This window comes from Sphingobium sp. TomTYG65, from assembly GCF_055395525.1.
In genome coordinates, this window is sequence record NZ_AP027330.1 from 438,598 (window position 1) to 887,181 (window position 448,584).

The 448,584-nt window shown below is 62.1% G+C and carries 423 protein-coding genes, 12 tRNA genes, 1 other RNA gene and 2 pseudogenes (2 of these 438 cut by a window edge); 214 read left to right on the top strand and 224 right to left on the bottom strand.

Annotated elements, in window-relative coordinates; translation table 11 throughout:
- Both ACZ5Y5_RS02240 and ACZ5Y5_RS02245 read left to right on the top strand, forming a co-directional pair.
- A protein-coding gene (locus ACZ5Y5_RS02240) for an acetyl-CoA carboxylase carboxyltransferase subunit alpha (protein ID WP_464809590.1) crosses the window boundary here: on the top strand, positions 1-480 show its 3' portion. Its footprint begins 465 nt before the window's first position; the window shows 480 of its 945 coding nt (coding positions 466-945); the start codon falls outside the window, past its left edge; its stop codon occupies positions 478-480.
- A 73-nt stretch (positions 481-553) separates the two neighbouring features.
- Positions 554-2,029, top strand: coding sequence for a M48 family metalloprotease (locus tag ACZ5Y5_RS02245; RefSeq protein WP_464809591.1), 1,476 nt, complete (start codon positions 554-556; stop codon positions 2,027-2,029).
- Positions 2,030-2,119: 90 nt separating this feature from the next.
- Here ACZ5Y5_RS02245 and ACZ5Y5_RS02250 read toward each other — a convergent pair whose 3' ends face one another.
- Complete coding sequence (locus ACZ5Y5_RS02250) at positions 2,120-2,281, bottom strand: Flp family type IVb pilin (protein WP_464809592.1); 162 nt, start codon at positions 2,279-2,281, stop codon at positions 2,120-2,122.
- 134 nt (positions 2,282-2,415) lie between these two features.
- Positions 2,416-2,601 (bottom strand): Flp family type IVb pilin, encoded by a 186-nt coding sequence (locus ACZ5Y5_RS02255; RefSeq protein WP_464809593.1) that lies wholly within the window; start codon positions 2,599-2,601, stop codon positions 2,416-2,418.
- Between the two features lie 79 nt (positions 2,602-2,680).
- Here ACZ5Y5_RS02255 and ACZ5Y5_RS02260 point away from each other — a divergent pair, with 79 nt between their 5' ends.
- Positions 2,681-3,088 (top strand): (deoxy)nucleoside triphosphate pyrophosphohydrolase, encoded by a 408-nt coding sequence (locus ACZ5Y5_RS02260; protein ID WP_464809594.1) that lies wholly within the window; start codon positions 2,681-2,683, stop codon positions 3,086-3,088.
- 46 nt (positions 3,089-3,134) lie between these two features.
- Here ACZ5Y5_RS02260 and bfr read toward each other — a convergent pair whose 3' ends face one another.
- The 3 genes from bfr to ACZ5Y5_RS02275 form a co-directional block, all read right to left on the bottom strand.
- Positions 3,135-3,614, bottom strand: coding sequence for a bacterioferritin (bfr, locus tag ACZ5Y5_RS02265; RefSeq protein WP_464809595.1), 480 nt, complete (start codon positions 3,612-3,614; stop codon positions 3,135-3,137).
- 159 nt (positions 3,615-3,773) lie between these two features.
- Positions 3,774-3,944 carry a (2Fe-2S)-binding protein gene (locus ACZ5Y5_RS02270; protein WP_066524390.1) on the bottom strand — a complete coding sequence of 57 codons (171 nt, stop codon included), beginning with the start codon at positions 3,942-3,944 and terminating at the stop codon, positions 3,774-3,776.
- A gap of 56 nt (positions 3,945-4,000) precedes the next feature.
- Entirely contained in the window at positions 4,001-5,245 is a 1,245-nt protein-coding gene (locus ACZ5Y5_RS02275; protein ID WP_464809596.1) for a DUF418 domain-containing protein, read from the bottom strand.
- Between the two features lie 60 nt (positions 5,246-5,305).
- Here ACZ5Y5_RS02275 and ACZ5Y5_RS02280 point away from each other — a divergent pair, with 60 nt between their 5' ends.
- Positions 5,306-6,094 (top strand): methyltransferase domain-containing protein, encoded by a 789-nt coding sequence (locus ACZ5Y5_RS02280; protein ID WP_464809597.1) that lies wholly within the window; start codon positions 5,306-5,308, stop codon positions 6,092-6,094.
- A 35-nt stretch (positions 6,095-6,129) separates the two neighbouring features.
- On the opposite strand, the gene purL is transcribed toward ACZ5Y5_RS02280, so the two are convergent.
- Positions 6,130-8,304 carry a phosphoribosylformylglycinamidine synthase subunit PurL gene (gene purL, locus ACZ5Y5_RS02285; protein WP_464809598.1) on the bottom strand — a complete coding sequence of 725 codons (2,175 nt, stop codon included), beginning with the start codon at positions 8,302-8,304 and terminating at the stop codon, positions 6,130-6,132.
- Between the two features lie 108 nt (positions 8,305-8,412).
- Here purL and ACZ5Y5_RS02290 point away from each other — a divergent pair, with 108 nt between their 5' ends.
- Positions 8,413-8,847 carry a DUF805 domain-containing protein gene (locus ACZ5Y5_RS02290; RefSeq protein ID WP_464809599.1) on the top strand — a complete coding sequence of 145 codons (435 nt, stop codon included), beginning with the start codon at positions 8,413-8,415 and terminating at the stop codon, positions 8,845-8,847.
- Positions 8,848-8,912: 65 nt separating this feature from the next.
- On the opposite strand, the gene ACZ5Y5_RS02295 is transcribed toward ACZ5Y5_RS02290, so the two are convergent.
- Positions 8,913-9,296: a hypothetical protein gene (locus ACZ5Y5_RS02295; protein WP_464809600.1), complete on the bottom strand. Its 384-nt coding sequence runs from the start codon at positions 9,294-9,296 to the stop codon at positions 8,913-8,915.
- Between the two features lie 170 nt (positions 9,297-9,466).
- Here ACZ5Y5_RS02295 and ACZ5Y5_RS02300 point away from each other — a divergent pair, with 170 nt between their 5' ends.
- From ACZ5Y5_RS02300 to queA, 5 genes are all read left to right on the top strand, one after another.
- Positions 9,467-9,727 carry an exodeoxyribonuclease VII small subunit gene (locus ACZ5Y5_RS02300; RefSeq protein WP_464810444.1) on the top strand — a complete coding sequence of 87 codons (261 nt, stop codon included), beginning with the start codon at positions 9,467-9,469 and terminating at the stop codon, positions 9,725-9,727.
- A gap of 11 nt (positions 9,728-9,738) precedes the next feature.
- The gene (locus ACZ5Y5_RS02305; RefSeq protein WP_464810445.1) at positions 9,739-10,647 is read left to right on the top strand and encodes a polyprenyl synthetase family protein; all 909 of its coding nucleotides are present in this window, start codon (positions 9,739-9,741) and stop codon (positions 10,645-10,647) included.
- 3 nt (positions 10,648-10,650) lie between these two features.
- On the top strand, positions 10,651-11,160 hold the full coding sequence (gene coaD, locus ACZ5Y5_RS02310) for a pantetheine-phosphate adenylyltransferase (RefSeq protein WP_464809601.1): 510 nt from the start codon (positions 10,651-10,653) through the stop codon (positions 11,158-11,160).
- 95 nt (positions 11,161-11,255) lie between these two features.
- Complete coding sequence (locus ACZ5Y5_RS02315; RefSeq protein ID WP_464809602.1) at positions 11,256-12,011, top strand: peptidylprolyl isomerase; 756 nt, start codon at positions 11,256-11,258, stop codon at positions 12,009-12,011.
- 68 nt (positions 12,012-12,079) lie between these two features.
- The gene (queA, locus tag ACZ5Y5_RS02320) at positions 12,080-13,108 is read left to right on the top strand and encodes a tRNA preQ1(34) S-adenosylmethionine ribosyltransferase-isomerase QueA (RefSeq protein WP_464809603.1); all 1,029 of its coding nucleotides are present in this window, start codon (positions 12,080-12,082) and stop codon (positions 13,106-13,108) included.
- Here queA and ACZ5Y5_RS02325 read toward each other — a convergent pair.
- Positions 13,078-13,968: a LysR family transcriptional regulator gene (locus tag ACZ5Y5_RS02325; protein ID WP_464809604.1), complete on the bottom strand. Its 891-nt coding sequence runs from the start codon at positions 13,966-13,968 to the stop codon at positions 13,078-13,080. The genes queA and ACZ5Y5_RS02325 overlap by 31 nt on opposite strands.
- Positions 13,969-14,054: 86 nt before the next feature.
- Here ACZ5Y5_RS02325 and ACZ5Y5_RS02330 point away from each other — a divergent pair, with 86 nt between their 5' ends.
- Positions 14,055-15,200 (top strand): isovaleryl-CoA dehydrogenase, encoded by a 1,146-nt coding sequence (locus ACZ5Y5_RS02330; protein WP_464809605.1) that lies wholly within the window; start codon positions 14,055-14,057, stop codon positions 15,198-15,200.
- Position 15,201: 1 nt separating this feature from the next.
- Here the strand turns inward: ACZ5Y5_RS02330 and ACZ5Y5_RS02335 are convergent, their stop codons facing one another.
- Positions 15,202-15,540, bottom strand: a complete 339-nt coding sequence (locus tag ACZ5Y5_RS02335; RefSeq protein WP_464809606.1) for a DMT family protein — start codon at positions 15,538-15,540, stop codon at positions 15,202-15,204.
- Positions 15,541-15,603: 63 nt separating this feature from the next.
- Between ACZ5Y5_RS02335 and ACZ5Y5_RS02340 the strand changes: the two genes are divergently transcribed.
- Positions 15,604-17,205 carry a carboxyl transferase domain-containing protein gene (locus ACZ5Y5_RS02340; protein WP_464809607.1) on the top strand — a complete coding sequence of 534 codons (1,602 nt, stop codon included), beginning with the start codon at positions 15,604-15,606 and terminating at the stop codon, positions 17,203-17,205.
- Entirely contained in the window at positions 17,202-19,082 is a 1,881-nt protein-coding gene (locus ACZ5Y5_RS02345; RefSeq protein ID WP_464809608.1) for an acetyl/propionyl/methylcrotonyl-CoA carboxylase subunit alpha, read from the top strand. Before ACZ5Y5_RS02340 ends, ACZ5Y5_RS02345 begins: the two co-directional genes overlap by 4 nt.
- Before the next feature lie 55 nt (positions 19,083-19,137).
- Here ACZ5Y5_RS02345 and ACZ5Y5_RS02350 read toward each other — a convergent pair whose 3' ends face one another.
- Positions 19,138-20,070: a DUF2171 domain-containing protein gene (locus tag ACZ5Y5_RS02350; protein ID WP_464809609.1), complete on the bottom strand. Its 933-nt coding sequence runs from the start codon at positions 20,068-20,070 to the stop codon at positions 19,138-19,140.
- A gap of 211 nt (positions 20,071-20,281) precedes the next feature.
- Between ACZ5Y5_RS02350 and ACZ5Y5_RS02355 the strand changes: the two genes are divergently transcribed.
- The 4 genes from ACZ5Y5_RS02355 (at position 20,282) to ACZ5Y5_RS02370 (ending at position 22,261) form a co-directional block, all read left to right on the top strand.
- Positions 20,282-20,357, top strand: a tRNA-Ala gene (locus ACZ5Y5_RS02355).
- A gap of 67 nt (positions 20,358-20,424) precedes the next feature.
- Complete coding sequence (locus ACZ5Y5_RS02360) at positions 20,425-21,195, top strand: NUDIX hydrolase (RefSeq protein WP_464810446.1); 771 nt, start codon at positions 20,425-20,427, stop codon at positions 21,193-21,195.
- Positions 21,196-21,198: 3 nt separating this feature from the next.
- The gene (locus ACZ5Y5_RS02365; protein WP_464809610.1) at positions 21,199-21,924 is read left to right on the top strand and encodes an extensin-like domain-containing protein; all 726 of its coding nucleotides are present in this window, start codon (positions 21,199-21,201) and stop codon (positions 21,922-21,924) included.
- Between the two features lie 64 nt (positions 21,925-21,988).
- A complete protein-coding gene (locus ACZ5Y5_RS02370; protein WP_464809611.1) occupies positions 21,989-22,261 on the top strand; it encodes a DUF4242 domain-containing protein in 273 nt (90 codons plus the stop codon).
- On the opposite strand, the gene trpE is transcribed toward ACZ5Y5_RS02370, so the two are convergent.
- Together trpE and ACZ5Y5_RS02380 are read right to left on the bottom strand one after the other, a co-directional pair.
- On the bottom strand, positions 22,262-23,809 hold the full coding sequence (gene trpE, locus ACZ5Y5_RS02375; protein ID WP_464809612.1) for an anthranilate synthase component I: 1,548 nt from the start codon (positions 23,807-23,809) through the stop codon (positions 22,262-22,264).
- Positions 23,793-25,748, bottom strand: coding sequence for a peptidylprolyl isomerase (locus ACZ5Y5_RS02380; protein WP_464809613.1), 1,956 nt, complete (start codon positions 25,746-25,748; stop codon positions 23,793-23,795). The genes trpE and ACZ5Y5_RS02380 overlap by 17 nt, the downstream gene beginning before the upstream one ends.
- A gap of 169 nt (positions 25,749-25,917) precedes the next feature.
- Between ACZ5Y5_RS02380 and tpiA the strand changes: the two genes are divergently transcribed.
- The 3 genes from tpiA to ACZ5Y5_RS02395 all read left to right on the top strand — a co-directional run bounded on the left by tpiA (position 25,918) and on the right by ACZ5Y5_RS02395 (position 28,876).
- Positions 25,918-26,661, top strand: a complete 744-nt coding sequence (gene tpiA, locus ACZ5Y5_RS02385; protein WP_464809614.1) for a triose-phosphate isomerase — start codon at positions 25,918-25,920, stop codon at positions 26,659-26,661.
- Between the two features lie 108 nt (positions 26,662-26,769).
- Positions 26,770-27,150: a preprotein translocase subunit SecG gene (gene secG, locus ACZ5Y5_RS02390; protein ID WP_464809615.1), complete on the top strand. Its 381-nt coding sequence runs from the start codon at positions 26,770-26,772 to the stop codon at positions 27,148-27,150.
- Between the two features lie 91 nt (positions 27,151-27,241).
- Positions 27,242-28,876 (top strand): CTP synthase, encoded by a 1,635-nt coding sequence (locus tag ACZ5Y5_RS02395; protein ID WP_464809616.1) that lies wholly within the window; start codon positions 27,242-27,244, stop codon positions 28,874-28,876.
- 101 nt (positions 28,877-28,977) lie between these two features.
- Here the strand turns inward: ACZ5Y5_RS02395 and ACZ5Y5_RS02400 are convergent, their stop codons facing one another.
- On the bottom strand, positions 28,978-30,114 hold the full coding sequence (locus ACZ5Y5_RS02400; RefSeq protein WP_464809617.1) for a PQQ-dependent sugar dehydrogenase: 1,137 nt from the start codon (positions 30,112-30,114) through the stop codon (positions 28,978-28,980).
- Between the two features lie 256 nt (positions 30,115-30,370).
- On the opposite strand from ACZ5Y5_RS02400, the gene rimP reads away from it, so the two are divergent.
- The 13 genes from rimP to ligA all read left to right on the top strand — a co-directional run bounded on the left by rimP (position 30,371) and on the right by ligA (position 46,470).
- A complete protein-coding gene (gene rimP / locus ACZ5Y5_RS02405) occupies positions 30,371-30,895 on the top strand; it encodes a ribosome maturation protein RimP (protein WP_464809618.1) in 525 nt (174 codons plus the stop codon).
- 13 nt (positions 30,896-30,908) lie between these two features.
- Complete coding sequence (gene nusA, locus ACZ5Y5_RS02410) at positions 30,909-32,480, top strand: transcription termination factor NusA (RefSeq protein WP_464809619.1); 1,572 nt, start codon at positions 30,909-30,911, stop codon at positions 32,478-32,480.
- Positions 32,481-32,486: 6 nt separating this feature from the next.
- Positions 32,487-32,723: a tautomerase family protein gene (locus ACZ5Y5_RS02415; protein ID WP_464809620.1), complete on the top strand. Its 237-nt coding sequence runs from the start codon at positions 32,487-32,489 to the stop codon at positions 32,721-32,723.
- 198 nt (positions 32,724-32,921) lie between these two features.
- A complete protein-coding gene (locus ACZ5Y5_RS02420; RefSeq protein WP_464809621.1) occupies positions 32,922-33,578 on the top strand; it encodes a DUF448 domain-containing protein in 657 nt (218 codons plus the stop codon).
- 69 nt (positions 33,579-33,647) lie between these two features.
- Positions 33,648-36,236 carry a translation initiation factor IF-2 gene (gene infB, locus ACZ5Y5_RS02425; RefSeq protein WP_464809622.1) on the top strand — a complete coding sequence of 863 codons (2,589 nt, stop codon included), beginning with the start codon at positions 33,648-33,650 and terminating at the stop codon, positions 36,234-36,236.
- 98 nt (positions 36,237-36,334) lie between these two features.
- Positions 36,335-36,733 (top strand): 30S ribosome-binding factor RbfA, encoded by a 399-nt coding sequence (gene rbfA, locus ACZ5Y5_RS02430; RefSeq protein WP_464809623.1) that lies wholly within the window; start codon positions 36,335-36,337, stop codon positions 36,731-36,733.
- 16 nt (positions 36,734-36,749) lie between these two features.
- Positions 36,750-37,646: a tRNA pseudouridine(55) synthase TruB gene (gene truB / locus ACZ5Y5_RS02435; RefSeq protein ID WP_464810447.1), complete on the top strand. Its 897-nt coding sequence runs from the start codon at positions 36,750-36,752 to the stop codon at positions 37,644-37,646.
- A gap of 17 nt (positions 37,647-37,663) precedes the next feature.
- A complete protein-coding gene (rpsO, locus tag ACZ5Y5_RS02440; RefSeq protein ID WP_021237747.1) occupies positions 37,664-37,933 on the top strand; it encodes a 30S ribosomal protein S15 in 270 nt (89 codons plus the stop codon).
- A gap of 177 nt (positions 37,934-38,110) precedes the next feature.
- Entirely contained in the window at positions 38,111-40,444 is a 2,334-nt protein-coding gene (pnp, locus tag ACZ5Y5_RS02445; protein ID WP_464809624.1) for a polyribonucleotide nucleotidyltransferase, read from the top strand.
- 144 nt (positions 40,445-40,588) lie between these two features.
- The gene (locus ACZ5Y5_RS02450) at positions 40,589-41,605 is read left to right on the top strand and encodes a sensor histidine kinase (RefSeq protein WP_464809625.1); all 1,017 of its coding nucleotides are present in this window, start codon (positions 40,589-40,591) and stop codon (positions 41,603-41,605) included.
- Between the two features lie 67 nt (positions 41,606-41,672).
- Positions 41,673-42,458 (top strand): outer membrane protein assembly factor BamD, encoded by a 786-nt coding sequence (locus ACZ5Y5_RS02455; protein WP_464809626.1) that lies wholly within the window; start codon positions 41,673-41,675, stop codon positions 42,456-42,458.
- A gap of 145 nt (positions 42,459-42,603) precedes the next feature.
- A complete protein-coding gene (gene recN, locus ACZ5Y5_RS02460; RefSeq protein WP_464810448.1) occupies positions 42,604-44,265 on the top strand; it encodes a DNA repair protein RecN in 1,662 nt (553 codons plus the stop codon).
- Between the two features lie 69 nt (positions 44,266-44,334).
- Positions 44,335-46,470 carry an NAD-dependent DNA ligase LigA gene (gene ligA / locus ACZ5Y5_RS02465; RefSeq protein ID WP_464809627.1) on the top strand — a complete coding sequence of 712 codons (2,136 nt, stop codon included), beginning with the start codon at positions 44,335-44,337 and terminating at the stop codon, positions 46,468-46,470.
- Between the two features lie 74 nt (positions 46,471-46,544).
- Here the strand turns inward: ligA and yghU are convergent, their stop codons facing one another.
- Positions 46,545-47,417: a glutathione-dependent disulfide-bond oxidoreductase gene (gene yghU, locus ACZ5Y5_RS02470; RefSeq protein ID WP_464809628.1), complete on the bottom strand. Its 873-nt coding sequence runs from the start codon at positions 47,415-47,417 to the stop codon at positions 46,545-46,547.
- Positions 47,418-47,760: 343 nt separating this feature from the next.
- Here yghU and groES point away from each other — a divergent pair, with 343 nt between their 5' ends.
- The 3 genes from groES (at position 47,761) to ACZ5Y5_RS02485 (ending at position 51,965) form a co-directional block, all read left to right on the top strand.
- Complete coding sequence (gene groES, locus ACZ5Y5_RS02475) at positions 47,761-48,048, top strand: co-chaperone GroES (protein WP_025549259.1); 288 nt, start codon at positions 47,761-47,763, stop codon at positions 48,046-48,048.
- Positions 48,049-48,150: 102 nt separating this feature from the next.
- On the top strand, positions 48,151-49,794 hold the full coding sequence (gene groL, locus ACZ5Y5_RS02480) for a chaperonin GroEL (RefSeq protein WP_464809629.1): 1,644 nt from the start codon (positions 48,151-48,153) through the stop codon (positions 49,792-49,794).
- Positions 49,795-49,973: 179 nt separating this feature from the next.
- The gene (locus ACZ5Y5_RS02485) at positions 49,974-51,965 is read left to right on the top strand and encodes a putative bifunctional diguanylate cyclase/phosphodiesterase (protein ID WP_464809630.1); all 1,992 of its coding nucleotides are present in this window, start codon (positions 49,974-49,976) and stop codon (positions 51,963-51,965) included.
- 9 nt (positions 51,966-51,974) lie between these two features.
- Here the strand turns inward: ACZ5Y5_RS02485 and ACZ5Y5_RS02490 are convergent, their stop codons facing one another.
- A complete protein-coding gene (locus tag ACZ5Y5_RS02490; protein ID WP_464809631.1) occupies positions 51,975-52,874 on the bottom strand; it encodes a crotonase/enoyl-CoA hydratase family protein in 900 nt (299 codons plus the stop codon).
- Between the two features lie 523 nt (positions 52,875-53,397).
- Between ACZ5Y5_RS02490 and tgt the strand changes: the two genes are divergently transcribed.
- The gene (gene tgt / locus ACZ5Y5_RS02495; protein WP_464809632.1) at positions 53,398-54,528 is read left to right on the top strand and encodes a tRNA guanosine(34) transglycosylase Tgt; all 1,131 of its coding nucleotides are present in this window, start codon (positions 53,398-53,400) and stop codon (positions 54,526-54,528) included.
- Positions 54,529-54,531: 3 nt separating this feature from the next.
- On the opposite strand, the gene ACZ5Y5_RS02500 is transcribed toward tgt, so the two are convergent.
- Together ACZ5Y5_RS02500 and ACZ5Y5_RS02505 are read right to left on the bottom strand one after the other, a co-directional pair.
- A complete protein-coding gene (locus tag ACZ5Y5_RS02500) occupies positions 54,532-56,082 on the bottom strand; it encodes a sensor histidine kinase (RefSeq protein WP_464809633.1) in 1,551 nt (516 codons plus the stop codon).
- Between the two features lie 187 nt (positions 56,083-56,269).
- Entirely contained in the window at positions 56,270-56,494 is a 225-nt protein-coding gene (locus tag ACZ5Y5_RS02505) for a NepR family anti-sigma factor (RefSeq protein ID WP_464809634.1), read from the bottom strand.
- A 290-nt stretch (positions 56,495-56,784) separates the two neighbouring features.
- Between ACZ5Y5_RS02505 and ACZ5Y5_RS02510 the strand changes: the two genes are divergently transcribed.
- From ACZ5Y5_RS02510 to prsR, 7 genes are all read left to right on the top strand, one after another.
- The gene (locus tag ACZ5Y5_RS02510; protein WP_464809635.1) at positions 56,785-57,579 is read left to right on the top strand and encodes a response regulator; all 795 of its coding nucleotides are present in this window, start codon (positions 56,785-56,787) and stop codon (positions 57,577-57,579) included.
- A gap of 93 nt (positions 57,580-57,672) precedes the next feature.
- Positions 57,673-57,813: a hypothetical protein gene (locus tag ACZ5Y5_RS02515; protein ID WP_464809636.1), complete on the top strand. Its 141-nt coding sequence runs from the start codon at positions 57,673-57,675 to the stop codon at positions 57,811-57,813.
- Between the two features lie 109 nt (positions 57,814-57,922).
- Entirely contained in the window at positions 57,923-58,591 is a 669-nt protein-coding gene (locus ACZ5Y5_RS02520) for a sigma-70 family RNA polymerase sigma factor (RefSeq protein WP_464809637.1), read from the top strand.
- 108 nt (positions 58,592-58,699) lie between these two features.
- Positions 58,700-58,915 carry a hypothetical protein gene (locus ACZ5Y5_RS02525; protein ID WP_464810449.1) on the top strand — a complete coding sequence of 72 codons (216 nt, stop codon included), beginning with the start codon at positions 58,700-58,702 and terminating at the stop codon, positions 58,913-58,915.
- 174 nt (positions 58,916-59,089) lie between these two features.
- Complete coding sequence (locus tag ACZ5Y5_RS02530) at positions 59,090-60,478, top strand: TIGR03013 family XrtA/PEP-CTERM system glycosyltransferase (protein ID WP_464809638.1); 1,389 nt, start codon at positions 59,090-59,092, stop codon at positions 60,476-60,478.
- A gap of 10 nt (positions 60,479-60,488) precedes the next feature.
- Positions 60,489-62,558 carry an XrtA/PEP-CTERM system histidine kinase PrsK gene (prsK, locus tag ACZ5Y5_RS02535; protein WP_464809639.1) on the top strand — a complete coding sequence of 690 codons (2,070 nt, stop codon included), beginning with the start codon at positions 60,489-60,491 and terminating at the stop codon, positions 62,556-62,558.
- Entirely contained in the window at positions 62,558-63,889 is a 1,332-nt protein-coding gene (gene prsR / locus ACZ5Y5_RS02540) for a PEP-CTERM-box response regulator transcription factor (protein ID WP_464809640.1), read from the top strand. The genes prsK and prsR overlap by 1 nt, the downstream gene beginning before the upstream one ends.
- Positions 63,890-63,917: 28 nt before the next feature.
- Here the strand turns inward: prsR and ACZ5Y5_RS02545 are convergent, their stop codons facing one another.
- Together ACZ5Y5_RS02545 and ACZ5Y5_RS02550 are read right to left on the bottom strand one after the other, a co-directional pair.
- The gene (locus ACZ5Y5_RS02545; RefSeq protein ID WP_464809641.1) at positions 63,918-64,262 is read right to left on the bottom strand and encodes a GntR family transcriptional regulator; all 345 of its coding nucleotides are present in this window, start codon (positions 64,260-64,262) and stop codon (positions 63,918-63,920) included.
- Between the two features lie 72 nt (positions 64,263-64,334).
- Entirely contained in the window at positions 64,335-64,913 is a 579-nt protein-coding gene (locus ACZ5Y5_RS02550; protein ID WP_464809642.1) for a nitroreductase family protein, read from the bottom strand.
- Between the two features lie 109 nt (positions 64,914-65,022).
- Here ACZ5Y5_RS02550 and ACZ5Y5_RS02555 point away from each other — a divergent pair, with 109 nt between their 5' ends.
- Positions 65,023-66,603, top strand: coding sequence for a peptide MFS transporter (locus tag ACZ5Y5_RS02555; protein ID WP_464809643.1), 1,581 nt, complete (start codon positions 65,023-65,025; stop codon positions 66,601-66,603).
- A 4-nt stretch (positions 66,604-66,607) separates the two neighbouring features.
- On the opposite strand, the gene ACZ5Y5_RS02560 is transcribed toward ACZ5Y5_RS02555, so the two are convergent.
- Positions 66,608-67,078, bottom strand: coding sequence for an SH3 domain-containing protein (locus ACZ5Y5_RS02560; protein WP_464809644.1), 471 nt, complete (start codon positions 67,076-67,078; stop codon positions 66,608-66,610).
- Between the two features lie 125 nt (positions 67,079-67,203).
- Between ACZ5Y5_RS02560 and ACZ5Y5_RS02565 the strand changes: the two genes are divergently transcribed.
- Complete coding sequence (locus tag ACZ5Y5_RS02565) at positions 67,204-68,202, top strand: 2-hydroxyacid dehydrogenase (RefSeq protein WP_464809645.1); 999 nt, start codon at positions 67,204-67,206, stop codon at positions 68,200-68,202.
- Here ACZ5Y5_RS02565 and copD read toward each other — a convergent pair.
- Both copD and copC read right to left on the bottom strand, forming a co-directional pair.
- Complete coding sequence (gene copD / locus ACZ5Y5_RS02570; protein ID WP_464809646.1) at positions 68,199-69,101, bottom strand: copper homeostasis membrane protein CopD; 903 nt, start codon at positions 69,099-69,101, stop codon at positions 68,199-68,201. The two genes, ACZ5Y5_RS02565 and copD, sit on opposite strands and share 4 nt — an antisense overlap.
- Before the next feature lie 3 nt (positions 69,102-69,104).
- A complete protein-coding gene (gene copC / locus ACZ5Y5_RS02575) occupies positions 69,105-69,482 on the bottom strand; it encodes a copper homeostasis periplasmic binding protein CopC (protein WP_464809647.1) in 378 nt (125 codons plus the stop codon).
- Positions 69,483-69,621: 139 nt separating this feature from the next.
- Between copC and ACZ5Y5_RS02580 the strand changes: the two genes are divergently transcribed.
- The 6 genes from ACZ5Y5_RS02580 (at position 69,622) to ACZ5Y5_RS02605 (ending at position 74,511) form a co-directional block, all read left to right on the top strand.
- Entirely contained in the window at positions 69,622-69,888 is a 267-nt protein-coding gene (locus ACZ5Y5_RS02580; protein WP_464809648.1) for a hypothetical protein, read from the top strand.
- A gap of 3 nt (positions 69,889-69,891) precedes the next feature.
- Positions 69,892-70,332 carry a periplasmic heavy metal sensor gene (locus ACZ5Y5_RS02585; RefSeq protein WP_464809649.1) on the top strand — a complete coding sequence of 147 codons (441 nt, stop codon included), beginning with the start codon at positions 69,892-69,894 and terminating at the stop codon, positions 70,330-70,332.
- Complete coding sequence (locus ACZ5Y5_RS02590) at positions 70,329-70,910, top strand: RNA polymerase sigma factor (RefSeq protein WP_464809650.1); 582 nt, start codon at positions 70,329-70,331, stop codon at positions 70,908-70,910. Before ACZ5Y5_RS02585 ends, ACZ5Y5_RS02590 begins: the two co-directional genes overlap by 4 nt.
- A gap of 30 nt (positions 70,911-70,940) precedes the next feature.
- On the top strand, positions 70,941-72,695 hold the full coding sequence (locus tag ACZ5Y5_RS02595; protein ID WP_464809651.1) for a copper resistance system multicopper oxidase: 1,755 nt from the start codon (positions 70,941-70,943) through the stop codon (positions 72,693-72,695).
- Complete coding sequence (locus ACZ5Y5_RS02600) at positions 72,692-73,654, top strand: copper resistance protein B (protein ID WP_464809652.1); 963 nt, start codon at positions 72,692-72,694, stop codon at positions 73,652-73,654. The genes ACZ5Y5_RS02595 and ACZ5Y5_RS02600 overlap by 4 nt, the downstream gene beginning before the upstream one ends.
- 137 nt (positions 73,655-73,791) lie before the next feature.
- Positions 73,792-74,511 (top strand): copper resistance protein B, encoded by a 720-nt coding sequence (locus ACZ5Y5_RS02605; protein ID WP_464809653.1) that lies wholly within the window; start codon positions 73,792-73,794, stop codon positions 74,509-74,511.
- Here ACZ5Y5_RS02605 and ACZ5Y5_RS02610 read toward each other — a convergent pair.
- The 6 genes from ACZ5Y5_RS02610 to ACZ5Y5_RS02635 all read right to left on the bottom strand — a co-directional run bounded on the left by ACZ5Y5_RS02610 (position 74,501) and on the right by ACZ5Y5_RS02635 (position 81,229).
- A complete protein-coding gene (locus tag ACZ5Y5_RS02610) occupies positions 74,501-75,646 on the bottom strand; it encodes a M20 aminoacylase family protein (protein WP_464809654.1) in 1,146 nt (381 codons plus the stop codon). The two genes, ACZ5Y5_RS02605 and ACZ5Y5_RS02610, sit on opposite strands and share 11 nt — an antisense overlap.
- Entirely contained in the window at positions 75,643-76,137 is a 495-nt protein-coding gene (locus ACZ5Y5_RS02615; RefSeq protein WP_066524286.1) for an Lrp/AsnC family transcriptional regulator, read from the bottom strand. Before ACZ5Y5_RS02615 ends, ACZ5Y5_RS02610 begins: the two co-directional genes overlap by 4 nt.
- Before the next feature lie 20 nt (positions 76,138-76,157).
- Positions 76,158-77,543 carry an aminotransferase class III-fold pyridoxal phosphate-dependent enzyme gene (locus ACZ5Y5_RS02620; RefSeq protein WP_464809655.1) on the bottom strand — a complete coding sequence of 462 codons (1,386 nt, stop codon included), beginning with the start codon at positions 77,541-77,543 and terminating at the stop codon, positions 76,158-76,160.
- Positions 77,544-77,726: 183 nt separating this feature from the next.
- Positions 77,727-78,797 carry a tartrate dehydrogenase gene (locus ACZ5Y5_RS02625; RefSeq protein WP_464809656.1) on the bottom strand — a complete coding sequence of 357 codons (1,071 nt, stop codon included), beginning with the start codon at positions 78,795-78,797 and terminating at the stop codon, positions 77,727-77,729.
- A 114-nt stretch (positions 78,798-78,911) separates the two neighbouring features.
- Positions 78,912-80,375, bottom strand: coding sequence for an NAD-dependent succinate-semialdehyde dehydrogenase (locus ACZ5Y5_RS02630; protein ID WP_464809657.1), 1,464 nt, complete (start codon positions 80,373-80,375; stop codon positions 78,912-78,914).
- Complete coding sequence (locus ACZ5Y5_RS02635; protein ID WP_464809658.1) at positions 80,372-81,229, bottom strand: GNAT family N-acetyltransferase; 858 nt, start codon at positions 81,227-81,229, stop codon at positions 80,372-80,374. The genes ACZ5Y5_RS02630 and ACZ5Y5_RS02635 overlap by 4 nt, the downstream gene beginning before the upstream one ends.
- 201 nt (positions 81,230-81,430) lie before the next feature.
- Here ACZ5Y5_RS02635 and ACZ5Y5_RS02640 point away from each other — a divergent pair, with 201 nt between their 5' ends.
- Positions 81,431-82,903, top strand: a complete 1,473-nt coding sequence (locus tag ACZ5Y5_RS02640; RefSeq protein WP_464809659.1) for an aldehyde dehydrogenase family protein — start codon at positions 81,431-81,433, stop codon at positions 82,901-82,903.
- A gap of 38 nt (positions 82,904-82,941) precedes the next feature.
- On the opposite strand, the gene ACZ5Y5_RS02645 is transcribed toward ACZ5Y5_RS02640, so the two are convergent.
- The 17 genes from ACZ5Y5_RS02645 to ACZ5Y5_RS02725 form a co-directional block, all read right to left on the bottom strand.
- The gene (locus tag ACZ5Y5_RS02645) at positions 82,942-84,078 is read right to left on the bottom strand and encodes an NAD(P)/FAD-dependent oxidoreductase (RefSeq protein ID WP_464809660.1); all 1,137 of its coding nucleotides are present in this window, start codon (positions 84,076-84,078) and stop codon (positions 82,942-82,944) included.
- Entirely contained in the window at positions 84,075-85,448 is a 1,374-nt protein-coding gene (locus tag ACZ5Y5_RS02650) for an FAD/NAD(P)-dependent oxidoreductase (RefSeq protein ID WP_464809661.1), read from the bottom strand. The genes ACZ5Y5_RS02645 and ACZ5Y5_RS02650 overlap by 4 nt, the downstream gene beginning before the upstream one ends.
- Positions 85,430-85,738 carry a (2Fe-2S)-binding protein gene (locus ACZ5Y5_RS02655; protein ID WP_464809662.1) on the bottom strand — a complete coding sequence of 103 codons (309 nt, stop codon included), beginning with the start codon at positions 85,736-85,738 and terminating at the stop codon, positions 85,430-85,432. Before ACZ5Y5_RS02655 ends, ACZ5Y5_RS02650 begins: the two co-directional genes overlap by 19 nt.
- Positions 85,735-87,552 (bottom strand): ABC transporter ATP-binding protein, encoded by a 1,818-nt coding sequence (locus tag ACZ5Y5_RS02660; protein WP_464809663.1) that lies wholly within the window; start codon positions 87,550-87,552, stop codon positions 85,735-85,737. Before ACZ5Y5_RS02660 ends, ACZ5Y5_RS02655 begins: the two co-directional genes overlap by 4 nt.
- Positions 87,549-88,370 carry an ABC transporter permease gene (locus tag ACZ5Y5_RS02665; protein WP_464809664.1) on the bottom strand — a complete coding sequence of 274 codons (822 nt, stop codon included), beginning with the start codon at positions 88,368-88,370 and terminating at the stop codon, positions 87,549-87,551. The genes ACZ5Y5_RS02660 and ACZ5Y5_RS02665 overlap by 4 nt, the downstream gene beginning before the upstream one ends.
- On the bottom strand, positions 88,367-89,362 hold the full coding sequence (locus ACZ5Y5_RS02670; RefSeq protein WP_464809665.1) for an ABC transporter permease: 996 nt from the start codon (positions 89,360-89,362) through the stop codon (positions 88,367-88,369). The genes ACZ5Y5_RS02665 and ACZ5Y5_RS02670 overlap by 4 nt, the downstream gene beginning before the upstream one ends.
- Positions 89,347-90,837 (bottom strand): ABC transporter substrate-binding protein, encoded by a 1,491-nt coding sequence (locus ACZ5Y5_RS02675; protein ID WP_464810450.1) that lies wholly within the window; start codon positions 90,835-90,837, stop codon positions 89,347-89,349. The genes ACZ5Y5_RS02670 and ACZ5Y5_RS02675 overlap by 16 nt, the downstream gene beginning before the upstream one ends.
- 41 nt (positions 90,838-90,878) lie before the next feature.
- The gene (locus ACZ5Y5_RS02680) at positions 90,879-92,162 is read right to left on the bottom strand and encodes an NAD(P)/FAD-dependent oxidoreductase (protein ID WP_464809666.1); all 1,284 of its coding nucleotides are present in this window, start codon (positions 92,160-92,162) and stop codon (positions 90,879-90,881) included.
- 7 nt (positions 92,163-92,169) lie between these two features.
- Positions 92,170-92,838 carry a haloacid dehalogenase type II gene (locus ACZ5Y5_RS02685; RefSeq protein ID WP_464809667.1) on the bottom strand — a complete coding sequence of 223 codons (669 nt, stop codon included), beginning with the start codon at positions 92,836-92,838 and terminating at the stop codon, positions 92,170-92,172.
- 233 nt (positions 92,839-93,071) lie between these two features.
- Positions 93,072-93,998: a 2-hydroxyacid dehydrogenase gene (locus ACZ5Y5_RS02690; protein WP_464809668.1), complete on the bottom strand. Its 927-nt coding sequence runs from the start codon at positions 93,996-93,998 to the stop codon at positions 93,072-93,074.
- Positions 93,995-95,044, bottom strand: a complete 1,050-nt coding sequence (locus tag ACZ5Y5_RS02695; protein WP_464809669.1) for a PepSY-associated TM helix domain-containing protein — start codon at positions 95,042-95,044, stop codon at positions 93,995-93,997. The genes ACZ5Y5_RS02690 and ACZ5Y5_RS02695 overlap by 4 nt, the downstream gene beginning before the upstream one ends.
- A gap of 95 nt (positions 95,045-95,139) precedes the next feature.
- A complete protein-coding gene (locus ACZ5Y5_RS02700; protein WP_464809670.1) occupies positions 95,140-97,284 on the bottom strand; it encodes a TonB-dependent siderophore receptor in 2,145 nt (714 codons plus the stop codon).
- A gap of 337 nt (positions 97,285-97,621) precedes the next feature.
- Positions 97,622-98,833, bottom strand: a complete 1,212-nt coding sequence (locus tag ACZ5Y5_RS02705) for an acetyltransferase domain-containing protein (protein ID WP_464809671.1) — start codon at positions 98,831-98,833, stop codon at positions 97,622-97,624.
- Between the two features lie 19 nt (positions 98,834-98,852).
- Positions 98,853-99,467, bottom strand: coding sequence for a hypothetical protein (locus ACZ5Y5_RS02710; protein WP_464809672.1), 615 nt, complete (start codon positions 99,465-99,467; stop codon positions 98,853-98,855).
- A 1-nt stretch (position 99,468) separates the two neighbouring features.
- On the bottom strand, positions 99,469-100,197 hold the full coding sequence (locus ACZ5Y5_RS02715) for a HupE/UreJ family protein (RefSeq protein WP_464809673.1): 729 nt from the start codon (positions 100,195-100,197) through the stop codon (positions 99,469-99,471).
- Between the two features lie 9 nt (positions 100,198-100,206).
- Positions 100,207-100,587: a hypothetical protein gene (locus ACZ5Y5_RS02720; protein ID WP_464809674.1), complete on the bottom strand. Its 381-nt coding sequence runs from the start codon at positions 100,585-100,587 to the stop codon at positions 100,207-100,209.
- Positions 100,588-100,612: 25 nt separating this feature from the next.
- Positions 100,613-101,359 (bottom strand): DUF4198 domain-containing protein, encoded by a 747-nt coding sequence (locus ACZ5Y5_RS02725; RefSeq protein WP_464809675.1) that lies wholly within the window; start codon positions 101,357-101,359, stop codon positions 100,613-100,615.
- Positions 101,360-101,763: 404 nt separating this feature from the next.
- On the opposite strand from ACZ5Y5_RS02725, the gene ACZ5Y5_RS02730 reads away from it, so the two are divergent.
- Together ACZ5Y5_RS02730 and ACZ5Y5_RS02735 are read left to right on the top strand one after the other, a co-directional pair.
- Positions 101,764-101,949, top strand: a complete 186-nt coding sequence (locus ACZ5Y5_RS02730) for a DUF1328 domain-containing protein (RefSeq protein WP_062120434.1) — start codon at positions 101,764-101,766, stop codon at positions 101,947-101,949.
- Between the two features lie 4 nt (positions 101,950-101,953).
- A complete protein-coding gene (locus ACZ5Y5_RS02735) occupies positions 101,954-102,157 on the top strand; it encodes a DUF5818 domain-containing protein (RefSeq protein WP_464809676.1) in 204 nt (67 codons plus the stop codon).
- Positions 102,158-102,189: 32 nt separating this feature from the next.
- Here the strand turns inward: ACZ5Y5_RS02735 and ACZ5Y5_RS02740 are convergent, their stop codons facing one another.
- Positions 102,190-102,567 carry a hypothetical protein gene (locus ACZ5Y5_RS02740; RefSeq protein ID WP_464809677.1) on the bottom strand — a complete coding sequence of 126 codons (378 nt, stop codon included), beginning with the start codon at positions 102,565-102,567 and terminating at the stop codon, positions 102,190-102,192.
- 295 nt (positions 102,568-102,862) lie between these two features.
- On the opposite strand from ACZ5Y5_RS02740, the gene acnA reads away from it, so the two are divergent.
- The 3 genes from acnA to ACZ5Y5_RS02755 all read left to right on the top strand — a co-directional run bounded on the left by acnA (position 102,863) and on the right by ACZ5Y5_RS02755 (position 106,665).
- Positions 102,863-105,532: an aconitate hydratase AcnA gene (gene acnA / locus ACZ5Y5_RS02745; protein ID WP_464809678.1), complete on the top strand. Its 2,670-nt coding sequence runs from the start codon at positions 102,863-102,865 to the stop codon at positions 105,530-105,532.
- A gap of 101 nt (positions 105,533-105,633) precedes the next feature.
- Positions 105,634-105,891 (top strand): CBU_0592 family membrane protein, encoded by a 258-nt coding sequence (locus tag ACZ5Y5_RS02750; protein ID WP_464809679.1) that lies wholly within the window; start codon positions 105,634-105,636, stop codon positions 105,889-105,891.
- A 72-nt stretch (positions 105,892-105,963) separates the two neighbouring features.
- Positions 105,964-106,665, top strand: coding sequence for a glutamine amidotransferase (locus ACZ5Y5_RS02755; RefSeq protein WP_464809680.1), 702 nt, complete (start codon positions 105,964-105,966; stop codon positions 106,663-106,665).
- A 19-nt stretch (positions 106,666-106,684) separates the two neighbouring features.
- On the opposite strand, the gene ACZ5Y5_RS02760 is transcribed toward ACZ5Y5_RS02755, so the two are convergent.
- Positions 106,685-107,341 carry a glutathione S-transferase gene (locus ACZ5Y5_RS02760; protein WP_464809681.1) on the bottom strand — a complete coding sequence of 219 codons (657 nt, stop codon included), beginning with the start codon at positions 107,339-107,341 and terminating at the stop codon, positions 106,685-106,687.
- A gap of 125 nt (positions 107,342-107,466) precedes the next feature.
- On the opposite strand from ACZ5Y5_RS02760, the gene ACZ5Y5_RS02765 reads away from it, so the two are divergent.
- Both ACZ5Y5_RS02765 and ACZ5Y5_RS02770 read left to right on the top strand, forming a co-directional pair.
- Positions 107,467-108,690 carry a polyhydroxyalkanoate depolymerase gene (locus ACZ5Y5_RS02765; protein ID WP_464809682.1) on the top strand — a complete coding sequence of 408 codons (1,224 nt, stop codon included), beginning with the start codon at positions 107,467-107,469 and terminating at the stop codon, positions 108,688-108,690.
- A gap of 98 nt (positions 108,691-108,788) precedes the next feature.
- A complete protein-coding gene (locus tag ACZ5Y5_RS02770; RefSeq protein ID WP_464809683.1) occupies positions 108,789-109,670 on the top strand; it encodes an SMP-30/gluconolactonase/LRE family protein in 882 nt (293 codons plus the stop codon).
- 20 nt (positions 109,671-109,690) lie between these two features.
- Here ACZ5Y5_RS02770 and ACZ5Y5_RS02775 read toward each other — a convergent pair whose 3' ends face one another.
- From ACZ5Y5_RS02775 to ACZ5Y5_RS02795, 5 genes are all read right to left on the bottom strand, one after another.
- Positions 109,691-110,044: a YbaN family protein gene (locus ACZ5Y5_RS02775; RefSeq protein ID WP_464809684.1), complete on the bottom strand. Its 354-nt coding sequence runs from the start codon at positions 110,042-110,044 to the stop codon at positions 109,691-109,693.
- Positions 110,044-111,348 (bottom strand): sensor histidine kinase, encoded by a 1,305-nt coding sequence (locus ACZ5Y5_RS02780; protein WP_464810451.1) that lies wholly within the window; start codon positions 111,346-111,348, stop codon positions 110,044-110,046. Before ACZ5Y5_RS02780 ends, ACZ5Y5_RS02775 begins: the two co-directional genes overlap by 1 nt.
- Before the next feature lie 113 nt (positions 111,349-111,461).
- On the bottom strand, positions 111,462-112,127 hold the full coding sequence (locus tag ACZ5Y5_RS02785) for a response regulator transcription factor (protein ID WP_066524223.1): 666 nt from the start codon (positions 112,125-112,127) through the stop codon (positions 111,462-111,464).
- A 35-nt stretch (positions 112,128-112,162) separates the two neighbouring features.
- Positions 112,163-112,468 carry a hypothetical protein gene (locus tag ACZ5Y5_RS02790; protein ID WP_464809685.1) on the bottom strand — a complete coding sequence of 102 codons (306 nt, stop codon included), beginning with the start codon at positions 112,466-112,468 and terminating at the stop codon, positions 112,163-112,165.
- 77 nt (positions 112,469-112,545) lie between these two features.
- Entirely contained in the window at positions 112,546-113,274 is a 729-nt protein-coding gene (locus ACZ5Y5_RS02795) for an SIMPL domain-containing protein (protein WP_464809686.1), read from the bottom strand.
- A 141-nt stretch (positions 113,275-113,415) separates the two neighbouring features.
- Here ACZ5Y5_RS02795 and ACZ5Y5_RS02800 point away from each other — a divergent pair, with 141 nt between their 5' ends.
- The 4 genes from ACZ5Y5_RS02800 (at position 113,416) to ACZ5Y5_RS02815 (ending at position 117,303) form a co-directional block, all read left to right on the top strand.
- Positions 113,416-115,197 carry an ABC-F family ATP-binding cassette domain-containing protein gene (locus tag ACZ5Y5_RS02800; protein ID WP_464809687.1) on the top strand — a complete coding sequence of 594 codons (1,782 nt, stop codon included), beginning with the start codon at positions 113,416-113,418 and terminating at the stop codon, positions 115,195-115,197.
- 20 nt (positions 115,198-115,217) lie between these two features.
- A complete protein-coding gene (locus tag ACZ5Y5_RS02805; protein WP_464809688.1) occupies positions 115,218-115,952 on the top strand; it encodes a VIT1/CCC1 transporter family protein in 735 nt (244 codons plus the stop codon).
- 41 nt (positions 115,953-115,993) lie between these two features.
- The gene (locus tag ACZ5Y5_RS02810; protein ID WP_464809689.1) at positions 115,994-116,539 is read left to right on the top strand and encodes a glutathione peroxidase; all 546 of its coding nucleotides are present in this window, start codon (positions 115,994-115,996) and stop codon (positions 116,537-116,539) included.
- 128 nt (positions 116,540-116,667) lie between these two features.
- Positions 116,668-117,303 (top strand): trimeric intracellular cation channel family protein, encoded by a 636-nt coding sequence (locus ACZ5Y5_RS02815; RefSeq protein ID WP_464809690.1) that lies wholly within the window; start codon positions 116,668-116,670, stop codon positions 117,301-117,303.
- Positions 117,304-117,333: 30 nt separating this feature from the next.
- Here ACZ5Y5_RS02815 and sppA read toward each other — a convergent pair whose 3' ends face one another.
- Positions 117,334-119,220, bottom strand: a complete 1,887-nt coding sequence (sppA, locus tag ACZ5Y5_RS02820; protein ID WP_464809691.1) for a signal peptide peptidase SppA — start codon at positions 119,218-119,220, stop codon at positions 117,334-117,336.
- 151 nt (positions 119,221-119,371) lie between these two features.
- Here sppA and gpmA point away from each other — a divergent pair, with 151 nt between their 5' ends.
- The 8 genes from gpmA to ACZ5Y5_RS02860 all read left to right on the top strand — a co-directional run bounded on the left by gpmA (position 119,372) and on the right by ACZ5Y5_RS02860 (position 127,122).
- On the top strand, positions 119,372-120,058 hold the full coding sequence (gene gpmA, locus ACZ5Y5_RS02825) for a 2,3-diphosphoglycerate-dependent phosphoglycerate mutase (RefSeq protein ID WP_464809692.1): 687 nt from the start codon (positions 119,372-119,374) through the stop codon (positions 120,056-120,058).
- Positions 120,059-120,140: 82 nt separating this feature from the next.
- Complete coding sequence (purE, locus tag ACZ5Y5_RS02830; RefSeq protein WP_464809693.1) at positions 120,141-120,620, top strand: 5-(carboxyamino)imidazole ribonucleotide mutase; 480 nt, start codon at positions 120,141-120,143, stop codon at positions 120,618-120,620.
- 1 nt (position 120,621) lies between these two features.
- A complete protein-coding gene (locus ACZ5Y5_RS02835) occupies positions 120,622-121,692 on the top strand; it encodes a 5-(carboxyamino)imidazole ribonucleotide synthase (protein WP_464809694.1) in 1,071 nt (356 codons plus the stop codon).
- Entirely contained in the window at positions 121,689-122,189 is a 501-nt protein-coding gene (locus ACZ5Y5_RS02840) for a dihydrofolate reductase (protein ID WP_464809695.1), read from the top strand. The genes ACZ5Y5_RS02835 and ACZ5Y5_RS02840 overlap by 4 nt, the downstream gene beginning before the upstream one ends.
- Positions 122,190-122,232: 43 nt before the next feature.
- On the top strand, positions 122,233-123,174 hold the full coding sequence (locus ACZ5Y5_RS02845; protein ID WP_464809696.1) for a bifunctional riboflavin kinase/FAD synthetase: 942 nt from the start codon (positions 122,233-122,235) through the stop codon (positions 123,172-123,174).
- A gap of 115 nt (positions 123,175-123,289) precedes the next feature.
- The gene (gene ileS, locus ACZ5Y5_RS02850; RefSeq protein WP_464809697.1) at positions 123,290-126,124 is read left to right on the top strand and encodes an isoleucine--tRNA ligase; all 2,835 of its coding nucleotides are present in this window, start codon (positions 123,290-123,292) and stop codon (positions 126,122-126,124) included.
- A gap of 66 nt (positions 126,125-126,190) precedes the next feature.
- Entirely contained in the window at positions 126,191-126,709 is a 519-nt protein-coding gene (lspA, locus tag ACZ5Y5_RS02855; protein WP_464809698.1) for a signal peptidase II, read from the top strand.
- Positions 126,709-127,122, top strand: coding sequence for a DUF3035 domain-containing protein (locus tag ACZ5Y5_RS02860; RefSeq protein ID WP_464809699.1), 414 nt, complete (start codon positions 126,709-126,711; stop codon positions 127,120-127,122). The genes lspA and ACZ5Y5_RS02860 overlap by 1 nt, the downstream gene beginning before the upstream one ends.
- 7 nt (positions 127,123-127,129) lie before the next feature.
- Here the strand turns inward: ACZ5Y5_RS02860 and ACZ5Y5_RS02865 are convergent, their stop codons facing one another.
- The 9 genes from ACZ5Y5_RS02865 to ACZ5Y5_RS02905 all read right to left on the bottom strand — a co-directional run bounded on the left by ACZ5Y5_RS02865 (position 127,130) and on the right by ACZ5Y5_RS02905 (position 136,362).
- Positions 127,130-127,459 carry an ArsR/SmtB family transcription factor gene (locus ACZ5Y5_RS02865; RefSeq protein WP_464809700.1) on the bottom strand — a complete coding sequence of 110 codons (330 nt, stop codon included), beginning with the start codon at positions 127,457-127,459 and terminating at the stop codon, positions 127,130-127,132.
- Positions 127,446-127,901, bottom strand: coding sequence for an SRPBCC family protein (locus tag ACZ5Y5_RS02870; RefSeq protein WP_464809701.1), 456 nt, complete (start codon positions 127,899-127,901; stop codon positions 127,446-127,448). The genes ACZ5Y5_RS02865 and ACZ5Y5_RS02870 overlap by 14 nt, the downstream gene beginning before the upstream one ends.
- 65 nt (positions 127,902-127,966) lie before the next feature.
- Complete coding sequence (gene dxs, locus ACZ5Y5_RS02875; protein ID WP_464809702.1) at positions 127,967-129,901, bottom strand: 1-deoxy-D-xylulose-5-phosphate synthase; 1,935 nt, start codon at positions 129,899-129,901, stop codon at positions 127,967-127,969.
- 49 nt (positions 129,902-129,950) lie between these two features.
- A complete protein-coding gene (locus ACZ5Y5_RS02880) occupies positions 129,951-130,418 on the bottom strand; it encodes a Fur family transcriptional regulator (protein WP_464809703.1) in 468 nt (155 codons plus the stop codon).
- Positions 130,419-130,464: 46 nt separating this feature from the next.
- On the bottom strand, positions 130,465-130,791 hold the full coding sequence (locus ACZ5Y5_RS02885) for a DUF423 domain-containing protein (protein ID WP_464809704.1): 327 nt from the start codon (positions 130,789-130,791) through the stop codon (positions 130,465-130,467).
- Positions 130,788-132,608, bottom strand: coding sequence for a cation:proton antiporter domain-containing protein (locus ACZ5Y5_RS02890; RefSeq protein WP_464809705.1), 1,821 nt, complete (start codon positions 132,606-132,608; stop codon positions 130,788-130,790). Before ACZ5Y5_RS02890 ends, ACZ5Y5_RS02885 begins: the two co-directional genes overlap by 4 nt.
- Positions 132,608-133,030, bottom strand: coding sequence for an iron-sulfur cluster assembly scaffold protein (locus ACZ5Y5_RS02895; RefSeq protein ID WP_464809706.1), 423 nt, complete (start codon positions 133,028-133,030; stop codon positions 132,608-132,610). Before ACZ5Y5_RS02895 ends, ACZ5Y5_RS02890 begins: the two co-directional genes overlap by 1 nt.
- 32 nt (positions 133,031-133,062) lie before the next feature.
- Entirely contained in the window at positions 133,063-134,232 is a 1,170-nt protein-coding gene (purT, locus tag ACZ5Y5_RS02900; protein ID WP_464809707.1) for a formate-dependent phosphoribosylglycinamide formyltransferase, read from the bottom strand.
- A 69-nt stretch (positions 134,233-134,301) separates the two neighbouring features.
- Positions 134,302-136,362: a transglycosylase domain-containing protein gene (locus ACZ5Y5_RS02905; protein WP_464809708.1), complete on the bottom strand. Its 2,061-nt coding sequence runs from the start codon at positions 136,360-136,362 to the stop codon at positions 134,302-134,304.
- Between the two features lie 108 nt (positions 136,363-136,470).
- Between ACZ5Y5_RS02905 and ACZ5Y5_RS02910 the strand changes: the two genes are divergently transcribed.
- The gene (locus tag ACZ5Y5_RS02910) at positions 136,471-136,653 is read left to right on the top strand and encodes a hypothetical protein (RefSeq protein WP_464809709.1); all 183 of its coding nucleotides are present in this window, start codon (positions 136,471-136,473) and stop codon (positions 136,651-136,653) included.
- A 9-nt stretch (positions 136,654-136,662) separates the two neighbouring features.
- Here ACZ5Y5_RS02910 and ACZ5Y5_RS02915 read toward each other — a convergent pair whose 3' ends face one another.
- Positions 136,663-137,958: an MFS transporter gene (locus ACZ5Y5_RS02915; RefSeq protein ID WP_464809710.1), complete on the bottom strand. Its 1,296-nt coding sequence runs from the start codon at positions 137,956-137,958 to the stop codon at positions 136,663-136,665.
- Between the two features lie 146 nt (positions 137,959-138,104).
- Here ACZ5Y5_RS02915 and pgsA point away from each other — a divergent pair, with 146 nt between their 5' ends.
- Genes pgsA through ACZ5Y5_RS02930 form a run of 3 tightly spaced genes read left to right on the top strand, consistent with a single transcriptional unit; the run spans position 138,105 to position 139,372 of the window.
- Positions 138,105-138,668: a CDP-diacylglycerol--glycerol-3-phosphate 3-phosphatidyltransferase gene (gene pgsA / locus ACZ5Y5_RS02920; RefSeq protein ID WP_464809711.1), complete on the top strand. Its 564-nt coding sequence runs from the start codon at positions 138,105-138,107 to the stop codon at positions 138,666-138,668.
- Positions 138,669-138,671: 3 nt separating this feature from the next.
- Complete coding sequence (gene moaD / locus ACZ5Y5_RS02925; RefSeq protein WP_464809712.1) at positions 138,672-138,932, top strand: molybdopterin converting factor subunit 1; 261 nt, start codon at positions 138,672-138,674, stop codon at positions 138,930-138,932.
- The gene (locus tag ACZ5Y5_RS02930; protein WP_464809713.1) at positions 138,929-139,372 is read left to right on the top strand and encodes a molybdenum cofactor biosynthesis protein MoaE; all 444 of its coding nucleotides are present in this window, start codon (positions 138,929-138,931) and stop codon (positions 139,370-139,372) included. Before moaD ends, ACZ5Y5_RS02930 begins: the two co-directional genes overlap by 4 nt.
- Before the next feature lie 2 nt (positions 139,373-139,374).
- On the opposite strand, the gene ACZ5Y5_RS02935 is transcribed toward ACZ5Y5_RS02930, so the two are convergent.
- Positions 139,375-140,301 (bottom strand): hydrogen peroxide-inducible genes activator, encoded by a 927-nt coding sequence (locus tag ACZ5Y5_RS02935; RefSeq protein WP_464809714.1) that lies wholly within the window; start codon positions 140,299-140,301, stop codon positions 139,375-139,377.
- Positions 140,302-140,340: 39 nt separating this feature from the next.
- Positions 140,341-141,114 (bottom strand): sulfite exporter TauE/SafE family protein, encoded by a 774-nt coding sequence (locus tag ACZ5Y5_RS02940; RefSeq protein ID WP_464809715.1) that lies wholly within the window; start codon positions 141,112-141,114, stop codon positions 140,341-140,343.
- A 158-nt stretch (positions 141,115-141,272) separates the two neighbouring features.
- Here ACZ5Y5_RS02940 and epsC point away from each other — a divergent pair, with 158 nt between their 5' ends.
- The 3 genes from epsC to ACZ5Y5_RS02955 all read left to right on the top strand — a co-directional run bounded on the left by epsC (position 141,273) and on the right by ACZ5Y5_RS02955 (position 143,378).
- The gene (gene epsC / locus ACZ5Y5_RS02945; RefSeq protein ID WP_464809716.1) at positions 141,273-141,992 is read left to right on the top strand and encodes a serine O-acetyltransferase EpsC; all 720 of its coding nucleotides are present in this window, start codon (positions 141,273-141,275) and stop codon (positions 141,990-141,992) included.
- Positions 141,992-142,336 carry a DUF2794 domain-containing protein gene (locus tag ACZ5Y5_RS02950; protein ID WP_464809717.1) on the top strand — a complete coding sequence of 115 codons (345 nt, stop codon included), beginning with the start codon at positions 141,992-141,994 and terminating at the stop codon, positions 142,334-142,336. Before epsC ends, ACZ5Y5_RS02950 begins: the two co-directional genes overlap by 1 nt.
- Before the next feature lie 109 nt (positions 142,337-142,445).
- The gene (locus ACZ5Y5_RS02955) at positions 142,446-143,378 is read left to right on the top strand and encodes an NAD(P)H-dependent flavin oxidoreductase (protein ID WP_464809718.1); all 933 of its coding nucleotides are present in this window, start codon (positions 142,446-142,448) and stop codon (positions 143,376-143,378) included.
- Here ACZ5Y5_RS02955 and ACZ5Y5_RS02960 read toward each other — a convergent pair.
- Positions 143,373-144,251, bottom strand: coding sequence for an alpha/beta fold hydrolase (locus ACZ5Y5_RS02960; protein WP_464810452.1), 879 nt, complete (start codon positions 144,249-144,251; stop codon positions 143,373-143,375). The two genes, ACZ5Y5_RS02955 and ACZ5Y5_RS02960, sit on opposite strands and share 6 nt — an antisense overlap.
- 177 nt (positions 144,252-144,428) lie before the next feature.
- Positions 144,429-146,399, bottom strand: a complete 1,971-nt coding sequence (locus ACZ5Y5_RS02965; protein WP_464809719.1) for a hybrid sensor histidine kinase/response regulator — start codon at positions 146,397-146,399, stop codon at positions 144,429-144,431.
- 183 nt (positions 146,400-146,582) lie between these two features.
- Between ACZ5Y5_RS02965 and ACZ5Y5_RS02970 the strand changes: the two genes are divergently transcribed.
- Positions 146,583-146,656, top strand: a tRNA-Gly gene (locus ACZ5Y5_RS02970).
- A gap of 9 nt (positions 146,657-146,665) precedes the next feature.
- Here the strand turns inward: ACZ5Y5_RS02970 and ACZ5Y5_RS02975 are convergent.
- From ACZ5Y5_RS02975 to cyoA, 7 genes are all read right to left on the bottom strand, one after another.
- Positions 146,666-147,199, bottom strand: a complete 534-nt coding sequence (locus tag ACZ5Y5_RS02975) for a response regulator transcription factor (protein ID WP_464809720.1) — start codon at positions 147,197-147,199, stop codon at positions 146,666-146,668.
- Positions 147,189-148,514 carry an ATP-binding protein gene (locus ACZ5Y5_RS02980; protein WP_464809721.1) on the bottom strand — a complete coding sequence of 442 codons (1,326 nt, stop codon included), beginning with the start codon at positions 148,512-148,514 and terminating at the stop codon, positions 147,189-147,191. The genes ACZ5Y5_RS02975 and ACZ5Y5_RS02980 overlap by 11 nt, the downstream gene beginning before the upstream one ends.
- Positions 148,511-149,224, bottom strand: a complete 714-nt coding sequence (locus ACZ5Y5_RS02985; protein WP_464809722.1) for an SURF1 family protein — start codon at positions 149,222-149,224, stop codon at positions 148,511-148,513. The genes ACZ5Y5_RS02980 and ACZ5Y5_RS02985 overlap by 4 nt, the downstream gene beginning before the upstream one ends.
- Entirely contained in the window at positions 149,221-149,622 is a 402-nt protein-coding gene (cyoD, locus tag ACZ5Y5_RS02990; protein WP_464809723.1) for a cytochrome o ubiquinol oxidase subunit IV, read from the bottom strand. The genes ACZ5Y5_RS02985 and cyoD overlap by 4 nt, the downstream gene beginning before the upstream one ends.
- Positions 149,619-150,263, bottom strand: a complete 645-nt coding sequence (gene cyoC / locus ACZ5Y5_RS02995; protein WP_464809724.1) for a cytochrome o ubiquinol oxidase subunit III — start codon at positions 150,261-150,263, stop codon at positions 149,619-149,621. The genes cyoD and cyoC overlap by 4 nt, the downstream gene beginning before the upstream one ends.
- 6 nt (positions 150,264-150,269) lie before the next feature.
- Positions 150,270-152,288, bottom strand: a complete 2,019-nt coding sequence (gene cyoB, locus ACZ5Y5_RS03000; protein ID WP_464809725.1) for a cytochrome o ubiquinol oxidase subunit I — start codon at positions 152,286-152,288, stop codon at positions 150,270-150,272.
- Positions 152,289-152,377: 89 nt separating this feature from the next.
- Positions 152,378-153,514: a ubiquinol oxidase subunit II gene (gene cyoA, locus ACZ5Y5_RS03005; RefSeq protein ID WP_464810453.1), complete on the bottom strand. Its 1,137-nt coding sequence runs from the start codon at positions 153,512-153,514 to the stop codon at positions 152,378-152,380.
- A gap of 166 nt (positions 153,515-153,680) precedes the next feature.
- Between cyoA and ACZ5Y5_RS03010 the strand changes: the two genes are divergently transcribed.
- Positions 153,681-155,012, top strand: coding sequence for an MFS transporter (locus tag ACZ5Y5_RS03010; RefSeq protein ID WP_464809726.1), 1,332 nt, complete (start codon positions 153,681-153,683; stop codon positions 155,010-155,012).
- Here the strand turns inward: ACZ5Y5_RS03010 and ACZ5Y5_RS03015 are convergent.
- The 3 genes from ACZ5Y5_RS03015 to ACZ5Y5_RS03025 form a co-directional block, all read right to left on the bottom strand.
- Positions 155,009-155,851: a glycosyltransferase gene (locus tag ACZ5Y5_RS03015; RefSeq protein WP_464809727.1), complete on the bottom strand. Its 843-nt coding sequence runs from the start codon at positions 155,849-155,851 to the stop codon at positions 155,009-155,011. The genes ACZ5Y5_RS03010 and ACZ5Y5_RS03015 overlap by 4 nt on opposite strands.
- Positions 155,852-155,855: 4 nt before the next feature.
- Positions 155,856-157,124 (bottom strand): ammonium transporter, encoded by a 1,269-nt coding sequence (locus tag ACZ5Y5_RS03020; protein ID WP_464809728.1) that lies wholly within the window; start codon positions 157,122-157,124, stop codon positions 155,856-155,858.
- A gap of 186 nt (positions 157,125-157,310) precedes the next feature.
- Positions 157,311-158,021, bottom strand: a complete 711-nt coding sequence (locus ACZ5Y5_RS03025; RefSeq protein ID WP_464810454.1) for a head GIN domain-containing protein — start codon at positions 158,019-158,021, stop codon at positions 157,311-157,313.
- A 158-nt stretch (positions 158,022-158,179) separates the two neighbouring features.
- Between ACZ5Y5_RS03025 and ACZ5Y5_RS03030 the strand changes: the two genes are divergently transcribed.
- On the top strand, positions 158,180-159,754 hold the full coding sequence (locus tag ACZ5Y5_RS03030; protein ID WP_464810455.1) for a M28 family metallopeptidase: 1,575 nt from the start codon (positions 158,180-158,182) through the stop codon (positions 159,752-159,754).
- 61 nt (positions 159,755-159,815) lie between these two features.
- On the opposite strand, the gene ACZ5Y5_RS03035 is transcribed toward ACZ5Y5_RS03030, so the two are convergent.
- Positions 159,816-161,042, bottom strand: a complete 1,227-nt coding sequence (locus ACZ5Y5_RS03035) for an NAD(P)/FAD-dependent oxidoreductase (protein WP_464809729.1) — start codon at positions 161,040-161,042, stop codon at positions 159,816-159,818.
- Between the two features lie 186 nt (positions 161,043-161,228).
- Here ACZ5Y5_RS03035 and ACZ5Y5_RS03040 point away from each other — a divergent pair, with 186 nt between their 5' ends.
- A complete protein-coding gene (locus ACZ5Y5_RS03040; RefSeq protein WP_464809730.1) occupies positions 161,229-163,127 on the top strand; it encodes a potassium transporter Kup in 1,899 nt (632 codons plus the stop codon).
- 45 nt (positions 163,128-163,172) lie between these two features.
- Positions 163,173-164,075, top strand: a complete 903-nt coding sequence (locus ACZ5Y5_RS03045; RefSeq protein WP_464809731.1) for a ThuA domain-containing protein — start codon at positions 163,173-163,175, stop codon at positions 164,073-164,075.
- Positions 164,076-164,542: 467 nt separating this feature from the next.
- On the opposite strand, the gene ACZ5Y5_RS03050 is transcribed toward ACZ5Y5_RS03045, so the two are convergent.
- A tRNA-Met gene (locus tag ACZ5Y5_RS03050) sits at positions 164,543-164,619 on the bottom strand.
- Between the two features lie 233 nt (positions 164,620-164,852).
- Between ACZ5Y5_RS03050 and ACZ5Y5_RS03055 the strand changes: the two genes are divergently transcribed.
- The 5 genes from ACZ5Y5_RS03055 (at position 164,853) to trxB (ending at position 170,062) form a co-directional block, all read left to right on the top strand.
- Positions 164,853-166,262 carry a circularly permuted type 2 ATP-grasp protein gene (locus ACZ5Y5_RS03055; protein ID WP_464809732.1) on the top strand — a complete coding sequence of 470 codons (1,410 nt, stop codon included), beginning with the start codon at positions 164,853-164,855 and terminating at the stop codon, positions 166,260-166,262.
- A gap of 130 nt (positions 166,263-166,392) precedes the next feature.
- Positions 166,393-167,328, top strand: coding sequence for an alpha-E domain-containing protein (locus ACZ5Y5_RS03060; protein ID WP_464809733.1), 936 nt, complete (start codon positions 166,393-166,395; stop codon positions 167,326-167,328).
- 16 nt (positions 167,329-167,344) lie between these two features.
- A complete protein-coding gene (locus ACZ5Y5_RS03065; RefSeq protein ID WP_464809734.1) occupies positions 167,345-168,217 on the top strand; it encodes a transglutaminase family protein in 873 nt (290 codons plus the stop codon).
- 24 nt (positions 168,218-168,241) lie between these two features.
- Positions 168,242-168,979, top strand: coding sequence for a proteasome-type protease (locus tag ACZ5Y5_RS03070; RefSeq protein ID WP_464809735.1), 738 nt, complete (start codon positions 168,242-168,244; stop codon positions 168,977-168,979).
- A 120-nt stretch (positions 168,980-169,099) separates the two neighbouring features.
- Positions 169,100-170,062, top strand: coding sequence for a thioredoxin-disulfide reductase (gene trxB, locus ACZ5Y5_RS03075; protein ID WP_464809736.1), 963 nt, complete (start codon positions 169,100-169,102; stop codon positions 170,060-170,062).
- 186 nt (positions 170,063-170,248) lie between these two features.
- Here the strand turns inward: trxB and ACZ5Y5_RS03080 are convergent, their stop codons facing one another.
- On the bottom strand, positions 170,249-170,539 hold the full coding sequence (locus ACZ5Y5_RS03080) for an acyl carrier protein (RefSeq protein ID WP_464809737.1): 291 nt from the start codon (positions 170,537-170,539) through the stop codon (positions 170,249-170,251).
- Between the two features lie 29 nt (positions 170,540-170,568).
- On the bottom strand, positions 170,569-171,576 hold the full coding sequence (locus ACZ5Y5_RS03085; protein ID WP_464809738.1) for a GNAT family N-acetyltransferase: 1,008 nt from the start codon (positions 171,574-171,576) through the stop codon (positions 170,569-170,571).
- Positions 171,577-171,625: 49 nt separating this feature from the next.
- Here ACZ5Y5_RS03085 and ACZ5Y5_RS03090 point away from each other — a divergent pair, with 49 nt between their 5' ends.
- From ACZ5Y5_RS03090 to ACZ5Y5_RS03180, 19 genes are all read left to right on the top strand, one after another.
- Positions 171,626-173,158 carry an acyl-CoA ligase (AMP-forming), exosortase A system-associated gene (locus ACZ5Y5_RS03090; RefSeq protein WP_464809739.1) on the top strand — a complete coding sequence of 511 codons (1,533 nt, stop codon included), beginning with the start codon at positions 171,626-171,628 and terminating at the stop codon, positions 173,156-173,158.
- Entirely contained in the window at positions 173,155-174,387 is a 1,233-nt protein-coding gene (locus ACZ5Y5_RS03095) for a pyridoxal-dependent decarboxylase, exosortase A system-associated (RefSeq protein WP_464809740.1), read from the top strand. The genes ACZ5Y5_RS03090 and ACZ5Y5_RS03095 overlap by 4 nt, the downstream gene beginning before the upstream one ends.
- Before the next feature lie 133 nt (positions 174,388-174,520).
- Complete coding sequence (locus ACZ5Y5_RS03100) at positions 174,521-175,165, top strand: XrtA/PEP-CTERM system exopolysaccharide export protein (protein ID WP_066524130.1); 645 nt, start codon at positions 174,521-174,523, stop codon at positions 175,163-175,165.
- A gap of 1 nt (position 175,166) precedes the next feature.
- Positions 175,167-176,684, top strand: coding sequence for an XrtA system polysaccharide chain length determinant (locus ACZ5Y5_RS03105; RefSeq protein ID WP_464809741.1), 1,518 nt, complete (start codon positions 175,167-175,169; stop codon positions 176,682-176,684).
- A 10-nt stretch (positions 176,685-176,694) separates the two neighbouring features.
- Positions 176,695-177,612, top strand: coding sequence for a P-loop NTPase (locus tag ACZ5Y5_RS03110; RefSeq protein ID WP_464809742.1), 918 nt, complete (start codon positions 176,695-176,697; stop codon positions 177,610-177,612).
- Entirely contained in the window at positions 177,609-179,192 is a 1,584-nt protein-coding gene (locus ACZ5Y5_RS03115) for a hypothetical protein (RefSeq protein WP_464809743.1), read from the top strand. The genes ACZ5Y5_RS03110 and ACZ5Y5_RS03115 overlap by 4 nt, the downstream gene beginning before the upstream one ends.
- A gap of 23 nt (positions 179,193-179,215) precedes the next feature.
- Positions 179,216-180,421: an XrtA/PEP-CTERM system-associated ATPase gene (locus ACZ5Y5_RS03120; RefSeq protein WP_464809744.1), complete on the top strand. Its 1,206-nt coding sequence runs from the start codon at positions 179,216-179,218 to the stop codon at positions 180,419-180,421.
- A gap of 19 nt (positions 180,422-180,440) precedes the next feature.
- On the top strand, positions 180,441-181,289 hold the full coding sequence (locus ACZ5Y5_RS03125) for an XrtA system polysaccharide deacetylase (protein ID WP_464810456.1): 849 nt from the start codon (positions 180,441-180,443) through the stop codon (positions 181,287-181,289).
- Positions 181,286-182,350 (top strand): FemAB family XrtA/PEP-CTERM system-associated protein, encoded by a 1,065-nt coding sequence (locus ACZ5Y5_RS03130; protein ID WP_464809745.1) that lies wholly within the window; start codon positions 181,286-181,288, stop codon positions 182,348-182,350. Before ACZ5Y5_RS03125 ends, ACZ5Y5_RS03130 begins: the two co-directional genes overlap by 4 nt.
- Positions 182,347-183,573: a TIGR03087 family PEP-CTERM/XrtA system glycosyltransferase gene (locus ACZ5Y5_RS03135; RefSeq protein WP_464809746.1), complete on the top strand. Its 1,227-nt coding sequence runs from the start codon at positions 182,347-182,349 to the stop codon at positions 183,571-183,573. The genes ACZ5Y5_RS03130 and ACZ5Y5_RS03135 overlap by 4 nt, the downstream gene beginning before the upstream one ends.
- Positions 183,570-185,105 (top strand): exosortase A, encoded by a 1,536-nt coding sequence (gene xrtA, locus ACZ5Y5_RS03140; RefSeq protein WP_464809747.1) that lies wholly within the window; start codon positions 183,570-183,572, stop codon positions 185,103-185,105. Before ACZ5Y5_RS03135 ends, xrtA begins: the two co-directional genes overlap by 4 nt.
- An 11-nt stretch (positions 185,106-185,116) precedes the next feature.
- Positions 185,117-187,012: an XrtA/PEP-CTERM system amidotransferase gene (locus tag ACZ5Y5_RS03145; RefSeq protein WP_464809748.1), complete on the top strand. Its 1,896-nt coding sequence runs from the start codon at positions 185,117-185,119 to the stop codon at positions 187,010-187,012.
- 198 nt (positions 187,013-187,210) lie between these two features.
- Positions 187,211-188,560 (top strand): sugar transferase, encoded by a 1,350-nt coding sequence (locus ACZ5Y5_RS03150; RefSeq protein ID WP_464809749.1) that lies wholly within the window; start codon positions 187,211-187,213, stop codon positions 188,558-188,560.
- Positions 188,560-189,693 (top strand): glycosyltransferase, encoded by a 1,134-nt coding sequence (locus ACZ5Y5_RS03155; RefSeq protein WP_464809750.1) that lies wholly within the window; start codon positions 188,560-188,562, stop codon positions 189,691-189,693. Before ACZ5Y5_RS03150 ends, ACZ5Y5_RS03155 begins: the two co-directional genes overlap by 1 nt.
- A gap of 63 nt (positions 189,694-189,756) precedes the next feature.
- Complete coding sequence (locus tag ACZ5Y5_RS03160; protein ID WP_464809751.1) at positions 189,757-190,509, top strand: class I SAM-dependent methyltransferase; 753 nt, start codon at positions 189,757-189,759, stop codon at positions 190,507-190,509.
- Between the two features lie 29 nt (positions 190,510-190,538).
- A complete protein-coding gene (locus ACZ5Y5_RS03165; RefSeq protein ID WP_464810457.1) occupies positions 190,539-191,825 on the top strand; it encodes a hypothetical protein in 1,287 nt (428 codons plus the stop codon).
- On the top strand, positions 191,822-192,967 hold the full coding sequence (locus ACZ5Y5_RS03170) for a glycosyltransferase family 4 protein (protein ID WP_464809752.1): 1,146 nt from the start codon (positions 191,822-191,824) through the stop codon (positions 192,965-192,967). Before ACZ5Y5_RS03165 ends, ACZ5Y5_RS03170 begins: the two co-directional genes overlap by 4 nt.
- A complete protein-coding gene (locus ACZ5Y5_RS03175) occupies positions 192,964-193,716 on the top strand; it encodes an FkbM family methyltransferase (protein WP_464809753.1) in 753 nt (250 codons plus the stop codon). The genes ACZ5Y5_RS03170 and ACZ5Y5_RS03175 overlap by 4 nt, the downstream gene beginning before the upstream one ends.
- Positions 193,717-195,459 (top strand): MFS transporter, encoded by a 1,743-nt coding sequence (locus tag ACZ5Y5_RS03180; protein ID WP_464809754.1) that lies wholly within the window; start codon positions 193,717-193,719, stop codon positions 195,457-195,459. It begins immediately after the preceding gene.
- Here ACZ5Y5_RS03180 and ACZ5Y5_RS03185 read toward each other — a convergent pair.
- Both ACZ5Y5_RS03185 and ACZ5Y5_RS03190 read right to left on the bottom strand, forming a co-directional pair.
- Positions 195,456-197,150, bottom strand: coding sequence for an amidohydrolase (locus ACZ5Y5_RS03185; protein ID WP_464809755.1), 1,695 nt, complete (start codon positions 197,148-197,150; stop codon positions 195,456-195,458). The two genes, ACZ5Y5_RS03180 and ACZ5Y5_RS03185, sit on opposite strands and share 4 nt — an antisense overlap.
- On the bottom strand, positions 197,147-198,016 hold the full coding sequence (locus ACZ5Y5_RS03190) for an NAD(P)-dependent oxidoreductase (protein ID WP_464809756.1): 870 nt from the start codon (positions 198,014-198,016) through the stop codon (positions 197,147-197,149). Before ACZ5Y5_RS03190 ends, ACZ5Y5_RS03185 begins: the two co-directional genes overlap by 4 nt.
- A gap of 97 nt (positions 198,017-198,113) precedes the next feature.
- Here ACZ5Y5_RS03190 and ACZ5Y5_RS03195 point away from each other — a divergent pair, with 97 nt between their 5' ends.
- A complete protein-coding gene (locus ACZ5Y5_RS03195) occupies positions 198,114-199,361 on the top strand; it encodes a threonine ammonia-lyase (RefSeq protein ID WP_464809757.1) in 1,248 nt (415 codons plus the stop codon).
- Between the two features lie 123 nt (positions 199,362-199,484).
- Entirely contained in the window at positions 199,485-200,303 is an 819-nt protein-coding gene (locus ACZ5Y5_RS03200) for an arginyltransferase (protein ID WP_464809758.1), read from the top strand.
- A 70-nt stretch (positions 200,304-200,373) separates the two neighbouring features.
- On the opposite strand, the gene ACZ5Y5_RS03205 is transcribed toward ACZ5Y5_RS03200, so the two are convergent.
- From ACZ5Y5_RS03205 to ACZ5Y5_RS03225, 5 genes are all read right to left on the bottom strand, one after another.
- The gene (locus ACZ5Y5_RS03205) at positions 200,374-200,751 is read right to left on the bottom strand and encodes a VOC family protein (RefSeq protein ID WP_464809759.1); all 378 of its coding nucleotides are present in this window, start codon (positions 200,749-200,751) and stop codon (positions 200,374-200,376) included.
- A gap of 52 nt (positions 200,752-200,803) precedes the next feature.
- Positions 200,804-201,652 carry an RcnB family protein gene (locus tag ACZ5Y5_RS03210; RefSeq protein ID WP_464809760.1) on the bottom strand — a complete coding sequence of 283 codons (849 nt, stop codon included), beginning with the start codon at positions 201,650-201,652 and terminating at the stop codon, positions 200,804-200,806.
- A 124-nt stretch (positions 201,653-201,776) separates the two neighbouring features.
- Positions 201,777-202,262, bottom strand: coding sequence for a GAF domain-containing protein (locus ACZ5Y5_RS03215; protein WP_464809761.1), 486 nt, complete (start codon positions 202,260-202,262; stop codon positions 201,777-201,779).
- Between the two features lie 11 nt (positions 202,263-202,273).
- On the bottom strand, positions 202,274-202,678 hold the full coding sequence (gene arfB, locus ACZ5Y5_RS03220) for an alternative ribosome rescue aminoacyl-tRNA hydrolase ArfB (RefSeq protein WP_464809762.1): 405 nt from the start codon (positions 202,676-202,678) through the stop codon (positions 202,274-202,276).
- Positions 202,665-203,342 carry an RluA family pseudouridine synthase gene (locus ACZ5Y5_RS03225; protein ID WP_464809763.1) on the bottom strand — a complete coding sequence of 226 codons (678 nt, stop codon included), beginning with the start codon at positions 203,340-203,342 and terminating at the stop codon, positions 202,665-202,667. The genes arfB and ACZ5Y5_RS03225 overlap by 14 nt, the downstream gene beginning before the upstream one ends.
- Positions 203,343-203,405: 63 nt before the next feature.
- Between ACZ5Y5_RS03225 and ACZ5Y5_RS03230 the strand changes: the two genes are divergently transcribed.
- Entirely contained in the window at positions 203,406-204,392 is a 987-nt protein-coding gene (locus ACZ5Y5_RS03230) for an acyltransferase family protein (RefSeq protein WP_464809764.1), read from the top strand.
- A gap of 102 nt (positions 204,393-204,494) precedes the next feature.
- On the opposite strand, the gene wrbA is transcribed toward ACZ5Y5_RS03230, so the two are convergent.
- Together wrbA and ACZ5Y5_RS03240 are read right to left on the bottom strand one after the other, a co-directional pair.
- Positions 204,495-205,094: an NAD(P)H:quinone oxidoreductase gene (wrbA, locus tag ACZ5Y5_RS03235; protein WP_464809765.1), complete on the bottom strand. Its 600-nt coding sequence runs from the start codon at positions 205,092-205,094 to the stop codon at positions 204,495-204,497.
- Positions 205,095-205,207: 113 nt separating this feature from the next.
- Complete coding sequence (locus ACZ5Y5_RS03240) at positions 205,208-205,927, bottom strand: pirin family protein (RefSeq protein WP_464809766.1); 720 nt, start codon at positions 205,925-205,927, stop codon at positions 205,208-205,210.
- Between the two features lie 106 nt (positions 205,928-206,033).
- Here ACZ5Y5_RS03240 and ACZ5Y5_RS03245 point away from each other — a divergent pair, with 106 nt between their 5' ends.
- Both ACZ5Y5_RS03245 and ctrA read left to right on the top strand, forming a co-directional pair.
- Positions 206,034-206,927: a LysR family transcriptional regulator gene (locus ACZ5Y5_RS03245; protein WP_464809767.1), complete on the top strand. Its 894-nt coding sequence runs from the start codon at positions 206,034-206,036 to the stop codon at positions 206,925-206,927.
- Positions 206,928-207,135: 208 nt separating this feature from the next.
- Positions 207,136-207,843: a response regulator transcription factor CtrA gene (gene ctrA, locus ACZ5Y5_RS03250; RefSeq protein WP_464809768.1), complete on the top strand. Its 708-nt coding sequence runs from the start codon at positions 207,136-207,138 to the stop codon at positions 207,841-207,843.
- A 231-nt stretch (positions 207,844-208,074) separates the two neighbouring features.
- Here the strand turns inward: ctrA and ACZ5Y5_RS03255 are convergent, their stop codons facing one another.
- Positions 208,075-208,800 carry a hypothetical protein gene (locus tag ACZ5Y5_RS03255; RefSeq protein ID WP_464809769.1) on the bottom strand — a complete coding sequence of 242 codons (726 nt, stop codon included), beginning with the start codon at positions 208,798-208,800 and terminating at the stop codon, positions 208,075-208,077.
- Between the two features lie 100 nt (positions 208,801-208,900).
- Positions 208,901-210,148, bottom strand: coding sequence for a S8 family serine peptidase (locus ACZ5Y5_RS03260; RefSeq protein ID WP_464809770.1), 1,248 nt, complete (start codon positions 210,146-210,148; stop codon positions 208,901-208,903).
- A 158-nt stretch (positions 210,149-210,306) separates the two neighbouring features.
- Between ACZ5Y5_RS03260 and ACZ5Y5_RS03265 the strand changes: the two genes are divergently transcribed.
- Positions 210,307-210,795: a sigma-70 family RNA polymerase sigma factor gene (locus tag ACZ5Y5_RS03265; RefSeq protein WP_464809771.1), complete on the top strand. Its 489-nt coding sequence runs from the start codon at positions 210,307-210,309 to the stop codon at positions 210,793-210,795.
- Positions 210,792-211,487 carry an anti-sigma factor family protein gene (locus ACZ5Y5_RS03270; RefSeq protein ID WP_464809772.1) on the top strand — a complete coding sequence of 232 codons (696 nt, stop codon included), beginning with the start codon at positions 210,792-210,794 and terminating at the stop codon, positions 211,485-211,487. The genes ACZ5Y5_RS03265 and ACZ5Y5_RS03270 overlap by 4 nt, the downstream gene beginning before the upstream one ends.
- 15 nt (positions 211,488-211,502) lie before the next feature.
- On the opposite strand, the gene ACZ5Y5_RS03275 is transcribed toward ACZ5Y5_RS03270, so the two are convergent.
- The 5 genes from ACZ5Y5_RS03275 to ACZ5Y5_RS03295 are packed head-to-tail and all read right to left on the bottom strand — an operon-like array spanning position 211,503 to position 214,485.
- Positions 211,503-212,255 carry a metallophosphoesterase gene (locus tag ACZ5Y5_RS03275; RefSeq protein WP_464809773.1) on the bottom strand — a complete coding sequence of 251 codons (753 nt, stop codon included), beginning with the start codon at positions 212,253-212,255 and terminating at the stop codon, positions 211,503-211,505.
- Positions 212,256-212,300: 45 nt separating this feature from the next.
- Positions 212,301-212,855: a dCTP deaminase gene (gene dcd / locus ACZ5Y5_RS03280; RefSeq protein WP_464809774.1), complete on the bottom strand. Its 555-nt coding sequence runs from the start codon at positions 212,853-212,855 to the stop codon at positions 212,301-212,303.
- Positions 212,856-212,857: 2 nt separating this feature from the next.
- Positions 212,858-213,307: a cytidine deaminase gene (locus ACZ5Y5_RS03285; protein WP_464809775.1), complete on the bottom strand. Its 450-nt coding sequence runs from the start codon at positions 213,305-213,307 to the stop codon at positions 212,858-212,860.
- Positions 213,304-213,969 carry a GH25 family lysozyme gene (locus ACZ5Y5_RS03290; RefSeq protein WP_464810458.1) on the bottom strand — a complete coding sequence of 222 codons (666 nt, stop codon included), beginning with the start codon at positions 213,967-213,969 and terminating at the stop codon, positions 213,304-213,306. Before ACZ5Y5_RS03290 ends, ACZ5Y5_RS03285 begins: the two co-directional genes overlap by 4 nt.
- A gap of 33 nt (positions 213,970-214,002) precedes the next feature.
- Positions 214,003-214,485, bottom strand: coding sequence for a UPF0262 family protein (locus tag ACZ5Y5_RS03295; protein ID WP_464809776.1), 483 nt, complete (start codon positions 214,483-214,485; stop codon positions 214,003-214,005).
- A 118-nt stretch (positions 214,486-214,603) separates the two neighbouring features.
- On the opposite strand from ACZ5Y5_RS03295, the gene ACZ5Y5_RS03300 reads away from it, so the two are divergent.
- Positions 214,604-216,088, top strand: a complete 1,485-nt coding sequence (locus ACZ5Y5_RS03300) for a replicative DNA helicase (RefSeq protein ID WP_464809777.1) — start codon at positions 214,604-214,606, stop codon at positions 216,086-216,088.
- Positions 216,089-216,133: 45 nt separating this feature from the next.
- On the opposite strand, the gene ACZ5Y5_RS03305 is transcribed toward ACZ5Y5_RS03300, so the two are convergent.
- The 8 genes from ACZ5Y5_RS03305 to ACZ5Y5_RS03340 form a co-directional block, all read right to left on the bottom strand.
- Positions 216,134-216,526, bottom strand: a complete 393-nt coding sequence (locus ACZ5Y5_RS03305) for an MAPEG family protein (protein ID WP_464809778.1) — start codon at positions 216,524-216,526, stop codon at positions 216,134-216,136.
- 131 nt (positions 216,527-216,657) lie between these two features.
- The gene (locus ACZ5Y5_RS03310) at positions 216,658-217,449 is read right to left on the bottom strand and encodes a phosphoadenylyl-sulfate reductase (RefSeq protein ID WP_464809779.1); all 792 of its coding nucleotides are present in this window, start codon (positions 217,447-217,449) and stop codon (positions 216,658-216,660) included.
- On the bottom strand, positions 217,442-217,882 hold the full coding sequence (locus tag ACZ5Y5_RS03315) for a DUF934 domain-containing protein (protein ID WP_464809780.1): 441 nt from the start codon (positions 217,880-217,882) through the stop codon (positions 217,442-217,444). Before ACZ5Y5_RS03315 ends, ACZ5Y5_RS03310 begins: the two co-directional genes overlap by 8 nt.
- Complete coding sequence (locus ACZ5Y5_RS03320; RefSeq protein WP_464809781.1) at positions 217,875-219,506, bottom strand: nitrite/sulfite reductase; 1,632 nt, start codon at positions 219,504-219,506, stop codon at positions 217,875-217,877. The genes ACZ5Y5_RS03315 and ACZ5Y5_RS03320 overlap by 8 nt, the downstream gene beginning before the upstream one ends.
- A gap of 3 nt (positions 219,507-219,509) precedes the next feature.
- Positions 219,510-219,806, bottom strand: a complete 297-nt coding sequence (locus ACZ5Y5_RS03325) for a DUF2849 domain-containing protein (RefSeq protein ID WP_464809782.1) — start codon at positions 219,804-219,806, stop codon at positions 219,510-219,512.
- Entirely contained in the window at positions 219,803-220,591 is a 789-nt protein-coding gene (gene cobA, locus ACZ5Y5_RS03330; RefSeq protein ID WP_464809783.1) for a uroporphyrinogen-III C-methyltransferase, read from the bottom strand. The genes ACZ5Y5_RS03325 and cobA overlap by 4 nt, the downstream gene beginning before the upstream one ends.
- A gap of 130 nt (positions 220,592-220,721) precedes the next feature.
- On the bottom strand, positions 220,722-222,155 hold the full coding sequence (gene astD, locus ACZ5Y5_RS03335; protein ID WP_464809784.1) for a succinylglutamate-semialdehyde dehydrogenase: 1,434 nt from the start codon (positions 222,153-222,155) through the stop codon (positions 220,722-220,724).
- 67 nt (positions 222,156-222,222) lie between these two features.
- Complete coding sequence (locus ACZ5Y5_RS03340) at positions 222,223-223,617, bottom strand: protein adenylyltransferase SelO family protein (protein WP_464809785.1); 1,395 nt, start codon at positions 223,615-223,617, stop codon at positions 222,223-222,225.
- A 74-nt stretch (positions 223,618-223,691) separates the two neighbouring features.
- Between ACZ5Y5_RS03340 and ACZ5Y5_RS03345 the strand changes: the two genes are divergently transcribed.
- The 4 genes from ACZ5Y5_RS03345 to ACZ5Y5_RS03360 all read left to right on the top strand — a co-directional run bounded on the left by ACZ5Y5_RS03345 (position 223,692) and on the right by ACZ5Y5_RS03360 (position 227,408).
- Positions 223,692-224,561 carry an alpha/beta fold hydrolase gene (locus ACZ5Y5_RS03345; protein ID WP_464809786.1) on the top strand — a complete coding sequence of 290 codons (870 nt, stop codon included), beginning with the start codon at positions 223,692-223,694 and terminating at the stop codon, positions 224,559-224,561.
- The gene (locus ACZ5Y5_RS03350; protein ID WP_464809787.1) at positions 224,554-225,696 is read left to right on the top strand and encodes a glycosyltransferase; all 1,143 of its coding nucleotides are present in this window, start codon (positions 224,554-224,556) and stop codon (positions 225,694-225,696) included. The genes ACZ5Y5_RS03345 and ACZ5Y5_RS03350 overlap by 8 nt, the downstream gene beginning before the upstream one ends.
- A gap of 96 nt (positions 225,697-225,792) precedes the next feature.
- Positions 225,793-227,196, top strand: a complete 1,404-nt coding sequence (locus tag ACZ5Y5_RS03355) for an NAD(P)H-dependent flavin oxidoreductase (protein ID WP_464809788.1) — start codon at positions 225,793-225,795, stop codon at positions 227,194-227,196.
- Positions 227,196-227,408: a DUF2093 domain-containing protein gene (locus tag ACZ5Y5_RS03360; RefSeq protein ID WP_464809789.1), complete on the top strand. Its 213-nt coding sequence runs from the start codon at positions 227,196-227,198 to the stop codon at positions 227,406-227,408. Before ACZ5Y5_RS03355 ends, ACZ5Y5_RS03360 begins: the two co-directional genes overlap by 1 nt.
- A gap of 552 nt (positions 227,409-227,960) precedes the next feature.
- On the opposite strand, the gene purU is transcribed toward ACZ5Y5_RS03360, so the two are convergent.
- The 3 genes from purU to ACZ5Y5_RS03375 all read right to left on the bottom strand — a co-directional run bounded on the left by purU (position 227,961) and on the right by ACZ5Y5_RS03375 (position 231,032).
- Positions 227,961-228,800 carry a formyltetrahydrofolate deformylase gene (gene purU / locus ACZ5Y5_RS03365; protein WP_464810459.1) on the bottom strand — a complete coding sequence of 280 codons (840 nt, stop codon included), beginning with the start codon at positions 228,798-228,800 and terminating at the stop codon, positions 227,961-227,963.
- Positions 228,801-228,896: 96 nt separating this feature from the next.
- Positions 228,897-229,916: a 2-oxoadipate dioxygenase/decarboxylase family protein gene (locus ACZ5Y5_RS03370; RefSeq protein ID WP_464809790.1), complete on the bottom strand. Its 1,020-nt coding sequence runs from the start codon at positions 229,914-229,916 to the stop codon at positions 228,897-228,899.
- Positions 229,917-229,991: 75 nt separating this feature from the next.
- Positions 229,992-231,032, bottom strand: coding sequence for an SPOR domain-containing protein (locus ACZ5Y5_RS03375; RefSeq protein ID WP_464809791.1), 1,041 nt, complete (start codon positions 231,030-231,032; stop codon positions 229,992-229,994).
- A 185-nt stretch (positions 231,033-231,217) separates the two neighbouring features.
- On the opposite strand from ACZ5Y5_RS03375, the gene ACZ5Y5_RS03380 reads away from it, so the two are divergent.
- From ACZ5Y5_RS03380 to ACZ5Y5_RS03390, 3 genes are read left to right on the top strand one after another with little or no spacing between them, the layout of a single operon-like run.
- Entirely contained in the window at positions 231,218-231,940 is a 723-nt protein-coding gene (locus ACZ5Y5_RS03380; protein ID WP_464809792.1) for an AAA family ATPase, read from the top strand.
- A gap of 18 nt (positions 231,941-231,958) precedes the next feature.
- Positions 231,959-232,477 carry a hypothetical protein gene (locus ACZ5Y5_RS03385; RefSeq protein WP_464809793.1) on the top strand — a complete coding sequence of 173 codons (519 nt, stop codon included), beginning with the start codon at positions 231,959-231,961 and terminating at the stop codon, positions 232,475-232,477.
- Between the two features lie 13 nt (positions 232,478-232,490).
- Positions 232,491-233,798, top strand: a complete 1,308-nt coding sequence (locus ACZ5Y5_RS03390; protein ID WP_464809794.1) for an SPOR domain-containing protein — start codon at positions 232,491-232,493, stop codon at positions 233,796-233,798.
- Between the two features lie 248 nt (positions 233,799-234,046).
- Here the strand turns inward: ACZ5Y5_RS03390 and ACZ5Y5_RS03395 are convergent.
- From ACZ5Y5_RS03395 to moaA, 3 genes are all read right to left on the bottom strand, one after another.
- Positions 234,047-234,121, bottom strand: a tRNA-Asn gene (locus tag ACZ5Y5_RS03395).
- Between the two features lie 79 nt (positions 234,122-234,200).
- Positions 234,201-234,977 carry an NAD kinase gene (locus ACZ5Y5_RS03400; RefSeq protein WP_464809795.1) on the bottom strand — a complete coding sequence of 259 codons (777 nt, stop codon included), beginning with the start codon at positions 234,975-234,977 and terminating at the stop codon, positions 234,201-234,203.
- The gene (gene moaA, locus ACZ5Y5_RS03405) at positions 234,974-235,987 is read right to left on the bottom strand and encodes a GTP 3',8-cyclase MoaA (protein ID WP_464809796.1); all 1,014 of its coding nucleotides are present in this window, start codon (positions 235,985-235,987) and stop codon (positions 234,974-234,976) included. The genes ACZ5Y5_RS03400 and moaA overlap by 4 nt, the downstream gene beginning before the upstream one ends.
- Before the next feature lie 122 nt (positions 235,988-236,109).
- On the opposite strand from moaA, the gene ACZ5Y5_RS03410 reads away from it, so the two are divergent.
- On the top strand, positions 236,110-238,128 hold the full coding sequence (locus ACZ5Y5_RS03410) for a putative bifunctional diguanylate cyclase/phosphodiesterase (protein WP_464809797.1): 2,019 nt from the start codon (positions 236,110-236,112) through the stop codon (positions 238,126-238,128).
- 17 nt (positions 238,129-238,145) lie between these two features.
- On the opposite strand, the gene ACZ5Y5_RS03415 is transcribed toward ACZ5Y5_RS03410, so the two are convergent.
- The 4 genes from ACZ5Y5_RS03415 to ACZ5Y5_RS03430 all read right to left on the bottom strand — a co-directional run bounded on the left by ACZ5Y5_RS03415 (position 238,146) and on the right by ACZ5Y5_RS03430 (position 243,285).
- Positions 238,146-238,892 carry a TorF family putative porin gene (locus ACZ5Y5_RS03415; RefSeq protein ID WP_464809798.1) on the bottom strand — a complete coding sequence of 249 codons (747 nt, stop codon included), beginning with the start codon at positions 238,890-238,892 and terminating at the stop codon, positions 238,146-238,148.
- A complete protein-coding gene (locus tag ACZ5Y5_RS03420) occupies positions 238,864-239,286 on the bottom strand; it encodes a hypothetical protein (protein WP_464809799.1) in 423 nt (140 codons plus the stop codon). Before ACZ5Y5_RS03420 ends, ACZ5Y5_RS03415 begins: the two co-directional genes overlap by 29 nt.
- Positions 239,287-239,444: 158 nt before the next feature.
- On the bottom strand, positions 239,445-242,906 hold the full coding sequence (mfd, locus tag ACZ5Y5_RS03425; protein ID WP_464809800.1) for a transcription-repair coupling factor: 3,462 nt from the start codon (positions 242,904-242,906) through the stop codon (positions 239,445-239,447).
- 109 nt (positions 242,907-243,015) lie between these two features.
- The gene (locus ACZ5Y5_RS03430) at positions 243,016-243,285 is read right to left on the bottom strand and encodes an FAD assembly factor SdhE (protein ID WP_464809801.1); all 270 of its coding nucleotides are present in this window, start codon (positions 243,283-243,285) and stop codon (positions 243,016-243,018) included.
- 85 nt (positions 243,286-243,370) lie between these two features.
- On the opposite strand from ACZ5Y5_RS03430, the gene recG reads away from it, so the two are divergent.
- Positions 243,371-245,434: an ATP-dependent DNA helicase RecG gene (gene recG / locus ACZ5Y5_RS03435; RefSeq protein WP_464809802.1), complete on the top strand. Its 2,064-nt coding sequence runs from the start codon at positions 243,371-243,373 to the stop codon at positions 245,432-245,434.
- A 120-nt stretch (positions 245,435-245,554) separates the two neighbouring features.
- Positions 245,555-246,646 (top strand): mechanosensitive ion channel family protein, encoded by a 1,092-nt coding sequence (locus ACZ5Y5_RS03440; RefSeq protein ID WP_464809803.1) that lies wholly within the window; start codon positions 245,555-245,557, stop codon positions 246,644-246,646.
- Here ACZ5Y5_RS03440 and ACZ5Y5_RS03445 read toward each other — a convergent pair.
- Both ACZ5Y5_RS03445 and tyrS read right to left on the bottom strand, forming a co-directional pair.
- Positions 246,618-246,971 (bottom strand): PilZ domain-containing protein, encoded by a 354-nt coding sequence (locus ACZ5Y5_RS03445; protein WP_464809804.1) that lies wholly within the window; start codon positions 246,969-246,971, stop codon positions 246,618-246,620. The genes ACZ5Y5_RS03440 and ACZ5Y5_RS03445 overlap by 29 nt on opposite strands.
- A gap of 75 nt (positions 246,972-247,046) precedes the next feature.
- Positions 247,047-248,264, bottom strand: a complete 1,218-nt coding sequence (gene tyrS / locus ACZ5Y5_RS03450; RefSeq protein WP_464809805.1) for a tyrosine--tRNA ligase — start codon at positions 248,262-248,264, stop codon at positions 247,047-247,049.
- Between the two features lie 126 nt (positions 248,265-248,390).
- Here tyrS and ACZ5Y5_RS03455 point away from each other — a divergent pair, with 126 nt between their 5' ends.
- Positions 248,391-249,479, top strand: a complete 1,089-nt coding sequence (locus ACZ5Y5_RS03455; protein ID WP_464809806.1) for an anhydro-N-acetylmuramic acid kinase — start codon at positions 248,391-248,393, stop codon at positions 249,477-249,479.
- Positions 249,480-249,484: 5 nt separating this feature from the next.
- Here ACZ5Y5_RS03455 and ACZ5Y5_RS03460 read toward each other — a convergent pair whose 3' ends face one another.
- Positions 249,485-250,660, bottom strand: coding sequence for a vWA domain-containing protein (locus ACZ5Y5_RS03460; protein ID WP_464809807.1), 1,176 nt, complete (start codon positions 250,658-250,660; stop codon positions 249,485-249,487).
- 147 nt (positions 250,661-250,807) lie between these two features.
- On the opposite strand from ACZ5Y5_RS03460, the gene ACZ5Y5_RS03465 reads away from it, so the two are divergent.
- Complete coding sequence (locus ACZ5Y5_RS03465; RefSeq protein WP_464809808.1) at positions 250,808-252,172, top strand: methyl-accepting chemotaxis protein; 1,365 nt, start codon at positions 250,808-250,810, stop codon at positions 252,170-252,172.
- Positions 252,173-252,184: 12 nt separating this feature from the next.
- Here the strand turns inward: ACZ5Y5_RS03465 and ACZ5Y5_RS03470 are convergent, their stop codons facing one another.
- The 8 genes from ACZ5Y5_RS03470 to ACZ5Y5_RS03505 all read right to left on the bottom strand — a co-directional run bounded on the left by ACZ5Y5_RS03470 (position 252,185) and on the right by ACZ5Y5_RS03505 (position 260,449).
- Positions 252,185-253,210 (bottom strand): hypothetical protein, encoded by a 1,026-nt coding sequence (locus tag ACZ5Y5_RS03470; RefSeq protein ID WP_464809809.1) that lies wholly within the window; start codon positions 253,208-253,210, stop codon positions 252,185-252,187.
- 93 nt (positions 253,211-253,303) lie between these two features.
- Positions 253,304-253,717: a GFA family protein gene (locus tag ACZ5Y5_RS03475; RefSeq protein WP_464809810.1), complete on the bottom strand. Its 414-nt coding sequence runs from the start codon at positions 253,715-253,717 to the stop codon at positions 253,304-253,306.
- 111 nt (positions 253,718-253,828) lie between these two features.
- Positions 253,829-254,674, bottom strand: a complete 846-nt coding sequence (locus tag ACZ5Y5_RS03480; RefSeq protein WP_464809811.1) for an AAA family ATPase — start codon at positions 254,672-254,674, stop codon at positions 253,829-253,831.
- A 65-nt stretch (positions 254,675-254,739) separates the two neighbouring features.
- Positions 254,740-255,420 carry a DUF6975 family protein gene (locus tag ACZ5Y5_RS03485; protein WP_464810460.1) on the bottom strand — a complete coding sequence of 227 codons (681 nt, stop codon included), beginning with the start codon at positions 255,418-255,420 and terminating at the stop codon, positions 254,740-254,742.
- A gap of 140 nt (positions 255,421-255,560) precedes the next feature.
- Entirely contained in the window at positions 255,561-257,606 is a 2,046-nt protein-coding gene (gene rpoD / locus ACZ5Y5_RS03490; protein ID WP_464809812.1) for an RNA polymerase sigma factor RpoD, read from the bottom strand.
- A 37-nt stretch (positions 257,607-257,643) separates the two neighbouring features.
- Entirely contained in the window at positions 257,644-259,548 is a 1,905-nt protein-coding gene (gene dnaG, locus ACZ5Y5_RS03495; RefSeq protein WP_464809813.1) for a DNA primase, read from the bottom strand.
- Between the two features lie 2 nt (positions 259,549-259,550).
- The gene (locus ACZ5Y5_RS03500; RefSeq protein ID WP_464809814.1) at positions 259,551-259,952 is read right to left on the bottom strand and encodes an endonuclease domain-containing protein; all 402 of its coding nucleotides are present in this window, start codon (positions 259,950-259,952) and stop codon (positions 259,551-259,553) included.
- Positions 259,953-259,996: 44 nt separating this feature from the next.
- On the bottom strand, positions 259,997-260,449 hold the full coding sequence (locus tag ACZ5Y5_RS03505; RefSeq protein ID WP_464809815.1) for a GatB/YqeY domain-containing protein: 453 nt from the start codon (positions 260,447-260,449) through the stop codon (positions 259,997-259,999).
- 154 nt (positions 260,450-260,603) lie between these two features.
- On the opposite strand from ACZ5Y5_RS03505, the gene carA reads away from it, so the two are divergent.
- The 4 genes from carA to ACZ5Y5_RS03525 all read left to right on the top strand — a co-directional run bounded on the left by carA (position 260,604) and on the right by ACZ5Y5_RS03525 (position 266,382).
- The gene (gene carA / locus ACZ5Y5_RS03510; RefSeq protein WP_464809816.1) at positions 260,604-261,770 is read left to right on the top strand and encodes a glutamine-hydrolyzing carbamoyl-phosphate synthase small subunit; all 1,167 of its coding nucleotides are present in this window, start codon (positions 260,604-260,606) and stop codon (positions 261,768-261,770) included.
- Between the two features lie 49 nt (positions 261,771-261,819).
- Complete coding sequence (gene carB / locus ACZ5Y5_RS03515) at positions 261,820-265,155, top strand: carbamoyl-phosphate synthase large subunit (RefSeq protein WP_464809817.1); 3,336 nt, start codon at positions 261,820-261,822, stop codon at positions 265,153-265,155.
- A gap of 82 nt (positions 265,156-265,237) precedes the next feature.
- Positions 265,238-265,714, top strand: coding sequence for a transcription elongation factor GreA (gene greA / locus ACZ5Y5_RS03520; RefSeq protein WP_464809818.1), 477 nt, complete (start codon positions 265,238-265,240; stop codon positions 265,712-265,714).
- Positions 265,715-265,740: 26 nt separating this feature from the next.
- Positions 265,741-266,382, top strand: a complete 642-nt coding sequence (locus ACZ5Y5_RS03525; protein WP_464809819.1) for a rhomboid family intramembrane serine protease — start codon at positions 265,741-265,743, stop codon at positions 266,380-266,382.
- Between the two features lie 3 nt (positions 266,383-266,385).
- On the opposite strand, the gene ACZ5Y5_RS03530 is transcribed toward ACZ5Y5_RS03525, so the two are convergent.
- The 5 genes from ACZ5Y5_RS03530 to ACZ5Y5_RS03550 all read right to left on the bottom strand — a co-directional run bounded on the left by ACZ5Y5_RS03530 (position 266,386) and on the right by ACZ5Y5_RS03550 (position 268,655).
- Positions 266,386-266,607: a DUF4170 domain-containing protein gene (locus ACZ5Y5_RS03530; RefSeq protein ID WP_464809820.1), complete on the bottom strand. Its 222-nt coding sequence runs from the start codon at positions 266,605-266,607 to the stop codon at positions 266,386-266,388.
- A gap of 103 nt (positions 266,608-266,710) precedes the next feature.
- Complete coding sequence (locus ACZ5Y5_RS03535; protein WP_464809821.1) at positions 266,711-267,298, bottom strand: hypothetical protein; 588 nt, start codon at positions 267,296-267,298, stop codon at positions 266,711-266,713.
- A complete protein-coding gene (locus ACZ5Y5_RS03540) occupies positions 267,291-267,614 on the bottom strand; it encodes a hypothetical protein (RefSeq protein WP_464809822.1) in 324 nt (107 codons plus the stop codon). Before ACZ5Y5_RS03540 ends, ACZ5Y5_RS03535 begins: the two co-directional genes overlap by 8 nt.
- On the bottom strand, positions 267,611-267,985 hold the full coding sequence (locus tag ACZ5Y5_RS03545) for a phage holin family protein (protein ID WP_464809823.1): 375 nt from the start codon (positions 267,983-267,985) through the stop codon (positions 267,611-267,613). The genes ACZ5Y5_RS03540 and ACZ5Y5_RS03545 overlap by 4 nt, the downstream gene beginning before the upstream one ends.
- A gap of 55 nt (positions 267,986-268,040) precedes the next feature.
- A complete protein-coding gene (locus ACZ5Y5_RS03550) occupies positions 268,041-268,655 on the bottom strand; it encodes a hypothetical protein (protein ID WP_464809824.1) in 615 nt (204 codons plus the stop codon).
- Positions 268,656-268,867: 212 nt separating this feature from the next.
- Here ACZ5Y5_RS03550 and eno point away from each other — a divergent pair, with 212 nt between their 5' ends.
- From eno to ACZ5Y5_RS03570, 4 genes are all read left to right on the top strand, one after another.
- Positions 268,868-270,142, top strand: coding sequence for a phosphopyruvate hydratase (gene eno / locus ACZ5Y5_RS03555; RefSeq protein ID WP_464809825.1), 1,275 nt, complete (start codon positions 268,868-268,870; stop codon positions 270,140-270,142).
- A 76-nt stretch (positions 270,143-270,218) separates the two neighbouring features.
- Entirely contained in the window at positions 270,219-270,530 is a 312-nt protein-coding gene (locus ACZ5Y5_RS03560; protein ID WP_464809826.1) for an FtsB family cell division protein, read from the top strand.
- A 110-nt stretch (positions 270,531-270,640) separates the two neighbouring features.
- Positions 270,641-271,714: a pyruvate dehydrogenase (acetyl-transferring) E1 component subunit alpha gene (gene pdhA / locus ACZ5Y5_RS03565; protein WP_464809827.1), complete on the top strand. Its 1,074-nt coding sequence runs from the start codon at positions 270,641-270,643 to the stop codon at positions 271,712-271,714.
- The gene (locus tag ACZ5Y5_RS03570; RefSeq protein WP_464809828.1) at positions 271,714-273,099 is read left to right on the top strand and encodes a pyruvate dehydrogenase complex E1 component subunit beta; all 1,386 of its coding nucleotides are present in this window, start codon (positions 271,714-271,716) and stop codon (positions 273,097-273,099) included. Before pdhA ends, ACZ5Y5_RS03570 begins: the two co-directional genes overlap by 1 nt.
- 72 nt (positions 273,100-273,171) lie before the next feature.
- Here the strand turns inward: ACZ5Y5_RS03570 and ACZ5Y5_RS03575 are convergent, their stop codons facing one another.
- From ACZ5Y5_RS03575 to ACZ5Y5_RS03585, 3 genes are read right to left on the bottom strand one after another with little or no spacing between them, the layout of a single operon-like run.
- Complete coding sequence (locus tag ACZ5Y5_RS03575; protein WP_464809829.1) at positions 273,172-273,801, bottom strand: TadE/TadG family type IV pilus assembly protein; 630 nt, start codon at positions 273,799-273,801, stop codon at positions 273,172-273,174.
- Positions 273,802-273,854: 53 nt separating this feature from the next.
- Positions 273,855-274,451: a TadE/TadG family type IV pilus assembly protein gene (locus ACZ5Y5_RS03580; RefSeq protein ID WP_464809830.1), complete on the bottom strand. Its 597-nt coding sequence runs from the start codon at positions 274,449-274,451 to the stop codon at positions 273,855-273,857.
- Entirely contained in the window at positions 274,448-275,998 is a 1,551-nt protein-coding gene (locus ACZ5Y5_RS03585; protein ID WP_464809831.1) for a TadE/TadG family type IV pilus assembly protein, read from the bottom strand. Before ACZ5Y5_RS03585 ends, ACZ5Y5_RS03580 begins: the two co-directional genes overlap by 4 nt.
- Positions 275,999-276,133: 135 nt before the next feature.
- On the opposite strand from ACZ5Y5_RS03585, the gene ACZ5Y5_RS03590 reads away from it, so the two are divergent.
- Positions 276,134-276,778, top strand: coding sequence for a hypothetical protein (locus ACZ5Y5_RS03590; protein WP_464809832.1), 645 nt, complete (start codon positions 276,134-276,136; stop codon positions 276,776-276,778).
- Between the two features lie 10 nt (positions 276,779-276,788).
- On the top strand, positions 276,789-277,253 hold the full coding sequence (locus tag ACZ5Y5_RS03595; protein WP_464809833.1) for an EF-hand domain-containing protein: 465 nt from the start codon (positions 276,789-276,791) through the stop codon (positions 277,251-277,253).
- Positions 277,254-277,257: 4 nt separating this feature from the next.
- On the opposite strand, the gene trmFO is transcribed toward ACZ5Y5_RS03595, so the two are convergent.
- The 9 genes from trmFO to miaA form a co-directional block, all read right to left on the bottom strand.
- Positions 277,258-278,601: a methylenetetrahydrofolate--tRNA-(uracil(54)-C(5))-methyltransferase (FADH(2)-oxidizing) TrmFO gene (gene trmFO / locus ACZ5Y5_RS03600; protein WP_464809834.1), complete on the bottom strand. Its 1,344-nt coding sequence runs from the start codon at positions 278,599-278,601 to the stop codon at positions 277,258-277,260.
- A 71-nt stretch (positions 278,602-278,672) separates the two neighbouring features.
- Complete coding sequence (gene leuA / locus ACZ5Y5_RS03605) at positions 278,673-280,337, bottom strand: 2-isopropylmalate synthase (RefSeq protein WP_464809835.1); 1,665 nt, start codon at positions 280,335-280,337, stop codon at positions 278,673-278,675.
- 328 nt (positions 280,338-280,665) lie between these two features.
- Positions 280,666-280,965 carry a GIY-YIG nuclease family protein gene (locus tag ACZ5Y5_RS03610; protein ID WP_464809836.1) on the bottom strand — a complete coding sequence of 100 codons (300 nt, stop codon included), beginning with the start codon at positions 280,963-280,965 and terminating at the stop codon, positions 280,666-280,668.
- Between the two features lie 66 nt (positions 280,966-281,031).
- Positions 281,032-281,658, bottom strand: coding sequence for a YceI family protein (locus ACZ5Y5_RS03615; protein ID WP_464809837.1), 627 nt, complete (start codon positions 281,656-281,658; stop codon positions 281,032-281,034).
- Positions 281,659-282,027: 369 nt separating this feature from the next.
- Positions 282,028-283,047, bottom strand: a complete 1,020-nt coding sequence (gene ilvC, locus ACZ5Y5_RS03620) for a ketol-acid reductoisomerase (protein ID WP_464809838.1) — start codon at positions 283,045-283,047, stop codon at positions 282,028-282,030.
- Between the two features lie 154 nt (positions 283,048-283,201).
- On the bottom strand, positions 283,202-283,717 hold the full coding sequence (ilvN, locus tag ACZ5Y5_RS03625; protein WP_066523989.1) for an acetolactate synthase small subunit: 516 nt from the start codon (positions 283,715-283,717) through the stop codon (positions 283,202-283,204).
- A complete protein-coding gene (locus ACZ5Y5_RS03630) occupies positions 283,717-284,067 on the bottom strand; it encodes a hypothetical protein (RefSeq protein ID WP_464809839.1) in 351 nt (116 codons plus the stop codon). The genes ilvN and ACZ5Y5_RS03630 overlap by 1 nt, the downstream gene beginning before the upstream one ends.
- Positions 284,064-285,812 (bottom strand): acetolactate synthase 3 large subunit, encoded by a 1,749-nt coding sequence (locus tag ACZ5Y5_RS03635; RefSeq protein ID WP_464809840.1) that lies wholly within the window; start codon positions 285,810-285,812, stop codon positions 284,064-284,066. The genes ACZ5Y5_RS03630 and ACZ5Y5_RS03635 overlap by 4 nt, the downstream gene beginning before the upstream one ends.
- 100 nt (positions 285,813-285,912) lie before the next feature.
- On the bottom strand, positions 285,913-286,857 hold the full coding sequence (miaA, locus tag ACZ5Y5_RS03640; protein ID WP_464809841.1) for a tRNA (adenosine(37)-N6)-dimethylallyltransferase MiaA: 945 nt from the start codon (positions 286,855-286,857) through the stop codon (positions 285,913-285,915).
- Here miaA and serB point away from each other — a divergent pair.
- From serB to ACZ5Y5_RS03655, 3 genes are all read left to right on the top strand, one after another.
- On the top strand, positions 286,856-287,734 hold the full coding sequence (serB, locus tag ACZ5Y5_RS03645; protein ID WP_464809842.1) for a phosphoserine phosphatase SerB: 879 nt from the start codon (positions 286,856-286,858) through the stop codon (positions 287,732-287,734). The two genes, miaA and serB, sit on opposite strands and share 2 nt — an antisense overlap.
- 424 nt (positions 287,735-288,158) lie before the next feature.
- On the top strand, positions 288,159-288,419 hold the full coding sequence (locus ACZ5Y5_RS03650; RefSeq protein WP_464809843.1) for a hypothetical protein: 261 nt from the start codon (positions 288,159-288,161) through the stop codon (positions 288,417-288,419).
- A complete protein-coding gene (locus ACZ5Y5_RS03655; RefSeq protein WP_464809844.1) occupies positions 288,365-289,981 on the top strand; it encodes a L,D-transpeptidase scaffold domain-containing protein in 1,617 nt (538 codons plus the stop codon). Before ACZ5Y5_RS03650 ends, ACZ5Y5_RS03655 begins: the two co-directional genes overlap by 55 nt.
- Here ACZ5Y5_RS03655 and ACZ5Y5_RS03660 read toward each other — a convergent pair.
- Positions 289,978-290,742, bottom strand: a complete 765-nt coding sequence (locus tag ACZ5Y5_RS03660; protein ID WP_464809845.1) for a MauE/DoxX family redox-associated membrane protein — start codon at positions 290,740-290,742, stop codon at positions 289,978-289,980. The genes ACZ5Y5_RS03655 and ACZ5Y5_RS03660 overlap by 4 nt on opposite strands.
- A 66-nt stretch (positions 290,743-290,808) precedes the next feature.
- Between ACZ5Y5_RS03660 and ACZ5Y5_RS03665 the strand changes: the two genes are divergently transcribed.
- Entirely contained in the window at positions 290,809-291,201 is a 393-nt protein-coding gene (locus tag ACZ5Y5_RS03665) for a MerR family transcriptional regulator (RefSeq protein ID WP_464809846.1), read from the top strand.
- 28 nt (positions 291,202-291,229) lie between these two features.
- Here the strand turns inward: ACZ5Y5_RS03665 and ruvX are convergent, their stop codons facing one another.
- Both ruvX and ACZ5Y5_RS03675 read right to left on the bottom strand, forming a co-directional pair.
- The gene (gene ruvX / locus ACZ5Y5_RS03670; protein WP_464809847.1) at positions 291,230-291,703 is read right to left on the bottom strand and encodes a Holliday junction resolvase RuvX; all 474 of its coding nucleotides are present in this window, start codon (positions 291,701-291,703) and stop codon (positions 291,230-291,232) included.
- A complete protein-coding gene (locus ACZ5Y5_RS03675; RefSeq protein WP_464809848.1) occupies positions 291,700-292,818 on the bottom strand; it encodes a DUF3089 domain-containing protein in 1,119 nt (372 codons plus the stop codon). The genes ruvX and ACZ5Y5_RS03675 overlap by 4 nt, the downstream gene beginning before the upstream one ends.
- 102 nt (positions 292,819-292,920) lie before the next feature.
- On the opposite strand from ACZ5Y5_RS03675, the gene gatC reads away from it, so the two are divergent.
- The 4 genes from gatC (at position 292,921) to ACZ5Y5_RS03695 (ending at position 297,365) form a co-directional block, all read left to right on the top strand.
- A complete protein-coding gene (gene gatC, locus ACZ5Y5_RS03680; protein WP_464809849.1) occupies positions 292,921-293,208 on the top strand; it encodes an Asp-tRNA(Asn)/Glu-tRNA(Gln) amidotransferase subunit GatC in 288 nt (95 codons plus the stop codon).
- 121 nt (positions 293,209-293,329) lie between these two features.
- A complete protein-coding gene (gene gatA / locus ACZ5Y5_RS03685) occupies positions 293,330-294,814 on the top strand; it encodes an Asp-tRNA(Asn)/Glu-tRNA(Gln) amidotransferase subunit GatA (RefSeq protein WP_464809850.1) in 1,485 nt (494 codons plus the stop codon).
- Between the two features lie 98 nt (positions 294,815-294,912).
- Positions 294,913-296,415 carry an Asp-tRNA(Asn)/Glu-tRNA(Gln) amidotransferase subunit GatB gene (gene gatB, locus ACZ5Y5_RS03690; protein WP_464809851.1) on the top strand — a complete coding sequence of 501 codons (1,503 nt, stop codon included), beginning with the start codon at positions 294,913-294,915 and terminating at the stop codon, positions 296,413-296,415.
- A gap of 74 nt (positions 296,416-296,489) precedes the next feature.
- Positions 296,490-297,365: a hypothetical protein gene (locus tag ACZ5Y5_RS03695; protein ID WP_464809852.1), complete on the top strand. Its 876-nt coding sequence runs from the start codon at positions 296,490-296,492 to the stop codon at positions 297,363-297,365.
- A gap of 266 nt (positions 297,366-297,631) precedes the next feature.
- Here the strand turns inward: ACZ5Y5_RS03695 and ACZ5Y5_RS03700 are convergent, their stop codons facing one another.
- From ACZ5Y5_RS03700 to ACZ5Y5_RS03710, 3 genes are read right to left on the bottom strand one after another with little or no spacing between them, the layout of a single operon-like run.
- Positions 297,632-300,064, bottom strand: a complete 2,433-nt coding sequence (locus ACZ5Y5_RS03700) for a TonB-dependent receptor (RefSeq protein WP_464809853.1) — start codon at positions 300,062-300,064, stop codon at positions 297,632-297,634.
- Positions 300,048-300,977 carry a FecR family protein gene (locus ACZ5Y5_RS03705; protein WP_464810461.1) on the bottom strand — a complete coding sequence of 310 codons (930 nt, stop codon included), beginning with the start codon at positions 300,975-300,977 and terminating at the stop codon, positions 300,048-300,050. Before ACZ5Y5_RS03705 ends, ACZ5Y5_RS03700 begins: the two co-directional genes overlap by 17 nt.
- Positions 300,978-301,032: 55 nt before the next feature.
- Positions 301,033-301,545 (bottom strand): RNA polymerase sigma factor, encoded by a 513-nt coding sequence (locus tag ACZ5Y5_RS03710; protein ID WP_464809854.1) that lies wholly within the window; start codon positions 301,543-301,545, stop codon positions 301,033-301,035.
- A gap of 147 nt (positions 301,546-301,692) precedes the next feature.
- Between ACZ5Y5_RS03710 and ACZ5Y5_RS03715 the strand changes: the two genes are divergently transcribed.
- From ACZ5Y5_RS03715 to ACZ5Y5_RS03760, 10 genes are all read left to right on the top strand, one after another.
- The gene (locus ACZ5Y5_RS03715) at positions 301,693-302,892 is read left to right on the top strand and encodes a serine hydrolase domain-containing protein (protein ID WP_464809855.1); all 1,200 of its coding nucleotides are present in this window, start codon (positions 301,693-301,695) and stop codon (positions 302,890-302,892) included.
- Positions 302,893-302,997: 105 nt separating this feature from the next.
- Entirely contained in the window at positions 302,998-305,463 is a 2,466-nt protein-coding gene (locus ACZ5Y5_RS03720) for a glycogen/starch/alpha-glucan phosphorylase (protein WP_464809856.1), read from the top strand.
- A gap of 19 nt (positions 305,464-305,482) precedes the next feature.
- A complete protein-coding gene (gene glgB / locus ACZ5Y5_RS03725) occupies positions 305,483-307,642 on the top strand; it encodes a 1,4-alpha-glucan branching protein GlgB (RefSeq protein ID WP_464809857.1) in 2,160 nt (719 codons plus the stop codon).
- Between the two features lie 49 nt (positions 307,643-307,691).
- Positions 307,692-308,951 carry a glucose-1-phosphate adenylyltransferase gene (glgC, locus tag ACZ5Y5_RS03730; RefSeq protein WP_464809858.1) on the top strand — a complete coding sequence of 420 codons (1,260 nt, stop codon included), beginning with the start codon at positions 307,692-307,694 and terminating at the stop codon, positions 308,949-308,951.
- 17 nt (positions 308,952-308,968) lie between these two features.
- The gene (gene glgA / locus ACZ5Y5_RS03735) at positions 308,969-310,417 is read left to right on the top strand and encodes a glycogen synthase GlgA (RefSeq protein WP_464810462.1); all 1,449 of its coding nucleotides are present in this window, start codon (positions 308,969-308,971) and stop codon (positions 310,415-310,417) included.
- A complete protein-coding gene (gene glgX / locus ACZ5Y5_RS03740) occupies positions 310,414-312,282 on the top strand; it encodes a glycogen debranching protein GlgX (protein ID WP_464809859.1) in 1,869 nt (622 codons plus the stop codon). Before glgA ends, glgX begins: the two co-directional genes overlap by 4 nt.
- A gap of 197 nt (positions 312,283-312,479) precedes the next feature.
- The gene (gene npdG, locus ACZ5Y5_RS03745; RefSeq protein ID WP_464809860.1) at positions 312,480-313,145 is read left to right on the top strand and encodes an NADPH-dependent F420 reductase; all 666 of its coding nucleotides are present in this window, start codon (positions 312,480-312,482) and stop codon (positions 313,143-313,145) included.
- A 200-nt stretch (positions 313,146-313,345) separates the two neighbouring features.
- Positions 313,346-315,100, top strand: coding sequence for a DUF6538 domain-containing protein (locus ACZ5Y5_RS03750; protein WP_464809861.1), 1,755 nt, complete (start codon positions 313,346-313,348; stop codon positions 315,098-315,100).
- A 471-nt stretch (positions 315,101-315,571) separates the two neighbouring features.
- Positions 315,572-316,054, top strand: a complete 483-nt coding sequence (locus ACZ5Y5_RS03755; RefSeq protein WP_464809862.1) for a hypothetical protein — start codon at positions 315,572-315,574, stop codon at positions 316,052-316,054.
- Positions 316,055-316,649: 595 nt separating this feature from the next.
- The gene (locus ACZ5Y5_RS03760; RefSeq protein ID WP_464809863.1) at positions 316,650-318,089 is read left to right on the top strand and encodes a hypothetical protein; all 1,440 of its coding nucleotides are present in this window, start codon (positions 316,650-316,652) and stop codon (positions 318,087-318,089) included.
- Positions 318,090-318,186: 97 nt separating this feature from the next.
- On the opposite strand, the gene ACZ5Y5_RS03765 is transcribed toward ACZ5Y5_RS03760, so the two are convergent.
- Both ACZ5Y5_RS03765 and ACZ5Y5_RS03770 read right to left on the bottom strand, forming a co-directional pair.
- Complete coding sequence (locus ACZ5Y5_RS03765) at positions 318,187-318,621, bottom strand: hypothetical protein (RefSeq protein ID WP_464809864.1); 435 nt, start codon at positions 318,619-318,621, stop codon at positions 318,187-318,189.
- Positions 318,622-318,624: 3 nt separating this feature from the next.
- On the bottom strand, positions 318,625-318,939 hold the full coding sequence (locus ACZ5Y5_RS03770; RefSeq protein ID WP_464809865.1) for a hypothetical protein: 315 nt from the start codon (positions 318,937-318,939) through the stop codon (positions 318,625-318,627).
- A 79-nt stretch (positions 318,940-319,018) separates the two neighbouring features.
- Here ACZ5Y5_RS03770 and ACZ5Y5_RS03775 point away from each other — a divergent pair, with 79 nt between their 5' ends.
- Entirely contained in the window at positions 319,019-319,276 is a 258-nt protein-coding gene (locus tag ACZ5Y5_RS03775) for a helix-turn-helix domain-containing protein (RefSeq protein ID WP_464809866.1), read from the top strand.
- A 27-nt stretch (positions 319,277-319,303) separates the two neighbouring features.
- On the opposite strand, the gene ACZ5Y5_RS03780 is transcribed toward ACZ5Y5_RS03775, so the two are convergent.
- On the bottom strand, positions 319,304-320,632 hold the full coding sequence (locus ACZ5Y5_RS03780) for a DUF2971 domain-containing protein (protein WP_464809867.1): 1,329 nt from the start codon (positions 320,630-320,632) through the stop codon (positions 319,304-319,306).
- A 454-nt stretch (positions 320,633-321,086) separates the two neighbouring features.
- Positions 321,087-321,251, bottom strand: a complete 165-nt coding sequence (locus tag ACZ5Y5_RS03785) for a hypothetical protein (protein WP_464809868.1) — start codon at positions 321,249-321,251, stop codon at positions 321,087-321,089.
- Positions 321,252-321,409: 158 nt separating this feature from the next.
- On the opposite strand from ACZ5Y5_RS03785, the gene ACZ5Y5_RS03790 reads away from it, so the two are divergent.
- From ACZ5Y5_RS03790 to ACZ5Y5_RS03805, 4 genes are all read left to right on the top strand, one after another.
- Positions 321,410-321,988: a recombinase family protein gene (locus ACZ5Y5_RS03790; protein WP_464809869.1), complete on the top strand. Its 579-nt coding sequence runs from the start codon at positions 321,410-321,412 to the stop codon at positions 321,986-321,988.
- A 77-nt stretch (positions 321,989-322,065) separates the two neighbouring features.
- Complete coding sequence (locus tag ACZ5Y5_RS03795; protein WP_464809870.1) at positions 322,066-323,073, top strand: PP2C family protein-serine/threonine phosphatase; 1,008 nt, start codon at positions 322,066-322,068, stop codon at positions 323,071-323,073.
- Positions 323,060-324,097, top strand: a complete 1,038-nt coding sequence (locus tag ACZ5Y5_RS03800) for a serine/threonine protein kinase (protein ID WP_464809871.1) — start codon at positions 323,060-323,062, stop codon at positions 324,095-324,097. The genes ACZ5Y5_RS03795 and ACZ5Y5_RS03800 overlap by 14 nt, the downstream gene beginning before the upstream one ends.
- A complete protein-coding gene (locus tag ACZ5Y5_RS03805; RefSeq protein WP_464809872.1) occupies positions 324,094-325,161 on the top strand; it encodes a serine/threonine-protein kinase in 1,068 nt (355 codons plus the stop codon). Before ACZ5Y5_RS03800 ends, ACZ5Y5_RS03805 begins: the two co-directional genes overlap by 4 nt.
- 19 nt (positions 325,162-325,180) lie before the next feature.
- Here ACZ5Y5_RS03805 and ACZ5Y5_RS03810 read toward each other — a convergent pair.
- From ACZ5Y5_RS03810 to folK, 3 genes and pseudogenes are all read right to left on the bottom strand, one after another.
- A pseudogene (locus ACZ5Y5_RS03810) lies at positions 325,181-325,408 on the bottom strand (DUF6998 domain-containing protein); the annotation flags it as partial.
- Positions 325,409-325,579: 171 nt separating this feature from the next.
- Positions 325,580-325,655 (bottom strand) — tRNA-Lys (locus ACZ5Y5_RS03815).
- A 44-nt stretch (positions 325,656-325,699) separates the two neighbouring features.
- Positions 325,700-326,212, bottom strand: coding sequence for a 2-amino-4-hydroxy-6-hydroxymethyldihydropteridine diphosphokinase (folK, locus tag ACZ5Y5_RS03820; protein WP_464809873.1), 513 nt, complete (start codon positions 326,210-326,212; stop codon positions 325,700-325,702).
- A 23-nt stretch (positions 326,213-326,235) separates the two neighbouring features.
- On the opposite strand from folK, the gene ACZ5Y5_RS03825 reads away from it, so the two are divergent.
- The gene (locus ACZ5Y5_RS03825; protein WP_464809874.1) at positions 326,236-326,919 is read left to right on the top strand and encodes a uracil-DNA glycosylase; all 684 of its coding nucleotides are present in this window, start codon (positions 326,236-326,238) and stop codon (positions 326,917-326,919) included.
- Here the strand turns inward: ACZ5Y5_RS03825 and ACZ5Y5_RS03830 are convergent.
- The 6 genes from ACZ5Y5_RS03830 to rpsD all read right to left on the bottom strand — a co-directional run bounded on the left by ACZ5Y5_RS03830 (position 326,904) and on the right by rpsD (position 331,877).
- A complete protein-coding gene (locus tag ACZ5Y5_RS03830; protein ID WP_464809875.1) occupies positions 326,904-327,194 on the bottom strand; it encodes a putative quinol monooxygenase in 291 nt (96 codons plus the stop codon). The two genes, ACZ5Y5_RS03825 and ACZ5Y5_RS03830, sit on opposite strands and share 16 nt — an antisense overlap.
- Before the next feature lie 19 nt (positions 327,195-327,213).
- A complete protein-coding gene (gene aguB, locus ACZ5Y5_RS03835) occupies positions 327,214-328,062 on the bottom strand; it encodes an N-carbamoylputrescine amidase (protein WP_464809876.1) in 849 nt (282 codons plus the stop codon).
- A 13-nt stretch (positions 328,063-328,075) separates the two neighbouring features.
- Positions 328,076-328,429, bottom strand: a complete 354-nt coding sequence (locus ACZ5Y5_RS03840) for a DUF3147 family protein (protein ID WP_464809877.1) — start codon at positions 328,427-328,429, stop codon at positions 328,076-328,078.
- A complete protein-coding gene (locus tag ACZ5Y5_RS03845) occupies positions 328,426-329,412 on the bottom strand; it encodes an agmatine deiminase family protein (protein WP_464809878.1) in 987 nt (328 codons plus the stop codon). The genes ACZ5Y5_RS03840 and ACZ5Y5_RS03845 overlap by 4 nt, the downstream gene beginning before the upstream one ends.
- Before the next feature lie 75 nt (positions 329,413-329,487).
- On the bottom strand, positions 329,488-331,134 hold the full coding sequence (locus ACZ5Y5_RS03850) for a M28 family metallopeptidase (RefSeq protein WP_464809879.1): 1,647 nt from the start codon (positions 331,132-331,134) through the stop codon (positions 329,488-329,490).
- 128 nt (positions 331,135-331,262) lie between these two features.
- The gene (rpsD, locus tag ACZ5Y5_RS03855) at positions 331,263-331,877 is read right to left on the bottom strand and encodes a 30S ribosomal protein S4 (RefSeq protein ID WP_464810463.1); all 615 of its coding nucleotides are present in this window, start codon (positions 331,875-331,877) and stop codon (positions 331,263-331,265) included.
- Positions 331,878-332,056: 179 nt separating this feature from the next.
- Here rpsD and ACZ5Y5_RS03860 point away from each other — a divergent pair, with 179 nt between their 5' ends.
- Entirely contained in the window at positions 332,057-332,353 is a 297-nt protein-coding gene (locus tag ACZ5Y5_RS03860) for a chorismate mutase (RefSeq protein WP_464809880.1), read from the top strand.
- On the opposite strand, the pseudogene ACZ5Y5_RS03865 reads toward ACZ5Y5_RS03860, so the two are convergent.
- From ACZ5Y5_RS03865 to rpiB, 4 genes and pseudogenes are all read right to left on the bottom strand, one after another.
- Positions 332,350-333,060 (bottom strand): annotated as a pseudogene (locus ACZ5Y5_RS03865) (RNA methyltransferase); the annotation flags it as partial. The gene ACZ5Y5_RS03860 and the pseudogene ACZ5Y5_RS03865 overlap by 4 nt on opposite strands.
- A gap of 4 nt (positions 333,061-333,064) precedes the next feature.
- Entirely contained in the window at positions 333,065-333,526 is a 462-nt protein-coding gene (nrdR, locus tag ACZ5Y5_RS03870) for a transcriptional regulator NrdR (RefSeq protein WP_464809881.1), read from the bottom strand.
- Between the two features lie 131 nt (positions 333,527-333,657).
- A complete protein-coding gene (gene glyA / locus ACZ5Y5_RS03875) occupies positions 333,658-334,977 on the bottom strand; it encodes a serine hydroxymethyltransferase (RefSeq protein WP_464809882.1) in 1,320 nt (439 codons plus the stop codon).
- Between the two features lie 12 nt (positions 334,978-334,989).
- Positions 334,990-335,427, bottom strand: coding sequence for a ribose 5-phosphate isomerase B (gene rpiB, locus ACZ5Y5_RS03880; protein WP_464809883.1), 438 nt, complete (start codon positions 335,425-335,427; stop codon positions 334,990-334,992).
- A gap of 102 nt (positions 335,428-335,529) precedes the next feature.
- Here rpiB and ACZ5Y5_RS03885 point away from each other — a divergent pair, with 102 nt between their 5' ends.
- Complete coding sequence (locus ACZ5Y5_RS03885) at positions 335,530-335,727, top strand: hypothetical protein (protein WP_464809884.1); 198 nt, start codon at positions 335,530-335,532, stop codon at positions 335,725-335,727.
- Here ACZ5Y5_RS03885 and ACZ5Y5_RS03890 read toward each other — a convergent pair whose 3' ends face one another.
- Together ACZ5Y5_RS03890 and ACZ5Y5_RS03895 are read right to left on the bottom strand one after the other, a co-directional pair.
- Positions 335,728-336,813, bottom strand: coding sequence for an HPP family protein (locus ACZ5Y5_RS03890; protein WP_464809885.1), 1,086 nt, complete (start codon positions 336,811-336,813; stop codon positions 335,728-335,730).
- 145 nt (positions 336,814-336,958) lie between these two features.
- Positions 336,959-337,615: an alpha/beta hydrolase gene (locus tag ACZ5Y5_RS03895; protein WP_037463024.1), complete on the bottom strand. Its 657-nt coding sequence runs from the start codon at positions 337,613-337,615 to the stop codon at positions 336,959-336,961.
- Positions 337,616-337,761: 146 nt separating this feature from the next.
- Here ACZ5Y5_RS03895 and ACZ5Y5_RS03900 point away from each other — a divergent pair, with 146 nt between their 5' ends.
- The 12 genes from ACZ5Y5_RS03900 to ACZ5Y5_RS03955 all read left to right on the top strand — a co-directional run bounded on the left by ACZ5Y5_RS03900 (position 337,762) and on the right by ACZ5Y5_RS03955 (position 347,554).
- Positions 337,762-338,799 (top strand): cysteine desulfurase family protein, encoded by a 1,038-nt coding sequence (locus ACZ5Y5_RS03900; RefSeq protein WP_464809886.1) that lies wholly within the window; start codon positions 337,762-337,764, stop codon positions 338,797-338,799.
- Positions 338,796-339,887 carry a cysteine desulfurase family protein gene (locus tag ACZ5Y5_RS03905; RefSeq protein ID WP_464809887.1) on the top strand — a complete coding sequence of 364 codons (1,092 nt, stop codon included), beginning with the start codon at positions 338,796-338,798 and terminating at the stop codon, positions 339,885-339,887. Before ACZ5Y5_RS03900 ends, ACZ5Y5_RS03905 begins: the two co-directional genes overlap by 4 nt.
- Positions 339,888-339,905: 18 nt before the next feature.
- A complete protein-coding gene (locus ACZ5Y5_RS03910; protein WP_464809888.1) occupies positions 339,906-340,241 on the top strand; it encodes a 2Fe-2S iron-sulfur cluster-binding protein in 336 nt (111 codons plus the stop codon).
- Between the two features lie 3 nt (positions 340,242-340,244).
- Positions 340,245-341,183: an SGM family class A beta-lactamase gene (gene blaSGM, locus ACZ5Y5_RS03915; protein ID WP_464809889.1), complete on the top strand. Its 939-nt coding sequence runs from the start codon at positions 340,245-340,247 to the stop codon at positions 341,181-341,183.
- Between the two features lie 41 nt (positions 341,184-341,224).
- An RNA gene (gene ffs, locus ACZ5Y5_RS03920) (signal recognition particle sRNA small type) lies at positions 341,225-341,322 on the top strand.
- Positions 341,323-341,373: 51 nt separating this feature from the next.
- Positions 341,374-342,981 (top strand): DNA polymerase III subunit gamma/tau, encoded by a 1,608-nt coding sequence (locus ACZ5Y5_RS03925; RefSeq protein ID WP_464809890.1) that lies wholly within the window; start codon positions 341,374-341,376, stop codon positions 342,979-342,981.
- On the top strand, positions 342,978-343,301 hold the full coding sequence (locus ACZ5Y5_RS03930) for a YbaB/EbfC family nucleoid-associated protein (RefSeq protein ID WP_021239094.1): 324 nt from the start codon (positions 342,978-342,980) through the stop codon (positions 343,299-343,301). Before ACZ5Y5_RS03925 ends, ACZ5Y5_RS03930 begins: the two co-directional genes overlap by 4 nt.
- Before the next feature lie 129 nt (positions 343,302-343,430).
- Positions 343,431-345,827 (top strand): endopeptidase La, encoded by a 2,397-nt coding sequence (gene lon / locus ACZ5Y5_RS03935; protein ID WP_464809891.1) that lies wholly within the window; start codon positions 343,431-343,433, stop codon positions 345,825-345,827.
- Positions 345,828-346,007: 180 nt separating this feature from the next.
- On the top strand, positions 346,008-346,280 hold the full coding sequence (locus ACZ5Y5_RS03940; RefSeq protein WP_066523891.1) for an HU family DNA-binding protein: 273 nt from the start codon (positions 346,008-346,010) through the stop codon (positions 346,278-346,280).
- Between the two features lie 245 nt (positions 346,281-346,525).
- Positions 346,526-346,602: transfer RNA gene (locus tag ACZ5Y5_RS03945), tRNA-His, on the top strand.
- A gap of 63 nt (positions 346,603-346,665) precedes the next feature.
- The gene (hisI, locus tag ACZ5Y5_RS03950) at positions 346,666-347,037 is read left to right on the top strand and encodes a phosphoribosyl-AMP cyclohydrolase (RefSeq protein WP_464809892.1); all 372 of its coding nucleotides are present in this window, start codon (positions 346,666-346,668) and stop codon (positions 347,035-347,037) included.
- On the top strand, positions 347,024-347,554 hold the full coding sequence (locus ACZ5Y5_RS03955; protein WP_464809893.1) for a hypothetical protein: 531 nt from the start codon (positions 347,024-347,026) through the stop codon (positions 347,552-347,554). Before hisI ends, ACZ5Y5_RS03955 begins: the two co-directional genes overlap by 14 nt.
- On the opposite strand, the gene ACZ5Y5_RS03960 is transcribed toward ACZ5Y5_RS03955, so the two are convergent.
- Together ACZ5Y5_RS03960 and ACZ5Y5_RS03965 are read right to left on the bottom strand one after the other, a co-directional pair.
- On the bottom strand, positions 347,551-348,225 hold the full coding sequence (locus tag ACZ5Y5_RS03960) for a L,D-transpeptidase family protein (protein WP_464809894.1): 675 nt from the start codon (positions 348,223-348,225) through the stop codon (positions 347,551-347,553). The two genes, ACZ5Y5_RS03955 and ACZ5Y5_RS03960, sit on opposite strands and share 4 nt — an antisense overlap.
- 30 nt (positions 348,226-348,255) lie before the next feature.
- On the bottom strand, positions 348,256-350,523 hold the full coding sequence (locus ACZ5Y5_RS03965) for an NADP-dependent malic enzyme (protein ID WP_464809895.1): 2,268 nt from the start codon (positions 350,521-350,523) through the stop codon (positions 348,256-348,258).
- Between the two features lie 163 nt (positions 350,524-350,686).
- On the opposite strand from ACZ5Y5_RS03965, the gene alaS reads away from it, so the two are divergent.
- On the top strand, positions 350,687-353,341 hold the full coding sequence (alaS, locus tag ACZ5Y5_RS03970; protein ID WP_464809896.1) for an alanine--tRNA ligase: 2,655 nt from the start codon (positions 350,687-350,689) through the stop codon (positions 353,339-353,341).
- A 190-nt stretch (positions 353,342-353,531) separates the two neighbouring features.
- On the opposite strand, the gene ACZ5Y5_RS03975 is transcribed toward alaS, so the two are convergent.
- The 7 genes from ACZ5Y5_RS03975 to aroA all read right to left on the bottom strand — a co-directional run bounded on the left by ACZ5Y5_RS03975 (position 353,532) and on the right by aroA (position 360,071).
- A complete protein-coding gene (locus tag ACZ5Y5_RS03975) occupies positions 353,532-355,316 on the bottom strand; it encodes a cation:proton antiporter domain-containing protein (protein ID WP_464809897.1) in 1,785 nt (594 codons plus the stop codon).
- A gap of 62 nt (positions 355,317-355,378) precedes the next feature.
- Positions 355,379-355,464: transfer RNA gene (locus ACZ5Y5_RS03980), tRNA-Leu, on the bottom strand.
- A 51-nt stretch (positions 355,465-355,515) separates the two neighbouring features.
- Positions 355,516-355,803 carry an integration host factor subunit beta gene (locus ACZ5Y5_RS03985; protein ID WP_464809898.1) on the bottom strand — a complete coding sequence of 96 codons (288 nt, stop codon included), beginning with the start codon at positions 355,801-355,803 and terminating at the stop codon, positions 355,516-355,518.
- 164 nt (positions 355,804-355,967) lie between these two features.
- Positions 355,968-357,680 (bottom strand): 30S ribosomal protein S1, encoded by a 1,713-nt coding sequence (rpsA, locus tag ACZ5Y5_RS03990; RefSeq protein WP_464809899.1) that lies wholly within the window; start codon positions 357,678-357,680, stop codon positions 355,968-355,970.
- Positions 357,681-357,850: 170 nt separating this feature from the next.
- Positions 357,851-358,486 carry a (d)CMP kinase gene (cmk, locus tag ACZ5Y5_RS03995; RefSeq protein ID WP_464809900.1) on the bottom strand — a complete coding sequence of 212 codons (636 nt, stop codon included), beginning with the start codon at positions 358,484-358,486 and terminating at the stop codon, positions 357,851-357,853.
- On the bottom strand, positions 358,483-358,734 hold the full coding sequence (locus ACZ5Y5_RS04000) for a CBU_0592 family membrane protein (RefSeq protein ID WP_464809901.1): 252 nt from the start codon (positions 358,732-358,734) through the stop codon (positions 358,483-358,485). Before ACZ5Y5_RS04000 ends, cmk begins: the two co-directional genes overlap by 4 nt.
- Positions 358,731-360,071, bottom strand: coding sequence for a 3-phosphoshikimate 1-carboxyvinyltransferase (gene aroA, locus ACZ5Y5_RS04005; protein ID WP_464809902.1), 1,341 nt, complete (start codon positions 360,069-360,071; stop codon positions 358,731-358,733). Before aroA ends, ACZ5Y5_RS04000 begins: the two co-directional genes overlap by 4 nt.
- A gap of 146 nt (positions 360,072-360,217) precedes the next feature.
- On the opposite strand from aroA, the gene ACZ5Y5_RS04010 reads away from it, so the two are divergent.
- The 3 genes from ACZ5Y5_RS04010 to ACZ5Y5_RS04020 all read left to right on the top strand — a co-directional run bounded on the left by ACZ5Y5_RS04010 (position 360,218) and on the right by ACZ5Y5_RS04020 (position 360,982).
- Positions 360,218-360,553 carry a TIGR02300 family protein gene (locus ACZ5Y5_RS04010; protein WP_464809903.1) on the top strand — a complete coding sequence of 112 codons (336 nt, stop codon included), beginning with the start codon at positions 360,218-360,220 and terminating at the stop codon, positions 360,551-360,553.
- Between the two features lie 88 nt (positions 360,554-360,641).
- Positions 360,642-360,717, top strand: a tRNA-Ala gene (locus ACZ5Y5_RS04015).
- 189 nt (positions 360,718-360,906) lie between these two features.
- A tRNA-Ala gene (locus ACZ5Y5_RS04020) sits at positions 360,907-360,982 on the top strand.
- Positions 360,983-361,083: 101 nt separating this feature from the next.
- Here the strand turns inward: ACZ5Y5_RS04020 and ACZ5Y5_RS04025 are convergent.
- Both ACZ5Y5_RS04025 and ACZ5Y5_RS04030 read right to left on the bottom strand, forming a co-directional pair.
- The gene (locus tag ACZ5Y5_RS04025) at positions 361,084-361,701 is read right to left on the bottom strand and encodes a hypothetical protein (RefSeq protein ID WP_464809904.1); all 618 of its coding nucleotides are present in this window, start codon (positions 361,699-361,701) and stop codon (positions 361,084-361,086) included.
- Positions 361,702-361,794: 93 nt separating this feature from the next.
- The gene (locus tag ACZ5Y5_RS04030) at positions 361,795-364,074 is read right to left on the bottom strand and encodes an ATP-dependent helicase (RefSeq protein ID WP_464809905.1); all 2,280 of its coding nucleotides are present in this window, start codon (positions 364,072-364,074) and stop codon (positions 361,795-361,797) included.
- Between the two features lie 102 nt (positions 364,075-364,176).
- Here ACZ5Y5_RS04030 and ACZ5Y5_RS04035 point away from each other — a divergent pair, with 102 nt between their 5' ends.
- Entirely contained in the window at positions 364,177-364,572 is a 396-nt protein-coding gene (locus ACZ5Y5_RS04035) for a GFA family protein (RefSeq protein WP_464809906.1), read from the top strand.
- A 124-nt stretch (positions 364,573-364,696) separates the two neighbouring features.
- Complete coding sequence (locus ACZ5Y5_RS04040) at positions 364,697-365,167, top strand: Fe-S oxidoreductase (protein ID WP_464809907.1); 471 nt, start codon at positions 364,697-364,699, stop codon at positions 365,165-365,167.
- On the opposite strand, the gene ACZ5Y5_RS04045 is transcribed toward ACZ5Y5_RS04040, so the two are convergent.
- Positions 365,115-365,603, bottom strand: a complete 489-nt coding sequence (locus tag ACZ5Y5_RS04045; protein WP_464809908.1) for an RrF2 family transcriptional regulator — start codon at positions 365,601-365,603, stop codon at positions 365,115-365,117. The genes ACZ5Y5_RS04040 and ACZ5Y5_RS04045 overlap by 53 nt on opposite strands.
- Before the next feature lie 114 nt (positions 365,604-365,717).
- Here ACZ5Y5_RS04045 and ACZ5Y5_RS04050 point away from each other — a divergent pair, with 114 nt between their 5' ends.
- On the top strand, positions 365,718-366,167 hold the full coding sequence (locus tag ACZ5Y5_RS04050; protein ID WP_464809909.1) for a globin domain-containing protein: 450 nt from the start codon (positions 365,718-365,720) through the stop codon (positions 366,165-366,167).
- A 64-nt stretch (positions 366,168-366,231) separates the two neighbouring features.
- On the opposite strand, the gene rsmD is transcribed toward ACZ5Y5_RS04050, so the two are convergent.
- Positions 366,232-366,771, bottom strand: a complete 540-nt coding sequence (gene rsmD, locus ACZ5Y5_RS04055) for a 16S rRNA (guanine(966)-N(2))-methyltransferase RsmD (RefSeq protein WP_464809910.1) — start codon at positions 366,769-366,771, stop codon at positions 366,232-366,234.
- A gap of 66 nt (positions 366,772-366,837) precedes the next feature.
- Positions 366,838-367,752, bottom strand: coding sequence for a pseudouridine synthase (locus ACZ5Y5_RS04060; protein WP_464809911.1), 915 nt, complete (start codon positions 367,750-367,752; stop codon positions 366,838-366,840).
- A gap of 162 nt (positions 367,753-367,914) precedes the next feature.
- On the opposite strand from ACZ5Y5_RS04060, the gene ACZ5Y5_RS04065 reads away from it, so the two are divergent.
- The gene (locus ACZ5Y5_RS04065) at positions 367,915-368,364 is read left to right on the top strand and encodes a response regulator (protein ID WP_464809912.1); all 450 of its coding nucleotides are present in this window, start codon (positions 367,915-367,917) and stop codon (positions 368,362-368,364) included.
- 36 nt (positions 368,365-368,400) lie between these two features.
- On the opposite strand, the gene ACZ5Y5_RS04070 is transcribed toward ACZ5Y5_RS04065, so the two are convergent.
- Positions 368,401-369,348 carry a GGDEF domain-containing protein gene (locus ACZ5Y5_RS04070; protein ID WP_464809913.1) on the bottom strand — a complete coding sequence of 316 codons (948 nt, stop codon included), beginning with the start codon at positions 369,346-369,348 and terminating at the stop codon, positions 368,401-368,403.
- Positions 369,349-369,661: 313 nt separating this feature from the next.
- Here ACZ5Y5_RS04070 and ACZ5Y5_RS04075 point away from each other — a divergent pair, with 313 nt between their 5' ends.
- Positions 369,662-370,987 carry an AmpG family muropeptide MFS transporter gene (locus ACZ5Y5_RS04075; RefSeq protein WP_464809914.1) on the top strand — a complete coding sequence of 442 codons (1,326 nt, stop codon included), beginning with the start codon at positions 369,662-369,664 and terminating at the stop codon, positions 370,985-370,987.
- Here the strand turns inward: ACZ5Y5_RS04075 and ACZ5Y5_RS04080 are convergent.
- The 7 genes from ACZ5Y5_RS04080 to ACZ5Y5_RS04110 all read right to left on the bottom strand — a co-directional run bounded on the left by ACZ5Y5_RS04080 (position 370,972) and on the right by ACZ5Y5_RS04110 (position 377,482).
- Positions 370,972-371,412 carry a DUF6628 family protein gene (locus tag ACZ5Y5_RS04080; protein ID WP_464809915.1) on the bottom strand — a complete coding sequence of 147 codons (441 nt, stop codon included), beginning with the start codon at positions 371,410-371,412 and terminating at the stop codon, positions 370,972-370,974. The two genes, ACZ5Y5_RS04075 and ACZ5Y5_RS04080, sit on opposite strands and share 16 nt — an antisense overlap.
- 70 nt (positions 371,413-371,482) lie before the next feature.
- Positions 371,483-372,808: a bifunctional folylpolyglutamate synthase/dihydrofolate synthase gene (locus ACZ5Y5_RS04085; protein WP_464809916.1), complete on the bottom strand. Its 1,326-nt coding sequence runs from the start codon at positions 372,806-372,808 to the stop codon at positions 371,483-371,485.
- A 25-nt stretch (positions 372,809-372,833) separates the two neighbouring features.
- Complete coding sequence (gene accD, locus ACZ5Y5_RS04090) at positions 372,834-373,685, bottom strand: acetyl-CoA carboxylase, carboxyltransferase subunit beta (protein WP_464809917.1); 852 nt, start codon at positions 373,683-373,685, stop codon at positions 372,834-372,836.
- A complete protein-coding gene (gene trpA, locus ACZ5Y5_RS04095) occupies positions 373,682-374,509 on the bottom strand; it encodes a tryptophan synthase subunit alpha (protein ID WP_464809918.1) in 828 nt (275 codons plus the stop codon). The genes accD and trpA overlap by 4 nt, the downstream gene beginning before the upstream one ends.
- Before the next feature lie 126 nt (positions 374,510-374,635).
- A complete protein-coding gene (gene trpB / locus ACZ5Y5_RS04100) occupies positions 374,636-375,865 on the bottom strand; it encodes a tryptophan synthase subunit beta (RefSeq protein ID WP_464809919.1) in 1,230 nt (409 codons plus the stop codon).
- Positions 375,862-376,506, bottom strand: coding sequence for a phosphoribosylanthranilate isomerase (locus ACZ5Y5_RS04105; RefSeq protein ID WP_464809920.1), 645 nt, complete (start codon positions 376,504-376,506; stop codon positions 375,862-375,864). The genes trpB and ACZ5Y5_RS04105 overlap by 4 nt, the downstream gene beginning before the upstream one ends.
- A 52-nt stretch (positions 376,507-376,558) precedes the next feature.
- Positions 376,559-377,482 (bottom strand): lysophospholipid acyltransferase family protein, encoded by a 924-nt coding sequence (locus ACZ5Y5_RS04110; RefSeq protein ID WP_464810464.1) that lies wholly within the window; start codon positions 377,480-377,482, stop codon positions 376,559-376,561.
- Between the two features lie 53 nt (positions 377,483-377,535).
- Between ACZ5Y5_RS04110 and ACZ5Y5_RS04115 the strand changes: the two genes are divergently transcribed.
- The gene (locus ACZ5Y5_RS04115; protein WP_464809921.1) at positions 377,536-378,654 is read left to right on the top strand and encodes a glycosyltransferase; all 1,119 of its coding nucleotides are present in this window, start codon (positions 377,536-377,538) and stop codon (positions 378,652-378,654) included.
- A 250-nt stretch (positions 378,655-378,904) separates the two neighbouring features.
- Here the strand turns inward: ACZ5Y5_RS04115 and ACZ5Y5_RS04120 are convergent, their stop codons facing one another.
- The gene (locus ACZ5Y5_RS04120; protein WP_464809922.1) at positions 378,905-379,252 is read right to left on the bottom strand and encodes a DUF952 domain-containing protein; all 348 of its coding nucleotides are present in this window, start codon (positions 379,250-379,252) and stop codon (positions 378,905-378,907) included.
- Positions 379,249-381,930 (bottom strand): DNA gyrase subunit A, encoded by a 2,682-nt coding sequence (gene gyrA / locus ACZ5Y5_RS04125; protein WP_464809923.1) that lies wholly within the window; start codon positions 381,928-381,930, stop codon positions 379,249-379,251. The genes ACZ5Y5_RS04120 and gyrA overlap by 4 nt, the downstream gene beginning before the upstream one ends.
- A gap of 227 nt (positions 381,931-382,157) precedes the next feature.
- Between gyrA and ACZ5Y5_RS04130 the strand changes: the two genes are divergently transcribed.
- Together ACZ5Y5_RS04130 and ACZ5Y5_RS04135 are read left to right on the top strand one after the other, a co-directional pair.
- On the top strand, positions 382,158-383,438 hold the full coding sequence (locus ACZ5Y5_RS04130) for a hypothetical protein (RefSeq protein ID WP_464809924.1): 1,281 nt from the start codon (positions 382,158-382,160) through the stop codon (positions 383,436-383,438).
- A gap of 107 nt (positions 383,439-383,545) precedes the next feature.
- Positions 383,546-384,820 (top strand): tetratricopeptide repeat protein, encoded by a 1,275-nt coding sequence (locus ACZ5Y5_RS04135; RefSeq protein ID WP_464809925.1) that lies wholly within the window; start codon positions 383,546-383,548, stop codon positions 384,818-384,820.
- 65 nt (positions 384,821-384,885) lie between these two features.
- Here the strand turns inward: ACZ5Y5_RS04135 and ACZ5Y5_RS04140 are convergent, their stop codons facing one another.
- Positions 384,886-385,359, bottom strand: coding sequence for an Lrp/AsnC family transcriptional regulator (locus tag ACZ5Y5_RS04140; protein WP_464809926.1), 474 nt, complete (start codon positions 385,357-385,359; stop codon positions 384,886-384,888).
- A 200-nt stretch (positions 385,360-385,559) separates the two neighbouring features.
- Here ACZ5Y5_RS04140 and ACZ5Y5_RS04145 point away from each other — a divergent pair, with 200 nt between their 5' ends.
- From ACZ5Y5_RS04145 to ACZ5Y5_RS04155, 3 genes are all read left to right on the top strand, one after another.
- Positions 385,560-387,317 carry a sensor histidine kinase gene (locus ACZ5Y5_RS04145; protein ID WP_464809927.1) on the top strand — a complete coding sequence of 586 codons (1,758 nt, stop codon included), beginning with the start codon at positions 385,560-385,562 and terminating at the stop codon, positions 387,315-387,317.
- Positions 387,318-387,361: 44 nt separating this feature from the next.
- Positions 387,362-388,399, top strand: coding sequence for a polysaccharide deacetylase family protein (locus ACZ5Y5_RS04150; RefSeq protein ID WP_464809928.1), 1,038 nt, complete (start codon positions 387,362-387,364; stop codon positions 388,397-388,399).
- A 24-nt stretch (positions 388,400-388,423) separates the two neighbouring features.
- Positions 388,424-388,499, top strand: a tRNA-Ile gene (locus tag ACZ5Y5_RS04155).
- A 5-nt stretch (positions 388,500-388,504) separates the two neighbouring features.
- On the opposite strand, the gene ACZ5Y5_RS04160 is transcribed toward ACZ5Y5_RS04155, so the two are convergent.
- A complete protein-coding gene (locus ACZ5Y5_RS04160) occupies positions 388,505-389,158 on the bottom strand; it encodes a phosphatase PAP2 family protein (protein ID WP_464809929.1) in 654 nt (217 codons plus the stop codon).
- A 412-nt stretch (positions 389,159-389,570) separates the two neighbouring features.
- On the opposite strand from ACZ5Y5_RS04160, the gene ACZ5Y5_RS04165 reads away from it, so the two are divergent.
- The 5 genes from ACZ5Y5_RS04165 to ACZ5Y5_RS04185 all read left to right on the top strand — a co-directional run bounded on the left by ACZ5Y5_RS04165 (position 389,571) and on the right by ACZ5Y5_RS04185 (position 394,354).
- Positions 389,571-390,851 carry a CmpA/NrtA family ABC transporter substrate-binding protein gene (locus ACZ5Y5_RS04165; RefSeq protein ID WP_464809930.1) on the top strand — a complete coding sequence of 427 codons (1,281 nt, stop codon included), beginning with the start codon at positions 389,571-389,573 and terminating at the stop codon, positions 390,849-390,851.
- A 17-nt stretch (positions 390,852-390,868) separates the two neighbouring features.
- Positions 390,869-391,828 carry a nitrate ABC transporter permease gene (gene ntrB, locus ACZ5Y5_RS04170; RefSeq protein WP_464809931.1) on the top strand — a complete coding sequence of 320 codons (960 nt, stop codon included), beginning with the start codon at positions 390,869-390,871 and terminating at the stop codon, positions 391,826-391,828.
- 16 nt (positions 391,829-391,844) lie between these two features.
- On the top strand, positions 391,845-392,648 hold the full coding sequence (locus ACZ5Y5_RS04175) for an ABC transporter ATP-binding protein (RefSeq protein ID WP_464809932.1): 804 nt from the start codon (positions 391,845-391,847) through the stop codon (positions 392,646-392,648).
- 100 nt (positions 392,649-392,748) lie between these two features.
- Entirely contained in the window at positions 392,749-394,020 is a 1,272-nt protein-coding gene (locus ACZ5Y5_RS04180; RefSeq protein WP_464809933.1) for an alginate export family protein, read from the top strand.
- A gap of 257 nt (positions 394,021-394,277) precedes the next feature.
- Positions 394,278-394,354 (top strand) — tRNA-Pro (locus ACZ5Y5_RS04185).
- A 24-nt stretch (positions 394,355-394,378) separates the two neighbouring features.
- On the opposite strand, the gene ACZ5Y5_RS04190 is transcribed toward ACZ5Y5_RS04185, so the two are convergent.
- The 5 genes from ACZ5Y5_RS04190 to ACZ5Y5_RS04210 form a co-directional block, all read right to left on the bottom strand.
- Positions 394,379-395,701: an NAD(P)/FAD-dependent oxidoreductase gene (locus tag ACZ5Y5_RS04190; RefSeq protein WP_464809934.1), complete on the bottom strand. Its 1,323-nt coding sequence runs from the start codon at positions 395,699-395,701 to the stop codon at positions 394,379-394,381.
- A gap of 45 nt (positions 395,702-395,746) precedes the next feature.
- Entirely contained in the window at positions 395,747-396,940 is a 1,194-nt protein-coding gene (locus ACZ5Y5_RS04195; protein WP_464809935.1) for an acetyltransferase domain-containing protein, read from the bottom strand.
- A gap of 40 nt (positions 396,941-396,980) precedes the next feature.
- Positions 396,981-397,379: a RidA family protein gene (locus ACZ5Y5_RS04200; RefSeq protein ID WP_464809936.1), complete on the bottom strand. Its 399-nt coding sequence runs from the start codon at positions 397,377-397,379 to the stop codon at positions 396,981-396,983.
- Positions 397,379-398,461, bottom strand: coding sequence for an alanine racemase (locus ACZ5Y5_RS04205; protein WP_464810465.1), 1,083 nt, complete (start codon positions 398,459-398,461; stop codon positions 397,379-397,381). Before ACZ5Y5_RS04205 ends, ACZ5Y5_RS04200 begins: the two co-directional genes overlap by 1 nt.
- Positions 398,462-398,703: 242 nt before the next feature.
- Positions 398,704-400,137, bottom strand: a complete 1,434-nt coding sequence (locus tag ACZ5Y5_RS04210; RefSeq protein ID WP_464809937.1) for an aldehyde dehydrogenase family protein — start codon at positions 400,135-400,137, stop codon at positions 398,704-398,706.
- Positions 400,138-400,282: 145 nt separating this feature from the next.
- On the opposite strand from ACZ5Y5_RS04210, the gene ACZ5Y5_RS04215 reads away from it, so the two are divergent.
- Positions 400,283-401,191 (top strand): LysR family transcriptional regulator, encoded by a 909-nt coding sequence (locus ACZ5Y5_RS04215; protein ID WP_464809938.1) that lies wholly within the window; start codon positions 400,283-400,285, stop codon positions 401,189-401,191.
- 45 nt (positions 401,192-401,236) lie between these two features.
- Here ACZ5Y5_RS04215 and ACZ5Y5_RS04220 read toward each other — a convergent pair whose 3' ends face one another.
- Positions 401,237-401,719 (bottom strand): MarR family winged helix-turn-helix transcriptional regulator, encoded by a 483-nt coding sequence (locus tag ACZ5Y5_RS04220; protein WP_464809939.1) that lies wholly within the window; start codon positions 401,717-401,719, stop codon positions 401,237-401,239.
- Between the two features lie 169 nt (positions 401,720-401,888).
- Here ACZ5Y5_RS04220 and ACZ5Y5_RS04225 point away from each other — a divergent pair, with 169 nt between their 5' ends.
- A complete protein-coding gene (locus ACZ5Y5_RS04225; RefSeq protein WP_464809940.1) occupies positions 401,889-403,319 on the top strand; it encodes an MmgE/PrpD family protein in 1,431 nt (476 codons plus the stop codon).
- A 35-nt stretch (positions 403,320-403,354) separates the two neighbouring features.
- Complete coding sequence (locus ACZ5Y5_RS04230) at positions 403,355-404,137, top strand: SDR family NAD(P)-dependent oxidoreductase (protein WP_464809941.1); 783 nt, start codon at positions 403,355-403,357, stop codon at positions 404,135-404,137.
- A gap of 126 nt (positions 404,138-404,263) precedes the next feature.
- On the opposite strand, the gene ACZ5Y5_RS04235 is transcribed toward ACZ5Y5_RS04230, so the two are convergent.
- Complete coding sequence (locus ACZ5Y5_RS04235) at positions 404,264-404,476, bottom strand: hypothetical protein (RefSeq protein WP_066523849.1); 213 nt, start codon at positions 404,474-404,476, stop codon at positions 404,264-404,266.
- Between the two features lie 156 nt (positions 404,477-404,632).
- A complete protein-coding gene (locus ACZ5Y5_RS04240; protein WP_464809942.1) occupies positions 404,633-406,006 on the bottom strand; it encodes a M20/M25/M40 family metallo-hydrolase in 1,374 nt (457 codons plus the stop codon).
- A 101-nt stretch (positions 406,007-406,107) separates the two neighbouring features.
- On the opposite strand from ACZ5Y5_RS04240, the gene ettA reads away from it, so the two are divergent.
- Positions 406,108-407,793: an energy-dependent translational throttle protein EttA gene (gene ettA / locus ACZ5Y5_RS04245; RefSeq protein ID WP_464809943.1), complete on the top strand. Its 1,686-nt coding sequence runs from the start codon at positions 406,108-406,110 to the stop codon at positions 407,791-407,793.
- 208 nt (positions 407,794-408,001) lie between these two features.
- Here the strand turns inward: ettA and ACZ5Y5_RS04250 are convergent, their stop codons facing one another.
- From ACZ5Y5_RS04250 to ACZ5Y5_RS04260, 3 genes are read right to left on the bottom strand one after another with little or no spacing between them, the layout of a single operon-like run.
- A complete protein-coding gene (locus ACZ5Y5_RS04250) occupies positions 408,002-408,283 on the bottom strand; it encodes an acylphosphatase (protein WP_464809944.1) in 282 nt (93 codons plus the stop codon).
- Positions 408,283-409,014, bottom strand: coding sequence for an NYN domain-containing protein (locus ACZ5Y5_RS04255; protein ID WP_464809945.1), 732 nt, complete (start codon positions 409,012-409,014; stop codon positions 408,283-408,285). Before ACZ5Y5_RS04255 ends, ACZ5Y5_RS04250 begins: the two co-directional genes overlap by 1 nt.
- Positions 409,014-409,667 carry a carbonic anhydrase gene (locus tag ACZ5Y5_RS04260; protein WP_464809946.1) on the bottom strand — a complete coding sequence of 218 codons (654 nt, stop codon included), beginning with the start codon at positions 409,665-409,667 and terminating at the stop codon, positions 409,014-409,016. The genes ACZ5Y5_RS04255 and ACZ5Y5_RS04260 overlap by 1 nt, the downstream gene beginning before the upstream one ends.
- 65 nt (positions 409,668-409,732) lie before the next feature.
- Here ACZ5Y5_RS04260 and lipA point away from each other — a divergent pair, with 65 nt between their 5' ends.
- Together lipA and ACZ5Y5_RS04270 are read left to right on the top strand one after the other, a co-directional pair.
- Positions 409,733-410,668, top strand: a complete 936-nt coding sequence (lipA, locus tag ACZ5Y5_RS04265; RefSeq protein WP_464809947.1) for a lipoyl synthase — start codon at positions 409,733-409,735, stop codon at positions 410,666-410,668.
- Between the two features lie 4 nt (positions 410,669-410,672).
- The gene (locus tag ACZ5Y5_RS04270) at positions 410,673-411,143 is read left to right on the top strand and encodes a type II toxin-antitoxin system RatA family toxin (RefSeq protein ID WP_464809948.1); all 471 of its coding nucleotides are present in this window, start codon (positions 410,673-410,675) and stop codon (positions 411,141-411,143) included.
- Here the strand turns inward: ACZ5Y5_RS04270 and ACZ5Y5_RS04275 are convergent.
- The gene (locus ACZ5Y5_RS04275; RefSeq protein ID WP_464809949.1) at positions 411,095-411,607 is read right to left on the bottom strand and encodes a CinA family protein; all 513 of its coding nucleotides are present in this window, start codon (positions 411,605-411,607) and stop codon (positions 411,095-411,097) included. The genes ACZ5Y5_RS04270 and ACZ5Y5_RS04275 overlap by 49 nt on opposite strands.
- A 4-nt stretch (positions 411,608-411,611) precedes the next feature.
- Positions 411,612-412,787, bottom strand: coding sequence for a bifunctional 2-C-methyl-D-erythritol 4-phosphate cytidylyltransferase/2-C-methyl-D-erythritol 2,4-cyclodiphosphate synthase (locus tag ACZ5Y5_RS04280; RefSeq protein WP_464809950.1), 1,176 nt, complete (start codon positions 412,785-412,787; stop codon positions 411,612-411,614).
- Between the two features lie 102 nt (positions 412,788-412,889).
- Between ACZ5Y5_RS04280 and dusB the strand changes: the two genes are divergently transcribed.
- The 7 genes from dusB (at position 412,890) to hflX (ending at position 422,203) form a co-directional block, all read left to right on the top strand.
- Positions 412,890-413,909 (top strand): tRNA dihydrouridine synthase DusB, encoded by a 1,020-nt coding sequence (gene dusB / locus ACZ5Y5_RS04285; RefSeq protein WP_464809951.1) that lies wholly within the window; start codon positions 412,890-412,892, stop codon positions 413,907-413,909.
- Complete coding sequence (locus ACZ5Y5_RS04290; RefSeq protein ID WP_464809952.1) at positions 413,906-415,015, top strand: two-component system sensor histidine kinase NtrB; 1,110 nt, start codon at positions 413,906-413,908, stop codon at positions 415,013-415,015. Before dusB ends, ACZ5Y5_RS04290 begins: the two co-directional genes overlap by 4 nt.
- On the top strand, positions 415,015-416,460 hold the full coding sequence (gene ntrC / locus ACZ5Y5_RS04295; protein WP_464809953.1) for a nitrogen regulation protein NR(I): 1,446 nt from the start codon (positions 415,015-415,017) through the stop codon (positions 416,458-416,460). Before ACZ5Y5_RS04290 ends, ntrC begins: the two co-directional genes overlap by 1 nt.
- A gap of 94 nt (positions 416,461-416,554) precedes the next feature.
- On the top strand, positions 416,555-418,807 hold the full coding sequence (locus tag ACZ5Y5_RS04300) for a sensor histidine kinase (protein ID WP_464809954.1): 2,253 nt from the start codon (positions 416,555-416,557) through the stop codon (positions 418,805-418,807).
- Positions 418,797-420,170 (top strand): nitrogen assimilation response regulator NtrX, encoded by a 1,374-nt coding sequence (gene ntrX / locus ACZ5Y5_RS04305; RefSeq protein ID WP_464809955.1) that lies wholly within the window; start codon positions 418,797-418,799, stop codon positions 420,168-420,170. The genes ACZ5Y5_RS04300 and ntrX overlap by 11 nt, the downstream gene beginning before the upstream one ends.
- A gap of 141 nt (positions 420,171-420,311) precedes the next feature.
- Positions 420,312-420,803, top strand: a complete 492-nt coding sequence (hfq, locus tag ACZ5Y5_RS04310) for an RNA chaperone Hfq (protein ID WP_464809956.1) — start codon at positions 420,312-420,314, stop codon at positions 420,801-420,803.
- 65 nt (positions 420,804-420,868) lie between these two features.
- Positions 420,869-422,203 carry a GTPase HflX gene (gene hflX / locus ACZ5Y5_RS04315; protein ID WP_464809957.1) on the top strand — a complete coding sequence of 445 codons (1,335 nt, stop codon included), beginning with the start codon at positions 420,869-420,871 and terminating at the stop codon, positions 422,201-422,203.
- Here the strand turns inward: hflX and mazG are convergent, their stop codons facing one another.
- The 11 genes from mazG to ACZ5Y5_RS04370 all read right to left on the bottom strand — a co-directional run bounded on the left by mazG (position 422,204) and on the right by ACZ5Y5_RS04370 (position 434,068).
- On the bottom strand, positions 422,204-422,998 hold the full coding sequence (mazG, locus tag ACZ5Y5_RS04320) for a nucleoside triphosphate pyrophosphohydrolase (RefSeq protein ID WP_464809958.1): 795 nt from the start codon (positions 422,996-422,998) through the stop codon (positions 422,204-422,206).
- Positions 422,999-423,257: 259 nt separating this feature from the next.
- Positions 423,258-424,679 (bottom strand): ISNCY family transposase, encoded by a 1,422-nt coding sequence (locus ACZ5Y5_RS04325; protein WP_464810466.1) that lies wholly within the window; start codon positions 424,677-424,679, stop codon positions 423,258-423,260.
- 367 nt (positions 424,680-425,046) lie between these two features.
- A complete protein-coding gene (locus ACZ5Y5_RS04330) occupies positions 425,047-426,348 on the bottom strand; it encodes an MFS transporter (RefSeq protein WP_464809959.1) in 1,302 nt (433 codons plus the stop codon).
- Complete coding sequence (locus ACZ5Y5_RS04335; RefSeq protein ID WP_464809960.1) at positions 426,345-426,968, bottom strand: retropepsin-like aspartic protease family protein; 624 nt, start codon at positions 426,966-426,968, stop codon at positions 426,345-426,347. The genes ACZ5Y5_RS04330 and ACZ5Y5_RS04335 overlap by 4 nt, the downstream gene beginning before the upstream one ends.
- Positions 426,969-426,972: 4 nt before the next feature.
- Positions 426,973-427,758, bottom strand: coding sequence for an MBL fold metallo-hydrolase (locus tag ACZ5Y5_RS04340; protein WP_464809961.1), 786 nt, complete (start codon positions 427,756-427,758; stop codon positions 426,973-426,975).
- A complete protein-coding gene (locus tag ACZ5Y5_RS04345) occupies positions 427,755-428,543 on the bottom strand; it encodes a TatD family hydrolase (RefSeq protein ID WP_464810467.1) in 789 nt (262 codons plus the stop codon). The genes ACZ5Y5_RS04340 and ACZ5Y5_RS04345 overlap by 4 nt, the downstream gene beginning before the upstream one ends.
- Positions 428,544-428,547: 4 nt before the next feature.
- Complete coding sequence (gene metG / locus ACZ5Y5_RS04350; protein ID WP_464809962.1) at positions 428,548-430,110, bottom strand: methionine--tRNA ligase; 1,563 nt, start codon at positions 430,108-430,110, stop codon at positions 428,548-428,550.
- Positions 430,111-430,153: 43 nt separating this feature from the next.
- A complete protein-coding gene (locus ACZ5Y5_RS04355; protein WP_464809963.1) occupies positions 430,154-431,125 on the bottom strand; it encodes an AAA family ATPase in 972 nt (323 codons plus the stop codon).
- Positions 431,122-431,748, bottom strand: a complete 627-nt coding sequence (gene tmk, locus ACZ5Y5_RS04360; RefSeq protein ID WP_464809964.1) for a dTMP kinase — start codon at positions 431,746-431,748, stop codon at positions 431,122-431,124. The genes ACZ5Y5_RS04355 and tmk overlap by 4 nt, the downstream gene beginning before the upstream one ends.
- Complete coding sequence (locus ACZ5Y5_RS04365) at positions 431,745-432,908, bottom strand: D-alanyl-D-alanine carboxypeptidase family protein (RefSeq protein ID WP_464809965.1); 1,164 nt, start codon at positions 432,906-432,908, stop codon at positions 431,745-431,747. The genes tmk and ACZ5Y5_RS04365 overlap by 4 nt, the downstream gene beginning before the upstream one ends.
- Before the next feature lie 113 nt (positions 432,909-433,021).
- On the bottom strand, positions 433,022-434,068 hold the full coding sequence (locus ACZ5Y5_RS04370) for a lytic murein transglycosylase (RefSeq protein WP_464809966.1): 1,047 nt from the start codon (positions 434,066-434,068) through the stop codon (positions 433,022-433,024).
- Positions 434,069-434,217: 149 nt separating this feature from the next.
- Here ACZ5Y5_RS04370 and ACZ5Y5_RS04375 point away from each other — a divergent pair.
- The 3 genes from ACZ5Y5_RS04375 (at position 434,218) to ACZ5Y5_RS04385 (ending at position 435,355) form a co-directional block, all read left to right on the top strand.
- Positions 434,218-434,307 (top strand) — tRNA-Ser (locus ACZ5Y5_RS04375).
- Positions 434,308-434,409: 102 nt separating this feature from the next.
- Complete coding sequence (locus ACZ5Y5_RS04380; RefSeq protein WP_464809967.1) at positions 434,410-434,646, top strand: hypothetical protein; 237 nt, start codon at positions 434,410-434,412, stop codon at positions 434,644-434,646.
- 262 nt (positions 434,647-434,908) lie between these two features.
- A complete protein-coding gene (locus tag ACZ5Y5_RS04385; protein WP_464810468.1) occupies positions 434,909-435,355 on the top strand; it encodes a DUF983 domain-containing protein in 447 nt (148 codons plus the stop codon).
- 148 nt (positions 435,356-435,503) lie between these two features.
- Here the strand turns inward: ACZ5Y5_RS04385 and secA are convergent, their stop codons facing one another.
- The gene (gene secA, locus ACZ5Y5_RS04390) at positions 435,504-438,236 is read right to left on the bottom strand and encodes a preprotein translocase subunit SecA (RefSeq protein WP_464809968.1); all 2,733 of its coding nucleotides are present in this window, start codon (positions 438,234-438,236) and stop codon (positions 435,504-435,506) included.
- Between the two features lie 152 nt (positions 438,237-438,388).
- On the opposite strand from secA, the gene argJ reads away from it, so the two are divergent.
- Both argJ and ACZ5Y5_RS04400 read left to right on the top strand, forming a co-directional pair.
- The gene (argJ, locus tag ACZ5Y5_RS04395) at positions 438,389-439,615 is read left to right on the top strand and encodes a bifunctional glutamate N-acetyltransferase/amino-acid acetyltransferase ArgJ (RefSeq protein WP_464809969.1); all 1,227 of its coding nucleotides are present in this window, start codon (positions 438,389-438,391) and stop codon (positions 439,613-439,615) included.
- Complete coding sequence (locus ACZ5Y5_RS04400) at positions 439,615-440,412, top strand: inositol monophosphatase family protein (RefSeq protein ID WP_464809970.1); 798 nt, start codon at positions 439,615-439,617, stop codon at positions 440,410-440,412. The genes argJ and ACZ5Y5_RS04400 overlap by 1 nt, the downstream gene beginning before the upstream one ends.
- Positions 440,413-440,475: 63 nt before the next feature.
- Here ACZ5Y5_RS04400 and trxA read toward each other — a convergent pair whose 3' ends face one another.
- The 5 genes in view from trxA to ACZ5Y5_RS04425 are tightly spaced (at most 29 nt apart) and all read right to left on the bottom strand, a layout consistent with a single transcriptional unit that may run on beyond the window.
- Positions 440,476-440,796, bottom strand: coding sequence for a thioredoxin TrxA (trxA, locus tag ACZ5Y5_RS04405; protein ID WP_464809971.1), 321 nt, complete (start codon positions 440,794-440,796; stop codon positions 440,476-440,478).
- A gap of 29 nt (positions 440,797-440,825) precedes the next feature.
- A complete protein-coding gene (gene addA, locus ACZ5Y5_RS04410; RefSeq protein ID WP_464809972.1) occupies positions 440,826-444,263 on the bottom strand; it encodes a double-strand break repair helicase AddA in 3,438 nt (1,145 codons plus the stop codon).
- On the bottom strand, positions 444,244-447,219 hold the full coding sequence (gene addB, locus ACZ5Y5_RS04415; RefSeq protein ID WP_464809973.1) for a double-strand break repair protein AddB: 2,976 nt from the start codon (positions 447,217-447,219) through the stop codon (positions 444,244-444,246). Before addB ends, addA begins: the two co-directional genes overlap by 20 nt.
- On the bottom strand, positions 447,212-447,922 hold the full coding sequence (locus tag ACZ5Y5_RS04420; RefSeq protein ID WP_464809974.1) for a nucleotidyltransferase family protein: 711 nt from the start codon (positions 447,920-447,922) through the stop codon (positions 447,212-447,214). The genes addB and ACZ5Y5_RS04420 overlap by 8 nt, the downstream gene beginning before the upstream one ends.
- Positions 447,919-448,584, bottom strand: partial view of an aminoglycoside phosphotransferase family protein gene (locus ACZ5Y5_RS04425; protein WP_464810469.1) — the 3' portion only. It continues 321 nt past the right edge of the window; only the last 666 of its 987 coding nucleotides appear in the window; its start codon lies off the right edge, out of view; it ends in the stop codon at positions 447,919-447,921. The genes ACZ5Y5_RS04420 and ACZ5Y5_RS04425 overlap by 4 nt, the downstream gene beginning before the upstream one ends.

Below are 448,584 nucleotides of genomic sequence, written 5' to 3' on the forward strand. Positions count from 1 at the left end.
TTGGTCGATACCTCGGGGGCCTTTCCCGGCGTGCAGGCCGAAGAGCGCGGCCAAGCCGAGGCGATCGCTCGCTCAACCGAGCAGTGCCTGGCCCTTGGTGTGCCGATGGTCGCGGCCGTGGTGGGCGAGGGCGGCTCTGGCGGCGCAGTTGCTCTGGCGGCGGCGAACCGCGTGTTGATGTTCGAGCATGCGGTCTATTCGGTCATTTCGCCCGAAGGATGCGCATCCATTTTGTGGCGGACGGCCGACAAGGCGAGCGACGCTGCCACCGCGATGCAGGTGACGGCGCAGCATCTGAAAGCGCTGGGCGTCATTGACCGCATCGTCCCTGAGCCCACCGGCGGCGCGCATCGCGAGCCGGTGCAGGCGATCGCCAATCTGGGCGCCGCCATCGGCGAAGAGCTTGATTCGCTGACTGGGCTCAGCCCTCAGGATTTGCGTACCGATCGCGCCGACAAGTTTCTCGCGATCGGGGCCTGACCTCGCCGCCTTCGGAACATGCGCCCGCTAATCTCGTTACGTGCTGGCAACAGGCTGAGCATGTGGAGGAGGCATGAATAAGGCGATAGGATGGATTTGCGGCGCAACCGGGATGGCCGCCGCGCTTGCCGCACCAGCGGTGATGGGTCAGCAGCGCGCAATCCGTACTGTTTCATCGATCAGCGCACAGGACAAGGCGAGCGGAGCAAAGCAGCATCCGCAATTGCTCAATGAATTTGGGGGCGCCTATGCTGGGCCACAGGCAAAATATGTGGAGACCGTGGGCCGACGGATCGCGGTGCAGTCCGGCCTTTCCAACGCGCAGAGCGATTTCACCGTCACGCTGCTGAACTCGCCGGTCAACAACGCTTTCGCCATTCCCGGCGGCTATGTCTATGTGACCCGTCAACTCATGGCGCTGATGAATGACGAGGCTGAACTGGCGGGCGTGCTGGGCCATGAAATCGGCCATGTCGCCGCGCGGCATGGACAAAGGCGGCAACAGGCGGCGCAGCGCAATGCGATTGGCGGCACGCTCCTGCAAGTGCTGACGGGCGCTTTGTTGGGCGACTCGGCTTTTGCCGGGCTGTTGCAGAAGGGCATCGGGACTGGCAGCCAATTGCTGACGCTCAAATTCTCGCGTTCGCAGGAATATGAGGCGGATGACCTTGGCATCCGCTATCTCGCGGCGGGCGGTTATGACCCACGTGCGTTATCCACCATGCTGGCGTCGCTCGCAGCGCAGAGCAGCCTCGATTCGCGCGTGACCGGTAACGCTCGCTCAGTGCCAGAATGGGCGAGTACGCACCCTGATCCCGCGTCACGCGTCGGCCGTGCGGCCCGCAACGCCTCGGCGCAAAAAATCTCGTCCGGCGCGCGCAATAAAGAGGCGTTTCTGACGGCGCTCGATGGGGTCCTCTATGGCGACGATCCGCGTCAGGGCGTCATCGAGGGGAGCCGCTTCCGTCATCCCGATCTGCGGCTGGCCTTCACCGCGCCTTCCGGGTTCGGCATGGAAAACGCCGCTGACGCCGTATCCGTATCCGGCTCTGGAGGGCAGGCCCAGTTTGGCAGCGCCGCCTATTCAGGAGATCTGGGCGCCTACGTCAGTTCGGTCTTCGCCAAGCTGGGCGGCAGCAATAGCCGCGTGCCCGAAGGGGAGGTGCGGCGTACGACCGTAAACGGCATCCCTGCCGCCTGGCGAACCATCAGAGCCAGCACACAATCCAGCCAGGTGGACGCAACGGTCTTCGCCTACGATTTTGGCGGCGGGAAAGCCTATCATTTCCTTCTGCTGACTGCGGCGGGTCAGGGGGTTGGCCCCTTTACGTCCATGGTGCAGTCGGTTCAGCGCCTCACGCCGCAAGAGGCCGCCGCGATCAAGCCACGGCGCGTCAGCGTGATAACCGTCAAAGCTGGCGACACGGTGCAGTCGCTCAGCCGCCGCATGGCTTATCCCGATTATCAGCTGGATCGATTCCTCACGCTCAATGCGCTGACTGCGCAAAGCGTGCTGCGTCCCGGCCAGCGGGTGAAGATCATTATCTAAAGGTCGCGGCCGCCTCTCGCGAGAAGCGCCGCGCATAAGAAAAGGCGGCGGGATTGCTCCCGCCGCCCTTCTTTCACAATGGTTTCGGACTTACTTCAGGTTGCCCGAGACATTGTTGAAGGTGTTGCCCAGCTTGCCGCCGAGGCTGGTCATCGCGCCGATGGCGGCGACGGCGATCAGAGCCGCGATCAGGCCGTATTCGATGGCCGTTGCACCCTTTTCGTTCTTCAGCATCTTACGCACGAACTGCATTTGAAGTCTCCTTGACTTAAATTCCCGATTTACTACCCGGCCGCCCCGCTTGGAATTAGGTCAGCTATGGACGGTTTACGTGGGTTAGGTTGACAAAGATTTAATGGAGAGATGGAAGTGTCAGATATTGATGGTTAATGCGCGAGAACTTCTGTCGCGACATTGTTCCACATGCCGATCGTCTTGTTCGCGACGTTCGACAGCGCAGCGACCAGGGCGAGACAGATCAGCGCCAGGATCAACCCGTATTCGACTGCGGTAGCCCCCCGCTGACATTGCAGCAGTCCCAATCGGGATATGCTTTCGATCAACCCGCGCATGTCACCACCGTTTGTTGCAGACAGCCCCGCTTGACCTTGTAAAAGAGCCAGAGTTAACAAACCCCTTTACTGGACCGATATGACGACAATTTCTCCGCTGCTCGTGGTTGCCGCCGCCCTGGTGGATGCCGAGGGTCGCGTGCTGCTGCAGCAACGCCCGCCCGGGAAGGCGATGGCGGGCTTATGGGAATTTCCCGGCGGCAAGGTCGAATCGAACGAAACGCCCGAAACCGCGCTGATACGCGAGTTGGAAGAAGAGCTGGGCATTCGCACCCACGCCAGCTGCCTTGCGCCAGCAGCTTTCGCCAGCGAAGCGCTGGGCGATCGGCATTTGCTTCTGCTGCTCTATGTCTGCCGTAAATGGGAAGGCCTGCCCGAAGCGCGTCACGCGACGGAGCTGAAATGGGTCAGGCCCAACCAGATGTATGCGCTGGAGATGCCGCCAGCGGACTTGCCGCTGATCGGCTTACTCGATTCGCTGATCTAAACGGAGAGGGCGGGGTGCTGCCGGATGCGCTACCCCGCCCGGCGGATCACTCTTCCGCTGCCTTGCTCTGCAACTGAATATAGTTCTGGATGCCCATGCGTTCGATCATCTCGAACTGGGTTTCGAGCGTATCGACATGCTCTTCCTCGCTTTCGAGAATCGACTGGAACAGGTCGCGGCTCACATAGTCGCGCACCGACTCGCAATGAGCGATGGCGTCCTTCAGCACGGGCAGGGCTTCATATTCCAGTTCAAGGTCGGCCTTCAGCACCTCTTCAACCGTCTCGCCGATCTTCAGGCGCCCGAGCAGCTGGAAATTGGGCAGGCCGTCCAGAAAGAGAATGCGCTCGGCGACCTTGTCGGCGTGCTTCATTTCGTCGATCGATTCTTCATATTCGAACTTAGCCAGCTTCTCGATGCCCCAATGATCCAGCATGCGGTAGTGCAGGAAATATTGGTTGATCGCGGTCAGCTCATTCTTGAGGACCTCGTTCAGATAATCGATGACCTTGGGATCGCCCTTCATGGCGCATTGCTCCGGCTTATTGGAATGAAGCCGTAACTATAGCCCATTTCGGCGCTATGTTAATCCGAAAGCCTCAGAAATCCGCCATTTCTGCGGCTCGCTATTGCGTCGGCTTCGCTATTGTTCTGGCGAAATGACTGCGGCTGATCCGCAATAGTGTCAGGCAGTAGCGCGTTCTGCGGCGATGATCGTGCGAGCGAAGGGAACGCACTGGCCGCATTTGGGGCGGCGGCCCAAACGGGCATAAGCGCTGCAGGGCGTGTCCGCGCCGCCGCGGACGGCTTCCTTCAGATCCTTTTCGCGAATGGCATTGCAGACACAGACGACCATGAGGCTCTCCCTGGAATCGAGAAATAGCCTAGATGATAATGGGTCGCAATAGAAATTCAGATGCTGTTGCGAATCTTTTGCGTTTCTCCGCGGGAAAGACTGCGCCACAGCCATTCCATCGGCCCCATGGCGAATCGCGCCAGCCATGCGGTTGACCAGACCAGCATCGCCAACCAAGCGCAAATCACCAGCAGCGGCAGTTCGGCGGGTCGCAAATGGCCGAAGAGTCCCAGGCCCCACCCATAGAAGACCGCGCACATGATCAGGCTGGTGCCGAGATAATTGCTGAGCGCCAGTCGGCCTGTCCTTGCAATCGCCATCATGAGGCGCCGGTCACGATATCGCATCAGCACCCACAGGATCAGGGCAGCCCAGCCCACGGCCAATGGAATCCGGAACGGGAAGGACCAGGCAAGCGCCGTCCCCAAGGCGGGCAGCGCCTGAAAATCGCGCAGCATCAGCCAGGCGGCAAGGGCGGCCATCGGCGGCAGGCCGATCAGGAAACAGTGCCGCGCGGTGCGCCAATATTGCTCCGCCTCCCACCGTCCAGCGAGGAACCCGCCCTTCAGCATGGCCATGCCCATCAACATGAAGCCCAATGTGTCGAAGGCGGTGAACAGGAATGTCCACCACCAGTCGTTCAAATAGAGATGCAGATGATGCGCGACGATTGTGCTGAAGCCGCTGCGATAGGTCGCGATTTCCTTGACGATGGCCGGATCGTGGGGATTGACGAAGGGGCCGGTGAACTGCGCAAAGCCGTCGCGAATGCTCGCTGCGGCGCCGGGTGCAGAGGCGGCATGGGACCAGCCATAGAGGCTGACGATGAAAGCGGTGCAGATCAGGAAATGGGCCAGAAAGAACAGAAAGGCCCATTTGATGAGTGAGAGCGGCTCCTGCCGGATGAACAGAAGCGCGGCCAACCCGACCAGCGCATAAGTCATCAAAATGTCGCCCCACCAGAGCAGCAGATAATGGGCGAGGCCGAAAACGAACAGCCATGCGGCACGGATGATCTGTGCGCGGCGGCCGCTGCGTCCCGCCATCTCCTCCCGGTCCATCAGCAGCAGCATCGACGCGCCGAACAGCATCGAAAACAGCGCGCGCATCTTGCCGTCGAAAAGGAGGAAGCTGACCAGCCAGAACAGCTTGTCGCCCCATGACAGCGGCCCAACAGCGGCTGGGTTGAAATAGGTGGTCTGGGGCAGGGCGAAGGCGGTGATGTTCATCCACAATATCCCCATCACCGCGCAGCCACGCAGCACGTCCATCGCGGCGATACGGGTGGAGGGAGCAGTCATGCGGCGGGGGTTCCTCAAAGATACTGGCAAAGCGGGCGGCGCTCTGCCATGCGACTAGCCATGAACAGCGGCCGCAAGCAACGGATAAGCGATGCCTTCGGCGCGGCGGCGGATCATTATGACGATCATGCCGGGCCGCAGCGCGCGGCTGCGGCGTTGGTGGCCGATCTGGCGCAGCGGCAGAAGCCCCATGGCGTTGAGCGCATATTGGAGATCGGGTGCGGCACTGGTCTGTTGACCCGGCACATCCAGGCGCGTTGGCCCGCAGCGGAACTGGTCGTTACCGATCTGTCGCCCGACATGCTTGCGAGAACGGCAAAGGGCGCTTTCGTGGCGGGCACTTTCCTTACCATGGACGGAGAGGCGCCGCCTTTTGAAGGTGAGTGGTTCGACCTCATTCTTTCCAGCCTCGCCTTCCAATGGTTTGATGACTTGGCAGACGCGCTGGAGCGGCTTACGCGGCTGCTACGTCCGGGCGGAAGCCTGATCTTCTCGACGATGGGGGAGGGGAGCTTTGCGCGGTGGCGGCAGGCGCATGAGCTATGCGGGTGTGTAGCCGGCGTGCCGGCCTATCCCAGCCTCACCAAGCTTCGCGCGATGCTTGCGCGCTGCGAGGACGCCTTCGCCTTTGATGAAGAATATCTGCTGTCCAGCGGCAGCGCGCGAGGGCTGGTGCGCCATCTGAAAGGCATCGGAGCGGTGGTGCCGAGTGAGGGGAGGGCGCCACTCTCGCCGAAGCAATTGAGGCAGGTGATGACCGCCTTCGACGAAGCTGGTGGTGACGACGTTTATCAACTGCTGTTCGGCAGAATAACTCGCCCGGCTACCCAACCATGTCCGTCATGCTGAACTTGTTTCAGCATGACGGTGGTTCTTGGCCTGCCTTACAGCTCCGCGTCCATCAGCGCCGGGAAGAATGCCTCATGGGCAGAGCGTAACGCAGCCAGCGCCACGCCCGCGACCTTGTCACCGCCGGTCGTGCCGATCCGCTCGGCCCCGGGAATCTCGACGCCCTGCGCCGCCGCAACGACATAGCGACCCTGGTCCTCGCCAAAGGCACTTGCGGTCGTGAGTTGGACGCTCAATTCTGCGCCGACGCCGCCAGCCAGCGCCATTTCCGTCACGGCGACCAGCAAGCCGCCATCCGAAATGTCATGCACTGCGTTGACCTTGCCCTCTGCGATCAGCGTCCGCACTGCTTCTGCATTTGCGCGTTCCGCCGCCAGATCGACCTTCGGCGCATCGCCCGCTTCCTGACCCGCGATCTCGCGTAGCCAGATCGACTGACCGAGATGCGACCCTTCGCCGCCGATGACCCAGATCGCATCGCCTTCATTCTTGAAGGCCACCGTCGCCATCACATCGATGTTCTGGAGCAGGCCGATGCCGCCAATGGCGGGCGTGGGCAGGATAGCCGATCCACCGCCCGTCGCCTTGGATTCATTGTAGAGGCTGACGTTGCCCGAGACGATCGGGAAGTCGAGTGCGCGGCAGGCGTCGCCCATGCCTTCCAGACAGCCGGTGAACTGCGCCATGATTTCCGGCCGTTGCGGATTGGCGAAGTTGAGGCAATTGGTGACCGCCAGCGGCGTCGCGCCAACCGCGCTGATGTTGCGATAACATTCCGCGATGGCTTGCTTCCCGCCCTCATAGGGATCGGCATAGCAATAACGCGGCGTGCAATCGGTGCTGATCGCAATGCCCTTCTGAGTGCCGTGCACGCGAACCACCGCCGCGTCGCCACCGGGGCGCTGCACTGTGTCCGCGCCGACCATATGGTCATACTGTTCCCAGATCCAACGGCGGCTGGCGATGTCGGGCGAGCCCATCAGCTTGACCAGGTCCGCGCCGATATCCGACGCCGGAATGTCCCCCAGCGGCTTGACGCCAGACCAGGCCTTATACTCGTCCTTCGGCAACGCCGGGCGATCATAGAGCGGCGCGTCGTCGGCCAGCGGGGCGAGCGGAATGTCGCACACCGTCTCGCCCTTGTGGACCAGCACCATGCGGCCGGTGTCGGTCACATGGCCGATCACCGCGAAGTCCAGCTCCCACTTGCGGAAAATGGCTTCGGCAAAAGCTTCCTTGCCCGGCTGGAGCACCATCAGCATGCGCTCCTGGCTTTCCGACAGCATCATTTCATAGGCCGTCATGCCGGTTTCACGCTGCGGCACATCGTCCATGTTGAGCTGAATGCCTACGCCGCCCTTCGACGCCATTTCGACGGAGGAGGAGGTGAGGCCCGCTGCGCCCATATCCTGGATCGCAACGATCGCGTCCGACGCCATCAACTCCAGACAGGCTTCGATCAGCAGCTTTTCGGTGAACGGATCGCCAACCTGCACCGTGGGACGCTTGGCGTCCGCGTCGTCGCCGAAATCGGCCGATGCCATGGTGGCGCCATGGATGCCGTCGCGCCCGGTCTTCGATCCGACATAGACGATCGGATTGCCGATGCCGCTGGCGGCCGAATAGAAAATCTTGTCCGTGTCCGCGACGCCGACGGTCATCGCATTGACCAGGATATTGCCGTCATAAGCCGGGTGGAAATTCACCTCGCCGCCCACGGTCGGCACGCCGACGCAATTGCCATAGCCGCCGATGCCATGCACCACGCCGCTGATGAGATGCTTCATCTTCGGGTGATCGGGGCGGCCGAAGCGCAGCGCATTCATGTTCGCTACCGGACGCGCGCCCATGGTGAAGACGTCGCGCAGGATGCCGCCGACGCCCGTAGCCGCGCCCTGATAGGGTTCGATGTAGGACGGGTGGTTGTGGCTCTCCATCTTGAAGATGGCGGCCTGACCGTCGCCAATGTCCACGACGCCTGCATTCTCGCCGGGGCCACAAATTACCTGCGGGCCTTCGGTCGGCAGCTTCTTCAGGTGAATGCGGCTCGACTTATAAGAGCAATGCTCCGACCACATGACCGAGAAGATACCCAGTTCCGTCAGATTCGGCTCGCGGCCGAGGGCGTTCAGAACGCGGTCATATTCTTCCGGCGACAGGCCATGTTCGGCGACGATTTCCGGGGTGATCTGGGTGGCTGCGGTCGACATGAGCGCGCCTTTAGCGGGGGCGCGGCGGATAGACAATCCTTGGCCAGCGCAACTCGGGAAAACATGCTACTTATATGCGTCCAGCCCCCCGGCAGGGAGACGCGTAAGATGGAATGGATGCTGTTGCCGCTACGCCGCTATGCCCGGTTCACAGGGCGATCGCGGCCCAAGGAATATTGGATGTTCATCCTGTTCCTGCTGCTCTGCTTCGCCGTGATCGGTATCGTGGAGAGCCTGTTGGGGCTCAGCACCACTGAACATTGGGTGCGGCATGGGCCTTGGTCGTTTGACACTGGCTACCGTACGCGTGGCGGTCCGCTCACTGGGCTTTTCGGTCTGGCGATTCTCATCCCCTGGCTGGCTGTTGCGGTCCGCCGCCTGCATGATACGGATCGCAGCGGCTTGTGGCTGCTGATCATCTTCTTTCCCGTGATCGGCAGCTTGGTCCTGCTGGTTTTCTTCATCATGAGCGGGACGCGCGGCCCTAACCGCTTCGGCCCCGATCCTGTCGAAGTGGGCGAACCTGAACTGAGACGCGCATGAATGAAAAAGGCCGGGCTCCGTAGGGAAGGAGGCCCGGCCCATGAAAGGTGCGAAAAGAAGCGGCCTTATGCCTTGCAGCTAAGCGCGCTCTTGCCCGGCAGGGTGGCAGTGATCTGCTTGCCGCTACCTTCGACCGAATAGCCACCTTCGGCGGTGAAGGGCTTGCCCGGTTCGGCCGCGACCAGCTTGGTGGGCGATCCGTTCTTTTCGGTGCGCAGGTTGGCTGTTTTGTCGTCGCTCATGAAATCGACGAAAATCAGGCTGTTGTCCTTGCAACGATACTGGTGGCTTTCCTTCACGGAAGGCGGCAGTTCGACCGGCGCCGCATTGGCGAGCTTTTCGGCCATCGGGTCGGCCGGGCCGCCCACGACTTCAGGTTCGTCATTATTGTTGCAAGCGGACAGGAGGCTGAGAGCCATGGCGGAAATCAGGGGGAGATAATATTTCATAGCGGTCCTTCTATGTGCACTTGGCGATGCAAGCGTCAACGCAAAACTGCCCAAATTCCGCCAGCCTCTTGGCTCGTTTCATGACGTTTTCGTGACCGGGGAGCAGGGAAATGGCCCTGTCTTGCGGTGCGGACTTGACCCGGCTTGCGGCCAACGCCAATGCAGAAGACATGGCCGAGGACAGCAAGACTGAGCAGGGCGATTTGTCCCAATTGTCGTTTGAGGATGCGCTGCGCGCGCTCGAGTCGATCGTTCGCAGGCTGGAAAGCGGCGACGTACCTCTCGATGAATCCATCTCGCTTTATGCGCAGGGCGAAGAATTGCGGAAGCGCTGCCTTGAACGACTGCAGGCCGCAGAGGCCCGTATCCAGAAGCTGACGATCGATCCCACCGGCGCTGTGACGGGCGCACAGCCGTTCGGCGCCGATTGAGCGCGGCGGTTATGGAGGGCGTCTCCTCCGGCAGGGCGCTGATCGCCACCCGCGCAGCTGCGGTCGCGGCCGATGTGGATCATGCCTTTGAGCTGTTATTGGCCGTTCCCGGCGATCCGCGCGCGCGCCTTTACGAAGCGATGCGCCACGCCGCCATCGGCGGGGGCAAGCGTCTGCGGCCGCTGCTGGTTCAGGCGGCGGGCGAGCTGTTCAATATTTCGCGCGAGTCCGTGCTCCGGGTGGGCCTCGCCGTCGAATGTATCCATGTCTATTCGCTTGTGCATGACGACCTGCCTGCGATGGACAATGACGACCTGCGCCGGGGCAAGCCGACGATCCATAAGGCTTTCGACGAGGCGACCGCCATTCTGGCTGGCGACTGTCTGCACGACCTCGCCTTTGAAGTGCTGGCGGACGAGGAAACGCACCCTGACCCCTTCGTCCGCGTGGAACTGGTAAAGGCGCTTGCGCTCTCCAGCGGCCCGGCCGGCATGGCGGGTGGGCAGATGATGGATCTGGTGGCGGAAAATGCCAGCTTCGACCTCGCGACCGTTACCCGGCTTCAGCAGCTCAAGACTGGTGCGCTCATCAGCTTTTGCGTCGATGCCGCCGCCATCATGGCCCGCATCCCGGCTGAGGCGCGCACTAGTCTGCACGGCTATGCGCGCGACATCGGTCTTGCCTTCCAGATCGCCGATGATCTGCTGGATGTGGAAGGTGATGCTGACCTCGCGGGCAAGGCGGTGGGCAAGGATGCGGCGGCGGGCAAGGAAACCTTCGTTTCTCTGCTCGGGGTCGATCGTGCGCGCGAACAGGCGCGGATGCTTGTCGATCAGGCCAAGGCGCATCTTCATGGGTTCGGCGGGGAGGCCGATCTGCTGCGGGCGATCGCAGACTATATCGTGGAAAGGGACCGGTAGGGCATGAGCAAGAGGGTGGGGGTCTATCCCGGCACGTTCGATCCGATCACATTGGGGCACATGGACATCATTCGCCGGGGCGCGAAGCTGGTCGATAAGCTCGTGATCGGGGTCACTACCAACATTGCCAAGTCCCCCATGTTCTCGGACGAGGAGCGGCTGGAGATGGTTCGCCGCGAATGTGCCGATATCGACGCGGACATTGTCGTCACCGGCTTTAACTCCCTACTCATGGACTTTGCCGAATCGCAGGGCGCCAAGGTCATCATCCGGGGTATTCGGGGCGTCACCGACTTCGAATATGAATATCAGCTCACCGGCATGAATCGGCAACTCAACCACCGGGTCGAGACCGCGTTTCTGATGGCCGACGTTTCGCTCCAGCCGATTGCCTCGCGCCTTGTAAAGGAAATCGCCCTTTATGGCGGGCCGATCGACAAGTTCGTCAGTCCTCGGGTGCGGGATGAGGTGGTCGCCCGGGTCGCGCTGATCGGCCAGAAGGGCGGCCAATAAAGGCCGCTCAGCCTTCGTTCAGTTGCCAATCGCGAAGAGCGCGCTATCAGGGCAGCTTCGCCATCAGGCGTCAAGATATCAGGGAAAGCTTATCCATGCGGTTCAGTTCGGCGTTCAAGACCGTGGTGATCACTGTCGCTCTCTATGCGTCCGGCGGTGTGGCGCTGGCCCAAGGCGGCGGTGGAGGCAATGCCGAAGCGATGAAGAAGGCGGAGGCCGCTGCCCGCGCCGAGCAGAATGCAAAGTCGCTGGGGCAGGACCCCGCGGCCAAGCTGCCGCCCGCCACCGTGCCGGTCGATCCGCAGAATGTGTGGGACCTTGACCTGTCGAGCGGCGGCCGCGTCCGTATCCAGCTGCGTCCCGACATCGCGCCCAATCATGTGGAGCGTATCAAGCAGCTGACGCGGCAGGGCTTCTACAATGGCCTGAAATTCCATCGCGTGATTCCGGGCTTCATGGCTCAGGGTGGCGATCCCAAGGGCGACGGCACCGGCGGTTCGTCGCTTCCTGACCTGCAGGCTGAATTTAATCCGATGCCGCATCTGCGCGGCACCGTGTCGATGGCTCGCGCGCAGGATGAAAATAGCGCGAACAGCCAGTTCTTCATCCTCTTCCTGCCGCGCATGCAGCTGGACAAGAAATATACGGTGTTCGGCCGCGTGATCGAAGGCATGCAATATGTCGATGCGATCGCGCCGGGTGAGCCTCCCGTCAATCCGAGCACGATCCTTCAGGCGTCGATCGAAAGCGATGGCAAGCCACCTGTCACGGCGCTGCCCACGCCGCCTGCGCCGTCCATCGTCGCCCCTGCGCCGGCCCCGGCAAAGAAGGCTGCGGCGAAGAGGAAGTAAGGCGGGTCTGACCTTGTGCTCCTGCGAAGGCCGGAGCCCAGGTCCTGCTATTGGCCGAGCATACCGCTATGCGCGTAGATCTATTCGACTTCGATCTCCCGCCAGAGAGCATCGCGCTCCGGCCCGCCTCTCCGCGCGATTCCGCGCGGCTGCTGCTGGTTTCCGGTGACGCGCCCTTTGAAGACTATAGCGTCCGCGATCTCCCGTCCCTGCTCCGCGCGGGCGACGTTCTGGTCTTCAATGATACGAAGGTCATTCCCGCTCAGCTGGAAGGCAGGCGCGGGGAGGCGAAGGTCGGCGCGACGCTCCACAAGCGCCTCGGCCTGCGTCAGTGGCAGGCTTTCCTCCGCAACGCCAAGCGCGTGCGCGACGGCGACCGGATCGATTTCGGTGAGGGTGTCACGGCTCTTGCGGGGCCGCGCGATGAGGATGGCGGCGTTACTCTGACCTTTGAAGGGGATGAGCCCGTCGAACTGCTGCTGGAGCGGGCGGGCCGCATGCCGCTGCCGCCTTATATCGCCAGCAAGCGGCCCACGGATGCCCGCGACCGCAGCGACTATCAGACCATGTTCGCGAGGGAGGACGGAGCCGTCGCGGCCCCGACCGCAGCGCTGCACTTCACACCGGAGCTTATGGCGGCGCTTCAAAAGGCTGGTATCGCTTCGGAAACGCTGACCCTTCATGTCGGCGCGGGGACCTTCCTTCCGGTGAAGGCGGACGACACGGACGATCATCGCATGCATGCCGAATGGGGCCGCATCGACCAGGCGACGGCGGACCGTCTGAACGCCGCCCGGCAACAGGGCGGCCGCCTGATTGCGGTGGGCACGACCAGTTTACGCCTGCTGGAAAGCGCTTGCGGGGAGGATGGCGTCATCCGTCCCTTTGCAGACGAAACCCGCATCTTCATTACGCCGGGCTATCGCTTCCGCGCGGTTGACGGGCTTATGACCAACTTCCATCTGCCGCGCTCGACACTCTTCATGCTGGTGAGCGCGCTCATGGGCCGGGAACGGATGCAGGCGGTTTACGCCCACGCCATTGCGACCGGCTACCGCTTCTATTCCTACGGCGACTCCTCGCTTCTGCTTCCCTGATCCTGGGCGTCCCGCAGCGCCTGCGCGATCCCCGTCAATATCGCCGCCGCCGCGCCGCTCATCTCCCCGGCGCGCGATCCGTGCACAAAGCCGACGCTCCGCCGCAGTTCAAAATCCTTCAGCCTTGCGCGGGCCATGCCGGGCCAGCGGTACGACATCGGCATCACCGTGACGCCAAGTCCCGTCGCCACCATCTGCATCACCCGCTCGTCATTGGTGGATCGGAATGTGAAATGCGGCCGCACGCCTCTTGCGACGAAGTGGCGGCTGGTGGCGGACAGCGCCTCGCAATGCCTACGTACGATCATCGGATCTGAGGCCAGTTCTTCCGCCGCAATCTCCTCCCGCCCCGCCAGTGGATGGTTGGCCGATAGCGCGACACCATAGCCCTCATCAATAATCATTTCGCTCTTGCCGTCCCGCACCAGCGTCAGCGCCACATCGATCCGTCCGCTGTCGATCCGCCCGATCAGCTCGCGCTCATTGCCCGGCAGCAATTCGACTGAGTTACCGGCATTCAGTCCGCCAACGCCTATCGCGCGAGCAACAACATCCCCGGCGATGCTGTTGAGGACACCGATGCGCAGCGGAGCGCCACCCGGCTCCTTCGCCACTGCCTGTTCCGCAAGGTTGAATTCGCGCTCGATCCGCCGCGCATGATTCATCAACCGCGTGCCCGCCGCCGTCAGCTCAACCCGCTGGTTGTTGCGTATGAAGAGGGCAACGCCGGTCATCTGCTCCAGCTTTGCAATGCCGGTGGACAAGGTCGGTTGCGACACATGGCAATGCGCGGCAGCGCGGGAGAAATTACCCTGGTCGATCACGGCCAGAAAATAGCGGAGCAGATAGCGCTCGATCATAGATGGAAACTATACACTTATCCCATCCGTTTCAATTTTCCCTGCTGGTTCATCGACGGTAGGATGCGCGGCAGGAGAGGATAGCGATGACCGATTTCGATTTCGGGCTGGGCGATGCTGCGGAGATGATCCGGGAGGCTACGTCCCGCTTCGCTAGCGATCGCCTTGCGCCGCTCGCCAGCGAGATTGACGCTAAGGATTGGTTCCCCCGCGATCTCTGGCCCGACATGGGCGCGCTTGGCCTCCACGGCATCACCGTCGAGCAGGAAGATGGCGGCCTTGGCCTCGGCTATTTGGAACATGTGGTCGCGCAGGAGGAAGTGGCGCGGGCGTCCGCCTCCATAGGGCTGAGCTATGGCGCGCACTCCAATCTCTGCATCAATCAGATTCGGCGCTGGGCCTCCCCGGAGCAGAAGGCGCGTTATCTGCCCCGGCTGATCTCCGGCGAGCATGTGGGCGCGCTCGCCATGTCGGAATCCGGGGCTGGATCGGATGTGCTGTCGATGAAATTGCGCGCCGACCGCAAGGGCGACGGCTATGTGCTGAACGGCGCCAAATTCTGGATCACCAATGCCCCGGAAGCTGACACGCTGGTCGTCTATGCGCGCACCGACGAAGGGCCTCGCGGCATCACCGCTTTCCTGATCGAAAAGGGGTTCAAGGGCTTTTCCATCGGGCAGAAGATCGACAAGGTCGGCATGCGCGGTTCGCCCACCGCGGAACTGGTTTTCGACGATTGCGAGGTGCCCGCCGAAAATATCCTGGGTTCGCTCAACGGCGGCGTGGGCATCCTCATGTCGGGCCTCGACTACGAACGCGCGGTTCTTTCCGGCATCCAGCTCGGCATCATGCAGGCGTGTCTCGACATCGTGCTCCCCTATGTGCGGGAACGTCAGCAGTTCGGCAGGCCGATCGGCGCTTTTCAGCTGATGCAGGCGAAGGTAGCGGACATGTATGTCGCCCTGAATTCCGCGCGCGCCTATGTCTATGCCGTCGCTCGCGCCTGCGACAGGGGAAAGACGACCCGCTTCGATGCGGCGGGCGCGATATTGCTGGCGAGCGAGAATGCGGTGAAGGTCGCGCTGGAGGCGGTCCAGGCGTTGGGTGGAGCCGGCTATACGAAGGACTGGCCCGTCGAACGTTTCATGCGCGACGCCAAGCTGCTCGACATCGGAGCCGGGACCAACGAAATCCGCCGCATGCTGATCGGCCGCGAACTGATCGGAGCGTGAGTCAGGTGCGGCCGACGAACAGGAACCCGACCGCAGCCATGATGCAGAGGAAGGCTGCAAAATGCCGCCAATGGAGCGGCTCGCCCAGCACCGTCACCATGAAGCCGCCGAAGATGATCAAGGCAATCGCCTCCTGCGCGATCTTCAGCTGCCCGGCGCTCCAGCCATTGGCAAAGCCGACGCGGTTGGCCGGCACCGCAAAGCAATATTCGACAAAGGCGATGCCCCAGCTGATCAGGATCACCAGCAGGAGCGGCTTTTCCATCCCGCCCTTCAGGTGCCAATACCAGGCCACGGTCATGAACAGGTTGGAAATGACGAGCAGCAGGATGGTGGGCATGAATGGCCTCAAGCAAATGCGGACGCTGCGCTCTGGCACCGCTGACCCCCGGAGCGCAAGCCTGTGAGTGCGGCCGTCCTCGACAGCCAGATCGCGGCGGAGGGCGAAGCCTTCCGCGCCAATGATGCGAACAACCGTGCGCTCGCGTCCGAACTGCGCGATCGGGTTGCCCAGGCGGCGCTCGGCGGGTCGCAGGCGGCGCGCGACAGACACATGGCGCGCGGCAAATTACTGCCCAGGGACAGGGTGGAACGGTTGCTGGACCCCGGCAGCCCCTTTCTGGAACTGGGACAACTGGCCGCCAACGGCCTTTATCATGACGAAGTGCCCGGCGCGGGGCTGATCACCGGCATTGGCCGCGTGTCCGGCAGACAGGCGATGATCGTCTGCAATGACGCCACGGTGAAGGGCGGGACCTATTACCCGCTGACCGTGAAGAAGCATTTGCGCGCGCAGGAGGTCGCGCTCGAAAACCGTCTCCCCTGCATCTATCTGGTGGACAGCGGCGGCGCGAACCTGCCCAATCAGGCGGAGGTTTTTCCCGACCGCGAGCATTTCGGCCGCATCTTCTACAATCAGGCGCAAATGTCCGCACGCGGCATCGCCCAGATCGCCTGCGTGATGGGCAGCTGTACGGCAGGCGGCGCTTACGTTCCGGCGATGTCCGACGAAACGGTGATCGTTCGTAACCAAGGCACCATCTTCCTCGCCGGTCCGCCGCTGGTGCAGGCCGCGACCGGAGAGGTTATCAGCGCCGAAGATCTTGGCGGGGCGGAGGTGCATGGCCGCCGCTCCGGCGTCGTGGATCATGTCGCCGAAAATGACGAACATGCGCTGACGATCGTGCGCGATATCGTATCGACCCTCGCGCCAGTTGCGGCCAGCGGCGTCAACCTGCGCGATCCCCGGCCGCCCCGATATGACGCCGATCAGCTATACGGCATCATCCCGCCAGATGTGCGCGCGCCCTATGATGTACGCGAAGTCATCGCCCGCATTGTGGACGGCAGCGAATTTCACGAATTCAAATCCCTCTATGGCGCCACTTTGGTCTGCGGTTTTGCCCATATCTGGGGCATGCCGGTCGCCATCCTCGCGAACAATGGCGTGTTGTTCAGCGAGAGTGCGGTCAAGGGCGCTCATTTCATCGAGCTTGCCTGCCAGCGCCGCATTCCGCTGCTGTTCCTGCAAAATATCTCGGGCTTCATGGTGGGCGGCAAATATGAAGCGGAAGGGATCGCCAAACATGGGGCGAAGCTGGTCACCGCTGTCGCGACCGCCAGCGTCCCAAAGATCACACTGCTGATCGGTGGCAGTTTCGGTGCGGGCAATTACGGCATGTGCGGCCGCGCCTATGGCCCCCGCTTCCTGTTCAGCTGGCCCAACAGCCGCATATCGGTGATGGGTGGGGAGCAGGCGGCGAGCGTGCTGGCGACCGTTCACCGCGAAGCGGCCAAATGGACGGCAGAAGAAGCCGAAGCGTTCAAGGCGCCGATCCGCAAAAAATATGAGGATGAAGGCAATCCTTATTATGCCACCGCACGATTATGGGATGACGGCGTGATCGACCCGGCGCAGACGCGCGATGTGCTGGGGTTGGCCCTTGCCGCCGCGCTCAATGCGCCGGTGGAGGAGGCGCCCCGTTTCGGGCTGTTCCGCATGTGATGAAGTCCCTGCTCATAGCCAATCGCGGTGAGATCGCCCGCCGCATCATCCGGACCGCCCGGCGGCTGGGAATCAGGACGGTGGCCGTCTATTCCGACGCCGATACGGGCGCGCTGCATGTTCGCGAAGCCGATGAGGCGGTTCACATCGGTCCTTCGGCGCCCCAGCACTCCTATCTCGCGGGCGACCGGATCATCGCCGCGGCCCAGGCGTCAGGCGCGCAGGCGATCCACCCTGGCTATGGTTTCCTTTCGGAAAATGCCGCGTTTGCACAGGCGGTCATCGATGCGGGGCTGATCTGGGTCGGCCCGAACCCCGCCAGCATCGCCGCCATGGGTATGAAGGACGCCGCCAAGCGGCTGATGGCGGAAGCTGGCGTCCCGGTCACGCCCGGTTATCTGGGCGAGGACCAGGACCCCACCCAGTTGAAGGCCGAAGCCGACGCAATCGGCTACCCCGTCCTGATCAAGGCTGTCGCGGGCGGCGGCGGCAAGGGTATGCGGCGCGTGGATGAAGCCGCCGCTTTCGCCGAGGCGCTTCTATCCTGCCGCCGGGAGGCGCAATCCGCTTTTGGCGATGACCGGGTGCTGATCGAAAAATACATCCTCTCGCCGCGCCATATCGAAGTGCAACTGTTCGGCGACAGCCACGGCAATATCGTGCACCTGTTCGAGCGCGACTGCTCGCTTCAGCGCCGGCATCAGAAGGTCATCGAGGAAGCGCCTGCCCCCGGCATGGATCAGGCGACGCGGGAAGCGATCTGCGCAGCAGCCGTTCGAGCGGCGCGTGCCGTCGACTATGTTGGCGCGGGCACGGTCGAGTTCATCGCAGACGCAAGCGAGGGTCTGCGGGCCGATCGCATCTGGTTCATGGAGATGAACACGCGGCTTCAGGTCGAACATCCGGTGACGGAGGAGATTAGCGGCGTCGATCTCGTCGAATGGCAATTGCGCGTCGCCAGTGGCGAGCCGCTCCCCAGGAAACAGGAGGAGCTATCGATCAGCGGCCATGCGATCGAAGCCCGACTTTACGCCGAAGATCCCTGCAATCATTTTCTCCCCAGCACCGGCATGCTCGAGATTTTCTCGCTAGATGCGGCGGGTGACGACCGGGTTGAGAAAGCCGTTGCCCAAGGCGATAGCGTCAGCCCCTATTATGATCCGATGATCGCGAAGCTGATCTGTCACGCGGCCGATCGGGATGAAGCCATTGATCGCCTGCGTGCGCTTTGCGCGTCCGTGGAGACATGGCCGGTCAGGACCAATGCCGGTTTTCTCGCGCGACTGCTCAACGATGATTTCCGCCGGGGTTCAACCGACACCGGCTATATCGCCCAGCATCTGGAGCAGCTTGCCGCCAAGCCGCCTTTGCGGGCCTTGGATGAGGCCGCAGGGCTGCTTGCCGCGCTCTGGCTCGATAGCGTGCCGCCGGCTCTGCGTGGGTTCAGGCTCAATGGCCCGCGCCAGACCCGGATGCTGCTTACGGTCGACGGCCAGAACGAAACCGCAAATCTCGACCCGCTGAGCATTCCGGATGAGGATGCCGGTCATTGCAGGCGGCTGAGCGACGGCCGCATCCTCGTCCATCAGGATGGCGAGAGCTATGTCGTGGCCTTGGCCGAAACGCGCGCGGCGGTGGGCGGAGCCGCTTCGGACGGCGTCATCCGATCACCGATGCCGGGCCGTGTCACCGCAGTGAATGTGGAACAGGGGGCGGTGGTCGCGAAGGGCGATAAGCTGGTCGCCGTGGAGGCCATGAAGATGGAGCATGGCCTGACCGCGCCGTTCGACGGCGTCGTCGCCGAACTCGCCGCGGCGGAAGGGCAGCAGGTGGCGGAAGGGGCTCTGCTGCTGCGATTGGAGCCAAGCGGCAGCTGAACGGGAAAGGGGCCCGGCGATGCCGAGCCCCTCTCTATGTCGCGTGATCCGAATATCAGCGATAACGGCTGACGTCGCGCGAGCTATCGTTCCCGGTTTCGCTACCGGAACCCCATCCGCCGCTTTCCCGTCCCTCGCCGAACATGGCATTCTGTTCGCGTTCGGTCCGCCAGGCCGTATGTGCTTCATCAGCGGTCTTTTCCAGCGTGACCCGCTGTTCATCGACCGACCTGATCCAGGATGACGGCACGGAATGATGAACGCCGCCCGCATCTTGGTCAGTCTTCGTCAGGATGATGCGATCGCCGCTCAGTTTATCGACCGTGCCGACATGTTCGCCATCGCTGCCCACGACTTCCATATGCTCGCGTACCTGCTGCACCGCCTGGCGCTGCTCGGTGCGGCGGTTGCGCCAGCTGCCGAATTCACTGTTGAAGCGGTCACGATGTTCCCGCTGATATTCGGCATAGTCGCGGTCCAGTTCGTTGATCCGCTCCTGACGCCAGGCATAATAGTTGGCGTCGTGATGCGCGCCATAATCATGCGTCGGCCCATAGGAGCGGATGCGGTTGCCATGATCTTCGCTGCCAAAGCCGCTCCGCTCTCCGGTGAAGGGGGCGTAGCCCCGGTTCGGAAGATACTGGTTGGCGCGTGAAGCCGACGCGAAGCCGATCCGGCTACTCTCATCGCGCGGGTCGCCATAGGGACGGTTATAATATTCGTCATATTCCCGGCGGCGTTCGGCCTCTTCATCGCCGAACCAGCTGCGGATCTCATCCCCTGCGCGATCGAAGAAGCCGCGCTCCTCAGGGTCGTAATCCTGTGGCGCGCGCCGCGTCTCCGGCCCGCTGAATTGCCCGCGCGTACCGTAGCGGTAGCTGCGATCGTCACGCCAGTCGCGCTGCCCGCGATAGCGGTCGGTCCCACGATCCCAATCGCCACGAGTCCTGTCATAGTCTCCGTAACGACGTCCACCTTGATAGCCCATCGTCTGTCTCCTTGACTGCTGTTGCTACGGCCCAGGGCCGTTGCCTGTTCAATGAGCTTTGAGGGCGGTTCGTTCCGGACGTTACGTACCGGTAACGTCCCTGCTTTGCACCGGCCGGGCGACCGTGCGGGCGTAGTTTCGCAGTGACCCGTTTCCCGCAAAAAGACCGTTGCAAGGGCATCTGCGCTCGCTTATAGGCAGCGCTCCTTACGGGGCCGTAGCTCAGCTGGGAGAGCGCGTCGTTCGCAATGACGAGGTCAGGGGTTCGATCCCCCTCGGCTCCACCACCCCTCTTAACATGGGGTGATCCGGAAGGACTTTACCGCCACTGTCATCGCCGCCTATGGCGGCTCCATGGCGTCCACCAACATCCAAGGCCGCTCCGCTGCAACAGCGGTGATCGTTCGCGACATGGCGGATGGGCCGCCGCATATCCTGATGATGGAACGCGCCGGAACCATGGCCTTTGCGGCGGGCGCGCTGGTCTTTCCCGGCGGCGCTGTCGATCAGGCGGATCGCGATCTGGCCGACGCGATGCCCGGAACGCAGCCGCTTGAGGAGGCCGCAGCGCGTATCGCCGCGATCCGCGAGACGTTGGAGGAAAGCGGCCTTGCGATCGGTTTCCCGGCCCCGCTTGGCCCAGAACAGGCGCGCGAAATGCGGCATGCTCTGCTGCGCGGCGAAAGCCTGTCGGCCATTCTCCAGTCGCATGGGCTGGACTTGGCGCTCGATCATCTGGTGCCGTTCAGCCGCTGGCATCCCGCAGGCGCGGAAACGCCGAGAAGGGTCTATGACACCCGCTTCTATCTGACGCGCGCGCCGGAGGGGCAGGAGGCAAGCGTCGATGCGACAGAGAATGTCCGCCTGTTCTGGAAGAGTGCGCAGGACACGATCCACCTGTGCGACGCGGGCGGGGGCCGGATCATCTTTCCGACCCGCCGCAATCTTGAGCGGCTTGCGCTCTTCGACAGCTTCGAAGCCATGGCGGCGCATGCGGCCTCTTTTTCCGTCGAAAAGATTTGCCCTTGGGTGGAGGAGCGGGACGGGGAGCGTCACCTGTGCATCCCAGACCATCTTGGCTATCCCATAACGTCGGAACCGATGGGCCGCGTGCAGCGTGGTTAGGCCATGCGCCGGATCCACCTCATTTTACGCAGGCTTGTGCTGCTCGCCGCATTCCTGGTCCTCGCGCTGATCAGCTATGGCTATGTGCGGCAGCGGCCGCAGGATCTCCCCTGGACAGACCTTGACCTGGCCCAGCCGGTCGGCCTCTTCACCGGGCGAAAACTCGCGGGGCTGACTCAGGACCCGGCCCGCTGCCGCGCCCTGCTGGATCGGGCAGGCGTGCCCTATACACCGGTGCAGCCGGGCGGCAGCGGCCAGTGCCGGTACAACGATGCGGTCCGGCTGAAACCGCAGGAGGGCAATGCCCGCCTGTCTCCTGCTGCGGTTGCGCCTTCCTGTCCGGTGGCCGCCGCGCTCAAGCTGTGGGAATGGCATGTGGTCCAGCCCGCCGCGCAGCAGAGCTTCGGGCAAGCGGTCAAGTCCATCAACCATTTCGGCTCCTACAGCTGCCGTCGGCTCTATGGCCGCTCACAGGGCGACTTCAGCGAACATGCCACGGCTGATGCGATCGACATCAGCGGCTTCACGCTCGCGGACGGACGGCGGATCAGCGTCGCGGCGGATTGGAGCGGCGGCGGCAAGGAAGCCGAATTTCTCCGACTTGTCCGCAAAGGCGCGTGCCAGTTTTTCGCGACCGTCCTGTCTCCCGACTATAATGCCGCGCACCGCGATCATTTTCATTTGGACCAGGCGGAGCGGGGCGCATTTGGCTGGCGCGGGTGCCGCTGATCGCTGCTGTGGACTCGCGGCCTGCCGAGGCATAAATTCTACACCTTCACCTATGGAGGTGGTCATGCCGCAATTCGTGATCGAGAGGGAAATGCCCGGGGCGGGCAGGCTGCGCAGCGATGAGCTGCGAAACGCATCGCAGGGCTCCTGCCATGTTCTGCGCGAACTTGGGCCGGAGATCCAATGGGTGCACAGCTATGTCACTGACGACAAGATCTACTGCATCTATCGCGCACCGAGCGAAGAGTTGATCCGCCAGCATGCGGAACTGGCGGGCCTCCCCGCCAACAGCATTGCGCGCGTGCGGGCGACGATCGACCCGACGACCGCCGAGTAGCTACTGGCCGAAGCCCGCCTGCCGGGCGAGATCGACGGCTTCCCTTGCCGCAGCCAGAAGCGCGCCGCTCTTCGCCTCGCATTCGCGCTGCTCATATTCCGGCGTGGAATCGGCGACGATGCCTGCCCCTGCCTGCACATGCATGACGCCGTCCTTCAGCACAGCGGTGCGCAGGACGATGCAGCTGTCCATATTGCCGTCCGGTGCGAAATAGCCGACGCCGCCCGCATAGGCCCCGCGCGTTTCCGGCTCCAGTTCGGCGATGATCTCACAGGCGCGCACCTTGGGCGCGCCTGAAACGGTGCCTGCGGGAAAGCCTGCGAATAACGCGTCGAGGGCGTCCTTGTCGGGTGAAAGTCGCCCGACCACGTTCGACACGATATGCATGACGTGGCTGTAGAATTCGACCGTATAGCTGTCCGTGACCGTTACCGTCCCGGCGCTCGCCACCCGGCCCACATCATTGCGGCCCAGGTCCAGCAGCATTAGATGTTCGGCGCGTTCCTTCGGATCGGCGAGCAGGCTTTCGCGATTGGCCGCATCCTCGACCGCCGTCTTGCCGCGCGGACGGGTGCCCGCGATCGGCCGGATGGTGACTTCCCCGTCCCGCGCGCGAACCAGAATTTCCGGGCTGGATCCGATCAGCGCGAAGCCGGGCAGGTCCAGATAATAGAGAAAGGGCGAGGGATTGATCCGTCGCAGGGAACGATAGAGGGCGATCGGGGGCAAGGTGAAGGGGCTGGTGAAACGCTGCGCCAGCACAACCTGGAATATGTCGCCTGCGACGATGTAGTCCTTCGCCCGCTCGACCATGCTCTTGTAGCGGCCCGGCTCCAGCGCCGGTGTCACCTCCACATCCGCTATCTCCGGCTGCGGCGGCTGGGAGGGTAGGGGCGCGGCAAGGCGAGCGGCCGTCGCATCGATGCGGTCGAGCGCCTGCTCGATCGCCGCGTCGGCATTGCTGAAGCTGCCCTTCCACACTGGCGCGACGAGATAGAGCGCGTCTGCGAGCCTGTCGAAAACCAGGATGACGGTTGGCCGCACGAACAGCATGTCCGGCAGGTCGAGCGGATTGGGGGCGGGGCGGGGGAGCTTCTCCACCAGGCCCACGGTCTCATAGCCGAAATAGCCTACAAGGCAGGCGAGCGCCGCAGGAAGCGCGGGATCCAGCTCTGCCCGGCATTCCGCGACCAGAGCCCGCAACGCCTCCAGCGCGCCTATGGGCTCCGCCACAAACGCGTCGCGATCGTTCGCCCAATTGCGGTTGATCTCGGCGGACTGGCCTTGCGCGCGGAAAACCAGGTCGGGTGCGAGGCCGATCAAGCTGTAGCGGCCGCGAACAGCGCCGCCTTCCACCGATTCCAGCAGGAAATCCCCGCGATCAGGCTCGAACAGCTTCAGGGCAGCGGAGATCGGCGTGTCCGTGTCCGCGATCTGGCGGCGCCACACCAGAGCGGACTTGCCTGCGGTGAGTGCAGCGCGAGCGGCCGCTATGCCATCATTGCCCGCAGGGCCGACGCCGGTCGCCATCTTATTGCGCGCCGGCATTGGTGCTGGCGAGCGCCCGCTGCACATTGGCGACTGCCGACGGGTTGCGGGTTACGCCAAGCTGCTTTTCCACCGCCCGTTCGAACTGCTGGCCATATTCCTGGCCGACGACATCGCTCAACTGGCCACGGACCTGGTCGAGCAGCGCGGTCTGCCCGCCTGCATCGCCATGCTTGATGCCGTTCAACTGCACGACGAAATAGCCGCGATCCTGGCCGATCGGCAGTGTCTTGACGCTGTTGGCGGCCATGGAAAAGAGGATGGCGACCTCGGCAGGCGGGCGCTGTCCTTCGCGCATGATGTCGGCGCGGCGGCCGCCCACGGTCTGGGGCGCGGGCAGGGCGACGCCGGCTTGCGCGACAGCATCGGCCAGCTTCATGCCCTTGGCGACCTTCGCCCGGATCTGTTCCGCCAGCGCCTTTGCCTTCGCATTGCCCTGCGCCAGCTTATATTGGGCGACAACCAACGGCTTCACCTTGTCCAGCGGGGGCGGCGCGGCCGTGCGAATGTCCGCAGGCGCGGCCAACGCGTAACGCTGATCAGCTGTGATCGGGATAAGCTGCGCGTCATCATCCTGGCTCATCTGGAATACAGGAGCCAGCAGCGGGCGGACGTCGGCTGAAGCTTGATAAGCCTGATCCTCGACCTGCTTGCCGTTCGCCAGCAGGAAGGGCGTGGTTTCCAGTTTCAGGCCGTTGTCCTTGACCACTTCCTCGAAGCTGCCGCCATCGGCGATCTGATCCTCCACCTTGCCGGTGAATTCGCTCAGCAGGCGCTTCTGCTTCTGGGTACGCAGCGTCGCGGCGATTTCGTCGCGCACGGCGGGAAGTGCGCGCGCCGGGATGGTCTTCACGGACGAGACCCGCAGGATCACCCATCCAAGCGATCCGCGCAGCGGCCCTACCAACTCGCCCTGCTTGGCGGCGAAAGCGGCATTGGCGACGGCGGCCGAAGACGAAGCGGTCAGCGCTTCACGGCTCTGGTCGCTCAGCGTCGATACGGCCAGCCCTGCACTCTGGGCAGCAGCGGCGAGCGACTTGCCGCCCTTCACTTCGGCGGCGATCGCCTTGGCGGCCGCTTCGGTCGGCAGGATCAGCTGTTCGAAGCTGCGGCTTTCCTTCGCGGCATAGCTCGCCTTGTTCTGATTATAGGCGGCGGTGATTTCGGCGTCGGTCGGCTGGGCGGCCTGGGCGAAGCGTTCGCCATCGATCACCGCGTAACGGATGCGCCGCTGTTCGGGAATCGTGAAGCGCGCTGCATTCTGCCGGTAATAGTCGGCAAGCTGCGCGTCGCTGGGGTCCTTGATATCCTTGAACGCCATCGCCGGAACGGCGGCGATCGTACCCTGCCGCGCCTCAAGCAACAGTGAGGCGTAGGGCAGGATGACGCTGTCGGGCAGCTTCACGCCCAGGCCCAGCGGCGCAAGCATCTGCCGCTCCAGAATCTCGCGCGTGATATCTTCGCGCAGCGCCTGTTCGGTGATCCGTTCGCGCAGCAGCAACTGACGGAAATTTTCCTGGCTGAAATTGCCGGCCGCGTCCTGGAAGGCGGGGATCTGCGCGATCTGGGCATCGACCAGGCGCTTGGAGATATGTACGCCCTGGTCCTTCGCATATTCCTTCAGGGTCATCGCAGCGACCAGCTGGTCATAGATCTGACCCGCAGCGCCCTGCGCCAGAAACTCGTTGATCTGCAGGCCGGGGTTCGCGCGGCGCGCATTTTCAAAGACCCGCTGCACCCGTTCCTGAAGCTGGGTGAGGGTCAGGCGCGTGCCGCCCGTCTTGGCGACCGTTTCACCGCCGCCTCCGCCCAGAGAGGTCCCGAACTTGCCGCTGGTTATGTCGCCCATGATGAAGGCCGCCGCGACGACGCCGAGGAAGAGCAGCGCGAAAACCGCGCCGAATTTCGAATGTATGAAGCGGCGGAGGATCGAAAGCATGAAGGAAGTCCGGAATAGAAAGACTTTACGGTGGCCCGCTTTAGGGGCGGATCGTCGCGTCGGCAAGTGTGGCATGGCTGGACAAATGGACTGCTCTTGTCCATCCGCCTCGGCAGGTTGGTCGGTCCCGACCGGCAAGACGGATTGATGACTGAAGGGGTATGGATTGATGGGCAGGCGCAAGCTCGTGGTCGGCAACTGGAAGATGAACGGCCTCCGCGCTCAGTTGGGCGAGGTTGAGGCGATCGGCGGCGTTGCCGCGGAACATCCGGGGGTCGAGGTCGGCCTGTGCCTTCCCGCGACGCTGATCGCCCCGGCGAGCGCAGTGAACGGCGCAGCCTTCGTCGGTGCGCAGGACTGCCATATGAAGGACAGCGGCGCACATACCGGCTGCCTTTCCGCAGCGATGCTGGCCGAAGCAGGCGCGAGCTGGACGATCGTCGGCCATAGCGAGCGGCGGCAAGATCAGGGCGAGAGCGATGCCGATGTGGCGGCCAAGGCGCTCGCGGCAAAGGCTGCGGGCCTGAAAGTCATCCTCTGCGTGGGCGAAAGCCTGGACGTGCGCGATGCGGGCGATGCGGAAAGCGTCGTGTCGGCCCAACTGCTCGCCTCGCTGCCCGAAGGCGCGGCGGCGGACTGGCTGGCCATCGCTTATGAACCGATCTGGGCAATCGGCACCGGACGCATCCCCACGATGGAAGCGGTCGAAGCAATGCACAAGGCGCTGCGCACAGCGCTCGGCGGCCGCATCAGCGAGGGTGAGGCTGGCGCGATGCGCATCCTCTATGGCGGGTCGATGAACGGCGAGAATGCGGCCGAACTGATGGCGATCGAGGATGTCGATGGCGGCCTGGTCGGCGGCGCCAGCCTGACGGCGGCGAAATTCGCGCCCGTGATTGCGGCGGCGGCTTAACTCTCAAATCACCCCCTTCCTTCCACGGGAGGGGGTTTAGTGCGGTTGCCCCCGCCGCCCTTCGCCGCTATGGGCTCCCCAACGCACCCATTGGGACAGATTCCTCGCATGTTCACTTTCATCCTCGTCGTGCAGGCCATTGTCGCGGCCCTGCTTGTCACCGTCATTCTGATGCAGAAGTCGGAAGGTGGCGGCCTTGGTGTAGGTGGCAGTCCGGCTGGGCTGATGTCGGCGCGCGGCGCGGCGGACTTCCTGACCCGTTCGACGACGGTTCTCGCGTCCATCTTCGTGCTGTTGTCGGTGGTTCTGGCGGTGATCGCGTCGGTCCAGCATGCGCCGAGCGATATCGACACCTCATTGGTGAAGCAGGCGCCTGCGGCTCCCGCCGCTCCGGCTCCGGCCCCCGCGAACGCAAATCCGCTTGCCGGTGCAGCGGGCGCGGCCAGCAATGGCCAGGCGGCAAACGGCGCAGTTCCGCTCGCCAACTGATCTTTTCGATCACATTTCCGATCTTTTTTTGCTCGCGCGTGGATTCGCGCGCTTGCCCAACTTGTTTGTAAAAGGCTAAGCCTCCACTCCCATGGCGCGGTATATTTTCATCACCGGCGGCGTGGTCTCCTCGCTTGGTAAAGGCCTTATGGCCGCATCGCTCGCAGCACTGCTGCAGGCGCGAGGTTTCCGTGTGCGTATCCGGAAGTTCGACCCCTATCTCAACGTCGATCCGGGCACGATGAGCCCGTATCAGCATGGCGAAGTCTATGTGACCGATGACGGGGCGGAAACCGACCTCGACTTGGGTCATTATGAGCGCTTCACCGGCGTTTCGGCGCGGCAGTCGGACAATGTGACGCAGGGCCGTGTCTATCAGACGATCATCCAGCGCGAGCGGCGCGGCGATTATCTTGGCGCGACGGTGCAGGTGATCCCGCACGTCACCGATGAGATCAAGGCGTTCGCCGTGGCCGATTCGGACGATCTGGATTTTGTCCTCTGCGAAATCGGCGGCACCGTCGGCGACATCGAATCGCTGCCCTTCATGGAAGCGATCCGCCAGCTGCATAACGACCTCGGCCGCAACCGGTCGATCTTCGTCCATGTGACGCTGGTCCCCTATATCGCGGCGGCGGGTGAGCTGAAGACCAAGCCGACGCAGCATAGTGTGCGCGAACTGACCTCGCTCGGTATCCAGCCCGACATATTGCTCTGCCGCTGCGAACATCCGCTGCCCGACAGCGAGCGCGCGAAGATCGCGCTCTTCTGCAACGTCCGCAAGGAAGCCGTGATCCCGGCGCTCGACGCCAGCAGCATCTATGCCGTCCCCGCACAATATCATGCCGAAGGACTGGACGAGGAAGTGCTGCGCGCCTTCGGCATCGAGGGGGCTCCCAAGCCGTCGCTCGACCGCTGGATCGACATCATGGATCGCCAGCAGAATCCGGAAGGCGAAGTGACGATCGGCGTCGTCGGCAAATATGTCGGCCTGCCGGACGCCTATAAATCGCTCTATGAGGCGCTGACCCATGGCGGCTTCGCCAATCGGGTGAAGGTGAACATCAAGTGGATCGACGCCGAACTGTTCGAGGAAGAGGGCGCGGACATCGCGGCCCGGCTCGAACCCATGCACGGCATCCTGGTCCCCGGCGGCTTCGGCGTGCGCGGGTCCGAAGGCAAGATCGCCAGCGTCAAATTCGCGCGTGAGCGGCGAGTGCCCTTCTTCGGCATCTGCCTTGGCATGCAGATGGCCTGCATCGAAGGCGCGCGGAACACGGCCGGGATCGAAAATGCGTCCACCACCGAATTTGGCGAAACGTCAGAGCCGGTCGTCGGCCTCATCACCGAATGGATGAGCAAGGAAGGTCTGCAGAAGCGCACGGCCGAAACGGATCTGGGTGGCACCATGCGGCTCGGCGCCTATCCGGCGAAGCTCACCGGCAACAGTGTCGTCGCTGGCATCTATGGCGCGAGCGAGATCAGCGAACGCCACCGGCACCGCTACGAAGTCAATGCGGGCTACCGCGATCCGCTGGAAAAGGGCGGCCTCATCTTCTCGGGCATGTCGCCGGACGGCACCCTGCCGGAGATTGTCGAGCGGCCGGACCATCCCTGGTTCGTGGGCGTGCAGTTCCATCCGGAACTCAAGTCCAAGCCCTTCGACCCGCATCCGCTGTTCGCGAGCTTCATCGAAGCAGCGGTGAAGCAGAGCCGGTTGGTTTGATATTTGTACCCGTCACCCCAGCGCAAGCTGGGGTCCGGCCAACGCTTAGCCTCTTGAGATCCCAGCTTGCGCTGGGATGACGATAACGGAAGATAAGGGGGCTAAGCCGCAGGCGTCAGCTTGAGCAGCCGCCCCTGCGACCCTTGCCCGCCATCCTCCAGCAGCCACAGCGCCCCGTCAGGGCCTTGCTCGACCTCGCGAATCCGTGCGCCCATGTCCCACTGATCGGCCTTGGACGCCGTCTCTCCGTCCAGCTTCACCCGCACCAGCGCCTGGCTCGACAGGCCGCCGATGAAGAGGGAATTTTCCCACTGCGGGAACATGTCGCCTGAATAATAGAGCAGCCCCGCAGGCGAAATCACCGGGTTCCACCAGACCTTGGGCGCTTCGAAACCGTCATGCGGGCTGTGATCCGGAATCAGCTTGCCGTCATAATGGTCGCCGTTCGACACCCTGGGATAGCCATAGTTGAGCGCGGGTTTGATCAGGTTCACCTCATCGCCACCCTTGGGTCCCATTTCCTGCTCCCAAAGTCGCCCGTCCTTGTCGAACGCGATGCCTAGCAGGTTGCGGTGGCCGTAGGACCAGATGGCAGGATGAAAGCCCTTTGCCGCGAGAGGGTTGCCAGCAGCGGGCGTGCCGTCGAGGTTCAGGCGCAAGACCTTGCCCAGCGTTGACTTCGGGTCCTGCGCAGGATCGAATTTCTGTCGCTCGCCATTGGTGAAAAAGAGATAGCGGCCATCGGGCGAGAAGGCGATGCGGCCGGAATAATGGCCGTTGCCCTCCACATAGGGCGTGGCGCGGAAGATCGTCCTGACGCCCTCCAGGCGGGCCGTGCCGTCGCTGGCCTGGTTGAAGGCGCCGGTTGCAAGCGCGACGCCCTTGCCCCCGGAGCCGCTTTCCGAAAAGCTGAAATAGACCTTCCTGTCCTGCGCGAAACTGGGTGCGAGGACGACGTCCATCAAACCTCCCTGTCCGGCGCTATCGACCTTTGGGATACCCGCGACAGCTATCTTGGTCCCGTTCCCCGGGTCGAACAGGATCATCTCGCCCGTCTTTTCCGTGATCAGCGCGCGGCCATCGGGAAGGAAAGTCATCGCCCAGGGCGAATCAAAATCCGCAATGATCGAGGTCTTGAACGGCTTGGCGCCCCCCGCTGCGCTATTCTGGCCCTCGGCATTGTCAGCAGAGCAGGCGAGCAGCGCGAGGGGCAGGGCAGCGATCAGGACGCGATTCATTCCAACCTCCGTTCGGGCTGAGCTTGTCGAAGCCCAATGATCGAAGACAATAGAGGCCCTTCGACATTCCAACGAGACAAGTGGCTCGTTGGAACAGGGCGAGCGGAAATGTCTATACTATCGACTGACGAATAATGTTGCAGCTTTGCAGCTTCCCGCATATATCGCGCTTGCTTCCTTACATCGTCAAACATGTCAGGGTCGCGGGCGGGGACGCTCGCGGCGAGGAAAGCGCACATATTCTGTTGGAGACTGCATGGCGGACATCGCCGAACTGACTGCGCTGATCGAACCGGAGGTGAAGGCTCTGGGGTTCGACCTCGTGCGCATCAAGCTGTTCGGGTCGGGTGACGAATATACGCTGCAGATCATGGCGGAAAATCCGGCGACGAAACAGCTCGTCATCGAAGACTGCGCCACCATTTCGCGCCGCCTGTCGGACGTTCTGGACGAGGCTGATCCGATCGAGGAAGCTTATCGCCTCGAAGTCAGCTCACCGGGCATCGACCGGCCGCTGACCCGCCTGCACGACTTCATGGAATGGGCCGGGCATGAGGCGAAGATCGCCACGACCGAAACCGTCGCCGGGCGCAAGAGCTTCCGCGGCGTGCTGAACGGCGTCGAGGGCGAGGATATCCAGTTCAAGGACAATAAGGCCGGGGAGGTCACCATCCCCTTCGCGACCGTGGGTGAGGCCAAGCTCGTGCTGACCGACGCCCTCATTTCTGCTACCATGCCGCTCTCTTCCGAGGGTGCGGACGAGTTTGACACCGAAGAATAAGGGTTCGACTGCCATGGCCAACGCCATTTCCGCCAACAAGGCCGAGCTGCTCGCGATTGCGAACAGCGTCGCCAGCGAGAAGATGATCGACAAGGCGATCGTCATCGAGGCGATGGAAGATGCGATCCAGCGCGCCGCCCGTGCGCGTTATGGTGCGGAAAACGACATCCGCGCAAAGCTTGATCCCGACAGCGGCGACCTGCGCCTGTGGCGCGTCGTCGAAGTGGTCGAGGCCGTGGACGACTATTTCAAGCAGGTCGACCTCAAGCAGGCGCAGAAGCTGAAGAAGGACGCCGTGATCGGCGACTTCATCGTCGATCCGCTGCCCCCGATCGACCTCGGCCGCATCGACGCCCAGTCGGCCAAGCAGGTGATCTTCCAGAAGGTCCGCGACGCCGAGCGCGAGCGTCAGTTCGAAGAATTCAAGGACCGCGTGGGTGAGATCATCACCGGCGTCGTCAAGTCGGTCGAGTTCGGCCATGTCGTCGTCAATCTCGGTCGCGCCGAGGGCGTGATCCGCCGTGATCAGCAGATCCCCCGCGAAGTCGTCCGCGTCGGCGACCGCATCCGCTCGGTGATCCTGAACGTGCGCCGCGAAAACCGGGGTCCGCAGATTTTCCTCAGCCGCGCGCACCCCGAATTCATGAAGAAGCTGTTCGCGCAGGAAGTGCCCGAAATCTACGACGGCGTGATCGAGATCAAGGCCGCCGCTCGCGATCCGGGCAGCCGCGCCAAGATCGGCGTCATCAGCCGCGACAGCAGCATCGACCCGGTCGGCGCCTGCGTCGGCATGAAGGGCAGCCGCGTGCAGGCCGTCGTGCAGGAAATGCAGGGCGAGAAGATCGACATCATCCCCTGGTCGGAAGATACCGCGACCTTCGTCGTTAACGCGTTGCAGCCCGCGCAGGTCGCCCGCGTCGTCATCGACGAGGAAGAAGAGCGGATCGAAGTCGTCGTCCCCGACGATCAGCTCTCGCTCGCCATCGGCCGTCGCGGTCAGAATGTCCGCCTCGCCAGCCAGCTGACCGGCAAGGCGATCGACATCATGACCGAGGCCGACGCGTCCGAGAAGCGCCAGAAGGAATTCGTCGCCCGTTCCGAACTGTTCCAGAACGAGCTGGATGTGGACGAAACCCTCTCGCAGCTGCTTGTGGCCGAAGGCTTTGGCGAGCTGGAAGAAGTTGCCTATGTCGGCGTCGAGGAACTGGCCGCGATCGAGGGCTTCGACGAAGACCTCGCCGCCGAGTTGCAGAGCCGTGCGCAGGAAGCGCTGGAGCGCCGCGAGGCCGCTGCCCGCGAAGAACGCCGGGCGCTGGCCGTTGACGACGCGCTGGCTGATATGCCGCACCTTACCGAAGCCATGCTGGTGACGCTGGGTAAGGCGGGCATCAAGACGCTCGACGATCTGGCCGACCTCGCTACGGATGAACTCGTTGCGAAGAAGCGGGTCGACCAGCGTCGCCGCCGTAGCGAAACGTCGGAAGACAAGGGTGGCGTGCTCGCCGAATATGGCCTGAGTGAAGAGCAGGGCAATGAGATCATCATGGCCGCTCGCGCACACTGGTTCGAAGGTGAGGAAGCCTAAGCGCTCATGCCCTTTGTCGACATCCGTCTGGCCGGAAACGCCACCCGTGAGCAGAAGGCGGCCATCGTCGCCGACGTCACCCAGTCGCTCGTCGAGCGGCTGGGGAAGCCGGCCTCTGCCGTCCAGGTGGTGATTTCGGAAATCTCGACGGAAAATTACGGGTCGGGCGGCATATTGATTGCGGACCGGCCGCCCGCGCCAAAGCTAGGGGAGGACGCCAATGCTGCGGTCACTTCCCGATGAGAGGCTAAAGCCGACATTTAGCGCTGCCATATCCTCACCCCTCCCTTTCAAGGAAGGGGCCGGGGGTGGGTGCGATTGCGAGAGCAATCGCCAGCAACGGTGGTATAGGAAAGGTGGTAACGCGTTTTGCGCGACCCACCCTCGTCCAGAGTCACGCGGCTCTGGACGACTCTCCCTTGAAAGGGAGGGGCTCGCCCGATGACCGAACGCAAATGCATCCTCTCAGGCGACCGCGCTGATCCTGAAGCTTTGATCCGCCTTGCGGTCGGCCCCGAAGGTCAGGTCCTGCCCGACATCCGCGCCAAGGCGCCTGGCCGCGGCGCTTGGATCGGTGTTCCCCGCGCCGAACTGGAACAGGCCCTCGCCAAGGGTAAGCTCAAGGGCGCGCTAGCCCGCGCGTTCAAGACCGGCGATCTGCAGATTCCCGACACGCTGCCAGCGCTTATCGAGGACGGGCTGCGGAAGGCGTTGCTCGATCGGCTGGGGCTGGAAGCGAAGGCGTCCATGGTCCTCACGGGCTCTGAAAAAATCGATGTGGCCTGCCGCAAGGGCGACGTGGTGCTGCTGCTCCACGCGAGCGATGCGGCCGCCGACGGCAATCGAAAGCTCGACCAGGCTTTGCGCGTCGGGCAGGAAGCTGAAGGCACGGATTTGGCAGGCATCGTCTTGCCTGTGGACCGACACGCCCTATCTATGGCAATGGGGCGGGACAATGTCGTCCATATCGCAGTGACCGACTCGCGTGCGGCGTCGCGTCTGCGTGCGGCCATAGGCCGCTTGGAAAGCTATCTGGGTTGCGCTACCGGGGCGCCGGTGCATGGGGAGCAGGACTCCGCCAATGCGCTGGGCGCCTGAGGCCGCATATGAATAAGGCGCCGACGGGCCTTGCCGGTCGGGATGAAGCGAAGGGTACTATTCAGTCGTATGAGTGACAGCAAGGAAGACAAGCCGGTTCTGGGCCGCAAGCCGCTGGGCATCAAGCGGACCGTCGAATCCGGCCAGGTGCAGCAGCAGTTCAGCCATGGCCGCAAGAATACGGTCGTGGTCGAGGTGAAGCGGCGCCGCATCCTGGGCAAGCCGGGCGAAGCCGGCGCGCCCACGCCTGCGCCGCAGCCTGATCCGACCCCGGCGCCCGCTGCGGCCGCACCTGCGCCGCAACAGCCTCAGGCGCGCGCTCCGCAGCCTGCCGCTCCCGCGCGTCCCGCGCCGCCGCAGAGCCTGATGTCGCGTCAGGAACTGCAGGCTAAGCTGCTGCGCGAAGCGGAAGAAGCCCGCATGAACGCGCTTGAAGAAGCGCGCCGCCGCGAGGATGCGCAGCGCATTGCCGCGACAGAGGAAGAAAAGCGCCGGGCCGAGGAAAATCGTCTCGCCGCCGAAGCTGCCGAAGCGGAAGCCGCTCGCCGCGCCGAGGAAGAGGTCAAGGCCGCCAGCGCTGCTCCGGCCGCCGAACCTGCGCCTGCGCCGGTGGAGGACGAACAGCCCGCCGCGCAGCCTGCCGAAGAGCGTTCTGCCGCACCGGCTTCGACCACGCCGCCGCCGCGCCGCTTCACGCCGGTGACGCCGATCAAGCGGCCCGAGCCTGCCAAGCCTGAACGCGCCAAGCGTGGCGACGACAATCGCCGCCAGTCCGGCAAGCTGACCGTCACCCGCGCTCTGGCGGACGACGACAGCGCCCGCGCCCGTTCGCTGGCCGCATTGAAGCGCGCCCGTGAAAAGGAACGCCGCGCCCATTATTCGGGCGGTGCGCAGCAGCGTGAAAAGCAGGTCCGCGACGTCGTCGTGCCTGAAAGCATCACGGTGCAGGAACTCGCCAACCGTATGGCCGAAAAGGGCGCGGATCTGGTGAAGGCCCTGTTCAAGATGGGCACTGCCGTCACGCTCAATCAGCCGATCGATCAGGATACGGCGGAACTGCTGGTCGAAGAATTCGGCCACCGCATCCAGCGCGTGTCCGATGCTGACGTCGAAATCGGCATTGAGGGTGAAGTTGACGCGCCCGAGACGCTGCAGTCGCGTCCGCCGGTCGTCACCATCATGGGCCATGTCGACCATGGCAAGACCTCGCTGCTCGATGCTCTGCGCGGCACAGATGTTGTCGCGGGCGAAAGCGGCGGCATCACCCAGCATATCGGCGCCTATCAGGTGAAGACGGCGGGCGGTGACATCATCACCTTCCTCGACACGCCGGGCCACGAGGCATTTTCCGAAATGCGCGCCCGCGGCGCCAACGTCACGGACATCGTCATCCTCGTGGTGGCGGCGGATGACGGCTTGATGCCGCAGACGATCGAGGCGATCAACCACACCAAGGCTGCCGGCGTGCCGATGATCGTGGCGATCAACAAGGTCGATAAGCCCGAGGCCAATCCCCAGAAGGTGCGCGAGCGTCTGCTGGAGCATGAGGTCATCGTCGAGGATATGGGCGGTGAAACCCAGGACGTCGAAGTGTCGGCGCTCAAGAAGATCGGCCTTGATACGCTGATCGAAAAGATCCTGCTTCAGGCCGAACTGATGGAGCTGAAGGCCAACCCCGACCGCCCGGCCGAAGGCAATGTGGTCGAGGCGCAGCTGGACAAGGGCCGCGGCGCTGTCGCGACCGTGCTGGTCCGCAAGGGCACGCTCAAGGTCGGCGACACCTTCGTCATCGGTGCGGAGAGCGGCAAGGTTCGCGCTCTGATCAACGACAAGGGCCAGAATGTGAAGGTCGCAGGACCCTCGACCCCGGTCGAGGTGCTGGGGCTTTCCGGTGTGCCTCTGGCGGGTGACCAGATGACGGTCGTGGAAAATGAAGCCCGCGCCCGCGAAGTCGCCGCCTATCGTCAGGAACAGGCGACGAAGAAGCGCACCACGGCGGCTCCGACCAGCTTTGAACATATGTTCTCGGCGCTCAACACCACGGTCATCGAATATCCGGTGGTCGTGAAGGGCGACGTGCAGGGTTCGGTGGAAGCGATCGTGTCTTCGCTCAACCGCATCTCGACCGACGAGATCAAGGTCCGCATCCTGCATTCGGGCGTTGGTGCGATCACCGAAAGCGACGTCACGCTGGCCGCCGCCAGCCGTGCGCCGCTGATCGGTTTCAACGTGCGTCCCAATGCCAAGGCGCGTCAGCTGGCGGAGCGCGAGAAGATCTCGCTGCGCTATTATGACGTGATCTATGACCTGCTTGAGGAAGTTCGCGGCGAAATGGCGGGCCAGCTGGCCCCCGAGCGCATCGAAACCATCGTCGGCCGTGCCGAGGTGCTTCAGGTGTTCCCGGCGGGCAAGAAGGACAAGGCGGCTGGTCTGCTCGTCCTCGACGGCATCATCCGCAAGGGCCTGTCCGCGCGCCTTACCCGCGACGATGTCATCGTGTCGCGCACGCACATCGCTTCGCTCCGCCGCTTCAAGGACGACGTTTCCGAAGTCCGCGCCGGCATGGAGTGCGGCGCGGTGCTGCAGGACACGAACGACATCAAGGTCGGCGATACGCTGGAACTGTTCGAGGTCGAAGAGCGCGCCCGGACGCTTTAAGAAAGTGCGTCACCCCAGCGCAAGCTGGGGTCTCGTGCCTCTTGGTCGTCCATGGCCGCCTGAGATCCCAGCTTTTGCTGGGATGACGAGGATTGATCATGGCCCAACAACCTGAAGGCCCCTCCGTCCGCCTGCTGCGCGTAGGCGAACAGGTGCGCCATGTCCTGTCCGACATCCTCCAGCGCGGCGACGTGCATGACGATGTGCTGGCAAAGCATGTCGTCAGCGTCACCGAAGTGCGCATGTCGCCCGACCTGCGCCACGCGACGGTATTCGTGAAGTCGCTGCTTGGTCAGGACGAGGAAGCGGTGCTCAAGGCCCTGCGCACCAACACCGCCTATCTTCAGCGCGAAGTCGCGCACCGCATCCGCCTCAAATATGCGGCGAAGATCAAATTCCTCGCCGATGAGAGCTTCGACGAGGGCAGCCACATCGACCGGCTGCTGCGCGATCCCAAAGTGGCGCGCGATCTTGAACAGCCGGACGATGAGGACTGACGCACCGCGTCTTCCGATGCACGGCTGGATCATCCTCGACAAACCGCACGGGCTCGGCTCGACACAGGCGGTCAGCGCGGTGAAGCGTGCCCTTCGCCAAAGCGGCGCGGGCAAATGGAAGGTCGGCCATGGCGGCACGCTCGATCCGCTGGCGACGGGCGTGTTGCCCATCGCGATCGGGGAGGCGACGAAGCTTGCCGGGCGAATGCTCGATAGCGACAAGATCTATGATTTCACGGTCGCGTTCGGCGCGCAGACCGACACGCTGGATCTGGAAGGGAAGGTGATCGCGCAAAGCGATGTGCTGCCCACATTTGCGCAGGTAGAGGCGGTCTTGCCGCGCTTCACCGGCCCGATCGAGCAAGCGCCGCCAGCCTATTCCGCGATCCTGATTGACGGTCAGCGTGCCTATGACCTCGCCCGGGCGGGGCAGGATGTCGAGATGAAGCTGCGCCAAGTCACGATCCACGCGCTCACCATAAGATCCTCTCCGCCGTCAGGTGGGGAGGAGTTCGCCTCCGTCACCCTCCGCGCCCATGTCTCGAAGGGCACCTATATTCGCAGCCTTGCCCGCGACATCGCGCTGGCGCTCGGCACGGTGGGCCATGTCACCATGCTCCGCCGGGTGAAGGCGGGGCCGTTCACCCTGGAATCCGCGATTTCGCTGGACAAATTGGATGATGCTGCTAGGGGCGGCGGCTTCGGTGGTCTTATGCTGCCGTTGACCGCAGGGCTGGACGACATCCCGGCTCTCGCAGTCTCTCCCGATGACGCATTGGCTCTCCGACAGGGGAAGGTGCTTGTGGGGAAACCGCATACCGGCCTCATGCTGGCGATGGAGGGCGATACGCCCGTCGCGCTGGTCGAAGCCAGTGGCCCGGAAATACGGGTGGTGCGCGGCTTTAATCTCTAATTACAGAAAGGAAGCCGATGTCGATTACTGCAGAGCGCAAGGAAGCGCTGATCAAGGAACATGCCCGCGCTGAAGGCGACACCGGTTCGCCGGAAGTTCAGGTCGCGATCCTCTCGGAGCGCATTTCGAACCTGACCGAGCATTTCAAGGGTCACCACAAGGATAACCACAGCCGCCGCGGCCTGCTGATGCTGGTCAACAAGCGCCGTTCGCTGCTGGACTATCTGAAGAAAAAGGATGCGGGTCGCTATAACGACCTCATCGCAAAGCTGGGCCTGCGCAAGTAAGCCTGCTATAGAAGGGACGGCCCCCCAGTGGGGCCGTTTCCGATTCCGGGACTCTTGCAATTCGGCAAGCTGTTCCGTCCCAGGGGCCAGACGATGCTCCGAAACCGCTGTGGGCCGGTTTAGCCCGCAACACAGGCCCCGCCCGGCAATAGGGCCCGGCGGGCGAAGGAAAATATTATGTTCGATGTAAAGAAGGTATCAATCGAGCTGGGTGGCAAGACCCTCACGCTCGAAACCGGCCGTATTGCGCGTCAGGCTGACGCCGCCGTGCTGGCGACCTATGGCGAGACCGTTGTGCTGTGCGCCGTGACCGCCGCCAAGTCGGTGAAGGAAGGACAGGACTTCTTCCCGCTGACCGTCCACTATCAGGAAAAATATTCCGCTGCCGGCCGCATCCCCGGCGGCTTTTTCAAGCGTGAGCGCGGCGCGACCGAAAAGGAAACGCTGACCAGCCGCCTGATCGACCGTCCGGTCCGTCCGCTGTTCCCCGAAGGCTTCTACAACGAAATCAACGTCATCGCTCAGGTTCTGAGCTTCGACGGTGAAAGCGAGCCCGATATCGTCGCGATGATCGCGGCTTCCGCTGCGCTGACCCTGTCGGGCGTTCCCTTCATGGGTCCGATCGGCGCTGCCCGCGTCGGCTACAAGGATGGCGAATATCAGCTGAACCCGTCGATGGACCAGGTGAAGGAAGGCGAACTCGACCTGGTCGTCGCCGCCACCCAGACCGCGGTGATGATGGTCGAATCGGAAGCCAAGGAGCTTTCGGAAGACGTCATGCTCGGCGCAGTCCTGTTCGCCCATGAAGCGAGCAAGAAGGTCGTCGGCGCGATCATCGAGCTGGCCGAAAAGGCCGCGAAGGATCCGTGGGAAGTCGCCAAGAGCGACGACCTTGATGACCTCAAGAAGAAGCTGAAGAAGCTGATCGGCAAGGACATCGCCGCCGCCTACAAGCTGACCGACAAGTCGGCGCGTTCGAACGCGATCAACGCCGCCCGCGACAAGGCTAAGGCTTTCTTCGCTGAGGAAGGGCTGGACGCGCAGACCGTGATGGCCGGCATCAAGCTGACCAAGAAGCTGGAATCGGAAATCGTCCGCACCGCCATCATCAAGGATGGCAAGCGCATCGACGGCCGCACCACCACGCAGATCCGCCCGATCGAAGCGATGGTCGGCTTCCTGCCGCGCACCCATGGTTCGGCGCTGTTCACCCGCGGTGAAACGCAGGCGATCTGCACCACCACGCTCGGCACCAAGGACGCCGAGCAGATGATCGACGGCCTGACCGGCGTTCATTATGAAAGCTTCATGCTGCACTATAACTTCCCGCCCTATTCGGTCGGTGAAGTCGGCCGCTTCGGCGCGCCGGGCCGTCGTGAAGTCGGCCATGGCAAGCTCGCATGGCGTGCCCTGCACCCCGTGCTGCCCAGCAAGGAAGACTTCCCCTACACCATCCGCGTTCTGTCGGACATCACCGAGTCCAACGGTTCGTCCTCGATGGCGACGGTTTGCGGCGGTTCGCTGTCCATGATGGACGCGGGCGTTCCGCTGAAGCGTCCGGTGTCGGGCATCGCCATGGGCCTGATCCTCGACGGCAAGGACTTCGCGGTTCTCAGCGACATCCTGGGCGACGAAGATCATCTCGGCGACATGGACTTCAAGGTGGCGGGCACCGAACAGGGCATCACCACCATGCAGATGGACATCAAGGTCGCCGGCATCACGCAGGAGATCTTCGAAGTCGCGCTGCGCCAGGCGAAGGAAGGCCGCGCCCACATTCTGGGTGAGATGAACAAGGCCCTGTCCTCGACCCGCACCGAGCTGTCGGCGCACGCTCCGCGCATCGAGACGATCCAGATCGACAAGTCGAAGATCCGTGACGTCATCGGCACCGGCGGCAAGGTCATCCGCGAAATCGTCGCGGAAACCGGCGCCAAGGTGGACATCGACGACGAAGGCGTCATCAAGATCAGCTCGTCCGACCTCGACCAGATCGAAGCCGCCAAGAAGTGGATTCTCGGCATCGTCGAGGAAGCGGAAGTCGGCAAGATCTACACCGGCAAGGTCGTCAACATCGTCGACTTCGGTGCGTTCGTGAACTTCATGGGTGGCAAGGACGGTCTCGTCCACGTCTCCGAAATGAAGAATGAGCGCGTCGAAAAGCCGACCGACGTCGTGTCGGAAGGCCAGGAAGTGAAGGTCAAGGTCCTGGAGATCGATCCGCGCGGCAAGGTTCGCCTGTCGATGCGCGTCGTTGACCAGGAAACCGGCGAGGAACTGGAAGACACCCGTCCCGCCCGCGAACCGCGTGAACCGCGCGGTGATCGCGGCGACCGTGGCCGTGGTCCCCGCCGTGACGGCGGCGACCGTGGTGGCCGTGGCGGCGACCGGGGCGGCGATCGCGGCCCCCGCCGTGACCGTGGTCCGCGCAGCGAAGGTCGTGGCGGTAATGGCGGTGGAGACGATGACGGCTCCAACGCTGGTCTGCCCGACTTCCTGACGCAGGACTGATCGTTCAGCTTCAATGACATGCAGAAAAGAGGGGGCGTCCGGCATCGGGCGCCCCTTTTTCATGCGCGCGAGATTTTCTGATCTGGATCAATTTGCGAGGCCCGAACTTCTGATATCATCCTCGTCCGAAGAGCAGGGGAAGATATGCAGCGCAAAAACGAAAGGTTCGTAGAGCGCCTGCCGCTCACGCTGCCCCGGCCTATATACGGCTATCTTCTATCCGCACTCTTTTGCGCCATCGCTCTCGCCTTGCGACTGGCTGCGCAGAGTTTCCTGCCGATCGGCTATCCCTTCGTTTCCTTCTTCCCGGCCGTCATCCTGTCGACATTTCTTTTCGGCATCCGCCCCGGCATTTTCGCTGCGCTCCTGTGCGGGCTGCTGTCCTGGTATTTCTTCATCCCCGCGTCTCCGGCAGGCGGGTTTAACGGCGGCGTTCTCCTGGCGCTTCTCTTCTACGCCGCGGTCGTCGTGATCGACATCGCCCTCATCCACCTGATGCAGCGCGCGAACTTCAACCTGGCCGTCGAGCGGGAGCGCAGCCGGGCGCTGGCGGAAAATCGCGAACTGCTGTTCCACGAATTGCAGCATCGCGTGTCCAACAATCTTCAGGTGGTCGCCGCCATGCTGTCGCTGCAGCGTCGTCATGTGGATCATGAATTGGCGGGTCGCGCCCTGGATGACGCCGCCAGCCGATTGGCGCTGGTCGGCCGGATCAGCCGCGCCCTCTATGATCCTTCGGAGGAGGGGCAGGACCTGCATCTGTTCCTCACCAGACTGACGGAGGATGTGGTGGAGGCGAGCGGCAGGGGCGACATCAATGTCACCGTCTCCGCACCCCTGAACCTCAAGCTGGACTCCCATGTCGCGGTGCCGCTCGCCCTGATCGTGGCGGAGGCGGTCAGCAATGCCATCGAGCATGGTCTGCCGCATCGCGGTGGTTTGATCGAAGTGACGCTGGAGGATGTCAGCGGCACGTTGACGCTGAAGATCGCCGACGATGGTAAGGGGATCGCGCCCGATTTCGAAATCGACAAGGGCAGTTCCATCGGCCTTCGTATCGCTCGTGCGCTGGCGGGTCAGCTGAGCGGCAAATTCGCGCTGCACCCCCGGCCGGAGGGCGGCGCGGTCGTCCGGTTGGACCTGCCCGTGCAGGTGCGTTGAGCGGCGCAAGCGCCTGGCTGCTATTCTGCCGCTTGGCGAGTGCCATTCGCTCCGCTATGACCCGGCCATGCTGACGAAAACCATGACGCGCATCGGCGCGGCTACCGCTCCGCTTCTGCTTGCCGCCTTGCTCGCCGGCTGCGCCACATCGAAGAACAAGACCGACACGCAATATGTCGCGCGCGATGTGTCCACGCTCTACAATGCGGGCAAATACAGGCTGGATCGCGGCCAATATAAGCTGGCCGCCGCCTTGTTCGACGAGGTGGAGCGTCAGCATCCCTATTCGCCCTGGGCGCGCCGGGCGCAGCTCATGTCGGCGTTCAGCTATTATATGAACCGCGACTATAGTGAATCGATCGCGGCCTCTCAGCGCTTCCTGGCGATCCATACCGGCAACAAGGACGCGCCCTACGCCTATTATCTGATCGCGCTCTGCTATTATGAACAGATTGCGGACGTCACCCGCGACCAGAAGATCACGCAGCAGTCGCTCGATGCGCTGGGCGAATTGATCCGCCGCTATCCCGACACGCGCTACGCCGCCGACGCCCGGCTGAAGCTGGACCTCGTCAACGACCATCTTGCGGGCAAGGAGATGGAAGTCGGCCGCTTCTACCAACGCCGTGGCCAGTGGCTGGCGGCGACGCTGCGTTTCCGCACCGTGGTCGACAAGTATCAGACGACCACCCACACGCCCGAGGCGCTGGAACGTCTGGTCGAAAGCTATCTCTCGCTCGGCATCCCCGAGGAAGCGCAAAAGGCCGCTGCGGTGTTGGGCAGAAACTATCCCGGCTCCAAATGGTATGAGCGTTCCTACAAGCTCATGCGGGAACATGGCGCGAAGGCGTAAAAGAATTTAGCCCCTCCCTTTCAAGGGAGGGGTTGGGGTGGGTTGCGACCGAAGGGAGCTGCTAACCTCACCATTGCACAGCGCCGCTTGCAGCGGCGCACCCACCCCCAGCCCCTCCCTTGGAAGGGAGGGGGGAGTCGATGCGCTGCTAACCAATCTCTCCATCCGCAATGTCGTCCTGATCGAAGCGCTGGACCTGGAGTTCGGCGCTGGCCTCGGCGTGCTGACGGGAGAGACTGGGGCAGGCAAGTCGATCCTGCTCGATTCGCTGGGGTTGGCGCTGGGCGCGCGGGCGGACAGCGGCCTGGTGCGCAGCGGAGAGGCGCAGGCCAGCGTCACCGCGACCTTCGATCTGCCCCGCGCGGCTCATCGCGCCGCCCAACTGCTCAGCGACAATGGTATAGACCTTGAACCCGGCGAGCCGCTGATCATCCGCCGCACGCTGAAGGCCGATGGCGGCAGCCGCGCCTTCGTCAATGATCAGGCATGTTCGGCCGCGCTGCTCCGCGACCTTGGCAGCGCGCTGGTCGAAATCCATGGCCAGCATGACGATCGCGGCCTGCTGAACCCGCGCGGCCACCGCGCCTTGCTCGACGCCTACGGCCGCTGCGACAATGGAGCGGTGAGCCGCGCCTATCTCTCCTGGCGCACGGCGGCGGAACGGCTGGCGGAGAGCCGCGCGGCGGTGGAAGTCGCCGCACGCGACCGCGACTATCTTTCCCACGCCGTTGAGGAACTGTCCCGCTTCGCGCCGGAGCCGGGCGAAGAGGCGGCGCTGGCCGAAGAACGCGCCACCATGCAGAAGGGCGCGCGCCTGGCTGATGACCTGTCGGCTGTGACCGAATGTCTCACCGGATCGGACGGCGGCCTCGCCCAATTGCGACAGGCGGCGCGGCGGCTCGACCGCATCGTCGGCGAATATGAGCCGCTTGCCGAAGTGCTGGCAGCCCTCGACCGCGCCGTTATCGAAGCCGGCGAGGCGGAGGACCGGCTGACCGAAGCGGGCGAGGCGCTGAGTTTCGACCCCGCGCGGCTGGACGCGATCGAAACCCGGCTGTTCGACCTGCGCGGCCTCGCGCGCAAGCATCAGGTGGCGGCGGACGAACTCGCGACCTTGCGCGACGACATGGCCGCCAAGCTGGCCGCGATCGAGGGCGGGGAGGAACATCTCGCTGCGCTGGAGGCGGAGGTCAGGGCAAGCGCGCTCGCCTATCGCGAGGCGGCGCAAGCGCTATCGGACCAGCGCAAGGAGGCCGCTGCCCGTCTCGACGTCGCCGTCGCGGCGGAACTGGCGCCGCTCAAGCTCGACGCTGCGCGCTTCCGCACGGTGGTCGCGCCCCTCGACGAAGGACAATGGAGCGCGCAGGGCATGGACCGGGTCGAGTTCGAAATCTCGACCAACCCCGGCGCGCCCTTCGCGCCGCTGGTGAAGATCGCGAGCGGAGGCGAATTGTCGCGCTTCATCCTCGCGCTCAAGGTCGCGCTGGCGGAGCGGGGAGGGGCCGACACGTTGATCTTCGACGAAATCGACCGGGGCGTGGGCGGCGCAGTGGCCTCCGCGATCGGCGACCGGCTCGCGCGGCTGGCGCAGAGCAATCAGATTCTCGTCGTCACTCACAGCCCGCAGGTCGCGGCGCGCGGCGCAGGGCATATGCTGATCGCCAAGGCAAGCGACGGCACGGTGACGCGCACCGGCGTGCGTCCGCTGAGCGACGGCGAACGGCGCGAGGAAATCGCCCGCATGCTCTCCGGCGCGGAGATCACGGCGGAAGCCCGCGCACAGGCGGAGCGACTGCTGGAAGTCTGACCGCCTCTCCCCCCGTCAATCGCATGGAATCGCTTTCGCCTGCCCACGGCCCAAGGCTATGGAGGGCGAATGACGGACACCGCCCAACTGACCGAAGCTGAAGCCGCCAACCGCCTGATGCGCCTCGCCAAAGAGATTGCGCGGCACAATCGGCTCTATCATGACCAGGATCAGCCGGAGATCACGGACGCCGCCTATGACGCCCTGATCCGCGAGAATAACGCGCTGGAGGCCGCATTCCCGCAGTTGGTGCGCGCCGACTCCCCCAATGCGCAGGTCGGCGCTGCCCCCACTTCGGGCCTCAAGAAAGTCCAGCATGCCGTCCGCATGATGAGCCTCGACAATGGCTTTTCGGACGAGGATATCGCCGAATTCGTCGCCCGCGTTCGCCGTTTCCTGGCGCTGCCCGACGATGCGCCGGTCGCGCTCACGGCAGAGCCGAAGATCGACGGCCTCTCCTGCTCGCTCCGCTACGAACAGGGCGAATTGCGCCTCGCCGCCACCCGCGGGGACGGCACGACGGGCGAGGATGTGACCGCCAATGTCCGCACCATCGGCGACATTCCCGATCGCCTGACCGGCCCCACCATCCCCGATCTGTTCGAGGTACGGGGCGAAGTCTATATGGCGAAGGCTGACTTCGTCGCGCTCAACGAACGGCTGCTGGCCGAGGCTGACGACCCCGAAAAAGCCCGCCAGTTCGCCAATCCCCGCAATGCTGCCGCCGGTTCGCTGCGGCAGAAAGACCCGTCCGTCACAGCCAGCCGCCCGCTGCGCTTCCTCGCCCATGGCTGGGGCGAGGTGAGCGCGCTGCCCGCGGACACGCAGCTTGGCGTCATGCAGGCGATCGCCGCATGGGGCCTGCCCGTTTCGGACCGGCTGACCTGCGTTGATACGCTTGATGCGCTGATCGCCCATTACCGGGCGATAGAGGCCGCCCGCGCCGACCTCCCGTTCGACATTGACGGCGTGGTCTATAAGGTGGACCGGCTCGACTGGCAGCAGCGGCTGGGCTTCGTCGCAAAGGCGCCGCGCTGGGCCATCGCGCACAAATTCCCCGCCGAGCGCGCGCAGACGACGCTTGAAGCCATCGACATTCAAGTGGGCCGCACCGGGAAGCTGACCCCGGTCGGCCGCCTGACCCCGGTCACGGTCGGCGGCGTGGTCGTATCCAACGTCACCCTTCACAATGCGGATGAGATTGAACGGCTAGGCGTGCGGCCGGGCGACCGCATCGTGGTTCAGCGCGCCGGGGACGTCATCCCGCAAGTCGTCGATAATCTGACCAGAGAAGACGCCCGCGCGCCCTTCGACTTCCCCAACCACTGCCCCGTCTGCGGGTCGGAAGCCGTGCGTGAGGAGGGGGAGGTCGATATCCGCTGCACCGGCGGCCTCATCTGCGGCGCGCAACGCTTCGAACGGCTGCGACACTTCGTCAGCCGCGGCGCGCTCGACATTGAAGGTCTGGGCGAAAAGACGATCCAGGAATTTCTCGATCTCGGCTGGATCGCGGAGCCCGCCGACATTTTTCGCCTCAAGAAACATCGCGCCGACCTGCTGGGACGCGAGGGCTGGAAGGAAAAGTCGGTCGATAATCTGCTCGCGGCGATCGAGGCGAAGCGACAGCCCGACGCCGCGCGGCTGCTCTTCGGTCTCGGTATCCGTCACATCGGGGCGGTGACGGCGCGTGACCTGTTGAAGCGCTACACCAGCCTTGCAGGCGTCCGCTCCTTAGCTGAGCAGATCATCGCGCTCCGCGATGCCACGACCCGGGGCGAGGGCGAGGAAGAATCCCGCTTCCGCAACCGTCTCGACAAGGCGATTGCCGAAATGATCGGGGTCGAAAATGTCGGATCGGCCGTAGGCCATGCGCTCGCCGACTTCTTCCATGAACCCCATAATCGCGAAGCCTGGGACGACCTGCTGTCCGAGGTTTCGCCACCCGATTATATGGTGGAGACCACCGCAAGCGCCGTCACCGGCAAGACGGTCGTATTCACCGGCAAGCTGGAAACCATGAGCCGCGACGAAGCCAAGGCGCAGGCGGAACGGCTGGGCGCAAAAGCAGCCGGATCGGTTAGCGCCAAGACCGATCTGGTGGTCGCCGGCCCCGGCGCAGGGTCAAAGCTGAAGCAGGCTGCGGCGCTCGGGATCGAGGTGATCGACGAAGCGGCCTGGGCGGAAATCGTGAAGGCGGCAGGGTAGGGGGCAAGCCGCCATTGCCTCGCTTCGTCACCCCGGATCAAGTCCGGGGTGACGAAGCGAGGATCACTCAAACATCAAGCCGCAGCTTCCACCTTATCCTGCGTCTTCGTATCGAAATCGCCGGCGTCATGCCGCTCCCGCAGCTGTTCTTCCAGCGGCCCATTGGCGCGGTTGACGATCCGACCGCGCTTGACGGCAGGCCGGGCATCGATCTGCTTCGCCCACCGCTGGACATTGGCATAGCTTTCAACGTCCAGAAATTCCCCCGCACCTGTATAGGTGCGGTCCAGCGCAAGGCCGCCATACCAGGGCCAGATGGCGATGTCGGCGATTGTATATTCATCGCCCGCCACATATTCATTCTCCGCCAGCTGGCGATCCAGCACGTCGAGCTGCCGCTTCACTTCCATCGTGTAGCGGTTGATCGCATATTCGATCTTTTCGGGTGCATAGGCGAAGAAATGGCCGAACCCGCCGCCCAGCAGCGGGGCGCTGCCCATCTGCCAGAACAGCCAGGACAGCGTGGCCGTGCGCTTCGCCGGGTCCTTGGGCAGGAAGGCGCCGAATTTCTCGGCCAGGTAGAGGAGGATTGCGCCCGATTCGAACACGCGCTGTGGCGGCGAAACGCTATGATCCATCAGGGCGGGGATCTTGCTGTTCGGATTGACCGACACGAACCCGCTGCCAAACTGGTCGCCATCGCCGATATTGATCAGCCAGGCATCATATTCTGCGCCTTCATGGCCCGCCGCCAGCAATTCCTCCAGCAGGATCGTCACCTTCTGCCCATTGGGCGTGCCGAGCGAATAGAGTTGGAGAGGATGCTTCCCGACCGGCAGTTCCTTGTCATGCGTCGGCCCTGCGATCGGCCGGTTGATGTTGGCGAATGCGCCGCCATTTTCCTTGTCCCAGGTCCAGACGCGAGGCGGAATATAGCTGTCGGTCATTAGGCGGATGCTCCCATGATGCTATGCCGCTTCGCAGGTAGGGAATGGCTGCCCCCATCGCAACCATGGTGGTGGTCGCAACAATCCCGCAAGCTGGCGCTGCCCGCGTGACAAAAGCAGCCGCAGGGCGCACAACCCGCGCGGCTTACCTGCCTTCGGCGCGGTCGGCGCAAAAAATCTGCATTTGATCCCTTGACCGATAAAATCGTCGTTCCATATTCCGCGTCGCTGGCACTCTTCGAAAGAGAGTGCTAACAGCACATGGTTCATTCGGGAGAAGGACTCGGCCAGCGCGGAAAAGCGCGCCGATATCTCTCCCAAAACAGAGGGAAAGGCACTCATCATGGCATTTCGTCCGTTGCATGACCGCGTTCTCGTCCGTCGCGTAGAGGCGGAAGAGAAGACTGCAGGCGGCATCATCATCCCCGACACCGCTAAGGAAAAGCCGCAGGAAGGCGAAATCGTCGCCGTCGGCACCGGCAGCAAGTCGGAAGATGGCAAGGTGACCCCGCTGGACGTCAAGGCCGGCGACCGCATCCTGTTCGGCAAGTGGTCGGGCACGGAAGTGAAGGTCGATGGCGAAGACCTGCTGATCATGAAGGAATCGGACATTCTCGGCGTCGTTGCGTAAAGCTGCGAACCGGAAGGCCATTTCAGTTTTTCGCGGATTTCCGACACCTGGAACGGTGTGAACTTCGCAAGATTTGCAATTCTCAAAGAGAGGTAAAAGATCATGGCAGCGAAGGACGTAAAGTTTTCGCGTGACGCTCGTGAGCGCATCCTGCGCGGCGTCGACATCCTGGCCGACGCGGTCAAGGTGACCTTGGGTCCCAAGGGCCGCAACGTCGTCATCGACAAGAGCTTCGGCGCGCCCCGCATCACCAAGGACGGTGTTTCGGTCGCCAAGGAAATCGAACTGAAGGACAAGTTCGAGAATATGGGCGCCCAGATGGTCCGCGAAGTCGCTTCGAAGACCAACGACATCGCCGGTGACGGCACCACCACTGCGACCGTTCTCGCCCAGGCGATCGTTCGCGAAGGCATGAAGTCGGTTGCCGCCGGCATGAACCCGATGGACCTGAAGCGTGGCATCGACCTCGCCGTCACCAAGGTTGTCGAGGACATCAAGGGCCGTTCCAAGCCGGTTTCCGGTTCGCAGGAAGTCGCCCAGGTCGGCATCATCTCCGCCAACGGTGATGTGGAAGTCGGCCAGAAGATCGCCGAAGCCATGGAGCGCGTCGGCAAGGAAGGCGTCATCACCGTGGAAGAGGCCAAGGGTCTCGACTTCGAACTGGACGTCGTGGAAGGCATGCAGTTCGATCGCGGCTACCTGTCGCCCTACTTCATCACCAACCCGGAAAAGATGCAGGTCGAACTGGCTGACCCCTACATCCTGATCCACGAAAAGAAGCTGTCGAACCTGCAGTCGATCCTGCCGATCCTCGAAGCCGTTGTTCAGTCGGGCCGTCCGCTCCTGATCATCGCTGAGGACATCGAAGGCGAAGCGCTGGCGACCTTGGTCGTCAACAAGCTGCGCGGTGGCCTGAAGGTCGCTGCGGTCAAGGCTCCGGGCTTCGGCGACCGCCGCAAGGCCATGCTGGAAGACATCGCCGTCCTGACCAAGGGCGAAGTCATCTCCGAAGACCTCGGCATCAAGCTCGAAAACGTCACCCTGGGCATGCTCGGCACCGCCAAGCGCGTCACCATCGACAAGGACAACACCACCATCGTCGATGGCGCTGGTGATGGCGAAGCGATCAAGGGCCGTACCGAGCAGATCCGCGCTCAGATCGAGACCACCACGTCCGACTATGACCGCGAAAAGCTGCAGGAGCGTCTGGCCAAGCTGGCTGGCGGCGTGGCCGTCATCAAGGTCGGCGGTGCGACCGAAGTCGAGGTGAAGGAGCGCAAGGATCGCGTTGACGACGCTCTGCACGCAACCCGCGCTGCTGTCGAAGAAGGCATCGTCCCCGGTGGCGGTACGGCTCTGCTGTACGCGACCAAGGCCCTCAAGGACCTCAAGGGCGCCAACGACGACCAGACCCGCGGTATCGACATCATCCGCAAGGCCATCGAAGCGCCGCTGCGCCAGATCGCCACGAACGCGGGTGTTGACGGCGCTGTCGTCGCCGGCAACCTGCTGCGCGAAAATGACGAGACCAAGGGCTTCAACGCCGCGACCGACACCTATGAAAACCTGGTCGCCGCTGGCGTCATCGACCCGACCAAGGTCGTCCGCGCTGCCCTGCAGGACGCTGCTTCGGTCGCTGGTCTGCTGATCACCACGGAAGCCACCATCGCCGAACTGCCGGACGACAAGGCTGCTCCGGCTGGCATGCCCGGCGGCATGGGTGGCATGGGCGGCATGGACTTCTAAGTCCTTCGCTCAAGCGAATAAGGAAGGGCCGGTGGATCGCTCCACCGGCCCTTTCGCGTCTTTGCTCCCTCGCGCTTTGAAGGGGGAGAGAAAAGGCCTCTCGAAAGCTCCATTGCGGTCATCTTTGTCAGGCCGAATTTACCAATTGGAAATCATGTTTCGCCAAAGATGGCGGGGACGTGTCACGCCTCTTCCGCCATTGGCGCGCAAAACTGCGCGAGCGCTTTGCGCCTGATACTCAGCAGAGCGCTGAGGTTCAGGACAGTCTCGTCAAGTCACTCTACGCCTCGCCGGCGTCACTGATGATCGGCGCGGTGGCTGGCGGATCGCTCAGCTTCGTGGTCGCCTATCACGCTCAACGGATCGAGATCACCGTTATCGCGGTGCTGATCTTCCTCGTTGCGCTCAGCCGTTCCGTCTCCGCGGTTTATTTCCAACGGCAATTGGCCCATCAGGATGGCCCGGCGCAGCCCATTTGGGGCCTAGCCTATGAATTGGGCGCCTGGGGCTACGCAGCGCTCCTCGGCCTGCTAGCCTTTGCGACGCTGACCCTGACGGGCGAGGCGTCATTGCATATCCTGAGCGTAAGCCTGGTTTCTGCCTATTCCGGTGGCATCGCGGGCCGCAACGCGGGCCGGACGCACATCGCCATCGGCCAGACCTGCTTCGCGCTTCTTCCGACCTCGCTGGGCCTGACCATTGCTGGCGGTCTGGGTTATTGGGTGTTGGCGACGATGTTGTTCCTGATGATCTTCGCCATGGCGGAAATCACCCGGACCACCCATCGCATCGTCGTCGAAGCGCTGCAGGGCAAATATGAAAAGTCGCAGCTTGCCACCAAGTTCGAGCGGCTCGCGCGGTTCGACAGCCTAACGGGCGTGGAAAACCGCATGGCGATGCAGATGCGGCTGCGTGAGTTGTTCGACAAGCGGCGCTCTGACCATGATCCAATGGCCGTGTTCTGGATGGACCTGGACAGGTTCAAGGAGATCAACGATTCGCTCGGCCATATCATCGGCGACCAGCTGCTCTGCACGGTCGCCGCGCGGCTTTCCCATGCTTTGGATGGGCGGGGTCATGTGGCGCGCTTTGGCGGCGACGAATTCATCCTGATCTGCCCAGGCGCGGATCGATCCATTGCGGAGCAGATTGCGGACGATGTCATGGCCGAGTTCAGCCACGATTTCGACGTGAGCGGATATCATCTGACCGTCACCGCATCGATGGGCATCGCCGTTGCGCCGGATGATGGGCACGACAGCGAAGAACTGCTCCAGCATGCCGACATGGCGCTTTACCAGGCGAAGCATGCTGGGCGGAACCGCCACGCCCAGTTCAATTGGTCGATGAAGGAGCGGCAGAATCGCACTTATGAGCTGGAGATGGGGCTTCGCAGCGCGATGGCCAATGGCGAGCTGCTGCTGCATTATCAGCCCATCTTCGACACGGTGACGGGCAAGATAGCGATTTGCGAAGCGTTAATGCGCTGGGATCATCCCGTGCTCGGAAGGATATCGCCAGCCGAATTCATACCGGTCGCCGAAAGCAGTTCGTTGATCGAGCCGATCACTGCATGGGCTTTGGAGCAGGCGTGCCGGGACGCCATGCAGTGGGAAGATCATGTACGCGTTGCCGTCAACATTTCCCCCGCACTCATCAAGAGCGATGGGTTGCCGCGCGCCGTCATCGCGGCGCTGATGGAATCGGGTCTCAAGGCGCGGAGGCTGGAGCTTGAGGTCACCGAATCCATCTTCCTGGAAGATAGCGGGCGGACCAGCCTGATTCTGTCGGAGCTCCAGCGCATTGGCTTGCGCCTGGCGTTGGACGATTTCGGGACCGGCTATTCGTCATTAGGCTATCTGCGCGACTATGCCTTCGACACGCTGAAGGTTGATCAGAGTTTCATGCGCGGCGTGGGCGAAAAGGGGCGCGATCGGGCAATTGCGCAATCAGTCGCCTTTCTAGCCCACTCACTGGATGTGGAGACGGTCGCCGAGGGCATCGAAACCGAAGACCAGCTCCGCTACGCGCGCGAGATGGGCTTTACCAACGTCCAGGGCTTCGTCCTCAGCAGGCCCATGCCTGCCGACGATCTGCTGGCGATGATGGACAAGATGAAGCGTGACAGGAGCAACGTCGTCACATTGATGCATGACCGACGCCGCGCCTGAAGCCGCGGCTCATTTGGTCAGCCGGGTCTGAGCCGAAGCAAGGCGACGCATCATACGCAGATCCTTGGGATCAAGCTTGAGCGCGGTCGCGGCCCAATTTTCAACAATGTCCTTGAGTTCTGCATAGTCGAGAGGATCGACCCGGCGGCCAGCCTCAAACACTCCGACATGACCAGCATGATGCGGCCGGTTGCTGGAGATATAGTCTCGAACGGCCTGTTCACCTTCGCCATCTTCGGCGAGGATGGTCACGACGCCCATGTCGTACATTTCCTCGGCGGTATAGACTTTGCCCGACAGGATCATGCGTTCGGCCATGCGTCGACCAAGCTTGCGGGCGAGGATGGAATAAGCGCCCATGCCCGGGAAAAGGCCGAAGAGCATTTCAGGCAGGCCGAAGCGGGCGCTGCGTTCCGCCACCACCACGTCGAAGCAGAGCAGGGCTTCGAAACCGCCGCCTAGCGCATCCCCCTGCGCCAGCGCGATCGAGATGAGCGGCATGTCGGCGTTGCGCCACGCCCGATGGACGACATCGATGCAGGCGTGACCATATTTGACGAGGCCGGGAAGGTCGCCGCGCTCTATGCAGCCCGCGAACAGTTCCAGATCGCCGCCCAGGTTGAAGACGCCGGGAAAGCGGGAGCCGAGCACCATATATTTGAGCGGCAATGCGCCCTCGTCGAACAGCCGCTTCGACTCGGTCTGCCACAGGCGAATGTCGCGCAGCATGGGCAAATTGTAGTTGGGCCGATTCGCGGGAGTCATGAACGCCCACAAAGTGTCGATCGGCTCATCCCAGCTGACGTCGATCTGCCCCAGATCGAACAGCATCGAATGGCCGCTGTCGCGCGCCTGAGGCGTGCTTTCCGTAACGGGAAAGCTATGGATATCTTCGACAGGCAGATGCATCGGCGAAGCCTCCTCCACCTCATCTCGTGCCGGATTAAACCGTCCGGAATCAATCATCTGTGCCCCCGCATTTCGATATATGCTGAGGAAAACAATATTGTCCGACCTATGCAACTGCCGCTGCACAAAAGCGTGTCCTGTTAACCCTTTTTATGGTGCACTGTTGCTCCTAAGTCGCCGTAATAGCCCGACTTTCGTGGTAAACGTTGCATTAATGCAACAAAGATGTTTGATATACAATCGTACAATAATCCAGCAGGGCTTTGTTAACCTTTATTAATTACGACGGCGTGCATGGACAAACATCGCACCGACCAACAGATTGTGACGCTCCTGCTTCATGATGAGGAAGGAGAGAGCTGGCGCCTTCACCTGGCCGCAGATTGCCTGTGTTTCATTGGCAATTATCGGCGGGTGAAGGGCTTTGACATCGATGCCGTCGTGGCTTTCGATGGAGTGCGCAGGGCCGGCTGAAAAAAAAAGCGGTTCTCAGTTTTGCGCGCGATGCTCTAGAGCGCGCAGCGTGACTCAAGCCCGCTTTTCCTTCACCATCGCCGCGACGGACGGCAAGGCCCGTACCGGAACGATCCAGATGCGCCGGGGCGAGATTCGTACGCCGGCGTTCATGCCGGTCGGCACCGCCGCTACTGTAAAGGCGATGCGCCCTGCAGAGGTGCGCGCAACTGGCGCCGATATCATCCTCGGCAATACCTATCACCTCATGTTGCGCCCTGGCGCGGAGAGGGTCGCACGGCTGGGCGGGCTGCACGGCTTCATGGGTTGGGAACGGCCGATCCTCACGGACAGCGGTGGTTATCAGGTGATGAGCCTTTCGGCCCTCACGAAGATGAGTGAGGAGGGCGTCGCCTTCGCCAGCCATATCGACGGATCGCGTCATATGTTGACGCCCGAGCGATCCATGGAAATCCAGCGTCTGCTGGATAGCGACATCGTCATGGCGTTTGACGAATGCACGAAGAATGGCTGCACCCATGATGAAGCCGCGCATAGCATGGAGCGGTCCATGCGCTGGGCCAAGCGGTCGCGCGAGGGGTTCGATGCAGGCGGAGAACATGCTGAGCGTGCGGCGCTGTTCGGTATCCAGCAAGGGTCACTCGATGAAAATCTGCGTCGCATATCGGCCGAAAAGCTGATCGAGATCGGCTTCGACGGCTATGCGGTGGGCGGCTTGGCGGTGGGCGAAGGTCAGGAAGCGATGTTCGCATGCCTCGACTACGCGCCCGGTATGCTGCCTGCTGATAAGCCGCGTTACCTGATGGGCGTGGGTAAGCCCGACGACATTGTCGGCGCCGTTGAGCGGGGCATCGACATGTTCGATTGCGTGTTGCCGACGCGAAGCGGGCGCAATGGCCAGGCGTTCACCTGGGCCGGTCCGCTCAATATCCGCAACGCTCGTTTTGCCGAGGACCTGTCACCGTTGGACCCGCGATGCACATGCCCGGTTTGCGGAACGTGGAGCCGCGCCTACCTGCATCATTTGGTGAAGGCTGGAGAGATGTTGGGCGCGATGCTGATGACGCAGCACAACATCCATTTCTACCAAGCGATGATGCAAGCCATACGCGACAGCATCGCCGAGGGCCGCTTCGCAACCTTCGCAGCCAATTTCAGGCGCGACTATCAGCGGGTGTGATCATCAGGGAATAACGGTGATGGCGATCGCATAATCACCCGCCGCTGCGTCATGTTCCAGCGGCGCGCGCAACTGACGAGACAGGCCTGTCAGGACGCGGCCATAGCGCTCTTCAATGCGAGCGCTCATCGCGTCGGATGCGCGCAGTGCAGGCGAACTGATGTGGAGGATTGCCCGGTCGTTCCGGCCCGGCTCCAGCTGCACGGATATGTGCATCGCTGTCCGGGGATTGGACAGCATCGCCAGCTCGACCAGTTCGGTCAGTAGAAAGGCGACCGGAACGGCGACATCCTGGCTGATGTGCAAATTGTCGCTGTCGATCTGAATGCCAAAGCGACGCGCCTCTGCTGGAGCCGTGCCGCGCAGGCTTGCCGACAGTTCGCTGACGAGCGATCGCACGCCGACGCCGTGATGCTCCTCCAGTTCCGCATAGTGATTGCGGTGGACCACCGAAAGCGCATCGACGCGGCGCTGGATCGACGCATAGGCCTCCACCGCCTCGGGTTCATGCGCGGCGCGGGCATGCAGGCTGATAAGGCTGGCGATAATTTGGAGGTTGTTTTTGACGCGGTGATGCACTTCGCGCGTCAATTTGCGCTGGGTTTCCAGTCCTTCCGCCATCTCCGCTTCGTGAGTGGCCACATCCTCGCTGATCGCGCGGAACGTGTCGCCAAGCGCGACGATCTCCTGTGCGGGGGTTCGGATGCGGCGCGTCGGTTCCAGCACCTCGCCCGGATGATAGGCGGCTACGGTCCGCCGCAGAACCACCAAGGGGCGGATGAGCAGCCGGTTGACCACAAACCAGCCAATGGCTGCAGCAGCGAACCACATGACCAGCGGCAGGAAAAGCGAAAGCATGCGAGCGAGCGTCACCGGCGGGTCGCGCAGCGTCATGGTAAGGAGAATGTCGGGAGGGTCCAGCCTTGCAGACAAGCTGGTGCTATGGCCCTGAAGATTGTCCTGTGGGCGGCTGACGACGAGGACCTGATTACCTTGCTGCAAGCTCAGCTGACGGTTTTGCAGCGCAGTGGTCGGGCTGGTGATCGCTTCCAGATAGGAGCGAGAATAATAAGCTAGAGCAGCGATCCGGCCATTGTTGCTGACGACCCGGCTGATCAGATAACCGGAGGCCGGCAGCAATTGCGCAGGTGCTTTGTAGAAGCGCGCGGCCGGGGGCAGGCCGGCGGGTTCCGGTTGGGACGATCCGCACAGGCGGCGGCCGCTGCGATCATAAATATAATATCGGCCGCCTTCAGGGTCGTGCGAGGTCAGGAAGATCGACAGCCGCTGGCACATCTCTGACCCCTCGCTGCCGGTCGATAACGCGTTCGCGGTTAGCATCAACGCTGTCCGGTCCGATGCCAGATCTGCCGTCAGTTTGCGCGCGCTTTGCGTTACGGACACTCGAAGCAGCGCCTCCTTCTCCAAGTCGGCGGTCCGGATTGCCTGAAGAGAGGCAACGAGGGCGATGAGCCCGAGCGGTAGCAAGGCGAGGGTCAAGATGAGGAACATCTTGATGCCTGTGGAATGGATGAGGCTGTTCAAGCTGCGCATGAGCAATCAACTGGATGGGACAGAGGTGCCCCGGTCATGCGATAATCAAGATCGTGGGACCAAGAGATGAAGGGCAACTGCCGGGTTTGCGACAGCGGCGCACCGGCTTGTTATTTCATCATATTCGAAAAGCACCCAACTGCCCTCCGCCCCGGCTGGTTAACTGCTGCCGACCGTGGATCGATGCTTAATCCAGCTTCCGCAGAAGGTCGAGCATTTCGGAAGGAATATCCTCATCGACAGCGCGCTGATAAACGGAGCGTAGCGCGCTAGCCACCTGTCCCTCATCCTTACCAGGCGAGGTACGCCGCTTGGGCGAGGCTTTGCCAGTCACGCCCGAGTCCGGGGTGGTGGCGCCGACATCTTTCCTGTCCCCTCCCTTCACGTCCCGTTCCGTCGTTGAAGCAACCAAAATACGCCCCTCTGCAACGCTAGCATAGCACCGGCTTTTCTTTTGCGGCTTTCCCTCGCGGCGTCAATCGACCGCCGTGGATAGCAGCACAAATCGGTTATCAGTAAAAAACGAACGGCTGTGAAACAAATCTCTCTGTCGATGGTTCCGCACCCTGAAGCATTTTTTGCCGCTTTTCAGACGGCGGCTGAACGGGGCGGGGGCTTGCCACATCGGCATCGCCGATCCATCCTCCTGCTCAGCGAGTGTTTCGTAGCAATTCGCCCTATGGGCTGGGAGAAGATTTACCGATGTCGCTTGGACAGCAACTGCACCCCCATCTTCCTTTCCTGCGCCGTTATGCCCGCGCCCTGACGGGCAGCCAGGTGCATGGCGACGCCTATGTTCGCGCGACTTTGGAAGCGATCGTGGCGGCTCCGGAGGAATTTCCGGCTGACGTCGATCCGCGCCTCGGGCTTTACAAGACGTTCCACGCGATCTGGTCTTCTTCACATCTGGAGGACAGCCCGGTTCTGTCGAGCGGCGATGGGCAGGAGGCTGTGGCCCAAGCGCGGCTTGCCCGCCTGACGCCGCTGCCGCGTCAGGCGCTGCTACTGACCGCGCTGGAAGGCTTTACGGTCGATGATGTGGGTTATCTCATCGGACTGGATGCCGCGGATGTGGAGGCACTGGTCGAAGAGGCGCTGAGCGAGATTGAAGCGCAGACGCGCGCCAAGGTGCTGATCATTGAAGATGAGCCGATTATCGCCATGGACATTGAGACCATCGTGCGCGACCTGGGTCATGAGGTGACTGCCATTGCCGTTACTCGGGAAGACGCCGTGCGCGAGGCAATGGCGGAACGTCCGGGATTGGTTCTGGCCGACATTCAACTGGCCGATGATTCCAGCGGCATCGATGCCGTAAAGGACATATTGGCAGAATTCTCGGTGCCAGTGATCTTCATCACTGCTTTCCCTGAGCGGCTGCTGACCGGGGAACGTCCCGAGCCGACCTTCCTGATCACCAAGCCGTTCCAGCGATCGACGGTGAAGGCGGCCATTTCGCAGGCGCTTTTCTTCGACGAGGCGACCGCGCCGGTTTGAACAATATAGTCCAGTTCCACAAAAGACTGGGCAGGTGGCGGAACCCCGATCATCCCCCCGCGTTATTCAGGCGTAACGATCGGGAGGTAAAATATGGCGGATGAGGAAAAGCATATTGCTACCGAAGACGCCCGGTCAGGATCAACGCCACACATTGTTCGCTACATTCTCGGCATTTCATTGCCATTGGTGATCATTGGCATGCTGATCGTGTTGTGGAGCTATTACGGGTAATCATCATTGGTTCCGTACGGCAATGAGTATATAGGATGCGGACGCATTTATGGCTTTGACGGCTTCGGTTCATGAGGCGAGGGCGACAGCCAGTGAGAGGGTTGTTCCCATGAGCGAAGGGCTTGGCCAAGAGGCGGAGCACCAGGAGGACAAGCGGGAATCGCTGTCCGACACGGATTTCAAGCGCGAGCTTGCGGCAGTTATCCCACATCTGCGGGCCTTTGGGCGGTCTCTTTCGGGTAACCGCGACGTCGCTGATGATCTGGTTCAGGAAACGCTGTTGAAGGCTTGGGCGGCGCGAGGCCGTTTTCAGGCCGGCACCAATATGCGTGCCTGGACCTTCATCATCCTGCGCAACCACTATCTTTCGCAGATGCGGCGATCCCGCTTTCGCGGCGATTGGGACGATCTGACGGCTGATCGTCTGTTGGCGGCGCCTGCCGGCCAGGACAAGCATGTCGAGCTTTCAGATATGCAGCGCGCTCTCATGCAGTTGCCCCAGCCTCAGCGCGAGGCGTTGATCCTGGTCGGGGCCGGCGGCTTTGCTTATGAAGAAGCAGCCGAAATCTGTGGCGTCGCCGTCGGCACGATCAAGAGCCGCGTCGCTCGCGGTCGGGCTGCGCTGGAACAGATCCTCGACAGTGGCGATTTGCCCTCTCGCCGGAGCCAGGAGACGACTGACTCCGCCGTCCTCGATGAGATCATGGATGATGTCGATCGTCTCAGCCGAGGGCGGGAAGCAAGAGAAGATTCCGACTTGGATGCTGATGACGTATAATGTGGTTTCCTGCGAACTTCCCCTGCCGGGGATTCGCGTGGGAGATAGACGATGGAGGAGGGTGGTGGGAACGGCGGTCCTCCTCAAGGCCAGGACCGTCCTGAGGAAATGATGCGGGCGGAGCGATCGCGCAGCAGTGGCGTGATCTTCGCGCTGGTAGCGATCGCCCTCATTCTCGCCATCACCTTCTTTTACCTTACGAAGGAACGTGAGGACCGGGAAAGCCGGGTGATAACCGAAGCTGCTGAGTCTGCGGACAGTGCGGCTCGGGTAGTGGGGAACGCCGCGCAACAGGCGGCCGACCGGCTCCGTCAGCAAAATTGATCTTAGGGGTAAGTAGTTGCCTTTGCGCCGAATAGCGCACCAGTCATCTTCAGAAAATCTTTGGTTTTTTCGTTCACCGTGCGTGCACTGTCGGATTTTCTTACACCGGTTGTAAGCTGATCCGATGCCACAAGGCTGCCGTTGTCAGGGCAGCAGCGGGAATGCGCGCGACCTATGATCAGGCTGTTCAAACATTATGTGCCGCACGCCGTGCTGCTGTTGGGGCTGCTCGATTTTCTGCTGCTGCTCTGCGCCGCGGAAGCCGGCTGGATACTGCGAGCGCAACAGATCGGCATGGACCTCGATCACATCATGACGCGCGCTGCGCCACTGCTGAGCTTCGCCTTAGCGATCCAGACGGGCATGATCGCGGTAGGCGTTTACGGCACCGAAGCGCTTCAGTCGATCCGCTTCGCTTTTGCCCGTCTGCTCGTTGCAATTTCTCTGGGCGTCATATTCCTGTCGGTCATGCATTTCGCGCTGCCGGACCTGACGCTGTGGCGGTCCAATTCGCTCTACGCCATGGGCCTTGCCATCTTGCTCCTGCTGGCGGTGCGGCTGCTACTGGGCTCCATGCTCGGTGGGGAAGCCTTCAAGCGAAGGCTGGTAGTGCTGGGCGCTGGAAACAGAGCCAATCGCATCAAGGAACTGGAGCAGCGCAAGGGTGCCGGCTTCCTAGTGGTCGGCTACATTGCCATGAATGATGGCGCCCAGGTCATTCCGGAATCGATCAACCGCAGCGCGATCTACAATCTGGCGGACTTCGTGGTGCGGCTTGGGGCGAGCGAGGTGGTGCTCGCGCTAGAGGAGCGGCGCAACGCCTTGCCGCTGTCAGACCTGCTGCGGATCAAGACGACCGGTGTCCATGTGAACGAGATTTCGACTTTCCTTGAACGGGAAACCGGGCGGGTCGATCTGGACAGCGTCAATCCCAGCTGGCTGATCTTTTCCGACGGCTTTTCAGCAGGCCGCCGCCTGTCGAGCATCGCCAAGCGCCTCTTCGATATCTTTGCGAGCTCCATCCTGCTGCTGCTGACCGGACCTGTCATCCTGATCGCTGCGATCCTTGTGAAACTGGATAGCAAGGGTCCTGCATTTTACCGGCAGCAACGCGTGGGCCTCTATGGTGAAGAGTTCTGGATCGTGAAGCTGCGTACCATGCGACAGGATGCGGAGATCAGCGGGCAGGCGGTCTGGGCGGAAAAGGATGATCCGCGCATCACCCGGCTAGGCTACTGGCTGCGCAAGCTGCGGATCGACGAGCTGCCGCAGACCTGGACGGTGCTGAAAGGCGAGATGAGCTTCGTCGGCCCGCGCCCCGAACGGCGTCAGTTCGTCGAGGATCTGGAACAACACCTACGCTATTATGCGGAGCGGCATATGGTGAAGCCAGGCATCACCGGCTGGGCGCAGATCAACTATCCTTATGGCGCATCGATCGAGGACAGCCGCAACAAGCTGGAATATGACCTTTACTACGCCAAAAATTACACGCCATTTCTGGATCTGTTGATCCTGATCCAGACATTGCGTGTGGTGTTGTGGCCTGAAGGCGCCCGTTGAGGCCGGGCGGGTGGGGGCTTTGCTACAATTTGTCGGGGATTGGGGTCACGCGCTGGCCGCGGTGCTGTTCGCGGCGATCGGCATCTTCATCCTGCGCCGGCGCGATGAAGCGGCGGAGCAGCGCATGCTCGCCGTCGCTGTGCTGCTCACCTCCTGCTGGTCGCTTTATGTATCGTTCGGCGGCGTCGACAAGCCGCTGACCGGTATCGGCGAGAATATCCGCAACGCCGCTTGGCTGCTGTTGCTGTTCGTCATGCTGCGCAAGGGTGCTGCGGAGCGGGCGGGGCCGATGGTGGCGATTGGATCCGTTTACGCCGCAGTGGCGGGTCTTATCCTGCTGCAGACCTTCACAGATCTCATCTGGCGGCAGCTGCCGGACGCCAGCGATCTGCACCGCACCTTGGTTCAGGTTTCCTTGAGCCTTCATATGATGACCGCCGTGGGCGGATTGATGCTGGTCCACCATCTATATGTGAGTTGGCCGCCGCAGCAGCGGGGCCGGGTGGCGCTGCTGCTCGGTGCGTTGGCGGCGATGTGGACCTACGATTTCAACCTCTATGTCATCGGCTATTTCGCCATCGACCGCGCCAACGAGCTTTATGCCTTGCGAGGACCGCTGATGGCATTGCTGGCTCCTGTGATCGCTGCGGGGCTGCGGCGGGACAAGGCTCCTCCGGTGCAATTATCCCGCGCCCTTGCCTTTCGCGCGTTTTCGATGGTTTCCATCACCCTATACGTCATTATGATCGCCGCAGCGGCGGTCGCGATCGAATTGATCGCCGGTCCCTATGCCCGCTTGATCGAGATTGGCTGCGTCTTCTTCATGGCGGTGAGCGCGCTGCTACTGCTGCCGTCGCCACGGATGCGAGCATTGTGGAAGGTGCAAGTCGCCAAGCATCTATTCCAGCACCGCTATGATTATCGCACGGAATGGATGCGCTTTGGCGATACGATTGGTAGGCCGGGAAGCGATGCGCCGCCGCTCGGTGAGCGGGTGGCGAAGGCTGTAGCCGACATCACGGATTCGCCCGCGGCTATTTTGATGCTGCGGTCAGATGATGGCGCTTTGAGTTTTGAGACGCAGTGGAACTGGAATGGCGTGTCCCATGAGGCGGTGATCCCCGCACCGCTGGCTCTGCTGATCGAGCGCAGCGGGTGGATAATCGATATTGGCCAAGGGCCAACTATTCAGGAAATGGGCGATATGCCCGACTGGATGCGCGCTGATCCGCGGGCGTGGGCGCTGGTCCCGCTCATTCATTTCGGTCGGCTTATCGGCGCGATCCTGTTGGCGCGGCCTGCGATCGACCGGCGGCTTGACTGGGAAGATCTGGACATGCTGCGCACCGCCGGCAGGCAGACGGCAAGCTATTTAAGCGAGGCTCAGGGGCAGCAGGCCTTGAACGATGCACAGCGGTTCGACGAGTTCAATCGCCGCTTTGCGTTCATCATTCACGACGTCAAGAATCTGGTTAGCCAGCTTTCGCTGCTCGCTCGGAACGCTGAACGTCACGCCGATAATCCGGATTTCCGCGCCGACATGCTGCTGACGCTGAAGGAGTCGGTGGGCAAGATGAACGATATGCTGGCGCGCCTGTCGCAGCATCACAAGACGCGCGCAGAGGAGCCGCAGCCCGTGTCGCTGAGCGAGGTGGCGGGCAGGATTGCAAGCGGCCGGTCTCGGCAGCATGAGATCCACCTCACCGGCTCTGCACCACTTGTTTTGGCTGATCCTGCGCGGGTGGAGCAGATTATCGTCCATCTACTTCAGAATGCGATCGACGCCAGTGACGCTGGTAATGCTGTGGAAATCCGTCTGGGCGGCGACGATCGGGGCGCTACCGTCGATGTGATCGACCAAGGGCAGGGTATGACCGCCGAATATATCCGTAGGGATTTGTTCAAGCCTTTTTCATCGAGCAAGTTGGGCGGTTTCGGCATCGGCGCTTTTGAAGCGCGGGCGCTGGCGCAGAGCATGGGCGGCAGCGTGGAGGTTGAAAGCAAGCCGGGCGTGGGGAGCCGGTTCACACTGCGCCTGCCGCTGGCGCACAGCAATAATATCGAGGGGGAAGCAGCCTGATGAGCGACACGCGACCCAAGTTGCTGATCGTCGAGGATGATCCAGGGCTGCAGCGGCAATTGCGCTGGGCCTATGAGGATTATCAGCTGTTTATCGCTGGCGATCGTGAGGAAGCGATCGAAATGCTGCGGGTGGAGACGCCTGATGTCGTGACGCTGGATCTCGGCCTGCCGCCTGACCCGGATGGCACGAGCGAGGGCTTCGCCACCTTGGCGGAAATGCTGCAGATAAAGCCGGACACGAAGATCATCGTTGCCTCGGGCCATGGTGCGCGGGAAAGTGCGCTCAGCGCCATTTCGGGCGGAGCCTATGATTTCTACCAAAAGCCCGTCGATATCGATGAACTCGGCCTGATTGTCCGGCGTGCCTTTCATGTCCACGCGCTGGAGAAGGAAAATGCCCGATTAGCGGAGGCCGCGCCGCCGGAAGCGCGCGTTTTGGGACGGCTGATCACAGCGGCTCCCGAAATGATGAAGGTCGCTCGTACTATCGAGCGGGTCGCCACCACGCAGCTTTCGGTGCTGCTGACCGGCGCGAGCGGTACGGGCAAGGAATTGTTGGCTCAGGGGCTGCATGATGCAAGTCCTAGCCGCAACGGCCCCTTTGTGGCGATCAACTGCGCGGCGATCCCTGAGGATTTGCTGGACATCGAACTGTTCGGCAGGGAGGCGGCGGGCAAGATCGCACTTGCGCATGGCGGGACGCTGTTCCTCGACGAGGTGGGCGACATGCCTTCGACGCTGCAGATGAAGCTGCTGCGTTTCCTGCAGGAACGCGTGATAGGGTCCGAAAGCGGGCGGCCGCTGGTGGTGGACACGCGCGTTGTTTGCGCCACGCATCATGATCTGGACGCAATGATCGCCGCGGGCAGTTTTCGCGAGGATCTCTATTATCGGCTCGGAGAGATTGTGGTGCGGATACCGCCCCTGAAGGAGCGACCCGGCGATCCTGCGCTGCTGGCGCGCCATTTTCTGAACCGTTTTGCCAGGGACATGAATTCGCAGATCAAGGGGATCGCGCCCGACGCGCTGGCGGCGCTCGACGCTTGGACATGGCCGGGCAATGTGCGCGAGCTTGAAAATCGCATCAAGCGGGCGGTCATCATGGCGGACGGCAAACATATCACGGCCGCTGATCTCGATTTGGATGGCGACCCGGTGGAGGGCAGCGACTTCGTGAACCTCAAGGGAGCGCGCGAGATAGCGGACCGGCGCGCCATCCGCCGGGCGATTGCCCGGACCGACGGCAATATTTCCGGCGCGGCCAAGATGTTGGGAATCAGCCGTCCGACGCTCTACGATCTGCTGAAGCAATATCAGATGCAGGGCTGAGTATCAGCGAACTGCGGACTACGGATAGTCAGGCGCGTTGCAGGTCCAAATCTTCTGCGGAGATTCCCAGACGCTTGATCTGTTCTGCGACGGGCGGCCAGACCGTCTCCAGGAAACGGCGGCGTTCAGCCTCACGTAGTCGGCGCGTCGCTCCTTCTGCCACGAACATACCAACCCCGCGCTTGACCAATACCAGACCATCGTCTTGGAAACATTGATATGCTTTGGCGACGGTCAGCGGGTTGGCGCCTTCCTTGGCCGCGAGCGCCCGCACGGAAGGAAGCATGTCCCCATCGCCATAGCTGCCATCGAGTATCGAGGCGGCGATTATATCGCGCAGACGCAGGTAAACGGGCTTGGAGTCGTCGGCCATGGGTGCATCGGTGCCATAATACAGCGAAGCAGGTCAAGGCGAGCACGGGTGTGCTACAGCCGCTCCCCGTAACTAGCTGTTCCAGACTGAAACTATCTTGTCATATTCTGGCCGGGGCCGTTCTTCCTGGGGCCTGCCGGGCGTGCCGATGAAGATGAACCCGGCGATCCTTTCACCTACTTCTGCGAAAGCGGCGCGGACATCTTCATTGTAGGCGGGCCAACCGGTCAGCCACCCTGCAGCAAAGCCTAGGGCATGGCTGGCGTGAAGGAGGTTCATGATCGCCGCGCCAGAGGACAGTTCCTGTTCCCACAGCGGGATCTTGCTGCCAGCCACCGGAGCGGAGAGCGCCACAACCAATGTGGGTGCCTGGTGCGCGAATTGATGCATTGCTTCCAGCTCCAACCGCCCAGCATCCGGCTTTTCGCGGCGGTAGGCACTCTCCAGAAGATCCGCCAGTCGGTCGCGCTCCTCCTGCGGAACGATCACGAAGCGCCAGGGGGCCAGCTTGCCATGGTCCGGCGTGCGCAAGGCGATCTCCAATATCTGCCGCAACTGATCGGCATCCGGACCGGGTGCAATGAGATCACGGGGCTTGCCGGAACGGCGGGTGCGCAGCAGCGAAAGCGGAGTAGATGCGTCGTTGAACATGGCGCTCCAGATGGCGCGGCAGCGCGCGGGGCGCAAGGGCCTCGCTTCTTTGACAGTCCGATGATTTCCGCTCTACCTTGCTCTAAACATTTGGCCGGACAGGATAGGGATGGCGACCTCACCTACGAACGCAGCTCATTCGGGCAAGACCTGGCTCGGCCATCCGCGGGGATTGTTCCTGCTGTTTTTTGTGGAGATGTGGGAGCGCTTTTCCTTTTACGGCATGCGCGCGCTGCTGATCTTCTATCTGACGCAGCATTTCCTTTTTTCCGATCGGGACGCGGCGCATTCCTATGGCGCTTATATGTCGCTGATCTACATTTCGCCGCTGATGGGTGGCTATCTGGCGGACCGGTATCTCGGGCAGCGCAAGGCGGTGCTGTTCGGCGGAATTGTCATCGCCATCGGCCATATCATTCTGGGTCTTGAAGCGGACGGGTCTGCCAACAGCATGGGTCTTGGCCTGTTCTGGCTGGGCCTCGCAACGGTGATCATCGGTACTGGATTTTTGAAGGCCAGTGTGTCGGCGCTGGTGGGCCAGCTTTATCCGCGAGACGACATGCGGCGTGACCCCGCCTACACAATCTTCTACATGGGCATCAATGTCGGCGCCACAATCGGCCCGGTGATCTGCGGCTATCTCGGGCAGCGCTGGGGGTGGCATTGGGGCTTCGGCGCGGCGTCGGTCGGGATGATCGCCGGAGTCATTGGCTTCGTGCTATGCAAGCCACTGTTGCAAGGCGGGGGCGAGCCGCCTGATCCGCTACGATTGGCGGAGCGGGTTGGCGGGCTCATCAGCCGTGAATGGCTGGTCTATCTCTCCAGCCTTTTTACCATCCTGCTATGCTGGGTGCTGATCCAGCAGCACGCTGTAGTAGGATGGATGCTGGCGGGCGCGAGCATATTCATGGTCCTCTACATACTTTGGGAAGCATTTGGACGGATGGAGCGCATCGGGCGGGATCGCATGCTGGCGGCGCTGTTCCTGCTGGTCGTCAATCCGATTTTCTGGGGACTGTATGAGCAGACGGGATCGTCGCTCAGCCTTTTCACCGATCGCTATGCTGACAGGCATATCCTCGGCTTCGATGTACCGGCATCGATGTTCCAATCGGTCAACGCGGCCTATATTCTGATCTTCGGCCCAGTGATCGCAGCCTTGTGGATCGCACTTGCGAAGAGGGGGTGGGAGCCTTCGACGCCTGCCAAGTTCGGGCTGGCGCTGACGCTGGTGGGCGCCGGCTTCCTGGTCCTTGTGGCGGGGACAGGTGCGCCAGGCACGCTCACCCCAGTGCTGTTCATTTTCCTTCTTTATCTTTGCCATACACTTGGCGAGCTTTGCCTGTCGCCTGTGGGGCTGTCTGCCATGTCGAAGCTCGCGCCTTCGCGGATGATCGGCCTGATGATGGGCATCTGGTTTCTGGCGATGGCGCTCGGCGAATATGCTGCGGGAATGATCGCAGCGGCTACAGGTGGCGAGGCAGGTGCAGCTTCGCGGGAAGGCGTGCTTTCCGTCTATAACCAGATCGGCTGGTGGTCGATCGGGATCGGCATAGTGGTCATGGCGATCGCGCCGCTGGTGAAGAGGTTGATGCACGCGGATCAATTTAGCGGCGCGGAGGGTGCCGATGCGGCAGCTCAGAGCGACAGCTTCGCCATCACCGATCGCAATGCCACAGAGCGCAGCTAAACGATCAGGATGTTGCGCCCCATATGTCGGTGACACGGATGAAGCCGCGTTGCCCGCTGACATCGAAGCCGCACCAGCCGTCGCTGCAGGAGGATAAGCGGCCGACCACGCCTTTTTCTGCTCTAAAGACGGTGCGTGCGTTGTCGCTCTTCGATTGCCGCATCGGGGCGACCGATGCCGTGACTATGGCCGTTGGCGTGTCGCTCAGCAGACGGACATGCATCCAACCCTGGGTGCCGCTGGGATCCTCCACCTTGCGCCAGAGGCCAAGCACCTGCACGACCTTCACCGGCAGGTCGCGGCGGCGATAGACCCAGCTGGAAGGGTAATCGAGGCTGGGGCCGACGCGCATGCGTGCTTCGTCCTGGCTGAGCGAAGCCCAGTAGGGGACGGATTTGGCGGGCGAGGCGGACGCGCCGCTTGCAATGCATAGCACGGCGGCGACGATGGTCGCGCGCGGCAAATAGCCCTTCATGCCTGATCTTTTCCCCTTCATGTGCGGACGCCTTTATAGCGTTCGCCCGACGCGGCCGACAACCATTGTCTTTGGTGCCATACAAGGTGCTTGACCATCGCTGCCACCAGGAATAGCGGCCAAGCATGGCCAAGAAACCGCGTCCCGCCAAGCCGCGCGTCATCGTGACACGCCGCCTGCCCCCGAATGTGGAGGCGCGAATGGCCGAACTGTTCGACACGGTTTTCAATGTTGGCGATGTGCCGATGGACCGCACGGCGCTGACCCGCGCCATGGCGCAGTGCGATGTGCTGGTGCCCTCTGTCACCGACCAGATCGATGCTGCACTAATCGAAGCGGCGCCGGAGCGGTTGCAACTTATCGCGAGCTTCGGCAGCGGCGTTGACCATATCGATCTCGGCGCGGCGCGGCGGAAGGAGATAATGGTCACCAACACCCCGGGCGTGCTGACCGAAGACACGGCCGACATGACGATGGCGCTGATCCTGTCGGTGCCCCGGCGGTTGGCGGAGGGGGAAAAGCTGGTGCGGTCGGGCGCATGGCCTGGATGGAGCCCTTCGGGCATGCTGGGTCATCGCATCGGCGGGAAGAAGCTGGGCATTATCGGCATGGGCCGGATCGGCCGGGCAGTGGCGAAGCGCGCCGCCGCGTTCGGCCTTTCGATCGCTTACCATAACCGTCATCGTTTGCCTTTTGAAGTGGAGCAGGAACTGGCGGCGGCCTGGCACCCCGACCTCGACTCCCTGCTGGGTGAAAGCGATATCGTATCGATCAATTGCCCGCTTAATGCCGACAGCCGAGCCATGATCGACGCGCGCAGGATCGGACTCATGCGGTCGGATGCCTATCTCATCAACACCTCCCGCGCCGAAATCACGGATGAGCCTGCACTGATCGCCGCGCTGGCCGAGGGTCGCATTGCGGGAGCAGGGCTCGACGTTTACACGCATGAGCCTGCCGTCGATCCTCGGCTGCTCGCACTATCGAATGTCGTGCTTCTACCCCATATGGGATCGGCGACCTTTGAAGGGCGGGATGCAACGGGTGCGCGAGTGATCGCCAATATCCGTAGCTGGGTAGATGGACACCGCCCTCCCAACCAGGTGCTGGAGGGCTGGATTTAGGTAGCGAGCGGATCAAGCGTGCCGAGCGCTGCGACCAACGCCAAGATGCCCAGCGCCATCATGGTTTCGAAAGCCAGCGACAGACGCAGGTGAGCGCCGGCCGATGACAGCTCGTTCGCACCGGTGGCGCGCATGAGAGTTGGTGTCAGGCGCCAGCGGTTGGCTGCGGCAAGGATCAGCATGCCACCGAACAGCGCGAGCTTGGTCAGCAGCAGCCAGCCATAGCTGCTGTGCAGCAGGACCGGCAAGTTGGCGAACCCGACGATCATCACGCTGTTGATTACGCCACTCACGATAAGGGCGATCACGAACAACGTGCCGAACAGGGAAAAGCGGTGGAGCATGCGCGCCGTTTGTTCCGCTTCTCGCGCGTCCAATGTGGTGCGGAGTACTCGGCCAAGGAGCGAAAGCAGCGCTCCGAACCAAGCAGACGCAGCGACGATGTGCAGCACGTCTGCCGCCCTGTGGATGGTCCCAGCCATGCCCTCCGTCGCTCCTGCGTGACCCGACCAGGCAAGAGTGGCCGCTGCGATCATTGCGAGCAGGGCGATGGCGGCCGGTCTTTCTGCTCGCCCCGGCACGAAGAGGAGCAGGATAATAAGGAGCAAGGCGAGCGCACGTATGGCCAGGAGCGGCCCGATCATGGTTTCGCGCAGCAGAATGTCCACGACGCTCCAGTCAGGAACTAAAGCGGAGCCTCCCGTCATTGCTGCGGCGCTCGCAAGCAGCCAAAGCGCTGACAAGATGAGGCCGCTCAAGGCGAGCAGAGCCAGTATGCCGCGGGCTCCCGTGCTGCGGCCGACGCGCATACTCCACCAGAAAAGGGGAAGCCCCGCGAGGGCCGCTAGATCGGCGTAAAGGCCGAAACGGGTAGCGACGAGGAGCCCGTCGATAGACACGGCTTACTTCACCGAGAAGCTATATTTGCCCGCGATCTTGTGCTGATCGGCTCCGACGATGTGCCAGTTGAGCTCATAGCTACCTGCCGGGAGCGCGCGAGGCAGGGTAACCACCATAGTCTTGCCGTCCCCCTCGACAGCAGTCTTGAAGCCCTTGATCGGCATAGGCGCATGATCCGTCATGCCCGGCATCCCCGTCATCGTCAGATCGATACCGCTCAAGGGCGCGAGCAGCTTTTCGGAGAAAGTCAGCGTCAGCTTGGTCGGCTTCGTGACAGTGGCGTTGGCAGCGGGGTTGGAGGAAAGCAGCTTGGGATGCGCGATCGCGACGGACGGCAGGGCGGCAAGCGCAAGGGCGGCGGTGAACAGGATGCGACGCATGGAACTCATCTCCAACAAGCATTGTGGTCAGGGATATTACGCATCCAATTTTGACACCCCTCGACGGACACGCATAAATTTTTGCATGAGGGATCAGGCTGGGCCGCGCGTATCCTGGGCGTGCATAGGAGTGTGAGTGATGAGCGACCTTGATCAACTACTGGGGCAGCTTCGCGCCATGCCGACCGATCCGCGCCTGGCGGCGATGGACGAAGCAGTCATGGTGGGCGTGGCCCATCGCGGCGAGCGTGCTGTTGCGCGACGTAGCCTGGCTCTCGCGGGAATCGTTGCGATCGGCATCGGCTGGATAGGTAGCTTGGTGCCGGGAAGCCCGGCGCAGGCAGCATCGCAGCCCATGGTGATCGGCATGTCCGACTACGCACCTTCCCGGCTGCTGGGGCAGTAAGCAATGAAGGGGGCGGGACGATATGGGCTGGTGGCGCTGGTCGCATTCGCGGCGGCTTTGGCGGCGGTGCTGGTGGCGCGGGTCTGGATGGCCCCGGGACCTCGGGTGGAAAGCGAAGTCCATTCCCTCATCCACACAAGGCTGAAGCTGGATGAAAGTCAGGAGCAGCGCATCCATGCGCTGGAGGCAGACTTCGCCAAGCGGCGCGCGGCTATGGAGGCGGAGATGCGCGCCGACAACGCCCGGCTTGCTCAAGCCATAGCCGCCGAACATGGCTATGGACCCAAGGTCAGCGAGGCAGTCGATCGCTCTCACCATGTGATGGGGATGCTGCAGAAGGAGACGCTGAAGCATATCTTCGCCATGCGAGCGGTGCTGCGGCCCGATCAGGCGGCGCAGTTTGACGCCGCGGTGGTCAAGGTTCTGACCGAACCGGTGCGGTGAACCTGCCGCTCACCCAGAGCAGCGATGCCGAGCTGGCTGCGCTGGCGCTCGCCGGGCAGCAGAGCGCTTATGGGGAGCTGATGCGGCGTCATCGGGACGGCGTGTTCCGGCTGGCGCGTGGGCATGTGGGTGACGCGACAGACGCACTGGACATCACGCAGGAAACATTCATTTCCGCTTTCGCTGCGCTTGCGCGCTACGACACGTCGCGGCCTTTCAGGCTGTGGATATCCCGGATCGCGATCAACAAATGCCACGATTGGGCGCGGCGACGGGCGGTGCGGCGCTTCTTCACCTTTGCGCGCCCGATCGAGGAAGCCGTAGCCGTTGCTGATGACGCATTGACGCCAGAAGATGAGGCGCAATCGCGCGCTGAACTGGCGCAGATCCATATGGCGATTGCTGCCTTGCCCCCCAGTCTCAAGGATGTGCTGTTGCTGCGCACCATTGAGGGGATGAGCCAGGCCGAAGCGGCCCAGACGCTAGGCGTAAGCGAGAAGGCGATCGAAACACGCCTTTACCGCGCGCGCAACAAATTGGCCGAACAGTTGAGGGATGCGGGCGTCGCGCGCGTATAAGGGACAACCATTCCTGTTGCAGAGCATTCCATGCCCTTTTCCCAAGTTGAAGTCGATCGCCGGAACCTGATCCGTGGTCTGGGCGGCCTCGGAGGCGCATTGGCGCTGACTCGTATCTTTCCTGCGTGGGCCCAGAGCGGCACGGCCGGACTTGCGCCCGCCCCCGGTGTGCTCAGCGGTGAGCAGATTGCATTGACTGTGGGAGAAGGCCATTTTTCAACCGGCGGGCGTTCGGCCCATGCTGTGATGATCAACGGTACATTGCCTGCGCCGCTCATCCGGTTGAAGGAAGGACAGAATGTCCGTCTGTCCGTCACTAATCAGTTGAAGGAAGATACATCGATCCACTGGCATGGTCTGATCGTTCCGTTCCAGATGGATGGAGTGCCGGGGGTGAGCTTCCCCGGTATCCGCCCCGGCGAGACCTTCACCTATGAATTTCCGATCCGCCAGTCTGGCACCTACTGGTATCACAGCCATTCGGGGATGCAGGAGGCGGTCGGCCATTATGGGCCGATCGTGATCGACCCGGCTGGTCCTGATCCGGTGCAGAGTGATCGAGAACATGTGATCGTCCTTTCCGATTGGAGCCCGATACATCCGCATGTGCTGTTGAAGCGGCTCAAGCAGTCCGGCGGCTATTTCAACATGCAGCGCCAGACATTGGCCGGGTTGCTGGCGGGCAAGGACCAGAGCGCGAAGGAGCGGCTCGAATGGGGCGCGATGCGGATGGACCCGACTGACATCTCGGACGTCACCGGCTCCACCTACAGCTTCCTGGTCAATGGCCATGGCACGGCGGAGAATTGGACGGGGCTTTTCACGCCCGGTGAGCGGGTGCGCCTGCGCATCATTAATGCGTCGGCCATGACCAATTTCAACGTCCGACTGCCCGGTCTGCCGATGACGGTGGTGCAATGCGACGGCCAGCATGTTCAACCGGTTGAAACCGACGAATTCCAGATTTGCATTGCGGAGACTTATGATGTGGTGGTCCAGCCAGCAGAGGCGAAACCCTATGGCCTGATCGCCGAAGCCATTGACCGGTCGGGCCTCGTCCGCGCGACTTTGGCTCCGCGCATTGGGATGGTGGCAGAAGTGCCTGCGCTGCGGAAACGGCCGTTGCTCGGCATGAAGGATATGGGAATGGACATGTCGGGCATGGACATGGGCCAGGGCGGCGTGATCGATCTCAGCCAGCCCGCCAACGAGAGCATGGCGGGACATTCCATGAAGATGCTCGATCCATCTGTCGCGCCGCAGGTAAAGATGGGGCCGGGGGTCGCTACCCTCTCGCCCATGCCGGCGGACCGGACGGCGGATCGGCCCACAGGGCTGGAGGATGTCGAGCATAGGGTGCTGACCTATGCCGATCTCAAGTCATTGGAGCCATTCAAGGACACCCGCACGCCTAGCCGCACCTTGGACATTCACCTGACCGCGAACATGGAGCGCTATATGTGGTCCTTCGATGGCGTGAAGCTGTCGGACGGGGCTGAGCCAATCGCTTTCCGCCATATGGAGCGGGTGCGAGTGAACCTGATCAATGACACGATGATGCCGCATCCGATTCACCTGCACGGTCATTTCTTCCAACTGGTGACCGGCGCGGGTAAGTATGATCCGCTCAAGCATACAGTGAATGTGCTGCCGGGAGGCAAGGTTAGTTTCGACCTCACCGCTGATGCGCTGGGGGATTGGGCGTTCCATTGTCATATGCTGATGCACATGCACAGCGGGATGATGCGCGTCGTTACCGTGCGGCATGAGGGAGAGGCGGCATGAAGATGCTATTGTCCGTCGCTGCCCTGCTGCTGGCGTCCACTTCCGTTCCTGCGCTGGCGCAGGAAATGGACCACAGCCATATGAATCATGGGGCTATGGAACCGTCCAGGCCGCCAAATGAAAACCAGGATCACTCCGCCCATCAAGCTGCGGAGCCAGAAGCGCCCACTGCAGAAAATCCCCATGCGGGCCATGCCATGCCCGCCCCGGACGATTCCATTCCCAAGGGCAACGCTCCGCCTGTCCCGGCCGATCATGCCGCCGAAGCCTTCTACAATCCGGCCGAAATGGCTCGGGCGCGCGCTGCTATGCTCAAGGAAAGCGGCGGCATGACCTTCTCGCAGGTCATGCTGGACCGGTTGGAATATCGCCTAGGCAAGGGCGCGGACGGCTACCATTGGGAAGGCGAAGGTTGGATCGGCGGCGACATCAATCGCTTCGCTTTCAAGACGGAAGGCGAGGGCGAAATCGACGGGCGCGTGGAGAGCGCGGAGGTTCAGGCGCTCTATAACCGCGCGATCGACCCTTGGTTCAATCTGGAAGCGGGCATTCGGCATGATTTCCGGCCTGATCCCGACCGGACCTACGCGGTTGTCGGTATCGAAGGGCTTGCCCCCTATTGGTTCGAAGTCAGCGCGCAGGCTTTTCTATCCAATAAGGGCGACGCGCATCTGCGGCTGGAGGCAAGCTATGATCAGCGCATCACGCAGCGCCTGATCCTGCAGCCAGCCGCCGACTTGAACATAGCTGCCCAGGACGTGCCCGAACTCGGCATTGGATCGGGCCTGTCGGATATGGAGCTGGGATTGCGGCTACGGTATGAATTCGCCCGCGAATTCGCGCCCTATGTGGGCTTGAATTGGGAACGCAAGCTGGGGGACAGCGCGCGCTTCGCACGTGCTGAGGGAGAGGGTGCATCGGCTACCAGCTTTGTCATGGGCGTGCGCTTCTGGTTCTAAGAGCCGTCAGCATGATCTGCTGCAGCTTTGTGACAACTTGTTATGATTGGCGGTGCGGCGCGCACGCTTCGCGCTTATGCACCGCCGATCGGGCGTAATCTGACCCTCGACAAACAAGAAACTGATCAGGGTAGATCGTGCGCTACGCCTTCCTCCGTCCACTTCTTGGCATTTGCGCTCTTGCCGCGGCCGAGCCCGCGCTGGCGCAGGAAGCTGAGGAGGAAGACAAAGCCGTCCTTAGCGGAGGCTTCGACTTCATCGAATTGCGCGCAGGCAAAGGTGACGAGGCCATCCAGTGGGACGGCAGCTTTTCCTATGGGGACAGCACGGACCAGATAATGTTGATGGTCGAAGGCGGTGGGGCGGTCGGCAAGCGGGTCGACGACGTCCAGGCGAGACTGCTGTATGGCCGATCGATCAGTGACAATATCGTGCTGCTGGCAGGGGTGCGGCATGAATTCCAGCCGCATCCGCATGACAGCTATGCGATGGTCGGCGCGCAAGGCTCGGTAGGGTCCCGCTTCAGTTGGGAAGGCTACGCCTTTCTTTCTGATGACGGCCGTCTGACTGGTGACGCCCAAATCATCTACCAGCTGCCTATTACTGAAAAAGTCTATGTCGAACCTCGCGCAGCGATCGGCTGGTCGGCGCAGCGAGACGAGGAAAATGGGATTGGTTCGGGCTTTACTGAGACAGAGATGTCCGTGCGGCTGCGCTTCCGGCTTAACGACAATGTCAACGCGTTCGTCGGCTTGGCGCATGAGCGGCTGTTAGGCGGCAGCCGCAATATCGCTCGCGCTCAGGGCGAAACACTGAAATCGACAATCGCGGTGGCGGGCGTGGGCTTCAGCCTTTAGCGAGATGCCGTTCGGCGAGCGCAACATGCAGGCGAATGCCAAGGCCGAGGACTTCATCATTGAAGTCGTAATGCGGATTGTGGAGGGGTACGGAGCCTTCAGTTTTGGCCTGGCCTAGCCAGATGTAGGCTCCCTTGCACGCGTGCAGCATGAACGCGAAATCTTCCGAAGTGAAGGCAGGTTCGGGCGCGAGTTGGGCAATGCCTATTGTCGCGGCGGCGTCCAGCGCCTCCTGCGCGGCCTCCGCGTCGTTGATGGTGGCAGGATAGTAGCGCTGATAGTCAACCGCCATCGTCACATCATTAGCAAGTCCCACGCCTGTGGCGATGTTGCGGATCGCGTCTTCGATCGCATCCTGTACCGCCGGGTCGAACGTGCGGACGGTGCCGCTGACTTTCACCTCGGCCGGGATGACGTTATGCGTATGGCCGCCGTGGATCTGGGTGATCGACAGCACGGCTGAAGCGGTTGGCGGGATGCGGCGGGCGACGATGCTGTTGAGCTGCGTGACCAAGCTGGCGGCGGCGAGAATGGCGTCGGGCGTGTCCTGAGGGATGGCCGCATGGCCGCCGCGCCCTTCCAGCGTGATTTCGAACTTGTCGGCCGCGCCCATGATGGGGCCGGGACGCGTGGCGATAGTGCCTGCCGGCAAGTCCGGCCAATTGTGCAGGCCGAAGACACGGTCGCATGGGAAGCGTTCGAACAGCCCCTCTTTCACCATCTCCCGCGCGCCGCCTAAACCCTCTTCGGCTGGTTGAAAGAAGAAGTGGACGGTGCCGTCGAAGTTGCGGCTGCGGGCGAGGTGCTGCGCCGCGCCCAGCAGCATCGCGACATGGCCATCATGACCGCAACCGTGGAATGTGCCTTCCGTCTTGCTGGCGTAAGGCAGGTTGGTCTGCTCATGGATCGGCAGCGCGTCCATATCCGCGCGCAGGCCGATGCTGCGCGTGGAGGTGCCGTTTTTCAATACCGCGACGATGCCGGTGCCGCCGATCCCCTCATGCACTTCCAGACCCAGCGCCCGCAGCTGTTCCGCGATGCGGCCTGCCGTTCGATGCTCGCAAAAGCCTAGTTCCGGATGCGCGTGAATATCGCGGCGGAAAGCGATCAGGGGTTCGAGCAGGTCATCGATCATTTCTGTTCGCCGAAGAGATGCTGGATCGGATAATGATGTTTGATGAAGGGCGATTTGATCACGACATAGCTGAAATATTTTTCGATGCCATAATCGCTTTCCAGCATGCCTTCGATGATCGACTGATAATGAGCGACGCCGCGGGTCACGAACTTCAGCAGATAGTCGTAGCCGCCGCTGACCAGATGGCATTCGACGATCTCGTCCAGCTTACGGATGCGCGTCTCAAAGCGGGAGAAGTCGCCCGCCCGATGCTCAGTCAAGGTGACTTCGGTGAAGACGGTCAGGAATTCCCCCAGCTTGTGCAGGTTGATGTGGGCGCCGTAGCCCGTGATGTAGCCCGCCTTTTCCAGCCGCTTCACACGGGTGAGGCAAGGGCTCGGCGAAAGGCCCACCGCGTCGGCGAGTTCGACATTGGTGATGCGGCCAGATTGCTGAAGCTGCGTCAGGATCTTGAGGTCGATCCGATCCAGTCTTGGGCCACCCAACATGCGCTTGCTCCCCCTGTTTCTTATCCCACCGCCGCGCGAATATCCGCTTCTTCCAGCAGATCGTCGAGCGTTTTCCGGATGCGTGCGAAGATCTCGTCCATCTCCTGATCCGACGCGCAAAGCGCAGGAGCAAGGCCAATGATGTTGTCCGGGAAGGAGCGGAAGATGACGCCGTTCTTATAGCCTTGGGCGAAAAGGCGGTCGGGGATTTTGAGGTTCGTATCAAGCGGCGCCTTGCTGCCCTTGTCCGCCACAAGCTCGATTGCGCCGAGAAGTCCGCGGCCGCGTGTATCGCCTACCAGCGGATGATCGGCGATCGCTTCAAGGCCGGCGGCAAAGCGCTTGCCCACACTTTGTCCGTTCGCGAGGATTCCGCCCTCGGTATAGAGGCGCAACACTTCCAGGCCGACTGCGGCGCTGACGGGGTGGCCGGAATAGGTGAAGCCGTGGCCGATCGCGAGTTCAGGCGCGGCTCCCTCTGCAATGCCCTGGTAGACCTTGTCCGACATGAGCAGGGCGCCCATCGGAACGTAGCCGGCGGTCAGCCCCTTGGCTAGGGTCATGAGGTCGGGCGTAACGCCCTCTTCCTCGCAGGCGAAGAGGGGGCCGGTACGGCCGAAGCCGGTGATGACTTCATCGGCGACGAAGAGGATGTCGAGTTCCGTGCAAGTGTCGCGCAGCGCCTTGAGCCAGCCCTTGGGCGGCACGATGACGCCGCCGGAACCCTGGATCGGTTCGCAGAAGAAGGCGGCGACATTCTCCGCGCCCAGTTCCGCGACCTTGTCTTTCAACTGCTGGACAGAGCGAGCGATGATCGCTGCGTCGTCCGTCAGGTCGCTGCGATAGGGATAGGGCGACGGAATATGATGCTGCCAGGCATGGGGCAGGTCGAAGAGGCGGTGGAAATTCGACAGGGCGGTCAGGCCCGCGCCGGTGGTGCTGGAGCCGTGATAACCGCGGTCGAGAGCGATGAACTGCTTCTTGGAAGGGCGGCCGATGGCATTGAAATAATGAATAATGTAGCGAATTGCGGAGTCTACGGCGTCTGAGCCGCCGAGGGTGAAATAGACATGGTCGAGCCCTTCGGGGCTGAGTTCGACGAGCTTCTGGGCCAACCGCACTGTTGTTTCGCATCCGAAATGGAAATAGCCGGTTGCGTAGGGAAGCTGACGCATCTGCTCGGCCGCGGCTTCGACGATGCTGTCCTGGCCATAGCCGACATTGACGCACCACAGGCCCGCGAAAGCATCGAGCAGCTGATTGCCGTCCATGTCCGTCAGCCACATGCCCTTGCCGCTTTGCAGCAGGGTTGCGCCACGTGCTTCATGGGCGCGGAAGGAGGTGACGGGATGGATCAGATGGTCGCGGTCGATATCGAGCAGGGACCGGTTCGATTGCAGCGTCATCAGGAAACTCGCGGTGTTGACTGTGGAGGTCAGACTAGCTCGCTGTTGTGGGCGGATGCGCTGATTTCAGGGGGACTATTAGAGGGGCGCGGCTTTTTGAGGAAGGGGCGCGGCATTTTGTGCTGTGGGATGAAATGCTCGTATTCGTCCCCCCGGGTCAAGCCCGGGGGACGGCTGGAGTGGTTAGCCCAATGCCTCCGCGATCGCCTTGCCGCATTCCACGGTGCTGGCCTTGCCCTTTAGATCGCCTGTGCGCAGTGCGGGTTCGGCGAGGACCTTCTCCACCGCCTGCATGATGGCGGCGGCCGCTTCCGGTTCGCCCAGATGCTCCAACATCATCGCGGCGGACCAAATCTGGCCGACCGGGTTGGCGATGCCTTTCCCGGCAATGTCAGGAGCGGAACCGTGGACCGGTTCGAACAGGGACGGCGCTGTGCGGTCCGGGTTGATGTTGCCCGACGGAGCGACGCCGATCGTACCGGTGCACGCGGGGCCGAGGTCGGAGAGGATGTCGCCGAAGAGGTTGGACGCAACGACCACGTCGAAACGGTCCGGGTTCAGCACGAACTGCGCGGTCAAAATATCGATATGATATTTGTCGTGGGTAACGGTGGGATAGTTTTTCGCCATCTCCTCCACCCGCTCGTCCCACCAAGGCATGGTGATGGCGATGCCGTTGGACTTGGTGGCCGAGGTGACATGCTTGCGGTCCCGCGTGGCGGCGAGTTCGAAGGCGTAGCGCAGCACACGGTCGGTGCCGTGGCGGGTCATCACTGTTTCCTGGATCACGACTTCACGCGGCGTGCCGGGAAACATCTTGCCGCCGACTGCGCTATATTCGCCCTCGGTATTTTCGCGCACGACCCAGAAATCGATGTCACCTGGCTCCCGCCCTGCAAGCGGACAGGGGACGCCGGGCATCAGGCGGACGGGGCGCAGGTTCACATATTGATCATATTCGCGACGGAACTGGAGCAGCGAGCCCCAGAGCGAGATATGGTCGGGCACCGTATCGGGCCAACCGACCGCGCCGAAGAAGATCGCATCCGGATTGCCGATCTGCGCCTTCCAATCGTCCGGCATCATCTGGCCATGCTTCGCGTAATAGTCGCAGCAGGCGAAATCGTGCCATTTCTGTTCGATGGTGAAGCCATAGAGGCTCGCGGCACGCTCGAGGATGCGGATGCCCTCGGGCATGACTTCCTTGCCGATGCCGTCGCCGGGAATGACGGAGATGCTGTAGTTGCGGCCCATAAAACCTCCGTTCGCGCTGAGCAGGTCGAAGCGCATTTGTTGTCGGGAACTGAAGTAAGGGGCTTCGACAGGCTCAGCCCGAACGGTTGAGGGGGTGGTGACGGAAAGGGGGCGTTAGAGCTTCAGACCTCCAACATGGAAGGTCTTCGTCTCCAGATATTCCTCGATCCCCAGATGCGCGCCCTCGCGGCCCAGGCCAGACATTTTGACTCCGCCGAACGGAGCCATCTCCATCGAGATGCCGCCGGTGTTGAGCGCGACCATGCCTGCTTCCAGCCGTTCCGCCACACGGAAGGCGCGGTGGAGATTTTCGGTGTAGAAATAGCTGGCAAGCCCGTAGCTGGTGCCGTTGGCGATCTCGATCCCTTCCTCTTCATGGGTAAAGCGGAAGAGGGGCGCGACGGGTCCGAAAGTTTCCTCGTCAGCCAGACGCATGTCGCGGGTCGCGCCGGTCAGGATGACGGGCGTTGCGAAGCGTTCACCGGTCGCGCCTTCGGGGGCCTGGGCGAAGATTTTCGCGCCATGGGCCAGCGCGTCTTCGACATGCGCCTTCACCTTGTCCACGGCGGCGCTGTTGATGAGCGGGCCGATGGTGCTGCCCGGCTGGTCGCCCGGCGCGACCTTGAGCGCGGAGACGGCCTGGGCGAGCTTTTCGGCGAAGGCGTCGTGGATGCCGTCCTGCACCAATATGCGGTTGGCGCAGACGCAGGTCTGTCCCGCATTGCGGAATTTGCTGGCCATGGCGCTGGCGACGGCGAGATCGAGATCGGCATCGTCGAACACGATGAGCGGGGCGTTGCCGCCGAGTTCAAGGCTGAGGCGCTTTATCGTGTCGGCTGACTGACGCATCAGCAGCGCGCCGACGCGGGTGGAGCCGGTGAAGGACAATTTGCGCACGACCGGACTGGACGTCATGACGCCGCCGATCGCGGTGGCATTGCCGGTGACGACGCTGAACACGCCTGCGGGGAAGCCAGCCTCTTCCGCCAGCTTGGCGAGGGCGAGGGCGGAATAGGGCGTGAGTTCAGACGGCTTCACCACGACCGGGCATCCGGCCGCGAGCGCAGGGGCGCATTTGCGCGTGATCATCGCCGCCGGGAAGTTCCAGGGGGTGATGGCGGCCGAGACGCCCACCGGCTCCTTCATGACGAGGATGCGGCGATTGGCTTCCGGCGCGGGGATGATGGCGCCGTCGACGCGGCGGGCCTCTTCCGCGAACCATTTGATGAAGGTCGCGGCGTAGCGGATTTCGCCTTCGGACTCGGCGAGCGGCTTTCCCTGTTCCGCCGTCATAATGCGGGCGAGGTCTGCGATATTGACCAGCACCAGCGCATGCCAGCGTTCGAGCAACGCGGCGCGATCTGCGGCAGTGCGGGCGCGCCAAGCCGGGTAGGCGGCCTCCGCGGCGGCGATGGCGGCCTGCGTTTCAGCCTCTCCGCAATCGGGAACGGTGCCGATGATCGCGCCGGTCGCGGGATTGTCGACCGGCAGGGTCGCGCCGGAACGCGCGCCGGTCCATTCGCCGCCGATGAAGGCTTTTTCGATCAGCAGCGCGGGATTGTTGAGGGAAAGGGTCATCCGAGGGCCTGCGTCGTAAGAGAGAAGATCTTGAGGTCGGGGTCCGCCTTCGGGTGCTGACCACGCGTCATGCGCATCACGCGGCCAACGCAGGGTAGGCCGAGTTCGTCCAGCCAGCCGGAAAGGCCGCTTTCTTCCGGCACATCGAGGCGGCAGAACATGCCGCTGTTGGAGCCGAGCCAGTGCGAAATCAGCGCCTTCGCGCCGCCTGTGTCGGGCGCAATGGTGGGGCCGACGACATAGCCCCGGCCGAAGCGGCGGAACAGCGCGAAGCCTACCGGTTCATTGCTGCGCGTCAGCACCACGCCCTGCGCGCCCGGCACCAGCGCTTCGAGCAGCTTGTCGCGGTCCATGCCGGTGGCGCGGCGGGCGAGGGTGCGCAGAACGTCCATATCCTTGTGTCCCAGCGGACGGACGCGTTCGTCAGGGATGAGTTCCGCCATGGGGACGGCGAAGGCCGCGCCCTGATGCTGAAAGATGGAGCCCATCGGTTCAAAGCCCATCTTGCGATAGAGCGGCAAGCCTTCATCCGTGGCGTTCAGCATGACCGTGCGGCCACTCAGATCGTCCAGCACAGCATCCATCAGGCGGCGGCCGATGCCCATGCCCTGCGCCTTGGGCGAGACGATGACCATGCCGAGCGTCGCAGCGTCTTCGCCATAGAGCCAGCTCATGGCGGTGCCGACGATTTCGCCGTCCCGCTCAGCCACATAGCCCGAGCCAAGGGAGAACATCATCTCCCAATCCTCGATGCGGTGCGGCCATTTCTGTTCGTGGGAAAGGTCGTGAGCAGCGGCCAAATCCTCGGCGGTCATACGCCGCAGGTCCACCATCGCCTCTATGCCTGTCGCCATGCGTCTTGCTCCTTGGCGGATCGGGAAACCGCCTTTGGTTCATGAATCAATGAACCGGACATTAGGCCGCGCCGACAAGCATTGGCTGCTGCCTTCACATTTTTTTTGGAAGATTATCGCGTCGGCTTTCCTGCGCAAGCACCGCAAATGCCGCAGCGCTCCCCTATTTTAGCGGGCAGACGCGTAGCAGGAGATTATGCCGTGGAGGGTTTCAACCCCGATCTGATCAGCGTGGAGAGCGCCAATAACTTCATCGCCGGACGCCGGGTTCAGGGCCGCGGTGATGGCATCACCGTGCGCCGCCCGTCGGACGGGCGGGTGCAGGCGGAACTGGATTGCGCTGATGCGGGGCAGTTGGCGCAAGCGGTGGAGAATGCGCAGGCGGCCTACAAGAAGAGCGGCTGGGCGCAGACCGACCCGCGCGGGCGGATGAAGGTGATGCGGCGCTGGGCCGACCTGATCGATGCGGATGCGGAGACGCTTGCGCCGTTAGAAGCGCTGGGATCGACGCGGACCATTGGCGAGATCAACGGTTGGGATTTGAGCTATACCGCCGAGACGGTTCGCTTCTTCGCCGAATGGGCGGACAAGATCGGCGGCGAGGTGGCGGCGACGACGCCGGACAAGCTGGGGCTGACCGTCGCCGAGCCCTATGGCGTGGTGGCGGCGATCGCGCCCTGGAATTTGCCGCTGGTGATGGCGGCGTGGAAGATCGCGCCTGCCATTGCTGCTGGCAATTCGGTGGTGCTGAAGCCTTCTGAAATGACGCCGTTCAGCATTGTGCGGCTGGCGGAGCTGGCGATCGAGGCGGGACTGCCTGCGGGCGTGTTCAACATCGTGCAGGGTGACGGGCGCTCTGTTGGCGATCCGCTGGTGCGGCGGCCGGAGGTAGCGAAGGTAACCTTTACCGGGTCCACCCGCACGGGTGCTGCGATCATGGCTGCTTGCGCCGAGACGGGCCCCAAGCCGGTGACGCTGGAGCTGGGGGGGAAGAGCCCGCAGATCGTCTTTGCCGATGCTGGGCTGGACAAGGCTGCTGCTCTGGTCGCGCGTGCGATCACGCTCAATGCCGGGCAGGTGTGCGTCGCGGGATCACGGCTGCTGGTGCAGGATAAGGTCGCCGATCAGGTGATCGACCAGATACTGGCGGCGTTCGCCGCGCATAAGGCGGGGCCGACCTGGCGGACGGATACGACGCTGGGGCCGATCATATCGGAGGGCCAACTGAATCGAATGGATGGCATCGTGAAGCGCGCCATCGCCGGGGGCGCGGAGGCGCTGGCGGGCGGGGGACGGGCGACTTCTCCACAGGAGGGGAGCTATTTCGCGCCGACGCTGCTGCGGAATGTCGATCAGAAGAGCGAGGTCGTCCAGGCCGAGATTTTCGGGCCGGTGCTGACGGTCCAGACCTTCGCCGACGAGGAAGAGGCTTATGCGCTCGCCAATGACAGTGATTATGGGCTGGCGGCTGGGGTACATACCGGCGATGTGGCGCGAGCCTTGAGGGCTACGCGGTCGCTGGAGGCGGGGACGGTGTGGGTGAACCGCTATGGACGGAGCAATGATTTCATCCTGCCGACGGGCGGTTATAAGCAGTCGGGGATCGGGAAGGATCTGGGGCGGGAAGCCTATGTGGCGAACCTCAAGACCAAGACGGCTTTAATTGAGTTCTAAATGCCTAACCTCCGTTCGCTCGAAGCGAACGGAGGGGGTTAGTCAACCGCCGCAAACCGTCCAATCTCATACGGCTCCATCGGAATATCCGTCGCCCCCTTGGCTATGACTTCCGCCATTGTTTCGCCCACGCCGGGGCCGATCTGGAACCCCGCGCCCGAAAAGCCGAAGGCGTAATAGAGGCCGCTGGTGGTAGCGCTTGGTCCCATGACGGGCTGGCTGTCGGGCAGATAGCCCTCGATCCCGGACCAGACGCGGATGATGTTGAGCTTGCCCAGGGCGGGCGCGAGGCGGCGGATCTGCTTGAGCTGGCTCAGCGTGTTCTGGGGCAGAACATAGGCGCGATACTGGTCCGGATAGGATGGCCCGCGTGTCGAACCGCCCAGCACGATATTGCCGCGTGCGACCTGGCGGAAATAGACGGTTTCCTCCTCCACCGGCGTCATGACGCCGACTGCGGGATGGATCGCATAGGGGACCGGCTCCGTGACGCTCATATTAGGCCCTTTGGGGACGATGGGCACCGGCTCGCCAAACTGTGACGACAGCGCATTGCCCCAGGCGCCGGCAGTGATCAGCAGGATCGGGGCGCGGAAGGTGCGGCCATCTTCGGCGGTGACACGGAAATCCTCGCCGACCTTCTGCGCGTCCACAATCTTGGTATTCTCATGCACCGTCGCACCCATGCGCTGGGCGGCGCGGGCGAAGGCGGGAGCGGCGAGGCGCGGGTTGGCGTGGCCGTCCATGGCGGAATAGGAGCCCGCCAGCACATCGGCCCCGAAGAAGGGGAATTTGGCCCGCAGCGCATTGCCGGAGAGCAGTTCAAGGTCCAGCCCCTCATGCCGCGCCTTGTCGGCATAATCCTCCATCGCGCCGACCAGTTCAGGCCGCTCGCGATAGCAGACGCGGATGTGGCCGGACTGGAGATATTCGACATCCGCGCCGAGCAGTTCCCGCGACTTGCGCCAGATGGCGAGCGCGCGGTTGGCGAGGGGAAGCTGGTGCAGCGCGCGCCCTTGGCGACGGACATTGCCGAAATTGGTGCCGCTTGCCTGCCGCCCGATGAGGTCGGTTTCGAGCAGCGTGACGGACAGGCCATGGCCGCGCAGGAACAGCGCTGCGGAACTTCCCATTATGCCGCCGCCTACGATGATGACGTCGCTCGCGGCGCTCATTCTTCTTCTCCGATGGCGATGGGGAGGGGCTTGACCGGCGCTTGCCCCCGCAGGCGACCGACTTGCTCGACTGGTATTCTGGCCTCAGCGGCGATGAGTTCCGCCGCGGCGAGCCCGCAATAGCGGCCCTGACAGCGGCCCATGCCGACGCGGCTGAAGGCCTTGGCGCGGTTGGCTTCCACCGCGCCGGTTTCGCGCATGACGGAACGTAGGTCGCCAGCGCTGACGGCTTCGCAGCGGCAGACGATGGCTTCGTCGGGCAGGGCTGCGGCCTGATTGGCGGGCCAGGGGAATGCCTTGGCGAGGCCGCGCGCGAATTTGGCGTATGTCGCTACCTCGCGGCGCAACGCGGCCATTTCACCGCCGCTTGCAGCCAGGCCGAGATCGGAAAGCGCGGCGAGCGCGGCGAGTTTTCCGCTCGCCTCGGCCGAGCGAGCGCCGAGGATTTTCGCGCCGTCCCCTGCGAGGTAAACGCCCTTCACACTGGCGCGGCCGTCCTCGTCGCGCTGCGGTAGCCAATGATGCGTGGCTGGGTCGAAGACGAATGCGCAGCGAGCAAGGTCGGCGAGCTGGGTTTCTGGGCGGAGGTGGTAGCCGACCGCCACGGCGTCGCAGGCGATCATCTTTTCCGCGCCCGAAGCGGTGCGGTAGCGGACGGCGGTAACGCCGCTGTCCGCCGCGCCCACGACTTCGACGGGAGTGATCTGGTGATGAACCGGGACGCCTGCCTTCGCCAGCGCGCGGGTGAGTTGGACGCCGTTCCACAACACGGACGGTAGAGCCAGCAAATCCGGGAGCGCCCTGACGCGCGCGCCTGATGCAGAGGTGTCGAGTACGGCGGCAACCTTTGCGCCTGCCTGCACATATTGGGAGGCGACGAGGTAGAGTAGTGGGCCGGAGCCCATGAAGACGACCTCGCGGCCGATCGAGACTGCCTGCGACTTGAGCGCCACCTGCGCGCCGCCCAGGCTGTATGTGCCCGCCAGATTCCACCCCTTGACCGGCATCAGCCGATCGGTCGCTCCGGTGCAGAGGATCAGCGCGTCGTAAGGGAGGGTTTGCTGAGCGTTCCCACTGGCGGTCCAGACATGCTGGTCTGCGACGTTCCAGACGAGCGTTTCGGGCAAATAGTCGATCTGCCCCTGCAACGCGTCAAAACTTTCGTGCAGCGCCTTGGCCCGCGCGGCCTCGGTGCCGTAGAGCTTTTTATAGGGACGGGTGAAATTGTCGGGTTGGCGGCGGTAGATTTGCCCGCCCGCGCGGCGCGCCTCATCGATGACGATGGGACGCAGGCCCGCTTTCACGACGGCTTCCGCCGCGCGCACGCCCGATGGCCCCGCGCCGACGATGATTATGCGAGGTTCGGCCATGTCGCCTCCGGCTGGCTGGTGAGGACGCGCTGACCCGCAGCCGCGAGGGTAGAGCAGGCGCGCAGGCGGTCGCCGCCTTCGGTCCAGACCCAGCAATCCTGACATGCGCCCATCAGGCAAAAGCCCGCCCGGCGGCCATCGCCAAATTCCGACTGGCGCAGCGTGCCGCCCGTGCTGAGCAACGCGACCATCAGCGTGTCGCCTTCCAGCGCGGTCACCGGATGGCCATCAACATGCAGGACGATGCGAGGGCGGTCAGTCTCGCCCAGTCGGACGAAGCGCCCCTTCACGCCGCCACCCCCTGAACTTGCGTCAAACTTTCTTCTCCATGATGGCACAGGATGCTGTTGCCCTTTGAAAGGCTGTGGCGCGGCGGCGGCGTGACATTGCACAGGCCATCGATCCGCGCGGGGCAGCGGGGCAGGAAGCGGCAGAGATCGGGCTCGTCAGCCGGTGCGCCGATCAGCGGCAGCGTGCGACCGGCACCGCTTTCTTCCAGCCAGCCCGCGCGCATTTCCGGAACCGAACTGATGAGTAGATCGGTATAGGGATGGAAGGGCGCGGAGCGAAAACCCTCTCGCTTTCCCTTTTCCACCATGGTGCCCGAATAGAGGACGAGGATGTCGTCACAGATCGCGCGCACGGTCGATATGTCGTGGCTGATGAACATGTAAGCCACGCCCAATTCCTTGCGCAGCTCCGCCATCAGATCGAGGATGGCCGCGCCTACGACGGTGTCGAGGGCAGAGGTGACTTCGTCGCAGAGGATGAGTTCCGGATCGGCTGCCAGGGCGCGGGCAAGGTTGATGCGTTGCTTCTGGCCGCCCGAAAGCTCACCGCAACGCCGGTCGATGACCGTCGCGGGCAGGCGGATGAGGTCGAGCAGTTCCAGTACCCTGAGGCGCGCGGCGTTGCCCTTCAGCCCATGGTAGAAGGCGAGCGGACGCGACAGGATCTGCCCGACGCTGTGCGCGGGGTTGAGCGCGGTATCGGCATTCTGGAACACCAGTTGGATACGCCGGAACTGGTCCCGGCTGCGGCCTTTGAGGCCGGGCGGCAGAGGCTCTCCATTAAGCAGAACCTCACCTTGCGCGGGAGGGAGAAGTCCCGCGATCACACGCGCCATGGTGGACTTGCCCGAACCGGACTCGCCGATCACGCCAAGGGTCGCGCCGCGTTCGATCTTCAGGTCTATGTTGCGCAGCACCGGAACGCGCGGCCGTCCGTCCTTTCCGATCTTGCCATAGCCTGCGGTCATGTCGCGGATTTCGAGCAAGGGTGCGGAAGGCAGGTCGGCCTGGCGGGGCGCGGGGCGGATGGCGGGTCGCGCCGCCGCCATCAATGTCTTGGTATAATCGTCGGCGGGGCGATGGAGTATCTGGTCGGCGCTACCCTTTTCGCGGATGCGGCCTTGGTTGAGGACGACGATCTGGTCCGCCATCTGCGCGACGACGGCCAGGTCGTGCGACACATAAATGGCGGTGGCGCCGCGTTCCAGCACCACGGCCTTGAAGGCGCGCAGCACTTCGATCTGGGTGGTGACATCGAGCGCGGTGGTGGGCTCGTCAAGGATCACCAGTTCAGGATCGGTGATGAGCGCCATTGCCGCCATCAGCCGTTGCAACTGGCCGCCCGACAGCTGATGCGGATAGCGCGAGCCAATGGTGTCCGCGAAGGGCAGGGCAAGCGCGCGGAACAGGTCGACAGCCTTCTTTTCAGCGGCCGCCCGGGGCATGAGGTTATGGATCAGCGCGGGTTCGATCACCTGATCCATGATCGTGCGCGACGGGTTGAAGGCGGACGCCGCCGACTGCGCAATGTAGGCGATGCGGTTGCCGCGCAGAGCGGCCAGGCCCTTTGCATCGAGCGACAGGATTTCGGAGTCGCCGACCCGGATGGAGCCATCCGCAATCTTCGCGCCCGGCCGGGCATGCCCGAGAAGGGTAAGCGCGATGGTGGTCTTGCCCGAACCGGACTCCCCGATCAGCGCCAGCACCTCGCCCCGCTTCAGCGCGAAGTCTATGTCGCTGACGATCGGGAAAGTCTCGCCCGCTGCATTGCGGGCGGTGACGCGCAGCCCTTTGACTTCGACATGATCGGTCATGCGGGCTTCCCCTTGAGGCCGTCGATCAGCAGGTTAACCCCTACCGTCAGCGTCGCGATCGCGATGGCGGGCATCAGGATCGCCAGCGCGCCTTCGCCAAGGCCTGAGATATTTTCGCGCACCAGAGAGCCGAGATCGGCATCTGGCGGTTGTACGCCCAGGCCCAGGAAGGAAAGGCCCGAGAGCAGCAGCACGATGAACACGAAGCGCAGGCCGAAATCGGCCAGCAGCGGATGGATCATGTTGGGCAATATCTCGCGCATGGCGAGGTGGATGCGTCCTTCGCCTCGAGCGCGTGCAACCTGCACATAATCCATCTGCGCCAGGTTCACGGCCAGGGCGCGAGCGATGCGGTAATTGCCCGGCACATAGGTGATGGCGGCGATCAGCAGCAACAGCGGCAGCGAAGAGCCAAAGGCGGCGACCAGCACCAGCGACAGGATCTTGGACGGGATCGAAATCAGCGTATCCATGAAACGGGAAAGCGGCTCATCCACGTTCGGGCCGCCAACGGCCGCGGTGAGCGCAAGGGCGGTGCCGGTCGCGCTCGCCAGCATCGCGGCGGCGGCGGCAAGGCCTACCGTATAGCGCGCGCCCGACAGCAGACGGCTCAGCACATCGCGGCCAAGATAATCGCTGCCCAGCCAATGCTGCGCCGACATGCCGTCGAACACATCATAGGCGACGAAAGCGCCGACCGGGTAAGGCGCCAGCATCGGCCCGACGATCGCGACGGCCAGCCAGAAGAGGACGAACAGCAGCCCGATCTTGGCCGATAGGGGAAGGGCCTTCACCCAGCGGAGGGAGGAAGCGGTCATTGTGCGCGCAGCCTGGGATTGGCGAGAATGGCGGTTACGTCCGCGATCAGCATGAGGATGAGGTAGGCCGCGCAGAAGATCATCGCGCACGCCTGCAGCAGCGGCATGTCGCGGCTGGTGACGGCGTTCACCATCAGGCTGGCAAGGCCGGGATAGTTGAAGATCGTTTCGACGATGATCGCGCCGCCCAGCAGGTAGGACAGGCTCAGGGCCATCGCGTTGACGATCGGCGCGACGGCATTGGGCATGATGTGCCTCAACACCACGCGCACCGGATGCACGCCCTTCAGGAGCGCCATTTCGACATAGGGCCGGTCCATCTGATCGATGACGGCGGCGCGGGTCATTCGCGCCATCTGGGCGATGACCACGATGCTGAGGGAAAGGATCGGCATCGCTGCGCCGCGCAGATACTCGCCCCAGCTCATATCGTCCGAAACCAGTGCGATCGACGGCAGCCAGCGCAGCTTCACGGAGAAAATCAGCACGGCGAGCGTCGCCACCAGAAATTCCGGCACGGCGACCATGGACAGGGTCGAGATATTGAGTGCCCGGTCGAGGCGTCCGCCCCGGTTCATCGCCGAGCCGATGCCGATGGACAGAGCGACCGGCACCGCCACCAGCGCCGTCAGAGCGGCGAGCAGCAGGCTGTTGGGCAGGCGGCTGGAGATGACTTCGGACACCGGCATGTTGGCGACCAGCGATTGTCCCGGATCGCCGCTGACCATGCCGCTGAGCCAGGAGGCGTAGCGTTCATGGGCCGGACGATCGAGCCCCATTTCATGGCGTAGCGCCGCTACCTGTTCGGCCGTGGCGCTCTGGCCGAGCGCTTCCTGGGCGGCGTCGCCCGGCAGCAACTGGGCGATGGTGAAGACCACCAGCGACACCAGAAACAGCGTCAGCAGCGAGGAGGCGAAGCGCTTGGCGGTGAGGGCAAGGGCCGCCTTGACGCCGGATGATGTGGACCCGCCCGCCATCAGCCTTCCCACCATACATGTTCGGCAAATTGATAGCCCATGAAGCCGCCCAATGGCACGGGGTAGAGCCCCTTCAGCCGCCGGTCGTGGCCGTCGATCAGGCTGATGAAGACTGGGATGCCGACGCCGCAATGATTGCGCACCAATCCCTGCATCTCTCCATAGAGCTGCTTGCGGCGCGCCTGATCGGATTCTCCGCGCGCTTCGATCAGCAGTCTGTCGAAGCGAGGATTCTTCCATCCGGATTCATTCCAGGCCGCGTCGGATTTGTAGAAAAGGCTGAAGATGAGGTCGGCGGTCGGCCGCGGGTTGGTGTTGCCGAAGCTCAGGGGATGGCGCATCCAATGGGTTGACCAATAGCCATCGCCCGGCACCCGGTTGACCGCCAGATTGAGGCCCACGCGCGATCCATATTCCTGAAGGATAGACGCCATATCGACCGACCCTTCGGCCGCTGGAGAGGCATAGACGGGCAGGCGGACATGGGTGAGTCCGGCCCGCTGAAGATGCCATTTCGCCTTGTCCAGATCGAGCCGCGTCTGCGGCAGGTCGCTGCGGTAATAGGGATGAAAAGGCGGAATCGGATGATCATTGCCGATCGTCGCATAGTCCCGGAACAGCGCCCTTTTGATGAGGGGCCGGTCGATCAGATATTTCATCGCGGCGACGAAATGCGGGTTGCCGGTGGGCAGCCCGTCCTGTCGCATGATGAGGTTGGTGTAGAGGCCCGACTTGGTTTCCAGGAGGCCATGGGCGCGTGATGCGACAACACGCTTGGTGGATCGGGGATTGATGGCGTTGATGAGGTGGACGTCGCCGGACAGCAGGGCGTTCACGCGGCTGACCTCATCGGGGATGCCGATCAGTTCGATCTCTTCCAGATAAGGCTTGCCTGGCTTCCAGTAATTGGCGTTCCGCCGCGCCAACGTACGCACGCCCGGCCGGAACTGGGCGCAGCGATAGGGGCCGGTGCCATTGGCGGTGCGGAACTCCTTCTGCCCGGCGCGCAGGATCAGGAAGTGCGATTGGGCCAGGATGGTGGGCAGGTCGGCGTTCGGACCGGTCAGGCGGATAGTGACCTCATGCGGGCCGTTCGCCTTCACCTCGGCAAATTGTTCGGCGATGGTCGCGAGCTTGGAGCCGGTGGCGGGGTCCTTGTGCCGCAGCAACGACCAGACGACATCTTTCGATGTAAGGGTTGCGCCATCATGGAATGTGACGCCCCGGCGGAGGCGGAAATGCCAGAGTTTCTGATCCGTGCTCTCGATCCGCTCGGCAAGGGCGGGTCGGGGGATCAGGTGCCGGTCCAACTCCGTCAGGCCGTTATAGAACATGTAATGGCGGACATAGTCAGTCGATAGCGCGCCCTTGGCCGGGTCCAGCGTGTCCGCGGTCGAGCTGGACATGCTGGCGACGCGAATGCGCCCGCCAACCCGCGGCTTCGATGGCGCGGCGAGCGCCGTTTCGGGCAGCAGCAAGCCCGCGCCCATCGTGCCAAGCAGCTCTCGCCGCGAAAAGGGGAGGTCGTCGATCAATGGATCACATCCTGCCATTTATACCACAGGCCGACGATCGGCAGGAACCATGGCTTGCCGAAATGGCCGGGCACGCTCGGCCAGTCGAGGCCGTCCCAGGGATTGGCGGCGCGGTCGCCGGCCATGACCCGCGCCATCTGTTCGCCCATATAGGTCGCCATCTGCACGCCATGGCCGCTATAGCCCATGGAATAGAACAGCCCGTCCTGCTCGCCAGCCCGCGGCAGGCGGTCGGCGGTCAGATCGACCATCCCGCCCCAGACATGATCGACGCTCACGCCCTTCAGCTCCGGGAACATCTCGCCCATCGTCTGTTCGAGGATGAGGCCGCTTTTCAGGTCCGATCGCGGATCGCTGATCGCGAAGCGCGCCCGGCCGCCGAAGATCAGCCGGTTGTCGGAAGTCAGGCGGAAATAATTGCCGATATTCTTGCTGGTGACATAGTTGCGGCGGTTTGGCAGCAGCTGGTCGATCAGCGCATTATCGAGCGGCTCGGTCGCGATGATGAAGCTCCCCACGGACACGATCCGCCGCTGGAAGAAACCGAAGGGCGCGGATGCAGGCGCGCCGCCTGTGGCCACCAGCACCTGATCCGCCACGACTTGGCCCTTGGGCGTTGTGACGCGCCAGCCATTCGCCAGCCGGTCTAACCCGGTGACTTCGGCCTTCTCATAAATCTTCGCGCCCGCCCGCGCTGCCGCTTCGGCAAGGCCGACGCCGAAGCGTGCCGGATGCAGTTGCGCACTAGTCGTCTGGATCAAAGCGCCGTGGAAGGCATCTGATCCCACTTCCTCGCGAATGCGTTCCGGCGGGACGAGGCGGAGATTCTCGTCCACCTCGCGGACAAGCAGATCATGCGCGCGGACCAGCTTGTCGTAATGTTTAGGCTTGGCGGCGAGCTTTACCCGGCCGCAGCGGTTGAAGGCGCAGTCTATGCCTTCTTCCCGCACCAGTCGCTCGACATTATCGACCGCGTCGACATGCGCGCGGTAATAGGCTTTTGCGACGTCCTTGCCGAAGCGAGCGGATAGCGCGCCATAGTCATGGGCCGTGCCGTTGTTGCACTGACCGCCATTGCGTCCCGAAGCCTCGCCGACGACATGCCCCTTCTCCAGCAGCACAACGCTGGCGCCGCGCTTGGCCAGCGCTCGCGCCGCCGAAAGGCCGGTGAAGCCGCCGCCGATTATGGCGACGTCAGCCCTGCCTTCGACTGCGCCCTGCGCCCCGCCGGTAAAGGCGGGGGCGCTTGCCAGCCAGTAGGAGAGGGGGGATGCGCTCATTGTGGAATCAGAGGCCCACGACCGCCGGGAGAGCGCCGATATGCGGGATTTCGACGTCCCGATAAAAGGCATTGGAGGGCTCATGCCCCCGGCCGACGAACACCCGGCAGCCGAAATGCAGATCGGTGGCCGTATTCTGATCGTAGCGGAAGCTGGAGGAGACATGCATCATCTCTTCAGGCTTCGCGCCGAGTTGGTCGAACATATATTCGAACGCCTGCATGCGCGGCTTGTAGGCCTGCGCCATCTGCGCGGTATAAACTGCGTGGAACGGCGCGCCCAGCATGCCGACATTGTGATGGATCTGATCGTTCATCGCGTTGGACAGGATGACGAGCGGAATCTTGTCGCCGATCTTGGAAAGGCCGCCCGGCACATCGTCATGCGGCCCCCAGGTCGGCACAGCATTATAGACGGCGTCGGCGTCAGCCTCGCGATATTCCACGCCCCACCGCTTGCAGGTGCGGCGCAGCGAGTTGCGGATGACGTCCTGATAGGGTTCCCACGGCCCCAGAACCTGGTCCAGGCGATAGGCCGACCAGTCCTTGCAGAAGGCGGGAAGATTTTCCGCCGCCACGCGGTCCGCCATGAAGGCGCTCGCCATCTCTGTCATGCGGAAACGGGTGAGCGTGCCGTAGCAATCGAAGCTGATATATTTGGGCCGGAAGTTGGGCATGGGTGGGTTCCCCCTCTTTGTCGGATGGCTGGTTGGCCGTTTCGATGAGGTCATTACGGCATGGGCCGTCCAGAACATGTCTCCGATTGGTTCGGCATGGGACGCAGATCAGAAGCTTTTATAGCAGCGTTTCGGCATAGTTTGCTGTGGTTCGATCCAGCCTGCAATGAAGCCGGAAAAGCGTTAGCCGGGAGAGAGCCGGGGCCCAAGCAGCGGCACATAATGTTGCTCGCTCAATAACCCCGTTCGCGGCTGACTTCGCCTTCCATCGGCTGTCCGGCTTCATGCCTGCGAATATTGGCAATGAGCGCCCGTGCGGCCGTATCCGCGCGGGTCATGCTCGCGATGTGCGGGGTCAACATTATGCGTGGATGGTCCCAGAAAGGATGATCCTGCGGCAGCGGCTCGGGATCGGTCACGTCCAGGATCGCGGCGGAAAGATGTGCTTCGTGGAGCAGCGACAGCAGATCATGCTCCACCAGATGGCCGCCCCGACCGACATTGATGAGCGAAGCGCCACGAGGCAGTTGGGACAACGTCTCCCGGCACAAAATGCCGCGCGTATCCTGCGTGAGCGGAACGAGGCAGATGAGAATGTCGCAGCCTTGAAGGAATTCCGGCAATTCCGCTTCGCCCGCATGGCAGATGACGCCTTCCAGCTGATGGGGCGAACGGCTCCATGCAGACAGCGGAAAGCCGAAGGGCAGAAGCGCCTTCAGTACGGCCTGACCCAGTTGCCCCAGCCCCATAACCCCGACGCGGCGCTCACCAGCGGGGATCAGGTCGATCGCTTCCCAGCGATGCTCCCGCTGCGCAATGCGATAATCGATGAAGTGGCGATGCAGCGTCAGCACCGATGCGCAGACATATTCGACCATGCCTTCGATGATACCGGGTTCGATCATCCGTACCAATCGGACATGGGCGGGCAGCTTGCTCATGTCGAACTGATCGACGCCAGCACCGACAGAAAACAGAACCTCAAGGCCAGTCAGCCGGCTGAGCAGGTCAGCCGAAGGATCCCAGGCGGCGAGATAGCGGATCGTTGCCGGGTCGCCGATTTCCTCCGGCGTCACAAAGCCGACGCCGGGCGCCTCGGCTGCGAAAATCGCGCGCCAGATCCGCCCGCGCTCCGGTTCGGACGTGTAGAGTAGGGTCATGCAGCTTGCTTTCTTGCGAGGGTCCGGCGGCGCATCCCCTTTGCTTGCCACCACATGACTGGTCCGGAGATGGTGAGGGCGAGCAGGGCGAGGGCGACGATCATCAGCAGGACCGGCCCTGCCGCGCCAAAGCTGTTTCCGGCATGGAGGGGGAGGATCGTCATCCAGAGCGCGCCGTTATTCTCTGCGCGCGTCGCGGTGACGATGTGAGGAGCGAACATGGTGACGATTGCGCGATGAACTGCGCGCGGGTTGCGCTCAGGAGCCTGGAAATTGACGGTCATGCGATCGGCGGAGAGCCTGAAATCGCGAAGGGCGCTCTGGGGAAAGGCGCTCTGCGCGAGGGCCAGTGCGCGATCGATCGAGGCCGGGTTCGCAGGCGGGCGATGAGCAGCGGGGGCGCTCGGCTCGACGAGGTCGGGCACGACCAGCAGCAGCCCGGTCACTGCCATGAAGCAGAGCAGCATCGCCATGATGACGCCCAGCGTGCGATGCGCCTGCCGCAGCACCAGCCGCGCCGCCATGTTCCAGCGGATCGACAGATGCTTTGAAAGCGGCCCCTTTTTGGGCCACCAATAGGCCAGCCCCGTCACCGCCATGGTAAACAGCGCAATCGCGTTGAGCGCGATCACCGCCATTCCCGCCTTGCCAGCCATGAGGCGGTAGTGAATCTGCAGCGCGCCCTCGACAGGAAAGCTCCAGACCGTCCCCGCACGCAGCAGCTTGCCCCCGGCGGGGTCAATGGAGGCATAGCGGGTCTCGCCCTCCTCACTGCTCAATTCTGCGAGCCAGGTGGCATTATCGGCTTCCGGAGCGAACAGGCGGGATACGGTGAAACCTGGCGATGCTCGTTCGGCCTGAAGCACGGCCACACCGGGGGAAATCGTGCGCGCGCTGCTGTGGCTGACCATGCCCGCAGGGTCGATCCATCGAGCCACCGGTCCCCGGTAAAGCAGCAGGGCGCCCGTCAGCGCCTGCACCAGCAGCAACGCTGCCATGGCAAGCCCGGCATATTTGTGAAGCCGCAGCATCTGTGCCTTGGTCATGCCCATTCTCCCGCGCAAAAACCGCCGACGACCCGACGCTTGGAGGGGGGGTCGCCGGCGGCTGATCAAGCCTTCAAGGCCTGAAACTCAGCACATCAGAAGTTGAACGACGCCTTGACCGAGAAGGAACGCGGCGTGCCCGGCTGAATCCACAGTCGAGAATAGGAGCTGGCGTAATATTTCTTGTTCAACAGGTTGTTCACATCGGCCGAAATCTTGATCTGATCGGTGATGTTGAATGATCCGAGCACCTTGACCAGCGTGTAGCTGGGCAGGAAGAAGTTGAAGCCCGTCTCGCCCAGGCGGCGACCCACGTAGGTCACGCCTGCGCCCAACATTGCGTCATGCTCGCCAATCGAAAAATTGTTGAACAGCAGTGCATTGCCCTGGTGCTTGGCGATGTTGATCAGCGGATCATCCTTGCGGACATTGGCAAAGATATAATCATCGGCCCAGCCCGCGTCGGTATAGGCATAATTGAGGAAGACCTCGAACCCGGCGGGCAGCTTGGCGTTCAGGTCAAACTCGATGCCCTGGCTCTTCGCTGCCCCGACCGTGGCGGAGAAGTTCGGATTTAGGGGGTCGGTGCTCAGCACATTGGTCTTCTTCATTTTGTAGAGAGACAATGTGCTGTTGATGCGGCCGTCGGTCGAAACGAACTTGGCGCCCACTTCATAGGAGCGGCTGAGTTCCGGGTCGAACGGCTGGCTGAACGCGTTGGTGCCGCTGTTTGGGCGGAAGCCCTTGCCGTAGCTGGCATAGAAGGACAAGGTCTGGGTCGGCTCGAACACCAGTCCCGCCATGGGGCTGAACTTGGTGTAGGCCTTGCGGGTATTGGGCGGCGTGGCGCCCGGCAGATAGTTGTCAATGTTCTGCTTGAAGTCGTCGTAGCGGCCGCCAAACCGGACTTTCAGCTGCTCGCTGATTTCGATCTGGTCCTGGGCATAGACGCCCCAAGCCTTCTGGACTTCCTTCGAATCCTGGATGGCGCTTACGGGGATGGGGGCCACGACATTGTAATTGGGATTGAAGATGTCGATGCCATAAGGCGCCGCTAGTGTCGGACGGACACGGCGCTGGATTGCATTGATTTCAAACTTGTCCCAGTCCGCGCCGATCCGGATATTATGCGTGATCGACCCGGTATCCATCTTGCCGCTCAACTCGCCACGGACCACCATGTTGGTCGTGTTATATTCGCGGAACCGGCGTTGTCGGGCGAGCGTTCGCCCGTCGATATAGAGCGTCTGGCGGCTGGCGGCCAGTTCGGCGTCGCTGGAATAGCCGCGGAAGATCGTGTCCCTATAGCCTCCGCCAAGCATCAGCGTCCAATCGTCGCTGAAATCATGCTGATATTGCAGCTGGTGACCCAGGACTTTGACTTTGGTCGGGCCGTCATTGGGGTTACCGAGGAAGCGCGACTGTGGGATCAGGCCCAGCTTGTAGCCTGTGATCACCCCGTTCGCGAAGGTCGGCGCGGCGACCACGCCACGATCGAACGGCACTTCCTGATTCACATATTCCATTTCATAAGTGAGCAGGTCGCGGTCGGAGAATTTGGCGAGGAAGGACGGCGTCAGCACATATTTGCGGGTGTGCACCGTGTCGCGGAAGCTGTCGGCATCTTCGACTGCGCCATTCAGGCGAACTGCGAACATGTCGTTCAGCGGCAAGTTGAAGTCGCCCTCAACCCGATAGGTGTTCCAGCTACCGCCCGATACGCTGAAGCTGCCGAAGGTCTTTTCCAGGATCGGCTTCTTGGTAACGATGTTGATCGTGCCGCCAGGCTCACCGCGGCCGAAGAGCGCGGAGTTCGGGCCCTTCAGCACTTCGATGCGCTCGACGTTCGATGCGTCACGCGGGCCGCCATAGCCGCGGCCGCCATTGAAGCCGTTGACCAGGAAACCGCTCGGGAAATTCTCGTCGCCCGCAAAGCCGCGGATCGCGAAGCTATCCCACAGGCCGCCGAAGTTATTCTGCTTCGAAACGCCGCTCGCCAGTTCCAGTGCGGTGTCGAGGCGGGTGATGTTGAGGTCGTCCAGCAGCTTGCCTTCCAGGAACTGGACGGCTTGCGGGATTTCCTTGACGGGCGTGTCGCCGAAATATTGGCGCTTCAGGCCCGTGACGACGATTTCCGCATTGTCGTCCGGCGCCGGCGCCTGAGCATAGGCGGCCGATGTGAAGGCGATGCAGGCGGCGCTGGCGGTCAGCGCCAGACGAAAAGCCGAATATGTGCGCATATTGCTACCCCTTGTAAAATCGCTGTTCCCAATTGTCCTGCGAACGGGGTGAGCCGGCGTTTTCTTATCTTCTCTCCAAACGGACATTCTGTGGGTCCTTTTCTTTCCGGATGCCGGTCCACTGGGTGATTTGCCACCTCTTCTGGAATAGGAGGCTAGGGTCAGGTTGCAGAAATATTACGTCAAACTTCAGGTACTCCGCGGCGCATAATTGTGAATATCAGGGCGGCGTACAGGGGAAAATGCTGCGTCTCGTTCGCAACTTCGAGGGTCCAAAAACCCAGAAAAAAGGCCGCCTTCGGTGGGAAGGCGGCCTGAGTTTTGCAGGATCGTTTCGTTAGAGATACTTAAGCCACCAAATATCCTTCCGCCGCTGTTTCAGCTGGGCGAACCAGCGCGTCGGGAAATAAAGCACTGGGATCAGGATGAAGACCCATATCCATACCCAGCGCAGGTGATCGACGCCGAATACAGTTCCCTTGGTCGGGCCGTAGAGAACGAGCGCGACGTTGTAGATGACCTTCAGCGTATATAGATGCAGGACATAGTAGAACATCGGCGCGCCGCCCAACAGGGCGAGGTGCGGCATCAGCTTGCTGTCCTGATAGGTTTCGAACAGCGCAAGCAGCAGGCAGCCGGTGCCGACCGTTGGCATCAGGAAAAGCAGCGAGGGCGGATATTTGGTGAGCGCAAGGAAGCTCATCACCGTGCGTAGCGGCGTTTCCGCGATGAACCAGGGCTTGTCGCCATAGACGTTCAGATAGCGAATGACGACGAAGCCGATGACCAGCGACAGGCCGGTGATGACTAGGCGCTTGATCCGCCGCTCCGGGTCGCTGCCCTTCGCAAACCACGGCCCGCAGGCATAGCCGAGCAGAATAACGCCGATCCACGGCAGCACAGGATAGGTGGTCTTGATCGCCATGCCCCCAACCTCGATCAGCGAGCGCTGGTGCAAGATCGCCCAGAGCACATAGCCGGGTTGGTCCGCCGTCAGCTTGATCGGGTCGAGCAGATTGTGAAGGCACACGATCGCCAGGCCGACTGCGAATTGCGCGGGACGCGGCAGATGGAGCAGCGCCGCGAGCGCTATCATGCTGAGCCCGATCGCCCAGATCACCTGTAGCCAGATGGCCGTCGGCGGGAAGGCGGGAGCCTGCGTCGGCCAAGCATAGCCGACCACGGTGAATTCCAGGAAGATCAGGAACAGGCCGCGCTTCAGAAGGAATTCCGATACTTCCCCCTTGCTGTGCGACTGACCGTAGAGCCAGGCAGAAAGCCCCGTCAGCGCTACAAAGGTGGGCGCGCAGAAGGTTGAGAGGAGCCGGGTGAAGAAGAGGCCCGGCTCCGTGGTGTTGGCGTTCACCGGGTCGGTCACCTGAAGGTGCAGGAACCATGTTTCCCGCACATGGTCGACGAGCATGAACAGCATGACGAGCCCACGAAGCGCATCGATCGCGATCAGACGGGTCCGCGCTTTCGCTGCGTCCATAGGGGATGCTGTGGCCCTCAGGCCGATGTTGGGCGCTTGGCCTGCGATACTGCTCATGGCACCTGTCCTTGATTTCTTACTCAGCCTTGGGCTGGTAGAGGTCCTTGTAGAAGCCGACGGTCTTGACCGTGACCGTCACCGGCGTGTCGCCCTTGTTGCGGAAGTACCAGCCGTGGATGCCGCCGAAGGGCGCGGTGAAATCGCCCTGGCCGCCGCTGATCTCCAGCTCTTTCCAATAATCGGTGAAGGCGTCATCGCCGGCGTTCAGCTCTTCGCCGTGCATCTCGGCCTTGATCGGGCCGCTGGATTTCCAGGTGAAGATGAAGCTGTCGCCCTTTTCCATGTGGGCCTTCACTTCCTGGCCGCTGTGCGGGGGCAGGCTGATGGTCATCTCATCCTGCCGCCAGGGCGTGGATTTGGAGATGCTTTCCTTGCTCGGTGTGGGCAGCGCGCCTGCCGCCGGGGTGACGGGCGTCGCCGGGGTGGCCTCCTTGGCTCCGCCGGACACCATGCCGGTAAGGCCGAGCGCCGTCCCGACGCCGGTCGGATCGACCCCATATTCGGCGGGCAGCACGAACAGCGTGAGGATCGCGGCAGCGGCGATCACCGCGCCGCCCGTCGCCTTGGCGAGCGTGGAAGCAGAGGGGGAGATTGGTGCCGGCGGCGCGGCGGTGATGGTCTGCATGTTCATATCAGGCCCCTTGCGTGAAATAGCCGGCCAGCTGGTATCCGATCAGGACGAAGCCAGCGGTCATCAGCGCGGCGTTGGCGGCGATCGCGCTGCGGCGGAAGCTGTCGCTCAAGCGCCACAGGTTCATCAGCAGCAGGATGATGGTCAGCGCCATGAACTGGCCCATTTCAACACCAACATTGAAGCTGATGAGGTTGGGGATCATTCCGTCCTTCGCCAGCGTCAGTTCCTGCAGCTTGGTGGCCAGGCCGAAGCCATGGAAAAAGCCGAAGATCAGCACCGCCGCCTTGGGATTGGGCGAAAAGCCGAACCAGGTGCGAAAGCCGTCCAGATTGTCGATCGCCTTGTAAACCACCGAAAGGCCGATGATCGCGTCGATGATGAACGGATTGGCGCGGATGTCGAAGATGACGCCCAGCAGCAGCGTGGTGCTGTGGCCGATGGCGAACAGCGTCACATACGCACCGACATCCTTCAGGCGATAGAGGAAGAAGATGACCCCGGCGAGGAACAGCAGATGGTCATATCCGGTGACCATATGCTTGGCGCCCAGATACATATAGGGGATGATGTTGACGCCCGAAGCGCCCTCGATGAACGCCTTGTCATTTTCGTTGACGCCATGGGCCCAGAGCGTCGAACTCATGAACGCCAGCATCATCCCCAACAGCAGCAGCGCGGCCCGCCGCATGCCGGGGGAGAGGAGCGGGGGGTGGGTCGCGCTGTGCATGAACCTGCCTTATTTTGTCTGGAAGGTGGCGAACGTCTTGGCGCCGCTCTTGTCGATCAGGGCGACGACGATCTTCGCGCCCTTGGCCGCTTTGAAGCCGGGCGCGGACAGCTTGTTACCGCCAGCGGCCTTCAGCGCCGCTTCGGTCTTTTTGCCTGCGGCGGTCTGCGTCAGCTTCGCGGTATAGGTCGCGGCGGGGAGGGGCTCATCCTCTTCGCTCAAATAGACGTCCACGCCTTTAGGGCCGGTGACGAGTTCGAACATGGTTTCCCCGGTCATCTGAACCAGGCCGCCATGCTGGGGCTTCATGCTGCCATGCGCGTACAGCGTCGCGGGCGCAGCAATCAGGGCGAGAGCGGCAATGCCAGTGCGGAAAAGATCGGTCTTCATATGCTAAGCTCCTGATGGATGAGGATCATTCCGGCGCGTGCGGCAGGACGAAGGATAGCGAGGCCCGATATTCGCTGTGGTCGGCCTTCGCCTTGTTGTCCGATGCGCCGACATAGATAGCCATCAGGACATTGATGCCCTGGTTGCGAACCTTGATCGTCGCGGTGCCGTCAGCGGCCGTCTTGGCCGGAGCTGCCTCATCGGGATCATTCACATAGTCGGACATGACCGTGACGCCCGCCATCGGTTTGCCCTGATAATAGGCCCGGACCTTGATCGGCTCGCCCGCCTTCTGCGGAATGGCGGTGCCAACCGGGACAAGCTGAAGCGTGTGGCCCTCGAACAAAGGCACCTGCTTGGTGGGGACCTGGTTCAGATGGACGGCATATTTCCAATTATGTTCGGCCAGGGTGGCGGTGGGGACTTCGTCACGGCCCTTATTGTGCCATTCGCCGTCGGGGGTCTTGCTCCACAGCCCATAGTCCATGATGGCGGCCACGGCGGCGACCGGCTCGTCGCTATCCACAACGGGGATTACGCCCGCCGCGCGCAGCGAGGTGTTCACAGGCGCCCAGTCGGCATCATATCCGGTGACGGTCTTGATGAGCGGCAGGCGCTTGACGGCGTCCAGGTCATCAGCCCCCACGCCATAGACCAGGGCGAGCTGACGCGCACGCTGGGCGAACCAGATGCCGTGGGCACTGAGCGGCGCGGCCGCCGCAAGAAGCGTCCCTGTGCACAAGGTGGCGGTGATCAGGCGGGTCAACTTCATCGGCGCGCTCCCATGAGACAATATGTCCTATTGGGAACAGGCTATGACTCCGGCATGCCGATTGATGCCGAATTGGGCGTAGCGCGAAGCAGATTCTGTCAAATAAGCGTCATGAAAGCGGCACGCTTTGCCGCCAGTGGGGGCCGCAACCCAGCGCTCTATTATCACCCGTCATTTCAGCATCCATTTTCGCCGGGCCATGCGCAGGCGAGGGCCATACCTCGCGTTTCAGCCGATTTAACAGGGTGTCCTGTTCCCAGCCACAACCCAATTCCGCCACATGAATGCTGAAACGAGTTCAGCATGACGATTTTAGAAAGATGGGCCGTCTGTTCAGATCAAGGAACTGGCCTTCTGATCATCCGTTTCAGTCCCATAGCTGATCTTACAAAAAGGATTGTTCCATGATCCGGCTCGCCATCATTTCACTCGTCATTGCCGCTGTGTTAGCCATTCTGGGCTTCGGCGGGGCTGCGGGTACTTTTGTGGGTATCGCGAAGATTCTCTTCTTCCTCGCGATCGCGCTGTTCGTGATTTTCCTCGTTCTTGGCTTGCTGGCTGGCAAAGGGATCAAGAACGCAATAGATTGACCCCATGATAGAGATTGGCGCTGGAGTAGATGAAACGGGCAGGTTGCTGCGCGACGAAGCCGGGTTTCTGCTCCAGCGCGACTCTGGCGGGACTTTCCGGCTGGTGCTGCTGCGGGTGCCCGTCGACCATGTGGAAAAGCGCGTCCGCGTGCAGGGCTTCTATGCAGGCAATGATGTAGTCGAGGTGGAAGGCGTCGCCGCCGCCTGAGACTTCCCCCGTGCGGCAGCGATTACCAGCGGTCAGGCGGTCAGCGGACCACCTTGTTCGAACGGCGCAACGGATGTGTGAGTGTGCACGAAGCGGGCACAGGCGCCTACCCCGCGATTGCTTTCCAACGGCAGGGCCGTTTCGCAATAGGCGCATTCGGCCATCAATCGACCGACAATCCACTGGCTGCGGCCGCAGCTGGGGCAGTGATTAGCTTCCCCGACATGATAATGAATGATGTATCCCCTTAGGGCCGGGTCAAATGACTTCCCGGTCGCGAGGCTCGATACTGGGCGCATCGTCTCTTCCTCCTCAGACATATATTCTCGGGCATCGGGCGTAAAATTTCGAAACAATTTCAATGCCAAGTTGATGCAACGACAAACGTCAGAGCGTGCGACCCGCTTCATTTCATGGTAGCCCGCTCCATCTTGCCAGAACGCGGCTACGGCTCAATGTATCCCGCCCGTCGTGACCGCGTCTATAAGAAAGATTCTCGGAACGTCCCATTTCGCGCCTTCGCATTTGACTTGAGGTGAGCAGGCGCTATGGCGGCGCGCATCAAGGGACATACCCGCTTCGGCCGATGGTTGGGGCGCATCCCGTCACTTGGCCGGCTGCTTCTTTCGCTGTCCGGCGAAGATTTGGCGGAATGTCGTTTTCCTCCCGCTCCCGGCCGGGGCAATGCGAGGAGACGCACGACTCATGACCGCCATCGGACAGGATACACTCGGCACGCGCGACACTTTGAATGTCGGGGGCAAGGACATTGCCTATTATTCGCTGAAGAAGGCCGCCGCCAAGCTTGGCGACGTTTCGCGTCTTCCCTTCTCGATGAAGGTGCTGCTGGAAAACCTGCTCCGTTTCGAAGATGGCGTGACCGTCACCACCGACGACATCAAGGCGATCGTCGATTGGCAGAATGACAAGGGCAAGGCCGAGCGCGAGATCCAGTATCGTCCGGCTCGCGTGCTGCTGCAGGACTTCACCGGCGTTCCCTGTGTGGTCGATCTGGCCGCCATGCGCGACGCGATGAACGCGCTGGGCGCGGACGCCAGCAAGATCAACCCGCAGGTTCCCGTCCACCTCGTCATCGATCACTCGGTCATGGTCGATGAATTCGGCACGCCCAAGGCGTTCGAGCAGAATGTGGAAATCGAATATCAGCGTAACATGGAGCGCTACGACTTCCTGAAGTGGGGCTCCAAGTCGCTCGCCAACTTCTACGCCGTACCCCCGGGCACCGGCATCTGCCATCAGGTGAACCTGGAAAATATCGCGCAGGCCGTCTGGTCGAGCGAAGGTCCCGACGGCGTCACGGTCGCCTATCCTGACACCTGCGTCGGCACCGACAGCCACACCACCATGATCAACGGCCTGGGCGTGCTCGGCTGGGGCGTCGGCGGTATCGAGGCTGAGGCTGCGATGCTGGGTCAGCCCGTCTCCATGCTGATTCCCGAAGTGGTCGGCTTCAAGTTCACCGGCACGCTGAAGGAAGGCGTGACCGCCACCGACCTCGTCCTCACCTGCACCCAGATGCTGCGTGCACGCGGCGTGGTCGGCCGTTTCGTCGAATATTTCGGCCCCGGTCTTGCCTCGCTGAGCCTCGCGGATCGTGCGACCCTGGCCAACATGGCGCCCGAATATGGCGCGACCTGCGGCTTCTTCGGTATCGACGACAAGACGCTGGATTATATGCGCCTCACCGGCCGCAGCGACGAAAATATCGCTCTGGTCGAAGCCTATGCGAAGGAGCAGGGCTTCTGGATCGACCCCGCCGTCGAGCCGATCTTCACCGATACGCTGGAACTGGACCTCGGCACCGTGGTGCCCAGCCTTGCAGGCCCCAAGCGTCCCCAGGACCGCGTCTCGCTGCCGGAAGTCGATGACGTTTTCAACGCCGACATGGAAAAAGTCTATAAGAAGGCCCAGCAGCGCGTTGCTGTCGAAGGCAAGGACTTCGACATTGGCGACGGTGACGTCACCATCGCTGCGATCACCAGCTGCACCAACACTTCAAACCCCGGCGTTCTGGTTGCCGCCGGCCTCGTCGCGAAGAAAGCGAACGAGTTGGGCCTGAAGCCCAAGCCCTGGGTCAAGACCTCACTTGCCCCCGGTTCGCAGGTCGTCACCGACTATCTGGAAAAGGCCGGGCTCCAGTCGCACCTCGACGCCATCGGCTTCAACCTGGTCGGCTATGGCTGCACCACCTGCATCGGCAACTCGGGCCCGCTCGCTGAACCGATCAGCAAGGCGATCAACGATAATGGCCTGGTCGCTGCCGCCGTCATCTCGGGCAACCGCAACTTCGAAGGTCGCGTGTCGCCCGACGTGCGCGCCAACTTCCTGGCCTCGCCGCCGCTGGTCGTCGCTTATGCGCTGAAGGGCACGGTGATCGAAGATTTCATCACCACCCCGATCGGCACCAGCAAGGACGGTCAGGCTGTGTATCTGAAGGATATCTGGCCGACCAACGACGAAGTCGCCACCACCATGGCGGGCTGCATGGACCGTCAGATGTTCCAGGCGCGCTACGCCAATGTCTATAAGGGCGACGCCCACTGGCAGGCGATCGACGTCACCGGTTCGGACACCTACGCCTGGCGTGCCGGTTCGACCTATGTCGCCAACCCGCCTTATTTTGAGGGTCTGAGCATGACCCCGAAGCCCGTCACCGACATCGTCGAAGCCAAGCCGCTGGCGATCTTCGGCGACTCGATCACCACCGACCACATTTCACCGGCCGGCTCGATCAAGGCGACTTCGCCCGCGGGCAAGTGGCTGAGCGAGCATCAGGTCGCTCAGGCCGACTTCAACAGCTACGGCGCGCGCCGCGGCCATCACGAAGTCATGATGCGTGGCACCTTCGCCAACATCCGCATCAAGAACCTGATGCTGGACGGCGTCGAAGGCGGCATGACTCGCTATGAAGGCGAAGTGATGCCGATCTACGACGCGGCCATGAAGCACAAGGCGGACGGCACCTCGCTGGTCGTCATCGGCGGCAAGGAATATGGCACCGGATCGTCGCGCGACTGGGCGGCGAAGGGCACCAACCTGCTCGGCGTTCGTGCCGTGATCGTCGAAAGCTTCGAGCGTATCCACCGCTCGAACCTGGTGGGCATGGGCGTGCTGCCGCTGCAGTTCAAGAATGGCGAGAACAAGGACACGTTCGGCTTCACCGGCGATGAAACCTTCACCATCCAGAATGTCGCTGGCCTGAAGCCGCGCCAGGATGTAGAAGTTCAGGTCAAGCGCGCTGACGGTTCGACCTTCACCTTCACCGCACTCTGCCGCATCGATACCGTCAATGAACTGGAATATTTCATGAACGGCGGCATCCTTCAGTACGTCCTGCGCAAGCTGGCGGCCTGATCGGCTGACGAATTGAAGTAAGAAGAAGGGCCGTCTCCCCGCAGGAGGCGGCCTTTTTTATAGGTTCCATCCCGGCAAAGGGAGGAAGGAGAGGGATCGCGGTGACGATTTTGGTCGAACTTGTCGGCTGGCTTGGCGCGTTGCTGGTGCTGGGGGCTTATATACTGGTTTCGACTGGCCGCCTGTCCGGCAGTTCCGCCGCCTTCCAGTGGATGAACATCCTCGGCGCGAGCTTCTTCATTGTTAATACCTGGTGGCATGGCGCGATCCCGTCGATGGTGCTGAACATCGTCTGGGGCGCGATCGGTGTCGCGACGCTCTGGCGCACTCGCCGGGGCAAGTCGGCGGGGGTCCGATAGGAAGAGTATCGCTTCGCCAAGAAAGGCTGGGGTAGCGATCGCCGCTGCAATTGGTTAGTCAGGCGCTCAGCAATGAAAAAAGCACTGATTGTCCGTCATGTGCCGCGAGAGGGAGCGGCAGGCTTTCTCCAGCCGATCGAAGCCGCGGGCTATGAGATCGAGCGGATCGATGTCGCCAGCCCCGAATTCGATCATGTCGATCTGTGTACGCCCGATCTGCTCATCATGATGGGCGGTCCCATGGGCGTCTATGAACATGACCTTCATCCCTGGATCCCCGTTCAGATCGGCAAGCTCGCCGCGCGGCTGGAGCAGGATCTGCCGACGCTGGGCGTGTGCCTTGGCAGTCAGATGATCGCGGCCGCGCTGGGTGCGCGCGTCTATCCGGGCGGGTCCATGGAACTGGGTTTTGCGCCGGTGACGCTGAACGGGGCCGGGGCCGCTTCGCCGCTCCGCCACCTGCAGGATGTGCCAGTGCTGCACTGGCACAGCGATACGTTCGAACTGCCACGCGGCGTCGAGCTACTGGCTTCCACATCGGCTTATGAGCATCAGGCGTTTCGGCGCGGCCGCAATCTGCTGGCGCTGCAATTCCATGCGGAAATGGGTGAAGACCCGCGCTTTGAGGATTGGCTGACCCACTTCTGGGCCGATCTCGACATCGCCCGGCAGTGCGGCGTCGCACTCCGACGGGACCATGATGAACATGGGTCGGGCGCGGTTGCGGCAGGGCGGGCGATGATCGGCGACTGGCTGGCCCAGTTGCACGACTGAGCCGACGCAGCAGCGGCTTTCAGAACTCTATGTCGAGTTCCTCTACCTCGTCAGGCTCCTTGCGCGCCTCATCGATCCACTCGCGCATCAGGTCCCAGCTGTTGATCGTGTTGCAATAGGCAGCCGTCTTGTCCGACAGCTTGACCGCATAGGTAAGGAAGCGCTGTGCAACCGGCGCGAACATGGCGTCGGCAACGGTGGGGCTGTCCCCGAACAGCCATGGTCCGCCATAGGTTGCGAGACATTCCGTCCAAATCGCCTCGATGCGTTCAATGTCCGGCTTGGCGCCCGAGAAGATCGGAAATTTATCGTGGCGCACCTTGAGGTTCATGGGCAGCGCCGACCGCAGGTTGGCGAAACCGGAATGAATTTCGCCTGAGACCGACCGGCAATGGGCGCGCGCTATGCGGTCCTTCGGATACATGCCTGCGTTGGGATAAAGCTCATGCAGATATTCCGCGATTGCCAATGTGTCCCAAACGCTTGCGCCCTCATGGGTCAGGCGGGGCACCAGCACAGACGGGGAAAGCAGCAGAAGCTCCGCGCGGTTTTCCATGTTTTCCAGCGCAACCATCTTCTCCACGACGCGCAGTCCGGCGAGGCGGCAGAGCAGCCAGCCCCGGAGCGACCATGACGAATATGTCTTGCTCGATATGGTCAATTCCGCTGCGGCCATGATGATCCTCCCACTTTATTCTTATCTTCCATCAAACATTGATGCGGTGCAATACGCAAAAGCAGTATAAATGAACGCTGAGGGCCGAATCGGCCGGGGGAACATTTTGGATCACCACTCATATTATGATGATGCTGTATAACGGGTACCAAGCTCTGGAAGACATGCTGGCCCCGGCCCGCTTCGGTGCAGAGCTAGCCTTGGGGCTCCGGGATAAAATGGGTCCTATGGCGGACCTTCCCATGCCCCGCCGGATGTTCGCGCTGATGGATGTGTTCCAAGGCGCCAGGTTGACCCACAAGCGGCCTGCTTATGGCATCGACCAGGTTCGCAGCGGCAATGCCATTGTTGCGGTGCGGGAAGAGGTGCTGCTCGACCTCCCATTCGGCAACCTGCTTCACTTTGCGAAGGATGAAGTCGAAACGGAACAGCCGCGTGTCCTGCTGGTCGCGCCGATGTCCGGTCATTTCGCGACATTGTTGCGCAGCACGGTTCGTACTCTGCTCCGTGACCATGACGTCTATATCACCGACTGGAAAAATGCGCGCGACGTGCCGCTGTCGGCGGGTAAATTCGGCTTCGACGACTATGTCGATTATGTGATCACTTTCTTTCAGGAGATGGGGCCGGGCGCGCATATGCTGTCCGTCTGCCAGCCCTGCGTCCCGGCTTTCGCCGCCGTCGCGCTGATGGCGGAGGACGGCGATGCCGCAACCCCGCGGTCCATGACGCTGATGGGGGGGCCTATCGATCCGCGCGCAGCGCCCACTGTGGTCAACGAATTGTCCAACGAGCGGCCGATCGACTGGTTCGAAAATCATCTGATCACGCGAGTGCCGCTGCGCTATCGCGGCGCAGGGCGAAAAGTCTATCCCGGCTTCCTGCAACTGTCCGCCTTCATGTCGATGAACCTGGAGCGCCATGGAGCCCAGCACCGGGAGCTGTATCAGCTGCTCGCCGACGGGAAGGACGCGGAAGCGGCGAAGATCAAAAGCTTCTATCAGGAATATTTCGCTGTTCTCGATATGACCGCCGAATTTTACCTGGAAACCGTCGACCGTGTGTTCCAGCGCACTTTGCTGGCCAAGGGCGAGCTGAAGCATCGCGACCGGCCGGTTAATCCGGGTGCGATCCGAAAGACTGCGTTGCTCACCGTGGAAGGGGAGAAGGACGACATTTGCGCGGTCGGCCAAACGGCTGCCGCGCATGCGCTGTGCACTGGCCTGCGGCCGCATCTCAAGCGCCACCATCTGCAGATTGGGGCAGGCCATTACGGCGTCTTTTCCGGCAGTAAGTGGGAAAAGGAAGTATTTCCGCAGGTGCGCAACATGATCCTGGCGATGAATTAACCCTTCTTGTCAGGTTCCGGCGAGTTGCTTAACCCCTTGTTGGAAGGGGATCAGGCGCCGGACAAACCTTAGCCATCCCGAAGTGAGAGGATGGCGACATGATCCTGCTATCGCAGCCTACGGTAATCGTCGAAGGGCTGAACCTTCCGGAATGTCCGCGCTGGCGCGACGGCATGCTCACCTTCTCCGACATAACGGCTGGCCGCATCCATAGGATGGGCATTGATGGGCAGGCGAAGCTTGTCCATGAGGAACCGGACGATTTCATCGGTGGGTTGGGGTTTCTGCCGAACGGCGATTTGCTGGCCGTTCTGTCGAAGCAGCGCAAGCTGCTGCGCATAGGCTCTCAAGGGGCGACAGACTATGCGGATTTGAGCGGCCTTTGCCGCTTTGTCCTCAATGACATGGCCGTTCATGCGGGCCGGGCCTATGTCAGCCAACCCGGCTTCGACATCTGGGCCAATGAAGCCAAGGGCATGCCCGATACAACCGACATCATCCTGGTGCAGCCCGACGGCGCTGCTGCAATCGCCGCATCCGGCATGATGTCGCCTAACGGCATGGCGATCAGTCCTGACGGGGGGACGCTTTATGTGGCGGAATCCACGGCAATGCGGATCACCTGCTTCGACATCGACCCTGAAAGCGGCGCTCTATCCAACCGTCGCCTGTTCGGTTCACTGCCTGAAGGCGGGATACCGGATGGCATCTGCCTGGATGATGAGGGTGCGGTGTGGATCGCCAATCCGGTGGCGTATAGCGATGGCCAATTGCGTGCGGGCCTGGGCGTGGTTCGCATGGCGCCTGGCGGGGAACTGACGCATCGGGCGCCAGTCGCCGATGGGCGTCGGGCGCTGGCCTGCGCCCTTGGCGGCGGGGAGGGCGAAACGCTCTATATCTGCACGGTGCCCGAGTTCCACGGCCCGGCCGCTTTCTCCTTAGGCGAGGGGCGGCTGGAGAAGGTCTCCCTGAACATGTGACACGCCTTCGACGGTCGAAGTTACTCCTCAGGCTGCGTCCAGATCCATGTGCCGCCAATCAGAGCGGCGGCTATCGGGATCAGAAACCACGGAAAGGGAGCAAGGAACAGCGCCAATAGCGTGCTGAAGGCGAAGGCTGCGAGCGCTGCTCGCTTCCCCCGGCGGCTGATCGCGCCACGTTCACGCCATCGGCGAATATGTGGCCCGAAATGTCGGTGATCCAGCAGCCGAGCTTCCAGCGCAGGATTCGACCGGGCAAAGAAGAAGGCCGCCAAAATCATGAATGGCACCGTCGGCAGCAACGGCAGGAAGATGCCGACCGCCCCAAGCGCGAGCGCAAGGAACCCGCCCGTCAGATAGAGACTCCGCCGCATCAGGCCGCCGGAAGGCGAAGCCGAACCAGCAGCCCGCCTAAATCTTCGCTTTCCTCCATCGCGACCGACCCGCCGTAAATTTCCGCCACGTCCCGAACGATCGCCAGCCCAAGCCCGGTGCCGGGCTTCCCTGAATCCAGTCGTACGCCGCGATCAAAGATGCGCGTCCGTTCTTCTGGCGGGATGCCCATGCCGTCATCCTCCACCATTATTTCCACCATGGCGCCAGCACGGCTGACCGTCGCGAAGACGCTGCCGCCGCCATATTTCGCAGCGTTTTCGATGAGATTGCCGAGCATTTCGTCCAGATCCTGGCGCTCGACCCGGACGATGGCTTCCTTGTCGCCGTCCATGTCGATGCGGGTATCGGGATAGAGGCGCTGTACCGCGCGTTCCACCGCCTGCAGGCTGACCCAGACCTCCGCTCGGCTCTGCGCCGCGCCACGCCGTCCGACCGCCCGTGCGCGGGCCAGGTGGTGATCAACCTGCCGGCGCATCGTCGTCGCCTCGCGGATGACGGTTTCGCCCAGATCCGGCGCCTGCGCCGTCGCCGCATTCATGATCACCGTCAGCGGGGTCTTGAGCGCATGGGCGAGATTGCCTGCGTGGGTTCGCGCCTCTTCGGCCTGTCGCTCATTATGGGCGAGGAGGGCGTTCAATTCCTCCACCATGGGAAGCACTTCGGCGGGCATGGGGTCGGTGACGCGGCTCTTTTCCCCTGTGCGCATGCGCACGATTTCCTTGCGCACGCGGCGCAGCGGCCGCAGGCCGTAGAGAGTCTGGAGCGTCGTCAGCACGATCAGCCCCAGCGCCAGCAAAGCGAAACTCTGTGTCAGCGTCGATCGCAGCGCCCGGATCTGATCGTCCAGCCCCGCACGCGCCGCCGCGACCATGAACATCCAGCGGGTGTCAGAGCCGGGCAGTACGATCGTCCGCTCCATGACGCGCAGGTCTTCGCCCGGAAACTGTTTGCTGTCATAGGCGTGGAAGGTGCGGTCGTCATGTTCGGGCAGAACCCGCAGCGCGCGATCCCAAAGCGATCGCGACCGCCAGTCCTCATGCCCCTTTGCGCTGATCTGATAATAAAGCCCGCTATTCGGCTCCAGGAAGCGCTGGTCGGCGAGGGGGCGGTTGAACAACACTTCACCGTCCGGCCCGATCTCGGCGGAGGCGATCATGGCGGTCAGCACATAGTTGAGGCCATCGTCGAAATTGCGCGTAATCGCCGCCGACAGAACCCGGTCGAGCGCCAGCCCGCCGCCCAACAACAGGACGCTGATCCACAGCGCCGCAATGCCGATCATGCGGCGGCTCAGCGACCCCGTGGAATGGACGGAGGGAGAGGCGGTGGGTTCGGATCGCGTCGCCATGGCGCTTTATGCCGGCCCCGGTCGCGTCGAACGGAGGTCCAGGGTGGTCAGCGTCCCGGCTCGTCCAGGCTGTAGCCCAGCCCGCGGATGGTCGTGATGACATCCGCGCCAAGCTTCTTGCGGATGCGCGTCACGAAGACCTCGATCGTGTTGGAGTCGCGATCGAAATCCTGATCGTAAATATGTTCGATCAGTTCGGTGCGACTGACCACCTTGCCCTTATGGTGGAGCAGGTAGGACAGCAGCTTATATTCCTGCGCGGTGAGTTTTACGGGCTCGCCCTTCAGCGTGACCTTGCCCGAACGAGTGTCCAGCCGGACGTCGCCAGCCGTTAGTTCGCTCGACGCATTGCCCGAAGCGCGGCGGATCAGCGCACGCAGGCGGGCGATCAGTTCCTCGCTCTGGAACGGCTTGGCCAGATAATCGTCAGCGCCTGCATCCAGGCCCGCCACCTTGTCCGACCAGCTGTCGCGCGCCGTCAGCACCAGGACGGGAAAACCCCGGCCTTCCTTGCGCCAGCGGTCCAGCACCGTCAGCCCGTCGATGGTCGGCAGGCCAAGGTCCAGCACCACGGCGTCATAGCTTTCGGTGGTCCCCAGAAAGTGACCGTCCTCGCCATCGGTCGCGAGGTCCACGGCATAGCCCGCGCCTTCCAGCGTATTACGGAGCTGTTGCCCGAGGCTCGGTTCATCTTCGACGATCAGCAGACGCATATGGCCCCGTTTCTTTGTGTTTTACCCTTGGCGCGTCAGTGCGCCCAACCGGTTATATCGCCCGTGCGCCCGTCCGCATCAACCCAAACTACCTTGCCATCCTTCACATATTTCAGGCGATAGCGGTTGGAGGAAGGATTGAATTCCGCGCCCAGATAGGTCGCGCCGCCCATGGCGGCATCGACCCGGCGCTTGATCAGCGAGAAAGGCATGGTCTGCCCGTCGAGCATGGCGCGGCGTGCGGCATCCTGTTCCCCGCGCTGACCGGCCTCGGCATAAGATGGCGTGGCCGCCATCGCAGCGAGGGCGGCCAGACCGGTAATCAGAATGCTATGCTTCATCGTCATGTGGCATGCCATAGCGCCGAAGCATTGAACAGGTGGTGAATGGTGGCCTCAAAGCGGTGGTCCGACCGGGATCAGCGCTCCAACGCATATTGGACGGTCAAGGTGACAGACGATCCGACTTGACCCGGTTCGACCGGCGTCGCCTCCGCCGCATCGGCCTTGAACCGGGCCGCGACCATAGGCATCGGCGGGTTGCCGCCGCTATTGCTTTCCGAAATGGACACCAGCCGCGCCGAACGGTAACCGGCCGCCTGCGCGTAGAAATCCGCCTGCGCCTTAGCGCTCTTCAGCGCGGCGGCGCGTGCCTGAGCCAGCATGGGTGCAGGGTCTTCGATTGAGAAACTCGGCCCGTTCACATTGGTCGCGCCTGCCTCTACCAGCGTATCAAGCAGCGGCCCCACCTTCTTGATGTCATGCAGCTTGACGGTCAGCTGGTTTGACGCCTCGTACCCGATGAAGCGGGGCCCGGCGGGCTGCCCATCGCGGTTGCTATAGTCATATTGCGCGCTGAGATTGATGCCGCTGGTCTGGATATCCTTCTTGGCGATCCCGGCCTTCGCCAGTGTCGCGATCAGGCGGTCCATCTTCGCCGCATTGTCGCGCATCGCCTGCGTGGCCGTAGGCGCGCGCGTCTGCACGCCAGTGCCAACGACGGCGCGGTCGGGAGCCGCTTCTACCGTCTCCGTGACGTTGAGCGTGACGACCGGAGCCGTTTCGGCAATGGTGACGCTGGTCTGGGCAATCGCCGCTGCGGGGAGAGAGGCGGTGGCGAGGGCCATCATGGCCAAGGCGGACTTCATGAACTTATCTCCTTGGGAAAGCAGGCGTCCTGTTTGTAACGGCTGCGATGAATGGACGCTGACGGGCGTTGAAAGCCGTCGGACAGCTTCCGGTTCCACATGCTCTTGCCCCGGAGCGCTGGAAGTCCTAGCTGCACGGCCATGCCGGCACCCATATTCTCCTTCGAAAATCTCGGCCTTTCCCAGGGCTCCCACTGGCTTTTCCGCCATCTCGACATTTTTGTGGGAGAACGGGACCGGCTGGCGCTGATCGGCCGCAACGGTGCGGGCAAGACGACGCTGCTGAAGCTCATCGCGGGGCAGGTGGAGCCCGACGAAGGTACGCGCTCGGTCCGACCGGGCGCGCGAGTCATCATGCTGGAACAGGACCCGGAAGTCGCAGGCTTTGCGACGCTGCGGGACTTCGCGCTCGCCGGCCAATATGCGCCGCCCGCGCATGAGGTGGAGGCGATCGCCAGCCAGCTCGGCATCGACCTGTCGCGCGAAGCCGCGACCGCAAGCGGGGGCGAGCGCCGCCGCGCCGCGATCGCCCGCGCACTGGCGAGCGAGCCCGACCTGTTGCTGCTCGACGAGCCGACCAACCATCTCGACATTGACGCCATTGATTGGCTGGAAGGCTGGCTCGGACGTTATAACGGCGCTTTCGTGGTGATCAGCCACGACCGCGCCTTCCTGACCCGGCTGACCCGCCAAACGCTGTGGCTCGACCGGGGATCGATCCGCCGCAATGAGATCGGCTTCGGCGGGTTTGAGGACTGGATGGAAGCAGTCTATGCCGAAGAGGCTCGCGCCGCCGAAAAGCTGGACGCAAAGCTCAAGATCGAAGCGCATTGGCTACAGCGCGGCGTCACCGCCCGGCGCAAGCGCAACCAGGGGCGCTTGGCCAAGCTTTACGAAATGCGCGCCCAACGCGCCGCCATGGTAGGGCCGCAGGGCGTCGCGAAGATCGCCGTCGCTGCCGATGACAGCAAGACGAAGAGCGTCATCACCGCTGAACATGTGACGAAGAGCTTCGGCACGCGCACGGTCATCAAGGATTTCACCCTGCGCATCCAGCGCGGCGACCGCATCGGCATCGTCGGCGGCAATGGCGCGGGCAAGACGACGCTGTTGAAGCTGCTGACCGGCGAACTCGCGCCGGATTCCGGTGTGGTCAAGCAGGCAAAGTCGCTGGAGATGATCTTCATCGACCAGCAGCGCAGCCTGATGCAGCCCGACAAGCGTGTGCGCGACGTGCTCGCCGAAGGGGGCGACTGGATCGACGTCCGTGGCGTGCGCAAGCATGTCCATGGCTATCTCAAGGAATTTCTCTTCGACCCCTCACTGGCTGAAGCGCGGGTAGGCACCCTGTCGGGCGGTGAACGGTCCCGGCTGCTTTTCGCAAGGGAGTTCGCGCGCGAATCGAACCTGCTGGTGCTGGACGAACCGACCAACGACCTCGACCTCGAAACGCTGGACCTGCTGCAGGAAGTCATCGCCGATTATGACGGCACGGTTCTGATCGTCAGCCATGATCGCGACTTCCTCGACCGCACGGTGACGGTGACGCTCGGCCTCGACGGGTCAGGGCAGGTCGATGTGATCGTCGGCGGCTATGCCGACTGGGTGGCCAAGCGGCAGCCCAAGAGCGCGGCCAAGGCGGACAAGAAAGCGCCTGCCGCACCTCCGCCGCCCAGAACCGCCGCGACCAAGCTCAGTTACAAGGATCAGCGCGATCTGGACCTGCTGCCCAAGACCATCGAGGAACTGGAAGCAGCCATCTTGCGCGATGAGGAAGCGCTGGCGGACCCTGCTCTCTATACCCGCGATCCCAAGCGTTTCGCCGCGCTCACCAAGGCGATAGAGCAGGCGCGCGCGGACAAGGACGCGGCCGAGGAACGCTGGCTGGAACTGGCGGAAAAGGCCGAGGGGCTGAACGGCTGACAACAGGAGGGCGGAAAGGCATGGCGGCGGTGGAAGGATCAGCGACAGGCGCGCTGGAACAAGCGCAGGCACATCACGCCGTCCATTACGTAAATCGCGTGGGATGGCTCCGCGCCGCGGTGCTGGGCGCCAATGATGGCATCGTTTCCACCGCCAGCCTGCTCGCCGGCGTCGCCGCGTCGGGCGCTTCGCGGGACGCAATCCTCTTGTCCGGGATCGCGGCGCTGTTCGCGGGCGCCATGTCCATGGCAGCCGGGGAATATGTGTCGGTCAGCGCGCAGGCCGATACGGAACGGGCGGACCTCGCGAAGGAAAAACGAGCGCTTGCGCAGCAGCCCCATGTCGAATGGCAGGAGTTGCGCGATATCTACATCGAACGTGGCCTGACGCCTGAACTGGCGGGCGAAGTTGCGCGTCAGTTGATGGACGCCGATGCGCTCGCGGCCCATGCGCGGGATGAGCTGGGCATTTCGGACATCAGCACCGCGCGCCCGGTGCAGGCGGCGCTGACCTCCGCAGCCACCTTCTCGGCAGGGGCGCTGGCTCCGGTTCTTGCGGCGGTCGCCAGCCCTGCGCCTGCGGCGCTCATCGTGGTCGTCGCCACATCGCTGCTGTGCCTGGCGCTCCTGGGCTATGTCGGTGCGCGGCTCGGCGGTGGGAAGATGGGCCGCTCGGTCGGACGGGTGGTCTTCTGGGGCGTGCTGGCGATGGCGGTCACGGCGGGCGCAGGCAGGCTTTTCGGCGCGGCCATATGATGGCAAGGTCCGCGCCGTTCCAAAATTTCAAGGAGACGATGATGAGTGCGATCCAGCAAATTCCGCTGAAGACGATCAAGGGCGCCGACGCCAGCCTGGCTGACTATGCGGGCAAGGTGGTTCTGGCGGTCAATGTCGCCTCCAAATGTGGCCTTACCCCGCAATATGAAGGGCTCGAAAAGCTCTATCGCGATTATAAGGACAAGGGCCTGGTCGTCGCAGGCTTTCCTGCCAATGACTTCGGCGCGCAGGAGCCGGGCAGCAATGACGAGATTGCGACCTTCTGCACCACCAATTTTGGCGTCGATTTTCCGATGTTCGAAAAGATCGTCGTGACCGGCCCGGAAAAGCACCCGCTTTATGCGGCCCTCACCAGTGAGCAGCCCAAGGCGCAGGGCGAAGGCGACGCGTTTCGCGACAAGCTCAAGGGCTATGGCATGACGCCGACCGAAGAGCCCGAGGTGCTTTGGAACTTCGAAAAGTTCCTGATCGCCAAGGATGGCTCTGTCGCCGCCCGCTTCGCGCCCGCAACCACGCCCGACGACCCGGCGCTGGTGTCGGCGATCGAGGCTGAACTGGCCAAGTAAAGCTCGGGCGCCGCTATTCTGGTGTTGGCCTCTTCTAAGGCCGGTTGAACCGGAATAGCGGCGCCATCGTACGGACTGTTTCGCGCCGTCCCTCGACATGCAGCGGCTGTGGAGGCTAACTCGGCCCGATGACGCCCTCTGCGATCGCCCTTCATCAAATCGGCCCGGTGCTTGAATCCCTCAGCATCGTGGGAACCTTCGTCTTTGCAGCTTCGGGTGCGCTTGCCGCCGCGCGGTTGCGCCTGACGCTTGTGACCTTTGCCTTTTTCGCCCTGATAACGGGCGTGGGGGGCGGCACTCTCCGGGATTTGCTGATCGGGGCGCCGGTTTTCTGGGTGCATGATCCTGTCCCCGCCATCACCTGCATGATCGCGGCCCTGCTCGTCTGGTGCACGCCGCGCAGGCTCTGGAGCGACCGCGCGCTGGACTGGCTGGACGCGATCGGCCTTGCGGCCTTCGCTGTCTTCGGAGCCGCCAAGGCGATGAGCTACGGCATCCCGCCCTTCGTCGCCGCGATGATGGGTGTGGTCACGGGCTGCGTCGGTGGCATCCTGCGCGATCTGCTGGCCCATGAGCCATCGATCCTCCTGCGGCCCGAACTTTATGTAACTGCCGCGGCGCTGGCGTCGGGCTTGTTCGTTGTGTTGCACTGGTGGGGGCTTGATGTGCCGGTGGCCGGACTGATCGCCGCGCTCCTCGGCTTCCTGCTGCGCGCAGTCGCAATCTGGCGGGGACTTGGCCTTCCGGGCTATCGGGGGGAATGATCCAAGATTGGCTCATCCCCTGAAGGGGACTCACCCCCGCCAAAGACCTGCCAGCAGCGCCATCAACCCGCGCTCATCGCTCGCGCCAACCCGTCTCGGCGCGCCATATCCCCGGCACTCCAGACAATCCGCCCGCACGCCAGCCCCGGTCAGCAAGCCGCGCACATCGGCAATGGCCTGCATCGCCCAGCGGCGCTGGATCATCGCCTGTCGGCTCAGCATGTCACGCCCGCTGTCCGCATCCTCATCCTCGCGTTCCGTCATCGATTGGATGAATTCGGCGAATTTGTCGGGCTCCTTTTCAATCCGGTAGGCTTTCGCCTTGGCAGGATCGATCTTGGCGAGCTTCGCTGCTGCCGCGATCGCATCTTCAAGGCCGCCGAAGCGGTCGACCAGCCCGATCTGCCGCGCGGTGCCGCCGTCCCAAACGCGGCCTTGGGCGATGGCGTCGATCTGCTGCGGTGTTTTGCCCCGGGCCTTCGCGACCAAACCGACGAAGCGGCCGTAAATATCCTCGATTCCCATCTGCATGATGCGATCAAATTCGGGCGTCGTGCCCGCAGCAAGGTCGGGCTGGCCAGACAGAGGAGTCGTCCGCACGCCATCCGTCGTAACGCCGAGCTTGGCCAATGTTCCTTCGAAGCTCGGCAGGATGCCGAACACGCCGATGGAGCCGGTGATCGTGCCCCGTTCTGCGAAGATTCGGTCGGCAGGGGTGGAAATCCAATAGCCGCCGCTCGCCGCGACATTGCCCATCGATACGACGACAGGCAATCCTTCGCGCTTGGCCTCCATGATGGCTTGGCGGATCTTCTCCGACGCCATGACCGATCCGCCAGGCGAATCGACGCGCACCACCAGTGCTTTCAGGTCCTTTTCGGAAAGCGCCTTGTAGAGCAGGGCAGAGATCGTGTCTCCCGCTGCGCTGCCGGGGCCACCATCGCCATCAACGATGTCGCCCGCTACCGTGATGACGCCGATCTGACCATTATTGGCTGGGCGGTGCGCCTTGGCATAGGTGGGCAGGTCGATGCTGGCGAAGTCGCCTGCGCGCTCGTCCTCTGGTTCGCCCGCCACTTGCGCTACGCGCTCGCCAAAGGCGGCTTCATCGCCAAGCCGATCGACGAGACCCGCGCTTTGCGCCGCCTTGGCCAGGTTGCCGCGAGCGGCTTCCGCCGCGCCTGCAGGGTTGCCGGCGTAGGCGGCGAGCTTGGCTTTCGGCCGCGCGCGGGAGACTTCCTGCTGCCAATCCTGCCACAGCGCATCGGCGAGCGCCTGGTTGGCCTGGCGCGCTTCGGGCGACTGGTCGGATCGGATGAAGGGCTCGACGAAGCTCTTGTAGGTCCCAACCCGATACACATGGGTGTTGACGCCCAGCTTGTCGATCAGCCCTTTATAATAGAGGCCCGAGCCGCCGCGGCCCAAAATCGCCACGCCGCCCAGTGGATCGACCCAGGTTTCGCTGGCATGGGCGGCCAGCTGATAACTGTCGTCGCTATAGATGGTGGCGAAGGCGAAGACCGGCTTGTTCGCCGCGCGGACCGCATCCAGCGCCTTGCCGACGCGTGACAGCGCCACCTGGCCGCCGCCCAGAAAGCCGTCGAGGTTCAGGACGACGGCCTTGACCTTGCCATCGCTTTTCGCTGCTTCCAGCGCCGTGACAATGTCGGAAAGCCGATATTCCTTCGTCTCCTGCCCCGATCCGGTCAGCAGCGAAAAGGGATCGATCTCCGCAGGCTGTTCGACGATCGTGCCATCGAGCTTCAGCAGCAAAGCGCCGCTACTCACGCTGCGCGCGGGCTTTGGCGACCAGGACAAGGCGGCATAGAGCAGGCCGAAGAAGCCGAGCAGGAACAGCAGCACCAGCCCGTCCTTGATCGCGACCAATATGCGCCACACGCCCTTCACAAATGCCAAGTTGCCGGTTCCTTTTCCAGAAGTGCTTCGAGCTATCGCATCGGCGGACCGACTGCAATGTGGGGCGGCAGGCGGGGCGCACAAGCTTGCGCCTATGATTTCCCGCGCTATGGGAAGCGCCAACATTCGCTTAGTGCAGGAGAAGCGTTTCATGCCCACACTCGTTCTCGTCCGTCACGGCCAATCGGCTTGGAATTTGGAAAACCGCTTCACCGGCTGGTGGGACGTCGATCTGACGGAAAAGGGCGTGGAGGAAGCCCGCGCAGCCGGGCAGCTGCTGGCGGCGAAGGGTATGGATTTCGACGTCTGCTTCACTTCGGTCCAGACCCGCGCGATCAAGACACTGAACCTGGCGTTGGAGGAAATGGGCCGTCTCTGGCTCCCGGTCGAGAAGGACTGGCGCCTCAATGAGCGGCATTATGGCGGCCTCACCGGGCTCAACAAGGCGGAAACAGCCGCCAAGCACGGTGACGCGCAGGTGAAGATCTGGCGCCGCAGCTTCGACATCCCGCCGCCGGTGCTGGAGCCGGGCGGTGAGTTCGACCTGTCGAAGGACCGCCGCTACGATGGTATCGCCATCCCCTCGACGGAATCGCTCAAGGACACGATCGCCCGCGTTCTGCCCTATTGGGAAAGCCGCATCGTGCCGGAATTGAAGGCGGGCAAGCGCGTCCTCATTTCCGCGCACGGCAATTCGCTTCGCGCGCTGGTCAAGCATCTGTCGAACATTCCCGACGAGGAGATCACGGAGCTGGAAATCCCGACCGGCCAGCCGATCGTCTATGACCTGGCCGATGACCTGACGGCGAAGGACCGCTATTATCTGTCGGAGCGTTGAACCTTCCAAATCCAACATTGCCCCTTTCCGGTCCTGCCGCTAAGGGGCTTTGCTTTCCGCGCCATCAGGGGAAGTCAGGCGAATGACCGCTAAAGTCGGCATCATCATGGGATCGCGCTCCGATTGGGAGACGATGCGTCATGCGGCCGAGACATTGACCGCGCTCGGCGTGCCGCATGAATGCAAGGTGGTGTCGGCCCACCGCACCCCGCAGCGGCTTTACGATTATGCGACCGGCGCGGTTTCCCGCGGGCTCAAGGTCGTCATCGCTGGGGCAGGGGGCGCGGCTCACCTGCCGGGCATGGCGGCGTCGATGACGCGCCTGCCGGTGCTCGGCGTCCCAGTCGAATCCAAGGCCCTGAAGGGCATGGATTCGCTGCTGTCGATCGTGCAGATGCCCGGCGGCGTCCCAGTCGGTACGCTCGCCATCGGCAAGCCCGGCGCTATCAACGCGGCGCTGCTGGCCGCCTCGATCCTCGCCACCACCGACGATGCCCTGGCCGAACGGCTCGACATGTGGCGCGAAAAGCAGACCAACGACGTCGCGGAGACGCCCGAATAAGATGACGACCATCCCGCCCGGTTCCACCATCGGCATTCTTGGCGGCGGCCAGCTCGGCCGCATGATTGCGATCGCCGCGGCGCAGCTGGGCTATCGCACCCATATCTATGCGCCGGAAACGAGCGGCCCCGCCGCGGACGTTTCTCCGCGCTGGACCCAGGGCGCCTATGAGGATGCCGCCGCGCTCGCCGCTTTCGCCGAAAGCGTCGATGTCGTTACTTATGAGTTCGAAAATATCGACCCCTCGGCGGTCGAAGTGCTGGCCACCCACGGCCTGGTCCGCCCGGGCGCGCAAGCCTTGCGCGTCGCCCAGGATCGGCTGGCGGAAAAGAGTTTCGTCCGCGATCTGGGCGGCCTCACCGCGCCTTTCGCCTCGGTCGAGAGCCTGGACGATCTGGAGCAGGCGATCGCCACTATCGGCAGCCGCGCGATCCTGAAGACCAATCGCATGGGCTATGACGGCAAGGGCCAGGCGCGCCTCAACGAGCCCGGCGATGCAGTCGGCGCCTGGAACGCAATCGGCCGTCAAAGCGCGATCCTGGAAGGGTTCGTGACCTTCGAAGAGGAATTTTCCGTCATCCTCGCGCGTGGCGCGGATGGCGAAATCCGCTTTTGGGATTCGCCCGCAAACGTCCATGTCGATGGCATCCTGTCCACCTCCACCGCCCCCGCCGGCGATCGGATCGAGGCGCAGGTGGATGCGGCGCGTGCCTTGGCGGCGCAGGTCGCTGCAGCACTCGATTATGTCGGGGTGCTGACCCTGGAGTTTTTCGCCAGCGCAGACGGCCCGGTCTTCAACGAAATGGCCCCGCGCGTGCATAATAGCGGCCATTGGACGATCGAAGGCGCCCTCACCAGCCAGTTCGAAAACCACGTCCGCGCCATTTGCGGCCTGCCGCTGGGCGACACCGTCCTTGCCGCCAAACGCGTGGAAATGCGCAACCTGATCGGCGAAGAAGCCGATGCCTGGCGGACGATCCTGACCGATCCGACCGCTCATCTCCACCTCTACGGCAAGCATGAGGCGCGTCCCGGGCGCAAGATGGGTCATGTCACCCGGCTGACGCTGTGAGTGCAAAGCCGGAGATCGTCCTGGTCCTCGCCCGCGCCGACAATGGCGTGATCGGCAGGGATGGGGGGCTGCCCTGGCGGCTCCCGGCGGACCTGAAACATTTCAAGGCGCTGACACTCGGCCATCCGATGATCATGGGCCGCAAGACCTTCGACAGCCTGCCCGGTCTTCTTCCCGGCCGCCGCCACATCGTCCTCACCCGCGACCGGGGGTGGAGCAGTGAAGGCGCAGAGGTCGCTCATGACGTCGCGAGCGCGATCCGGCTGGCTGAAGCGCCGGTTGTCATGGTGATCGGCGGCGCGGAAATCCACCATCTCTTCCTGCCGCAGGCTGACCGCATCGAGCTTACTGAAGTTCATCTGGATGCACTCGGCGACGCGGCCATTCCCTATCCCGACGCCGCCGAATGGCAGGAGGCTGCCCGGCAGGATCATCCAGCACAGGGCGGCTATCCCGCCTACAGCTTCGTCACCTTCCGCCGCCGTACTGCGTCATGAAGCCGCATTGCCAGCGGCGGGGCGCGTCCCTATAGCCACCGCCATGGAGCGGCTTGAAAGCGGCGTCCCGATCCCCGCCCATCTGCGCGGGAGCATCATGGCGCTGGGGAATTTTGACGGATTTCACCTCGGCCATCAGGCTGTTGTCGGGCGGGCGGTCGCTCGCGCCCGGGCTGAAGGGCGTCCCGTAATCGTCGCCACCTTCGATCCCCATCCGATGCGCCTTTTCCGCCCGGACACACCCTGGTTCCGCCTGACCACCCTGGATCAGCGACAATCTCTCTTTGCCAGGGCGGGGGCGGACGCGATGCTCGTCTTCGCCTTCACCCGCCAACTCGCGGCGCTCGACGCTGAGCATTTTGTCGAATTGCTGGTTGAAGGCATGGGCGTCGCAGGCGTGGTCACGGGTCAGGATTTCACCTTCGGCCGCGGCCGCAGCGGCACGGTGGAAACCTTGGCGCAGCTTGGCGCGGCGAGGGGCATGAGTGCTGAAGCCGTTGCGCCAGTCACCGACGAGGGTGGTGAAGTCGTGTCGTCCAGCCGCATCCGCACTGCGCTCAAGTCCGGGGACTGCGCCACGGCCACGCGCCTGCTGACGCGGCCTTTCGCCATACAGGGGCTGGTGCAGCATGGCGACAAGCTCGGCCGCACCATCGGCTTCCCCACGGCAAATATCGACCTTGGCCATTATCTGCGCCCCGCCTACGGCATTTACGCTGTTCGCGGCCTCCTGCCCGATGGTCGCGTGCTGGACGGAGCGGCGAACCTCGGCGTGCGCCCCAGCTTCGATCCGCCCAAGGAATTGCTGGAGCCCCACTTCTTCGACTTCGCCGAAAGCCTCTATGACCAGTGCATCGAAGTGCAGCTGATCGACTATCTTCGGCCCGAGGCGAAATATGACGGGCTTGATGCCTTGACGGCGCAGATCGCGAAGGACTGTGAAGCGGCGCGGCAAATCCTTGCGGGAACGCCTCACCTCGCTTAATGCCCGCGCAATCCTTTTGTCCCCGTTCGCTTCGAGCGAAGTCGAGAAGCGGATAGCGCTGCGCCAGCGTTTCTCGACTACGCTCGAAGCGAACGGATGCTTGCAGATAGACCCGATGACCGACCAGCCTGACTATAAGAGCACCGTCTTCCTCCCCGTCACCGACTTCCCGATGAAGGCGGGCCTCGCGCAGAAGGAACCGGCCATTCTCGCGCGCTGGGAGGAAATGGACCTCTACGGCAAGCTGCGCGAGCGGCGGAAGGGCAGGGAACGCTTCATCCTCCATGACGGCCCGCCCTACGCCAATGGCGACATCCATATGGGCCATGCGATGAACAAGGTGCTGAAGGACATCATCGTCCGCAGCCAGTCGCTGCTTGGCAAGGATGCGCCCTATGTGCCCGGCTGGGACTGCCATGGCTTGCCCATCGAATGGAAGATCGAGGAAGAATATCGCAAGAAGAAGCAGAATAAGGACGAGGTTCCCGCGCAGGAATTCCGCGCCCAATGCCGCGCCTATGCGGACAAATGGGTCGGTGTGCAAAAGGAACAGTTCAAGCGTCTGGGCGTGATGGGCGATTGGGACGATCCCTATCTCACCATGAAGTTCGACGCCGAAGCTACGATCGTCTCTGAACTTCTGAAGTTCGCTGAAAGCGGCCAACTCTATCGTGGCGCGAAGCCCGTCATGTGGTCACCGGTTGAAAAGACCGCGCTGGCGGAGGCGGAGGTCGAGTATGAGGATATCGTCTCGACCCAGATCGATGTGGCGTTCGAAATTTTGGAAGCGCCCAATGCGCCCGAACTGGTTGGCGCGCATGCGGTGATCTGGACGACCACGCCTTGGACGATCTCCGTAAATCAGGCTTTGGCTTACGGGCCGGAGGTCGACTATGTGCTGCTGGAAGGCGACGGGCGGAAGTTCATCATCGCCGAAGCCCTGATCGGCGCGTTCAAGGAACGCTCTGGTCTTGTCCACGCCCAGCCACACAAGCATTTCAAGGGCGCTGACCTCGCCGGGGCCGTCGCTCGTCACCCGATGCACGCTCTCGGCGGCTTCTTCGCCAAGTCGCGTCCCCTCCTCGCGGGCGATTTCGTCACAACCGATGCGGGTACGGGCCTTGTCCACATGGCACCTGATCATGGCGAGGACGACTTCGCGCTCTGCAAGACGAACGGCATCAACCCGGTCTTCGCTGTAGAAAATGACGGCAAATATCGCGAAGACTGGCTCTGGCTTGGGGGGCAGGGGAGCGTCATCAATCCCAAATTCGTCAGCAAGGATGGCCCGATCTGCACCGACCTGCGTGAAGCAGGCGGGCTGCTCGCCGCGTCGGACGACTTCAAGCACAGCTATCCGCACAGCTGGCGCTCGAAGGCGAAGATCATCTTCCGCTGCACGCCCCAATGGTTCATCCCGATGGATCGCCCGATCGGTGACGGGATCATCCCACGCTGCGCCGAGGAAGAGGCCATCCTTGCGGCCCAAGGCAACGGCGCGACCCTGCGCGGCACCGCGCTCGACGCGATCGAGAACACTCGTTGGGTGCCCGAACGCTCGATCAACCGCATCCGCTCGATGGTGGAAGGCCGCCCTGACTGGGTGATCAGCCGCCAGCGCGCTTGGGGTGTTCCCATCGCCCTCTATGTTCATCGAAAGACTGGCGAGTATCTCGTTGATAAAGCGGTAAATGCCCGCATCATCGAAGCGTTTAAGGGCGCGGGCGCCGACGCATGGTTTGGCGCCGATCATCAGGCGCTGCTTGGCCCGGACTACGACCTCAATGACTATGAGGTCGTGAACGACATTCTCGACGTCTGGTTCGACAGCGGCTCGACGCACAGCTTCGTCGTAGAAGGGCGTTACGGGGAAGGGGTCCGCGCTGACCTCTACCTCGAAGGCTCCGACCAGCATCGCGGCTGGTTCCAGTCATCGCTGCTGGAGGCCAGTGGCACCCGCGGCCGCGCACCCTATGACGCTGTCCTCACCCACGGCTTCGCGTTGGACGGGCAGGGCCGCAAAATGTCGAAAAGCCTCGGCAATGTGGTCGATCCGCTGAAGGTGATCGCCGAAAGTGGGTCCGACATTCTGCGCGTCTGGGTGGCCAGCACCGACTATTTTGACGATGTCCGCATCGGCAAGGAAGTGCTTGCCGGTTCCTCCGACGCCTATCGCAAACTGCGCAATACTTTCCGTTACTTGCTTGGCGCGCTCTCCGACTTCTCTGAAGACGAGAAGCTGCCCATTTCGGAAATGCCGGAGTTGGAGCGCTACATGCTCCACCTGCTCGCCAAGCTGGACGCGGAGCTGAGGGGTGTGGTCGACAAGGCGGCAGGTAGCGAGAATTGGCTGGAGTTCAGCCGCTACACCCGCGCGTTGATGGACTTCGCGAACAGCGATCTTTCCGCCTTCTTCTTCGACATTCGCAAGGACTGCCTCTATTGCGACGCGAAGTCAGACCCCAAGCGCCGCGCCTATCGCACGGTACTCGACGCGCTGTTCCAAGCTCTGGTCCGCTACGCCGCGCCGATCATCCCCTTCACCGCTGAGGAAGTTTGGCAAAGCCGCTATCCAAACCTTGAAGAAAGCGTCCATTTCCTTGAATGGCCGGATGTGGATGCTGCGTGGCTCAATGAAGCCCTCGATGAAAAGTGGACCGAAATCCGCAACCAGCGCGATCAGGTCAACGAAGCCATCGAACCGCTTCGCCGTGAAAAGGTCATCCGCTCCAGTCTGGAAGCCGACGTTACCATGGGCCAAGAGGTTCCCAGTGACGGTGTGAACTTCGCCGAAATCGCCATCGTCGCGCGCATCGAAACTGGCTCAGGAGAGGGCATTTCGGTCAAGCCGAGCGACTGGCACAAATGCGGCCGCTGCTGGCGTCTGCTGCCCGAGGTTGAGGAAGACGGCACCCTCTGCCACCGCTGCGACGAGGTATTGAGCGCGTGAGCCACATCTTCTCCCCCCGTCATCCTGAACTTGTTTCAGGATCCATGGTGCCCCATGGGAGCCACAATGCAGCCTAAGCCCATCAACCACCGCCCGCTCGGCCTGACCGTCGCGATTGTAACGCTCGCGCTGGACCAACTCATCAAATACACCGTGACCTATCCGCTCGCGCTGAAAAGCCGCATGGACGAAGGCATCGAAATCTTCCCGATCTTCCGGCTGCGCTGGCTCGAAAATCGTGGCGTATCGATGGGCTTCTTTCACGCTGACACGAACATGATGCGTTGGCTCCTGGTCGGCATGACCATGTTGATAGCCGGCTTTGTGGGCGTGTGGATGTGGCGTGAAAAGGCGCGGCAGGATGTCGCCGCGCTCGGGCTGGTCCTTGGCGGGGCGATCGGCAATATCGTCGACCGCGTGCGCCTCGGCTATGTGGTAGACTATGCTGACCTGCATTTCGGTGAATGGCGGCCTTTCCTGATTTTCAACCTAGCCGACGCGGCCATCACTATCGGCGTGCTGATCCTTCTTGCGCGGGCGCTTCTGCTGCGCGAGAAGGGCGCAAAGACGGAGTCATTGAACTGATGCGTAAACTGATCCTCGCCGCTGGCTTGATTTCCATGCTGTCCGCTTGCGGCGGTGGCGGCGGCCTTTTCAACCGCGACCGCCCCGACGAGTTTGCGGTGTCGCGCCAGGCTCCGCTGGTCATCCCGCCCGATTACGCTTTGGTCCCGCCCGCGCCGGGCACGCCTGCCGCTGCATCGGTCGATTCGAGCCGCGCTGCTGTCGAAGCCATGTTTGGCGGCCCCGCTCAGCGCAGCGCCGCCGAAACATCTGCGCTGACGGCTGCCGGTCGCAGCAATGCCGCTGCGGGCATCCGTTCCTCCGTTGGCGACCCGGGCACCGAAGTTGTCGATAAGGGCGCGACCACTCGCGAAATCATCGCTGCTCCGGAAGGAGACGGACAGGACGCGCGCGCCGCTGTCCCGCAACAATAATGGCAGCTTAGGGCTGGTTCTCGACGAAGGTCCTGAACCGGCCCAAAGTGTCTTCCCACTGGCTGCCGATTTGGGCGAGCCAGTCTCGCGCTTCAGCAACTGCTTCGGGGCGCAGAGCGAACAAGGCTTCCCGCCCGCTTCGCGTACGCTGAACCAATCCAGCACCGAGTAGCACATCGAGATGCTTGGCCACCGCCTGCCGACTGATGGGCAAGCCCTCACCCAGTTGGACGATGGAGCGCTCCGTACCGTCAGAAAGCTGAGCGATCAGCCCCAGCCGGGTCAAGTCGCCCAAAGCGGCAAAGAGCCGGGCAGGGGCCAGCTCAACCTTCAACATAGTCGCGGATATTCCGAACCTGCTCCGTCCAGCCGCCATCATTCGAACGCATGACGTCGCTCCGCCGAGGCTCTGGCACCTTGTCAAAGCCGCTTTCGGTTACGGTCAACCGTGTACTATCTCCGACCGGCTCAAGTAGAAATTCCACCAACGTCCATTCCGGCACCGTGGTGCTGCGCTCCATCAATTCCTTATCGCCGCCGGTGGCTGGCCACTCATATGCAAAGCGCTTCATGGGCTCTATCGCCACCACACGCGCCTCCCAACGATAATCCTCGTAGCCGGGATAAGTCATGTGCCCTGTCGAGGGCTGGCCGACGATAAAAGGCTGGTCCAAGGCGACCCGGAACCATGTCCCGAACTTCTCATGATCGGTGAGAGCATCCCACACCCGCTCTACAGGCGCGGCGATCTCGATGGTCTTCGTGATAGAATTGAGCATATCAGCAACCTCGTGGTTGCTGATATGCGATATCCTAATAAATTAAGCAACCATATGGTTGTGCGTCAAGCGCGAGCCTCTGTGCCCATGCTGGGACTGTTGTGGCGAAGCGCAGACAAGACCGTATCCACAATCGCCGCCGCATCTAGCCGGGCGTCAGCATATTGCAGTTCCGGCTTATCCTGATCCTGGAAGATGTCGGGAAGGCGCATCGTCCGCAGCTTGAGGCCATTGTCGATCAGCCCTAAGTCGCTGGCCAGCGTCAGCACATGCGCTCCGAGGCCGCCGATGGCGCCTTCCTCTATGGTTACGGCAACTTCATGCGTCGTCAGCAGGCGACGGATCATCGCTTCGTCAAGCGGCTTGGCGAAGCGCAGATCTGCCACGGTCGTGGATAGGCCCTTGGCTTCCAGCACTTCTGCAGCCTTAAGTGCTTCTTCAAGCCGCGTGCCCAAGGAAAGGATGGCGACCTGCCGGCCCTCGCGTACAATGCGGCCCTTCCCAATTTCCAGCCGCTCCGGCGTTTCTGGCATCGGCACGCCTATGCCGTTTCCGCGCGGGTAGCGGACCGCGATGGGACCATCATCGTGAACGGCGCAGGTGTGAACCATATGCACCAGTTCCGCCTCATCCGCCGCGGCCATTACCACCATGTTGGGAAGCGTGGCGAGATAGGTGATGTCGAAGCTGCCAGCATGCGTCGATCCATCTGCGCCGACCAATCCGGCCCGGTCGATCGCGAAACGCACGGGCAAATTCTGTATCGCGACGTCGTGCACAACCTGATCATAGGCGCGCTGAAGGAAGGTCGAATAGATTGCGCAGAATGGGCGCATGCCCTGCGCGGCCAATCCTGCAGCGAAGGTCACAGCATGCTGTTCCGCGATGCCAACGTCGAAGGAGCGATCCGGGAACGCTTCCGCGAACTTGTCTAACCCGGTGCCAGACGGCATCGCTGCGGTGATGGCGCAGATGCTACTGTCGCGCGCCGCTTCCGCGACAAGTGCTTTGGCGAATACGGCAGTGTAGCTGGGCGGGCCGGGAGGAGCTTTCGCCTGTGCTCCGGTGATGACGTCGAACTTTTGCACGCCGTGATATTTGTCAGCTGCGGCTTCGGCGGGGGCGTAGCCCTTGCCCTTTTGCGTGACGACGTGGACGAGGCAGGGACCTTCGGCCGCATCGCGCACATTTTCCAGGACAGGAATGAGCTGGTCCAGATTATGTCCGTCGATAGGGCCTACATAATAGAAGCCCAACTCTTCGAATAACGTGCCGCCCATAGCCATGCCGCGCGCAAACTCATCGGTTTTGCGAGCAGCATTATGCAAGGGTCGGGGCAGCCGGCGGGCTAGGCGCTTGGCTAGGTCGCGTAGGCCGAGGAACTCACGGCTCGACACCAAACGGGCGAGATATGCTGACAGGCCGCCAACCGGGGGTGCGATCGACATGTCATTGTCGTTAAGGATCACGATCAGCCGATTTCCGGCTTCGCGCGCGTTATTCATCGCCTCATAGGCCATGCCGGCAGACATCGCGCCGTCACCAATTACTGCAATGCCTTTGCCCGGTTTACCCGACAGCTTGCTAGCAACGGCAAATCCAAGCGCTGCACTGATCGAGGTCGAGCTGTGCGCAGCGCCGAAGGGGTCATATTCGCTTTCTGCCCGCTTGGTGAAGCCAGACAGGCCGCCACCCTGACGCAGCGTCCGGATGCGATCGCGGCGGCCGGTCAATATCTTGTGCGGGTAACATTGATGGCCGACATCCCAGACGAGCTTGTCGTTAGGCGTATCGAACACATAATGGATGGCGGTGGTCAGTTCGACCACGCCGAGCCCCGATCCCAAATGGCCGCCGGTGACGCCAACGGCGGAAATCACCTCCTGCCGCAATTCATCGGCAAGCTGGTGAAGCTGTTCCGGCTTCAGCGTACGGAGATCCGCCGGCCAGGCAACCTGGTCGAGCAGCGGTGTGGAGGGGCGATCATTCATGAAAGACATAGACTCCCGAGCGCGCTAGGCCGTTCCTGGATAAAGCGCAACGCCCACTTCACGCCATGCACTTGGCGCAAGTTCCTAAAATCTCAATGACAGGTCGCTCCGGCCGGAACCCCTGATGTTCGGCAACGGCCCTGACGTCACCCGTGACCGCGTCGTCATCGACATGGGTTGCTTCCTTGCAGCTGCGGCAGACAAGGAAGATGCAGTCATGATGACAGCCCGGATGGGCATTGGCGATATAGGCGTTGGCGCTCTCGACGCGCATCGCGATGTTGTTGGCTACAAACAGGTCGAGTATTCGGTAAACGCTGTTGGGAGCGACCCGCTTGCCGCGTGCTTTCGAGACATTGTCGGCGATGTCATAGGCTGATGTGGGCTTTTCCTCCGCCGCGAGCGCATCAAAAATTGCAGCGCGCATGGGCGTCCACTGTTCATTTTGGGCTTCGAGCGTAAAGCGTGCCGCATCGGCCAGGCTTTGTCCCGTCGGCTCATGATGGTGATGATGCTGTTCGGCCATATAGGTTAATCTATGCTTGGGTGCTGTTCGGGGCAAGGGCAGGCTGTCAGCCGCGCCAATAGATCCAGGCTGCCCACAGCCAGCCTGCAATCATCAAGGAACCGCCGAAAGGCGTGATCGCTCCCAACCAGCGCGGCGCACCGATCGCCATCGCGTAGAGCGTGAAAGCGAAGATGGCCGCTCCAATCAAAAGAAGAAGGGCAGGGCCTCGCGCGGCGTTAGCCAACGTAAGCGCGGCGACCGCGTGGATCAGTTGGTATAGACCGCCCGTCCGCAGCCATTCAGCGTGTTGGGGGCTGGATGCGCCATGGGCGCCAAAAGCGCTCGCTCCGATGGCGAACGCCGCCGATAAGGCGGCCAACAGTGCGATCATGCTTTTTCCTCTTCTTCGCCCCGCGCTAGGAGGCGCATGCGGCGGCCGGGACGGAACATGAGCTCCTTGGCTGCCATCAACGTGCCTTGTTCTTCCTGCACCGCGAGCCGCTGCTCGTCATTTTCGCGATATTGACGTTCTACTTCCTCGATCTCCGCCTGGGGGACGCCCAAGGTCTCCATCGCCTGAACGCCCATACAGATTGCGGATTCGAAGACTTCTCTGACGATGCCTGCCAAGTCCATGTCCTTGAGTGCCAGCAGTTGGCGTCGATCAAAGGCGCGGACTAGCAGCGCAGCTTGTGGGAACGCTTCGGCAATCGGCTCAAGCACCTTGCTATCGAGTGAAGGATCGTCGTGGCAGAAGGCGATCAATTGTGCTTCCTCCGCTCCTGACCGGCGCAGTAGGTCGATCCGGGTTCCGTCGCCATAATAGACTTTCATGTCGAACCGGCTAGAAACCTCGATCTGCGCTGGTTTCTTGTCGATCAGCACGACTTCGAACCCATGGCCCATCAGCATCTGGGCGACCGTCTGACCGAAGCGGCCATAACCAACGATGATCGCCGTGCCTCTGGTTGCCTCATCAGGCCCCGCCAAATTGACGGGGTTCTTCGGCCGCGCGAACTCGAACCGCCTGGCAAAGAGCATGAGGAATGGCGTCGTCGCCATGGAAAAGGTGACGATCGCGCTGAACAGGCTGGCACCTTCGGGTGCGATCAGCAGGGCATTTTGCGCCTGCGCGAAGAGGACGAAGCCAAATTCGCCGCCTTGGCTGAGCAGCAGACCGGCACCCACCGCCTGCGACCATTCCATGCCGAACAGGCGGGCAAGGCCAGTGATGAACAATGCCTTGGTGAGGACCAGCATCGCCGCCATGCCGATAACGAAGAACGGGTTGGCCGCAACAGTGTGCAGATCGAGCACCATGCCCACGGCGAGGAAGAAGAGGCCAAGCAGGATCGAGCGGAATGGCTCAACGTCCGCTTCAATCTCATGCCGGTAAGGAGAGTCGGCAAGCATCACGCCCGCCACGAAAGCGCCGAGTGCCGTCGAGAGATGGAGCGCGTGCATCAGCGCTGCTGCTGCAAGGACGGTAAAGAGGCCTACTGCTACGAACAACTCGCGCTCACCCAGACGGCCCACCAACTGCAGTAATGGCCGAAGAATGAAGCGGCCAGCGAGGACCAAGCCGGCGATCGCGGCGACAGTATAGCCCGCGAGCATCCATCCGGGCGGACCTCCCACATCAGCCGGATTTCGCGACAGGGCCGCTACGATTGTGATCAGCGGGACGATCGACAGATCCTGGAACAGCAGGATCGAAAAGACCTTCTCACCAAAGGGGGAGTTGATCCGGCCGCTGCTCTTCAGGCTGGGCAGCACCTGTGCGGTCGATGACAGCGCCAGCGGCAGGCCCAGCGCGATTGCCGCGCCCCAAGTAAAGCCGGTGGTGAAGAAGATGATGGCGGTCAGCGCCAGCCCGCAGATCACCACCTGCGCAAACCCCAGCGCGAAAATGTCTCGCTTCAATCGCCATAGCCGCGCCGGATGAAGCTCAAGCCCGACCAGAAAGAGCAGCAGGACGATGCCTATCTCAGCGATCGCCAGCTTCGATTCGCCGCCTCCGACGAGGCCAAGCCCCTGAGGCCCGACTAGCGCGCCTGCGACGAGATAGCCAAGCACCGCGCCAAGTCCGAATCGGCGGAAGATCATGACGAACAGCACGGCCGCGCCGAGCAGGATCACGCCTTCCGACAGCAGGACGTCAGTCGCGGAAAATGGAGCCTGTGTGACATTCACAGCCGGATTGGACATCAGGCGTCCGCCATCCTAGCGGCCTCGGCTATCGCTTCGAAGCCGAGCCTGATCGAGGCGTGGCGCGCAGGATAGCCGCGCGCCGGGGCGAGTACCGCGAGGCCAGGCCAGAAGTCGAGGTCATCGCTTTGACCCGCGAGATAAGCGGTCAGCTTGTCCCGTGCGTCCGTGAGTTCGTCGGCGGTCATGCCGATCGCCTGGGCTGCCATCAGGGCGGCCGAAGCCTGCCCCAGAGCGCAGGCTTTGACGTCCAAACCCAAAGCAGCAAGTTTGCCGTCTTCCATTCGCACATCCGCCGTAACGCGCGAGCCGCAGGTGGGCGACCGCTTCTCAACGCTTGCCTGCGGGTCGGCCAAACGCTGATGATGCGGGATGCTGGCGGCTAGCCGCAATATGTCCTTGTTGTAGAGGGGAGCGCTCATCCTTGCCCTTTAGGACAGGTCAGGCGATCGCGCTATCCTTCGTAGATAATGTGCAGCTTGGCAGCTGCTTCAGTGGCGATCCGGCGGGCGCTGTCGGTATCATCGGCGAGGGCAAGCGTCACGCCCATGCGCCGGTAGGGGCGCGTGGTGGGTTTGGCGAAGATTCGCAGGTCTACTTGTCCCTCAGGCGCCGCAAGAGCGTCGGCTAGTCCCTCAAACCGGAATTCGGTCGATTCGCGATCCGCCAGCAAGACAGCGGACGCAGCAGCACCGCGCAACTGCACATCCGGCACCGGAAGGCCCAGAATAGCGCGGGCATGCAGGTCAAATTCGTTCAGATCTTGCGAGATCAGCGTCACCATGCCGGTGTCATGCGGCCGCGGCGACAGTTCGGAGAAGATCACATCTTCCCCCTTCACGAAGAATTCCACGCCGAAGATGCCATATCCGCCAAGATTATCGACCACGGCGCGCGCCATGTCCTGCGCAGCGGCGAGGGCGCGATCCGTCATAGGCGCGGGTTGCCAGCTTTCCTGATAGTCGCCCCGTTCCTGCCGGTGACCGATCGGGGGACAGAAGTTCACACCGTTCATGCTGCGCACCGTCAACAGCGTGATCTCATAATCGAAATCGACAAATTCCTCCACGATCACGCGGCTGCGGTCGCCGCGCATGTTGGCAACGGCATAATTCCATGCGCTTTCCAACTCATCTGCCGTCCGGACCGTGCTTTGGCCTTTGCCGGACGATGACATGACGGGTTTGATGACGCAGGGCAGGCCGGTATGCTCCGCCCCGGCCTGCACTTCCTCCAGGCTTTCCGCGTAGCGGTAGCGCGAGGTCCGCAGGCCCAGTTCGACCGCTGCGACCTCTCTGATCCGGTCGCGGTTCATGGTCATGATCGTGGCTCTTGCGGATGGTACGACGGTTCGGCCCTGGGCTTCGACTTCAGCCAGCACCTCGGTGCGGATGGCCTCGATTTCGGGGACAATATAGTCGGGTTGGTGCCGCTCGATGGCTGCGCGCAGCAAGTCGGCGTCAAGCATGGAAAAAATTTCGAAGCCATCGGCGACCTGCATGGCAGGCGCACCGGGATAGCTGTCGCAGGCAATCACCTCGCATCCAAGCCGTTTGGCCGAGATGACGAATTCACGGCCGAGTTCGCCCGAACCCAGCAGCAATATCTTCGCGGTAAATGCCATCTTCTGCCCTTCGAATCGCCTGTTTCAGCGCAGGCGATGCCGCCATCGCCGCTTACGCGTCAACCATCGTCACGGTCCCACACCCTCGTCAGCGGGTTGCGTTGGCGCGATGCGCGGTGGCGGCGTGGCTGGAGCAGGCCCGGGAGGAGGCGGTTCCGGCTGATCGATCGGGAGGCGCAGTTGATTGGGGCCGATGTTCACCGACACACCTTCTTGATCGAGGCCAACGCTCATATTGCCGAGGCCCGCCTCGACAGTCACATTGGCAATGGCGTTGACGAGGTCGCTATCTTGCTCCTCAGGCGCGACTTCGGCCGGCTCGTTGATCGCTCCCGCCATGAAATTGCGCCAGATCCGGGCAGGTACGCCGCCGCCCGCTGCTCCGCCGGGGAGAGGTGAGTTGTCGTCGTTGCCGATCCACACAGCCGTCACCAGTCCGCCCGCATAGCCGACGAAGATCGCGTCGCGGCTGTCCTGTGTCGTGCCGGTCTTGCCGAAGGTGCTTGTTCGTAGCGCCGCTGCGCTACCGGTTCCTCGGTTGGCGGCCGACGACAGCAGGTCGCGGATCATTTCCAATTCGTCCTGGCTGAAGTGCCGCTGACGGCTCATAAGCCGTTCGAACCAGCCCTGTTCCTCTGGGGGCAGGCCGTGCGCGATCACGGGATAGGCGCCTGCCGCAACCGTCGCATAGGCTTGCGCCAATTCCACCAGCGGGATTTCGGACGTGCCTAGCGCCAGGCTGAGATCTTCAGTCAGGGGTGCGGTGACACCCAGGTCGCGAGCCACCTTAATTACGGCATCGACGCCCACCTTTTGAGTGAGCCGCACTGCCGCGACGTTGCTGGATGCGGCAAATGCCTGCCGCAAGGTGATCCGCCCACGATATTTGCCGCCGTGGTTGGCGGGTCGGTAGGTGCCGGTCGTGATCGGCGTGTCTTCCACAAAATCTTCGGGTGTCATGCCCGCGCGAAAGGCGGCGAGATAGACGAACAGCTTGAAGGTCGATCCGGGCTGGCGCTTCGCCTGGACGGCTCGGTTGAAGCTGCTCTTGCGGTAATTCTTGCCGCCGACCATCGCAACGACGCTGCCATCAGGCTTCATCGCCACCAGCGCGGCTTCCGCCTTGCCCAGAGGTGCGCGGCGGATGGCTGCCTCCGCAAGCCGTTGCACGCGCCAGTCGAGCGTCGTGGGGACCGTCTGTGCGCCATAGACAGCACCGGCGCGGTCGCGGGCTTCAGGCAGGACCCAGTCGGCAAAATAGGTGCCAGTTGTCGAGGCGGGCGTTTCACGCACATCGATACGGGCTGGGCGCAGCGCATTGCGTTCCGCCTTGCTGATATAGCCCGCCTCCACCATCGCCTGGGTCACGAGCGCGGCACGTTCGCGCGCGCCCTTCAGATTGGTCGTGGGGGCGAGGCGGGAGGGCGCTTTCAGGAGGCCCGCGAGCATAGCGGCCTGCGGGATGGTGAGCCGCTCTGGCTGGCGGTTGAAATAATGCAGTGAAGCTGCCCGCAAGCCATAAACATTGTCGCCAAAATAGACGTTCGACAGGTAGCGTTCGAAGATCTGGTCTTTGGTCAACCACGCCTCCAGCCAGAAGGCGATCATCGCTTCTCGCGCCTTCCTACCGAAAGTCCGATCACTCGACAGGAACACGCCCTTGGCAAGTTGCTGAGTGATCGTGCTACCGCCTTGCGACGACCCATCCGACCAGAGATTGTGCCACGCGGCGCGTGCGATGCCGCGCGGGTCCACGCCCCAATGGCTGTAGAAGCGCCGGTCCTCGATCGCCATGAACGCTTGGGGCACATGTTTGGGCAGGTCGGCGATGGCCACCGGCCGATCGATGATAGCGCCCCGGCGTGCGATCACATGGCCATCCGCGGACATCAGGCTGACGCTAGGCGGTGCGATCGGCTTCAACGAACGCGACAGCGGAGCGGTGACGGCAAGCCATGCGATCGTCAGCATCAACAGCGCGAGCAGCGCAGCGACGATCCACCCCGCTATATGCAGGCGTCGCCGCCAAGGCGTGGGCGGCGCAAAAGCGCTGGGAGGCCCCGCCCCGAATTCGCGAGCGGGTGGATCGGGCTGAGGCGCGGGAAGGGGGTCTCTCATCGGTCCGGTCATGCTGTATTATTCGCCTGATACAGTCAAGATCGTCCTGCCGTGGCACAATCTCTGATTAACCACGAATGTGGATGGTCGAAAAGGTAAATGAAGCGTTAACATGCTGCCATGCGATCCCGACCGCTCATCCTGACCACTGAATCGGCCCGCCACCCCTTTCGCCAGCGGCTGCCGCATCATGTTCTGGAAGTGCGGGACGTTGCCGCTTCCGCTTCCGATGACAATGACTGGAAGCTTTTCGTGCTGAGTTTCTGCGCGTTCTTCACGGCGTTCTACAGCTTCATCTTCTAACGCTCCGCTTCAGTCGCAAGCCTTATGGAGGGTCCAGGCGATCCAGGCACAAGGCAGGCACAGTGCCGCGACGAGCAACAACTGATTGACGACGGACATTCCCGCGACGCTGAGGCCGATCGCGAAGAAGGAGCCCAGCACCATCGCGCCCGAATTGACGATGTTGTTCGCGGCGACGGTTCGGGCAGCTTCGCACTTTTCGACGGTGGTCGTGAGGAACGCGTAAAGCGGCACCACGAACATGCCCCCGAAAGTCGCTACGCCCAACAGGCAGGCCGACAGCGCCAGAGCGAGCGGATGGGCGAGGAAGCCCTTAAGCGAAAGCATTGCTCCATCCGCTGCGGGCGTCCAGAGGTCGCAAACGATGTGAAAGGCGATGATGCACAGGCCCATGCCGATGACCGACGCGGGGGCATAGCGCGCTGACACATGGCCCTTCAGCAGACGGTTGATGGCGATCGATCCTATCGCGATTCCGATCGAGAATATGGCGAGGAATAGGCTGGCGACCGCTTTGTCGGCGGTCAGCACATTTTTCACCAGGGGCGGGAATTGGATGAACAGGATCGAACCAACGGCCCAAAAGAAGCTGATCGCCATGATCGCGAGATAGAGGCGGCGGATGTGCATAGTGCCGCGCACCAGCGTCACCGACGAACGGATGATGTGAAAATCAATTGGCTGCCGGTCGAGCAGCGATGGGGCAGGCGGCACTTCCCGCCCGGCGACATAGCCTATCAATGCGGTGATAACGATGCCGATGGCGGCAACTTCGACGGGGATGATTCCCGCCAGAATAGTTCCTGCGAGGATGGCGATATAGGTTCCGGCCTCCACAAGGCCGGTTCCGCCAAGAACCTCGTCATCATGCAGATGCTGCGGCAGGATGGCATATTTGATCGGGCCGAAGAAGGTGGAGTGGATGCCCATCGCGAACAGGGCGCATAGCAATAGCGGGATGGCGAGGCCGTGGACGGCGATGCCGCTCCAGATCAGACCCAACCCTGTAGCGCCTACCAGCATGATGATGATTTCCGCTGCTTTCACATAGCGGATGATGATCGCTTTGTCCCTTTGGTCGGCGAGCTGGCCCGACAGGGCGGACAGCAGAAAGAAGGGCAGAATGAATATGCCGGTCGCCAGCGCGCTGAACCAGGTTTCAGACCGCTCATCATTATAGACGCTGTAAACGACGAACAGCACCATCGCGTTCTTGAACAGATTGTCGTTGAAGGCGCCGAGTAGCTGAGTGATGAAAAGCGGCAGAAAACGTCGCTTGTTAAGGAGCCTTAGGGAGGCTTGCATAGGCGAGGGGGTCTTCTTCGCTGTGGACGAGCGGAGCGCGGTCTAGCGGCTGCCGCGGCCTCTGTCCAACCCCGAGCGCAAGAAGTCGGCTGAGACTGCTATTCCCTCTCCTTGTGCAAGCGGCTGGACTGTGGCAGTTCGCCGCCATGCTGACGCTGCCAAATCTGCTGACGCTTTCGCGGATACTAACTGTGCCCTTGCTGGTCGCATTGCTGTGGCCGGCGGAGATCGGCGCGCGCTGGACCACCGGCTACGCCTTCGCCTTTGCGCTTTACTGCCTGATGGGAATTACGGACTATTTCGACGGTTATCTGGCGCGTGCGCAGGGAGCCGTTTCAAAGCTCGGGATATTCCTGGATCCCATCGCCGATAAAATCATGGTCGGCGCCGTGATCCTGATGCTGGCCGCTACGCGCGACATTGCGGGAATCCACATTGCCGCCGCCATGATCATCCTGCTGCGGGAGATCGCGGTATCGGGTCTGCGCGAGTTTCTTGCTGGGCTGCAGGTGTCGGTACCGGTTTCTCGCCTGGCGAAGTGGAAGACCACCTTTCAGCTTATCGCTTTGGGGGCGTTGATCCTGGCGGGCGCGGTGCCGGAGTTCCCGGTCGTGCAACTGGTGGGTATAGTCACGCTCTGGGCCGCGGCGATACTGACGCTGATTACCGGATGGGACTATCTGCGGGTCGGCATCAAGCATATGGATTGATCCATGGCGACGCTCAACATCCTTTACTTTGCTTGGGTGCGTGAACTGATCGGCCGTGATGATGAACAGGTCGAGCGGCCTGCTCCTGACAACAGCGTCGCTGACCTTATCGACATGCTCGCAGGTCGGGGTGGGGGCTATGCGGAGGCGCTTGGCGACAAGGATCGGCTGCGCGCCGCGCTAGACCAGCATTTTGTGGTTTTGGACACGCCGATCGGACAAGCGAGGGAGCTGGCGATCTTTCCGCCGGTCACGGGCGGATGAAACAGGTTTCCGTTCAGGCTGAAGATTTCGACCCCGCAGTGGAATTGGCTGCATTGGAACAAGTGGGCGGCGGCGGTGTCGCCAGTTTCACCGGCATCGTTCGTGGCGAAAACGGCCTGATGGCGCTTGAACTGCAGCATTATCCGGCGATGACAGCAGCCCAGGTCGAGCGCATCGTGGAGGAAGCGACGACACGCTGGCCGCTTTTGGGTGTGCGCGTCATCCATCGTGTCGGTCGTCTGTGCCCCGGCGATCGCATTGTCTTCGTGGGAACCGCCTCACGCCACCGCACTGCTGCCCTGGAAAGTTGCGCCTTCCTTATCGATTGGCTGAAATCTCACGCGCCTTTCTGGAAGAAGGAGCACTTCGCCGATCGCGATCCCGCATGGGTCGAAGCCAAGACGGAGGATGAGGCAAAAGCCTGTAGTTGGACCAAGTAGTGTCAGGCGGCCATGCTGGACTGCGGCAGGTCCGCAGCGTCCCGCAGAAGCTCCGCAAGCAGCCGGAATTCCTTTTCCCGCGGGCTGTTCTTGCGCCAGACCAGAGCGATGTCCCGATACGATCGTTCGGATTGCAGTGGGCGTGTAGTGATCCGGGTGTGATCCAATATGCCGCCGTTGATCGCCATTTCCGGCATGATCGTCATGCCAAGGCCATTATCCACCATCTGGACAAGCGTGTGCAGCGAGGTCCCCATCATCATCGCGCTGGAGCGGATTTCGGGGCGGTTGCAGGCGGCCAGGGCATGGTCCTTCAAACAATGCCCGTCTTCCAGCAGCAACAGCTTCGTCTCGTCGATCATGTCCGGCGCAATCAGTTCGGGCGGGTCATGCGGATCGTCGTGGGGAAAGGCGACATAGAGCTGATCGTGAAATAGCAGCTCGCTATCCAGTTCGCCGGTCGGGAACGGCAGGGCGAGCAATACGCAATCGACACTGCCATGGCGCAGGGATTCGATCGCAGCTTGGGACGTCTCTTCCCGAAGATAGAGCTTGAGTTCCGGTCGGTCCGCCCGCAGGCGGGGTAGGAGACGGGGCAGAAGAAAAGGCGCGATCGTCGGGATGACGCTCATCCGAAGCTCGCCGGTCAGGGGCTTACCCGATGCCTCGGCGATTGCGGCGAGCTCCTCCGCTTCACGCAGCACCCGGTGCGCCTTTTCTACGATGCGGTCGCCAAGTGCGGTGAAACGAACCACTCGGCGCGTGCGCTCCACTAGCGTGACGCCGATCAACGATTCTAGCTCTCGAATACCTGCCGACAGCGTGGACTGAGTGACATAACAGCTGTCGGCCGCCTTGCCGAAATGCCCATGCTGTTTCAGTGCAACAAGATATTGCAGCTGCTTCAACGTGGGCATGTAGCTCGACATTGATCGCCTTTCTCGATTAGAAAGCCGAAGATAAGAGCGCTAGCCGATATATCCAAGCCATTTAGTAATACCGAACAGCGACGTTAGTGTCAGGATCGTGCCAACCGCCGTGAATAGCACGCGCGGTGCGACATGGCGGGCCAGCATCGCGCCGAAGGGCGCCGCGACAACCCCGCCGATCAACAGGCCGACGGTATAAGTTGTGAACGCCTGCCATCCCAGGTGCAAAATGAAGGTGAGGCTGATCGCGAAGGTCAGCACGAACTCGACCGTATTGACGGTGCCGATCGTGTGCCGCGGGCTAGAGCCTTGGATCAGCAGGTTCGACGTGACGATCGGGCCCCAGCCGCCGCCGCCTGTCGCATCCATGAAGCCGCCGACCAGGCCCAGTGGCGCGACCCATTTGGGATCGCGCGGATGAGGAGGGAAATGGAACCCGCGCCAGATCAGATAGATACCTATCGCGGAAAGATAGATTTGCACAAATGGCTTGATGATCGATCCGTCGATGTTCGACAAAACATAGGCGCCTGCCACCCCGCCAATCACGCCCGGTATGATGAGCCGGGCGAAAAGCCGCCAGTCGACGTTGCGATGTGCAATATGGCTTAGCGCAGATACGCCTGTGGTGAAGGTTTCGGCCGCATGGACGCTGGCGGACGCCCTGCTGGGCGGCACGCCTAACGCAAGCAGCAAGGTGCTGGAAATAACGCCATAAGCCATGCCGAGCGCGCCATCGATCATCTGGGCCCCAAAGCCGATGAGGATGAAGGGTAGCAGATCGCCAAGGTGGGCGAGGATGGGATCGGTCATTCAGAGGCCTCAGGTTGATTGTCTACCGCATTGATTGGTATATCATGGACCGCCAAGAAACATTCTGTTTTATGGTAGGAAGCCGAAATAGCCGCCATCTGGAAAACTTATCCCCATGCGCCTATGTAGGGCGGGTTCGGTTTTCAGGGGCCGCCTGCATGTTACGCAATCTTGTTGCTTATCTGGACTCGGTCAAGTCTCGTGACCCTGCGCCGCGTTCGCGCGCGGAAATCCTGCTTTATCCGGGGGTCTGGTCGCTCGGCTTCCATCGCGTGGCGCATCGCCTCTACAAGGTGAGGCTCTATTTTCTGGCGCGTGCGGTCAATCACCTGTCACGTTTCCTGACTGGCAACGACATTCATCCAGGCGCGCAGATCGGCAAGCGCTTCTTCATCGACCATGGTTTCACCGTGATCGGGGAGACTGCGGAGATCGGTGATGATGTCACCCTTTATCAGAATGTCACCCTGGGCGGCACTGATCCTGCGAATGGCATCGCAGGGAAGCGCCACCCGACCTTGGCGGATGGAGTCATTGTCGGGTCGGGCGCTCAGGTGCTGGGTCCTGTCTATGTCGGTTCTCGCGCGCGCATCGGCGCGAACGCGGTGGTGACGAAGAATGTACCCGAAGGCGCAACCATGGTTGGCATTCCCGCGCGACAAATGCTGGTGGACGTCACAGCCTATCAGCGTGAATTCCTGCCCTATGGCACGCCTTGCTCCGACTGTTACGATCCGGACCAGCACAAGCTGGAGCAGCTTCAGGCGGAGGTCGACCAACTGCAGAAGCGGTTGGCCGAACTTCTGGCGCGCAGGGAGAGCGAAGATACCGATCCAGAGGATGACATCCCCTTGTTCCAGGAGCGTGGTCGCGCCTGATGACCAACGTCACGCCGTTCCCGTCCCAAGCCTCCACGGCCGGGCAAACGGGGTTCGATCGGCTTGAACTGCAACGGATCATGGATCTTTATGGCCGGATGGTTTCCGCCGGTCATTGGCGCGATTACGCCATTGATCTCGGCCGCGATGCCGCCGTCTTTTCGGCGTTCCGCCGGACTGCCGAACGTCCGGAATATCGGATTGAAAAGCGGCCTTCGCTTCGTCATCGCCAAGGCATGTGGGCCTTGATCGGGGAAGCGGGCAACATCCTGAAGCGGGGGGCTGAGCTCCAAGGCATTTTGGCCCCCGTTGAACGCCGCTTGCTCAAGATCGTCCGGGACTGAACCTCTCGCGCAATGCTGGCTCAATATCAATCCAGAGGCAATGTTGAGCTTCTTAGCGGCCGTGCCGGATGCTAGCGCGGGTGCACATCAAGGAAAAAAAGGCTCATCGATGACCTTACCAGCGCTCCTCGAAGGCCGTCTGTCTTTACCGCTCATCGCCTCGCCGATGTTCATCGTGTCGCAGCCGTCCCTAGTGATCGCCCAGTGCCGCGCAGGCATAGTGGGCTCTTTCCCGTCGCTCAATGCGCGGCCATCAGGCGTTCTGGAACAATGGCTTCAACTATTAAGTGAAGAATTGACGGAGCAGGACGCGCCCTTTGCCGTGAACCTCATCGTGCACAAGACCAATGCGCGTCTGGAGGAAGATTTGGCCCTCTGCGTCAAATATCGCGTGCCTATCGTCATCACTTCGCTAGGCGCGCGCCCTGAGGTGAACGAGGCGGTTCATAGCTATGGCGGGATCGTGCTGCACGACGTTATCAACAACGTCTTCGCCCGGAAGGCGATCGAGAAGGGGGCCGACGGCCTGATCGCTGTTGCGGCGGGTGCAGGAGGACATGCCGGAACGCTGTCGCCCTTCGCTCTCGTTGAGGAAATCCGTGCCTGGTTTGACGGGCCCTTGATCCTGTCGGGAGCGATCGCCACCGGCCGATCGATCGCTGCGGCTCGTATGATGGGCGCCGACCTTGCCTATATGGGGTCGCCCTTCATTGCGACGGAGGAGGCGAATGCTGAGAATGCCTATAAGCAGATGATCGTGGACAGCGGCTCGACGGAGATTGTCTATTCCGACTATTTCACCGGCGTTCATGGCAATTATTTGAGGCCGAGCATCGCGGCAGCCGGCCTTGATGCCGACAAGCTGCCGACAGCAGCGGACATGGACTTCGGTTCTATCGCTGAAGGCGGCAAGAAGGCCTGGCGCGACGTCTGGGGCGCAGGTCAGGGCATAGGCGCAATCCGGAAAATTCAGCCTGCTGCGTCTTTCATCGAGCAGTTGAAGACTGAATATCAGGCTGCGGTCGCCGCCTTCCGTTCATAGGAAGGCGCGGAGTTCCCCAAGGAAGGCGTCGAACCGGTCGTGGTGAAGCCAATGTCCCGCTTCGGCAAATTCGACGAGCCGGGCGTCTTGGAAATGAGCTGCGCGGCCATCTTTCATTGGGTTTGACGCCCAGCTGTCCAGTCCCAGGCAAAGCAGTACGGGGCAGGTGATCCGGCTCCAGAAATCGGGCAGATCATTATCCGTCATGTCTTGGGGCGGTAGGTTGCGCAAATAGGGATCGAACTTCCAGCCATAGCTGCCGTCTTCGTTCCGGTTGACTCCATGGGCAGTCAGGTGAAGCGCCTGTTCGACCGACAGATGGTCATTGCGTTCCCTCATGCGAGCGACGGCGGCTTCCAGCGTGGGATAGTGGCGCGACGTCCGCCGTGCGCTTGCACGCCGCTGCTCGATCCATTCCCGCCAGCGGTCGGGCGCGGGGCGGGATGCTTTTTCCTTCAGGCCCTTCGGCGAGAGGCCCAGTCCCTCGATCGCGACCAGCCGCTCCACACGCTCCGGGAACAGCCCGGCGTAGCGCAGGACGAGTGATCCTCCGAGCGAATGGCCAACCAATATGACCTTGTCCCGACCAAATTGCTCGACCAGTTGCGCAAGATCATAAACGAAATCGGCCATCAGATAGGCGCCTTCGGCTGACCAAGCACTGTCGCCATGGCCGCGCAGATCGGGTGCGACAACATGATAGTCCCGCGCCAGCGCCCGCGCGGTCCAATCCCAGCTGCGGGCATGGTCAAGCGCGCCGTGGACAAGGATGAGCGTCGGAGCGGAGCGATTGCCCCAATCAACGTAATGGAGGCGCGTACGGAGCGAGGTGAAGAAATGGGAAGTGGGGCTGAGCGCTGGCAGACTGCCCATGCGATCGTCAAAAGGCCCGGAAAAGCTTGGCGTGATGTTCATGTCCTCGGGCGCGCTCCGCGATGCTGGACAGGGATTATAACGCTGCTGTTATAACAGCTTTTTCCAGAAAATTGATGGCGATAATGAGCGGAGCGCTTAGTTTCCCGTGCCAAAACGGGAGGATGCCGACGATCTTCAAAATCCGCTTGGTCGTCCGGTCAAGGGGATCAGTCGCTCACTGGCGCAATTCTGACGAGCGAGAGAGACGATGCGGGCGAGGTCAGCCTGTTTGAAGGGCTTGTCGAGGCGCAGGCGCTTTGTGGCTTGCGGAGGGAGTTCCGCATAGCCGGTGATGATGACCACTGGCAGGCCAGGATGGCTTTCGTCCAGGACGTCCGCGAGCTGCGCGCCGGTCATATTCGGCATTGCGTGATCGGTAATGACCAGATCGACTTCGCCCTGACCCAACACGCGCAGAGCATCGGCGCCCGACGCCGCCTGAAATACGGTATGGCCCAATTCTTCAAGCATACCGGCCGTATTGGTCAGCACCAGATCGTCGTCATCGACGGCCAGGATTACCAATGGCTGATCGCTTTGAGCATGCAGGATATCGAGCTGATCCTCCGCTGCCTGCAAAACCTCGTCGGATGCAACTGCGACTGGCAACCATAGCGACACAGTGGTGCCTTGTCCCGGGTCGCTGGAGATGATCAGCGAGCCGCCACATTGCTGCGCGAACCCATGAACCATCGACAGCCCAAGGCCCGTGCCCTTGCCGATTCCTTTGGTGGTGAAAAAGGGTTCGCGGGCGCGGGAGAGGGTGGCTTCATCCATGCCCTCGCCTTCGTCGATGACCGACAGGCGAACATAATGGCCCGTTGTGAGGTCGGGCCGCTGTTCTGCGAGCAGATGCGTTTCCAAGCCCTCTATGATGATCTTGCCGCCTTCCGGCATCGCGTCGCGGGCGTTGACCGCAAGGTTCAACAACGCCAGTTCGAGTTGAGCAGGGTCGGCATGCGCGGGGCTGAGCGTCAGGGGAAAGCGGGTTTCGATCGTCACGGTCGAACCAAGTGTCGATTTCAGTAGCCCGGCCATATTGTGCACCAGGGCCACACAATCGACGCTTCCCAGTTTCAGCTCCTGCCTGCGCGCAAAAGCCAGCATTCTTTGGGTGAGGGTTGCGCCGCGCTCTGCCGCCGTCATCGCATTGTCTATATAGCGCGAGATGTCGGCGCCGCTTTCCAAGCGCTGCCTGGCTAGGTCGAGGCTGCCTACGATCACCGCGAGAAGATTATTGAAATCATGCGCGACCCCGCCGGTCAGCTTGCCGATCGCGTCCATTTTCTGCGACTGGAAGATCGCCTCGCGGGCGTCCTCCAGCGCGAGCTGAGCTTCACGCCTTTCGGTGAGATCGCGTGTGATCTTCGCGAAGCCGATCAGAGTACCCATGGGGTTTCGGATGGCATCGATGACGACGCTGGCCCAGAAGCGTGAGCCATCCTTTCGGATGCGCCAGCCTTCGGCCTCGAACCGGCCTTCTTTCGAAGCCGTTTCCAAGGCGCGGGATGGCACGCCGGCCATGCGGTCTTCTTCCGAATAGAAGCGGGAGAAATTCTGTCCCAGGATTTCTGACGCAGTATAGCCCTTGAAGCGTTCCGCTCCCGCATTCCAACTGGTGATCGTCCCCACCGGGTCCAGCATGTAGATGGCGTAGTCGGTGACGCTTTCGACCAGCAAACGGAACCGTTCTTCGCTCGCGCGTAGTGCTTCCTGAGCTGCGCGCCGTTCGGTCAGATCTCGCGTGATCTTCGCGAAACCCACGAGGGTGCCGGATGAATCGCGGATCGGATCAATGACGACATGAGCCCAGAAGTTCGTGCCGTCCTTGCGTACCCGCCATCCTTCGGCTTCGAAACGGCCTTCGCGTTCGGCGGTATCCAGAGCCAGAGCGGGAATACCCGCCGCTTGATCTTCGGGCGTGTAGAAGCGGGAGAAGTGCTGACCGACAATTTCATCAGCCTCATAGCCCTTGAAGCGGCGCGCTCCTGGGTTCCAGCTGACGATCGTGCCGTTCGTCGAAAGCATGTAGATCGCGTAATCTGTAACGCTCTGGACAAGCAACTCGAAGCGGTTTCCAGAGTTCTCCGGCGCCGCCGTGCTCATAAAATCCCCATTGGATATTCTATCTTCTTGAAACTTCTGAACACGTTGCTCGGTTGATCGTTCCGCCTGTGAGGCAATCGTTACCGGATCGAACCATATGTCGCTATAAACTATGCTATATTTCTACGTGGCGGAGAGGTCGTTGACGTTGTCCGGGACAGCCGCTAATCCCGCTGGCAGCAGGCGGGTGTAGCTCAATGGTAGAGCAGAAGCTTCCCAAGCTTACGACGAGGGTTCGATTCCCTTCACCCGCTCCACCTCAAATCTCAGCCCACCTGCCGTTTGGCGAGTTTTCGTGCCAGGGTGCGGCGGTGCATGCCAAGGCGGCGGGCGGCTTCCGAGATGTTGAAGTCGCTGTCCTTCAGAACTTCGTGGATATGTTCCCACTCTAGCGTCTTTATCGATGTCGGGCGCGGGGCGAGGGGAGTTGATGGATCGCCTGCCGAGCGGGCGAAGGCGGCCTCGATATCGTCGGTATTAGATGGTTTGGCGAGATAATGGGATGCGCCGAGCTTGATCGCCTCTACGGCGGTGGCGATGCTGGCGAAGCCAGTGAGAACGACAATCAGCATATCGGGATCATGGGCATGGAGCGTTTGCACGCAGACCAGCCCTGATTCCGGACCCAGTTTCAGATCGACGACAGCATAGCCGGGCTTGTGAGTTTCAAGCAGAGACAGGAGGCCGCTGTGGCTGTCGGCGGTCAGGACCTGATAGCCGCGCCGTTCGAAGGAGCGCTTGAGAGTCTTGGCGAAGGCTTCGTCGTCCTCGACGAGGACGAGCACCCTGTCATTTGTCATCGGCCGGTTCCTCCAAGGCGACGGTGCTGAGGGGTAGGCGGAGCAAAATCAATGCGCCGCCGTCGGCGCCGTTGCTGGCGGAGACGCTGCCGCCCAGTTTGCGCACGACGTTGACGACGAGGAAGAGGCCGAGGCCGCCGCCCTGCTTGCCTTTGCTGGAGCGGTAGGGCTTGCCGAAGTCAGCGAGCATTTGTTCGGAAAAGCCGCTGCCATTGTCGCGGACGGCGATGTTGAGCGAACTGCTGTCGCGGCCGACGAGCAGATCGATGTAGGTGGCACCGGCTTCGCGGGCGTTGTCGAGCAGGTTGCCGATCGCCTGGCGGATGACGGGATCGGCGACGATCCGGGGATAATCATGGGGACCGAAGTCGCAGCGGAGGGGCATTCCGGGATTGGCGGAGCGCCAGCTTTCGGCGATTTCATGAATGAAATCACGAATTGAAGTGATTTCGGGAGCTTCGCCTCGGGCTTCGCCGGAAGAAATTAGAATACCTGTTACAATATGTTTGCAGCGCTGGACCGCGGCCTGCATTTCCTCGACTTCTTCCAGCAGAGGCGGATGCGCGGTGATTTCGGGCATGTGACGCCAGTCGCCCAGAACCACGGCGAGCTGGGAGAGGGGGGTGCCGAGTTCGTGCGCTGCGCCGGACGCGAGGAGGCCCATGCGGACGATATGTTCTTCCTCCGCCGCCTGCTGGCGCAGCTGCGCCAGATAAGCCTCGCGCGCCTGGAGGTTGCCGGTCACGCGACTCATGAAAAGCACCAGCAGCACGGCGATCATGACGAGGCAGATCCAGGTGCCGACGATGTGCAGATCGAAAAGATGCCCCTCCAGAGCGTCGGTTAGACCCAGCGGGCGGTAGAGGAAGGAGAGCAGCGCCGCGCATAGCATCGACATCAGGACAATGCCCCAGATGCTCAACCGGTCGAGCAGCACCACGCCAAGGGCGACTTGCAGCAGATAGAGGGCGATGAACGGGTTTGTGGCCCCGCCGCTGAGGTAAAGCTGCGCCGTCAGCAGCAGCACGTCGAAGAGCAGCGCGAGGAACAGTTCCGCGCGGGCGACGTCAGTGCGATGGCGGATGGCGGCGAAGGTGACGATGTTCACCGCCGCCGCTACGCACGCCACCAGCAGCATGGCGGCGATCGGAAGATTGATGCCCATGACCCAATGGGCGAAGAGAATGGTGGCGACCTGCCCGGCAATGGCGATCCAGCGCAGTTGCACCAGAAGCGCCATATTCTTGCGCCCGGCGGCATCGACGGGCCACCGGCTGGGGAGCCAGCGCCCGCTGATGGGAAGCGATCGCTTCATCCCCGGCGTTCTTTCCATTCATGCCGCATGACCACCATGTACCCCCCAGCAGCGAGCGCCGCCAGCGCGAACCATGTCAGGGCATAGGACAGGTGACTATTGGGGAAGGTCAGTACGGTAAGGCCGCCCACCGGCAGGGCGTCCGGCGCGCGGCGCTCGGCATCGATGAAATAGTTGGCGACGGGTGCGCGAAGCTGCCGGGCGGCTGCGATGGCGGCGACATCGCGCGAATACCAGCGGTTCGCGGCGGGATCATTGCTGCGCAGGAAGCCGCCGCCGGGCTCCGTCAGGCGCATGAGGCCGGTGATCTGGACGCCTGCCTGGGGGCGGTCGTAGCGGGAGCGTGCTTCAGGCGGAACGAAGCCGCGGTTGACCAGCAGGGTGAAGCCGCGCTCCGTTTCCAGCGGCGTCAGCACCCAATAGCCCGCGCCGCGCGCCGTCGAAGCCTGAACCAGCGTGGCGCGATCGTGCAGGAAGCGGCCTGACACTGTCACCCGGCGGTAGGTGTCGTCCGGACCCGCCGTGAGAGGGGCGGGGGCGGGGGCGGCATGAACGCGGCTTTCGACCTTGGCGATGAGGTCGCGTTTCCAGGCGAGACGGTGAAGTTGCCACAGGCCAAGGCTGATGAGCCCGGCGACCGCCAGCGCGGCTGCGATCGAAAAGCCGATCAGGAACCCCGCCGACCGGCGGCGGGGTGTTTCGCCTGTCACGGCATCTGGCTCATGTCATGCGCACTCATGCCCTGCATCTGCGGCATCATATTATGATTGAGATGATACATGACCCAGATGGACCCCGACAAGGTGATGACGACCAGCACGATCGTGAAGATCAGCGCCAGCATCGTCCAGCCCCCTTCGGACCGGGTGTTCATGTGCAGGAAGTAGATCATATGGACCAGGATCTGCACCACCGCGAAGCCCAGGATGACAAATGCGGTCAGCTGCGGATCGCCCAGCACCCCGGTCATGACCAGCCAGAAGGGGATGGCCGTCAGGATCACCGACAGGCCGAAGCCGATCATGTAGCTGCCGAAGGTGCCGTGGGCAGGCGCCGGGCCATGATGATCGTCATGATGGCCGTGGGCGGTTTGGTCGTGCGCGCTCATCGCAGCATCCCCATGAGATAGACGAAGGTGAAGACGCCGATCCAGATGACGTCGAGAAAGTGCCAGAACATGGACAGGCACAACAGGCGGCGCTGGTTGGCGGGGATCAGGCCCTTTTTGGCGACCTGCACCATCAGCGTCACCAGCCAGATGGTGCCGAAGGTCACGTGCAGTCCGTGCGTGCCCACCAGCGTGAAGAAGGCGGACAGGAAGCCCGAGCGCATCGGGGTCGCGCCTTCGTGGATGAGGTGCGCGAACTCGTACAACTCGATCGACAGGAAGGCGAGGCCGAAGAGGCCGGTGATGGCGAGCCAGCCTTGCGTCGCGGCCACGCGGTTCTTTTCCATCGCCAGCATGGCGAAGCCATAGGTGATGGATGAAAAGAGCAGCATCGCGGTGTTGAGCGCGACCAGCGGCAGGTCGAACAGGTCCTTGGGGCTCGGCCCCGCCGCATAGCTGTCGCCAAGCACTGCATAGGTGGCGAAGAGACAGGCGAAGATGAGGCAATCGCTCATCAGGTAGATCCAGAAGCCCAGCATGGTGCTGGAGCCTTCCGGATGGTGGGGCTCATGTTCCAGGTGGAAGAGCGGATTGCCGTCCTTGTCGAGGAAGGCGGGGTCAATCGTGGGTGCGCTTGCCATGTTGGTTCAGCCCTGCATGGCGAGTTGACGCGTACGCTCGCCCTCGGTGCGCTCCACCACATCCTTGGGGATGTAGAAGTCGCGCTTGTAGTTGAAGGTGTGGCCGATCGCGACGGCCAGCATGCCGATGAAGCTGAGCCCGGCGAGCCACCACATATACCAGATCATGCCGACGCCGAAGGCAACCGAGAGGCCCGCCAGGATGACGCCCGTGCCCGTGTTGCTGGGCATGTGGATCGCTTCATAGCCCGAGAGCGGGCGCTGATAGCCGCGCTTCTTCATGTCCGCCCATGCGTCGCCATCATGGATGACGGGCGTGAAGGCGAAATTATAATCTGGCGGCGGCGAGCTGGTCGCCCATTCGAGTGTGCGGCCGTCCCAGGGGTCGCCGGTCGTGTCGCGCAGCTGGTCGCGCTTCATGATCGAGACGCCGAACTGGATGAACATGCAGGCGATGCCGCCGGCGATCATGACCGCGCCCAGCGCAGCGATCTGGAACCAGATCTGCAGAGACGGGTCATCGAACACGCGCATGCGGCGGGTGACGCCCATCAGGCCCAGGACATAGAGCGGCATGAACGCGACCCAGAAACCCACGACCCACAGCCAGAAGCTGCGGACGCCCCATGTGCGGTCAAGCTTGAACCCGAACGCCTTGGGCCACCAATAGTTGATCGCCGCGAACATGCCGAACAGGACGCCGCCGATGATCACGTTATGGAAGTGGGCGATCAGGAACAGCGAATTGTGCAGCACGAAGTCGGCAGGGGGCACTGCCAGCAGCACGCCGGTCATGCCGCCGACCACGAAGGTCAGCATGAAGGCGACCGTCCACATCATCGGCAGTTCGAACCGGATGCGGCCGCGATACATGGTGAAGAGCCAGTTGAAGAGCTTTGCCCCGGTCGGGATGGAAATGACCATCGTCGTGATGCCGAAGAAGCTGTTGACGCTGGCGCCCGATCCCATGGTGAAGAAATGGTGCAGCCAGACCAGGTAGCTGAGGATCGCGATGACGACCGTCGCATAGACCATCGAGGAATAGCCGAAGAGGCGCTTTGACGAGAAGGTCGAAGTGACTTCGCTGAACACGCCGAACAGCGGCAGGATGAGGATGTAAACCTCCGGGTGGCCCCAGATCCAGATGAGGTTCACGTACATCATGGGGTTGCCACCCATGTCGTTCGTGAAGAAGGCCGTGCCTACATAGCGGTCGAGGCTGAGCAGCGCGAGAACGGCGGTCAGCACCGGGAAGGCCGCGACGATCAGGATGTTCGCGCAGAGCGAGGTCCACACGAAAATCGGCAGCTTCATCATCGACATGCCGGGCGCACGCATCTTCACGATGGTGGCGATCAGGTTGACGCCGGATAAGAGCGTGCCGATGCCTGCTATCTGAAGGCCCCAGATATAATAATCGACGCCGACCCCTGGACTGTAGGCGATGCCTGACAGCGGTGGATAGGCGAGCCAGCCGGTGCGCGCGAATTCACCCACGAACAGCGACATCATGGTGATGACCGCGCCCGCGGTGGTCATCCAGAAGCTGAAATTGTTGAGGAAAGGGAAGCTGACGTCGCGCGCCCCGATTTGCAGCGGGACCATATAGTTCATGATCCCGGTGATCATCGGCATCGCGACGAAGAAGATCATGATGACGCCGTGCGCCGTGAATATCTGATCATAATGGTGCGCGTTCAGATAGCCTTCCGAACCATTGAAGGCCCATGCCTGCTGAAGCCGCATCATCAGAGCGTCTGCGAAGCCGCGCACGAACATGATGAGGCCCAGGATCATATACATGATCCCGATGCGCTTGTGATCGACGGTGGTGAACCAGTCGCGCCACAGCATGCCCCACAGGCGGTATTTGGTGACGATGCCAAGGATCGCCACGCCGCCAATGACCACGGCGAGGAAGGTGCCCATCACGATGGGTTCATGGATCGGGACGGCGCTCCAGTCGAGGCGGCCGAAGATCAGTTTCCAGATGCCGCTATTTTCGGATGCGGGATGGGGGGACATGGCGTCAGGGCCTCGGGGGGAAGGGGTGGGGGAGTGCGTGGTTCAGCGGCGCACCAGAAGCAAAGGGGATGGGCGGGGCCGCAAGCATCTTACTGCCCATGGTGCGCATGCCCGTCGGCGTCTTTCTGGCCGGGAGCCTCATGACCTTGTTCGGCGGGCGTGCGCTCCGCCGCTGGGGTCAGGCCGGCGGGCTGGGCGATTTCGCCTTTCTTGCCCGGTTCCACCGGATGGAAGCCGCCGACGTCGATGGTGCCGTCATGGCGGAGCCCTTGGGTATCACGCGCGGATTCCTTGCCGCCGCCGCCCATCATGTCGGTCATCATGACCTCGTCCATGCAGCGCTTGCCGGGCTGGGCGCACATGTTGAGCGCGGCGTGGAACAGCTTGGGCTCGACGCCAGCGAAATACATCGGCGGGACCTTCTCGCTCGGCTGCTCCAGCTTCACATAGGTTGCGCGGTCGAGCTTGGCGGTGCTGGCCTTGACCTGCGCGACCCAGCGGTCGAAGCCTGCCTGGTCCATCGCCTTGAAGCGGAAGCGCATGTTGGAGAAGCCTGCGCCGGAATAGTTGGCCGAGAAGCCTTCGAAATTGCCGGGCTTGTTGGCGACGGCGTGGAGGACCGTCTGCATGCCGGGCATGGCGTAAATCTGTCCGGCGAGCGCGGGGACGAAGAAGCTGTTCATCAGCGTTGCCGAGGTGATTTTGAACTCGATCGGCTGATCGACCGGCGCGGCGAGTTCGTTGACCGTCGCGATGCCCAATTCAGGATAGATGAACAGCCATTTCCAATCGAGCGCGACCACTTCGACCTGGAGACGCTTGGCCGTTGGCTGGACCTTGCGCGCGTGGTCGATGCGCTCGATCGGACGATAGGGATCGAGCAGGTGGGTGCTGGTCCAGGTGATCGCGCCGAGCGCGATAATGATCAGCAGCGGGGCTGACCAGATCAGCAGTTCAAGGCTGGTGGAATGGTCCCAATCGGGATCATAATCCTTCGCCTCCGCCTTTTCCCGGTAGCGCCAGGCGAACCAGACCGTCATCGCCATGACCGGCAGGATGATGAGCAACATCAGCAGGGTGGAGATGAGGATCAGATTCCGCTGCTGCATTGCGACATCGCCGGCGGGCGACATCACCACCATGTCGCACGCGCCGAGCGGCAACAGCAGCAGGGGTGCGATTCGGCGCAGAAACGCAGGGAATATGCGGGCGGGGCGTGCGGTCATGAAGCCCGCATAGGAGGGGATCTTCGGGATCGACATTGGACCTTTTGTCCTATCCCCTCGCAGGCGCAAAATAGGGCAATGGCCTTTCGACCACCGGGACGATTCGCTATGCTGCAACGATGTTGGGCATGGATCGTTCCCGCAGCATGAAGGCCCGCCAGACCCGATGAACGCCGCGACCACCACGCCATCCTCCACGCCGCTGGAGCGCGACGCGCGCCTCGTGACCGCGCGCGACCATCGGGTTGCCCCCGGCGAGATCGCGATCGGCGTCATCATCGGACGGACGTCTGAGTTTTTCGACTTTTTCGTTTATGCGATTGCGTCCTGCATCGTCTTTCCCGCGCATGTCTTTCCCTATCTGAGCCCGCTTGCCGGGACGCTCTGGTCCTTCGCCATCTTCGCGCTGGCGTTCATCACCCGGCCGATCGGGTCGTTCATCTTCATGGCGGTGGACCGGGCCTATGGGCGAGGCGTGAAGCTGACCATCGCGTTGTTCCTGCTGGGCGGGTCGACGGCGTTCATCGCCTTCCTGCCGGGATATGAGACGATCGGCATATGGTCCGCGGTGCTGCTGGCGGCGTTTCGCGCGGGGCAGGGCGTGGCGCTGGGCGGGACTTGGGACGGGCTGGCGTCGCTCCTGTCGCTCAACGCGCCGCAGAACAAGCGCGGCTGGTACGCGATGATGCCGCAGCTTGGCGCGCCGCTGGCGCTGCTGGTGGCGAGCGGGTTGTTCGCCTTCTTCCTGTCGGTGCTGTCGCGCGCCGATTTCCTGGAGTGGGGCTGGCGCTATCCCTTCTTCGTAGCCTTCGCGATCAACGTGGTTGCGCTGTTCGCGCGGCTGCGGATCGTGGTGACGCATGAATTCGAGCGGCTGTTCGAAGCGCGCGAACTGCAGCCTTCGCCGGTGCTGGAGACGGTGCGGACGGACGGGCGGAACATCATCATCGGCGCTTTTGCTCCGCTGGCGAGCTTTGCGCTGTTCCATATGGTGTCGGTGTTCCCGCTGTCGTGGATCGCGCTTTACACGAAGCAGCCGCTGGAGCGGTTCCTGGTGATCGAGGCGATCGGCGCGACTGTGGGCGTGTTGGCGATCATCGTGTCGGGCTTTGTCGCGGACATGGTGGGACGGCGAAAGCTGCTGGCCTGGTCGGCGGCGGGTATCGGCATCTTCAGCATCGCCGCGCCGCTGCTGCTGAACGGCGGGGAATTGGCGGAGATCGCCTTCATGATCCTGGGTTTCATGCTGCTGGGGCTGAGCTTTGGTCAGTCGTCGGGCGTGGTGGCGTCCAACTTCTCGACCGCCACGCGCTATACGGGGTCGGCGCTGACGTCCGACCTGGCCTGGCTGGTCGGCGCAGGGTTCGCGCCGCTGGTGGCGCTGGCGCTGTCGGTGACCTTCGGGCTCGCGGCTTCGGGCGCCTATCTCTTCTCCGGCGCGGTGGTGACCGGGCTGGCGCTGTTCATCAACAAGGAACTTGCGGGCAAGGACCGCTAAGCGGCGGCCCGCATCCGCGCCAGCGCCCTGCGGTCGAACCAGCCGGTGGGGCCGGAACGGGGCGTGAAGCGGGGAAGCCATTGCGGATAAAGATGCCGCAGCTCGGCAGGCAGGCCGTCAGGTCCTTCGCGGCCCATGATGTCGGAGATGATCCGGTTCTGGAAGAAGCGGACCGAATAGTTGATCATGCGGCGATATTGCATCCGCCATGTCGCGGGGCTGGTGAAGCGCACGGGTTCGCAGAGGAACCCCGCCGCCTCACAGGCGATCACGCGATCGCGGCTCCAGGCGGCGTCGGTTTCAAGGTTGGTATGCGCCCAGGCGGCGACCAGACCGTCATCCCCGATCAAATCCTGCGGGAGCCGCAATCCGCGCGCACGGATGCGGCCCAGGAAAGTACCGGACAAGGCATAAAGATCACCGAAGAGGCCGCCTTCTTCGCGTAGCAGGCGGCGGTAATGGGATGCCATGCGGCCATTGAGGGGCATGCCCGCAGCTGCGTTCGCCTGATTATCTGAGAGCGCCTGTACCAGCGCATCGATTGAGCCCGGAGCGATTTCAGCGTCGCCGTCCAAAAAGATGACGGCGTCCTCATCGCCATTAAGCAGATCGTGGACGAAGTGATTCCAGGTCCGCGATTTTCCACCCGCCGCGATATCGTGGACCAGCACATTGGCGCGTCCGCCAGCGGCATCGCGCGCGCGGGCGGCGGTGGCGTCGGTCGTTCCGTTCACCAGCACATGAAAGCGGGTATCCGGCCGATCCAGTGGGAGCGAGGCAAGGCACCTGCCGATCCGCCGCTCCTCCTGATGGGCGAAGATGCCGACGGCTGTGCCCATGGACTTAGCGGAAGTCCCAGCCCTGCTGACCATGATCGATCTGATCGAGGCCCTCTGCAGCGTCCCGCGCTGTGATGCGCATTGGCAGCACGACCGAGAGCAGCAATGCGGCGATGGCGGTTCCGGCCATCGACCACAGAGCGACGACGGCTACCCCGGCCAGCTGGTGGAGCATGACGGCGCGCAGGCTGACATCGCCTTCAAAGCCGACGCCGCCGAGCAGAGGCTGAACGAAGAGTGGCAGCAACATCGTGCCGATCAGACCGGCAATGCCATGGAGCAGGAAGATGCCTGCGGGATCATCGATCCTCTTGCCGAGCATCGCTTTCCCGGCACGGCAGATCAGTGCGGCGATGAGGCCGATGAGCATCGCGCCGCCTGTTCCCGCCAGCGCTGCGGAAGCGGAGATCGCCACCAAGCCCGCAACGGCGCCCGATAGCGCACCCGCGGGGTTCACATGGCCGGTGGTGACCCGATCCGCCAGCATCCAGATGAGCGCGCCTGCGCAGGCTGCGAAATGCATGTTGAGGATGGCGGTAGCGGCATTGTCCGTTGCGCCCAGCGCCCATCCGCCGACGATGCCCGCCCAGCCGATCCAGATCAGGACGCCCCCGGCAAGGCTGAGCAAAGGCGCGTGACTGGCATTCGCAGAAGTACGGCGGCGGCCCAGGATCAACAACAGCGCCAGTGCGGAAAATCCGGCGCTCATGTGAATGACAAGGCTGCCCGCGAAATCGATGACGCCGAACTCCGCGAGCCAGCCGCCACCCCAGATGGCATGAACGAGCGGCGCATAGACGATGAGCAGCCAGAGGGGCGCAAGTCCCGCCATCCAGCTGAACCGTGCCCGCTCAGCAACTGCACCGGGCAGCAGGCATACGGCGAGCAGGGCGAGCGCCATCTGGAAAAGGACGAATGCGGATTCGGGGATGGTCAGCCCTTGGCGAAGATAGCCGAGATTGGCGAGCAGCAGGTTCGCACCACCACCAAGCCAACTGCTTCCCGGCGCATAGGCGAGGCTGTAGCCTGCAATGGCCCAGACCAGCGATGCGCCTGCAGCGACGGCCAGGCCCTGCGTAGCTACCGACAGCGCGCTCCGCACATTGACCAGACCCGCATGGCGCATCAGCACGCCTGGAAGCGCGGCGAGCAGCACAAGCAAGGCGCAGACGATCATCCAGCCCGTATCACCGCTATCCGCCACCGCGACCTGCGCGTTCGCCGTCTGCGGCGAGGCGAGGAAAAGGAAGATGAGAAGGCAGCGAGCGAACATCGGGCAATCCGGCGGTTTCGGTTGCGATCGTCCTAGCGGCGGTGCGGTAAAGACTTTGATAAGGAAGACGGACTTGGAAAGCAGCGCACTTCGATGAGAGGGTGAGCTGCTGGATTGAAAAGCCGCTGAGCGCGTCTTTCCGTTTGTCGCTACGCACCTTCGTAGGAGGAGGGCGATTGACGTAGCTTAATAAGCCTCGCCGCCGCAGGAGATACGGCCGGTGCCGCGGTTATCGACTTGGCATGCGGCCTTGCCCATGATGGTCACATCGCCGGAACCGGAGGCCATGATCTTCGCCGTTACATCGGCGGTCAGCACGACATTTCCCGGTCCGTCATTCCCCACCGTGGCCTGGCGCACGCGGAGCCCTTCGGCGGCCACTGCGCCAGGGCCGTTCACCCGTACCGAGGCGATGGCTGCGCGTCCGGCAAGCGTTGCGCGGCCCCCGCCCGCGAGGCCAAGATTGAGTTGATCGACATCCACTGCCGCGACGCTGACGTCGCCGTTGCCGCCCAGGATGATGTCGCCGCGCAATCCCTTCATCCGGCTGACCGACACGGAGCCGCCGCCTGTCAGCACCAGCCTTTCCAACGTCCCGGTCGATAGCCGTACGGTTGCCCGGCCGCCTGACTTTTCGCCGGGGCGGGCGCGCTCCATCCGCACGGTCAGCAGCCGTCCCGAAACTTCGACCTTGAGGCGGTCTAGCATGGCTTGATCCCCCTCCGCCCGGGCTGATGCGCCTGCGCCGGTGGTGATGATCACCTCTACCGGGGCATCGACGCGGATCGCGTCAAAGCTGGTGATCGTATAGCCGTGCGTCGCCGCTGCGGCGGGGGTGGCGAACAGAGTGGCGAACGGAGCAACCGACCACGCAATCCTTCTCAATCCACCTGCCATGGCGCGACCTTCCTTCAGATAAGCGTCTGCGCTCAAGGTGATAGCGCCCGCTTCTCCATCGGCAAAGGGGTGATGGCGGTTCGTTTCTGCTTGTTCGTCAGGTGAGAAGCGGCATGATTGTTCTCCATCCTTCAAGAAGGAGGAAATTATTGATTCGGATGCTTTTGCCCTTCTTTTCCCTGGCGATGCTGGGGGCGTCGGCGCAGGGCGCGCCAGTCGACCGGGCAGGGCAATGGTGGTCCCATGTCGAGACTTTGGCGAGTGACGCCAATGAGGGACGGGCGACCGGATCGCGCGGATTTGAACGGGCGGCTTCCTACGTCATCGAACAGTTCCGCGCATTGGGGCTGAAGTCTGCGGGTAGTGACGGTTATCGCCAGCCCATCAGCTTTGTCGAACAGACGATCCTTGCCGATGGAAGCAGCGCCGTTTTGGTGGGGGCTTCGGGGGAAAGGGCGCTCACCATTCCGGGCGACTTGATCCTTTCCGGCGGGGGTGGGCCGGTGCCGGCGATGTTGGACGCGCCGCTGGTTTTCGCGGGTTATGGGCTGCACCTGCCGGAAGCGGGGCATGACGATTTTGCGGGACTGGAGGTCAAAGGGAAGATCGTCGTGGTCATTTCCGGCGGTCCGGCGACGATTTCAGGGGCGCTCAAATCCCATGCCCGGTCGGAGCGGACCAACTGGCTGGCGCGGCAGGGGGCGGTGGGGCTCATCACATTGGTGACGCCCAAGCAGGTGGAAATACCCTGGGCGCGGCGGATCGCACTGTCGGCGCAGCCTGCGCTCTATTTCAAGGATGCCGCTCTGCGGGACAGCGCGACGCCGTTCCTCAGCGCGCAGTTGGACCCGGCAAAGTCGGCCCTGCTGTTTGAGGGAACGGGGCATGACTTCGCTGACCTGGCGAAGGCGGCGGACAGCTCTGCGGCCGTGCCGCGCTTTGCGCTGGCGCAGCGGTTGAAGGTGAGAGCGGCCGCGCGGCGGGCCGACCTGACTGGCTTCAACATCCTTGCTGTCATGCCGGGTTCGGACAGGCGCTTGCGGCAGGAATATGTCGTGCTGTCCGCTCATCTGGACGGCTATGGCGTGGGTACGCCGATGAAGGGGGACGCGATATACAATGGCGCGTTCGACAATGCGTCGGGGGTTGCAAGCCTCATCGAAATCGCGCGGAGCCTGCAGGCGGGCAAGGTCAAGCCGCGCCGTTCCATATTGTTCGCGGTCGTGACGGGGGAGGAGAGGGGGCTGCTGGGGTCGGAATATTTCACCGAGCGGCCTACGGTGCCGCGCGGGGCGATGGTGGCCGATCTGAACTTCGACATGGCGCTGCCGATCTTCCCGCTGACCAGCGTGACGCCGATCGGCTATGACCAGAGCAGCCTGGGCAAGCAGGCGGCGGCGGTAAGCGCGCAGATGCAGTTGCCGATCACCCCCGACCCCTTTCCGGATCGCAATGTCTTCATCCGGTCGGACCAGTATAGCTTCATTCGGGCGGGGATTCCGGCGCTCTTCTTCAAATATGGCTTCAAGGCCGGCACGCCTGAAGCGGAGGTGGAGAAGGGCTGGCGGGCGAATATCTATCATTCGCCGTTCGATGACACCAAGCAGCTGGTAATGCCGGGCGAGTCGGTGAAGTTGAACGATTATGTGACCGCCGTGACGCTGAAGGTCGCGAATGCCAAGAAGCGGCCGGAGTGGAACAAGGACAGTTTCTTCCGGCGCTTTGCGCGGTAGAAGCAGGCTTATCCCATGCCGTCATGCTGAAACAAGTTCAGCATGACGGGCCGCGAAAGGCTCAGGCGAGGTCCACTTCCTTCAGCGGCACGGAGGGATCAGCGAGTTGCGCCTGATCGAGCAACGCGCCGGAGACCACATGAGCGCGGCCTTGGACATAGTCCTTGACGGCATTGACGCAGTCGAGCGCGATCAGCTTGCCGGCCTTCAGATACAGCACCGAGAAGCTGCGCGTGGCCGGATCGCCGCGCAGGATGGTGTGGTCGTGGCCGGTCGACAGGCCGACCGTCTGGAGCTTAAGGTCATATTGGTTCGACCAGAACCAGGGCACCGCGTCATAGGCTTCTTCCTTGCCCAGGATGTGCTGGACAGCGGTTTTTGCCTGATCATTGGCGTTCTGGACCGATTCAAGACGGATTTGTGCGCCGCGGGCGAAGCGGTTGGCATGCGCCGCGCAATCGCCAACCGCGTAGATGTCGGGCAGGCTGGTGCGGCAATATTCATCGACGTCGACGCCATTGCCTCCGGCCGCGCCCGCCGCGATCAGCGGGCCGGTTTCGGGAATGATGCCGATGCCGACGATCACCATGTCGGTTTCGATCCGCTCCCCGTCTTGCATCAGCACGGCGGTCGCCTTGCCGTCCGTTACCTCGATGCAGTCCATCTTCGCGCCGGTGCGCAGATCGACGCCATGGGCGCGATGCTCCGCCTCATAGAAGCGCGACAGTTCCTCGCCAGCGACGCGGGCGAGGACGCGGTCGAGCGCTTCGAGCAGAACGACCTTCTTGCCGAATTTGCTGAGCACGGCGGCTGCTTCCAGGCCGATATAGCCGCCGCCGATGACGGTGACATGGTTGATCTGGTCGAGCTTCGCCATCATCGCATCAACATCGTCGCGGCGGCGGACGGCGTGGACATTTTCCGCATCCGCGCCGTTGCAGGTCAGCATGCGCGGGCTACCGCCGGTGCACCAGATGAGCTTGCCATAGCCGATCTGCTGATCGCCCGTCGTGACGGTCTTGGCGACCGGATCCACGGCCTTGACGCGGTGGCCGAGCAGCATGTCGACCTTGCGATCGTCCCAGAAGCTGGCGGGACGGATCAGGATGCGGTCGAAGCTCTTGTCGCCTGCGAAATATTCTTTGGACAGCGGCGGCCGCTCATAAGGCGGGTCCTTTTCGTCGCCGATCATGGCGACGGTGCCCTCGAAGCCCAGCTGACGCAGCGAAATGGCAGCCTGCGCACCTGCGTGCCCGGCGCCGACGATCAGAACGTCATAATGGCTCATCAGCCAGCAATCCCCTCAATCCAAGTTGCAGCCGTCATTGGCGCGCTTTCCGGGGGCTGACAAGAGGCATGGCCGATATTCGCGGGGCCGGAGAGGACATTATTTATCGCACGGTTGCGTCCCCCATGGCGTTGCCGTCCCGCCCTGTGGCATAGGCGGCCACCGGAGTCGGGGGTGACCTTCCTTATGGCTGACAAAGACGTGGCGACGAGTGGCGGAAGCCATGGTGAGCATGGTCCGTTACCCGCGCTGGCGCTTGGCGCGCTAGGCGTGGTGTTCGGCGATATCGGTACTTCGCCCCTTTATGCGCTGAAGGAAAGCTTCGTAGGCCACCACCCGCTGGCCGTCGATCCCGTCCATATCTATGGCGTATTGTCGCTGATTTTCTGGACCATGATGCTGGTCGTCACGGTCAAATATGTGTTCATCGTCATGCGCGCTGACAATCATGGCGAAGGCGGCAGCATGGCCTTGCTCGCGCTGATCGGCCGCAGGATGGGCGAGACGCGCTGGACACCGACGATCGCCGTGCTGGGCGTTCTGGCGACGGCGCTTTTCTATGGCGACGCGATCATCACGCCAGCCATCTCCGTGCTTTCGGCGGTGGAAGGGCTGACGGTGGTGCAGGAAGGGCTGACGCCCATGGTGCTGCCGATCGCCATCGTGATCCTGATTGCGCTATTCGTGATTCAGAGCTTCGGCACCGCCAAGGTGGGGGCGCTGTTTGGTCCGGTGATGGCGGTCTATTTTCTGGTGCTGGCGATATTGGGCGTCACCAATATTCTGCGCCATCCCGAGATCGTCTCGATCGTCAATCCCTGGTGGGCGCTGCATTTCTTTCAGATCAATCCGAAGCTCGCCTTTCTGGCGCTGGGCTCAGTCGTGCTGGCGGTGACCGGGGCGGAGGCGCTCTACGCCGATATGGGGCATTTCGGACGCAAGGCGATCAGCATCGCCTGGCTCTACGCCGCGCTGCCGTGCCTGATGCTGAACTATCTGGGGCAGGGAGCTTTGCTGCTCGACCATCCGGAGGCGGCACAGAACCCCTTCTTCCTGCTGGCGCCGGAATGGGCGCGGTTGCCGCTGGTGATCCTGGCGACGCTGGCGACCGTGATCGCGAGCCAGGCGGTGATTTCAGGTGCTTTTTCCGTCACGCGCCAGGCTGTGCAACTGGGTTTCCTGCCGCGCCTGCGCATCCTGCATACCAGCGCATCGGCGGCGGGACAGATTTATGTTCCGCTGGTCAATTGGGCGCTGCTGGTGCTGGTCATCATGCTGGTGCTGGGCTTTGGCAGTTCCAGCAGCCTGGCGGCCGCTTACGGCATCGCCGTCACCGGCACCATGGTCATCACCACCTGCATGATGGCGGTGCTGACGTTCAGCGTTTGGCGCTGGAACCGGGTGCTGGCCAGTGTCGTGATCGGACTGTTCCTGGTTGTCGATGGCGCCTATTTCCTGTCCAACGCCACCAAGATTCCGGACGGCGGCTGGTTCCCGCTCCTGGTGGCGGCCATTTCGTTCCTGGTGCTGACAACCTGGGCGACGGGTCGTCGGATCATGCGCAACTATCTGCGCGAAGACGCTATGGACCTGGAGCTGTTCATCAAGTCGGCCGGGGCGTCGCTGAAGCGGGTGCCGGGAACGGCGATTTTTCTTTCGTCAACGACGGAAGGCGTGCCGCCTGCGCTGCTTCATAATGTGAAGCACAACCGCATCCTGCATGAACGCAACATCATCCTGACCGTGCGCACCGAAGATGTGCCGCACCTGCCCTTTGAAGGGCGAACGAGCGCAGAGGATCATGGAGCGGGATTCTACCGGCTCATCCTGCGGCACGGCTTCATGGAAAATGTCGATGTGCCGGCGGCGATGAAGGCGGTGCGCGATTGCGGCGGGCCGATCGGCGTGGCCGACACCAGCTATTTCCTCAGCCGTGAGACGCTGGTGCCGTCATCGAGACCCGGCATGGCGATCTGGCGCGAGCGGCTGTTCGCGTGGATGGTGCGCAATGCGGAAAGCCCGATGGCCTTCTTCAAGCTGCCTACCAACCGCGTCGTCGAGTTGGGTTCGCAACTGGAAATCTGAACTGCCCGGGTGAGGCAGTCAGACGATATGAGGAGGGGCTGGTCGATGTTTCGGCTGATCAAGAAGATAGTGTTGTGGGGCCTGCTCGCCCTGGCGGCCTGGGTTGCGATCTCCGTCGCGATGAACTGGGACATGATCCAGCGCGTCTTCCTGGGCGGCAAGCACGACCATGAAACTGTTCCGCCGCCGATGCCCGCGCAGATCAAGCGTCCTGCGGTGCTGATCTTTTCCAAGACCAACGCTTTCCGGCATGAAGAGGCAATTCCGGCCGCGAACAGCCTATTCGCCCGTTTTGCGCGGGACAATGGCTGGGGCTCTTTCCAGACAGAAAATGGCGCGGTTTTCCGCCCTGACATATTGTCGCGGTTCGATGCCATACTGTTCAATAATGTGAGCGGCGACGTCTTCACGCCTGAACAGCAGGCCGCGTTCAAAGCCTTCGTCGAAAAGGGCGGCGGGCTTCTTGCCATTCATGCCAGCGGGGACAGCTCTCACAAGGGCTGGGCCTGGTATGCCAATGACGTGATCGGAACGAATTTCATCGGCCATCCGATGTCGCCGCAGTTTCAGAAGGCGCGGGTGATCGTCGAGGACCGCACCCATCCCGCAACGCGCGCCTTGCCGCCCATCTGGACGCGAACGGATGAGTGGTATTCCTTTGATAAGCCGCCGCGCAAGCCAGGCTACCACATCCTCGCGACGCTGGACGAAGGCAGCTACAATCCTGAAGTCATGTTCGGCAAATATATCCGCATGGGCAAGGATCACCCCATCGCCTGGTGGCATTGCGTCGGGAAGGGGCGGGTCCTCTACTCCGCGCTCGGCCACACTGCTGAATCCTATGCGGAACCGGCTCATCAGCAGATGCTGCTGGGCGGGTTGAGGTGGACCCTTCGGCTGGAGGGGAGCGGCTGCGATGCTGCGCCAGGGGAGGGCGGAGCCGAGTGAGCGCCGGGAGGTGCTGCTGCTGAATTGTGGAACTGCCTCTCAATTCAACGCTTTAAGCAAAAAGCCCCGCCTCACTAAAAGGAAGGCTGGGGCAAGTTGGGTCGCACTGCAGGTGTAACCTGCGAAGGCATAAGCGCTTTCGTGGTGGTAAGTTGCAACCCTACGCCTTCTGCGCATCATCCTTACGAATTAGGGTTATGTCTAAGGTTAGTGAGCGAAAAGCCCCGCGCTGGCCTGCAACGCGGGGCTTCCCCGGGGCCTTCGCCCTTGGCGCATGTGAATTAACCATGATGTGGTCTTGGTCCACCTTGCAGCGGTAGTAATCCCGAATAGATCCTGCGGGTAGCTGGCGCGGTCGGCATGAAAATCGCAGAAAAATACGCGCTTGCCGGGATAAGTGCGCAAGGCGAAAACAGTCCCGCGACATGCGTGAGCGATCATCTAGTCGCTGATATCCGAGGAAGATTTGGTAGCGGAGGAGGGACTTGAACCCCCGACACGCGGATTATGATTCCGCTGCTCTAACCAGCTGAGCTACTCCGCCCCAAGGGCTGCGCCGGGCTGCTCGGCCCTGCGGTGAGGCGGCGCTATAAGCAGCAGGATCGGTGGGGTCAACGGGGTTTGAGGCCCTCGCGCAAATTCTCTCCACATCGCGCAAGCGCAAAAAATATCGGGAGCCTCACGGGCGCTTACGTTTTTGCGCTTGCAATCGTGCAATCGCGTTGCACTAATGTTGCAATGCACAACCGGGGGTGCCCCCGAGGGAGGATCGACGCTTTGCCCTTCCATGAAATGTTTGAGCCCGATGGTTCGATACGCCCCTGCTATGCTGAAGTGCAGAGTTGGGTGGAACGGACGGGAATTGCCGGGCTCAACCGTCGATTGGAAGAGGCGGAGGCGATATTCCGGAGGATCGGGATCACCTTCGCGGTCTATGGCGAGGGCGGCGACCCGGAGCGGCTGATCCCGTTCGACCTGCTGCCTCGCATCTTCACCGCGCAGGAATGGCGGGTGCTGGATCGCGGCATCCGCCAGCGGGCGCGGGCGCTGAACGCTTTCCTGCACGACGTCTATCATCGCGGCGAAATCGTGAAGGCTGGCATCATGCCGGCCGACATCATCTATCAGAACAGCGCCTATCTCGCGGAAATGGCGGATTTCACGCCACCCGGCAAAGTTTACAGCCATATCGTCGGCATCGACATAGTGCGGACGGGGCCGGCGCGGTTCGAGGTGCTGGAGGATAATTGCCGCACCCCTTCGGGCGTGTCCTACATGCTGGAAAATCGGGAGATCATGACGCGCATGTTCCCCGAACTATTTGGGCAGGGGCTGGTGGCGCCAGTCGATGATTATCCGGCCGAGCTGCTGAAGAGCCTGAAGGAGGTCGCGCCGCCCGCCTGCAAGGGTGATCCGGAGGTCGTGCTGCTGACGCCAGGATCGCTCAACAGCGCTTATTATGAGCATAGCTTCCTAGCCGACCTGATGGGCATCGAACTGGTGGAGCCTGCCGACCTGTTCGTCGATGAGGACCGCGTCTGGATGAAAACGACGCTGGGACCCAAGCAGGTGGACGTCATCTACCGCCGGATTGACGATGAATATATCGACCCGTTGGTTTTCCGGCCTGACAGCCTGCTCGGGATTCCTGGCATCTTCAGCGTCTATCGCAACGGCGGGGTGACGCTGGCTTCTGCGCCTGGCGCGGGGATCGCGGATGACAAGGCGGTCTATATCTACGTGCCGGAAATGATCCGCTTTTACCTGGGCGAGCAGCCGATCCTGGACAATATCCAGACATGGCAGTGCGGCAAGCCCGACGAATGCACCTACGTGCTGGAGCATCTGCACGAACTGGTGGCGAAGGAGGTGCATGGATCGGGCGGCTACGGCATGTTGATCGGACCCAAATCGACCAAGGACGAGATCGCGGCCTATGCCGAGCGCATCCGCGCCAATCCGTCCGAGTTCATCGCCCAGCCTACGCTGGACCTGTCGACCGTCCCGACGCTGGGGCCAGCGGCGGTGGTGGGGCGACATGCGGATTTCCGGCCTTATTGCCTGGTGGGAAAACAGCTTCGGTTGGTGCCGGGCGGGCTGACGCGCGTTGCGCTGACCGAAGGATCGCTGGTGGTGAATTCCAGCCAGGGGGGTGGGGTGAAGGATACATGGGTGTTGCAGGATTGATGACGAGCATGATCAAGATGCACCCAGCTCTGTTCGTGCTGAGCCTGTCGAGGCACGCGTGCGAAGATAGCGCCGCGCGCGCCCTTCGACAGGCTCAGGGCGAACGGGAAACAGCGAAGGCGGCTGATCGATGCTGAGCCGTACCGCCGAAAACCTCTTCTGGATGGCGCGATATATGGAACGCGCGGAGGCGACCGCGCGGTTGCTGACCATGGGGCAGCGTATGGCGATCCTGCCAGGGGCGCATCACCGCGACGAGTGGCGGTCAGTCGTGCGGGCCACGGGGAATGGCAGCCATGTCTTCCCCCAAGGGGTGCAGGTGACGGAAAGCGATGCCGTTTCCTACCTGATGCTGGACCTCGACAATCCCAGTTCCATCCGGTCATGCCTGCTGAAGGCGCGCGCCAATGCGAAGTCCGCCCGCACCATGCTGACGCAGGATATGTGGGAGGCGCTGAACGAAGGATGGCGCAAGCTCGACAGCTATGATGTGGGAGAGGCGCGTCAGCAGCTTCCCGCGCTGATTGATTGGGTCAAGACGCGGGTCATGACCTTTCGTGGCGCGGCGCATTCGGGGCAGTTGCGCAATGAGGGGCATGATTTCCTGCGCGTAGGATCTGCGCTGGAGCGGGCGCAGATGACGCTGCGGCTGCTGGACGTCAAATATTATGTGCTGTTGCCCGAAACCGAGGTGATCGGCGGGAACCGCGACCATTATCAGTGGACGTCGGTGCTCTATGCGCTGTCCGGCGCGCGCGCCTATCATCATGTTTATGGCGGCACCTATACGCCTTGGCAGATCACCGATTTTCTGATGCTGAACCGCCTGTTCCCTCGCAGCGTCGCCTATTGCTACGATCAACTCGCCTATCGGCTCAATCGCCTGGCGGGCTGGCACAACAGCCGTGGCACCTGCCACGACACGGTGCGGCAGATGGTGGCCGATCTGGAGCAGTCGGACAGTGGCGAGATTTTCCGCGTGGGGCTGCATGAAACGGTGCTGAGCGGGCTGCAGATGACCAACAGGCTGGGCGCGGAAATCGCCCAGACCTACCATTTCGGATGAAGGAGGCGGGGCGCTCGTGAAATTGCTCGTCCGCCATCAGACGATCTACCGTTATGCGGCGTCGGCTGGACGAGTGGCGATGCGGCTGAAGCTGATGCCGACGGACACGCGCGCACAAAAGGTGCTGGAATGGCAGGTGAGCGTGAACGGCGAGCCAGTGGAAGGCTTTCGCCGCAACAGCTTTGGCGAGATGGAGGCGGTATGGGTCCGGCACGACCGGCTGGATGACGCCGTGATCGTTGCGGAAGGGCTGACGGAAACCTGCGATACCAATGGCGTGCTGGGGCAGATGAAGGGCGCCGTGCCGTCAATCTATTTCCTGCGCGAGACACGACTGACCCGAGCGTCGGACGCGATCCGCGCAATGGCGCTGTCGCTGCCTGAAGACAGAGGCGTGCTGGCGCGGCTTCATGCGCTGTCGGCGGCGGTCAGTGACGCCGTCGCCTACCGCAGCGGGGTCACGAACTCCGGCACCACGGCGGCGGATGCGTTCGCGCTGGGGGCGGGCGTCTGTCAGGACCATGCGCAGATCTTTATCGCGGGCGCGCGCTCGCTTGGCATCCCCGCCCGTTACGTCACTGGCTATCTGCTGGCGGAGGGTGGTGTCGCGCTGCATGAAACCCATGCCTGGGTCGAAGCATTGGTGCCGAATCTGGGATGGGTCGGTTTCGATCCTTCCAACCGGGTGTGCGTGACGGAGCGTTATCTGCGGCTTGCCTCCGGGCTCGACGCCAATGCGGCGGCGCCGATCCGGGGATCGGTGAGGGTGACGGGCGATATCTGGATTGACGCGGACGTCCGGATCGCGCAGGCGGAGGAAGGGGTGGAAGAAAGGCAGCTGCAACGGCAGCAGCAACAAAGCCTTCAACCAGCCATCCCGCAGGGTTGAACGAATATAGGAGCCCCTTGGGCGATGACCTATTGTGTGGCGGTGCGCGTTGATCGGGGACTGGTCATGCTGTCCGACACTCGCACCAATGCGGGCATGGACAATATCGCCCGCTTCCGGAAAAGCTTTACCTACAGCGTGCCGGGCGAACGCGCGCTCGTCCTATTGTGTTCGGGTAACCTGTCGATCACCCAAGGCGTCAAGACGATGCTGGGTAAGGCGATCAAGGAGTCGCAGTTTGATCCCGATGTAGAGAGCATCTTGAATTGCCCGACGATGCATCGTGTCGCTCAACTGGTTGGCGATGCCATGTCCGCGATGCAGCATCATTATCGCAGCACGATCGAGATGCAGGGTTCAGGCGCTGACGCGTCGATCCTAGTCGCGGGTCAGCGGCGCGGGGGTAAGCCGCGTCTCTATTTGATCTACTCAGCTGGCAATTTCATCGAGGCGACCGAGGACACCCCCTTCTTTCAGATTGGTGAGCATAAATATGGCAAGCCGATACTGGACCGGATCATCAAGCGTGAGACAACGCTGGAGGATGCGACCAAGGCGGTGATGGTGTCGATGGACTCGACGCTGCGGTCGAACCTGTCGGTGGGCATGCCGCTGGACCTGACGGTGATAGAGCGGGACCAGTTCGACTTCCGCGTCCGCACGCGTATTGAGGCCGATAATGAGGAGTTTCAGCTGCTGTCGCACAGCTGGTCGGCGGCGCTGCGCAAGGGGTTTGAAGACCTGCCCAACGTCATGGATTGACGCGTTCGGGGAGGCGCAACTTCCCGCGCCCCAAGCAAATCCATGCCATTGCGAGGCTTGCTTGCCCGGCCGTGCTGCCTATGTCATCCCCGCAAACGAATCTAAGAACTGGGGAATCCGATGACTGCCACCCATTCCACTCGCATGCTGATCCTGGGGTCGGGCCCCGCCGGGCTGTCCGCCGCCATCTATGGCGCGCGTGCGGGTCTGGCGCCGATCGTGGTGCAGGGCATGCAGCCGGGCGGGCAGCTGACCATCACCACCGACGTCGAGAATTATCCGGGCTTTCGCGATGTGATCCAAGGCCCCTGGCTGATGGAGCAGATGCAGGCGCAGGCCGAGCATGTCGGCGCGAAGATGATGTATGATCAGATCATCGATGTGGATCTGTCCGACCGGCCGTTCCGGCTGAAGGGCGACAGCGGCACCGTCTATTATGCCGACAGTCTGGTGATCGCGACCGGCGCGCAGGCCAAGTGGCTCGGTGCAGAGGGCGAGCAGCTGTTGCAGGGCAAGGGCGTGTCGGCCTGCGCCACCTGCGACGGATTTTTCTATCGTGGCAAGAAGGTGGTGGTGATCGGCGGCGGCAACACCGCGGTCGAGGAGGCGCTGTACCTCACCAACCATAGCCATGACGTAACGCTCATCCATCGCCGCGATTCGCTGCGGGCGGAAAAAATCCTGCAGCAGCGCCTTTTCGCGCATCCGAACATCAAGGTGCTGTGGAACCAGAAGATCGAGCGGTTCGTCGGTGGCGGTAATCCGGAGGGGCTGGTCGGCGTGGACCTGATCGATACCGTAACGGGCAAGGCGTCCCATATTGAGACAGATGGCGCGTTCGTGGCGATCGGGCATCAGCCCGCCACCGAGCTGTTCGTCGACAAGCTGCCGATGGACGAGGGCTATCTGCTGGTGGAACCGGGCACGACCCGGACTGCCATTCCGGGCGTCTTTGCTGCTGGTGACGTCAGCGACAAGGTTTATCGTCAGGCGGTGACCGCGGCCGGCATGGGCTGCATGGCGGCGCTGGATGTCGAGAAGTTCCTGGCTGAGGCCGACTTTGAGGCGATGGCGGCGGAGTAATAGCCGCGCGGTTTCCGGCATCCGTTCGCTACAAGCGAAGCTTCTCGGCTTCACTTGTAGCGAACGGAGGTCGGAGGCAGAGCGATTGGGCCGTTCGCCCTGAGCTCGTCGAAGGGCTTGTCTTTACATTTCAGGACAAAAGAGCGGCTTCGGGAGGTTCAGCCTGAACAGGTGAACCGGGCTCGGTCAGCCCGCCACTTTCGCTTCGGCGAAAGTGATCAGCGTTCCGAAGGTCTCGAACGTTTCGCCGTCAATATCATCATCCTCGATCAAGATGCCGAGGCGGTCTTCCATCTCGGTGAGAAGGGTGGCGACGGCCATTGAGTCCAGTTCAGGGAGTGCGCCAAAGAGGGGGGTGTCGGCGTCGAAGGCATCGACCCGATCCTGTGACAATCCCAGCACGTCGCGCAGCAAATCGCGCACCGCGCCTGTTACATCGCTTGTCCGGTCGACCGGCATAGAGGTTTCCGCCCGCATGATGGGGGGCTTACCTAATCGTTCCGCCTCTAGCCCACAAGGGCGGAAATGGCGGTTTTCGCGGCGGGGAGCCAGGTGGACGCGAATCGCGGATTGAAGAAGTCGAGCCGATAGAGAGTTTGGCGCTGCTCCATCCATTCGGCCTTATAGGCATTGTCGCCGGTGCCATAATCGATGAACTGGACGCCATCGACATCGATCGCATGAGCGAACATGGCATAGCTGAGCAGCGTGCCCGGCGAAGCGCCGTCAAAGGCGCGATCGTGGGACAGTTTGTGGATCAGCGCCACGCCATTTTCCACGGTCCATAGCTGTGTCGCCACAGGTTGCCCGTTCAGCCGCGCAAATCCGAGGCGCAGCGTACCGGCCGCAGCTTCGCGTTCTGCCAAGGCGCGCAGGAAGGAAAGGCCGGGCTCGGGCTGTTTCCAACTGCTTGCATGGACCGCGACATAATCGTTCCAGAGAGCGTCAGTGATTTCGTGGCGGATATCGGTGGTGAAGCGGTTGACGCGCGTCTTTCGCTGCACTTGGTTGCGCAGGCGGCTGGGCCGGTCGGCCCAATAGGCGACGAAATCGCGGCCGTTGAGCGCAAGCAGATGTCGTCCGCCCATTGGCCGACGCACGCCGAACCAGCCGCTTCGCCGGAAAGCATCAAGCAGCATGTCGGCATTTTCCGCGACGGGATAGAGATCGATATGACGGCCCGTCTTGAACAATTCGGCGGCAAGCACCTCTGCCAGCCTGCGCTGGGTGGGCGCGTCCGGATTGCCCAAATAGACCGGTGACCAGGCGAAACTATACCAGTTGGCGAGCGCGCTCTGTCGCTCTGGCGCAGGCGAAAGCAGGAACAGCCACGCTTCCACCTGATCCTCGATCGCCTGAAGGATGCGGACAGGCGATCGGGCGAAGCAATGGCCATGGAGCGATTCGAACCAGTCGATGCGATCGAACAGAGACGGGGTCGAGGTGCGATCCATCCGGCCGGCAAGCGCGAGGCTGGCATCGGCGAGCGTGCTATATTCCCTTGTGACCAGCAAATCATTATCTCCCCGGCACTGTCCTCTGCCTTAGGTGAAAAGTCTGGAAATGGAGTTAAGCAGCGCCGCCCTGATCGATGGCGAGGAAGTCCGGCCGATCGACCATCTGCTGCTGCGGGGAGATGCTGCGCGTCCCTCGCTGGATGGGCGGTCGGGCTCCCAAAATTATGCGGAGTTGGAGCGGACGCTCGGCCGGTTGGCTGGCTGGCTCGCAGGGTTCGGGCTGGAAAAAGGCGCGCGAGTCGCGAGTTGGATCGCGAAGGGACCGGTCGCTGCGCTGATGCCGCTTGCGGCGCCACGTGCCGGATTGGTGCATGTTCCGGTCAACCCTCTGCTGAAGCACGCGCAGGTCGCGCATATTCTGGCGGACAGCGGCGCACAGCTGCTGATCGCAACGGCCAGCCGCCTGGATACGCTGTCGCCTGCGGACGTGCCAGAGGATTGCCGCTTGCTGCGGGAGGATGATGCGGCCTGCGCCATGAGCGGCGGGGATCCGCTGCCCCCTTCGAACGCGGGACCGCATGATCTGGCGGCGATACTCTACACGAGTGGATCGACCGGGCGGCCCAAGGGCGTGATGCTGAGCCATGCCAATCTGTGGCTAGGGGCCGCATCGGTCGCCGATTATCTGGGGCTGGATTGGCAAGACAGAACCTTGTGCGTGCTGCCCTTCAGTTTCGATTATGGGCAGAATCAGCTGTTTTCGACCTGGTATGCGGGCGGATGCGTCTATCCGCTCGATTATCTGACGGCGCGTGACGTCATGAAGTCGGTCGATCGACGGGACATAACCACATTGGCCGGTGTGCCGCCGCTTTGGGTTCAACTGACGGAGCTGGATTGGCAGCCGGAGGTCGCGGGCAAGCTGAGGCGTCTGACCAACAGCGGCGGGGCCCTGACGCGGCCACTGGTGGCGAAGCTGCGCAGTCTGTTTCCCAAGGCGGACCTTTACCCGATGTATGGGCTGACCGAAGCGTTCCGATCGACCTATTTGCCGCCAGCTTTGGTCGATAGTCATCCCGACTCGATGGGTTCGGCGATACCGCATGCCGAGATATTGGTCGTGCGGCCGGACGGTAGCCTGACCGATGATGAGGAAAGCGGCGAACTGGTGCATTGCGGGCCGTTGGTGGCGCAGGGCTATTGGCGCGATCCGCAGCGAACGGCCGAACGGTTTCGGCCTGCGCCTGCAGTTTCTCGCTATGGTGGCCTGGCCGTGTGGTCGGGCGATAGCGTGCGGCGGGATGCGGAAGGCTTGCTCTATTTCGTGGGACGCGATGACGCGATGATCAAATCATCGGGTAATCGCATCAGCCCGACCGAGATCGAGGAAGCAGCGGTCGCTGTGCCTGGGGTCGCCGAAGCGGTTGCGCTGGGGATCAAGGATGAGAGGCTGGGGCAGGCAGTGCTATTGCTGATCCGGTCGGACGATGCCCAGGCGGAGGCGGAGGTCGAAGCCCGACTGAAGGTCGAACTGCCCAATTTCATGCAGCCGCGCACGATCATCAGGCTTGCGGACTTCCCGCGCACGCCCAATGGCAAGATTGATCGTGTGGCGCTGGCCAAGGAATATGACCGATGAAGCCGATGGGACCTGTTCCGCCCTTTTTCGAAGGCGAAGACGGCATGCTGCTGGTGGGCGGATGCGGTGCGGCCAGCTTGGTGGACGAAGCGGGGGATACGCCGCTGTTCGTTTATGACATGGGCGTCATCGAGACGCAGGTGCGGGCGCTGCGTGACGCCATGCCTTCGGAACTTTCTATTCACTATGCGGTGAAAGCCAATCCTTATCCGGCCCTGCTGGACCGGATGGCGCGGCTGGTCGACGGGTTCGATGTGGCGTCGGGCGGTGAGCTGGCCCGTGCGCTGGAAGCAGGCATGGACGCGGCGCATATAAGCTTCGCCGGGCCGGGGAAGCGCGACGATGAACTGATCGCCGCCATTGATGCTGGGGTCACGGTGAACCTGGAGTCGGAAGGTGAGGCACGGCGCGCGCTCGGTCTGGCGGAGAAGCGCGGACGGCGGCCCCGGCTCGCGGTGCGGGTCAATCCGGATTTCGACCTGAAGGGGTCGGGCATGCGCATGGGCGGCGGAGCCAAGCCGTTCGGCGTGGATGCAGACCGGGCGGCAGGGTTGGCGCGTATGTTGATCGATGCCGGGGCGGACTGGCGCGGCTGGCATATCTTTGCCGGATCGCAGGCGCTGGATGCCGAAGCGCTGATCGACACGCAAGCCGCGACTGTCGGCCTTGCGGCGCGGCTGTCAAACGAGGTCGGTGTCACGCCGCCGCTGGTCAATCTGGGCGGAGGCTTCGGCATCCCCTATTTTCCGGGCGACCAGCGGCTCGATATCGCGCCGATCGGCGAGGCGCTTAGGCAGGTGCTGCATGCGAAGCCCGACATATTGGCGGGTAGCGAGTTCGCGATGGAACTTGGCCGGTGGCTGGTTGGCGAGGCGGGCGTCTATCTGACCCGCGTCGTCGATGTGAAGCAAAGCCAGGGCGAGACCTTTGTCGTCGTCGATGGCGGGCTGCACCACCAATTGGCGGCGAGCGGCAATTTCGGCACGGTGGTGCGCCGCAACTATCCGATGGCCGTCGCCAATCGTTATGGGCAGGCCGCGGCCGAGGAGGCGGTAACCGTGGTTGGATGCCTCTGCACACCGATCGACAAGCTGGGGGACAAGGTGGCGCTGCCCAAAGTCGTTGAAGGCGACCTGATCGCTATCTTCGTTGCGGGCGCCTATGGCGCGTCGGCCAGCCCGTCCGGATTTTTGGGTCATCCACCTGCTCTGGAACTATTACTTGGCTGATATGCCAATAGTTTGAAGCCTAACCGTATCTTTACCCTTTGAAGGCAAGAAGAAGCCCAAAGCCCCTCGCTTTGCGGCCGCTTCACCTCTCTGGCGGCTGCGCAGCCGTGCGGCCTTGTCATGAGGTGAAGATATGCGTTTCCTGTCGGTTTCCCGGGCTCTGATCGGCGCATCGCTGCCCGCCTTGGCTCTGTCGGGTTGCGCAGCTGGCGGCGGCGGTCAGCAATTGCCGCCCGCTTCCTTTGTGTCGCAGCAGGAAGGACCGGGCGAGGAATATGTGATCGGCCCGCTAGACGACTTGACGGTGTTCGTGTGGCGCAACCCGGAACTGGGCGCGAAGGTGCAGGTGCGGCCCGACGGGCGCATCACCACGCCGCTGATCGCGGACATGCCGGCGGTGGGCAAGACGCCCAAACAGCTGGCCGACGACATGAAGGTCGCGCTCAGCAAATATATCGAAAATCCGCTGGTGTCGGTGATCGTCAACAATTTCTCCGGCACGTTCAGCCAGCAGGTGCGGATCGTGGGCGCGACGGAAAAGCCGGCGTCCATCCCCTATCGCGCCAACATGACTTTGCTCGATGCGATGATCTCCGTCGGCGGGCTTAGCGAATATGCGGCGGGTAACCGGGCGCGGCTGGTCCGCTTCAACCGGGAAACCGGCAAGCAGCAGGAATATCAGGTGCGCATCGGCGACCTGCTGAAGCGTGGAGACAGCAAGGCCAATGTCATGCTGTCGCCCGGCGACGTCATCATCATCCCGGAAAGCATGTTCTGATATGGCCGGTCTTTACGATGAACTGCTGATCGTCCTGCACGGCATATGGACGCGGCGATGGCTGGCGCTGGGCGTCGCCTGGGGCGTGTGCATGCTGGGCTGGCTCGGCATCGCGCTGGTGCCCAACAGCTATGAAAGCAAGGCGCGGGTTTATGTGAACACGCAGTCGCTGTTGCAGGATAAGGTGGGGATCACGCAGGTCCAGTCGCAGCAGGATCTGGACCGGGTGCGTCAGACGCTGGCGAGCACCGCCAATCTGGAGCGCGTCGTCAAGGAGACCGACCTCAATCAGACGGTCAGCGGGCCGCGTGACATGGCCGCGAAGATTACCGCGCTGCGCGAGGGCATCACCGTCATGGCGCAGGCCGATCCCAGCATGATCGACATCAGCGCGAAGTCGGCGGACTCCAGCCTGTCCGATGGGGCCAATGCGCGCATCGCCCAGCAGGCCGTGCAGAAGCTGATCGAGATTTTCCAGGAAGCCAATCTTTCGTCTGACAGGGTCGAGACGAAGCAGAGCCTGGCTTTCCTGGATCAGCAGATCGCCGCTCGCGGCCAGCAGCTTGCCGCAGCCGAACAGCGCCGCGTCGAGTTCGAGCAGCGCTATGCCGGGATGTTGCCGGGCGCAGGCTCCATCGGCCAGCGGATGGACGCGGCCCGGATGGAGATCAACAATATCGAATCGCAGCTGGTGCAGGCTTCGAGCGCACTGAGCGCCATGAACGGCCAGTTGGCAGGTACGCCGCAGGTGCTGCCGGGTGTTGGCGCTTCGGGCGGCCCTTCTGCGCTGGCGCAGGCTCAGGCGGACCTTGCGGGCATGCGGGCTCGGGGCTGGACCAGTGACCATCCCGACGTGATCGCCGCCCAGCGGCAGGTCGATGCGTTGCGCCGCCAGGGCGGCGGCGGTGGCGGGGCAGGCGGATCGCCCAATCCCGCTTATCTGTCGATCAAGTCGATGCAGGCGGAGCGCGCTGCGACCGTGCAGGCGCTCCAGACCCGCAAGGCGCAGTTGCAGGCGGACCTTAACGCCATGTCATCGCGCCAGACCGACGAGCCGGGCCTCGCCGCCGAGCAGGAAAAGCTCGACCGCGACTATGAGGTGCTGAAGACACAATATGACAAGCTGCTCGCCGATCGCGAGGATGTGCGGCTGCGTGGCGATGTGAAGACCGAGACCGGCTCCGTCCAGTTCCGCGTCATCAATCCGCCAAGCGCGCCCACTGCGCCGAGCGCGCCCAATCGTCCGTTGCTGCTGCTGGCCGTGCTGGTCGTGGGCATCGGCGCGGGGATCGGCACCGCCTTCGCCATGGGACAGCTCAAGGGCAGCTTCCCAACCGCGGCGCGACTGGAGAGGGCTGTCGGCCTGCCCGTCATCGGCTCCATTACCCAGACGGTCAGCGCGGCGCAAAAGCTGGTCGAGAAGCAGCGGCTGAAATGGTTTGCGGGCGCGAGCGGGGGATTGGCCGGGCTCTGCCTGTTGCTGATCCTGGTCGAATTTATCCAGCGCGGCATGGCGTGAGGAGCGGACGATGAACAAGCATAGCTCCCTGTCCAAAGGCTCGCTGATCGAGCGGGCGACCGAGATTTACGATTTCGGAGCGGCGCTCCAGGGGCGGGCGGCTCCTGCCGTGGAGGTTCCCGTTGAGGCTCCCTTGCCCCCGGTGGTGGAGGTTGCGCAGCCAGTCGCCGCCACTCGCGAATTTCGCGCGCCCGACTGGCGTGGTCCGGTGCAGGGCATCGACCGTATCGCGCTGACGGAAGGCGGCTTCCTGCTGCCCGATGGGCCGGTCACGGCGATGAGCGAGGAGTTTCGCCTGCTGAAGCGTGATCTGCTGGCGCAGCTTGGCGACGATCCGCGCGGCAACCGCATCCTGATCTGTTCAGCGCATAGCGGAGAAGGAAAGAGCTTCTGCGCAATCAACCTGGCGCTTAGCCTGGCGGCGGAGAAGGACCGCGAGATATTGCTGGTCGATGCCGACTTCGGTAAACCCGGCATTCCCGAGACGCTGGGCCTTACCAGCGGCCACGGCCTGATGGATGCGCTCGCCGATCCTTCGATCGCTATCGAGAATTGCGTGGTCCGGACCGATATTCCGTCCTTGGCGGTGCTGCCTGCCGGTCAGCGCAGCAACAATGATACCGAATATCTCGCGTCGGCCCGCACCGAAGCATTGCTGAACCGGCTGACCGAGGGGCGTCCCGACAGGGTGATCCTGTTCGATTCGCCGCCGCTGCTTGCCGCTTCGGCCGGTGCGGTGCTGGCGAGCCATGCTGCCGTTGCATTGCTGGTGGTTCGTGCCGACCAGACGAGCGAGAGCGCGCTGCGCGATGCGGCGGGCATGCTGAAGGGCGCGGGTCAGGTGCAGTTGCTGCTGAACGGCGTCAGCTTCTCCGCGAGCGGCCGCCGTTTTGGCAGCTATTATGCGAAGGGGGGCGAGAGCGAATGATGCTCCGCACTTCGCTGATCCTCTTGAGCGTTATGACGCTTGCCGCGTCTCCGGCGGCTGCGCAGGACCGCAAGGTGAATGTCACGCCGTATCTGGGCGTCGATCAGACGGTGATGGTGCCGCTGAAAGGGGGCGGCGACGTTCTGACCTACACCAACGTAACCGCTGGCGTGACGGCAGAGCTGCGCACCCGCCGGGTCGAGGCCGTGGCGGATGTCCAATATAATCACAGCTTCGGCTGGGGCCGTGAGGCGACGGACCAGGACGTCATCAGCGGCATCGTCTCGGGCCGCTATGCCGTAACGCGCGGGCTGTCGTTGAACGCGGGCGGCCTTGCCACGCGGGTTCGCACGGACGGACTGTCTGGGGCGTCGACGCTGAACGACAGCCTTACCAGCCAAGTCTATGCCGCCTACGTCGGGCCGTCCTACGCCACGTCCTTTGGCGATGTGGACGTCACCGCTTCCTATCGCCTCGGCTATGCGCGGGTGGACGAAGACGTCGACGCGGATTTCCCCGGCGCGTCCAATGCGGGCTCCTTCGTGGATTCCGTTTCGCACAGCCTGAGCGGGTCCGTCGGCGTCGCGCCGGGTATATGGTTGCCGCTCGGCATCGTAGTTAGCGCGGGGTATGACCGCGAGGATGCGAGCCAGCTTGATCAGCGGTTCGAAGATGGTTGGGGCCGCATCGACGCAACCCTGCCAGTTTCGCCCACTGTCGCGCTGGCCGGCGGCGTGGGTTATGAGCGGATCAAGATCAGCCAGCGCTCGCCGCTGCTGGACAGCAACGGGCTGCCGGTGGTTCGCAACGGCCGTTATGTGACTGATGGCAGCTCGCCCCGCGCGCTCATCTATGATTTCGATGACATCATCTGGGACGTCGGTGTGCTCTGGCGTCCGAACCGGCGCACCTCGCTGGAAGCGCGGGCGGGCGAGCGCTATGGCGGCATGAGCTATACGGGCAGCTTCGTATGGCAGGGCCGCAACCAATCCTTCGCGCTGGTCGTGTTCGACGGCATTGACAGCTTCGGCCGGATCATCACCTCCAATGTCGCAGCGGTTTCGGGCAGCAGCCTGAATGTCGTGCGAAACCCCTTCACCGGCGATTTTACCGGCTGCGCCTTCTCGCAGACCGGGGGCGGGCAGTGTTTCAATGACGCGCTGTCGGGGATCACTGCCGCCAACTTCCGCTACAGGGGCGTCGCTGCGCAATATGCGGCGCAACGCGGTCCATGGGGGCTGGGCGTGGGCCTTGGCTATTCGCAGCGCAAGTTCGTAACGCCTTCGGGCGAAACGATCCTGGTGCGCGGATCGAAGGATCAGAATTGGTATGGCACGGCGTCGCTCAGCTATGTCATCGACAGCCGGTCGAGCCTGGATAGCGCCATATACGCCAATTATTTCGACGCCAGCGGTGCTCGGCTGGATGTGCTGAACCTCGGCGCGTTCACCAGCTATAACCGCCTCATCAACCGCAATCTGCAGGCATCTGCTTCGCTCGGGCTCGATAGCGCCAAGGCCGACGAACTGGACGCCGTCATCAACGCCATGGGCCAGGTCGGCCTGCGGTACAGCTTTTAATCCCGTCCGGATGGAGACGAGAGATGTACGATCAATTTTATGGATTTGAGGGCCGCCCGTTTCAGCTGACCCCCGATCCGCAATTCTACTTCGAAAGCGCGACGCACAGGAAGGCGCTGTCCTATCTGGGTTATGGGCTGGCGCAGGGCGAAGGTTTCATCGTCATCACTGGCGACATCGGCGCAGGCAAGACGACGCTGGTCGGGCATTTGATGGCCACGATCGATCCGGCGCGGCTGACGGCCGTGAAGATCGTATCGACGCAGGTGGGCGGCGACGACATGCTGCGCCTGACCGCGCAGAGCTTCGGCCTGCCTACTGATGATATGCCCAAGGCGCAGATCCTGCGGCAGATCGAGGCGTTTCTGCATGGTCAGGCTCGCGCTGGCCGCCGATCGCTGCTGATCGTGGACGAAGCGCAGAATCTGTCGGTCTCGGCGATCGAGGAACTGCGGATGCTGTCCAACTTCCAGCTGGGCGGGCAGTCGCTGTTGCAGATCTTCCTGCTGGGGCAGCCGGAATTTCGGGACCTGCTGAAGTCCGCTCAGCTCGAACAGCTGCGGCAGCGCGTCATTGCGACCCACCATCTTGATCCGATGCAGCGGAGCGAGATCGAACCGTATATCCTGCATCGCCTTTCGATTGTGGGGTGGAATGGCGATCCGCAGTTCACCCCTGATGCCTTCGCAGCCATCTATGCCGCGACCGGTGGCGTTCCGCGCCGGGTGAATGTGCTGGCCAGCCGTGTGTTGCTGCTGGGCGCGCTGGATCAGCTGTCGGAGATCGATGCGGACGCGGTTCAGGCGGTGATCGAGGATATGGGCGCCGATAGCGACGCAACGTTGCAGGCCGTGCCGCCGTCCGTTCTGGACCGTGCGGAGGAAACGCCTGCTCCTGCGGCGGCGCAGTCTGCGCCCGCCCGGGAGACATTGCGCGCCGAACTGGACGCCTTGCGAGCGCGCCAGCCGGAGCCTTCGCTCAGCCTGATGGATGAAATCACGGCCTTAAGGGCGGAGGTGGAGTCGCTGCGCATGGAGCAGGCGACGATCACGACGGTTGATCCTGAAGCGCTGAAAGATTGCTTCACGCTGATCGAGGAACGTCTGGCGGCGCTTGAGTTTCGCGTCGGAGAACAGGATACGGCGCTCCGCCGGGTGCTGACGTTGCTGGTCGATTGGGTGGAGCGTGAGCAGCGCATGGGCGATACGCCGCATAGCGCTGCTGCCTGAACAGGCTAGCCGCCGCGCCATGATGCAGAACGCCCTGTCGGTCGATGTGGAGGACTGGTTCCATGTCGGCGCCTTTGAGCGCACGATCGGCAGGGACGGTTGGGATGCGCTGACTCATCGGGTTGAGCGCAACACCGATGAAGTGCTGGCGCTGTTCGCGGAGGCGGGGGTCCGCGCAACCTTCTTCACGCTTGGCTGGGTAGCGGAGCGCTATCCCGCACTGATGCGGCGGATCGTCGAGGCGGGGCATGAGATTGCAAGCCATGGCTATGATCATGCGCGCGTCTTTTCCCTGACGCCCCAGGCGTTTCGCGCCGATCTGCGCCGATCGCGTGGTCTGCTGGAGGATGCGAGCGGGGAGCGGGTCGTTGGATATCGCGCGCCCAGTTTCTCGATCGATCATCGCACGCCATGGGCGCATCAGGTGCTGGCCGAAGAAGCGTATCTTTATTCCAGCAGCGTCGCGCCGATCCGGCATGACCATTATGGCTGGCCCGAATCTCCGCGCTTCGCCTGGAAACCCGTGAAGGGCGCAGGACTGCTGGAATTGCCGGTGACGACGGCAGAGCTGGGCGGACGCAGGCTGGCGGCTGGCGGCGGCGGTTTCTTCCGGCTGCTGCCCTACGGTTTTTCGCGTTGGGCTATCCGGCAGGTGAATGGCCGGGAAGGGCGGCCGGCGATCATCTATTTTCATCCCTGGGAAATCGATCCGGACCAGCCGCGCGTCCAGGGTGCGCCGCTTCGTTCGCGTCTGCGCCATTATAGCAACCTGTCCGTCATGGCGCAGAAGCTGCGGCGTTTGACGCGGGACTTTTCATGGACCCGTATCGATGCGCTGGTCGCCCAGGAATCGGAGCGGGCGGTATGATCGGCGGGACCGGCCTTGGCGTTATTACGCTAAACCTTGATGACGCGGCGCAGGTCACGGCGGCCGAGGCTTTCGTGGCGGGCAGACCGGACGGAACGCCCTTCCACCGCCCGGCCTGGCTGAAGGCAATTGCGCGGGGAACGGGCAATCGAGGCGATTTGCTCGCTGCGGTCGCGCCTTCCGGACAGATTGCGGGCCTGTTGCCGCTGACGCATATGAAGAGCCGATTGTTCGGGCAGGCGCTGGTGTCGTCCGGCTTCGCGGTCGATGGCGGGATTTTGGCGGATGATCCGGCGGTCATCACTGCGCTGGCGACCGCGGCGGAAGGGCTGGCGCGGGAGCGTGGCGTGGGGTCGGTCGAGCTGCGTGGCGGCGCGTTGCCGGGGCAAGGCTGGACTGTCCATGAGGGCAGCCATCTCGGCTTTGCTCGACCGATCGCTGCCGATGATGAAGCCGAACTGCTCGCCGTTCCGCGCAAGCATCGTGCTGAACTGCGCAAGGCGCTGGCCAATCCAGCGCTGCGGGTGGAGGTCGGGCGAGAGGCTCCGCTCATCCGGGCGCACTATGATGTTTATGCTGAGAGCGTCCGCAATCTCGGCACACCGGTTTTCCCGGCGCGACTGTTCCGCGAGGTGCTATCCGCCTTCGGGGAAGCTGCGGACATATTGCTGGTGCTGGAAGGTGATAGGCCGGTCTCCGCCGTTTTGACGCTTTACCATCAGGGTCGGGTGATGCCCTATTGGGGTGGCGGCATCGCGGATGCGCGGCGGCTGCGGTCGAACGAGCTGATGTATTATCGGCTGATGGGGCATGGCCGGACGCGCGGCATGAGCATATTCGATTTTGGCCGGTCCAAGACAGGCAGCGGGCAAGCGGCGTGGAAGAAAAGCTTCGGCTTCGATCCAGTGCCGCTGACCTATCATAGCTGGTCGGCCAGTGGAGAGCGGCGGGACATCAATCCGAACAGCGATCAATATCAGCGGCGCGTGGAGCTGTGGAAGAAGCTGCCCTTGCCGGTCGCCAATCTGCTCGGCCCGTTCATTTCGCGGGGGCTTGGATGACGGGCGAGATATTGTTCCTCTGTCACCGCATCCCCTTTCCGCCGGATCGTGGCGATAAGATACGGTCCTACCATATCCTGAAACGGCTGGCGGAGATTGCGCCGGTTCATGTCGGCTGCTTCGCCGATGATGATCGGGACATGGGCTTTGCGACCGATATGCAGGCGCTGACCGCGAGTCAGTGCGTGCTGAAGCGCGATCGATCGCGCGCGGTCGCCGGGCTCGCTGGATTGGCGAAGCGTCAGCCGATGCTGGTATCCCTTTTCGAAAGCCGCGAGCTGCATCGCTGGGTGAAGCAGACTTTGCGCGACCGCCCGATTTCGGCCGTCATGGGCTATTCGGCGCAAATGGCGCATTTCGTGCCCGAGCTTCCCTCCGGCGTGCGCTTCGTCATGGACTTTGTGGATTTCGATTCGGCCAAATATGCGGCCTATGGCGCTGTGGGCGGCGGGCCGATGGGATGGATCAATCGGCGCGAAGGGCGGCTCTTGCTTGAGTTTGAGCGCGCCACAGCCCGCCGCTCGGACGTCAGCGCCTTTGTGAGCGAGGCGGAGGCGGCGCTTTTCCGGAGCGCCAGCGGGTTGGACGCCGGGCAGGTGACAGCGATCGAGAATGGGGTTGCGCTCGATTATTTTGATCCGGCGGCTGCTTTCGATCCGATTGAGCCGATCAGCGGACCTTTGATAGTCTTCACCGGCCAGATGGATTACCGGCCGAATGTCGAAGCGGTGGAAAGCTTCGCCCATCATGCCTTGCCTGCCTTGCGATCAGTGTATCCGGAAGCCTGCTTTGCAATCGTCGGGCGAAATCCGGTGCCGCAGGTCGAGGCGCTGAGGCAATTGCCGGGGGTGATCGTCACCGGCTCGGTGCCCGATGTACGCGGCTGGCTTGCGGCGGCGGACGTGGTCGTTGCGCCGCTGCGGATCGCGCGTGGTATCCAGAACAAGGTGCTTGAGGCCATGGCGATGGCCCGGCCGGTCGTGGCTTCGCCTGAGGCAGCCGAAGGGATCGACGCCAGCAATGGCAAGCATTTCCTGATCGCCGCCAATCCTGCCGAGGAGGTTGAGAAGGTCGCCGCGCTGCTGGCCGATCCGGAGCGGGCGCGGCGCCTAGGTCGAGCGGCGCGGGCGCGGATGGAAGAACGCTATCGCTGGTCGGAAACGCTGAAGGATTTGCCGGACATGCTGTTTGGTCGGCGGCGCGCCCATGTGCGTGCGGCATGACGTCACGCACGCTCTCTCTGGGGCCTGTGCCTGGCAGCGCCCTGATGGGGTGGCGGGGGCATCTGGCGGCGCTGGGAGTATTTAGCTTCCTGATCCTGACGCTCTTCCACCGCGACGCCATAGGCATGGTTTCCATCTGGTGGAACGCGTCGACATTCGGCCATTGCCTCTTCATCCCCATCCTGATCGCCTGGCTGGTGCAGCAGCGTCTGGCCGGACTGCCCCAGTTGGAGCCTGTGGCCTGGGCGCCGGGCCTGCTGTGGGTTGGACTCGGCGGCTTCGCATGGCTGCTCGGGGGAGCGGCGGGCGTCGCGCTGTTCCGGCACGGCGCGCTTATCCTGATGCTGCAGGGCGCGGTTTTGACCCTGCTGGGGCCATCGGTCGGGCGAGCGCTGCTGTTTCCGCTTTTCTATGCTTTCTTCATGGTGCCGGTGGGGGAAGAGATCGTTGCGCCGCTGCAGCTGATCACTGCGCGGCTTTGCATGCTGCTCCTGAGCCTGTCGGCTGTTCCAGCGCATTTGGACGGAATCTTCATCACGACCCCGACCGGCTATTTCAAGGTGGCGGAGGCCTGTTCTGGCGCGAAGTTCGTGATCGCCATGACCGCCTATGGCGTGCTGGTCTGCAATGTGTGTTTCAGGAGCTGGCCGCGGCGAATCCTTTTCATGACGGGCGCGCTCGCGCTTTCGGTGCTGGCCAATGGGGTACGGGCGTTCGCCACGATCCTGGTTGCCCATCTGACCAGCATCAATGCGGCGGTGGGATTCGACCATGTGCTTTATGGCTGGATATTCTTTGCGATCATCATGACCGTGGTGATGGCGGTGGCCTGGCCATTTTTCGATCGGCGTCCGGGGGACGCTTGGTTCGATCCGGAGCAAATGAGGGCTCCGTCCTGGGGTGTGATTTCGCTCCCGCTCGCGTGGGGGGCTGCGTTCCTCATCATTGCCGCTGCGCCTCTTTGGCTGGGCGTCAGCGCGGCGGCCGGCGAGCCATTGCCCGGCGCTCCCCCATTGCCGCAAGTGAAGGGCTGGGCTCGAACGGCGGCACAGCCGCGCTATCCTTGGAAGCCGCGCTTCGACGGCGCGGACCATCTTGTCATGGCGCGGTATCGCAACGCCGCTGGACAAGTGGTCGATCTCGCGATCGCAAGCTTTGACCGTCAGGAGGAAGGGCGGGAGCTGGTGGGCTTTGCGCAGGGGGCTGCCGATCCCGATCAGCGGTGGGCCTGGTCCTCGCCCGCTCCTGCGCCGGGGAATGCGCGCGGTGAACAGATCACTGCACCTGGTCCGGTGGTCCGCCATGTGGTCAGTTTCTACAAGGTGGGTGCAATACCGCTCACAGGTAGCGCGCCGCAGGTCAAGATCGACACGATAAAGGCGAAGCTCTTGGGCGGAGACCAGCGCGCTGCAGCGATCCTGATTTCCGCCGAAGAGCGGCAAGGCATGTCGGCCGATGCCGCGATTGCCGCCTTCCTGCAAGATGTTGGCGATGTGAAGGATTTGGCTGACCGCAGCCTCGGCATCCGCTAAAGCCCTTTCGCATGTGCGGGATAGCGGGCATCTTCCATCTTGAAACGGCCAAGCCGGTCGACCCAGCTCGGCTTCGGGCGATGCTGGAGGTGATGCCCCATCGCGGGCCGGACGGCAGCGGCCTCTGGACCGCGCCGGGCGTGGGTCTGGGCCATTTGCGGCTCTCCATCATCGACTTGTCCGGCGGCGCTCAGCCGATGTTGACGGAGGATGAGAGTCTGGCCGTCACTTTCAACGGTGAGATCTACAATTTCGCCGACGTCCGCGCGGAGTTGGAGGCGAAGGGCCATGTCTTTCGCACGCACAGCGATACCGAGGTGATCCTGCACGGCTATCGCCAATGGGGTGAAGCCTGTGTCGAGCGCTTTCACGGCATGTTCGCCTTTGCGCTGTTCGACGCGCGCGCGCAGTCGCTCTGGCTGGCGCGTGATCGGCTGGGGGTGAAGCCGCTTCATTATGCACAGCTGTCGGACGGCAGCCTGATCTTCGGGTCGGAATTGAAGAGCCTGCTCGCCCATCCGCTGCTTCGCCGCGCGCCTGATCTGGCGGCTGTCGAGGATTATATGGCCTATGGCTATGTTCCCGACGACGCCTGCATAGTGGCGGGCGTGCGCAAGTTAGGTGCGGGTGAGACGCTGCGCCTGGTCCGTGGCCGCCCGGTGCCGCAGCCGCAGCGCTATTGGGATGTCAGCTTTGCCGAACGCAGCAAGGCGAAACCCGAAGCACTGGAGGAGGAGCTGGTCGCGCTGCTGCGGCAGGCGGTCCGTTCGCGCATGGTCGCCGATGTTCCGCTCGGCGCCTTTCTTTCGGGCGGCGTTGATAGTTCCAGCGTGGTGGCGCTGATGGCGGAAGCTTCGTCGCAGGCGGTGAAGACCTGCACCATCGGCTTTGATGTCGCGAGCCTGGATGAGACCATCTATGCCGACCGTATCGCGCGCCGCTTTGCGACGGATCACCGGACCCGGATCGTGTCGCCGGACGACTATGGCCTGATCGACAGCCTGGCTTTCCATTTTGACGAGCCCTTTGCCGATGCTTCGGCGCTTCCGACCTATCGTGTGTGCGAATTGGCGCGCGAGAATGTGACCGTCGCGCTGTCGGGCGACGGGGCGGACGAAGCCTTTGCCGGTTATCGCCGCCACCGTTTCCAGATGCAGGGGGAGCGAGTCCGGGCGCTTGTTCCGCCGTCGGTGCGCCAGCCCTTGTTCGGCGCGCTTGGGCGCTGGTATCCCAAGGCGGATTGGGCTCCCCGGCCTCTTCGCGCCAAATCGACTTTGCTGGAACTGGCGGGGGAGGGCGGCGACGCCTATGCCGCTTCGGTCAGCGTGACCCCGCACGCCCTGCGCCAGCGATTGTTCAGTCAGGATATGCGCAGCCGTCTGGGCGCTTACCGCGCCGAGGAACGCTATATTCGCACCATGGCGCAGGCGCCGGCCCGGGACCCGCTCGATCGGGCGCAATATGCCGACATCCGCATCTGGTTGCCAGGCGACATCCTGACCAAGACCGACCGCATGAGCATGGCCGTCAGCCTGGAAGCGCGTGAACCCTTGCTCGACCACCGGCTTGTCGAGTTCGCCGCGCGGCTGCCCGTCGCCCAGCGTATTCGTGGCAACAGCGGCAAATATCTAATGAAGAAGGCGATGGAGCCGTATTTGCCGCAGGACATATTATACCGGCCGAAGATGGGCTTCGTGACGCCGATCAGCGCCTGGTTTCGCGGCCCCCTTGCGGGGGAAGCGACCGCCATTGCCGGAGGATCGGCGCTCGCCAAGACCGGCTGGTTCGACACGAAGATGCTTGGCAAGGTTGCTGCAGATCATAAGTCTGGGTTGGCGGATCATGGGCGGCTGCTGTGGCAATTGTTGATGCTCGACAAGGCGTTGGGGCGGTTGTTTGGCCTATAGGGCGGTGGCTTAACTATCTCCGTTCGTCCCGAGCGTGGAAGGGCTCCTCCGTTCAAGAGAAGGGGGCTTCGACAAGCTCAGCTCCAACGGAAGCCGGGTGATCGCCACGAGTAAATGTTCGCTATATGCGTCACCCCTTGCAACCCGCGCGTGGCGGTGCCAACGGGGCGCTCAAGCTAAGGGCAAGCAGGACGCCAAGTGACAGTTTCGAAGGAAATAGTTCGAGCGCGGCTATATCTGCTCTGCCTCCTTGGGGACTTGGCGGGCCTTTTCCTGTCGTTCCTGCTTGCCAACCGGCTGGTGTTGGGCGCGCTGCTGGGTGAGCCGGGCAAGCCGCACGGGCTGGTAATGTTCGCGATGGTCGCGCCGCTTTACATCCTGCTGGCGGTGCAGGGCGGCGCCTATGGCATACACATGCTGGACAATATCCGGCGAGGCATTGTCCGGGGGCTGCTCGCGCTGGCGCAGGCGGCGCTGCTGATGCTGCTGATCGTCTATCTGGGCAAGATTGCGGAGCAGTTGTCCCGTTTGACCTTTATCACCGGGCTTGGGCTGTCGGCGGTTAGCGTTGCGCTGGTCCGGATGGCCATCGGCCGCCTCGGCGCGCGGCTGCTGGGAGAGGTGCCTCAACTCACTGCCGTCATCATGGATGGCGTTGAGATTGAAACCCGGCCTCATATGGAGTTGATCGACGCCGGCGCAGCCAACCTTCGGCCTGAACGCCACGACGCCGATATGGCGGCCCGGCTTGCGGCGGCGGTCGGCACGGCCGAGCGCGTGATCGTCGCCTGCCCAATGGAGCGAATGAGCGACTGGTCGGTCGCGCTCAAGTCCCTTTCCGCGCGGGGCGAGATCATCGTACCCGAGCTATTGCGCTTTGCCCCGGCGCGTGTTGACGAATTTGACGGTCAGCCAACGATCATCGTTGCTGGCGGACCGTTCCAGTTCCGCGATCGCATCATCAAGCGGGTTTTCGACATTGTCGTGGCTACAGCAGCCACGCTCGCCATCTCGCCGGTTTTGATCGCTGCCGCCTTAGCGGTGAAACTGACCAGCCCGGGGCCGATCATCTTCAAGCAGCCGCGCATCGGTCGCGATGCTCGCCCCTTCAACATCTACAAATTCCGGTCGATGCGCAGCGAGGCGAGCGATCGAAAGGCGGACAAGCTGACGGCGCGGGACGATGACCGGGTGACCAGTGTCGGCCGTTTCCTGCGTCGGACCAGCATTGACGAGCTGCCTCAGCTTTTCAATGTCCTGCGAGGGGACATGAGCATCGTCGGTCCGCGTCCGCATGCCGCAGCCGCCAAGGCTGGGGACAGCCTCTATTGGGAGGTGGACGATCGCTATTGGGAGCGCCATTGCATCAAGCCTGGTATGACAGGCCTAGCGCAGGTGCGCGGCCACCGCGGATCAACGGATCATCATCAAGATCTGATCGACCGGCTTCAATCGGATCTGGAATATGTCACCAAATGGTCGATCTGGCGTGACCTGCGGATCATCATCGCGACGATCGGGGTGCTGGTGCATCACAAGGCCTATTGATGCGCGGCGTTGATCTTTTCCTGGTGCTGGTCCTCATTGCGTCGCTGGTGGCGGTGTTGTGGCCGTTTCTTTTCTATCCGCTGATCCTCCGCATGCTGCCCACGCGGGCAGAGCAGCCGGGGCAGGGGCAAGAGCCATCGGCATCGCTTCTGTTCTGCGCCTATGATGAGGCGGCGGCGATGCCGGAAAAGCTCGCCAACCTGGCGATGCTGAAGCAGCGTTATCCGGGGCTTGAGATACTCGCCTTTGATGACGGTTCCTCCGATGACACGGCTGCCCTGATCGCGGCGAGCGGGGATTTGGTGACGCTGATCCGGGGGCCGGGCCGGAGCGGCAAGGCGCATGGCATGAAGCAGTTGGCGGCCCGAGCGCGCGGTGACGTGCTGATCTTCACCGACGCCAATGTGCTGCTGGACGCGGATGCGATCGGCAACCTTCTCGCCCGCTATGCCGATCCGGCGATTGGCGGCGTCCTGGGATCGCTCCACTATATGGGGGAGGGGGAAAGCGCGACGGCTTCGGTCGGTTCGCTCTACTGGCGGATCGAGGAGCAGTTGAAGGACGAGGAATCGCGCACCGGCAATGTGCTCGGGGCGGATGGCTCGATTTTTTCGATCCGCCGATCGCTTTACCCCGAGTTTCCGGACAGCGTGCTCGATGATCTTACCGTGTCCATGGCGGTGGTTTTTGCGGGGAAGCGGCTGGTGAAGGCCAAGGACGTGATCGCTCGCGAACGGCTGGTCGCGGCGCGTGGCGACGAATATCGGCGCAAGGTGCGGATTGCGGCGCGTGCGTGGCACACTCACTCCCATTTGCGCCCGCGGCTTCGGCGGATGAGCGCGATGGATCGCTTCAAATATGCCTCTCGCAAGATCGTGCGGTGGTTCGGCGGGCTGTTCATTCTTGCCGGTGCCATTGCAGCCTTCACGCTGGCGCTCCGCATTTCGCCTTGGCTGGCAATTGCGGGCTTGGTGCTGGGGATGCTGCTGCTGGCGCTTGGCGTTCGAACCAAGGGCGGTCCTTTAGCGGCGGTGGTCGATATTCTCATTGCCTATGCCGCCACTCTCCAAGGCGTGTTCAAGGCGATGAACGGCCGTACCGTCACTGTCTGGAATCCGGCCAAATCGCGCTGATCCCTCTCGCCAAAGGCGGGTCATATTGTATAGGCCCTCCCCAATGCTGATCGGAGCCAAGGCGTGATTACTTTCCAGCGGGTGGCGAAGGCCGCCGGCAAGCATCTGACCCGGACCATGTTGGCGCTTCGCAAGGCGATGGGCGCACGGGCGAACCGCGCATGTCCTGCCTGCGGGCAGGGGGTAGTGGGCTTCTTCCGCTATGGCGACAATGCCGAATGGGGCTGCCCCAATTGCGGTGCTTCTCCGCGCGAGCGGCTGATGAACCACCTGATCGACGGAAAGGTGCTTCGGGTTCCGGCGGAGGGCGCAATCCTGCACATGGCGCCCAATGAAGGCAGTCTGGTGCGCCGCTTCTCTTCTGCCGCTGACTACACGCCGGCCGATCTCGATCCCGATCGCTACGGGGTCAAGGGCATGCGGCGCGTCGATCTGATGGCGCTGGCGGATGAGGAGCGGTACGACCTGTTCTACGCCAGCCATGTCATGGAGCATGTGCCGGATGATCATGCGGTCTTGCGCAATATTCACCGTGCACTGAAGCCCGGCGGCGAAGCGTGGCTGATCGTTCCGCTGTGGAACAAGCCCACCGAGGACGGCAGTTTCGATATTCCGCCACGCGAACGGGAACGCCGTTTCGGTCAGTGGGATCATGTGCGCCAATATGGGCCGGATTTCGCCGACCGCATCCGCGCTGCGGGCTTTGATCTTGAAGAGATCGACGCCAGCGGCATCGACCCTGACACGCGGCATTTCTACGCGCTCGATGACCACCTTTTCCGCGCCCGCAAATCTGTAGGAAGCGCCGGGCGGTGAGCGCCGCGCTCGGCAGGGTGGTGGCCCGGATGGAAGGGTCCGCCCGCTTCCTTGCGCTCATCAAGCTCGCCAATGTCGGGCTGACGCTGATCTGGGGCTTCGCCGTCACCTATGTGTTCGTGCGCGTCCTGCCGCTGCGTGAATTCCAGGCGTTCCTGCTGCTCGTCGCATTCGGCAACTTCACCATCTCTGCCGAGTTCGGGCTGACCAGCATCATCTATGCCCGGCTACGGCGCTACTGGCTTGGTCACGGGGATGAGGGGGCAGGGGGCTTCCAGCCGGAAGAGATGGGCGTGCTGTTCCTGTTCCTCGGCATGCTGATCCTCAGCGGGTTGGTGATCCTACTGGTGGCGTTCGCGGCCGGGGCGGTTGGGACGGCGATGCCCCTGCTGTTCATCCTCTTCTTTCTGTCCGCTTGCGTGAACCTGCCTGCCTTGCTCGCCAAGCGCGCGCTTGCGGCGGTGGACGGCAATTTTCTGTGGGAAGCGCTGGATTGCCTGCGGCGGTTGATGACCATCGCCTTGCTGCTTCTTATCCTCAAAGGGCTTGATCCACGCCTATCAGTCATGTTGCAACTGGCGATCAGCCTAGCCGTCATCGGCTATGCCATCGCCTTGGTTCACAGGCGGCTTGGCATGACGGTCCAGCATTGGTTGGCGTTCCGTCGCGGCGGAGTGCATGTCCGCCTCAATTACCTGCATGACATCGGCGCATCAGCCCTGTTCACAATATCGGAGGTGGTCGCTTACAACGCGCCTTACTTCACGATAGCGCTCGCGACGCACGATCCACGGCCGATGCTTTTGTTCGACTTCTTCTTCAAGATGTCGCGCGCTTTATCGATGGCCATTCGCGCAACGGTGGAGGCCGCGCTGCCGCGCATTACGCGCGCTTTCCATGCTGGCGACGCCGCTCGATTGCGACAGTTGCTCGCCCGATCGCTGGGCGTTGCCTTCATCTTCGCGCTGGCTGCGTCAGGCGCCTTGCTGCTGGTGGGGCAGTGGCTCTTCACCAAGCTGTTTGCAGGGCGGTCCTTCATCGACATTACCGACCTGCTGCTGATCGACGGGGCGTTGCTGGCGCTGACCGTGATCTGCGTGTCGGTCTATGTCCAGGCGGCTCTGGGGCGCTTCACCCATCTGCTGAAGCGATCCTTGCCCTTCCTTGCCGGATCGCTACTCAGCGTTCCCTTGGCGGCTTTGCTGGCCGACTGGTTCGACCTTGCTTTTCTGTCGCTTTATACGTTGACGCTGTTGACGGCCTCGGCGCTCCACGCGCTTTCGCTCCGCCGGCTGCTGAAGGGAGCGCGGCAATGAAGGTGGCGATGGTCGATCCGTCGCTTTTCACCGGACGCTATGATGACAGCCTGTGTGCAGCGCTTGCTGACGAAGGCGCGGATGTAACGCTGCTCGCCCGCCCCATGCGACCGACCGACGCCATCGCGCCATCGGGCTATCGTTATGATCCCCGCTTCTTTCGACGCAGTGAAGCGTTGCGCACTCCGTTGGGTGAGGGGCGCGCCTTTCGCCTGCTCAAGGCTGCCGAATATGCCGCGGCCTGCGCATTGGGGAGCTTTGAGGTTATGGAGAGCGCGGACGTCGCACATTTCCAGTGGTTGCCCCTCGCGCCCGCCGACCGCCTGCTGCTGCGCCGGTTGAAGGGGCGGACTGCGTTGGTCCACACGGTTCATAATGCCGACGCCTATCATGCGGACGCAGGCGTGCAGGGCAGCGGATATCGTGCGCTGTTGGACCTGTTCGACGCGCTTATCGTGCACGGGGATACTACGCGCCGTGCGCTGGAGGCTCAGGGCGTCCAGCCTCATCGCATCCATGTAACGCCGCATCCGCCAATGCGGTTAGCGGCTGCGACATCGTCCGACTTGGCCGCGATAGCTGAGCCGCGAGCGACGCGCCTGCTCTTCTTCGGCACCATCAGGCCCTATAAGGGCATCGATATCCTGATCGAGGCTTGTCTGTCGCTGTGGCAGGCGGGGCGCGAGTTCGAGCTGGCGATCGTTGGCAAACCGTTCATGGATATCGCGCCGCTGCTCGACAGAGTGCGTGACGCGGGATTTGGCGACCGTCTGGTGACTGATCTCGGCTTCCTTACCGAGCCCTGGCTGGACGCGCATATGATGAAGGCGGACGCCATCATCTTTCCCTATCGGCAGATCGATTCGAGTGGAGCGTTTCTGTCAGCGCTGCACCACGGCAAGGCGATGGTGACGTCGGATGCGGGCATGTTCGCCGCGCTGCCCGATGATGTGGCGGTACGCACGCCCGCCGGAAATCCGACAGCCCTTGCGCAAGCCCTCTTGCGGCTGCTCGAAAGCCCCGCCATCAGGCAGACGGCAGGCGCGGCGGCGCGCGCTTATGGAGAAAGCATGGGCAGTTGGAAGGATATGAGCTTGGCGACGATCGGCGTTTATCGTTCCGTCCTGGCTGCACGTCTATGAACCGCTACCTTCGTGAACTATCGGACCGTGCGCTGGCGGTTCGCCTCGCCGTCGCAGGGCGGGTTCATCAATATCCGGAAATCCAAGCGCTGCGCCGCTTTCTGAGCGCCTTCGCCGTCGATTGCGTGTTCGATGTGGGCGCGAACCGCGGCCAATATGCGACGATGTTGCGCAAGGATGCGGGTTTTTCAGGCGTGATACTGTCTTTTGAACCCAATCCGGATATCTTTGCTGAATTGTCCCGCCGGGCCGCATCGGACGCGAAATGGCATGTCTTCAATGTCGCTCTGTCCGATTTTGACGGCGTAGCGAGCTTCAACATCATGGCGGCTGACCAGTTCAGTTCGCTCAAGAAGCCTGCGCAGGAACAGGATGCAATCTTCGCAGACCGCAATCTGGTGACGCGCACGGTGGAGATGCAATGCCGCCGGATCGACGGCCTTCTTCCAGAGCTGCGGGTGACGCACGGCTTTACGCGTCCGTTCCTGAAAATGGATACTCAGGGCCACGATCTGTCAGTGTGCGAAGGCGCTGCGCTCGCGCTGCAGGAGATGGCCGGGGTACAGACAGAGCTTGGCGTGCGGCCCATTTATGAAGGCGGCACGGGCTATCGCGCGATGATCGATTGGCTTGGCGACAGGAATTTCCTGCCCTCCGCCTTCTTCGCGAACAACAAGGGGCATTTCCCGCTGCTGGTCGAGATGGACGGCATTTTCGTCAACCAGGCGCTGCTGCCGCAGGAAGGCTGAATGTACGTTTCGCCCGCCCGGCCTGTCGATGCCCGCCGCCTGTTTCTGGCAGGCGCCATCGGGCTGACGCTGTGGCTGGGCGCGACATTCCTGTGGCATGTTACTTACCGGCAGGGCATCAGCCTTGCCGTCATCCTTTTCCTGGACCAGGATTTTCCCGCGCTGATGGGCGGGCTGTTGTTACTGGCGCTCGCCGCGCCATTCGCCGAAGGCATGGGGCTTCGGCTGCCTGCGCCCCGCGCGCGGATCATCGTGCCGCTTATCCTGCTGTTCGGCCTGATCGCCTGGGCCGGGCATTATTGGCTGTTCCAGAATTACGCCATCTCGCGTGACGAGGAAGTCGCTCGCTTCGCCGCTGCCTATATGCGCGAAGGGCTGTTCGCGAGGCCCATCCCGGCCGAGTGGGAGGCCTATCGCCGGGCGATCATGCCCGAATTCTTCTCGCCCTTCGGCGCGGCGAACTATTGGACGGCCGCCTATTTGCCGGTGAACAGCGCGATCCAGGCGCTCTTCTGGCAACTGGGCGATCCCAATTTTGCGGGCCCGGCGCTGTTGATTGCGGGCCTGTTCGCATTGTGGCGCGTGGCGCTGCACCTCTTTCCCACCCGGCGTGACGCGGTCTGGGTGACGATGCTTTTGGGGCTGTCTTCGACGCAGCTCTGGGTCACGGCCATGACGCCCTATGCCATGACGGGGCATTTCGCGCTCAATATGATCTGGCTGGCGCTGATCCTGCGGGGAGGAGTGATCGGTCATGTCAGCGCCGGGGCCGTGGCGCTGGTCGCGGCTGGGCTGCATCAATGGCATTTCCCCCCCATCTTCATCGCGCCGTTCATCCTTTGGATGCTGCTCGGACGGCGCTGGACGGCTGCGGCTTTCCACATCGTCATTCTCGCCGCCATTGTGATCATATGGGCGAAGCTGTGGCCCGGCTTTCTGGTGCAATCGCTTGGCCCTCCCACCGACATTCGTCCCTCAGCAGGTGTCGCGGACAAGGTTGGCAGCCTGTTCGATCGGCTGGGCGATCGTTGGCAGCCGCTGGTCAACCTCAGTCGTTTTGTAGCCTGGAACAATATATTGATGGTGCCGCTGGCGACGCTGGGCGTCTTCGCGATGCAGTGGCGGCGGGCGTTTAAGGGCCAGGAAATCGCTTTGCCGCTGGCGCTCGGCTGTTTTGCCGGTTGTGCCCTTGCCTTGGCGCAGGGCTATGGCTGGGGATTTCGCTATGCCCATGGTTTCATCGGCCCATTCTGCCTGCTCGCAGGGCTGGGCTGGGCGCGCTTCCGTCCGGCGGCGATGCGACCGCTTTATCTTGGCGTCGCTATCACCATCGTCATGAGCGCCTTCCTGGTCTGGCGCACGCATGTTTTCGTCGCGCCTTATGCCGCCAGCCACCGCATGATCGATGCTTCCAAGGCCGATGTCGTGTTGGTCGATCCGCGCGGCGGGCTCTATGTGACTGATCTGGTGCGGGGGCGCGACGGGGTTCCGGGGCGGCCGATGGTGATGAACCTCGGCATGCTGACGCTCGATCAGGTCGACGAGCTATGCGAGCATTATGTCGTCGAGCTGTTCGACCGCGCCGAATTCCGCCCGCTGGGCGTGCCGCTGGCCCGCTGGAACCTCGGGCGCATGGATGCACTGCGCGCGCATATGAAGGCAGAGGGGTGCGACAAGCCGGTGCTGCCGCCGCTGCCCGAGACGATCGAGGATGCACTCAACGCCTCGGGCGACGTGCTTTAAGGTCTGACGCCCTTCATATAGACACGCTTTCCGCCGATCCAGGTTTCCAACACTTGGGTCGCGCCTATGTCGGACGGGCGGGAGACGGAGATATCCCTGTCGATCAGCAGGAAGTCCGCGCGTTGTCCAGGAGCTAAGCTGCCGAAGCGCTTTTCGGCGAAGGCCGCATAGGCCGCCTGCCGGGTATAACCATCCAGCGCGGCTTCGAAGCTGATCCGCTGCTGCGGCATCCATCCGCCGGCCGGTTCGCCGTTCGCATCCTCCCGGCTCATGGCGACCGCTATGCCGGTGAAGCGACTGACGCTCTCACCCGGCGTGCCCGATCCGAAGGCGAGGGGCACGCGATTGTCGATCATCGTCTTCCACGCATAACCACCCTTCAGCCGTGCCTCACCGACGCGCGCCAACGCCGTACGCCAGCCCGACGCTTGACGCGCAGGCTGCATAGACGCGACGACGCCATTTTGCCCGAAGCGCGGCAGGTCGATGGGATCGACGACCTCAGCATGTTCAATCCGCCAGCGCCGATCTCCCTTGTAGGTCTGACCCAGTTCCGTGATCGCGTCGAGCAATTCGCTGCTCGCCGCGTCGCCCGTGGCGTCGACGGCGATTTGGAAATTGTCCATAGCCGCCCGGCTCATGACATTGCGCAATTGGGTGGCCGGTATCAGCGGGTAGCCACGTTGTCCTGCGGCATCGGCATAGTCGGTCTTCAACCATGCCCCGCGCGACCCCAAGGCACCGTCAAGCCCGAGCTTGAGGCCGCCCATCCGCAGATGGTCGTCGTAGAGCCAGGGCGTGGGCTCCGGCCCGGCGATCAGGACCATGTTTTCGAGCCCCAGCGCATAAGAAATGATCCTGACGCGCAGTGCCCCGCGGTCGGCCGAGCGCCGGAAAGCCTGCCAATCCTCTATACTGGTCCCCATGTCGGCGATCGCGGTGACCCCGTTAGCCAATAATTGCTGCTGCGCCTTTTCAAGCGCTATGTCTCGGTCCTTAGGGGCGGGCGCGGGAACGGCGCGCTGGATGAGTTCCATCGCTTTGTCGATGAAGACACCCGATGGCTTTCCGCCTGCCATCTCGATGCGGCCACCGGTGGGAGACTTGCTGGCCGTGGTCACATTGGCGGCGCGCATGGCGACCGAGTTCGCCCAGCCCGCATGGCCATCGACCCGCTCCAGCCAGACCGGTACATCGCCAGCCGCCGCATCCAGTTCGGCAGCGGTTGGGAAGCGGCCGAGCCCCCAGCGGTCCTGGTCCCAGCCGGTGCCGATAATCCATTTGCGGCCCGGATTGGCCGCCACATACCCCCTTATCCGGGCTTGCGCTTCAGCCAGGGAGCGCGTGCCGGACAGGTCCAGCGTGATGTGAGAGAGGCCCAGCGCCATCACCTGACCATGGGAGTCGATGAGGCCGGGAATCAGCGTCTTGCCTCCACCGTCGAGTTGAAAGTCCAGGCCCTTGGGCCAAGACTCGCCCTTCTTCAGCTTCTTCTTGCGTGGGGGCGCTTCATAGCGGCCGGGCAGCAGCTTCTCGACCTTGCCTTCATCATCGATCACCAACGCCCGGAAGCGAATGATCTTTCCGGCCGAATCCACCGTCAGGCCATTCACATTATCGATGACGCCCGACGCGAAGGCGGGCAGGGGCAACGCAAGCGCGGCGAGTGCCGCCAGCAAAGATCGCTTCATGCGCGCGTGATCCGCCGCACCAGCGCGCTTGTATCCTGGCGATTGCCGCCCATCGCCTGCACATCGGCGTAGAACTGATCGACAAGCGCGGTGACTGGCAGCGTTGCGCCATTGGCTCGCGCTTCCTCCAGCGCGAGGCCCAGATCCTTGCGCATCCAATCGACTGCAAAGCCGAAATCGAATTTGTCTTCAGCCATTGTTTTCCAGCGGTTATCCATTTGCCAGCTCTGCGCTGCGCCGCCCGAAACGGCCTCGAACACCTTGTCGAGGTCCAGCTCCGCCGCTTGGGCGAAGCGCAGCGCCTCGGACAATCCCTGGATAACGCCGGCGATGCAGATCTGGTTCACCATCTTGGTGGTCTGGCCCGCGCCCGCGCCCCCCACATGGACGATGCGTGCGGCGTAGCATTGCATGACGATCTTGGCCGCTTCGACGGCAGGTTCGGTGCCGCCGCACATGATCGACAGCCGACCATTTTCCGCGCCTGCCTGGCCGCCGGACACGGGCGCATCCACGCAGTGCAGGCCCCGGCTTTCGCCCTCCACGAACAGCTGTCGCGCGATCCTGGCAGACACGGTCGTGTGATCGATGAACAGGCCGCCCGGCTTCATGGTGCGGAAGGCGCCTTCGCGTCCTACGGTGACTTGCGAAAGATCATCGTCGGTGCCGACGCAGCTGATGACGATCTCCGCATCTTCCGCGGCCTTTGCCGGACTCACGGCGACGGCGCCGCCATAGGCTTCCGCCCAGCGCTTCGCCTTGCCGATAGAGCGGTTATAGACAGTCAGCTTGTGCCCGGCCTTCGCCAGGTGCCCGGCGATGGGGCCGCCCATGATGCCCAGGCCGATAAACGCGATATTAGCCATATGCCTCGTACAGTTAGCCGCGTGGCCTTTTGCCATAGGGCGAGATTTCGCCGAGGGCCAGTTTCTTCCGCCGTAAATTTGAGCTAGGGGCGACCTCATGAACACCTTGAGCAAGATCGAAAGCGCGATGCCGCTGCCCGTCACCGTCGATGACATATTGGCGGCGCGTGTGCGGATTTCGGGCGCGGTCGTGCATACGCCGACCTTGGTCAGCCAGACGCTGTCCGATATGCTTGGCTGCAAGGTCTTCCTGAAGTTCGAAAATCTCCAGTTTACCGCTGCTTACAAGGAGCGCGGCGCGCTTAATCGTCTGCTTCAGCTGGATGAGGCGGCGAAGGCGAAGGGCGTGATCGCCGCTTCGGCTGGCAATCATGCGCAGGGCCTGGCCTATCATGGCCGTCGCCTGGGGGTGCCGGTGACCATCGTCATGCCGGTGACTACACCGACGGTGAAGGTCACGCAGACTCAGGGCCATGGCGCGACCGTGGTGCTGCATGGTGAAAAGTTCGACGACGCCAGCACCTATGCGCGCCAGCTTGCCAAGGAACATGGACTGACCTTCGTCCATCCCTTTGATGAACCTGACATCATGGCCGGGCAGGGGACTGTCGCGCTGGAAATGCTGGAGGACGCGCCGGAGATCGACACGCTGATCATCCCGATCGGCGGCGGCGGGCTCTTTTCCGGCATGGCGACAGCTGCCAAGGCGATGAAACCCGACATCAAGGTATATGGGGTGCAGGCGGAGCTTTATCCGTCCATGTATGACCATATCAAACGGGCAAATCTGCCCTGTGACGGGGACACCTTGGCGGAGGGCATCGCCGTCAAGGAGCCGGGCGAACTCACCCGCCGCTTTGTCGAACGACTGGCCGACGACGTTCTGCTGGTCAGTGAACGCCATCTGGAAGAAGCCGTCAGCCTGCTGCTGCAAATCGAAAAGACGGTGGTAGAGGGTGCGGGGGCTGCTGGCCTTGCTGCGATGATCACGCACAAGGAACTGTTCGCCGGACGCAATGTTGGCCTGGTGCTGACCGGGGGTAACATCGATACGCGCCTGCTGGCCAACGTGCTGCTGCGCGATCTCGCGCGCTCCGGCCGTCTCGCGCGCCTGCGGATCATCCTGCAGGATCGGCCGGGCGCGCTTTTCCATGTTGCACGGATTTTCGATCAGGAGGCGGTGAACATCCTGGAGCTGTCGCATCAGCGGATCTTCACCAACCTGCCGGCCAAGGGACTCAGCCTCGATGTCGAGTGCGAGACGCGCGATGGCGATCATCTCGACCGCCTGATCGCCGCCCTTCGTGCAGCAGGTTATGAGGTCGCGCCGATTGAGGTCGCCTGACCGACGACCTTCGTCGGGAGTACGCATTTTTTTCGTGGTAAATGACCTTTTCATGGACGGCTGCGGGCGTCATAGTCTGTCCATGACTCAAAATTCGCGCAGCGTTTAGACGGAGACCGTGGCGTGAGCGCACCATTTCGTTTCCCGCGTTTCTTTGTGACGAACCCGAGCCCGTGCCCTTATCTGCCGGGCCGGAGCGAACGGAAGGTGTTCACCGAACTGAACGGCGACAATGCGTCGGAGCTCAACGATGCGCTTGGCCGCATCGGTTTCCGGCGCAGTCAGAATGTGGCCTATCGTCCGAGCTGCGCCGACTGCTCCGCCTGCGTGTCGGTTCGTGTCGTCGCTGGCGAGTTCACGCCTAACGCGACACAGCGCAAGCTCATCCGCCGCAACAGCGACCTCATCGTTACCGCCTGCAAGCCTTGGTCAACCGAGGAGCAGTTCGAACTGCTCCAGCGCTATCTGCGCGCCCGGCATCCGGGCGGCGGCATGACCGAAATGGACGAGATGGACTTCGCCGACATGGTCGAACAGACCCCGGTGGAAAGCCATGTCGTCGAATATCGCGAGCCGGGCGAAAATGGCCGCGCTGGTCGATTGATTGGCGCCTGCCTGACCGACCGGCAGGGCGACGGGCTGTCGATGATCTACAGCTTCTTCGATACCGAACTGGAGCATCGCAAGGGCCTCGGCAACTTTATCATCATGGATCACATCCTGCGCGCCGCGAAAGCTGGGCTCCCCTATGTGTATCTCGGCTATTGGGTCGAAGGGTCGCAGCGGATGCAGTATAAGGTTCGCTACCGCCCGCTTGAAAAGCTGAGCCGCAGCGGTTGGGTTCGCTTTGAACCACAGGAGCAGGCGCAGGCTATCCGTGGCGTGGTGCCGCGCGATGAGCCGCCGATCCCCATTGAGCTTGCGGGGATTTTCCGGAAGTAGGCTGCATCAGCCCGCAAGCTGCCATTCGTCAGCAGAATGCCGCATGGCAAGTGGCGGATAGCCATCGCGCTTACTTCGCTACCAGGGTCACCGCCTCAATCTTATTCCCATCCGGATCGCGGACGAACGCGCCATAATAATGCGCATCATAATTGGGCCGCACGCCGGGGGCTCCTTCGTCAGTCCCACCTAGTTCCAGCGCAAGCCTGTGGAACTCCCTTACCGCTTCCCTATCCGCCGCTTCGAAGCAGATGTGTACCCCGTTGCCGGATGAGGCGCGTTCCCCATTTACCGGAGTCTCTACGCTGAACACCACATCGGTGACGCCATAGTCCAACGAATGCGGGTAATCCCGAACGTTGCGATAGCCGAGCAGCGCCATCAGCGGATCGTAGAAGGCGCGCGCCCGTTCGATATCGTTTGTGCCGACCGACACGTGATGGATCATGCCGTTTCCTCCTGCCCGCCCAACTGGGCGCGGACAGGTTAAACGAGCGGCCCTATTCGCAGTTGCACTTCCGCCGGGCGGTGTGACGGCGATGCGAAGAGACCTCCGTCACATAACTGGTTTCGGTGACTACCGGGGTAACCACTATGGTGGTCGTGGTCGCCCCGGGGTAATAATAGCCGCCCGCGATATAGCCAGGAGCCTGAGTGGTGGTCACAAGGGGTTGGCCGCGGCCGCCATGATGCACGATGGCTGGCGGAGCTGCATAGGGCGGAGCGTCATAATCGACGCCATAGTTACTCCGGGCTTCGCCTTCGAAGCGTCCTTCATATTCGCCACTGACTACCCGCCCCTTGTCGTCCTTCCAGGTTCCGGTCCAGCGGCCCTCATATTCGTGCGGCGGCGGACCATCATGCGCAGTGACATCGTCGTCATAGGGCGCGCCCGGCGGCAAAGCGCCCTCATGCGCATCCCAATCCACATCGCTGCGATAGTCCCGTACATGTCCGTGCCGATCGACCATCACCGCGTCATCATAATAGCGGGACCAGCCATACCCATCCACCGGGGCGGGCAGGCCATAAACGCCATAGTTGGCGATGCGATAGGAGGGGTTGACCCAATAGGTCGGCAGGACATAGCCGATGACGGGCCGCCGGTAAGCAGCCCAACCGCCCGGCGCATGCCAGCCTGCGAACCAGCGTCCCTGGAAGCGCGGACCCCCGCGATGGACAACTGGTCCGCTGCCACGCATCATGCCATGCCCAGGCCGGGGACCCGCGAAGCTCTTGCCCATCAAGGGTAGTGCGGCGCTGGCTGAGAGCGCTTCGCCTGCCGATGCAGGAGCCGGGACGCTCAGGACAATGCCCGCGCTCGCCAGCATGATGCTCCAGATCCGCATGCCCAAACCTCCCGTTACCGCTTCGCGCCGTCGTGCGGCCACATGTTAACGGCTTGTTTAGCATGGTGATCCCCGACGATCCACGCGGGGAGGGTTAAGATATTGTCCCGAAACGGGTCAGGGATTAAGCGAGCCTTCCGCCGATCCGCTCTATCAGCGCCTCCAAGCCTTGCTGATCTGAAGCATCGAAGCGCCCGAAGGAAGGGCTGTCGAGATCAAGAACAGCGACGACCCCGCCTTCGACAATTATCGGAACCACGATTTCAGCGGCGCTCGCGGCGTCGCAGGCGATATGGCCAGGGAAGCTGTGGACGTCCGTCACCAATTGGGTCTGCGCCGTGGCTGCGGCAGTGCCGCACACGCCTTTGCCCAGGGCGATGCGGATGCAGGCGGGTTTGCCCTGGAAGGGACCAAGTAGCAGTTCACCGTCCACCATGCGGTAAAAGCCCGCCCAGTTGAGGTCCGGCAGATATTGCCAGATCAACGCGGCGAGATTGGCCATGTTGGCGATGGCATCGGGCTCGCCGGTGGTGATCGCTTCAGCGGCGGAGAGGAGGTCCGCGTAGAGCGCCGGCTTGTCACCTTGAGTCGAGGGTTGGAAGTCGAACATCTCGCTGCATCCTAATCCAGCCGCACTTTGCCGCGACCTTGTTTCACTGAGCTGCGCGCCTTCTTCGCATCCACCCTTCGCGCTTTGGCCGCTTTGCCGGGTTTGGTAGCGATCCGGCGGGGGTCGCGATGGTGCGCCTGCGCGATCATCTCGCTCAGCCGCTCTCGCGCATCCTGGCGATTTGCTTCCTGCGTGCGGAAGCGGGAAGCCTGGATCACGATTTCGCCACCGGAAGTCAGTCGCGAACCCGCCAACTCTTTCATCTTGCGAAAGGCATGGACGGGCAGACCCAGCTTGTAGAGGTCCACCCGCAACTGCACAGCTGTGGCGACTTTGTTGACATTCTGTCCGCCAGGGCCGCCTGCGGTAATGAAACGCTCTTCCAGCGCCTCTTCAGGAATATCAAAGTCCGGCATTGTCCAGATACTCCGGCCCGAAACCTGCCGCAGTGAAAGTGGTCGGCAGGGGAGCCGTCGCCTCGGCCGGCGCCTTGCCGGTGCGGGGGACGCTGAGAAAACGGCTGTGCAGCAGCATTGGTCCCTGGCCGTTTCCATAAACCGGATCGCCCGCGATGCCGAAGCCCAGGCCATGTAATGTGTGGGCGCGGATCTGGTGCGTCCGGCCCGTGCGCGGCGTGAAGATGATGAGGGCGCGCCCGTCAATTTCCGCCAGTTTGCGCCATTCGGTGACCGCCGATTTTCCCTCTTTAGCCGCGATCATGCGCCAGCCCTTGGCTGCGCTGCTCACCTTTTTAAGGGACAGTTCGATCGTGCCGCTTTCCAGTTCCGGTACGCCGTCCACCACCGCGACATAGCGCTTCTCGACCGTTCCGGCCTCAAACGCCGCAGCGTAGCGCTTGTGCGCCTTCGGATTGCGCGCCAGCAACAGGCAACCGCTGGTATCGCGGTCAAGCCTATGCACGGGCAGCGGCCATCGCTGAAAACCGAAGGTGAGCGAGGAAAGATGATTTTCCAGGCTCAACGACCCGTCGCGCGGTGCATCCACCGGCAGGCCCGCAGGCTTGTCGAGGATGATGGCCTCGCCATCGATGAAAAGAACTCGGTCATGTAGCAAGGACAAGAGACATTATCCGATAATTGGGATGATTGACGCGCGCGGGGCTTCCTATAGGGCGTGGAAGCCATGGAGAACAGGGGGGACGAGGCTCAGCTCCGGGCTGCACCATCCGAATGGGTGCGCGGGGGCGGACGGCTGGAATGGATCGATGTTGCGCGGGGTATCGGCATCATCGCTGTGGTGGTGGGGCATGTCTGGACACGCGGCCCGTTGCGTGATGCCGTTTACAGTTTCCACATGCCGCTATTCTTTCTGCTTTCAGGATTTTTGTCGCGCCCTCAGCCGCCGGCGCGCTTTGCGATCCGGCAACTGGCGTCGCAGATGCGGCCTTACGCGGCTTTTCTCATGCTGCTGATCGCCGCAGACTGGGTCATCGAGCCGCTGAAAGGCAACAGCCCTATCTTCGACCAATGGCCTCAGGATCTGGTGCCGGTTCTTCTCGGCGGCTCCTGGCTGCGCGGCCCCTTCACCATCTTCTGGTTCGTACCCTGTTTGATGGCTTCGCGTATAATCTTCAATGTGCTCTCTGCCCACTGGCCCGATCCGCTCGACCCTCGCTGGGCTTTGGCGATCGTCCCGGCTCTGGTCGGCGCCTATCTTTTGGGGGAAGTCACGCAGGCGTCGATCCTTGGCCTGCTGACCGTACCGATGGCGCTTGTCCTGCTCTGGGTAGGGGCCGCGTGGCAGCGTATTCCATGGCGGCGGTGGATGTGGGGGCCGCTGGCAGCCTTTTCTGTCGCAGGGTTATCCGCTGCCTTGCCCACGCTCAACATGAAGGCCGCCAACTATGGCTTGCCCTTGCTGTCCATTGCTTCGGCCATAGCGACCACGCTGCTTCTCTTCCGCTTTTCCGTGCGCATCGCTCCCTTCGGCGGATGGCTCGCCGCCATCGGCCGTGCCTCGCTCGTGATCATGTATCTGCATGTTGCGGTGATCCATTATTTGTCACCGCATTTTGCCAAGCCCTTGCTGTTGCTTCATGCGCTGTTGCTGCCGATCGCGATCTATTATTTGCTGCGCGCCAGCAGTTGGGGCCGACGCATATTCCTGTAAGCAAAAAAGGGGCCGGCGCACCCATCCCGCGCGCCGGCCCTATCGTTGCGCCTTGCGACCCAAGGCTCAACTGCTGCACTGAGAGGACGGTGCAGCCTATTTCTAACCGTGCAGCTTGATCGCCGTTTCAGCGATCCGCCGCCCCTGATATCTCGCGCCTTCCAGCTCGTCCTCGTCGGGCTGACGGCTTCCATCGCTGTGGGCGATGGTCGTCGCCCCGTAAGGCGCGCCGCCGCGCAGCTTGTCGACGCCCATCTGACCGGCGTGGCCATAGTCCAGCCCCACGATCACCATGCCGAAATGCAGCAGGTTGGTGATGATGGAAAAGAGGGTGGTTTCCTGCCCACCATGCTGGCTTGCGGTGGAGGTGAAAGCCCCACCCACCTTGCCGTTCAGCGCGCCACGGGCCCACAGGCCACCCGCCTGATCGAGGAACGCCGCCATCTGGCTGGACATGCGGCCGAACCGGGTGCCCGTTCCGATGATGATCGCATCATAGTCGGCCAGATCAGCCACGGCCGCGATTGGCGCATCCTGATCGAGCTTGAATCCCGCATTTCTGGCGACTTCCAGCGGCGCTGTTTCCGGCACGCGCTTGATGTCCACTTGCGCGCCCGCAGAGGCGGCGCCTTCTGCCACGGCCTTCGCCATCGTTTCGATGTGACCGTAGGAGGAATAGTAAAGGACGAGTACCTTCGCCATGGGGCTTCTCCAATCAAATGTAATGCATTGAACTCAAAAAGGTTTCTTGGAAGATGCGACCGCCTGCTCCGGATGAGGGGTGAAGGGAGCAGGCGGCCGCCAGGCCCGCGGGCCTATTCGCTATCGACCAGAACGATTTCGCTGTCCTCGATCGCGGTGATCGTGATCGGCTCGCCGCCCAGGATCGCGGCTCCATCGCGGGCTTCGAAGGTCTGGCCGTCAATCTCTATCCTGCCGGTCGCAGGGACCAGATAGAGGTGGCGTCCCTCGGCGCTGTCATAGGTCACGCTCGTCCCGGCCTTGATCGTGCCGCCCAGGAGACGCGCGTCGGCGCGGATGCGGAGCGCTTCCTTATCCTCCTCATAGCCGCTGGCGAGAACGACCAGCCGACCGGACCGGTCGCCTTTGGGAAAGGGCTTGGCTCCCCAACTGGGGGCGTCGCCCTGCGCCTTGGGAATGATCCAGATCTGGAACAAGGTCGTCGTTTCATTCTCCAGATTATATTCGGAGTGACGGATGCCGGTGCCGGCGCTCATCACCTGAACGTCGCCTGCCTCGGTGCGGCCCTTGTTGCCGAGGCTATCCTGATGCGTGATAGCACCCTGGCGGACATAGGTGACGATTTCCATATCCCGGTGCGGATGCGGGGGGAATCCGGTGTGCGGGGCGATTTCATCATCATTCCACACTCTGATCGCTCCCCAACCCATCCGGGCCGGATCGTGGTAGTCGGCGAACGAGAAATGGTGGCGGGCGTTGAGCCAGCCATGATCGGCATGGCCCAGCGACGCGAAGGGGCGGCGTTCGATACGGTTTTCCACGGTCGTGGTCATTGCTGTGCCTTTCGATACGGCGGGAGGTCATTCCCGCTTGCTTTCCGTCAATTTAGTCATCACGATCGTTTCTGAAATAAGCAGCATTGAAACGGATTGTTTCCTTATGCGTCTTCCTGACTTCGGAGCCTGGGCCATCTTCGCGGCCGTGGTGGAACATCGCAGCTTCACCGACGCCGCCAAGGCGCTCAGCGTTTCGAAAGCCACCGTGTCGAAGGCAGTGACCCGCCTTGAACAGCATCTCGACACCAGTCTGTTCAGCCGCACCAGCCGCCGTCTTGCGCTGACCGAAAGCGGTAAACGCTTGGCCGATCATGCCGCCCGTATCCTGGCGGAAGGGCAGGCCGCAGAGGAGGCAGCGCGGGATGACACGGCCGAACTTTCGGGCACGGTTCGCCTCGGCGCTCCCATGACCTTCGGGCTGCTGCGCGTTGCGCCACTGATTGCCGAGTTCACCAAGCTTCATCCCGCTGTCGATGTGGACCTCCATCTATCCGATGCGCGCATCGACATGATCGAGATGGGCCTGGACGCCACCATCCGCATCGCTGATATGCCAGACAGTTCGCTGCGTGCGCGGCGTTTGGCTGACGTCAACATGCACGTCGTCGCCTCTCCCGCTTATCTGACAGAGCGGGGGCGGCCGACGCATCCTGCCGATCTCGGCGCCCACGACTGCCTTTGTTATGCAAATGTCCCAACGCCCGACATCTGGCGTTTTTCCGGGCCAGGTCAGCAGAATGTCACAATTCAGGTTAGGGCACGGATCACCGTCAACAGTGGAGAGGCAATGTTGCCTGCGCTGCGGGCCGGGGTCGGCATTGCGCGGCTACCCGATTTCATCGTTGGAGATGCGCTCGCATCGGGGGAACTGGACGAGATATTGATCGACTGGAGACCGCCGCCTTTGGGCCTTCATCTGGTGACGCCGCCATCCCGCCTGAGGCCCGCGCGCGTGCAGGCGCTGCTGGATTTCGTCGCGGAACATCATGGATGCTAGCGGGTCGTTACACACACGAATCTATATTGACTCTATCTGAATCATTTTAGCAGCAAATCTTTGTAAATAGATTCAATTTCCCACGACTCGTGGATTTCTGCGGGTTAGCGAAAAATTAACCTTTGTCCTTCAGAAGTTTTTTGGTTAATGAATTGGAGCAGACGCCGTTCTGAGGGGTTGACGGGATCTGCAAGGACAGGGGCTTCACATGCGCGTTCTGCTAATCGAAGACGAACCGACCACCGCCAAGGCGATCGAGCTGATGCTCACGACCGAAGGCTTTAACGTCTATACGACCGACTTGGGCGAAGAGGGCCTGGATCTGGGCAAGCTGTATGATTACGATATCATCTGCCTCGATCTGAACTTGCCGGATATGCATGGCTATGACGTGCTGAAGAAGCTCCGCGCTGCGAAGGTGCAGACGCCGGTGCTGATCCTGTCGGGCATCGCGGAGATGGACAGCAAGGTTCGCTCTTTCGGTTTCGGCGCTGACGACTATGTGACCAAGCCTTTCCATCGCGAAGAGCTGATCGCTCGCATCCATGCGGTGGTGCGCCGGTCCAAGGGCCACTCGCAGTCGGTCATCCGCACCGGCAAGCTTGCCGTCAATCTGGATGCCAAGACCGTGGAAGTGGATGGCAACCGTGTCCACCTCACCGGCAAGGAATATGCGATGCTGGAGTTGCTCTCGCTTCGCAAGGGCACGACGTTGACCAAGGAGATGTTCCTTAATCATCTCTATGGCGGCATGGACGAGCCCGAACTCAAGATCATCGACGTCTTCATCTGCAAGCTGCGCAAGAAGCTCGCCCTGGCCTGCGGCGGGGACAATTATATCGAGACCGTCTGGGGCCGCGGCTATGTGCTGCGCGATCCGGATGAGGCAGTGGACCTGGAAACCAAGGTCGCCTGACCGAATAGCGTCATACAAGTTCTGAAAAGCCGGTGATCCTCCAAGGATCACCGGCTTTTTCCATATGCTGGAGAGGGAAGTTACAGGTTCTCCCTCCATCGACGAGTGCGATATCAAATAAAAAAAGGGCCGGTGATCCGTTGGGATCACCGGCCCTGCCTTGTCAGACGGTGGGGCGGAGAGGGGCGGGCTGAAAGCCCGTCAGGTGGGGGGGGAACCGCCCCGCGAGCTTTACTCGTCCGTCTGACCGGAAGACGCGCCGTCGTTCGACCCGAAGGCTTGTCCGCTTCCCGAAAGCTGTCCGGCGGCATTGAGTGAGGCCGCGCCATTCAGCGCATGACCTGCATTGCCACCGGTATTGCCGGTCCCAGACTGAGCGCTGTTCGCACCAGACTGAGCGCTGCCTGCTGCGTTGCCCGCGGCGTTAGCCGCACCGCTGGCTGCCGTGCTGGCCCGATTACGCGCGGCGTGAGCGGTGGCGTTGGCCTGTCCCTGCGCCGCTGCCGTCGCGGTCAGCGCACGGTCTCGTGCGGCGCCTGCGGCTTGGCTGGCGCTATCGCGAACACCGCCCACCGCGCTCGCTACATCGTTGGTGCCGAGCGTATCGGCGGTCAGGCCGCCGCTGGCTGAGCCGCTGGCCGAACCCGATGCGTTCGCGCCGTGGCTTTTGCCCTTGCGGCTTACCGAACCGGTGGCGGCCCCATCCGCGCGGCCAGAACCCGAGCCCTTTGCGCTGACCCGGCCATTCTGCAGGTCGATGCTGCGGTCGAGGCCGATACCACCCGACCCGTTCAGCGTGCCGCCCAGCGATCCGCCGACGCCGCCCAGGCCACCACCACCCAAGGCGCCACCAAGGCCGCCGCCCAGCCCACCGCCGCCGCCAAGCAGCTGGGCGGACGCAGGAGCCGCAGTCAGAGCGGCAAGGCAGGCAGTGGCAAGAATGAACTTCGCTTTCATCGATCGTCTCCTTGTTCGTTGTCGATCCGATGAAAGGAGAACGGGAGGCGTTCGCGGTTTAATCCCTCAGCCTGGAAAATTTTTTACAAGCTACTGAATATCAATCCACATTTCTGCAGTTGCCGCAGACCACACCGCGGCCGAACTCGCGCCTGCCTGGCTTTGCCTCCGCCTTCAGCGCGCTGAGGCTGCCAGCTGTGAAGAGCCTGCCAGCGACCAGCGGCGCAGCGAAGGATGTGCCGCGCACCCGTCCCTTGCCGCCGTCGCTGCGTGCTGCGTTCATGTCCGCGCCCGGCGCCGCAAAATCCACATGACGGGCGCGCCCCGCTTCGGGCAACAAGCGTCCGCGTCCATCTATGCCGGTTACCGCCACCACATCCGGGTAGGAAGCGGGATAGGCCGGGGGAGCGGCGGGACCGTCATTACCCACCGCCGCCACTGTAGTGACGCCCTTATCCCGGGCAAGCCGGATCGCCCCCGCGAGTAGCGGATTGTCCGGTCCTACCAGGCTCACCGTCACGACATCGACGCCCCGCGCTGCCATCCAACCCAGCGCGCGCGCAATGGCGAAGGCGCTCCCACCTGCGGGGTCATCGCCATAGACGTCTGCCGCCAGCAAAGGCGCGCCGGGGGCTGCGCCGCGAATGATGCGCGTTCCGCTGATGAGTGAAGCGACGGCTGTTCCATGTGAACTGGCTTTGGGCGCGCCGCGAACAAATCCGCGCTGTTCGACTTCACCAGTGAGCGAGGGGTGACGCGCCACCCCGCCGTCGATCATCCCCACCGCGCGTCCGCGTACAGAGCCTGCGGCTGCCAGAGCCGTCGCTGTCGCTACGGGCGTGGGACCGCTCGGAAAATAGAGATTGTCCGCGCTGGCTTCGGCTTCAGGCGCGATCGATCGCACTTGCTTCAACGCGCGCGGCAGGCTGCGCCCCTGCGGCACCCTCAGGCGGGTGACCGATAAATCGAGACCTTCGACCTCCTCACTTTCAACGCCATAGCCTGCGTTGCGGAGCGCCTCGACGCTGGTTGGTTTCGCGCCGGTCAGCAGGATCACGCCTCGCCGAGCCGGTTCTTTGCGATCGTCCAGTTCGATGCTGTCGCTGTGGCGGCGCAGCAAGTCGGTGACGCGAGCGGCCCTCGCGGCGACAAGCTGCTCAGCTAACCGCGCCGGGTTCAGCCGTTCCAGCCCGGTTTCGTCCAGCGTTCCATCCACGCGATCGAGCAAGCCAGGCACGATGCCGCCGGCCTGCCCCAGCGCACCGCCGGAGGAAGGGAGCAACTGCGCCTCCGCGCCGGGCCCGGCGAGCAGCAGTCCAATGGCGATCCAGGTTCGTCCCAATTTCATTTCGGCCTCTATACTCCCGGCCTGCGCAGAAGCGAATTTTTCGATCCTGTCCTTCGCAAAATGCGTCATTGCAAAAAAAATCCGATAGATGATCTGCTCTCAGGGATGAAACGTATGGCCAGGGCCGTTTCATCCTTTGACCATGCAATGGAGACCGGATGTCGTTCGAAAGCGATCTGTTGGCGATCCTGCCTCGGCTGCGGCGCTTTGCCGCCAGCCTGTCGCGGGACCGCGCCGATGGCGACGATCTCTGCCAGGCGGCGCTGGAAAAGGCGCTGCGAGCGCGCGATCAGTGGCAGCCGGGTACTAGGTTGGATAGCTGGATGTATCGGATCATGCGTAATGTCTGGATCGATGAGGGCCGTTCGCGGCAGCGCGCGGCCCGGACTTTCGCGCCGGAAGAGGCGGGTGAGCATGTGGGCCATGCCGGCGACCAGGATGTCGAGGCGCATGTGATGCTCTCGGACGTCGATCGCGCGATGCATGCCCTGCCTGACGAGCAGCGCGAAGCCATTGCCCTCGTCCTGGTGGAGGGCCTGTCCTATAAGGAAGCCGCAGAGGTTCTGGGCATCCCCATGGGCACGCTTACCTCCCGGCTGGTGCGCGGGCGGGGCGCTCTTATCGAACTGTTGGGGGAAGCGGCATGACCGACATTGATGAAGCAATGCTGATCGCCTGGGTCGATGGTGAACTGGATGAAGTGACACGCCGTCGCGTCGATCGCGCTGTTGCGGAAGACCCAGCGCTCGCGCAACGTCTCGAGACGCACCGTCGTTTGCGCGCTCGGCTTTCGGGCCATTATGCTCCGATTGCGGCTGAGCCTGTGCCGCCGACAATGCGTGGCCTGCTGGAAGACAGCACGAAGCTTGTCCCTTTCGCGCAGCCTGCGGTGCCGCGCTGGCGTAACTGGAGCATCGGCGGCGCGATAGCAGCCAGCCTCGTGTTGGGGCTCGGTATCGGCCGCATCTCGACCGGACCTGCGGGACCCGTTGCCGTCAGCAATGGCGTCATGGTTGCGCAAGGCCAACTCGCCTCTGCCCTGAACAGCCAACTCGCCTCTGCTCGGCAGGAAGGGCCGGTCCGCATCGGCCTCAGCTTCCAGCGGAAGGGCGGCGGATGGTGCCGCAGCTTCGAAGGCAGCACGCTTTCCGGAGTAGCCTGTCGGCAGGGAGAGGACTGGCAGGTCCGGCAGCTGATCCCCGGCACCGGGCCATCTACGGATTATCGTCAGGCTTCCTCTACTGATGATCGCATCACGGCAACTATCGAAGCCCTGATCGAAGGCACACCCGCGGACGCTGTGGAAGAAGCCGCAGCCAAGGCGAAGGGCTGGCGCTAGGTTGAATTCAGCGGTCTAGGTCTGCAAGAACCAACGCTCGGTTCCTTGCAGGCCGATAGCCGTCAGCTTGCCGCTGTTCCACGCTCCAGTATCGATACCGATCCGGTTGTGCTGTTCATCGACCTTGGCCGTGATGCTGTGGCCATGCACGACCATCGCGCCGTAATCGCCACGATGGGTCAGAAATTCGCCGCGAATCCAGTGCAGGTCGGCCGCCGTCTGAGCCTGCAGCGGTACGCCGGGCCTGATCCCCGCGTGGACGAACAGATAATCGCCCATCCTGAGCATGTCTTCAAAGCTATCGAGGAAATCGATATGGCTCCGCGGAACATGATTGAGCATCCAGGATGCGAGATCATCATCCGCCATCGCCGCCGATGACTCGGCGTCCAATCCATAGCTGGCCAGCGTCTGAACCCCGCCAATCCGTCGGCAGTAACCGGCAAACTGGGCACTTCCGCGGGCTGCGCTTATAAACACTTCCTCATGATTGCCCTTGATGAGGTGCACCTTATCGGCCGCATCCCGCAGAACGATGGCGCGCTCCACCATCTGCGCCGAGTGGGGCCCTCGGTCCACCAGATCGCCTAGCAGGACGAGATGGCAAGGGAGGGGAGAGCGCAGCGCGTCGTCGACTTCGATCAAGTCAAGCAACCGGTCGAATAGGTCCAGGCGGCCATGTATGTCGCCTATCGCATAGACGCGCCGGTCCTCACCGACAGTGGGCAACCGCCTCTGCCCTTCGCTGCGGCGGAGGAATTTCAGCATGGCAGGCCGCGCATGGAGGTCATCCTGGCGATCTTCGCACGCTTGTCAGAGTCGCGGCAATGTGACGCCTTGCTGCCCCATATATTTGCCCGCCCGGTCGGCATAGCTGACCTCGCAAGGCTCATTCCCCTTCAGGAACAGGAATTGGCACGCGCCCTCATTCGCGTAAATCTTGGCGGGCAGGGGAGTCGTGTTGGAAAATTCCAGCGTGACATGCCCCTCCCAGCCCGGCTCCAGAGGCGTCACATTCACGATGATGCCGCAGCGGGCGTAGGTGGATTTGCCAAGGCAGATCACCAGCACATCGCGCGGCACCCGGAAATATTCCACCGTGCGGGCGAGGGCGAAGCTGTTGGGCGGGATGATGCAGCATTCGGTCTTGCGATCGACGAAGCTGTTGGCCGCGAAATCCTTCGGATCGACGACCGCACTATCGACATTGGTGAAGATCTTGAATTCGTCCGCCACGCGCGCGTCATAGCCATAGGAAGACAGGCCATAGCTGATGCAGCCGTCACGGCGTTGGCTCTCCACGAACGGCTCGATCATGCCATAGGAAAGGGCCTGTTCGCGTATCCATTTATCCGACAAGATCGACATGGCTATTCTTGACTCTTCCTCGAAGAAGTAAGGCCCAAATCTCTGGGGCCAAATGCGAAAGGTAGAAGTTCGGTAAGACTGTGCTTCACCACAGAATCGCCGCTTGGTGACGCACAATAGATGGCGATCGGCCGTCCCGCCACCTGCTCCGCCTCGTTCAATATCTGGCGGCACCGGCCGCATGGAGTGACGGGCGTGGCTTGGCCGCCGACTATAGCGATCGCCTCCACATCGGCCAGCCGCCCTTGTGCATTGGCCGCCGCGAGCGCAACGGTTTCGGCGCAGAGCGACAGGCCATAGCTGGCGTTTTCGAAATTCGCGCCGACGATGACCGCGCCATCTGTCAACCGCAGGGCAGCACCAACGGTGAAGCGGCTATAGGGCGCATAGGCGTTCCCCATGGCCCCTCGCGCCGCCTCGACCAGTTCCTCGACGCCCTTTTCCCCGCTCATGGCGCCACAACGCCCCATCTTACTGGCCCTTCGATCCCGTCGATGTGCCGCATGTCATTGGCGGTCCACATCACCCATTTGCGCGTCGCATAATCGGGCGGGAAGAAATTGCCGTCCAGCCACAGCGTCCGGTTGATTCCGGACGCGATGTCATATTCATCCTCGAACTCATTGGAAACATTGATCAGCGCAGGCTTGCCGGCGTTGCTTTCGATAAGGTTCACCAAGGTGTTGAGTTCGGACAGAACCGCGTCACGCGTGGGCCGGGCTTTGCACGACGGGTCGAACGCCAGCCTGATTACCGGGGGCAGGGCAGCATTGTCACGGGGCACCGTCGTGACGAAGCGCGTCGCCTGCTCGGCCGCCCGTCTGCAAAGGCTGAAGTCCAGAACCGCGCCATAGCGCAGCCCTGAAGAACGCGCCGCCGACCAGTTGCGGGCAAAGGCGGGGTCGCGTCCCTGTGCGCCTTCCGCCGCGCGAATATAGGCGAAATCCACTCCATTGGCGGCCAGAGTGCCCCAATCGATCGCCCCATTTCCGGCGGCCACCGAAACCCCTTGAACCGGATAGACGTCGCGCCCCGGCGCCCAGCGACAGGCATAGGCCCACAGCGCCACCGCCAACAAGGCGATGATGGCCGCGCCCGCGAGTATGCGGACCAGAAACTGGCCTGAAGAATGCTGACGAATGTCCCCTTACCCCTTGATATGCAGCACGCAGATGAGCGTGAACAGGCGGCGTGCCGTATCGAAATCGACCTTGATCTTGCCCTCCAGCCGATCGATCAGCATCTCCGCCGCGTCATTGTGGATGGCACGCCGCGCCATGTCCACCGTTTCAATCTGCTGGGGCGACGCATTGCTGATCGCTTGATAATAGCTGTCGCAAATGGCGAAATATTCGCGGATCGGCCGCCGAAACCGACCCAGGCTGAGGATGATGGCCTCCAGCGGTTCGCCGTCTTCCCGCTTGATCTCGATCACCAGCCGTCCTTCCTCGACGCGCAGCAGCACGCGATAGGGGCCGGCATATCCGTCGGGATGGACGCGTTGAGGAGCGAAATGATTGTCCTCCAGCAGGTCGAAGATCGCAATCCGCCGTTCCTGCTCGACATCCGCGTTACGCCACAGAATCGTTCGCTCGTCGAGCGTGATGTCTATGATGCGCGGGTCGGTCATGAGCCCATAGTCCCTGCTGCTGCGGCGATGGAAAAGCAAGGGGAGTTCTCCACAGCTTTGCGGATCCGCTCACAGCTTGCCCCTTGCGTCGAGCCGCTCCGAAGGCGATGAGGGGCGCATGGTCGAATTGGTGCAGATAAACCCCGCCGCGGAAGCTGGCGCGCCCGGACTCCCTCGCAATGTGGAGGCGGAGGCGGCGTTGCTCGGCGCGCTGATGATCGACAATCGAATAGCGGAAGATGTGCAGCTGAAGCTGAAGCCGGAGCATTTCTTCGAGCCGCTCCATGGCCGCATCTACGAAGCTGTTATGAAGCTGGTCGAGCGCGACATGGTGGCCAATCCCGTCACACTCAAGCCGATGCTGGAGCAGGACCCCGCGCTCAAAGAACTGGGCGGCGTCGGATATCTTGCCCAGCTCACCGGTAACGGCGCAGCGCTGCTGGGCGCGCGTGACTTTGCTTCCCAAATATATGACCTCGCTTTGCTGCGCCAGCTTGTCAATGTTGGGCGAGAACTCGTTGAAAATGCTCTTGATACCAGCGAAGATGTCAATCCCCGCGAGCAGATCGAGCAGGCGGAAGTCGCGCTTTACAAAGTCTCGGAAGGCGAAGGTGAAACCGGCTCGGTCAAGAGCTTTGCCACCGCCACGACCATGGCCGTCCAGGTTGCGGAGCGGGCGCTGAACAGCGGCGGTCATGTCTCAGGGATCACGACCGGTCTCGCCAGCCTCAACGAAAAGATCGGCGGCCTGCACAATTCGGACCTCATGATCCTCGCTGGGCGCCCGGGTATGGGCAAGACCTCGCTTGCTACCAACATCGCATATAACGCGGCCTCGCGATGGATGCGGGATCATGCCGACGGCATTCCGCCGGAAAAAAATATGGGCGCCAAGACCGCTTTCTTCAGCCTCGAAATGTCCGCGGACCAGTTGGCTACCCGCGTTCTGGCCGAACAGTCGGGTATCAGCGGCGAAGCGCTACGCATGGGTAAGATCAGCCGCACTGATTTCCAGAACCTCTCCCGCGCCGCTCGTGAGCTTCAGGAATTGCCGCTGTTCATCGACGATACGCCCGGCCTTACCATTGCAGCGCTGCGCACCCGCGCCCGGCGGTTGAAACGCCGCCACGACATCGGGCTCGTCATCGTCGATTATCTCCAATTGCTTCAGGGGACCGGCAAGGGCAGCGACAACCGCGTGCAGGAAATTTCCGAAATTTCTCGTGGTTTGAAGACGTTGGCGAAGGAGCTTAACGTTCCGGTTCTGGCGCTGTCGCAGCTCAGCCGTGCCGTTGAGCAGCGCGAAGACAAGCGTCCACAGCTCTCCGACCTTCGTGAATCAGGCTCGATCGAGCAGGACGCCGATATGGTCTGGTTCGTCTTCCGCGAAGACTATTATGTCGCCGCCAAGGAGCCGGGAAACAAGGAAAGTTCGGAGCATCTTGAATGGGCGCAGGAGATGGAGCGCATCTACGGCTTGGCCGAACTGATCGTCGCGAAGCAGCGCCACGGCTCTACCGGGCGCATTCGCATGAAGTTCGACGCCAAGATCACCCGCTTCTCCGACTTGGCGGACGGCGGATATATGGGCGATTACGAATAACGCACCTCGCCCATTATCCTCCGGAGATTGTCGAAGGCTGAACGCTCACCGGATCAGCGCTTGAAATACCAGGATCAGGCCGATCAATCCGACTAGATGGACGAATGTCCTAATGACCGGCACACCAGCGGCGTAGAGCGGCAGGTAAATCGTTCGGGCAGCGAGCCATAGCCAGCCGCCGATGGCCGTCCATTCACTCGTCCGACCTGCAACAACGACACCTAGCAGGGTGACGATCGCGATCGGGTAAGTTTCCAAGAAGTTCGCCTGCGCTCGCACCAGCCGCCCGGCTACAGGCTCCAGAGGCGGAAGCGCCTCGTCTCGCGCGCCGACATTCCATTTCGCCCCATATTGCTTGGTCTTGAAGTGCGCCGCCGCGAAAATATGCGCCATCAGGAGCACACAGCTCCATGCCAGGATCTTCAGTTCAACCGCCATATCCGCCCCCTGCATCAGGATCGTTCTGGTGGCGACATTATCGGCAAGCGCTTCGTAAGGCTATGGGACTGATAAGGAACAACCCTCTCCCTAGAGCGGGAGAGGGTTGTTCGATTTGATAGCCTTCTAAATCAGAAGACCGGCTGATTGGCTGGATCGTCCGGATCAGCAACCGGAACCGGGATGGGCGTGACGGGCGAGTGAATCCCGCATTCCACCTTGTCCCATCCGCGCCAGCGGCCCGCGCGCGGATCTTCGCCCGGCAGCACCTTGGACGTGCACGGCTCGCAGCCGACGGACAGATAACCCTGCGCCTCCAGCGGATGGCGCGGCAGGTCATGCTCCTCAAAATAGGCTTCCAGATCGTCCTTGGTCCAATCACCTAGCGGATTGATCTTCAGGCGACCGTCCTCGACTTCGAACCGGGGCATATTCTGGCGCGTCGTCGACTGGAACGCTTTCCGCCCTGAAATCCATGCGTCAAGGCCCTGCTTGGCACGGCTCATGGGCTCGACCTTTCGGATATCGCAGCAGCCGTCGGGATCATAGGACCAGCGCAAGCCCGTCTCGTCCTTCTTGGCAAGCACTTCTGGGTCGGGAGTCACCGAACGGCTGTTGGTGAAGCCCATCCGAGCGATCAGCGTGTCCCGATAGTTCAGCGTTTCCGCAAACATCTTGAGCGTGTCGACAAAGATCACTGGAACGGTCTTGTCAGCCCGTGCAACCAAGTCCAGCAGCACAGCGCTTTCGGTGCCGAACGACGACACAACTGCGACTTTGCCGGCCAGCCCTTCGGAAAAGACGGTCTTCAGCATGGCCAGCGCGTCCACGCCTTCGAACCGCGCGTTGAGCGCGTCGGCATCCGCCTGGGTGAAGGCGGGGCGGGCGTCTATGACGTCAAGCTGGCGGGCAGGTTCAGCCATTCACACTCTCCGGGTGCCGTTTCGCCCACACCGGGCGGCGGCCATCGACGGTCTTTTGATAGACGTCGGCATAACGATTGAGCGCACGCTCCACGGCGGCATCGTCCAGCGCCTTGTCGGGCCGGAAGCTGTCGAAACCGCAGCGACGCATGGCGACAAGCTGGTCCACCAGCACATCGCCCACTGCACGCAGTTCGCCCTGATAGCCCGCCTCACGCAGAATACGGGCGGCCGAATAGCCGCGCCCGTCGCCATAGGCCGGGAAGTTCACCTCAACCAGCGACAGCCGGTCGATATAGGGCAGCAGTTCGCGTGCATCCTCGCCCGCTTCGATCCGCACCGCGGTCGAGTTGGACTGGCCGGTGAAGGATTCAACCGTCACGGCGGGTTCCTGCGTGGCTTCACCGTCGCGAAAAGACAGGAACTCAACCATAGATCGCCTCCTTGAAGGGCTTCATGCCGATGCGGCGATAGGTGTCGAGGAAGCGTTCACCTTCCTCACGCTGAGCAAGATAAAGATCCGTCACCTTCTCGATCGCTTCTACCACGCCATCTTCCGAGAAGCCGGGCCCTGTGATCTGACCAACGCTGGCATCTTCCGCGCCCGATCCGCCGAGGGAGAGCTGGAAATTCTCCACGCCCTTCCGATCGACGCCCAGCACGCCGATGTGGCCGGCATGGTGGTGGCCGCAGGCGTTGATGCAGCCACTGATCTTCACCTTCAGCTCGCCCAGTTCCTTCTGGCGGCCAGCGTCAGCGAAGCGTTCCGACAGCTTCTGCGCCAGCGGGATCGACCGCGCATTGGCAAGGCTGCAATAATCAAGGCCGGGGCAGGCGATGATGTCGGTGATCAGGTCCAGATTGGCCTCAGCCAGTCCAGCCTCATCCAGCTTCTGCCAGATGGCGTACAGGTCCGCCTTCTTCACATGGGGCAGGACCAGGTTCTGCGCATGGGTCACGCGCAGTTCGTCGAGCGAATATTGCTCGGCAAGATCCGCCACCAGCTCGATTTGTTCCGCCGAAGCGTCGCCCGGGATGCCACCGCGCGGCTTCAGGCTGATGTTGACGATCGCATAGCCTGGCTGCTTGTGCGCGGCTACCTGACGATCGACCCACAGCGCAAAGGCCGGATCGGCACGATCGATCTCGTCGCTCAGGCCCTGCTCATAAGCCGGGTTGGCGAAGAACGGCCGAATGCGCGCCAGTTCCTCCACCGGCGGGTTGAGGCCCAATTCCCGCATATGCGCGAATTCTTCCTCGACCTGCCGCTTATATTCCTCGACGCCCAGCTCGTGGACCAGGATCTTGATCCGCGCCTTGTACTTGTTGTCGCGCCGGCCATAGCGGTTATACACCCGCAAGCAGGCTTCCAGATATGGCACGATTTCATCTTCGGGCGCGAAGTCCCTGATGAGAGGTGCGACCATCGGAGTACGGCCCATGCCGCCACCAGCATAGACTTCCGCGCCGACCTGCCCATCGCGCGACACCAGCTTGAGGCCGATATCGTGCAGCTTCATCGCCGCACGATCCTCTTCGGATGCGATCACGCAAATCTTGAACTTGCGCGGCAGGTAGGTGAATTCCGGATGGAAGGTCGACCACTGACGCAGCAGCTCCGCCCAAGGGCGTGGGTCGGCTACTTCATCCGCCGACACGCCCGCATATTGGTCGGACGAGATATTGCGGATGCAGTTGCCGCTGGTCTGGATGGCGTGCATCTCCACCGTCGCCAGTTCCGCCAGAATATCCGGCGCATCGGCCAGCTTGATCCAGTTATACTGGAGGTTCGTGCGCGTGGTGAAATGGCCATAGCCCCTGTCATATTTGCGCGCGATCTCGCCCAGCTTGCGCATTTGCCGCGCGTTCAGCGTGCCATAGGGGATGGCCACGCGCAGCATATAGGCGTGCAGCTGCAGATAGAGGCCGTTCATCAGCCGCAGCGGCTTGAACTGATCCTCAGTCAGCTGCCCGGCCAGGCGCCGCTGCACCTGATCACGGAATTCCTCGACGCGCGCGTCAACGATGGACTGGTCGTAGCTGTCGTAACGATACATGGTTCAGATCACCCAGTTGCCGGCATCGGCGTCATTCGGTTTCAGCGTCAGGTCGGGACGCACGGTCGGACCAAGCGCACGGATACGATCCTTGATATGGGCCGGGCGCACGCCTGCGTCAGTGACGGTGGCGTCGATCACATAAGCGCCGACGACCCGTAGCGCAGCCTCTTCCGATCGCGCCAGCTCCTCACCTTTTTCGCCCACATCGACGGAGTCGCCGACCTGCCGCGACCAGCCGTCGCCTGCCCACCAGATCACGTCGCCGGTGCCAAGGTCATTGCCGGTCAAAATCTTCACGAATTCATCTCCGCCCCATTGTTCATCTGCGCGGCCCAACCGACCAACGCGTCCTGCGCCAGCGCATAGGCCGCCACATCGCCAACCACAATCAGGGCTGGGCTTTTTACTTTTTCCCGCCCGACCATATCGCCGAGGTCGGCAAGCAGCGTCCGCAAAGTCCGCATGTCAGACCGCGTCCCATTTTCCAGCACAGCCACCGGGATCGCAGGGGACACGCCGTCGGCGATCAGCTTGTCCGCAATATCCGCCGCCGTCGCCACGCCCATGTAGATGACGAGCGTGCGGCCGTTGCCCGCCAATCCCGACCAGTCTTGATCCGTCAGCCCCTTGCACTGTCCAGCCACGAAGCTGACCGCGCTCGCCGCATCGCGATGGGTGAGGGGAAGCTGCGCCTGCGCTGCGCAGCCGATCGCCGCGCTGATCCCCGGCACAACCTCCACCGGCACGCCTGCCGTGCGGCAAGCTTCCATTTCCTCGCCGCCGCGTCCGAAGACGAACGGATCGCCGCCTTTCAAGCGCACCACAGAGCGTCCGGCTAAGGCCAGTTCCACCAGCAGCGCGTTGATCCCTTCCTGCGGCATCGAGTGGCGGCTGCGCTGTTTCGCAACCGAGATCAGCTCGGCGCCAGGGGAAGCCATCGCCAGAATCTCGGACGACACCAGCCCGTCATGCACGATCACCTCCGCCTGCGCGATCAACCGCGCAGCGCGAAGCGTCAGCAGTTCCGGATCGCCCGGACCCGCGCCGACGAGAAAGACGGTGGCAGGTGCTTTTTCGGCCATGCTGGCCAAATGGCGAAAAGGTCCAAGCGTTTCAATTCAGAATGCTTTGCCCGGCGCGTAGGAAAATTTGGGCTGGCTGATCGCCGCTCCTGTCCATCCCGGCGAAAGCTGGGATCTGAAGTGGCCAGGTTCAATCGCCCATGGCGCTCGTATCAATATCCTTCAGTCCCACACCGATGGACGCGCGCGGCTGCTCGATTTCTGCTGAAGAGACGGGATAGGCGCAATAATCCGCCGCATAATAGGCGCTCGGCCGGTGGTTGCCGGAAATGCCGAGCCCGCCGAAAGGTGCTGATGACGACGCGCCGTTCGTGGGCCGATTCCAGTTCACGATGCCGCAACGCACATTCGCCCAAAACTGATTATATTGCTCCGGCGATCCTCCGATCAGCGAAGCGGAAAGCCCATAGCGGCTGTTATTCGCCTCCGCGATAGCGGCCGGGAAATCCGGCACCCGAATGACCTGCAGCAAAGGCCCGAACAGCTCGACGTCAGGGCGCTCGGCCATCGCAGTCACATCGATGATCGCAGGGCTCAGGAAAGGCCGCTCTTCGGACAGGCGGACCAGGTGCTTTATCGGCCGGCCGCCATGACTCATCAGATAGAGGAAACTTTCCGTCAGCTGGTCAGCCGCCTGGTTGTCGATCACAGGTCCCATGAAGGGCGCCGGGTCGGCATGGGGATGGTCGACGATCAGCCGGTCAGCGATCTTCTTAATTTCCGGGACCAACAGGCCGGCCAGCTCTTCCTTCACGATCAGCCTGCTTGCCGCCGTGCAGCGCTGGCCGCTCGACAGGAAAGCCGACTGCACGATCAGGGCCGCGGCGCTCGCTATGTCCCCTGTATCCCATGCGATGATGGGATTATTGCCGCCCATCTCCAGGGCCAATATCTTGCCCGGATTTGACGCGAATTGGCGATTGATAGCGATTCCCGTCGATGCCGAGCCGGTGAAGAGGATGCCATTCACATCCCCATGCGCTGCCAGCGCCTTGCCTTCATCCGGTCCCCCCAGCACGAGGCGCACCACGCCCTGCGGTACGCCCGCCTCGTGACAGAAACGGACCAGCATCTCCCCAACTGCAGGCGTCTTTTCGGAAGGCTTGAACAGCACGCCGTTGCCCGCCAGCAGCGCCGGGACGATATGCCCGTTCGGCAGATGCGCCGGAAAATTATAGGGGCCTAGAACGGCCATCACGCCATGCGGTTTGTGCCGCACCGACTGGCGAGCGCCCATGGCCGCCTCCAGCCGCCGCTGGCCCGTACGTTCGGAGTAAGCCGCGACTGAGATATCGACCTTGTTCATTACGGCCGTAACTTCAGTCCGTGCGTCCCACAGCGGTTTGCCGGTCTCGCGCGCGATCAGATCCGCCAGCGCTTCCTCATTGGCGCGCACGACATTAACGAAACGGCGGAGCGTCTCGATCCGATAGGCGATCGGCTGAGCGGCCCATGACGGCCATGCCGCACGAACCCGCGCGACCTCGGCCTCGACATCGCTGGCAGTCCCTTGCCACAGGAGTGCGCCAGTGGCGGGTTCGGTCGAAGTCAGCGTTGCAGGCATGCAAATGATATGGTGGATAATGGCGCGTTAGGGAAGGCCTCGCAAACTTCCCTGCACTGAAGCAAAGTCACGGCACCACCGGACCAACGCCCATCGCCTCGCCCATCCTTCTCACCGCCGCAACCTTGGCGTGCAATGGTCCCCAATCATCCCTATCTGCGATCGCACTCCAGATTGCCTCGACTTCATCGATGTGCATCGAACAAGGCGCAGCGTCCTGCCAATAGGGATGCTCCTCCTTTTCACGCGCCTCGAACCCGGCGACAGCATCGCGGAATGCCGCCCAATCCTGCCCAGAATAATCCGTTCCCTCACGCGGGTCGCCGCCGCGCCAGTCAAAAAAGAACCGGTCGATCGGCGTTTCAGTTGCCGCCATCGCCCGCACGGCAGCTTGGATCATGGCATTGGCATCGCCCGAGGGGACAAGGCCTAGCCGCCAGCAGAAACGGCGCACCATCGCTTCGCCAAAAAGCTGCGGGAAGCGTTCCAGTTGCTCGATCAGCGGCTCCGCTTCCACCAGAGGCCTCAGCGATACTGCGAGTTGCGCCACATCCCAATGGATCGCTTCTGCCTGCCGTCCGAAGGCATAAAGGCCTGCATGATCGAAATAGGCTGCGGTAAAGCCGGGCTGCCACAACGGCGTGAAGCGCCACGGCCCATAGTCGAAGCTCTCGCCTGTCACATTGATATTGTCGCTATTCAGCACGCCATGGACGAAGCCCGCGACCATATAGCTTGCCGCCAGATCCGCCGTCCGCTCGACCACGCGGCCTAGCAACTGTGCCGGGGCGTTATTTCCTGGCTCCTCGGCATAGAGCTTTCTCAGAGCATAGTCCGTCAGCCGCTCCAGCAACGCCTTGTCATCGAAGTAAGCGGCCCTTTGAAACGAGCCGATGCGGATATGCGAATGGCTGAGACGTACCATCACCGCTGCGCGGGTAGGGGAGGGCTCGTCATTGCGCTCCAGCGCCTCGCCCGTCTCGATCAGCGAGAAGGTCTTGGACGTATTGACGCCCAGCGCCTCCAGCATTTCGGTCGCCAATATTTCGCGCACGCCGCCTTTCAGCGTCAGCCGACCGTCGCCGAACCGGCTATAGGGTGTCTGCCCCGATCCCTTGGTGCCCAGATCCAGCAGCCGCCCCGCTTTATCCCGCAATTGTGCAAACAGGAACCCGCGCCCATCGCCGATATCGGGATTATAGGCCCGGAACTGGTGCCCATGATAACGGAGCGCCTGCGGCTGCGGCAGATTATCCGCCAAAGGCTCGAACCGCCCGAAATGCCTTACCCATTCCTCATCCGTCAGCCCTTCCAGGCCCACGCTCGCCGCCGCTCTGTCATTCCGGAAACGTAGGATCGTCTGCGGAAAATTGGCGGCCGCGACGTCATCGGCAAAGTCCGGCTGGAGATCGAATATTTCCTTTGCCGGAATGTATCTGGTGGCTTGCGAGGATTTGTCCATGCGGCGATATGGGGGAGCAGGGTAGGAAGTTGCAACCGCTGCCACAAACCCATGTAAATGAGGGCGCACGACCGTTGACCAAATTCACCGACGGATATTGGTGGTCCCCCGATGGCCTCAGGCTTCATTATCGGGACTATGCCGGCGGTGACGATGGCCGGCCGCCGCTGCTTTGCCTCCCTGGCCTGACGCGGAACGCTCGGGACTTTGAACCGCTGGCAGAGCGTCTCGCCGGTGAATGGCGACTGATCTGCCCCGACATGCGCGGTCGCGCCGAAAGCGCGCAGGCGAAAGATCCGATGACCTATGTCCCGCTCACCTATCTCCAGGATATCAGCCGCCTTCTGGCCGACCTGGCCATCACCCGTTTCGTTGCCGTGGGCACTTCGCTTGGCGGCTTCATCACCATGTTGATTGCTGCGACACACAAGGAATGGCTCGCAGGCGCGATTCTCAACGACGTCGGTCCGAAGTTGGAGCAGGCCGGGCTCGACCGCATCCGAACTTCTGTGGGTGTCGGCCAGTCACACCAGAGCTGGGTCCAGGCCGCCCGCGCGCTGGAGGAGGCGAACCGCGACATCTATCCCCGCTACGGGCTGGAGGAATGGCTGGCCATGGCCAAACGCCTTTACCGGCTCAACAGCGGCGGCCGCGTCGTGCTTGACTATGACATGCGCGTTGCGGAGCCGTTGCGCATGGCCGGCGGAGAGGCGGGCGTTGATATGTGGCCTGTCATGAAGGCCTTCAGCGATGTTCCGACGTTGATATTGCGCGGCGAGCGATCCGACCTGCTCAGCGCCGCAACCGCGCAGCGGATGGCGGCGGAAATCGGGCCGAGCGCAGAACTCGTCACTGTCCCCTACGTCGGCCATGTTCCAGTGCTGGACGAACCGGAAGCCGCCGCCGCAATTGACCGCTTGCTCTCGCGGGTTCTGCATGGCTGACATTTCCCAGCGGCCGCCCCGGCTGCTGCACGTGCATGGCAGCTTCTCGCTTGGCGGGAAGGAAGCGCGCGCTGTGCGCCTGATGAACCTCTGGGGCGACCGGGCTCAGCACATGATCGTCAGTGCCGCGCCTCAAGCCATGGGCGCGCGCGCGGCGATCGATCCGTCTGTTTCGGTCAGCTTTCCCGAATCCCCGCCGCTCACCGGCCGGCCCGGCCCGATGCGCTTCCGTGCGCTCGGTCGGTTTCTGTCCGGCTTCGATCTGGTGCTGACCTATAATTGGGGTGCGATGGATGCGGTCATGGCTCACCGCTTCTGCTCGCCCTTTCTACGGATGCCGCCGCTTATTCACCATGAAGACGGGTTCAACATAGAGGAAGCCGAACGGCTGAAGACGGAACGCAACCTCTATCGCCGCCTCGCGCTTCAGCGGGCGAGGGCCGTGGTCGTGCCTTCGATCCGCCTGGACGGGATTGCGCGTACGATCTGGAAACAGCCTGCGTCGAAGGTTCATCTGATCCGCAACGGTATCGATGTCGAGCGATATGCCGGGCCGGTTGCTGCTGACGCGATCCCCGGCCTGATGCGGTCGCCGGGCAAGCTGCTTGTCGGCACTTTGGCTGGACTGCGCCCCGTCAAGAATATCCCTCGCCTGGTACGCGCCGTCGCGCCTCATCGAGACCGGCTGCAACTAGTGATTGTTGGCGACGGCCCGGAACGGGATTCGATCCTGGCCGAGGCGGAGCGGCATGGGCTCGATGACATCTGCATGCCGGGCTTCCTTTCCGACCCATGGCGTTTCTTGGGAGCGCTCGATATTTTTGCGCTGTCCTCCGACAGTGAGCAGTTCCCGATTTCGCTCGTGGAGGCAATGGCGGCGGGATTGCCAGTGGCCTCGATGAACGTTGGTGACGTCGCACAGATGATCGCGCCGGAAAATCAGTCCTTTATCGTGCCTGACGAAGCGGCGCTCTCGGCTGCCTTGAAAGACCTAGCCGACAGCGCAGAGCTTCGTACGCGTCTGGGTGAAGCCAACCGCCATCGTGCTGAACGGGATTTTAACGAAGCCGCAATGGTCGATGCTTATGCCGCCCTATATGGACAGGCACTATCCAGCCCCCATATTTTGCGGTAGGGCGCGCCCCGGATATTCGTCATCGGTCACGAAAGCTGCTATAGAGCGGCTTTTATCCGATCGGGGACCCAGCAGCTTTTTGCGCGGGAGATTGCGTTGTTCAAGGGTTTGAAGCCCATCATCTATGGTGGTCGTGAAGTCTGGCCGCTGGTCGAAGGCGGGAAGGGCGTCGCCGTATCCAATCACGCCAGCTCGGGAGCTTGGGCTGCGGCAGGCGGTATCGGCACCGTTTCGGCGGTGAACGCCGACAGCTATGACAGCATGGGCAATGTCATCCCGCAAATCTATCATGGCCGCACTCGCCGCGATCGCCACGAAGAACTGATCGCTTACGCTATCGACGGCGCTGTTGAGCAAGTGAAGCGCGCCTTTGAGATTGCGGGCGGTAAGGGCGCGATCAACATCAACGTGCTGTGGGAGATGGGGGGCGCCCAGCGTGTGCTGCACGGCGTCCTTGAAAAGACCAGGGGCATGGTTGCGGGCGTCACCTGCGGCGCAGGGATGCCCTACAAGCTGAGTGAAATCGCGGCTTCCTACGGCGTCAGCTATCTTCCTATCGTCAGCTCCGGTCGTGCCTTCCGCGCCCTTTGGAAACGCGCCTATTCAAAGGCTTCGGAATGGCTGGCCGCGGTCGTCTATGAAGACCCCTGGCTGGCGGGCGGCCACAACGGCCTGTCCAACGCCGAAGATCCGCGACAGCCGCAGGACCCCTATCCCCGCGTCCGCGATCTGCGCGCGACTATGCGCGAGGGCGGCATTTCCGACGATGTGCCGATCGTCATGGCGGGCGGCGTTTGGCATCTCAAGGATTGGAACGACTGGATCGACAATCCAGAACTGGGCGCGATCGCCTTCCAGTTCGGCACGCGTCCGCTTCTCACTCAGGAAAGCCCGATCCCGGACGAGTGGAAGCAGCGTCTGACGCAGCTTGAGCCCGGCGATGTGCTGCTCCACCGCTTCTCGCCCACTGGCTTTTACAGTTCGGCGGTTCGAAATCCCTTCTTGCGCCAGCTGGAAGCCCGGTCGGAACGGCAGGTTCCGTTCAGCACCGAACAGGCGGGTGACCATACGCATCAGCTCGATGCGGGCGTGAAGGGCAAGAATTTCTGGGTCACGCGTGGCGACCTGCTACGCGCCCGGGAGTGGGTGGGGCAGGGCTTCACCTCCGCGCTCAAGACGCCGGACAACACGTTGGTATTTGTCACCGAAGAGGAAAAGGGCGAAATCCGCAAGGATCAGACCGACTGCATGGGCTGCCTCAGCCAGTGCGCTTTCTCCAGCTGGATGGATAGCGAGACCAACTCGACTGGTCGCCTCGCCGATCCGCGCAGCTTCTGCATTCAGAAATCGTTGCAGGAAGCTGTCCATGGCGGCGACCTTGACAAGAATCTGCTGTTCGCGGGCCATGGCGCCTACAAGTTCAAGCAGGATCCCTTCTATTCCAACGGCTTCGTGCCCACCGTGAAGCAGCTGGTCGATCGCATCCTGACGGGCCACTGATGGCGGATATTCAAGGATTGGCGGTGCTGGAATATCACACACCGCATTTCGACATCGTGCGCCCTGGGCAGTTCGTTCTCTGTGCTGTCTCGGGCGCGCGCATCGATCTCGACGATCTTAAATATTGGAGCGCGGAGTTCCAGGAAGCCTATCGCGGCCCCGTGGAAGCGACACAATCCTTCCTCCGCCACCGCGGCCTTCAGACCGTCTGACCTTCATCCTTTCTGTTCCCTTCTGCGCATTGCTGCGTTATCCTCTGCAAGCAGGCGACAAAGATCGCCGCATGCGGAAGGATGTCAGCGATGTCGCGGATAGATATCTATGGCGATCGAATTTGCGTCGCCACCAGCTTTCTGATCGTGGGCTGGTTCATTTACAATATCCTCTTCTAAGCGGACCGGTACGCTCGAGCGCTGGCCAATAGCGGCAGTCTCGGCTGCTAAAGCAAAGCTATGTTCCCTTTCTCAATTGAATGAGTAGATAAGTTCGTGAGCGCCATGCTCCGCGGCTTTTGAAGGATGTCAGCTTGCTCCGCGTCAACAACGGCTAAAGCGCACGGCCATGATGCGACCACGCAAGGTTTCGTGTTCCTCCGCAAATGGAGAAAAACGATGACCCGCAAATCTGTTCGCTCACAGCACAAGCGCCCTTCCGACCGGCGGCGCGACATTTACCTGCCCCACTCCTCCTGGTCCCGGACGTCCGCCGTGCCAGCGAATGCGGCGATAGCGCCCGACGACTTCTGGGCGCGCCTCGGCCTTTGATCAGCGGAAAACGACGGTCTTACCACCGTTCAGCAGCACCCGGCGGTCGGCGATCCACCCGACCGCCCGGGCCAGCACCTGCGCTTCGATATCCCGGCCGATGCGGATCATGTCTTCCGCTGTCGCGCGGTGGTCCACCCGCTCGACTGCCTGCTCGATGATTGGTCCTTCATCGAGATCCGCCGTAACGAAATGCGCCGTCGCACCGATCAGCTTGACGCCGCGCTCATGCGCCCGGTGATAGGGACGCGCTCCCTTGAAGCCGGGCAGGAAGCTGTGATGAATGTTGATGCAACGCCCCTCAAGCCGCCCGACAAGCTCTTCTGACAATACCTGCATGTAGCGGGCCAGGATCAGATAGTCCGACCGCGTCCTGCCGAAAATCTCCAGCAAAGCCGCTTCCTGCGCGGCCTTGTCCCCATTGGGTGGCAGTTCATGATAAGGAATGCCGTGCCATTCGGTGATGCGCCGCATGTCGGGATGGTTGGACACCACCCCCATGATATCTATCGCCAGCGTGCCCGTCTGCCAGCGGTGCAGCAGGTCGGCCAGGCAATGCGATCCTTTCGACACGGCGAGCAGCATGCGCGGCTTTTCATTCGCCGGCGTCATCCGCCAGTCCATGTCGAAGCGCGTCCCGATGGCCTCGAACTCGGCCTGCAGCCTCTCGGTGTCCGCCATTCGCCCATCGGTCGCCTCGAACGCCACTCGCATGAAGAAGCGGCCTGCTTCCCGATCGGCATATTGCTGGCTGTCCGTGATGAAGCCGCCTCGTTCCGCCAGAAACTGGCTAACGGCAGCAACGATGCCGACGCGGTCGGCGCAGACGAGCGTCAGCACCCAGGAAGGGACAACCGGATTGTTCAAGAACGCCTCCGCCAATGATCGGGAACGCCGTTGCCCTATGGTGGCTGCATGATCAAGCCGTTAAAGGGATCAGCCCTTCACGCTCGTCATCGCGAAAATGCCGGTGGCGTTGCCTGCGTCGAAGGACAGGTCCAACCTTCCTGTCTCCGGATCGATGTCTCGGCTGATAAATTCGTAAAATGATCCGGGCACTTCTCGGAGGTTTCTGCCCGCGAACATTCGTTCAACGGGATCTGCCCGCAACGCCGTCTGGCGAACGCGCCCAGTGCGGGATATTTCGATCTTGTCCTTGATCGGCCAATCCTCGCCCTTCAGCCGGTCGGCCAGCGCGGCAACGTCCGTTACCCGATCGGTGGCGTGATTGAAGGCGTTGCCTTCCGTAGCGATCCAGGCCGCTTCATGAGACCTCGACAGCAACAGCTCATAATCCTCCAGCGTGACGGGATCATGCTGCCGGTCGAATGCCGATACCAGCACAGGCAGGGCCGCCACGGCTTGGTCGAAGCCCACCGGTTCTCCCTGAGCATAGCTTTCGAGAAGTCTTATGCTGTCAGCGTCCAGCGGATCGCGCGAAGTCCCGAAAGTCCGGGCCGCGGCCTCGGCAAAATCGGCGTCAAATCGATCAACATGCAGTTCGGACAGGAAGAATTGCGGAATATCTTCCGATGCGTCCGCGTGGGCATAAGCCCGGCCGGTCATTTTCAGCCGGTCGAGCGGATAGACGCCCGCGAGGCAGTAACCCAAGGGCAAGAAGATGCGCGTGAAAGCGTCTTCGCCAGCGGGCAGGGCGCCGGTCGGCCCATCGGCCAGGCGAACCGTTCGCAATGCGCCATGGTCGAACATCACCTTGCCGCCGCGCGCAAGCGTATCCGCAACATAGGCTGCTCCGCTCGGAACTCGCTCAAGAAGGCCATGAAACAGGACGACGTTCATAGCCATCGCAAGCGCCGCCCGCGACACGGCCGGACCTCGTTCCTCCAGCAATGATGGGGCGATGGTCAGAGCCGCCATGACTTGCCGGGCAGCAGCTTGCCCCAGCACCGCTTGGACGAGCCCGGCGATATGCCCCTGTTCACTTGCCACGGTCATGACGCGCTCCACAGACAGAGCGTCTGTTATCGCTCGTGGCTCTTGAACTGCCAAGAGGCCGCAGCCTCGATCAAATCACATTTTCCGGGGCATGCAGTCTGCGCCAGCCGCCTTGATCGCGCCGCAAAGCCGTGTGGCTTCAGCATTGCTGGCCAAGGGTCCCGCCTGCAACTTGGTCACCGCGCCGCCCTTCACCAGAAACAGCTGATAAGCGGAAAGACCAGAAACCTTGCCCCGCAGGCTGTTCCAAAGCGCCCGCGCACGGCCCTCTTCGCTGAACGCGCCCAACTGGACGCGCCAGCCGCCGCTCGCCGCCGCGCGAGGAACCTCTGTCTTGGCAGGCGCCTTGGGAACCGATGCTTTCGGCGCTTCGACAGCCGCAACCGCTTTGGAGGCGACGGGCTTAGACTTCACAACAGCTTTCGGCGAAGCAGGCTTGTCTGCATCCGGAGCGGCCGGCAGCGTTGCGGTGGCGAGCGGGGGCGGCCCGTCCCGCGTGACAGGCATGCTGGACGTGCGGCCATTAGCCTCCGCAAGCGCCGTCACCTCCTTCTGACCCATCTCTCGAGCGAGGGCGAGGCCCTGCTCACGCTGATCGGCCGGGATATATTTGTCCATCTGTTTGAGGCTGGCTGTAGCCTGAGCCAATCCTGCCGCCGATGCCCGTGTCATCAGCGCATAGGCGCGCGGCCAGTTCTTCGCCGCAAGATCACCGTTAAACAGAGCGGTGCCGACGATATATTGTGCGCGTGGCTCCCCTCTTGCCGCTGAACGCTGCAAATAGGGCAGGGCGCTCGCCCGGTCCCCCTGCTGGAACATCAGCAGCCCCAGATTATCTTCCGCACGCACATGGCCCTGCGCCGCCGCTTTACGATACCAATCGATGGCGGCGGTCATATCGGCCTTCACGCCGCGGCCCAGTTTATAAGCCTGGCCCATGTTGAACTGTGCATCGGGGTCGCCAGCCTGGGCGAGCGGACGCCAGACAGAGACTGCCTTGTCATAATCGCCCTGTTGCCAGGCATCGACACCGGCCTTGACATCGGCAAGGGCCGGCGGCGCCAGGCTCAGCATCGTTGCGGCGGCCAGGATGCCCCAGATATGCTTCATGTGCATGTGCTCCTGAAAAGGACAGCTTTGCCATAGCCTATGATCTAACAAGGTTAACGGCAACTTAGCACTAATAACCGGATGCTCGATAGCGTTTCGCGGCCTGCCACAGGGATTGCGTGCTGTTAACCAATTCTTAGGCGCCCTCATGGCACTCCAATGCGGAATTGGATTTTCTGGGGGAAACGCGCGTGCGCATACTCGCATTGGCATCGCAAAAGGGTGGATCGGGCAAGACCACCCTGTCTGGCCACCTGGCTGTGCAGGCTCAGATGGCTGGCGCAGGGCCAGTCGTCCTTATCGACATCGACCCCCAAGGATCACTTGCCGACTGGTGGAACGAACGTGAGGCGGAATATCCCGCTTTCGCACAGACGACTGTTGCGCGCCTTGCAGCCGATCTGGAAATCCTGCGTCAGCAGGGCTTCAAGCTGGCCGTCATCGATACGCCGCCGGCCATAACCATGGCCATCCAGAGCGTTATTTCCGTTGCCGAACTGATCGTGGTGCCGACGCGCCCCAGCCCCCACGACCTTCGCGCGGTTGGCGCCACGGTCGATCTTTGCGATCGCGCTGGCAAACCGCTGATCTTCGTTGTCAACGCCGCGACCCCAAAGGCGCGGATCACTTCCGAAGCCGCCGTCGCGCTGTCGCAGCACGGCACCGTTGCCCCGGTAACGCTGCATCATCGCACGGATTTCGCCGCGTCGATGATCGATGGTCGCACCGTGATGGAGGTCGACCCTAACGGCCGCTCCGCAGGCGAGGTCACGCAGCTCTGGAGCTACGTCTCTGATCGCCTGGAAAAGAATTTCCGCCGCACTGTCTTTTCCGTGCCCAACGGCACAGCAGGCACCTCCGGTGCAGTTCGCCCGGCGACGGGTGGTTTCGGCCGCCGCGTCGTGGGCCAGTAAGAGGGAAGGGAAGACATCATGGCCGAACCTAAGCCACTCGCTTCGCTGACCTCCGGTCTTCTTGCTCGCAAGGGCGCAGCCCAGCCTGCCATGCGCCGCCCCGTCATGGGGTTCGGACGCCAGGCGAACGCAGCCCTGATGCAGGACGATCTCGGCTGGAATGACATGGGCTTTGACGTCACGGAGCCTGAGCCCGTACCGGCGGAGCCTCGCGCAGTCGTCGGCCTCACGCCGATGACTCAGCCGCCCGCAGCTGCTCCCGTGCCGCCCGTCGTCATGGCGCGCGAAGAATTGGCGGAACGTATGGAGGAAGCGGTCAAGACGATCGCTCCAGCCGCTCGCCCGGCCGCGAAGGGGCGCAAGGCCGCCTTCACGCTCCGCCTCGACGCCGATCGCCATCTGAAGCTTCGCCTTGCCAGCGCTGTTGTGGGCCGCTCATCGCAGCAGATGGTCACCGAAGCGCTCGACATATTCCTCGCCAGCTTGCCGGAGATTGACCGGCTCGCGCAGCAACTGCCGCGCGACGAAGCAGAGTAAGAAGGACATAGCCATGAAGCGCAACGCTCTTGCCAAGGCGGCCCTGTCGTCGCTCCTCGTCGGAACCACGATGGTCGGTTGCACCGGCGCGGCCTTCCGCCCGTCTGCTATCGCTCCGGTAAAGTCGGGCGATGATCGCGCCGCTGCCGCCATCGATAAGGCGCTGGCTGGCCGAGACGGTGCGCGTGCGCTCGCTGCAGCCGAGGCGGCGGTTCAGGCCGCTCCCCGTGACGCAGCTTATCGCCAGTTGCTGGGCCGCGCCTATGTGGCCAACGGGCGCTTCGCCTCGGCCGAGACCGCGCTCACGGACGCGATGACGCTCGGCAATCGCGACCCCCGCACCATCGTCAGCCTGGCTCTCGTAAAGGTGGCGCTTGGCAAGAGCGATGCGGCTCGCGATCTTCTCGCCGCGCATGCCGACATCGTTCCTGCTGGCGACTATGGTCTTGCCATGGCGATGGCCGGGGACGCGTCCGAAGGCGTCCGCATTCTTTCCGAAGCCATTCACGATCCGTCGGCCACCGCGCGCACGCGTCAGAATCTCGCTTATGCCTATGCGCTGGCGGGCCGTTGGAAAGACGCTCGGGTGATGGCAGGTCTTGATCTAGAGCCGCTCGCCGCCAATCAGCGCATCGCGCAATGGGCGCAGACCGCTGCCCCCGAATTCGCGCAGCAGCGCATAGCCGGTTTGATGGGCGTGACCATCGACGGTGCAGACGCCGGTCAGCCGGTTGCTCTCGCGCTCGCGCCCGAGGCTGCGCCGGTCCAGGCCGCACAAGCCGTCGCGCCCGAGCCGGTCGCCGAGCCCGCGCCCGTGGAAGTCGCTGCTGTCGATATGCCGCAGACTGAAGCCGTTCAGCAGGCTGCCTATATCGCCGCCGAAACGCCGGCACCCGCCTTCACTGCGCCCAAGGCGCCGATGATGGCCGCCAGCTTTCGCCAGCCAGCGGCCGTGCGCGCACCGCTCGCGCCGCGCCGCATACAGGCCGCCTATCATCCCGAAGGCAGGGGCAACAGCAACTGGGTCGTGCAACTCGGCGCTTATGAAAATGCCGCGGTCGCCAAGGAAAAATGGTTCGACATGGCTCGCCGCAACAGCGCGCTGTCGGCCTTGCCGGTACTTACCAGCCAGATCACGGTAAATGGCGTCAGCTATTCGCGCCTCGCCGTCAGCGGTTTCAACGATCGCGCTGAAGCGGTTGCCCTCTGCCGAGCAATCCGCGCCCGCCGCGGCCAATGCTTCGTGCGCGAAAACGCTCCTGACGCAGCGCCTCAGCGCTGGGCTCTGGCACTCAAGCCGCGTCAGTTCGCCTCGCGCTGAATCAGCAGAAGCGGGGCTTGACCGCCCCGCGCCGTAGCGCTTCCCTGCTTCGGGTTGAGCCCCTCGAAGCCCTTTTCTTCGCTGGAAGAGTAGCGGCCTCGATCGGCTCGGACCGGCTAAGGCAATCCATCCAGACCGAGATGCACTGAACGCCGCGGGCGATTGCGCGCCTGCGCGAATGTCAGCGCTATCATCCTGATCTGCTCGGGTTTCCGGCTATTCTGAACACCCGCCGAGTGGGTGAAAAGTGGCTCCCCGAGTAGGATTCGAACCTACGGCCATTCGATTAACAGTCGAATGCTCTACCGCTGAGCTATCGGGGAGCAGCCCGGCTCTCGCTGGGCAGGCCGCGCCTATAGCAGCGGGATTCTTCGGATGGCAAGCGCAGAATTACGAATTTTTTCAGGCAATGAATTGTTCGGCGGCAATGCGGTCATCCAGCGTATGTTCGGGGTCGAAAAGCAGCGTCAGCGGCGTGCCGCGATCGATCTGCACTTCCACCTGTGCGACGTCACGCACTTCCCGCTGGTCGGCCACGGCGCTGACCGGTCGCTTCACCGGATCCAGCACGGTAAATCGAATCGCCGTGCTTTCCGGCAGGATCGCGCCACGCCAGCGCCGGGGACGAAACGGGCTGATCGGCGTCAGCGCTACCAGCCCCGAACCCAGCGGCAGGATCGGCCCATGCGCGGAAAGATTATAGGCGGTCGATCCCGCAGGGGTTGCGACAAGCACACCGTCGCAAACCAGTTCGGAAAGAGCTGTGCGCCCGTTCACATGCACTTCCAGCTTGGCGGTCTGACGCGTCTCACGCAGCAGCGACACTTCGTTGATCGCAGGGATCGAAAAGCGCTCGCCATCCACCGTGTCGACCGTCATGCGCAGCGGATTGACCTTGAAGGGCTTGGCCGCCTCGATCCGCTGCTCCAGCCGCTCCAGCCGCCATTCGTTCATCAGGAACCCGACCGTGCCCAGGTTCATGCCGAACACCGGCATAATCTTGCGGCCTTCCAACATGGAATGCAGCGTCTGCAGCATGAAGCCGTCACCGCCGAGCGCGATGATCATGTTGGCCTGCTCGACCGGCACGAAATCATAGGCCGCGCGTAGCCGGTCTTCAGCGGCCTTCGCGGCCTGCGTGGGGGAAGCGAGCAGCGCCCGCCGCGGTTCTTCGCTCATCCGCCCGTCACGCTCATATGGCGTCCGATCGCGGCGGCAGGCGCTCCCGCGCCGATGCGGAAGTCGTGAGCAGCAGGCTTCAGCCTCAATGCCCGATCGATTAACGGCTCTACCGCCGCTAATCCGCCCTCGCGGAAGGCTGTCTTCAGATCGACATGATCCTCATGCCCCAGGCACATGAAGATCTTCCCCTCGCATGTCATGCGCATGCGATTGCAATCGGCGCAGAAATTGTTCGTAAGCGGCGTGATGAGGCCAAGCCGGACGCCCAAGCCATCGACTGCATGATAACGCGAAGGACCGCCAGTGCGATGCGCGATGGGCCGAAGGTCATGATGCGCCCGCAACTGATCTACCACATGCGTCAGCGGCAGATAATGGTCCGTCCGGTCCTCGCCTGTCTCGCCAAGCGGCATGGTCTCGATCAGGGTAAGGTCGAAGCCTTGCCTGTCACACCAATGGAGCATCGGCAGGATCTCACCTTCATTGATACCCCGCAGCGCCACCATGTTGATCTTGACTGCCAGACCCGCCGCCTTCGCCGCCGTCAGCCCTTCAAGCACCGGGCGGATATCGCCGTTGCGCGTGACATGGGCAAAGCGCTTCGGATCGCGGCTGTCCAGGCTGACGTTGATCCGGCGGACCCCCGCGTCGAACAGCGCGTCGGCATGCTGCGCCAGCCTGGTGCCATTGGTGGTGAGCGTCAACTCATCCAGCCCTTCGCCCAGATGCCGACCGATGCGATGAACCAGATCGATAATATCCCGCCGCACCAGCGGTTCTCCGCCGGTCAGCCTGATCTTGCGGATGCCGCGCGCGATGAACAGATCGGCGAGCAGCGCGATCTCCTCCAGCGTCAGCACCTGATCCTTGGGAAGGAAGCTCATCCGCTCCGCCATGCAATAGCGGCAGCGCAAGTCACAGCGATCCGTCACCGAAATCCGCAAATAGCTGATCGGGCGGCCCAACGCATCGGTCAGGCCCGTGCGCGGGAGATCGGGCTTGTCCATGCTCGCTTAGCTAAGCCATGGCAAACCCTGGTGCAAGCACTGCCGGTTGCAGCAACGTGAACGGGTCGCTAACCCGTCTTCTACTATCTGCCCCCCAATGCGCTGGCCCCAGGAGTTTTGATGTGAGCGGTGAAACCGCACTGCATGGACAGCGCAGCCTTTTCATCCTGTCTCCAGGAGATCGTGACGGATTGTCGCATGTCGCGCGGCAGGCAGGCTGGCGTGTCATCGCCGCACGGCGGCCGACCGATGCGGCACAGCGTTTTCTCCATAGCGATGCCCAGATCGCGATAGTGGACATGCGGGACGCGGCGGAAGGCGACAGCCGTCTGGTCGCGTCCATCTGTCCAGCGGTCGAAGCGGGCGGCGGCGCTCTGATCGCCCTTGTCGATGCCCAAGCTCTCGACTGGACTTCCGCGCTCTTCGAAGCCGGCGCGACTCATTTCCTCGCTGCCCCATTCTCACCGGAGCAGATGCGCGCAACCCTCGCCTCGGCTCAGCGGCTCGTCGATCGGCTTGGCGGCGGCGTGACACACAGCCAGCGAGCCCAGCGGATACGTCGCGGCGACGCACTTTTCTGGGAACTGGAGGAAGGCGGCCGTTCGGTCCGGCTGAGCGATAATCTTGCACGGCATCTCCATCTCGACCGCCAGACGATCAGCCCCGCAGGATTTGTACGTTGCCTGCCCCGTGAGGAACGCCGCTCGGTGATAGCGGCGCTGCGCGGCATGATGCGCTCTGGCCGGGCGGAGGTCTTTGCTCACGCCGCTCCCGGACGGCCTGACGACCGGCTCGTGCATCACCTGCGGCTGGTCGATGGGACCGTCGCAGCCGATGTCGAATGGTTGTCGGAGGCGCAGGGGCATGAAGCGGTGGGCCGTGATGACCTGACCGGGCTGCGCTCACGCCAAGCGGCGCTTGATTGGCTGGAGAAGCGGGCGGGGCTTGCAACGACCATTTTGCTGCTTTCCATCAGCCAGTTCGATCGCATGAATGCTGCCTATGGACAGGTCGTGGGCGACGCCTTGCTGGGCCGCATCGCCCGCCGGATCGAGCGCATGGCCAGCGATGCCGCGCCCGGCGCAATCGTCGCGCGTATCGCTGGCACCGAATTTCTCATCGGCCTGACTGGCGAAGCGGCGGCGAGTGACCGGGCCACCTTCCTTGCCCGCCAGCTAATGGGGGCGATTGGCCGTCCGTTCACCGCAGGCGATCACCTCATCCGCCTCACCGCGCGCTGCGGCATCGCCCAGTCCCGCGCCGATGACGACGCCACTCGCCTGCTCCGCCGGGCGGGCACTGCGCTCGCCGACGCCCGGCTCGGGGGCGGGGAGGGCATCCGCATCTTCTCTGCCGAAAAACGCAGCCGCCAGGTCGATGCCGACCAGCTTGAAACCGACCTGCGCCTCGCCCTTCACCGGGGCGAAATCGGCATATTGTTCCAGCCGCAATATCCGGTGGACGGCGTCAATATGATCGGGGTGGAGGCGCTCGCTCGCTGGAACCATCCTCAATATGGTCCCTTGGGTGCAGGGATGCTCTTCGCGACGGCCGAACGATCTGACTATATGCTTCCGCTCTCCGCGCACATTCAGGCCGAGGCCCTACGCCAGGCAGCGGCGTGGCCCGATGCCTTGTCCAATCTGCGACTGTCGATAAATGTGACGGCCGCCGACATCGCGCAGCCGGGTTTCATGAACCAGTTCCTCGCTCTCGTCGATGCGAGCGGCTTCCCCCGCGCCCGCCTGACGGTGGAGATTACCGAAAGCGGTCTCATCGAAAATGTCGGGGCCGCGACCGCGCTCCTTACGGCGCTCCGGGCAGAGGGGCTGGCGGTCGCGGTCGATGACTTCGGCACCGGCTATTCCAGCCTCGCCTATCTGAAGAGTCTGCCGCTCGACTATTTGAAGATCGACAGTGGCCTCGCGCAGGACATAGCGGGCACCGCCCGCGATCGCATCATCGTGCGGGGCGTCATCCACATGGCCAAGTCTTTGGGCCTCAGGGTCATCGCTGAAGGCGTCGAAACACAGCAGCAACTCGACCTCCTCGCCCGCGAAGGTTGCGACTATTATCAGGGCTTCTTGCGCTCGGCAGGCATATCGTCAGCCGACCTCGTCGCAATGGCGCTGAGAGCCTGACCGCGACCCGTTCGAAACTAAAGACTGAAGCCCACCCGCCCTATCAGCGTAGCCCCGGCGTGGCGCGAGCCTGGCCCATCGATGCTGCTGTCCGCATAGCGCAGCCCCGCGAACCAGCGACCTTTCAGGTAATCGACGCTGACGCCATGGTCCCAATAGGCGCCGTCTGGCCGCAAACGGGCGGCTCGGACCGGATTGCGCACGTCTCCGGAAGAGCGCCCGACGCGCGCGGAAACCGTGAATGGCGTTCCCGGCACACCGACCGCCGCTGAGGCGGATAGATAAAGATTATCCCCTCCAATGGCCGATTGCCGAGGTGCGTAGCTGGCGTTCAGGTCCACGCTCGCGGGGCCGATCAGAACAGCCGCGCCAGCGCCGATCTCACCATAGCCTTGCCCGGACGTACCTGGAAACAGATGGTAGCGCCCTTCGGCAGACAGCCTCCATCCGCCAATCTGCCGCGCATAGGACGCGCCTATGTCGATCACGGCATCTGCGCCGCCATGCCGCTTGCTGCCCCACAGGGAAACAGCCGTGCCCTCAAGGCTCAGCCCTTCCATAACTGGCACGGAGAGAGACCCGCGCACCACCGGGTCGCCGTCGCTCCAGCTCAGTCCCCGCCGCCGTTCGTCGCTCGCCGCTTCGACGGTAGCCGAAACCCCGTCAGAATATTGCGCAAGGGCGGGCGAGGCGCTGGCGCACGCAATCAATCCGCTCGCCAGCGCCAGCCGCATGTCAGTTCGCCGCAAGGTTGCGGACGGCATCGAGTTCGGCCAGCAGGGGCGCGCGGTCCTTTTCGGCCACCGCCGTCAGATGGCCCCGGATCGCGGCATCATGTTGCGCAAGATTGCGCTCGCCCGACCGGCGGCCCGGAGTGCATGCGCCTGCCTCGCTACCGGAAAATTGCTTGTCTCCGGAAACGGTGCGGGCCAGTGCCGGGCTGTGGTTCAGCGCCCGGTCTATGACGATCGTCGCGGTCCACTGGCAACGCTGCATGTCCATCCGGTTCGGCGCCTTGGCGCCCACGGTCTTGTGCCGAATTTCGGCCCGGGCGCTATAGGTCGCCTGCATCGGCGTCCCGCGATGCTCTATCTCAACAACATGCGTGGCGTGGGGCGTGGCAGCAGCTGCCGCCATCGCGATGAGGGTTAAACTCATGTCAGTCTCCTGCTCGATGTCGGACTTTGCTGTCCGATCATCGAAGCGGGATTTAGGGCGACACTGTTGCTGCTATTTTGCTGACAGGCGACAAAGGAGTGCTGCGGGGAAGCTGATTCCGTTCGTTTCGAGCGACGGCTTTGTAACCCCCGCCGCCGTCAACCAGCCGCCTTCGCCAATCCCTTCGACAGCTGCAAAGCGCCATTCAGCCGCGCGCCGGGATCAGCCCAGGCGCGGTTCACTACGACCTTGCTGTCCGGCCGCAACCGCGCCACGCCATTCAATCGCTGAACATAGGCCACCAGTGCTTCCGGCCGAGGGAACCGGTCCTCGAAGAAGCTGACGAGCGCCCCCTTCGGGCCGACATCGATCTTCGAGATATTGGCTGCCACGCAATTCTGCTTGATCTCGATAATCTTGAACAGATTCTGCGTCGGCGCAGGCAGCTTGCCGAAGCGATCGATCAGTTCGGCCGCAAAAGCTTCCAACCCCTGCCGATCCTCGACCTCGTTCAGGCGGCGGTAGAGGCCCATGCGCAGGTCCAGGTCCGGCACATAGTCCTCGGGAATGAGGATCGGCGCATCCACCGTAATCTGCGGTGAGAAGCTCTCGCGCTTCTCGATCCCCGCGCCGCCAGCCTTCGCCTCCAGGATCGCGTCCTCCAACATTGACTGGTAGAGTTCGAACCCGACTTCCTTGATGTGCCCCGATTGCTCGTCGCCGACCAGATTGCCCGCGCCGCGAATGTCGAGGTCGTGGCTCGCCAGCTGGAATCCCGCACCCAGCGTATCCAGGTCGGACAGCACCTTCAGCCGCTTTTCCGCCGTCTCGGTAATCACGCGGTTCGCGGGCGTGGTGAAATAGGCATAGGCCCGCGTCTTCGATCGACCCACGCGCCCGCGAAGCTGGTACAGCTGCGCCAGCCCGAAGCGATCCGCCCGATGGATGATAAGCGTGTTCGCCGAAGGAATATCCAGCCCGCTCTCGACGATGGTAGTCGACAGCAGCACATCATAGCGCTTGTCATAAAAGGCCGACATGCGCTCCTCAACCTCGCTTGCCGCCATCTGGCCGTGCGCGACGATGGGCTTCACCTCCGGCACTTCGGTCCGCAGGAACTCCTCCACCTCGGTCAGATCGGCGATGCGCGGCACCACGAAGAAGCTCTGCCCGCCCCGATAATGTTCGCGCAACAGCGCCTCGCGGATCACCACCCCGTCCCACGGCATGATGTATGTACGCACCGCCAGGCGATCGACCGGCGGCGTCTGGATCACGGAAAGCTCGCGCAGCCCCGACATAGCCATCTGCAAGGTGCGTGGGATTGGCGTCGCCGTCAGCGTCAACACATGGACATCGGTCTTGAGCGACTTCAATCGCTCCTTGTGCGTCACGCCGAACCGCTGTTCCTCGTCAACGATAACTAGGCCCAGCCGCTTGAACTCCAGCCCCTTGGCCAGCAGCGCATGGGTGCCCACGACGATATCGATCGTTCCATCGGCCAGCCCCGCCTTTACCGCCTTGGCTTCCTTGTCCGGCACCAGCCGCGACAGTCGGCCGATATTTACCGGAAAGCCCCGGAACCGCTCCTCGAAATTCATATGATGTTGCCGGGCGAGCAAAGTGGTGGGGCAGATCACCACCACCTGCATCCCCGCCATCGCCGCGACGAAAGCCGCGCGCAGGGCGACCTCGGTCTTGCCAAAGCCCACATCGCCGCACACCAATCGGTCCATCGGTCGCCCAGCGCTCAGATCCTCGATCACGTCGCCGATGGCGCGATCCTGATCCTCCGTCTCCTGATAGGGGAAGCGATCGACAAAGGCCGGATAGCCCGCGCTGTCCGGCTCGGCCACGCTTGCTGCCCGAAGCGCGCGCTCCGCGGCGGTCTTGAGCAATTCACCCGCAATCTCGCGGATGCGCTCCTTCATCCTCGCCTTGCGCCGCTGCCACGCCTCGCCGCCCAGTCTGTCGAGACTGACGCCCTCGCTGTCGGAGCCGTAGCGGGAAAGAACCTCCAGATTCTCCACTGGCACGTACAGCTTGTCGCCGCCCGCATATTCCAGCGCCACGCAATCATGCGCCGCTTTGGCGACCGGGATCTGCGTCAGCCCTTCGTAGCGGCCGATGCCATGGTCCATATGCACGACCAGATCGCCCGGCGAGAGCGTCGCCAGCTCAGCGAGGAAGGCGTCCGAACTCTTCTTCCGCTTGGCCCGCCGCACCAGGCGGTCGCCCAGCATATCCTGCTCAGTCAGCACTGCGACGTCCGGCGCGGTAAAGCCGTGGTCCAGCGGCAGGACGGTCAGCACCGTGGCTCCACCCGCCGCGATCCCCAGCGCCTCCTGCCAGCTGTCCGCCGCCGCGACCCGCTTCAGCCCATGGTCGACCAGCAGCCCGGAAAGCCGCTCCCGCGCGCCTGCCGAATAGCTGGCGATGACGACCTTTTTCTTCGCCCGCTGCAACGAGGCGATATGCTTGCCCACCGCCTCATAAACATTGGCGTTCTGCGCGCGCTCCGGCGCGAAATCGCGCGGCCCATCGACTTCGAAGTCCAACACGGTTGCGCTTTCCGGTTCATGGAAAGGCGTGGTCGCGTGCATCGGCCAATCGCGAACCGAATTCTCCCATTCCGCCGCATCCAGATAGAGCGCCTTGGGCTCCAAAGGCCGGTAAGCCCCTGGATCGGAGGATTTGGCCTGTACCCGATTGGCATGATAATCCCGGATCGCCTCGAACCGAGCCTCCGCCGCGCCCGCAACGCCATGGTCCAGTACGACGACCGTATCCTCGCCCAGATGTTCGGTCATCGGCACCAGCCGTTCCTCAAACAGCGGCAGCCAATGCTCCATCCCCGCCAGTCGCCGGCCGTCGCTCACCGCCTGATAAAGCGGGTCGCCCGTTGCGGTCGCGCCGAAAATTTCCCGGTAGCAACTGCGGAAACGCTTGATCGTTTCCTCGTCCAGCAAAGCCTCGGACGCGGGCAGCAGCGTGAAGCCTTCGACACTGCCACTGGTCCGCTGGTCCGCCGGATCGAACCGCCGCACCGTCTCAATCTCGTCTCCGAAGAAATCGAGGCGTAGCGGCTGTTCCTCGCCGCCTGGGAACAGATCCACGATGCCGCCGCGGATGGCGAACTCACCCCGGTCGTGCACGGTGTCGGTCCGCACATAGCCATTGGCCTGCAACATCTCGGCCAGCCGCGAAATGGCGATCCGCTCCTTGGGCGCCAACTTCGCCACCAGTTGTCGGACGCGGAAGGGCGTCAGTGTTCGCTGCGTCAGCGCGTTGATCGTCGTCAGGACAAGCTGCGGTCCCTTGGGTTTGACCTGCAACGCGTGCAAACCCGCCAGGCGCGCTGAAGCAGTCCGCAGCGAAGGACTGGCCCGGTCATAAGGCAGACAGTCCCATGCGGGAATCTCGACAATCTCTATCTCAGGGGCAAAATAATGCGCCGTGTCCGTCACGGCCCGCATCAGCTGCTCATCGGGCGCAACGAACAAGGCGCGAGAAGGCGCAGCTCGCGCGATGTCGGCCAGCAACCATGGCTGGAAACCGGCCGGCACCCCCGAAAGAGTGACAGGCGCTGAGGCTTTGAGGATTTTGAGAAGGTCGGTCATTTCAATCTCAGTCCCCGTCCCGCGGAGGGAAGGGTTAGGGGTGGGCAATCGGGCAGAGGTGATGCATTCGCACCCCGGCCCCTCCCGCCTGCGGGAGGCGAGGGCGCGGCTATTTCTTCCCAATCTCCACGAAATCCAGCTTTGCGAACCTGTCCCACATGGGCCCGCGCCATTCCTCCGGCACCGGCAGAACGCCCATGGCCCATGCCATGATGTCCGCGTCCTGCTCATCCATGAACCGCTCGAACCACTGAATATCTTCTTCGCTCCACTCTGCATGATAGCGATCGAAAAAACCGCCTACGGCCAGGTCCGCTTCCTTGATGCCACGGTGCCAGGCCCGGAACTGCAGGCGGCGGATGCGAGGATCTTCGTTCACAATTTGTTCCTTCGGCGGACATGGCAAAATCACCGATCGGATGTTTGCTCATCGTCCCGGCTGGGCTAGATGCCGTCAGATAGACATGCGCCCGGATATCCTCAACCCACTCTTCACCGAAATCGAAGCGCTAAAGGGCGTAGGCCCGGCGCTCGCCAAGCCGCTCGACCGCCTCGGGCTGGCGCGCGCCGTTGATGTGGCCTTCCATCTGCCGGTCAGCTTCATCGACCGCCGCATGGTGGACGAACTGGTGCTGAGCGACTCCGGCCGCGTCATCGGCATAGAACTGACCCCCGTCGACTATCGGGCGTCGGGCAGTGCCCGCGCGCCCTTCCGGGTCATCGCGCAGGACAGGCATGGCAACACAGTGGCGCTCGTCTATTTCGGCAAAAATAGCGCCTGGCCCCGCAAGCTGTTGCCGCTGAACGAACCCAAATTCGTGTCCGGTAAGCTCGAGGCTTATGGAGAAAACCTCCAGATCGTTCACCCCGACTATGTCCTGCCGCCGGAGGAAGCCGCCACCATCCCCGCTCGGGAGCCGGTCTATGGCCTTTCCGAAGGTCTAACCAACAACCGCCTGCGCGACCTGGTGGCTCAATCGCTCGCCCGCGCACCCGAACTCCCCGAATGGATCGAACCCAGCCTGCTCGCCCGCAAAGGCTGGCCGGCATGGCGTGAGGCGCTGACCCGTATCCACGCCGACCCGAGCGACGCGAAGGCGCGCGAGCGCCTTGCCTATGACGAAATCTTCGCCGGCCAACTCGCGCTGATGCTGGTGCGCCAATCCTCCCGTAAACGCAGGGGCATGCCCATCGCCGGGGATGGCCGCCTGCGCGCCATGCTGCAACTCCCCTTCGCCCCCACGGGCGCCCAACGCCGCGCCTTCGGGGAAATTGAAGGCGACATGGCGCAGCCCATCCCGATGCTTCGCCTCCTCCAGGGCGATGTGGGCTCCGGAAAGACGCTAGTGGCGCTCATGGTTCTCCTCAACACGGTCGAGGCAGGCGCTCAGGGCGCACTTCTCGCCCCCACCGAAATCCTCGCTCGCCAGCATTATGAAACGCTTCGCAAGATGGCGTCCGGCTTGCCCGTCACCATCGCAATCCTGACGGGTCGCGAAAAGGGCAGGGTGCGCGAGTCCACCCTCATGGGCCTCGCCGATGGCAGCATCGATATCCTTGTCGGAACTCACGCCATTTTCCAGGAGGCCGTCCGCTACAAGAGCCTCGCCCTCGCGGTGATCGACGAGCAACATCGCTTCGGCGTGGCCCAGCGGATGATGCTGGCCGCCAAGGCCGAGCGCGCACCGCATCTGCTGGTGATGACGGCGACGCCGATCCCACGGACCCTGACGCTCACCTATTATGGCGAAATGGACGTCTCGCGCCTCGACGAGATGCCGCCTGGCCGGCAGCCGATCCAGACGGTCGTCATGTCCGCCAATCGCCTCGATGAAGTCGTCGATGCGCTCGCCCGTCATGTCGAAGGAGGCGGTCAGGCCTATTGGGTCTGCCCACTGGTGGAAGAAAGCGAAGTCAGCGACCAAGCCGCGGCCGAAGCCCGCGCAGAATATCTCAGGATGCGTTTCGGCGATCGCGTGGGCCTTGTTCATGGCCGCATGAAAGGGCCGGAAAAGGACGCTGCGATGGAGGCTTTCGCCGCCAATCGCACGCAGATTCTCGTCGCAACCACCGTAATAGAAGTCGGCGTCGATGTCCCCAACTCCAGCCTTATCATCATTGAGGGCGCCGACCGGTTCGGCTTGGCTCAGCTCCATCAGCTAAGGGGCCGGGTGGGGCGCGGCCAGAATCATTCGGTGTGCCTGCTGCTGCGCGGCAACGCTCTGTCGGAAACCTCTCGCGCCCGCCTCGCCCTGATGCGCGAAACCAATGACGGCTTCCGCATCGCCGAAGAGGATCTGCGCCTGCGTGGCGCTGGCGAAATCCTGGGCACCCGCCAATCCGGCGAGCAGCAACTGAAGATCGCCACGCCAGAACATCTCTCCGCGCTGCTGGACGCAGCGCGGGACGACGCGCACCTCCTGATCGACCGTGATGGCGGCTTGACGGAGGCGAGGGGGGAAGCGGCTCGGACCTGCCTCTATCTTTTCGAACGAGACGCAGCGGTTGGACTGCTGAGAAGCGGATAAAATCGACTTCGCCCGAAACGGACGGGGGACGCAGCCGGAAATTAGACAGGGCGATCCTGCTATCGCGACGAACTGCCGCATCTGCGAAACCATCCCGCACGCCGCCTCGTTGCCAAAAGCATGCACACAGACATCAGCCTCGATCACGTCACACCCATGGCGGCCATTTCCATCGCCATCTCGGTCGCAACGGCTTTCCTGCTCCACTGGTTCGCCTATTGGATCGCGACCCGTATAGCCCGCCGCATCGGCATCGCGCCTGTCATTCTGCCAGCCATCTATCACCCGACCCGCTGGATCGTCGTCCTGATGACCCTGGCGGCGGCCATTCAGCCGCTCAGCTTCAGTCCCAAAATTGAGGCCATCTGGTCGATCGCCTCAAAGATGCTGTTCATCCTGCTGACCGGCTGGCTGATCTTCTCCCTCATGCGCGTGATGCGGGTGCTTCTCGAACGCCGCAGCGACATCACGGTTGAGGATAATCTCAAGGCCCGCCGCCAGCATACCCGCATCCGCATCCTCTACCGGGTGGCGCAGTTCATCATCGGCTTCCTGATCCTCTCACTCATGCTGATCGCCATCCCGGGCGTTCGCACGGTCGGCGTTACTCTCATGGCCTCGGCGGGGCTCGCCGGCCTCGCTGTCGGCGCCGCCGCGCAGCCAGCGCTGAAGAATTTGATCGCTGGCATCCAAATGGCCTTTTCCGAACCCATCCGCCTCGATGATGTCGTCATCGTGGAGGGTGAGTGGGGCCGGATAGAAGATATAAAGCTCACCTATGTCGTGGTGCGCATCTGGGACGACCGCCGCATGATCGTGCCAGTTTCCTACTTCCTGGAAAAACCCTTCCAGAACTGGACGACCCGGACGTCGGATCTGCTCGGCACCGTCTTCCTCTATGTCGATCCGTCAGCAGATGTGGACCGCATCCGTGCGAAGTTCATCGAAACGGTGAAGGCGAATAACCGCTGGGACGGTCGCGTCGCAATCCTGCAAGTCACCGATCATCGGGCTGACGCGCTGGAACTACGTGGGTTGCTCAGCGCCCGCAATGCGGGCATCGCCTTCGACCTGCGTTGCGAGGTGCGTGAAGCGATGATGAGCTTCCTGCGCGTCGATATGCCCGAAGCGCTGGTCCGCTCGCGTCAGCGGCTGGAGGCGGGGGAGGGCTTTGCGGAAACCTTTACCAGGCCGTCTGGCGCGGCGGGATAAGGCTCAGCATAGCCTCATAAGCTCGCGGCTCGATCGGTTCGCGAAATTCCATACCGACCCGGCCTTCCTCAGCCCAGCGGACTTCGGCCTGTACGTCCTTCACCATCGGCAGCCATATGGAAACGCGCTCGCCGATCAGCACCTCGGCATCGGTGCGGCACATCAACCCGAGTTCGGAAATGTTGATGATCCGGACGCCGTGGGTTCGGCCTCGCGCCATGACATGGCTGACCATGTCGACCAACACGCGCGTCGCGCGGCGCTGATTGATGGAAGGGTCCCGTGAACGGGCGACCTGGGCGAGGCTTGCGAGCACCGAAGACATGGGCGCAGCTTAAGTCCGGGATAGTCGCTCGTTCCTTACCGGATATGCCTAACGCAGCTTTAACTCTCTATAATTTCAAGCGGTTACTAACCCATGTTTCTTTGCGCCGAAGCTGACCTTGTCGCCCGGCTTCAACGTCAGCGCAGGATCGCTCACAACCTCGCCATTCACGCGAATCGCGCCCTCCGCCAGCTTCCGCCGAACTTCCTTGTTGGATGCAGCAAAGCCCAGCGCCGTAGTGCCCTGAACGATATTGAGCCCCTCGGCTCCCAGGCTGACGGTCGGCAGGTTGGCATCGGAAGCGCCTTCTTCGAACGTCTTGCGCGCTGTCTCGGCCGCCAGCGCAGCTGCCTCCGGACCACGGCAAAGCGCCGTCGCCTCATTGGCCAGGATCTTCTTCGCTTCGTTGATCTCCGCGCCTTGCAGCGAAGCCAGCCGCTCCACTTCATCCATCGGCAGATCGGTGAACAGGCGCAAGCGATTGGCGACGTCCGCGTCGGCTGTATTCCGCCAGAACTGCCAATAATCGTAATTGGAAAGCTGATCCTCGTTCAGCCACACCGCGCCGCCGACTGTCTTGCCCATCTTGGTCCCGTCGGCATTGGTCAGCAGGGGCGTTGTAAGGCCGAACACATGCGTCCCATCCACGCGCCGGGCCAGCTCGACGCCGTTGACGATATTGCCCCACTGGTCCGATCCGCCCATCTGCAACCGGCAGCCCGACCGCCGCGACAGTTCCAGAAAGTCATAGGCCTGAAGGATCATGTAATTGAATTCCAGGAAGCTCAGCGACTGCTCCCGGTCCAGCCGCAGCTTCACCGAATCGAAGCTCAACATGCGGTTCACCGAGAAATGCTGGCCGATATCTCGCAGGAACGGGATATATTCGAGGCGGTCGAGCCATTCCGCATTGTCCAGCATGATCGCGTCGGTCGGTCCATCGCCAAAGGTCAGGAACCGCTCGAACACCCGCTTGATGCTCGCGACATTCTCCGCGATCAGGTCGGTCGTCAGCAGCTTGCGCGCCTCGTCCTTGAAGCTCGGATCGCCGATCTTTCCCGTGCCGCCGCCCATCAGGACGATCGGCTTGTGCCCGGCCTTTTGCAGCTGCCGCAGCATCATGATCGATACCAGGTGCCCGACATGCAGCGACGGCGCGGTCGGATCGAACCCGATATAGCCCGGCACGATCTGCTTGGCGGCCAGGGCGTCGAGCCCCTCCGCATCGGTCAGCTGATGAATATAGCCGCGCGTTTCGAGCAGGCGGAGCAGATCGGACTGGTAGCTGGTCATAATGCCGCGCCCTCTAGCATTGCGTCGCTGGCCGGGAAAGTCCCTCCTCCGTTCGGGCTGAGCTTGTCGAAGCCCTCCACATCTTTAAAGACGAAGGAGCAACGGCGTGAGCGGAAGGAAGGAACAATGCTGGCAATCGGCCTCATGTCGGGAACTTCGCGCGACGGTATCGACGCGGCGTTGATCGAAACGGACGGGGAGGGCCTGTCCCGCTCCATCACCTTCCACGCCATGCCCTATCATGAAGGCTTCCGGGTCCGCCTCGCCGAAGCGTGCCGCCGCGCCATGGCCATGGACAAGCCAGGCTTCGAACCGCTGCTCCATTCCGTGGAAGAGGAACTCACCGAGCTGCATGTGGAGGCCGTATCCGATCTCCTCGCTCGCAGCGGCCATATCGCAGAGGATATCTCTGTCATAGGCTTTCACGGCCACACCGTCGCGCATCGTCCCGAATGGCGCTGGACATGGCAGATCGGCGATGGCGCCGCCCTGGCCGGAGCTTTCGGCATCCCGGTCGTAGCCGATCTGCGCAGCGCTGACGTAGCCGCAGGCGGGCAGGGCGCGCCCTTGCTCCCCGTCTATCATCGCGCTCTGGCTCATGACCTGCCCAAGCCCGTCGCCATCCTCAACCTGGGCGGCGTCGCCAACATCACCGCCATCGCCGCCGATGGAGATATCACCGCTTTCGACACCGGCATGGCGAGCGGCCTCATCGACAATTGGATGCAGACGCACAGCGACCGCAGCTTCGACGAAAATGGCGCAACCGCCGCCAGCGGTCGGGTCGATGAAGCCCGCCTCAGCCAGATGCTCACCGACCCCTGGTTCGACCTTCCGCCCCCCAAGAGCATCGACCGCGAGGCTTTCTCGATCGATGCGGTCTGCGGCCTCTCGCTGGCAGATGGCGCCGCAACGCTCACCGCTTTCACCGCCAGGGCGCTCGCCCGCGGCCTCGATCACCTGCCCGATCGCCCCGCTTGCATCTATGTAGCCGGGGGCGGCCGCCACAACGCCACGCTCATGGCTATGCTCGCCAGGGATACGGGCGCAATCGTCCGCCCGGTCGATGATCTCGGCTGGGACGGCGATGCACTCGAAGCCCAAGGCTTCGCCTATATGGCCGTCCGCCATCTCAAAAATCTGCCGATCAGCTTCCCCCGCACGACCGGCGCGCCGCAGCCGATGACCGGCGGCGTTTTGTATAAACCCGCCTGACGCGATCACCGCTTGCGCGTCAGTTCCCGCATGGCGTCGTCGATGCCCTCCAGCGTCAGCGGATACATGCGCTCGCTCATGATCTCCCGGATCATCCGCGTCGACTGGCTATAATCCCAATGCCCGCGCGGCGTGGGGTTCAGCCATACCGCCGCCGGATAGGTATGCAGCACCCGGCTCATCCAAACCGCGCCGGGCTCCTCGTTCATATGCTCCACCGACCCGCCCGGATAGCTGATCTCATAGGGGCTCATCGCCGCGTCGCCGACGAAGATCACCTTATAGTCATGGCCATATTTGTGCAGGATATCCCAGGTCGGGATCCGCTCTGAAAAGCGGCGACTATTATCCTTCCAAACCCCTTCATACAGGCAGTTGTGGAAGTAGAAGAACTCCATATTCTTGAATTCGCTGGTGGCGGCCGAGAACAGCTCCTCACACAGGCGGATGAACGGGTCCATCGATCCGCCCACATCCAGGAACAGCAGCAGCTTGACCGCATTGTGCCGCTCCGGCCGCATGCGGATGTCGAGCCAACCCTGCCGCGCCGTGCCCCGGATTGTGCCCTCCAGGTCGAGCTCTTCCGCCGCGCCCTCGCGCGCAAAACGCCGCAGCCGCCGCAACGCCACCTTGATGTTGCGCGTGCCCAGTTCCTTGCTGCTGTCGAGATTCTGAAACTCGCGCTTTTCCCAGACCTTGATCGCCCGCTTGTGTCGGCTCTCCCCACCAATCCGGACGCCTTCCGGATTATAACCGCCATGGCCGAAGGGGGATGTGCCGCCGGTGCCGATCCACTTGCTGCCGCCCTGGTGCCGACCCTTCTGCTCCTCCAGCCGCTTTTTCAGCGTTTCCATGATCTCGTCCCAGCCGCCGAGCGACTTGATCTTCTCCATCTCCTCGGCGCTCAGATATTTCTCTGCGACCAGGCGCAGCCATTCCTCCGGAATTTCTGCCTCGACGCCCTCTGCGCCGATCACGCCCTTGAAGACCTTAGCAAAGACCTGATCGAACCGATCGATCAGCCCCTCGTCCTTCACATAAGTCGCGCGGGCGAGATAATAGAAATCCTCCGGTCGCCGTTCGATCACGTCGCGGTCCAGCGCTTCGAGCAGCAGCAGATGCTCCTTTATGCCGACCGGAATACCGGCAGCGCGGAGCGCATCGAGGAAATTGAGCATCATGACGGCGCCCTTGTCCGACAGCAGGGTTAAGGATGCAAGGCTCCTCCGCTGGCGGTATTGATGGAATGTTAAGTGTTGCATTGCATCGTTAATAGGGCAGTATCCATGACCGGGCGGTAGGGCAGGCAACCATTGGAAAACGGGCATTTGTTGACGGACTTGGGTGAACGGTCAGGGGACATAGCGCTGCAGTGCAGCGAAACCGCCGGCTTCCTTGGAGAACTTACCCGCCGCATTCAGGCCGACTCGGCCAGACTGGCCCAGCTCCACTCCAATATGGAGGCCCTTGCCAGCAGCCAGAATGAAAGCGTCGTCGCCGCCCAGGAACTCAGCCTCACATCACGCCGCGCAGCTCGCATCATCGCCGAAGGGCATGAGGCGATCACCCAATCTCTGGCCCAGGTCGCTGGCCTCGTCGAGCATGTGACGGGCCTGGAGGGCCGCCTGCGTCAGTTCCTGGACGTCATCGAAGCGGTAGGCGGAATTTCCGATCAACTCGGCGCGATCGCCCGGCAGACCCGGCTGCTCGGCGTAAACGCTGCGATCGAAGCGGCGCGTGGTGGCGAAGCAACACAGGGCTTTGCCGTCGTCGCGGACGAAATCCGCCGGCTCGCGGGACAAGCGGGCGATTCGGCCGCGTCGGTCGGCGACAAGCTTGGTCAACTCGATCGCGATGCGCGCCACCTCATCAGCGGGGTCGAAGCCAATATCCTGCGCGGTCGCGGCGTCAGCGCGCATATCGACACATTAAGCGTCACCATGGCTGAAATCGCCTCGCTGGTGACGCAATTTGGCGACAGGTCCAATGCGATCGTTACCTGCACCGACGAAGCCGATGCGGACGTCGGGGCGCTGCGCCAAGGGCTCAGCAGTTTCAGTCAGTCAGCTGCAGAAAGCGCGGGCCGCGTCGAACTGGCCAAGGTTCAGTTGGAACAGCTTGAGGGCATGGCGAACGACATGCTCAACACCGCTGCTCATGGCGGACACCGCACGCGCAACAGCCGCTATATCGCCTATGCGGAAGACGGGGCGGACGAGATATCGCGCCTCGTCGAAGCCGCGCTGCAATCGGGCGAATTGTCGCCTTCGGCCCTGTTCGACACTCATTACCGGCCGATCCTGGGCTCCGACCCGCCCCAATATGAAAATGGCTTCACCGCCTTTGCCGACCGCGCCGTCCGGCCGGTGCTGGACAGGCGAACGGCGCAGGACGAGGCGATCGTCGGTTGCTGCCTTATCGACATGAACGGCTATCTTCCGACGCACATCACGATGCGCAGCCACCCGCAACGGCCGGGATTGCCGAGCTGGAACATGGAACATGCCCGCAACCGGCAGATTTTCATGGACAGCCAAACCCGCCGCGCCCTCGATGGCGACGGAGACTTCTTCCTGTTCACCTACCGTCAGGACTTGGGGGAGGGCCGCTATCGCGCGCTACGCAGCGTTTTCGTGCCCTTGTTGTTCGACGGCCGCCGCTGGGGCTTGTATGAGGTCGGCTATCTCATCTGATGCGCGGCGCCTCTACTGCGCCGCGCCAGCCTGCCGCATGATGACCTCGCCACTCGCGGCATAGTGCGCGGTTGTCCGCGCCTGCGCCGTTTGCGGGTCCTTTCCGTCCAGTATTTCCGCGATCTGGCGTGAACTCGGGACCCGATCATAAACCCCGAACAGCTGCGTCTGTCCGATCGAATGCATCGACAGCTGATAACCCTTGCCCGATGCCGACGGATCGAACGCCATCACCGTTCCGGCATCATCCACCGGCACGATCACTGCGCCATTCTGCACATCGCGCTGTTGCAGAACATCATAGCTGCCTTCTGCCGTCTTCACTTGCCCGCGGATGCAGAATGAGGCGCGCCCTTCGCTCATCGGAGCAGCTTCGATGGCAGCGGCCGGCGTCTGCGCGGTGAGCTTTGCGTCCGTCCCGTCCTGGCTCGGGCAAGCCGCGAAACGCGCCGGAGCGATCGGCCGTACGCTGGCGGGGTCATCGAAGCGCAGCCCGTTCAGCATGCCGTCCAAACCCGCAAGCACTTCCTTGCGCCGCTCCGTAGGGCCGGTCACGCGCAGCTTTACCAGCCAGCGGCCTGCATGGACAAAGCCCGCCGCCGTCGTCAGCGCGCCATCGGCGGCGTCATCATAGACCGCCCGGATCGCTCGGTCGCTCTGACCTGCGAGCGGAACGCTTGCATAAGCGGTGCGACGCGTCTTGGCACCGAACCGCTCCATGATCGCGCGGTCCGTCATATGCGCCGCAAGGGAGCTGTCGGCGTAGCTCGGCAGATACACATAAAGCGTCGCCTGGATCGCTCCGTCTTCGGACAGATATTGGGCGTAATTGTCGATGCCCTTGCCGCCGTTTGAAACTTCGCCGCTCTTCGCGAGGGACAGGCCCGCAATCGTTTGTGGCAGGCTGATTCCCGCCGCGTCGGAACGCAGGCTCATGTCATTGGCTGACCAGGCCTCATGCTCTTCGGCGGCATTGGCCAAAGCGGGGGCTGATGCAAACAGCAGGACCGGCAACAGGGACAAGACAGGCTTGAACATCGGCATCCTTCCCATTTCACGCCGTCTTGTCGCGGCTTTGAAATATATGTCAGGAAAGTTGAGCCGAATTGCAGGCAGTAGGCAAGCGTGCTTTTACGCGACCGGTGGAATTTGCGCCGCATAATGCGGCAATTCAGGGTCCAGATGCGCCCAACCGGGCGCTGCGCTGGTCCAGATGACTGCCTCTGGCCCGATCAGGCCCGGATCATCCAGCGCACCCGCCCGAATGAAGGTCAGATGCGGCCGCGATTCGGCCATGCTGAACAACGGCGTCCCACACTCCGGGCAGAAACCGCGCCGCATCCTGTTGCCGCTGTCGGCGACGCTCTCGTGCCAGCGCACTTCGCCTTCCGTCTGGACACTCTCGGCAGGGAAGCAGACGTTCACCGTCGCCGAGCCCCCACCCAGATATTGGCACAGCCTGCACCAACACATCCGCGCTGCCAATGGCTCAGCTTCAATGCTGATCCGCACCGCCCCGCACAGGCATCCCGCATGATGTGTCATGATCCAGCCTCCATTCGTGCCGCGGACTTCACGCCGGCCACGCAACCCCGTTCGAAACCAACGGGAGCGGGGAAAAGATTAAGGCTAAGGCGCGGCAACGGCGCTTCGACCTTACCGCCCTTGCCGCCGCGCCATGAAGGCGAGCCGTTCGAACATCATAATATCCTGCTCATTCTTCAGCAGCGCGCCATGCAGCGGCGGGATCGCCTTCGTCGGATCGCGCTCCTGCAGCACGTCCAGCGGCATGTCTTCGTTAAGCAGCAGCTTCAACCAGTCGAGCAATTCGCTGGTGGAGGGCTTTTTCTTGAGCCCCGGTACGTCCCGGATCTCGTAGAAAATCTCTAGCGCCCGGTTCACCAATATCTTCTGGATGCCGGGGAAATGCACATCGATGATGGCCTGCATCGTCTCCCGGTCGGGGAATTTGATATAGTGGAAGAAGCAGCGCCGCAGGAAGGCGTCGGGCAGTTCCTTCTCATTGTTCGACGTGATGACGACCACTGGCCGTTCCTTCGCCGCGACCGTCTCGCCCGTCTCATAGACATGGAAGGCCATGCGATCGAGTTCCTGCAGCAGGTCGTTAGGAAACTCGATATCCGCCTTGTCGATCTCGTCGATCAGCAGCACCGGCAGGGTAGGGGAGGTGAACGCCTCCCACAGCTTGCCCTTGCGGATATAGTTGCCGATGTCATGAACGCGCGGATCGCCCAGTTGCCCGTCACGCAGGCGCGCCACCGCGTCATATTCATACAGGCCCTGATGCGCCTTGGTCGTCGATTTGACGTTCCATTCGATCAGCGGGGCGTTCAGCGCCTTGGCGATCTCCTGCGCCAGCACCGTCTTGCCCGTGCCCGGCTCGCCCTTCACCAGCAGCGGGCGGCGCAGCAGCACCGCAGCGTTCACCGCGACCTTCAGGTCGTCGGTTGCGACATAATCTTCCGTACCTTCAAACCGCATGAGCCCGTTTCGCTTTCCTGTCCTCTCTTCGGAACTAGGGAAAGCGGATCAGCGCCGCAATGCGTTTATCGTTTCTGCCGCCGTATCTCGGCCCGCGCTTGCAACAGGTCCCACAGGCCGCGCTGCTGGCTCAGCAATTGGCGTGCTCCGAACTGGATCGCACGGTCAGTGGCGTCGTCGCCACCGATCGCCCGCGCGACGCTAAAGGTCGCGGCCCGGTCTGGCAGATCGCTCGCATGGGGTTCCAGCCCCACTCGGATCGCCGCCATATCCAGAATGTGCCGCACCGCCTGCCAGTCGAGCAACAGAGCGATCGCCGCGCCCATTGCGCAGCCCCGCCGGTCCGATTGCGCCAGCATGTCCAACGCATGACGCTGCTGGCTGACGATCGCCTCGCAGTCGCTCTGTCCGGCCGTGCTCGGCACTGGTCCCACTGCCACCGTCACCTGCGTCAGATAGGCGCGCTCGCGGGCAAAGGCGTCCGCCGCCTGCACCAACCATGCCCGCGCAGCATTGTCCGCCGATCGCGTTGCGGCATGATCGATTACGCCCGGATGGCGGCCATGCAGCAGGCAAAGATAGTGGGCTGCGTCGGCAAGGTCGGGCAGCGTCAGCACCGCGTCGCGGCCGATCCCGGCCCGCGCGCTGCTCGCATGGGCATGACCCGCTGTCCCGTCGGCTGCTACGAGCGCCTCGACCACCTGAGATATGTCGCCCGTCACCAGGCGTGCTGCTGCTTCGTTCATCGTCAACCCCTGCGCGGCCGCCAGCGCCATTGCGGCCGTTTCCGGCACCATAGGGAAGCGAGGTAAAAGAGGGGTTTATGCGGTTAAAAAAAGGGCGGCCCGCGAGCCGCCCTTCCTGTCATTTCGCCGTGCCTCAGCCTCTATTGATCGAGGAAGCTGCGCATCTTGCGGCTGCGGCTGGGGTGCTTCAGCTTGCGCAGCGCCTTAGCCTCGATCTGGCGGATACGTTCTCGGGTCACGCTGAACTGCTGGCCCACTTCCTCCAGCGTATGGTCGGTGTTCATGCCGATGCCGAAACGCATGCGCAGCACGCGTTCCTCACGCGGCGTCAGCGAAGCCAGGACCCGCGTCACGGTTTCCTTGAGGTTCGCCTGGATCGCCGCATCCACGGGGATAATCGCATTCTTGTCCTCGATGAAATCGCCCAGGTGCGAATCCTCCTCATCGCCGATCGGCGTTTCAAGGGAGATCGGCTCCTTGGCGATCTTCATCACCTTGCGCACCTTCTCCAGCGGCATGGAAAGGCGCTCGGCCATTTCCTCCGGAGTCGGTTCGCGGCCCTGCTCGTGCAGGAACTGGCGAGACGTGCGCACCAGTTTGTTGATCGTCTCGATCATGTGGACCGGAATACGAATGGTGCGCGCCTGATCCGCGATCGACCGGGTGATCGCCTGACGGATCCACCAGGTCGCGTAAGTGCTGAACTTGTAGCCGCGGCGATATTCGAACTTATCGACCGCCTTCATCAGGCCGATATTGCCTTCCTGAATAAGATCAAGGAATTGCAGGCCGCGGTTCGTATATTTTTTAGCGATGGAGATGACGAGGCGCAGGTTCGCCTCCACCATTTCCTTCTTCGCGATACGCGCCTCGCGCTCGCCCTTCTGCACCATGTTCACGATGCGGCGGAACTCGTTCAGCGACATGCCGGTCGCCTGCGCGATCTCGCTCACCTCGGTACGGATACGCTCCACCGCGCGCCCTTCGGCAGCGGCAAAGGCAGCCCATTTCTTGTCGATGCCAGCGACCTTGTCCATCCAGCCGTCGTCCAGCTCATGGTTCACATAGCGGTCGAGGAAGTCCTTCCGGCTCACCTTGTGCCGCTCCGCCAGGCGCAGCATCTGCCCGCCCAGCGCGGTCAGGCGCCGGTTATAGGCATAGAGCTGATCGACCAGATATTCGATCTTCTGCTGGTGGAACTGCACGCTTTCGACTTCGGCAGTCAGCTGCTCGCGCAGTTCCTGATAGTCGTCCTCCGCCTTCTGGCTCAGCGTTTCGCCATTGGCCATGGCGGCCATGCGCGATTCCTGCGCGCGCGAGAAGGTGCGGAAAATCTCCGTGATGGTCGCGAATTTCTCCAGCGCCATCGGCTTCAATGTCTCTTCCATCTGGGCGAGGGAGAGGGTGTTGTCTTCCTCCTCTTCCTCTTCCACCCGGCGAGCGCGGCGCTCGGTCAGGCCGTCCTCATCCTCGTCGGAATCGGCGGCCTCTTCCTCGGGCTCTTCCTCTTCCTTGAAGCTGGGGCCAGCGGTCTTTTCGCTGATTTCGCCATCATCATCCTCGGCGCCCTCTTCCAGATTCTCCGGAGCAGGGTCCTTGGACAGCATCGCATCGAGATCGAGGATCTCGCGCAGCTGCATCTCGCCATTGTTAAGCGCGGTCGACCATTCGATGATTGCGTTGAAGGTCGTCGGGCTTTCGCACAGCCCCAGGATCATCGTGTCGCGCCCGGCCTCGATGCGCTTGGCGATGGCGATTTCGCCCTCACGGCTCAGCAGCTCGACCGCCCCCATTTCGCGCAGATACATGCGCACGGGGTCGTCGGTGCGATCGACCGTTTCCTTCTTCTTCTCGGCTACGGGACGCGGCGATCCGTCGTCCTCGGCGCTCTCGTCGCTGCTGTCGTCATCGCTGTCGTCGCGCTGATCCTCGCCGTCCTCGCTGGCTTCCTCATTCTCGACGATGTTCACGCCCATTTCGTTGAGCGCGGCCATGATGTCTTCGATCTGCTCGGAGGACATCTGGTCCTGCGGCAGGGCATCGTTCAGCTCGTCATAGGTGATGTAGCCGCGCTTCTTCGCGCGCGCGATCAGCTTCTTGACCGACGCCTCGTTCAGATCAAGGAGCGGCGCATCGCCGGTATCCACATCCTCGCCCGCACCCTTGCCTGTCGCCTTGCTCGCCATCTATTCGCCTTAATTCCATCGTCCCAACCGGGACGAATCAAATAATATCTTCGGACTGCGCCAGTTCCGCCAAGCGCCGGTCATGGTCCATCTTCATGCGATGAACCCGCTGCTGCTCGGCAAAGGTTTCCTCGTTGAGGTCTTCCTTCGCTCTTCTGGTGGCTTCCGCCAGCGCCGTCTCCAACTCCGGTCCTTGCGCCATCACCCGGATAGCCTCCTCCAAATCGCGCTGCACGCGATCCGAGTCGGTCTTCATCCTGTTGGGGGTGAATGTGAACGTGTCGGCCCGGAGCATCCCCTTTGCCATATTATACACTTCACCTTGGCCCAATATGGTAAGGAGGCCCTCGGTTTCAACTGTTTCTTGCGCGAAGGACGCCGCCACCATCGCGCGCAGCAATGCGGCCAAGGCCGAATCGCCGATATGGAGCGCTGAAAGCATCTCGCGATGCAGCACGATCTGCTCCGGATGGCGCAGCAGGCTCGCCAGCACCGCGCGCAACAACCGCTGTTCCATGCCGCTGACGCCGATCGCCCGCGCTTCGCTCCCTACCGGGGGCAGGGGAGGCTTCCAGTTGCCCCGCCGGTCCTTCTGCCACCCTTGTCGAGCTCCGCCGCCGCGCTGATAACGGCCGCCGCCGCCTTGTGCAGGCCGGGCAAAGAACAGGGCGTCGTAACGCTGCCGGAATATCTGCACATAATGCGCCCGCACATCAGGATGCCCGATGGCATCGGTGATAGCGCCCAGCCGCTGCTTTAATGCCGCGCGTTGCTCGGGCGTATCGAGCGGGGCTGCATTCTGCTCATGCGTCCAAAGCCGTTCGACCAATGGCTCCGCTGCGCTCAGCACCTGTTCTATCGCCGCCGGTCCCTCGGCCCGGATCAGATCGTCCGGGTCTTGGCCCGCAGGCAGGGTGGCAAAGGCCAAACTCATGCCCGGCCGCAATAGCGGCAGCGCCCGCGTGGCCGCCCGGATCGCCGCTTTCTGGCCCGCTGCGTCTCCGTCGAAGCAGAGGATCGGTACGTCCACCATCTTCCACAGCCGCTCGATCTGATGTTCGGTGAGCGCGGTGCCCAGCGGCGCGACCGCCTCGCCAAACCCGGCTTGGGCTAGCGCGATGACGTCCATATAGCCCTCGACCACGATTGCCCGCCCGCTCTGGCGGCTGGCGGGGGAGGCGCGATCGATATTGTAGAGCGTCCGCCCCTTGTCGAAGAGCGGCGTGTCGGGCGAGTTCAGATATTTGGGCTCTCCCTGCCCAAGAATGCGCCCGCCAAAAGCGATGACGCGTCCGCGAATGTCGCGGATCGGCAGCATCAGGCGGCCTCGGAAGCGGTCATAACTGTCACGCTTTCGACTGTTTCCGCCATCCGCTTCGCCGGCCTGCGGGTCGATCAGCAATCCCGCCTCAATCAGCATCGGCTCGCCAAATTCGCTCAGCGCGCCCTTCAGCTTCCCCTTTGAATCTGCCGAAAACCCGAAGCCAAAGGCTCGCCGCGTAGCCTCGCTGATCCCGCGCCGTTTGAGATAATCGCGCGCCTCCACACCCTCCATCCCGCCAAGCTGCTCCTCGAACAAGGCCTGCGCAGCTGCCATGACGTCATGCAGACCCTTGGCCTTTTCAGCTCGCTTCGCCATGCGCGGATCGGGCGCAGGCACATCCATCCCGGCCGTGGCCGCAAGCTCCTTCACCGCCTCCATGAAGGGCAGGCCGCGCTGGTCCGTCATCCACCGGATGGCGTCCCCATGCGCTCCGCACCCGAAGCAGTGATAGAAACCCTTCTCGTCATTGATCGTGAAGCTGGGCGTCTTCTCATTATGAAAGGGACAGCAGGCCTTATACTCCCGCCCCGCCTTCTGCACCTTCACCGTCCGCCCGATCAGGGTGGACAGCGAAGTGCGCATGCGCAGTTCATCGAGAAAGGCGGGGGACAGGCTCACTATTAGAGCCCCTCCCTTCCAAGGGAGGGGTTGGCGTGGGTGATCTTCTGCCTCTCCGGCAACGCGCTTGCACGCTCAACAATGAAGCTCAGCACGCCCTCAAGATTATCCCGAACATCCCTATTGGAAAAGCGGAGCACTACATAACCTTGATGGGCGAGGTCGAAGTCGCGATCTCTATCGCGCTCCAGATCATGCAGGTCGTCATCCACTTCGACGATCAAGCCGACGGAGGGGCAAAGGAAGTCACAGATGTAAGGCTCGATGACGGCTTGCCTGCGAAATTTGAGCCCGCCTAATTGCGAAGCTCGAAGCGCCCCCCAAAGGCGTCGTTCATAATCGGTAGGTTCGCGCCGCACGTCGCGCGCGTATCGGCCTAGCCCTGCATTGATGCGTAGCGCCATCACCCACCCCAACCCCTCCCTTGGAAGGGAGGGGCTTCATCATGTCAGCTAAGCGCCGCCTTAACCAGCCCGCTAGCCTTGCTCATATCAATCACAGCCCCATGCCGTTCTTTCAGCACGGCCATGACCTTCCCCATATCCTTGACGCTGCTGGCCCCGACCTCGGCCTTGATCGCCTCGATCGCAGACTTGGTCTCATCCTCGCTCAGCTGTTGCGGCAGGAAGCTTTCGATCACCGTCAGTTCCGCCTGTTCCTTTGCAGCCAGCTCGTCCCGCCCGCCGCTCTTGAACATGTCGATCGATTCGCGCCGCTGCTTGACCATCTTCTGCAGCACCTCGACCACGACAGTGTCGTCGTCCGGTACGCTGGACGCTGTGCGCAATTCGATGTCCCGGTCCTTCAGCTTGGCGAGAATTAGCCGGACGGCGGCCAGGCGTTCCTTTTCTCCGGCCTTCATCGCTTCGACCTGGGCGCTCTTTACCTTCTCGCGAATCATGGCGACACGAATCCTGTGCTACGGGAAAAGACCAGATATAATGCGAAAAGAGATTTTTAACAGCGGTTGACCGCGGGGCTTCACAAGCATAGGTGACCGGCCGTTTAACCCGCTGCAGACGGGTTCCCGCAAAAACATGAAGGACGCTACTACCATGGCTGATGCCAAGACCCTCACCGTGCCCAAAGGAGCGACAGGGGTACTGGTATTTGCTGATGGCAGCGCGGTCTTCGGCCGCGGTTTCGGGGCTGTCGGCGACGCGGTCGGCGAACTTTGCTTCAACACCGCCATGACCGGCTATCAGGAAGTGATGACCGACCCCAGCTATGCCGGGCAGATCGTCACCTTCACCTTCCCGCATATCGGTAATGTCGGCACGAACCTGGATGACGTCGAAGCGGATAATCCCTTCGCCCTTGGCTGCGTCGTCCGTCAGGACGTGACCGAGCCCAGCAACTTCCGCAATGTCGAACCCTTCGATCAGTGGATGAAGGAAAATGGCCGCATCGGCCTCTCCGGCGTCGACACCCGCGCGCTGACGCGCATGATCCGTCTCAAGGGCGCGCCCAATGTCGTCATCGCCCATGATCCGGAAGGGAATTTCGACCTCGCCGCGCTGGCTGACAAGGCTGCGAGCTGGCCCGGCCTTGAAGGCATGGACCTCGCGATCGAAGTGACGGGCAAGGAAAGCCGCCTCTGGAAGGACGGTGTGTGGAAGCTCGGCGATGGCTATGGCCTTGGCGAAGCGGGCGATGAACGCCCCCATGTCGTCGCCATCGACTATGGTGCGAAGAACAACATCTTCCGCAACCTGGTAAAGGCTGGAGCCCGCGTCACCGTGTTGCCCGCCACCGCCAGCTATGAACAGGTAATGGAACAGAAGCCCGACGGCGTCTTCCTCTCCAACGGTCCCGGCGACCCCGCCGCGACCGGCGAATATGCCGTTCCTGTCATCCAGAAGGTTCTCGAAGCCGACCTGCCCGTCTTCGGTATTTGCCTTGGCCACCAGATGCTGGCGTTGGCCGCAGGGGCAAAGACCGTGAAGATGCACCAGGGCCATCGCGGCGCCAATCACCCGGTGAAGCGCCTCTCGGACGGTCTGGTCGAGATCACCTCGATGAATCACGGCTTCGCGGTCGACAGCGATACGCTGCCCCCGAACGTCAAACCGACCCATGTTTCGCTCTTTGATGGTAGCAACTGCGGCATAGAAATAACTGATAAGAAAGCATTTTCTGTTCAGTACCACCCGGAGGCATCGCCCGGTCCGCAGGACAGCTTCTACCTCTTCCAGCGCTTCGTCGAAGGTCTCTCCAAGTGACCGCAAATTTCGTTTTTCTCGCCAATTCCTTCATTAAAAAGAGAGCATAATGCCCAAGCGCACCGACATCTCGTCCATCCTGATCATCGGCGCCGGCCCGATCATCATCGGCCAGGCTTGCGAGTTCGACTATTCGGGCACTCAAGCGGTGAAGGCGCTGAAGGAAGAAGGCTATCGCATCATCCTGGTGAACTCCAACCCGGCCACCATCATGACGGACCCGGAGTTTGCGGACGCGACCTATGTCGAACCGATCACGCCCGAAATCGTGGCGAAGATCATCGAAAAGGAACGCCCTGACGCGGTCCTGCCCACCATGGGCGGTCAGACTGCGCTCAACACCGCGCTGGCGCTCTTCAATGACGGCACGCTCGACAAGTTCGGCGTCAAGATGATCGGCGCTGACGCCCAGGCCATCGACAAGGCAGAAGATCGCCTCAAGTTCCGCGATGCGATGGACAAGATCGGCCTGGAATCCGCCCGTTCGTGCATTGCCCATACGATGGAAGAGGCGCTGGACGCGCTGGAGTTCACTGGTCTCCCTTCGATCATCCGCCCCAGCTTCACGCTCGGCGGCACCGGCGGCGGCGTCGCCTATAATAGGGAAGAGTTCAAGCGGATCGTCGCCGAAGGGCTCGACGCGTCGCCCACGACCGAAGTCCTGATCGAGGAATCGCTCCTCGGCTGGAAGGAATATGAGATGGAAGTCGTGCGGGATCGCAATGACAACGCCATCATCATCTGTTCGATCGAAAATGTCGATCCGATGGGCGTCCATACCGGAGACTCCATCACTGTCGCTCCCGCGCTGACGCTGACCGACAAGGAATATCAGATCATGCGCAACGCGAGCATCGCGGTGCTGCGTGAGATCGGCGTCGAAACCGGCGGCTCCAACGTCCAGTTCGCGGTCAATCCGAAGGACGGCCGCCTCGTCGTCATCGAAATGAACCCGCGCGTCTCGCGTTCGTCGGCACTGGCCTCGAAGGCGACCGGCTTCCCGATCGCCAAGGTCGCCGCCAAGCTGGCCGTCGGCTACACGCTGGACGAGATCGAAAACGACATCACCGGCGCGACACCCGCCAGCTTCGAACCCACTATCGACTATGTAGTGACCAAGATCCCGCGTTTCGCCTTTGAAAAGTTCAAGGGCTCCGAACCGCTGCTCGGCACCGCGATGAAGTCGGTGGGCGAGGTGATGGCGATCGGCCGCAACATCCATGAATCGATGCAGAAGGCGCTGCGGGGTCTGGAAACCGGGCTGTGCGGCTTCAACGAAGTGGAGCATCTGGTCGGCGCACCTAAGGACGACATCATCGCCGCCCTCGCTCAGCCGACACCGGATCGCCTGCTGGTCGCGGCCCAGGCTCTTCGCGAAGGGCTGACTGTCGCGGAAATCCATTCGGTTGCGAAATATGATCCGTGGTTCCTTGAGCGCATCAAGGAAATCGTCGACGCCGAAGCTGAAGTGCTGGATCATGGCTTGCCGCAGGATGCGGAGGGCATGCGTCGTTTGAAGGCGATGGGCTTTGCTGACAAGCGCCTCGCTTATCTCGCGCTCAAGTCCGCCAATCTGCGCGGCATGGAACGCGGCATCGCGCGCGGATCGGGCCTGATCCATGAAGCGGTAAAGGCCATGACCGGCGGCGTTACCGAAGATGAGGTGCGCGCGCTCCGCCATAAGCTGGGCATCCGTCCGGTCTTCAAGCGCATCGACACTTGCGCCGCCGAGTTCGAGGCGAAGACGCCCTATATGTATTCGACCTACGAAGCACCGATCTTCGGCGAGGCCGAAAATGAGGCTGCTCCAAGCGACCGTAAGAAGGTTGTGATCCTCGGCGGGGGGCCCAATCGTATCGGGCAGGGCATCGAGTTCGACTATTGCTGCGTCCATGCCTGTTTCGCGCTGGCGGACGCAGGCTTTGAGACGATCATGGTCAACTGCAACCCGGAAACCGTTTCGACCGACTATGATACGTCCGACCGTCTCTATTTCGAACCGCTGACGGCGGAAGACGTCCTGGAAATTCTAAGTGTCGAAATGTCGAATGGCACTTTGGCCGGGGTGATCGTCCAGTTCGGCGGCCAGACCCCGCTCAAATTGGCGCAAGCGCTGGAGAATGCGGGTATCCCGATCCTGGGTACCTCGCCCGATGCCATCGACCTGGCAGAGGACCGTGAGCGTTTCGCCGCTCTTATCGACAAGCTCAAGCTGCGGCAGCCCGCCAATGGCATCGCGCGAAGCCGTGAGGAGGCGATCGCCGTCGCCAACCGCATCGGCTATCCGGTGTTGATGCGCCCCTCCTACGTCCTGGGCGGCCGCGCCATGGAGATCGTCGACGGGCAGGCGCAGTTGGAAGAGTATATCGCCACCGCTGTTCAAGTGTCGGGCGATTCGCCGGTCCTGATCGACCAATATCTGCGTGACGCCGTTGAAGTCGATGTCGATGCACTTTGCGACGGCGATGACGTCGTGGTCGCGGGCGTGCTTCAGCATATCGAAGAGGCTGGCGTTCACTCGGGCGACAGCGCCTGCTCTCTGCCACCTTACAGCCTTTCCGATGAGGTCATTGCGGATATCGAGCGTCAGGCGGACGTTCTCGCCCGCGCGCTCTCTGTCCGCGGCCTCATGAACATCCAGTTCGCGGTCAAGGACGGGGTAGTGTACCTGATCGAGGTCAACCCGCGCGCCAGCCGCACTGTGCCCTTCGTGGCCAAGGCGATCGGCACGCCCATCGCCAAGATCGCCAGCCGCGTCATGGCGGGCGAGAAGCTCAAGGACCTGCCGAAGATCGACCGAAACGCGATTGATCATGTCGCGGTCAAGGAAGCCGTATTCCCGTTCGCACGCTTCCCCGGCGTTGATCCGGTTCTTTCGCCGGAAATGAAGAGCACCGGCGAAGTGATGGGCATCGACAGCAATTTCGCGACCGCTTTCGCCAAGGCTCAGCTCGGTGCCGGAACCGTGCTTCCGACCAGCGGCGCCGTGTTTATCTCGGTCAAGGACAGCGACAAGCCGGTGATTCTGCCTGCTGTGCGGAAGCTGCATGCGATGGGCTTTTCCATCGTCGCGACCGGAGGCACCGCGCGCTACCTGGAGGATAACGGCATCAGCGTAGAAACGGTGAACAAGGTCGCGCAGGGGCGCCCCCACATCGTTGACCGGATCACCGATGGGGCGGTGGACCTGATCGTGAACACGACCGAGGGCTGGCAATCGCTGAAGGACAGCAAGGCGATCCGTACCAGCGCCCTCCGTGCCAAGGTGGCGAGCTTCACCACGGCGGCCGCCAGCGTGGCGGCGGCGGACGCGATAGAGGCACTGCGTGGCCACGCCCTTGAAGTACGGTCGTTGCAGTCTTATTATCCAAGGCCGCAAGCCTGACCCCCTGCATCAGGAACCATGCTGCGGGCGGCCTCATGAGCGGGGCCGCCAAAGGGAAGTTTTGACAAAGGACCTGCGATAAATGGCGACCGTCGAAAAGATGCCGATGCTGCAGATGGGCTATGACAAGCTCAACGAGCAGCTACGCGAGTTAAAGGCTGAACGGCCTTTGATCGTGGACGCCATCGAAGAAGCGCGTGCCCATGGCGATCTTTCAGAAAATGCCGAATATCATGCGGCGAAGGAGCGGCAGGGTCAGGTTGAAGCGACAATCGCCGACCTTGAGGACAAGCTGTCACGGGCCCAGATCATCGATCCGAAGACCTTGTCAGGAGACAAGGTCGTTTTTGGTGCGACTGTCACGCTGCTTGATGAGGACGAAAAGCCGGTCAAATATCAAATCGTCGGCCAGGCCGAGGCGGACGCAAAGCTGGGCATGATCAGCTATAACAGCCCGCTTGGCCGTGCGCTGATCAGCCGCCAGGTCGGTGAAGAGGTTGAAGTCTCTGTGCCCTCGGGCGACAAATTCTACCTGATCGACAAAATCGACTTCATCTAATCGCGGTGAAGCTGCCGACCGGCCGAATGACCAACATAATCGCGGTGATCACGTTCGCCGCATTTATGCTGCTCTCTTTTACTGGGCAGGTGGACAATGCTGCTATCCTGGGCGGCTTCATTCCTGCCAGGATCGATGACCCCCAGCTTTTTGCGGGAGTTCTGGCGGTCCCGATCTGGCTGACGCCGCTTAGCTGCACCCTTATTCATGCTGGCTGGCTGCATATCGGCTTTAACCTGCTGATGCTCGTATTTTGCGGGCGGCAGGTCGAGCAGGTGTTGCAGAAGGGGGCCGTACTCACCTTGTATGTAGCGGGCGCCTATGGCGCGGCGCTGCTGCAATGGGCGGCAGGACCCTCATCGCCTAACCCGATGGTGGGAGCCAGTGGCGCGATTTCGGCTATTCTGGCGACCTACGCACTGCTTTATGGGCAGCGAACGGTACGGCGGATCGGCCCCTTTTCGGCCAATTTTCTACGCGTGCTCTGGCTGGCGGCGGGGTGGATCATCATCCAGTTGATGATCGGGCTTGCATCCGCGCGCGGTGGCCTTGGCGATCTTGGTCAGATTGCCATTGCCGCGCACATCGGCGGCTTTCTTATCGGCCTTGTGCTGACCCGGCCCTTGCTGCGCTGGCGCTTTCGCAAGGGACCTCAGCCTCTCGTCTGAATCTTATGCCTGCGGCAGTTCCGGCTCTAGCAGACGGTGCAGATGAACGATGACATAGCGCATTTCAGCGTCATCTACAGTGCGCTGTGCAGCGCCGCGCCAGGCGTTTTCCGCCGACGCATAGTCGGGATAAACCCCGACAAGTTCGATAGAGCTCAAATCCTCGAATTCCAGCGTCTGGGGATTTTTGACGCGTCCCCCCATGACCAAATGGAGTTTGCTCATAATTCATACTTCTCCCATGGAAGGAGTGTCCACTCTAGCAGTGTGCACACTCCCATCCAAGGCTCCGCGCCTCGAAGGCTGGCTGCTTTTCGTGCCGGAGCGATTACCGTTTGGGCAATCGCGCCTTCAACGCTTCGCTGACGGAATCAATCTTGCTGGCGACGAGGGAGACAAGATCGTCGGCGACCCGTGATGCAGTGCCGGTGATATCTGTCGAAGCTGCCGCTTCACGAGCCGAAGCCGCTGTCTTGCTGGCGCTCTCCTGCGCATGATGGAGCGCGTCGGTAGCGCTCGACCTGATGGTTTCCGCGCCTTCTGCAGCAGCAGCCCGTGCCGCAAGAGCTGCTTCAACCACGCGGCTGCCCGCCGTCGCAGCCAACCCCGGCAGAGCCTTCATTGCCGTACGACTTTTGGGGAAGAGCCACGCTATGACCGCGCCTGCGGCAACCGCCCCGGCTACCGCAGCAATTGGATGTTCCTGCACGATCTCGTTCGCTCGCGCTGCGACCCGCTGTGTGCGATCCCGCACATCGCTATAGGCATCGCCTGCACGATCGCGACCGGTCTGTATCAGGTCCACGGCGTTGTCGCGCGCTTTGCCGGTCGTATCCCGGAACTTGCCGGACGCCGTTTCGGCTATGTCATTCGCCGCATCGCGCACGCGAGTGATCTGAGCATGAATATCAGCCATTGTCGGTCTCCGCTCTCTTCGGGTGACGATTGGTAATCTGAACGTATGTCCGTCTGAAAAGTGCCGAAAGCGGACGGCGGAACAGATAGAGGACCAGTGCAGCAGCCGCGGCACCGGCTGCGACGGGCCGCTCCTGCACCTTTTCCGTTACATAAACGCGGCCGTTCGACAAACTATCGGCGGCCTTTTGCTTTAAGTCTTCCTTTAGCCTAGCGGGGGCGATGCGCTCTTTTGCGGTCGAGGCGCTGGAAAGAAATTGAGCCTTTTTCTGTTCAGCTTGAGCTTCGGCCTGCCGATATCGCTCGGTCGCGTTCATGACTTGATGTCCTTCCGCATTCGCGAAATCCGCGCCTTGGCCAGCATGAGCGATATCGCCGCTATCAGAAGCGAGACACCGAATATGATCAAGGCCGACCAGCCAGCCCCAAGATGGGGCGTGAGCATAAGCACCATCCCGACAAGGAAGGCTATCAGACCCGCAAAGGCCAATATGAACCCGGCCGTTGCGAAGATCGCAGCATCCCGGATGCCCGCTCCCGCCAGCCCAGCGCGCAGCTTTTGCCGTTCGATCTCCGCATCGGCATAGGCCCGGCCGTCCGCGTACAGTTTGCTAAACGCCGCACGGACGCTGTCCTGCTGATGCTCAGCCTCCGGTTGTGCCGTTATCAGGCTTGGCTCTTCGGTCAAAAACCCCTCCGCCCCATCTGAGGGGCTTGTTGTCGATTTTCAGAAAGCGAAGCGATCAGGCTTTGTCGTCTGATCCCTTTGCCAGTCGCATCAGGACGAAACCCACTACTGCGGCCGCTCCAATGGCAACGGCGGGGCTCTTGCGCACGAAATCGCGGGCTTCGCTCATCAACTGATCGACGTCCTTGCTGTCCAGGGTGTCGGCGGCACCCGCTACTGCTTCGGCGGCCTGTCGGGCATAGTCGCCATATTGCGGTCCCAGCTTGGCATCGACAGTACCCGCCGTGTCCGTGATCAGCTTCGCCAGGCTCTGCATGGCCGTGCCAGTCTTGTCCTTCGCGACCACGGCGGCCGAGCGAGCAGTCTTTGTCGCCTGATCCTTCAGCGGATCGATATGCGTCTTCCAATCCACGGTGTTCAACTTGTCCGCCGCACTCTTCGCCGCCTTTTCCGCTTGGGCCTTCAAAGGAGCGATCTGCGCCGCCCAGCCATGTGAGGCCGCGCCGTTGCCGGGCTTTGCTGCCGGGGCGCTCCGCGTCGCGGCTGCCTTGACCGGTGCTGCTGGCGTGGCAGTTGCGTCAGTGGCAGCTACTGGCTTGCCTTTGGCCGGCTTGGCAGGGCTCGCCTTCTTCGGGCGCTTGGTGGGCGGGGTTTCCGGGGTGTCGGCCATCGTCCTATGTCTCCTCAGATATTGTGGGGTCGCGATGCGGGCGAATGGATATCCGTCCTCAATGCTCGCGGCGGGCCACAGTTCCGTTGCCGTTACTATTTTGAGCATCGGCATTTTTCGAGTCCATGCAAGCCCCCGCATTGCCAATCGGGAAGGCGCTGGCTAAGCGGACCCCGACTTGAGGCGCATTGCATCTATTCCAGGGAGCGACCATGACCGCCATTCTTGATATCCACGCCCGTCAGATCCTCGACAGCCGCGGCAATCCCACTGTCGAAGTCGATGTCATGCTGGAAGATGGCAGCTTCGGCCGCGCCGCCGTGCCCTCGGGCGCCTCTACCGGCGCCTATGAGGCGGTCGAAAAGCGCGATGGCGACAAGAGCAAATATCTGGGCAAGGGTGTTCTCGCCGCTGTTGCCGCCGTGAATGACGAGATCGCCGAGCAGCTGATCGGCCTCGATGCCGAAGATCAGGCCGAAATCGATGCTGCGATGATTGCGCTCGATGGCACTGAAAATAAGAGTCGGCTGGGAGCGAACGCCATCCTCGGCGTCAGCCTCGCCACTGCGAAGGCGGCCGCTGACGCACGCGGCCTGCCGTTGTATCGCTATGTTGGCGGTGTCTCTGCCCATGTCCTGCCCGTGCCGATGATGAATATCATCAACGGCGGAGAGCACGCCGATAATCCGATCGATTTCCAGGAATTCATGATCATGCCGGTGGGCGCTGAAAGCCTTGCCGATGCTGTACGCGTGGGTGCCGAAATCTTCCACACGCTGAAGAAGGGCCTGCACGAAAAGGGGCTGGCGACATCGGTAGGCGATGAAGGCGGCTTTGCTCCGAACATCGCTTCCACCCGGGACGCCCTCGACTTCATCATGCTGTCGATCGAGAAAGCGGGCTACAAGCCCGGCGACGATGTGATGCTGGCGCTGGACTGCGCCGCCACCGAATTCTTCAAGAACGGCAAGTACGAGATTTCCGGAGAAGGCTTGTCTTTGAGCCCTATCGAAATGGCGGACTATCTGGCCGCCTTGTGCGCCGACTATCCGATCAAGTCGATTGAAGACGGCATGAGCGAAGATGATTTCGAAGGCTGGAAGGCTCTGACGGACAAGATCGGCGGCAAGGTGCAACTGGTGGGCGACGACCTTTTCGTCACTAATCCGAAGCGGCTTGAGATGGGCATTGGTAAGGGGCTGGCTAATTCCCTGCTGGTGAAGGTGAACCAGATTGGTTCGCTGACGGAGACGCTTGCTGCTGTCGATATGGCTCACCGCGCGCGTTATACTGCCGTCATGTCGCACCGCTCGGGTGAAACCGAGGACGCGACCATCGCTGACCTAGCGGTCGCCACCAATTGCGGTCAGATCAAGACGGGCTCGCTGGCGCGTTCTGATCGGCTTGCAAAGTATAACCAGTTGATCCGCATCGAAGAAGAACTGGGCGATATCGCCGTTTACGCCGGTCGGTCTATCTTCCGCTAATCCCTATTTCAGCACCCGGCCGCAAGTTAATGAGATTTTGCTTGCGGCCGGGTCCGGCCTGTGATTCAACTGTTCCATGGCGCACATCGCTAAGCTTCGCATGTTGTTGTTTTCGGCTTTTGGGCCAGCGATCGCGGTGCTTCTACTTCTTTTTTTTGCCGGTTATGTGGTGCTAGGCTCCAATGGCATCCTTGCTTGGGGCGATTACACGCGCCAGCTGCATCGCGCTCATGCTGAGCTGAAGTCGGTGCAAGGGCAGCGGAATGAACTCCGCAATCGCGTCGATCTGCTCAATCCGCGTCGCGTCGACCCTGATCTCAGCGATGAGCTGATCCGCCGGCAGCTCGGCGTGATCCACCATGATGAAGTGATCGTGCCGCTCAACTGAGCCGCGGCATCGAATGCCGCTAATCCGCGGGCTGCGGCGTTGCATTTCGGCTCGCTCTGCCGCTATATCGGGCTTCCTTCCATCCATACCCAGGCAAAAGGATAAGAGCCTTGGCGAAACCAACGACGCCGCGTCCTTCGCGTGCAAAGGCAAAGGCGCAAAGCCTTGCCAGCGCGGACCACAACCGGCCTCGCCCTGAAACTCCGACGGACTACAAGGCAACGAAGGAAGAATTGCTGGAATTCTACCGGCAGATGGTCCTCATACGCCGCTTTGAGGAAAAGGCGGGCCAACTTTACGGCTTGGGCCTGATCGGCGGCTTTTGTCACCTCTATATCGGTCAGGAAGCTGTTGCGGTCGGCATTCAGTCCGCGCTGACGCCGGGCAAGGACAGCGTCATCACCGGCTATCGCGACCATGGCCACATGCTTGCCTACGGTATCGATCCGAATGTCATCATGGCCGAACTGACTGGCCGCGAAGCTGGCATTTCGAAGGGCAAGGGCGGTTCGATGCACATGTTCAGCGTCGAACATAAATTCTTCGGCGGCCACGGCATCGTCGGCGCGCAGGTCTCGCTCGGCGCGGGGCTCGGTTTTGCCCACAAATACAACAATGATGGCGGCGTTTGCGTTGCCTATTTCGGTGATGGCGCAGCCAACCAAGGCCAGGTCTATGAAAGCTTCAACATGGCCGAGCTGTGGAAGCTGCCGATCATTTTTGTGATCGAGAACAATCAGTACGCGATGGGCACCAGCGTGAACCGGTCTTCGGCAGAGGATCAGCTCTACCGCCGCGGTGAGAGCTTCCGCATCCCTGGCATCCAGGTCAACGGCATGGACGTACTCGCTGTGCGCGGTGCAACCGAGGAAGCGCTCAAATGGGTGCAGGGCGGCAACGGCCCCATCCTACTTGAAATGAAAACCTACCGCTATCGCGGCCACTCCATGTCGGACCCGGCGAAATATCGTTCGCGCGAGGAAGTGCAGGCCATGCGCGACAAGTCCGATCCCATCGAGGGCGTGAAGAAATATCTGATCGACGCCGGGGTGAGCGAAGATGATCTGAAGAAGGTCGATCAGGACATACGCAAGATCGTGAGCGATGCGGCTGACTTCGCCGAAACGTCGCCGGAACCGGAAATGTCCGAACTCTATACCGACGTCCTGGTGGAGCAATATTGATGGGTATCGAAATCAAGATGCCGGCGCTCTCCCCCACGATGGAGGAAGGCACGCTGGCCAAATGGCTTGTGAAGGAAGGCGACGAAGTGCGTTCGGGTGACATCCTCGCCGAAATTGAGACGGACAAGGCGACGATGGAATTTGAAGCGGTCGATGAAGGCAAGATCGGCGCGATCGTCATTCCGGAGGGCACCGAAGGCGTGAAGGTCGGCACTGTCATCGCCACGATGGCGGGTGAAGGCGGCGAAACTGCCAAGGCATCGCCGAAGGCCCAAGAAAGCGCACCTCCGGTTCAGCCCGAAGCTGCTCCAGAAACGCCGAAGAAGGCGGAGAGCGGCACGACCAAGCTGGCGTCGGAAGTAAAGGCAACTGTCGCTGATCCTGACCTTCCCGAAGGTACCGAATATGTGAAAACGACCGTGCGCGAAGCGCTTCGCGACGCCATGGCCGAGGAAATGCGCCGTGACGAGCGTGTCTTCGTCATGGGTGAGGAAGTCGCAGAATATCAAGGTGCCTATAAGGTTACCCAAGGTCTTCTCGACGAATTCGGCGACCGGCGCGTTATCGATACGCCGATTACGGAATATGGCTTCGCCGGTATCGGCGCGGGTGCTGCCATGGGCGGTCTTCGTCCCGTTATCGAGTTCATGACGTTCAACTTTGCCATGCAGGCGATCGATCACATCATCAACTCGGCGGCCAAGACCAACTATATGTCGGGCGGCCAAATGCGCTGTCCGATTGTGTTCCGCGGTCCCAATGGCGCCGCGAGCCGCGTTGCCGCTCAGCACAGCCAGAATTACGGCCCCTGGTATGCGGCCGTTCCGGGCCTCATCGTCATCGCACCCTATGACGCAGCGGATGCGAAGGGACTGCTCAAGGCTGCGATCCGTTCAGAAGACCCGGTCGTATTCCTTGAAAACGAACTGGTCTATGGTCGCAGCTTCGATGTGCCGAAGGTCGACGATTATGTCCTGCCCATCGGAAAGGCCCGCATCATGCGCCCTGGCAAGGATGTGACTTTGGTCAGCTACTCCATCGGCGTTGGCGTTGCGCTGGAAGCAGCGGAGCAATTGGCGGCCGAGGGTATTGATGCTGAAGTCATCGATCTGCGTACGTTGCGCCCGCTGGACACTGCGACCGTGTTGGAGAGTCTAAAGAAGACTAACCGCTTGGTAGTCGTCGAGGAAGGCTGGCCGGTCTGCTCGATCGCATCTGAAATCGCCGCCGTGGTAATGGAGCAGGGCTTCGACGATCTAGACGCGCCGGTGCTGCGCGTGACAAACGAGGATGTGCCGCTGCCGTATGCGGCGAACCTTGAGAAGGCGGCACTGATCGACACGGCACGTGTGGTCGCTGCGGTGAAGAAGGTGTGTTATAGGTGACAGGAGGAGGGCAGCGTGGGCACGCTGCCCCTTTTTTCTGGGGCGCAAACGCTAAGTCTTCTGCGCGACGTATCAGGCCGAAAAGTAGTTACAGGCTGCCTTCGCCGTTCCCGATAGATTTTGTGCGTTTTGTAGGGTTTGAATTGTGCGGTCACGAACCGAGAACGCTGATGAATAATGGATCGTGATCGGTCCGAACCAACGGTCTGTCATAATCGGCCTGTAGTCATAGAAAATGTCTACAACGACAACCGGGTTGCCGGGCGTCGCTGAAATCTGACTTCCAGCCGCTCCGACCCCACTGGTCAGTATTTGTCCCTCGCTGCCAATAGTCTGAGTGCTCGGCACATCTTTAATCCCTTTGCAACGTTGCCAGGTGATCTTTTGATCGCCGGCGGGTGATGTGGTCACCGCATTATCTTCCAGTGTTGAAATGATGATCCGGCCTCGAGATGTCAACTCCAGCGGCTCTGCGGCATATTTGGCACCGATTATAACATCGTTAATGTCATTCTCGTCGATACGATCCCGCACGCGGGCTACGCCATCGGCAACCATGCTGGTGACCGCGCTGATCCGCGCATGGGTGATCGCAATGTTTGCGAGTTCCGCGCCCCCGAAGGTAAGCAGAATGAGGAAGGGCAGCGAATAGGCGAATTCGATCAGCGCAAGGCCACTCTGATTTCGCCAAAATTGGCGCATGAGCGGAATGGCGCATTGTATAATTTTGCTGGTAGGCTGCGCACACGACATTCTCATACTCCGCACTTCAAGGGCGGATCGACTACGCCGGCATAGGGTTCGTTGCGTAGAAAGGTAGTCCGCGAAATGGTTACGCTATTCCCAAAACCCGCGAGTTGGGGAACGGGCGATAACCTGTTGTAAGTGACACTAATCTGGTAGCGCACAACATCTTCAGCCGAGCCGATGCCGGAAGTACCCTGACTGGCGATATCATAGCTATTGTTGCGATTATCATCAATGAAGCAGTCGGGGCCACCTTTGTCGTAAAGGCCGTTATTGTTGACATCCGTCGTCAATTTCTCAGGCTTGCCGATCTTGTTGTAAGTCAGAAAGTTGGAGGCACTTATCTGCACGTTAGAGCCGGTTGCGATACTACTGAGCCGGTCCCGAACATAGGTTTCAATGGTAGCGGCGGTCGCACCCTCAAGGGTCGCCTGCCGGGCGGCGGCATTTGCTGCTCCTTGAACGACTGCCGTCGCATAGGCTTGATAACCAAGATCAAGCGCGCCGAGGAGCAGGGCGATTAGTGGGCCGGCGACTACTGCGAACTCTACGAGTGTCGCACCTTTTTCCTGTCCGACCAGCCGTTTCAGACAGGTGGCGATCATGCACCAATCCTCAAATTGCCGACCTTGTCGGATATGCGCTTAAATGCGTTTGCGAGGTCAGTGGAATTGCTGACCGAAATGGCTTGGCTGCTGTTGGAGGCGCAGGATGAAATATCCGAATCCATGGTTTGGCCGGCCAACACAGCGATAACCCAAATATCGACGTAGTATGGATCAGACTTTGCCTTGGCGCACATCAATTTGAAACGCTGTTTATGAACGGCCTCTAGGCTCGTGTCGGAAGTACCTGTTGAAGCAGTTCTGCCAGCATATCGCGCGACGCCATAGGCACTGTAAGCATCGCGAAAGGGTGACATTTCACCATCAGTCATAAAGACGATAGTGCGACGAACTTTCACGTTGTTATACTTGTCAGGATTGCGGGCACCGAAAACACCATTGTTCGCGATCATCCGCAAACCCCAGATGATGCCGATGTCGTGATAGGTGGCCCCATCGCCCTGTACGATGGTATCCACTTGTGAATCGAATTCGGACTGACCGGACCATGCCTTCATGTGAACAGCAGGCTTTGGACAAGCGGTCATATAATATGCTGAGCCGTAAGCCTGCTCACCCGACGAAGAAAAATCGTAAGGCGCCCATCGCGTGGCGTCGCCATCCGGAATCTTGGCAATATCGAGATCCCAAGCGTCTGACGGTATAGTCGTGCTGGTGGCGGTCAAGGCCGTGGACGTGCTGCGCTCCTCGATGCAGCCCGCCCAACTATTATCGAGCCAATTTGTTGACCAGTCGGTGGCGGTTTTCAAGATTCCGCTGCTATTTCTATAACGATAGGAAGAGCGGATATAGGCGGCGTCTTCAGCGCGTATTAGCTTGCCTACATTGACTGTACTGGAAAATTGAAGAAACCCGATTCTCATGCGGAGGTTTTTGGCTTCGAGTGCTACTTGAGCCGGACGCAAGTTCGAATAGAGGGTTTTGAGCGCCTCTCGCATTTCGCGCATTTTGGATTTCTTGGTTCCGCTGATCGGCTTTTCAGTTTCCTGCGAACATGACAGCGCGTCGGAAAGGTAGCAGTTCATCGAGCCCGTTGTATCGAGAACCAGCATCAGGTCTGTATTAACATAATATTCCTCACCGAGGCACTCCGCGCTCACGCGCATCTGGTTGATGCCCACCACTTTCAACAACGTGGTCGGCACGCTGGTTGTGGCTTTCATGCGAAGCTGACCGTTCTCCAACTCTGTCGTTACGCGATTGGCGGAGTTGCTGTCTGCTGTCGACATCACGGCGGAGCCCATCAGTCCGCTGGGAAAATTGTAGCTGAAATATTTTAGGGCTTCGTTCTTGTCCGCGGCCGTTAACACTGTCCCGCTCATTGAGCGACGCCCGGCAAGTACTCCAGCATCGCACGCCTGCTGAATACGTGCTTTCACCAGATACGTTCGGCTAAAATCGACCGCCGCGCCCACCATGCCTGTCAACGGAATCAGCGCAGCCGCCACAATCGCCAGCGTGTTACCCGCCTGATTGTGATAAAGCCGCATCAAAATGAACAGCGCGCGCTTGATCCTGTCGCTCATTTTTGCTTTCACCCGTGCTCGTCCCGACCCCCCATTCAGGCAGGGCAGCCGCTGTTCCATAATGGACAGTTGTTAGGATCATTATTCGGGGCACAGTTAAAATGACGCTAATCTATACCACGCGATATATGCGCTGTGACTGATCCGGCGGATGAAGAGCTTGCCCCGCTAGCGGCGTTGCTCTGTGCCTATGCGGGTGAGGCCATGCCGCGCCACCAGCTGCTGTGGGCTTTGGATGCGCGTCTTGCACGGCTGGCGGCAACGACCAATGAGCCGATGATCGGACAGATCCGCCTTGCCTGGTGGCACGAAGCGTTAAACGATGAGACTGGAGTGAAGGGAAGGGGCGAGCCCCTGATCGACGCCTTATGCGATCTAGGAATGGTTCCGCCCCCTGGTCTTTCCGCGTGGCTCGATGGCTGGGAGGCTTTGATCGGAGAGACCGATCTGGACGCCTTTGCTGCTGGGCGTGGGGGCGGCTTCTTCCATTCGCTTGTGGGCCAAGCTGACGTGCCGCCCTGGCTGGTCCAGGCTGGAGCTGCTTGGGCGCTTTGGGACTTGTCCGGCCATGTGAGCGATGCCGCGCTGGCCGCTGACGCAATCGGTCGCGCTAAGGCGAAGCTCCTGCCCGTTACACCTTCCTGGCCAGCGGCATGGCGGCCGATGCGGATTGCCTATGGCTTGGCGCGACAGGACATTCTAAGGGGCAGGGCAGCGCCTAAGCGTTTGACGCCAGGGCTATATCTGCGGTTTTTGCGTGTGGCGTTGGCTGGGCGTTGAGGGGGATTTGGTGGGGCGAGTTATAGCCGGTGCAGGCGCCGCGTTGCTCTTTGTCGCGGCAGGACTCTTTTGGTGGCAAGGCCGGGCGGCCAACGGCCCCGCGCCCGAAGCGATCATCACGCAGCCTCCTCCGCCGGCTATTGACGCTCTGCCGGAAGGTGATCCTGCTGCGGTCGGAAAGGCTCCGCCCAGTCCTGGTGAGGCGACTCCGCAAAGCCGGGAGCAGAAGCGCTTTGCCCGTTATGATCGCAACCGCGATGGCATGATCACACGGGTCGAGATGATGGGCAGCCGGGTAAAGGCGTTCAAGGCGCTCGACACCGACAAGGACAATCTCTTATCCTTCGAGGAATGGGCGGTTGCTACGTCCGACCGGTTCAGCAAGGCGGACGTCAATGCGGACGGCAAGCTGACGCCGGCAGAGTTCGCCAGTACCGCGCCGAAGCGGACGGCCAAACCCCAATGCAAATGTTGATGGTTCAGGCGGGCTGAAGTTCGCCTAGCCATAGGCCCAGTGCGGCGCGGGCGCGGGCCGTCATGGCTTCCTTGCGCTGCTTCTTTTTGATGTCGTCAATCGGCGGGAAGAGGCCGAAATTGACGTTCATCGGCTGATAGTCGGCTGTGTCATGATTGCCGATAACATGGCCCAGCAGCGCGCCGAGTGCGGTCTCCGGGGGCAGCGGCGCGAACTCCTGACCCAGTACCTCTGCGGCGGCGAAACGTCCGGCCAGCAGGCCGATGGCTGCGCTTTCCACATAGCCTTCGCAGCCGGTCACCTGGCCAGCGAAGCGGATATGGGGTGCGCTCTTCAGGCGGAGGGTGGGGTCGAGGAGCTTGGGGCTTTGAATGAAGGTGTTGCGGTGAAGACCGCCGAGGCGAGCGAACTCGGCCTTTTCCAAGCCGGGGATGGTGCGGAACAGTTCGATTTGGGCGCCGTGTTTCAGCTTGGTCTGGAATCCGACCATGTTCCAGAGCGTGCCCGAAGCATTGTCCTGCCGCAACTGAACGACCGCGTAGGGCCAGCGCCCGGTGCGGGGGTCATCAAGGCCCATAGGTTTCATCGGGCCGTGGCGTAGGGTCTCCGGACCGCGGGACGCCATCACTTCTATCGGCATGCAGCCTTCGAAATAGGGGGTGTCCTTTTCCCAATCCTTGAACTCGGTCTTTTCACCGTCGAGCAGACCCTGAACGAAGGCCTGGTACTGGTCCTTGGTCATTGGGCAGTTGATGTAATCCTTGCCCTCGCCGCCGCCGGGGCCGATCTTGTCCCAGCGATTGGCCATCCAGCATTTGTCCATGTCGATGCTGTCGAAATGGATGACGGGGGCGATGGCGTCGAAGAAGGCGAGATGATCCATGCCTGCCGCTTGGCCAATGCTGGCTGCGAGGGACGGCGCCGTAAGGGGGCCGGTGGCAACGATGGTGAGGCCCTCCGTAGGAAGGGCGTCGATCCGTTCGCGGACGATTTCGACATTGGGATGTTCGGAGAGAGCGCGGGTGACGCCTTCGGAGAAGATGTGGCGGTCAACTGCCAAGGCTGATCCGGCGGGCACCTTGGCGGGCTCCGCCTGCGCCATGATCAGGGAGCCGAGGCGGCGCATTTCCTGGTGGAGGAGGCCGACGGCATTCTTGTCGGGATCGTCGGAGCGGAAGCTGTTCGAGCAGACGAGTTCCGCCAGACCATCGGTTTGGTGGGCGGGAGTCATGTCGCCGGAGCCGCGCATTTCGGAGAGGCGGACTTTTACGCCAGCTTGCGCCAATTGCCAGGCGGCTTCGGAGCCGGCGAGGCCGCCGCCGATGATGTGGACCTGATGATTGGGCACTGCTGTTCCGATTTAATGAAGGAAATAGCGAGAAAAACGTGTTTTCCCGCCATTTCCTATTTTCAGTTTCGTTATGAAATGCTGTTTGCGGCTGAGAGCACGGCCTGGACCGACGCGGTCGCTACGTCCGTGTCGGTGCCGATGCCGAAGACGGTGCGCCCGTCGGGCGTGCGGCATTCGACATAGGCGGCCGCCGCGACGTCCGTGCCTGCGCCGATCGCATGCTCGCTATAGTCCGCAATCTCCAGATCGACGCCGAGATCCTCGCGCAGGGCGGCCAGCACCGACGAGAGCAGGCCGTTGCCGCGTCCGGAAATGCTCCGTTCGCCGCCCTTGTAGGCGATCTTGCCAGTGAAGATGCGGTCGCCCGCATGGCCGCTCTCATTATAGTCGATCAGCTTGTAGGGCTGATCGCCGGTGAGGCGGTAATGATCCTCGAACGCGGTCCAGATGTCGGATGCGTTCAGTTCGCGGCTGCTCTGGTCGGCGAGCGCCTGCACGACCTTCGAAAAATCCGCCTGCATGCGCTTGGGCAGCTTCAGCCCCTTATCCTGCTGCAGCACCCAGGCGACGCCGCCCTTGCCGGACTGCGAATTGACGCGGATCACCGCTTCATAGTCGCGGCCCAGATCCTTGGGATCGATGGGCAGATAGGGCACGTCCCAAATCTGGTCGTTGCGCGTTTCCTGAACGGCAAAGCCCTTCTTGATTGCGTCCTGATGCGAGCCTGAAAAAGCCGTGAAGACCAGTTCGCCGGCATAGGGATGGCGCGGGTGGACGGGCAGCTGATTGCAATATTCGACGGTCTGGATGACCTCATCGATATCGCTGAAATCCAGCCCCGGATTGACGCCCTGCGTGTACATGTTGAGCGCGACGGTCACCAGATCGCAATTGCCGGTGCGCTCGCCATTGCCGAACAGACAGCCTTCGACACGGTCCGCGCCCGCCATCAGGCCCAGCTCGGCCGCAGCGACGCCGGTGCCGCGGTCATTATGGGTGTGGAGCGAGATAACGACGCTGTCGCGCTTCGAAATGTTGCGGCACATCCATTCGATCTGGTCGGCATAGATGTTGGGCGTCGCGGCCTCTACCGTCGCGGGCAGGTTCAGGATCAGCGGGCGCTCCGGCGTCGGCTGCAGGATCTCCATCACCGCTTCACAACATTCCAGGCTGAAATCCAGCTCGGCCGTCGAGAAGGTTTCCGGCGAATATTCGAAATGCCAGTCGGTGTCCGGCTGCTTGGCGGCATTGTCGCGCAGCAGCTTGGCCGCGTTGATCGCGATTTCCTTGATCTGCGGACGGTCCATCTGGAACACGATGTTGCGCCACGCCGGGGAGACGGCGTTATAGACGTGGACGATGGCCTTTTTCGCGCCGCGCAGGCTTTCAAAAGTGGTGGCGATCAGGTCTTCGCGGGCTTGGGTCAGAACCTGCGGGAACACATCGTCCGGGATAGCGCTTTCGCGGACCAGGCCGGAAATGAAGTCGAACTCGGTCGCACCAGCGCTGGGGAAGCCGACCTCGATCTCCTTGACGCCGACCTTGATGAGCAGGTCGAAGAAGCGGCGCTTCTTTTCCGCATTCATGGGGTCGATCAGCGACTGGTTGCCGTCGCGCATGTCGGTCGAGAGCCAGCGCGGCGGGGAGGTGATGACGGCGCTTGGCCATTGGCGATTGGGCAGGTCCACCTGAGGGAAGGGGCGGTATTTCTGCGAAGGATCGGTCAGCATCATGGGAAGGCTACTTCTTTACGCAAACGGGCGGCGCATCGCGGGCCCGGTGGAACGACTATCTGCTTGTAAATGCCCTTAGGCGTATCGCTGCGTCATTCAAGCGAAGAGCAGCACAAAAGCACGCCTAAGGGCGTGTAAGTCGTAGCAGGGGAAGAAGCGCGCGCTGCATGATGGTTTGGCGTTTAGCGGGATTGGCCGGGGAGTGCAAGTTTTACGCTGCTGGTGTCGGAGGAGGAAGCGGGACCCCGGGTCAAGCCCGGGGTGACGTGAGTTGGGTAGAATAGTTGTCGAATTCGTCACCCCGGGCTTGACCCGGGGTCCCGCTCTTTCATGTGAGTAGGTTGAAGAGGTCCTGGCAATCCGGGTTGGCTCTTTCTATCAGGTCGAACTTCCATTCGCGGCGCCAGCGTTTCAGGCGTTTTTCGTGCTCGATACAGCTGATGATGTCATCGCCACGTTCCGCCCAGACGAGACGGGCGAGACCGTATCGGGCGCAGAAGTCTGATCCTTCGCCTGATCGGTGCTGGTGAATCCGGGCAGCTAGGTTTGAAGTTACGCCAACATACATCGTGTCACGATAGCGATCAGCCATGATGTAAACCCAGCCGCCTTGCTGTTCGCGTTCCATTATCGGCGCTTCCAAGAAGCGGGCCCCCGGGTCAAGCACGGGGTCCCGCAGTTGGAAAGTGGTGGATTACTTCTGGAAGGCGGCGACGATCTTCAGTTCGATGGTGTCGCCGACCATGGGGACGCCGTAGCCCATGTTGAAATCGCTGCGCTTGACCGAAGTGGTCGCGACGAAGCCGACATTTTCCTTGCCGCCTGCCATCGCCGGGGCCTTGCCCGCGCCGTAGAAGTCGGCGTCCAGCGTGACGGGTTTGGTGATGCCCTTGATCGTCAGATTGCCGGTGATCTCGGCGCTGGTGGCGCCGTCAGCTTTCACGCCGGTGGAGACGAAGGTGGCCTTCGGGAATTTTGCGGAGTCGAAAAATTCCGGCTTCATCAGGTGATCGTCGAGCGCCTGGATGCCGGTGCGCAGGTTCGCGATAGGCACTTCGATCGAAACCTTTGCAGCGGCCACATTTTTGGGGTCGAGCGTCAGCGTCCCGGTCGGGCCGGAGATGATGCCGAAATTATTCGAAAAACCCATATGGTCATAGGCGAACGCGACCTGGGTGTGGCCGGGATCGACCTGATAGCTGCCGCCAGTGACGCGCGACGGGTCCTTCGCGCCGGGCGCGGCGGGCATTTGCTGGGCGATGACGGCGGTGCCGCCAGCGATGGCGACGAGGGCAGCGGCGGAAATCAGGAAGTTGCGCATGGATGGGTTCTCCAGAAGCAGTCAACGGACGCGCTACCATAGCGGCGTTGGCTGATTGTTCCAGAGGTGTAACTGGAAACAGAGGGTTACCCGATTTGGGTGTGACCTGTGGCGGTTGAGACTGGCTTCTCCACGCTTCGCGTGAAGTTGATAGGTGATTATGCGCGTAGAGGCGCAGAGATCGCCGAGAAAAATTCCTCTGCGTTCTCTGCGCCTCTGCGCGTATCAATGAGATGACATTCTGTTGGGCCGCAGACCCCAGCTTGCGCTGGGGTGACGAGGGGAGGGGGCGTGGGCTCCGCTTTCCCCTCCACCCATGCGCAGCATGGGTCCCCCTCCCCATCTTTCGATGGGAGGAATTAGGGCGCCTTAGTTCTTTTCTTTGTCGACCAGCTTGTTCGCGCCGATCCAGGGCATCATGGCGCGCAGCTTTGCGCCGGTTTCCTCGATCGGATGACGCTGGGCGGCGAGGCGGCTGGCCTTCAGTTCGGGCTGGCCAGCGCGGTTGTCGAGCACGAAGTCCTTCACGAAGCGGCCCGACTGGATGTCGGCGAGGACGCGCTTCATTTCCTTCTTCGTTTCTTCGGTGATGATGCGCGGGCCGGTCTTGATGTCGCCATATTCGGCGGTGTTCGAGATCGAGTAGCGCATGTTGGCGATGCCGCCTTCATACATCAGGTCGACGATCAGCTTCAGTTCGTGGAGGCATTCGAAATAGGCCATCTCGGGCGCGTAGCCAGCCTCGACCAGCGTTTCGAAGCCGGCCTGAACCAGAGCGGTCGCGCCGCCGCACAGAACGGCCTGCTCGCCGAACAGGTCGGTTTCGCATTCCTCGCGGAAGTTGGTTTCGATGATGCCCGAACGGCCGCCGCCGACGCCCGAAGCGTAGGACAGCGCGATGTCATGGGCGTTGCCGGTCGCGTCCTGCGCAACGGCGATCAGGCAGGGCACGCCGCCGCCGCGCTGATATTCGCTGCGGACGGTGTGACCGGGGCCCTTGGGCGCGATCATGATCACGTCCACGTCCTTGCGCGGCTCGATCAGGCCGAAATGGACGTTGAGGCCGTGGGCGAAGGCGAGCGCCGCGCCGGGCTTCAGATTGGCATGAATGTCGTCGGCATAGATCGCGGCCTGATGCTCGTCGGGGGCGAGGATCATGAGGACGTCGGCCCATGCGGCGGCTTCGGCGTTGGGCAGGACCATGAAGCCTGCACCTTCGGCCTTCTTCGCGGAGGCCGAGCCGGGACGCAGAGCGATGGCGACTTCGGCCACGCCGCTGTCGCGCAGGTTCTGGGCGTGGGCGTGACCCTGGCTGCCATAGCCGAGGATTGCGACCTTCTTGCCCTTGATGAGGCCGATGTCGGCGTCGCGATCGTAATACACCTTCATTTGACGTTCCTTCTTTGGTCTGCTGGCTCCTGGCGGAGCTTTAATGAGTGCGGCGAGGGGAACCACCTGCGCATGGGAGAGGGGCGTCGCCCTCACCCTCCCACTGCTGCGCAGCGGGCCCCTCCCTCTCCCGCGGGCGGGAGAGGGGTCTAAGTCAGTTCGGCTCCTTGCCGCGGATCAGGCCGACTACGCCGGTGCGGCCGACTTCAACGAGGCCGATCTGACGCATCAGGCCGACGAAATTGTCGATCTTGTCCGTCGTGCCGGTGATCTCGAAGATGAAGCTTTCGATCGTTGTGTCCACCACCTTGGCGCGGAAGACATCGGCGAGGCGCAGCGCCTCGATCCGGTCTTCGCCGGTGCCCGAAACCTTGACCAGCGCCAGTTCGCGCTCGACGAAGGGACCGTTGGCGGTGAGGTCCGTCACCTTGTGAACGGGCACCAGGCGGTCGAGCTGCGCGATGATCTGGTCGATCACCTTGGGTGGGCCGTTGGTGACGATGGTGATGCGGCTGATCGCATGATCGGGCGTGATGTCCGCCACGGTCAGGCTGTCGATATTATAGCCGCGCGCGGTGAACAGGCCGGCGATGCGGGCGAGGATGCCCGCTTCGTTGGTGACCGTGAGCGACAGGACATGCCGTTCGCTATATTCTTCCTGAATGTGCATCAGATGCTCGTTCCGTTATCCGGTTCTTCTTTGCGCTCGTGGCGCTGGGAGATCATTCCCGTGAAGGCATAGTGCCAGCTGCCATCGTTCCGATGGGCGAGGCGGACGGGAAAGCCCGCGATCGCATCGAACATGCGGGTCAGATGCTCGCCCACATAGCGGGGGCTGACCAGCAGGCGGCCGATATGGCGGTCGTGGAAATCGAAGCCCTCATCCAGATGCACTTCCCATGCTTCATTTTCCGGATCTTCATGGTCCACGGTCCAGCCTTTCAGCTCGGCCGTGCCGCTGATCCGTTCGAAGTCGAAGGGTTCGCTCACATGGATGCGGAGCTTCAGATGCTGCGTCACACCAGAGCCTTTGCCTCGTCCGACATGATGCCTTCGACCTGGCTGGGGTCGAGCAGCATGTCGGTATGGGCCGCGCCCGACGGGATCATCGGGAAGCAGTTGGAAAGCTTCGCCACGCGGCAGTCCACGATCACCGGACCGGGCGTGTCGATCATCTGGGCAATGCCCGCTTCCAGTTCCTGCGGTCCTTCGATGCGGATGCCCGTCCAGCCATAGGCTTCGGCCAGCTTCACGAAGTCGGGCAGGCTGTCCGAATAGCTGTTGGAATAGCGGCTTTCATAGGTCAGTTCCTGCCACTGGCGGACCATGCCCATATATTCATTGTTGAGGATGAAGACCTTCACCGGCAGGCGGTACTGGCTGGCGGTGCCCATTTCCTGGATGTTCATCTGGATCGAGGCATCGCCCGCGACGCAGACGACAAGGCTGTCGGGATTGCCGACCTGCGCGCCGATGGCGGCGGGGAAGCCATAGCCCATGGTGCCAAGGCCGCCGGACGTCAGCCATTTATTGGGTTCGTCGAAACCGAAATGCTGGGCGGCCCACATCTGGTGCTGGCCGACTTCGGTGGTGATGATGACGTCCTTCGACGAGCGCGAAGCCTTGTAGAGCTGCGCGATCGCTTCCTGCGGCATGATCTCTTCGTGGCTTTCGGGATAGGCGAGGCTGTTGCGGGCGCGCCAGCCTTCGATCCGGGCCCACCATTCGGAAAGGTCCGCAGGCTTGTGGCCGTGCGTCTTCCAGGCGGTGATCATGTCAGTCAGCGCATTGCCGACGTCCGCGACGATGGGCAGGTCCACCTCGACCGTCTTGTTGATCGAGCTGCGGTCGATGTCGATGTGGATCTTCTTGCTGTTGGGCGCGAAGGCATCGAGGCGGCCGGTGACGCGGTCGTCGAAGCGAGCGCCGATGCAGACGATCAGGTCCGCCTTGTTCATCGCCCAATTGGCTTCATAGGTGCCGTGCATGCCCAGCATCCCCAGCCATTGAGGCGAGGAAGCAGGGAAAGCGCCAAGGCCCATGAGGGTCGAGGTGACGGGCGCGCCGGTCAGCTCCGCCAACTCGCACAGGAGCGTGGACGCCTTGTGGCCGGAATTGATGACGCCGCCGCCGGTGTAGAAGATCGGGCGTTCCGCCTTCGCCAGCATCTCGACAGCCTGGGCGATCGCGGAGGCGTCGGCCTTGGTCTGCGGCTTGTAGCTCGCATGTTCAAAGCCGAGCGGTCGGGCGTAGGGCGCGGTTGCGATCTGGACGTTCTTGGGAATGTCGACAACGACCGGGCCGGGACGGCCGGTGGTCGCGATGTGGAACGCCTCATGGACCACGCTGGCGAGCTTAGCCGGGTCCTTGACCAGATAATTATGCTTCGAGCAGTGGCGGGTGATGCCGACCGTGTCTGCTTCCTGGAAGGCGTCGGTGCCGATCAGCTGCGTGGGAACCTGGCCGGTGATGACAACCATGGGGATGGAGTCCATCAGCGCATCGGTGATGCCGGTGACGGCATTGGTCGCGCCGGGGCCGGAGGTGACGAGGACGACCCCGGGCTTGCCGGTCGAGCGCGCATAGCCTTCCGCCATATGGGTTGCGCCCTGTTCGTGGCGGACAAGGACGTGGCGGATCTTCGGATGGTTGAAAAGCGCGTCATAGATGGGCAGCACCGCGCCGCCCGGATAACCGAACACGACCTCGACCCCGAGGTCGATCAGGCACTCAACCAAAATGTCCGCGCCGCTCTTTTCGGCCACGATAAATCCTTCCACTGGATGCAGGTTGCGCCCTCTGCCCCGGAAGCGGAGAGATGGCAAGGCGGGTGCCTCTAATAGACATAAAATGGCTAGTCAACCGCTAACGGAGTAATTTTATTACCCATTCGACAGCATAATTGTCATCAATATGCCGTGTTTCGCGCGCCCAGTCAGAGGGTGGCTGGCGTGAAAACCAGGTATATTGGCGTTTGGCATATTGACGGGTGGCGATGCGGCCGCGTTCGAGCATGGTGTCTCGGTCGATTTCGCCGCGCAGCCAACTGGCGATCTCGGGAACCCCGATCGCCCGCATGACAGGCAGGTCTGGGGCGAGGTTGCGGGCGAGCACGGCCTGCACTTCCTCCACCGCGCCGCCCTCCACCATCTGTTCGAAACGCAGGTCGCAGCGGGCGATCAGCCAGTCGCGCGGGGGGAGAAGGATGAGGGGGGAGAGGTGGATGCGATCGCCGATGCCGCCGCTCTTATGCTGCTGCCAGTGCGAGAGTGGCTGGCCTGTGGAGCGGACGACTTCGAGGGCGCGGGCCACGCGGGTGGTATCTGCGGGGGCGAGGCGGGCGGCGGCTTCCGGGTCTTCGCGAGACAGGGCCGCATGCGCTTCTGCGACGGGCAGGGCGCGCACGGAGGCGCGGACGGCAGGGTCGATGTCGGGAACCGGGGCGATGCCGTCGAGCAGGGTGCGCAAATATAGGCCGGTGCCGCCGACGAGGATGGGGAGGCGGCCTTCACGATGCGCGCTGTCGATTTCCGTGCGGGCCTCACTCGCCCAGCGGGCGGCGGTGCAGGCTTGTGCGCCGTCGATATGGCCGAAGAGGCGGTGCGGGACATGCGCCATCTCCTCGGTGCTTGGCCGGGCGGAGAGGATCTGGAGGTCGGCATAGACCTGGCTGGCGTCGGCGTTGATGACGATACCGTTCGCCGCCTGCGCCAGCCGGACCGCGAGCGCGCTCTTGCCGCTGGCGGTCGGCCCGGCAATAAGCGCGACGCGCGGGCGGGATTCGCCCGATAATGTTTCAGGAGTGTCCATGTTCGTCGCGACCTTAGTGGCAAGTGCGGCCTTGAGTCAGGGGGATATTGAGGACGCCGCCGGAAGGCTGGCGACCGCGGGCTGTGCGCCGGTGGATAGCAAGTGGCTGGACGAGGGCAAGGCGGCGGACATCTTCTTCGGCAGCGATCCGGTAACGGCACGGGCCGCACTGACGGATATTGGCGACAAGGTGGACGTGATCGTGCAGCCCGCCGCAGGGCGCGAGAAGAAGCTGCTGATCGCGGACATGGATTCGACCATGATCACGGTCGAGTGCATCGACGAACTGGCTGACTATGCCGGGATCAAGCCGCAGATCGCGGACATCACCGAGCGGGCGATGCGCGGCGAGTTGGACTTTGCAGGCGCGCTGCATGAGCGGGTCGCGCTGCTGAAGGGGCTGGCGGACGAGGCAATCGACCAGTGCCGCATTGAGCGCGTGAAGATCATGCCGGGCGCCAAGGCGTTGGTGCGCACGATGAAGGCCCGGGGCGCGGCGACGCTGCTGGTGTCGGGCGGTTTCACTCGCTTCACCGGGCCGGTAGCCGAGGAGATTGGTTTCGACAGCGCAGTCGCCAATGTGCTGGAAATCGCAGATGGCGCGCTCGTCGGGACTGTAACCGTGCCCATCGTCGATGCTTCCCGGAAGCGCGCTGAACTGGAAGCGGCGATTGAGGGCGGTATCGATCGGGCTTTGACGCTGGCGGTCGGTGACGGGGCGAACGATATCCCGATGATCCAAGGCGCGGGGCTGGGCGTTGCCTATCATGCCAAGCCCAAGACGCGGGAGGCAGCGGCAGCGGAGATCGTGCATGGGGATCTATCCGTGCTGCTCTATGCGCAGGGGATTGCTTCGGCGGAGTGGGTTGAGGAGTAGGGCGTCTTTCCAACCCGTTTGAGCTTGGCCTTTGAATGGCTTGTGGTCCTTCCACTGCCAGCCTGTAGTGGGCGTTGAGGGCGAGCTTCGACAGGCTCAGCCCGAACGGGGGTGGACGGCTCAGGGTAGCTGTAGAGAAGCTGCGCTCGATCGGGGTTAGCCATTTTTCGGAGCGCCGCGCCCCTGCGGAGGCAGGAGCCCATTTTTGAGCGCGAGGGTTTGGGCTCCTGCCCTCGCAGGAGCATTGTTGGGGGGGCGACCACGCGCTCCGCGGATCACAGTTAATCGCATGTTGGGCACGTTCCGCCGTCATTGCGGTCTGGTAATGGATTCGATTGTGACCGTCGGTCGTTACACTCCCGCTGCATTCCGCAGTGCCCACATCTAATCGGCGCACGGTCCTCGTTGCGCCAAGGGAGAGGATATGAACATCAGGCTTTTGGCTCTTCTCGGGGGAGCCGCGCTCGGTTTGAGCGCCTGCTCGACGACGAGAGATGAACCTATCGCGCCCGCGCCGCCCGTCGGCCCCGGTGCGATCGCCGGCACTGTCGCTGCGGATCGGAACGGCGATGGCATTGTTGACGGCTATTACTCGCCGGATGGCATGTATCATGAGGTGATGGGGCCGCCTTGCCCGCCGCCGCCGCCGCCACCGCCGCCTTCCAGGCGCGGAGAACGCGGCTGATCAACATGGCTTTTGGGGCGCGGCATAGTCGCCGCGCCCGCTCCATTTGCTGGCGGATGATTGCGGGGCTGCTCGCAGCCGGACTGGTTCCGGCGTCCGCTGGCGCTCAGCCTGCAGCGGCGCAGGAGGGCGTGCGATCCAGCATCGGCGCGGAAATCCGCGCATCGGTGAGCGGCAAGCTGCGTGATTTTTATGCGCCACGCGGTTATTGGCCGCTCTGGGTGGATGGCGACAGGATCGGCGGCCAGGCCGATGCCCTGCTGGACCTGATCCGCACGGCGCGCGCCGATGGGCTAGATCCCAAGGATTATGACCTGCGCGACCTGGAAAGGGTGGTGCAAGAGGCGAAGTCCAGTGGAGGCGATGCCCGCCTGCTGGCGCGGGTGGATCTCGCCCTTTCCAAATCCTTCGCCGCCCTGGTCCGCGACATGCGCCGTCCGTCTAAGCGGGTGAAAATGCGCTATCTCGATCCGGAGGTGCAGCCGCGCGAGGATGAGCCTGCGGAGATATTGCGGGCGGCTGCTGTCGCATCTTCCTTCCCAGACTATGTTCGCCAGCTTGGCTGGATGAGCCCGTTCTATGTGCAGTTGCGCGCAGCGCGGACGGATTTCGCCGAGCGCTGGGCGAACCTGCCTAACGTCATGATCCCTACAGGCGCGAAGCTGCGGCCGGGGGCGAAGGGGCCAGCGGCCGCCTTGTTGCGCCAAAGGTTGGGACTTCCGACCGGCAAAGGCTATGACAAGGCTGTGGCCGCCAAGGTCCGTGCCTTTCAGGCGGATCATGGGTTAAAGGCGGACGGCGTTGCGGGCGCGCAGACTATCGAAGCGCTCAACCGGCCATTTGGCTGGTACGACCGGATGCTGGCGCTCAACCTCGATCGGGCGCGTTTGCTGCCGGGCCCTTGGGTGCGCCATGTGGTGGTGGACGCGGCATCCGCCCGGCTGTGGTACTATAGCGATGGGCGGCAGGACGGGACGATGAAGGTCGTGGCTGGCGCGCCGGAAAGCCAGACCCCGATGATGGCGGGCATGATACGCTATGCGACGCTCAATCCCTATTGGAACGTGCCGACCGACCTGGTGCAGCGCAAGCTGTCCCAGCGCGTGCTGGGCGGCGCATCGCTGAGTTCGTTGAATTATGAGGCCTTGTCCGACTGGAGTGCCAATGCGCGGCGGTTGAATGAATCGGAAATCGACTGGCGGTCGGTTGCCGACGGACGTCAGCAGTTGCGTGTGCGCCAGTTGCCGGGCGGGACGAACGCCATGGGGAAGGTCAAGTTCATGTTCCCCAACGATCTGGGCATCTACCTGCACGACACGCCTTCGCGCGATCTGCTCGCCAAGCCGGCGCGGCATTTCAGCAATGGCTGTGTGCGGCTGGAGGATGCGCAAAGGCTGGGGCGCTGGTTCTTCGGCAAGCCGCTGGTGGCGGAGAGCAGCGAGCCGGAGCAGCATGTGCCGCTGCCCCAGCCGGTGCCGGTTTATCTGACCTATCTGACAGCCGTGCCGAGCGGGCAGGGGGTGCAGTTCCTGCCTGATGTGTATGAGCGAGATGGGATCTAGAAGCCGAACAGCATCCAGAGCGCCATCGCGACCATCATGATATTCTCGGTCAAGGACACGAAGCCCAGCGGCACATTGCTGTTGCCGCCGACGCAGGCGCATTTGAGTTCGCGCTTTTCGATATAGACAGCCTTGAACACCGATGCCGCGCCGATGCCGCCGATGAACAGCGCGACCGGGATGGAAAGCCAGTTGAACAACCCGGTCAGCATCAGCACGCCTGCGCCCAGTTCAAGGAAGGGATAGATGCGGCCATAAGGGACGAAGCGCCGGGCGAGCAGGTCATAGTTCAGGAACATGGTCGCGAAACGATCCACATTCTGCAGCTTCAGCATGGCCAGGAGCATCATGCTGACGGCGATGAAATGTTCGACGGTCATTATGCTGGCGAGCGGCATCGCGGTCAGCCATGCGATCGACAGCGCAAGCAGCGCGGCGACGGCGAACACCGCCAGAACCGGCGTGTAGCTGGTCGCTGCCGGATCGGCGACTTTCAGGCCGAGATAGCGGCGCAGGTCGTCATGGCCGCCAATCCGGTCTCCGCCGATGAAGATCTGCGGCGTTGTCTTGACGTCATATTTCGCCTTGAAAGCGTCCACCTGATCGCGGGTGGTGAGCCAATGATCCTCCACCGCATATCCGTTGCGGCGGAGAAGCCAGCGTGCCTTGAGCCCATAGGGGCAGACATGGCCGGGCATCACCATGCGATAGAGTTGCGCGGTGCGGGCGGGAGTGCTGGCAAGGGCGGCTGATGAAGTCATTGCATGGCCTTTGTTCGTGATCCGATGCCGCCTATATGGGGTCCGTACCATGGTCCGGAGTCAAGTATGGCGATGACGATTTCTGGTCTGGCCCGCGCTGGCGGGGTGGGGGTCGAGACGGTGCGCTTCTATCAGCGCAAGGGGTTGCTCGGGACGCCTGAGCGCGCGGGCAGCGGCGGAGGCGTGCGGCGCTATGGGGATGAGGATGTGCGGCAGTTGCGGTTTATCCGGTCGGCGCAGGGCGCGGGCTTCACGTTGGAACAGATTGGCGAACTGCTGCGCCTGGATGCGGGTGAGGACCGGGCGCGGGCGCGGGAACTGGCGGCGGAGAGGCTCACGGCATTGGATCGGAAGATCGCCGAACTGCAGGAGGCCCGCGATGCGCTGCGGAGGCTGGCGAGCGCCTGCCATGCTTCGGAGGAGGGGCCTTGTCCGATTATTTCAGCGTTTGAGGGGTGAATTCCTGACGGGGGTGTGGCGGCAGGAGTTAAAATCCCGCCATCAGTCCATCGATGGCGCCTTGTAGGATGTAGCTGGCGGCGAGTTTATCGACCAGTTCTTCGCGGCGGGCGCGGCTGGCGTCGGCTTCCAGCAATGTACGGGTGACGGCTTGCGTAGACCAGCGCTCGTCCCAAAGGAGGATGGGGAGCCCTAGGTCAGCGATGTTGCGGGCGAAGGCGCGGCTGGCCTGGCTGCGGGGGCTTTCGCTGCCGTCGAGGTTCAGGGGCAGGCCGATGACGACGCCCTTGACCTGCTGCTGATCCATGAAAGCGGCGAGGGCGACCTTGTCCTTGCTGAACTTGCCGCGCGATACGGTGTGGGCCGGGCTGGCGATGGACCAGCCGGCGTCGCACAGGGCAAGGCCTATGGTCTTGGTGCCCACGTCCATGCCCAGCAGGCGGCCGCCCTGGGGAAGCGCTTCGCGAAAGGCGGCGCGGTCGGCGGTGAGGAGCGCGGTCATTTCTTCAGGAAAGCCGCGAGGCGGTGACGGGCGTCTTCGCGCACGTCGCCCCAGAACAGGCTGTAGTCATACACATGGTAGTTGTTGCCTGGCAGGGTGAATGGTCCCATGTCCACCGGCTCGCCGATCATTAGCACGCCGCTGGTGTCGCAGCGGGCGGGGACGACGCCTTTCAGCAGGAGTGGCGGCTTGGCTTGGTCTCGGCTGTCGAGCGTGCCGCGATTGGCGCTGGCGGGGGCGGCTCCGTTGAAGGCGCCGGTGATCGGATTGGTGCAGAGCATGTGCGTGCCCTTGCGCGGTTTGCCGGTGTAGCCGTCGCGGCGCTCGAAGGTTTCGATAATCGGCGAGGGATCGGCGGGCTCGGCGTAGCTCTGCCAGCTCACGATGCAGTGCGCCTCGTCCCGGCGCGCGCAGGCGGGGAGGCCGAGCGCGGGGAGGTCGGCCTCTACCGATACCGGCCAGCCTACTGCATAGACGGCGGCGATGCGGTTACTGACGGGCTTGCCTGCGACCTGTTCACGCATCAGTTGGAGGAGGTGACGGGAGCCTTGGCTATGCCCTGCGAGGATCAACGGGCCGGTGGGATTGGCTTTGAGGAAAGCGGCGAAGGCTTGGGACACGTCGCGATAGGCGGCGGCGAGCGCTTGATCGCCTGCGGGCTTGTCGGTGAGGAATGCGCCGTAATTGGCCTGGCGGTAGCGGGGCACCCAGACATTGCCGGCGGCGTTGAACGCACTCGCCTGCCCCTGCACGAAGCGGCGTGCAGTGGCGAGCGAATCCTTGTCGTCCAGGCGCATGTTCCAATGCGCGTCGCCGAGCGTGGTGATGTAAGAGGTCGGGTGGATGAAGAAGATAGCGGCCTTTGGCGCGGCCGGATCGTCCTTCACGCCCGCAGGTTTCCAGAGTGCGGGGTTGTCCCTGGTGATGTCGGGCCTCGCGATCCACATTTTGGGATCATCATAGGCGTTGGCGGGAAGAGGGGAGAGAGGCGTGAAGGCTTCGCGCGGCACCATGACTGCGCGGATCAGCTGCATGCCCCAGATGCGATAGACCAGCGAGGCGGCGATCACGAGCACGATCAGGCTCGCGACGATATAAAGGAACTTGCGCGCCAAGGCCTTGCTCTCCCTCTCTCTGGCGGCGCCTGTCTGGCGCAGGCGCAGACAGTCCGCAAGTGCGGACTTGAAGCGGGCGTGAGCGGGTGGTAGCGGCGGCCCATGTCGATAGACCTGCAGACCGTAAAGAAGATCGCCAGCCTTTCGCGCATTTCGGTGACCGACGCCGAAGCCGAAGCGATGGTGCCTGAACTCAACAACATCCTGGGCTGGGTGGAGCAATTGGGCGAGGTGGACGTGACCGGCGTAGAGCCGATGACCGCCGTCATCCCTAATAAGCTACGTCTGCGGGAGGATGTCGTGACCGACGGCAATGTGCGTGAAAAGGTGCTGGCGAACGCGCCACAGGCTGAGCATGGCTTTTTCGCGGTGCCGAAGGTGATTGAATAGCCTTGTTATCCGTTCGCCCTGTTCCAACGAGTCACTTGTTTCGTTGGGATGTCGAAGGGCTTTGCTTCTCTTCAAGAAAGGACTGGGCTTCGACAGGCTCAGCCCGAACGGGGAAAAGAGTTTGACTGATCTTACTGACCTTACAGTTGCCGAAATCCGCAACGGCTTTCGCGCCGGCGACTTTTCCGCGCGCGAAGTGGCGGAGGCGTTCAATGCCAATGTCGCGGCCGCCAAGGCGCTGAACGCCTTTATCGTCGAGACGCCGGAGAAGGCGCTGGAAGCTGCAGACGTCGCTGACAAGGCGAAGGCTGCCGGTGAGGCGCTCAAGCCGCTTTCGGGCGTGCCGATCGGCATGAAGGACCTGTTCTGCACCGAAGGCGTGCAGACGACGGCCGCCAGCCATATGCTGGAAGGATTCAAGCCGACCTATGAGTCCACGGTTTCCAAGAAACTGTGGGATGCGGGCGCGGGGATGCTGGGCAAGCTCAACCTCGATCAGTTCGCCATGGGCTCTTCCAACGAGACGAGCTATTTCGGCAATGTGATCTCCCCCTGGCGGCGGGGTGGCGGGGATAATGCCGCACTCGCCCCTGGTGGCTCTTCGGGTGGGTCGTCGGCGGCGATTTCGGCGCGGTTGTGTCCGGCGGCGACTGGCACCGATACGGGCGGCTCGATCCGGCAGCCTGCCGCCTTTACCGGCATTTCGGGTATCAAGCCGACCTATGGCCGCTGCTCACGCTGGGGCATCGTGGCCTTCGCTTCGTCGTTGGATCAGGCCGGGCCGATGGCGCGGACCGTGCGGGACAATGCGATCCTGCTGGAGACGATGGCCGGCTTTGATCCCAAGGATTCGACCTCGCTCGATCTGGCCGTGCCGCAGTGGGAGGCTAATCTCTCCAGCGACCTCAAGGGCAAGAAGGTCGGCATTCCCAAGGAATATCGTCCTGATGGCCTGAATGCGGAAATTTCCGCCATGTGGGATCGCGGCATCGCATGGCTGAAGGATGCCGGGGCCGAGGTGGTCGAGGTTTCGCTGCCGCATACCAAATATGCGCTGCCGACTTACTATATCATCGCGCCTGCCGAGGCTTCGTCGAACCTCGCGCGCTATGATGGCGTGCGGTACGGCCAGCGTGACTTGCCCGACGGGGCGGGATTGCAGGACATGTATGCCGCCACCCGCGCCGCAGGGTTCGGGCCGGAGGTGAAGCGCCGCATCATGATCGGCACCTATGTGCTGTCGGCGGGATTCTACGACGCTTATTACACGCAGGCGCAGAAGGTCCGGGCGCTGATTGCGCGCGACTTTAGCCAAGCGTTCGAGAAGTGCGATCTGCTGCTGACGCCGACCGCGCCGAGTGCTTCCTTCGCGCTGGGCGAGAAGCAGGCCGATCCGCTGGCCATGTATCTGAATGACGTCTTCACCGTGCCTGCTTCGCTGGCCGGGTTGCCTGCGATGGCGGTGCCGGGTGGACTGGATGCACAGGGCCTGCCCTTGGGGCTTCAGATCATCGGCAAGGCGCTGGACGAGCAGACGGTGCTCAACGCGGGCCTCGCGATTGAAGAGCGTGCGGGCTTCACGGCTCGGCCGGAGAAGTGGTGGTAACAGGTGTCGTCATGCCAGCGCATGCTGGCATCTCAGTGCCTATGTTGTGACATTAGAGAAGAGAGATCCCAGCGTTCGCTGGGATGACAGGTTGGACAATGACCGAGACAGCATACCGCATTCAGGGCGCAACCGGCGAGTGGGAGGTCGTGATCGGCCTGGAAGTCCATGCGCAGGTGACGAGCCAGGCGAAGCTCTTTTCCGGCGCGGCTACGGCTTTTGGTGCGGAACCTAATACGCAGGTATCGCTGGTCGATGCGGCGATGCCGGGCATGCTGCCGGTGCCGAACAAGGAGTGCATCCGTCAGGCTGTGCGCACCGGCATGGCGATCAATGCGAAGATCAACAAATGGTCGCGTTTCGACCGCAAGAATTACTTCTACGCGGACCTGCCGCAGGGCTATCAGATCAGCCAGCTCTACCACCCGCTGGTGGGCGAAGGTGAGATCGAGATCAATCTCGACGAGAAAAATCCTGATGCCGCCACGAAGCGCATCGGCATCGAACGCATCCATGTCGAGCAGGACGCCGGCAAGTTGATGCACGACCAGCACCCGACGCGCTCCTATGTCGACCTCAACCGATCCGGCGTGGCGCTGATGGAAATCGTGTCCAAGCCGGATATGCGCTCGCCTGCTGAAGCGGGGGCTTATCTGTCGAAGTTGCGGACGATCCTGCGCTATGTCGGATCGTGCGACGGCAATATGGATCAGGGCTCGATGCGCGCGGACGTCAATGTGTCCGTGCGCAAGCCGGGCCATGAATTCGGCACCCGTACCGAGACGAAGAATGTGAACTCGGTCCGCTTCGTCATGGCGGTGGTCGAATATGAAGCCAGCCGTCAGGTCGATGTGCTGGAGGCCGGCGGTAAGGTGGTGCAGGAAACCCGCCTTTATGATCCGGACAAGAATGAAACCCGGTCCATGCGGTCGAAGGAAGACGCGCATGACTATCGCTACTTCCCCGATCCCGACTTGCTGCCGCTGGAGCTGGACGATGCTTTCCTGGAAGACTGCCGCCAGTCGCTGCCCGAACTGCCCGACGCCAAGCGCCGCCGCTATGAGGAGCAGCTGGGCCTTTCCGCCTATAATGCCGCGACCCTGACTGCGGATGCCGACACCGCCCGCTGGTTCGAGGCGCTGCTGGCCGAAGGCGCGCGCATCCAGAAGAAGAGCGAGGGCGAAGTCGCCAAGGCTTCGGCCAACTGGCTGCTGTCGGAGTTGTATGGCGCGCTCAATCGTCTCGGCAAGAGCCTTGAAGACAGCCCGGTCGGCCCGGAAGAGGGCGCTGAATTGCTGGCGCTCGTTGCGGACGGCACGATTAGCGGCACCATCGCCAAGCAGGTGTTCGAGATCATGCTCGAAACCGGCGATCGCGCGCCCAAGATCGTGGAAGAAAAGGGCCTGAAGCAGACCAGCGATACGGGCGCGATCGAAGCAGCGGTGGCCAAGGTGCTGGCCGACAATGGCGACAAGGTCGAGCAGTATAAGGCCGGCAAGGAAGCGCTGTTCGGCTTCTTCGTCGGGCAGACGATGAAGGCGATGCAGGGCAAGGCCAATCCGCAAGTCGTCAACGAACTGGTCCGCAAGGCGCTTGCCTGAATCGAAGAAGGCTGCCTAAACCCCTTGGATATCAGGCGGAAGCGGGGGCGCTTCCGCCGACAGGGGGGCGAAGGATGAGGGCACGCACATTGATAGCGGCGCTGGCGCTGATGGCGGCAGGCGCGCTGCCCATGACGGCGCAGGCTGAAACACTGACCAACGATATGGTGGTGGCGCTGGTCCAGGCGGGCTTGGGCGACGATGCGGTGATCGCGAAGATCAGGGCGTCGGCCGGTCATTATGCGCTGGCCACCGAGGACTTGATCGCACTCAAGAAGCGCGGCGTGTCGGGGCCGGTAATCGCGGCCATGATCGAGTCCGGTTCGGAGGGGGCAGTTTCAGCCAAGGCCGGTTTTTCCGCGGATTCTCCTGATCCGCTGGTACCGCATCCGTCCGGCCTCTATCTGCTGAACGAAACGCGCATGGTACGGATTGATCCCACCACATCGAACCAGAGCAAGACTGGCGGACTGCTGGGCTATGCCTTTACCGGCGGGCTCGCGTCGCTCAGCATCAAGGCGGTGATCCCCAACGTAACGGCCAGGGTCCGGACCAAGCGGGCGCGGCCGACATTCTATTTCTATTTCGATGAAGCGACCCGTAGCTTGTCTCAGGCCGGGACGGCTTCGCCCTGGCTGTCAGGGCCGGCGAGCGCGATCACATCGCCCAACGAGTTCACGCTCATCCGCTTTGACGTCAAGAAGGACCGGCGCGAGACGCGGACGGGGAGTATGAACCTGGCGGGCGCGAAGTCGGGCGTGATGGACAAGGATCGGATCGCCTTCGACTACGAACAGGTGACGCCCGGTGTGTTCAAGGTGACGCCGTCGGCCGACCTGCCCGCGGGCGAATATGGTTTCATCTACTCGATTAGTGTGGGGGCGGGACCGGGCATGTGGAGCCATGGCACCGGATCGGCGCGCATCTTCGATTTCGCGGTCCATCCGTGATGGAATGGGGACGCTGCCTGAGGAGCAAGCAGCGCCCCCGTCCATAAGGCACGGTCCCGGGGGACGGGACAGCCTCATGGCAGGGCTGACGGACCAGGAAGGTCGTGGGGTGGCGCCCGCCAGCTTTTCATCAGCTAGACGGCGCGGGATGGGATGAACCGTTCTTTTCGCGTTCGGAATATTCTGACTCTTCTCCGTGCGTGTCGAGTGACCCGCAAATTGGTTCTCGACTTCGCTCGAACAGAACGGAGCGGGGTCACGAAATCCTAAAAGGCGAAATCCATCCCGATCCGGATCGCTCGCGGGCGGAGCGGCGTCACATAGTCGCCCCGTAGGTTGAACGGCGTGCCAAGCGAGAAGCGGTTGCCGCTGCTGTCGAGAATATTGGTCAGCGAAAGGGAGAGTTGGAGAGGGCCGCGCGCGAAGCTCGCGGTGACCGCCGTGTCGACATAATCCCCCTGAGTGCGGCCGAGGATAGGCCCGACGCCGACCCGCGACTTGCCGACATAACGCGCCGATCCGTTCAGATGCAGGCTGATGTCGTTGCTGATCCAGTGGCGGTAGTCGATCGCGAGCCGGCCGCCGAGGTTGGCGACATTGGGCAGCGTCATGGACTGATCGACCTTGGTCAGGGCGCGGACATAGGGCGTGGGCTGGCTGAGGCGGCTGTCATTATAGATGATGCTGCCGTCCAGGGTGAGGTCCGGCAGCGGACGGATGGCGATGCGCCCTTCGAACGTATAGATGCGCCCGTCACCGATATTAGCTGTTGCGGGGAGGCCGATCCGGTCGATGACGTCGGCCTGTATGTCGCGCCAGTCGGTATAGGCGAAATTGGCGCTGAGCGCGATTGGATCGCGGCCCGCCAGGCCCTTGCGGAGGCCGAACTCCAATGTCGATGCGCGGTCGTTGCTGAACCGCCGGACATGCTGATCGTCCACGGCCAGGCCGCCGGGGCGGAAGCCTTGTTGGAAACGGGCGTAGATGGTCAGGCCCGGTAAGGCGTCGCTCAGGAGAGACAGGGAGGGGAGGAAGATCGTTTCGTTGCGGTCGGCCTGCGCTTCGGCCCGCGCGATTTCTGCGCTGGAAAGCAGCGGGATGGGATCGATCGCCTGGCCCGATAGGCGGCTGTTGGTGAGGCGTCCGCCCAGCGTGGCGACGAGACCTGCGGCAGGTTCGAACGAGGCTTCGCCGAAGAGCGTGGCTTCATGAATGCGGTTGCGAACGCCGGTGGCTGTCGCGGGCAGACCGAAGCCGTAGAGTGGAACGCCCGCTATGGCCTGCGCCTCCACGGGCGCCATGCCGAAGGAGGTTAGCGACCGGCTGATCGTCGATGTGCTTTCGAGATAAGAGAGGCCGATGATCCAGCCGAGGCCGTTGTCCAGGTCACGGACCAGGCGGTTCTCTGTCGAGAATATGGATACGCGATTATGCTGGCGGAACAGGCTGGGTGGCGTATCGGTCTGGGTCGCGTCATAGCTTTCGGCCAGGATGTTGCGGACATAGCCGGTCGAGGAGATGAAGCGCAGATCGTTCCATTGGTGCTCAACCCGCAGATTGGCTAGCGCATAGTCGGAGGAATAGGGCTGCGCGACGCTAGAGGCGCGGTCGAGGCTGCCTACCGTCTTGTCAGCATATTGCGCGTCGTTGCCGTGGATATGCTGGTACACGCCGCTCAAGTCGATCAGCCAGTCGTCGCTTGGGGCGAAACGGAGCGTGGCGCGGCCGCCGTATATGCCGGTGCGGTTCACATCATCTCGGTTGCGCTCGACATCGTCGATATATCCGCCCTCGCGCACGCCATAGCCTACGACGCGCAGAGCGAGTTTTTCGGGGACGATCGGGACGTTCAGGGTTGCCGACAGGTCACCGCCTGGTTCGCCATGCTGGGTGGCGCTGAGCCCCGTCGACAGCTGGCCGCCAAAGCGAGCGAGGTTGGGCGGGTTAGGGATCATGCGGATGATGCCGCCGAGCGACCCTGCGCCGTAAAGCGTGCCTTGTGGTCCTTCCAGCACCTCCACGCCCTGTATGTCGTACAGGCGAAGGTCAGGGTCGGGCGCGGCATAGTTGAGGCGCATGTCGCCCAGATATTGGCCGGTAGTTGCCTGGGTGGGGCCAGCGACGGCGGAGTCGGCTATGGCGCGCAGGAACAATTTGTTCCGCCCGGCTCCGGCGTGTGTCGAACTGAGGCTCGCCACGCGGGCAAGCAGGCTGGCCGTGCCGGATGCGGCTTCTCCACTGGTCAGAGCGCCATAATCCATGACATCGACCATGCCGGGATAGCGGGGCAGCGGTAGGTCGCGCTTTGAGGCGGTGACGATGATTTCGGCTGGTTGAGGTTCTGCAAGCGGCTGCAGCTGGGGCGTAGAAGGCGCGGGAGTTGGGCGGAGCTTGGGAGGGCGACGTATGATGCGCCAGCTGTTCGCGTCGATCCGCTGAAGCGCCGCGCCGGTGCCATGGAGCAGCCGCTTCAAAGCGGCCTCGGGGGAGAGGCGGCCGTTGACCGCTGACGTCGGGATCATCGCCAGAGACTGGTCTGAAATGCCGATGCTGGCGCCCGTCTGACGGCCGAGCGCGACGATCGCCTCGCCCAACCGTCCGGGGGCGATGCTGATCATCTGTCTGTCCGCCGCGCTGGCTGGCGATATGGCCGCTATGGCTATGGCGGTGACGAAAAGGACGTCAGCGTGGCGCGGCATCCCCTTCCTTCAGCAGCCAGCCGTCGCCCTGTCGGACGGCGGAAAGGCCCATCAGCGGGGCGGCGGCTGCGAAAAAGCGGGGCGCGTTGCGGTCCAGGCGGATGGTGCCGGTGAAGCGGACCGCTCCAGCGCCCGGCGTGGTGGTGAGCCGGACGCCGATCGATCGGGCGATGTCCGCACTGATCTGCGTCACCGGCATATTGTCGTAGCTGAGCTGCCCCTGCCGCCAGCTTGCAACGGCTTGGGGAGCGACGTTCATGACGCGCAGGCCGCTGGCGTCCTGCGTCAACCCGCGGCCTGCGGGGAGGGCGATGGCCTGCGCCTGGGGGTTGTAGATTACCTTGCCTTCCGACACGCCGATGCGGGTTGCTCCAGCGCTGTGGACAATGTTGAAGATGGTCCCGGCATCCTCAAACACCGCCTCCCCCACGGTCACGCGGAACGGGTTGCTGGCGTCGTGCCGCACGGTGAAGGCGGCCTCCCCGCTGTCGAGCGCGGCGAAGCGGCTGTTGTCATGATCGAGCCGAATAGTGGTGCCGCCGTTGAGGTCAATGCGCGTGCCGTCTTCCAGCGCGATGCTGCGCGTTTCGCCGGGGCGGGTGGTGACGGTGTAGATGTCGGTGCGGTTCCAGAAGCCGATGGAGAGCGCCGCGACCAGAGCGGCAGCCAGTGCCCCGCCACCCATCCAGCGCATCGGTCGCCAGCGCCGCTCGCCAACGTCATTGGCGGGGGCGGGCGCGAAAATGGGGTCTGCGGGCAGGAGGTCCGGCAGGTCGGCGTCTGCGGTCAGTAGTTCATCATAGGCGGCCGCGTGGGCGGGGTCCGCTTCCAGCCAGAGGGTGAAGGCATCCCAGTCGGCGAAATCCGGATCGCGCGTACGGATGACCCATCCGAGCGCCTCCTCGTGCAGCATGATGCTGGCCCCTGTCATATATGACCCCATGCCAGGTAAGACGCCGCCTGCCTGCTCATTCCGTATCCAGCCTTTGCCGTAACGCGACAAGGGCGCGATAAGCTTTTTGAAGGTCCTTCTCCACAGTGGTCAGGCTGACGCCCAATTCTTCGGCAATCAGGCGTTGTCCCACACCTTCGATCCGGAAGCGGCGAAAGACCAACTCCACGCGCGGACCAAGGTCGTGCAGCACGGCTTCGGCCTCTTTCAGGCGCTGGGCAAGGATCATCCGTTCATCGACGGCGATGTCTTCGCTGGGATCGGCCATGACGCCGCCGGCGCCCTCTGCCCAATGCTGCTCCCTCCGCTCACGGCGGGTGGCCGAGCGGTAGCGGTCCAGCATGAGATTATTGGCCATGCGATAAAGATAGGGCAGCGGATCGGAGACCGGGCCAAGGTCCTTCGCCTCCAGCTTCATCCACATGTCCTGCAACAGATCTTCGGCATCATCGCCCGCGCCGCGCGCGCGCAGGAAGCGCAGCAGGGCAGGGCGGTTCTCCAGAAATATCGCAGATAGGCCGCTGGCCATGCCCTTTAAGGTTCCCGTGCAGGTGAAGGCGGCTTGAGATAGAGGGCGTGGCAGGGCTTTGGCAATGGACAAGCGAAAGCCGACGCCGCCATTGCCCCGTCGTACCTGCTGCTTTAGCGGAGGAAAAGGAGCGCATTTGGAGGCAGGATGCGAGCGAGGACGCAAGTTGACGTAGCGGCAGCGCAGGCCGCGGGCATGGACCCCGCACGGTTGGACGCAATCGCGCAGGCGTTGCACGCGGATTATGTCGCCACGGGCAAGATCCCTCATCTCCAACTGCTGGTGTCACGGGACGAGCAAATTTTGTTGTCGCATGTGAGCGGCGCTCGCCGCGCGACGCGGGAGCCGCTGGCGCAGGATTCGCTGTTCCGGATCGCGTCCATGACCAAGCCGGTGACCTCAACCGCCTTCATGATGCTGGTCGAGCAGGGGCTTCTCGGGCTGGACGATCCAGTGACGGATGTCCTGCCGGAATTTGCAAGGCTGCGGGTGGGCTTGGACGAGCAGCTGTTGCAGCGGCCCATGCGGATGATCGACCTGCTCCGTCATACATCTGGCCTCACCTATGGGCTGCAGCGCCAGACCCCGATCGATGCGCGCTACAGGGAATTGGGGTTGGACGAATTTCAGCAGAAGCGCAGTTCCGACGAGTTCATTGCGCTGCTGGCCGGGTTGCCGCTGGAATTTTCGCCGGGCGAGCGATGGAATTATTCCGTTTCGACCGATGTGCTTGGCGTTGTGGTGGAGCGGCTGAGCGGCCTTAGCCTCGACGCCTTTTTCGCACAGCGCATCTTCGGTCTGCTTGGGATGGAGGACACGTTCTTCGTCCTGCCCGAAGAGAAGGCGGGCCGGATGACGGATGCGTGGCAGCTGGGTCAGGATGGCCGATTGTCCCTGTACGACAGGGGCGCGCGCAGCGGCTGGCGGCGTAAGCTGCAGCTTCACTCCGCAGGGGGCGGGCTGATCTCCACAGTGGCTGACTATCATCGGTTCGCGCGGATGCTGTTGCGGGGGGGCGAACTGGATGGCGTGCGTCTTCTGAAGCCCGAAACCGTCGCCAGCATGCACGCCAATCACCTGCCCGGCGGCGGCGACCTTGCCCGCCACTCCTCATCCATGTTCAGCGAGGCGGATTATGCGGGCGTAGGCTTTGGGCTGGGCTTTGCGACCGATCTCGATACCGCGGAATATTTTTGGGGCGGCGTGTTTTCGACGTTCTTCTTCATCGATCCGCGAGAGAGCATCATCGGTTTGCTGATGACACAGCACTTGCCGTCTAACGCTTACCCGCTCCGCCGCCAGTTACGTGAAGGCGTGCGCGCGGCAATCTGTGAGCGGCGGGGCTGATCCACTTTTACGAAGATCATGCTGCGCTGCAAAAATTTGCTGTTGGCGATGGTAAGGGCGCTGTGCCATCATCGGGTTCGGATTCAGCCAAGGGGGATTTAACCCATGAACCTCAAGGGCAATACCACGCTTCCCAAGCCTGCGCCCCGACAAGTCGATCCGCAGGTGCTCGCCCATGAGATTGTCGAACGGCTGACCTATCGCATCGGCAAGAACGCCGAAGCGGCCAAGCCCCACGACTGGCTGCATGCGGTGATCCTGTCAATCCGCGACCGGGTGATCGACGCATGGATCGCATCGACCCAGAAAACCTATGAAGAGCAGGGACGACGGGTCTATTATCTGAGCCTCGAATTCCTGATCGGCCGTCTGATGCGTGATGCGGCGTCCAACATGGAAATGCTGGACGATGTTCAGGCGGCGCTCAATTCGCTGGGCGTCGATATCGACATCATCGCGGCGCTGGAGCCGGACGCGGCGCTGGGCAATGGCGGCCTTGGACGGCTGGCGGCCTGCTTCATGGAAAGCATGGCGACGGTGGATGTGCCCGCCTATGGCTATGGCATCCGCTATGTGAACGGCATGTTCCGGCAGGAGATTTCGGACGGTTGGCAGGTTGAATTGCCGGAAACCTGGCTGACCCACGGCAATCCGTGGGAGTTCGAGCGGCGCGAGGCGAGCTACGAGATTGGTTTTGGCGGGCGCGTTGATCCTGCCGATGGCGCGGAGGCCAGTCCGCACCAGATGCACTGGCGACCGACCGAGCGCGTGATCGCGACGCCCTATGACACGCCGATTGCTGGGTGGCGCGGCAAGCGCGTCAATACGCTGCGGCTGTGGGAAGCGCAGCCGATCGACCCGATCCTGCTCGACAAGTTCAATGCCGGCGATCATCTGGGCGCGCTGTCCGAAAGCAACCGGGCTGAGGCGCTGACGCGGGTGCTCTATCCTGCGGACAGTTCGCCTGCGGGGCAGGAATTGCGGCTGCGGCAGGAATATTTCTTCTCGTCAGCCTCTCTGCAGGACATCGTTAGGCGGCACATTCAGTATTTCGGTGACATCCGGACGCTGGCGGACAAGGCGGCGATCCAGCTGAACGACACGCATCCGGCGGTGGCCGTTGCGGAGCTGATGCGGATACTGCTGGACGATCATGGGCTGGATTTCGATGAGGCGTGGGAGCTGACGCGGCGGACGTTCAGCTACACCAACCATACGCTGCTGCCGGAGGCGCTGGAAAGCTGGCCTGTGCCCTTGTTCGAGCGGCTGCTGCCCCGGCATATGCAGATCGTCTATGCGGTGAACAGCCGCCTGCTGGGCGAGGCGCGGCGGTCCGGGCATTTTGATGACCGCGCGATCGGCTGCATATCGCTGATCGACGAAGGGGACGAGCGCCGGGTGCGGATGGGCAATCTGGCCTTTGCCGGATCGCACAGCGTCAATGGCGTGTCGGCTCTCCACACGGAGCTGATGAAGGAGACGGTGTTTGCCGATTTCCACCGCCTCTATCCCGCGCGGATCAACAACAAGACCAATGGGGTCACCTTCCGCCGATGGCTGATGCAGTGCAATCATGGGCTGTTCGAATTGATCCGCGAGGCAATCGGCGATCGGTTCATGGACGATCCGGAGGCTCTCCGGGACCTTGATCGCTTCGCAGACGACAGCGCGTTTCAGGAGAAGTTCCTGGCGGTCAAGCGCGCGAACAAGGTAGCGCTGGCCGACCTTCTGAAGCAGCGGGTGAATGCGCGGATCGATCCGGCGGCTCTGTTCGACATCCAGATCAAGCGTATCCATGAATATAAGCGGCAACTGCTCAACATCATCGAGGCGGTGTCGCTCTATGACCAGATCCGGTCGCATCCGGAGCGGGACTGGGTGCCGCGCGTCAAGCTGTTCGGCGGCAAGGCGGCGCCGAGCTATCACAACGCCAAGCTGATCATAAAGCTGGCCGGTGACGTGGCGCGAGCGGTCAATCATGATCCGGCGGTGCAGGGGCTGCTCAAGGTGCAATTCGTGCCCAATTACAACGTCTCCCTGGCCGAGATGATGATCCCGGCCGCGGACCTGTCCGAGCAGATTTCCACTGCGGGCATGGAGGCGTCGGGCACCGGAAACATGAAGTTCGCGGTCAATGGCGCGCTGACGATCGGGACGCTGGACGGCGCGAATGTCGAGATGCGCGACCATGTGGGCGAAGACAATATCGTGATCTTCGGCCTCACCGCGCAGGAGGTAAACGAGCGCCGGTCGCAGGGCTATAATCCGCGCGATGTGATCGGGCATAGCCGGGAATTGGGGCAGGCGCTTGAAGCGATTGCGAGCGGTGTCTTTTCTCCCGACGAGCCAGGCCGATACCGCGACCTGGTGCAGGGGCTTTACGACCACGACTGGTTCATGGTGGCGGCCGATTTCGACAGCTATTCTGCGGCGCAGAGAAAGGTGGATGCCATCTGGCGCGATCAGGGGAAATGGGCCAAGATGGCGATCCACAATGTCGCGCGGATGGGATGGTTCTCATCGGACCGGACCATTCGCGAATATGCCACCGATATCTGGAAGGTGCTCTGATGACAGGTTGCGCCCACCAGTGCTGACGCAGGAAGCGATCGCCCGGCTGTTGGAAGGCCGTGAGGACGATCCTTTCGCGACATTTGGCGTCCATTCTGCGGATAAGGGCTTTACCGCTTGTGTGCTGCTGCCCGAGGCGGTCAGCGTCACGGCCTATAAGCTGGATGGCAAGGCGGCCGGTCCCTTGACGCAGATCCACCCTGCGGGCCTTTTTTCCGGCAAGGTGTCGATCAGGAAAAGACAGCCCTTGCGCTACCATGCCGTCTATCCGGATGGCGGCGAATATTGGGTGGTCGACCCCTACGCCTTTGGTCCGGTGTTGGGGCCGCTTGACGACTATTATTTCGCGGAGGGATCGCACGGCCGCCTGTTCGACAAGATGGGCGCGCATCTGATCACGCATGAAGGGGTCGAGGGCACGCATTTCGCGGTCTGGGCTCCCAATGCGCAGCGGGTGTCGGTAGTAGGGGACTTCAACCGTTGGGACGGGCGCAGGGGCCTGATGCGGCGGCGGCAGGATGCCGGGGTTTGGGAGATGTTCCTGCCCGAAGTCGGACCGGGCAGCCCCTACAAGTTCGAAATCATGGGACCTGACGGCAAGCTGTTGCCGTTGAAGGCCGATCCATTCGCCTTCCGGTCGGAATTGCGACCATCCACCGCATCGATCGTGGCGGATGTTCCCGATCATGCCTGGGGGGATGAGCGGCACCGCGATCATTGGGCAAAGGCCGATCCCCGGCGCGAGCCTATCTCCATCTATGAAGTCCATGCCGGATCATGGCAGCGCGATGAGCATGGCCATTTCCTGAGCTGGGACGAACTGGCCAACCGGCTGATCCCCTATGCGGTCGGCATGGGCTTTACTCATATCGAGTTCCTGCCCATCAGCGAATATCCCTATGATCCGAGCTGGGGCTATCAGACGACCGGATTATATGCTCCCACCGCCCGGTTCGGTGATCCGGAGGGATTTGCTCGTTTCGTGGATGGCGCTCATCGGGCGGGGTTAGGCGTGATCCTGGATTGGGTGCCTGCACATTTCCCGACCGATGCGCACGGGCTGGCGCGCTTTGACGGCACTGCGCTCTATGAGCATGAGGACCCGCGCAAGGGCTTTCACCCCGATTGGAACACGGCGATCTACAATTTCGGCCGCCGGGAAGTCGCGCAGTTCCTGATCAACAACGCGCTGTTCTGGGCGGAACGCTATCATGTCGATGGGCTGCGCGTGGATGCGGTCGCGTCGATGCTCTACCTCGACTATTCGCGCAAGGAGGGGGAGTGGATCCCCAATGCGCAAGGCGGGCGGGAAAATGTGGAGGCGGTCGATTTCCTCCAGCAGATGAACAAGGCCATCTACGGCACGCATGCGAGTGTGATGACGATCGCGGAGGAGTCCACCAGCTGGCCCAAAGTGTCGCATCCCGTGCATGAAGGGGGCCTGGGCTTCGGGTTCAAATGGAATATGGGGTTCATGCATGACACGCTGCGCTATCTGGCGCGGGATCCGGTGCATCGGCGGCACCATCATGACGATATCACCTTCGGGCTGCTCTACGCCTTCACCGAAAATTTCGTGCTAGCGCTGAGCCATGATGAGGTGGTGCATGGCAAGGCGTCACTGCTGCATAAGATGGCGGGCGATGATTGGCAGAAGTTCGCAACGTTGCGCGCCTATTATGCAATGATGTGGGGCTACCCTGGCAAGAAGCTGCTGTTCATGGGGCAGGAATTCGCCCAGCGCGAGGAGTGGAGCGAGGCGCGGGCGCTTGACTGGCATCTGCTGGACCATGCGCCTCATCAGGGCGTGCAACATCTGGTGAGTGACTTGAACCGGCTATACCGGTCGCGCCCGGCGCTGCATGCACGGGATTGCGAGGCGGAAGGGTTCGAATGGGTGCTGGTGGATGCGGCGGGAGATTCGGTCTTCGCCTGGGCACGCCGGGCGCCGGGGGCAGCGCCCATCGTCGTCATCAGCCATTTCACGCCGATCCTGCGGCAGGGCTATCGCCTGCGCCTGCCCGCCGCAGGACGCTGGCGGGAAATCATGAACAGTGACGCGGCCGATTATGGCGGCAGCGGAGCGGGCAATCTGGGGTCGGTCTTCGCGGGGGAAGATGGCTGGGCCGAAATCATCATCCCGCCGCTTGGCACGCTGATGCTGGAACTGGACAATTGACACCGACGAACGCGCGAAGGCGGTCGCGGGCATGAAGGAGAGGAGCCCTATGCAAGCCAGAAACCAGCCGATCGCGCGCGACGCCATGGCTTATGTGCTGGCGGGCGGACGCGGTAGCCGCCTGGCCGAGCTGACCGACCGGCGCGCCAAGCCCGCGGTGCATTTCGGCGGCAAGGCGCGCATCATAGATTTTGCGCTGTCCAACGCGCTCAACAGCGGCATTCGGCGCATGGGCGTGGCGACGCAATATAAGGCGCATTCGCTGATCCGGCACTTGCAGCGCGGCTGGAACTTCCTGCGGCCCGAGCGAAACGAGAGCTTCGATATCTTGCCCGCCAGCCAGCGCATTTCTGAAAGCCAATGGTATGAGGGCACGACCGACGCCGTGTTCCAGAATATCGACATCATCGAAAGCTATGCGCCCGAATATATGGTCATCCTGGCGGGCGATCATGTTTACAAGATGGACTATGAGCTGATGCTCCAGCAGCATGTCGACAGCGGCGCAGACGTCACTGTGGGATGCCTGGAAGTGCCGCTGCGCGACGCCACCGGCTTTGGCGTCATGCATGTCGATGAAAATGACGTCATCACCGCCTTTGTCGAAAAGCCCAAGAAGCCGCCGAGCATGCCGGGCAATCCCGACATGGCGCTCGCGTCGATGGGCATTTACGTGTTCGGAACCCGCTTTCTGATCGAGGAATTGCGGCGGGATGCGGATGATCCAAACAGCAGGCGCGACTTTGGCGGGGATATCATTCCCTATATCGTGAAGCATGGGAAAGCGGTGGCGCACCGCTTTTCAAGCAGCTGTGTCCGGGCGGAGAGCGAGCCGGTTCCCTATTGGCGCGATGTGGGGACGCTGGACGCCTATTGGCAGGCGAATATCGACCTGACCGAAGTCGTACCGTCGCTCGACCTCTATGACCGCAACTGGCCGCTCTGGACCTATTCGGAAGTCACGCCGCCGGCCAAGTTCGTGCATAATGAGGAGGGTCGGCGCGGATCGGCGACTTCTTCGTTGATCGCAGGCGGGTGCATCGTGTCGGGCTCCGCGCTGCATAAGAGCCTGCTGTTTTCCGGGGTGAGGACGCACAGCTTTTCCTCCATCACCGAGAGCATCATCATGCCCGATTGCGTGATCGGCCGGGGCGCGCGGCTGCACAAATGCGTGCTCGATTCCGAAGTGGTCATCCCGTCGGGACTGGTGGTTGGCGAAGATCCGGAATTCGATGCTCAGCGGTTCAGGCGGACGGACAGCGGGGTGTGCTTGATTACGCAATATATGATCGACCGGCTGGCGAACTGAGGGGCTTGGGCAAGATAGTGGCGATGCAGCTTCTTTCGGTCGCGTCCGAAATCTATCCTCTGATCAAGACGGGGGGGCTGGCCGATGTGGTTGGGGCCTTACCAGGCGCGTTGGCGGAGCAAGGCATAGGCGTACGCACGCTGGTGCCCGGCTATCCTTCGGTCCTTTCCAAATTGGGCAAGGCAAAGACCGTGCGGCGTTACGAGGCGCTGTTCGGAGCGCCCGCAGCGCTGCTGGCGGCGAAAGCCGGTGAGCTGGACCTGCTGGTGCTGGATGCACCGGAGTTCTTTGCGCGCGAGGGCGGGCCATATGGCGACGCCGGGGGCCGTGACTGGGGGGATAATTGGCGGCGTTTTGCCGCTTTGGCGCGCGCGGGCGCGGACATAGCGGAAGGGGGCGTCAAGGGTTGGCGTCCTGATCTGGTCCACGCTCATGATTGGCAGGCGGCGATGACGGCCGCCTATATGCGCTTTGGCCCGGCCCACGCAGTGCCCAAGGTGGTGACGATCCATAACCTGGCGTTCCAGGGCCGTTTCGGCGCGGATGTGTTTGCCGGACTGGGCCTGCCGCCTGAGGCTTGGGGCGTCGACGGCGTCGAATATTATGGAGGCATCGGCTTTTTGAAGGCGGGCCTTGTGTCAGCAGACGCGATCACGACCGTCAGCCCGAGCTATGCCGATGAGATCAGATCTCCGATGCACGGCATGGGACTGGACGGACTGATCAACGGGCGCGCAGACCGGCTCCATGGCATATTGAACGGGATCGACACGACTATCTGGGACCCAGGCGCGGACGAGTTGATCGCGCGGCGTTATACGGGGCGAGCCTTGGGTGGGCGCACGGCGAACCGGCGGGCGGTAGAGAAGCATTTCGGGCTGGACCGTGACGACGCACCGCTGTTCATCATCGTCAGCCGGCTGACATGGCAAAAGGGGATGGATCTGGTGGCGGAGGCCATCGACCATCTGGTGGGGCTGGGTGGCAAGCTGGCGGTGCTGGGGTCGGGCGATCATCCGCTGGAGGGCGCCTTCCTGGCTGCGGCGGATCGGCATCGCGGGCGAGTGGGCGCGCATATCGGCTATGACGAACCGCTGTCCCACCTGATGCAGGCGGGCGGAGACGCGATCCTGATCCCATCACGCTTTGAGCCGTGCGGGCTGACCCAACTTTATGGGCTGCGCTATGGCTGTGTACCGGTCGTCGCGAGGGTCGGCGGGCTGGCGGACACAGTGATCGATGCCAATGAGGCAGCCGTAGGGGCTGGCGCGGCGACGGGGGTGGTGTTCGCGCCCTCCGATCCGCTGGCGCTGCATGGCGGAATTGCGCGGACGATCCGGCTGTATGGGGACAAAGCCGTTTGGCAGGCGATGCAGCGGGCCGGCATGCGGGCCGATTTTTCCTGGAAGCATAGCGCGGCGCAATATGCCGCGCTGTTCCAGTCGCTGGTACAGGGCGTGGCGTGACGGCGGCTTTCGGAGCCGGGGTAGGGCAAGGCAGCACGCGCTTTCGGGTGCGCGCGCCCGACGCCACCCAACTTTGGCTGTGCCTGTTCGATGCGGCGGATCGCGAGACGCGGGTCGCGATGGAGCGGGATGATGAGGGATGCTGGGCGCTGGATGTGTCGGGCGTTGGAGAAGGCGCACGCTACGGCTTGCGGGCCGATGGTCCTTATGAGCCAGAGGCGGGGATGTGGTTCGATCCGGCCAAGCTGCTGCTAGACCCCTATGCGCGGGCGATTGACCGGGCCTTTGTCTATGATCCGCGACTGGCGGCTCCGCGGGAGGATGGGATCAACACGGCGGCGTTGATGCCCAAGGGCGTGGTGGCAAAGCCGCTGCCCAGGAGCGAGCCAGCACCGCCGCTGTTCCGGCAGGGCGGGCTGATCTACGAATTGCAGGTGCGCGGCTTCACTATGCTGCATCCTGACGTGCCGGAGGCGCAGCGCGGGACCATTGCGGCATTGGGGCATCCGGCTGTCATCGATCATCTCCGGCGGCTGCATGTGAGTGCGGTGGAACTGATGCCCGTAACCGCCTGGATCGATGAGCGGCATCTGGGCCCTTTGGGGCTGCATAACGCCTGGGGCTATAATCCGGTGAGCTTTTTCGCGCTCGATCCCCGGCTGGCTCCGGGTGGCATGGCGGAACTGCGCGGGGCGGTGGAGGCTCTGCACGCGGCGGGCATCGGCGTGATCCTGGACATGGTCTATAATCATGACGGGGAAAGCGATGCGCTGGGGCCGACGCTGTCATTGCGCGGATTGGATGCGCGAAGCGCGTTTCGGCATGAGGCGGACGGGCGGCTGATCAACGATACCGGCACGGGCAACAGCATCGACTGCAATCATCCTGCGATGCAGGAGTTGATCCTGTCGTCGCTGCGGCATTTCGTGACGGAGGCGGGAGTGGACGGGTTCCGATTTGACCTGGCGCCGGCGCTGGGGCGGATGCCGCAGGGCTTCGACCCGCACGCGCCATTGTTGCGGGGGATGCGCGAGGATCCCTTGCTGAGCGATCGAGTGATGATTGCCGAGCCTTGGGATATCGGGCCGGGCGGCTATCAGCTTGGCCGGTTCGGTGAGCCGTGGCTGGAATGGAATGATCGCTACCGCGACGATGTGCGGCGGTTCTGGCGCGGGGATGCAGGGATGCTTGGGGCGATGGCGACACGGCTCTCCGGTTCGTCAGACCTGTTTCAAGACAGCAGCCGTACAGTCAACTTCATCGCAGCACATGATGGGTTCACCCTGGCTGACCTGACCGCCTATGAGCACCGCCATAATGAAGCCAATGGCGAGCAGAATCGCGATGGCCATGGCGAGAATTTCAGCTGGAACAACGGTGTGGAGGGGGTGAGCGGCGATCCTGCCGTCGCAGATGCGCGTAGGCGTGACGTTAAGGCTCTTCTGTCCACGCTCTTCTGTTCGCGCGGTACGATCATGCTGACGGCGGGTGATGAGTTTGGCCGCACGCAGCAGGGCAATAATAATGCCTATGCGCAGGATAATGCCATCGGCTGGGTCGACTGGGCGGCGCGGGATCGGGAGATCGAGGCGCATGCCTTCGCCATGGCGGCGCTGCGGGCGGGGCGGGCGGATCTGAGCGATCCTGCATTGCTGACGGACGCTGACGTGGAGTGGCTGGGCGAGGATGGGCAGCGGCTCAGCCCGGCACAATGGGAAGAAGCGGGCCGGAGGCGGCTGGTGATGCGCTACCGCAAGTCCGGCCTTTCGCTCTGCGTCAACGGGACGGACGAGAACTGTCTTTTCCGCATTAGCGGCGCGGATATCGAAGTACCTGCCCGGTCGATCAGCGCCCTGACAGGATAGCTTAAGAAGGGGAGAGGCGGGGCGGCCAGACATTAGCGCGCCGAAAAAATACGAAATTTGCCGCGTTGATGCGCCAGCCGGTCTAAGTGCGACCGGTTGCGCCCTACCATCTGATTCCCGGAGCGCGTCTTGGCAAAGGCGGGCAATGCAGATCAACGGGCGATTGAAGCGCCGTAACAAACAGGAGAGAGTGAGTAATGGAAAATGAACAGCTGGCGACGATTGCCGTACTCGGCGGGACCGGCAAGGAAGGCAGCGGGCTGGCGTTGCGCTGGGCGCACAAGGGGCACAAGGTGATTATCGGCAGCCGCACCGCTGAACGCGCGCAGGAAGCTGCTGCCCAGATGAACGAGGTGCTGGGCGGAACCAGCGTGACTGGCGCAGCCAATCCGGAGGCAGCCGCTCAGGCGGACATCGTCGTCCTCGCCGTCCCCTACGCCGCGCAGCAGTCGACGGTGAAGGATGTCGAAAGCGGACTGACTGGAAAGATCCTCATCGACGTCACCGTCCCGTTGATGCCCCCCAAGGTCAGCCGCGTACAGCTCCCCAACGGGGGGTCGGCTGTGGAAGCAGTGCAGAAGATGCTAGGTGACGGCGTTCGCGTCGTATCCGCCTTCCAGAATATCAGCGCGCATCACCTCACCAAGCTGGACGAAGAAATTGAATGCGACGTGTTGGTGTGCGCCGACGATCCGGAGGCCGCTGACCAGGTGGTTGCGCTGGCGCAGGAGATCGGCCTGAGAGCCTGGAATGCCGGTCCGCTCTGCAATTCGGTGGTGGCCGAAGGGCTGACCTCCGTCCTTATCGCCCTCAATCGCAAATATAAGGTGCCCGGATCCGGCATACGCATAACGGGCGTCTGAGGGGGCAGAAATCTGAAGAACGTAGAGAGGCTCCTGAGCCTCTCGCGTTCAATGTCTGTTGGTGAAGGTGGTGAGCCCTGCTGGACTAGTTTTGGCAGGAAAATTCTGATAACGAAACCATAAAGATATTGATTTTAAAGGCGATTGGCATCGTTACTGTGAGACAAAGTGTGATACTTTATTCAGGTAAGGATGAGCTTGTGGCCGCCGCCGTTAAATATGTGAAAAGGCGCAACGGCGTTTATCAATATGTGCGGAGGGTTCCCGAAAGCGTAAAGCGCCATGCCGCGCACTACGCACATCATTTTCAGTCACGTCCTCTGTTCCGGGCTTCCTTGAAGACCAAGGATCAAGGGCAGGCATTTATTGCTGCGGTCCGGGTCCATACGGACTTTGAGCGGCGTTTAGCGTCCATCTCTGGTGGGGTAATGCCGCAGGCGGCGAAGCTGCTCGCGGCTCCACCATCGCCTCTTCGCACTGTAAACCAAGCTGACCTTGATGCACTGACTGCCCGCTATAGAAGGGTAACGGTCGAGCCGTTCGAACGCGCATACATAATGGCGGACGTGAGCGCGGCGCACGCGGAGGAATATCAGCGGCTGCTTTATAACCTTGAACTTGATGCGGAGGAAGCAGCCAAAGCTTTGAACGCAAGGGCAGGGGAGGTGCAGGGTGACACGCCTGCCGATACCGCAACATGGATAATAGACGTTGAGCGATGGGATGCACCTGCCAGTTCCACCGCTTTCGGTCTTGTAGTCGGTGCTATTCGTGCTGGCATTAAACAGGGCCGCGATGACATTGAAGCGTTGATAGATGGTAGAAGAGCGCCGCAGCTTGTAGGTCAGCGCAGCGTTGCGCAGGGGAACGCACTGACTTTGAGCGATGCGGTGGATCAATATCTAGCGCACAAAAAGTTGCCAGCCAGAACCGAATCGGAAGTTAAATCATCGCTTCGCCTGTTTGAAAAATTGTTCGGGAGCAAGCGGCTCGATGAACTGACCCGTCGGGACTTTCAAGGTTATGCCGAATATCTGGCGAAGCAGGTGGTGGGTGGCAAGACCGCAGGAAGCATCGTTCGGCCCCCTAGTCGCGCAACTGTCACGAAACGCATTGGCTTGCTACGCGCTGTCATCGGACACGCAGTTGATCGGGAGCGTTTCGCAGGACCAAATCCAGCCAGCGGCATTAAGATCGACGCCTATGTGGAGCGACCCAACAAGGCGATAATGCCTGCGAAAAGACGCCTCACTATCACGGAAATGAACCTAATCTTCCAGCATCCTTGGTTTACTGGTTGCGCATCGGAAACAAACATTCATGCACCCGGAGAATATAGGTTAAAAGGCCAGGAATATTGGGTTCCTGTGGTCGCTGCCCTAACCGGATGCCGTGCAGGTGAACTCGGCGGTCTGATGCTGGCAGAGGTGGTCACTGATGGCGCAACGCCGCATCTTCTAATTAGGGACAATCAATATCGACGGACGAAAGGCGGCTATCCCCGCAAAGTGCCTTTGCTAGATGCGTTGGTGGACCTTGGTTTTGTGCGGTATGTTGATGAAGTCCGCAAAACGGGGGCAGACCGACTATTTCCCGATTGGCTCCCGCCGAAAGGCAAGAATAGCGGGCGCAATGATGATAAAGCGTGGTCTAACGGAAAAATTCTCCGGGCCTTCAATAGAACCGTGATTCCGAATATGTTGGGTGACAAGCTGATTGCTGGCGCTCGACAGGAAGTAACTTTCCATTCGTTCAGGGGCGCTTTTAAGGGCATGTTGCAAAGCAATGAATACAACCTCCACCCCAATTTCATAAACGAGGTGGTTGGACACGCCAAGGATGAACTCGACCGGCGTTATATTGGTGAAATTCCTATTGAAGATACCTATCCTGCCGTTCGATCTTGCAAATTTAAAGGACTCATTATTCCTCCTTCGCCTCATATACTGACTTAGTTGATTTAAAGCCCACTCAGGAGGTATTTGTTATTTTGGCTACTTGGGTGGCGCAGTCCTCCACATCGCGCCCTAGGGGCCTTCTACGGGGAATCTAGACCATGTTTGCTGTTGAGGTTTCCCGTCACGGCATTGTGACCAGCATTCCTACCGGTAATCGCATGTTAATCACGGCAGATAGCCTAAAATAGCGTAGGTGTAAGCGGGGTAGGGATCGGCACGACCGGGCAAAGCCTCCGCCGCATTTTCTTCCGTCGATGGAAAAAAATTTCGCGCCTAAATCAGCTTCAAAAATCGATCATCAATTTGAAAATAAACGATTATTAGTTAATCTTCCTTCTAATAGTGCGTCTTTAGGAACGGGATTATCGGGGCTATTGCCAGCCCTGAAATTTTGCGCTCAATGAGCAACCGAGGTCGAAACGCCCCCGGTGCTGCGGCCTCAGTCCAACTGCCACGACTGAGATTAGCATGATCCTTTACCACTATACCGCGACGGCTTGCCTCGAACCCATTTTGGCAAACGGCCTTTCAGTTGGAGAAGCGCCGATAAGCCACTTTAAGGCGACGAATGCCGTTAATCTGACGAGCGACCCCAGCCCTTTCGGGCACGGCCTTGATCTGGGAGGTATGCCTATCGACCAAGAGTATGCGGATATTCATTACCGCATGTTTGGGGTTCGCGTTCCTGTAGGAACCTTGCTGACAAACAAGCGGGAGGTCCGACTTACGGTCAAGGTTCCTTCTGCCGACCGAAAGCTCAAGCGTTGGCGTTCATGGTCACGGAAGAACTGCGATCCGGGCTTTCCCGAGCAATTGGAAAGCGCCGCCGGTCAGGAAGGGCGCAAGGCAAAAAGTTGGTGGCTATATTTTGGGATCATCCCGTCGTGCCAGATTGTAGCTGTTGAAGAACTTGATGCTGCTGGCGTCCCCTTCAAGCTGCTGCGGCAGTGAGCTTTGGCATTTCTCCCGCGAATTGCTGATCCAACAGCCGAACCAACCGCCCTCTTTGCTTTCTGCGCCCAGCATTTCCGCCACAGGCAAACTGGAGGTGTGTTAATTGCATAATACACATTAACGTGTCTCGGATCGAATTTAACTCGCAATCCGATTTCCGCCTAAACATAGCTGTAAGTTGTTTAAACTTATGGTCAGGTTACATATTAGAAATAATCCGAGTAACAACCTGTCTAAGAAGGCGAATAAGACTTCATCCACTATTACAAGCACAAGCCGTTGATGCCATAGGATTCTTCTGTAATTCCGCTGTTCGTCTCATTTTTAGACGTAAGGATTACCCATGGAATCTACACAACTACGCTTTGACTTTATGAATGAGGGCGAACGCCTCCCATAGCTTCAAATGACAACCCGCATGCTGATGTAGGGCCATCCGATCACCGGCAAGGGGAGTCTGCTGTCCTGCCGTTCGTGCCATTGCATCACGCTGCCCTCCTTCATCGAGTAGTGTGAAACTTTCGGTTATATGGACGATCAATGTCCATCGAAAGCGTTTCACGTATGTATTAATAAATAAAGATGCCTTCTTATGAGTCTAAATTGCCCCTATTATCTTGATTACATTTCTAAAAAGACCTTCAAACTATATACACCTAAACCTCTATCAATAGATGAATCTATAGAGAAAGCTTCTTATCTTTCCTTCTTATTAAAATCTATTTCTATGGAAGCTAGGGTTCTTCTTGAAATCCTTATTGAATCCGCAAAGCCTCTCATGGGAAGACGTAACAAGCTTCCTGATGAATTTATCAACGCAATGGAAATGACGGTCCCCATGTTGCTTAAGGCGGCAGGGGAGGGAGAAGGGGGGGTCGTGTTCCGGTCGACGGCTACAAAGAGCTTTAAGGCAGGGACATTTGGAAATGAGACGGCATCCGGGAAACCGGTAGGCTATCGTGCCTTTACAAACGTCGTGAAAGGTCTGGCGAGAGAAGGCTTCCTAGAGGTCATGACCGGATACAAGGAATGTTCCGCTGGTGCTTTTGAACGAGGGATGGCGACTAGGTTTAAGGCCACGCCAAAGCTGATCGACCTCGCAAAGACTCATAATATATTCCCGGAACTATGGTCCGCGCATTTTGCATCAGCGCCACGGCCCGCAAGGGTTGCCGACCCGATCATGTTGAAGGGAACGAGTTGGAAAGATCAAAAGGGGAGGAAGCAGAAGGGTGAAGCCCTGCCGGTTGATTTCAGCCTCCCGCATGTCGCGGCCCTCGGTGCAGACGTTAACGACCTATCCGCCTATTTCGCCAAGGAAGATATCCAGCCCGCCCATTTACACCATCGCTTTGTCCGGGTCTTCGGTGAGGGTGACAAGAATGGTGCAGATTTCAGCAAGGGTGGGCGGCTGTATAGCCATGGCATCGGCAAGGGATATCAGAACGTAAGGAAGCATATTCGTCGGAGTATGACGATCAGGGGCGAACCCATCGCAGAGGTCGATCTGCGGGCCAGCTACCTAACGATATTGCACCAGCGCATGGGCGTACCGCTGCCCGCCACCGATCCTTATGATATGCCGGACGTACCACGCGGCATCGTAAAAACGTGGGTCTCGATCACTCTTGGTCACGGCGGCTTCCATAAGCGGTGGCCTTCTGAATCGGTAAAGCGATACAAGGATGATGAGGAAACCAAGGGCGGCGAGCTACAGGCGGATTACCCGTTCCGAGAAACGCAGCGGAAGATATTGGAACACCTACCGCTAATGGAGGAATGGGCGAAGGACCCTATTGGCTGGGGCGACTTGCAGTTCATCGAAAGCACCGCTGTAATCGCTGCTGTGAAGACGCTGGCCTACGTTCATGACATACCGGCACTGCCTCTACACGACGCCCTGATGGTACCAGAATCGAAGGCTGAGATTGCGGCGCAGTGCCTGTTTGACAGCTTTTATAAGCATGTGGGGATAGCGCCGCATATTACGATCAGCACCCATAGGAAGGGTGCCGGACATACGGCGCATTGAAGGGGTGTGAGCTTCCCTATTAATCGGGGTCGGCAGTGGACGGCGAATCCCGTCAAGCGGCGAGGGCTGGGTAGGACATACGCCCCCCTTCATTTCGTCACCCCTCGGCTATGGTCAGCGGCACGGCATTGTCCATCGCCTTCATGCAATTATTCCTGGCCCTGATCGCCGCGATCATGGCGTCGGTATCGTCGTTGCTGTCGATGAAGGTTTGCCCGTTGATCCATACGAAGGGCTGATAGCCGTTGTAGGCACTGTAGCTATTACGTCCAAGAATCTGGCCGTACATGCAGCGCCCCTTGGCGCTGACAGTAAGGTCTTTGAACTTAACGGAAGTCGGGTCCTTCATGGCGTCCCTAGCGCTCGCCATTGCCCATTGGGCAAATTCATGATTTGGATCGGCACGCTTGGTGAAGGTCAACATGTCATTGGCGTTTAGGACGACAAGAAGGATGGCGATAAAGGGGGCAGCAACACAGCCCCATTTAACCGCCGTTTCCGTCCTCGGCATATCCTTAGCGGGTTCCGTCACCCTTTAGCTCCCCGCTACAGGATGGCAGATCAGGTTCGCTTGAAGCTGCAAGCTGAACGGGTCCACATATTCATCGTCAATATCGCAACCGCTGGTGAGCCGGGCGACTTCCCTGTTCCAGTCACGAACAATCGCACCCCTCTTTCGACCGAAGAAGGTGGGGATATGATAGACGGTAATCTTATCACCAAAATTGCGGACTTCGAAGGTCTCGCCTTTGTGCTGTAGCTTATGCTTCTTCCCGTCCGCCGGGATCAGCATGGGTTGGACGCTTGGGTCCTGCGTCGCCAGCATGAGCGCGATAACTGTTAGGATCATTGGCCCCCTCAACACAGAATCTGTGTAAATGATTCACACGCTTTTTGTGTAAAAAGCAAGGCAGCCGAATGACTTCGCTATGGAAGCGAAGCTGTCGGCTAAGGGCAATAAAGCCCATGATCCCCGCTATAGGGAATTGATCGACAAACTTGTTACCGCTCGAAGGGATCAGGGCCTTAGTCAGGAAGCCCTAGCCAAGGCGTTGGGTCGCCATCAGCAGTTTGTTTCACGTTATGAGACAGGAGAGCGGCGGCTAGATGTCATTGAATTTTTGGATATTGCCCGGCAGTTGGGGGTAGCCTTGAACGTTTTGGATCAGGTGCCCACCCCTCGCTAATGCCTCAGCTCGGTGATCATTCGCCTATCATGATGACGGCTTCTTGCCAGACCAATCTAGCGGGGCAAGTTGCTCGGCAGCCTTTCGCCGTACGCGTTCAGCCTCACTCTCTATCCCAGCCTTGTTGTTCGGCATCAAGCCGCCTGTCGCTTCGCGAAGAATACGTTCTGCTTCGCTCGTAGCAGAGTTGGCTTTGTGCCCTTCTACTGCTTCGCGAAGTATTCTATCTACATTGGTTTCAGTCTGGCGCTTCGTCCCAAAGCCCTCCACGGCTTCCCTCAGCGCCTTCTCGGCGTGATTTTCTACTTTCGGCTTTCCGCCCAATGCCTGCGAAATCGCTCTCGACGCGGCACCGGAGAGGCCTCCGGTTAAGGCGGGGTCAACTGGGATGAAGGCCGGATTTGGAGCCAGCGCCAATTTAGCCAACCCTACCAGGGCAGCACTCGCCTTCAAGTCAGTGTGAAGGTCCAACTTATCCAGTTCGACCACGCGGGACGGCTTCTTGCTTATCACGTCGACCACAGAGCCATTCGGTTGAACGATGCCCTGCTCTTCGATCTTTTCGCGGTTCACCTCGTCAGCAAGCAACTCGAACTTGTCTTCGCCCGCCCGCACCTTATGTAGCTTTATATTACGGTCCCTGTTCAGCATCTTAACGATGGTTGTTTCCCATACCGGGTCGGTTCGGATGCCGAAGTAGATCGCTGATATGTTAAACTCGCGGGCATGGACTCCTGCTTTGTCTGCTATGTCCCTCCATTCTTCCTCATACTGCCACTCAGGCGCTTTAGCGAAGAAGTAGGTATCATAGACTCGTTTAGCGGAGTGCTGATTGCTCTTCACCTTCCATTGGTAAAGATCGTTGGCGCTTATTGAACGGCGGCTGTTGTAGTCCACCTTACCCAAGTTCGGGAAATTGTGGCCATGAGTATCATACTCGATGCAGATTCCCCGATGCTGATCGGCATAATGGCTCCACATGAGAGGCTTGTTCCAGTTCTTAGACAGGGAGAGAACCCCCCTCTGCCCAAGATCGGTGCGCAAGGCTGTCAGGATGTTCTGACTTATCAGTCGGCAGAACTCAGCATCGCGCTCCTCCGCGTCCTCTATATGGGAAACCCTGCCTTCGAGAACGTCTATCTCCTTCTCCAACTCAAGATCGTCAACATGCGAGAGCATGTTGTGGAGGAGAGTTGTAAGTTCGTCTTTACCAGTGTCCATTTGCAGCGTGGGATTGCAGTCCAAAGGATCATTGAACAGCAGTGGCGCGCAGTGACTGACTTCCGCGTTAACAATGGCGCGAAGGGAATAGGCGTTGACCGGGCAATATTTGTAGAGTTTCGCGGGGATCGTCATTTCGTCTGCTCAACTATAGCGGTTTTATCGAGGTTAAAAGCTATAAACATCATTCGGCGGTCATAGTCGCGGCTCTCCTTCTGTCGCTCCATGGGTGAGAGTCAACGGGAAGGTCGCGGGCGGTGCATCACGCGAAGAAGATAAAGCCCAGCCCAACACCGATAACGATGCCTGCCGCGACAACAATGACAGGACTGATCGATGGTGTTGTTATCGGACTGAAACGGAGGCGTGGGCCTTCGCATTCGTCCAAGGACTTTAGGCGTCTCTGTCTGCAAAATGGTCGGATGCCAGCCATGTTGCCCCCTATGATCCAGGGCGCGGCCTATGATGCCCTTATGTAATCCGTTTTTCCACCCTCTGAATGGCGGCGCGGCTAACAGCATATTCCCTAGCCAGTGCGCCAAAAGAAACGCCCTGCTTCCGCTTCTCTTTAATAATGCGCTGCTGATCGTCATCGGGGCAGGCGCTGGTAGGCCCTTGCGATAGCATCCCAATAGGCAGTCATATCAGCGTCACGTTGCATGATTGCGTTTCGCCTGTTCTCCACAATGTAATTCAAGCCTTTGTTGCCATGTTCCTGACGGATGGCTGCGGCACGTTTCTCAATTTCGTCCATGAGCGGTATCTACCTGTGATCTCTCATAGGTCAAAAGTTCTAAGTGCTGCGCTGCCCTCCTATCGCGCTTCTTACTGGGCTTAGAAGATATCCTGTTGCCATATGCGCTATAGCTCATATTGTGACAGTATCTTATGAGCGAGTCGAAAGGGGTCTTAATGAGCAAGCTGGCATATTATCGGGTATCAACCGGCGACCAGTCCATTGAAGGCCAGCGCGCTTCCCTCGCCGGACCTTTCGACAGAGAATTTATTGATGAGGGAGTATCAGGCGCAATCCTTGCTGCTGATCGTCCTGGTTTCGCTGCTCTGTTGAATTATGTCCGAGAGGGCGACCACGTTCATATCGCCGCGATTGATCGCCTGGGGCGTGACGCGCTGGATATTCAAGCGACCATCAGGAAGCTCATCGACAAGGGCGTGACGGTTGAGGTGTTAGGCCTCGGTCCCATCGCAAAAGGCGTAGGGGAACTAGTTGTCGCTGTGCTGGCGCAGATTGCGGATATGGAGCGGAACCGGATCAAGGAACGCTGTGACGCCGGTAGAGAAGCGGCTAGAGCGGCCCTAGCAGCTACCGGGCGCACCCATAGAGGGAAGGTTAGCCTAGGTCGACCGTTCGCTGCTGACGCAGCTCATGTAGTTCAATGGCGCAAAGATAACGAAGCCAGCATCAAGGGGACGGCTCGTCAATTCGGTTTGTCCGAAGCTACGGTCAAGCGCTACTGCGCTGCGTGCTGAATCAATAACAATTTAGATAGCTTACAGGCCGATGTTTGCTATCTGTCCGACATGCCCTTTCGGTGGTGGAATAATTTATGTCGATTCAAGGTCAGATCGCGAGATCGCTAAGGGATGTCTCCGACCGCGCAGTTAGGGTCATTCCTGGCGCACAAATTGTTCTTGGGACCGATGTAGGAATCGTCCGCGAGGAGAACCAAGACCGCGTAGCGGCAGTTCGCTTCAAGAAGTCCCCCTCTGCTTATCCTTTTTCAATCGTCATTCTAAGCGATGGCATGGGAGGCATGGTTGATGGAGCCAACTGTGCGGCATTGGCAATCGCGGGGTTCATAGCCAGCCTCGTAGAGGAACCGGAGTCCGGCGATCCTATCGAAACCGTGCGCCGCGCCGCCGAATCGGCGAACCGGTTGGTGTTTGACCGCTATTCTGGCCGAGGTGGTGCAACATTGTCAGCGCTTCTGTGGAACCGACATGGCGGCATCTGGACCGTCAATGTGGGTGACAGCCGCATATACCATCTGCCTTATTCAGAGGGCGTCAAACGCCTCACTACCGACGATACCATGAAGGACGCATTCGGTGGGGAGGGTAAGGACCTTATTCAATTCATCGGCATGGGGCGTGGATTGCAGCCGCATATTTCGACGGTGCCATATGCTGGTGGAAGCATCATTCTAACCTCAGATGGTACGCACTTTATAGATGAGAATGTTTTCTACGCGCTGTTAGAAAACGCATCTGGCGCAAAGGCAAAGGTGGAGCGGGCAATAGCCCTCGCTCGATGGTTAAGCGGCCCTGACAATGCAAGTATCGCAGTTGTCGATTTTGAGAAGTCTGTTGCCGAACCTGCGAATCTTGAGGCCGGTCAGGTAGAACTTTGGGGATGCGGAGTTGAAGCTGTCAATATTTGGCTTCCTACAACGCCGCAGCGTGAATTTCATCACGAACGGAGCGGCGTTGAACCCAAGGCGAAGTCGACAGGAAGGCGGAAACCGACTTCGCGAAAGACCAAAAAGGAAAATGCTCCTGAGCAGCTGAAAATTGAGATCGATATCGGTGGCGGAGAAAACGATGCTGATCGCTAGTCGATATGAGCCTACCGGGAATGCATCTTGGGGCGGAATGAGCGAAGTTCATGAGTGTTTAGATAAACACCTTGACCGAAAAGTGATGCTAAAGAGGGTAAAGAAGTCAGCAGATGCTGGTAGACTTCTTGATGAGCAGAAAGCATTGCTCGCCCTCCGTGCTAAACATGTGGTAGAACTATTAGACATAGTCGAATATGACTACAACGGAGAAATCGAAAAAGGTCTCATCCTAGAACATATCTCTGGGACGGACTTAGATGAGGGAAGATTTTCCTTAGACCTGAATTATCTTAAAATCCTGTGGCAAGTGGCATCCGGTTTAACCGATATTCATGCTGCTGGGGTGATCCATCGCGACATAAAACCAAACAATCTTCGACTTGATGATAACGGTGTGATCAAAATTATAGACTTTGGTTTGTCTCGTCAATCCGGGGTTGACGACAAGACAAGAAGTATAGCTGGAACGCGTGGCTATATGGCCCCTGAACTCTTTGGAAACAAAACTATCGGCTTTTCGAACGCGATTGATGTGTTTGCATTCGGAAAGACGGCAATCAGTCTGCTAGTCGCCCAACAGGATCAGATTGGCGCATCATTTGGCGATATTTGCAAATCTGTTCTCGGGCAGGCAGATAGCGAATTTCGATCAGCTATTGAACGTTGTTGTTCGATTGATCCGAATGGCAGGCCGACCATGAGCGAACTGCGCGATATGCTGAGTGCCAGAATTCTCTTCAATCAGCACCGTGCTAACATATTTGAGGGCTCTAAAGTAACGCAGGTAAATTCTGCGAATCCAAAGATTTCGATAACAACGACGATAGGAAAGCTGTCGTTATTGTACAACGGTTATCATATTTCTGTGGATGATGTGACAGGTAACATATCTATAAACAATAAAGCCCTAACTAAGGGCGATAGGATTACTTCGTCAGGAGTGATCATATTCAGGCATGGCGATGGCACCTTTGCGGGGTGCCTTCCTTACGATCTTTCTAACCCGCAGGTGGCCATATGATTGCTGAGGGCTCAATTATTGGAGGGCGCTATCGGATCGAAGGTAAGATCGGGGATGGCGGCATGCAGGCGGTTTATCGTGCTACTGATCTTTTGATAGACAGGGGCGTGGCTTTAAAGACCCCGTTGCCGGGGCAAGCCCTAAAGAGGTTTGCCGATAGCGCCCGGATAGCCGCTCGTATCAATCATCATTCTGTCGCTAAAACTTACGATTATTTCGAGGATGGAAATGTTCCTTATCTAATCGAAGAGCTTGTTCTCGGCCCCAATTTGGAACAGGCAGTTCCAGAAGGAACATGGATCGATCCGCATGAAGCAGCACGCATATTTCTTGGCATAATCAAAGGAATAGCAGCCTCCCATCAGGCGGGGGTAGTTCATCGTGATCTCAAGCCCAGTAACCTCTTGGCCTCCGGGCCGCTGCCGTTCGACGTGGTGAAAATATCCGACTTCGGCATTGCCACGCTAGCAGATGAGGTATTTGAACAGGCTCGACAATCAGGAGATATGACCCGCTCGACTTCGGGAACCGTTAAGGGGGCTCTGCCTTATATGGCTCCCGAAATGATGTTTCGAAGGCCGGGGCAGCACCCTGGGAAAGAAGCTGATGTTTGGTCGTTCGGAGCCTTGATGTTTCGGCTTCTTACCGGCGAGGTGCCGTTTGGCTTCGGTTTTGAAGTGCCTGTCAGAATCACCAACGGTGATCGAACACCTTGGCCAGGTTTCATGACAGCTAACCCTCAGTTCGCGCCGCTGGCTCGCGAATTGCAAGAAATTGTTGAATGTTGCCTGATCTTCAAAACCGAGGATAGACCCAGCACGGCGGACCTTATCGATAAATGCGCATCTCTTTGCTTCTCAAATGCGCCAAGGCAAGTCGGTGTTGTTACCTCAATCAATGGGTCCCATGGTCGCATCCGCTCGGCTGCAGGTAGCATGATTTATTTCCATGCTGATAGTGTCTACAATGACCGAGGGCGTTTAGCGCCAAATGATAGAGTTGCGTACTCTGCCTTCCCTGGTGCTCCTCTTCCGCGTGCCCACCCGGTGAGCCGGATTGGGTAACTGCGGAATGGTTCGCCATTATCTGCACCTTCTGCCCATCAGCGGTGACTGCATCGTAGCCGTTTGCGCCAGCAGGAGCCTTGGTCAGCCCATAATGCTTGATGGCAACATACTCGCCGTAGTCGCCAAGAAGGTTGCCTAGCCCGGCCCAACGGAACTCTGGGGCCAAAGCTCTTAATGCGTTCTGCGCTGAAAACAGCGTAGCCATGATGTGCTGCACGGCTTGCAGTTTTGATTCGTCTTCCATTTCGCCCCCGAGTCGACTCCTTCATGCCGATGATGAACGGGGCAGGGAAGGATTTATGCCCTGATGGCGCTGGCGCGGACGATAAACGGCAGTTCGAGGTTATGAAAAGTGTGATACAATCTGTGAGACAATCGCCCTTAAAAATCACCTAAACCTTTGAAATTATTGGTTTGGTGAGCCCTGCTGGATTCGAACCAGCGACCTACTGATTAAAAGTCAGTTGCTCTACCGACTGAGCTAAGGGCCCTCCGAGACGAGGTCCGCACGCACTAGAGGGGGTGATGCGACTGGTCAACCTCTAGGACGCAGCAAAGGCCTCGCTTTTTGCAGGCGAGCGCGAAGCTGTCGGACGGATAGGCCTGAAATCGGCTCGCGCCATCTGGGGGCGATCCCGAGGAGTGGGGAGAGGACGAAGTCGCGGTTGCGGAAGGCCGGGTGGGGGATATGCAATGTGCGGCTGTTCCAGCGTCCGCCGGACCACAGGATGATGTCGATGTCGATGCTACGCGCGCCCCAGCGGCGGTGGCGGCGCCTACCCAGCCGGTCTTCTATCTGCTTGAGCGCGCTCAGCATCTCGTCCGGGGGTAAACGACTTTCCAATAGCAGCGCGCCATTCGCGAACCGACGGAGGGAGGGGCCGAGCGGAGCAGTCGCGATGATCGGGGCGGTGGCATGGATTGTGCCGAGTTCCGCAATCCTCGCCCTAGCCTCTTGCAACAGACGAGCGGGCGTCCTCTCCGCCGTAAGCGGGCGGTTGGACCCAAGGGCCAGCGCATAACGATGAAGAAGGCTTGTCTTGGGCATCCGACAGCGCCTAACCGCTGGGCATGACGCTGCAAAGCCCTATCCCGCACGCGGAGGCGCCGCTGGACTGCCCCCTCTGTCCGCGCCTCGCCGCATTGCGCGACTCATGCCGAGCGGAGCATCCGGACTGGTGGAACGCGCCAGTGCCTGCGTTCGGCGACCCGAATGCGCGGTTTGTTGTGGTCGGGCTCGCGCCGGGAAAGGAAGGGGCCAATCGCACCGGACGCGCCTTTACCGGCGATTTCGCGGGTGACCTGCTCTTTGCGACTCTCGGCAAGTTTGGCTGGACGAACGGGACCTATGAGCGCCGTGCGGACGATGGGCTGGAGTTGCGCGATGTCATGATACTGAACGCGGTCAAATGTCTACCGCCACAGAATAAGCCGCTGCCGCAAGAGGCGCATAACTGCCGCCTGTTCCTGAAATCGGCTATAGCGGCATTGCCCAACGCGCAGATCTTCATCGCGCTGGGGGAGGTCGCCCACCAATCGGCGGTGAAGGTACTAGGCGGGAAGCTGCCGAAGTCACGCTTCGCCCATCTCGCGGAACATCGCGTGCCCAGCGGCAAGATCATCATCGACAGCTATCATTGCTCCAAGAGGAACATCATGACAGGCCGGCTGACGGAGGAGATGTTCTCCGCCGTCTTCGAAAGAGCGGCGGAGCTGTTGGCGATGAGTGCTGCGTCCGATCAGCCCAGCAGATAGTCAAGATAGCTGCCCTCGGGCGGGCCATCGAGTGCAGTCATCATCGGCGCGATGATGCTCTTGTCGAGCAATCCGCCCGCGGCTTTGTGCGCCTCTACATCAGCCCAGCGTTCGATGAAGACGAAGCGCCGTCCGTTCGCCAGGTCACGGAGCATCTCCACTCCTTCGCAGCCGGGCAGCGGACGAACCGCATCCGCAACGGCGCGCAAAGCGCTGTCTAACGCCGCTTCCGAACCTTCCTTGGCAAGCATCACATAATGGCGCGCAACCGTCATGGCTTCTCTCTCCCTCTTATCAAATATCTTGTGCGATCCGGCCGTAAAGCTCCGGCCGCCGGTCGCGGAAGAAGCCCATGCCTGCGCGGTGTTTGCGCGCCTGCGCCAGATCGAGTGTCGCGACCAGTGCGCCATTATCCTTGGCGTCGGCTTCCGCAGCGAAATCGCCCCATTCGTCGGAGATGAAGCTGTGGCCATAGAATTTCTGGCCGTCTTCTTCCCCAATGCGGTTAGCGGCAATGACGGGCATGCAGTTGCTCACGGCATGGCCCAGCATCGCGCGCCGCCACATCCTGCTTGTGTCGAGATCGGCGTCATAGGGCTCTGATCCGATAGCGGTGGGATAGAAAAGCATCTCCGCGCCCATTAGCGCCATCACTCGCGCCGCTTCGGGATACCATTGGTCCCAGCAGATGCCGACGCCGATCGTGCCATGGCGCGTCTCCCAAACCTTGAAGCCGCTATTGCCCGGGCGGAAATAATATTTCTCCTCATAGCCCGGGCCGTCGGGGATATGGCTCTTGCGATAGACCCCCATGACCTCGCCTTCATCATCGATCATGGCGAGCGAGTTATAATGATGCTGCCCATCGCGCTCGAAGAAGCTCGTGGGGATATAGACGCCCTCTGCCTTGGCGACCCTGCGCATTTCCTGCACGGCCGGATGTTCGGCAAGGGGCTGGGCGTTAGCGAACAGGGCCTCATCCTCGACCTTGCAGAAATAGGGACCTTCGAACAATTCGGGTGGCAGGATGATCTTCGCGCCCCGCGCCGCAGCCTTCACCACATGGTCGGCGACCATGGCGATATTGTCGTCCATATCTTGGGAAAAGGCGAGCTGCAGCGCGGCGACGGTGACTTTGGTCATATCCTCTGAGGTCCTAGAGACGAATGCCCATACGGGCGGCAATGGCGACGGTTGCGAGATAGAGAAGGATCGTCACGGCGCAACCCGCGATCAGCGCGGCTGGAAAGGAAATGCCCTTCCGCAACAATAGCGGGATCAACAGGAACATGGGCAGCGAGGGGAGAACATAATAGAAGGTCGCCTCTGCATGCCGCGCCATATTCTCGGCGTCCGGCCGGTCGTTCCATAGCCAGATCATGCCCAGGACCGAGATAAGAGGCAGCGATGCGATGAACGCGCCCAGCGCAGGATAGCGGCGGGACACGACGGACACGATGGCGATGATGATACCGGACAAGAGTGCCCGAAGCACCAGCATGCCGCTCATCCCGCAGACGGCATCTGCTGACTGCAACAATGGAAGCTGCCGCCGCCGGACAGGATTGCGTCGCTGGGCAACCCTACAATCTCTCGGCCGGGGAAGAAGGGCTTGAGAGCATCGAGCGCGGCCTGATCATTGGGCTGGCCGTAGATGGGCACGATCACGGCGGCGTTGCCGATGTAGAAGTTCATGTAGCTGGCCGGGATTACCTCACCATCCACAACTACGCGGCCGGGAGAGGGGATCGGCGCCACCTCCAGTCCGAACGCCAGCGCGCGGGCCTTGGCGTCGGCATAGATGGATGCGTTGGGATCATCGTCCGTACTCGCTTCCGGTAGGGCCAGGACGCCGGGCGCTACGAAGCGGGCGAGATTATCCACATGGCCGTCCGTATGATCGTTCAGCAGCCCGTCGCCCAACCACAGCATGTCGGACAACCCCAGAGCGCCCGCCAGCAGGGTCTCGATCTTTCCTCGGTCCAGATCCGGGTTGCGGTTTGGATTGAGCAGGCATTGCTCCGTCGTCACGAAGAGCCCGGTGCCGTCGGTGTCGACCGCTCCCCCCTCAAACACCCAATGCTGGGACGAGGTCGCAAGGCCCGTCATGGCCGCCAGGCGTGCGCCGATATCCTCGTCCCCCGGCATCTGATATTTGCCGCCCCAGCCGTTGAAGCCGAAGTCCACAAGCGCCCGCTCCGGTCCGCGCATCACGGCTATGGGCGCTGTGTCGCGCAGCCACACGTCGCCGAGCTTTTGCACCACGATCTCGACGCCCGGCTTGACCAGCGCCCGAGCGGCGTCGGCGTCTGCAGGCGTGGCGACGACCAGCCGCACCTGCTCACCGCGTCCATCCGCATGAAGCGCGTTCGCGAAGTCCGCGATCTGCCGGCGTGCATCATCGAAGGCGCCGGGCCATTCCTCCGGCGAGGCGGGAAAGCCGATCCAGGTCCATTCATGCGGCGCCCATTCGGCAGGCATACGGAATGTCATGGGCTTTCTCCTGTCTGGCGCTATCCGCCGCGCTCTACAGGATCACGGGGGAGATTACAGCGTAAATGCTATGCGCTACTTAGCCGCCCGGCTCCGGTCACGGATAGCGCGGAATTCATCGCCCGGGGTCCAGTTCGGCCAGTCTTGGGTGTTCGCCAGCGCCCGGCCGACATCGTAATAAAGCTTGAGATCCGCCTTCACGCCGCTCCAATCCCATTTGGGATCATATTCATCCTTTGGGCCGTGATAGCGATGTTCTTCATAATCCTTGGCTGCTGCTGCTCCCGCCGCCGTGCCGCCCTTCACCAGATTCTGGCCGCCCTCGAAATAGAGCATCGGCACGCCATGCTTGGCGAAGCTGAAATGGTCGGAGCGATAGTAGAAGCCTTTTTCCGGCGTTGGCTCCAGGCTCGCCACCCGCTTCTGCGCGGCCAGTGCGCGGTCGAGATAGGCGTCCAGCTGTGATTTGCCTTTGCCGATCACTACGACATTGCGCGCGAGGCCAGCCATGCTGAGCGCGTCCATATTGACGCCGCCAACTGTCTGACCGAGCGGGAATACCGGATGGTTGCCATAATAGGCTGAACCCAGAAGCCCCGACTCTTCTGCCGTCACCGCCAGGAAAACCTGACTGCGATCGGTAGCGCCAGCCTTCACATTGGCTTCCGCCAGCGCGATCAACGCCGCGGTGCCCGTAGCATTATCGATCGCCCCGTTGCAGATGTCGTCCCCATCGGGCGCTGCCTCGCAATGGCCAAGATGATCCCAGTGCGCGGCGTAGAGCACATATTCGTTGGGTCGCGTCTTACCGGGCAGCAGCGCGACTACATTTTTCGAACTATGCTTGCGGATCATATTGTCGAAAGACAGGCTGGCCTTGATCCCCTTCAGGGGCACGGCCTTGAAACCGCGCTTCTTGGCCGCAGCGCTTAACGTGTCGAGGTTGAGGCCTGCACTGGCCATCAGCGCTGCCGCCTTGTCCTTCTGCATCCAGCCGACAGCGGCGGATTGATCCGCATTGCCGCTGACGTTGTCGGCGACATGCTGCGCACCCGTCCAGCTCGACTGGACTACATTCCAGCCATAGGCGGCGGGGACGGTATCATGCACGATGATGGCGGCCGCAGCGCCCTGCCTTGCGGCTTCTTCGAACTTATAGGTCCAGCGGCCATAATAGGTCATCGCTCGCCCGCCGAAGGGGCCGCGCAGTGTCGGTGTCTGATAATCGGGGTCGTTGACCAGGATGATGACTGTCTTGCCGCGGACATTCACCCCGGCATAGTCGTTCCACTTCCTTTCCGGCGCGTTGATCCCATAGCCCACGAAGACGACGGGGCTGTCCTTCAATTCAATATGGGGTTGCGTCGTGCGGTAGGTGCCGACGACCATCTGCGAGCCATAATCGAGAGAAAGCGGCGTCTTGCCCCCAGTGAAGCGCAGGGGTGAGACATTTTTCGCGCTGATCTCGACCAGCGGCACATCCTGGAACCAGCTGCCTTTGTTGCCCGGCTTGAGGCCTAGCGCTTCGAACCGCTGCACCAGATAGGCGAGGGTCTTTTCCTCTCCCACTGTGCCCGGAGCGCGGCCTTCATACGCGTCGGAGGAAATTTCCTTCACCACCTCCTTCATCGTGTCGATCGACGGAGTAATGTCCGCAGGCGCTGCGATCGCAGCTGTCCCCGCGCTGAGGAGGAGAGCGAAGGTCAGGAATGAAGGGCGCATGGCAGGGCCTTGAATCGACGATGATAGAAGGTTGATGCCAGTTGGCCGGTCGTCAAACAAGGCTGACGCGCAAACAAAAAAGGCGGCCCGCAAGGACCGCCTTTTCCAAATTTCCTGTGATGGAAATCTTAGCGCGAATAGAATTCGACGACCAGATTGGGCTCCATCTTCACCGGGTAGGGCACTTCGTCGAGCGTCGGAACGCGGACATAGGTGACCTTGTTCGCGCCATCGGGCGAAACATAGTCGGGGATGTCGCGCTCGGGCAGGCTCTGCGCTTCCAGAACCAGCGCCATTTCCTGCGCCTTCTTGCCCAGGGTGATTTCGTCGCCCGGCTTCACGAGGCGGCTGGCGATGTTGCACTTCACGCCGTTCACATAGATGTGGCCATGCGAAACCAGCTGACGAGCCGACCAGATGGTGGGCGCGAACTTGGCGCGATAGACCAGCGCGTCCAGGCGACGCTCCAGCAGGCCGATCAGGTTCTGACCGGTGTCGCCCTTCATGCGTGCGGCTTCGATATAGTTCTTCTTGAACTGCTTTTCGGTGATGTCGCCATAATAGCCCTTCAGCTTCTGCTTGGCGCGCAGCTGAATGCCGTAGTCGGACATTTTACCCTTGCGGCGCTGACCGTGCTGACCGGGGCCATATTCACGCTTGTTGACCGGGCTCTTGGGGCGGCCCCAGATGTTCTCGCCCATGCGGCGATCGAGCTTATACTTGGCGCTGGTGCGCTTCGTCATGATGAATTCCTTGCAATAGCTAACGACGTTATTCCCGGTCATCGCCTGCTGGCCGTAAAGGGGCAGGGCCACCGCTTCACCGGGATGCGGGACCAATCGCGAAGGCGCGCCTATGGCGAAGCGAGCAATGCATGTCAACCCTCGACAGGCGGGCGCGGCGGGCCTAGTCAGCTTGGCCCATGAACCCCGAAAACTACACGACCATGGCCGAGGTCCGCGCCGGCGTGGACGAGATCGACCGCCAGCTTGTCGCGCTGTTCGCTCAGCGTTTCGCCCATATGCGCGCGGCTGCCCGGATCAAGCCGGATCGCAGCGCTGTCCGTGATGAACCGCGCAAGGCGGAAGTCATCGACAATGTTCGGCAGGAAGCCGCCGACCTAGGCGCGCCGGCGGAAATCCTGGCCGCCTTGTGGGACCAACTGGTCGAAGCATCGATCGCCTATGAAATGACCGAGTTCGACCGCTTGAAGGCTTAGCGCGGCCGCGGATTGCCCAGCGACGACAGAACGCCGCGCATCGTGCGGACTTCCAGATGGTTCCAGCCGGGTTTCGTCAGCAGGTTCCGCAAGGTCCGCTTGGTGGCGGGCGCCCGGTCCGGCGGAAAGAAATAGCCTGCGCCTTCCAGCAGCGCCTCGAACTGCGCGATCATTCCTTCCAGTTCAGCCTGTGGGGCAGGCTCGCCTAGATCGACCAGCGTAGGTTGTTCCAGCTGGGCCTGCTTCGACCACTCATAAGCGCAAAGGATCACCGCCTGCGCCAGGTTGAGCGACCCGAACTCCGGATTGATCGGCACCGTCAGTATCTTGCGGGCGAGCGCCACATCTTCGGTTTCCAGCCCTGACCGCTCAGGACCGAAAACATAAGCCGATCGGCCTGTGGCGCCATGAATCTCGCGTGCGGCCTCTTCCGGCGTCACAACGGGCTTGGTCACGCCGCGTTTGCGCACGGTCGTCGCATAGACATGCGCGCAATCCGCCACAGCATCGGCAAGGCTGTCGAACAGTTCCGCCTGATCTAGCACGATATCCGCACCGGCCGCCGATGGTCCCGCATCGGGATTGGGCCACCCGTCGCGGGGGGATACTAGCCGCAATTCGGTAAGGCCGAAATTCAGCATCGCCCGAGCCGCCTTACCGATATTTTCGCCAAGCTGGGGTCGGACGAGGACTATGACGGGCTGGATAGCCTCACTCACTCCCAACCTCCTTCACGCTCCCCGCGAAATCCTCGAAATCCCGCGCGTCGGTGAAGTCCTTATACACACTGGCGAAACGTATATAGGCGACGCTGTCGAGCCGCTTCAGGCCCTCCATCACCATTTCCCCGATCGCCCGCGCGGGGACTTCGCCTTCACCGCTGGTCTCCAGCTGGCGTTGGATCCCGGAAATGAGCTTTTCCAGGCGGCTTGGGTCGATCTGGCGCTTGCGGCAGGCGATATCGATCGACCGGGCGAGCTTGTCGCGGTCGAAGGCTTCCTTGCGCCCCTCGCTCTTCACCACCCAGATATCGCGAAGCTGGATGCGCTCGAAGGTAGTGAACCGGGCCCCACAGGCTTCGCACTGGCGGCGGCGGCGGATGGCGGCGCCGTCTTCCGTCGGGCGGCTGTCCTTTACCTGGCTGTCGTCATGGGAACAGAAGGGGCAGCGCATTCAGCAGATATCTCCGTTCGTTTCGAGCGAGTCGAGACACGAAATGGCACACAAAGCGTGTCTCGACCATGCCCGTCCTGAGCGCCTGCCTTGGCAGGCGGTCGAAGGGCTCGACACGAGCGGATGGCAGATCAGCCCTCGTAGATCGGGAAACGGGCGCAAAGAGCCGAGACGCGGTTCCGCACGGCAGCTTCCACCGTCGCGTCGCCATGCTCGCCCTTGTCGCGCAGTCCTTCCAGAACGTCGGCAATCATGTCGCCAATGTCCTCGAACTCTGCAACGCCGAAGCCGCGCGTGGTTCCGGCGGGCGAGCCCACGCGGATGCCGCTGGTCTTGGTCGGCGGCAGCGGATCACCCGGAACGCCGTTCTTGTTGCAGGTGATGAAGCTGCGTTCCAGCGCCTCATCGGCATCCTTGCCCGAAATGCCGTAGGGGCGCAGGTCAATGAGGGCCAGGTGCGTGTCGGTGCCGCCGGACACGACGGCCAGGCCGCGCTGCTCCAGCTTGGCCGCGAGTGCCTTCGCATTGGTTACGATGGCTTGGGCGTAAGTCTTGAACTCGGGACGCAACGCCTCGCCGAAGGCCACGGCCTTCGCGGCGATGACGTGCATCAGCGGCCCGCCCTGCAGGCCGGGGAACACCGCCGAGTTGATCTTCTTCGCAATGGCTTCGTCATTGGTCAGGATCATGCCGCCACGCGGACCACGCAGGGTCTTATGCGTGGTGGTTGTCACGACGTCGGCGAAACCGAAGGGCGTCGGGTGGGCACCACCGGCAACGAGGCCGGCGAAATGCGCCATGTCGACCATCAGCAGCGCGCCGACCTTGTCCGCAATCGCCCGGAAGCGCGCAAAATCGAGGTGACGCGGATAAGCCGAACCGCCCGCGATGATCAGGGTGGGCTTGGCTTCGATCGCCTGTGCTTCGAGCGCGTCATAGTCGATGAGGTGCGTGTCTTCGCGCACGCCATATTGCACGGCGTTGTACCACTTGCCCGACAGCGCGGGCTTGGCGCCGTGCGTCAGGTGGCCGCCAGCGTCGAGCGACAGGCCCATGATGGTGTCGCCCGGCTTGGTCAGCGCCAGCATCACCGCGCCGTTCGCCTGCGCGCCCGAATGGGGCTGCACATTCACGAAGCCGCAGTTGAAGATTTCCTTGGCGCGGTCGATGGCGAGCTGCTCGACCTCATCCGACGGTGCGCAGCCCTGATAATAGCGCTTACCCGGATAGCCCTCGGCATATTTGTTGGTGAAGACCGAACCCTGCGCCTCCAGCACCGCCTTCGACACGATATTTTCCGAAGCGATCAGTTCGATCTGGTTCTGCTCGCGCTTCAGTTCCTTGGTGACGCCAGCGAACACGGCCGGATCGGCGTCGGCCAGGCTGCGCGTGAAATAGCCTTCCGCGCGGATATCGGACAGGTCGGGCTGGGCGAGGGGTGCGGTGCTCATCGGGCAGGCTCCTTAAAGCGCGGGCTGGGACAGTTTTTCGACGCGGCCGCTGTGACGGCCTCCGCCAAATTCGGTGGAAAGGAAGGCGGTGACGCACGCCTTGGCCATGTCGACGCCGGTCAGACGCGCGCCAAGCGCCAGGACATTGGCGTCATTATGCTCACGGGAAAGCGCAGCCGACAGCGGTTCGGACACCAGCGCGCAGCGGCATGCCGGATTGCGGTTGACCGCGATCGAAATGCCGATGCCGGACCCGCACAGGGCGATGCCGCGCTCGGCCGCCCCGGACGCGACTGCGGACGCAAGCTTGTAGCCAAAATCGGGATAATCCACACGGTCGGCCGTCGCCGGCCCCAGATCATCGACCTTATGCCCTTCGGCGCGCAGCCAGTCTGCGAGTTCCGCCTTCAGATCAACGGCGGCATGATCGGAAGCGATGGCGATTTTCACGGTGAAGCTGTCCTGTCACGCAATGGGTGATTCGTTCCCGCGCCTCTTAGGGGGAGCGGCGCGCAATTGCCACAGTCCAGCTGGCCGCTTATGGCCTGCTTCATGGCAGCAACGATTTTATCCATCCTGATGCTGGCGGGACTGCTCCTGACCGGCGGCGGTATTTACGTGATCGCGAAGAGGGGCGATCGCAAGCGCGGCGTCCTGATGATCATAGCGGGACTTGTGATGTTCGCCAATGTTGCAATCTCCGCCATCCCCGGTCCCGACGTTCCGATGCTGGACCGGCGACCCAACTGATCAGGCGCGCAAGGCGAGCGCCGCCAGCAGATCGGTTTGCGTGACCAGGCCGTGCAGCTTCCCATCATGATCGACGACAACAGCCTCTCGCCGGAGGCCGCTGGTGAGGGGACGGAGCAATTGCGTCACGGGGGTATTTTTCGAAACCAGCACCGGCTCTGAAGCGATATCGCGCACATGTTCACCGGCGCGGGCGAGGTCCAGCGGGCCGACGACGCCATTGACGCGGCCGGCGTCGTCGAGGACGGGCAGGGACAGCAGGTGGCGGCTGTGAAGCAACTGGCGTGCTTCGCTCACAGGTTCGCTATCTTGCACCGAAATGACGTCGCACGACATGATTTCACCGCAGGTCAGCGTTGCGTGGCTCCGTTCGGCCGCGCGAAGCTCGGCATCGTGCAGGACGACCTGCAAGTCCGCAGGATCGACGTCCAGCACATCGCCATAGGCGTGCAGCGCTTCTTCGACATCTTCTTCCGAAGGCGGGGTGCGCAAAAAGGGAGCCGGGTCGCTTGTGCCATGTGCATTGGGCGCTTTGGGCGCGACATGCGGGTAGCTGTGCCCGGCGAGCCGGTGGAAGAGAATGGCGATGGCGAGCAGCAGGGCGGTATTGACGCCCACCGGCACTAGGGCGAACATATAGCTGGGTGGACCGCTCGCTGCGCCCAGCACTGCTGACAGCGCCACCGCTCCGCCTGGCGGGTGAAGGCAGCGCAGCAGGGACATGCCCGCGATGGCGCAGCCTACTGCAAGCGCTGCAGCGATGGTCGGGTCTGGCACCAGCCGTGCGATTGTGATCCCGATCAGCGCCGATACGATGTTGCCGCCAAAGACGGACCAGGGCTGCGCCAATGGGCTGGCCGGGACGGCGTAAAGCAAAACTGCCGACGCCCCCATGGGCGCCACCAGCAGCGGGTGAGCGATGCCATTACCCAGCATCAGCCCGCAGAGCAGCCCCGTAATCGCGATGCCGCCGATCGCGCCGCTCGCCGCCTTCAACCGGTCCAGGAAACCAGGGCCGGGCGGCGCGGGGATGAAGGCGCTGTAGTAGCGGCTCCATATCAGGCGGTCGTTCTTGTCGGCGCTCATAGCCGGGCGCGGCTAACGCCCTGAGGTCCGCTGGCCAAGCGCAAAATTATATATGCGTTCAAATGCCCGCTTCCCCGGCAGCAAAAACCCTCCCCTCGAGTGAAGGGGAGGGTTCAACAGCCTTTGCAGCCTTCAGGCGGAAGGCTCAGCGGATCGGTGAATCCGGAGCGAGGCGCATGTCGAGATAATTGTCGACCGACTTCATCAGCTGATCGAGTTCATGTTCGAAAAAGTGGTTGGCCCCACGAATCTCATCATGATGGATCGTGATCCCTTTTTGCGTGCGGAGCTTATCGACAAGCTTCTGCACGGCGCTGGCGGTCACGACCTCGTCGGCGGTGCCTTGCACGATGATGCCCGAAGCGGGGCAAGGCGCCAGGAAGGAGAAGTCGTACATGTTCGCAGGCGGTGCGACCGAAATGAAGCCGCGGATTTCCGGACGGCGCATCAGCAGTTGCATGCCGATCCACGCGCCGAAGGAAAAGCCCGCGATCCAGGTGGTCTGCGCTTCGGGATGGAAGCTCTGCACCCAATCAAGCGCAGCGGCGGCATCGCTCAGTTCGCCGATCCCGTTGTCGAACGTTCCCTGGCTGCGGCCGACGCCCCGGAAGTTGAAGCGCAACACGGCAAAGCCGCGCTTCACGAAGGTCTTGTAGAGCGCCTGGGTGATACGATCATTCATCGTGCCGCCGCCCTGCGGATGCGGATGCAGGATCATCGCGACGGGTGCGCGGGGACGGGGCGGGGGGCTGAAGCGGCCTTCGAGGCGGCCTTCGGGTCCGGGGAAAATAACGTCGGGCATGGCACCTGTTATGGTTCTGGCCGCCACCCGGATAAAGGAGGCCGGCGGTTGGATGCGGGCGCGCGAAAGCCAGTGCTGGCGTTGCGCGGCAGACCGCCTATATAGAAGTCGCCGCCATTTCCGCAATCAATGAGTAACATCGCCTCGTGGCCGCTGATCGCCTTTATCTGGACCATGCCGCCACGACCCCGATGCTGGCGCAGGCCAAAGCCGCGATGGTGGAGGCCATGGACCGCTGGGCTAACCCGTCCAGCCCCCATGGCGAGGGCCGGGCGGCGCGCGCCGCGCTGGAGGATGCACGCGCGAGGATAGCTCAGGCGCTGGGATGGGGAGGGCATATTTTGTTCACCTCGGGCGCGAGCGAGGCGATCGCCATCGGGCTGACGCGTGCCAAGGCCGATGAGATATCGACGTCACCTTTCGAGCATGATTCGGTCCTGCGCGTGACGCCGGGCGCTGATCGCTTGGCCGCAACGTCTGAAGGGCTGATCGATGTTCGAAACTGCGAGACGGGACCTGGCCGGATCATCGCCGTCCAGCACGTCAATAATGAGACGGGCGTCGTCCAGCCTCTGGACCAGATAGACCGCGACGGAGCGATCCTCTTCGCCGACTGCGCGCAAAGTGCGGGCAAGCTGCCTCTGCCGCAAGCGGACATGATCGCGATCAGCGCCCATAAGTTCGGCGGCCCGCCGGGCGTTGGCGCGCTGCTGATAAGGGACCTTGCCCTGTTGGAGCCAAGCGGCGGGCAGGAGCAGGGTTACCGCGCGGGGACGGAAAATTTGCCGGGGGTCCTCGCCATGGCTGCTGCATTGGAGGCCGAACAAGACTGGCTATCCCACGCGGCGCAGCTTCGCGCGCGCCTCGAAGCTGCGATCGAGCAGGCGGGTGGTGAGATTGTCGCACGCGATGCGCCGCGCATCCCCACCATCGCCAGCTATCGCATGCCCGGCATCTCCGCCCGGTCTCAGCTCATCCAATTTGATCTGGCAGGAATCGCCGTCTCCGCAGGTAGCGCCTGTTCATCGGGCTCGCTCAAGACCAGTCACGTCCTGCGCGCCATGGGCTGGGACGAAACAGCCGCAGGCGAGGTCATCCGCGTCAGCTTCGGGCGCTCGACGAGTGAAGCCGATATTGACCGCTTCGCCGGCCAGTGGATCAAGATGGCGGCGCGACGGATATGACCATCTATCTGGACTATCAGGCAACGACGCCACTGGCGCCCGAAGCGTTTGATGCCATGGTCCCACTGCTGCGCGACCAGTTCGCCAATCCGCACAGCGCGCACCGGCTTGGTAGGGCGGTCGCGGCTCAGGTCGAGCGGGCCCGGCATGAAATCGGCAGGCTTTTGCCCGATGGCGGCCGCCTGATCTTCACATCGGGAGCGACTGAAGCCCTTAATCTTGCCATTCAGGGCGCCCCAACCGGGGACATAGTCACGCTCGCGACCGAGCATGCGGCGGTGCTCGACGCGGTTGCAGCGCTCGAAGCGAAAGGCAGGCGCGTCATCATCCTGCCGATGGGGGGCGATGGACTTGTCGATCTGAACGCGGCTGAGGCCGTGATCCGGCCCGGTGTGGGCTTGGTCGCAGCGATGCTGGTGAACAATGAGATCGGTGTCATCCAGCCCGTCGATGAATTGGCGACCCTTGCTCATCGTGCAGGAGCCTTGTTCCTTTGCGACGCAGTGCAGGCTTATGGCCGCGTCCCGATCCCCGAAAGCTGCGACATGGTGGCGATCAGCGCACACAAGATTCATGGACCGAAGGGCGTCGGCGCTCTTTGGCTGCGGGAGGGGGTGCAGCTCAGTCCGGTCATGTATGGCGGCGGCCAGGAAGCGGGCCTGCGTTCAGGCACTCTGTCCCCGGCCCTTTGTGCAGGTTTCGGCGTGGCAGCCCGGCTGATGCGCGAACGCGCAGAGCAGGACCACGCGCATGTCGAAACGCTGTGGCAGCGCGCGCGCATGCTGTTCGATGGGTGGACGCTGAATGGCAGCGCGGATGCGCGTTATCACGGCAATCTCAACATCCGGCGAGACGGTCTGGATGGCGCTAGACTGTTGTCGAACTGCCGTGATGTCGCATTTTCCTTGGGAAGCGCTTGCGCTAGTGGCTCCGGGCGGCCTAGCCATGTGTTGCGCGCTATCGGGCTGTCGGACCGGCAGGCGCGTGGATCGGTGCGGATCGGCTTTGGCCGGTACACGACACTGGCCGAGCTGGAGAGCGCCGCGAAGATAATGAACGAGGCGGCAGCCGTACAAGCGGCGCCGTAGTCAAGGGAAGTCGCAATCATGATCAGGGTCACGTTCATCAGTACGGATGGAGAAAATCGGCAGGAGGTCGATGCCCCCGCCGGATCGGTTCTGCTGGACGTCGCTCAGGCTGCGGGCCAGCCGCTCGAGGGGACATGTGAGGGGCAGATGGCCTGCTCCACCTGCCATGTCATTGTCGAAGCAGATGATTTTCCCAAGCTGAAGGCCGCGAGCGAAGCGGAAGAAGACATGCTGGACCTCGCCGCCGCTGCGACGCGGACCAGCCGGCTGTCGTGCCAGATCGTGTTGGAGGAAAAGCTGGACGGCCTCACCGTTCGCATTCCGGGCGAATCCCACAACATGCAGGGCATGTAAGGCATGCGCTTAGCTGCCCTGTTGCTGGCGGCGGCGTTGACGTCGATTGTCGGCAGCGCCGCCGCGCAAGACGACAAGGCGCGCCAGTCCCTTCTGCCGCCTGCGCCCCGCTATATGGTCAGCGAATCGGCGATGAAGACGGTTCGCAATCCGCGCGAGATCGAACAGGAAAGCGGCGGCCGTCTGGGCGTGGCGCTGGTGGACAGCAAGGGCGCTCTCCTCCTTGGCTTTAACCGGGACGAGCGCTTCGCCATGTGTTCGACCTTCAAGGCGCCGCTGGCCGCCGCAGTCCTGATGGGCGCGGACGCAGGTCGCTTCGGGCTGGATGGCCAGGTCGCCTTCAACCAGTCCGATATCCTCGACTATGCGCCGGTCGTTAAGGCAAACCGCAAGCGCGGCCGCCTGTCGATGGCCGAGTTGGCCGAGGCGGCTGTCGAGGTAAGCGACAATAGCGCCGCGAACCTACTGTTGCCGATGATCGGCGGCCCGGAAGGACTGACCGCCTTCGCCCGGGCGCATGGCGATAGCGTGACGAGGCTCGATAGGACCGAGCCTGGCCTTAATGAAAATGCAGAGGGCGATCCGCGCGACACGACCAGTCCCGCCGCTATGGCCACGCTCATTTCCCGGCTTTTGTTTCGGGACATGAAGCCGGAAAGCGCGAGCCGTCTCACGGAGTGGCTGAATGCCAGCACCACTGGCGACAAGCGGATCAAGGCCGGACTGCCGTCCGGTTGGACTTCGGGCAGCAAGACGGGAAGCTGCGGCACGGCCTTCAACGATGTGGCGCTCGTGAAGGCGCCATCGGGCGAACAATATGTGCTTGCCGTCTATCTTGACCGGCCCACCGTGGACACCAAAGCTGCGGAGGCGGCCATCGCCGAAGCCGCGCGCGCTGCTCTCGATTTTGTCGGAAAGACGCAGCGTACGGGGCTCGATTAAGCCGCCCCTTGCTATCGCGTCAGCCTTTCGCCATATGCCGCGCCGGGAGTCGGGCGGACGTGGTCGTCGCCAACCTGGTCAGGTCCTGACGGAAGCAGCCACAACGATTTCGCCGCGGGTCGTTCCGGCTCCCACCTTTATCCGGCTTTCCGGCTTCGACAGCCGCTCCTCAAGCCGCTAGATTGTTTCCATGTCCGATTCACCTCAGCCTTATCGCGTGCTCGCGCGCAAATACCGGCCGCGCAACTTTCACGAGTTGATCGGGCAGGACGCCATGGTCCAGACGCTGGGCAATGCGATCCGGCGCGGCAGGCTGGCGCATGCCTTCTTGATGACCGGCGTGCGCGGTGTCGGCAAGACTTCGACCGCTCGGCTGATCGCCAAGGCGTTGAACTGCGTCGGAGAAGACGGGCAGGGCGGTCCTACGATCGATCCCTGCGGCGTATGCGAACCTTGCCGAGCCATTGCCGAAGGACGCCACATCGATGTGGTCGAGATGGACGCCGCCAGCCATACGGGCGTCGATGACGTGCGTGAGATCATTGAGGCTGTGCGCTATGCGGCGGTCTCTGCGCGTTACAAGATCTACATCATCGACGAAGTCCACATGCTCTCTAAGAACGCATTCAACGCGCTTCTGAAGACGTTGGAAGAGCCCCCTGCGCATGTGAAATTCCTGTTCGCCACGACCGAGGTGAACAAGGTGCCGGTGACGGTGCTGTCCCGCTGCCAGCGCTTCGACCTTCGCCGCATCCCTGCGGAACTGCTCGCCACCCACTTCGCGCATGTTGTGGAGGCTGAGCAGGTAGCGGCCGAGGAAGACGCGCTGGCGCTCATCGCACAGGCTGCCGAAGGGTCAGCGCGTGACGGTCTCTCGATTCTCGATCAGGCGATCGCCCACGCCGAAATGGGCGAGGGCGCTCCGCTGGTCACCGCCGCTCAAGTACGTGAAATGCTGGGCCTGTCGGACCGCGGAGCCGTCCGCCGTTTGCTGGGTCTGCTGCTGGAAGGCGACACCGGCGCGCTGCTGGGCGCAGTCCGCGATCAATATGCGCTCGGCGTTGAGCCGCTGGCACTCATGCGGGGCCTGCTGGAGTTGGTTCATGCCGTGACGTTGGTGAAGGCGGGACGCGATATAGCAAATCCGGGCCAATCGGCTGAGGAACGTGAGGCGCTTGCCGATTGGGCCTCGCAGATCGGTTTCGCGCCGCTTCACCGCCTCTGGCAATTGCTGCTGAAAGGACATGAGGAAGTGGCGAGCGCCGCGTTCCCCATCGAATCCTGCGAAATGGCGTTGCTGCGGGTCATGCACGCGGCGTCGATGCCGGACCCGGGCGAGATTGCGAGGCTGCTGCGCGACGGTGGCTCGCTTGCGGCTGCTCCGAACGCGCCAAATCTCCCTTCGCAGCCCGCCGCATCCGCGCCCCTGCCCAAGGATGTGAAGGCAGTCGTGGATTTGCTGTGGGAACAAAAGAAGGGGCGGCTCGCTGACTTCCTGCATGATTGTGCGCGGATCATCCGGTTCGATCCACCCGAAATGGAATTGCAGCTGACGCAGAATTGGAATGAGGGCGATTTCTGCCGGACGCTGGCGATGGAACTGCAGCGGGCGACAGGAGTCGCCTGGCAGATCAGGCGCAGCGAAGGCAGCGCTGCTCCCTCCCTACTGGAGCAGCAGCAGGAAAGCGAGGCGCGGGAACGCGCGGAGATATTCGACACCCCGGTGGTGAAGGCTGTGCTTGCGGCCTTCCCCGACGCCGATCTTGATCGGACGGAAGCATGGAGCGCAGAGCGATGAAGGATTTGAACGAGATATTGGGCATGGCCAGCCGCGTGCAGGAAGAGCTGCAGCGTGCGCAGGAAAATCTCGACAAGATTGAGGTCGAGGGCGCAGCCGGTGGCGGCCTGGTAAAGGTGCGCGCGTCCGCCAAGGGCCGCATCGTTGGCGTGTCGATCGACGACAGCCTGCTCGCCCCATCCGAAAAGCAGATGCTGGAAGACCTTGTCGCTGCGGCATTTAACGATGCGCGCAAGAAGGCGGATGAAGCAAGTTCGGCTGAAATGTCGAAGATGACGAGCGGCCTGCCTTTGCCCCCCGGCTTCAAATTGCCCTTCTGATCAGGACGGCGATCAGGGACTGTTCATTCCGTCTTTAATAGGATGACGCGATTGAATGACGCGATGATTGTCCCCATAAAGCGATGACCGCATGGCAAAGCCAAAATGGGGCGGCCTCCCGGAGATTGAATGACTACGCAATATCCCCTTCTTCCGCTGCGCGACATCGTGGTTTTTCCACAGATGATCGTGCCCCTGTTCGTCGGCCGCGATAAGAGCGTTGCTGCGCTCGAGTCCGCGATGGAGGGTAACAAGGAAATCTTCCTCGTGTCGCAGCTGGACCCGGCCGAGGATGATCCGGGCCGGGACTCGCTGTACGATACCGGCGTGATCGCGATCGTGCTGCAGCTGCTGAAGCTGCCTGATGGAACGGTCCGCGTGCTGGTGGAAGGCAAGCATCGCGCCCAGCTGGAATCGATCAGCAACGCCGAAAATCATCTGGTCGCCTCCGTCAGCCCGATCGACGAGATCGCGGCGGAAGGTCCAGAGGCCGCCGCCCTGATGCGCTCTGTTGCCGAGCAGTTCGAAAATTACGCGAAGCTCAACAAGAAGCTGCCCGCCGAAACGCCGGTGCAGTTGCGTGAGATCGAAGATGCTGGCCGCCTGGCCGACGCGGTCGCGGCCAACATCAACGTCAAGGTCGCGGACAAGCAGTCGCTGCTCGTCGAGGCTGATCCGGTGAAGCGTCTGGAAATGGTCTTCGCCTTCATGGAGGGCGAACTTGGCGTTCTGCAGGTTGAAAAGAAGATCCGCGGCCGCGTTAAGCGCCAGATGGAGAAGACGCAGCGCGAATATTATCTGAATGAGCAGCTGAAGGCCATCCAGCGGGAGCTGGGCAACAGCGAAGGCGAAGAAGGCGACGAACTGGCCGAACTGGCTGACAAGATTGCCAAGACCAAGCTCAGCAAGGAAGCCCGTGCCAAGGCCAATGCCGAGTTCAAGAAGCTGAAGGGCATGCAGCCCATGTCGGCTGAGGCAACGGTCGTACGCAACTATCTCGACGTGCTGCTCGGCCTGCCTTGGGGCAAGCGGGGCAAGGTCAAGACCGACCTCAAACGCGCGCAGGCGATCCTGGACGAGGATCATTTCGCGCTGGAGAAGGTCAAGGACCGTATCGTCGAATATCTCGCGGTTCAGGCGCGCACCAACAAGCTCAAGGGGCCGATCCTGTGCCTCGTCGGCCCGCCGGGCGTCGGAAAGACTTCGCTCGGCCGTTCGATCGCCAAGGCGACTGGTCGCGAGTTCGTGCGGCAGTCGCTGGGCGGCGTGCGCGACGAAGCGGAAATCCGCGGCCATCGCCGCACCTATATCGGCTCGCTGCCGGGCAAGATCGTCACCAACCTGAAAAAGGCCGGGACGATGAACCCGCTCTTCCTGCTGGACGAGATCGACAAGCTAGGTCAGGATTTCCGTGGCGATCCGGCATCGGCGCTGCTCGAGGTGTTGGACCCGGAACAGAACAGCAAGTTCCAGGATCATTATCTGGAGATTGATGTCGATCTTTCGGACGTGATGTTCGTCACCACCGCGAACTCGCTGAACCTGCCCCAGCCTTTGCTCGACCGTATGGAGATCATCCGGCTCGAAGGCTATACCGAAGACGAGAAGGTCGAGATTGCTCAGCGTCACCTGCTGCCCAAGCAGATTGATGCGCACGGCCTGAAGGAAGGCGAGCTGGAGGTCACCGAAGCTGCCATCCGCGACCTGATCCGTCACTATACGCGTGAGGCGGGCGTCCGTACGCTCGAACGCGAGTTGGCGCGTCTTGCCCGCAAGGCCTTGCGCAAGATTCTGGAGGGCGCCTTCGAGAAGGTCACGATCACGCCCGAAAATCTGGCGGATTATGCCGGGGTCAGGAAATTCCGTCACGGCGTGGGTGAAGAAGAGAACCAGATCGGCGCCGTCACCGGGCTCGCCTGGACCGAGGTGGGCGGTGAACTGCTGACCATCGAAGCCGTCACCGTGCCTGGCAAGGGCGCGATCCGGACCACGGGTAAGCTTGGCGAAGTGATGACCGAGTCGGTGCAGGCGGCCTTCTCCTATGTGAAGGCGCGCTCGCCCGGTTATGGCATCAAGCCGAGCATATTCACGCGCAAGGACATCCACATACACCTTCCCGAAGGTGCGGTGCCAAAGGATGGCCCGTCCGCGGGCATCGGCATGGTGACGACCATCGTATCGACGCTGACCGGCATCCCCGTTCACAAGGATGTGGCGATGACCGGCGAGGTGACGCTGCGCGGCCGCGTGCTGCCGATCGGTGGCCTCAAGGAAAAGCTGCTCGCAGCGCTTCGCGGTGGCATCAAGACAGTGCTGATCCCGGCCGAAAATGAGAAGGATCTGGCGGAAATCCCCGCCAACATCCGCGAAGGGCTGGACATCGTGCCCGTGTCCCATGTGGACGAGGTGCTTGCAAGGGCGCTGGTTTCGACGCCCGAAGCGATCGCCTGGACGGAAGAGGACGATCTTGCCGCCCAGCCGAGTCCGGCTACCGGCCGGGACGGAGACGCCACCCTTCGGCACTGAAACGGTTCTGCGACGATTAACCGCCATTTTCATTGAGATTTTGTCCCGCACGGGGAAAATCTCATCGAAGGTGGCGGGTTCGTCGCTTTCCCTTTGACAGTCGTTCAAAGCTGAGCCTTATTGCGCCGCCTACGCCGCGATTCCTTAGGTATTCACAAGTTAGAAGGGGGTTCCCAAGGTATGAACAAGCAGGATTTGATCAGCGCTGTCGCCGAAAGCAGCGGCCTCAGCAAGAGCGACGCCAGCAAGGCCGTCGAGGGCGTATTCGATTCCATTTCCGCCGCGCTGAAGAAGGGCGACGAAGTCCGCCTCGTTGGCTTTGGCACTTTCTCCGTTTCCCAGCGCAAGGCGTCCACCGGCCGCAATCCGCGTACTGGTGAAACGATGACTATCAAGGCCTCGGCTCAGCCCAAGTTCAAGGCGGGCAAGGGTCTGAAGGACTCGGTTAACTGACAAACGTAGGCGCCGGTTCGGACGCCTTTGCCAATATAATCGCCAGGCATCGCGGTCTGATGGTTTAGGGGAGTTGAGTTGCGACAGAGGAATGCCTCGTTGCAGCGGGATGCCGAAATGAAAGGGGCGTGGGCCATGGGTCTGCGCCTCATTTCTTTTTCCGGGTGGCGCACACATTTGTCAGCTTGACGACTTTCAAATGGCCGCATATGTGCCGCTTCTCTCTCGGGCCGAATGGCCCTGTGGCGATCGTAGCTCAGTTGGTTAGAGCGCCGGTTTGTGGTACCGGAGGTCGCGGGTTCGGATCCCGTCGATCGCCCCATTTTCTCTATTCGCTGCCTCGTACGGGCTTCGCAGGAGCCTTCGACCCTTCTATAGCCAGGCTATGGATGATGCGCGCGACAAGGGGCTGACCCTCAATCCCAAATATGACCGTGACGGCCTGATCACTGCCGTCGTGACAGATGTTGACACCGGCGACGTGCTGATGGTCGCTCACATGAATGAACAGGCGCTGAGGCTGACCGTTGAAACGGGCTTTGCTCATTTCTGGTCGCGCAGCCGCCAGTCGCTCTGGAAGAAGGGGGAAAGTTCCGGCCACATGCTGCAGGTCCGCGATATCCGGATCGACTGCGATCAGGATGCGGTATGGGTAAAGGCAGTACCGGCCGGACCAACATGCCATACCGGTGCGCGTACCTGCTTCTTCCGCCGCGTGGGTGCAGAGGGCCTGTCTGCCGTTGATGCGCTGGGGTAATCTGCTTGCCCTGTTGCTTCTGGCGGGATGCCAGGATGAGGGCGGGCGCTCTGCAACAGCGTCGAGTGAGGCACAGTCCGCGACCGGGCTGGAACGGGCGGCGATCGAAAGCGGCGTAATCGCTGACGCCGCCAAACTGTCCCCCATTGGCCTCTTTCAACGCAGGCATGAGGCCGGCCGGGACAGCCTGTGCGTCATCCCTGACCGTTCCGGGGACTTCCGCTTCGGCGCCGAAGCCATTTTCGGCAAGGAGCAAAGCTGCCGGGGGCAGGGGACGGCAAAGCGCGCTGGAGACAAGCTGATCCTGAAGTTCAGCGGCGTTAACGGCTGTATCGTTGTGGCCCAATATGACGGCGATCAGATGTCCCTGCCGGGCGTCCTCGATATGAAATGCGCCGCGCTGTGCGACGGGCGCGGATCACTGGAGGGCGTAAGCTTCCCTCGCGTCGGAAGCGATGCGGCCTCTGCCTTGCGCGCGCAGGATCGTAATGGCGAGCAACTTTGCAATCCGGATTAGGACCGTTCTGCCCGGCTGAGATCAAGCATCTTGCCGTTCGTGATGATGACCAGGTCGCCGAGCTTCACCACGCCAAACAGCTTCCGTGCGAAGGCGGTGGGTACACCGATGCACCCATGGGTGGCATTCCCCCATTTGACGTCACTGCCGTGGATCGCCACTCCGTCATTAGTGAGCCGGAGCATATAGGGCATCGGCGCATCATATAGCGTCGAAACATGGTCGGCGTCCTTCTGCGTGACCGGAAAGGCACCCAGTGGGCTCGGCTTGTCGTCCGCGCCATAGATGATCACCGCTGCACCGATTTCATGCCCTGCGCGAAAGACGGACAGCGTCTGCGCCTTCAGATCGACGGTCACAATCACCGGCCCCGCCGCAGGAGCGCGGCTTTCATCCCAGGCATAATCTCCATGGCGGAAAGGCTGGGTGATCGGCAAAACGCTTCTGACGACAAGCGCGTGCGGATCGATGGGCAGCGGGTTGGCGCGGCTGCGTTCGGCCGGGCGATCGTCAGGGGCAGCTTTAGGTGCGGCCGCTGTCGGCGCGGCAGAACGCAAATCGCGCCCCCGATCCACATAGCTGCTCACCAAAAAGGCGACAGCGCTCAGCGCCGCGCCAACGAGCAGCTTTGGCCCCGCCGCTTTCGCGACGCTCTTGATCAACCGCACCATGTCCGCCCTTTTGGACGAAAAAGGTTAAGTTCAGCCTTCGCGATCCACTTCCGCCGCCGCGATCGCGGACAGGTTAAGGATGCCGCGCGCCGTGACCCCGGGCGTCAGGACATGGATGGGCTGAGCAAGCCCCATCAGCATCGGTCCCACGGTGGGCGAACTGGAAGAGGCGGCCAGCGCCGTCAGCGTGATGTTGGCTGCGTCGAGGTTAGGCATGACCAGAAGATTGGCGGGGCCATCAAAGCGCGAATCCGGCACTAGCCTTTCTCGAAGCGATTGGCTCAGCGCCGCATCGGCGTGCATCTCTCCGTCGATGGTCAGGTCGGGAGCCTGAGAGCGCACCAGTTGCAGCGCTGTCCGCATCTTGCGCGCGCTGGGGCTGTGCGAGGCGCCGAAGTTCGAGTGCGACAATAGCGCGACGCGCGGCGAAAGCCCGAAATGGCGAAGCTCGGTCGCACCGGCGATCGCCATCTCCGCCACCTGCTCTGGCGTCGGATCGGGCACCATATGCGTGTCCGCGATGAACAATGCGCCAGCGTCCAGGATCAGTCCAGACAGGGCATAGACCCGGCTATGTCCCGCCCGGCGATCGACAATACGCAGGACATGTTCGACCTGCCCCCAATATTCGCTGTTGCCCCCGACTAGCGCGGCATCGACCCGCCCCGTACGCAGCAGCATCGCCGCGGTGACCGTAGGCCTGCGATAGACATGACGCAGCAGTTCGGCCGTTGGCACGCCTTTGCGTGCGGCGATCGAGCGATAGGCTTCGACCAACTCGCCTAGTAATTCGTGATCGGTTTCCGGATCGACGACCTCGACATCGCGGTCCAGTTCGAAGCGGAGTCCAAGACCGGGCAGCTTGTCCTTCAGGATCCGCCGCCTCGCCACGATGACGGGCCGGACGATGCCTTCATCAAGCCCATCCTGGATCGCGCGCAACACACGTTCGTCCTCCCCTTCTCCATAAGCGATGCGGCGGCAGGTCCCACGCGCCGCTTCAAAGACGGGGAGCATGAGTTGGGCTGAACGCGTATTCTGCTGCGCCAGCGAGCGACGATAGGCGTCGAGGTCAAGTGACCGCTTTGCAACGCCGCTGTCCATCGCCGCCTTCGCCACGGCAGGGGCTATCTCGGCAATCAGGCGAGGATCGAACGGCGTAGGAATGATATATTCGGGGCCAAACGCCAGTTTGCGCCCGCCATAGGCTTGGGCCACGCTGTCGTGTGCGGGAAGGCGTGCAAGCGCAGCGATGGCCTCCGCCGCCGCCGCCTTCATCGCCTCGTTGATCTCCGTCGCCCGCGCATCCAGCGCACCCCGGAACATATAGGGGAAGCACAGGACGTTATTCACCTGGTTCGGATAATCCGACCGCCCCGTTGCCACGATGGCGTCAGGCCGCGCCTCCCGCGCCACCTCCGGCCGAATTTCAGGCTCTGGATTGGCGAGCGCGAAGATGAGGGGATTGGGCGCCAGCAGGGGCAGCCATTCCGGCTTCAACACGCCCGGCGCCGACAGGCCGAGGAAGATGTTCGCGCCCGGCAGCACTTCAGGAAGCGTTCGCGCATTGGTGTCGCGCGCATAGCGGGCCATGTTGGGCAGCATGCCTTCGCGGCCGGAATGGATGACGCCGTCCTTGTCCGTCAGCGTGACCTGTTCGACCGGAAGTCCCATCGAAACCAGCAGATCAACGCATGCCAGTGCCGCCGCGCCTGCGCCGGATGTGACCAGCCGCGCCTCTGCCAATGTCTTGCCTTGCAACACCAGGGCGTTGCGCACTGCCGCTGCAACGACGATCGCGGTGCCGTGCTGATCGTCGTGGAAGACCGGAATATTCATCCGCTTCTTCAGTTCCGCCTCGATCGCGAAACATTCCGGCGCTTTGATATCTTCCAGATTGATGCCGCCGAAGGTCGGTTCCAGCAGAGCTACGGCGTCGACGAACTTCTTCGGATCAGTCGTGTCGACCTCAATATCGAACACATCGATATCGGCGAATTTCTTGAACAGAACCGCCTTGCCCTCCATCACCGGCTTGGAGGCGAGCGCGCCGATCGATCCCAGGCCCAACACGGCGGTTCCGTTGGAAATCACCGCGACCAGATTGCCCCGCGCGGTATAATCCATCGCTTTGTCGGGATCTTCGGCGATTTCAATGCAAGGCGCGGCTACGCCGGGCGAGTAGGCCAGCGCCAGGTCGCGCTGATTGACCATGCGCTTTGTCGGTTCGATCCGCAGCTTACCCGGCTGCGGAAAGCGGTGATAATCCAGGGCTGCGCGGCGGGTATTGTCATCCATGCAGCGGCCTTATTATTGATTTGGGATAGGGGCAATGCCGCCAAAGCGTGAAAGGGCGGCATTTCGTGCGGAGAGCGCCGCCGGTCGGATTAGAAACCCCGATTGGCTGATACGACGAAAAGCCCCGCTTGTGCGTTGGAGCGCTTCCCACTAAATCGCCCGCATGACCTCGACCAACGACATTCGCCGCTCCTTCCTCGACTATTTCGGGGCCAACGGCCACACCATCGTTCCGTCCGCGCCTTTGGTGCCGCACAACGATCCCACGCTGATGTTCGTCAATGCGGGCATGGTGCCGTTCAAGAATGTCTTCACCGGCTTGGAATCGCGCCCTTATTCGACCGCTACGTCCAGCCAGAAGTCGGTTCGCGCGGGCGGCAAGCATAACGACCTCGACAATGTCGGCTACACCGCGCGCCACCACACCTTCTTCGAAATGCTGGGCAATTTCAGCTTCGGTGATTATTTCAAGGAACAGGCGATCACCCACGCCTGGACCCTGCTGACCAAGGAATGGGGCATTCCGGCGGAAAAGCTCACCGCCACCGTCTATCACACCGACGACGAAGCCTTTGACCTGTGGAAGAAGATCGCCGGCTTGCCCGAAGAGCGGATCATCCGCATCCCCACCAAGGATAATTTCTGGGCAATGGGCGATAGCGGCCCCTGCGGTCCCTGCTCCGAAATCTTCTACGATCATGGCGATCACATCTGGGGCGGCCCTCCGGGAAGCCCGGAAGAGGATGGCGATCGCTTCGTCGAGATCTGGAACCTCGTCTTCATGCAATATGAGCAGGAAGCGAACGAGATTGTTTCCGAACTGCCGAAGCCCAGCATCGACACCGGCATGGGGCTGGAGCGCATCGCCGCCGTGCTTCAGGGCGTGCATGACAATTATGACACCGACACGTTCAAGGCGCTGATCGAGGAATCTGGCGCTCTGACCAAGACCGCCATCGACGGCGAGTTCAAGGCCAGCCACCGCGTTATCGCCGATCACCTGCGCTCGACCAGCTTCCTGATCGCGGACGGCGTCCTGCCCGCGAACGAGGGGCGCGGCTACGTCCTGCGCCGCATCATGCGTCGCGCCATGCGCCACGCCCACATCATCGGCGCGAAGGAGCCGTTGATGCACCGTCTGGTCGGCAGCCTCGTTTCCGAAATGGGCGGCGCCTATCAGGAACTGGTCCGCGCTCAGCCGCTGATCGAGGAAACCCTGCTGCGCGAGGAAACTCGCTTCCGCCAGACGCTGGAAAAGGGTCTGAAGCTGCTCGATGAAGCGACCGGCGACCTTGCCGAAGGCGGTACGCTGCCCGGCGAAACCGCGTTCAAGCTCTACGACACTTACGGCTTCCCCTATGACCTGACCGAAGACGCGCTACGATCGCGCGGCCTGACCGTCGATCGTGCGGGTTTCGACGCCGCCATGGCCGAACAAAAGGCCGCCGCTCGCGCCGCCTGGAAGGGCTCGGGCGAAAAGGCGTCGGACGAAATCTGGTTCGATATCGCCGAAAAGGCGGGCAATACCGAGTTCATCGGCTACAGCTCGACCGAGGGTGAGGGTGAGGTGTTGGCGATCGTCAAGGACGGTGTGAACTTCGACAGCGCGACCGCTGGCGAGACGGTCACGATTATCACGAATCAGACGCCTTTTTACGGCGAGAGCGGCGGCCAGATGGGCGATGCCGGCACGATCAGTTCGCAGGCGGGCCTTGTCGCGGACGTAGAAGATACTGCCAAGCCGCTCGGCCGTTTGCATGCGCATAAGGCAAAGATCGGCGCTGGCAGCATCAAGGTCGGCGATACTGTTCACCTGTCGGTTGACGTGAACCGCCGCGACCGCATCCGTGCGAACCACAGCGCCACTCACTTGTTGCACGCCGCGCTCCGCAACCAGCTGGGCGCGCATGTGACACAGAAGGGCAGCCTTGTCGCGCCGGATCGCCTGCGCTTCGACTTCTCGCATCCTGAAGCGCTGACCCACAGTCAGATCGCCGCGATCGAAGCCGATGTGAATGAGCAGATCCGCCACAATGAAGCGGTGACGACCCGCCTGATGACGCCTGATGACGCTATTCAGGCAGGCGCCATGGCGCTGTTCGGGGAAAAATATGGCGACGAGGTCCGCGTCCTCTCCATGGGCAAGGGCGACGCGCACAGCTATTCGGTCGAACTGTGCGGCGGCACCCATGTGCGCGCGACAGGTGACATCGCGATCTTCAAGATCATTTCGGAAAGCGCAGTTTCGTCTGGCGTCCGCCGTATAGAAGCACTGACGGGTGAAGCTGCTCGCCTCTGGCTCTCCGACCGCGAGGACCGGCTGCGCCAGTCTGCCGCCGCGCTCAAGACGACGCCTGAGGAAGTCCCCGCGCGCATCGCTGCGCTGGTTGAACAAAGCCGCAAGCTAGAACGCGAACTGGCCGAAGCGAAGAAGGCGCTGGCCCTTGGCGGCGGCGGTTCCGCTCAGGCGGCAGGCCCCGAAAAGGTTGGGTCGATCAACTTCATCGGTCAGGTGATCGAAGGTCTGGACCCCAAGGAACTGCGCGGCTTGGTCGATCAGAACAAGGCGAGCCTGGGAAGCGGAGTATCCGCCGTCCTCGCGATCGTCGATGGCCGGGCCAGCATCGCTGTTGGTGTAACCGATGACCTAGTAGGCACGATCAGCGCCGTGGACCTCGTTCGCGCTGGCGTTGAAGCACTGGGCGGCAAGGGTGGCGGCGGCCGTCCGGACATGGCCCAGGGCGGCGGACCGGAAGGGGACAAGGCCAGCGCGGCGGTCGAAGCGGTGAAGGTCGCCTTGGCGAAGGTCCCGGCCTGACAAGCGCCGCGGCCTTGATCCCGTCATGCCAGCGAAATCTGGCATCTCGTGAGGCGATCGCGGCTCAATAAGGCGGAGAAAATCCTGTCCTACAATCCCGCCGCCGCGCTATGCGGCGCGCGACTCTTTAATTCGTCAGGAAAACCTCCGCAGACGCGAGATAAAGTGCGGAGGCTCTGGGAGCCCCGCGCTAAGGCACCTCATCAGGCCGCAAGCGGCGCAGCTTCGGCGCAGTCTCCAATTGCGCGGCATCCTTGATGCCCATGCGCAAGTCCTCGCGGGTCTGGTGAATGGAGGCGATCACCGGCCCCATGGCAATGCCCAGATCAACCAGAGCCGTTTCCGCGAGTTGCAGCGAGCTTTCCAGCGTTTCCGGGACCGCATCGCTGGCTCCTGCCCGGTACAGCTGTGCAGCATGGTCGGTGTCGCGGGCACGGGCGATGATCGGGAGATCGGGCACCCACCCCCGCACGCGCTTGGTTACGCGAACGGACAGGACCGGGTCGTCCATGGTGAGGATCAGCGCGCGCGCATGGCCCAGACGCAGCTTGTCCAACATCTCCGTGCGGGACACGTCGCCAAAGAGGATGGGATAGCCGCCGCGCCGTCCTTCGGCGACGACGTCCGGATCGGATTCGACGACGGTGAACCGCTGATTGTGGACGCGTAGCAGGTCACACACCATGCGACCGACACGCCCGAAGCCGATGACGACAGCGGCTGCTTCCGTGCTTTCCTGCTGCGGTTCGGGCGCTTCTTCTCCGAGGGCCATCTCCAGCCTTCGCGCGATATCATGGCCGATGCGGGCCAGAACGGGCGTAATAGTGAGGCCGATCGCGGTGACGATCTGCCAAAAGGCGGCCGTGGAGGGCAAGATGAGTTTGGCCGCGGCTGCAGTCGAGAGGACGATCAGCGTTGTCTCCGACGGGCTGGCCATGAGTACGCCGACTTCGAGCGCAACGCCCTTCCGCGCTCCGGACAGATAGAGCAGGGCGGCCGTAACCAACGTTTTGGCGAGGACAACGCCCACGACCGCCAGCACAAGGCTGGGCCAGTTCGCCAGAATGACCCGTACATCGAGGCTCATGCCAACCGTGATGAGGAAGACGCCCAGGGCCAGGCCCTTGAATGGCGCCGTCATCACTTCAACTTCGCCGTGATATTCAGTTTCGGCGATGAGCAGGCCGGCCAGCAATGCCCCGACGATGGGCGACAAACCTGCGAGTGACGTAGCGATACTGGAAACGATCACGACGAGCAGGCTGGCCGCCAGAAAAACTTCGGGACTTTTTGTCCGCGCCGCCTGACTGAAGATGTGCGGGAGGAAGATGCGGCCGAGAACCAGCATGACCGCGATGGTGATCCCGCCCTTCAGCAGCGTTTGGGCCAACTCGCCCCAAGCACCGTCAGGACTGGACGCAACGGATGGTGCGAGGGCGCCGAGCATGAAGATGATAGGGACCAGCGCCAGGTCTTCGAACAGCAGCATCGCAAAAGCGGCTCGCCCGACGGCGCTCTGCGTACCCACCATAGGGAGCACGACAGCGGTTGAAGACAAGGCGAGTGCAAGGCCAAGCCCAATGGCTCCAGCGAGTGGCTGTCCAAGCAGGTATAAGCCAGAGGCAATGAGTGCTGCACCGCCGAGCAATTCTGTTGCGCCGACGCCGAAGACTTGCGCGCGCATGGTCCAGAGGCGACGGAAACTGAGTTCTAGGCCTATTGAGAACAGCAGCAATATGACGCCGAGTTCGGCGAATGGCTCTATCGCCTCTCTGTTCGAGATGGTGACATGATAAAGCCAGGGATATTCACTGACGAGCGCGCCCAATCCCGATGGGCCCACGGCGAGCCCGACGAGGATAAAGCCGATCACCGGACTAACACGGAAGCGCGCGAACCCAGGGATCACCAGTCCGGCCGCCCCCAGAATAACGAGGGAATCGCTGAAACTTTGTGGATTGATCGCGCCGGCCATGATTCATCATTGCGGGAAGCGCGAAGAATATCCACCCCGGCGGCGGAATAAGCCTGACTGTCTGGTGCGGACGGCGGGACTTGAACCCGCATTCCCAGGGGGAGGCGGATTTTAAGTCCGCTGCGTCTACCGATTTCGCCACGTCCGCGTGGCGCTTCCCCTGACGTTTCCGCGTGCGCAGGTCAAGATGCGCTGACGCTCATTGCGCCTTGCTATTCAGACGCTCCCGCATTTCCTTGCCCGGTTTGAAATAAGGAACCCGCTTTGCGGACACCGGCACCTGCTCCCCCGTGCGCGGATTTCGCCCCGTGCGCGCATCCCTGGCGCGCGTTGTGAAGGCGCCAAATCCGCGCAACTCCACTCTGCCGCCATTTGAAAGGCGGTCCACAATCTCTTTGAAGAAGAGGTCAACAATCCTTTCGACCTCTTGCAGGCCGAGGTCCGGATTTTCCTCCGCTAGAGTCTGTATCAATTCCGAGCGTATCATTGGTCCTCCAGCTCCCCCTTCTGGTTCCCACTTAATTCATAGTGAATCCCTTACCTCCTGACAATTATCCAATGTCGGTAGTTCTATTCTCATTTTGGGATTGAAAAAGCCCGCCGGAAGAACTTCCGGCGGGCTCTATTACTTTAGTTAGATATCGAAGGAGATTAGCCTTCGTTCTTCGCCTTGAGAGCTTCGCCCAAGATGTCGCCCAGCGATGCGCCGCTGTCGGACGAACCATATTGAGCAACAGCCTGCTTCTCTTCGGCGATCTGCATCGCCTTGACCGAGAAGGTCGGCTTCTTGGCGCGGTCGAAACCGGTAACCATGGCGTCGAACTTCTGGCCGACCTGGAAACGCTCCGGACGCTGTTCGTCGCGGTCGCGGCCAAGGTCGCTGCGCTTGATGAAGCCGGCAGCGCCGTCTTCGCCAGCCTGGACTTCCAGACCGCCGTCACGCACTTCCAGAACCGTCACGGTGACGATCGAGTTCTTGGCGAGGCCAGCAGCCGCAGCAGCGGTGCCGCCAGCGGCAGGGCCGCCACGCTCAAGCTGCTTCATGCCAAGGCTGATGCGCTCCTTCTCGACGTCGATGTCCAGAACGACGGCCTGAACCGTCTCGCCCTTGCGGTGCAGAGCCAGCGCGTCTTCGCCCGAAATGCCCCAGGCGATGTCCGACATGTGGACCATGCCGTCCACGTCGCCGTCCAGGCCGATGAACAGGCCGAATTCGGTCGCATTCTTGACTTCGCCCTCGACGGTCGAACCAATCGGGTGACGTTCGGCAAAGCTGTCCCAGGGGTTGTTCTGAGCCTGCTTGAGGCCGAGCGAGATACGGCGCTTCTCGGGATCGACTTCCAGGACGATAACGTCGACTTCCTGGCTGGTCGAAACGATCTTGCCGGGGTGGACGTTCTTCTTGGTCCAGGACATTTCCGAAACGTGGACGAGGCCTTCGATGCCCGGCTCCAGTTCGACAAACGCACCATATTCGGTGATGTTCGTGACGCGGCCCGACAGCTTCGCACCGACCGGATACTTGGCGGCGGCGCCTTCCCACGGATCGCTTTCCAGCTGCTTCATGCCAAGGCTGATGCGCTGGGTGTCGCGGTTGATGCGGATGATCTGAACGCGAACGGTGTCGCCGATGTTGATCATCTCGTTCGGGTGGTTGATGCGCTTGTAGCTGAGATCAGTGACGTGCAGCAGGCCATCGATGCCGCCAAGGTCAACGAACGCACCATAGTCGGTGATGTTCTTGACAACGCCCTCGATGATCTGACCTTCGGCCAGCGTCTGGATGAGGCCCGAGCGCTGTTCGGCGCGGGTTTCTTCCAGGATGGCGCGACGCGACACGACGATGTTGCCGCGGCGGCGATCCATTTTCAGGATCTGGAAGGGCTGCGGAATGTCCATCAGCGGGGTGACGTCGCGCACGGGGCGGATATCGACCTGCGAGCCGGGCAGGAACGCCACGGCGCCGTCGAGGTCGACGGTGAAGCCACCCTTGACGCGGCCGAAGATGACGCCTTCGACGCGGGCATTTTCGGTGAACTCGGATTCAAGCTTGTCCCACGCGGCTTCGCGGCGAGCGCGGTCGCGGGACAGCATGGCTTCGCCATGGGCGTTTTCGACGCGGTCGACATAGACTTCGACTTCGTCGCCGACCTTCAGGTCAGCCTTCTGGCCGGGCGCGGCGAATTCGCGCAGCGGCACGCGGCCTTCCGACTTCAGGCCGACGTCGATGAGCGCCATGTCGTTTTCGATGCCGGTAACGGTGCCCTTGACGACGCGGCCTTCGAAGCCGCCGTCCTCACCACCGAGAGATTCATTGAGAAGCGCGGCGAAATCGTCGCGCGAGGGGAATGCCGTAGAGGCCATGGTAGTTTCCTTCACTCGTCGTTGCTGGCCTACCGGTTGTGTCCGGTGGTCTTTCAGGCCCAACCGTCCGCAAGGCCGAATACCGTGCGAACATCCATGCGGCCACTATGAGAAACGCCCTTACGGAAAAGCGAAAAGGGCGCTCGGAAGTACCAAGCGCCGTCGCGATGTCAGCCTTTGCGCCGACCTTCCAATTGAGCGTCCACCATTGCAATGGCCTGCTGGACGGCGGCGTCTATAGTCAAATTGCTGGTGTCGAGCAAGTCCGCTCCATCGGCGACGCGAAGCGGTGCGTGGTCACGGCTCATATCTCGGGTGTCGCGAGCCTGAATGTCGGCGATCAAGCTGTCCATGTCGGGATGGCCGCCATGGCTGAGGGCGTCCTGATAACGGCGCTGGGCTCGGACATGGACGCTTGCCGTAACGAAGATTTTGGCATCGGCATCCGGAGCGATGACGGTGGCGATGTCACGGCCGTCGAGTATTGCACCGCCAGGCTGGTTCGCGAAGTCTCGCTGGCGTTTGACCAGTGCCTGCCGAACGCTTTGATGGATGGATACGCGGGAGGCGAGTGAACCGACCGCTTCGCTGCGCAGCGCAGGCTCGGTCAGGACGGCGTCCTTGAATGTACAAGCGGCCAGAGCATCTGCTTCATGATCGGGGTCACCGCCCGTCTTCAACACCGCGAGTCCCACAGCGCGGTACAGGAGGCCGGTGTCCAGCACAGGGAGGCCGTAGTGGCGACCCAGCGCCTTGGCGATGGTGCCTTTACCCGAGGCGGCGGGGCCATCGACGGCGATGATCATGATGCTTTGCCTTTCCGCAGCGCCTTCGCGAGACCGACGATTGCAATAAGGGCCCAAACAACTTCCAGCGCCATAGACGCAACATTGAAATGAACCGTCAGCGAGTAGATCAGGAGCAGTGCGCCGAGGAGGTTCAGCAAATTGAACAAGGTGAAATTCAGCCGATTCACCGTGTTGCTATAGCCGTAGGCGATGACCATCAGGCCGCTGCCGATCAAACCTATGATGCTGGCGATGTCGAAAGTCATGGTATCGCGCCTAGGGTCTGCAGAAGCGCAGTGAAGCCCGGGAAGCTCGTCGCAACGGGGCGCATGTCGTCAATGGTGACCCCAGTTCTCGAAATTAGGCCGGCGATTGCGAAACTCATGGCGATGCGGTGGTCGAGTTTGGTGGCGATCGGGCCACCGCCGCGGAGGAGAGCGCCTCCGCTGCCTTCGATGACGATGCCGTCTTCTAGTTCCTCCACCGTGACGCCGATGGTGCGAAGGCCGGCCGCCATGGTGGCGATGCGGTCAGATTCCTTGACCCGCAATTCTTCGAGGCCGCGGAAGGTGCTGCGGCCCTCCGCGAAGGCGGCCGCGATGAACGCCACCGGAAATTCATCGATCATGGACGGCGCGCGTGCTGGGTCGGGTTCGACCCCCTTCAGCCCTGAAGCCGAAACGACAAGATCGCCAACTGGCTCGCCGCCGACTTCGCGGGGGTTTTCGATGGCAATGTCGCCGCCCATTTCGCGAAGCAGATCAATCAGCCCAGCCCGGGTTGCATTTAGGCCAACATTGGCGATCGTCACCTTGGAGCCCGGCACCAGCAGCGCAGAAACCATGGGGAAGGCGGCGGAGGAGGGGTCGCCGGGGACGGTAATGGCCTGAGGGCGTAGTTCGGCCTCTCCCCTGAGCGTGATGATGCGCGTGCCGTCCGCCTCGACTTCGACATCGATGTCCGCGCCGAACCCCTTGAGCATCCGCTCGCTATGGTCCCGGGTTGGAACGGGTTCGACGACCCGGGTAATGCCGGGCGCGTTCAGACCTGCCAGCAGGATTGCCGACTTGACCTGCGCCGACGCGACCGGCAGCCGATAGTCCAAGGGGACAGCGGGGCATGCACCGCGCATTGTGAGTGGAAGCCTTTCGCCGGGGCTGGTGGTGAAGCTCGCGCCCATGCGGGAAAGCGGTTCGGTGACCCGCGCCATGGGGCGCTTGCTAAGCGAAGCATCGCCTACAAAGGTCGCCGTGATCGCATGGCTGGCAACCAGTCCCATCAATAGGCGCGTCGAGGTGCCGCTATTGCCCATGTCGAGCGCGCTTTGCGGCTGGAGCAGTCCGCCGACGCCGACGCCGCGAATGTGCCATATGCCGTCCTCATCCTTGCGGATGTCCGCGCCCATTGCTCGCATCGCCGCGGCGGTGGCAAGGACATCCTCGCCCTCCAGCAGGCCTTCGACACGGCTTTCGCCGATCGCGAGGGCAGAGAGCATCAGCGAGCGGTGCGAAATGCTTTTGTCGCCCGGCACGGTAATGGAGCCGGAAAGCGCCGGTGCGGCGACGAAGGTCATGGGATTGGGCTGGTCGGAAGAAGCGGTCACGGTCAATCCGTCTGCAAAACTTGAAAAAATGCGCCCGGCTTTTGACAGGGCGGTTTCGCTATGGCAAGGCGCCGTCTCTTCGCGGACGACCTTGTCGTGCCGCGTAATCTCTGTTTTGAGCACTCGCAAGAAGGACAAGGCCGGACATGGTCAAGGCTGAATGGGGCACGAAGCGTACCTGCCCAAAATGCGCCACGCGCTTCTACGACCTGGGCAAGGATGACCCGGTCACCTGCATCAACTGCGGCACCGCCTGGGAGCCTGAGCCGGTGCTGAAGTCCAAGCAGCCGCTGCCCTATGAGGAAGCGCCCAAGAAGGTGATCGAAACCGCTGACGGCGAGCTGGAGGCTGCTGATGACGATCTGGACCTGGATCTCGATGTCGATGACGATGGGGATTCGCCGGACAATGACGTTGATCTAGGCGGCGACGATGACCTGGGTGTCGATGCTGGCGGTAACGACGGCGACGAGGACAATTAAGTAATTTTCTTCTTGCCAAGGAGGGAGCTGCCACCTAATGGCAGCGACCTCCGAGGCGCCGGACCCAAACGGCGCCGACACTGGAAACGGGGCCTTAGCTCAGCTGGGAGAGCGCCTGCATGGCATGCAGGAGGTCAGCGGTTCGATCCCGCTAGGCTCCACCAGTTTTTCGGATAAGAGATGTCCAATGGACGTTTCCCCGAAAAACTCCCGAGCGGAATGAGGGTGTGATGAGGTCGAGATAACCTCATTAAACGCTCTTGGTTCAATGCGACGGACATCCAGATATTGGCCGACGGTTCTTATACCGGTCATGGCCTGATCCATTGGGATGCGGTATAATATCGCACAATGGGGCCTTAGCTCAGCTGGGAGAGCGCCTGCATGGCATGCAGGAGGTCAGCGGTTCGATCCCGCTAGGCTCCACCATTTTCTGACAACGATCCAATTGTTGGACCTCTTCCGTATAGACGCTGTGCGGAAGGCAGGGTCGCTTCGCTATTATCCACTCCGGCGCCGCTTGCCGTCGGCTAGGGTGTCAGGGCGTCATTGGGGTCTATAGCTCTGATAGGGTTTGATTCGGGGGAGACTGGTGAGGCGCTGGCACCCAGGGCCATGCCAATGGGTTCGGCAACTCCGATAGTGACTTCCTTGTCGACATAGACGTCGAATATTGTGCCGGCTGGCAACGTCACGTCTTTGCCGCGTATGAGAATGGCCAGCGGAAGAAATACGACTCCCGCACCGACTGAATTGAGCGTGCCCGACTTTCCTTCGATGTTGCGTTCCCCGCGCACTGCTATTTCCTGTTGACCGGCTCTCACCGTGCTGACGCGGATGTCGAGCTTTCCCGATCGGCCTAGCAGGCCATTGTCGCTTACCCCTACAACCTCGCCAGTGACCGGCGTTCCGGCAGCGACGGCAGTGACGCCTCCGATCGTGACAGGCTTGGCGACTGCCAAGTCCACTGATTGGCCCTTCTTCGCCGATTTTGAAGAGATATCCTGCTTAGTCTCCAAAGAAATGGAGAGTCCTTCAGGAAGGATGATTGATTGGGCCACTGCGGCATATGGTTCAAGCAGCCAAAGCGCCATCAGCGATGCAATTAGCCGTCTTGACCAAGGGGTGCGGAATGCGAGCGAAGTCATCGCAACATCCTCTCCGCCTGATTTTGTCCTCAAAGCGGCGATTGCGTGACGAGATTACGCCTCGCCTATCCAGGCGTCAATGAATGGCAGTAGCTAGGAAGCGGGCTGAACGAAGCTGTCCATCACCCGTTTGCGGCCTGCGGTTTCAAAGTCGATCTCCAACTTGTTGCCCTCGATCTCCGCTACCGTGCCATAGCCGAATTTCTGGTGAAAAATGCGCAGGCCCACCTTCATGTCATCCCGGCCCTTATTGCCGAGCGACACGGCCGACGTACGGGCTTCGACAATGCGGGCCGGCTCGCGGGTGAATTGACCGCTTTGCTGCGCCCGTTGCCAGCCCGGACCACGCCCGGAGCCCCGCTGCACATTCGCGAAGGGGTCGGCCCGTTCCGACCAGTTGGCGCGCCATAGCGAAGCGCCACCAGCCATGCTGCTTTCTTCTTCAACATGTTCGGGCGGCAGTTCGCCCACAAATCTTGAAGGGATGGAACTGGTCCATTGCCCATAAATCCGGCGGTTCGCGGCATGCAGGATGATGCACAGCTTCCGCGCGCGTGTGATTGCCACATAGGCGAGTCGGCGCTCTTCCTCCAAACTGTTGAGGCCGCCTTCGTCCAGTGCTCTCTGGGAAGGGAAAATGCCCTCTTCCCAGCCGGCAAGAAACACGGTGTCGAACTCCAGTCCCTTGGCGGCGTGGATGGTCATGATCGTGACCTTGCGCTCGTCGGCCTGCGCATCGTTGTCCATGACCAGCGACACATGCTCTAGGAACGCGCCAAGCGTCTCATATTCCTCCATGGCGCGGGTAAGTTCGTTGAGATTCTCTAGACGGCCGGCGCTTTCCGCCGTGCGCTCGGCCTGCAACATGGCCGTGTAGCCGCTTTCGTCCAGAATTTGCCGAGCGAGTTCGGCGTGAGGAAGCTGCGCGGCACGGTCGCGCCAGCGCGCCAGGTCGCCGATGAACGCGCCCAAGCTGCGGCGCGCCTGGGGCGTCATTTCGTCCGTGTCGAGAATGCGCGCGGCCGCGAGCGCGAGAGGAACGCCCTCCGCGCGTGCAAGGCGATGCAGCTTTTCGAGAGCCTTGTCGCCCAGGCCGCGTTTGGGGACATTGACAATCCTTTCGAAGGCCAGATCGTCTGCGGGTTGATTGACGAGCCGCAAATAAGCCAGGGCATCTCTGATTTCCGCGCGTTCGTAAAAGCGAAAGCCCCCGACGATCCGATAAGGCATGCCGATCTGGATAAAGCGGTCTTCGAACTCACGCGTCTGGTGCTGAGCCCTGACCAATATCGCGACCTCGTCGAGCGATTTGCCAGACCGCTCTATAGTTTCTATCTCGTCGCCAACGCGACGCGCTTCCTCCGGGCCATCCCATACGCCGATGATGCGAACCTTCTCGCCAACGTCGATGTCGGTCCAGAGAGTCTTGCCAAGCCGGTTGCCATTCTCCGCGATGACGCCGGAAGCAGCGCCCAGGATATGCGGCGTGGAACGGTAATTCTGTTCAAGCCGAACGATCTTTGCGCCCGGAAAGTCTTTTTCAAATCGCAGGATATTGGCGACTTCCGCGCCGCGCCAGGAGTAAATGGATTGATCGTCGTCGCCGACGCAGCAAATATTCTTGCGCTGCTGAGCGAGCAGACGGAGCCAGAGATATTGGCTGCTATTAGTATCCTGATATTCGTCCACCATCACGTAGCGGAAACGCTGCTGATAGCTTTCCAGCACATCGCGGTGACGCTTTAAAATCGTGAGGACATGGAGCAGGAGGTCGCCGAAATCACACGCGTTAACATCCCGCAGCCGCGCCTGATAGGCGGCATAGAGCTTTTGCCCACGCCCGTTCGCATAGGCCTCGCTCTCTCCCGCGCCGATCTCCTCGGGGGTCAATCCCTTATTCTTCCATTGGTCGATCAAGCCGCCGAGTTGCCGGGCGGGCCAGCGCTTTTCGTCAATGCCTTCAGTCTGGATCAATTGCTTCATCAGGCGAAGCTGGTCATCGGTATCCAGGATGGTAAAGTTGGATTGCAGGCCGACCAGCTCGGCGTGGCGGCGCAGCATCTTGGCGGCGATCGCGTGAAAGGTGCCGAGCCAAGGCATGCCTTCCACAGCCGGGCCAATCATTCGACCGACGCGCTCGCGCATCTCGCGCGCAGCCTTGTTGGTGAAGGTCACGGCCAGAATTTCCGATGGGTAAGCCCGGCGAGTGGCGATTAGATGGGCCAGGCGTGCCGTCAGCGCAGCAGTTTTGCCCGTGCCGGCACCGGCAAGCACGAGCACCGGCCCTTCGGTCGTAAGCACGGCCTCTCGCTGCGGAGCGTTGAGACCCTGAAGATAGGCTGGATCATCGGGCGAAGGGGCAGGCAGGGTCATGGCCAACAACTAGGAAGCGGGGGGCGAAGGAGCAAGAGCCATGCCCTTGCACGATAGTTGGTTCTATGAGAACAAAAGGCGAATCATGCAAGGAGAAAGGACATGGCGACAGGGCGGTGTCAGTGTGGAGCCATCCAGTTCGAAGTGCAGGGTGAACCAGTTTACAGCGCGCTCTGTCATTGCTCGGACTGCCGCAGGAGCGCAGGCGCACCGATGGTCGGATGGGCGCTCTTTCCCGAAGAGCAGGTCAAGGTGAGCGGCGAGCCGAGGGAATATCAGTCATCGGAAAATGTTACACGGCAGTTTTGCGCCACATGCGGAACGGGGCTCTTCTACCGTAACCCGGCTGCCTTTCCCGGCATGGTGGATATACAGACAGCCACGCTGGACGATCAGTCCGCCTTTCCTCCGGCTATTCATGTGCAATGGGCGGAAGCGGCTCCGTGGATGGGGAAGGTGCATGAGCACCCCCGATTTGATCGCTATCCAGAAAAATAAGTAGCCGTAAGTGGTCGCTTGGCGGCAGCTAAGCAACGGTTCGTCGACCATATCGGAACGCCTGCGTCACTGATCCGGTTCTTCACCATCTAAGAGGGGGTGATGAACAGGAAAGGACGACCCGATGAAATCCATCATGCTTGCAGGCGCCGCATTGTTGGCCTTTGGCGCAGGCGCTTCCGGGATTGCGCTCGCGCAGGGCGGCGCGGGTAGCGTGGGTCAGCCGCCCGCCACGGATACGATGCCGCCGGGAGAGCCTGCTGTTCCCGCGACCCCCGCTACGCCAGCGACCCCGGGTGGGATGGGTGAGTCCGCGACGCCCGCAACACCTGCTACGCCGGCCGATCCCAACGCGGGTCAGCCCACTGGTGCGGTTCCGCCGAGCACGGGCATGGCGCCTGCGCCCGCAGGCGTACCCACCGATCCGACTGCGCCTGTCGGGAGTTCGGCTAATCCAGTTACGGTCGGAGGCAATATGACCCCGCCGCCAGCTGGCGGTAAGGACTATCCGTTGTGCAGCAGGACGGTGCAGGACAGCTGCATCAATCCGGGCGAAGCGCCTCGGTCGAAGCGGGCTGCGCGCAGGCATCGCTAGAGGATGAGGGGAGGCTGGGCAGCGCGGCGATAAGCGCCGCAAGCCCAGCCTTGTCCCGCGCTGCATCGGCCAAGCTGTGTTGGTCGAGGACGGCGAGGAAGGCGGCGGTTGCCGCCTTCAATATGCCGGAAAGACCACATGCGGAACGGAGGGCGCAGCCGCCGCAGTCGGCGAGATTCATGTCGGTTTCCGTATGGCGGATCACGTCGCCCAGCATGATCCCCTCAGGCGAGCGGGCGAGGGTGAAGCCGCCGCCGCGTCCGCGCTGGGTTGCGATAAAATCGCCTTGGCCCAGATGATGGACGACTTTCATCAGATGATTGCGCGATAGGCCGTAGCTGTCGGCGATCTCTGCGATGGTCGCGCGGCCGGTGGGCGACACCGCCAAATGGATGAGGACGCGCAGGGCGTAGTCGGTGTGGCGGGTCAATTGCATGAAGGAATGCGTTAAAAGAACGACGTTCCAGGATCAAACATGTATCGTATTTACATGTTAAAACATGCAACGTAAATGCACCTTTGTTGAGTCTCCAGCCAAAGGGGTGCATTTATGAGCCAGCTCACCGCTGAAACCATCGCGATCGTCAAGGCAACTGCTCCGGCGCTGCGTAGCCATGGCGTGGAGATCACCACCGCCATGTACAAGCGGCTTTTCCAGGACCCGTCGATCAAGGACATGTTCGATCAAGCCGCGCAGGCAAGCGGCGAGCAGCCCAAGCGGCTGGCTGTGGCGATCCTGGGTTATGCGGAGAATATCGACAAGTTGCAGGCGCTGGAGGGCGCGGTGGCGCGGATGGTGCAGCGGCATGTCGAGACGGGCGTCAAAGCGGAGCATTATCCCAAGGTCGCGGAGGCGCTGCTGCCCGCGATACGCGACGTACTGGGCGAAGGGGTCGCAACGGACGCGGTTCTAAATGCCTGGGGCAAAGCCTATTGGTTCCTGGCCGAGATTTTGATCGGCAAGGAGGTGCAGGCCTACGAGGATGCTGAGGCTGCTTGAATGACGAGCGGGCGTTTGGGGCGTCCCCCTCTCCCCAACCCTCTCCCCTGAAGGGGAGAGCGGATCAGGTTTGCGCCCTCAGCAACGTCAGGCGTGCTTTTCCGACGTCTCGGGTGGCGTCGATGGCGAAGCCCTTGACTTCCACATCTTCGCGGCGGTCGGTTTCTATGCTGATCCAGGTCGCGGCGCTGGTCCAGCCAAGGCGGCTGAGCTTGTCGAGAGCCACGGCGCCTGCGCCGCTATTATAGGGCGGGTCCATGAAGATGAGGTCGAGCGGCTTTGGCGCTGGGCCCAGCGAGAGAACGCTACTCTGGCGGATGTCGGGGCGTAGGCCCAGCTTGTCGCCATTAACGCGGATCGCGTCCAGCGCGGCGCGGTCCTGTTCGACGAAGAGGCAGCTTGCCGCGCCGCGGGACAAGGCTTCGAACCCCAGCGCTCCTGAACCGGCGAAAAAGTCGCCGACGCTAAGCCCTTCGAAGGAGCCGATGCGGCTTAGCAGCATGGAAAAAAGGGTTTCGCGCGTGCGATCGGCGGTGGGGCGGGTGGTGTCGCCTTTGGGAGCTACTAGCGGGCGGCCTCGCCATTGGCCTGCGATTATTCTCATTCTTGGCGTCCGTGTAGAAGGAGAGCGCCCTTCGACAAGCTCAGGGCGAACGGAGGTTGGGGGACTTTAGGATTTTGTCTTCAAACTCTTGCGGAAGACGATCAGGTCATGCTGGCGCACTTCCTCGATCGCGCCGGAGGCGAGTTCGCCCAGGTGGAACGGGCCGTAGCTGGTGCGGATCAGGCGGTTTACCTGAAGGCCAAGATGCTCAAGGACGCGACGTACTTCCCGGTTCTTCCCTTCGGTCAGCGTCATTTCGATCCACTGGTTACGGCCGGTGCGGCGTTCCAGATTGGCCTCGATCTGGCCGTAGCGGATGCCGTCAATCTCTATGCCCATGAATAGATCTTCGAGCTGGGCCTGGCTGACTTCACCGAAGGCGCGCGCCCGGTAAGTGCGGGGAACGCCGGTGGCAGGCAATTCCATCTGGCGCTTGAACTCGCCGTCCGTGGTGAGAAGCAGCAATCCTTCTGTTGTCATGTCGAGACGGCCGATCGGTATGACGCGCGGCAGGTCTGCCGGTAGCCGGTCATAGATGGTGGGACGTCCGCGTGGGTCGCGCTCCGCCGTCAGATAACCCGATGGCTTATGGAAGAGAAACAGCCGTGTAGGCGCAGGCTGCGCTACGGGATTGCCATCGACGGCGATTCCATTGAGCGAAGTCAGCAAGGTGGCGGGTGTTGTGATCGCTTCGCCGTTCAAGGTGATCCGGCCATCCTCGATCATCCGCTCAATCTCGCGGCGGGAGGCCACGCCCGCGCGGGCGAGGAGCTTGGCGATGCGTTGCGGCTCGTTCTTGCCGCTGGCGACGGCAGCTGCGCGTGCAGGATGAGGATTGGCAGGCTTGGCCGGAGCCGCTTTCGCCTTGCGGAATGGCGGGCGAGCGGAGCGCGTGCCGTTGGCGGGCTTTCCATCTGCAGGACGCCGGGGACCGCCAGGTCCTGCCCGGCGGGGCGGTCCAGATTTTTTCGGCGGCTCCACGCAGCGGTTCCTTTTAACGAAGCAAGGGCATTCCCATATCAGGAAAGCCGTGAAAATGACGAATAGTGCCGTCCCGTCGCCCGTGCGAAGGTGAGGGCCGCAACTCCCAGCAGGCGCTGCGCGTTTGATCGGCTGCATGGCGTAATTGGGGCGGATCGGCAAATGTTTTTCGGGCTAGTCAAAGGGGACTCGAAGCTGGGGCTGCGGGACAAGGCGATCCATAGCGTGCTGGTTGTCGAGGATGAGCCGCTGATAGCCTTCGACAATGAACATGTGCTCGAGCAGGCGGGCTATCGCGTCGCCGCGACGGTCGAGGACTATGACCATGCCGTCAGCGTCATTGAGGAGGATGAGGTCGATCTGGTGATCGCCGACATCACGCTGCATGGAGACAAGACCGGGATCGATGTGGCGCGGCATGCGCATGGAAAGGGCCTGGCGGTGCTGTTCGTTACCGGGGCTTGCCCGGTTGACGCGCATGAGATGGCTGTGGGTTGCCTGGCGAAGCCTTATCTGCCGCGTGATTTGTTGGGAGCGATTTCGGTGATCGAGGCGCTGATGCGCGGGGATGAGCCGGGGCGGGTGCCGCAGAGATTGCGGTTGTTTTCGTGACACAGGTTGCGGGCTGATAGGGGGCGAGGGACATCATCATCCCTTGATCTGATTTCCGCCTGCCTCTGAGGCAGAAAGCAGGTTGGCACGGGCTTGTTCCAAAACATCTGTCGTGAGTTCGTGTTGGCCGACTACAATCCCGGCGGAGGCCGTCACGACGCCTACCCATTCTCCTGTGTCGCGCAACCTTAAACGCCGTTGCGACATGGCAAGCAGCGCCTCTTCAGCGATCACGCGCGCTTGCATGATGGCGGTGTCTTTCAGGATGGTGATGAACTGGTTTCCAGACCATCGGACCAGCTCCTGTTCCTGAAAATGCTCCCGCAGTGTGGATGCAAGAGCATTGATTATGTTATCTCCGACCGAACGCCCATATTTTTCGTTAAGTTCTTCTATGTCATCAAGTCCAAACATGATGATAACGTAGCTTCGTCCATCGGTGGTCAACTTCCGCAAAAGATCCTGAGACCCATCCCTGTCTAGAGATTTTGTCAGGGCGTCACGACTATTGCTTTTTGGATAAGATTCTGTTCCATCAACGCGTGCCTGCAGCTCTGCCAAGTTATTGCGCAACTCTGCGAGTTCCCGCTCTGCCTCCGACAGGCGCGTCACAAAATCACTTGATGCACTCGGCCATTCACCCGCTTGAGTGACGACATTCGCCACATCCCGCTCCAAGCCGCTGGTCACCTGATGAGCCTCGGAAGTTAGAACCCCTAACTGTTCCGTCTGCTGGGCGATCACTTTCTCACGCGCGCCAAGAGCCAACTTACTTTTTGATAGAAAGCGCTTGATGAGAGTATTGGCCTCTTTGTGGCTCAATCGAACGCCACCATCGGTTTGCGTATCGATCTCCCGGGACAATTCGGGCAATGATCTCGTAACATATGTTAGTGCTAGGTCATAGTTAACGGCAGTTGGTTCGAGTTGCTGTAATTCGAGAAAATCGAGGGATTTCCTAGCTTGTTCAAATGTTATTTCCACGACCGCCACAAGGTTTTCATTGTTTCAATGCTGCTTCATAGGAGTAAGCTGTAATACTGTCAAAGCTACCTGTCGGACCCTAAGGTTCCGGAGCCCTCATTCCGCTTGCCGCCCATTTCCGTCATCCAGGCGAAAGCCGGGGATCTGGTGCAAGCTGCGTCTGGGAAATAGATGCCGGCTTTCGCTGGCGTGATGGAAGTGAGAGCGGGGTGCTCGCTAGGTGGGCAGAACCGATCCGCGTCTTCCGCTTGTTTCTCCGGCGTTTGGCCATATGGTGACGCCTTGATAAGCATATTCGGGGGCGCACGCTTTCATGACAGACATTGCGATGGGCACCAGAAGCTGGCTGGATGCGGTGAAGCCCTATGTCGAGAAGGCGCCGCTCGCCGCGCTGTTCCTGGGAATCTCGTCGGGCTTTCCATTTGCGATGATCGGGGCGAACCTGTCATCCCGCTTGGCGCAGGATGGGATCGACAAGAAGAGCGTGACGGCATTCAGCCTGGTGCTGCTGGCCTATAATCTGAAATGGCTGTGGGCGTGGGTGATCGAAGGGGTGAAGCTGCCCCTGCTCCATCGCATGGGACAGCGCGTGTCTTGGATGCTGCTGGCCGGGGTGCTGGTGATGGCGGCGGTCGCCAATTTGGCGCTGGTCGATCCGGCGGCGGACCTGATGGCGACGGTGCGCGCGGCCATCCTGCTGGGCATTGCAGGCGCGACTTTCGACATCATCATCGATGGCTATCGGATCGAGATATTGCGGCCGGAGCAATTGGGGATCGGTGCGGGCATGTCGCAATATGGCTGGCGGATCGGCGCGGCGGCGGCAGGTGCGCTGGGGTTGGTCGTGGCGCAATATTGGAATTGGACGACAGCCTATCTGGTCTGTGCCTTCTTTGCGCTGCCGGCCATGCTGGCGGCGGTAATCGTGGGTGAGCCCGAGCGCCATCGGGAAATTGCGGCGCGCAAGGCTGGCGGCGAACTGGTGCAGGCGATTATCGGACCCTTCATCGACTTCTTCCAGCGCAAGGGCGCGTTGCTCGTGCTGCTGTTCATCGTCGTGCACAAGATTGGCGACACGCTGGCTAACCTGACATTCCGCCTGTTGTTCAACGATCTGGGCTACAGCAATCAGGAGATTGCGCTTTACGATGTGGGCGTGGGTTTTTGGGCGTTGCTTGCGGGGATTTTCGTGGGTGGCGTGCTATATGCGCGTTTGGGGCTGAAGCGGTCTGTGCTGATCAGTCTGGTGCTGATGGCGGTGTCCAACTTCAGCTTCGCCGCGCTGGCGGCTGCGGGGAAAAGCAACATCGGCATGGCGGGCGCGATCGGCTTTGAAAATTTCGCGAGCGGGATCGGCGGGGTGGCCGTGGTCGCCTATTTTTCGGCCCTGTGCGACCTGCGCTTTACCGCCGCGCAATATGCGATGATTTCGGCAGCGGCGAGTATCGTCGGGCGATTCCTGACCGGGACGACGGCGGGGGCGCTGATCGAGCGGTTCGGCTATGTCGATTTCTACTTGTTGACCACCGTGCTGGCGCTGCCGGGCATCATCCTCTTCTGGCTGATGATGCGCAGCGGGCTCGTTGACTCAAGCGTCGGCAGCGCCGCGACGGATGAGGGTGATCAGGCCCCGGCATAGAGGTCGAGCGGACGACCCAGATCGCTGTGAGCCTGCGACACGGCCTGAAGGCAGGTGAGCGCGCCTAGCGCGTCATCCGTGCCGAGCAGGGAGCAGAGCTGTTCGTAGGCGTCATGGGGATCGTTGAGCGCGATGCCGATGGATTGCATGAGCAGAGCTTCGTCAGCCGTCATGCGGGCGCAGCAGCACGGCGCGACCAATATCTTTCGAGTGGCGCAGCGAGCGAGTTCCAGCATCATGGCGCGCATCAGCACAAGCGGGCGGCGGTAGCTGCGGCCGAGGGCGCCGATCATGGCATTGGCGGCATGTGCGTCGTCCACGCCTGCGCTGGCCATGCGGCGCATGACATAGAGGAAGAGCCGATTGCCATAGCCGCCGGGAAGCGGCCGGGACAGATCGATGGGGCTGGTCTCTCCATAGGCCATGGGCGTGCACCTTTTATCCGTTGCGTTACGGACATCAGGTTACGCTATTGCGAGTCAATCGCAAGTACAATCAGTCAGGAAATTGGTCGTTCAGCCGCAAAATTTCGCCAGCGAGGTAGAGCGAGCCAGCGATCAGCAACTGCGGCGGCCGATCATGCGGCTCGGCGGCAAGGGCCGCGATGGCTTGTTGAGGCCCTTCATGAGCAGTGCAGCCGATGCCCCAGCGCGCCGCGACAGCAGCGAAGCGATCCGCCGGATGGTAGTCATGGCCCGGCACCGGCAGCGCATGGATATGCGATATGCGTCCGGCGAAAGGTGCGAGATAGGCGTCCACATCCTTGTTGGCGAGCATGCCGATGATCAACTGCAGCTTGCCGCCGACAAGACGGTCAGTGGTGAAGAAGGCACTGATGGCTTCGCCTGCGCCTGCATTGTGGCCGCCGTCCAGCCATGCTTCGGTTTCGGGCGGCAGGGGGGCGAGGAGCGGGCCGTGGTCGAGCCGTTGAAGGCGTGCAGGCCAGTGCGCCCAAAGAGGCGCGGCCTTGAGTGCGGCTTCACTGACCGGCACGGCGCTTTGATGGCGTAGCATGGCGAAGGCCAGGGCTGCGTTCTGCACCTGATGCGCGCCGGGCAGGCGGGGCAGGGGCGTTTCGATCCGGCCTTGTTCATCGCGATAATGGAGGCGGTCACGGTAGCTGGCGGCGTCCCAGCTCTGCCCCATGGGGAGCCAGATGGTGCGAGCGCGGGCCGCCGCTTCGCGCATGACGGGGAAGAGGGATTCGGAGTAGCGCTGCGTAACGAGCGGTGCGCCTGGCTTCGCTATGCCCGCCTTTTCGGTGGCGATAGCGCGAAGGCTGTTGCCCAGGAAGGACTGATGATCGAGGCCCAGTTGAGCGATGCCGCAGACGGCCGGGCTTTCGATGATGTTCGTGGCGTCTAGGCGGCCGCCCAAGCCCACTTCGATGATGCAGGCGTCGGCGGGATGCTCGGCAAAGGCGAGGAAGGCGGCGGCGGCGGTGACTTCGAAGAAGCTCGCGCCGATGCCTTCCGCGACGTCAAGGACGCGGGAGAGATAATGGGCGAGCGCTTCGTCGCTGATCAACTGGCCGTTGATGCGGATGCGTTCGTTGAAGCGGACGAGATGGGGAGAGGTGAAGACGTGAACGCTCTTGCCATCCGCTTCCAGCGCGGCGCGGAGGAAGGCGCAGGTCGAACCTTTGCCGTTGGTGCCTGCGACATGGAAGATCGGTGGCAACGCCCGGTGCGGGTCACGGAGCCGGTCGAGCAGACGGGTGATGCGGTCGAGGCCCAATATATCGGCACCGGGCGACAGCGTCGCCAGACGGTCCAGCTGGGCCTGGACCCCCGGATCATCGGAGAAGGCATGGTCGGGCATGGCCCTTTGTCCCTAGGGCGAAGCGTCAGGCGGCGACGCGAGGAGCCAGATAGCCGATCACCCGCGCCAGCGTGTCCCGCAGTTCGCTACGATGGACAACCATGTCGATCATACCATGTTCCAGCAGATATTCAGCGCGCTGGAAGCCATCGGGTAATTTCTCGCGGATCGTGCTTTCGATGACGCGCTGGCCCGCAAAGCCGATGAGTGCGTTCGGCTCGGAGATTTGGACGTCGCCCAGCATCGCGTAGCTGGCCGTGACGCCGCCGGTGGTTGGATCGGTGAGGACCACGATATAGGGGAGTCCCGCAGCGTGCAGCTTCTGGATTGCGACGGTCGAGCGCGGCATCTGCATGAGGGAGAGGATGCCCTCCTGCATGCGCGCGCCGCCTGCTGCGGTGAAGATGACGTAAGGGCATTTGTGGCCGATGGCTTCGTTCACGCCCTGAATGAAGGCCGCGCCGACGCCCATGCCCATCGAACCGCCCATGAAGGCGAAGTTCTGGACGCCCATGACAAGCGGTACATCGTCGATCGCGCCGCGAGCGTTGATGAGCGCATCCTGATCGCCGGTCTGTGCGCGGGCGGCCTTGATGCGGTCGGGATAGCGCTTGGAGTCGCGGAACTTGAGCGGGTCTTCCTGCACCGGGGGGGTGGGCAGCAGGATAAAGCCGGGATCGAGGATCTGCTCGAAGCGCTCGGCCGGACCAATGCGGCCGTGATGATCGCAGCGCGGGCAGACGGAAAGATTATCCTCCCACTCCTTGATGAAGATCATCTCGGTGCAAGACGGGCATTTATGCCACAGCGTCTCGGCGGTCGTTTCCTTCTTCGCGAGGAAAGGCACGGCCTTACGGACGCGGTTGATCCAGCTCATGCGGCGGTCTCCCGGAAATGGGGGCTGTTGGCTTTGAGCGCGCCGCTGAGCGCAGCGACGAACTCCTGAACGAAGGGTGCGGCGGCATCGCCGTGCGATCCGACGATATCTACGATGGCGGAGCCCACCACCACGCCGTCCGCGACGCGGCCGATGGCAGCGGCCTGTTCGGCGGAACGGACGCCGAAGCCGACGGCGATGGGCAGGCTGGTGGCAGCCCTGAGCTTTTCGACCGCGAGTTCGACGGCGGCCTGGGCGGCTTGCTGCTTCCCGGTGATGCCTGCGACGGCGACATGGTAAAGGAAGCCGCTGGCTCCATCCAGGACGGCGGGCAGCCGGGCCGCGTCGGTGGTGGGGGTCGCAAGGCGGATGAGGTGGATGCCAGTAGCGCGGAGGGCCGGGCCGATTTCAGCGTCCTCTTCCGGCGGAACATCGACGCAGATGACGCCATCCACGCCAGCGTCGCGGCACTGGTCGGCGAACCATTCAGCGCCACGGACCAGCATGGGGTTGGCATAGCCCATGAGGATCAGGGGGATGTGCGGGTGCCGCGCCCGGAAAGTGGTGGCGAGATGGAATATGTCGCGCGTCTTCGTGCCGGAGCCGAGGCTGCGCAGGTTCGCCAGTTCGATCGCGGGCCCATCGGCCATCGGATCGGTAAAGGGCATGCCGAGTTCGATGATGTCCGCGCCGCCCGCGACGAGGGCGTCGAGGATCGCCGGAGTCGCGGCTACGGTCGGGTCGCCTGCGGTCACGAAGGTGATGAGTGCGGCGCGGCCTGCGGACTTACAGGATTCGAAGCGGGTGGCGAGGCGGTCAGTCATGAGCGATCCTGGCGCAGCGTGCTCCTGCGCAGGCACTCGAACGAGACGAGTGGCTCGCGAGAGCCCAGTTCTGACGGGGGGACTGGGTTCCTGCCTTCGCAGGAACACGGAGTGGGAGCAAGGAGGTCACATCTCCACTCCCAGAGCATCGGCGACGGTGAAGATGTCCTTGTCGCCCCGGCCGGAGAGATTGACGATGATGATCTGGTCCGCGTCCATCGTCGGCGCGACCTTTTCCGCGCTGGCGATGGCGTGAGCGGATTCGAGGGCGGGGATGATGCCTTCGAGTGCGGCAAGCTTCTGGAAGCTTGCCAACGCCTCGTCATCAGTGATGGGCATATATTGAACGCGGCCGATTTCATGCAGCCAGCTATGTTCAGGACCAATGCCGGGATAGTCGAGGCCAGCAGAAATGCTGTGCGCTTCAGTGATCTGGCCGTCTTCATCCTGCAACAGATAGGTGCGGTTGCCGTGCAGGATGCCGGATGCGCCGCCTGCAAGAGACGCAGCGTGCTTGCCGGTCAGGCCCTCACCTGCCGCCTCAACGCCGATCATCTTGACGTCAGCATCGTCGAGGAAGGGGTGGAACAGCCCGATGGCGTTGGAGCCGCCGCCGACCGGAGCGATCAGCATGTCCGGCAGGCGGCCTTCAATTTCGATGATCTGTTCGCGGGCTTCGCGGCCGATGATCGACTGAAAATCGCGGACTAGCTCCGGATAGGGATGCGGGCCAGCGGCGGTGCCGATGATGTAGAAAGTGTCATGGACGTTCGAGACCCAATGGCGCAGGGCGTCGTTCATCGCGTCCTTGAGCGTCTGCGATCCGGAAACGACGGGGATCACTTCGGCGCCGAGCAGCTTCATGCGGAAGACATTGGGCTTTTGCCGCTCGACGTCCTTGGCGCCCATGAAGATCTTGCATTCCATGCCGAACAGAGCGGCGACGGTGGCGGTCGCGACGCCATGCTGGCCCGCGCCGGTTTCGGCGATGACTTTCTTCTTGCCCATGCGGCGGGCGAGCAGGGCCTGGCCGATGCAATTGTTGATCTTGTGCGCGCCGGTGTGGTTCAGTTCTTCGCGCTTCAGATAGATTTTCGCGCCTTTACCCTCGGGGGCGTCAGCGCGCAGTGCTTCGGTCAGGCGCCTGGCATAATAAAGCGGGTTGGGGCGGCCGACATAGGAGCGCAGCAGTTCCGTGAACTCGGCATCGAATTCGGGGTTTTGGCGGGCTTCCTTATAGACCTTCTCCAGTTCCAGGATGAGCGGCATCAGCGTTTCGGCGACATAGCGGCCGCCGAAGGAGCCGAAATGGCCGGACGCATCGGGCTGGGAGCGGAGGGAGTTCTTGATGGTCATGATGGCTGTGCCGCTTTGCAGAAGGCCATGATCTTGTCCACACTCTTGATGCCCGGCGCATCCTCTACGCCGGAAGAAACGTCAATCATCGGCGCGCCGGTGATTCGGAGGGCTTCGGCGACATTGTCGATGCCGAGGCCACCGGAAAGGCCCCAGGGCATGGATATGGGTGCCCCGCGCAGCAACGTCCAGTCGAAGCGCAAGCCCATGCCGCCCGGCAGCGCTGCGCCGTCCGGCGTCTTGGCGTCGAAGAGGAGGAGGTCCGCCGCGCCGGCATAAGCTTTGGCGGCGTCTATGTCCGCGCTCGTCTTGACGGAAATGGCTTTCCAGGCGGGGAGGTTGAAGCGTTGGCGGATGGCAGCGATGCGTGCCGGGCTTTCCTTGCCGTGGAGTTGGAGCGCGGTGAGGGCGTTTGTGGCCGTGAGCTCCGCGAGCGTTTCGTCGGTCGGATCGACGAGAACGGCTACTCTACCGATATGCGCAGGGACTGGCGCGGCGAGGGCGCGCAACTGGTCCGCTTCGACATGTCGGGGGCTTTTCGGGAAATGGACGAAGCCAAGATGCGTCGCGCCCGCGCGCATGGCGGCACCAACTGTCTCAGGCGTCGAAAGGCCGCAGATTTTGATGGCGAGTCGGGACATTGGGGGGCTTTAGCGGCTGTTGACCTTACTTAGAACCGTTCGTTTCGAGCGTTCACTCTACAACCGTTGGGGCTGAGCCTGTCGAGGTGCGCGCACGCCCTTCGACAAGCTCAGGGCGAACGGAGGAGGCGAGTGCCGCCAGGTCCATGTCATGCAACGCCAACCATTGGTCGGCATGATCGATGCAGGCCTTGCCGAGAAAGGCGTCCACCTGATCCATGATCTGGTCGTCGGTGAGTTGCGCCGGGTCGAGCGGTGGGTGCCAGTGGACGCGGAAGTTGGGACCGCTTGTCCGGATCATATAGAAGGGCAGGAATTTGGCACCGACCTTGCGGCCGAGACGGAGCGCGGCGGAGAGGTTGCCCGATGGCGGCAGATCGCGGCCGAAGCGCGGGAACCAGACCTGGCGGTCGCGGCGTTCGTCCAGCAATATGTAGAGCGTAGCGCGGTCTTTGGTCGTCAGATGCTTGAGGATGCCGCGCGCCGCGCCGTCTCCGGTGATCGCCTCGCCCATGTAGCTGGAGCGGGCGCGTTTGAGCATGGCGGCCTGAGCGGCGTCTTGTGGCGGGTCATAGACGCCGAGGCCCGGGCGGTCGGTGGACGCCTTGATATGGGCGGCGAGCAGGTCCCAATTGCCGAGATGAACGGCCAGCGCGATCATGGGGCCGGGCCCGTCCAGGACGTGTTGATAGCCGGCGGCGTCCTCGACGCTGATGTGGTTGTTCTCGATCAGCCGGTCGATGTTGGTCAACTCGGCCATGGTGCGGCCGAGGTTGAACCAGCGGCGGGTGAGCATTGCCTCGCGCGTGGCTTCGGGAAGGTCCGGGCGGAGGATGGCGAGGTTGGTGCGAGCGCGCTGATCGCGCAGCTTCATGTTTCGCCGCGCGATGTTCGTCGACAACCAGCCGCCCAGCCATGAAGCCAAGGAGGCGGGGAGGATGCGGAGGAGGGTGAAGAGAAAGGGGTTGGAGAGCATCGCACCTGCCGTCATACAGCAGCGGTCGGGGCGGTAAAGGGCTTGGAATATTCATGAATTGGGCCTTGGGGCTTTGGGCTGTCTTGCAGGGGCTGACGCTGCTGGGGGTGCTGAATTATTGGCGGCACCTGCCTGTGGACCGGCAGGAAGAAGCGCCTGAGGGCGTGGTGGTGCTGCTGTCGGTGCGGGATGATTGGGACGGCGGAGCGGAACTGATCGCGCGGTTGAAGGCGCAGACGGCTGGGTTTCGGTTGGTGATCGCGACCTCCAGCGCGTGCGGGGCGGCGGAGGCTCTTGCCGCGCGCGAGGGGGAATGGGTGCAGGTCGTCCGTGCTGGCGTTGCGAGCGACGAGGGGCAGAAGGTTCATAAGCTGCGGGCGGCTTTGCGCGCCTTGCGGGAGGACGACCGCTATCTTGTGTTTGTGGATGCGGACATCGAGCCACCGGCACGGCTGGTAGGGCGGCTGCTTTTTCCTCTGGTGCGAGGGAAGGCGGATATTGTGACCGGATACCGGCTGTTGTTGCCGGCGCGGAGTGCGGCGGCAGCCTTGGTAGGGGCGGTGGAGATGCAGCTTGCGACCCTGCCGCGCGCGGCGAGCGCTACCATGCCCTGGGGCGGGGCGATGGCGCTGACGCGGGAGGTGGCGGAGCGGCTGGACCTGGATGCGGCGCTGGCGGGGCGGTTGTCGGACGATATGGCGATCGGACTGGCGGGCTGGCGCGCGAAGCTGCGGTTACGGCCGGTGCGGGATTTGCTTGTTGCGAGTCCGCTGGACGGGCGTGGGGCCTTTGCGTTCGGGGTGCGGCAGTATCGGCATATCGTGACGAACAGCGCGGGCATGTGGCTGGTCGCTTGCGCCGTGGTGAGTAGCCAAGCCTTGGGCTGGGTCTGGGCGATTGGTTGGGGTGGATTGAGCGCGGTGGCTGTGGGTTATGTCGCGGCTGCCGGGCGGTCGCTGGTGCGGCGGCGGATCATTGCGGGCGTGGTGGAGCCGGGGCAGGCGCGCGCGGCGAGAAGGTCGCTCTGGTGGGATGTTCTTGCGCCCTTTGCGGTGTGCTGGGTGCATTGGGGGATGCAGTTGGCGGCGGCCTGTTCGCGGCGGATCAGGTGGGGTGGGTTTGATTATTGGGTGAAAGGCGGGAAGGTCGTGCGGATGGAGAGGGTGGGGTAATCTCTTCCGACAATGTAAGATATTCTCGTGCCGCGAATGGTTTGGTGTGGAGATGAGCGAAGCGAGCCCGCAGCGTAGTCGTTGACCATTGCCGCCGAGGTTGCGTTAGCCCCCTCCCGCTCGCGGGAGGGGGAACGGTGAGAATCTCGCATGACGGTTATTCCCGGGAGGGGATGATAAAAGAAAAAGCGCAGCGATCGGGAGTGTTGGGCGCAAGCGTTTTTTCGACTTCGCTCGAACGGAACGGGTGTCAGAAGCCTGCCGGAAACAGATGCCTGCCTTGTTCGTCCAGCCGCAACACCACCTTCCCCGCTACGGCGCTCAGCGGGAGGCCGGCGTAGAGGTGGGGGAACAGCGCGCCGCCGCGTGACTCTTCCCACTTCACCGCTTCGCCGAACGGGGCGAGGTCGATCATCAGCATGACCAGATTGTCCTGGCCCGCGAAATGCTTAGCGGCGGTTTCTGCGGCCTGTTCGCGGGTGGACATGTGGATGTAGCCGTCCTGAAGATCGACGGGCGCGCCCTTGAACGTGCCGTCGGTCTTCAGTTGGTCATACTGATCCTTCGTCAGGATCTTGTAGGCGAAGAGGTCGGTCACGCCTCCGTGATTTCCGGCGCGTCTTCGGCCTCGTCGCTTTCCTCGATCTTCGCGGCGCTGACGACATGCTCATTGTCGGACACGTTGAAGAGGCGGACGCCTGCCGAGTTGCGGCCGATGACGCGCAGGGTGTCGAGGCCCATGCGGATCAGCTTTGCCTGGTCGGTGACGAGCATCAGATGATCCTCATGCCGTACGGGGAAGCTGGCGACGACCGGGCCGTTGCGGCCGATATTGTCGATGTTCGTGATGCCCTGGCCGCCGCGTCCGGTGCGGCGATAGTCGAAGGCGCTCGACAGCTTGCCATATCCGTTGGAGCACACGGTGAGGATGAACTGTTCCTTTGCCTGCAGTTCGGCGAAACGCTCGGCGGGCATGGTCGGCTCGCCTTCCTTTTCCGGTTTCCAGGGGGCGAAGCGCAGATAATCCTCCCGCTCTTCCTGCGTTGCGCCGGAGCGGTGGAGGATGGAGAGCGAGATGACTTCATCGCCGCCCTTCAGTGTCATGCCGCGCACGCCGGTGGAGGTGCGGCTCTGGAACTCGCGCACATCGGTGGCAGGGAAGCGGATCGCCTTGCCCTGGCGCGTGGCGAGAAGGACGTCGTCATTTTCGGTGAGCAAGGCGACGCCGATCAGACGGTCGTTACTGTCATCGTCAAAGCGCATCGCGATCTTGCCATTGCTGGGCACATTGGCGAAGGCGTCCATGCTGTTGCGGCGGACCGTGCCGTTCGCCGTCGCGAACATGACATGCAGGTCCTTCCAGCTGTCTTCATCCTCTGGCAGCGGCAGAACGGTCTGGATCGTTTCGCCCGGGCCGAGCGGGAGCAGGTTCACCATCGGGCGACCGCGCGTGGCCGGCCCGCCTTCGGGCAGACGCCAGACTTTGAGGCGATAGACCTTGCCCGCCGTCGAGAAGAAGAGAACCGGCGTGTGGGTCGAGGTCACGAACAATTCGGTGACGGCGTCCTCATCCTTGGTCGCCATGCCCGAACGGCCCTTGCCGCCGCGCGCCTGGGCGCGGAAGCTTTCGAGCGGGGTACGCTTGATATAGCCCTGCACCGTGACGGTGACGACCATCTCTTCGCGTTCGATGAGGTCTTCGTCATCGATGCCGTCAGCGGCGGCGGTGATTTCGGACAGGCGCGGCGTCGCAAAGTCGCGCTCGATCGCCTCGAACTCCTCGCGCATGACAGCATAGAGCTTTTGACGGTTGCCGAGGATTTCAAGATATTCGGCGATGGCGGCAGCGAGTTCGGCAAGTTCATTGCCGATCTCGTCGCGGCCGAGCGCAGTCAGGCGGTGCAGGCGCAGGTCGAGGATGGCGCGGACCTGAATGTCCGACAGGCGGTAGGTGTCGCCCCCGGCTTCCGTCTCTATCGCTTCGACCAGGCGCAGATAGGGCGCGATTTCCGCCACCGGCCACTCGCGGGCGAGCAGGGTTTCGCGTGCTTCGGCCGGGCTGGCAGAGCCACGGATGATGCGCACCACTTCATCAAGGTTGGTGACCGCGATGACTAGACCCAGCAAGACATGGGCGCGATCGCGGGCCTTGTTGAGTTCGTACTTGGTGCGGCGGGTGATGACCTCTTCGCGGAAGCGGACGAACGCCTCGATGATGTCGCGGATGTTGAGCAGTTCCGGACGGCCGCCGCGAATGGCGAGCATGTTCGCTGGGAAGCTCGATTGGGCGGGCGTGTTGCGCCACAGCTGGTTCAGCACGACTTCCGGCGTCGCGTCGCGCTTCAGGTCCATGACGATGCGAACGCCTTCGCGGTTCGATTCGTCGCGAATGTCGCTGATGCCCTCGATCCGCTTGTCCTTGGCGGCTTCGGCGATCTTTTCGACAAGGCCGTTCTTGCCCACCTGATAGGGGATGGCGGTCAAGACGATAGAGCGGCGGTCGCCGCGTCCTTCCTCGATCACATGACGCGAGCGCATCATGATCGAGCCACGGCCGGTATGATAGGCGCTGCGTGCGCCGGACTGGCCCAGGATCAGCGGAGCGGTGGGGAAATCGGGGCCGGGGACGATCTGGATAATGTCGTCCACGCTGATCGCCGGATTATCGATATAGGCGAGGCAGGCGCGAATGACTTCGCCCAGATTGTGCGGCGGGATGTTGGTCGCCATGCCGACCGCGATGCCGCCTGCGCCATTGACCAGCAGGTTCGGAAAGCGCGCAGGCAGGACCTGCGGCTCGCTTTCGGAGGCGTCGTAGTTTGGCTGGAAATCGACGGTGTCCTTGTCGAGATCTTCCAGCAGCGCATTGGTGACCTTCGCAAGGCGCGCTTCGGTGTAACGCATGGCCGCCGGGGGATCGGGGTCCATCGATCCGAAGTTCCCCTGACCGTCGATCAACGGCACGCGCATCGACCAATCCTGGGTCATGCGCGCCAAGGCGTCATAGATCGCGCTGTCGCCATGAGGGTGATATTTACCGATCACGTCACCGACGATGCGCGCCGATTTGCGATAGGGCTTATTATACTGAAAGCCCGATTCATGGGCCGAGAAGAGGATGCGGCGATGAACCGGCTTAAGCCCGTCACGGACGTCGGGCAGAGCGCGGGCGACGATCACCGACATGGCATAGTCGAGATAGCTCGCCTTCATCTCGTCCACGATGGAGATGGGGCTGATATCCGAAGGGTCGGCGAGGGCAGTCTCGTCGGTCAATGCGATTCTCTTTTATGGATGAACAGTTTCGTTATGCTTCCACTAGCCCAGCGAAACAAATCTGTCACCCCTCGCGCGCGCACGCGCGCTCGCGGAAACACAAGCTGTAAGAAGGGGCTGACAGGCGGGAAAGTGGTGCATATACGATGTTCAAACGTCATTCACGCGCCGCCCCCTAAACGGCGCTTAATCAAGGGCGCCTTTCCCCCGGGCGCGCAGAGGAGAAGATGATCATGCGTTTTGTTACCCCCTTGGCGCTCGCGCTGACTCTTGCGGTGACCGGCGGCGCCATTTCGGCCCCTGCTATGGCGGCGAAGAAGGAAGACAAAAAAGGCGGCGCTCCCAAGCTGAACGTTTCCCCCGATGTGATCAAGGCGCTGCAGGTGGCGCAAGCGGCGGCTCAGAAGAATGATTTCGCCGGTGCAAAGGCGGCGCTGGCAGATGCGGACAGCAAGGCGAAGTCGAACGACGACAAATATCAGATCGGCGCGATCAAGCTGAACACGTCGATTTCGTCCAAGGACACAGCCTTGCAGGGCGAGGCCTTGACCCAGATGCTGGACAGCGGCCTGACGCCGCCTGAACAGGTGGGCCAGTTCAATGCCGTCGCCGCCGACCAGGCGCTGCAGGCGAAGAATTACGACCTTGCCATCCGCCGCGCGCAGGCAGCGGCGCAGGCCAATTACAAGGCTGAGGCCGTCAATGTCACTTTGGCGCAGGCCTATTTCGGCAAGGCGGGAACAGCCAATGCGACTGCCGAACCGGGCCGTGGCCTCAATCAGCAGGGCCTGGCCGCGCTGAAGGCGGCGATCAACGCGACCAAGGCCGCGGGTGGCCAGGTGCCCGCGCAATGGTATCAGATCGGCGTTGCCCGCGCGGCTGCGTCGCGCCTGCCGGAAGTGACCGAATGGGCGACATCGGCGTACCAGGCTCAGCCGAGCGGCGAGAATCTCCGCACGCTGATCCGCCTGTTCCAGCAGTCGAACCCGAACATCACCAATCGTGAGAATCTGGACGTTCTGCGCCTGATGGCGGCGTCGGGTGGTCTGGTGGTCGCTGGCGACTTCCTGGAATATGGCGAAATGGCGTCGAAGACCGGCATCTATGGCGAGGTAAAGTCCGCCGTTGATCAGGGCCGCGCCAAGGGCGTGCTGAAGGGCACGGCAGGCGCCGACCTGTATCAGACCGCTGCGCCGAAGATCGCGGGCGACAAGGCATCGCTGGGTTCGGCCGAGTCCGACGCGCGCAAGGCCGCCAACGGCAAGATCGCCGCTGCGACCGCGGACGCCTATCTGGGCTATGGCGACTATGCGAAGGCTGCGGCGATGTTCGAGCTGGCCAAGCAGAAGGGCGGCGTCGATGTGGACGAGGTGAACACGCGCCTTGGCATCGCGAAGGCGCTGGGCGGCGATGTCGCGTCCGCCAAGGCCGCCTTCCAGTCGGTTCAGACCGGCACACGCAAGAAGATCGCGGACCTCTGGCTGGCCTATCTCGCCACCAAGGCCTGATCTGACAGGTGCGCCGGTTCATGGGGCCGGCGCACCTTCATTACACGACATGATGCAACAGGGGCCGGCGCCATGCGCTGGCGCATGAGAAAAAGGGGACGGCCGACATGGTCAGGCTGCGACATTCCACGCTTAAATCAGGGCTCTTGGCGATTGTTGCGGTGGCAGCGATATCGGGTCCAGCACTGGCGAAGAAACCATCGGCAAGCGGCCCCGTGATCGTCATGTCGGAAAGTTTTCGGGCGGCTGCGCAGGCGGCCGACAGCGCGATCAAGGCGGGTGATGCCAATACGGCTCAGGCGCAGATCAGCGGGTTGATGCCGGTTAGTGATTTCGAAGCCTATGCTGCCGCTGGGCTGCGGTTCGAACTGGCGGTCCTGAAACGGAATTTTCAGGCGCAGCGCGTCGCGCTGACCGACATGTTCAAGACCGCGTCGGTGCCCAAGAAGGATGCGCCGCGCCTTCGCTACGTCGCTGGTTATCTGTCCTATGTCGTCGGCAATTATGACGATGCGCTGGCGCAGCTCGATTACGCCAAGACGCTTGGCTACGACGCGACCGACGCCACGATGCTGCGCGCTGATATCTATCTGCGCAAGAACAGGGCGAAAGAAGCGCGCCCCTATGTCCAGGATGCGCTCGCCCGCCAGCGGGCTTCGGGGCAGGCGGTTCCGGCGGCCTGGTATGACCGCGCCATTTCGCTTGCCTATGCTGCGGGTGACTGGGCGGAGGTCGGATCGCTTTATCGGGAGCGGCTGGCACATTATGGTTCCGCCGGGGAATGGCGGTCGGCGCTTGCCAATTATCTAAGCGCGCCCGGCATGGAAACGCAGGTGCAGCTCGATCTTTACCGTCTCCAGGCGGCGAATGGCGCGATGGCGAGCGAGCGCGACTATCAAGCCTATGCGCAGCTTGCCGAAAAAGCGGGCAATTATGCCGAAGCGAAAGCGATCGTCGAAGCGGGGCGCTCTGCCGGCAAGCTGATGGCGACGCAGGCAGCGACGGCTAGCCTGATGAAGAGCGTGACGCCGAAGGCGGCGAAGCAGATTGCGGCGTTGCCCGCGGCTGCCAAGAAGGCTGCGGCGGCGAAGGATGGGTCTGCTGCGCTGGCGGTGGCGGATGACTATTTTTCGCTCAGCCAGTTTCCGCAGGCGGTCGAGCAGTATCGGCTGGCGTTGAGCAAGGGCGGCGTCGATCAGGGTAAAGCGAATACGCGTCTCGGCATAGCGCTGGCGCGCTCGGGCGACTTGGCTGGCGCGAAGACTGCTTTGACGCAGGTGAGCGGAAACTGGGCGAATGTGGCCGGATTCTGGAGCGTGTGGGTGGATCAGCAGAGCCGCAAGACGGCGTTTCAGCCGGTGAGCGTTCCGCCCGCAAGCTGATATCGGCCGTTCCTGCTGAGCTTGTAAGGCTACTCAGCAGGAACGGGCGCGCTGCTCCGCCGCCGTTAAAGCGGCAGCGGGACACCGGGCAGATTTTTGGACATGCGGATGGTCAGCGATGTCTTCACACTGACCACATTCGGCGCTGGCGTGAGCTTTGAAGTCAGGAACTGCTGAAAGCTCTGAAGGTCCTTTGCCACGACCTTCAGAATGAAGTCGATTTCGCCGTTCAGCATATAGCATTCCCGCACTTCCGGGAGGGTGGCGACATGGTCCTCGAACGCCTTGAGATCGGCCTCCGCCTGGCTTTTCAAGCTGACCATCGCGAAGACGGTGATGGTGTATCCCAGCATGGCCGGGTTCACCACCGCATGATAGGAGTTGATGGCGCCGCTCTCTTCCAGCGCCCGCACGCGGCGCAGGCAGGGTGGCGCGGTCAATCCGACCTTCCGCGCCAACTCGACATTGGTCATGCGGCCGTCCTGTTGCAGCTCGCCCAGGATGTGCAGGTCGATGTCGTCGATGTTCGGGCCAGCCATTATCCTGCTTATTTCCTTTCTCATTTCTTGCCCGATATCATAATAATATTTCAGGGCAATGCAATTGTCCCACTATGCGACGATCCTAAATCGCCAAGCTCTGCCCCTTCCCCTTTGGCGCTCGAAGGCTTATCCCGGAGCCATGATTTCCTTCCGCGATGAAGTGCTGCACGTCGCCGGAAGTCCTCAAGGGGATTAGGGTGCGCTTCAACGATCTGATGCAGACTGTTCTCGCCGCAGAGAATAGGAGCGGCCTGGGCGCAGTGACGCTGTGGCGCCAATGCGTCGATCTGCTGGCGCAGAATGATCGCGCCGATCGCAAGGCCCTGCCTGACGAAGAACGGCTGGTGCTCCTGGAAAGGCTTGCGGGCTTGCAGTCCCAGCTATCCGAAACGCAACGGATCGCGACGGTGGTCGAACTGGGCGGCCGGCTGCGTTCGCCTGCGCTGGTGGAGTTTTTCGCCAATGATCGGCCCGCGATCGCAGCGGCCGCGATGTCGCGCGCGCGACTGCCGGATGAGGCGTGGACCGAACTGCTGCCCCGCTTGACGCCAACGGCGCGCGGCGTGCTGCGTGGACGACGGGATCTGGGTTCAGGGACGCAGCAGGCGTTGGAAGCGTTCGGCTCGGCGGATCTGGTGCTGACGAGCGATCGTGAAGATACGCCATCGGCAGATGCGGACGACATGCTGTTGACCGCCGAGATGATGGCGCCGGTCGAGCAGTTCGACGGGCCAGTCGAGGCTGCGCCTGAGCTCGCCGAAAAGGTGGCCGAATCTGCGGCTGACGATGTTGCGGCTGGCGACGATCAGATCCGCAACCTTGTGGATCGCATCGAGCGCTTCACCAGCACGCGCCGGGTGCCCGATGTGGTCGTGCCGCGCGCCGACGGGGGTGAAGCAGCGGCGGTGCGCGCCTTCGCCTTCGAAACCGACGCGACGGGTATGATCATTTGGGTCGATCAGGGGCCGCGTGCCGCGTTGATCGGACTGATGCTGAGCGAAACGGCCGTTGCTGGCGCGAGTGGGCCCGATGGAAGCGTTGCGGGCGCTTTCACGCGGCGCAGCGGGTTCCAGAATGGGCGCTACACGATCGTCGGTGGTGCAATGGCGGGCGAGTGGCGGTTGTCGGCGACGCCCTTCTTTGATCCGCGCTCTGGCCGCTTCCAGGGTTATCGAGGGCAAGCGCGGCGGCCCTATCTGCACGAGGTCGCAGCGCCGCCGCAGGCGGAGCCCGTGTCCGTAGCGGGCCTCTCAGCGGATTCGCTGCGGCAACTGGTGCATGAGCTGCGTACGCCGCTGAACGCCATACTGGGCTTTGCGGACATCATCGAGCAGGAGCTGTTCGGACCAAGCGGCCCCGAATATCGCGAGATGGCAGGCAAGATCGCGCTCGACGCCCGGCATCTGCTGGCGGCGTTCGATGATCTGGACCTTGCCGCGCGGGTGTCGCGAGGAGAGGGCGCGGAGGCGCCCAGCGCGGTTGACCCGGCGCTGCTGATCGCACAGGTGTCCGCCCGCTTCCGGGAGCAGGGTGAAGCAAACGGTTCGCAGATCGACATCAACATGGCGCGCGCCCTTCCCATGGTGCGGATCGACCCTGTTCAGGGCGAGCGGATGGTGCAACATTTGATCCGGACCGTGGTGTCGATCGCGGCGCCGGGGGAGATGTTGAGCGGCGCATGCTGGTTCCAACCGGATGGCGGTCATGGTCATGTGTTGCTGGCCGTCGATCGGCCCGCGAGCCTTGATGGCATGGAAGAGGAACGGTTACTCGATCCGGGCTATACGGCCGAGGGCGATTGGGCGGATGGGCCGCTGCTGGGGCTAGGCTTTTCGCTGCGGTTGATCCGCAGCCTGGCGGCAGGTTGTGGTGGCAGCCTGCAGATCGAGCCGGATCGCTTCCTGCTTGCCATGCCCGCCATGACGGTGGCGGAGGATGCGGCGGGCAGCTTCTGACCCGTCGAAACCCTATCGCAACGATTGAACGCTAGGGATGCGGGATGAACGTCCCCATCCATGACGGCAGTCTGCTTCGTTCGCCCTTGCCGGAAGACAGGATCACGCTCGCCCCCGACTTCGGGACGCGTTTCGTGCTGTTCGTTGACACCGAAGAAGAGTTCGACTGGAACGCGCCGTTCAGCCGTACCGGACATGGCGTCACTGCGCTCACAGGCATGGCCACCGGGCAGAGCTATTTCGCGGCGGCGGCGGTGAAACCCGTCTATGTGACCGACTATCCGGTGGTCGAGGACGATGCGGCCGCGGGCATGATGGGTCAGTGGGTGGCCGATGGTGCGGCCGACATCGGAGCGCATCTGCACCCCTGGGTAAACCCGCCGCATCTGGAGGAGGTGACGGCTGCCAACAGCTATGCCGGCTCACTTCCGGAGGCGATGGAACGGGCGAAGTTGGAGACGTTATGCGAGCGCATCGCGGCGCGGTTCGGGCGGCGGCCGATTGCGTACCGGGCGGGGCGCTATGGCGTGGGACCCAACAGCGCGCGGCTGCTGGAAGAGGCGGGTTTTCGTTTCGATAGCTCGGTTCGCAGCCGCTTCGATTATAGTGGCCAGCATGGGCCGGATTTTCGTGGGATGCCGCTCAACCCCTATTGGGCGGGACCAACACGGGCGCTCGTCGAGTTGCCGTTATCGACGGCGTTCGTCGGGATGCTGCGCAGGGGCGGAGAGCGGCTTTATCGGGCGACGCAGGGCATCGGGCCTGTGGCGGGCGCGATGGCAAGAGCGGGCATGCTGAGCCGGGTTCCGCTGACGCCGGAAGGCGTTCCGATTGCAGATGCGATAGCGGCGATCGATGCGCTGATCGAAGAAGGCGCGGCGGTGCTGAATTTCAGCTTTCATTCGCCCACGCTGGAGCCGGGGCATACGCCCTATGTTCGTGATGAAGCAGATCGGGTCGCCTTTTACCGCTGGTGGGACAAGGTGCTGGGGCATCTCGCGCGCCGGAATGTGCGGCCGGCGACCCTCGATCAGTTGTTGGATGCGGTGCCGGAGCGGCGACGGGCTTGCAAAGCGGCCTGAGCCTGCCTATCCGGACGACAGGTGGGGCCTGTAGCTCAATGGTTAGAGCTGGCCGCTCATAACGGCTAGGTTGCGGGTTCGAGTCCTGCCGGGCCCACCACTTTTTCAGACCTTTACCGGACGTGATAGCTTGGCGAGCCTGCGGTTTGTCAGACCCAACTGATCGATGACGAAGCTCGCGATCTTTTCAGCGACTGCGCCAGCGACTGCACCTGCAAGCACATCGCCAGGATAATGCGCGCGGCGGGGCACCTGGAGTGCGCCCACGACAGCTGCAGCCGCCAATAGCGGCTTGGTGTAACGCGGATAATCGCGGGAGAAGGCCCGTGCTACGGCGAGCGCGCCCGCGGTGTGGCCGCTGGGGAAGGAGCGGAGGTCGGCATCGCGCGAATGGCCGGCCGACATGTGATAGGTTCCCGTTTTCAGCTGTTCGTCGGGGCGGGTGCGATCGACATTATTCTTGCCCACCTCCTTGAAGGCTATTGCGATGAGATGGGCCAGGGCCATGCGGATCGCCGCCCGCTGCAACGCGCGCTTTCGAGTGAGCGTGCCGCCGATCAGCAAGGCGGCTGAGATCGCCATCAGGGGCGGCTCGTCTCCCAAATTGCCTAGCTTGCCTACCTTCTTCGCCACGGGCTTCTGCAGTAGGGGGCGCATCTTTTCGATGATTTCAACATCGATGCGCTCGGGTAGGGAAAGCTGCTCGATCCGATGCTGAGGAAGGTGATTTTGCGGCACATGAGCCTCCTTTTCCGGCATTCCAGAGACGCCTGAACTGTGAGCACGTTCCCGGTTGCGAGTGGCAGTTGCGACTGTGTCCAACAACGAGCAGTTGCGTTTTGTGCAACGCAAAAATTTCTCTTGCGACTCGGACGAATCGATGACAGCTTAATCCATGTCGAGGCAGGGGCGCTTCGACGCATAGGCTGGGAACGCCGATGACGGCAGGAACCAGCTTCGATCTTACAGGATCGAAATCGGCAATGACGCCGCCCGGACTGGTCTGAACAGACCCCGTCCAGGCGGCTTTTTTATTATGTTTTTCACGCGGACGCGAATGCGCGCCGTGAACCTTCATCATCATCTTTCACACGCCGGACAGTGCTTCGGCGAATGGCTGGCTGCGTGCCTGTCGCAGCGCTGACGATCTGACAGAGAAGGACATTGGGGAATGGCAGAGGGGGACAATCCAAAAGGCGTTAGCCGCCGTGGCGCGTTGAAAACCGGTGGGACGGCTGCGCTTTTTGCTGCGGTGCATCAGGCATTTCCGTCAGGCGCCTTCGCCGCAGGCGCCGGGCCGGAAGTGACTGGCGCGAAGTTGGGCTTCATCGCCCTGACCGACGCCGCGCCTGTGATCATCGCCAAGGAACTGGGCTTCTTCGCGAAATATGGTCTGCCTGATGTGCAGGTGACCAAGCAGGCCAGCTGGGGCGCGACACGCGACAATCTGGTTCTGGGCAGCGCCGGTGGCGGTATCGACGGCGCGCATATTCTGACGCCGATGCCCTATCTGCTGACGCTGGGCGCAATCGGCAAGGCGACGCCGATGAGCATTCTCGCCCGCCTGAACGTCAATGGCCAGGCCATTTCGGTTTCCAAGGAATATCTGGGCGCGAAAGCGGATATCAGCTCTGCGAAAATGAAGGGCGTGATCGCCCAGCGCAAGGGCGCGGGAAAGAAGATCACCATGGCGATGACCTTCCCCGGCGGCACGCACGACATGTGGATCCGCTACTGGCTGGCGGCGGGCGGCATCGATCCGGACAAGGATGTCGAGCTGATCACCATCCCGCCGCCGCAGATGGTGGCGAACATGAAGGCCGACACGATGGACGCCTTCTGCGTGGGTGAGCCGTGGAATGATCAGCTGGTGGCGCAAAATCTGGGCTACACGGCGGTTTCGACCGGCCAGATGTGGATGAACCATCCCGAAAAGAGCTTCGCCATGCGGTCGGACTGGGTGGCGAAGAACCCGCGCGCCGCAGTCGCGATTACCGCAGCCATCATCGAAGCGCAGCGGTGGGCGGACAATCCGGGTAATATCACGCGTCTGGCGGGTACGATCGCTGGCCGCGACTATCTGAAGTGCCCGATCACCGATATCGCCGATCGCCTGCAGGGCAATTTCAACATGGGCGACGGGCGTAAATTCCCGAACGCGGCGTTCAAGATGAAGTTCTTCAGCGGCTACGCCTCGTTCCCCTACAAGAGCCACGACCTGTGGTTCCTCACGGAAAACCAGCGCTGGGGCAAGCTGCCCATGACGCTCGACACCAAGGGGGTGATTGGCAAGGTCAACCGCTCCGATATCTGGCGGAAGGCCGCAGCGATGCTGGGCGGCAAAGGCCCGGCCAGCGACAGCCGCGGCGTCGAGAAATTCTTCGACGGCAAGACCTTCGATCCCAGCAACCCCAAAGCCTATCTGGCGAGCATGGCGATCAAGCGGGTCTGATGAGGGAGGAAAAAGCCATGGCTCCGCTATCGCCAAAGAGCAGGAATGGAGGGCCGCCGGTATCTTCCGGCGGCGCCACCGCAGAATTGGGGGTCATCGTGCCCTATCCGGAAGAAGCGATCGCACGACGCAGTTTCGAGCCTGTAGCCGCGCCGGTGAATCCGATCGTGAGCAAGGCGCGTGCGGTGATTGCCGCCATACTGCCCACCGTCGTCATGATCGGGGCGCTGCTGCTGTTCTGGCAGTTTCTGTGCGGATCGCCGGATGCGACTTTTCCCAGCCCTGTGAAAGTCTGGCAGGAAAGTCATGACGTCATCACTCACCCGTTCAAGGGGGTGGAGATCGGCTTTACCCACTTCAGCATCCAGGATGGCGGCGATGTCGGCATTGCCGGTCATGTGCTGACCAGCCTTAGCCGGGTTCTCATCGGCTACAGCATTGCGGCGATCATCGGCGTGGCGCTGGGTATCCTGATCGGCCAGAGCGTTTTCGCCTTCCGCGCGCTTGATCCCCTGTTCCAGGTGCTGCGCACCGTGCCGCCGCTCGCCTGGTTGCCGATCAGCCTTGCGATCTTTCAGCAAGCGCAGCCATCGGCGATCTTCCTGATCTTCATCACCGCGATCTGGCCGGTCATCCTGAACACGGCGGCAGGGGTTCAGACCATCCCGGCGGCCTATCGTAACGTGGCGAAGGTGCTGGCGCTTAATCCCGTCGAATATTTCGTCCGGATCATGCTGCCCGCGACCGTGCCGCACATGTTCACCGGGCTGCGTATCGGGGTCGGCATGAGCTGGCTAGCGATCGTGGCGGCGGAGATGGTGCAGGGAGGCACCGGCGTCGGCTTCTTCATCTGGGACAGCTACAACAGTTCGTTGCTTACCGACACGATCGTCGCACTCGTCTGGATCGGCCTGGTCGGATTTACGCTGGATCGCATCGTCGCCTTTGCGGGCCGCATCATCAGCCGTGCAGGCTGAAGGGGAGGGCAGTTTCATGAAACAACGCAGCTATCTCGCGCTTGAGGGCATCACCGTCGAATTTCCTACCAAGGCTGGACGTTTCTGCGCGTTGGACCGCATCGACCTGGAAGTGGCCAAGGGACAGTTCGTAGCGCTGATCGGTCATTCGGGCTGCGGCAAGTCAACCTTGCTCAACGCCGTGGCGGGGCTGGTGAAGCCAACCCGCGGGGCGATCTTCCTGGACGGGGAAGTGGTGGATGCACCGGGACCGGACCGTGCAGTCGTCTTCCAGGACCATTCGCTGCTGCCCTGGTTGACCGTCGAGGAAAATGTCCGCCTGGCGGTGGACAAGACGGCGCGCGGCAAGAGCAAGGCAGAGCGCAGGGATTGGGTCATGCACAATCTTGAGCTGGTGCAGATGGCCCATGCCGCCGGCAAAAGGCCCGGCGAATTGTCCGGGGGCATGAAGCAGCGCGTGGGCATCGCCCGGGCGATAGCTATGAACCCCCGCGTGCTGCTGATGGACGAACCCTTTGGGGCGCTTGATGCGCTGACGCGGGCGGCGCTGCAGGACGTTGTTATGGATCTGCAGGCGCGGCTCAACAACACCGTGCTGATGATCACCCATGATGTGGACGAGGCCGTGCTGTTGGCCGACCGCGTTGTCATGATGACCAACGGCCCGGCGGCGCGAATTGGCGAGGACCGGCCCGTTGCGCTGGCAAGGCCGCGCAACCGGCTCGAAGCCATCGACGCGCCTGAATATGCGGAGGCCCGCAGCGCGGTCATTCATTTTCTGCACGAGCGCTACCGCAATCCGGCCACGCTCGCTGCGTGAGGGACAAGTCGCCCAGCGAGGCGGCATCAAGAATATCGGGATTGAGAGGGGATGCCCTGAAAGGCCTCAAAAAGCCATCGGGAGCAATAGAGGGGGAATTATGCGTGGATTGAATATGTTGCTGTCGGCGTCCGCGCTGGCGACGGTAGCAACGCCAGCCTTGGCGCAGGACATTGTGTTCAAGCCGATCGTCGAAGCGCGGCTGCGTTATGAGGCGGTCGACCAGGACGGACCGCTGCCGTTGACCAGCAGCCGTGATGCCGATGCAGTCACCATGCGCCTGCGCGCGGGCGGTGAACTGTCCAAGGGGCCTTTCGCTTTCCTTGTGGAAGGGGAGGGGACGCTGGCCATCGACGAGGATTATAATAGCGGGGTCAACGGCAAGACGCTGTATCCGATCGTCGCTGATCCAGAGAATGTCGAACTCAATCGTCTGCAATTGCAATATCGCACCAAGCCGCTGGTGGTCACCCTTGGGCGGCAGCGCATCAACCTGGACGACCAGCGCTTTGTCGGTTCGGTCGCTTGGCGGCAGAACGAGCAGACCTTCGACGCACTGCGCGTGGAATATATGGGGGTCAAGAATCTGAAGGTCGATGTGACCTATGCCATCGCCGCACGCACGATCTGGGGGATTGATGGCGGCAAGTTCGGATCAGTGAACCGGCCAACCGAGATTGACGGCGACGACATCTTCGTGAACGTCTCCTACAAGACCAGGCTGGGCACGCTCACCGGCTTTGCCTATCTGATCGATGAGGACGAGCCTGTCGCCGCACTGCTGCGCAACAGCAGTCAGACCTATGGTGCTCGCTTCGCCGGGGCCGTTCCGCTCACCAAGAAGGTGAAGCTGAGCTACCTCGCCAGCTACGCGCGGCAGAGCGATTATCAGAAGAACCCGGTGGACTATAAGGCCGACTATGTCGCGGCGGAACTGGGGCTGGAAGTGGCTCCCTTCAAGCTGACGGCCGGTTATGAATTGTTGGGCTCGGACAGCAGCGCCACTGGCATCGCGGGCGGCTTCGCCTTCCAGACGCCCTTCGCGACGCTGCACAAGTTCAATGGCTGGGCGGACAAGTTCCTGACGACCCCGGCGACGGGCATTCAGGACTATTATGGCGGCATCGCCTACACGATGCCGAAGGTCGGCAAGATGGGGCCGCTGGTCGCATCCTTCATCTACCATCGTTTCAGCAGCGACCGCCTCTCGATCCACTATGGCGATGAATATAACGCCCAGGTGACGTTGAAGATCGACAAGCATCTGAGCGCTCTCGTCAAATATGCGGACTATGAGCGGAAGGGCATCGCGAGCTTTACGGGCGACGCCGACACCAAGAAGTTCTGGGCGCAGATCGACTACGCGCTTTGACCTGTTGAACCGAGAGATGCCGCCGCGATGGCTTCGTGCCCTCGCGGCGGTTTTCGTTGCCTCAAGAGAAGTTGGAACATCCACCCTGGGTCATTGATTTCCTCTCAAAGGGATTTGATGGAGGAAGGCGACCATGGGTAAGGGCATTTTGCTGTGGCTGATCGGCATACCGATCCCGGTGATTATCATCCTGTGGCTGCTGTTCCGATGATGGCCGATTGACGGGACATATTCTTCACCGCTAAGGCCGCCACAGTCGGGGAGTAGCGCAGCCTGGTAGCGCATCTGCTTTGGGAGCAGAGGGTCGCAGGTTCGAATCCTGTCTCCCCGACCACTAATCTGCTGACGGCGCGAAGCGTTACAGCGAACCGACCTTTATCTTAGATCCATCGATCAGTCGGGTGAGCCGGAAGTGGGCCGGGTCGACGCTAGGCGTTGCGTTGGTGATCAAATCCGCGGCCAGATAGCCGATGCCGGGGCCTAGGCCAAAGCCATGGCCTGAACAGCCCGCCGCCAGATAGAGGCCGCCGACGGGATCAATCCCTGAGATCACGGGCACCGCATCTGGGGTGCAATCGACATAGGCGCCCCAGCTATGGTCAATCTCAATGCCCGACAGTTCGGGGAAGGTGCCGCGCACATTCTCCATTACCGCATCGATCAGCCCTCGATTGGGGGCGGGGTCCAGGATGCGATGATGTTCGAAGATATGACTATCTTTGCCGAACACCGCCGCTAGTGACTCCGGGCCTGAGACGAAGGATTTACCGATGCCCAACTGCACCGCCTTCAGGCGCTGGATAAATTGCGGCATGAATTCGCGGGCGAAGCGAATGCCCTGGGGCGTCAGTTCAAGCGTGGCTCGGCCGCTGATCGCCATCGTGTAGCTGCCATCGAGGCGTCGGGTCATCGCGAAATCGGGGCAATAGATGACTTCACCGACATTGGCGGTCGGCTTCGTGCGCAAAGCGGTTTGCCGCACGCTTGCTTGCGGGAAGCTGATCCCGTGGCGGCGGAGGAAGGTGGAGGCCCAGGCGCCAGCCGCGCATAGGACGGCGTCCGCGCGTATATGGCCCTTTTCCGTATATACCCCGGTCACCCGCCCATTGGTCATATCAAGGCTGCGGGCGGCGCAGCCTTGGTGAATAGTCGCCCCCAGAGCGCGCGCGCCTTCTGCGAGGACAGGCGCGGCGAGTGCGGGTTCGGCCTTGCCATCAGCGACTGAATGCAGCCCGCCCACCCATTGGCGCCGCCTTTCCGGTATGCGCTCGGCGGCTTGCGCGGCAGTCAGCATATGAGTTTCGACGCCGAACTCGCGCGCCGTTGGCCGCCATGCTTCCCAGCCCGCGAGCATCGCGGCATCATCCGTCGTGTAGATGAGGCCGGTGCGGCGGAAGCCGAGGTCCTGGCCGATGTCTGTAGCCAGATCGTCCCAGAGCCGCATGGAAAGAAGCGAAAGAGGCATTTCGCGAGGGTCGCGATTTTGCTGACGGCACCAGCCCCAGGTGCGGCTTGATTGCTCGCACCCGACATGCCCCTTTTCCAGCAGCGCCACAGAAAAGCCGCGCTTGGCGAGGAAATAGGCCGACGCCGTTCCGACGATCCCGCCGCCAACCACCACCACGTCCACTGCCTTTGGAAGAGTTTCATCGCTGACGACGGAACGGACGACAGGAGACATGCGAAGGCACCTTATTGGGTTAGTTGAGGCGGGCTGGCTGAGGGCTCAAAGATATTTGAGCCACCAGATATCCTTGCGCCGCTTCTTGAGATCGGAGAACCAGCGGGTCGGGAAATAGAGTGGGACGATCAGGCCGAGATACCAGGCCCACACCCAGCCAAGGGAGTCGAGCCCGAATATATCTCCATGGTTGGTGCCCCAGATCGCCCTGGCGCTGAGATAAAGGATGCGCAGAAGGTAGAGGTGGAACAGATAGAAGAACATTGGCGCGCCGCCCATGACAGACAGCCAGTGAGTGAGGCGCGTTTCGTTCGCCTTTTCAAATGCGGCAAGCAGAATGAGGCCGATCCCCAGCGTAGGCAGCAGGAATAGAAGGGAGGGCGGATATTTTGTGAGCGCGAGAAAGCTCATCACGGTCCGGATCGGCTCACCAGGGACGGTGAACCAGGGAGCGTCTCCATAGATGTTCAATGCGCGCAGCAGGATGAAGGCAGCGATCATGGCGGCGCCTGTCCTAAGCAGGGTGCCGCGCCGTTCCTGTTCCGTGAGGTCAGAGAACCAACTGCCCGCAGACCAGCCAAGGCAGATCACTCCGATCCAGGGCAGAATGGGATAGTTGAACTTGATGATGGCGCCACCGAGTTCGATCTGCGACCGGTCGTGGATGATCGCCCAAGGGACGAACAGCGGGTGGTCAGGCGGAAAGCTTATTGGATCGAGGAGATTGTGTCCGCCGACGATTGCAAGGCCGAGGAGCAGGATCACCCGATGCGGCAGATGGATGAGCGCCGCCAAAATGATCATGCAAAGGCCAATCGCCCAGATGACCTGAAGAAAAACGAAATGGGGTATCAGTTCGGCGCGCCAGGAGAAATTCACCAGGGTGAGTTCGAGCAGTACGAGAAATGCCCCGCGCCGAAGCAAAAAGTCACTGGTCTGCGCCAGGCTGTGGCGTTGGCTGTAGAGGTAGGCGGACAGGCCCGTGAGCGCCACGAAGATCGGTGCGCAGAGAGTGCTGGTGATACGGGTGAAGAAGAGCGCGGGCATCACCGTCCGCGCATCCACCGGATCGCCGACCGGCATGTAGAGAAACCAGGTTTCGCGGACATGGTCCAGCAGCATGATGACCATGACGAGCCCCCGCAAAGCATCGATGCTTTGCAGGCGCGTGCCGGAGGTCACTGCTGCGATGGGCGACCGTACCGTCGATGTTTCATTGCTTGCAACGAGAGTGGCCATGATCGTCTCCGGCTGCCGATAGGCGTTTTGGGTCGGGCGTTCAGTTTTGGTCGGGGAGGGTTGCTATGGCGTCTATTTCCACCAGAAAACCGTAATGGAGTTCGGGCACCGGGACCACTGTTCGTGCCGGCTTCGCATCGCCCAGCATGTCGCTGTAGATGCGGTTGAACTCGGGCCAATTTCCCACACCGACGATATAGGCCGTAACGCGACAAAGGTCCTCGGCCTTGCCGCCCGCGGCTTCCAGGATCGCGAGCATATTCGCGAGCGCTTGGCGCGATTGAGTTTCGAAGTCGGTGCTAGGCAGCGGCGCCTTGTCCGCCCGGATCGGAAGCTGGCCTGAAATATAGAGGCTGTTACCCGAACGCATCGCTTGGGAATAATGGCCTGCCGGTGCGGGAGCGTCGGCGGTCAGGATGGCTTGCGGCTTGCTGCTCATCACCAGCCTCCGAACCGCTGCCACTCGGCCTCAACAATGTCGGATGCACCGTGAACGACATGATAGCTGCGATGCTGAGCCCCAGTTGCGCAGGCGTGGTTGGGCAAGATCCGAACGCGGTCGCCGATCTTGAGATCAGGCAGAGACGCCCCAGAACCAGGACGTACCATCATGATGCCATGTTCCTGGTTCGCGTCGGCAAGGATGAGATCGGCATAAGGCTGGCCGTTGCTGTCGCACACTATGCCGTAGCCCTGGTTGACGTCCTGTTTGGCTGTTCCGCGATCCTGCGACATGGCCATCCATCCGGCATCGACCAATATCCATCCTTTTTCGCGTTGATGGCCGATTACTGTTGCCAAGACCGAGAGGGCGATATCATCGATCTGACAGATGCCCACGCCTGCCATGACGAGGTCGAAAAACACGAAAACACCCGCACGGACTTCGGTCACGCCGCTCAGGTCCAGCGCATTGTGGGCGGTGGGCGTAGAACCGACGCTGACAACGGGGCAGGGCAAGCCTGCATTACGGAGAATGACGGCGGCATCGACGACGCTGCGCCGCTCTTGTTCAGCGCAGCGGGCCAGAGCTTCTGTTCCCCGCGCGCTGTAGCTGCCCCCCGCATGGGTCAAAACGCCGCGTAATTCTCCGCCCTCGACCAGCGCCCTGCCGATTGCGATCAGGCAATCTTCGTCGTCGGGCAGGACGCCGGAGCGATGGCCATCGCAGTCGATTTCGATCAGTGCTGGAATAGCCTCACCGGAATCGCGCGATGCGGCGGCCACGGCTTCGGCCTGCTCGACTGTATCGAGGACGACGGCAAGGTCCACGCCCTGCTTGCGCAATTCGATGACCTTGGCGAGCTTCCAAGGGGCGATACCGACGGCGTAGATGATGTCCTGCACCCCTGCGCTGGCGAAGAATTCCGCTTCCTTGAGCGTCGACACAGTCGCGGGGCCTTGAGGTGACGTCATGACAGCGCGCGCGACCTCAATCGACTTCGCAGTTTTGAGATGAGGGCGCAGCGCTACGCCCAGCGGTGCTAACCGTTGGCGGAGGCGCGCGATGTTGCGACCCATCCGGTCGGCGTCCAGGATGAGGCAGGGCGTTTCCAGGTCGCCGAGACGCGTTACGGCGCTTTCGTGCCGTGCTGGAGCCAAGGTTTCTGCTTCACTCACCATCTGCTTCCTCATGTTCGTTTCGTTGACGAATGTGCATCGCCAGGCGAAAGTCTGCAATTAATGAATTCTACAGACAAGCATAAGTCCAAGATTAATCATTGATTGGGCGGTCCGCTTGAAAGGGTGCCTCAAGATGCTCATCAGTCGGGAAAATATCCCAGAATGGCCTTCGTCTCGAGATACTCCTCTAACCCGAAGGCCCCATATTCGCGGCCGTTGCCTGATTGTTTATATCCGCCGAAAGCCGCATATCCGTCCCAGGCGGGATGGTTGATGTGAACCTGACCCGCACGGATCTTCCCAGCGACACGCCGGGCGCGGTCCAGGTTGCTCGATTGGACGTGAGAGCCGAGCCCGTAAACGGTGTCATTGGCGATGCGGATCGCCTCATCCTCGTCCCGATAGGGGATGATGCAGAGCACAGGCCCGAATATCTCTTCCTGCGCGATCCGCATGCCGGAATGCACTTCGGAAAAGATGGTCGGCTTGACGAAGTAGCCACTAGTCTGGCCCTCCGGCTTTCCAAGGCCGCCGGCAATGAGCTTCGCGCCCTCGGCAATGCCGATGCCGATCATGTCCTGCACTTTGGCGAACTGGTTACGGTTAGCGACCGGGCCGAGATGTGTCGCATCGTCCGATGGATCGCCGACAATCATCGACTGGGCGGCCGCTGCCGCCAGTTCTTCTACTTCCGTCAGCCGATCTGCGGGTACTAGCATGCGTGTGGGCGCGCTGCAGGATTGGCCGACATTGCGGAAAGCAGCGGCGACGCCGAGCGGAACGACATGAGCGAAATCGGCATCATCAAGAATGATGTTAGGAGACTTCCCGCCCAGTTCCTGCGTGACCCGCTTGACCGTGGCCGCTGCCGCCTGGGCCACCAATATGCCTGCCCGCGTCGATCCGGTAATCGACACCATGTCGATGTCCGGATGAGAGGAGAGGGCTGCGCCAACTTCTTCACCCGTGCCAGTCACCATGTTGAACACGCCCGGTGGCGTTCCCGCGTCGTGCATGATCTGCGTGAACAGATGGGCGCTCAGCGGAGACAACTCACTGGGTTTGAGTATGATGGTGCAACCGGCCGCAAGAGCGGGAGCAACCTTCGCCGTGACCTGATATAGCGGCCAGTTCCAAGGCGTGATCAGGCCGCAAACACCGATCGCTTCTTTGGCGATCGCCGTGGTGCCCTGCTTCCTCAGGAAGGCATATTCTTTCAGCACATCAATGGCAGCTCGGATATGGGCAATGCCGAAAGGAACCTGTGAGGCGCGGGCGAATGCGATAGCTGATCCCATTTCCCGGCACATCGCCTGGGCGAGATCCTCCGCCCTCTGCTCCATGAGGTCGAGTATCCGCATGAGAAGCTGAGCGCGCTCCGAAGGGTGCGTAGAGGAGAATGCCGGAAACGCAGCGCGCGCTGCCGCAACAGCGCTGTTGACGTCCGATGCGCTGCCGGAGGCGACAGAGCCGATGATTTTCTCCGTAGCGGGGCTGATCACCGGGATAGCGGCACTTGGCCTCTCCGGAAGCGTCCAGCCGCCACCGATATAGAGATGATCAGATCGTAGCATGTCCATCGCTTCAGCTCTCCCGCTCGCTCGCCTGACGACGGCGGCGCGTCATGATGCCGGGCAGCATCCGTTGCCCAAGGGGGCAAGATATGCCAAAGCATGAATATCGCAATTAATCCCGGCTACATATAGGATTAAGGCAGAGATGATCATTTCGACCGATGATCTGGGTTTCTTCCATGTCATCGCCGGTGCGCCTTCGCTGGCCGAAGCCGCGCGCAGGCTGAACGTCACGCCACCAGCTGTCACCCAAAGGCTGCGAGCGCTCGAGGCGCGGGTAGGGGTCAAATTGATCGAGCGGACTTCGCGCGGCCTTAGCCTGACGGATGAGGGCGAACTGGTCGCGTCTGAAGGTGCCGTGATAATTGGGGCGATCGACGATCTGTCGGAACGGCTGGCGAGCCGGACAAGCCAAGTGCGAGGGCATTTGCGGGTCGCGGCGCCCTATGGCTTTGGTCGCCGCTATGTCGCGCCGATCGCGCAGGAATTTGCCAGGAAACATCCTGCGGTGTCCGTTACCCTGGAGTTGTCGGACAGCCCCATTAGGCAAATGACCGAGAGTTGGGACATCATCGTCCATATCGGGTCACTGCCCGAGAGTGATCGACTGGTGACCACCCTCGCACCCAATAAGCGGATACTGTGCGCTGCCCCTGCCTATCTTGAGCATCACCCGCCCATATTGAAGCCAGATGATCTTGCTCAGCATCGGTGCCTGGCGTTGCGGGAGAATAATGAGGATGTCACGCTTTGGCGCTTTGCTCATCCCAAGCATGGCAACGCCACCGTCCGCGTTAAGCCCAGCATGTCGAGTAACGATGGGGAGATCGTCCGCGATTGGGCGCTTGCTGGACTTGGGCTCATGGTGCGGAGTGAATGGGATGTGGCTGATGACGTCGCCAGCGGGAGGCTGCAGCCTGTCCTACCGCGCTGGTCTTCGCCGCGGGCGGATGTCGTTGCGTTGCTGCACGCACGCCAAGGCAGGAGTGGCAGGACGAACGCCTTTCTTCAGGCGCTTAGGGAAAGTCTGAGTTCGCCTCCCTGGCAACGGTAATATTGCCGGCGCGGGTGGGTGCCGTCACCACGCGCGCGCAAATCCTTAGTCCTGTTCGGCTTCCTGTAGCATAGCGATGCCTTCGGCGGTCACGGCGCGGCTATATTCCTCAAGAAGATCCGCGAACAATTCCAGCCTGCCAGGCGTGAAGTGGCTCTGCACGGCGCGTGTCATGGCGAGCCGCGCTTCGGCGATCGTCGCCGCCTGCCTTAATCCAGCAGCGCTTGGTAGCAGCTGGGCATGTCTGCGGTCGCTTCCCGTGCGGCGCTCGATGAGGCCGAGTTTTACCAGAGGAATGATCGTCCGGCTGACGGTAGAGGCGTCGACGCCCAATGCCTGCGCCAGTTCGTTCATGCGCTGCCCTGGCTGGGCCACTACAGTTTCAAGGATATCGACCTGCACTGGCGTCAGTTCATGGTCGCCGACCGAGTAGAGCTTGCGCTGGATGGCCCGATTGTACGGATTGCGGCGCAAGTCGATGATGGCCCTGCCTATCCGTTCGGCGGCCTCGCTGGTCTTTTCCGTCACATACCCTCCGGTGGAGGCGGCGTCAGAGCCGCGATCCCTGTCATCTTTGCAGCAAGTCTGAGTGCTTTAGGTGCCTAAGAGCACGCGCAAAAGCATTTATTGCATCATACATCGATAGGGGCTAATTGCCTATAAATGTAATATACAAGTATTGACCGGGAGAGTTGATATGCTGGCACAAGGCGGTGCTGATGTAGCCGATTTCGCCGAGCGCGACGCGGCCTTCCTGTTCGCGCTTTATGCGGAACGGATCACCTATGCAGACCTGCCGCCTGACGTCGTGGACATGACGAAGAAGGGCATATTGGATACGATTGGCGTCATTCTACCCGCCGGGACTACGTCTCCGGAAACGCGCGAGCTGGTGGATTTAATGCTGGATGCAGGAGGCAAGCAGGAAGCGACGCTCCTGGGTTTCGGCCGTAAGCTTCCGGTTTGGCATGCCGGTTATGTCAACGGGGCGATGGCCAATTGTCAGGACTATAGCGACCTCCATCCCAACGCCGCGCACATCTCTTCTCCTGTCATCCCTGCCGCGCTGGCAATGGCGGAACGGCTTGGCAATGTGGACGGAGAGCGGTTCATCACAGCCGTTGCACTGGGCGTTGATCTGCAGTGCAGGCTGACCCTCTCCGCGGGTAAGCCGGGCGGGAAGATGGCGCCTTGGCACCCGGCGCCGCTGTTCGGGGTCTTCGCGGCGGCCCTAGCCTGCGCGAAGCTGCTGTCGCTGGATTGGGACAAGATGGTCAATGCGCTCGGCCTGGCCTTTGTGCAAGCGGCAGGCACTCATGAGATCGTCTTTGGCAAGGATTCCACCATCCGGGGCTTTGGCCATGCTGTTCCGGGTGAAGTGGGCGTGCGCGCTGCCCTGATGGCCGAGCGTGGAATCACCGGCGTGCGCAACAGCTTCGAAGGCGCGGCTGGTTTGTGGAACGTCTATTATCAGGGCGATTATGATCGCGAGGCCTTAGTTGGAGAATTGGGTACGCGATGGGCGGTGCGAGATGATGGGTTCAAGCCCTGGCCCTCCTGTGGCTTTACGCATGTGCATATCGACATGATCCGCGAATTGGTACGTGAGCATGGCGTGACGCCTGATGAGGTAGAGGCCATCACGGTTACGGTCGGCGATTTCGCGCGGGGACAGACGGAGCCGCTGGAGGAATGGCGACGGCCGGCCAACGCCATGTTGGCAAAGCTCAGTATCCCCTACAATGTGGCTACGGCCATGCGGAAGGGCGATGTGACCATCCGCGATTTCTTCGACGAAAATCTGAACGATGCGGATACGTTGGCCATGGCAGACAGGGTGTTTGCTCGTTTCGACCCGCAATATAATTTCCTGCCCGGTTCGGGTTTTCCTGGGGGCGGGCTGGAGATCAGGACGCGGGATGGGCGCTGGCTTACCCGTGAGCAGTCCCGCGCATACGGCCACCCTGAAAAGCCGATGTCCTGGAACGGACTGATCGCGAAATTCCGAGACTGCGCATCCTACGCAGCAGTGCCCGCGACTGCAGACAGGATCGACCGTGCAGTGGCGATGCTCCGGAATCTCGAGCAGGTTTCGGATGTGGCGGAGATTGTAGCGCTGATCGGGTGAAGCGACACCAGCAACAATATTGGGAGAGACAAGTCATGCAGCTTAGAGACAAAGTCGCCGTCATCACCGGGTCCGCTGCGGGGATCGGCAAGGAATCCGCCATGCTTTTCGCATCGGAAGGCGCAAAGGTCGTGATCAGCGACCTTAACGACGCGGCAGGGGAGGCCACGGCAGCGGAAATCCGAGATAAGGGCTATGAGGCCATCTACCGCCGCTGCGATGTGATGCAAGTGGCCGATCTGGACCGGCTGATCGCGTCGGCAGTGGATGCCTTTGGCGGGGTCGATATATTCTGGCACAATGCGGGCACTGCGAGCGCTGCCGTCACCGCTGATGATAGCGGCTATCACCGCCTGCTTACCGAAGCAGACTGGGACCAGCAGATGGCCGTGCATTTGAAGGCTGGGTTCTTCGGCGCGCGGGCCGCGGTCGATGCAATGATGAAGCGGGGCGGGGGCGCGATCCTCTTCACCAGCTCGGCAGCCGCGCTGAAGCCTCCGGTCGGTACGGCGCCGCCTTATCCCATCGCAAAAAATGGGCTGATTTTGCTGGCGAAGATGATGGCGGTGGCGCTGGCCAAGGATAATATCCGCGTCAACGCCATCTGCCCTGCCTCGATCCGCACCGCGATGATCGAAAGGCTGATGGCCAGCGAGGAAACCAAGGGCATAATCGACGATCTGGTGAAGCAGATGCCGATGGGCCGGATATTGGAGATTGAGGAGGTGGCGAAGGCCGCCTTGTTTCTGGTGTCCGACAATGCGTCTGCATTGACGGGCACGATCCTGCCAATCGACGGGGGCAGGACGTCGCTATAGCTTCAGACGCTGGTCATCCCGCTTCCTTGGCGGGTGGGAGGGCCGGGGACCAGGTCAGCAGTACATACAGAAAAAGGGCGGACCGTTAGACGGCCCGCCCTTTCGAAAATCTCGCTGACGCGAAGATTATTCGGCGTTCGCAGCGTTCGAAGCAGCGTTCGCGGCGTTGTCAGCAGCGTTAGCAGCATTCGCAGCGTTGTCGGCAGCGTTAGCAGCGTTCTCGACAACGTTTTCGACAACAGCGTTCGAAGCGTTCGCGGTCTCGTTGGCCGGCTTCTCACCGCAAGCGGCGAGGGCCATCAGGCCGGCCGAAGCGAAAACAACAGCGATCTTCTTCATTGTGTACGGCTCCCATAGCATATTGCCGCGTCTGACATGTTCGTAACATGACCTACGCGAGCGACCCGCATTAACGTGTGCGCTGCACAAATCAATGCTTTTCTGCGTCGGTGAAGCGACGGAATCACGCGACAGGATGTTGTCTACAATAAAAGTTCACTTAATGCCCAGGGATTCTTGCGCGTTGGCGGTTTCGAAAAGTGCAACTGCCCATGCGCTGACATTCTGTTGGAGCTGAGCCCGATCCACCTTGTCCAATGTGTCGTCAGGGGTGTGATGAATGTCGAAATATCGCGTGCCATCCTGTTGAAGATCGATGACCGGGATTCCGGCTTTGACGAGAGGCTCGATGTCCGAACCACCACCAGCTGGCATATGGCTTTGAGCGATGCCGAGAGGAGCCAGTGCGGCAGAAATGCGCCTTGCAAGACCGTCATGTCCCGCAGGTAACTTGTAATCGACGCGCCAGACTCGATCGGCCCCGAAATCGGATTCCATCACCAAGGCATGCGGTTCAACTCCATGAGCCGTGAAATAGGCTCGGCCGCCGTCTCCGCCCACTTCTTCTGCGCCCGCCATCAGAATGCGGATCGTGCGGCGAAGCGGGCCGGCTTTGGCCGCGTGAAGCGCCGCTGCCGCGACGATAGCGCAGCCCGACGCGTCATCGATTGCACCTGTGCCCTGATCCCAACTGTCAAGGTGACAAGCTGCAACGACAATGCCGGCTGTAGGATCATTGCCGGGGAGTTCGGCGATGACGTTCCCGGAGGGTTGATCCTTCAGCATTCTGGACGTGAGCGTTAGATGAAGACGGACAGGCTCGTTTCTGGCCAAGATGCGGGTCAGTTGGTCGGCATCGGGGATGCTGAGCGCGGCAGCGGGGATCGGCTTCACGCCATCTGCCCACATCTGAATACCGCTGTGCGCCTGACGGTGGTGGTCCGTGCCGATCGAGCGAATGAGAAGGGCGGCGGCGCCTTTTCTGGATGCGATGCTGGGGCCTTGCCGCCGGGTCGCGCCGAAATATCCGTAGGAACTGCCATCCTGAGTCGCCGTCATGCCGTGGCTGACGAAGGCGATCTTGCCTTTTAAACTGCCGTCGGGAGCGGCCTCCAGCGCGGCGAGCGTTGGGAAATAGGCCACCTCAGCTTCAATACCCTTATCCGGAGTGGATGCGCTGTTGCCCAAGGCCGCAAGCACCAGCCGCTGGGGGAAGGGGGATGTGACATGCGCCTCGTCCTTTCCACGCAGCCACACCGACATTCGGTATGGTTCGGCCCGAACATTGGTGAAGCCGAGGCGCTTCAGCTTCGCGACGGCCCATTCACGTGCCCGTGCTTCCTGCGGCGTGCCCGCAGGTCGGGGACCCACCTCAGTGGTCAGGCCCTCGACGAAATCCCATGCCACGCTGTCTTGTAGCGCGGATTCCCGAATCGCTTCACTGCGCGATGTCGCGGCCGCGACGGCAAGGGGGAAGAAGATGCTGCCGAGAAGGAGCGCAGCAAAGGTGCCCGATCGGATTTTCTGCATGGATGAAGGCTTAGCCAGCCATCCCCCATTTGCCAATGGCTCCGGGCTCCGCTAACTCCGCCGGGATTTTCACGTTTAGCCCTTCGGAGCAGCTTCAAGTCATGTCCGCCTCTTCGCAATACGCCTTCGTCATGAAGAACATGACCAAGAGCTTCCCCGGCGCCCAAAAGCCGGTGCTGAGCAATATCAATCTGCAATTTTATCGCGGCGCCAAGATCGGCATCGTCGGTCCCAACGGTGCGGGTAAATCCACGCTGATGAAGATCATGGGCGGCATCGACAATGATTTCAGCGGCGAAGCCTGGCCGGGTGAGAATATCACGGTCGGTTACCTGCCGCAGGAACCGCAGCTCGATCCGACCAAGAACGTTCTTGAGAACGTCAAGGACGGCGCGCGCGAGATCGCGGACAAGATGGACCGCTTCAACGAGATCAGCATGATCATGGCGGACCCGCCGGAAGATGCCGATTTCGACGCGCTCATGGAGGAAATGGGCACGTTGCAGGAGCAGATCGACGCGGTCGATGGCTGGACGCTCGACAATCAGCTTGAAATCGCGATGGAGGCGCTGCGCTGCCCGCCCTCAGACTGGTCAGTGGAAAGCCTGTCGGGTGGTGAAAAGCGCCGTATCGCGCTGACCCGCCTGCTGATCCAGAAGCCGGACATCCTGCTGCTCGACGAACCGACCAACCATCTGGATGCCGAGAGCGTCGAATGGCTGGAAAACCATCTGAAGGAATATGCGGGCGCGGTGCTGATGATCACCCACGACCGTTACTTCCTGGACAATGTGGTGGGCTGGATCCTGGAGCTCGATCGCGGAAAATATTTCCCTTATGAGGGCAACTATTCCACTTACCTTGAAAAGAAGGCCCAGCGTCTGGAGCAGGAATCCCGCGAGGAATCCGGCCGTCAGAAGGCGATCAAGGACGAACTGGAGTGGATTCGCGCAGGCGTCAAAGGTCGCCAGACCAAGTCCAAGGCGCGTATCAAGAAGTTCGAAGAACTGGTTGCCGCGCAGGAGAACCGCACGCCCGGCAAGGCGCAGATCGTCATCCAGGTACCCGAGCGCCTGGGCGGCAAGGTGATCGAGGCGAAGAACATCAGCAAGGCCTATGGCGACAAGCTGCTGTTTGAGAATCTTTCCTTCATGCTGCCGCCCGGTGGCATTGTCGGTGTGATCGGACCCAACGGTGCGGGTAAATCGACCCTGTTCAAGATCATCACCGGGCAGGAAAAGCCTGATTCGGGTGAGATCGACATCGGTTCGACTGTGCGTCTGGGCTATGTCGATCAGAGCCGCGACCATCTCGACCCGTCGAAGAATGTCTGGGAAGAAGTGTCGGATGGGCTCGATTATGTGAAGGTCAACGGCCACGACATGTCGACCCGAGCTTATGTCGGTGCCTTCAACTTCAAGGGGCAGGATCAGCAGAAGAATGTCGGCAAGCTGTCGGGCGGTGAGCGCAATCGCGTCCACATCGCCAAGATGCTGAAGAAGGGCGGCAACGTCCTGCTGCTCGACGAACCAACTAACGACCTTGACGTCGAAACGCTGGCGGCACTGGAAGAAGCGATCGAAAATTTCGCGGGCTGCGCCGTCGTCATCAGCCACGACCGCTTCTTCCTCGATCGCCTGGCGACGCACATCCTCGCTTTCGAGGGCGACAGCCATGTCGAATGGTTCGAGGGCAACTTCGAAATGTATGAGGAAGACAAGCGCCGCCGCTTGGGCGACGCGGCGGATCGTCCCACCCGACTGGCTTACAAGAAGCTCACCCGCTGATATTCAGCGGGGGTGAGCAGTTGCAGAGATTGCAACCAGGGCTGCGCCTTTCGCACTTGCGAGATGATATGCTGCACTGCACATAGATGGGGCCTTTCAGGCATCCTCTCCTAAAACTTTCAGGCCGGCCCTATGGGTCGGCCCTTTTTTGCATTGAAGGACCGCCCCTATATCCGCTCGGCGGAACTGAAAATCTAACGGCGAGCTATCAGCAGGTCGGGCGCTTCTGAAAAGATGTAAGGCCTTCGGCGGCTACGTCGCTGACATCAATCCGAACGACCTGCGCAGCGGGAGGGCCCTGATGAGCGAGGGCTATGAATTGTTCGACAGCTAGCTCACTCCCTTCAACAACCGCTTCGACGTTGCCATCCATGCGGTTGCGTACCCACCCGGCAAGGCCAAGGGTGCGAGCCGTGTCTGTCGACCAATTGCGGTAAAATACGCCCTGCACGCGGCCCATGATCGTCAGGTGTCGGGCAACGATGCCCATCAGTGCACCCGCTTGATCCAGGTCTGCCCGTCGCGAACCTCGACCTTGAAGTTCTTGATCGATCCGACGAGGTCCGAAAGCCGCTTGAACCCATAGTTGCGCGTATCGAAGCTGGAACGATTGCCTGCCAATTGGCCGACTTCGCTCAGCCGGGCATAGCCCTGCTCGTCGCGTTTCACGGCATTATAAGCATCAATCAGCAGCTTCAGCAGTTCGGGTGAAACTTCCGTACCCTCGCTATTTTCGTCCAAGTCGTCATCTGGAGCGGGCTCGGCAGGCTGTTCACGCAGCAGGGCTGCGACATCGATGAAGCGGGTGCAGGCGCTGCGAAAGGCGTCTGGAGTCTTGTCCGATCCGAAGCCATAGACGGGGATGCCCTGCTGACGGATACGCGTGACGAGGGGGGTAAAGTCGCTATCGCTCGACATGAGGCCGAAGCCGGTAACTCGCCCGCCCGCCATCAGGTCCATGGCGTCGATGGTCATCTTCATGTCTGTCGCATTCTTCCCCTTGGTGAGGTCGAATTGCTGTTGCGTTTCGATGGCCTGGGTAACTGCTTGCCGCGCCCAGCCCTTCAGAGCGGGTTTGCTCCAATTGCCATAGGCGCGGCGGATATTGACCGTGCCCAACTCGGCAAGCACGGTCAGAACCGGGTCAAAATGATCCGCAGAGGCATTGTCGGCGTCGATCAACAGGGCGACATTGCCGCCACTGGGGATCGGCGACGACATCAGGCGGATTCCAGCGCCGCCGGATGAAATTGTCCGCTGGTTTCGTCCAACAGATGAAGCTGGCCGTCGGCGATCGCGAAAAATGCTCCGACGAGCTTCAACTCTCCGCTCTTCTCCTTGGCGCGGACGCAGGGGAAGGTCCGCAGATTGGCGAGGCTGACCTTCACGCCTTCCTGTTCCATGGCGCGATGAGCATCGCGTCCACGATCTTCGCCGAACTGGGCGATGACCGTTTCCCGGGCATCGTCCAGCATGTCGATCCAGTTGTGGATGAAGCCGCCTTCACCGGGAGGCGCGTCCTTCAATTCCTGGCTAAGAGCCGCCTTGCAGCCGCCGCACTTGCCATGGCCCATCACGACGATCTCGCCTACCTTCAGCACCTGAACGGCGAATTCCAAGGCCGCCGAAACACCATGATGGCCGGGGGTCGTCTCGAACGGCGGTACGAGCGCAGCCACGTTGCGGACCACGAATATCTCACCCGGGCTCGTGTCAAATATCTGCGCGGGGTCGACCCGGCTGTCGGAACAGGCGATGACCATGACGCGGGGGCTCTGCCCTTCGCTCAGTTCATCCCATCGTTCGCGCTGCTGAGTCCAGCCGGTGTTGCGGAAACGGCGATAGCCTTCGAGCATGTCAGAAAAGTCGGTCATGCAAGAGTCTCTGCCTAACAATCTGGGGACTGGCAAGTCTGTGCTTGGGTCGCTATTTGGGGCGCATGACCGACAGCGCCGCGATCCCTGTGCCAACCCCGCCGCAACGTGCCCGCAAGCCCGATTGGATCCGGGTCAAGGCGCCGACCAGCCCTGGTTACAATGAAACCCGCAGGCTGATGCGCGAGAAGGGGCTTGCAACCGTCTGCGAAGAAGCCGCCTGCCCCAATATCGGCGAATGCTGGACCAAGAAGCACGCGACGGTGATGATCCTGGGCGATGTTTGCACCAGGGCCTGCGCCTTCTGCAACGTCAAGACCGGCATGCCGCGCAAGGTCGATCCGAATGAGCCGCAGAATTTGGCCGATGCCTGTGCGGAGATGGGCTTGGAGCATATCGTCATCACCTCGGTCGATCGCGATGATCTGCCGGATGGCGGCGCTTCGCAGTTCGTGAAGGTGATCGAGGCGCTGCGCCGCACGACTCCGGATACGACGATCGAGATTCTGACGCCGGACTTCCGGAACAAGCATGAACGAGCCGTCGAGATGATCGTGGCCGCGCGGCCGGACGTCTATAATCACAATCTGGAGACGGTGCCCCGGCTCTATCCGACGATCCGACCCGGCGCGCGTTATTATGCTTCGCTGCGTCTTTTGGAGTCGGTCAAGAAGCTTGATCCGTCGATCTTCACCAAATCGGGCATCATGCTGGGGTTGGGCGAAGAGCGGTTGGAAGTGCACCAGGTCATGGACGACATGCGTTCCGCGGACATCGATTTCCTGACCATGGGGCAATATCTGCAGCCCACGCCCAAACATGCCAAGGTCATGGAGTTCGTGACGCCGGCGGCGTTCAACGCCTATGCAGCGATCGCGCGGGCAAAGGGCTTCCTGCAAGTGGCGTCGAGCCCGCTGACCCGGTCCAGCTATCATGCGGGCAAAGACTTTGCCGAAATGCGTGCCGCCCGCGAGGCGCAGTTGGCCAAGGCAGCACGCTGAAGCAATGCCCAAGCATCACGAAACAAGGCCGCTTCCCTACACGCCGGACCAGATGTTCAACCTGGTTTCCAATGTAGCGGCTTATCCCGAATTCCTCCCTTGGGTCAGTGCTATCCGGGTCCGTTCAGATAGCGACTCCGAAATGGTCGCGGACATGATCGTGGGCTTCAAGGGCATCAAGGAAAGCTTCACCAGCCGTGTGCACAAGCATCGCCCCGATTTTGTGCGGGTGGATTATCTGGAAGGCCCGTTGAAGCACCTCCACAACCAATGGCGTTTTCGGGACGACGGAAAGGGCGGGGTGCTGGTCGATTTTGAGGTGGAGTTCGAATTCAAGAACCGGCTGTTCGAAATGCTCGCCGGGCAAATGTTCGACAAGGCTCTGCGTAAGATGATCGGCGCGTTCGAAGAGCGGGCGGCTCAGCTTTACGGCGACTCGGGCAACAATAGTTCGAGCGCGCAGAGCGCCGCCTGAAGCCTGACGCCGCCGCGGCCGCTATCTTCGAAATGATGCATGTCAGCGACGACCTTGTCGGGGTTGCCGCCACGTTCAGCACGAGCGAACACGACGGTGCCCACGGGCTTCTGCTCTGAGCCGCCGCCCGGGCCTGCAATCCCGGTGATGGCCACAGCTACATTAGCGTGGCTTTTGGTGAGCGCACCCTGCGCCATCGCCCAAGCGGTTGCGATCGAGACCGCACCGAAAGTTTCCAGAACATCCTGAGAAACCTTGAGCAATTCATTCTTCATGTCATTGGAATAAGTGACAAATCCTGCCTCGAATACCTCTGAAGAGCCGGCAATTTCGGTGAGCGCCGCAGAGACGAGGCCACCAGTGCAGCTTTCCGCCACAGCAATGGTGCGGCCAGCGCGGCGGTTGGCGATGATGACGCGTTCGGCCAGTTCGACCAAGGGCGCGGGAAGAATGCTGTCGGGCATGGCGTTAGAATAGCGCGGGGAGGGAGATGGTTGCAACCGCCTGCGCAGCAATACCTTCGCGGCGGCCAGCGAACCCCAGCCGCTCGGTCGTGGTGGCTTTAACGCTCACCCGGTCCAGCGGAATGGCAAGGATTTCACTGATCCTGGCGCGCATCGCGTCCCGGTGGGGGCCGATCTTGGGCGCCTCACAAATGATGGTGAGGTCGATATGATCGATGCGCCCCCTGCGCTCCGCGACCCGAACACTGGCATATTCCAGGAAGCGCGAAGATGCGGCCCCTTTCCATTGCGGATCGGACGGTGGAAAGTGGCTGCCAATGTCTCCTTCCGCCAATGCTCCGAGCAGTGCATCGACGATGGCATGGATTGCGACGTCAGCGTCGCTATGGCCTGCGAGCCCCCGGTCATGCTCGATCTGGACGCCGCCCAGCCAAAGCTCCTCACCAGCAGTAAGGCGGTGGACATCATAGCCCAAGCCGACGCGAGTCGTTCGCTGGCTGTCGAGCCATGTTTCGGCCCGGTTGAAATCCTGCGGGTAGGTCAATTTCTCCAGCCTTTCATCTCCGGTGACGAGAGTGACGTCATGGCCTCTCTGGCGAAGCATCTGCGCGTCGTCGGTTGCCTCGCGTGCGCTGTCCCACTCGCGGTGCGCGGCGAGAATGGCTTCGAAATGAAAGGCCTGTGGGGTTTGAACCCTGAAGAGGCCGGAGCGATCGACCACCTCGCCCACATGATCCTCAGTGCCGCGGATAAGGGTATCGGCGACCGGCAGAACAGGCACGGCTCCTGGCGCGGTATCAAGCGCGGCTAACAGACGATTGATCACATCCAAGGGCAGAAAGGGACGGGCGGCGTCATGGATGAGCACCCGTTCGGCTCCTCCGGCCGACGCAATTGCCTCCAACCCCGCTCGAACCGATCCGCGACGGCTGTCTGCGCCCTGGATCAGGGCAGCTCCCTGGCCTTCGTGGATTAGCGCGGTAACAGTCTCTTCCTGTCCTTCGCCGATGACGAGCATGATGGCATCGATCGCCGAATGAGCGCTTAGTGCATCGACGGCATGGGTAAGGACGGCTTTGCCGCCGATCTGGCGGAATTGCTTGGGCAGGTCTCCACCCGCGCGGCTGCCCTGGCCAGCGGCGACGACCAGCGCGACCACCCTGTAGTTACTACCTGTCATGTCGCGCCTGTAGCCGAGGGTGGTGCGCTCCGCCAGAGCCGCTTGCTTGCCGTGGGGCCGCTTTTCGGCTAAGGGCTGCCTGTTTTTTAGGCAAAGTTGGTGATGCGTACTCTTTCCCCCATTTCTGTCGGTCCCGTGACGATCGACATGCCCGTAATCCTGGCGCCGATGACTGGCGTTACGGACATGCCCTTCCGTACTTTGGTCCGCCGCTATGGCTCGGGCTTGAACGTAACCGAGATGATCGCGACCGCAGCGATGATCCGGGAGACGCGGCAATCGCTGCAGAAGGCTGCCTGGCATCCCGTGGAAGAGCCAGTATCGATGCAGCTCGCCGGTTGTTCCCCGGTGGAGATGGCGGAAGCGGCGAAGCTGAACGCCGATCGGGGCGCAGCGATCATCGACATCAATATGGGCTGTCCGGTCAAGAAGGTCGTGAATGGCGACGCAGGCAGCGCGCTGATGCGGGACCTGCCGCTCGCCGCCGCTCTGATCGAAGCAACGGTCAAGGCTGTGGATGTGCCTGTCACCGTGAAGATGCGGATGGGCTGGGACCATGGCAGCCTGAACGCACCTGAACTGGCGCGGATCGCGGAGGATCTCGGGGCGAAAATGATCACCGTTCACGGCCGGACCCGCTGCCAGATGTATAAGGGCAGCGCGGATTGGGCTTTCGTGCGGAGCGTCAAGGATGCCGTCTCTTTGCCCGTGATCGTCAATGGTGACATATGCTCCATCGAGGATGCTGAAACGGCGCTGGACCAGAGCGGAGCAGATGGTGTGATGATCGGGCGGGGCGCCTATGGGCGGCCGTGGCTGATCGGGCAGGTGATGCATTGGTTCAGGACGGGTCAGCGGCTAGACGATCCGTCACTGGAAGAGCAATATCGCCTGATCACAGAACATTATCGTGCGATGCTTGATCATTATGATGGCTTGACCGGCGTTAACATGGCGCGGAAGCATATTGGTTGGTACACGAAGGGCCTTCCGGGATCGGCGGAATTCCGCAACGCGGTGAATCAGGAACCGGAAGGGACAGTGGTGCTCGATATGCTAGCGCGCTTCTACGAACCGCTGATTGCACAGGAAGGGCCAATCGAGACGCGCAAGGCGGCATGACCATGCCAATGACGACCATCCCGCCGCCACGCATGCAGCAGGATGGGCCTTCGCTATCCGAACTGATGACCGCGTTACCGGTGGCGACCCTGGTGGTGGCGCCGGACAACAGCATCGCGGACGCCAATGTCCGGGCGGAAACATTGCTGAACATGGCTCGTTCGGCAATTGTCGGCAGCGACGTTTCGCGGACGATCCGCATGGCGGAAATGGGCGCGCGCTTTGATATCTGGCATAGCAACAAGCCCATCGCGGCTTATGATGTGAAGGTGCATGCGGGGCGGACCGCTGAGATGGAAGTGGACCTGATGATCGCGCCGATCATCGATCATGAAGGATGGCGCGTCGTATCCATCCATTCTCAGAGCCAGGCGCGGAAGATCGGCCATCGTGGAACGGCGGGCGGCGCGCGGTCAGCCATCGGCGCTGCCGCCATCTTGGCGCATGAAATAAAGAACCCGCTTTCGGGAATACGGGGCGCAGCGCAATTGCTGGAGTCGGGCAATGGCGGCCGGGACTCAGCCCTGACGCAGTTGATCTGTAATGAGGTGGACCGGATCGCCGCGCTGATTGATCGAATGCAGGATTTCACGACCGACCGCACGTTGGAATGTCACCCCGGCAACATCTATCCGCTTATCGATCGCGCCGCCAATATTGCCGCTGCGGGATTTGCAAAAAATATCAGGATCATAAAGCGGTATGATCCATCTCTGCCATTTGCGATCATCAATGACGACGCGTTGGTTCAGGTGATGATCAACCTGTTGAAGAACGCGGCGGAGGCGCTGGAACATAGCGAAAAGCCTCGAATCCGTGTCGAAACCGCCTTTCGTCACGGTGTGTCGGTCGTGGTCGGGGACGGTAAAGGCAGCGCGGTGCTGCCGATCGAGATATTGGTCATCGATAACGGTCCCGGCGTCCCGGAACATATTCTGGATCACCTCTTCAACCCGTTCATAACCGGCAAGCGGGATGGACAGGGACTTGGCTTGGCTCTCGTAGATAAGCTGGTCCGGGACATGAACGGCTTCGTCCAATATTCACGCGATCAGGAAGCGGGAGAGTCAACCTTCCGCATCCTCTTGCCCATGGGAATGCCTTGATGTCTGTCACCGGTTCGATCCTCGTTGTCGATGATGATCCGGCCATTTGCGTCGTGGTGGGTGAGGCGCTGCGGCGGCAGGGGCACAAGGTCAAGACTGCAGCTTCGATCCGCGAGCGCAGCGCATTGATCGACAGCTTTTCCCCCGATGTGCTGATCACCGACGTCATGCTGCCGGATGGCGATGGGCTGGACGGCGTCGCGGATATATTGGAGCGCAAGCCTGGCCTGAGCGTCATTGTCCTATCGGCGCAGAACACCTTGAACACGGCCATCCGGGCGACGGAGAAGGGGGCTTTTGAATATCTGCCAAAGCCCTTTGATCTCAATGAACTTGCGCGGGCGGTTGGCGACGCGCTGGGCACAGGTAAGGCCAAAGCAAGCGAGGAGGCGGAAGGCGCGCTGCCGCATGACGGCTTGCCGCTGGTCGGTCGCTCTCCTGCGATGCAGGAGGTCTATCGGACCATCGCACGCGTGCTGTCCAATGATCTTTCCATTCTGGTGCTGGGCGAGTCTGGGACCGGCAAGGAACTGGTTGCCGAGGCTATCCACAGTCTCGGTCAGCGCCGCACGAAGCCGTTCGTCGCGATCAACATGGCAGCGATTCCGCGCGAACTGATCGAAGCTGAATTGTTCGGATATGAAAAGGGCGCCTTCACAGGCGCGAATGTACGGACAGCGGGGAAGTTCGAGCAGGCGCAGGGCGGGACGCTCTTCCTCGACGAAATTGGCGACATGCCGATGGAGGCGCAAACGCGGTTGTTGCGCGTCTTGCAGTCGGGTGAGGTGACGACCGTTGGCGGATCGAAACCCGTACGCGTGAACGTCCGCATCATCGCCGCGACGAACAAGGATCTACCGCGGTTGATCGAGGAAAATCGGTTTCGGCAGGATCTTTACTACCGGCTCAATGTCGTGCCTATCTCGCTGCCAGCGCTGCGGGAACGGCGTGAAGACGTGATCCTGCTGGCTAAGCATTTCCTTGACCGTGCTGCGCAGGAAGGGCTCCCGCGCAAGGCGTTGTCTGATGACGCTGCACAGCTTTTGATGGCCTATCATTGGCCCGGCAATGTGCGTGAACTGCAAAATCTCATGCAGCGGCTGGCGGTGCTCAGCCGTGAAAATGTGATCGCTGCCGACGTACTGCGCAATAGCCTGCCGCTCGATATGATCCCTGCCGACTATGCGGCGCCAGCGGATCAATTGGGCCAGGCCGTGAGGGATTGGGCAAAACGGCAATTGGGCATCGGGCTGGGTCAGCCCAACCGGAACCTGCATGACGATCTGCTCGCGCTCGTAGAACCGATCCTGTTGCAGGAAACGCTGGCGAGCGTGGACGGTAATCAGATCCGCGCCGCGGGCCTTCTTGGGATTAATCGGAATACGCTTCGGAAAAAGCTGACCGACTATGGGTTGGATCCGCTCCAATTGCGGGTCGCGGACTGATCCTGGGACGAGCCGATGCAAGTGTCCGCCCAAGGGACAAATCCGTCAAATTACTGTGTTTGAACAAGCACGGGGTTGTTGTAAGAAAGCCACTATGCAAGGTGCAGTGACTCTCTCCACGCGAGGTCGGGCTTGGAAGAGATATTTTCCGCCCTTTCTTCGTCGTCACCTGGCTCCGCTGGTTGAGACGATCACGCTCCTCCTTTTTCTTGCGACCGCTGGCCTCACCTATTTCCTGCTCTCGGGTCAGGGGCAATCCTATACACTACTGACGCCGCCCATCGTCGCCTTGCTGCTGGTGGGCAATCTCGTTCCGGCAATCGCGTTGCTGGTTCTGCTGGGAAGACGGGTGGCGAAGCGCCGTGCAGCGCAGTCTGCGATCGGGAGCGACGGTCAGCTTCATGTCAGATTAGTCGCCATCTTCTCCATCGTCGCCAGCGTGCCGATGCTTCTTGTGGTGATCTTCGCATCATTACTGTTCCAATATGGCGTGCAGTTCTGGTTTTCCGACAGCGCCCGCGGAATGTTGCAGAATGCGAGCGACTTGGCCCGCGGCTATTATGAGCAGAATTTGCGGGAGGTGGGCGACGAGACCGTCACCATGGCCAGCGATCTGCGCGACTATCTAACGCAGTCGAAGGTTTCGAGCCCCCGCTTCGCAGAAGGCTATATCTACCAAGTCGTGACGCGAAAGCTGAACCGGTCGGCGATTATCGAGGTAGGGAAGGACGGTGTCGCGCGCACCGCCGCTACGGTCGATCCGGACAGCAGGCCGGCTTCTGAAATGCTGTCGGCAGAGGTCGTGAAAAGATTGGAATCAGGCGAGAATGTGGTCGTCGCTGCGAAGCCGAACCAGATCGAGGCTGTGACGCTGCTCTATCCGGGCGCGAAAATCTATCTCTATGCAACACGCGATTCCGGTTCCACGGCGTTCAGCAATGTGGAGCGCGCGCAGAAGGTGCTGTCCGACTACGATATTTTCGCGGCCCAGTCCCGCGCGTTACAGCTGCGTTTCAACATGGCGTTGTTCGTGGGATCGCTGCTGCTTGTTGGGATAGCGGTCTATATCGCGCTCACTGTCGCGGACTGGATGGTCCGCCCTGTGAACGAGCTGGTGACGGCGGCGCGGCGTATCACGGCCGGGGACTTGTCAGCGCGTGTCACCAATCCCCAGGCGCGCGACGAAATCGGTACCTTGGCCTCGGCCTTCAATCGGATGACCCAGCGGCTGGAGGCCCAGACCGGCGCCCTCGTCGCCGCCAATAGCCAGTTGGACGAGCGGCGTGCCTTTATCGAAGCCATCCTTTCAGGCGTGTCGGCCGGGGTGCTGTCGGTCGATCGGGACGGGATCATCCTGCTGCTGAACAGCTCAGCGGCGGCTATTCTCGTGAAGGATGGGGACGATCCGGTGGGTCGGCCGCTGACGTCGGTATCGCCTGAACTCGCCGCGCTCATCGCTTCGGAGGAGGGGGCGGGCATTGTCCAGACGCGCGCTCACGGCGAAGTGCGGACGCTGGCGGTCAAGGTCTCGGAAGATGCGTCGCGGCACATCCTGACCTTCGACGATATCACGCAACAGCTATCGGACCAGCGCCGCGCCGCATGGTCTGATGTGGCGCGCCGCATCGCTCATGAGATCAAGAATCCGCTGACGCCCATTCAACTCGCTGCCGAGCGGCTGCAGCGCCGCTATGCAGACGAGGTTACGAGTGACAAGGCGACCTTTACCCGCCTGACCGGCACGATCGTCCGCCAAGTCGGCGACTTGCGGCGCATCGTCGATGAATTCTCGTCCTTCGCTCGCATGCCCAAGCCGGTTTTCCGGCGCGAGGCAGTCGCGGACATCGCTCGTCATGCGCTGTTCCTGCACGAGGTTGCGCATCCCGATGTGCGGTTTGAATTTCACAGCGCTTCACCCAATATGGAGCTAGTCTGCGACCGGCGGCAGCTGGGTCAGGCGCTGACCAACATTGTCAAAAATGCGGTGGAGGCGATCGAGCCCAAGCGCGAACCCCCTGAAGGCGAAGTGCGCGGGCATGTTCGGATGACGCTCGGGCAGGATGATGGACATCTGCTGATCGAAGTCAGTGACGACGGCATCGGCCTTCCGCCGGAGCGGGAGCGGGTGCTGGAGCCCTATATGACCACGCGCACCAAAGGCACGGGTCTCGGCCTCGCGATCGTCAAGAAGATCGTGGAGGAACATATGGGCGAAATTCGCCTTAGCGATGTGGATGGCGGGGGCACATGCGTGACGTTGCGCTTCCCGTCAGCTGCATTGGAGAAATTGGAAGAGGGGCAGGTTGTAGCCCTGCCTAAAGGAAAAGTGACGGCCAATGGCGCTTGATATTCTGGTAGTCGATGATGAAGAGGACATTCGCGACCTGGTCGCGGGTGTGCTTGAGGATGAAGGCTTTTCCGCCCGCACCGCCGCCAATAGCGACAGCGCGATCGAAGCGCTGGATGCGCGGCGGCCTTCCCTCGTTTTGCTCGACGTATGGTTGCAGGGATCAAAGCTTGATGGGCTGGAACTGCTCGACGAGATCAAGCGCCGCGACCCTACCATTCCTGTGCTGATGATTTCAGGGCACGGCAATATTGACACGGCGGTCGCGGCAATCCGCAAGGGCGCGGCGGACTTCATCGAAAAGCCGTTCGAAGCCGATCGACTGCTGCATCTGGTTTCGCGGGCGACCGAGACCGAAAGGTTGCGTCGTGAAAATCAGGTATTGCGCGCCCGCTTCGGCCAGGATGACGAACTAACCGGCACATCGGCCGCGATCAACGCTGTGCGCGCAACGATCAAGAAGGTAGCGGGCACCGGAAGCCGGGTGCTGATCTCAGGCCCTGCGGGTGTCGGCAAAGAGGTGGCGGCACGGATGCTCCATAGCTGGAGCGGCAGGGCCGATGCGCCCTTCATCATCGTCGCTGCGGCGCGAATGGACCCTGACCGTGTCGAAGAGGAACTGTTCGGCGTCGAGGATCCAAGTGGACTGGTGCGCCCTGGCTATCTGGAGCAGGCCCATGGCGGAACGCTCTATCTGGACGAGATCGCTGACATGCCGCTCACGACCCAGGGCAAGATATTGCGGGTGCTGACGGACCAAAGTTTCACGCGGGTCGGAGGGCAACGGCAGGTAAAGGTGGATGTGCGCGTGATTTCGTCCACTGCCCGCGATCTGGGCGTGGAAATCGAAGAGCGACGGTTCCGCGAGGACCTCTTTTATCGCCTCAACGTCGTGCCGCTTGTCATTCCCCCACTATCGGATCGGCGGGATGACATTCCGCCACTGGTGGAACATTATCTCGCGCGCTTTGCAGCCGATCGCCGCGTGCCATCGCCGGAGATCGCAAGTGACGCCATGGCTGCGCTCCAGGCGAATGAATGGCCAGGAAATGTTCGCCAACTGCGCAACGTCATCGAACGCACGATGATCCTTGCGCCAGGCGAGCGGATCGGTCGGATCGAACTGGACATGCTGCCCAACGAGTTGACCAGCAATGGTGCGGGCGAAGGTATGGGCCAGTCTGCGATCATGGGAGCACCGCTCCGGGAAGCTCGGGAGAGTTTCGAGCGCGAATATCTGCGCATCCAGATTCGGCGATTTTCAGGCAATATCTCCCGCACCGCGACCTTCATCGGCATGGAGCGTTCGGCGCTGCATCGCAAGCTGAAGCTGCTAGGGATCACGGACGGCAAAGACAATTGACGAAATACCGTGAACTGTCACGCATCTGGGGCATGGACGGCTCTTCGCAATTGCGGTAGTTTCCGAGTTGCTTCCGGCAGGCGGAAGCAGGCAAGACACCCTGCCCAGGGGTGCGAGAGCGGGTAACGTCCCGCCAATAAGGTGAAGACCGTGGCAGAAAAACTCAACAATCTTCAGGACATCTTCCTGAACAACCTGCGCAAGAGCAAAACTCCCGTGACCATGTTCTTGGTCAAGGGTGTGAAGCTGCAAGGCATCATCACCTGGTTCGACAACTTCTCCGTCCTGTTGCGGCGCGATGGCCAATCGCAGCTGGTTTACAAGCATGCGATCTCGACGGTCATGCCTGCGCAGTCGATGGACCTTACCGACCTGCGCAAGGCGAGCGATGGCAATGCGAAGCCCAGGCTACTGCAGGAAATCTTCCTCAGTGCAGTGCGCAAGTCAGGTAGCCCCGTGACCATGTTCCTCGTCAATGGCGTGATGCTGCAGGGGGAGATCGCTGCTTTCGATCTGTTCTGCATGCTGCTGGAACGCGACGGGATGGTTCAGCTGGTTTACAAGCACGCCATTTCCACGGTTCAGCCTCTCCACGCGCTCGACCTGAGCGGTGAAGGTGAGGGTGAGGATTGATCAATCTATGTTCGTCCGGCCCGTCTTCTGATGAAGCGGGCCGGCGCCTGATGCGTTAGGCGATCATGGCGGTCTTCAATCGTGATTCTTCCGATGAAGTGTCGCGCGGCGCGCGCGCTGTCGTCGTGCGTGCTGAGACTCACGGAGCCGAGCGGCGTGACAGTGATGCGCGGCTCGAAGAGGCGAAGGGTCTTGCGCTGGCGATCGGCATCGATGTGCGCGCCGCCCAGGCGTTTCGGGTGCGTGATCGCAAGCCGGCGACGCTGTTCGGCAGCGGCCAGGTCGATCAGATTGCGACCTTGGCGCGGATGGAAGAGGCCGAACTGGTCATTGTCGACAACGCGCTCAGCCCGGTTCAACAGAGCAATCTGGAGAAGGCCACCGAGGTCAAGGTGATCGACCGCACCGGCTTGATCCTGGAAATCTTCGGCGAGCGGGCGGCAACCAATGAAGGCCGGCTTCAGGTCGAACTCGCTCATCTTGATTATCAGGCGGGGCGGCTGGTGCGTAGCTGGACCCACCTAGAAAGGCAGCGGGGCGGTTTCGGCTTCCTCGGCGGCCCCGGTGAAACGCAGATTGAAGCGGACCGACGTATGATCCGCGATCGCATGGCGAAAATCCGTCGGGAACTGGATCAAGTCACGCGCACGCGCAGCCTGCATCGCGCGCGCAGGCAACGTGCGCCATGGCCGGTGATCGCGCTGGTCGGCTATACCAACGCCGGAAAATCCACTCTCTTCAACCGGATGACCGGCGCGCATGTGATGGCGGAGGATCTGCTCTTCGCGACTCTTGATCCGACTATGCGCCAGATTGCACTTCCGGGTTTGGACAAAGCCATCCTGTCGGACACGGTTGGATTTGTCTCCGACCTTCCGACCCAGCTTATCGCCGCATTTCGCGCGACACTTGAAGAGGTGCTGTCCGCCGACCTCATCATCCATGTCCGCGACATTGCGCATCCCGACAGCGATGCTCAGCGGGACGACGTGATGGACGTTCTGAGCGAGCTTGGTGTGGCGGGGGAAGGCGCGCTGGAAGGGGGCGAGGAGGGGGACGACCCGCCGCCGATCATCGAAGCATGGAACAAACTGGATCTGCTGGATGAGGATGCGGCCGAGCAAGTGCGAGAAATGGCGGTGCGGCGGGACGACGTCGTGATCCTGTCGGCACTCACCGGGGAAGGGGTAGATGATCTGCAACGCACGATCAGCGGCCGCCTGACGGCGGGTGCGCAGGTGCATCAACTGCGGGTGCCGCTAGCTGATGGCGCTGCGCTGGCATGGCTGCATGAGCATGGCGAAGTCGTCCGTACCAAGGCTGCTGATGGTGAGATGATCGTCCATGTGCGGCTTTCCGAGTCCGCGCTTGCGCGCTTTCGGAAGCGCGCCGCCAACTGACTACCGACTATCTTTGGCAAGTTGACGCTTGGCTTTCTGCCAAAGCTCCTCCTTGCCATCTAGGGTCAGAGCAGTGAACTCTTCACCTGCAATCTCTTCCATCGCCCTGAACCTGGTTTCGAACTTTGCGTTGGCTGATCGCAGTGCGGTTTCGGCATCAACCTTGAGGTGTCGGGCGAGATTGACGACGGCGAACAGCAAGTCTCCTATTTCTTCCTGATGCTCGTCAGGCGAGGCGGCGTCGTGGACCTCTTGCAGTTCTTCCTCAATCTTGGCGAGGACGCCTTGCGTGTCGGGCCAATCGAAGCCGGTTCTGGCGGCACGCTTCTGGAGCTTTTCGGCGCGTAGCAATGCAGGCAGCGCAGAGGCGACTCCCGCAAGGGCACTGCTGTCGGGGTCGCGATCGGCTCGTTCGGCAGCCTTGATGGCTTCCCACTGGGCGTGGCCATGTTCCCGCGGGATGCCGTCGCCAAAAATGTGCGGGTGGCGGCGGATCATCTTTTCTGTGACGCCATCGATTACGTCCTGCAGCGTGAAGTGGCCTGCCTGCTCAGCCATTCGGCTGTGGAATGCGACCTGTAGCAGGAGATCGCCCAATTCGTCGCGGAGGGCGGGCATGTCGTTGCGCTCGATGGCGTCGGCGACTTCATAGGCTTCTTCGATGGTGTAAGGCGCAATGCTGGCGAAGTCCTGCTGGATATCCCAAGGGCAGCCGGTTTCGGGATCGCGCAGCCTGGCCATGACATTGGCGAGCGGCATGATGTCAGCGGGGCTTGCCTCTTCGTGGGCGGTCATGGGAGTCCTGAACTAATGAATGAATTGGCGAGAAGATAGAAGTTGAGGGGGGAGATGGCCATAGCCTGAGATAGGTGTTCCTGCCGGTTAGAGAAGTCACTATCTGTCCCCGATAGAAATGACACCTCTGAGGACAGCAGGGGCTGCGTTGAGCCCTCGGGATAGCGCAGCGCAGACCCTGCTGGAAGCGTGACGTCGAGCGGAGGGGCATGGACCCGCTGCGCAGGCAGCGGGCTCGGTCAGAGCCAGTCAAACAGTCTCAGCGGGCCTTCACAAACTCGAGCGTGCCGCGTGCCCGCAACTCGGCCTGGCTGAGCCGGGGACCGCGCTTGAGCTTGGGACCGCCCAACCGGCGTCCATCGATCTTTACGGGCGCCGGCGCCTCCGGCTCGGGGAACAGATGCGCGGCCTGGTCTTTGCGGGCAGGGGCATAGTTGTTCCGCTGCCGGTGATGCGGCGTGATCGCTTGGATCTGCTTTGCCAGGACCAGTGCCGCGTCCAGATGTTTGTTGTCGACAATGGCCGGTTGATTGATCCGGGGCATCTTGTCGAAGAGGCTGTAGGGAAGGGAGCGCCCATCGTGGCGTATCTCGACCGTGCCATCAGGGTATTCACAAACATCTACGCGCTTGCGCGCCAGTGCCTTGCTGATCGGATTCGGCTCCAGGAGGAACAGCACCTTGTTATAGTGTAATGTCAGCGCCGCTGTAACCGTCCGTTGTTCGCACCAGACCATGACGGAATGCAAATCATCCCGCGGTGCCAATGGGCGGTGCAGATCACGACTGCTTGCTGCCGGGCGAGCAAAGCGCGCATTGTGCCCAACCATGTAGCTCGGCAGAAAGACGTTCGCTTCTGCGATCGACGAGATACCTTCCAGGCGCATCGCTTTGACCAATCGATCTTGCAACGTGCCGTTCGCCCGCTCGACCCGGCCCTTGGCCTGCGGCGAGTTGGCGCAGATAATCTCGATGTTCAGCGCATCGAGCGCGCGCCCGAAATGCGTCATGCCATCGCCCTTGGCGGTCGCCTTGGCGTTGCGAAAAACCGTGTGCTTGTCGGAATAAAAGGCCACCGGCTTGCCGTGCTGATCGATATATTCGCGCGTCGCTTCCATGTAGGAAAAGGTGCTTTCGCTCTCGACCATCTTGAGATGCATCAGTTCGCTGGTCGCGTCGTCAATGTAGACAAGCAGCGTGCAACGCGGACCGCGATCCTCGAACCATTCGTGATCAGAACCGTCGATCTGAATCAACTCGCCACGGCACTCCCGCCGATGGCGGGGCTGATAGGGGCGAGAACGACGCGCGGCGCGATCCAGCCAGATACCCGCCTCGATCATCATCTGCCGCAGCGTCTCGCAGCCCACCGCAATGTCGTGACGCTCCGCCAGATATTCTCGGGCCAGGGTCGGCCCGAAATCCGCATAATGCTCGCGGACCAGCGATAGGATCTGTTCGCGAAAGGCATCGCTGTGACGCCGGTTGCTCGTCCGACCACGCTTGCGCGACACCAGGCCTGAAGCGCCTTCGGCGCGCAGACGCTCAAGCAACCGGAAAATCTGCCTGCGCTTCAATCCCAGCAGCGTTGCCGCATCCTCAACCCGAAGCGCGCCGCGCTCCACGCGCATCAATGTGTCAAATCGCGAAATCTCGCCATGGCTCATCGCCACCACCGTCATAAGCGCGTCCTCCCGAACTGCCAGGAGGACCATGCCACCGAGCTCTGCTAAGGACGCCTCAGAGTGTCATTTCTATTCAGCAGAGGGGTGTCATTTCTATCCGGCGCTTACAATAGGTTTGGTCGATAATATATATTATGTTAAATCTGTGCATGGGCGATGGAGGGAATTGCGCCCCGATGATCGATGGCTCGGCGGGTTGAGCGCTTTGACCCGGGTGATGGTTTTGACCCGGCCGATGGTTTTGAAGGTCGAGGGTTCTGAAGGTCTGTTGGTTTGATGTGGCGCTTGTTGGATGGTCAATTGTTCGCCGGGCTGTTTTGATCGCTTGTCCAGCTGCCACGTTCTGCCTGACGGTCAACCATCCTCAGTCTTCGCGTATCTGGCTGTGGCGCTGGGTGTCGCGCATGCGGATGTAGATGATCAGCGAGATCGCGATCATCACCGTCACATAGATGTAGAAAGCCTGCTCGATGCCAGCCTGCTTGAAATAGAGCGCCACGAACTCCGCGGTGCCGCCGAATAGCGTGTTCGCCAGCGCATATGGTAGCGCGACGCCCAGCGCGCGAATGTGCGCCGGAAAGAGTTCCGCCTTTACCACAGCGTTGATCGATGTGTAGCCGGTGACAATGATGAGGCCCGCCATCACAAGCAGACCCGCGACCAGCGGATCGCGCGTGACGGCCAGCGTGGCGAAGATCGGGTAGGTGAAAAGCACGCCCAGGACGCCGAAGCCGATCATAAGCGGTTTGCGCCCAATCCGGTCAGACAATGCTCCAGCAACCGGTTGTAACATCATAAAAAATAACAATGTTATGCCATTGATCTGCGATGCAGCTTCGCGGCTGAGCCCGGCGGTATTGACCAGAAATTTCTGCATGTAGATGGAATAGGCATAGAAAGCGATCGTACCGCCTGCCGTGAGCAGCATCACCGTCAGCGTTTCGCGCGGATGCTTCGTCACCAGTTCGACGAGGCCCGAACGCGGCGCGGCCTCCGCCTTGGCGACATGAAAGCTTTGTGTTTCACTGAGGCCCCGGCGCAGCCAGAAGACGATGACCGCCAAACCGCCGCCAATCAAAAAGGGTATGCGCCAACCCCAGGCGTCGAGTTGCTGATCGGTCAGCACGCCTTGAAGGATTAGCAGCACGCAAATTGCCACAAGTTGACCGGCTATCAAGGTAACATATTGGAAACTGGAATAATATCCCCGCCTGTCGCGGCCAGCCATCTCAGACAGGTAAGTCGCGCTGGCGCCATATTCGCCACCGATCGAAAGCCCTTGAATAAGCCTGGCGACGACCAAGAGCAGCGGCGCGCCAACACCGATCACCTCATAACCTGGTGTCACCGCAATGATGAGCGACCCGGCGCACATAAGCGCGACCGACAGGGTCAGCCCGCTCTTGCGCCCATGCCGATCTGCATAGACCCCCATAGCCCAGGCGCCGATCGGTCGCATCAGGAAGCCGACCGCGAAGATACCGGCGGCGCTCAGCAGTTGCGCGGTGCGATCCCCGCTCGGGAAGAAATGCGGGGCGAAATAGAGGGTGAAGGCCGCATAGGCGTACCAGTCATACCATTCGACCAGATTGCCGGTGGAACCACCGATGATCGCCTTTAGCCGCTCGCGCTGTGTGGGCGGGCGATGCGGGAGCGGGGCCGTCATGGCGTCAGCACCATCTCGCCATCCTGCACGCCCCAGCTTTTCAGCCGCGAAAGCAGGTTCATGCCGATGACGTTCACGTCTCCGAAGGCTGGTGAAATGACGATCGGCAAATCGCTGGACCGGATCGGGCCGATGGCAAGGGTGGAAATGGAAGAACGCTTGGCGTCGATCTTGCCATTGGCCGTGAGCATCGACACGCCCGGCGCGGCAAGGTCGAAGTTCAACCCGGCGGCTCGCGCCGAATCGACGGACAGAGCGGTGATGCTGGCGCCGCTATCGATGAGAAAGCGTGTCGGCGTGCCGTTGACGCTCCCTTCCACCCAATAATGACCGTCCGGCGAAATTGGGATACGCAACGCCTGTCCTTCGGCGCGTGTGGGGGGCAGGGGCGTCTCCGGGGCTGAGGAGGCCTGGTCCCCTACCCCTTCCATCCTGCTGGAAAAGAGGCCGGCTTGCTCACCCATTTTGAAGAGGCCGAGGAGGATGGCGAAGATCACCACCCACAACAGCGCCATGCGAACCATCCCGCCAAGCGGAGCGCGCCGCGCAAGAAGAGCCGATCCGACGAGTACGAGCGCCAGGACATACCAGAGGCTGGACATCGCCTGGTCGCCATTCATGCCGTCAGTCCCCCGCCCCGCTGAGTTCAATCACCATACCGTCATAACCGGGTTCGACGCCATCGGGCAGGCTTTGCCGCAATGTCGCATAGTCCATGCTCTGATCCATATGGGTCAGGATAGCGCGGCCGGGACGAACGGCGGCTATGCCATCCAGGGTCAAGGCAAGATGAGGATGCGTAGGATGCGGCTTTTCCCGCAGCGCATCGACGACCCATATGTCCAAACCATCATAGAGGGCGAGCATTTCCGGCGTAAGCGCATGGAAATCAGTAGCATATCCTATCGACCTGCCGCCATATGTGAAGCGGAAGCCGGTCGAGAATATCTCACCATGAGGCTGGTCGGTGGAGGCAATGTCGATGTCGCCGATCCGCAGGCCATCGGGCAGCACATGCGGTTCGATGGTGGGGTGGTAGCCCTGACGGCCTTCAAAAGCGTAGGCAAAGCGCTCGTTCAGCAGCTTGAGCGTCTGGCGACGGGCATAGCCGGGAATGGGGGCGCGGCGATGGTGGTAGAGCTGACGTACATCATCGATGCCGTGGCTGTGGTCGGCATGATCATGGGTCCACAGAATCGCATCAATGTGGATGACATCGGCCGTCAGCAGTTGGGCTCGCATATCTGGCGAAGTATCGACCAGCAGCCGTGTCGTGGGGCTTTCCACCAGGATGGAGACACGGGTGCGGCGGTTCCTGGGCTCGTTGGGATCGCAAGTACCCCAGTCATTGCCGATCCGGGGCACGCCCGATGAAGTGCCGCAGCCCAGGATGGTGAGCTTCAGGCTCATGCGGCTTGCGGGGCTCCGATCTTGCTGAAGAGCGTGCGGAAATTGGCGGAGGTCGCCTCGGCCAGCTGTTCGACGCTTTCGCCACGGAGGGTCGCCAGGAAGCGGGCGGTGTCGGCGACAAATGCGGGCTCGCAGGGCTTCCCGCGATGAGGCACGGGCGCAAGGAAGGGCGAGTCCGTTTCGACCAGCAGCCGGTCAAGCGGCAGGCGCGCGGCGGTTTCCTGAAGGTCCTTCGCGTTCTTGAAGGTCACGATGCCGGAAATGCTGATGTAGAAGCCAAGCTCCAGTGCCGCGTCGGCGAAGGCCCCGCTGGCTGTGAAACAGTGGATGACGCCTGGATAGGCCCCCTTCCCCATCTCGTCCCGCATGATCGCGAGCGTGTCCTCCTCGGCATCGCGCGTGTGGACGATCAGCGGCAGGCCGGTCCGGCGCGAGGCGGCGATGTGGGCGCGGAAGCTATTCTGTTGCCGCTCCCGGTCGCTATGGTCGTAATAATAGTCGAGGCCCGTTTCACCGATGCCGATGACGCGCGGATGACCTGCGCGCTCGACCAGCTTGGCCGTGTCGATATGGGGATGCTCGTCCGCTTCATGGGGGTGGATGCCGACTGTCGCCCATACATCGGGCTCGTTCTCGGCGGTGGCGAGAACCGCGTCCCACTCGCTTTCGCGGGTGGCGATGTTGAGCATCAGATCGACGCCAGCACCCCGCGCACGTTCAAGCACATTCTGCTGATCTTCGATCAAGCCTTTGTAATTCAAGTGGCAATGACTGTCGATCAGCATCGGATCAGGCATCCGCTTCGGTGAGTTCGAGGCGCGGGAAGAGCGGCTTGGGCGGGCTAAGCGTGAAGCCAGCGGCGCGCAGGTCTGCGTAGAAGTCAGAACCGATCACCGTGTAGCCTCGCCCCTCCCCGCTGATGCCCATCTGGTCGAGCAGGGCCGCGGCGCTGCCTGGGATGATGGGCTGGACCATGATGGCGAGGCTGGCGATGGCCTCGTAAAGCGTCGCAAGCACCGCCTCCATGCGGGCCGGGTCTGTCTTGCGGAGCGCCCATGGGGCCTGCGCGTCGATATAGGCGTTGCAGGCAAAAACCGCGCGCATCCATGCCTCGATCGCGACCGAAGGGGCCAGATCGGCCATGGAGGACTGGAAGGTTCGGGCCGCTTCGGCGATGGTCTTGAGAAGTTCGCTGTCAACATCCTGCGCCGCGGGTTCCGGCAGGCGGCCTTCCAGATTCTTGGCGATGAAGCTCAAAGTGCGCTGGGCGAGGTTGCCGAAGCTGTTGGCAAGATCGCTGTTGGATCGGGCGACGATCGCCTCTGCGCTGTAGCTGCCGTCATTGCCGAAGGTGACTTCGGAAAGCAGGAAATAGCGGAGTTGATCGACGCCGAAGCGATCGGCAAGTTCCATCGGATCGGCGACGTTGCCGACCGACTTGGACATCTTTTCCCCTCGGTTGAGGAGGAAGCCGTGGCCGAACACCTGTTTGGGCAAGGCAAGCTTTGCACTCATCAGGAAGGCTGGCCAGTAAACCGTATGAAAACGCACAATATCCTTGCCGATGATATGCGTAATGTCGCCGCCTTCCGACCAGTAGCGGGCCATACGTTCGGCGTCATCGGGATAGCCGCACCCGGTCAGATAATTGGTGAGCGCGTCGACCCAGACATACATGACATGGCCGTCGCTGCCCGGCACCTTCACGCCCCAATCGAAGCTGGTGCGGGAGACGCTGAGGTCAGACAGGCCGCCTTCGACAAAGCGCATGATTTCGTTGCGGCGGCTGTCAGGCTGAATGAAATCGGGCTGACTGTTGTAGAGGTCGAGCAGCTTTTGCTGATAGGCAGAGAGGCGGAAGAACCAGCTTTCCTCGACCGTCCATTCGACCGGTGTGCCCTGCGGTGAGAGCTTTTCGCCACCCTCCCCTTCGACGAGTTCCTTTTCGTCGTAAAAGGCTTCGTCGCGGACCGAGTACCAGCCTTCGTAGCGGCCGAGATAAAGGTCGCCATTGGCCTCCATCGCTTGCCAGATCGCCTGGGACGCGCGATGATGATCGGGCTCACTGGTGCGGATGAAACGATCATAGCTGATATTCAGCCTGTCGTTCATATCCTTGAAATAGCCAGACATTTCATCCGCCAGGGCGCGCGGTTCGATGCCCCGGTTGCGGGCCGCCTGCGCCATTTTCAGGCCATGTTCGTCCGTGCCGGTCTGGAAGAAGACGTCGCGGCCCATCATCCGCTGGAACCGGGCTATCGCGTCAGTGGCGATGACCTCATAGGCATGGCCGATATGCGGGCGGCCGTTGGGATAGCTGATGGCGGTGGTGATCGTGTAGGGCTGCGACATGGGCCTTCCCTAGCGGCTGTTGGGGCTCGCGCAAAGCCGCTTTTCAGCGCGGTTCAGGGGCCAGCGCCGCGACATGACCGGCCAGTTCGAACGCCACCGCCACAGGATCGAGCGAGAGGATGATTGCGCCGCCTGCAAGATGGCGCGCGGCCTCCCACCGTTCCAGCGCGACACCCAGCGCCGGGCCGCTGCGCTGACGGGCGGCGTCGGCGATCAGGGCGGGAACGCGCTCAAGAAAGGCTTCATAGCGTTCGCGGGCGGCCTTGCCCGAGAGCGCCTTCGCGAGGATCAGGCGCTGGCGATTGCCGGGGTCGCCTTCGCGCGCGATGCTGCGAAGGATGCTGTCGATCTGCGCGATGTCGAGCCCCGCGTAACGAAGCGCCTTGCCTGGGGCGCCCTCGCCCAGGGCGGCGAGCGTTTCGATCTCATCCACCGGCAGGTCCGGCTTTTCGCGGCGCAGGACGGCGCGCATATTGTCATCGCTCAGCGGGTCGAAGCGAAGGGTGCGGCAACGCGAGCGGATCGTGGGCAGCAGGCGGCCGGGCGCATGGCTGACGAGCAGGAAGAGCATGTCGGCGGGCGGCTCCTCCAGCGTCTTGAGGAGCGCATTGGCCGCGCCGCGTTCCAGATCATCGGCGCTGTCGATCATGACGATGCGGCGGGGCGAGAGGGATGGCGCGGACTGGATCAGCCGCTGGAGGCCACGTACCTGATCGACGCTGATGTTCCGGGCGGTGCCGCTTTCCTTTTCCAGGCAGTAGAGCTCGGCATAGTCGGGATGCGCATCGGCTTCGATGAGCTTACGGACGGGGTGATCGGTCGGAACGCCAAGGCCCGGCGTTTCGGGAACGGGGCCGGCCGCCTCGGCGAGCAGGCGTATGGCGAGGGCGCGCGCGAAGCTGGCCTTGCCGATGCCGCGCGGGCCCGCGAGTATCCAGCCATGGTGCATGCGGCCGCTCCGCGCGGCGGTGAGCAGCATGTCGGCTTGCGCGTCATGGCCGAGGATGGTCGTCATGGAAGGAGGTCGTCGAGCGCGGCTAGCAGACGGGACGTCACCGCGTCGGGATGACCCGATGCGTCGATGGCGCGAATCCGCTCCGGCTCCTGCGCGGCGAAGCGGGCGAAGGCGCTGGCGACGCTGGTATGAAAAGCTGCGTCGCGGCCGCCGATGCGGTCGGTGGCATCACCGTCGCGGGTCCATGCGCGCTGCTGGGCTTGGGCTTCGGGCAGGGAGAGGATGAAGGTGCGGTCGGGAAGGAAACCGCCGCTGCCGATGCGATGAAGCGCGAGTATGTCGGCGTCGGTGAGGTCGCCCATGCCTTGATAGGCGCGGCTGCTGTCGAGGAAACGGTCGGACAGGACCCATGCGCCGCGATCGAGCGCAGGACGGATCGTTTTTTCGATATGGTCGGCGCGGGCGGCGGCGAACAGCAGGGCTTCGGCGCGCGGGCTCCAGCGGTCGGCATCGCCGGTCAGGAGCAGGGCGCGGATCGCCTCTGCGCCGTCACTCCCGCCAGGCTCGCGGGTTTCGACAACCTCCAGCCCTTGCGCGCGCAGGGCGGCGGTGAGAGCGCGCAGTTGCGTCGATTTGCCTGCGCCCTCCCCGCCTTCCAGAGTGATGAAACGACCCCGCGTCACCCGAAGAAGGACTTCAGGCCGTTCCAGAGACGGCCGAACACGCCTGCTTCAGACACATCCTCGCCTGCCACCAGCGGCAGCACCTGCGGCGGGGTGTCGGGGGTGGAGACGATCAGTTCACCGATCTTCTGTCCCTTTGCGATCGGCGCCTTGATCGGGCCGGTATAGGCGACCTTCACCGAGACATTGCCAGACGCGGTGCGGGGAAGCGTTACCGCCATGTCCTGCGGCGCGACGAGTGGGACGCTGGTGGAACTGCCGAGTTGGACTTCAGCGGTTTCGACAGTCTGGCCCTTCTTGAAAAGCGGCTGCGCCTTCCAAGCCTTGAAGCCCCAATCCATGAAGCGGACCGATTCGGCGACGCGGCCGTTGAAGGTGGGCAGGCCCGCGACGACCATCACCAGACGGCGTCCATCCTGTTCGGCGGAGCCGGTGAAGCCGTAACCGGCCTCTTCGGTATGGCCGGTCTTGAGGCCGTCAGCGCCCGGCACCTTGCCGAGGATGGGATTGCGATTCGCCTGCGCGATATCAGAGCCGCCCATCGTCTTGCCCCATGTAAAGGCGCGAGTGGCGTAGAAGCGCTTGTAGAGGTCCGGCGTTTCCTCGATCGTCGCTTCGGCGAGGCGGGCGAGGTCTTCGGCGGTCACATAGGTGACGCCTTCGTCCGGCCAGCCATTGCTGGTGCCGAAATGGCTGTTCTTGAGGCCGAGGCGCTTGGCTTCATCGTTCATCAGCGCGACGAATGCCTGCTCCGTTCCGGCGATACCTTCAGCCAGAACGACGCAGGCGTCGTTGCCGGATAGGGTGACGATGCCATGGAGCAGATTTTCCACCGATACCTGCTCGCCAGCGGAAAGGAACATGGTCGATCCGGCGGCGGGGCCGTGCCACTGCTTCCAGGTTTCCGGCCGCACGGTGAATTTCGTGTCGAGCTTCAAATCGCCTTTCTGAATGAGGCGGAAGGCGACATGAGCCGTCATCATCTTAGCCATCGAAGCGGGCGGCATGCGCGTTTCGCCACCCTTGTCGTACAGCACCGCGCCAGAGGAGAGGTCCTTCATATAAGCGATCGGCGCCTCGCTTGTGTAAGGCGGCGCTGCAGCCGTGAGTGGCTGCGCCAGCAATCCGACGAAGAGGAGAGCGGCAACGGACTTTTTCATGAGGACTGCCTTCGCACTGGTGGATTCGGGTGATGAGAATGCCCTGCGTCAGTCATTAGCCATGACAGACACATTCTCAAGAGGGCTGGCACAAGCGGATTGTCCGAACGCTGCTATTGCCGGACGGCGTCGGCCAGAAGACCGACGGACAGGGCGTAGAAATTGGAGCAATTATAGTCGAGGATCGCCCGGTAATTGCTGGTGAGCAAGTAGGCGGTCTTACCCGGACCATCGGGTTCCAGCAGCGTCGCCATCACGCCGTCCGCAGGCCAGCTGCCGCCGCTGGGCACGATCCCGCGGCTGCGCCATTCGGCCGTGGTCAGCCAGCGGCTGTGGCGGTTGAAGACGCGGGGACAACGCGCAGGTGTCGTTCGCGCGGCCACGCTGGCACGGTTGAAGCTTTCGGGCACCGACACGGCCACACCCCACGGCTGACCGCGCCGCCATCCTGCGTTCACGAAATAATTGGCGATAGAAGCAAGCGCGTCAGCCTCGCTGTTCCAGATGTCGACGCGGCCGTCGCCATCCCCATCCTTGCCCAAGCGCAGATAGACGCTGGGAAGAAACTGCGGATAGCCCGTCGCGCCGGCCCAACTGCCGACCAGACGGCTGCGCGGTACGCCATTGTCCAGCATCTTGAGCGTAGCGAGCAATTCAGGTTCGAACAGGCTGCGGCGGCGCCCCTCGTAGGACAGGGTCGCCAGCGACCGGATCAGGTCGAAATCGCCCACATAGGAGCCGTAATTAGTTTCATGGCCGTAGATGGCGACCATGATCTCTTCCGGAACGCCCGTCTCCGCCTCGATCCTGGAAAGCCGGGCCCGGTTCGCCAGATAAGCGGTCCGCCCACGGCTGATGCGGGCGGCATCGACATGCTGGCGGCGATACGGCTCAAAATTGGGAATGGGGGAATAGGCCCCTCCCCCCGGCTGGCTCTGATCCAGCTGAATGACTCGGGGATTGGGTGTCAGCGTCGGAAAGACGGAATTGAGTGTCGCGGGGCGAATGCCCATTGCGCTAGCCTTGGGACGCAGAGACTCCAGATAAGAGCGGAAGCCAGCGTCTTGCGCCATGTCCTGCGTCATGCCAGCGCCCGCCATCAGGCTTCCCGCCGTGATGACGGCGAAACGCAGCAGAAGCGAGTGAATGGTTGAACGCATTAGAGAATCTCCCTTTACCCTTTGTGGCACAGCGAAGCGGGGAGGCGAAATCCCCCTCATCGCCATCTTCGTGCAAGAACGCGTCGAAACGCCATTTCGGTCATTTTGCGCTTGGCTTGGCGACAAGGTTCGCTAGGAAGCTCCCGCAAGGACAGGTGGCCGAGTGGTTTAAGGCAGCGGTCTTGAAAACCGCCGTGGGTTTACGCTCACCGTGGGTTCGAATCCCACCCTGTCCGCCAGATTTCGCAAAGATCGTTACGCGGCTCGCTGCTACTTAACTCGCGTTAAAGATGAGCGCTGGCCGTCATGCTAACATCCTCTTTCTCGATCGGGAGGTTGTGATGTCAGGCAGTACAGACGCACGGTATCTTTTCCAGCGTGCGCGGGAGGAAGCCGCCAAGGTAAACAATGCCTTGGCCCGACACGCTCCTGCCGAGGAGATTGCCGCCCATCGCGAATTGGCCCTGCGCTACAAGGTCAGGGCGCTGGCTGCTTCATGCCCTGACCAGGTTCTGTACGAAGCGATGGAAAATTTCGAGGTGCCAGGCGATCAGGCAGCAGGAAAGTCGGCGCATTAAGCCGATTGGTCCCAAATTCTAAAGAAAAACGCCCCCGAGCAAGGGATGCCGGGGGCGCGACCTGTATGCTGTCGGGCATCCAAATCGCGCTGGGCTCTAGCAGAGGACATTGGGCGCGGCAATCTAGAAGATGCTGCATTCCGTAGCGTTATGGGGCGATAGCGGCACTCGGTTGAGCCGCCGCCTGCCGGTTGGACAAAAAGGCCAATTGAAATCCCAGGCGCTGTCCTCACATGGAGCCATGCACAGCAAAGGCCAGATGATGGACAAGGGAAAGCAGGACATGGTTCAACCCGTCAAGCACTGGCCGCGCCGGTCACCGATCGAAACCGGGGCGCTAGGCCGCTGTCCGCGATGTGGTGAGGGGCATATTTTCCGAGGCTTCCTGACCTTGCGGGAACGGTGCGAGGTGTGCGGGCTGGATTATTCCTTCGCGGACCCTGCAGATGGCCCAGCGGTTTTCGTGCAGCTGTTCGCCTGCGTCCCCGGCGTCATCTTTATAGTGATGCTGGAGATATTGGCCCGCCCGCCATTGTGGGTGCATATCGCCGTGGGCATTCCGGTCCTGATCTTGACAACCGTGCTGCCATTGCGGCCGATCAAGGGTTGGCTTGTGGCGGCGCAGTATGTGACCAAGGCGCAGGAGGCCGGGACCGCCGACCTTTGGGCGAAGTTGCATGGTGATGCGGCAGACGACCGGCCCGAATAGTCGACGCGCTTGGGCGACTTAGACCGCCTTTGGGACGTCATCTCAGCGCAAGCTGGGATTTAGAAAGCGCCCTTCTCCAGCCTGAGATCCCAGCTTTCGCTGGGATGACGGGGAAGATGTCAGCGCTGTTCCCTTTAACGACCCAGTATCAGGCTAGTGCGCCGTGGCAGTGCTTGTATTTCTGCCCTGAACCGCAAGGGCATGGAGCATTACGGCTGATGTCGAGATTTGCGAACTCGCCGGACTGCGCATTGCCCACCGGCGGGCGCGGCAGCGTCGTTGTGATTCCGCCAAGCTGGCCCGCGTCAATGTCGCCGCTGTTATCCTCGCCCGAGAAGGGGTCGATATGAGTGGTGATGAAGTCGGGTAGCACTGGAAGGTCGAACTCCGGCAGGGGCTCCTCCATCCGGAACTGAACCCGGGCGATCGAGCCGGTCACATCTTCGCGGATATTGCCGAGCATGCGCTCGAACAGGGCAAAGGCTTCCTGCTTATATTCGTTGATCGGCGTCTTTTGCGCATAGGCGCGCAGGTGAACGACCTGGCGGAGCGCGTCTAGCGTCGCGAGATGTTCCTTCCAGTGATGATCCAGGCTCTGGAGCAGGATCGATTTTTCGATCATGTGCCAGTTTTCCGGATCGATCTCCTTCACCTTTTCGGCCACGGCTTCGTCGGCGAGCGCGTTCAGCCGTTCCTCGATCATCTCGGGATCGACGGCGTCTTCGGCCAGCCAGGCGTCGAAATCAGGCTCCAGTCCAAGGATTTCGGCGGTACGCGTCTTGAGCTTTTCGATATCCCATTGTTCGGGATAGGTGCCCGGAGGGCAGGATGCGCCGACCAGATCATTGACGGTCTCATGGCGCATGTCGGTGACGACATCGTCCACCGTGTCAGCGTCCATGATGTCGCTGCGCTGTTCGTAAATCACCTTCCGCTGGTCGTTCATGACGTCGTCATATTCGACGACTTGCTTGCGGATGTCGTAGTTGCGCGCCTCAACCTTCTTCTGCGCGGTCTCGATCGCCTTGCTGAGCCATTTGGACGGAGGCAGCGCCTCGCCATCCTCCAGGTTCGAGCGGATCATCTTCGCGAACATCGTGTCCGGCCCGAAGATCCGCATCAGGTCATCGTCGAGGCTCAGGTAGAATCGCGACAGGCCAGGGTCGCCCTGACGCCCTGAACGGCCGCGCAGCTGGTTGTCGATGCGGCGGCTTTCATGGCGCTCGGTGCCAAGCACGAAGAGGCCGCCGGCGGCGAGCACTTCCTGCTTTTCCGCCTCGATCTCGGCATCGATGCGGGCAATGGCCGCTTCGCGCTCCGGGCCTTCCGGCATGTCGCGCAGTTCGTCCTCGACCCGGAACTCGAGGTTGCCGCCCAATTTGATGTCGGTACCGCGACCCGCCATGTTGGTGGCGATCGTCACCGCGCCTTTGCGGCCCGCCTGCGCGACGATATGCGCTTCGCTTTCGTGGAAGCGCGCGTTGAGGACGGCGTGCTTCACGCCTTCCTGCGTCAGGAATTCGGACAGCATCTCCGACTTCTCAATCGACACGGTGCCGACCAGGACCGGCTGTCCCTTTTCGGCGTGGACCTTGATGGTCTTGGCGATGCCGCGGAACTTGTCTTCCAAGTTCTTGTAGAAGCTGTCTTCCTCATCGACACGCTGCACCGGCCGGTTGGTCGGGATGGTGACGACGTTCATCTTGTAGATTTCGTAGAATTCCGTGGCTTCGGTCGCCGCTGTACCGGTCATGCCGCCGAGCTTGGGGTACATACGGAAATAATTCTGGAAGGTGATGGAGGCGAGCGTCTGATTTTCCGGCTCGATCTGAACCGCTTCCTTGGCTTCCACCGCCTGGTGCAGGCCGTCCGACCAGCGGCGGCCGTCCATCATGCGGCCGGTAAACTCGTCGATGATGATGACCTTGTCGTCTTTGACGATGTAATCGATGTCGCGGCGGAACATGACGTTCGCGCGCAGCGCCTGGTTCACATGGTGAACGACGGCGGTGTTTTCGAAGTCGTAGAGGTTTGCGCCTTCCAGCAGGCCGGCTTCCTCCAGCATGCGCTCGATCTTTTCGGTGCCGTCTTCCGTCAGGGTGACGGTGCGCTGCTTCTCATCCTTCTCATAGTCGGACTCGTCGAGCCGCTTCACGATGGCGTCGACAGCCACGTAAAGCTCGGACTTGTCGTCGGTCGGACCAGAGATGATCAGCGGCGTGCGCGCTTCGTCGATCAGGATCGAGTCCACTTCGTCAACGATGGCGAAGTTGAAGGGGCGCTGCACCATCGACGCGCGATCATACTTCATATTGTCGCGCAGATAGTCGAAGCCGAGTTCGTTGTTCGTCGCGTAGGTGATGTCGGCATTATAAGCCTCGCGACGCTGATCTTCCGACAAATTGGGGACGATGACGCCGGTTGTGAGGCCAAGGAAGCGATAGACCTGGCCCATCCAGTCGCAGTCGCGGCTTGCCAGATAGTCGTTCACAGTAACGACGTGGACGCCCTTCCCCTCCAGCGCATTTAGGTAGGTAGCGAGCGTCGCGACGAGCGTCTTGCCTTCGCCGGTGCGCATTTCGGCGATTTCGCCACGATGGAGAACGATGCCGCCGACCATCTGCACATCATAATGCCGCTGGCCGAGCGTGCGCTTCGCGGCCTCGCGGACGGTGGCGAAAGCCTCGGGCAGCAGGTCATCCAGGGTTTCGCCCTGGGCCAGGCGCTCGCGGAACTTGGCGGTCTGGGCCGTCAGTTCCTCGTCGCTCATCGCGGAAATGGCGGGTTCGAAGGAAGCGATGCGATCGACGATCTTGCCCAGCGACTTTACGTAGCGGTCGTTGGACGATCCGAAGACTGACTTGGCGAGTGCGCCGAACATGCAAGTTCCTGACAAAAGGGGGGCGCGCACCCTCTTGAGGGAACGCGCACGGATATGCGCGGCGATTTAGGGTTTGGGTAGGAGATAGTCAATTGAGAGCAGTTGACGGCAGCGAATGTTGACCGCCGCCGCATATCCGCTAATCCGCCCCAATGACACAGCGTTCTCCTCTCGCCCCCGCAGCTTTTCCCCAGCTTCCCCCGATCGCAGGCGTGACGATGCGTGTCGCCCGGGCGCGGTACAAGAATTGGGACCGTTGTGACCTGACCTATGCCGAACTGGCCGAGGGCACGGTGGTGGCGGGCGTCACGACGCAGAGCAAGTGCCCTTCCCCCGAGGTCGAATGGTGCCGTGACGCCATCCCGCTGGGCTCGGCGCGTGCGCTGGTGGTGAATGCGGGCAACGCCAATGCCTTCACCGGGCATCGCGGAAGGGCCGCCGTGGAAGCGATCGCGGCCAAGGTCGCGAACCATCTGGGATGCCTGCCGTCTGATGTCTTTATCTCCTCGACGGGTGTGATCGGCGTGCCGCTGCCGGTGGACAAGGCGGAAGCGGGGCTGGAGGCGGCCTTTGGGGCGCCTGCCTGTGGCTGGGAGGACGCGGCAAATACGATCGGCACCACCGACACCTATGCCAAGGGCGCGCGCACGAGCGCGATGATCGGCGGCACGCGGGTCGAACTGGTCGGGATCATCAAAGGTTCAGGCATGATCGCGCCGGATATGGCGACGATGCTCGGTTATATCTTCACCGACGCGGCGATCGAGGCCAAGCTGTTGCAGCAGATGCTATCGGCTGCGAACAAGCGTACCTTTTCCTGTATTACGGTGGATAGCGATACTTCGACCAGTGACACGGTGCTGGCCTTCGCAACCGGCAAGGCGGGCAACGCTTCGCTTGCATCGATGGACGATGCTGGTGCGGATGCGTTTCAGGCGGCGCTGAGCGACCTTTGCATGCAACTGGCGCATCTGGTGGTGCGCGATGGCGAGGGTGCGACGAAGTTTATCGAGATCATGGTCGAGGGCGCGGAAAGCGATGCGAGCGCCCACCGTATCGGCCTTTCCATCGCCAATTCGCCACTGGTGAAGACGGCGATCGCAGGCGAGGACGCCAATTGGGGGCGGGTCGTCATGGCGGTGGGCAAGGCGGGCGAGCCTGCTGACCGGGATAAGCTGTCCATCCGCTTTGGAACGACGCAGGTTGCTTCGGGTGGTCTGGCCGTCGAAGGCTATGACGAGGCGCCGGTGGCAGCGCACCTCAAAGGACAGGATATTCAGATCGGCGTCGATCTTGGCCTGGGTGAAGGCCGCGCGACGGTGTGGACCTGCGATCTGACGCACGGATATATCTCGATCAACGCGGATTATCGCAGCTGATGCCGATCGAACTGCATGATCCCGTCGTCGCGCTGATGCGCGAAGTTGCGCTTGATGTGATCATGCCGCGCTACCAGAATTTGCGAACCGAGGAGATCAGCGAGAAAGCCGTCGATGACCTCGTCACCATCGCGGACAAGGAAAGCGAGATCAGGCTGGCCGAGGGGTTGGCGAGCATCCTGCCGGAAGCCGGGATCATCGGCGAGGAAGCCTGCGCGGCTGACCCGGCAATCCTGGATCGTGCTGGCGACGGGCTGAACTGGATCATCGATCCGATCGACGGGACCGGCAATTTCGCGGCGGGACGGCCGCCCTTTGGTATCATGATCGCGCTGGCCGATGCCGGGACGACGCTGGCCGGGTGGATATTGGACCCGCTGACAGGGCGGCTGTGCCATGCGATCCTGGGAGCGGGGAGCCATATCGATGGCGAGCGGGTGCAGGCGCGGGAGAGCGGCGACGCCCTACCGGTCGCGGCGCTGGCCGTCTATTTCATGACGCCCGAGGAACGCGCGGACATTCAGCGCCGAGCAGAAGGGAATTTTGCGCTGGTGGATATTCCGCGCTGCGCGGCGGAGCAGTATCCGCGGCTGGTGCTCGGGCAGAATGACGTGTCGGTATTCGCGCGAACCCTGCCATGGGATCACGCTGCAGGCACGCTGTTGTTGAATGAAGCGGGCGGCTGTTGCCAGCGGCTGGACGGGTCACCCTACATGGTAGGCGATCTGCGGCGGGGACTGCTGGGTGCGTCCTCTCGGCGCTTGTGGGACGCGGCGGCGGAGATGCTGTTCCGCTGAGATGAGGATCTCTGGCTCTCCCGGCCCTCCCCCCCCTGAAGGGGAGAGGGAGAAGAGCAGGGTTTACAGGACGCTTTCGATCCAGCCCTTGAGCGCGCTCTTGGGCGCGGCGCCGACCTTGGTCGCGGCAGCCTCGCCATTCTTGAACAGGATCATCGTCGGAATCCCGCGCACGCCATATTTGCCCGGCGCGTCGGGATTTTCATCAATGTTGATCTTCGCGATCGTGACCTTGTCAGCCAATTCGTCGGAGATTTCCTCCAAGGCCGGGCCGATCATCTTGCAGGGGCCGCACCATTCTGCCCAGAAATCGACGAGGACGGGCTTGTCGGCGTCGATCACGTCCGCCTGAAAGCTGAGGTCGGTGACTGCCTTGGTAGCCATATAAGTATCTCCTTCAGTTGGACGGATATCTAGGATGGTGACGCATCCGTCTCAACGGCTGAATGCGGCAAATTCTCCTGCGTGGGGTAAAAGCCCGGCTTGTGCGCTGCAAGGAGATCATGGGGAAGCGTGATCAACCGTGGTGCGCTGGTGTAGAGCAGGCCTGCCTCTATGCGACGGCCGGGGAAAATCACCTGTAGCGCGGCGGCATAGGCCGCCATCTGACGGACATGGGCGATCGGAACTTCGTCGGCCGTAAGCGGAGCGATGCGACCGGTCTTGAAGTCCACCACCTGCACCAGGTCAGGAGAGACGCACAGGCGATCGACTGTTCCGGCGACCACCACCTCGCCCACCGCCGCAGCGACCGGGGCCTCCGCCAAAGCGCCCGGAGCGAAAAGAGCCGCGAATTCGCTATCCTCGATCACCCGCAGCGCCTGGGCGATGACGTCATGACGCATCGATGGGTCCGCCCCTTGCTGCTCCAGCCAGCGATCGGCGCGATCGCTACGCTGGTCCGGCGGCACATCGGGCAGGCGTTCGAACAGTGCATGCAGCCAGCGGCCGCGCTCGCTCGCAGCGCGCATCGCAGGCGTGGGCGGCGGGTAAGGTACGTCATCCTCCACCGGGGCGGATGGCGCGAGAGGCCGGGGAGGACGCGCTTCCTCCGGCGCGGGCTGACGAAGCCAGGAGGGTTCGGCATGGGCCGCCCTCTCGTCAACTGCGGAACTTTCGGGCGAACGAGGCGGGAGGATTTCGCTACCTCGCCAGCGGCGACGCGCGCCCCATAGCGGGTCTTCCTCCCACTCGGCCCCCAAAGCGATCAGCGCATTTTCCACAGCGCTGAACCAGCTTTCGGGTTGAGGCAAACCTCGTGCGCGAGGACCCAGCGATCCGGTGACGATGAGCCTTTCCTCAGCGCGCGTGAGCGCCACATAGAGCAGCCGCCAATGTTCCTCCCGCTCGGCGGCGCGCGCTTCCTCCAGCACTTGTCCGATCGGCCCCAGTCGCTCCGATTTGCGGGGAGCGAGGATCGGGAGGCCGTTCCATGCCAGCGAGTCGCTGCGCGTTCCCGCATCGGGATCAAGACACGCGTCGGCCAGGATGACGACCGGCGCCTGAAGTCCCTTCGCTCCATGGACGGTCAGCAGACGAAGCGAGTCGCCCTGCGCAGCGGCATCGCGGACAATCTCCACCTCACCCCGGTCGAACCAATCGACGAAGCGCTGCAGCGAGGGATGATCGTCGGTTTCGAAAGCAAGCGCCGCGTTCAGCAACTCCTCGATCGGGTCGGCCGCTTCGATGCCCAACCGTTCGATGAGGCGGCGGCGGCCCTCCATGGGGCCAGACAGGATCGCTTCCAAGTAACGGTAGGGCGTGGTGAGGTCCGCGCGGCTTAACAGGGCGCGAAGCGGTGCGAGCAAATCGTCGTCCAACGTGCGGGTGAGATGCTGCCACAGGCCAGTGCGACGGCCGATGGCGCGGGACATAAGATCGTCCTGCGACCAGCCGATCAGCGGAGACACCAGAAGCGCTGCAAGGTTCAGCTCATCTTCGGGCTGGACGGCGAAGCGCAGCGCGGAGAGCAGGTCGCGGACGGCGAGCGGGGCATTGAGACGGAGGCGGTCGATCCCGGCGACGGCTACGCCTTCCTCATAGAGGCGCGCCACGATCAGGCGGGCCAATTCGCTGCGGCGGCGGACGAGGATCATGATGTCACCCGCCGTGACTGGACGGCCGCGACTTTCCAGCATCATGCCGTCATCGATCCATTGGCGGATCTGCCGGGCGATATTCTGGGCGAGCAGCCGTTCCTGATCGGCTGCCCAATCCTCTTCCCCTTCCGCATCATCGGACAGACCGGCGATGGTCGGCTTCCACAGCAGAACCTCTCCGGGGAAGCGGTTGGCGCTGATGTGGCGGACGGCCCCTTGCGGGAGTCCCAGCCGCTCGGCGTTCAGGGTGGCGATCGTGTGATCGACGACGTCCAGCACGGCGGGTGTGGAACGGAAGCTGCGTTCCAGCGACAGGTCGTGGAAGGGATGATCGGCATTCTCGGCGTGGCGCTGGAACAAGATCTGCGCGGCTGCAAATGCCTGGGGACTGGTGCCTTGGAAACCGAAGATCGCCTGCTTAAAATCGCCGACGGTGAAGATAGTGCGGACGCGATCGCCTTTCGCGCCCTCGCCCGCGAAAAACTCGGCAGCAAGCGCGCCCACAATCTGCCACTGGCTGACATTGGTATCCTGCGCTTCGTCTACCATGATATGGTCGATGCGCTGGTCTAGCTTGTAACGGATCCAGTCGGCGATGCCGGGCTGCGAGAGAAGGTCGGCGGTTCGCGCGATGAGGTCGTCGAAATCGACCGCGCCGGCAAGCTGCTTGGCCTCGCTATAAGCGCGGGCATAGGCGCGCCCGGCGTGTAGCGCTTGGGCCAGCAGGTCGGCATAGGCGGCCATCGCCTTGAGGCTCAACAGCTCGGCGCAGCGTGAATGGAGCCGGGCGCTCGCCTCGGCATAGCCATCAACCGGCGGCACCCAGCCCTTGGCGGAAATGATGTCCCCGTCCGCCTTCGCCCAGGCGGCGTGCAGATCAGCCAGCGTCTCAGCGCGCCCGTGGGCGTCGAGTGCGCGCCATCGGGCGATACGGTCGCAGCGCTCCAGCGCACGGCCGGTGCCCCAGTCCGCATTGGCCTGCGCGATCCAGCCGAGCGTGCGCATATCGAACTGCGCCTCGTCACATTCGCTGGCGAGATGGGCGAGAATGTCGCCTTCGGGCAGGCCGAGTTCCTGATTGAGCCAAGCGGAGACATCTTCCGGCAACGCCTCCAGCGCGGGGAGGTGCGACGCGCAGCGCAGCAGGAATTGCTCCGCCCCGCCCTCCCCCAAGCGCAGGCTGATTGCCTGAAGCGCTTCCATCAGGGCATTGTCACGCTGTTCCTGCGCACGCACCACCAGGTCGGCAAGGGTCTGCCGCGCCAACGCTCCCTGCTCGCGCTGATCTAGCGGGCGGAAGCCGGGCGGAAGGTCAGCCTCGAGCGGGAATGCCGTCAGCAACTGCTGGCAGAAGCCGTGGATGGTCTGGATACGCAGACCGCCGCCAGTCGATTCCAGCACTTCGGCAAAGAGACGGCGGGCGCGATCGCGGGCTTCGGGTCCGGACTCCTCGTGAAGCGCCTCCAGATCCGCGAAAAGTTCGCCCTCCTCCATCTGCACCCAGCCCGCGAGGCGATCGTGGATGCGATCGGCCATTTCCGCCGCCCCGGCCTTGGTGAAGGTGAGGCAGAGGATATTTTCCGGACGCACACCTTGCAGCAGCAGGCGGAAGACGCGCGCGGTCAGCACATGGGTCTTGCCGGTCCCGGCCGATGCGGAAAGCCAGACATGTGCGTCAGGTGCAGCGGCCAGCGCCTGCGCGCCTGCGAGCGGCTGAAGGGCGGAAGATCTCCTAGCCATCGTCGCGCCCATACCATTCTTCCAGCCGCATCAACTGGTCATAATCGCCGTAGCTCGCCACTTCGGGATTTACCTGCGCATCGAACGGGGCCTGGCCGGTGAGATAGGCGCCGGCCACCTCCTCGAACCGCGCGTGGACGAAGGAGGTGAAGTCAGCGGTCACAATCTTGTCACGCTTGCCGAGTGGATCGACGGGGCTGTCGCGATAGCCGAACGCGTCGTTCTTCTTGGCGAGCGACCAATATTCAAAACAGCCCGCTTTTTGCGCGCCATCGATGGTAGGGAAACCGCCCCGTTCCGCGATCAAACCAAGCAGCCCCAGTTGCAGCGAATAGCCTGCTTTCACCTGCTTGGCGCTGGGGGGCTTGCCAGTCTTATAATCGACGACCGCGAGCGACCCATCCGGCATGCGATCGATGCGGTCAGCCTTGCCGGTCAGGGTGACGCCCGCAATATCCGCCCGGCCGTCGGTTTCCACCGCCAGAATCGAGCGGCCCGCCGCCTGATCCGCCGCCACTTCCGCGGCGATCCAGCGGATCGCTTCAATAAGGCGTGGCTGCCAAAGGGCGGTGAGCAGCGGGTGGACGTCCGGCCGATCGAACATGGCGCGGGCGCGCGCTTCGAGATCCGCGGGGTCGCGGCGGCCAGACTCGGCCCAATGCTGGAGGATTTCGTGAACGGCCGTGCCACGCCATGCCGGCCCCGCATCGGCGTCGACCGCATCCAGGCGGCTGAGGCGCAGGATGCGTTTGGCGTAGAAGGCATAAGGGTCGGCCTTCAGGCGATCAACGTCGGTTACCGGGATCAGCTTTGGACGCACAGAGGCGGGCGGCACAGGCGCGGGACGGCGGCTGGGCTTGTGAATGGCCGGGCGGTCCAGCGTCTGCGCCAGCGCGGCGTATCGATCTGCGCTCTTCCATTGCGGGCCCGCCATGGCCTTCAACCGCAACCAGAAGCGGGAAGCGACTGCAGGACCTCCAGTGCCCCTCCGGGCGCGGGTGATGAGAACATGAGGAGCGCCAAGCGCACTCGCAAAGTCATGGGCAGCGCGGCCAATGCGGCTTTCCAAGCCGGGCAGTCCGAGTTCCCGCCGGATGCGGGGCGCCAGCCATGGATCGGGCGACGGCAGCCCGGGCCAGGTGCCTTCGTTGAGGCCGCCCAGGATCATGACATCAGCCTGAACCAGTTGCGCCTCGATCAGACCCAGGATGGCAATGCGGGGATGGCCGCCCTGCACCGGACGGACGGACAGGCCGCCGAGCATGTGGTCGAGCAGCGTCGGAAGCGAGCGGATGTCGGCCTGCTGCGGGCCTTCAGCGGCGGCCTGCTCCATCTCAGTGAAGAGATCGGCGGCCGTACGGCCCTGCACGCCCGCCCAGACCGCGTCGCCAGTCAATATGCCGGCCTGTTCACGGATAGCGGCGAGTTGCGCAGGAAAAGACGGGGCGGCGGTGAAGACCTGCTCCAGCGGAAGCAGCAGCGGGCGAGCCGTCTGCCACCATTGCGCCACTTGCGCCCGCAGATTGCCTTGGCGGTCCTCTCCATCGCGTGCGGCGAGCAGGAGGTCGATGCCCTGCAGGCCAGCCGGAGGACGCGGGCCGCGCAGCAACAGGTCTAGGCCACGCACCCCCTCCAGCCACGGCAAGCGCTGCTCTCCGCGCATGACCAGCGGATGTTTGAGCAGGGTCAGCAGCGCGACAGGCGCGAAGCGTTCGGCGACCGCTTCGGCAATGGCGATCAGCAAGGTGCCCGGCGGCAGGCGGGACAGCGGCAGACCGGCGGAATCGTCGGCGCTTATTCCCCACCGCGAGAGATGGGCCGATACGCGGGTGGCGAGTTGACGGTCGGGCGTCACGAGCGCGGCGGTGCGGCCTGGCGTCTCGATGGCTTCGCGTAGAGCGATGGCTATCGCTTGGGCTTCCTCGCCCGGCGTGGCTACCTCCAGCGCGTCGACACCGGCAAGGGACCTGTCGGCAGTCTTGAGATCGCGCCAGCGGCTGGTGAGACGCGGAGGCAGCATAGCGTTCGAGATGTTGCGGCTGCGCACGGCGCGCGCGTCATGCTCACTGCCCCAACGCCAGAGCGCGACATCATCCCGGGTGGCGCTCATCCGGTCCAGCAGGCGCTTCAGGGCATATTGGGGATGCGTTTCATGTCCTGCCGGAGCGCGCCCGGTGACGGGGTCAGGTGGAAAGGGGCCAATCGCTTCCCAAGCGTCCTCGTCCATTTCCTGGTCAAGCCCGGCGAAGACGACGCTGCCGCGCGGCAGAGTAGCGATACGCCGGAGCAGGCTGGCGACGGCGGGCGCCGTCGTGGCGATCCCTGCGGCCATGACGAAGCCGGGCGGCGGTTGCTCACTCCAGCGGGCGCTAAGCCGATCAAACAGGCGATTGCGTCGGTCGGCAAGGTCAATGAGCCCGAGCCGCCCCAGCTCCTCCGGCCAGCGACGGATGAGGATGGAGAAGAGGTCGAGCGACCGCTGCCAATGGCCCGACAGTTCGTCTGACAGGGATAGATTGGCAAGCGCGCTGACGGGCACTCGTTCGACCTGCATCTGATCCAGTACGGCGCCGAGCGCCTGGCCAAGCTTTATTGCCTGAGCGGCATCGACCGGCTGGCTGGATGCCTGCTGCACCATGCGGGCAAGGATCATCTGCCGCCGCATCGGTGCAATGGCAGGCGGGATCGCCTCCCCTTCCCCCAGAGGATCGAGAGCGCCGCCAGCCTGTTCGCCAAGGTCAGGATCACCGATCGCAACCAGCCTCGGCAGCAGCAATCCGCCGCCCGACCGGCGAACGAACGCATCGCTGACTGCGCGGATAGCGCGATTGGTCGGCAACAGGATCATGCCCTGCGCCAACGCCATGGTGTCGCCGCCATGCTGGGCGATGATTCCTGCAGCCAGCGCGTCGGAAAAGGCGCGATGCGCAGGGATGTTGAACAAGGCAGGCCGGGTGCGATCACCCATGGGCGAGCATCGACTCCACGATCGGAATGGCGCGCGGCGTCCCGACATCGAACCAGAGGCCCTGATGCGACACACCGTAGAGGCGGCCTGCCTCGATAGCGCGGTTCCAGAAGATGTTGGTCGAAAAGACGTCGGAAGGCGGATCGGCCAGAAGGCTGGGCGAAAGGATTTGCACACCAGTGAAGACGAACGGCGCAACATGGGCTGTCTTGCGGCGGCTGAGGCGTCCCGATGCGTCCATGTGGAAATCGCCCTGCCCGGTATGGCAATGCGCCCTGGCAAGCGGCACCAGCAGCAGCAGCGCGTCCATGCGATCCGGGTCCCACAGCCGCTGCATCATGCCTAACGTCTCTTGGGGGCCGTCAATCCACAGATTATCGCTGTTCGCGCAGAAAAAGGGGTTGTCGCCCAGCAGGTGACGGGCATGGATCAGTCCCCCGCCCGTCTCCAACAGCTTGGGGCGCTCGTCGGAAATCACCACCTGCAGGCCATTGGCTTGCGCGCGCAAATGCGCCTCTACCGTATCGGCGAGATAGTGAACGTTCACCACCACCTTGCGGATACCACCCGCCGCCAGCCGGTCGAGCGCATGATCCATCAGGGGTTTGCCAGCGACCTTGACCAGCGGCTTTGGCCGGGTTGCAGTGAGCGGCCGCATCCGCTTGCCCAGGCCCGCCGCCATCAGCATTGCCGTGTCGATCATGCCGGGGCCTGATCCTGAAGAGCGGCATGCCGTTTGTCTGCGGGAATATTGGCCGCGAACCACTCCGCGACCGGTGCAACGGCAGGATGCGCCAGATCGCGTTCCAGCAAGTCCCACATACGCGGCAGGAAGGAGAGGTAGCGCGGCTTCCCGTCGCGCTTCCAAAGGCGCGTGAAAATGCCGATGATCTTGGCGTTACGCTGCGCGCCCAGCACCGCATAGGCGGCATCGAAGTCCGCAGGCGGATTAGCAACCGAGCGATAATGATCGAGCATCGCCGCTTCCAGCGCCGGCGGCACATCGCGCCGCGCATCCTGGAGCAGGGAGACAAGATCATAGGCGGGATGGCCCGCCAGCGCGTCCTGGAAGTCGAGCAGACCCAGCCCGCGCGCCTGTGGCCGATCGATCAGCATGATATTTTCGGCATGATAGTCGCGCAGCACCGTGACCGTGGGGCTGGCGGACCGCTCCACGATCGGCAGTACGGCATCCCAGGCACGGACATAGGCCGCCGCATCGACAGGCAAACCGATCGCCGGGCAATACCATTCGGTCAGCAGGCCGGCTTCGCGTTGATATACTTCCCGGCCATAGGGTGGCACCTGAGCAGCGGGCAAGCGGTGGAGATCGGCGAGCAACTCGACTGCGCGGGTGTAAACCTC

What these genes read in the sequence shown, in the direction of transcription:
- ACZ5Y5_RS03985 (WP_464809898.1), bottom strand. Translation starts at nt 355,803, where the DNA reads ATGATACGCTCGGAATTGATACAGACTCTAGCGGAGGAAAATCCGGAC.
- ACZ5Y5_RS04195 (WP_464809935.1), bottom strand. Translation starts at nt 396,940, where the DNA reads ATGGCCACTCTCGTTGCAAGCAATGAAACATCGACGGTACGGTCGCCC.
- cyoA (WP_464810453.1), bottom strand. Translation starts at nt 153,514, where the DNA reads ATGACCGCACGCCCCGCCCGCATATTCCCTGCGTTTCTGCGCCGAATC.
- ACZ5Y5_RS02955 (WP_464809718.1), top strand. Translation starts at nt 142,446, where the DNA reads ATGACCTTACCAGCGCTCCTCGAAGGCCGTCTGTCTTTACCGCTCATC.
- ACZ5Y5_RS03420 (WP_464809799.1), bottom strand. Translation starts at nt 239,286, where the DNA reads ATGAGTTTAACCCTCATCGCGATGGCGGCAGCTGCTGCCACGCCCCAC.
- ACZ5Y5_RS04115 (WP_464809921.1), top strand. Translation starts at nt 377,536, where the DNA reads ATGAATTGGGCCTTGGGGCTTTGGGCTGTCTTGCAGGGGCTGACGCTG.
- ACZ5Y5_RS02415 (WP_464809620.1), top strand. Translation starts at nt 32,487, where the DNA reads ATGCCCTTTGTCGACATCCGTCTGGCCGGAAACGCCACCCGTGAGCAG.
- ACZ5Y5_RS03760 (WP_464809863.1), top strand. Translation starts at nt 316,650, where the DNA reads ATGAGTCTAAATTGCCCCTATTATCTTGATTACATTTCTAAAAAGACC.
- ACZ5Y5_RS02870 (WP_464809701.1), bottom strand. Translation starts at nt 127,901, where the DNA reads ATGCTCAATTCTATCACGAAGACCATCGAGATCGCCGCGCCTGTAGAG.
- ACZ5Y5_RS04270 (WP_464809948.1), top strand. Translation starts at nt 410,673, where the DNA reads ATGCCCAAGCATCACGAAACAAGGCCGCTTCCCTACACGCCGGACCAG.
- ACZ5Y5_RS03305 (WP_464809778.1), bottom strand. Translation starts at nt 216,526, where the DNA reads ATGGCGGTTGAACTGAAGATCCTGGCATGGAGCTGTGTGCTCCTGATG.
- ACZ5Y5_RS03385 (WP_464809793.1), top strand. Translation starts at nt 231,959, where the DNA reads ATGGCCGAACCTAAGCCACTCGCTTCGCTGACCTCCGGTCTTCTTGCT.
- ACZ5Y5_RS02500 (WP_464809633.1), bottom strand. Translation starts at nt 56,082, where the DNA reads ATGCGCAGCTTGAACAGCCTCATCCATTCCACAGGCATCAAGATGTTC.
- ACZ5Y5_RS04250 (WP_464809944.1), bottom strand. Translation starts at nt 408,283, where the DNA reads ATGGGCATCGTTGCCCGACACCTGACGATCATGGGCCGCGTGCAGGGC.
- ACZ5Y5_RS04345 (WP_464810467.1), bottom strand. Translation starts at nt 428,543, where the DNA reads ATGCTGATCGACAGTCATTGCCACTTGAATTACAAAGGCTTGATCGAA.
- ACZ5Y5_RS03125 (WP_464810456.1), top strand. Translation starts at nt 180,441, where the DNA reads ATGATGCAGAACGCCCTGTCGGTCGATGTGGAGGACTGGTTCCATGTC.
- rsmD (WP_464809910.1), bottom strand. Translation starts at nt 366,771, where the DNA reads ATGAGAATAATCGCAGGCCAATGGCGAGGCCGCCCGCTAGTAGCTCCC.
- ACZ5Y5_RS02710 (WP_464809672.1), bottom strand. Translation starts at nt 99,467, where the DNA reads ATGAACATGCAGACCATCACCGCCGCGCCGCCGGCACCAATCTCCCCC.
- ACZ5Y5_RS04045 (WP_464809908.1), bottom strand. Translation starts at nt 365,603, where the DNA reads ATGCAATTGACCCGCCACACCGACTACGCCCTGCGCGTCCTCATCCAT.
- pnp (WP_464809624.1), top strand. Translation starts at nt 38,111, where the DNA reads ATGTTCGATGTAAAGAAGGTATCAATCGAGCTGGGTGGCAAGACCCTC.
- ACZ5Y5_RS04140 (WP_464809926.1), bottom strand. Translation starts at nt 385,359, where the DNA reads ATGGCTGGCCCGAACATCGACGACATCGACCTGCACATCCTGGGCGAG.
- moaD (WP_464809712.1), top strand. Translation starts at nt 138,672, where the DNA reads ATGGCGACGCTCAACATCCTTTACTTTGCTTGGGTGCGTGAACTGATC.
- ACZ5Y5_RS04150 (WP_464809928.1), top strand. Translation starts at nt 387,362, where the DNA reads ATGAACGTCCCCATCCATGACGGCAGTCTGCTTCGTTCGCCCTTGCCG.
- ACZ5Y5_RS03525 (WP_464809819.1), top strand. Translation starts at nt 265,741, where the DNA reads ATGACCAACATAATCGCGGTGATCACGTTCGCCGCATTTATGCTGCTC.
- ACZ5Y5_RS04175 (WP_464809932.1), top strand. Translation starts at nt 391,845, where the DNA reads ATGAAACAACGCAGCTATCTCGCGCTTGAGGGCATCACCGTCGAATTT.
- ACZ5Y5_RS03415 (WP_464809798.1), bottom strand. Translation starts at nt 238,892, where the DNA reads ATGCCGTCCGCAACCTTGCGGCGAACTGACATGCGGCTGGCGCTGGCG.
- ACZ5Y5_RS04040 (WP_464809907.1), top strand. Translation starts at nt 364,697, where the DNA reads ATGAAATCCATCATGCTTGCAGGCGCCGCATTGTTGGCCTTTGGCGCA.
- hisI (WP_464809892.1), top strand. Translation starts at nt 346,666, where the DNA reads ATGGATGATGCGCGCGACAAGGGGCTGACCCTCAATCCCAAATATGAC.
- ACZ5Y5_RS02455 (WP_464809626.1), top strand. Translation starts at nt 41,673, where the DNA reads ATGCTGACGAAAACCATGACGCGCATCGGCGCGGCTACCGCTCCGCTT.
- ACZ5Y5_RS02380 (WP_464809613.1), bottom strand. Translation starts at nt 25,748, where the DNA reads ATGCTTTCGATCCTCCGCCGCTTCATACATTCGAAATTCGGCGCGGTT.
- ACZ5Y5_RS03190 (WP_464809756.1), bottom strand. Translation starts at nt 198,016, where the DNA reads ATGGCTAATATCGCGTTTATCGGCCTGGGCATCATGGGCGGCCCCATC.
- ACZ5Y5_RS03890 (WP_464809885.1), bottom strand. Translation starts at nt 336,813, where the DNA reads ATGAGCGCCGACAAGAACGACCGCCTGATATGGAGCCGCTACTACAGC.
- ACZ5Y5_RS03300 (WP_464809777.1), top strand. Translation starts at nt 214,604, where the DNA reads ATGGTCGAATTGGTGCAGATAAACCCCGCCGCGGAAGCTGGCGCGCCC.
- gatC (WP_464809849.1), top strand. Translation starts at nt 292,921, where the DNA reads ATGTCGATAGACCTGCAGACCGTAAAGAAGATCGCCAGCCTTTCGCGC.
- ACZ5Y5_RS02550 (WP_464809642.1), bottom strand. Translation starts at nt 64,913, where the DNA reads ATGTTCAACGACGCATCTACTCCGCTTTCGCTGCTGCGCACCCGCCGT.
- ACZ5Y5_RS03580 (WP_464809830.1), bottom strand. Translation starts at nt 274,451, where the DNA reads ATGATCGCCACCTGTCTGAAACGGCTGGTCGGACAGGAAAAAGGTGCG.
- eno (WP_464809825.1), top strand. Translation starts at nt 268,868, where the DNA reads ATGACCGCCATTCTTGATATCCACGCCCGTCAGATCCTCGACAGCCGC.
- ACZ5Y5_RS04380 (WP_464809967.1), top strand. Translation starts at nt 434,410, where the DNA reads ATGTCAGGCAGTACAGACGCACGGTATCTTTTCCAGCGTGCGCGGGAG.
- glgC (WP_464809858.1), top strand. Translation starts at nt 307,692, where the DNA reads ATGCAAGCCAGAAACCAGCCGATCGCGCGCGACGCCATGGCTTATGTG.
- lspA (WP_464809698.1), top strand. Translation starts at nt 126,191, where the DNA reads ATGCAGCCTAAGCCCATCAACCACCGCCCGCTCGGCCTGACCGTCGCG.
- ACZ5Y5_RS03930 (WP_021239094.1), top strand. Translation starts at nt 342,978, where the DNA reads ATGAAGGATTTGAACGAGATATTGGGCATGGCCAGCCGCGTGCAGGAA.
- ACZ5Y5_RS03665 (WP_464809846.1), top strand. Translation starts at nt 290,809, where the DNA reads ATGGCGATGACGATTTCTGGTCTGGCCCGCGCTGGCGGGGTGGGGGTC.
- ACZ5Y5_RS04080 (WP_464809915.1), bottom strand. Translation starts at nt 371,412, where the DNA reads ATGGCCTATGGAGAGACCAGCCCCATCGATCTGTCCCGGCCGCTTCCC.
- ACZ5Y5_RS02625 (WP_464809656.1), bottom strand. Translation starts at nt 78,797, where the DNA reads ATGGGCCGCAACTACAGCATCTCCGTCATTCCCGGCGACGGCATCGGC.
- rbfA (WP_464809623.1), top strand. Translation starts at nt 36,335, where the DNA reads ATGGCCCAACAACCTGAAGGCCCCTCCGTCCGCCTGCTGCGCGTAGGC.
- ACZ5Y5_RS02795 (WP_464809686.1), bottom strand. Translation starts at nt 113,274, where the DNA reads ATGAAGTCCGCCTTGGCCATGATGGCCCTCGCCACCGCCTCTCTCCCC.
- ACZ5Y5_RS02645 (WP_464809660.1), bottom strand. Translation starts at nt 84,078, where the DNA reads ATGAGCGCCGCGAGCGACGTCATCATCGTAGGCGGCGGCATAATGGGA.
- mazG (WP_464809958.1), bottom strand. Translation starts at nt 422,998, where the DNA reads ATGACCGCCCACGAAGAGGCAAGCCCCGCTGACATCATGCCGCTCGCC.
- tpiA (WP_464809614.1), top strand. Translation starts at nt 25,918, where the DNA reads ATGGGCAGGCGCAAGCTCGTGGTCGGCAACTGGAAGATGAACGGCCTC.
- ACZ5Y5_RS02815 (WP_464809690.1), top strand. Translation starts at nt 116,668, where the DNA reads ATGACGCCCTCTGCGATCGCCCTTCATCAAATCGGCCCGGTGCTTGAA.
- ACZ5Y5_RS03445 (WP_464809804.1), bottom strand. Translation starts at nt 246,971, where the DNA reads ATGTCTTCGGTGCTCGCAAGCCTCGCCCAGGTCGCCCGTTCACGGGAC.
- ACZ5Y5_RS02635 (WP_464809658.1), bottom strand. Translation starts at nt 81,229, where the DNA reads ATGGCGACAGGCATAGAGGCGATGGTGGACCTGCGGCGTATGACCGCC.
- ACZ5Y5_RS02360 (WP_464810446.1), top strand. Translation starts at nt 20,425, where the DNA reads ATGGCGTCCACCAACATCCAAGGCCGCTCCGCTGCAACAGCGGTGATC.
- ACZ5Y5_RS03540 (WP_464809822.1), bottom strand. Translation starts at nt 267,614, where the DNA reads ATGAACGCGACCGAGCGATATCGGCAGGCCGAAGCTCAAGCTGAACAG.
- trpB (WP_464809919.1), bottom strand. Translation starts at nt 375,865, where the DNA reads ATGACCATCAAGAACTCCCTCCGCTCCCAGCCCGATGCGTCCGGCCAT.
- ACZ5Y5_RS02290 (WP_464809599.1), top strand. Translation starts at nt 8,413, where the DNA reads ATGGAATGGATGCTGTTGCCGCTACGCCGCTATGCCCGGTTCACAGGG.
- ACZ5Y5_RS02280 (WP_464809597.1), top strand. Translation starts at nt 5,306, where the DNA reads ATGAACAGCGGCCGCAAGCAACGGATAAGCGATGCCTTCGGCGCGGCG.
- ACZ5Y5_RS02370 (WP_464809611.1), top strand. Translation starts at nt 21,989, where the DNA reads ATGCCGCAATTCGTGATCGAGAGGGAAATGCCCGGGGCGGGCAGGCTG.
- ACZ5Y5_RS03805 (WP_464809872.1), top strand. Translation starts at nt 324,094, where the DNA reads ATGATTGCTGAGGGCTCAATTATTGGAGGGCGCTATCGGATCGAAGGT.
- ACZ5Y5_RS04370 (WP_464809966.1), bottom strand. Translation starts at nt 434,068, where the DNA reads ATGCGTTCAACCATTCACTCGCTTCTGCTGCGTTTCGCCGTCATCACG.
- ACZ5Y5_RS02890 (WP_464809705.1), bottom strand. Translation starts at nt 132,608, where the DNA reads ATGTCCAATCCGGCTGTGAATGTCACACAGGCTCCATTTTCCGCGACT.
- ACZ5Y5_RS04180 (WP_464809933.1), top strand. Translation starts at nt 392,749, where the DNA reads ATGCGTGGATTGAATATGTTGCTGTCGGCGTCCGCGCTGGCGACGGTA.
- ACZ5Y5_RS03755 (WP_464809862.1), top strand. Translation starts at nt 315,572, where the DNA reads ATGATCCTTTACCACTATACCGCGACGGCTTGCCTCGAACCCATTTTG.
- rimP (WP_464809618.1), top strand. Translation starts at nt 30,371, where the DNA reads ATGGCGGACATCGCCGAACTGACTGCGCTGATCGAACCGGAGGTGAAG.
- cmk (WP_464809900.1), bottom strand. Translation starts at nt 358,486, where the DNA reads ATGATCATCGCCGTCGATGGCCCCGCCGCCTCGGGTAAAGGCACCATC.
- ACZ5Y5_RS03390 (WP_464809794.1), top strand. Translation starts at nt 232,491, where the DNA reads ATGAAGCGCAACGCTCTTGCCAAGGCGGCCCTGTCGTCGCTCCTCGTC.
- ACZ5Y5_RS03095 (WP_464809740.1), top strand. Translation starts at nt 173,155, where the DNA reads ATGAAGCCGATGGGACCTGTTCCGCCCTTTTTCGAAGGCGAAGACGGC.
- ACZ5Y5_RS02765 (WP_464809682.1), top strand. Translation starts at nt 107,467, where the DNA reads ATGATGATGCTGTATAACGGGTACCAAGCTCTGGAAGACATGCTGGCC.
- ACZ5Y5_RS04280 (WP_464809950.1), bottom strand. Translation starts at nt 412,787, where the DNA reads ATGACAGGTAGTAACTACAGGGTGGTCGCGCTGGTCGTCGCCGCTGGC.
- ACZ5Y5_RS03910 (WP_464809888.1), top strand. Translation starts at nt 339,906, where the DNA reads ATGATCAGGGTCACGTTCATCAGTACGGATGGAGAAAATCGGCAGGAG.
- ACZ5Y5_RS04290 (WP_464809952.1), top strand. Translation starts at nt 413,906, where the DNA reads ATGACCATGCCAATGACGACCATCCCGCCGCCACGCATGCAGCAGGAT.
- ACZ5Y5_RS03560 (WP_464809826.1), top strand. Translation starts at nt 270,219, where the DNA reads ATGGCGCACATCGCTAAGCTTCGCATGTTGTTGTTTTCGGCTTTTGGG.
- ACZ5Y5_RS02940 (WP_464809715.1), bottom strand. Translation starts at nt 141,114, where the DNA reads ATGACCGATCCCATCCTCGCCCACCTTGGCGATCTGCTACCCTTCATC.
- ACZ5Y5_RS02660 (WP_464809663.1), bottom strand. Translation starts at nt 87,552, where the DNA reads ATGACCGATCATGTCGAAGTCAAAGGGCTGCGCGTCACCGCCCGCAAT.
- ligA (WP_464809627.1), top strand. Translation starts at nt 44,335, where the DNA reads ATGACGGACACCGCCCAACTGACCGAAGCTGAAGCCGCCAACCGCCTG.
- ACZ5Y5_RS03960 (WP_464809894.1), bottom strand. Translation starts at nt 348,225, where the DNA reads ATGGTGCGGTTGATCAAGAGCGTCGCGAAAGCGGCGGGGCCAAAGCTG.
- rpsA (WP_464809899.1), bottom strand. Translation starts at nt 357,680, where the DNA reads ATGGCCTCTACGGCATTCCCCTCGCGCGACGATTTCGCCGCGCTTCTC.
- ACZ5Y5_RS03285 (WP_464809775.1), bottom strand. Translation starts at nt 213,307, where the DNA reads ATGAGCGGGGAAAAGGGCGTCGAGGAACTGGTCGAGGCGGCGCGAGGG.
- ACZ5Y5_RS02950 (WP_464809717.1), top strand. Translation starts at nt 141,992, where the DNA reads ATGACCAACGTCACGCCGTTCCCGTCCCAAGCCTCCACGGCCGGGCAA.
- ACZ5Y5_RS03155 (WP_464809750.1), top strand. Translation starts at nt 188,560, where the DNA reads ATGCGCGGCGTTGATCTTTTCCTGGTGCTGGTCCTCATTGCGTCGCTG.
- ACZ5Y5_RS02450 (WP_464809625.1), top strand. Translation starts at nt 40,589, where the DNA reads ATGCAGCGCAAAAACGAAAGGTTCGTAGAGCGCCTGCCGCTCACGCTG.
- ACZ5Y5_RS03825 (WP_464809874.1), top strand. Translation starts at nt 326,236, where the DNA reads ATGACGCTGCAAAGCCCTATCCCGCACGCGGAGGCGCCGCTGGACTGC.
- ACZ5Y5_RS03315 (WP_464809780.1), bottom strand. Translation starts at nt 217,882, where the DNA reads ATGGTTGAGTTCCTGTCTTTTCGCGACGGTGAAGCCACGCAGGAACCC.
- dcd (WP_464809774.1), bottom strand. Translation starts at nt 212,855, where the DNA reads ATGTCGATCTTGTCGGATAAATGGATACGCGAACAGGCCCTTTCCTAT.
- ACZ5Y5_RS03695 (WP_464809852.1), top strand. Translation starts at nt 296,490, where the DNA reads ATGAGGGCACGCACATTGATAGCGGCGCTGGCGCTGATGGCGGCAGGC.
- ACZ5Y5_RS03785 (WP_464809868.1), bottom strand. Translation starts at nt 321,251, where the DNA reads ATGGACGAAATTGAGAAACGTGCCGCAGCCATCCGTCAGGAACATGGC.
- ACZ5Y5_RS03485 (WP_464810460.1), bottom strand. Translation starts at nt 255,420, where the DNA reads ATGAACGAAGCAGCAGCACGCCTGGTGACGGGCGACATATCTCAGGTG.
- ACZ5Y5_RS04230 (WP_464809941.1), top strand. Translation starts at nt 403,355, where the DNA reads ATGCAGCTTAGAGACAAAGTCGCCGTCATCACCGGGTCCGCTGCGGGG.
- ACZ5Y5_RS04385 (WP_464810468.1), top strand. Translation starts at nt 434,909, where the DNA reads ATGGACAAGGGAAAGCAGGACATGGTTCAACCCGTCAAGCACTGGCCG.
- ACZ5Y5_RS04325 (WP_464810466.1), bottom strand. Translation starts at nt 424,679, where the DNA reads ATGACGGTGGTGGCGATGAGCCATGGCGAGATTTCGCGATTTGACACA.
- ACZ5Y5_RS03925 (WP_464809890.1), top strand. Translation starts at nt 341,374, where the DNA reads ATGTCCGATTCACCTCAGCCTTATCGCGTGCTCGCGCGCAAATACCGG.
- ACZ5Y5_RS03480 (WP_464809811.1), bottom strand. Translation starts at nt 254,674, where the DNA reads ATGCGGTTTGAAGGTACGGAAGATTATGTCGCAACCGACGACCTGAAG.
- epsC (WP_464809716.1), top strand. Translation starts at nt 141,273, where the DNA reads ATGTTACGCAATCTTGTTGCTTATCTGGACTCGGTCAAGTCTCGTGAC.
- ACZ5Y5_RS03535 (WP_464809821.1), bottom strand. Translation starts at nt 267,298, where the DNA reads ATGGCTGATATTCATGCTCAGATCACTCGCGTGCGCGATGCGGCGAAT.
- ACZ5Y5_RS03340 (WP_464809785.1), bottom strand. Translation starts at nt 223,617, where the DNA reads ATGGACAAATCCTCGCAAGCCACCAGATACATTCCGGCAAAGGAAATA.
- ACZ5Y5_RS04010 (WP_464809903.1), top strand. Translation starts at nt 360,218, where the DNA reads ATGGTCAAGGCTGAATGGGGCACGAAGCGTACCTGCCCAAAATGCGCC.
- ACZ5Y5_RS04335 (WP_464809960.1), bottom strand. Translation starts at nt 426,968, where the DNA reads ATGAATGGCGACCAGGCGATGTCCAGCCTCTGGTATGTCCTGGCGCTC.
- ACZ5Y5_RS03010 (WP_464809726.1), top strand. Translation starts at nt 153,681, where the DNA reads ATGAACGCCGCGACCACCACGCCATCCTCCACGCCGCTGGAGCGCGAC.
- astD (WP_464809784.1), bottom strand. Translation starts at nt 222,155, where the DNA reads ATGCCTGCAACGCTGACTTCGACCGAACCCGCCACTGGCGCACTCCTG.
- ACZ5Y5_RS03975 (WP_464809897.1), bottom strand. Translation starts at nt 355,316, where the DNA reads ATGGCCGGCGCGATCAATCCACAAAGTTTCAGCGATTCCCTCGTTATT.
- ACZ5Y5_RS02420 (WP_464809621.1), top strand. Translation starts at nt 32,922, where the DNA reads ATGACCGAACGCAAATGCATCCTCTCAGGCGACCGCGCTGATCCTGAA.
- glyA (WP_464809882.1), bottom strand. Translation starts at nt 334,977, where the DNA reads ATGAGCACCGCACCCCTCGCCCAGCCCGACCTGTCCGATATCCGCGCG.
- bfr (WP_464809595.1), bottom strand. Translation starts at nt 3,614, where the DNA reads ATGAAGGGCGATCCCAAGGTCATCGATTATCTGAACGAGGTCCTCAAG.
- ACZ5Y5_RS04000 (WP_464809901.1), bottom strand. Translation starts at nt 358,734, where the DNA reads ATGACTTTCGACATCGCCAGCATCATAGGTTTGATCGGCAGCGGCCTG.
- ACZ5Y5_RS03550 (WP_464809824.1), bottom strand. Translation starts at nt 268,655, where the DNA reads ATGGCCGACACCCCGGAAACCCCGCCCACCAAGCGCCCGAAGAAGGCG.
- ACZ5Y5_RS02325 (WP_464809604.1), bottom strand. Translation starts at nt 13,968, where the DNA reads ATGATCGAGCGCTATCTGCTCCGCTATTTTCTGGCCGTGATCGACCAG.
- ACZ5Y5_RS03845 (WP_464809878.1), bottom strand. Translation starts at nt 329,412, where the DNA reads ATGACATTCCGTATGCCTGCCGAATGGGCGCCGCATGAATGGACCTGG.
- hflX (WP_464809957.1), top strand. Translation starts at nt 420,869, where the DNA reads ATGGCGGTCTTCAATCGTGATTCTTCCGATGAAGTGTCGCGCGGCGCG.
- ACZ5Y5_RS03650 (WP_464809843.1), top strand. Translation starts at nt 288,159, where the DNA reads ATGAACATCAGGCTTTTGGCTCTTCTCGGGGGAGCCGCGCTCGGTTTG.
- purL (WP_464809598.1), bottom strand. Translation starts at nt 8,304, where the DNA reads ATGTCGACCGCAGCCACCCAGATCACCCCGGAAATCGTCGCCGAACAT.
- cyoD (WP_464809723.1), bottom strand. Translation starts at nt 149,622, where the DNA reads ATGAGCGCGCACGACCAAACCGCCCACGGCCATCATGACGATCATCAT.
- ACZ5Y5_RS02620 (WP_464809655.1), bottom strand. Translation starts at nt 77,543, where the DNA reads ATGACGCTGCAATCGAACCGGTCCCTGCTCGATATCGACCGCGACCAT.
- ACZ5Y5_RS02650 (WP_464809661.1), bottom strand. Translation starts at nt 85,448, where the DNA reads ATGGCCGAACCTCGCATAATCATCGTCGGCGCGGGGCCATCGGGCGTG.
- ACZ5Y5_RS03895 (WP_037463024.1), bottom strand. Translation starts at nt 337,615, where the DNA reads ATGCCCGACGTTATTTTCCCCGGACCCGAAGGCCGCCTCGAAGGCCGC.
- ACZ5Y5_RS03860 (WP_464809880.1), top strand. Translation starts at nt 332,057, where the DNA reads ATGAACCCCGAAAACTACACGACCATGGCCGAGGTCCGCGCCGGCGTG.
- ACZ5Y5_RS02965 (WP_464809719.1), bottom strand. Translation starts at nt 146,399, where the DNA reads ATGAGCACGGCGGCGCCGGAGAACTCTGGAAACCGCTTCGAGTTGCTT.
- ACZ5Y5_RS03135 (WP_464809746.1), top strand. Translation starts at nt 182,347, where the DNA reads ATGACGGGCGAGATATTGTTCCTCTGTCACCGCATCCCCTTTCCGCCG.
- ACZ5Y5_RS02980 (WP_464809721.1), bottom strand. Translation starts at nt 148,514, where the DNA reads ATGAAGCGATCGCTTCCCATCAGCGGGCGCTGGCTCCCCAGCCGGTGG.
- ACZ5Y5_RS02565 (WP_464809645.1), top strand. Translation starts at nt 67,204, where the DNA reads ATGGCCAAGAAACCGCGTCCCGCCAAGCCGCGCGTCATCGTGACACGC.
- ACZ5Y5_RS03940 (WP_066523891.1), top strand. Translation starts at nt 346,008, where the DNA reads ATGAACAAGCAGGATTTGATCAGCGCTGTCGCCGAAAGCAGCGGCCTC.
- ACZ5Y5_RS02775 (WP_464809684.1), bottom strand. Translation starts at nt 110,044, where the DNA reads ATGCGGCGGAGTCTCTATCTGACGGGCGGGTTCCTTGCGCTCGCGCTT.
- ACZ5Y5_RS02395 (WP_464809616.1), top strand. Translation starts at nt 27,242, where the DNA reads ATGGCGCGGTATATTTTCATCACCGGCGGCGTGGTCTCCTCGCTTGGT.
- trpA (WP_464809918.1), bottom strand. Translation starts at nt 374,509, where the DNA reads ATGACTGACCGCCTCGCCACCCGCTTCGAATCCTGTAAGTCCGCAGGC.
- ACZ5Y5_RS04255 (WP_464809945.1), bottom strand. Translation starts at nt 409,014, where the DNA reads ATGTCGTCGCCGATCCCCAGTGGCGGCAATGTCGCCCTGTTGATCGAC.
- ACZ5Y5_RS03195 (WP_464809757.1), top strand. Translation starts at nt 198,114, where the DNA reads ATGAACACCTTGAGCAAGATCGAAAGCGCGATGCCGCTGCCCGTCACC.
- ACZ5Y5_RS03295 (WP_464809776.1), bottom strand. Translation starts at nt 214,485, where the DNA reads ATGACCGACCCGCGCATCATAGACATCACGCTCGACGAGCGAACGATT.
- pgsA (WP_464809711.1), top strand. Translation starts at nt 138,105, where the DNA reads ATGCTGACGCTGCCAAATCTGCTGACGCTTTCGCGGATACTAACTGTG.
- ACZ5Y5_RS02755 (WP_464809680.1), top strand. Translation starts at nt 105,964, where the DNA reads ATGAAAAAAGCACTGATTGTCCGTCATGTGCCGCGAGAGGGAGCGGCA.
- ACZ5Y5_RS02780 (WP_464810451.1), bottom strand. Translation starts at nt 111,348, where the DNA reads ATGATCGGCATTGCGGCGCTGTGGATCAGCGTCCTGTTGTTGGGCGGC.
- ACZ5Y5_RS02905 (WP_464809708.1), bottom strand. Translation starts at nt 136,362, where the DNA reads ATGACCGGACCGATGAGAGACCCCCTTCCCGCGCCTCAGCCCGATCCA.
- ACZ5Y5_RS03245 (WP_464809767.1), top strand. Translation starts at nt 206,034, where the DNA reads ATGCGTCTTCCTGACTTCGGAGCCTGGGCCATCTTCGCGGCCGTGGTG.
- ACZ5Y5_RS03700 (WP_464809853.1), bottom strand. Translation starts at nt 300,064, where the DNA reads ATGCCGCGCCACGCTGACGTCCTTTTCGTCACCGCCATAGCCATAGCG.
- ACZ5Y5_RS02770 (WP_464809683.1), top strand. Translation starts at nt 108,789, where the DNA reads ATGATCCTGCTATCGCAGCCTACGGTAATCGTCGAAGGGCTGAACCTT.
- ACZ5Y5_RS03530 (WP_464809820.1), bottom strand. Translation starts at nt 266,607, where the DNA reads ATGAGCAAACTCCATTTGGTCATGGGGGGACGCGTCAAAAATCCCCAG.
- ACZ5Y5_RS02835 (WP_464809694.1), top strand. Translation starts at nt 120,622, where the DNA reads ATGACGACCATCCCGCCCGGTTCCACCATCGGCATTCTTGGCGGCGGC.
- ACZ5Y5_RS03240 (WP_464809766.1), bottom strand. Translation starts at nt 205,927, where the DNA reads ATGACCACGACCGTGGAAAACCGTATCGAACGCCGCCCCTTCGCGTCG.
- ACZ5Y5_RS04365 (WP_464809965.1), bottom strand. Translation starts at nt 432,908, where the DNA reads ATGAAAAAGTCCGTTGCCGCTCTCCTCTTCGTCGGATTGCTGGCGCAG.
- ACZ5Y5_RS03100 (WP_066524130.1), top strand. Translation starts at nt 174,521, where the DNA reads ATGCGTTTCCTGTCGGTTTCCCGGGCTCTGATCGGCGCATCGCTGCCC.
- ACZ5Y5_RS02515 (WP_464809636.1), top strand. Translation starts at nt 57,673, where the DNA reads ATGGCGGATGAGGAAAAGCATATTGCTACCGAAGACGCCCGGTCAGGA.
- rpsO (WP_021237747.1), top strand. Translation starts at nt 37,664, where the DNA reads ATGTCGATTACTGCAGAGCGCAAGGAAGCGCTGATCAAGGAACATGCC.
- ACZ5Y5_RS02675 (WP_464810450.1), bottom strand. Translation starts at nt 90,837, where the DNA reads ATGGGCGCGGGCTTGCTGCTGCCCGAAACGGCGCTCGCCGCGCCATCG.
- mfd (WP_464809800.1), bottom strand. Translation starts at nt 242,906, where the DNA reads ATGACCGACCTTCTCAAAATCCTCAAAGCCTCAGCGCCTGTCACTCTT.
- ACZ5Y5_RS02330 (WP_464809605.1), top strand. Translation starts at nt 14,055, where the DNA reads ATGACCGATTTCGATTTCGGGCTGGGCGATGCTGCGGAGATGATCCGG.
- ACZ5Y5_RS04355 (WP_464809963.1), bottom strand. Translation starts at nt 431,125, where the DNA reads ATGACGACCATCCTCGGCCATGACGCGCAAGCCGACATGCTGCTCACC.
- ACZ5Y5_RS03370 (WP_464809790.1), bottom strand. Translation starts at nt 229,916, where the DNA reads ATGACCGTGGCAAGTGAACAGGGGCATATCGCCGGGCTCGTCCAAGCG.
- ettA (WP_464809943.1), top strand. Translation starts at nt 406,108, where the DNA reads ATGTCCGCCTCTTCGCAATACGCCTTCGTCATGAAGAACATGACCAAG.
- cyoC (WP_464809724.1), bottom strand. Translation starts at nt 150,263, where the DNA reads ATGGCAAGCGCACCCACGATTGACCCCGCCTTCCTCGACAAGGACGGC.
- recG (WP_464809802.1), top strand. Translation starts at nt 243,371, where the DNA reads ATGCGCCCGGATATCCTCAACCCACTCTTCACCGAAATCGAAGCGCTA.
- ACZ5Y5_RS02910 (WP_464809709.1), top strand. Translation starts at nt 136,471, where the DNA reads ATGCGATCCCGACCGCTCATCCTGACCACTGAATCGGCCCGCCACCCC.
- ACZ5Y5_RS04110 (WP_464810464.1), bottom strand. Translation starts at nt 377,482, where the DNA reads ATGCTCTCCAACCCCTTTCTCTTCACCCTCCTCCGCATCCTCCCCGCC.
- ACZ5Y5_RS03780 (WP_464809867.1), bottom strand. Translation starts at nt 320,632, where the DNA reads ATGACGATCCCCGCGAAACTCTACAAATATTGCCCGGTCAACGCCTAT.
- ACZ5Y5_RS02760 (WP_464809681.1), bottom strand. Translation starts at nt 107,341, where the DNA reads ATGGCCGCAGCGGAATTGACCATATCGAGCAAGACATATTCGTCATGG.
- ACZ5Y5_RS04210 (WP_464809937.1), bottom strand. Translation starts at nt 400,137, where the DNA reads ATGCTACGATCTGATCATCTCTATATCGGTGGCGGCTGGACGCTTCCG.
- nusA (WP_464809619.1), top strand. Translation starts at nt 30,909, where the DNA reads ATGGCCAACGCCATTTCCGCCAACAAGGCCGAGCTGCTCGCGATTGCG.
- ACZ5Y5_RS04035 (WP_464809906.1), top strand. Translation starts at nt 364,177, where the DNA reads ATGGCGACAGGGCGGTGTCAGTGTGGAGCCATCCAGTTCGAAGTGCAG.
- metG (WP_464809962.1), bottom strand. Translation starts at nt 430,110, where the DNA reads ATGTCGCAGCCCTACACGATCACCACCGCCATCAGCTATCCCAACGGC.
- lipA (WP_464809947.1), top strand. Translation starts at nt 409,733, where the DNA reads ATGACCGACAGCGCCGCGATCCCTGTGCCAACCCCGCCGCAACGTGCC.
- ACZ5Y5_RS03470 (WP_464809809.1), bottom strand. Translation starts at nt 253,210, where the DNA reads ATGTTCAAGCCTGTCTTGTCCCTGTTGCCGGTCCTGCTGTTTGCATCA.
- ACZ5Y5_RS02975 (WP_464809720.1), bottom strand. Translation starts at nt 147,199, where the DNA reads ATGACAAATGACAGGGTGCTCGTCCTCGTCGAGGACGACGAAGCCTTC.
- ACZ5Y5_RS03170 (WP_464809752.1), top strand. Translation starts at nt 191,822, where the DNA reads ATGAAGGTGGCGATGGTCGATCCGTCGCTTTTCACCGGACGCTATGAT.
- ACZ5Y5_RS02400 (WP_464809617.1), bottom strand. Translation starts at nt 30,114, where the DNA reads ATGAATCGCGTCCTGATCGCTGCCCTGCCCCTCGCGCTGCTCGCCTGC.
- ACZ5Y5_RS02845 (WP_464809696.1), top strand. Translation starts at nt 122,233, where the DNA reads ATGGAGCGGCTTGAAAGCGGCGTCCCGATCCCCGCCCATCTGCGCGGG.
- ACZ5Y5_RS04030 (WP_464809905.1), bottom strand. Translation starts at nt 364,074, where the DNA reads ATGACCCTGCCTGCCCCTTCGCCCGATGATCCAGCCTATCTTCAGGGT.
- ACZ5Y5_RS03660 (WP_464809845.1), bottom strand. Translation starts at nt 290,742, where the DNA reads ATGACTTCATCAGCCGCCCTTGCCAGCACTCCCGCCCGCACCGCGCAA.
- ACZ5Y5_RS03275 (WP_464809773.1), bottom strand. Translation starts at nt 212,255, where the DNA reads ATGCTGAAATTCCTCCGCCGCAGCGAAGGGCAGAGGCGGTTGCCCACT.
- yghU (WP_464809628.1), bottom strand. Translation starts at nt 47,417, where the DNA reads ATGACCGACAGCTATATTCCGCCTCGCGTCTGGACCTGGGACAAGGAA.
- secG (WP_464809615.1), top strand. Translation starts at nt 26,770, where the DNA reads ATGTTCACTTTCATCCTCGTCGTGCAGGCCATTGTCGCGGCCCTGCTT.
- ACZ5Y5_RS03705 (WP_464810461.1), bottom strand. Translation starts at nt 300,977, where the DNA reads ATGCTGCACGAGGAGGCGCTCGGATGGGTCATCCGTACGCGCGATCCG.
- ACZ5Y5_RS03110 (WP_464809742.1), top strand. Translation starts at nt 176,695, where the DNA reads ATGAACAAGCATAGCTCCCTGTCCAAAGGCTCGCTGATCGAGCGGGCG.
- ACZ5Y5_RS03230 (WP_464809764.1), top strand. Translation starts at nt 203,406, where the DNA reads ATGGAGAACAGGGGGGACGAGGCTCAGCTCCGGGCTGCACCATCCGAA.
- ctrA (WP_464809768.1), top strand. Translation starts at nt 207,136, where the DNA reads ATGCGCGTTCTGCTAATCGAAGACGAACCGACCACCGCCAAGGCGATC.
- ntrX (WP_464809955.1), top strand. Translation starts at nt 418,797, where the DNA reads ATGGCGCTTGATATTCTGGTAGTCGATGATGAAGAGGACATTCGCGAC.
- ACZ5Y5_RS02525 (WP_464810449.1), top strand. Translation starts at nt 58,700, where the DNA reads ATGATGCGGGCGGAGCGATCGCGCAGCAGTGGCGTGATCTTCGCGCTG.
- ACZ5Y5_RS02595 (WP_464809651.1), top strand. Translation starts at nt 70,941, where the DNA reads ATGCCCTTTTCCCAAGTTGAAGTCGATCGCCGGAACCTGATCCGTGGT.
- ACZ5Y5_RS02810 (WP_464809689.1), top strand. Translation starts at nt 115,994, where the DNA reads ATGAGTGCGATCCAGCAAATTCCGCTGAAGACGATCAAGGGCGCCGAC.
- ACZ5Y5_RS03455 (WP_464809806.1), top strand. Translation starts at nt 248,391, where the DNA reads ATGCTGGCAATCGGCCTCATGTCGGGAACTTCGCGCGACGGTATCGAC.
- ACZ5Y5_RS03080 (WP_464809737.1), bottom strand. Translation starts at nt 170,539, where the DNA reads ATGCGGGCGGAAACCTCTATGCCGGTCGACCGGACAAGCGATGTAACA.
- secA (WP_464809968.1), bottom strand. Translation starts at nt 438,236, where the DNA reads ATGTTCGGCGCACTCGCCAAGTCAGTCTTCGGATCGTCCAACGACCGC.
- ACZ5Y5_RS04105 (WP_464809920.1), bottom strand. Translation starts at nt 376,506, where the DNA reads ATGTCCCGACTCGCCATCAAAATCTGCGGCCTTTCGACGCCTGAGACA.
- ACZ5Y5_RS02585 (WP_464809649.1), top strand. Translation starts at nt 69,892, where the DNA reads ATGAAGGGGGCGGGACGATATGGGCTGGTGGCGCTGGTCGCATTCGCG.
- ACZ5Y5_RS02510 (WP_464809635.1), top strand. Translation starts at nt 56,785, where the DNA reads ATGTCGCTTGGACAGCAACTGCACCCCCATCTTCCTTTCCTGCGCCGT.
- ACZ5Y5_RS02915 (WP_464809710.1), bottom strand. Translation starts at nt 137,958, where the DNA reads ATGCAAGCCTCCCTAAGGCTCCTTAACAAGCGACGTTTTCTGCCGCTT.
- ACZ5Y5_RS03965 (WP_464809895.1), bottom strand. Translation starts at nt 350,523, where the DNA reads ATGGATGACAATACCCGCCGCGCAGCCCTGGATTATCACCGCTTTCCG.
- ACZ5Y5_RS02685 (WP_464809667.1), bottom strand. Translation starts at nt 92,838, where the DNA reads ATGCCCAACTTCCGGCCCAAATATATCAGCTTCGATTGCTACGGCACG.
- ACZ5Y5_RS03400 (WP_464809795.1), bottom strand. Translation starts at nt 234,977, where the DNA reads ATGAGCGAAGAACCGCGGCGGGCGCTGCTCGCTTCCCCCACGCAGGCC.
- ACZ5Y5_RS03775 (WP_464809866.1), top strand. Translation starts at nt 319,019, where the DNA reads ATGGAAGCGAAGCTGTCGGCTAAGGGCAATAAAGCCCATGATCCCCGC.
- ACZ5Y5_RS02860 (WP_464809699.1), top strand. Translation starts at nt 126,709, where the DNA reads ATGCGTAAACTGATCCTCGCCGCTGGCTTGATTTCCATGCTGTCCGCT.
- ACZ5Y5_RS04225 (WP_464809940.1), top strand. Translation starts at nt 401,889, where the DNA reads ATGCTGGCACAAGGCGGTGCTGATGTAGCCGATTTCGCCGAGCGCGAC.
- leuA (WP_464809835.1), bottom strand. Translation starts at nt 280,337, where the DNA reads ATGATGCTGACCGATCCTTCGCAGAAATACCGCCCCTTCCCTCAGGTG.
- accD (WP_464809917.1), bottom strand. Translation starts at nt 373,685, where the DNA reads ATGAGCTGGATCAACCGCGTCCGTAAGGCCGTGCCTTTCCTCGCGAAG.
- ACZ5Y5_RS03320 (WP_464809781.1), bottom strand. Translation starts at nt 219,506, where the DNA reads ATGTATCGTTACGACAGCTACGACCAGTCCATCGTTGACGCGCGCGTC.
- aguB (WP_464809876.1), bottom strand. Translation starts at nt 328,062, where the DNA reads ATGACCAAAGTCACCGTCGCCGCGCTGCAGCTCGCCTTTTCCCAAGAT.
- ACZ5Y5_RS03885 (WP_464809884.1), top strand. Translation starts at nt 335,530, where the DNA reads ATGGCAGCAACGATTTTATCCATCCTGATGCTGGCGGGACTGCTCCTG.
- ACZ5Y5_RS03955 (WP_464809893.1), top strand. Translation starts at nt 347,024, where the DNA reads ATGCGCTGGGGTAATCTGCTTGCCCTGTTGCTTCTGGCGGGATGCCAG.
- ACZ5Y5_RS02580 (WP_464809648.1), top strand. Translation starts at nt 69,622, where the DNA reads ATGAGCGACCTTGATCAACTACTGGGGCAGCTTCGCGCCATGCCGACC.
- ACZ5Y5_RS02260 (WP_464809594.1), top strand. Translation starts at nt 2,681, where the DNA reads ATGACGACAATTTCTCCGCTGCTCGTGGTTGCCGCCGCCCTGGTGGAT.
- ACZ5Y5_RS03460 (WP_464809807.1), bottom strand. Translation starts at nt 250,660, where the DNA reads ATGATGCTCAATTTCCTCGATGCGCTCCGCGCTGCCGGTATTCCGGTC.
- ACZ5Y5_RS03070 (WP_464809735.1), top strand. Translation starts at nt 168,242, where the DNA reads ATGACCTATTGTGTGGCGGTGCGCGTTGATCGGGGACTGGTCATGCTG.
- ACZ5Y5_RS04340 (WP_464809961.1), bottom strand. Translation starts at nt 427,758, where the DNA reads ATGAGCCTGAAGCTCACCATCCTGGGCTGCGGCACTTCATCGGGCGTG.
- ACZ5Y5_RS04065 (WP_464809912.1), top strand. Translation starts at nt 367,915, where the DNA reads ATGTTTTTCGGGCTAGTCAAAGGGGACTCGAAGCTGGGGCTGCGGGAC.
- acnA (WP_464809678.1), top strand. Translation starts at nt 102,863, where the DNA reads ATGACCGCCATCGGACAGGATACACTCGGCACGCGCGACACTTTGAAT.
- ACZ5Y5_RS02740 (WP_464809677.1), bottom strand. Translation starts at nt 102,567, where the DNA reads ATGAAGCGGGTCGCACGCTCTGACGTTTGTCGTTGCATCAACTTGGCA.
- groL (WP_464809629.1), top strand. Translation starts at nt 48,151, where the DNA reads ATGGCAGCGAAGGACGTAAAGTTTTCGCGTGACGCTCGTGAGCGCATC.
- ACZ5Y5_RS02520 (WP_464809637.1), top strand. Translation starts at nt 57,923, where the DNA reads ATGAGCGAAGGGCTTGGCCAAGAGGCGGAGCACCAGGAGGACAAGCGG.
- ACZ5Y5_RS03610 (WP_464809836.1), bottom strand. Translation starts at nt 280,965, where the DNA reads ATGGAACGCGAACAGCAAGGCGGCTGGGTTTACATCATGGCTGATCGC.
- truB (WP_464810447.1), top strand. Translation starts at nt 36,750, where the DNA reads ATGCACGGCTGGATCATCCTCGACAAACCGCACGGGCTCGGCTCGACA.
- ACZ5Y5_RS02300 (WP_464810444.1), top strand. Translation starts at nt 9,467, where the DNA reads ATGGCCGAGGACAGCAAGACTGAGCAGGGCGATTTGTCCCAATTGTCG.
- ACZ5Y5_RS02560 (WP_464809644.1), bottom strand. Translation starts at nt 67,078, where the DNA reads ATGAAGGGCTATTTGCCGCGCGCGACCATCGTCGCCGCCGTGCTATGC.
- ACZ5Y5_RS04235 (WP_066523849.1), bottom strand. Translation starts at nt 404,476, where the DNA reads ATGAAGAAGATCGCTGTTGTTTTCGCTTCGGCCGGCCTGATGGCCCTC.
- groES (WP_025549259.1), top strand. Translation starts at nt 47,761, where the DNA reads ATGGCATTTCGTCCGTTGCATGACCGCGTTCTCGTCCGTCGCGTAGAG.
- ACZ5Y5_RS02885 (WP_464809704.1), bottom strand. Translation starts at nt 130,791, where the DNA reads ATGATCGCACTGTTGGCCGCCTTATCGGCGGCGTTCGCCATCGGAGCG.
- ACZ5Y5_RS02865 (WP_464809700.1), bottom strand. Translation starts at nt 127,459, where the DNA reads ATGTTGAAGGTTGAGCTGGCCCCTGCCCGGCTCTTTGCCGCTTTGGGC.
- ACZ5Y5_RS03585 (WP_464809831.1), bottom strand. Translation starts at nt 275,998, where the DNA reads ATGAGCGACAGGATCAAGCGCGCGCTGTTCATTTTGATGCGGCTTTAT.
- ACZ5Y5_RS02610 (WP_464809654.1), bottom strand. Translation starts at nt 75,646, where the DNA reads ATGATCGATGACCTGCTCGAACCCCTGATCGCTTTCCGCCGCGATATT.
- ACZ5Y5_RS03105 (WP_464809741.1), top strand. Translation starts at nt 175,167, where the DNA reads ATGGCCGGTCTTTACGATGAACTGCTGATCGTCCTGCACGGCATATGG.
- ACZ5Y5_RS04300 (WP_464809954.1), top strand. Translation starts at nt 416,555, where the DNA reads ATGCAAGGTGCAGTGACTCTCTCCACGCGAGGTCGGGCTTGGAAGAGA.
- ACZ5Y5_RS02555 (WP_464809643.1), top strand. Translation starts at nt 65,023, where the DNA reads ATGGCGACCTCACCTACGAACGCAGCTCATTCGGGCAAGACCTGGCTC.
- ACZ5Y5_RS03800 (WP_464809871.1), top strand. Translation starts at nt 323,060, where the DNA reads ATGCTGATCGCTAGTCGATATGAGCCTACCGGGAATGCATCTTGGGGC.
- ACZ5Y5_RS03165 (WP_464810457.1), top strand. Translation starts at nt 190,539, where the DNA reads ATGGAAGGGTCCGCCCGCTTCCTTGCGCTCATCAAGCTCGCCAATGTC.
- ACZ5Y5_RS03310 (WP_464809779.1), bottom strand. Translation starts at nt 217,449, where the DNA reads ATGGCTGAACCTGCCCGCCAGCTTGACGTCATAGACGCCCGCCCCGCC.
- infB (WP_464809622.1), top strand. Translation starts at nt 33,648, where the DNA reads ATGAGTGACAGCAAGGAAGACAAGCCGGTTCTGGGCCGCAAGCCGCTG.
- cobA (WP_464809783.1), bottom strand. Translation starts at nt 220,591, where the DNA reads ATGGCCGAAAAAGCACCTGCCACCGTCTTTCTCGTCGGCGCGGGTCCG.
- ACZ5Y5_RS03475 (WP_464809810.1), bottom strand. Translation starts at nt 253,717, where the DNA reads ATGACACATCATGCGGGATGCCTGTGCGGGGCGGTGCGGATCAGCATT.
- ACZ5Y5_RS03145 (WP_464809748.1), top strand. Translation starts at nt 185,117, where the DNA reads ATGTGCGGGATAGCGGGCATCTTCCATCTTGAAACGGCCAAGCCGGTC.
- ACZ5Y5_RS03175 (WP_464809753.1), top strand. Translation starts at nt 192,964, where the DNA reads ATGAACCGCTACCTTCGTGAACTATCGGACCGTGCGCTGGCGGTTCGC.
- ACZ5Y5_RS03770 (WP_464809865.1), bottom strand. Translation starts at nt 318,939, where the DNA reads ATGATCCTAACAGTTATCGCGCTCATGCTGGCGACGCAGGACCCAAGC.
- ACZ5Y5_RS02695 (WP_464809669.1), bottom strand. Translation starts at nt 95,044, where the DNA reads ATGACCAAGGCACAGATGCTGCGGCTTCACAAATATGCCGGGCTTGCC.
- ACZ5Y5_RS03830 (WP_464809875.1), bottom strand. Translation starts at nt 327,194, where the DNA reads ATGACGGTTGCGCGCCATTATGTGATGCTTGCCAAGGAAGGTTCGGAA.
- arfB (WP_464809762.1), bottom strand. Translation starts at nt 202,678, where the DNA reads ATGCCGGACTTTGATATTCCTGAAGAGGCGCTGGAAGAGCGTTTCATT.
- prsR (WP_464809640.1), top strand. Translation starts at nt 62,558, where the DNA reads ATGAGCGACACGCGACCCAAGTTGCTGATCGTCGAGGATGATCCAGGG.
- ACZ5Y5_RS02680 (WP_464809666.1), bottom strand. Translation starts at nt 92,162, where the DNA reads ATGAGCGCATCCCCCCTCTCCTACTGGCTGGCAAGCGCCCCCGCCTTT.
- ACZ5Y5_RS04135 (WP_464809925.1), top strand. Translation starts at nt 383,546, where the DNA reads ATGGTCAGGCTGCGACATTCCACGCTTAAATCAGGGCTCTTGGCGATT.
- ACZ5Y5_RS02315 (WP_464809602.1), top strand. Translation starts at nt 11,256, where the DNA reads ATGCGGTTCAGTTCGGCGTTCAAGACCGTGGTGATCACTGTCGCTCTC.
- purE (WP_464809693.1), top strand. Translation starts at nt 120,141, where the DNA reads ATGACCGCTAAAGTCGGCATCATCATGGGATCGCGCTCCGATTGGGAG.
- ACZ5Y5_RS02615 (WP_066524286.1), bottom strand. Translation starts at nt 76,137, where the DNA reads ATGTTGGGTGGCCCAAGACTGGATCGGATCGACCTCAAGATCCTGACG.
- ACZ5Y5_RS02785 (WP_066524223.1), bottom strand. Translation starts at nt 112,127, where the DNA reads ATGCGTCTGCTGATCGTCGAAGATGAACCGAGCCTCGGGCAACAGCTC.
- ACZ5Y5_RS03265 (WP_464809771.1), top strand. Translation starts at nt 210,307, where the DNA reads ATGTCGTTCGAAAGCGATCTGTTGGCGATCCTGCCTCGGCTGCGGCGC.
- ACZ5Y5_RS03130 (WP_464809745.1), top strand. Translation starts at nt 181,286, where the DNA reads ATGATCGGCGGGACCGGCCTTGGCGTTATTACGCTAAACCTTGATGAC.
- ACZ5Y5_RS03215 (WP_464809761.1), bottom strand. Translation starts at nt 202,262, where the DNA reads ATGTTCGACTTCCAACCCTCGACTCAAGGTGACAAGCCGGCGCTCTAC.
- trxB (WP_464809736.1), top strand. Translation starts at nt 169,100, where the DNA reads ATGACTGCCACCCATTCCACTCGCATGCTGATCCTGGGGTCGGGCCCC.
- gatB (WP_464809851.1), top strand. Translation starts at nt 294,913, where the DNA reads ATGACCGAGACAGCATACCGCATTCAGGGCGCAACCGGCGAGTGGGAG.
- ACZ5Y5_RS03440 (WP_464809803.1), top strand. Translation starts at nt 245,555, where the DNA reads ATGCACACAGACATCAGCCTCGATCACGTCACACCCATGGCGGCCATT.
- ACZ5Y5_RS03040 (WP_464809730.1), top strand. Translation starts at nt 161,229, where the DNA reads ATGGCTGACAAAGACGTGGCGACGAGTGGCGGAAGCCATGGTGAGCAT.
- ACZ5Y5_RS03500 (WP_464809814.1), bottom strand. Translation starts at nt 259,952, where the DNA reads ATGGCGCTACGCATCAATGCAGGGCTAGGCCGATACGCGCGCGACGTG.
- alaS (WP_464809896.1), top strand. Translation starts at nt 350,687, where the DNA reads ATGACCTCGACCAACGACATTCGCCGCTCCTTCCTCGACTATTTCGGG.
- ACZ5Y5_RS03025 (WP_464810454.1), bottom strand. Translation starts at nt 158,021, where the DNA reads ATGGCAGGTGGATTGAGAAGGATTGCGTGGTCGGTTGCTCCGTTCGCC.
- ACZ5Y5_RS02705 (WP_464809671.1), bottom strand. Translation starts at nt 98,833, where the DNA reads ATGAGCAGTATCGCAGGCCAAGCGCCCAACATCGGCCTGAGGGCCACA.
- ACZ5Y5_RS02730 (WP_062120434.1), top strand. Translation starts at nt 101,764, where the DNA reads ATGATCCGGCTCGCCATCATTTCACTCGTCATTGCCGCTGTGTTAGCC.
- ACZ5Y5_RS03205 (WP_464809759.1), bottom strand. Translation starts at nt 200,751, where the DNA reads ATGATCCATCACGTGTCGGTCGGCACAAACGATATCGAACGGGCGCGC.
- ACZ5Y5_RS02690 (WP_464809668.1), bottom strand. Translation starts at nt 93,998, where the DNA reads ATGACCCTACTCTACACGTCCGAACCGGAGCGCGGGCGGATCTGGCGC.
- ACZ5Y5_RS03115 (WP_464809743.1), top strand. Translation starts at nt 177,609, where the DNA reads ATGATGCTCCGCACTTCGCTGATCCTCTTGAGCGTTATGACGCTTGCC.
- ACZ5Y5_RS03715 (WP_464809855.1), top strand. Translation starts at nt 301,693, where the DNA reads ATGCGAGCGAGGACGCAAGTTGACGTAGCGGCAGCGCAGGCCGCGGGC.
- rpsD (WP_464810463.1), bottom strand. Translation starts at nt 331,877, where the DNA reads ATGACGAAGCGCACCAGCGCCAAGTATAAGCTCGATCGCCGCATGGGC.
- ACZ5Y5_RS02805 (WP_464809688.1), top strand. Translation starts at nt 115,218, where the DNA reads ATGGCGGCGGTGGAAGGATCAGCGACAGGCGCGCTGGAACAAGCGCAG.
- ACZ5Y5_RS04075 (WP_464809914.1), top strand. Translation starts at nt 369,662, where the DNA reads ATGACAGACATTGCGATGGGCACCAGAAGCTGGCTGGATGCGGTGAAG.
- ACZ5Y5_RS03060 (WP_464809733.1), top strand. Translation starts at nt 166,393, where the DNA reads ATGCTGAGCCGTACCGCCGAAAACCTCTTCTGGATGGCGCGATATATG.
- ACZ5Y5_RS04200 (WP_464809936.1), bottom strand. Translation starts at nt 397,379, where the DNA reads ATGAGCAGCAAGCCGCAAGCCATCCTGACCGCCGACGCTCCCGCACCG.
- carA (WP_464809816.1), top strand. Translation starts at nt 260,604, where the DNA reads ATGGCTGATGCCAAGACCCTCACCGTGCCCAAAGGAGCGACAGGGGTA.
- ACZ5Y5_RS02365 (WP_464809610.1), top strand. Translation starts at nt 21,199, where the DNA reads ATGCGCCGGATCCACCTCATTTTACGCAGGCTTGTGCTGCTCGCCGCA.
- ACZ5Y5_RS03020 (WP_464809728.1), bottom strand. Translation starts at nt 157,124, where the DNA reads ATGTTCGCTCGCTGCCTTCTCATCTTCCTTTTCCTCGCCTCGCCGCAG.
- ACZ5Y5_RS03505 (WP_464809815.1), bottom strand. Translation starts at nt 260,449, where the DNA reads ATGATTCGCGAGAAGGTAAAGAGCGCCCAGGTCGAAGCGATGAAGGCC.
- ACZ5Y5_RS02720 (WP_464809674.1), bottom strand. Translation starts at nt 100,587, where the DNA reads ATGAAGACCGATCTTTTCCGCACTGGCATTGCCGCTCTCGCCCTGATT.
- gpmA (WP_464809692.1), top strand. Translation starts at nt 119,372, where the DNA reads ATGCCCACACTCGTTCTCGTCCGTCACGGCCAATCGGCTTGGAATTTG.
- ACZ5Y5_RS02490 (WP_464809631.1), bottom strand. Translation starts at nt 52,874, where the DNA reads ATGCATCTGCCTGTCGAAGATATCCATAGCTTTCCCGTTACGGAAAGC.
- queA (WP_464809603.1), top strand. Translation starts at nt 12,080, where the DNA reads ATGCGCGTAGATCTATTCGACTTCGATCTCCCGCCAGAGAGCATCGCG.
- nrdR (WP_464809881.1), bottom strand. Translation starts at nt 333,526, where the DNA reads ATGCGCTGCCCCTTCTGTTCCCATGACGACAGCCAGGTAAAGGACAGC.
- ACZ5Y5_RS04050 (WP_464809909.1), top strand. Translation starts at nt 365,718, where the DNA reads ATGAGCCAGCTCACCGCTGAAACCATCGCGATCGTCAAGGCAACTGCT.
- ACZ5Y5_RS04205 (WP_464810465.1), bottom strand. Translation starts at nt 398,461, where the DNA reads ATGGGTCGCAACATCGCGCGCCTCCGCCAACGGTTAGCACCGCTGGGC.
- ACZ5Y5_RS04190 (WP_464809934.1), bottom strand. Translation starts at nt 395,701, where the DNA reads ATGTCTCCTGTCGTCCGTTCCGTCGTCAGCGATGAAACTCTTCCAAAG.
- ACZ5Y5_RS04420 (WP_464809974.1), bottom strand. Translation starts at nt 447,922, where the DNA reads ATGATCGACACGGCAATGCTGATGGCGGCGGGCCTGGGCAAGCGGATG.
- ACZ5Y5_RS03210 (WP_464809760.1), bottom strand. Translation starts at nt 201,652, where the DNA reads ATGCGGATCTGGAGCATCATGCTGGCGAGCGCGGGCATTGTCCTGAGC.
- purT (WP_464809707.1), bottom strand. Translation starts at nt 134,232, where the DNA reads ATGGCATTTACCGCGAAGATATTGCTGCTGGGTTCGGGCGAACTCGGC.
- ACZ5Y5_RS02545 (WP_464809641.1), bottom strand. Translation starts at nt 64,262, where the DNA reads ATGGCCGACGACTCCAAGCCCGTTTACCTGCGTCTGCGCGATATAATC.
- moaA (WP_464809796.1), bottom strand. Translation starts at nt 235,987, where the DNA reads ATGGACAAGCCCGATCTCCCGCGCACGGGCCTGACCGATGCGTTGGGC.
- ACZ5Y5_RS03710 (WP_464809854.1), bottom strand. Translation starts at nt 301,545, where the DNA reads ATGGCCAGCGGCCTATCTGCGATATTTCTGGAGAACCGCCCTGCCCTG.
- dxs (WP_464809702.1), bottom strand. Translation starts at nt 129,901, where the DNA reads ATGTCTTTCATGAATGATCGCCCCTCCACACCGCTGCTCGACCAGGTT.
- ACZ5Y5_RS03570 (WP_464809828.1), top strand. Translation starts at nt 271,714, where the DNA reads ATGGGTATCGAAATCAAGATGCCGGCGCTCTCCCCCACGATGGAGGAA.
- ACZ5Y5_RS03180 (WP_464809754.1), top strand. Translation starts at nt 193,717, where the DNA reads ATGTACGTTTCGCCCGCCCGGCCTGTCGATGCCCGCCGCCTGTTTCTG.
- ACZ5Y5_RS04025 (WP_464809904.1), bottom strand. Translation starts at nt 361,701, where the DNA reads ATGACTTCGCTCGCATTCCGCACCCCTTGGTCAAGACGGCTAATTGCA.
- npdG (WP_464809860.1), top strand. Translation starts at nt 312,480, where the DNA reads ATGGAAAATGAACAGCTGGCGACGATTGCCGTACTCGGCGGGACCGGC.
- ACZ5Y5_RS03790 (WP_464809869.1), top strand. Translation starts at nt 321,410, where the DNA reads ATGAGCAAGCTGGCATATTATCGGGTATCAACCGGCGACCAGTCCATT.
- ACZ5Y5_RS04330 (WP_464809959.1), bottom strand. Translation starts at nt 426,348, where the DNA reads ATGACGGCCCCGCTCCCGCATCGCCCGCCCACACAGCGCGAGCGGCTA.
- ACZ5Y5_RS02250 (WP_464809592.1), bottom strand. Translation starts at nt 2,281, where the DNA reads ATGCAGTTCGTGCGTAAGATGCTGAAGAACGAAAAGGGTGCAACGGCC.
- argJ (WP_464809969.1), top strand. Translation starts at nt 438,389, where the DNA reads ATGACACAGCGTTCTCCTCTCGCCCCCGCAGCTTTTCCCCAGCTTCCC.
- ACZ5Y5_RS03030 (WP_464810455.1), top strand. Translation starts at nt 158,180, where the DNA reads ATGCTTTTGCCCTTCTTTTCCCTGGCGATGCTGGGGGCGTCGGCGCAG.
- dusB (WP_464809951.1), top strand. Translation starts at nt 412,890, where the DNA reads ATGCGTACTCTTTCCCCCATTTCTGTCGGTCCCGTGACGATCGACATG.
- ACZ5Y5_RS02700 (WP_464809670.1), bottom strand. Translation starts at nt 97,284, where the DNA reads ATGCGCACATATTCGGCTTTTCGTCTGGCGCTGACCGCCAGCGCCGCC.
- ACZ5Y5_RS03045 (WP_464809731.1), top strand. Translation starts at nt 163,173, where the DNA reads ATGTTTCGGCTGATCAAGAAGATAGTGTTGTGGGGCCTGCTCGCCCTG.
- ACZ5Y5_RS03035 (WP_464809729.1), bottom strand. Translation starts at nt 161,042, where the DNA reads ATGAGCCATTATGACGTTCTGATCGTCGGCGCCGGGCACGCAGGTGCG.
- wrbA (WP_464809765.1), bottom strand. Translation starts at nt 205,094, where the DNA reads ATGGCGAAGGTACTCGTCCTTTACTATTCCTCCTACGGTCACATCGAA.
- ACZ5Y5_RS02270 (WP_066524390.1), bottom strand. Translation starts at nt 3,944, where the DNA reads ATGGTCGTCTGTGTCTGCAATGCCATTCGCGAAAAGGATCTGAAGGAA.
- ACZ5Y5_RS02335 (WP_464809606.1), bottom strand. Translation starts at nt 15,540, where the DNA reads ATGCCCACCATCCTGCTGCTCGTCATTTCCAACCTGTTCATGACCGTG.
- ACZ5Y5_RS02295 (WP_464809600.1), bottom strand. Translation starts at nt 9,296, where the DNA reads ATGAAATATTATCTCCCCCTGATTTCCGCCATGGCTCTCAGCCTCCTG.
- ACZ5Y5_RS02630 (WP_464809657.1), bottom strand. Translation starts at nt 80,375, where the DNA reads ATGACCCTTTCCCTCAACAATCCCGCGCTGCTGATCGAAAAAGCCTTC.
- ACZ5Y5_RS03360 (WP_464809789.1), top strand. Translation starts at nt 227,196, where the DNA reads ATGGCGGATATTCAAGGATTGGCGGTGCTGGAATATCACACACCGCAT.
- ACZ5Y5_RS04215 (WP_464809938.1), top strand. Translation starts at nt 400,283, where the DNA reads ATGATCATTTCGACCGATGATCTGGGTTTCTTCCATGTCATCGCCGGT.
- ACZ5Y5_RS02670 (WP_464809665.1), bottom strand. Translation starts at nt 89,362, where the DNA reads ATGGTGGGAAGGCTGATGGCGGGCGGGTCCACATCATCCGGCGTCAAG.
- ACZ5Y5_RS04260 (WP_464809946.1), bottom strand. Translation starts at nt 409,667, where the DNA reads ATGACCGACTTTTCTGACATGCTCGAAGGCTATCGCCGTTTCCGCAAC.
- cyoB (WP_464809725.1), bottom strand. Translation starts at nt 152,288, where the DNA reads ATGTCCCCCCATCCCGCATCCGAAAATAGCGGCATCTGGAAACTGATC.
- ACZ5Y5_RS03090 (WP_464809739.1), top strand. Translation starts at nt 171,626, where the DNA reads ATGGAGTTAAGCAGCGCCGCCCTGATCGATGGCGAGGAAGTCCGGCCG.
- addB (WP_464809973.1), bottom strand. Translation starts at nt 447,219, where the DNA reads ATGGGTGATCGCACCCGGCCTGCCTTGTTCAACATCCCTGCGCATCGC.
- ACZ5Y5_RS03015 (WP_464809727.1), bottom strand. Translation starts at nt 155,851, where the DNA reads ATGGGCACAGCCGTCGGCATCTTCGCCCATCAGGAGGAGCGGCGGATC.
- ACZ5Y5_RS03350 (WP_464809787.1), top strand. Translation starts at nt 224,554, where the DNA reads ATGGCTGACATTTCCCAGCGGCCGCCCCGGCTGCTGCACGTGCATGGC.
- ACZ5Y5_RS02790 (WP_464809685.1), bottom strand. Translation starts at nt 112,468, where the DNA reads ATGAAGCATAGCATTCTGATTACCGGTCTGGCCGCCCTCGCTGCGATG.
- ntrC (WP_464809953.1), top strand. Translation starts at nt 415,015, where the DNA reads ATGTCTGTCACCGGTTCGATCCTCGTTGTCGATGATGATCCGGCCATT.
- ACZ5Y5_RS04165 (WP_464809930.1), top strand. Translation starts at nt 389,571, where the DNA reads ATGGCAGAGGGGGACAATCCAAAAGGCGTTAGCCGCCGTGGCGCGTTG.
- ntrB (WP_464809931.1), top strand. Translation starts at nt 390,869, where the DNA reads ATGGCTCCGCTATCGCCAAAGAGCAGGAATGGAGGGCCGCCGGTATCT.
- ACZ5Y5_RS02880 (WP_464809703.1), bottom strand. Translation starts at nt 130,418, where the DNA reads ATGGCCGAACAGCATCATCACCATCATGAGCCGACGGGACAAAGCCTG.
- ACZ5Y5_RS02725 (WP_464809675.1), bottom strand. Translation starts at nt 101,359, where the DNA reads ATGAAGTTGACCCGCCTGATCACCGCCACCTTGTGCACAGGGACGCTT.
- ACZ5Y5_RS03575 (WP_464809829.1), bottom strand. Translation starts at nt 273,801, where the DNA reads ATGCGCCAATTTTGGCGAAATCAGAGTGGCCTTGCGCTGATCGAATTC.
- miaA (WP_464809841.1), bottom strand. Translation starts at nt 286,857, where the DNA reads ATGGACACTCCTGAAACATTATCGGGCGAATCCCGCCCGCGCGTCGCG.
- coaD (WP_464809601.1), top strand. Translation starts at nt 10,651, where the DNA reads ATGAGCAAGAGGGTGGGGGTCTATCCCGGCACGTTCGATCCGATCACA.
- folK (WP_464809873.1), bottom strand. Translation starts at nt 326,212, where the DNA reads ATGCCCAAGACAAGCCTTCTTCATCGTTATGCGCTGGCCCTTGGGTCC.
- ACZ5Y5_RS03905 (WP_464809887.1), top strand. Translation starts at nt 338,796, where the DNA reads ATGACCATCTATCTGGACTATCAGGCAACGACGCCACTGGCGCCCGAA.
- xrtA (WP_464809747.1), top strand. Translation starts at nt 183,570, where the DNA reads ATGACGTCACGCACGCTCTCTCTGGGGCCTGTGCCTGGCAGCGCCCTG.
- lon (WP_464809891.1), top strand. Translation starts at nt 343,431, where the DNA reads ATGACTACGCAATATCCCCTTCTTCCGCTGCGCGACATCGTGGTTTTT.
- ACZ5Y5_RS02350 (WP_464809609.1), bottom strand. Translation starts at nt 20,070, where the DNA reads ATGGGCTATCAAGGTGGACGTCGTTACGGAGACTATGACAGGACTCGT.
- ACZ5Y5_RS03255 (WP_464809769.1), bottom strand. Translation starts at nt 208,800, where the DNA reads ATGAAAGCGAAGTTCATTCTTGCCACTGCCTGCCTTGCCGCTCTGACT.
- ACZ5Y5_RS03260 (WP_464809770.1), bottom strand. Translation starts at nt 210,148, where the DNA reads ATGAAATTGGGACGAACCTGGATCGCCATTGGACTGCTGCTCGCCGGG.
- ACZ5Y5_RS02960 (WP_464810452.1), bottom strand. Translation starts at nt 144,251, where the DNA reads ATGGGCAGTCTGCCAGCGCTCAGCCCCACTTCCCATTTCTTCACCTCG.
- ACZ5Y5_RS02275 (WP_464809596.1), bottom strand. Translation starts at nt 5,245, where the DNA reads ATGACTGCTCCCTCCACCCGTATCGCCGCGATGGACGTGCTGCGTGGC.
- ilvN (WP_066523989.1), bottom strand. Translation starts at nt 283,717, where the DNA reads ATGCACATTCAGGAAGAATATAGCGAACGGCATGTCCTGTCGCTCACG.
- ACZ5Y5_RS02530 (WP_464809638.1), top strand. Translation starts at nt 59,090, where the DNA reads ATGATCAGGCTGTTCAAACATTATGTGCCGCACGCCGTGCTGCTGTTG.
- ACZ5Y5_RS02305 (WP_464810445.1), top strand. Translation starts at nt 9,739, where the DNA reads ATGGAGGGCGTCTCCTCCGGCAGGGCGCTGATCGCCACCCGCGCAGCT.
- ACZ5Y5_RS03120 (WP_464809744.1), top strand. Translation starts at nt 179,216, where the DNA reads ATGTACGATCAATTTTATGGATTTGAGGGCCGCCCGTTTCAGCTGACC.
- ACZ5Y5_RS02255 (WP_464809593.1), bottom strand. Translation starts at nt 2,601, where the DNA reads ATGCGCGGGTTGATCGAAAGCATATCCCGATTGGGACTGCTGCAATGT.
- ileS (WP_464809697.1), top strand. Translation starts at nt 123,290, where the DNA reads ATGACCGACCAGCCTGACTATAAGAGCACCGTCTTCCTCCCCGTCACC.
- tyrS (WP_464809805.1), bottom strand. Translation starts at nt 248,264, where the DNA reads ATGACCAGCTACCAGTCCGATCTGCTCCGCCTGCTCGAAACGCGCGGC.
- ACZ5Y5_RS02935 (WP_464809714.1), bottom strand. Translation starts at nt 140,301, where the DNA reads ATGTCGAGCTACATGCCCACGTTGAAGCAGCTGCAATATCTTGTTGCA.
- ACZ5Y5_RS03840 (WP_464809877.1), bottom strand. Translation starts at nt 328,429, where the DNA reads ATGAGCGGCATGCTGGTGCTTCGGGCACTCTTGTCCGGTATCATCATC.
- ACZ5Y5_RS04400 (WP_464809970.1), top strand. Translation starts at nt 439,615, where the DNA reads ATGCCGATCGAACTGCATGATCCCGTCGTCGCGCTGATGCGCGAAGTT.
- ACZ5Y5_RS03185 (WP_464809755.1), bottom strand. Translation starts at nt 197,150, where the DNA reads ATGAAGCGATCTTTGCTGGCGGCACTCGCCGCGCTTGCGTTGCCCCTG.
- ACZ5Y5_RS04275 (WP_464809949.1), bottom strand. Translation starts at nt 411,607, where the DNA reads ATGCCCGACAGCATTCTTCCCGCGCCCTTGGTCGAACTGGCCGAACGC.
- rpoD (WP_464809812.1), bottom strand. Translation starts at nt 257,606, where the DNA reads ATGGCGAGCAAGGCGACAGGCAAGGGTGCGGGCGAGGATGTGGATACC.
- blaSGM (WP_464809889.1), top strand. Translation starts at nt 340,245, where the DNA reads ATGCGCTTAGCTGCCCTGTTGCTGGCGGCGGCGTTGACGTCGATTGTC.
- trxA (WP_464809971.1), bottom strand. Translation starts at nt 440,796, where the DNA reads ATGGCTACCAAGGCAGTCACCGACCTCAGCTTTCAGGCGGACGTGATC.
- ACZ5Y5_RS02930 (WP_464809713.1), top strand. Translation starts at nt 138,929, where the DNA reads ATGAAACAGGTTTCCGTTCAGGCTGAAGATTTCGACCCCGCAGTGGAA.
- ACZ5Y5_RS04130 (WP_464809924.1), top strand. Translation starts at nt 382,158, where the DNA reads ATGATCATGCGTTTTGTTACCCCCTTGGCGCTCGCGCTGACTCTTGCG.
- ACZ5Y5_RS02735 (WP_464809676.1), top strand. Translation starts at nt 101,954, where the DNA reads ATGATAGAGATTGGCGCTGGAGTAGATGAAACGGGCAGGTTGCTGCGC.
- ilvC (WP_464809838.1), bottom strand. Translation starts at nt 283,047, where the DNA reads ATGAAGGTGTATTACGATCGCGACGCCGACATCGGCCTCATCAAGGGC.
- ACZ5Y5_RS02665 (WP_464809664.1), bottom strand. Translation starts at nt 88,370, where the DNA reads ATGACCGCTTCCTCCCTCCGCTGGGTGAAGGCCCTTCCCCTATCGGCC.
- greA (WP_464809818.1), top strand. Translation starts at nt 265,238, where the DNA reads ATGGCGACCGTCGAAAAGATGCCGATGCTGCAGATGGGCTATGACAAG.
- ACZ5Y5_RS03375 (WP_464809791.1), bottom strand. Translation starts at nt 231,032, where the DNA reads ATGCACATGAAGCATATCTGGGGCATCCTGGCCGCCGCAACGATGCTG.
- copC (WP_464809647.1), bottom strand. Translation starts at nt 69,482, where the DNA reads ATGCGTCGCATCCTGTTCACCGCCGCCCTTGCGCTTGCCGCCCTGCCG.
- ruvX (WP_464809847.1), bottom strand. Translation starts at nt 291,703, where the DNA reads ATGACCGCGCTCCTCACCGCCGACCGCGCCGCCTTTCGCGAAGCGCTT.
- carB (WP_464809817.1), top strand. Translation starts at nt 261,820, where the DNA reads ATGCCCAAGCGCACCGACATCTCGTCCATCCTGATCATCGGCGCCGGC.
- ACZ5Y5_RS02800 (WP_464809687.1), top strand. Translation starts at nt 113,416, where the DNA reads ATGCCGGCACCCATATTCTCCTTCGAAAATCTCGGCCTTTCCCAGGGC.
- ACZ5Y5_RS03795 (WP_464809870.1), top strand. Translation starts at nt 322,066, where the DNA reads ATGTCGATTCAAGGTCAGATCGCGAGATCGCTAAGGGATGTCTCCGAC.
- ACZ5Y5_RS04160 (WP_464809929.1), bottom strand. Translation starts at nt 389,158, where the DNA reads ATGCCGGAAAAGGAGGCTCATGTGCCGCAAAATCACCTTCCTCAGCAT.
- trpE (WP_464809612.1), bottom strand. Translation starts at nt 23,809, where the DNA reads ATGCCGGCGCGCAATAAGATGGCGACCGGCGTCGGCCCTGCGGGCAAT.
- ACZ5Y5_RS04240 (WP_464809942.1), bottom strand. Translation starts at nt 406,006, where the DNA reads ATGCAGAAAATCCGATCGGGCACCTTTGCTGCGCTCCTTCTCGGCAGC.
- addA (WP_464809972.1), bottom strand. Translation starts at nt 444,263, where the DNA reads ATGGGCGCGACGATGGCTAGGAGATCTTCCGCCCTTCAGCCGCTCGCA.
- ACZ5Y5_RS03720 (WP_464809856.1), top strand. Translation starts at nt 302,998, where the DNA reads ATGAACCTCAAGGGCAATACCACGCTTCCCAAGCCTGCGCCCCGACAA.
- ACZ5Y5_RS02600 (WP_464809652.1), top strand. Translation starts at nt 72,692, where the DNA reads ATGAAGATGCTATTGTCCGTCGCTGCCCTGCTGCTGGCGTCCACTTCC.
- ACZ5Y5_RS02245 (WP_464809591.1), top strand. Translation starts at nt 554, where the DNA reads ATGAATAAGGCGATAGGATGGATTTGCGGCGCAACCGGGATGGCCGCC.
- ACZ5Y5_RS04085 (WP_464809916.1), bottom strand. Translation starts at nt 372,808, where the DNA reads ATGCCCGACCATGCCTTCTCCGATGATCCGGGGGTCCAGGCCCAGCTG.
- ACZ5Y5_RS03270 (WP_464809772.1), top strand. Translation starts at nt 210,792, where the DNA reads ATGACCGACATTGATGAAGCAATGCTGATCGCCTGGGTCGATGGTGAA.
- serB (WP_464809842.1), top strand. Translation starts at nt 286,856, where the DNA reads ATGTTCGTCGCGACCTTAGTGGCAAGTGCGGCCTTGAGTCAGGGGGAT.
- ACZ5Y5_RS03615 (WP_464809837.1), bottom strand. Translation starts at nt 281,658, where the DNA reads ATGCGCAACTTCCTGATTTCCGCCGCTGCCCTCGTCGCCATCGCTGGC.
- ACZ5Y5_RS03850 (WP_464809879.1), bottom strand. Translation starts at nt 331,134, where the DNA reads ATGCGCCCTTCATTCCTGACCTTCGCTCTCCTCCTCAGCGCGGGGACA.
- ACZ5Y5_RS02715 (WP_464809673.1), bottom strand. Translation starts at nt 100,197, where the DNA reads ATGCACAGCGCGACCCACCCCCCGCTCCTCTCCCCCGGCATGCGGCGG.
- ACZ5Y5_RS02895 (WP_464809706.1), bottom strand. Translation starts at nt 133,030, where the DNA reads ATGAGCGCTCCCCTCTACAACAAGGACATATTGCGGCTAGCCGCCAGC.